The 451,969-nt window shown below is 66.9% G+C and carries 381 protein-coding genes, 8 tRNA genes, 1 rRNA gene, 1 pseudogene and 1 riboswitch (1 of these 392 only partly in view); of the genes and pseudogenes, 225 read left to right on the forward strand and 166 right to left on the reverse strand.

Annotated features, from left to right (window positions below; genetic code table 11):
- A protein-coding gene (locus EGT50_RS05500) for a YihY/virulence factor BrkB family protein (protein WP_127951584.1) crosses the window boundary here: on the reverse strand, positions 1-107 show its start. The gene continues 1,042 nt to the left of window position 1, outside the view; only the first 107 of its 1,149 coding nucleotides appear in the window; its start codon is at positions 105-107; its stop codon lies off the left edge, out of view.
- Positions 108-407: 300 nt separating this feature from the next.
- Here EGT50_RS05500 and EGT50_RS05505 point away from each other — a divergent pair, with 300 nt between their 5' ends.
- Positions 408-2,144 carry a DEAD/DEAH box helicase gene (locus EGT50_RS05505; RefSeq protein ID WP_127951585.1) on the forward strand — a complete coding sequence of 579 codons (1,737 nt, stop codon included), beginning with the start codon at positions 408-410 and terminating at the stop codon, positions 2,142-2,144.
- Between the two features lie 140 nt (positions 2,145-2,284).
- Here the strand turns inward: EGT50_RS05505 and EGT50_RS05510 are convergent, their stop codons facing one another.
- Positions 2,285-2,479 (reverse strand): DUF7455 domain-containing protein, encoded by a 195-nt coding sequence (locus EGT50_RS05510; RefSeq protein ID WP_127951586.1) that lies wholly within the window; start codon positions 2,477-2,479, stop codon positions 2,285-2,287.
- Positions 2,480-2,751: 272 nt separating this feature from the next.
- Between EGT50_RS05510 and EGT50_RS05515 the strand changes: the two genes are divergently transcribed.
- From EGT50_RS05515 to EGT50_RS05525, 3 genes are all read left to right on the forward strand, one after another.
- Positions 2,752-3,078 carry a DUF952 domain-containing protein gene (locus EGT50_RS05515; protein WP_127951587.1) on the forward strand — a complete coding sequence of 109 codons (327 nt, stop codon included), beginning with the start codon at positions 2,752-2,754 and terminating at the stop codon, positions 3,076-3,078.
- 83 nt (positions 3,079-3,161) lie between these two features.
- Positions 3,162-3,644 carry a cation:proton antiporter regulatory subunit gene (locus EGT50_RS05520; protein WP_127951588.1) on the forward strand — a complete coding sequence of 161 codons (483 nt, stop codon included), beginning with the start codon at positions 3,162-3,164 and terminating at the stop codon, positions 3,642-3,644.
- Positions 3,645-3,668: 24 nt separating this feature from the next.
- Positions 3,669-4,880 (forward strand): cation:proton antiporter, encoded by a 1,212-nt coding sequence (locus EGT50_RS05525; protein WP_127951589.1) that lies wholly within the window; start codon positions 3,669-3,671, stop codon positions 4,878-4,880.
- A 60-nt stretch (positions 4,881-4,940) separates the two neighbouring features.
- On the opposite strand, the gene EGT50_RS05530 is transcribed toward EGT50_RS05525, so the two are convergent.
- Both EGT50_RS05530 and ppgK read right to left on the reverse strand, forming a co-directional pair.
- Positions 4,941-6,335, reverse strand: coding sequence for an RNA polymerase sigma factor (locus EGT50_RS05530; protein WP_127951590.1), 1,395 nt, complete (start codon positions 6,333-6,335; stop codon positions 4,941-4,943).
- Between the two features lie 123 nt (positions 6,336-6,458).
- Entirely contained in the window at positions 6,459-7,223 is a 765-nt protein-coding gene (gene ppgK / locus EGT50_RS05535; protein WP_127951591.1) for a polyphosphate--glucose phosphotransferase, read from the reverse strand.
- A 111-nt stretch (positions 7,224-7,334) separates the two neighbouring features.
- Here ppgK and EGT50_RS05540 point away from each other — a divergent pair, with 111 nt between their 5' ends.
- Complete coding sequence (locus tag EGT50_RS05540; RefSeq protein WP_127951592.1) at positions 7,335-8,237, forward strand: inositol monophosphatase family protein; 903 nt, start codon at positions 7,335-7,337, stop codon at positions 8,235-8,237.
- A gap of 16 nt (positions 8,238-8,253) precedes the next feature.
- Here EGT50_RS05540 and cei read toward each other — a convergent pair whose 3' ends face one another.
- A complete protein-coding gene (gene cei / locus EGT50_RS05545; protein WP_127951593.1) occupies positions 8,254-8,937 on the reverse strand; it encodes an envelope integrity protein Cei in 684 nt (227 codons plus the stop codon).
- A gap of 483 nt (positions 8,938-9,420) precedes the next feature.
- Between cei and EGT50_RS05550 the strand changes: the two genes are divergently transcribed.
- Positions 9,421-9,723 carry a DUF4193 domain-containing protein gene (locus tag EGT50_RS05550; RefSeq protein ID WP_127947094.1) on the forward strand — a complete coding sequence of 101 codons (303 nt, stop codon included), beginning with the start codon at positions 9,421-9,423 and terminating at the stop codon, positions 9,721-9,723.
- Positions 9,724-9,747: 24 nt separating this feature from the next.
- On the opposite strand, the gene EGT50_RS05555 is transcribed toward EGT50_RS05550, so the two are convergent.
- A complete protein-coding gene (locus EGT50_RS05555; RefSeq protein WP_127951594.1) occupies positions 9,748-10,260 on the reverse strand; it encodes a DUF3093 domain-containing protein in 513 nt (170 codons plus the stop codon).
- 38 nt (positions 10,261-10,298) lie between these two features.
- Between EGT50_RS05555 and dut the strand changes: the two genes are divergently transcribed.
- Positions 10,299-10,865, forward strand: a complete 567-nt coding sequence (gene dut / locus EGT50_RS05560) for a dUTP diphosphatase (protein ID WP_127951595.1) — start codon at positions 10,299-10,301, stop codon at positions 10,863-10,865.
- A gap of 3 nt (positions 10,866-10,868) precedes the next feature.
- Complete coding sequence (locus tag EGT50_RS05565) at positions 10,869-11,678, forward strand: DUF3710 domain-containing protein (protein ID WP_127951596.1); 810 nt, start codon at positions 10,869-10,871, stop codon at positions 11,676-11,678.
- A gap of 7 nt (positions 11,679-11,685) precedes the next feature.
- Here EGT50_RS05565 and EGT50_RS05570 read toward each other — a convergent pair whose 3' ends face one another.
- Complete coding sequence (locus EGT50_RS05570; RefSeq protein ID WP_127951597.1) at positions 11,686-12,390, reverse strand: alpha/beta fold hydrolase; 705 nt, start codon at positions 12,388-12,390, stop codon at positions 11,686-11,688.
- A gap of 171 nt (positions 12,391-12,561) precedes the next feature.
- On the opposite strand from EGT50_RS05570, the gene EGT50_RS05575 reads away from it, so the two are divergent.
- Positions 12,562-12,939 (forward strand): OB-fold nucleic acid binding domain-containing protein, encoded by a 378-nt coding sequence (locus tag EGT50_RS05575; protein WP_127951598.1) that lies wholly within the window; start codon positions 12,562-12,564, stop codon positions 12,937-12,939.
- Between the two features lie 56 nt (positions 12,940-12,995).
- Complete coding sequence (locus EGT50_RS05580) at positions 12,996-13,739, forward strand: DUF3159 domain-containing protein (RefSeq protein WP_206615754.1); 744 nt, start codon at positions 12,996-12,998, stop codon at positions 13,737-13,739.
- On the opposite strand, the gene EGT50_RS05585 is transcribed toward EGT50_RS05580, so the two are convergent.
- Both EGT50_RS05585 and EGT50_RS05590 read right to left on the reverse strand, forming a co-directional pair.
- Positions 13,716-14,372, reverse strand: coding sequence for a potassium channel family protein (locus EGT50_RS05585; protein WP_127951600.1), 657 nt, complete (start codon positions 14,370-14,372; stop codon positions 13,716-13,718). The genes EGT50_RS05580 and EGT50_RS05585 overlap by 24 nt on opposite strands.
- Before the next feature lie 54 nt (positions 14,373-14,426).
- Positions 14,427-15,092: a potassium channel family protein gene (locus EGT50_RS05590; RefSeq protein ID WP_127947086.1), complete on the reverse strand. Its 666-nt coding sequence runs from the start codon at positions 15,090-15,092 to the stop codon at positions 14,427-14,429.
- Positions 15,093-15,248: 156 nt separating this feature from the next.
- Between EGT50_RS05590 and EGT50_RS05595 the strand changes: the two genes are divergently transcribed.
- The 4 genes from EGT50_RS05595 to EGT50_RS05610 all read left to right on the forward strand — a co-directional run bounded on the left by EGT50_RS05595 (position 15,249) and on the right by EGT50_RS05610 (position 20,917).
- Entirely contained in the window at positions 15,249-17,264 is a 2,016-nt protein-coding gene (locus EGT50_RS05595) for an APC family permease (RefSeq protein ID WP_127951601.1), read from the forward strand.
- Positions 17,261-18,526, forward strand: a complete 1,266-nt coding sequence (locus tag EGT50_RS05600; RefSeq protein WP_127951602.1) for a class I SAM-dependent RNA methyltransferase — start codon at positions 17,261-17,263, stop codon at positions 18,524-18,526. Before EGT50_RS05595 ends, EGT50_RS05600 begins: the two co-directional genes overlap by 4 nt.
- A gap of 181 nt (positions 18,527-18,707) precedes the next feature.
- A complete protein-coding gene (locus tag EGT50_RS05605) occupies positions 18,708-19,238 on the forward strand; it encodes a MarR family winged helix-turn-helix transcriptional regulator (RefSeq protein ID WP_127951603.1) in 531 nt (176 codons plus the stop codon).
- Positions 19,239-19,315: 77 nt separating this feature from the next.
- Entirely contained in the window at positions 19,316-20,917 is a 1,602-nt protein-coding gene (locus tag EGT50_RS05610; RefSeq protein WP_127951604.1) for an MDR family MFS transporter, read from the forward strand.
- 71 nt (positions 20,918-20,988) lie between these two features.
- Here EGT50_RS05610 and EGT50_RS05615 read toward each other — a convergent pair whose 3' ends face one another.
- Positions 20,989-21,819 (reverse strand): ABC transporter permease, encoded by an 831-nt coding sequence (locus EGT50_RS05615; RefSeq protein ID WP_127951605.1) that lies wholly within the window; start codon positions 21,817-21,819, stop codon positions 20,989-20,991.
- Positions 21,816-22,817, reverse strand: coding sequence for an ATP-binding cassette domain-containing protein (locus EGT50_RS05620; protein WP_127951606.1), 1,002 nt, complete (start codon positions 22,815-22,817; stop codon positions 21,816-21,818). Before EGT50_RS05620 ends, EGT50_RS05615 begins: the two co-directional genes overlap by 4 nt.
- Before the next feature lie 341 nt (positions 22,818-23,158).
- Here EGT50_RS05620 and dxs point away from each other — a divergent pair, with 341 nt between their 5' ends.
- Positions 23,159-25,099, forward strand: a complete 1,941-nt coding sequence (gene dxs / locus EGT50_RS05625; protein WP_127951607.1) for a 1-deoxy-D-xylulose-5-phosphate synthase — start codon at positions 23,159-23,161, stop codon at positions 25,097-25,099.
- A 6-nt stretch (positions 25,100-25,105) separates the two neighbouring features.
- On the opposite strand, the gene EGT50_RS05630 is transcribed toward dxs, so the two are convergent.
- The 7 genes from EGT50_RS05630 to EGT50_RS05660 all read right to left on the reverse strand — a co-directional run bounded on the left by EGT50_RS05630 (position 25,106) and on the right by EGT50_RS05660 (position 35,807).
- On the reverse strand, positions 25,106-26,701 hold the full coding sequence (locus EGT50_RS05630) for an oleate hydratase (protein ID WP_127951608.1): 1,596 nt from the start codon (positions 26,699-26,701) through the stop codon (positions 25,106-25,108).
- Between the two features lie 298 nt (positions 26,702-26,999).
- Positions 27,000-28,436, reverse strand: coding sequence for a sugar porter family MFS transporter (locus EGT50_RS05635; RefSeq protein ID WP_127951609.1), 1,437 nt, complete (start codon positions 28,434-28,436; stop codon positions 27,000-27,002).
- A 241-nt stretch (positions 28,437-28,677) separates the two neighbouring features.
- Positions 28,678-30,783 carry a 3-hydroxyacyl-CoA dehydrogenase NAD-binding domain-containing protein gene (locus EGT50_RS05640; RefSeq protein ID WP_127951610.1) on the reverse strand — a complete coding sequence of 702 codons (2,106 nt, stop codon included), beginning with the start codon at positions 30,781-30,783 and terminating at the stop codon, positions 28,678-28,680.
- On the reverse strand, positions 30,784-32,010 hold the full coding sequence (locus tag EGT50_RS05645; RefSeq protein ID WP_127951611.1) for a thiolase family protein: 1,227 nt from the start codon (positions 32,008-32,010) through the stop codon (positions 30,784-30,786).
- A 121-nt stretch (positions 32,011-32,131) separates the two neighbouring features.
- The gene (locus EGT50_RS05650) at positions 32,132-33,364 is read right to left on the reverse strand and encodes an HRDC domain-containing protein (protein ID WP_127951612.1); all 1,233 of its coding nucleotides are present in this window, start codon (positions 33,362-33,364) and stop codon (positions 32,132-32,134) included.
- Positions 33,365-33,470: 106 nt separating this feature from the next.
- The gene (locus tag EGT50_RS05655) at positions 33,471-34,892 is read right to left on the reverse strand and encodes a WS/DGAT/MGAT family O-acyltransferase (RefSeq protein ID WP_164873351.1); all 1,422 of its coding nucleotides are present in this window, start codon (positions 34,890-34,892) and stop codon (positions 33,471-33,473) included.
- A 324-nt stretch (positions 34,893-35,216) separates the two neighbouring features.
- On the reverse strand, positions 35,217-35,807 hold the full coding sequence (locus EGT50_RS05660) for a DUF3000 domain-containing protein (RefSeq protein WP_127951613.1): 591 nt from the start codon (positions 35,805-35,807) through the stop codon (positions 35,217-35,219).
- A gap of 118 nt (positions 35,808-35,925) precedes the next feature.
- Between EGT50_RS05660 and hemE the strand changes: the two genes are divergently transcribed.
- From hemE to hemQ, 3 genes are read left to right on the forward strand one after another with little or no spacing between them, the layout of a single operon-like run.
- A complete protein-coding gene (gene hemE / locus EGT50_RS05665) occupies positions 35,926-36,993 on the forward strand; it encodes a uroporphyrinogen decarboxylase (RefSeq protein WP_206615767.1) in 1,068 nt (355 codons plus the stop codon).
- Positions 36,990-38,366 (forward strand): protoporphyrinogen oxidase, encoded by a 1,377-nt coding sequence (locus tag EGT50_RS05670; protein WP_127951615.1) that lies wholly within the window; start codon positions 36,990-36,992, stop codon positions 38,364-38,366. The genes hemE and EGT50_RS05670 overlap by 4 nt, the downstream gene beginning before the upstream one ends.
- A 4-nt stretch (positions 38,367-38,370) precedes the next feature.
- Positions 38,371-39,066, forward strand: coding sequence for a hydrogen peroxide-dependent heme synthase (gene hemQ / locus EGT50_RS05675; protein ID WP_127951616.1), 696 nt, complete (start codon positions 38,371-38,373; stop codon positions 39,064-39,066).
- On the opposite strand, the gene EGT50_RS05680 is transcribed toward hemQ, so the two are convergent.
- From EGT50_RS05680 to EGT50_RS05705, 6 genes are all read right to left on the reverse strand, one after another.
- A complete protein-coding gene (locus tag EGT50_RS05680) occupies positions 39,050-39,742 on the reverse strand; it encodes a hypothetical protein (RefSeq protein WP_127951617.1) in 693 nt (230 codons plus the stop codon). The genes hemQ and EGT50_RS05680 overlap by 17 nt on opposite strands.
- Entirely contained in the window at positions 39,739-40,101 is a 363-nt protein-coding gene (locus tag EGT50_RS05685) for a PadR family transcriptional regulator (protein ID WP_127951618.1), read from the reverse strand. Before EGT50_RS05685 ends, EGT50_RS05680 begins: the two co-directional genes overlap by 4 nt.
- A gap of 89 nt (positions 40,102-40,190) precedes the next feature.
- On the reverse strand, positions 40,191-40,628 hold the full coding sequence (gene msrB, locus EGT50_RS05690) for a peptide-methionine (R)-S-oxide reductase MsrB (protein WP_127951619.1): 438 nt from the start codon (positions 40,626-40,628) through the stop codon (positions 40,191-40,193).
- A gap of 34 nt (positions 40,629-40,662) precedes the next feature.
- Positions 40,663-41,913, reverse strand: a complete 1,251-nt coding sequence (locus tag EGT50_RS05695; protein ID WP_127951620.1) for a glycosyltransferase family 87 protein — start codon at positions 41,911-41,913, stop codon at positions 40,663-40,665.
- Positions 41,914-41,963: 50 nt separating this feature from the next.
- Positions 41,964-43,538: an alpha/beta fold hydrolase gene (locus tag EGT50_RS05700; protein ID WP_235870597.1), complete on the reverse strand. Its 1,575-nt coding sequence runs from the start codon at positions 43,536-43,538 to the stop codon at positions 41,964-41,966.
- Positions 43,531-44,328 carry a pyrimidine reductase family protein gene (locus tag EGT50_RS05705; RefSeq protein WP_127951621.1) on the reverse strand — a complete coding sequence of 266 codons (798 nt, stop codon included), beginning with the start codon at positions 44,326-44,328 and terminating at the stop codon, positions 43,531-43,533. Before EGT50_RS05705 ends, EGT50_RS05700 begins: the two co-directional genes overlap by 8 nt.
- A 22-nt stretch (positions 44,329-44,350) precedes the next feature.
- Between EGT50_RS05705 and zapE the strand changes: the two genes are divergently transcribed.
- On the forward strand, positions 44,351-45,364 hold the full coding sequence (gene zapE / locus EGT50_RS05710) for a cell division protein ZapE (protein WP_127951622.1): 1,014 nt from the start codon (positions 44,351-44,353) through the stop codon (positions 45,362-45,364).
- Between the two features lie 44 nt (positions 45,365-45,408).
- Here zapE and EGT50_RS05715 read toward each other — a convergent pair whose 3' ends face one another.
- The 7 genes from EGT50_RS05715 to EGT50_RS05745 all read right to left on the reverse strand — a co-directional run bounded on the left by EGT50_RS05715 (position 45,409) and on the right by EGT50_RS05745 (position 48,124).
- Positions 45,409-45,939 carry a GNAT family N-acetyltransferase gene (locus EGT50_RS05715; protein WP_127951623.1) on the reverse strand — a complete coding sequence of 177 codons (531 nt, stop codon included), beginning with the start codon at positions 45,937-45,939 and terminating at the stop codon, positions 45,409-45,411.
- 139 nt (positions 45,940-46,078) lie between these two features.
- Positions 46,079-47,299 (reverse strand): MFS transporter, encoded by a 1,221-nt coding sequence (locus EGT50_RS05720; protein ID WP_127951624.1) that lies wholly within the window; start codon positions 47,297-47,299, stop codon positions 46,079-46,081.
- 321 nt (positions 47,300-47,620) lie between these two features.
- A tRNA-Val gene (locus EGT50_RS05725) sits at positions 47,621-47,695 on the reverse strand.
- A 64-nt stretch (positions 47,696-47,759) separates the two neighbouring features.
- Positions 47,760-47,835: transfer RNA gene (locus EGT50_RS05730), tRNA-Gly, on the reverse strand.
- A 44-nt stretch (positions 47,836-47,879) separates the two neighbouring features.
- Positions 47,880-47,954 (reverse strand) — tRNA-Val (locus EGT50_RS05735).
- A 1-nt stretch (position 47,955) separates the two neighbouring features.
- Positions 47,956-48,026, reverse strand: a tRNA-Cys gene (locus tag EGT50_RS05740).
- Between the two features lie 25 nt (positions 48,027-48,051).
- Positions 48,052-48,124, reverse strand: a tRNA-Gly gene (locus EGT50_RS05745).
- A gap of 427 nt (positions 48,125-48,551) precedes the next feature.
- On the opposite strand from EGT50_RS05745, the gene EGT50_RS05750 reads away from it, so the two are divergent.
- A tRNA-Val gene (locus tag EGT50_RS05750) sits at positions 48,552-48,623 on the forward strand.
- A gap of 164 nt (positions 48,624-48,787) precedes the next feature.
- Here the strand turns inward: EGT50_RS05750 and EGT50_RS05755 are convergent.
- A complete protein-coding gene (locus EGT50_RS05755) occupies positions 48,788-49,498 on the reverse strand; it encodes an SIMPL domain-containing protein (RefSeq protein WP_235870598.1) in 711 nt (236 codons plus the stop codon).
- Between the two features lie 265 nt (positions 49,499-49,763).
- Here EGT50_RS05755 and EGT50_RS05760 point away from each other — a divergent pair, with 265 nt between their 5' ends.
- From EGT50_RS05760 to pdxT, 10 genes are all read left to right on the forward strand, one after another.
- Complete coding sequence (locus tag EGT50_RS05760; protein ID WP_408014614.1) at positions 49,764-50,174, forward strand: TIGR02611 family protein; 411 nt, start codon at positions 49,764-49,766, stop codon at positions 50,172-50,174.
- Positions 50,175-50,283: 109 nt separating this feature from the next.
- Positions 50,284-52,350: a threonine--tRNA ligase gene (gene thrS / locus EGT50_RS05765; protein ID WP_127951626.1), complete on the forward strand. Its 2,067-nt coding sequence runs from the start codon at positions 50,284-50,286 to the stop codon at positions 52,348-52,350.
- Positions 52,347-52,907 (forward strand): HIT family protein, encoded by a 561-nt coding sequence (locus tag EGT50_RS05770; RefSeq protein WP_127951627.1) that lies wholly within the window; start codon positions 52,347-52,349, stop codon positions 52,905-52,907. Before thrS ends, EGT50_RS05770 begins: the two co-directional genes overlap by 4 nt.
- A 94-nt stretch (positions 52,908-53,001) precedes the next feature.
- Positions 53,002-53,685 (forward strand): phosphatidylinositol phosphate synthase, encoded by a 684-nt coding sequence (pgsA, locus tag EGT50_RS05775; protein ID WP_127951628.1) that lies wholly within the window; start codon positions 53,002-53,004, stop codon positions 53,683-53,685.
- Complete coding sequence (locus EGT50_RS05780; protein ID WP_127951629.1) at positions 53,682-54,587, forward strand: phosphatidylinositol mannoside acyltransferase; 906 nt, start codon at positions 53,682-53,684, stop codon at positions 54,585-54,587. The genes pgsA and EGT50_RS05780 overlap by 4 nt, the downstream gene beginning before the upstream one ends.
- Positions 54,584-55,711 (forward strand): glycosyltransferase family 4 protein, encoded by a 1,128-nt coding sequence (locus EGT50_RS05785; RefSeq protein WP_127951630.1) that lies wholly within the window; start codon positions 54,584-54,586, stop codon positions 55,709-55,711. Before EGT50_RS05780 ends, EGT50_RS05785 begins: the two co-directional genes overlap by 4 nt.
- Positions 55,708-56,724 carry an NUDIX hydrolase gene (locus EGT50_RS05790; protein ID WP_127951631.1) on the forward strand — a complete coding sequence of 339 codons (1,017 nt, stop codon included), beginning with the start codon at positions 55,708-55,710 and terminating at the stop codon, positions 56,722-56,724. Before EGT50_RS05785 ends, EGT50_RS05790 begins: the two co-directional genes overlap by 4 nt.
- Before the next feature lie 160 nt (positions 56,725-56,884).
- Complete coding sequence (gene pdxS / locus EGT50_RS05795) at positions 56,885-57,787, forward strand: pyridoxal 5'-phosphate synthase lyase subunit PdxS (protein WP_127951632.1); 903 nt, start codon at positions 56,885-56,887, stop codon at positions 57,785-57,787.
- Between the two features lie 120 nt (positions 57,788-57,907).
- Entirely contained in the window at positions 57,908-58,729 is an 822-nt protein-coding gene (locus EGT50_RS05800) for an acyl-CoA thioesterase (RefSeq protein ID WP_127951633.1), read from the forward strand.
- A gap of 128 nt (positions 58,730-58,857) precedes the next feature.
- Complete coding sequence (pdxT, locus tag EGT50_RS05805) at positions 58,858-59,463, forward strand: pyridoxal 5'-phosphate synthase glutaminase subunit PdxT (RefSeq protein WP_127951634.1); 606 nt, start codon at positions 58,858-58,860, stop codon at positions 59,461-59,463.
- 13 nt (positions 59,464-59,476) lie between these two features.
- On the opposite strand, the gene EGT50_RS05810 is transcribed toward pdxT, so the two are convergent.
- Positions 59,477-60,460: an alpha/beta hydrolase gene (locus EGT50_RS05810; protein WP_127951635.1), complete on the reverse strand. Its 984-nt coding sequence runs from the start codon at positions 60,458-60,460 to the stop codon at positions 59,477-59,479.
- A gap of 298 nt (positions 60,461-60,758) precedes the next feature.
- Here EGT50_RS05810 and EGT50_RS05815 point away from each other — a divergent pair, with 298 nt between their 5' ends.
- The 10 genes from EGT50_RS05815 to EGT50_RS05860 all read left to right on the forward strand — a co-directional run bounded on the left by EGT50_RS05815 (position 60,759) and on the right by EGT50_RS05860 (position 72,204).
- Entirely contained in the window at positions 60,759-61,511 is a 753-nt protein-coding gene (locus tag EGT50_RS05815; protein WP_127951636.1) for a YebC/PmpR family DNA-binding transcriptional regulator, read from the forward strand.
- Positions 61,512-61,608: 97 nt separating this feature from the next.
- The gene (gene ruvC, locus EGT50_RS05820; RefSeq protein ID WP_127951637.1) at positions 61,609-62,202 is read left to right on the forward strand and encodes a crossover junction endodeoxyribonuclease RuvC; all 594 of its coding nucleotides are present in this window, start codon (positions 61,609-61,611) and stop codon (positions 62,200-62,202) included.
- Entirely contained in the window at positions 62,199-62,801 is a 603-nt protein-coding gene (gene ruvA / locus EGT50_RS05825) for a Holliday junction branch migration protein RuvA (RefSeq protein WP_127951638.1), read from the forward strand. The genes ruvC and ruvA overlap by 4 nt, the downstream gene beginning before the upstream one ends.
- Positions 62,798-63,895 (forward strand): Holliday junction branch migration DNA helicase RuvB, encoded by a 1,098-nt coding sequence (ruvB, locus tag EGT50_RS05830; RefSeq protein WP_127951639.1) that lies wholly within the window; start codon positions 62,798-62,800, stop codon positions 63,893-63,895. The genes ruvA and ruvB overlap by 4 nt, the downstream gene beginning before the upstream one ends.
- Positions 63,896-64,091: 196 nt before the next feature.
- The gene (yajC, locus tag EGT50_RS05835) at positions 64,092-64,421 is read left to right on the forward strand and encodes a preprotein translocase subunit YajC (protein ID WP_127951640.1); all 330 of its coding nucleotides are present in this window, start codon (positions 64,092-64,094) and stop codon (positions 64,419-64,421) included.
- A 147-nt stretch (positions 64,422-64,568) separates the two neighbouring features.
- A complete protein-coding gene (gene secD, locus EGT50_RS05840; protein WP_127951641.1) occupies positions 64,569-66,269 on the forward strand; it encodes a protein translocase subunit SecD in 1,701 nt (566 codons plus the stop codon).
- A gap of 2 nt (positions 66,270-66,271) precedes the next feature.
- Positions 66,272-67,462 (forward strand): protein translocase subunit SecF, encoded by a 1,191-nt coding sequence (secF, locus tag EGT50_RS05845; protein ID WP_127951642.1) that lies wholly within the window; start codon positions 66,272-66,274, stop codon positions 67,460-67,462.
- 4 nt (positions 67,463-67,466) lie between these two features.
- Complete coding sequence (locus EGT50_RS05850; RefSeq protein WP_127951643.1) at positions 67,467-69,194, forward strand: ABC transporter substrate-binding protein; 1,728 nt, start codon at positions 67,467-67,469, stop codon at positions 69,192-69,194.
- Positions 69,195-69,202: 8 nt separating this feature from the next.
- On the forward strand, positions 69,203-69,769 hold the full coding sequence (locus EGT50_RS05855; RefSeq protein ID WP_127952211.1) for an adenine phosphoribosyltransferase: 567 nt from the start codon (positions 69,203-69,205) through the stop codon (positions 69,767-69,769).
- Between the two features lie 83 nt (positions 69,770-69,852).
- On the forward strand, positions 69,853-72,204 hold the full coding sequence (locus EGT50_RS05860) for a RelA/SpoT family protein (RefSeq protein ID WP_127951644.1): 2,352 nt from the start codon (positions 69,853-69,855) through the stop codon (positions 72,202-72,204).
- Positions 72,205-72,347: 143 nt separating this feature from the next.
- Here the strand turns inward: EGT50_RS05860 and EGT50_RS05865 are convergent, their stop codons facing one another.
- Together EGT50_RS05865 and EGT50_RS05870 are read right to left on the reverse strand one after the other, a co-directional pair.
- Entirely contained in the window at positions 72,348-73,142 is a 795-nt protein-coding gene (locus EGT50_RS05865) for a peptidylprolyl isomerase (protein ID WP_127951645.1), read from the reverse strand.
- Positions 73,142-73,999: a peptidylprolyl isomerase gene (locus tag EGT50_RS05870; protein ID WP_127951646.1), complete on the reverse strand. Its 858-nt coding sequence runs from the start codon at positions 73,997-73,999 to the stop codon at positions 73,142-73,144. The genes EGT50_RS05865 and EGT50_RS05870 overlap by 1 nt, the downstream gene beginning before the upstream one ends.
- 197 nt (positions 74,000-74,196) lie before the next feature.
- Between EGT50_RS05870 and EGT50_RS05875 the strand changes: the two genes are divergently transcribed.
- From EGT50_RS05875 to EGT50_RS05890, 4 genes are all read left to right on the forward strand, one after another.
- Complete coding sequence (locus EGT50_RS05875; RefSeq protein WP_127951647.1) at positions 74,197-74,877, forward strand: MBL fold metallo-hydrolase; 681 nt, start codon at positions 74,197-74,199, stop codon at positions 74,875-74,877.
- Between the two features lie 14 nt (positions 74,878-74,891).
- Positions 74,892-76,172 (forward strand): histidine--tRNA ligase, encoded by a 1,281-nt coding sequence (hisS, locus tag EGT50_RS05880; RefSeq protein ID WP_127951648.1) that lies wholly within the window; start codon positions 74,892-74,894, stop codon positions 76,170-76,172.
- Between the two features lie 61 nt (positions 76,173-76,233).
- Positions 76,234-76,815, forward strand: a complete 582-nt coding sequence (locus EGT50_RS05885) for a hypothetical protein (RefSeq protein WP_127952214.1) — start codon at positions 76,234-76,236, stop codon at positions 76,813-76,815.
- A gap of 207 nt (positions 76,816-77,022) precedes the next feature.
- Complete coding sequence (locus EGT50_RS05890) at positions 77,023-79,503, forward strand: helix-turn-helix transcriptional regulator (RefSeq protein ID WP_235870601.1); 2,481 nt, start codon at positions 77,023-77,025, stop codon at positions 79,501-79,503.
- A 39-nt stretch (positions 79,504-79,542) separates the two neighbouring features.
- On the opposite strand, the gene EGT50_RS05895 is transcribed toward EGT50_RS05890, so the two are convergent.
- The 3 genes from EGT50_RS05895 to EGT50_RS05905 all read right to left on the reverse strand — a co-directional run bounded on the left by EGT50_RS05895 (position 79,543) and on the right by EGT50_RS05905 (position 81,898).
- Positions 79,543-80,796, reverse strand: a complete 1,254-nt coding sequence (locus tag EGT50_RS05895) for a hypothetical protein (protein ID WP_127951650.1) — start codon at positions 80,794-80,796, stop codon at positions 79,543-79,545.
- Positions 80,793-81,122: an ESX-1 secretion-associated protein gene (locus EGT50_RS05900; RefSeq protein WP_127951651.1), complete on the reverse strand. Its 330-nt coding sequence runs from the start codon at positions 81,120-81,122 to the stop codon at positions 80,793-80,795. The genes EGT50_RS05895 and EGT50_RS05900 overlap by 4 nt, the downstream gene beginning before the upstream one ends.
- A 77-nt stretch (positions 81,123-81,199) precedes the next feature.
- Positions 81,200-81,898: a TetR/AcrR family transcriptional regulator gene (locus EGT50_RS05905; RefSeq protein WP_127951652.1), complete on the reverse strand. Its 699-nt coding sequence runs from the start codon at positions 81,896-81,898 to the stop codon at positions 81,200-81,202.
- A 436-nt stretch (positions 81,899-82,334) separates the two neighbouring features.
- Between EGT50_RS05905 and EGT50_RS05910 the strand changes: the two genes are divergently transcribed.
- Positions 82,335-82,979, forward strand: a complete 645-nt coding sequence (locus EGT50_RS05910; RefSeq protein WP_127951653.1) for a M23 family metallopeptidase — start codon at positions 82,335-82,337, stop codon at positions 82,977-82,979.
- Between the two features lie 278 nt (positions 82,980-83,257).
- Here EGT50_RS05910 and EGT50_RS05915 read toward each other — a convergent pair whose 3' ends face one another.
- Entirely contained in the window at positions 83,258-83,863 is a 606-nt protein-coding gene (locus EGT50_RS05915) for a TetR/AcrR family transcriptional regulator (protein WP_127951654.1), read from the reverse strand.
- A 135-nt stretch (positions 83,864-83,998) separates the two neighbouring features.
- Between EGT50_RS05915 and EGT50_RS05920 the strand changes: the two genes are divergently transcribed.
- The 3 genes from EGT50_RS05920 (at position 83,999) to EGT50_RS05930 (ending at position 86,944) form a co-directional block, all read left to right on the forward strand.
- A complete protein-coding gene (locus EGT50_RS05920; protein ID WP_127951655.1) occupies positions 83,999-84,574 on the forward strand; it encodes a pentapeptide repeat-containing protein in 576 nt (191 codons plus the stop codon).
- A 131-nt stretch (positions 84,575-84,705) separates the two neighbouring features.
- A complete protein-coding gene (locus EGT50_RS05925; protein WP_127951656.1) occupies positions 84,706-85,725 on the forward strand; it encodes an Rv2578c family radical SAM protein in 1,020 nt (339 codons plus the stop codon).
- An 82-nt stretch (positions 85,726-85,807) separates the two neighbouring features.
- The gene (locus tag EGT50_RS05930; protein WP_127951657.1) at positions 85,808-86,944 is read left to right on the forward strand and encodes an AI-2E family transporter; all 1,137 of its coding nucleotides are present in this window, start codon (positions 85,808-85,810) and stop codon (positions 86,942-86,944) included.
- A gap of 31 nt (positions 86,945-86,975) precedes the next feature.
- Here EGT50_RS05930 and EGT50_RS05935 read toward each other — a convergent pair whose 3' ends face one another.
- The gene (locus tag EGT50_RS05935) at positions 86,976-88,508 is read right to left on the reverse strand and encodes an AMP-binding protein (protein ID WP_127951658.1); all 1,533 of its coding nucleotides are present in this window, start codon (positions 88,506-88,508) and stop codon (positions 86,976-86,978) included.
- Between the two features lie 231 nt (positions 88,509-88,739).
- On the opposite strand from EGT50_RS05935, the gene aspS reads away from it, so the two are divergent.
- The 12 genes from aspS (at position 88,740) to aroQ (ending at position 104,017) form a co-directional block, all read left to right on the forward strand.
- Positions 88,740-90,521 carry an aspartate--tRNA ligase gene (gene aspS, locus EGT50_RS05940; RefSeq protein WP_127951659.1) on the forward strand — a complete coding sequence of 594 codons (1,782 nt, stop codon included), beginning with the start codon at positions 88,740-88,742 and terminating at the stop codon, positions 90,519-90,521.
- Positions 90,522-90,706: 185 nt separating this feature from the next.
- On the forward strand, positions 90,707-91,882 hold the full coding sequence (locus EGT50_RS05945; RefSeq protein ID WP_127951660.1) for a kinase: 1,176 nt from the start codon (positions 90,707-90,709) through the stop codon (positions 91,880-91,882).
- Between the two features lie 138 nt (positions 91,883-92,020).
- Positions 92,021-92,695 (forward strand): PIG-L deacetylase family protein, encoded by a 675-nt coding sequence (locus tag EGT50_RS05950; RefSeq protein ID WP_127951661.1) that lies wholly within the window; start codon positions 92,021-92,023, stop codon positions 92,693-92,695.
- A gap of 313 nt (positions 92,696-93,008) precedes the next feature.
- On the forward strand, positions 93,009-94,418 hold the full coding sequence (locus EGT50_RS05955; RefSeq protein ID WP_127951662.1) for a replication-associated recombination protein A: 1,410 nt from the start codon (positions 93,009-93,011) through the stop codon (positions 94,416-94,418).
- A gap of 586 nt (positions 94,419-95,004) precedes the next feature.
- Complete coding sequence (gene alaS, locus EGT50_RS05960) at positions 95,005-97,677, forward strand: alanine--tRNA ligase (protein ID WP_127951663.1); 2,673 nt, start codon at positions 95,005-95,007, stop codon at positions 97,675-97,677.
- A 14-nt stretch (positions 97,678-97,691) separates the two neighbouring features.
- Entirely contained in the window at positions 97,692-98,240 is a 549-nt protein-coding gene (gene ruvX / locus EGT50_RS05965) for a Holliday junction resolvase RuvX (RefSeq protein ID WP_127951664.1), read from the forward strand.
- Positions 98,237-99,742, forward strand: a complete 1,506-nt coding sequence (gene mltG / locus EGT50_RS05970) for an endolytic transglycosylase MltG (protein ID WP_235870602.1) — start codon at positions 98,237-98,239, stop codon at positions 99,740-99,742. Before ruvX ends, mltG begins: the two co-directional genes overlap by 4 nt.
- Positions 99,739-100,560, forward strand: coding sequence for a shikimate dehydrogenase (locus EGT50_RS05975; protein ID WP_127951665.1), 822 nt, complete (start codon positions 99,739-99,741; stop codon positions 100,558-100,560). The genes mltG and EGT50_RS05975 overlap by 4 nt, the downstream gene beginning before the upstream one ends.
- Before the next feature lie 126 nt (positions 100,561-100,686).
- On the forward strand, positions 100,687-101,874 hold the full coding sequence (gene aroC / locus EGT50_RS05980) for a chorismate synthase (RefSeq protein WP_127952217.1): 1,188 nt from the start codon (positions 100,687-100,689) through the stop codon (positions 101,872-101,874).
- A gap of 4 nt (positions 101,875-101,878) precedes the next feature.
- Complete coding sequence (locus EGT50_RS05985) at positions 101,879-102,475, forward strand: shikimate kinase (RefSeq protein ID WP_127951666.1); 597 nt, start codon at positions 101,879-101,881, stop codon at positions 102,473-102,475.
- Between the two features lie 7 nt (positions 102,476-102,482).
- A complete protein-coding gene (gene aroB / locus EGT50_RS05990; RefSeq protein WP_127951667.1) occupies positions 102,483-103,592 on the forward strand; it encodes a 3-dehydroquinate synthase in 1,110 nt (369 codons plus the stop codon).
- The gene (aroQ, locus tag EGT50_RS05995; RefSeq protein WP_127951668.1) at positions 103,589-104,017 is read left to right on the forward strand and encodes a type II 3-dehydroquinate dehydratase; all 429 of its coding nucleotides are present in this window, start codon (positions 103,589-103,591) and stop codon (positions 104,015-104,017) included. The genes aroB and aroQ overlap by 4 nt, the downstream gene beginning before the upstream one ends.
- A gap of 42 nt (positions 104,018-104,059) precedes the next feature.
- Here the strand turns inward: aroQ and EGT50_RS06000 are convergent, their stop codons facing one another.
- The gene (locus EGT50_RS06000) at positions 104,060-104,695 is read right to left on the reverse strand and encodes a B-4DMT family transporter (RefSeq protein WP_127951669.1); all 636 of its coding nucleotides are present in this window, start codon (positions 104,693-104,695) and stop codon (positions 104,060-104,062) included.
- Positions 104,696-104,840: 145 nt separating this feature from the next.
- Between EGT50_RS06000 and EGT50_RS06005 the strand changes: the two genes are divergently transcribed.
- The 19 genes from EGT50_RS06005 (at position 104,841) to EGT50_RS06095 (ending at position 126,386) form a co-directional block, all read left to right on the forward strand.
- Entirely contained in the window at positions 104,841-105,959 is a 1,119-nt protein-coding gene (locus EGT50_RS06005) for a M24 family metallopeptidase (RefSeq protein WP_127951670.1), read from the forward strand.
- Between the two features lie 17 nt (positions 105,960-105,976).
- Complete coding sequence (efp, locus tag EGT50_RS06010) at positions 105,977-106,540, forward strand: elongation factor P (protein WP_127951671.1); 564 nt, start codon at positions 105,977-105,979, stop codon at positions 106,538-106,540.
- Entirely contained in the window at positions 106,541-107,074 is a 534-nt protein-coding gene (nusB, locus tag EGT50_RS06015) for a transcription antitermination factor NusB (protein WP_127951672.1), read from the forward strand.
- 183 nt (positions 107,075-107,257) lie between these two features.
- Positions 107,258-107,917: a bifunctional pyr operon transcriptional regulator/uracil phosphoribosyltransferase PyrR gene (pyrR, locus tag EGT50_RS06020; protein ID WP_235870603.1), complete on the forward strand. Its 660-nt coding sequence runs from the start codon at positions 107,258-107,260 to the stop codon at positions 107,915-107,917.
- The gene (locus EGT50_RS06025) at positions 107,914-108,855 is read left to right on the forward strand and encodes an aspartate carbamoyltransferase catalytic subunit (protein WP_127951673.1); all 942 of its coding nucleotides are present in this window, start codon (positions 107,914-107,916) and stop codon (positions 108,853-108,855) included. The genes pyrR and EGT50_RS06025 overlap by 4 nt, the downstream gene beginning before the upstream one ends.
- Positions 108,856-108,896: 41 nt before the next feature.
- Positions 108,897-110,216, forward strand: coding sequence for a dihydroorotase (locus tag EGT50_RS06030; protein WP_127951674.1), 1,320 nt, complete (start codon positions 108,897-108,899; stop codon positions 110,214-110,216).
- A 2-nt stretch (positions 110,217-110,218) separates the two neighbouring features.
- On the forward strand, positions 110,219-110,761 hold the full coding sequence (locus EGT50_RS06035; RefSeq protein ID WP_127951675.1) for a PH-like domain-containing protein: 543 nt from the start codon (positions 110,219-110,221) through the stop codon (positions 110,759-110,761).
- Complete coding sequence (carA, locus tag EGT50_RS06040) at positions 110,758-111,942, forward strand: glutamine-hydrolyzing carbamoyl-phosphate synthase small subunit (RefSeq protein WP_127951676.1); 1,185 nt, start codon at positions 110,758-110,760, stop codon at positions 111,940-111,942. Before EGT50_RS06035 ends, carA begins: the two co-directional genes overlap by 4 nt.
- Positions 111,942-115,319, forward strand: a complete 3,378-nt coding sequence (gene carB / locus EGT50_RS06045) for a carbamoyl-phosphate synthase large subunit (protein WP_127951677.1) — start codon at positions 111,942-111,944, stop codon at positions 115,317-115,319. The genes carA and carB overlap by 1 nt, the downstream gene beginning before the upstream one ends.
- The gene (pyrF, locus tag EGT50_RS06050) at positions 115,316-116,182 is read left to right on the forward strand and encodes an orotidine-5'-phosphate decarboxylase (protein ID WP_127951678.1); all 867 of its coding nucleotides are present in this window, start codon (positions 115,316-115,318) and stop codon (positions 116,180-116,182) included. Before carB ends, pyrF begins: the two co-directional genes overlap by 4 nt.
- Positions 116,183-116,578: 396 nt before the next feature.
- A complete protein-coding gene (mihF, locus tag EGT50_RS06055; protein WP_007535578.1) occupies positions 116,579-116,899 on the forward strand; it encodes an integration host factor, actinobacterial type in 321 nt (106 codons plus the stop codon).
- Between the two features lie 97 nt (positions 116,900-116,996).
- The gene (gmk, locus tag EGT50_RS06060; RefSeq protein ID WP_235870627.1) at positions 116,997-117,545 is read left to right on the forward strand and encodes a guanylate kinase; all 549 of its coding nucleotides are present in this window, start codon (positions 116,997-116,999) and stop codon (positions 117,543-117,545) included.
- 60 nt (positions 117,546-117,605) lie between these two features.
- Positions 117,606-117,911 carry a DNA-directed RNA polymerase subunit omega gene (rpoZ, locus tag EGT50_RS06065; RefSeq protein WP_127951679.1) on the forward strand — a complete coding sequence of 102 codons (306 nt, stop codon included), beginning with the start codon at positions 117,606-117,608 and terminating at the stop codon, positions 117,909-117,911.
- A gap of 13 nt (positions 117,912-117,924) precedes the next feature.
- Entirely contained in the window at positions 117,925-119,151 is a 1,227-nt protein-coding gene (gene coaBC, locus EGT50_RS06070) for a bifunctional phosphopantothenoylcysteine decarboxylase/phosphopantothenate--cysteine ligase CoaBC (RefSeq protein ID WP_235870604.1), read from the forward strand.
- 186 nt (positions 119,152-119,337) lie between these two features.
- A complete protein-coding gene (gene metK, locus EGT50_RS06075) occupies positions 119,338-120,549 on the forward strand; it encodes a methionine adenosyltransferase (RefSeq protein WP_127951680.1) in 1,212 nt (403 codons plus the stop codon).
- A 20-nt stretch (positions 120,550-120,569) separates the two neighbouring features.
- Positions 120,570-122,591 carry a primosomal protein N' gene (locus tag EGT50_RS06080; RefSeq protein ID WP_206615768.1) on the forward strand — a complete coding sequence of 674 codons (2,022 nt, stop codon included), beginning with the start codon at positions 120,570-120,572 and terminating at the stop codon, positions 122,589-122,591.
- Between the two features lie 133 nt (positions 122,592-122,724).
- Entirely contained in the window at positions 122,725-123,720 is a 996-nt protein-coding gene (locus EGT50_RS06085; RefSeq protein ID WP_127952225.1) for an esterase/lipase family protein, read from the forward strand.
- Between the two features lie 261 nt (positions 123,721-123,981).
- The gene (gene fmt, locus EGT50_RS06090; protein WP_127951682.1) at positions 123,982-124,908 is read left to right on the forward strand and encodes a methionyl-tRNA formyltransferase; all 927 of its coding nucleotides are present in this window, start codon (positions 123,982-123,984) and stop codon (positions 124,906-124,908) included.
- The gene (locus tag EGT50_RS06095; protein ID WP_127951683.1) at positions 124,905-126,386 is read left to right on the forward strand and encodes an RsmB/NOP family class I SAM-dependent RNA methyltransferase; all 1,482 of its coding nucleotides are present in this window, start codon (positions 124,905-124,907) and stop codon (positions 126,384-126,386) included. The genes fmt and EGT50_RS06095 overlap by 4 nt, the downstream gene beginning before the upstream one ends.
- Before the next feature lie 17 nt (positions 126,387-126,403).
- Here EGT50_RS06095 and EGT50_RS06100 read toward each other — a convergent pair whose 3' ends face one another.
- Entirely contained in the window at positions 126,404-128,785 is a 2,382-nt protein-coding gene (locus EGT50_RS06100; RefSeq protein WP_127951684.1) for a phosphoketolase family protein, read from the reverse strand.
- Between the two features lie 262 nt (positions 128,786-129,047).
- On the opposite strand from EGT50_RS06100, the gene EGT50_RS06105 reads away from it, so the two are divergent.
- The 12 genes from EGT50_RS06105 (at position 129,048) to whiA (ending at position 142,417) form a co-directional block, all read left to right on the forward strand.
- On the forward strand, positions 129,048-130,049 hold the full coding sequence (locus EGT50_RS06105; RefSeq protein ID WP_127952228.1) for a zinc-binding alcohol dehydrogenase family protein: 1,002 nt from the start codon (positions 129,048-129,050) through the stop codon (positions 130,047-130,049).
- A gap of 102 nt (positions 130,050-130,151) precedes the next feature.
- Positions 130,152-132,527 (forward strand): glycoside hydrolase family 65 protein, encoded by a 2,376-nt coding sequence (locus EGT50_RS06110; RefSeq protein ID WP_127951685.1) that lies wholly within the window; start codon positions 130,152-130,154, stop codon positions 132,525-132,527.
- Between the two features lie 10 nt (positions 132,528-132,537).
- On the forward strand, positions 132,538-133,221 hold the full coding sequence (rpe, locus tag EGT50_RS06115) for a ribulose-phosphate 3-epimerase (RefSeq protein ID WP_127951686.1): 684 nt from the start codon (positions 132,538-132,540) through the stop codon (positions 133,219-133,221).
- 43 nt (positions 133,222-133,264) lie between these two features.
- Positions 133,265-134,251 (forward strand): bifunctional diaminohydroxyphosphoribosylaminopyrimidine deaminase/5-amino-6-(5-phosphoribosylamino)uracil reductase RibD, encoded by a 987-nt coding sequence (gene ribD / locus EGT50_RS06120; protein WP_127952231.1) that lies wholly within the window; start codon positions 133,265-133,267, stop codon positions 134,249-134,251.
- A gap of 106 nt (positions 134,252-134,357) precedes the next feature.
- Positions 134,358-134,978 carry a riboflavin synthase gene (locus EGT50_RS06125; RefSeq protein WP_127951687.1) on the forward strand — a complete coding sequence of 207 codons (621 nt, stop codon included), beginning with the start codon at positions 134,358-134,360 and terminating at the stop codon, positions 134,976-134,978.
- A 98-nt stretch (positions 134,979-135,076) separates the two neighbouring features.
- A complete protein-coding gene (locus EGT50_RS06130; RefSeq protein ID WP_127947007.1) occupies positions 135,077-136,324 on the forward strand; it encodes a bifunctional 3,4-dihydroxy-2-butanone-4-phosphate synthase/GTP cyclohydrolase II in 1,248 nt (415 codons plus the stop codon).
- On the forward strand, positions 136,321-136,818 hold the full coding sequence (gene ribH, locus EGT50_RS06135) for a 6,7-dimethyl-8-ribityllumazine synthase (protein ID WP_127951688.1): 498 nt from the start codon (positions 136,321-136,323) through the stop codon (positions 136,816-136,818). Before EGT50_RS06130 ends, ribH begins: the two co-directional genes overlap by 4 nt.
- Positions 136,815-137,276, forward strand: coding sequence for a PH domain-containing protein (locus EGT50_RS06140; RefSeq protein WP_127951689.1), 462 nt, complete (start codon positions 136,815-136,817; stop codon positions 137,274-137,276). The genes ribH and EGT50_RS06140 overlap by 4 nt, the downstream gene beginning before the upstream one ends.
- A 50-nt stretch (positions 137,277-137,326) precedes the next feature.
- A complete protein-coding gene (uvrC, locus tag EGT50_RS06145) occupies positions 137,327-139,456 on the forward strand; it encodes an excinuclease ABC subunit UvrC (RefSeq protein ID WP_127951690.1) in 2,130 nt (709 codons plus the stop codon).
- 29 nt (positions 139,457-139,485) lie between these two features.
- Positions 139,486-140,352 (forward strand): RNase adapter RapZ, encoded by an 867-nt coding sequence (gene rapZ / locus EGT50_RS06150; protein WP_127952234.1) that lies wholly within the window; start codon positions 139,486-139,488, stop codon positions 140,350-140,352.
- Positions 140,349-141,443 carry a gluconeogenesis factor YvcK family protein gene (locus tag EGT50_RS06155; RefSeq protein ID WP_127951691.1) on the forward strand — a complete coding sequence of 365 codons (1,095 nt, stop codon included), beginning with the start codon at positions 140,349-140,351 and terminating at the stop codon, positions 141,441-141,443. The genes rapZ and EGT50_RS06155 overlap by 4 nt, the downstream gene beginning before the upstream one ends.
- On the forward strand, positions 141,440-142,417 hold the full coding sequence (gene whiA, locus EGT50_RS06160) for a DNA-binding protein WhiA (protein WP_206615769.1): 978 nt from the start codon (positions 141,440-141,442) through the stop codon (positions 142,415-142,417). The genes EGT50_RS06155 and whiA overlap by 4 nt, the downstream gene beginning before the upstream one ends.
- An 18-nt stretch (positions 142,418-142,435) precedes the next feature.
- Here the strand turns inward: whiA and EGT50_RS06165 are convergent, their stop codons facing one another.
- Complete coding sequence (locus EGT50_RS06165; protein ID WP_127951693.1) at positions 142,436-143,311, reverse strand: amidohydrolase family protein; 876 nt, start codon at positions 143,309-143,311, stop codon at positions 142,436-142,438.
- A 486-nt stretch (positions 143,312-143,797) separates the two neighbouring features.
- Between EGT50_RS06165 and EGT50_RS06170 the strand changes: the two genes are divergently transcribed.
- The 25 genes from EGT50_RS06170 (at position 143,798) to EGT50_RS06290 (ending at position 177,695) form a co-directional block, all read left to right on the forward strand.
- On the forward strand, positions 143,798-144,274 hold the full coding sequence (locus EGT50_RS06170) for a hypothetical protein (RefSeq protein WP_408014605.1): 477 nt from the start codon (positions 143,798-143,800) through the stop codon (positions 144,272-144,274).
- A gap of 400 nt (positions 144,275-144,674) precedes the next feature.
- A complete protein-coding gene (gene gap / locus EGT50_RS06175) occupies positions 144,675-145,694 on the forward strand; it encodes a type I glyceraldehyde-3-phosphate dehydrogenase (protein ID WP_127951694.1) in 1,020 nt (339 codons plus the stop codon).
- Positions 145,695-145,708: 14 nt separating this feature from the next.
- The gene (locus EGT50_RS06180; protein WP_127951695.1) at positions 145,709-146,974 is read left to right on the forward strand and encodes a phosphoglycerate kinase; all 1,266 of its coding nucleotides are present in this window, start codon (positions 145,709-145,711) and stop codon (positions 146,972-146,974) included.
- 3 nt (positions 146,975-146,977) lie between these two features.
- The gene (gene tpiA, locus EGT50_RS06185; protein ID WP_127951696.1) at positions 146,978-147,763 is read left to right on the forward strand and encodes a triose-phosphate isomerase; all 786 of its coding nucleotides are present in this window, start codon (positions 146,978-146,980) and stop codon (positions 147,761-147,763) included.
- 307 nt (positions 147,764-148,070) lie between these two features.
- Positions 148,071-148,304 (forward strand): preprotein translocase subunit SecG, encoded by a 234-nt coding sequence (secG, locus tag EGT50_RS06190; protein ID WP_127946996.1) that lies wholly within the window; start codon positions 148,071-148,073, stop codon positions 148,302-148,304.
- A gap of 111 nt (positions 148,305-148,415) precedes the next feature.
- The gene (ppc, locus tag EGT50_RS06195; protein WP_127951697.1) at positions 148,416-151,211 is read left to right on the forward strand and encodes a phosphoenolpyruvate carboxylase; all 2,796 of its coding nucleotides are present in this window, start codon (positions 148,416-148,418) and stop codon (positions 151,209-151,211) included.
- A 217-nt stretch (positions 151,212-151,428) separates the two neighbouring features.
- Complete coding sequence (locus tag EGT50_RS06200) at positions 151,429-152,751, forward strand: lipase family protein (RefSeq protein WP_127951698.1); 1,323 nt, start codon at positions 151,429-151,431, stop codon at positions 152,749-152,751.
- 194 nt (positions 152,752-152,945) lie between these two features.
- Positions 152,946-153,995 carry a 3-oxoacyl-ACP synthase III family protein gene (locus EGT50_RS06205; protein ID WP_127951699.1) on the forward strand — a complete coding sequence of 350 codons (1,050 nt, stop codon included), beginning with the start codon at positions 152,946-152,948 and terminating at the stop codon, positions 153,993-153,995.
- A 1-nt stretch (position 153,996) separates the two neighbouring features.
- Positions 153,997-154,899 (forward strand): beta-ketoacyl-[acyl-carrier-protein] synthase family protein, encoded by a 903-nt coding sequence (locus tag EGT50_RS06210; protein ID WP_127951700.1) that lies wholly within the window; start codon positions 153,997-153,999, stop codon positions 154,897-154,899.
- A complete protein-coding gene (locus EGT50_RS06215) occupies positions 154,899-156,566 on the forward strand; it encodes a fatty acid CoA ligase family protein (RefSeq protein ID WP_127951701.1) in 1,668 nt (555 codons plus the stop codon). The genes EGT50_RS06210 and EGT50_RS06215 overlap by 1 nt, the downstream gene beginning before the upstream one ends.
- Complete coding sequence (locus EGT50_RS06220; RefSeq protein WP_127951702.1) at positions 156,563-156,844, forward strand: hypothetical protein; 282 nt, start codon at positions 156,563-156,565, stop codon at positions 156,842-156,844. Before EGT50_RS06215 ends, EGT50_RS06220 begins: the two co-directional genes overlap by 4 nt.
- Complete coding sequence (locus EGT50_RS06225; protein ID WP_127951703.1) at positions 156,841-157,896, forward strand: NAD-dependent epimerase/dehydratase family protein; 1,056 nt, start codon at positions 156,841-156,843, stop codon at positions 157,894-157,896. Before EGT50_RS06220 ends, EGT50_RS06225 begins: the two co-directional genes overlap by 4 nt.
- Before the next feature lie 63 nt (positions 157,897-157,959).
- Entirely contained in the window at positions 157,960-160,992 is a 3,033-nt protein-coding gene (locus tag EGT50_RS06230) for a non-ribosomal peptide synthetase (RefSeq protein WP_127951704.1), read from the forward strand.
- A complete protein-coding gene (locus EGT50_RS06235) occupies positions 160,989-161,684 on the forward strand; it encodes a formyltransferase family protein (protein WP_164873352.1) in 696 nt (231 codons plus the stop codon). Before EGT50_RS06230 ends, EGT50_RS06235 begins: the two co-directional genes overlap by 4 nt.
- Positions 161,681-163,891 carry an MMPL family transporter gene (locus tag EGT50_RS06240; protein ID WP_127951706.1) on the forward strand — a complete coding sequence of 737 codons (2,211 nt, stop codon included), beginning with the start codon at positions 161,681-161,683 and terminating at the stop codon, positions 163,889-163,891. Before EGT50_RS06235 ends, EGT50_RS06240 begins: the two co-directional genes overlap by 4 nt.
- Before the next feature lie 584 nt (positions 163,892-164,475).
- Positions 164,476-165,588, forward strand: a complete 1,113-nt coding sequence (locus tag EGT50_RS06245; RefSeq protein ID WP_127951707.1) for a YVTN family beta-propeller repeat protein — start codon at positions 164,476-164,478, stop codon at positions 165,586-165,588.
- Positions 165,589-165,868: 280 nt separating this feature from the next.
- Positions 165,869-166,840, forward strand: coding sequence for a YVTN family beta-propeller repeat protein (locus tag EGT50_RS06250; protein WP_235870606.1), 972 nt, complete (start codon positions 165,869-165,871; stop codon positions 166,838-166,840).
- A gap of 273 nt (positions 166,841-167,113) precedes the next feature.
- Positions 167,114-168,259 carry a beta-propeller fold lactonase family protein gene (locus EGT50_RS06255; protein ID WP_206615757.1) on the forward strand — a complete coding sequence of 382 codons (1,146 nt, stop codon included), beginning with the start codon at positions 167,114-167,116 and terminating at the stop codon, positions 168,257-168,259.
- 211 nt (positions 168,260-168,470) lie between these two features.
- A complete protein-coding gene (locus tag EGT50_RS06260; RefSeq protein WP_235870607.1) occupies positions 168,471-169,634 on the forward strand; it encodes a YVTN family beta-propeller repeat protein in 1,164 nt (387 codons plus the stop codon).
- A 211-nt stretch (positions 169,635-169,845) separates the two neighbouring features.
- On the forward strand, positions 169,846-170,991 hold the full coding sequence (locus EGT50_RS06265; protein ID WP_235870608.1) for a beta-propeller fold lactonase family protein: 1,146 nt from the start codon (positions 169,846-169,848) through the stop codon (positions 170,989-170,991).
- A gap of 276 nt (positions 170,992-171,267) precedes the next feature.
- The gene (locus EGT50_RS06270; RefSeq protein WP_235870609.1) at positions 171,268-172,344 is read left to right on the forward strand and encodes a beta-propeller fold lactonase family protein; all 1,077 of its coding nucleotides are present in this window, start codon (positions 171,268-171,270) and stop codon (positions 172,342-172,344) included.
- Positions 172,345-172,627: 283 nt separating this feature from the next.
- Positions 172,628-173,704 carry a beta-propeller fold lactonase family protein gene (locus tag EGT50_RS06275; protein WP_408014606.1) on the forward strand — a complete coding sequence of 359 codons (1,077 nt, stop codon included), beginning with the start codon at positions 172,628-172,630 and terminating at the stop codon, positions 173,702-173,704.
- 280 nt (positions 173,705-173,984) lie between these two features.
- The gene (locus tag EGT50_RS06280; RefSeq protein ID WP_408014607.1) at positions 173,985-175,058 is read left to right on the forward strand and encodes a beta-propeller fold lactonase family protein; all 1,074 of its coding nucleotides are present in this window, start codon (positions 173,985-173,987) and stop codon (positions 175,056-175,058) included.
- Positions 175,059-175,271: 213 nt separating this feature from the next.
- A complete protein-coding gene (locus EGT50_RS06285) occupies positions 175,272-176,423 on the forward strand; it encodes a beta-propeller fold lactonase family protein (protein WP_127951709.1) in 1,152 nt (383 codons plus the stop codon).
- A 159-nt stretch (positions 176,424-176,582) separates the two neighbouring features.
- Positions 176,583-177,695, forward strand: a complete 1,113-nt coding sequence (locus tag EGT50_RS06290; protein ID WP_235870610.1) for a YncE family protein — start codon at positions 176,583-176,585, stop codon at positions 177,693-177,695.
- A 39-nt stretch (positions 177,696-177,734) separates the two neighbouring features.
- On the opposite strand, the gene pgl is transcribed toward EGT50_RS06290, so the two are convergent.
- The 5 genes from pgl to tkt are packed head-to-tail and all read right to left on the reverse strand — an operon-like array spanning position 177,735 to position 184,214.
- Complete coding sequence (pgl, locus tag EGT50_RS06295; RefSeq protein ID WP_127951710.1) at positions 177,735-178,490, reverse strand: 6-phosphogluconolactonase; 756 nt, start codon at positions 178,488-178,490, stop codon at positions 177,735-177,737.
- Entirely contained in the window at positions 178,483-179,394 is a 912-nt protein-coding gene (gene opcA, locus EGT50_RS06300; RefSeq protein WP_328590637.1) for a glucose-6-phosphate dehydrogenase assembly protein OpcA, read from the reverse strand. Before opcA ends, pgl begins: the two co-directional genes overlap by 8 nt.
- Complete coding sequence (zwf, locus tag EGT50_RS06305; RefSeq protein ID WP_127951712.1) at positions 179,391-180,932, reverse strand: glucose-6-phosphate dehydrogenase; 1,542 nt, start codon at positions 180,930-180,932, stop codon at positions 179,391-179,393. The genes opcA and zwf overlap by 4 nt, the downstream gene beginning before the upstream one ends.
- Positions 180,933-180,935: 3 nt before the next feature.
- Entirely contained in the window at positions 180,936-182,069 is a 1,134-nt protein-coding gene (tal, locus tag EGT50_RS06310) for a transaldolase (protein WP_127951713.1), read from the reverse strand.
- 6 nt (positions 182,070-182,075) lie between these two features.
- Positions 182,076-184,214: a transketolase gene (gene tkt, locus EGT50_RS06315; RefSeq protein ID WP_127951714.1), complete on the reverse strand. Its 2,139-nt coding sequence runs from the start codon at positions 184,212-184,214 to the stop codon at positions 182,076-182,078.
- 191 nt (positions 184,215-184,405) lie between these two features.
- On the opposite strand from tkt, the gene EGT50_RS06320 reads away from it, so the two are divergent.
- Positions 184,406-185,401, forward strand: coding sequence for a heme o synthase (locus tag EGT50_RS06320; RefSeq protein WP_127951715.1), 996 nt, complete (start codon positions 184,406-184,408; stop codon positions 185,399-185,401).
- Between the two features lie 5 nt (positions 185,402-185,406).
- Here EGT50_RS06320 and EGT50_RS06325 read toward each other — a convergent pair whose 3' ends face one another.
- Positions 185,407-186,372, reverse strand: coding sequence for a quinone oxidoreductase family protein (locus EGT50_RS06325; protein WP_127951716.1), 966 nt, complete (start codon positions 186,370-186,372; stop codon positions 185,407-185,409).
- A gap of 94 nt (positions 186,373-186,466) precedes the next feature.
- Here EGT50_RS06325 and EGT50_RS06330 point away from each other — a divergent pair, with 94 nt between their 5' ends.
- Entirely contained in the window at positions 186,467-186,820 is a 354-nt protein-coding gene (locus EGT50_RS06330) for a hypothetical protein (protein WP_127951717.1), read from the forward strand.
- 48 nt (positions 186,821-186,868) lie between these two features.
- On the opposite strand, the gene EGT50_RS06335 is transcribed toward EGT50_RS06330, so the two are convergent.
- From EGT50_RS06335 to mptB, 5 genes are all read right to left on the reverse strand, one after another.
- Positions 186,869-187,834, reverse strand: a complete 966-nt coding sequence (locus tag EGT50_RS06335) for a COX15/CtaA family protein (protein ID WP_127951718.1) — start codon at positions 187,832-187,834, stop codon at positions 186,869-186,871.
- A gap of 46 nt (positions 187,835-187,880) precedes the next feature.
- The gene (locus tag EGT50_RS06340; protein ID WP_408014608.1) at positions 187,881-189,440 is read right to left on the reverse strand and encodes a hypothetical protein; all 1,560 of its coding nucleotides are present in this window, start codon (positions 189,438-189,440) and stop codon (positions 187,881-187,883) included.
- Positions 189,441-189,516: 76 nt separating this feature from the next.
- Positions 189,517-190,314: an ABC transporter permease gene (locus tag EGT50_RS06345; RefSeq protein ID WP_127951720.1), complete on the reverse strand. Its 798-nt coding sequence runs from the start codon at positions 190,312-190,314 to the stop codon at positions 189,517-189,519.
- A complete protein-coding gene (locus EGT50_RS06350) occupies positions 190,311-191,264 on the reverse strand; it encodes an ABC transporter ATP-binding protein (RefSeq protein ID WP_408014615.1) in 954 nt (317 codons plus the stop codon). Before EGT50_RS06350 ends, EGT50_RS06345 begins: the two co-directional genes overlap by 4 nt.
- A 14-nt stretch (positions 191,265-191,278) precedes the next feature.
- Entirely contained in the window at positions 191,279-192,982 is a 1,704-nt protein-coding gene (gene mptB / locus EGT50_RS06355) for a polyprenol phosphomannose-dependent alpha 1,6 mannosyltransferase MptB (RefSeq protein ID WP_127951721.1), read from the reverse strand.
- A 63-nt stretch (positions 192,983-193,045) separates the two neighbouring features.
- Between mptB and EGT50_RS06360 the strand changes: the two genes are divergently transcribed.
- Genes EGT50_RS06360 through EGT50_RS06395 form a run of 8 tightly spaced genes read left to right on the forward strand, consistent with a single transcriptional unit; the run spans position 193,046 to position 200,120 of the window.
- Positions 193,046-193,858 (forward strand): helix-turn-helix transcriptional regulator, encoded by an 813-nt coding sequence (locus tag EGT50_RS06360; protein WP_206615758.1) that lies wholly within the window; start codon positions 193,046-193,048, stop codon positions 193,856-193,858.
- 59 nt (positions 193,859-193,917) lie between these two features.
- Positions 193,918-195,363, forward strand: a complete 1,446-nt coding sequence (gene sufB / locus EGT50_RS06365) for a Fe-S cluster assembly protein SufB (protein ID WP_127951723.1) — start codon at positions 193,918-193,920, stop codon at positions 195,361-195,363.
- 23 nt (positions 195,364-195,386) lie between these two features.
- Entirely contained in the window at positions 195,387-196,598 is a 1,212-nt protein-coding gene (sufD, locus tag EGT50_RS06370; RefSeq protein ID WP_127952266.1) for a Fe-S cluster assembly protein SufD, read from the forward strand.
- A gap of 55 nt (positions 196,599-196,653) precedes the next feature.
- Positions 196,654-197,436, forward strand: a complete 783-nt coding sequence (gene sufC, locus EGT50_RS06375; RefSeq protein ID WP_127951724.1) for a Fe-S cluster assembly ATPase SufC — start codon at positions 196,654-196,656, stop codon at positions 197,434-197,436.
- 4 nt (positions 197,437-197,440) lie between these two features.
- Positions 197,441-198,703, forward strand: coding sequence for a cysteine desulfurase (locus tag EGT50_RS06380; RefSeq protein ID WP_127951725.1), 1,263 nt, complete (start codon positions 197,441-197,443; stop codon positions 198,701-198,703).
- Positions 198,704-198,705: 2 nt separating this feature from the next.
- Entirely contained in the window at positions 198,706-199,215 is a 510-nt protein-coding gene (gene sufU / locus EGT50_RS06385; protein WP_127951726.1) for a Fe-S cluster assembly sulfur transfer protein SufU, read from the forward strand.
- Positions 199,212-199,625, forward strand: coding sequence for a metal-sulfur cluster assembly factor (locus EGT50_RS06390; protein ID WP_127951727.1), 414 nt, complete (start codon positions 199,212-199,214; stop codon positions 199,623-199,625). The genes sufU and EGT50_RS06390 overlap by 4 nt, the downstream gene beginning before the upstream one ends.
- A complete protein-coding gene (locus tag EGT50_RS06395) occupies positions 199,626-200,120 on the forward strand; it encodes a DUF1990 domain-containing protein (RefSeq protein ID WP_127951728.1) in 495 nt (164 codons plus the stop codon).
- Between the two features lie 4 nt (positions 200,121-200,124).
- Here EGT50_RS06395 and ku read toward each other — a convergent pair whose 3' ends face one another.
- The 8 genes from ku to EGT50_RS06435 form a co-directional block, all read right to left on the reverse strand.
- Positions 200,125-200,952, reverse strand: coding sequence for a non-homologous end joining protein Ku (gene ku / locus EGT50_RS06400; protein WP_127951729.1), 828 nt, complete (start codon positions 200,950-200,952; stop codon positions 200,125-200,127).
- An 86-nt stretch (positions 200,953-201,038) separates the two neighbouring features.
- Positions 201,039-201,839: an ESX secretion-associated protein EspG gene (locus tag EGT50_RS06405; protein ID WP_127951730.1), complete on the reverse strand. Its 801-nt coding sequence runs from the start codon at positions 201,837-201,839 to the stop codon at positions 201,039-201,041.
- Positions 201,836-203,098 (reverse strand): hypothetical protein, encoded by a 1,263-nt coding sequence (locus tag EGT50_RS06410; RefSeq protein ID WP_127951731.1) that lies wholly within the window; start codon positions 203,096-203,098, stop codon positions 201,836-201,838. Before EGT50_RS06410 ends, EGT50_RS06405 begins: the two co-directional genes overlap by 4 nt.
- 71 nt (positions 203,099-203,169) lie before the next feature.
- Positions 203,170-203,769 (reverse strand): DUF3558 family protein, encoded by a 600-nt coding sequence (locus EGT50_RS06415; protein ID WP_127951732.1) that lies wholly within the window; start codon positions 203,767-203,769, stop codon positions 203,170-203,172.
- A gap of 19 nt (positions 203,770-203,788) precedes the next feature.
- Positions 203,789-204,376, reverse strand: a complete 588-nt coding sequence (locus tag EGT50_RS06420; protein ID WP_235870611.1) for a DUF3558 domain-containing protein — start codon at positions 204,374-204,376, stop codon at positions 203,789-203,791.
- Positions 204,373-204,705 (reverse strand): hypothetical protein, encoded by a 333-nt coding sequence (locus EGT50_RS06425; protein WP_235870612.1) that lies wholly within the window; start codon positions 204,703-204,705, stop codon positions 204,373-204,375. The genes EGT50_RS06420 and EGT50_RS06425 overlap by 4 nt, the downstream gene beginning before the upstream one ends.
- A gap of 195 nt (positions 204,706-204,900) precedes the next feature.
- Positions 204,901-206,049, reverse strand: a complete 1,149-nt coding sequence (locus EGT50_RS06430; protein ID WP_408014616.1) for a lycopene cyclase family protein — start codon at positions 206,047-206,049, stop codon at positions 204,901-204,903.
- Positions 206,046-206,816 (reverse strand): SDR family oxidoreductase, encoded by a 771-nt coding sequence (locus tag EGT50_RS06435; protein ID WP_127951736.1) that lies wholly within the window; start codon positions 206,814-206,816, stop codon positions 206,046-206,048. The genes EGT50_RS06430 and EGT50_RS06435 overlap by 4 nt, the downstream gene beginning before the upstream one ends.
- A 161-nt stretch (positions 206,817-206,977) precedes the next feature.
- Between EGT50_RS06435 and EGT50_RS06440 the strand changes: the two genes are divergently transcribed.
- Together EGT50_RS06440 and EGT50_RS17215 are read left to right on the forward strand one after the other, a co-directional pair.
- The gene (locus EGT50_RS06440; RefSeq protein WP_127951738.1) at positions 206,978-208,609 is read left to right on the forward strand and encodes an ABC-F family ATP-binding cassette domain-containing protein; all 1,632 of its coding nucleotides are present in this window, start codon (positions 206,978-206,980) and stop codon (positions 208,607-208,609) included.
- A 104-nt stretch (positions 208,610-208,713) separates the two neighbouring features.
- On the forward strand, positions 208,714-208,935 hold the full coding sequence (locus EGT50_RS17215) for a helix-turn-helix domain-containing protein (protein ID WP_127951740.1): 222 nt from the start codon (positions 208,714-208,716) through the stop codon (positions 208,933-208,935).
- A 21-nt stretch (positions 208,936-208,956) separates the two neighbouring features.
- Here EGT50_RS17215 and EGT50_RS06450 read toward each other — a convergent pair whose 3' ends face one another.
- Together EGT50_RS06450 and acnA are read right to left on the reverse strand one after the other, a co-directional pair.
- Positions 208,957-209,523 (reverse strand): TetR/AcrR family transcriptional regulator, encoded by a 567-nt coding sequence (locus EGT50_RS06450; RefSeq protein ID WP_127951742.1) that lies wholly within the window; start codon positions 209,521-209,523, stop codon positions 208,957-208,959.
- Positions 209,524-209,641: 118 nt separating this feature from the next.
- Entirely contained in the window at positions 209,642-212,443 is a 2,802-nt protein-coding gene (gene acnA / locus EGT50_RS06455; RefSeq protein WP_127951744.1) for an aconitate hydratase AcnA, read from the reverse strand.
- Positions 212,444-212,802: 359 nt separating this feature from the next.
- Here acnA and EGT50_RS06460 point away from each other — a divergent pair, with 359 nt between their 5' ends.
- The 8 genes from EGT50_RS06460 to EGT50_RS06495 all read left to right on the forward strand — a co-directional run bounded on the left by EGT50_RS06460 (position 212,803) and on the right by EGT50_RS06495 (position 221,068).
- The gene (locus EGT50_RS06460) at positions 212,803-213,372 is read left to right on the forward strand and encodes an Rv1476 family membrane protein (protein WP_127951746.1); all 570 of its coding nucleotides are present in this window, start codon (positions 212,803-212,805) and stop codon (positions 213,370-213,372) included.
- Between the two features lie 404 nt (positions 213,373-213,776).
- On the forward strand, positions 213,777-215,138 hold the full coding sequence (locus tag EGT50_RS06465; RefSeq protein WP_127952275.1) for an NlpC/P60 family protein: 1,362 nt from the start codon (positions 213,777-213,779) through the stop codon (positions 215,136-215,138).
- 97 nt (positions 215,139-215,235) lie between these two features.
- The gene (locus tag EGT50_RS06470; RefSeq protein ID WP_127951748.1) at positions 215,236-216,360 is read left to right on the forward strand and encodes an AAA family ATPase; all 1,125 of its coding nucleotides are present in this window, start codon (positions 215,236-215,238) and stop codon (positions 216,358-216,360) included.
- Positions 216,361-216,416: 56 nt separating this feature from the next.
- Positions 216,417-217,313: a DUF58 domain-containing protein gene (locus EGT50_RS06475; RefSeq protein ID WP_127952278.1), complete on the forward strand. Its 897-nt coding sequence runs from the start codon at positions 216,417-216,419 to the stop codon at positions 217,311-217,313.
- Positions 217,310-218,290 (forward strand): VWA domain-containing protein, encoded by a 981-nt coding sequence (locus EGT50_RS06480; RefSeq protein ID WP_127951750.1) that lies wholly within the window; start codon positions 217,310-217,312, stop codon positions 218,288-218,290. Before EGT50_RS06475 ends, EGT50_RS06480 begins: the two co-directional genes overlap by 4 nt.
- Positions 218,291-218,370: 80 nt before the next feature.
- Complete coding sequence (gene fabG1 / locus EGT50_RS06485; RefSeq protein WP_127951752.1) at positions 218,371-219,093, forward strand: 3-oxoacyl-ACP reductase FabG1; 723 nt, start codon at positions 218,371-218,373, stop codon at positions 219,091-219,093.
- Positions 219,094-219,160: 67 nt separating this feature from the next.
- Complete coding sequence (gene inhA, locus EGT50_RS06490; protein WP_127951754.1) at positions 219,161-219,958, forward strand: NADH-dependent enoyl-ACP reductase InhA; 798 nt, start codon at positions 219,161-219,163, stop codon at positions 219,956-219,958.
- 42 nt (positions 219,959-220,000) lie between these two features.
- Positions 220,001-221,068 (forward strand): ferrochelatase, encoded by a 1,068-nt coding sequence (locus EGT50_RS06495; RefSeq protein WP_127951755.1) that lies wholly within the window; start codon positions 220,001-220,003, stop codon positions 221,066-221,068.
- Positions 221,069-221,238: 170 nt separating this feature from the next.
- On the opposite strand, the gene EGT50_RS06500 is transcribed toward EGT50_RS06495, so the two are convergent.
- A complete protein-coding gene (locus tag EGT50_RS06500; RefSeq protein WP_127951757.1) occupies positions 221,239-221,802 on the reverse strand; it encodes a TetR/AcrR family transcriptional regulator in 564 nt (187 codons plus the stop codon).
- Positions 221,803-221,979: 177 nt separating this feature from the next.
- Here EGT50_RS06500 and EGT50_RS06505 point away from each other — a divergent pair, with 177 nt between their 5' ends.
- Both EGT50_RS06505 and EGT50_RS06510 read left to right on the forward strand, forming a co-directional pair.
- Positions 221,980-223,074 carry a nitroreductase family protein gene (locus EGT50_RS06505; protein ID WP_235870613.1) on the forward strand — a complete coding sequence of 365 codons (1,095 nt, stop codon included), beginning with the start codon at positions 221,980-221,982 and terminating at the stop codon, positions 223,072-223,074.
- 125 nt (positions 223,075-223,199) lie between these two features.
- Positions 223,200-223,412, forward strand: a complete 213-nt coding sequence (locus EGT50_RS06510; RefSeq protein WP_127951760.1) for a hypothetical protein — start codon at positions 223,200-223,202, stop codon at positions 223,410-223,412.
- Between the two features lie 11 nt (positions 223,413-223,423).
- Here EGT50_RS06510 and EGT50_RS06515 read toward each other — a convergent pair whose 3' ends face one another.
- Positions 223,424-224,236 carry a hypothetical protein gene (locus EGT50_RS06515; protein WP_127951762.1) on the reverse strand — a complete coding sequence of 271 codons (813 nt, stop codon included), beginning with the start codon at positions 224,234-224,236 and terminating at the stop codon, positions 223,424-223,426.
- Between the two features lie 67 nt (positions 224,237-224,303).
- On the opposite strand from EGT50_RS06515, the gene EGT50_RS06520 reads away from it, so the two are divergent.
- The 3 genes from EGT50_RS06520 to EGT50_RS06530 all read left to right on the forward strand — a co-directional run bounded on the left by EGT50_RS06520 (position 224,304) and on the right by EGT50_RS06530 (position 226,815).
- Positions 224,304-225,125 carry a DUF3097 domain-containing protein gene (locus EGT50_RS06520; protein WP_127951764.1) on the forward strand — a complete coding sequence of 274 codons (822 nt, stop codon included), beginning with the start codon at positions 224,304-224,306 and terminating at the stop codon, positions 225,123-225,125.
- An 83-nt stretch (positions 225,126-225,208) separates the two neighbouring features.
- Positions 225,209-225,640, forward strand: coding sequence for an NfeD family protein (locus EGT50_RS06525; protein WP_127951766.1), 432 nt, complete (start codon positions 225,209-225,211; stop codon positions 225,638-225,640).
- A gap of 5 nt (positions 225,641-225,645) precedes the next feature.
- A complete protein-coding gene (locus EGT50_RS06530; RefSeq protein ID WP_127951768.1) occupies positions 225,646-226,815 on the forward strand; it encodes an SPFH domain-containing protein in 1,170 nt (389 codons plus the stop codon).
- Positions 226,816-226,882: 67 nt separating this feature from the next.
- Here EGT50_RS06530 and EGT50_RS06535 read toward each other — a convergent pair whose 3' ends face one another.
- From EGT50_RS06535 to EGT50_RS06550, 4 genes are all read right to left on the reverse strand, one after another.
- Positions 226,883-227,413, reverse strand: a complete 531-nt coding sequence (locus EGT50_RS06535) for a hypothetical protein (protein ID WP_127951770.1) — start codon at positions 227,411-227,413, stop codon at positions 226,883-226,885.
- Complete coding sequence (locus tag EGT50_RS06540) at positions 227,410-227,991, reverse strand: hypothetical protein (RefSeq protein WP_127951772.1); 582 nt, start codon at positions 227,989-227,991, stop codon at positions 227,410-227,412. The genes EGT50_RS06535 and EGT50_RS06540 overlap by 4 nt, the downstream gene beginning before the upstream one ends.
- A 66-nt stretch (positions 227,992-228,057) precedes the next feature.
- On the reverse strand, positions 228,058-228,702 hold the full coding sequence (locus tag EGT50_RS06545) for a TVP38/TMEM64 family protein (protein ID WP_206615759.1): 645 nt from the start codon (positions 228,700-228,702) through the stop codon (positions 228,058-228,060).
- A 55-nt stretch (positions 228,703-228,757) separates the two neighbouring features.
- Entirely contained in the window at positions 228,758-229,594 is an 837-nt protein-coding gene (locus EGT50_RS06550; protein WP_127951774.1) for a PaaI family thioesterase, read from the reverse strand.
- A gap of 157 nt (positions 229,595-229,751) precedes the next feature.
- Between EGT50_RS06550 and mutA the strand changes: the two genes are divergently transcribed.
- Genes mutA through meaB form a run of 3 tightly spaced genes read left to right on the forward strand, consistent with a single transcriptional unit; the run spans position 229,752 to position 234,899 of the window.
- Positions 229,752-231,656, forward strand: coding sequence for a methylmalonyl-CoA mutase small subunit (mutA, locus tag EGT50_RS06555; protein WP_127951776.1), 1,905 nt, complete (start codon positions 229,752-229,754; stop codon positions 231,654-231,656).
- Positions 231,653-233,902, forward strand: a complete 2,250-nt coding sequence (gene scpA / locus EGT50_RS06560; protein WP_127951778.1) for a methylmalonyl-CoA mutase — start codon at positions 231,653-231,655, stop codon at positions 233,900-233,902. Before mutA ends, scpA begins: the two co-directional genes overlap by 4 nt.
- Positions 233,903-233,906: 4 nt before the next feature.
- Positions 233,907-234,899 carry a methylmalonyl Co-A mutase-associated GTPase MeaB gene (gene meaB / locus EGT50_RS06565; RefSeq protein ID WP_127951780.1) on the forward strand — a complete coding sequence of 331 codons (993 nt, stop codon included), beginning with the start codon at positions 233,907-233,909 and terminating at the stop codon, positions 234,897-234,899.
- A gap of 36 nt (positions 234,900-234,935) precedes the next feature.
- Here the strand turns inward: meaB and EGT50_RS06570 are convergent, their stop codons facing one another.
- From EGT50_RS06570 to EGT50_RS06595, 6 genes are all read right to left on the reverse strand, one after another.
- A complete protein-coding gene (locus EGT50_RS06570; RefSeq protein WP_127951782.1) occupies positions 234,936-236,000 on the reverse strand; it encodes a nucleoside hydrolase in 1,065 nt (354 codons plus the stop codon).
- Between the two features lie 136 nt (positions 236,001-236,136).
- Complete coding sequence (locus EGT50_RS06575) at positions 236,137-237,396, reverse strand: CoA transferase (RefSeq protein WP_235870614.1); 1,260 nt, start codon at positions 237,394-237,396, stop codon at positions 236,137-236,139.
- A gap of 46 nt (positions 237,397-237,442) precedes the next feature.
- On the reverse strand, positions 237,443-238,690 hold the full coding sequence (locus tag EGT50_RS06580) for a saccharopine dehydrogenase family protein (RefSeq protein WP_127951784.1): 1,248 nt from the start codon (positions 238,688-238,690) through the stop codon (positions 237,443-237,445).
- 66 nt (positions 238,691-238,756) lie between these two features.
- Positions 238,757-239,131 carry a DUF2784 domain-containing protein gene (locus tag EGT50_RS06585; protein ID WP_206615770.1) on the reverse strand — a complete coding sequence of 125 codons (375 nt, stop codon included), beginning with the start codon at positions 239,129-239,131 and terminating at the stop codon, positions 238,757-238,759.
- Between the two features lie 45 nt (positions 239,132-239,176).
- The gene (locus EGT50_RS06590) at positions 239,177-239,572 is read right to left on the reverse strand and encodes a universal stress protein (protein ID WP_127951786.1); all 396 of its coding nucleotides are present in this window, start codon (positions 239,570-239,572) and stop codon (positions 239,177-239,179) included.
- A 120-nt stretch (positions 239,573-239,692) separates the two neighbouring features.
- Positions 239,693-241,147 carry an SDR family NAD(P)-dependent oxidoreductase gene (locus EGT50_RS06595; protein WP_127951788.1) on the reverse strand — a complete coding sequence of 485 codons (1,455 nt, stop codon included), beginning with the start codon at positions 241,145-241,147 and terminating at the stop codon, positions 239,693-239,695.
- Between the two features lie 206 nt (positions 241,148-241,353).
- Between EGT50_RS06595 and EGT50_RS06600 the strand changes: the two genes are divergently transcribed.
- Positions 241,354-242,577 carry a S8 family serine peptidase gene (locus EGT50_RS06600; RefSeq protein ID WP_127951790.1) on the forward strand — a complete coding sequence of 408 codons (1,224 nt, stop codon included), beginning with the start codon at positions 241,354-241,356 and terminating at the stop codon, positions 242,575-242,577.
- A gap of 78 nt (positions 242,578-242,655) precedes the next feature.
- Here EGT50_RS06600 and EGT50_RS06605 read toward each other — a convergent pair.
- Positions 242,656-242,741, reverse strand: a tRNA-Leu gene (locus EGT50_RS06605).
- A gap of 199 nt (positions 242,742-242,940) precedes the next feature.
- On the opposite strand from EGT50_RS06605, the gene EGT50_RS06610 reads away from it, so the two are divergent.
- Positions 242,941-244,293: a M20/M25/M40 family metallo-hydrolase gene (locus EGT50_RS06610; RefSeq protein WP_127951792.1), complete on the forward strand. Its 1,353-nt coding sequence runs from the start codon at positions 242,941-242,943 to the stop codon at positions 244,291-244,293.
- 18 nt (positions 244,294-244,311) lie between these two features.
- Complete coding sequence (locus tag EGT50_RS06615) at positions 244,312-244,842, forward strand: YbhB/YbcL family Raf kinase inhibitor-like protein (protein WP_127951795.1); 531 nt, start codon at positions 244,312-244,314, stop codon at positions 244,840-244,842.
- Positions 244,843-244,930: 88 nt separating this feature from the next.
- Here the strand turns inward: EGT50_RS06615 and EGT50_RS06620 are convergent, their stop codons facing one another.
- From EGT50_RS06620 to EGT50_RS06655, 8 genes are all read right to left on the reverse strand, one after another.
- Positions 244,931-246,001 (reverse strand): quinone-dependent dihydroorotate dehydrogenase, encoded by a 1,071-nt coding sequence (locus EGT50_RS06620; protein WP_127951797.1) that lies wholly within the window; start codon positions 245,999-246,001, stop codon positions 244,931-244,933.
- Positions 246,002-246,009: 8 nt separating this feature from the next.
- Positions 246,010-246,249, reverse strand: a complete 240-nt coding sequence (locus tag EGT50_RS06625) for a DUF5703 family protein (RefSeq protein WP_127951799.1) — start codon at positions 246,247-246,249, stop codon at positions 246,010-246,012.
- A 6-nt stretch (positions 246,250-246,255) separates the two neighbouring features.
- Positions 246,256-247,254, reverse strand: a complete 999-nt coding sequence (locus EGT50_RS06630; protein ID WP_127951801.1) for an NHL repeat-containing protein — start codon at positions 247,252-247,254, stop codon at positions 246,256-246,258.
- A 114-nt stretch (positions 247,255-247,368) separates the two neighbouring features.
- Positions 247,369-248,235 carry a heme ABC transporter ATP-binding protein gene (locus EGT50_RS06635; protein WP_127951803.1) on the reverse strand — a complete coding sequence of 289 codons (867 nt, stop codon included), beginning with the start codon at positions 248,233-248,235 and terminating at the stop codon, positions 247,369-247,371.
- Positions 248,235-249,314, reverse strand: a complete 1,080-nt coding sequence (locus EGT50_RS06640; RefSeq protein WP_127951805.1) for a FecCD family ABC transporter permease — start codon at positions 249,312-249,314, stop codon at positions 248,235-248,237. Before EGT50_RS06640 ends, EGT50_RS06635 begins: the two co-directional genes overlap by 1 nt.
- Positions 249,311-250,327, reverse strand: a complete 1,017-nt coding sequence (locus EGT50_RS06645) for a heme/hemin ABC transporter substrate-binding protein (protein WP_127951807.1) — start codon at positions 250,325-250,327, stop codon at positions 249,311-249,313. Before EGT50_RS06645 ends, EGT50_RS06640 begins: the two co-directional genes overlap by 4 nt.
- On the reverse strand, positions 250,324-251,007 hold the full coding sequence (locus tag EGT50_RS06650) for a biliverdin-producing heme oxygenase (RefSeq protein ID WP_127951809.1): 684 nt from the start codon (positions 251,005-251,007) through the stop codon (positions 250,324-250,326). The genes EGT50_RS06645 and EGT50_RS06650 overlap by 4 nt, the downstream gene beginning before the upstream one ends.
- 122 nt (positions 251,008-251,129) lie before the next feature.
- Complete coding sequence (locus EGT50_RS06655; protein ID WP_127952290.1) at positions 251,130-252,065, reverse strand: aldo/keto reductase; 936 nt, start codon at positions 252,063-252,065, stop codon at positions 251,130-251,132.
- A gap of 207 nt (positions 252,066-252,272) precedes the next feature.
- Here EGT50_RS06655 and EGT50_RS06660 point away from each other — a divergent pair, with 207 nt between their 5' ends.
- From EGT50_RS06660 to mshC, 5 genes are all read left to right on the forward strand, one after another.
- Complete coding sequence (locus EGT50_RS06660; protein ID WP_206615771.1) at positions 252,273-253,118, forward strand: undecaprenyl-diphosphate phosphatase; 846 nt, start codon at positions 252,273-252,275, stop codon at positions 253,116-253,118.
- A gap of 37 nt (positions 253,119-253,155) precedes the next feature.
- The gene (locus EGT50_RS06665) at positions 253,156-253,845 is read left to right on the forward strand and encodes a histidine phosphatase family protein (RefSeq protein ID WP_127951813.1); all 690 of its coding nucleotides are present in this window, start codon (positions 253,156-253,158) and stop codon (positions 253,843-253,845) included.
- A 39-nt stretch (positions 253,846-253,884) separates the two neighbouring features.
- Positions 253,885-254,478: a DUF3090 domain-containing protein gene (locus tag EGT50_RS06670; RefSeq protein ID WP_127951815.1), complete on the forward strand. Its 594-nt coding sequence runs from the start codon at positions 253,885-253,887 to the stop codon at positions 254,476-254,478.
- 5 nt (positions 254,479-254,483) lie between these two features.
- Positions 254,484-255,302 (forward strand): SCO1664 family protein, encoded by an 819-nt coding sequence (locus EGT50_RS06675; protein ID WP_235870632.1) that lies wholly within the window; start codon positions 254,484-254,486, stop codon positions 255,300-255,302.
- 91 nt (positions 255,303-255,393) lie between these two features.
- On the forward strand, positions 255,394-256,635 hold the full coding sequence (gene mshC / locus EGT50_RS06680; protein ID WP_127951819.1) for a cysteine--1-D-myo-inosityl 2-amino-2-deoxy-alpha-D-glucopyranoside ligase: 1,242 nt from the start codon (positions 255,394-255,396) through the stop codon (positions 256,633-256,635).
- A 25-nt stretch (positions 256,636-256,660) separates the two neighbouring features.
- Here mshC and EGT50_RS06685 read toward each other — a convergent pair whose 3' ends face one another.
- The 8 genes from EGT50_RS06685 to EGT50_RS06720 all read right to left on the reverse strand — a co-directional run bounded on the left by EGT50_RS06685 (position 256,661) and on the right by EGT50_RS06720 (position 269,754).
- On the reverse strand, positions 256,661-257,980 hold the full coding sequence (locus tag EGT50_RS06685) for an ATP-binding protein (RefSeq protein WP_268960658.1): 1,320 nt from the start codon (positions 257,978-257,980) through the stop codon (positions 256,661-256,663).
- A 68-nt stretch (positions 257,981-258,048) separates the two neighbouring features.
- Positions 258,049-258,783 (reverse strand): glycoside hydrolase family 19 protein, encoded by a 735-nt coding sequence (locus tag EGT50_RS06690; protein WP_235870615.1) that lies wholly within the window; start codon positions 258,781-258,783, stop codon positions 258,049-258,051.
- 421 nt (positions 258,784-259,204) lie between these two features.
- Entirely contained in the window at positions 259,205-263,410 is a 4,206-nt protein-coding gene (locus EGT50_RS06695) for a TIGR02680 family protein (RefSeq protein ID WP_127951825.1), read from the reverse strand.
- Between the two features lie 19 nt (positions 263,411-263,429).
- On the reverse strand, positions 263,430-264,839 hold the full coding sequence (locus EGT50_RS06700; RefSeq protein ID WP_127951827.1) for a TIGR02678 family protein: 1,410 nt from the start codon (positions 264,837-264,839) through the stop codon (positions 263,430-263,432).
- Positions 264,836-266,299 carry a TIGR02677 family protein gene (locus EGT50_RS06705; protein WP_127952293.1) on the reverse strand — a complete coding sequence of 488 codons (1,464 nt, stop codon included), beginning with the start codon at positions 266,297-266,299 and terminating at the stop codon, positions 264,836-264,838. The genes EGT50_RS06700 and EGT50_RS06705 overlap by 4 nt, the downstream gene beginning before the upstream one ends.
- A gap of 97 nt (positions 266,300-266,396) precedes the next feature.
- Positions 266,397-267,461, reverse strand: coding sequence for a hypothetical protein (locus tag EGT50_RS06710; protein WP_127952296.1), 1,065 nt, complete (start codon positions 267,459-267,461; stop codon positions 266,397-266,399).
- Positions 267,462-267,661: 200 nt separating this feature from the next.
- Positions 267,662-268,849 (reverse strand): MFS transporter, encoded by a 1,188-nt coding sequence (locus tag EGT50_RS06715; protein ID WP_127951829.1) that lies wholly within the window; start codon positions 268,847-268,849, stop codon positions 267,662-267,664.
- The gene (locus EGT50_RS06720) at positions 268,846-269,754 is read right to left on the reverse strand and encodes a PAC2 family protein (protein WP_127951831.1); all 909 of its coding nucleotides are present in this window, start codon (positions 269,752-269,754) and stop codon (positions 268,846-268,848) included. The genes EGT50_RS06715 and EGT50_RS06720 overlap by 4 nt, the downstream gene beginning before the upstream one ends.
- A 51-nt stretch (positions 269,755-269,805) precedes the next feature.
- Between EGT50_RS06720 and metH the strand changes: the two genes are divergently transcribed.
- The 6 genes from metH (at position 269,806) to hisG (ending at position 277,101) form a co-directional block, all read left to right on the forward strand.
- A complete protein-coding gene (gene metH, locus EGT50_RS06725; RefSeq protein ID WP_127951833.1) occupies positions 269,806-273,375 on the forward strand; it encodes a methionine synthase in 3,570 nt (1,189 codons plus the stop codon).
- Positions 273,368-274,075 (forward strand): HAD family hydrolase, encoded by a 708-nt coding sequence (locus EGT50_RS06730; RefSeq protein ID WP_127951835.1) that lies wholly within the window; start codon positions 273,368-273,370, stop codon positions 274,073-274,075. Before metH ends, EGT50_RS06730 begins: the two co-directional genes overlap by 8 nt.
- A gap of 2 nt (positions 274,076-274,077) precedes the next feature.
- Positions 274,078-274,932, forward strand: coding sequence for an oxygen-dependent tRNA uridine(34) hydroxylase TrhO (trhO, locus tag EGT50_RS06735; protein ID WP_127951837.1), 855 nt, complete (start codon positions 274,078-274,080; stop codon positions 274,930-274,932).
- Between the two features lie 18 nt (positions 274,933-274,950).
- A complete protein-coding gene (locus tag EGT50_RS06740; RefSeq protein WP_127951839.1) occupies positions 274,951-275,838 on the forward strand; it encodes a pseudouridine synthase in 888 nt (295 codons plus the stop codon).
- Between the two features lie 50 nt (positions 275,839-275,888).
- Positions 275,889-276,152: a phosphoribosyl-ATP diphosphatase gene (locus EGT50_RS06745; RefSeq protein WP_127946901.1), complete on the forward strand. Its 264-nt coding sequence runs from the start codon at positions 275,889-275,891 to the stop codon at positions 276,150-276,152.
- 100 nt (positions 276,153-276,252) lie between these two features.
- The gene (hisG, locus tag EGT50_RS06750; protein WP_127951841.1) at positions 276,253-277,101 is read left to right on the forward strand and encodes an ATP phosphoribosyltransferase; all 849 of its coding nucleotides are present in this window, start codon (positions 276,253-276,255) and stop codon (positions 277,099-277,101) included.
- A gap of 75 nt (positions 277,102-277,176) precedes the next feature.
- Here hisG and EGT50_RS06755 read toward each other — a convergent pair whose 3' ends face one another.
- Positions 277,177-277,986 (reverse strand): thioesterase family protein, encoded by an 810-nt coding sequence (locus EGT50_RS06755; RefSeq protein ID WP_127951843.1) that lies wholly within the window; start codon positions 277,984-277,986, stop codon positions 277,177-277,179.
- Between the two features lie 286 nt (positions 277,987-278,272).
- On the opposite strand from EGT50_RS06755, the gene EGT50_RS06760 reads away from it, so the two are divergent.
- Positions 278,273-279,124, forward strand: coding sequence for a tRNA (adenine-N1)-methyltransferase (locus EGT50_RS06760; RefSeq protein ID WP_127951845.1), 852 nt, complete (start codon positions 278,273-278,275; stop codon positions 279,122-279,124).
- Positions 279,125-279,142: 18 nt separating this feature from the next.
- On the opposite strand, the gene EGT50_RS06765 is transcribed toward EGT50_RS06760, so the two are convergent.
- The gene (locus tag EGT50_RS06765) at positions 279,143-279,586 is read right to left on the reverse strand and encodes a nuclear transport factor 2 family protein (protein ID WP_127951847.1); all 444 of its coding nucleotides are present in this window, start codon (positions 279,584-279,586) and stop codon (positions 279,143-279,145) included.
- Between the two features lie 184 nt (positions 279,587-279,770).
- Between EGT50_RS06765 and arc the strand changes: the two genes are divergently transcribed.
- Positions 279,771-281,534 carry a proteasome ATPase gene (gene arc / locus EGT50_RS06770; RefSeq protein WP_127951849.1) on the forward strand — a complete coding sequence of 588 codons (1,764 nt, stop codon included), beginning with the start codon at positions 279,771-279,773 and terminating at the stop codon, positions 281,532-281,534.
- A gap of 9 nt (positions 281,535-281,543) precedes the next feature.
- Here arc and EGT50_RS06775 read toward each other — a convergent pair whose 3' ends face one another.
- On the reverse strand, positions 281,544-282,053 hold the full coding sequence (locus EGT50_RS06775) for an NUDIX hydrolase (RefSeq protein ID WP_127951851.1): 510 nt from the start codon (positions 282,051-282,053) through the stop codon (positions 281,544-281,546).
- 111 nt (positions 282,054-282,164) lie between these two features.
- Here EGT50_RS06775 and EGT50_RS06780 point away from each other — a divergent pair, with 111 nt between their 5' ends.
- The 14 genes from EGT50_RS06780 (at position 282,165) to EGT50_RS16970 (ending at position 295,470) form a co-directional block, all read left to right on the forward strand.
- Complete coding sequence (locus EGT50_RS06780; protein WP_127951853.1) at positions 282,165-282,551, forward strand: nitroreductase family deazaflavin-dependent oxidoreductase; 387 nt, start codon at positions 282,165-282,167, stop codon at positions 282,549-282,551.
- A 29-nt stretch (positions 282,552-282,580) separates the two neighbouring features.
- A complete protein-coding gene (gene dop / locus EGT50_RS06785) occupies positions 282,581-284,080 on the forward strand; it encodes a depupylase/deamidase Dop (protein ID WP_127951859.1) in 1,500 nt (499 codons plus the stop codon).
- A 125-nt stretch (positions 284,081-284,205) separates the two neighbouring features.
- Positions 284,206-284,400, forward strand: coding sequence for a ubiquitin-like protein Pup (locus EGT50_RS06790; protein WP_127951861.1), 195 nt, complete (start codon positions 284,206-284,208; stop codon positions 284,398-284,400).
- A complete protein-coding gene (gene prcB / locus EGT50_RS06795) occupies positions 284,397-285,281 on the forward strand; it encodes a proteasome subunit beta (RefSeq protein ID WP_127951863.1) in 885 nt (294 codons plus the stop codon). The genes EGT50_RS06790 and prcB overlap by 4 nt, the downstream gene beginning before the upstream one ends.
- Positions 285,278-286,087 (forward strand): proteasome subunit alpha, encoded by an 810-nt coding sequence (gene prcA, locus EGT50_RS06800; protein WP_127951865.1) that lies wholly within the window; start codon positions 285,278-285,280, stop codon positions 286,085-286,087. Before prcB ends, prcA begins: the two co-directional genes overlap by 4 nt.
- A gap of 144 nt (positions 286,088-286,231) precedes the next feature.
- Complete coding sequence (gene pafA / locus EGT50_RS06805; RefSeq protein WP_206615221.1) at positions 286,232-287,590, forward strand: Pup--protein ligase; 1,359 nt, start codon at positions 286,232-286,234, stop codon at positions 287,588-287,590.
- A 73-nt stretch (positions 287,591-287,663) separates the two neighbouring features.
- Entirely contained in the window at positions 287,664-288,668 is a 1,005-nt protein-coding gene (locus EGT50_RS06810; protein ID WP_127951867.1) for a helix-turn-helix transcriptional regulator, read from the forward strand.
- Complete coding sequence (locus EGT50_RS06815) at positions 288,665-289,642, forward strand: helix-turn-helix transcriptional regulator (protein WP_127951869.1); 978 nt, start codon at positions 288,665-288,667, stop codon at positions 289,640-289,642. Before EGT50_RS06810 ends, EGT50_RS06815 begins: the two co-directional genes overlap by 4 nt.
- A 181-nt stretch (positions 289,643-289,823) precedes the next feature.
- Positions 289,824-290,099 (forward strand): Sec-independent protein translocase subunit TatA, encoded by a 276-nt coding sequence (tatA, locus tag EGT50_RS06820; protein WP_127951871.1) that lies wholly within the window; start codon positions 289,824-289,826, stop codon positions 290,097-290,099.
- A 70-nt stretch (positions 290,100-290,169) separates the two neighbouring features.
- Positions 290,170-291,144, forward strand: coding sequence for a twin-arginine translocase subunit TatC (gene tatC / locus EGT50_RS06825; protein ID WP_127951873.1), 975 nt, complete (start codon positions 290,170-290,172; stop codon positions 291,142-291,144).
- On the forward strand, positions 291,141-293,831 hold the full coding sequence (locus EGT50_RS06830) for a DEAD/DEAH box helicase (protein ID WP_127951875.1): 2,691 nt from the start codon (positions 291,141-291,143) through the stop codon (positions 293,829-293,831). The genes tatC and EGT50_RS06830 overlap by 4 nt, the downstream gene beginning before the upstream one ends.
- Before the next feature lie 124 nt (positions 293,832-293,955).
- Complete coding sequence (locus tag EGT50_RS06835; protein ID WP_127951877.1) at positions 293,956-294,219, forward strand: DUF1876 domain-containing protein; 264 nt, start codon at positions 293,956-293,958, stop codon at positions 294,217-294,219.
- A gap of 151 nt (positions 294,220-294,370) precedes the next feature.
- On the forward strand, positions 294,371-294,748 hold the full coding sequence (locus EGT50_RS06840; RefSeq protein WP_127951879.1) for a PH domain-containing protein: 378 nt from the start codon (positions 294,371-294,373) through the stop codon (positions 294,746-294,748).
- A 425-nt stretch (positions 294,749-295,173) separates the two neighbouring features.
- Positions 295,174-295,470, forward strand: coding sequence for a DUF4333 domain-containing protein (locus EGT50_RS16970; protein ID WP_164873353.1), 297 nt, complete (start codon positions 295,174-295,176; stop codon positions 295,468-295,470).
- 15 nt (positions 295,471-295,485) lie between these two features.
- Here EGT50_RS16970 and EGT50_RS06850 read toward each other — a convergent pair whose 3' ends face one another.
- A complete protein-coding gene (locus EGT50_RS06850; RefSeq protein ID WP_127951883.1) occupies positions 295,486-296,445 on the reverse strand; it encodes a 5'-3' exonuclease in 960 nt (319 codons plus the stop codon).
- 37 nt (positions 296,446-296,482) lie between these two features.
- Between EGT50_RS06850 and EGT50_RS06855 the strand changes: the two genes are divergently transcribed.
- Positions 296,483-297,646 (forward strand): M24 family metallopeptidase, encoded by a 1,164-nt coding sequence (locus EGT50_RS06855; protein ID WP_127951885.1) that lies wholly within the window; start codon positions 296,483-296,485, stop codon positions 297,644-297,646.
- A gap of 50 nt (positions 297,647-297,696) precedes the next feature.
- Here EGT50_RS06855 and EGT50_RS06860 read toward each other — a convergent pair whose 3' ends face one another.
- Positions 297,697-298,110: a PPOX class F420-dependent oxidoreductase gene (locus tag EGT50_RS06860; RefSeq protein WP_127951887.1), complete on the reverse strand. Its 414-nt coding sequence runs from the start codon at positions 298,108-298,110 to the stop codon at positions 297,697-297,699.
- Between the two features lie 44 nt (positions 298,111-298,154).
- Here EGT50_RS06860 and EGT50_RS06865 point away from each other — a divergent pair, with 44 nt between their 5' ends.
- The 4 genes from EGT50_RS06865 to EGT50_RS06880 all read left to right on the forward strand — a co-directional run bounded on the left by EGT50_RS06865 (position 298,155) and on the right by EGT50_RS06880 (position 301,802).
- A complete protein-coding gene (locus EGT50_RS06865) occupies positions 298,155-298,952 on the forward strand; it encodes an SDR family NAD(P)-dependent oxidoreductase (protein WP_127951889.1) in 798 nt (265 codons plus the stop codon).
- Positions 298,953-299,029: 77 nt separating this feature from the next.
- Positions 299,030-300,313: a precorrin-6y C5,15-methyltransferase (decarboxylating) subunit CbiE gene (gene cbiE / locus EGT50_RS06870; protein ID WP_127952299.1), complete on the forward strand. Its 1,284-nt coding sequence runs from the start codon at positions 299,030-299,032 to the stop codon at positions 300,311-300,313.
- Complete coding sequence (gene cobM / locus EGT50_RS06875) at positions 300,310-301,059, forward strand: precorrin-4 C(11)-methyltransferase (protein WP_127951891.1); 750 nt, start codon at positions 300,310-300,312, stop codon at positions 301,057-301,059. The genes cbiE and cobM overlap by 4 nt, the downstream gene beginning before the upstream one ends.
- Positions 301,059-301,802: a cobalt-precorrin-6A reductase gene (locus EGT50_RS06880; RefSeq protein ID WP_127951893.1), complete on the forward strand. Its 744-nt coding sequence runs from the start codon at positions 301,059-301,061 to the stop codon at positions 301,800-301,802. The genes cobM and EGT50_RS06880 overlap by 1 nt, the downstream gene beginning before the upstream one ends.
- 438 nt (positions 301,803-302,240) lie before the next feature.
- On the opposite strand, the gene EGT50_RS06885 is transcribed toward EGT50_RS06880, so the two are convergent.
- The 3 genes from EGT50_RS06885 to cobG are packed head-to-tail and all read right to left on the reverse strand — an operon-like array spanning position 302,241 to position 305,537.
- Positions 302,241-303,728 carry a precorrin-2 C(20)-methyltransferase gene (locus EGT50_RS06885; RefSeq protein WP_127951895.1) on the reverse strand — a complete coding sequence of 496 codons (1,488 nt, stop codon included), beginning with the start codon at positions 303,726-303,728 and terminating at the stop codon, positions 302,241-302,243.
- Entirely contained in the window at positions 303,725-304,351 is a 627-nt protein-coding gene (locus EGT50_RS06890; protein WP_127951897.1) for a precorrin-8X methylmutase, read from the reverse strand. The genes EGT50_RS06885 and EGT50_RS06890 overlap by 4 nt, the downstream gene beginning before the upstream one ends.
- 19 nt (positions 304,352-304,370) lie before the next feature.
- On the reverse strand, positions 304,371-305,537 hold the full coding sequence (gene cobG, locus EGT50_RS06895; protein ID WP_127951899.1) for a precorrin-3B synthase: 1,167 nt from the start codon (positions 305,535-305,537) through the stop codon (positions 304,371-304,373).
- A gap of 209 nt (positions 305,538-305,746) precedes the next feature.
- Between cobG and cobN the strand changes: the two genes are divergently transcribed.
- The gene (gene cobN, locus EGT50_RS06900; protein ID WP_127951901.1) at positions 305,747-309,361 is read left to right on the forward strand and encodes a cobaltochelatase subunit CobN; all 3,615 of its coding nucleotides are present in this window, start codon (positions 305,747-305,749) and stop codon (positions 309,359-309,361) included.
- Between the two features lie 6 nt (positions 309,362-309,367).
- On the opposite strand, the gene EGT50_RS06905 is transcribed toward cobN, so the two are convergent.
- A complete protein-coding gene (locus tag EGT50_RS06905) occupies positions 309,368-310,438 on the reverse strand; it encodes a metallophosphoesterase (protein WP_127951903.1) in 1,071 nt (356 codons plus the stop codon).
- 139 nt (positions 310,439-310,577) lie between these two features.
- Here EGT50_RS06905 and EGT50_RS06910 point away from each other — a divergent pair, with 139 nt between their 5' ends.
- Positions 310,578-310,958 carry a PPOX class F420-dependent oxidoreductase gene (locus EGT50_RS06910; protein ID WP_127951905.1) on the forward strand — a complete coding sequence of 127 codons (381 nt, stop codon included), beginning with the start codon at positions 310,578-310,580 and terminating at the stop codon, positions 310,956-310,958.
- 31 nt (positions 310,959-310,989) lie between these two features.
- Here EGT50_RS06910 and EGT50_RS06915 read toward each other — a convergent pair whose 3' ends face one another.
- The 5 genes from EGT50_RS06915 to EGT50_RS06935 all read right to left on the reverse strand — a co-directional run bounded on the left by EGT50_RS06915 (position 310,990) and on the right by EGT50_RS06935 (position 316,930).
- On the reverse strand, positions 310,990-312,423 hold the full coding sequence (locus EGT50_RS06915) for a lipase maturation factor family protein (protein WP_127951907.1): 1,434 nt from the start codon (positions 312,421-312,423) through the stop codon (positions 310,990-310,992).
- 75 nt (positions 312,424-312,498) lie between these two features.
- Positions 312,499-313,485 (reverse strand): LLM class F420-dependent oxidoreductase, encoded by a 987-nt coding sequence (locus tag EGT50_RS06920; protein WP_127951909.1) that lies wholly within the window; start codon positions 313,483-313,485, stop codon positions 312,499-312,501.
- Between the two features lie 40 nt (positions 313,486-313,525).
- Entirely contained in the window at positions 313,526-313,918 is a 393-nt protein-coding gene (locus EGT50_RS06925) for a YchJ family protein (protein WP_127951912.1), read from the reverse strand.
- A 62-nt stretch (positions 313,919-313,980) separates the two neighbouring features.
- The gene (locus EGT50_RS06930) at positions 313,981-315,354 is read right to left on the reverse strand and encodes a metallopeptidase TldD-related protein (RefSeq protein ID WP_127951914.1); all 1,374 of its coding nucleotides are present in this window, start codon (positions 315,352-315,354) and stop codon (positions 313,981-313,983) included.
- A gap of 19 nt (positions 315,355-315,373) precedes the next feature.
- The gene (locus EGT50_RS06935) at positions 315,374-316,930 is read right to left on the reverse strand and encodes a TldD/PmbA family protein (protein WP_127951917.1); all 1,557 of its coding nucleotides are present in this window, start codon (positions 316,928-316,930) and stop codon (positions 315,374-315,376) included.
- Between the two features lie 222 nt (positions 316,931-317,152).
- On the opposite strand from EGT50_RS06935, the gene EGT50_RS06940 reads away from it, so the two are divergent.
- The 6 genes from EGT50_RS06940 to EGT50_RS06965 all read left to right on the forward strand — a co-directional run bounded on the left by EGT50_RS06940 (position 317,153) and on the right by EGT50_RS06965 (position 349,047).
- The gene (locus EGT50_RS06940; protein WP_127951919.1) at positions 317,153-317,656 is read left to right on the forward strand and encodes an FxsA family protein; all 504 of its coding nucleotides are present in this window, start codon (positions 317,153-317,155) and stop codon (positions 317,654-317,656) included.
- A gap of 18 nt (positions 317,657-317,674) precedes the next feature.
- A complete protein-coding gene (locus EGT50_RS06945) occupies positions 317,675-319,291 on the forward strand; it encodes an amidohydrolase (RefSeq protein ID WP_127951921.1) in 1,617 nt (538 codons plus the stop codon).
- A complete protein-coding gene (lnt, locus tag EGT50_RS06950) occupies positions 319,281-320,879 on the forward strand; it encodes an apolipoprotein N-acyltransferase (RefSeq protein WP_127951923.1) in 1,599 nt (532 codons plus the stop codon). Before EGT50_RS06945 ends, lnt begins: the two co-directional genes overlap by 11 nt.
- 265 nt (positions 320,880-321,144) lie before the next feature.
- Positions 321,145-321,378 carry an MbtH family protein gene (locus tag EGT50_RS06955; RefSeq protein WP_127951925.1) on the forward strand — a complete coding sequence of 78 codons (234 nt, stop codon included), beginning with the start codon at positions 321,145-321,147 and terminating at the stop codon, positions 321,376-321,378.
- Between the two features lie 202 nt (positions 321,379-321,580).
- On the forward strand, positions 321,581-348,463 hold the full coding sequence (locus EGT50_RS06960; protein WP_127951927.1) for a non-ribosomal peptide synthase/polyketide synthase: 26,883 nt from the start codon (positions 321,581-321,583) through the stop codon (positions 348,461-348,463).
- 140 nt (positions 348,464-348,603) lie between these two features.
- The gene (locus EGT50_RS06965) at positions 348,604-349,047 is read left to right on the forward strand and encodes a hypothetical protein (protein WP_235870616.1); all 444 of its coding nucleotides are present in this window, start codon (positions 348,604-348,606) and stop codon (positions 349,045-349,047) included.
- Between the two features lie 48 nt (positions 349,048-349,095).
- Here the strand turns inward: EGT50_RS06965 and EGT50_RS06970 are convergent, their stop codons facing one another.
- The 5 genes from EGT50_RS06970 to EGT50_RS06995 all read right to left on the reverse strand — a co-directional run bounded on the left by EGT50_RS06970 (position 349,096) and on the right by EGT50_RS06995 (position 354,665).
- Positions 349,096-350,091 carry an AurF N-oxygenase family protein gene (locus tag EGT50_RS06970; protein WP_127951932.1) on the reverse strand — a complete coding sequence of 332 codons (996 nt, stop codon included), beginning with the start codon at positions 350,089-350,091 and terminating at the stop codon, positions 349,096-349,098.
- The gene (locus EGT50_RS06975; protein ID WP_328590638.1) at positions 350,088-351,005 is read right to left on the reverse strand and encodes a prephenate dehydrogenase dimerization domain-containing protein; all 918 of its coding nucleotides are present in this window, start codon (positions 351,003-351,005) and stop codon (positions 350,088-350,090) included. The genes EGT50_RS06970 and EGT50_RS06975 overlap by 4 nt, the downstream gene beginning before the upstream one ends.
- Positions 351,002-353,353 carry an aminodeoxychorismate synthase component I gene (gene pabB, locus EGT50_RS06985; RefSeq protein ID WP_235870617.1) on the reverse strand — a complete coding sequence of 784 codons (2,352 nt, stop codon included), beginning with the start codon at positions 353,351-353,353 and terminating at the stop codon, positions 351,002-351,004. The genes EGT50_RS06975 and pabB overlap by 4 nt, the downstream gene beginning before the upstream one ends.
- Before the next feature lie 6 nt (positions 353,354-353,359).
- Positions 353,360-353,731, reverse strand: a complete 372-nt coding sequence (locus EGT50_RS06990) for a chorismate mutase family protein (protein WP_127951934.1) — start codon at positions 353,729-353,731, stop codon at positions 353,360-353,362.
- A gap of 595 nt (positions 353,732-354,326) precedes the next feature.
- Complete coding sequence (locus EGT50_RS06995; RefSeq protein ID WP_127951936.1) at positions 354,327-354,665, reverse strand: RNA polymerase-binding protein RbpA; 339 nt, start codon at positions 354,663-354,665, stop codon at positions 354,327-354,329.
- A 205-nt stretch (positions 354,666-354,870) separates the two neighbouring features.
- Between EGT50_RS06995 and EGT50_RS07000 the strand changes: the two genes are divergently transcribed.
- From EGT50_RS07000 to EGT50_RS07015, 4 genes are all read left to right on the forward strand, one after another.
- Positions 354,871-355,203 carry a hypothetical protein gene (locus EGT50_RS07000; protein ID WP_127951938.1) on the forward strand — a complete coding sequence of 111 codons (333 nt, stop codon included), beginning with the start codon at positions 354,871-354,873 and terminating at the stop codon, positions 355,201-355,203.
- Positions 355,204-355,317: 114 nt separating this feature from the next.
- Positions 355,318-355,488, forward strand: coding sequence for a zinc transporter permease (locus EGT50_RS07005; protein WP_127951940.1), 171 nt, complete (start codon positions 355,318-355,320; stop codon positions 355,486-355,488).
- A 74-nt stretch (positions 355,489-355,562) separates the two neighbouring features.
- On the forward strand, positions 355,563-356,975 hold the full coding sequence (locus EGT50_RS07010) for a bifunctional aminoglycoside phosphotransferase/ATP-binding protein (protein ID WP_235870618.1): 1,413 nt from the start codon (positions 355,563-355,565) through the stop codon (positions 356,973-356,975).
- A 97-nt stretch (positions 356,976-357,072) separates the two neighbouring features.
- Complete coding sequence (locus EGT50_RS07015) at positions 357,073-359,688, forward strand: cation-translocating P-type ATPase (RefSeq protein ID WP_127951944.1); 2,616 nt, start codon at positions 357,073-357,075, stop codon at positions 359,686-359,688.
- Between the two features lie 50 nt (positions 359,689-359,738).
- Here EGT50_RS07015 and EGT50_RS07020 read toward each other — a convergent pair whose 3' ends face one another.
- Complete coding sequence (locus EGT50_RS07020; protein ID WP_127951946.1) at positions 359,739-360,914, reverse strand: NAD(P)/FAD-dependent oxidoreductase; 1,176 nt, start codon at positions 360,912-360,914, stop codon at positions 359,739-359,741.
- A gap of 146 nt (positions 360,915-361,060) precedes the next feature.
- On the opposite strand from EGT50_RS07020, the gene EGT50_RS07025 reads away from it, so the two are divergent.
- Entirely contained in the window at positions 361,061-361,726 is a 666-nt protein-coding gene (locus EGT50_RS07025) for an ArsR/SmtB family transcription factor (RefSeq protein ID WP_127952306.1), read from the forward strand.
- A 72-nt stretch (positions 361,727-361,798) separates the two neighbouring features.
- Here the strand turns inward: EGT50_RS07025 and EGT50_RS07030 are convergent, their stop codons facing one another.
- Entirely contained in the window at positions 361,799-362,452 is a 654-nt protein-coding gene (locus tag EGT50_RS07030) for a response regulator transcription factor (RefSeq protein WP_127951948.1), read from the reverse strand.
- Positions 362,453-362,644: 192 nt separating this feature from the next.
- Here EGT50_RS07030 and EGT50_RS07035 point away from each other — a divergent pair, with 192 nt between their 5' ends.
- Together EGT50_RS07035 and EGT50_RS16975 are read left to right on the forward strand one after the other, a co-directional pair.
- A complete protein-coding gene (locus tag EGT50_RS07035; protein WP_127951950.1) occupies positions 362,645-363,535 on the forward strand; it encodes a universal stress protein in 891 nt (296 codons plus the stop codon).
- A gap of 38 nt (positions 363,536-363,573) precedes the next feature.
- Complete coding sequence (locus tag EGT50_RS16975) at positions 363,574-363,726, forward strand: hypothetical protein (RefSeq protein WP_164873354.1); 153 nt, start codon at positions 363,574-363,576, stop codon at positions 363,724-363,726.
- A 36-nt stretch (positions 363,727-363,762) separates the two neighbouring features.
- Here the strand turns inward: EGT50_RS16975 and EGT50_RS07040 are convergent, their stop codons facing one another.
- Positions 363,763-364,341 carry a CBS domain-containing protein gene (locus EGT50_RS07040; RefSeq protein WP_127951952.1) on the reverse strand — a complete coding sequence of 193 codons (579 nt, stop codon included), beginning with the start codon at positions 364,339-364,341 and terminating at the stop codon, positions 363,763-363,765.
- A gap of 326 nt (positions 364,342-364,667) precedes the next feature.
- On the opposite strand from EGT50_RS07040, the gene ppsA reads away from it, so the two are divergent.
- Genes ppsA through EGT50_RS07055 form a run of 3 tightly spaced genes read left to right on the forward strand, consistent with a single transcriptional unit; the run spans position 364,668 to position 368,292 of the window.
- Complete coding sequence (gene ppsA, locus EGT50_RS07045) at positions 364,668-366,980, forward strand: phosphoenolpyruvate synthase (protein WP_127951955.1); 2,313 nt, start codon at positions 364,668-364,670, stop codon at positions 366,978-366,980.
- A 5-nt stretch (positions 366,981-366,985) separates the two neighbouring features.
- A complete protein-coding gene (locus EGT50_RS07050; protein ID WP_127951957.1) occupies positions 366,986-367,405 on the forward strand; it encodes a CBS domain-containing protein in 420 nt (139 codons plus the stop codon).
- A gap of 5 nt (positions 367,406-367,410) precedes the next feature.
- The gene (locus EGT50_RS07055) at positions 367,411-368,292 is read left to right on the forward strand and encodes a universal stress protein (protein WP_127951959.1); all 882 of its coding nucleotides are present in this window, start codon (positions 367,411-367,413) and stop codon (positions 368,290-368,292) included.
- A gap of 6 nt (positions 368,293-368,298) precedes the next feature.
- Here EGT50_RS07055 and EGT50_RS07060 read toward each other — a convergent pair whose 3' ends face one another.
- Together EGT50_RS07060 and EGT50_RS07065 are read right to left on the reverse strand one after the other, a co-directional pair.
- The gene (locus EGT50_RS07060; protein WP_127951961.1) at positions 368,299-368,718 is read right to left on the reverse strand and encodes an Hsp20/alpha crystallin family protein; all 420 of its coding nucleotides are present in this window, start codon (positions 368,716-368,718) and stop codon (positions 368,299-368,301) included.
- A 169-nt stretch (positions 368,719-368,887) separates the two neighbouring features.
- Complete coding sequence (locus EGT50_RS07065) at positions 368,888-369,835, reverse strand: helix-turn-helix transcriptional regulator (RefSeq protein ID WP_127951963.1); 948 nt, start codon at positions 369,833-369,835, stop codon at positions 368,888-368,890.
- A 207-nt stretch (positions 369,836-370,042) separates the two neighbouring features.
- On the opposite strand from EGT50_RS07065, the gene EGT50_RS07070 reads away from it, so the two are divergent.
- Positions 370,043-370,987, forward strand: coding sequence for an alpha/beta fold hydrolase (locus EGT50_RS07070; RefSeq protein ID WP_127951965.1), 945 nt, complete (start codon positions 370,043-370,045; stop codon positions 370,985-370,987).
- 158 nt (positions 370,988-371,145) lie between these two features.
- Here EGT50_RS07070 and EGT50_RS07075 read toward each other — a convergent pair whose 3' ends face one another.
- The 6 genes from EGT50_RS07075 to EGT50_RS07100 form a co-directional block, all read right to left on the reverse strand.
- Positions 371,146-372,849 carry a GAF domain-containing sensor histidine kinase gene (locus EGT50_RS07075; protein WP_206615761.1) on the reverse strand — a complete coding sequence of 568 codons (1,704 nt, stop codon included), beginning with the start codon at positions 372,847-372,849 and terminating at the stop codon, positions 371,146-371,148.
- A gap of 146 nt (positions 372,850-372,995) precedes the next feature.
- Positions 372,996-373,487, reverse strand: a complete 492-nt coding sequence (locus EGT50_RS07080; RefSeq protein WP_127951967.1) for a hotdog fold domain-containing protein — start codon at positions 373,485-373,487, stop codon at positions 372,996-372,998.
- A 26-nt stretch (positions 373,488-373,513) separates the two neighbouring features.
- Entirely contained in the window at positions 373,514-374,176 is a 663-nt protein-coding gene (locus EGT50_RS07085) for an enoyl-CoA hydratase-related protein (protein ID WP_127951969.1), read from the reverse strand.
- A 13-nt stretch (positions 374,177-374,189) separates the two neighbouring features.
- On the reverse strand, positions 374,190-374,843 hold the full coding sequence (locus EGT50_RS07090; RefSeq protein ID WP_127951971.1) for a TetR/AcrR family transcriptional regulator: 654 nt from the start codon (positions 374,841-374,843) through the stop codon (positions 374,190-374,192).
- 1,229 nt (positions 374,844-376,072) lie between these two features.
- Positions 376,073-376,627, reverse strand: coding sequence for a hypothetical protein (locus EGT50_RS07095; RefSeq protein WP_127951974.1), 555 nt, complete (start codon positions 376,625-376,627; stop codon positions 376,073-376,075).
- Between the two features lie 210 nt (positions 376,628-376,837).
- Entirely contained in the window at positions 376,838-377,479 is a 642-nt protein-coding gene (locus EGT50_RS07100) for an arsenate reductase ArsC (RefSeq protein WP_127951976.1), read from the reverse strand.
- Between the two features lie 357 nt (positions 377,480-377,836).
- Between EGT50_RS07100 and EGT50_RS07105 the strand changes: the two genes are divergently transcribed.
- Entirely contained in the window at positions 377,837-378,610 is a 774-nt protein-coding gene (locus tag EGT50_RS07105) for a SigB/SigF/SigG family RNA polymerase sigma factor (protein ID WP_127951979.1), read from the forward strand.
- Positions 378,611-378,614: 4 nt separating this feature from the next.
- On the opposite strand, the gene EGT50_RS07110 is transcribed toward EGT50_RS07105, so the two are convergent.
- On the reverse strand, positions 378,615-378,848 hold the full coding sequence (locus tag EGT50_RS07110; RefSeq protein ID WP_127951981.1) for a hypothetical protein: 234 nt from the start codon (positions 378,846-378,848) through the stop codon (positions 378,615-378,617).
- Between the two features lie 392 nt (positions 378,849-379,240).
- Between EGT50_RS07110 and EGT50_RS07115 the strand changes: the two genes are divergently transcribed.
- Both EGT50_RS07115 and EGT50_RS07120 read left to right on the forward strand, forming a co-directional pair.
- Positions 379,241-380,284, forward strand: coding sequence for a tyrosine-type recombinase/integrase (locus tag EGT50_RS07115; protein WP_127951983.1), 1,044 nt, complete (start codon positions 379,241-379,243; stop codon positions 380,282-380,284).
- A 112-nt stretch (positions 380,285-380,396) separates the two neighbouring features.
- Positions 380,397-381,767: an NAD(P)/FAD-dependent oxidoreductase gene (locus EGT50_RS07120; protein WP_127951985.1), complete on the forward strand. Its 1,371-nt coding sequence runs from the start codon at positions 380,397-380,399 to the stop codon at positions 381,765-381,767.
- A 12-nt stretch (positions 381,768-381,779) separates the two neighbouring features.
- Here the strand turns inward: EGT50_RS07120 and EGT50_RS07125 are convergent, their stop codons facing one another.
- A complete protein-coding gene (locus EGT50_RS07125; RefSeq protein WP_127952314.1) occupies positions 381,780-382,214 on the reverse strand; it encodes a PaaI family thioesterase in 435 nt (144 codons plus the stop codon).
- A 531-nt stretch (positions 382,215-382,745) separates the two neighbouring features.
- Between EGT50_RS07125 and EGT50_RS07130 the strand changes: the two genes are divergently transcribed.
- The 4 genes from EGT50_RS07130 (at position 382,746) to EGT50_RS07145 (ending at position 386,485) form a co-directional block, all read left to right on the forward strand.
- Entirely contained in the window at positions 382,746-384,119 is a 1,374-nt protein-coding gene (locus EGT50_RS07130) for an iron chelate uptake ABC transporter family permease subunit (protein ID WP_235870633.1), read from the forward strand.
- 44 nt (positions 384,120-384,163) lie between these two features.
- Entirely contained in the window at positions 384,164-385,222 is a 1,059-nt protein-coding gene (locus EGT50_RS07135) for a FecCD family ABC transporter permease (RefSeq protein WP_127952317.1), read from the forward strand.
- Positions 385,219-386,085, forward strand: a complete 867-nt coding sequence (locus EGT50_RS07140) for an ABC transporter ATP-binding protein (protein WP_127951989.1) — start codon at positions 385,219-385,221, stop codon at positions 386,083-386,085. Before EGT50_RS07135 ends, EGT50_RS07140 begins: the two co-directional genes overlap by 4 nt.
- 85 nt (positions 386,086-386,170) lie before the next feature.
- Positions 386,171-386,485 carry a PadR family transcriptional regulator gene (locus tag EGT50_RS07145; protein WP_127951991.1) on the forward strand — a complete coding sequence of 105 codons (315 nt, stop codon included), beginning with the start codon at positions 386,171-386,173 and terminating at the stop codon, positions 386,483-386,485.
- 55 nt (positions 386,486-386,540) lie between these two features.
- Here the strand turns inward: EGT50_RS07145 and EGT50_RS07150 are convergent, their stop codons facing one another.
- Positions 386,541-386,948 carry an ArsR/SmtB family transcription factor gene (locus EGT50_RS07150; RefSeq protein WP_127951993.1) on the reverse strand — a complete coding sequence of 136 codons (408 nt, stop codon included), beginning with the start codon at positions 386,946-386,948 and terminating at the stop codon, positions 386,541-386,543.
- Positions 386,949-387,075: 127 nt separating this feature from the next.
- Between EGT50_RS07150 and EGT50_RS07155 the strand changes: the two genes are divergently transcribed.
- The 11 genes from EGT50_RS07155 to EGT50_RS07210 all read left to right on the forward strand — a co-directional run bounded on the left by EGT50_RS07155 (position 387,076) and on the right by EGT50_RS07210 (position 400,698).
- Complete coding sequence (locus EGT50_RS07155) at positions 387,076-388,356, forward strand: APC family permease (protein WP_127951995.1); 1,281 nt, start codon at positions 387,076-387,078, stop codon at positions 388,354-388,356.
- A gap of 42 nt (positions 388,357-388,398) precedes the next feature.
- Positions 388,399-388,905, forward strand: a complete 507-nt coding sequence (locus EGT50_RS07160; RefSeq protein WP_127951998.1) for a DoxX family protein — start codon at positions 388,399-388,401, stop codon at positions 388,903-388,905.
- A 137-nt stretch (positions 388,906-389,042) separates the two neighbouring features.
- On the forward strand, positions 389,043-389,504 hold the full coding sequence (locus tag EGT50_RS07165) for a BlaI/MecI/CopY family transcriptional regulator (protein ID WP_127952000.1): 462 nt from the start codon (positions 389,043-389,045) through the stop codon (positions 389,502-389,504).
- Between the two features lie 28 nt (positions 389,505-389,532).
- Positions 389,533-390,498 (forward strand): M56 family metallopeptidase, encoded by a 966-nt coding sequence (locus EGT50_RS07170; protein WP_127952002.1) that lies wholly within the window; start codon positions 389,533-389,535, stop codon positions 390,496-390,498.
- A 249-nt stretch (positions 390,499-390,747) separates the two neighbouring features.
- A complete protein-coding gene (locus tag EGT50_RS07175) occupies positions 390,748-392,466 on the forward strand; it encodes a DEAD/DEAH box helicase (protein WP_408014609.1) in 1,719 nt (572 codons plus the stop codon).
- Positions 392,467-392,540: 74 nt separating this feature from the next.
- Positions 392,541-394,001 carry an NADP-dependent phosphogluconate dehydrogenase gene (gndA, locus tag EGT50_RS07180; RefSeq protein ID WP_127952004.1) on the forward strand — a complete coding sequence of 487 codons (1,461 nt, stop codon included), beginning with the start codon at positions 392,541-392,543 and terminating at the stop codon, positions 393,999-394,001.
- A 115-nt stretch (positions 394,002-394,116) separates the two neighbouring features.
- Complete coding sequence (locus tag EGT50_RS07185) at positions 394,117-395,451, forward strand: DEAD/DEAH box helicase (protein WP_127952006.1); 1,335 nt, start codon at positions 394,117-394,119, stop codon at positions 395,449-395,451.
- A gap of 132 nt (positions 395,452-395,583) precedes the next feature.
- Complete coding sequence (locus EGT50_RS07190) at positions 395,584-397,020, forward strand: GuaB1 family IMP dehydrogenase-related protein (protein WP_127952008.1); 1,437 nt, start codon at positions 395,584-395,586, stop codon at positions 397,018-397,020.
- A 295-nt stretch (positions 397,021-397,315) separates the two neighbouring features.
- Complete coding sequence (locus tag EGT50_RS07200; RefSeq protein ID WP_127952012.1) at positions 397,316-398,695, forward strand: hemolysin family protein; 1,380 nt, start codon at positions 397,316-397,318, stop codon at positions 398,693-398,695.
- A complete protein-coding gene (locus EGT50_RS07205) occupies positions 398,688-399,776 on the forward strand; it encodes a hemolysin family protein (RefSeq protein WP_127952014.1) in 1,089 nt (362 codons plus the stop codon). The genes EGT50_RS07200 and EGT50_RS07205 overlap by 8 nt, the downstream gene beginning before the upstream one ends.
- Positions 399,777-400,200: 424 nt before the next feature.
- Complete coding sequence (locus EGT50_RS07210) at positions 400,201-400,698, forward strand: hypothetical protein (protein ID WP_127952016.1); 498 nt, start codon at positions 400,201-400,203, stop codon at positions 400,696-400,698.
- A 109-nt stretch (positions 400,699-400,807) separates the two neighbouring features.
- On the opposite strand, the gene EGT50_RS07215 is transcribed toward EGT50_RS07210, so the two are convergent.
- Entirely contained in the window at positions 400,808-401,197 is a 390-nt protein-coding gene (locus EGT50_RS07215; protein ID WP_127952018.1) for a hypothetical protein, read from the reverse strand.
- 297 nt (positions 401,198-401,494) lie between these two features.
- Entirely contained in the window at positions 401,495-401,803 is a 309-nt protein-coding gene (locus EGT50_RS07220; RefSeq protein WP_127952020.1) for a hypothetical protein, read from the reverse strand.
- Between the two features lie 998 nt (positions 401,804-402,801).
- Between EGT50_RS07220 and EGT50_RS07225 the strand changes: the two genes are divergently transcribed.
- Positions 402,802-403,563 carry a recombinase family protein gene (locus EGT50_RS07225; RefSeq protein ID WP_235870619.1) on the forward strand — a complete coding sequence of 254 codons (762 nt, stop codon included), beginning with the start codon at positions 402,802-402,804 and terminating at the stop codon, positions 403,561-403,563.
- 96 nt (positions 403,564-403,659) lie between these two features.
- On the opposite strand, the gene EGT50_RS07230 is transcribed toward EGT50_RS07225, so the two are convergent.
- Positions 403,660-404,259: a TetR/AcrR family transcriptional regulator gene (locus tag EGT50_RS07230; RefSeq protein WP_127952022.1), complete on the reverse strand. Its 600-nt coding sequence runs from the start codon at positions 404,257-404,259 to the stop codon at positions 403,660-403,662.
- Between the two features lie 82 nt (positions 404,260-404,341).
- Here EGT50_RS07230 and EGT50_RS07235 point away from each other — a divergent pair, with 82 nt between their 5' ends.
- From EGT50_RS07235 to EGT50_RS07255, 5 genes are all read left to right on the forward strand, one after another.
- Entirely contained in the window at positions 404,342-405,154 is an 813-nt protein-coding gene (locus EGT50_RS07235; protein WP_127952024.1) for an SDR family NAD(P)-dependent oxidoreductase, read from the forward strand.
- A gap of 328 nt (positions 405,155-405,482) precedes the next feature.
- Positions 405,483-407,684, forward strand: a complete 2,202-nt coding sequence (locus tag EGT50_RS07240; RefSeq protein ID WP_127952026.1) for a malate synthase G — start codon at positions 405,483-405,485, stop codon at positions 407,682-407,684.
- Positions 407,685-407,874: 190 nt separating this feature from the next.
- Positions 407,875-409,698 (forward strand): flavin-containing monooxygenase, encoded by a 1,824-nt coding sequence (locus EGT50_RS07245; protein WP_127952029.1) that lies wholly within the window; start codon positions 407,875-407,877, stop codon positions 409,696-409,698.
- A 133-nt stretch (positions 409,699-409,831) separates the two neighbouring features.
- Positions 409,832-411,655, forward strand: a complete 1,824-nt coding sequence (locus EGT50_RS07250; protein WP_127952032.1) for an NAD(P)/FAD-dependent oxidoreductase — start codon at positions 409,832-409,834, stop codon at positions 411,653-411,655.
- Between the two features lie 188 nt (positions 411,656-411,843).
- The gene (locus tag EGT50_RS07255; RefSeq protein WP_235870620.1) at positions 411,844-413,562 is read left to right on the forward strand and encodes a substrate-binding domain-containing protein; all 1,719 of its coding nucleotides are present in this window, start codon (positions 411,844-411,846) and stop codon (positions 413,560-413,562) included.
- A gap of 482 nt (positions 413,563-414,044) precedes the next feature.
- Here EGT50_RS07255 and gcvP read toward each other — a convergent pair whose 3' ends face one another.
- The 11 genes from gcvP to EGT50_RS07310 all read right to left on the reverse strand — a co-directional run bounded on the left by gcvP (position 414,045) and on the right by EGT50_RS07310 (position 424,442).
- Positions 414,045-416,939 carry an aminomethyl-transferring glycine dehydrogenase gene (gene gcvP, locus EGT50_RS07260; RefSeq protein ID WP_408014610.1) on the reverse strand — a complete coding sequence of 965 codons (2,895 nt, stop codon included), beginning with the start codon at positions 416,937-416,939 and terminating at the stop codon, positions 414,045-414,047.
- 148 nt (positions 416,940-417,087) lie between these two features.
- Positions 417,088-417,193, reverse strand: a riboswitch (glycine riboswitch).
- Positions 417,194-417,248: 55 nt separating this feature from the next.
- The gene (locus tag EGT50_RS07265) at positions 417,249-417,866 is read right to left on the reverse strand and encodes a MerR family transcriptional regulator (protein ID WP_127952038.1); all 618 of its coding nucleotides are present in this window, start codon (positions 417,864-417,866) and stop codon (positions 417,249-417,251) included.
- 249 nt (positions 417,867-418,115) lie between these two features.
- Positions 418,116-418,589 (reverse strand): bifunctional nuclease family protein, encoded by a 474-nt coding sequence (locus EGT50_RS07270; protein WP_127946794.1) that lies wholly within the window; start codon positions 418,587-418,589, stop codon positions 418,116-418,118.
- A 98-nt stretch (positions 418,590-418,687) separates the two neighbouring features.
- Positions 418,688-419,425 carry a transcriptional regulator FtsR gene (gene ftsR, locus EGT50_RS07275; RefSeq protein ID WP_127952043.1) on the reverse strand — a complete coding sequence of 246 codons (738 nt, stop codon included), beginning with the start codon at positions 419,423-419,425 and terminating at the stop codon, positions 418,688-418,690.
- Positions 419,422-419,919: a glycogen accumulation regulator GarA gene (gene garA / locus EGT50_RS07280; protein WP_127952046.1), complete on the reverse strand. Its 498-nt coding sequence runs from the start codon at positions 419,917-419,919 to the stop codon at positions 419,422-419,424. The genes ftsR and garA overlap by 4 nt, the downstream gene beginning before the upstream one ends.
- Before the next feature lie 220 nt (positions 419,920-420,139).
- Entirely contained in the window at positions 420,140-420,544 is a 405-nt protein-coding gene (gene gcvH / locus EGT50_RS07285) for a glycine cleavage system protein GcvH (protein WP_127952049.1), read from the reverse strand.
- 44 nt (positions 420,545-420,588) lie between these two features.
- Positions 420,589-421,374, reverse strand: a complete 786-nt coding sequence (locus tag EGT50_RS07290; RefSeq protein ID WP_127952330.1) for a DUF881 domain-containing protein — start codon at positions 421,372-421,374, stop codon at positions 420,589-420,591.
- On the reverse strand, positions 421,374-421,724 hold the full coding sequence (locus EGT50_RS07295) for a small basic family protein (RefSeq protein WP_206615774.1): 351 nt from the start codon (positions 421,722-421,724) through the stop codon (positions 421,374-421,376). The genes EGT50_RS07290 and EGT50_RS07295 overlap by 1 nt, the downstream gene beginning before the upstream one ends.
- Before the next feature lie 32 nt (positions 421,725-421,756).
- Positions 421,757-422,635 (reverse strand): DUF881 domain-containing protein, encoded by an 879-nt coding sequence (locus tag EGT50_RS07300; protein ID WP_408014611.1) that lies wholly within the window; start codon positions 422,633-422,635, stop codon positions 421,757-421,759.
- Positions 422,632-423,255: a CDP-alcohol phosphatidyltransferase family protein gene (locus EGT50_RS07305; protein WP_235870621.1), complete on the reverse strand. Its 624-nt coding sequence runs from the start codon at positions 423,253-423,255 to the stop codon at positions 422,632-422,634. The genes EGT50_RS07300 and EGT50_RS07305 overlap by 4 nt, the downstream gene beginning before the upstream one ends.
- Before the next feature lie 143 nt (positions 423,256-423,398).
- Positions 423,399-424,442, reverse strand: a complete 1,044-nt coding sequence (locus EGT50_RS07310) for an SMP-30/gluconolactonase/LRE family protein (protein ID WP_127952058.1) — start codon at positions 424,440-424,442, stop codon at positions 423,399-423,401.
- 156 nt (positions 424,443-424,598) lie between these two features.
- On the opposite strand from EGT50_RS07310, the gene EGT50_RS07315 reads away from it, so the two are divergent.
- Positions 424,599-425,123: a DUF732 domain-containing protein gene (locus tag EGT50_RS07315; RefSeq protein ID WP_164873356.1), complete on the forward strand. Its 525-nt coding sequence runs from the start codon at positions 424,599-424,601 to the stop codon at positions 425,121-425,123.
- A 273-nt stretch (positions 425,124-425,396) separates the two neighbouring features.
- Here EGT50_RS07315 and EGT50_RS07320 read toward each other — a convergent pair whose 3' ends face one another.
- The 6 genes from EGT50_RS07320 to EGT50_RS07345 all read right to left on the reverse strand — a co-directional run bounded on the left by EGT50_RS07320 (position 425,397) and on the right by EGT50_RS07345 (position 431,475).
- The gene (locus EGT50_RS07320; RefSeq protein WP_127952335.1) at positions 425,397-425,582 is read right to left on the reverse strand and encodes an enoyl-CoA hydratase; all 186 of its coding nucleotides are present in this window, start codon (positions 425,580-425,582) and stop codon (positions 425,397-425,399) included.
- A gap of 682 nt (positions 425,583-426,264) precedes the next feature.
- Positions 426,265-427,107 (reverse strand): F510_1955 family glycosylhydrolase, encoded by an 843-nt coding sequence (locus tag EGT50_RS07325; protein ID WP_127952064.1) that lies wholly within the window; start codon positions 427,105-427,107, stop codon positions 426,265-426,267.
- Between the two features lie 104 nt (positions 427,108-427,211).
- A complete protein-coding gene (locus tag EGT50_RS07330; protein ID WP_127952066.1) occupies positions 427,212-428,495 on the reverse strand; it encodes an MFS transporter in 1,284 nt (427 codons plus the stop codon).
- Positions 428,492-429,607: a PLP-dependent cysteine synthase family protein gene (locus tag EGT50_RS07335; RefSeq protein ID WP_127952068.1), complete on the reverse strand. Its 1,116-nt coding sequence runs from the start codon at positions 429,605-429,607 to the stop codon at positions 428,492-428,494. Before EGT50_RS07335 ends, EGT50_RS07330 begins: the two co-directional genes overlap by 4 nt.
- Before the next feature lie 112 nt (positions 429,608-429,719).
- Positions 429,720-430,151: a putative copper homeostasis (lipo)protein LpqS gene (gene lpqS / locus EGT50_RS07340; RefSeq protein ID WP_127952070.1), complete on the reverse strand. Its 432-nt coding sequence runs from the start codon at positions 430,149-430,151 to the stop codon at positions 429,720-429,722.
- 274 nt (positions 430,152-430,425) lie between these two features.
- Positions 430,426-431,475 (reverse strand): nitronate monooxygenase, encoded by a 1,050-nt coding sequence (locus EGT50_RS07345; RefSeq protein ID WP_127952072.1) that lies wholly within the window; start codon positions 431,473-431,475, stop codon positions 430,426-430,428.
- Positions 431,476-431,818: 343 nt separating this feature from the next.
- On the opposite strand from EGT50_RS07345, the pseudogene EGT50_RS17355 reads away from it, so the two are divergent.
- Positions 431,819-432,288: pseudogene (locus tag EGT50_RS17355) on the forward strand (LysR family transcriptional regulator); the annotation flags it as partial.
- Between the two features lie 31 nt (positions 432,289-432,319).
- On the opposite strand, the gene EGT50_RS07355 reads toward EGT50_RS17355, so the two are convergent.
- Positions 432,320-433,447 (reverse strand): NAD(P)/FAD-dependent oxidoreductase, encoded by a 1,128-nt coding sequence (locus tag EGT50_RS07355; protein ID WP_127952074.1) that lies wholly within the window; start codon positions 433,445-433,447, stop codon positions 432,320-432,322.
- Positions 433,448-433,581: 134 nt separating this feature from the next.
- Between EGT50_RS07355 and EGT50_RS07360 the strand changes: the two genes are divergently transcribed.
- Positions 433,582-433,902, forward strand: a complete 321-nt coding sequence (locus EGT50_RS07360; protein ID WP_127952076.1) for a hypothetical protein — start codon at positions 433,582-433,584, stop codon at positions 433,900-433,902.
- Positions 433,903-434,203: 301 nt separating this feature from the next.
- On the opposite strand, the gene EGT50_RS07365 is transcribed toward EGT50_RS07360, so the two are convergent.
- From EGT50_RS07365 to rrf, 19 genes are all read right to left on the reverse strand, one after another.
- Positions 434,204-434,277: transfer RNA gene (locus EGT50_RS07365), tRNA-Pro, on the reverse strand.
- A 108-nt stretch (positions 434,278-434,385) separates the two neighbouring features.
- Entirely contained in the window at positions 434,386-435,825 is a 1,440-nt protein-coding gene (gene der / locus EGT50_RS07370) for a ribosome biogenesis GTPase Der (protein ID WP_127952078.1), read from the reverse strand.
- Complete coding sequence (gene cmk, locus EGT50_RS07375; RefSeq protein WP_127952080.1) at positions 435,822-436,520, reverse strand: (d)CMP kinase; 699 nt, start codon at positions 436,518-436,520, stop codon at positions 435,822-435,824. The genes der and cmk overlap by 4 nt, the downstream gene beginning before the upstream one ends.
- Complete coding sequence (locus EGT50_RS07380) at positions 436,517-437,503, reverse strand: pseudouridine synthase (protein WP_127952082.1); 987 nt, start codon at positions 437,501-437,503, stop codon at positions 436,517-436,519. The genes cmk and EGT50_RS07380 overlap by 4 nt, the downstream gene beginning before the upstream one ends.
- Before the next feature lie 13 nt (positions 437,504-437,516).
- On the reverse strand, positions 437,517-438,215 hold the full coding sequence (gene scpB / locus EGT50_RS07385) for an SMC-Scp complex subunit ScpB (protein WP_127952084.1): 699 nt from the start codon (positions 438,213-438,215) through the stop codon (positions 437,517-437,519).
- Entirely contained in the window at positions 438,212-438,976 is a 765-nt protein-coding gene (locus tag EGT50_RS07390; protein ID WP_235870638.1) for a segregation and condensation protein A, read from the reverse strand. The genes scpB and EGT50_RS07390 overlap by 4 nt, the downstream gene beginning before the upstream one ends.
- Before the next feature lie 95 nt (positions 438,977-439,071).
- On the reverse strand, positions 439,072-439,944 hold the full coding sequence (locus tag EGT50_RS07395) for a ParA family protein (protein ID WP_235870639.1): 873 nt from the start codon (positions 439,942-439,944) through the stop codon (positions 439,072-439,074).
- A gap of 142 nt (positions 439,945-440,086) precedes the next feature.
- Positions 440,087-441,016 carry a site-specific tyrosine recombinase XerD gene (gene xerD / locus EGT50_RS07400; RefSeq protein WP_127952091.1) on the reverse strand — a complete coding sequence of 310 codons (930 nt, stop codon included), beginning with the start codon at positions 441,014-441,016 and terminating at the stop codon, positions 440,087-440,089.
- On the reverse strand, positions 441,013-441,663 hold the full coding sequence (locus tag EGT50_RS07405; RefSeq protein WP_127952094.1) for an NUDIX domain-containing protein: 651 nt from the start codon (positions 441,661-441,663) through the stop codon (positions 441,013-441,015). Before EGT50_RS07405 ends, xerD begins: the two co-directional genes overlap by 4 nt.
- Positions 441,664-441,672: 9 nt before the next feature.
- Positions 441,673-443,409, reverse strand: a complete 1,737-nt coding sequence (locus EGT50_RS07410) for a CTP synthase (protein WP_127952096.1) — start codon at positions 443,407-443,409, stop codon at positions 441,673-441,675.
- A gap of 148 nt (positions 443,410-443,557) precedes the next feature.
- Complete coding sequence (locus tag EGT50_RS07415) at positions 443,558-444,502, reverse strand: copper transporter (RefSeq protein ID WP_127952100.1); 945 nt, start codon at positions 444,500-444,502, stop codon at positions 443,558-443,560.
- Entirely contained in the window at positions 444,499-445,683 is a 1,185-nt protein-coding gene (steA, locus tag EGT50_RS07420) for a putative cytokinetic ring protein SteA (protein ID WP_127952338.1), read from the reverse strand. The genes EGT50_RS07415 and steA overlap by 4 nt, the downstream gene beginning before the upstream one ends.
- A gap of 103 nt (positions 445,684-445,786) precedes the next feature.
- The gene (gene recN / locus EGT50_RS07425) at positions 445,787-447,562 is read right to left on the reverse strand and encodes a DNA repair protein RecN (protein WP_127952344.1); all 1,776 of its coding nucleotides are present in this window, start codon (positions 447,560-447,562) and stop codon (positions 445,787-445,789) included.
- Positions 447,563-447,564: 2 nt separating this feature from the next.
- Positions 447,565-448,497 (reverse strand): NAD kinase, encoded by a 933-nt coding sequence (locus EGT50_RS07430; RefSeq protein WP_127952341.1) that lies wholly within the window; start codon positions 448,495-448,497, stop codon positions 447,565-447,567.
- 20 nt (positions 448,498-448,517) lie between these two features.
- Positions 448,518-449,348 carry a TlyA family RNA methyltransferase gene (locus tag EGT50_RS07435; RefSeq protein ID WP_127952103.1) on the reverse strand — a complete coding sequence of 277 codons (831 nt, stop codon included), beginning with the start codon at positions 449,346-449,348 and terminating at the stop codon, positions 448,518-448,520.
- Between the two features lies 1 nt (position 449,349).
- Positions 449,350-449,583 (reverse strand): hypothetical protein, encoded by a 234-nt coding sequence (locus tag EGT50_RS07440; protein WP_127952107.1) that lies wholly within the window; start codon positions 449,581-449,583, stop codon positions 449,350-449,352.
- 65 nt (positions 449,584-449,648) lie between these two features.
- Positions 449,649-450,671, reverse strand: a complete 1,023-nt coding sequence (locus EGT50_RS07445; RefSeq protein ID WP_235870622.1) for an HAD-IIA family hydrolase — start codon at positions 450,669-450,671, stop codon at positions 449,649-449,651.
- Positions 450,671-451,789 carry a hypothetical protein gene (locus tag EGT50_RS07450; protein ID WP_408014612.1) on the reverse strand — a complete coding sequence of 373 codons (1,119 nt, stop codon included), beginning with the start codon at positions 451,787-451,789 and terminating at the stop codon, positions 450,671-450,673. The genes EGT50_RS07445 and EGT50_RS07450 overlap by 1 nt, the downstream gene beginning before the upstream one ends.
- 60 nt (positions 451,790-451,849) lie before the next feature.
- A 5S ribosomal RNA gene (gene rrf / locus EGT50_RS07455) occupies positions 451,850-451,966 on the reverse strand.
- Positions 451,967-451,969: the final 3 nt, after the last annotated feature.

Genomic DNA, 451,969 nt, shown 5'->3' on the forward strand with positions numbered 1-451,969 from the left:
GACCTGCCGAAGATCGAGTCGTACCACGCCTTCGACACCGTGCGGCCGCCGACCCGCATACACAATCGAAGCGGGTGGCGCCTCATGGCGGACGGCGTTTCGCTCATCGTGATCCCAGGATTCCTGACGGCGCGATCGAATACCCGCTGTGGTCCCCCGACGTGCCCCGACCGATTCTGCCACCAAGGCGCGATCTGGGGTCGAGGTGACGCAGGGTGTCGTCGGTCCAGTGCACCCCAAGCGGGCGTGGGTGATGCGAAATCGGTCGGTCCAGGGCGCTAGGCTCCTGCGCGGGCGTCGCCGAATATCGTGTCGGATCCGAGCGGTCGACAGCCGACTTCAGTGAAGCAAGGGGCGGGGAAGCAAGGAGTGGGAACAATCGTGCGAATCCAGTGGCGAGGTGCGAAGTGAGCGCTGAACCCGGAAGTGTCGATCGAGCACCTGTTCCCACGAGTTCGCTACGCATATGGCAGCGACGCGCGCTGACGAAGTATCTGGCAACCAAGCCGCGGGACTTCCTCGCTGTTGCCACACCGGGTGCAGGGAAGACCACGTTCGCCCTTCGGGTCGCATCCGAACTGCTGCGGGACCGCACTGTAGACCAGATCACCGTGGTCGCCCCGACCGAGCACCTCAAGCATCAGTGGGCCGAGGCGGCCGCATTCAGCGGCATCGCGCTGGACTCGCGGTTCTCGAACTCGACGGGTCAGACGTCGTCGGATTACCACGGCGTCGTCGTGACCTATGCACAGGTCGCGTCGCACCCGTTCAAACATCGTGCCCGCACGGAGGCGCGCCGCACCCTGGTGATCCTGGACGAGATCCACCATGGCGGCGACGCGAAGAGCTGGGGTGAGGCGATTCGTGAGGCGTACGGTGACGCCACGCGCCGACTCGCCTTGACCGGAACACCTTTCCGAAGCGACGACAGCTCGATTCCCTTCGTGACGTATGAGCCTGACAACGAAGGCCACATGCGCTCGAAGGCGGACCATTCGTACGGTTACGCGGACGCCCTTGCCGACGGTGTGGTTCGCCCGGTCGTGTTCCTGGCGTATTCCGGTGAGGCCCGCTGGCGCAACAGCGCGGGCGAGGAGTTCGCCGCCCGCCTCGGAGAGCCGCTCAGCGCGGAGCAGACTGCCCGAGCCTGGCGCACAGCACTCGACCCGGCCGGTGACTGGATCCCGTCGGTGCTCACCGCAGCGAACACGCGTCTCGACCAACTGCGCGCCGGTGGCATGCCGGACGCCGGCGGGTTGGTGATCGCCACCGACCAGGCGGCAGCCCGCGCCTACGCCAAGAAGCTCGAGGCCATCACCGGTGAGGCGCCGGCCCTCGTCCTGTCCGATGACCCGACCGCGTCGAACCGGATCGCCGAGTTCTCCGAGAGCACCCAGAAATGGATGGTCGCGGTCCGCATGGTGTCCGAAGGCGTCGACGTGCCCAGACTCGCCGTCGGTGTCTACGCCACGAGCGCGTCGACTCCGTTGTTCTTCGCGCAGGCCGTCGGTCGATTCGTGCGTTCTCGGGTCAAGGGGGAGACGGCGAGCGTGTTCGTGCCGTCGGTGCCGATCCTGCTCGACCTTGCCAGCCAGCTCGAGGCCCAGCGCGACCACGTCCTCGGCAAGCCGCACCGGGAGAAGGACGGCTTCGACGATGACCTGCTGGCTGACGCGAACAAGCAGCAGGACGAACCCGGGGAGGAGGAGAAGGCTTTCACGTCGCTCGGTGCCGACGCCGAACTCGACCAGGTGATCTACGACGGCTCGTCCTTCGGTACGGCCACCTTTTCCGGATCCGACGAAGAGGCCGACTACCTCGGCCTGCCCGGACTACTCGATGCCGAGCAGATGCGGGCTCTGCTCCGGCAGCGGCAGCAGAAGCAGTTGGACAAGCCTGCTGCAACGTCGGAGCCGGTGGTCGTCCCGGCGGCGCAGACGGTCACCGAACGAGTAGCGGCCGCCGGGCAGCTCGCGAGTCTGCGGCGCGAGCTCAATTCCCTGGTCGCGATGCATCATCACCGGACCGGTAAGCCACACGGCGTCATCCACGGCGAACTGCGCCGGATGTGCGGCGGCCCGCCGACGGCGATCGCGACCGTCGAGCAGCTCACCGACCGCATCGCGATGCTGCGTCAGTGGTAGGCCAGCACTACGTCGCGGCGTGCAGAAACACCTGGCTGCAGAAGGATTGGCTGCGGAAACACCGAAGCGGGTGACCACAGATGGTGGTCACCCGCTTCGGTGCAGGGGACGGACGGAGGTCCGCCCGGAAGGCTGACTCGCTAGACGGTCGCCTCGGAGTCGCTGACAATCGTCGCGTTCATCTCACGGAGACGGCCGGCGTGCTCGTTGGCGTGGTGCTGGCAGAAGAGAAGTTCTCCTCCGCTGGCAAGCACGGCGCGCACACGGGCTCCTGCGCTGCACCGGTCGCACCGGTCGGCAGCGGTCAATGGGGTGCTGGTCAGTGTTCCGGGCATGACTCCTCCGAACTGATGGTGGGTTCGCACCCACCACCTGGGGTCTTCCGCCGCGTCGGGGATGACGCGGTAGGTCCACAATGTCAGACGCTCGACTGGATTGGGTTGTTCCCGCCGTATCGTCGGTGTGTCCTTTTCAACAGTTACAGCCTCAACAGTTGTAGGGGAGGGAACGCACATGTCCGGGCCCTTGAACGAACCGCCCTCGAGCGAACCGCCCTCCACCCGTGAATGACCTGCCGTTGAATGAGCACGGACAGCGGCTCGTCCACATGTGCACGAAAGACGAGTGGGCGGTCGCGCAGCGGGACGGTCAGCGCATCCCGGCCGGATTCGCCACCGAAGGCTTCGTGCACTTGTCCACGCCCGAGCAGGTCCACCTCCCCGCCAACCGGCTCTTCGCGGGACGCCGGGACTTGGTGCTTCTGTATCTGGATCCGGGCCTGCTCGATGCCGACGTACGCTGGGAGGCCGGGTCCCCATCGGACCCCCCGTCGATGAGGTTCCCGCACCTGTTCGGTCCGCTGCCAGCGGCTTCGGTCATCGACGTGACCGACTACCAGCCGGACGCGACCGGGGTGTTTGCGCCGCTGGAGTGAGCGGGCTGCGGGCGGATCGAAGTCCACGCGGAATTCCGGGGGTAATGGGTAGTTGCGCCCGCGCGTGGCGCTAACGTTGAACCATGAACGTGGAAGTGACGCCTCTGCCAGGTATCGGCGTTCGAAAGGACTTCGTACTCGCGACGGGTCGACGCATCGGTGTGATCACTCATCGGGACGGCCGCACCGACCTGATCATCTCCAAGGTCGATGACCCGGATGCCTGCACGGCGTCGATCCCGCTCGAGTCGGAGGAGGTGTCGGTGCTCGCGAACCTCCTGGGCGCCCCTCAACTCGTCGCGCAATTGGAGCAGGAGCACCGCGACCTGCCCGGGATCAGCACACGTCAGCTACCGATCATGGAGAACTCCCCATGGGACGGCCGCACGCTGGGGGACACCGCTATGCGTACCCGCACCGGAGTGTCGATCGTCGCAGTGATGCGGGCCGGTCAGGTCGTGCCTTCGCCGGCGCCGGAGTTCCTGTTCACCAAGGGTGATCTTCTTGTAGTGGTGGGTACTCAAGACGGCCTCGAGCAGGCCGCCAAGATCCTTGCGCACGGCTGATTCCGACGCAGCGACTACGTGGAGATGACAGGTACCGCACTTGCCCTCGTCCAACTCGGCGCGATCTTCCTCGTGCTCGGCGTACTCGGTCGACTGGCCGGCCGAGTCGGCATGTCGCCGATCCCTCTCTATCTGATCGCAGGCCTGAGCTTCGGTCAGGGCGGCTTCATCCATCTGGATGGCATCGATGAGTTCAGTCATCTTGCAAGCGAGATCGGCGTGGTCTTGCTGCTGTTGCTACTGGGTTTGGAGTACACGGCCGCAGAACTCGTGACGGGCCTGAGAAGGTCCAGGCTCGCGGGCGTGGTCGATCTCGTGCTCAACTCGGTACCCGGCGCTGCGTTGGCCCTGATGCTCGGGTGGGGTCCAGTCGGCGCGCTTGTACTGGGCGGGGTCACCTACATCTCGTCGTCGGGCATCGTCGCGAAGGTTCTCGGTGATCTCGGGCGCCTGGGTAACCGTGAAACCCCAATCGTGCTTTCGATCCTCGTGTTCGAGGACCTCGCGATGGCCTTCTACCTACCGATCCTCACCGCGGTTCTCGCCGGCGTGAGCTTCTTGGCCGGGTTGCAGTCCGTCGGGATCTCGTTTGCGGTCATCTCCGTCGTACTGTTGGTCGCACTGCGCTACGGAAACGTCGTGTCCGCGCTGATCGACAGCAAGGATCGGGAGGTGTTCCTGCTCAAACTGCTCGGAGCCGCGCTGCTGGTTGCCGGGTTGGCGTCGGCACTGCAGGTATCTGCCGCGGTCGGTGCGTTCCTCCTGGGTATCGCGATTTCCGGATCCACCGCGCGCAACGCGGTTCGACTACTCGAACCGCTGCGAGACCTGTTTGCCGCGATGTTCTTTCTCGTATTCGGCCTCAACACCGACACCGCGACGATTCCGCCGGTGCTGTTGCCCGCAATCGGTCTCGCGGTCGTGACGACCGCAACCAAGGTGCTGACGGGCTGGTGGGCTGCAGGGCGGCAGGGCATCGGTCTGATGGGTCGCGCGCGTGCCGGAACAGCACTCATCGCGCGAGGCGAGTTCTCGATCGTCATCGCGGGACTCGCGGTCGCGTCGGGAGCTGTGGAGGGCGAACTTGCTGCGCTCGCAACCGCTTACGTGTTGCTGATGGCGGTTCTAGGACCGATCGGGGCACGCGCGGCAGAACCCCTCGTCAGGCTGTTCCAGAAGCGGCGAACTCGCGAGGAAGAGGCCCCGACCCCTTCCCCGCGAGCTGACCGGCTGTAGCGCTTCGCCGGTGGCTGGTCTTGCGGGCCAGTGCCCGGCCTTGCCGGTCGGGTGGTCGCGTCAGTCGAGGTAGTCGCGCAGCACCTGCGAACGCGATGGGTGACGCAGCTTCGACATCGTCTTCGATTCGATCTGGCGGATACGCTCACGCGTCACGCCGTAGACCTGGCCGATCTCGTCCAGAGTGCGCGGCTGCCCATCGGTGAGACCGAACCGCAGCCGCACGACACCGGCCTCGCGTTCGGACAGCGTCTCGAGCACCGACTGCAGCTGATCCTGCAACAGGGTGAACGAGACAGCGTCGACCGCGACGACAGCCTCGGAATCCTCGATGAAGTCACCGAGTTGGCTGTCGCCCTCGTCACCTATCGTCTGGTCCAGAGAGATGGGCTCACGCGCGTACTGCTGGATCTCGAGCACCTTCTCCGGCGTGATATCCATTTCCTTCGCGAGCTCTTCAGGGGTGGGCTCACGGCCCAGATCCTGCAGCAGCTCACGCTGAATGCGGCCCAGCTTGTTGATGACCTCGACCATGTGGACGGGGATACGGATCGTGCGGGCCTGGTCGGCCATCGCGCGTGTGATCGCCTGGCGGATCCACCACGTCGCGTAGGTCGAGAACTTGTAGCCCTTGGTGTAGTCGAACTTCTCGACGGCACGGATCAGGCCCAGGTTGCCTTCCTGGATCAGGTCCAGGAAAGCCATGCCGCGGCCGGTGTAGCGCTTGGCGAGCGAGACGACCAGACGAAGGTTCGCCTCGAGGAGGTGGTTCTTCGCGCGGTTGCCGTCGCGGGTGATCCAGTTCAGGTTCCGGCGATCCGTGGTGGAGAGCTTCTCGCCCTTCTCGACCGTCTCCGCCAGCTTGAAGGTCGCGAACAGGCCGGCCTCGATGCGCTTGGCGAGCTCGACCTCCTCCTCGGCGTTGAGTAGCGCCACCTTGCCGATCTGCTTCAGGTAGGCGCGGACCGAGTCAGCGGATGCCGTGAGCTCGGCGTCCTTGCGGGCCTGGCGGAGCGCCTCCGACTCCTCCTCGTCCCACACGAAGTCGCCGGAAGCCTTGTCTTTCTCGGACGGCTCGGCGGTCTCCTCCTCACCCTCGACGACGACCTCCTCGTCGATGAGGTCGCCGGCGGCGACGTCGAGTTCGGCCATGTCGATGTCGTCCTGCTCGGCGCCGTCGTCACCGACCTTCTCCGCCTTGGTGGTGGCCTTGGTCGTGGTCTTCTTCGTGGTGGCCTTGGCGGTGGTCTTCTTGGCGGTGGTCTTCTTCGCCGCCTTCTTCGCCGGTGCCTTCTTGGCGGCGGCCTTCTTCGCCGGTGCCTTCTTGGCGGCGGCCTTCTTCGCCGGTGCCTTCTTGGCGGCGGGCGCGCTGTTGGCAGTCGCCTCGGCAGTGGGTGCGGTGGTCGCTGATTCGGGAGTGGAATCTGCGGTCTGACGCATTTCGGTGGCTGCCACGTACGCCCTTTCGTGACGGTGTCGTGCGGCGTCACGCCAGAGTGGAGTTCCGGCGGAGAGGTCTGTCGGGTTCTCGCCGACTCACAGCCGGCCCTGCCCATTGTAACGACAGCTTCGAAATTGTTACGGAGAGATGCCCTTTTGCAGGCGGTTCGTCGCGGTCAGCGCGGCGCCGACGATGCCGGCCGTGTTGAGCAGGGCGGCCGGAACGACCGGTGTGCGGTTCTCCAGTCGGGGTATCCACTTCTCGTGTTTACGGCTGATTCCGCCGCCTGCGATGAACAAGTCGGGCCACAGCAGATCCTCGAATACGCAGAGGACGCGAGTCACCTCTGCTGCCCAGTCCTTGTACGACAAGCCCTTCGTGTCCTTGACCGAGGCCGCGGCCCGATGCTCGGCCTCCTTCCCATCGACCTCCATGTGCCCGAACTCGGTGTTCGGGAACAGGACCCCGTTGTGGACGAGCGCCGACCCGATCCCGGTCCCGAACGTCAACAGGACGACGATCCCTTCGGCGTCCCTGCCGGCCCCGTAGCGGTCCTCCGCCAGGCCGGCGGCGTCGGCGTCGTTGAGAACGACCACCTCACGGCCACCCAGAGCGGTCGAGAACAGCAGCCGCGCGTCCGTCCCGATCCACGATTTGTCGATGTTTGCGGCAGTTCGTGCGATCCCCGCCTTCACCACGGCCGGAAGGGTGACCCCGACCGGGCCCTCCCACTCGGCTCGCGACACGATCTCGGCTACCGTCGCGGCGACCGCATCGGGCACCGAAGGCTGCGGTGTCTCGATCTTGATTCGTTCCTCGATCAGTTCGCCGGTGTCGAGGTTGACGATCCCGCCCTTGATGCCGCTCCCGCCGATGTCCACACCGAATCCGAGCGCACTCATCGATTCTCTCCTTCCGCGCGCCGGGGTCTGCGCCGACAGTAGTTGGTTTCCGGCCGTTCGGCTTCGCGATTCGGGGGGTGGGGTGAACTCCGCATGTGGTGCGATACATCCATGGGTGCCATCCACAACTCCACCGCCGACTGCGCGGCCACCACGTCCAACACCCCCGGTGCGCTCCGTGAGGTCGCGGTCACCGTTGCGGAAGCCGCCGCAGCACTGGTACGGGCGCGGCGCCCAGAGGTGTTCGGAGTCATGGGTGCGCAGGTCCACGCCGGTGCCGACGACTCGGTGCACTCCAAGAGCACACCCACGGACCCCGTGACGGTGGTCGACACCGAGGCCGAGCAGCTCATCCGGACACGCCTGGCCGAACTCCGCCCACACGACCGCATTCTCGGCGAGGAAGGTGGCGGCGAGAAGGGCGTCGGCGGGACGCGCTGGGTGGTCGACCCGATCGACGGAACCGTCAACTTCCTGTACGGCATTCCGGCCTACTCGGTCTCGGTGGCTGCTCAGGTCGACGGTGTCTCGGTCGCTGGAGCGGTCGTGGACGTCCCCGGCGGCATCACGTACTCCGCGGCGGCGGGGGAGGGCGCGACATTCACCGATGCGGACGGTCGCTCCGGTGTGCTGTCTTGTAATCCGGTGACCGACTCATCCTTGGCCCTACTTGCGACCGGGTTTGCGTACAGCGCAGAGCGCCGCAGCGCTCAGGGCCGATTGCTCGGAAAGGTGCTGCCGCACGTCCGCGACATCCGCAGGGTCGGGTCGGCCGCGCTGGATCTGTGCATGGTCGCGTCGGGGCTGGTCGACGCGCATTTCGAGCACGGGCTCAATCCGTGGGACTGGGCGGCGGGCGCGTTGATCGCAAGCGAGGCGGGCGCCCGGGTGCACGTACCGGCGCCGGATACACGCGGTGCGGCGGGTGAGGTCGTGACCGCGATGGCCCCGGGGATTGCGGACGACCTCGAAGCCGTGTTCCGGTCGGCGGGCGTGTACGACCGGATTCCGTGAGCCTGCGGGTGGGAGGTCAGCAGCGAGCGTTCCGGGCGGCGCTGAGCAAGCCGGGATCGAGCGGCGCCGGAGCGGTTCCGGGAAGCGGATCCCTCAACGTGCTCAGGACTTCCTGGGCGTCCGGGTTCGGAGCGATGCTGTCCGCGAAGTAGGTGCCGAGCGCCAGGTCGACGGTGTCGTCGGTCCGGCCGTCCTCGATGAGCTCGGCGCACGGTGCCACCAACCAGAGTGCGCTCGCGGCAGCCAGTCCGTTCGGCCCGAAACGGACCTGCCCGTGACACTGCAGGTTCTGATCCACATACACAGGGTCGTTCCCTACCTCCACGTCGGGAGCGCTAGCGAACCCGTAGTCGCGGAGTTGGGTGGCGACATCGGCGGCCTGCCCTCGCTGGCCGTTCGCGTTGTAGACACGGACTCGGGTCTCGGACAGTGGGGCGGGGGCGACGTCGAGCAGAGTGTCCCGATCGACGACCTGACCGAGTGGCAGTGGGGCGGGGGCGTCCGGCAACTGCGGCACCGTCGGGGGGTTGCAATCGACCGTGGTCGCGTACACCTCGGGTTCGGTGAGGATCTTCACCCACACGGTGACCCCGAGCAGGGCCAGGACGGAGATCAGCGCGATCACGGGCAAGGCGCGGCGTCGGCGAAACGGGCGGCCCCGATCGTCGGTCGAGCTGCCGTTGGTGATCAGTGAAACCACGGTGTGTGACCTCTCCATCAGGTGCGCGGGTGGTGTCCGCTGGGAAACAGCAAAAGAGTTGGTGTGGTTCCGGCCACGATCGCACCGGTCGTCGCCGCCCCGCTGCCAACTGTAGATCCCCGTTCGGTCACCTTCCGATACCTACCCTGCCAGGAATGTCTCGACTCGCTCAGTGGTTGATGACGATTGACGGACAGTTTTCGACCGTGTCCGGTCCAGTTGCCACTTTCGCCGAGCCGTCGGCTATTGTCTGGCGGCCCCAATCGTGAAACCACACGATTTCGAGAGGGCCCGGAGGAAACGAAAGTGAGGTGTAGGTCATGTTTTCGGAAGACGTCGAGGGCACTTCCGAGTGAGCTGATGCGTTGTTACAGCCACAGGAACAGATCTACTTCACTGTCGGGTTCCGAGGATCGCCGTCACCGTGGGGTTTCGGTGGCCCGGGTACCGGGGATACACGCAAGAGGACGAGGGGAAAAGAAAATGGCAACCGACTACGACGCACCCAGGCGCTCGGATTCCGACGAGGTATCCGAAGATTCCCTGGAAGAACTGAAGGCACGACGCAACGAGGCGCAGTCGGCGGTGGTCGACGTCGACGAGTCCGACACCGCGGAGTCGTTCGAACTGCCTGGCGCGGATCTGTCGGGCGAGGAACTGTCGGTGCGGGTGGTGCCCAAGCAGGCGGATGAATTCACCTGCTCGAGTTGCTTCCTGGTTCACCACCGCAGCCGTCTCGCCAGCGAGGAGAACGGCGTCATGATTTGCGTGGACTGTGCCGCCTGACACACCGGTTGCGCAGCAGACGGACTAGCCGCTTGCGGAGGTCCCGCGGCCGATGGCGGCCAGCAGCTCGGCTGGCCGCCTCGTGCTGACCAACCAGTACGGCGTGGGATCCTCGGGGTCATCCAGGACGATCAAGACCGTGTCCTTGACCCACGACTTGTTTTGGACGAAGGCCGCTGGATCGAGTTGGCGCCCCATCGCGGCGCTCTTCGCCGACGGCGGAATCGACGCGGTCCGCGACACCACCGACAGTGGCAGGTGCGCCCGACCCACCCTGAGTTCGGGATTCGGCCCGCCGTACACCTCAACGCGCTGGCGTGAGACCCACAGCAGCAACCAAATCGGGAACGGGAACAAGAGGACGTACGGAAGCCAGGCCCGCACACCGGGAGAACCCATGTGGACCTCAGCGGCCAGCAGACCGGCTACGAACAATCCGGCAGGCCACCACCACCATGGAACCCATAGGCGCTCGGAGTAGAGCGGTTCTCGGGCGTTATCGGATGTGGTCGGTGCTGGCTGAGACGATTCGGGCACGTATTCCAGGGTAGGGCACGTGTGCCAGGGTAGTCTCGGTGCACGTGAGCGATCTCCCTGCCATCGCGTTGAAGCGACTGGACCCCGGTATCCCGCTACCTCGGCGCGCGCACGACGGCGACGCCGGAGTCGACCTGTGCACCACGGCCGACGTAACGATCGAGCCCGGGCGCCGGGCCTTGGTCGGCACGGGCATCGCGGTCGCGCTGCCTGTCGGCACTGTCGGCCTCATCCATCCCCGATCCGGTCTGGCCGCCAAGACCGGCCTGTCCGTTGTGAACACCCCCGGCACCGTCGACGCCGGGTATCGCGGTGAGATCAAGGTCTGCCTCATCAACCACGATCTCGAGACGCCGATCGAATTGCGTCGCGGCGACCGTATTGCGCAACTGGTGGTGCAAAAGGTCGAGCTCGTCGATTTCGTGGAGGTTGAGTTCCTCGACGAAACCGTGCGTGGCGCAGGCGGTTACGGATCCAGTGGTGGACATTCGAGCCTCGTGGCCCATAATCCGGATCAAGACTTCCCGGATCAAGATTTAGAGGATTTCGTTGGTACGGAAGGGCGCCCGCACGAATTGACGCGGTTGCCTAGGGAAGGGGCCTGATCAATGTTGGGACGCCGGAAGAAGAAGGACACCGCTCCCGGGCGAGTGTCGGAGCATGTCGAGGAAATCGACGCCCAGGACGGTTCCGGACTCGATGTTCCCTTCGCCGACGCCGAGGGCGGCCCCTACGACGTGAGCGATCTCCCAGAGGGGGAGGAGCCGGCGGCGACCCGGTTGGACCTCGGTTCGGTGCTGTTTCCGATCCCCGAGGGAGCCCAGCTTCAGGTCGAGATGTCGCCAGACAGGACACCGCAGGCGGTTCACCTGGTTACCCAGTTCGGGCGTATCACCGTTTCCGCTTACGCTGCGCCCAAGTCCCCGGGTCAGTGGCGCGAGGTGGCGTCCGAACTGGCGGAGTCTCTGCGAGGTGACAACGCCGAGGTCGGTATCGAGAGCGGGCCATGGGGTCGTGAGGTCGTCGGTGCCACGCAGAACGCGGATCTCCGGTTCATCGGCATCGAGGGGCCTCGCTGGATGGTCCGGTGCGTCGTCGCCGGCCCGTCGGGCAACGTCGCGGTCGGTTCGCCGCTCGTGGAGATCGCCCGGACCGTGTTGGCCGACACCGTGGTGAGGCGCGGCAGCGATCCACACCCCGTGCGGACCCCGTTGCCCGTGGTTCTGCCGCAGGCGCTCGTCGACCAGCTCGTGGCTGCGCAGCAGCAGGCGGCGGCCCAGCAAGCCGCACAGCAGGCGCAGCAGCCGCAGCAAGGGCAGCAGCCGCAGCAAGCACAGCACCCGCAGCAGCCGCAGAGCAGGCCCGAGCCGCCACGTCGCGGTGAGTCGGGCTCGGCGATGCAGCAGCTCGGACTTTAGGGGCTCGTCACACGATCCGTTCGATTGCGGCGATGCACGCCCTGCCGAGGGCGGCTGGATCGGTGCCGACCGCGTCGAGCGTCAGCTCCGACAGTTCTGCCCGGGGCAGTACGGACGCCCACTCCTTCGCCACAGTGAAGGGGTGGACGGCGTCGTCGACCGCGGCCGCGATTCCGACGGGGACCCGGACCCGGGCGAGCGCCGCACCGTCCGGAGCGTGGTATGTGGCCGCCTCCTCGAGGGCCGACGGCAGATACGGCCACTGCGCGCGCCATGAGCGAGTCAGTTCGTCGGCCAGCCACGGCGGACTCGAGGCGGTCATCTCGGCCGTTACGGCGTCGAGGCCGTGGATTCGTAGTTGTGCGGCGGTGAAGGTAGCGCTCGCCGCTGCAGGGGCACCGACCGGCGAACCGGTCCACGCGGGCAGGGCCGCTAGGACCGCCGCGACGCGGTCCGGGTTCGCGGCGGCCCACTCGATCGCGACGGCGGCACCGATCGAGACGCCACCGACAACGATTCGCCCGTGGATCTCGGTGGCCCGATCCATCGCGGCGCGGTAGCTCCCGACGACCCGCTGCGGGTCCGGCTCGACCGCTACCGTATCGACCGCGACCTCCGCCAACGCGTGTCGGAAAGCGCGGTCGGCGAAATCGGCATCGGAGCCGGTTCCGGGTAGGACGACGGCCACCGCGGGCCATGTGGGTTGCTGCATGCGTCGATCTTGCACTGTCCGGTTTAGACCGATTCCGCAAGGCTGTGGTTGTCAGGTCACTTTAGGGTTACAGTGACATTCAGATGAACCAGTGCAGGGCCTCCAGTGGGCCCCGCGAAAGCCTTGTTGTACGGCGCAAGACCTGCGTCGTCACGTGTCCAGGAGCTCGCTATGGCACCCGCCGCGGCAGGTTACTTTCGTCGGCTGACTCGCAGACTCACCGAAGATCTCGAGCAGTTGGACGCGGAAGAGATGGTGGAAACCGCGAAGGCCTCAGGCGCGACACGCGCCTGCGATTGCTCGCGTGGTGAAGAGGTCACGATGCTCGGCCGCTTGCGGAGTGTCGAAGCCTGTCCGAAAGCGGCGAACGCCACGGTGCAGGCCGAGTTCTTCGACGGCACCGATCCGGTGACGCTGGTGTGGATCGGTCGCCGACGTATCCCGGGGATCGAGCCGGGCAAGAAGTTGTTGGTACGCGGTCGCGTCGGTGACCGAGGCGGGCAGAAGGTCATCTTCAATCCCTACTACGAGCTTCGTGGGGATTCCTGACTGGTCCACAGTCCCCGGTTGGGACGCCCTCGCGCCGGATGTGGCACTCTCGTCCCGTGACCGAAACGAAGCAGCAGACGATTCTGGACCAGCTCGGAGGACTGAGCGGGCTGGTCTACTCGACATTGCCGATCGTCGCATTCGTTCCGGCGAACAGCATCTGGGGCCTGGTTGCGGCCATCTGGATTGCTCTGGGCGTGGCGACCGCAATCCTCGTATGGCGCATCGTCCGCCGCGGACCCGTCCAGCCCGCAGTCTCCGGATTCCTCGGCGTCGGCGTCTGCGCATTCATCGCGTATCAGACCGGTGATGCGAAGGGCTACTTCCTGTTCGGCATCTACACGAGCCTGGTGTACGGGGGCGGCTTCGTCCTCTCGATCCTCGTGAGACGACCGCTGGTCGGTGTTGTCTGGGGATACCTGAACGGCCATGGCAATGCATGGCGCGCCCACCCGTCGGCAGTGCGTGCGTACGATGTCGCGACCGCCGCCTGGGCCGTGGTGTTCGGTGCGCGCTACTTCGTCCAGTCCGAACTCTACGAGGCCGACCAGACCGGTTGGCTCGCGGTTGCACGCATCGGCATGGGATGGCCCCTCACCGGTCTGGCTCTGCTTGTAACCATCTGGGCCGTCCGACGCGCGGACCGGATAGTAGAACCAGCGCCGGAGCCCGAGGACCTCGAGGCGGCGCGATCGGCAGTAGCCGGCAAGGAGAACGACGTCGTCCACGAGAGCGGTCAGGGCGAGGGCGGAACCGCTCCCGACCGTCGAACCGACTCAGATGTTGATCGCGGCGCGTAGGTCGTCCTCGACATCGACTGCGGCTACGAACAGCAACTCATCACCGCCCTCCAACGGATCGTCTGGTTGCGGGGTGATCACACGTCCACCACGCAAGATGGTGACGAGTGCCGCGTCGCGGGGCAGTCGGAGTTTGCGAACCGGCTTGCCGGCCAGAGGGGTGTCGTCGGGCAGGGTGACCTCGACGAGGTTTGCCTGACCCTGACGGAACGTCATCAGCCGAACCAGGTCGCCCACCGAGACGGCCTCCTCGACGAGCGAGGCAAGCATTCGCGGCGTCGACACCGCAACGTCCACACCCCAGGACTCGTCGAACAGCCATTCGTTGCGTGGATCGTTGACACGCGCCACGACCCTGCCCACACCGAACTCGGTCTTCGCGAGCAGGCTCAGCACGATGTTGGCCTTGTCGTCGCCGGTCGCGGCAATCACGACGTCGTACGTCTCGAGGTTCGCAGCCTCGAGCAGGCTGAGCTCGCACGCGTCGGCGTGTACCCACTCTGCCTGGGGGATCGAGTCGGATTCGACGTGTTCGATGTTGCGTTCGAGCAGCATGACGTGGTGACCGCTGCGGACGAGTTCACGGGCGATGGAGCGGCCCACGGCGCCGGCTCCTGCGATGGCCACTCTCATCGGAGGCATCCAATCGGGTAGTCGATCGAGAAGGGTGTCATGACCTCTGGGACGTCAGTCGTCGGACGGCGGAGGACTTCCGGCGAGGGCGACTGCCTCGGCGACGGTCCCGGCCACCGCTGCGATGTACACCTGGTCCTGGGACTGGAATACGGTCCTGCGGTCGGGGAGGATCCCGGTCCCGAATCGGATGATGAACGAGACACGCGACGATGTCGCGGACTCGAGTTCGGTGATGCGGCGACCGACCCAGTCTTCGTGCAAGGACAGCTCGGTGACGACGACCGTGCCCGAGGGATCGCGCCATTTCGAAATCTGGTCGTCCTGTTGGAGGGCGAGCATGAAACGGTCGGTGGTCCACGGCACCGTCGCGATTGTCGGGATTCCGAGCCGCTCGTAGACGGCGGCGCGCTTGGCGTCGTAGATGCGGGCGACCACCCGTTCGACGTCGAACGTCTCCCGTGCGACTCGCGCCGAGATGATGTTCGAGTTGTCACCCGACGATACGGCCGCGAATGCCTGCGCGCGTTCGATTCCGGCACGCACCAGTACCGCGCGGTCGAATCCCATCCCGACCACGGTGTGCCCAGGGAAGTCCGGGCCCAGGCGAAGGAACGCGCTCGGGTCTCGGTCGATCACGGCCACTTCGTGGCCGATCCGGCTCAGTGCGGTAGCTAGGGAAGAGCCGACCCGGCCGCATCCCATGACGACTACGTACACCCGTCCTCTCCATTTCTCGCTTCGGGGACCGACAGAATGCCGTCGGTATCGAATCGAACGGTACAGCGCGCGCAGACAGGATTAAGCACGACCCAAAAATACGTCGGTTCGCCGCCCTGACGCCGCGCATGGGCATGGACGGCATACGCTTTGGCGGTGTCGAAGGTTTCCACCGCTACGAAGCGGCTGATTCTGGGGCGGCCGTTCCGGACCGACAAGCTCGGGCACACCCTCCTGCCCAAGCGGATCGCGCTGCCCGTTTTCGCGTCGGACGCGATGTCATCGGTTGCGTACGCACCGGAAGAGATCTTCCTGATGCTGTCGATCGCGGGCATTACCGCGTACGTCTACGCGCCGTGGATCGGGCTGGCGGTCGCGATTCTGATGGCGGTTGTGGTCGCGAGCTATCGACAGAACGTGCACGCGTACCCATCTGGGGGCGGCGACTACGAGGTCGCCACGGTCAACCTCGGACCCAACGCAGGTCTGGTCGTCGGTAGCGCGTTGATGGTCGACTACGTGTTGACGGTCGCTGTGTCGATCTCCTCGGCGGCGTCGAACATCGGATCGGCGGTGCCGTTCGTCGCCGAGCACAAGGTGTTGTTCGCGATCGCGGCGATCGCCGTGCTGACGGCGATCAACCTGCGCGGCGTCCGGGAGTCGGGGACGACGTTCGCGATTCCTACGTACGCGTTCATCTTCGGCATGCTGATCATGCTGGCGTGGGGTTTCGTCCGGATCTACGTCTTCGGTGAAGATGTCCAGGCCGAGTCGGCGGCTTTCGACCTCCAGGCCGAAGATGCGCACCTGTACGGCATCGCGTTCGCCTTCCTCATTGCGCGGGCGTTCTCGTCCGGATGCGCAGCGCTGACCGGCGTCGAGGCGATCAGCAACGGTGTGCCGGCTTTCCGGAAGCCGAAGGCGCGAAACGCTGCCACGACATTGGCGCTGCTCGGCGCCTTTGCCATCACGCTGCTGATGGGCATCATCATCCTGGCCGAGAAGATCGGCATCGTGTATGCCGCTGACCCGGCGGATCAGCTTGTCGGCGCACCCGAGGGCTACCAGCAGAAGACACTGATCGCGCAGCTCGCCGAGACGGTCTTTTCGGGCTTCCCGGTCGGGTTTTTCTTCATCACGACTGCGACGGCGCTGATCCTGGTGCTCGCGGCGAACACCGCCTTCAACGGGTTCCCGGTGCTCGGATCCGTTCTTGCGCAGAACCGGTATCTTCCACGCCAGCTCCACACCCGCGGCGACCGACTGGCGTTCAGCAACGGCATCCTGTTCCTCTCCGGTGCGGCAATCGGGTTCGTCATCGTCTTCGAGGCCGAGGTCACCAGGCTCATCCAGCTCTACATCGTCGGCGTGTTCGTCTCGTTCGTGTTGAGCCAGACCGGCATGATTCGGCACTGGACCCGACACCTGAGGACGGAGACCGATCCCGCTCAGCGCACCCGGATGAAGCGCTCGCGTGTGATCAACTCGGTGGGTCTGGCGATGACCGGCGTGGTGCTGGTGATCGTGCTGCTTACCAAGTTCCTGGCGGGGGCGTGGATCGCGATCGTCGCGATGACTGCGATCTTCGTTCTGATGAAGTCGATCCGTCGTCACTACGACGGGGTTTCGGCCGAGCTCGACGAGCAGGAGTGGGACGGCGTTCTGCCGAGCCGTACACACTCGATCGTGCTGGTCTCGAAGTTGCACACGCCGACAATGCGGGCACTTGCTTACGCGCGGGCCACGCGCCCGGACACTCTCGAGGCGATCACAGTCAACGTCGACGAGTCCGATACCCGTGCCCTGGTCCGGCAGTGGGAGGAGACCGACATCACGGTTCCGCTGAAGGTGATCGAGTCGCCGTACCGCGAGATCACCAAACCGATCCTCGACTACGTGCGCCGGGTGCGGCGCGATTCGCCTCGCGATGTCGTCACAGTGTTCATCCCTGAGTACGTTGTCGGCCATTGGTGGGAGCAGCTGCTGCACAACCAGAGCGCGCTGCGCCTGAAGAGCCGGCTGTTGTTCCAGCCCGGGGTGATGGTCACAAGTGTGCCCTGGCAGCTGACCTCGTCGGAGAGGATCAAACGCGAGAGCGCCGACCAGGCAGCCGGTCATGCGCCCGGCGCAATTCGACGTGGGTTCGATGAGGAAGGCAAGACCGGCAGGTGAGCGTGAACTGGGCCGGACGTCGACTCGAAGTCGAACTGGGCAAACCTGGCCATGGCGGGTTCTGCGTCGCCCGCCATGAGGGCAGGGTGCTGTTCGTGCGGCACGGACTGCCGGGCGAGCTTGTGGTCGCGCAGGTCACGGAGGATCGCGGTGGATCGTTCTGCCGCGCTGACGCGGTCGAGATCCTCGAGGCGTCCCCGGATCGCGTCGCGGCACTGTGCCCGATCTCCGGTCCCGGCGGTGCGGGCTGCTGCGACTACTCGCACGCGACTCTCGGTGCACAGCGGGGCATGAAGGCTGCCGTTGTCGCCGAGCAGCTTCGGCGCATAGCGGGGTTGGACGTCGGCGTCGAAGTCGAGGAATTGCCCGGCACCGCCGACGGGACGGGTTGGCGTACTCGGGTGCGACTTGCCGTCGACGCCGACGGGCGGCCCGGCTTCCACCGTTTCCGCAGCCTCGACATCGAGACCAGTCTGGCGTGTCCGCAGGTCGATCCGGTCGCCTACTCGGGGCTCGCAGAGCGGTCGTGGCACCCGGGTGCCGAGTTGCAGGTGGTACTGGACACGCTCGGGGAGCGGCACGTCGTCGAGATCGCACCGCCCAAGGTGTCGCGTACGGGTCGCCGCAGCCCGGGCCGGCGCGGAGCTACGGCCCGGCGGGCCGCGTCCGCGGGGGTTCGGGCCGAGCGAGTGGTGATCGGTTCCGGTCGTGCTGTCGAACGCGTCGGCGGGCGGGAATGGTCGTTGTCGGCAACCGGCTTCTGGCAGGCGCACCGCGGCGCGGCGTCGACGTACTCGTCGGTGGTCGGGGAGTGGGCCGAGGCGTCGAGCGGCGCCCGGGTGTGGGATCTGTACGGCGGTGTCGGGGTCTTCGCGGCGGCCCTGGCCGATCAGGTGGGCCCGCTGGGGCGGGTCGATTCCGTGGAGTCCTCGCGGCAGGCCGTGGCCGATGCATCGGCGGCCATGGCGGATCTACCGCAGGTGCATCTGCACGCCGTTCGCGCGGAGCGGGCGCTGCGTGATCTACCCGCACCGGAGGTGGTCGTCCTCGATCCGCCGCGTTCGGGTGCGGGCAAGGAAGTCGTAGCCCTCGTCGCCGCGGCGGGCCCCGAACGCATCGTGCACATCGGGTGCGATCCGGCGTCCTTCGCGCGGGACATCGCCCTCTACCGAGAGCACGGCCTCCGGCTGGAAAAGGTACGTGCGTTCGACGCCTTCCCACTCACCCACCACGTCGAGAGCCTGGCTCTGCTCACTCGCTGAGTTTCGCGCACGCTGTAGGTGGTACTGGTCACATCCAGGCCATGGATCAGCCCAATTCGCCTGGTCGTGAACGCCGGTGTTCCGTTCACTCGCCAAAAGCCATTGCTTAACGTATGCAACTAAGCATATAGTTGCGATCTGCAAGTAACCCGTAGATCAATTCGACGATTCGGGGTATCCGATGAGCGTCCAGGCTGATCCCGTGCAAGCCGATCCGGTTCAAGCTGATCCGGTTCAAGCACTGGTCGACGCGATCTTCCTCTTCGGGCGATCACTGAAATGCGCGATCAAGGGTGGTGAGGGCGATCTGATCGCCCCTGCGCTGGCCGGGGTGCTGTTCGTGTTGTCCGTACATGGTCCATGTCGCCAGAACGAACTCGCATCGGTTCTGCATGTGAGCCAGTCGGCACTCAGCAGACAGTTGACCGAACTGGTCGACGCCGGCCTCGTGGAGCGACGCCCGGACCCTTACGACAAGCGGGCGTTCCGCGTGCAGGTCTCGGCGAAGGGGGACGAGATTCTGCGTACCACGAGGGAACGCAGGTCCGCGCGACTGCGCAGACTGCTCGCCGGATGGAGTCACGAAGAGGTGGTGGCGGCGTTGTCGACCATCGAACGACTCACCGACTCGCTCACGGTCCGACCCGAATCCGTATCACTAGCAGCATCCGCACCACTAGCAGCCGATCAGTGTGGGAGAACACTTCTATGACGACACCAGTACCAGCGACAGCCTCGGTTGGGGTGACATCAGTTGGGGGGAGTAGGACGGACGGCGGCCACGAGCCGATGACCCATCGCCAGATCCTCGAGGTTCTCGCGGGTCTCATCGCGGCGCTCTTCACCGCTCTGCTCAGCACGACGATTGTCACCACGGCACTGCCCACGATCATCGGGGACCTGAAGGGCACCCAGACGCAGTATGCGTGGGTGATCACCACGGCGCTGCTCGCGAACGCGGCGTCGACCCCGATCTGGGGCAAGCTCGCCGATCTGTTCAACAAGAAGGTACTGGTCCAAACCGCCATCGTGCTCTTCGTCGTGGGGACGGGCATTGCCGGTTTCGCCCACAACGTTCCGGTCCTGTTGGCGGGCCGCGTCGTCGAGGGCATCGGCATGGGCGGTGTGACCGCGCTGGTGGTGGCGATCATCGGCAGCATCATCCCGCCACGTGACCGCGGCCGCTACGCCGGGTACACCGGGGCCGCGATGGCGGTGTCGATGTCGGGTGGCCCGCTCCTCGGCGGCGTGATCGTCGACAGCCCCCTCGGCTGGCGCTGGTGCTTCTTCGTGTGCCTGCCACTCGCCGTGATCGCTCTCATCCTGCTGCAGCGCACGCTGCGCATCCCGACCGAACGCAAGGACGGCGTCTCCATCGACTGGTGGGGCGCAACGTTGCTTGCCGCAGGCGTCAGCGTCCTGCTGATCTGGGTGTCGTTCGCCGGCAAGCCCGGATACTACGACTTCATCTCCAAGGAGTCCGCCCTGTACGTCGGGGTCGGCGTGGCCCTGCTGATCGCAATGGTGATCGTCGAGACCAAGGTGAAGTCGCCGATCATCCCGCTGCACATCGTCACCGAGAAGACCACCGGCCTGGCGATCATCGCCTCGGTCGCTGTCGGTGTCGGCTTGTTCGGTGCGACGACTTTCCTGGGCCAGTACTTCCAGACTGCGCGAGGTCACAGCCCGACCATCGCCGGGTTCCTGACCATTCCCATGGTGGCGGGCATGCTGATCGCCTCGATCGGCTCGGGTCGGCTGATCGCGCGCTTCGGAAGGTGGAAGCCATTCATCGTCGCCGGCGCGGCGTTGCTCGTGATCGGATTCGGTCTGCTCTCCACGATCGATCACGCCACCAGCTTGCAGTTGGTGGGCGTCTACATCGCAGTTGTCGGCGTCGGAGTCGGCTGCTTGATGCAGAACCTGGTGCTCGCCGTGCAGAACACCGTGAGTGTCAAGAACATCGGTGCGGCGAGTAGTTCGGTCGCCTTCTTCCGGACGTTCGGCGGCGCGATCGGGGTGTCGGTCCTGGGGTCGATCCTCGCGTCCCGCGTCACGACGCTGTCGGCTGAGGGCTTCGCCGGGCTCGGAATCGACACCGGTGCGGCGGGTGGTGGCAATCTCGACTTGAACGCATTGCCCGCGCCGATCGCAACGATCATCCGCACTGCGTACGGCGACGCGACGGGCCGGTTGTTCCTGGTCGCGTGCCTGGTCGCGGTGATCACGCTCGTTTGCGTGATCCTGATTCCGAACGCGCCACTGCGGACGACGATCGACATCCAGAAGCCTGGTGAGGTGGGTGACCAGGAGCCTGCCGAGCTCGATGAGCAGAAGCCTGCCGAGGTCGGTGAGCGGAGTGAGGCTGTCACCGAAGCCGTCAAGGTCTAGCCGCACGAGCAGGGACGAACAGTGGCCCACGACCGGTCAACGGTCATGGGCCACTTCTTCGTCCGAAGGGTCTACGTCTTGCGGTTGTACAGCCGCATCGTGAGGGGTCCGAAGACGACGATGAACCCGGCGCACCAGACGAGCACCACGGTCAGCTGACCGAACTCGAACGATCCTTCTGCCAGGTCCCGCAGTGCCGTCACGAGATGACTGATCGGGTTGGCATCGACGAAGGCCCGCAACCAGCCGGGCATGGTCGACGGGTCTACGAAGATGTTGCTCGCGAACGTGAGCGGGAACAGGATGAACATCGATACACCCATGACAGCCTGCTCGGTGCGCATCAGCATCGCGAACATCGTCCACACCCACGACAGGCTGAACGCGAACACCAGGAGCAGGACAACCGAGGCGACGATCCCGACGATTCCGCCTGCGGGGCGGAAGCCGATGATCAGGCCGAGGGTGAGCACGATCACCGACGCGATCGTGTAGCGCACGATATCGCCGAACAGCGCGCCGACGAGAGGCGACGGCCGCCAGATGGGCAGCGACCGGAAGCGGTCGAACACGCCCTTCTGGATGTCCTTGTTCAGCGTCAGGCCGGTGTACATCGTGATCATGACGACCGTCTGTACGAGGATGCCCGGGATGAGGAACTGCACGTAGGCGCTGGTCGAACCTGCCAATGCCCCGCCGAACAGGTACGTGAACATGAGCGTGAACATGATCGGAAAGGCGGTGACATCGAACAGCTGCTCGGGAACGTGCTTGATCTTGAGCAGGGACCGCCAACCGAACGACAGCGATGTCGACAGCGCATTCGGGCGTGCGGGGCGCGGACCGGACGTCTGCAGGACATTTCCCACCGCCTGTGGCGAGGTGGTGATGGTGTCGGTCACGATGTGGCCTCCTCGAATGTGTCGGTGCCCGGTCCGCTGCCCGGGGGTGATTCGGCGCCGTGCCCGGTGAGGGCGAGGAACACCTCGTCGAGGCTCGGCTGCCCGAGGGCGAACGTCGTGACGGCGAGGTTCTCGTCGTCGAGGGCGGCGAGGGCTCGGGCCACCCGTTGCCGGTCGTCGATACGCACGGTCAGAGCCGCCGGGTCGGACTCGAGCACCACCGGGACCCGCAGTTCACGCTCGAGGACCACAGCCGCATCGCGGCGGCGTGAGGGCTCGGCAATCCGCACGTGAAGCGCGCCGGAGCCCACGGAGGACTTGAGTTCTCCCGTGGTGCCCTCGGCTATGACCTTGCCGTGGTCGATGACCGCGATCCGATCCGCCAGCTGATCGGCCTCGTCGAGGTATTGGGTGGTGAGCAGCACGGTCGTGCCGGCCGCGACGAGCGCCCGGACGATCTCCCAGACCTGGTTGCGGCTGCGGGGATCGAGGCCGGTGGTCGGCTCGTCCAGGAAGATCAACTCGGGGGTCACGATGATGCTCGCAGCGATGTCGATGCGCCGCCGCATGCCGCCCGAGTAGGTCTTGACCTGCCGTACCCCGGCATCCTCGAGACCGAATGCGTCGAGGAGTTGCTCGGCCCGCGACCGGGCCGCGGCGCGTGAGTACCCGTAGAGCCTGCCGAGCAGAACCAGATTCTCGGTGCCCGTCAGATCTTCGTCGAGCGATGCAAACTGGCCGGTGAGCGACACTTTGCTGCGCACGGTCTCGGCTTCGCGGGCGACGTCGTGACCGAGCACGCGTGCGCTTCCACCGTCGATCGGTAGCAGCGTCGCGAGCATCCGGATAGTGGTCGTCTTTCCGGCGCCGTTGGGTCCCAGCACGCCGTAAACACCGCCCGATGGGATCGCGAGGTCGACACCGGCGACCGCGGTGTTCGAGCCGAACCGTTTGATCAGTCCAGTGGTTTCGATCGCTAGTGCGGTGTCAGGTTTCATCGGCTCCCCGTGATTTGGTGTGAATGAAGTCGCAACTCGATCGCCGTCCCAGACTGTCGGATCGTTGGGGTCGGCGCAATCGCTTTTAGCAGGCGCCCTCGGCGCCCTCGGCTGACACTACTGTCGTCCGGCTCAGGATCGCCCCTTCCGCGGACCGACGTGACGAACTCGTCGGCCACCTCGCCCACGAGCAACAGTAAGATGATCGACAGTCTGGGTTGTGCGATCGGGTGCCTCGGGGCGCTCGCTTGCGATGCCGTTGGGCGTCGCATCCGGTCGCTCCGTAGACTTGCCGGGCTGTTGCGTGACAGTCCGTAAACCTGCTGGAGGGAGCGATCTCGTTGGGTGTCCTTGACCGCATCCAGACGCCTGACGACCTGCGTCGGCTCGATGCCACGCAGATGAAGGAGCTCGCTGCGGAGATCCGCGAGTTCCTCGTCCACAAGGTGTCCGCCACCGGTGGCCACCTCGGCCCCAACCTCGGTGTGGTCGAGTTGACTCTGGCGTTGCACCGCGTGTTCGATTCGCCGTCCGACCCGATCATCTTCGACACCGGCCACCAGGCCTACGTTCACAAGATCCTCACCGGCCGCAAAGACGAGTTCGACTCGCTCCGCAAGCAGGGCGGGCTTTCCGGTTACCCTTCGCGCGCCGAGAGTGAGCACGACTGGGTCGAATCGTCACACGCGTCCGCTGCGCTGTCGTACGCGGACGGGATGGCCAAGGCGTTCGAGTTGTCCGAGCAGCGCCACCGTCACGTCGTCGCGGTCGTGGGTGACGGCGCTCTGACCGGCGGCATGTGCTGGGAGGCTCTCAACAACATAGCTGCCGGCAAGGGTCGGTCGGTCGTCATCGTCGTCAACGACAACGGCCGTTCGTATGCGCCGACGATTGGGGGTCTCGCCGACCATCTGGCCTCGCTGCGCCTGCAACCCGGTTACGAACGCATGCTCGAGGGTGGCCGGCGCATGGTCAAGGAGACGCCGTTGGTCGGACAGGCCGCCTATCAGCTGTTGCACGCGATGAAGGCCGGTCTCAAGGACGCAGTCAGCCCCCAGGTGATGTTCACCGATCTCGGTATCAAGTACCTGGGTCCGGTCGACGGGCACGACGAGGCCGCCATGGAGTCGGCACTGCGCCGTGCGAAGGCCTTCGGTGGTCCGGTGATCGTGCATGCCGTCACCCGCAAGGGCATGGGGTATGCCCCCGCCGAGAACCACGTCGCCGACCAGATGCACGCGACTGGTGTCATGGATCCGCTCACCGGCAAGTCTCGCGGTGCGTCCGCACCCGACTGGACTTCGGTGTTCTCCATGGAACTGATCGAGCAGGCCGAGCAACGGGACGACATCGTTGCGATCACCGCCGCGATGCCCGGCCCCACCGGTCTTGCCGCTTTCAGGGAGCGTTTCCCGGAACGGATGTTCGACGTCGGCATCGCCGAGCAGCATGCGGTCACGTCGGCCGCGGGTCTCGCCCTCGGCGGGATGCATCCGGTGGTCGCCATCTACTCGACGTTCCTCAACCGTGCCTTCGATCAGCTGCTCATGGACGTCGCACTGGTGAAGCAGCCCGTCACGATCGTGCTGGACCGATCCGGCGTCACCGGACAGGACGGCGCGAGCCACAACGGCGTGTGGGATCTGTCGCTCCTGGGCATCATCCCGGGCATCCGGGTCGCGGCTCCGCGTGATGCCGCGACGCTGCGCGAAGAGCTGCAGGAGGCCCTCGCGGTTGACGACGGCCCGACGGTGATCCGGTTCCCCAAGGGCGCGATCGGCGAGGACGTCCCGGCGGCTCGGCGCCTCGACGGCGTCGTGGACGTGTTGCAGATGCCTGAGGGTGACCGTGGTGATGTCCTGTTCGTCGCGGTCGGTTCCTTCGCGGGCATCGCGCTCGAGACGGCAGAGCGGTTGAGCCAGCATGGCATCACGGCCGCGGTGATCGATCCGCGCTGGGTGCTGCCGGTGCCCGAGTCGGTGGTCAAGCTCGCAGAGAACTTCAGGATGGTCGTCACGATCGAGGACAACGGTCTGCACGGCGGGATCGGGTCGACGGTGTCGGCGGCACTTCGCGCAGCTGGTGTGGACACTCCGTGTCGGGATCTAGGCGTGCCGCAGCAGTTCCTCGATCACGCGACGCGCCAAGAGGTGCACCGCGAACTCGGCCTCACTGCCCAAGACATCACCCGGCAGGTAACCGGGTGGGTGGTCGGGCTGGACCGCGTCGAGACCGGTGGCGGTTTGGACAAGGTCGACGGGTCCAACCCGAGCATCGGGTAGCCGCCCCTAGCGAAACGCCGCTTCGAGCGCCTTGACGCCGACCTTCGGGTCGAGCAAGCCGTGGTAGATCGGCGGAATAGGTGCAGTCACGTCGAACAAGGTGTAGACGGCGAGCATCGCTCCGCGCACCGAGTATTCGATGGTGAACGCGACGTCCTCGGGCAGATTGGTGAACTGACCGAGGAACGCGAAGTTTTCGGCGCCGTCCGGGATCACCTTCGGGCGGTCCTCTGGGACGCGTCGGCTCAGCAGCGCCGACGCGTAGGGCATCATCACAGTCGTGACGTCGGTGGTGGCGAGCACCTCGTCGAGCAAGTCCTCGAAGCCGTACTGGTGGATGAGTTCGGTGAGGATCTCCTTCCCGGTGGCCTCGGACATCTTCTTCCGCACGTAGTCGCCTTCGTTGTCAATGTCGAAGCCGCATCCCCACAGCGTGTAGATGCCCTTGGGCTGCTCGGGGAAATGCGGTTGGTGGGCAACGACGGCAGACAGGGTCCACCCCGATTCGAACCACGTGGTCAACCCGCCTGTGCCCGGTTGGTTTCCGGTGTACTCGGCGATGCGGCGCAGGAGCGCATCGCCACGCATCGTCAGTGTGAACGATTCCCACTTGTTCTCGTCGATGTTGCCGTAGAAGGTGTTGGGTCGACCGAAATCCGTTGCCTTCTTTGCGATCTCCTCCCACAACGACCAGCCGTGGTCGACCCGGTCGCGGACGAGGGCGGGCACATCGTCGTTGCCGCCGTACGTGGTGTCCGAGGTGATGGAACCGAGCCCGAGGAACGCGAAGTCGTTCTCGCCGAGTTCGATGGTGGATCTTCCGTTCGCGTCCTCGATGTGCAGCCTGGTCGCTCGGCGCAGCTGTCCGGTCTGCGTGAAATCGACATCGAGCACGCGCGTCGCGAAACGAACGTCGACGCCACGCGCCCACATCCAGCGTTGCAGCGGGACGACCATCGAGTCGTACTGGTTGTAAACGGTCCGGCGGGCCCCGGAGAGTGTGTGGATCCGCGGGAACTCCTGGACGAAGCGCAGGAAGTAGCGCCGCAGTTCGGCGGCCGAGTGCCACTCCTGGAACGCGAAGGTGGTGCGCCACATGTGCCAGAAGTTTGTCGTGAAGAAGTGGCCACCGAACATCTCGTCGATCCGTCGCGCCCCGAGAGCGCGTTCGGGAACGCTCAGCAGGCGCACCATCTCGAGCCGGTCCCGATTGTCCAGGCCGAGCTTCGATGCGTCGATGATGTTGTGCCGCGCGTCGATCAGGCGGGCCTTCTCGTTCGTCTTGACCTTTGTGCTGAAGTCGACAATCTCCTGGCGGACGCTGATGTCGGGGTTCTCGAGCGCCGGAATCGACTCGAACAGGTTCCAGGTGCACTGATAGGTCTCTTCCTCGAGGATGCGTCCGCCACGGCTGACCCAGCCGTCGGTGACGGCGGGGGAGCGGGTACCGTCGAGCGAGCCGCCTTCGATGTCGAGTTCCTCCAGGATGTGTATGTTCTCGCCGGGGACTCCGGCATCCCGGATTGCGAAGGCAGCGGCGGCCATTCCGGCGATGCCGCCACCGACGATCCAGAGGCGGGCCTGTTTCGGGTCGACACTCACATCGATTCCTCCGGCCGCGGCGGTGGGCCGATTCTCGAGTGGCCCCGGGGGACGACGCGGCACCGTCGTCGGGCGGCACACCGATACGGACACGTCCGGCGACGCCGGGTGCCGCACGGTCCAGCGTCGCGAGGATCCATCACCAGTGTCGGCCGGGTAGTGCCGAAGCGTCAACTGATGCACGCGCGAGACCCGGTGCTCGACGGGTTACGGTGCCCAACAGGCGATTCGCGCGCTACGAACGGATCCGTAACGCGCGGATCCTGGAATCGGACAGATGCGAGCCCGGCGCTCGAGATCAGCCGGCCTGCTCGAGGGTGCGACCTCGCGTTTCGGTGACGAATTTTCGGACGATGACGATGGAGAGCAGTGCCATTGCGGCGTAGCCGGCGTAGGTGATCGACAGGTTCCAGTCTGCCAGCGACGGAAATGATACCGACACAACGAAATTCGCTATCCAGTTCGACGCGGTCGCGACTCCGACCGCCGCGGCGCGAGCCCGGTTGGGGAACATCTCGCTGATGAGGACCCACACGACTGGGCCCCAAGACAGTGCGAAGAAGAAGACGAAGGTGTTCGCGGCGATCAGTGCGACGGTGCCGTTGGCAGTGGACAGGGTCGCCACGGACTCCCCGATGTCGTTCGTGGTGACGGTTGCCGAACTGAAACTGACGGCTGCGGTGGCGAGGGAGACCGCCATGCCGACCGAGCCGATCAGCAGCAGCGGTTTGCGTCCGATCCGGTCGATTGCCGCGATGGCGACGAAGGTGCCGAGGATGTTGACCAGGGCGCTGACGACGCTGATGAGCAGCGAGCGATCCTCACCGAACCCGACCGCCTGCCACAGCGTGTTCGAGTAATAGAAGATCACGTTGATGCCGACGAACTGTTGCAGCGCGGCCAGCGTGATGCCCACCCAGACGAGCGCCGTGACGCCGAACGACTTGGTGAACAGTTCCCGCTCACCGATGTGGGTGTGCTCAGCGCCGAAGGATTCGTAGATCTCCTCCATTCGGCGTGCCACGACCTCGTCGTTGCCTCCCTCGAGCTCCGCGATGATCTGGCGGGCGGCATCCTCGCGCCCGCACCGCACGAGGTGCCGGGGTGACTCCGGGATGGTCAGGGTCATGACGAGATAGAGCAGGGCCGGCACGGCTTCGATCGCGAGCATCCACTGCCAGGCCTCGACGCCGAGCAGTTCTCCCCGCGCACCGCCGACCGTCGCCGAGACTGCGTAGTTCGTCAGCTGAGAGATCGCGATGCCGAGCACGATTGCCAGCTGGTACATCGACCCGAGTCGCCCGCGTATCGCTGCAGGTGCGATCTCCGCGATATACGCCGGCGCAATCACCGAGGCGAATCCGACGGCAACTCCGCCCAAGATTCGCCACAGCGTCAGGTCGATGATTCCGAAGGGAAATGCGGAGCCGAACGCTCCCACGGTGAACAGCACGGCCGCGATCTGCATCACCCTGATGCGGCCGAGCCGGTCGGCGATGCCGCCGGCGATCCATGCGCCGACTGCGCAACCGAGCAGCGTCAGCGACACCGTCAATCCGGTCGCGGCGGCGCCGATGTCGTACCGGTCGCGGATCGCGCCTACGGCGCCGTTGATGACTGCGGTGTCGTACCCGAAGAGGAAACCGCCCAGCGCCGCTGCCGAAGAAAAGAGAACGGCCAGCCCGACGGCCGCGTGAGCGGCCGGGGGCTGGCCGGCAGTGTCAAGATTAGACATTTGCGTGCCTCCCGTCAGGAGAAGTGTCCAGATTGCACGCTACGCCGGATTAGTTCGTTCGTACCCTAAAACTTTTGGGTGTGTGGCGGTTCGCAACGTCTCCGACGATCCGGGGTCCCACCAGCTGCGATTCGCCCGTTTGGATGCCGAAAGGGGCGCACTCCCGGAACGGGAGTGCGCCCCTTTTTTGGGTCGAGCCTGACCCTTCCTTGGGTCGAGTCAGACCGTTTCTTGAGTTGTGTCAGACGCTCGCGACGCCCTCGGCCAGGAACGGGGTGCCGTTCACGGCAGCCGAAGTACCGGTGCGGTCCAGGTACGGCGTGATGCCGCCGTTCCAGAAGCCGAAGCCGCCACCCAGGATCAGGCACAGATCGATGTCTTCGGGAGCGGCGACCACGCCCTCGTCGAGCATGATCCGGATCTCCTCGGCGAATGCGCGCCGGGTGCGCTCGAGCACCTCTTCGGCCGTCGACGGCTTGTCGCCCTGCTGCCACAGCGCCGCGACCTCGGGGTCGATGACCTGACCCTGGTCGGTCCAGGTCCACACGCCCGTCTTCCGGGCCTCGACGATGGCCTGGAGTCCCGGCGACGGCTTGAACCGCTCCGGGTAGGCGGCGTGGAGGGTCTCGCCGGTGTGCAGCGCGACCGCGGGGCCGACGAGAGCGAGCAACGCGAGCGGCGTCATCGGCATGCCGAGTTCGGTGATCGCGTTGTCGGCGACGTCGAACGGGGTGCCCTCGTCGACGGCGTTCATGACCTCACCGAGTGCGCGAGTGAGCAAGCGGTTGAACACGAACCCGGGCAGGTCGGCGCACAGTACGGCCGACTTCTTCAGTGCCTTCGCTGTGGCGAATGCCGTTGCGAGAGTTTCGTCGTCGGTCTGTTCGCCCTTGATGACCTCGAGTAGCGGGAGCACCGCGACGGGGTTGAAGAAGTGGAAGCCCACGACCCGTTCGGGGTGCTCGAGGTCCGCGGCCATCTCGGTGATCGACAGCGACGAGGTGTTCGTGGCCAGGACGGTCTCGGGAGAGATGTGCTCCTCGAGCTCGGCGAAGACCTTCTTCTTGACGTCCATGTTCTCGAAGACGGCCTCGATCACGAAGTCGGTCTTTGCGAACGCGGCCTTGTCGAGCGAGCCGGTGACAAGTGCCTTGAGGCGGTTCGCGCCGTCCGGGGACAGGCGGCCCTTGGCGAGGAGCTTGTCGATCTCGTCATGGACGTAGCCGACACCCTTGTCGATGCGCTCCTGGTCGATGTCGGTGAGGATCACCGGCACCTTGAGCTGCTTGACGAACAGCATCGCCAGCTGGCTCGCCATCAGGCCCGCGCCGACGATGCCGACGCCGGAGATCTTGCGGGCCAGCGACTTGTCCGGTGCGCCGGCGGGACGCTTGGCCCGACGGTTCACCAGGTCGAATGCGTACAGCCCGGCGCGCAGCGCGTCGGTCATCAGCAGGTCGGCGAGCGCCTCGTCCTCGGCGGCGAAACCGGCATCCAGCGACTTCGCGTCGGAGATGTCGGTGGTGCGGGCGAGCTCCAGCAGCTCGACCGTGCGAACCGCACCGGGTGCGTTGTTCTTGGTCTTGCCCTCGACGATCGCCTTGGCGCGTGCGATGGCATCGTCCCACGCCTGGCCGCGGTCGATCTCCGGGCGGGCGGGGGTGACCTCACCGGCGAGCACCTTCGCGGTCCATGCCAGGGACTGCTCGATGAAGTCTGCCGAGCCGAGCACGACATCGGCGATGCCGAACTCGAGTGCCTTCTTCGAGTTGATGACCTTGCCGTTGTTGAGCGGGTTCTCGACCGCCATCGTGACGGCGTTGGACGGCCCGATCAGGTTGGGCAGCAACTGTGTTCCGCCCCAGCCGGGCACCAGGCCGAGCATCGCCTCGGGGAGGCCGAGGGCGCCGACGTTGTCCGCGAAGGTGCGGTAGTGGCAGTGCAGGCCCACCTCGAGTCCGCCGCCGAGTGCCACACCATTCACGAACGCGAAGGTCGGCACGGTGGACTCGCGCAGGCGGCGGAACACGCGGTGGCCGAGACGGCCGAGCTCGAGGCCCTGCTCCCGCGCGGTGATACTCGGAACGCCCTTGAGGTCGGCGCCTGCGGCGAAGATGAACGGCTTGCCGGTGACGGCGATCGCGCTCGGCTTGGCGTCGAACGCCTCGTCGAGCGCCTTGTCGAGGGCCAGCAGACCGCGCGGGCCGAAGGAACTCGGCTTGGTGTGATCGAAGCCGTTGTCGAGGGTGATCAGTGCGACCGGGCCGTCGATGCCGGGAACGGAGACCAGCTTGGTGTAGGCGTTGGTGACGACCTCGTCGGCGAAAGCGTTTGCGATGTCGGTCATTTACTTGGCTCCCGCTTCATAGGCTGCATAGTCCTTGTGGTTGGGGTTCTCCCAGATGACGGTGCCGCCCATACCGAGGCCGATGCACATCGTGGTGAGGCCGTAGCGGACGTCGGGGTTCTGTGCGAACTGACGCGAGAGTTGCGTCATCAAACGCACGCCGGAGGACGCGAGCGGATGGCCGCAGGCGATCGCTCCACCCCACTGGTTGACACGTGGGTCGTCGTCGGCGATCCCGAAGTGCTCGAGGAAGGCGAGCACCTGCACCGCGAACGCCTCGTTGATCTCGAACAGTCCGATGTCCTCGATCTTCAGGCCGGTGCGGGCCAGCAGCTTCTCAGTGGCGGGCACCGGGCCGATGCCCATGACGGCGGGGTCGACGCCCTGGAAGGCGAAGCCGACCATTCGCATGCCGACCGGCAGGCCCAGTTCGGTGGCGGTGTCCTCGCCGGCGAGGAGGCACGCGGTAGCGCCGTCGTTGAGCCCGGCAGCGTTACCGGCGGTGATCCGGCCTGCCGGACGGAACGGGGTCTTGAGCTTGGCGAGGTCCTCGACCGTGGTGCCGGGGCGCGGCGGCTCGTCTTCGGTGGCCAGACCCCAGCCCGCCTCGGAGCGGGTCGCGACCGGTACCAGGGTGTCGCCGATCCACCCAGCCTTCTTGGCGGCCTCGAACTTGTTTTGCGACGCTACGGCGTAGGCGTCGGTGCGCTCCTTGGTGATCGACGGGAACCGGTCATGCAGGTTCTCGGCGGTGTTGCCCATCACGAGTGCGCTCTGGTCGACCAGGCGGTCGGCAAGGAAGCGCGGGTTCGGATCGGCACCCTGACCCATGGGGTGCCGGCCCATGTGCTCGACGCCGCCGGCGATCGCGACGTCGTACTGACCGAAGCCGATGCCGGACGCGGTGGTCGTCACGGCGGTCATGGCGCCGGCACACATGCGGTCGATCGCGAAACCGGGCACCGTCTCGGGCAGCCCCGCAAGGATCCCGGAAGTGCGGCCGATCGTCAGACCCTGGTCTCCGGTCTGGGTGGTGGCAGCGATCGCGACCTCGTCGATCTTCGCGGGATCGAGCTGGGGATTGCGGCGCAGCAGCTCTCGGATGGACTTGACGACCAGGTCGTCGGCGCGGGTCTCGGCATAAATGCCCTTCGGTCCGGCCTTGCCGAACGGCGTACGGATGCCGTCGACGAAGACGACGTTTCTTTGACTAGCGGAAGCAGCCACGCTGGATTCCTCCTGGCGACAATGATGTGGTCACTGCGGGTGCGATGACCCGGCACGCACCACTCTAGCGCTAACTACCGACCAGTAACATATGGCGCGACAGTTGGATGGTTTCCGCTGTTCAGGGTTGTGTCCGGACGGCCCCGGCGAGGATCGGCACGGTCAGCTTGCGTTGCCACGGGCGCGCGCCTGCCGCGGTGAGGATCTCGTCGATGACTGCGGTCGTATCTCGCTCGGTGGCCGGGGGGTCCCAACACACGCGCCGCACCAGTTCCGGGCTGAGGAGATTCTCGACGGGCACGTGGACGCGCTCGCTCAGGCTCGCGATTTCGGCCTTGGCCGTGCCGAGTCGGGCCGCGGCGTCGGGGTTGCGCTTTGCCCAGCGGCTGGCCGGTGGCGGACCGGTGAACGGTTGATTGACCGGTGGAAGTCCGTCGACGGGAAGCGCGCGGGCGCGCTCGAGCGCCGCTAGCCAAAGCCGAGACGTTCGGCGCTGACGTGGTCCGCCGAACACCGGCAGTGCCCTGAGCGCTTCTAGGCTGTTCGGGTCGGCACTGGCGGCGGCCACGATCGCCGAGTCCGGCAGAATGCGGCTTGGGGAGATGTCGCGCTTGCGGGCGATCTCGTCGCGAGTCGTCCACATTTCACGGACTGCGGCAAGCTGGCGGGGGCTCTTGAGGCTGTGGATCTGTGAAGTTCGGCGCCACCGATCGGGTTTGGGCTGCGGGGGTCCGGTCTGGCGGACGTGCTCGAACTCCTCCGCTGCCCATTCGATTTTTCCCTGCGCTGCAAGCTCTTTCGCCATGGCGGCGCGTAGTTCGAGGAGAACTTCGACGTCGAGCGCGGCATAGTTGAGCCACGCTTCCGGGAGCGGGCGCGTAGACCAATCGGCGGCGCCGTGCCCTTTACGCAGTTCCAGCCCGAGGGTGCGTTCGACGATTGCCGCCAGTCCGACGCGCTCGAAGCCTGCGAGTCTGCCGGCCAACTCGGTGTCGAACAGCTTCGCCGGTTCGAGCCCCAGCTCGGCCAGGCACGGCAGATCCTGATCGGCCGAGTGCAGGATCCACTCGAGGTCGTTGATCGTCTCCCGTAGTGGCGCCAGATCCGCAGCCGTCGGGATCGGGTCGAGCAAGAACGTCCCAGCGCCTGCCCGTCGCAGCTGCACGAGGTAGGCACGGGACGAATAGCGAAAACCCGATGCCCGCTCGGCGTCGACGGCAAGCGGACCGCTGCCCGCCTTCAGTTGCTCGGCGGCGTCACGGACGCCGGCGCCGCTCTCTATCACCGGTGGCACCCCGTCGGCCGGAACCAGCAGTGGTACGGGTTGGGAGGCGGGCTCGGTGGTGTCTGGCATAGGCAAAAACTCTACGTGGCTTTGGCGGTGCAAGCCCGAGTCTGCGCGGAGGACAGGCTCATCCCCCGTGGGTGGTCAACCGTTCGTGATCAACGAGGGACGGGTGTCACGAAGAGGCTGCGGACCGCTTCCGCTTCCGGGCGTGCGTTCGTGCGGCCTTGACGAGTTCGGCGAGGGCTTCCGAGAACGCATCTGCGAGGTCCCACAGGTGGGGCGCGAGTTCCTTGCAGGCAACGAGACCAACGTTGAGGCGACCGTTGAGCGACATCACCGTCACGTTGAGTCCGGCGCCGTGAAAGACCGGTCCGAGGGGATACATCTGCTTGATGCGCGCGCCCATGAAGTACAGCGGCAGCGGGGGACCGGGCACGTTCGAGACCACCAGGTTGTGCACCACGGGATGACGTTCGGCCAGCTTCAACGAGGCATACACCCGCATCGCGCTCCCGAACACGGCCGGCGCGGCGAACTGCGCCCAGTCTTGTAGGAGCGTCGCACCGAGCGCTTCGTTGTGGTCCTTGTTGATCGTGTTGCGTTCCGCGATCATGTAGAGCCGCTCGATCGGATCGGCGATGTCGGTGCCGAGTTGGGTGAACATCGCCGAGATCTGGTTCGTTCCGGGGCGATCCGACTTGTCGTGTACGGAGACCGGGACGATCGACACCAGCGACTCGTCGGGCAGTTCGTCGCGGTTCTCGAGGTACTTGCGCAGCGCGCCCGCGCACATCGTCAACACCACGTCGTTGACCTTGACTCCGAAGGTGTTCTTGACGAGCTTGACGTCGTCGAGGCTCAATTCTCCGTACGCGATGCTTCGGTGTCCGGTTATCGCACCGTTCAGCGAGGTGCGCGGAGCGGTGAACGGTGCCGGCATGGCCTCGCCCTTGCGGGCCCTGTCGATCCAACGGGGCAACAGGGCCAGGCTGCCTGGCAGCATCTTGGCCATCCTCAACGGTCGTGAGACGAATGCCAGCATGCCGTCGATGGTGATATCGAGCGAGCTGGCGGTACCGGCACCCTTGGGACGATGGTCGAATTCCGGTCGGGGAGTGTCGGGTTCGAGGCTGCACAGTTGAGACATCAGGTTGGCCCCGGTGACACCGTCGACGTTCGCGTGGTGCATCTTCGACATCACCGCGATGGAGCCGTCCTCGAGACCTTCGATGAAGAACATTTCCCACAGCGGGCGGGTGCGATCCATGGGCTGGCTCGCGATCGATCCGCACAGCTCGGCCAGTTCCTCCCGGCCACCCGCGGGGACGGCGATCCGGTGGACGTGCCGCTCGATGTCGAAATCGGAGTCGTCGACCCAAACCGGATGGTCGAGGTTGAATCGTGAGTCCTCGAGGCGTCGCTTGAAGCTGGGCATCGTCTCCACGCGAATCGCGAGTTCGTCGCGCAGTTTCGCGAACGAATAGCCACCGGGAATCGTGGACCCGTCCAGGATGATCAGCCCGCACACGTGAAGCATCTGGGTCGGGGTTTCGAGGTAAAGGAAGCTGGCATCCATTCCGCTGAGTCTCTCCATGCAGTTAACGGTAGAACTGGTTCTAACTACTCGCTCACCATGTGACAAAGGTCATGGTTGAACACATATGGAAGAGTTAGTCCAAGTTCTTGTTTCAACGACTGGTTACTGCCAGGCGCATAACGGGTGAATGCGCAGGCACTCGACCCGGCATGCCGCGCCGCAGACGACGTCTCGGTGCCGTCGGCTGACAGGCTGAGGTTGCTCCATAGTTGCTCACGGCCACCGCGGTCCATGCGGGGTGCCTGCGGGCGCGCCAAGCGCTATGTCCATTGGCTGGGCTGTGCGGGCGCGCAGCTGCGAGTGCCGTCGGGAAGAGTGTGGCTAGCGGCCCCGTCTGTCGAGCTCGGTGACTCCCGCGGGCGGGAGGCCCGCGGCGAAAGCGAGGACGTCGCAGAACGCCTCGACGTGCGAGGTCAGATCCGTCGAAGTCGGGGTCCACGACGCCCGCAACTCGAGTTGGTGGGATCGCGGGGGACCCGCGATGTCGCCGTACCGCACTGAACTGGTCGACGTGACCGTGCCGCCCAGCGCGACGATCTCGTCTGCCTTCACCTCGAGCGCATCGACGAGCCAACTCCAGGCGACCTCGGGGAGTAGTGGGTCGTCGGCGAGCGCGGGCTCGAGGTCAGCTTGGATGTACGCGACCAGTCGCATGGTGCCGTTCCACGCCTCGTCACCATTGGGGTCGTACAACAGGATCAGACGTCCGAACGCCTCCCCGTCGGTGGGCTCGGCGATAGCACCGGCGTCGGGGTGGCGCACCTCGGCGCCGATCGCGTAGCTGTACGGCGCGAGCCGCTGCGGTGGGCGGATCGGACCGACCGCTATCTCCGGGTGAACCACGGCCGAGTTCATGGCGTCGACGGCGGCGCGGAACGGGGCGGGTTCGTTGGGTAATCCCGGCGGTGTCACACAAGCGGACGTTAGACGCCGCACCTGGTAGCGCGGTGGAGGCGCGCCGATTCTGAGCCCGCGAGGCGCCATGGCAGCATGGAGCGCGATGAGCGGCTTGGAAGATACGAATGCAGGCATGACCGGGCGCGCCGAGTACCCCGCTCGACGGGTTCTCGACGACGCACCATTGTTGGCTGCGGCCAACGGCCGTCCGGTGAAGCATCGACCCGTGTGGTTCATGCGCCAAGCCGGACGCTCGTTGCCGGAGTATCGGAAGATCCGGGCAGGGATAGGGATGCTCGAATCCTGCTTCGACCCGGAACTGGTCTGCGAGATCACGATGCAACCCGTGCGGCGGCACAAGGTCGACGCGGCGATCCTGTTCTCCGACATCGTCGTTCCGCTCAAGGCGGCTGGCGTCGATCTCGATATCGTGGCGGGCGTCGGACCGGTTGTAGCGAATCCGGTGCGGTCGAGGGCCGACGTCGAGACGCTGCCACGGCTGGTCCCCGAGGAGGTAGGCGCCGTCGCACAGGCGGTGCGTCTGCTCACTACGGAGCTGGGCCCGACGCCGCTGATCGGTTTCGCCGGTGCTCCGTTCACACTCGCGTCGTACTTGGTCGAGGGCGGCCCGAGCCGCAACCACGAGCGGACCAAGGCGCTCATGCACGCCGACCCCAAGACGTGGCACTCACTGCTGGGCCGCATCACCGACATCACCATCGCGTTCCTGCAGGCGCAGCTGCACGCCGGAGTCGACGCGATGCAGCTGTTCGACTCCTGGGCCGGTGCGCTGTCGCTGGCCGAGTACCGCGAATTCGTGCTGCCGCACTCCGAGCGGGTGTTCGTCGAGGTCGAGTCTGCCGGTGTGCCGCGCATCCACTTCGGTGTGGGCACCGGCGAGTTGCTCGGCGTGATGGGCGAAGCCGGTGCCGACGTCGTCGGCGTGGACTGGCGCATCCCGCTCGACGAGGCGGCCCGCCGCGTCGGACCGGGCAAGGCGCTGCAGGGCAACCTGGATCCGGCCGTGCTGTTCGCAGGCTGGGACGCTGTCGAGAAACAAGTCCGGCGGATCTGCCGTGAGGCGGATGCCGCGATCGCGGCCGGTTCAACCGGGCACATCTTCAACCTCGGACACGGGGTTCTTCCCGAGACCGATCCGGCGGTCCTGACCGACGTCGTGGAGTTGGTGCATTCGTTGTGACCGGTCGACGGATCTCGGTAGCGGTCGTCGGTGGCGGCATCACCGGGCTGGTCGCCGCGTACCGGCTGCGTCAGCAGCTGGGTGCCGACGCCGAGATCACCATCATCGAGGCGGAGTCGCGATTCGGTGGCAAGCTGCGCACGGTGCCACTCGGTGGCGGACCAGTCGACGTCGGCGCGGAGGCGTTCATCGCCCGAAGGCCCGAGGTTGCCGAACTGATCGGCGAACTCGGCCTCGAGGAACAGTTGGTCCATCCCGCCGGACGCCAGCCGCTCATCTGGTCCGGAGGACACCTGCACCCCCTGCCCACCCGCACCCTCATGGGCATCCCGGCGGACGCGCAATCAGTTGCGGGCCTCGTCGACGCCGACACCCTCGCGCGCATCGCCGCAGAACCGTCCGAGCCGTTCGAGTGGGACGACGTCGCGGACATCGACGTCGCGACTTTGGTCGCCGGTCGCTTCGGCGAGCAGGTGGTGCGCCGCAGCGTCGACCCGCTGCTCGGCGGCGTCTACTCGGGCCTGTCCGACTCGATCGGAGTCCGGGCCGCACTCCCCGCACTTGCGGCCGCGCTCGACTCGGGTGCGACCAGCCTCACCGCCGCGGTGTGCGCGGCCCTGCCGACACCGTCTCCTGGTCCCGTGTTCGGAACCCTGCGCGATGGCTACGGAACACTACTCGAGGCGCTTCGCGACGCGGCCGACCCGCGTGTGGTCATGGATGCGCCCGTCACGGGCCTGCGCCGAGACGAGGGAGGCTGGTGGCTCGAGCCGGTCGGTCACGTCGACGGCGTCGTCCTCACCGTTCCCGCCCCGAACATGGTCCGGCTCGTGGCCGAGTCGGCTCCGCGACTGGCCGCGGCTGCCCGGGACATCGAACTCGCGTCCTCCGCGGTCGTGGCACTGGCCCTGCCTCGCGACAACGCCACCGAGACCGGGATTCCGGAGAACTCCGGCATCCTCGTTGCGACGGGAGAATCTCTGGGCGCCAAAGCATTCACGCTGTCGAGCCGCAAGTGGCCACACCTCGCCACGCGAGACGTCGCGCTGGTGCGCGCCTCGTACGGCCGGTTCGGCGACGCGGCCGTGGTCGACGCACCAGACGCCGACCTGATCGCGATGGCGCGAGCGGACCTCGAGACGGTCACCGGCGTCCAGGTCGAGCCGGTCGATGCGTTCGTCCAGCGTTGGCACGGCGGACTGCCGCAATACGCGCCCGGCCACCTCGACCGGGTCGCGGCGATCGAAGCCGCGGCCGGTGAGATCGACGGCCTCGAGGTCGCCGGCGCCTACCTGCACGGGGTCGGGGTTCCGGCGTGCGTGGAGTCGGCGACCACGGCCGCGACACGCCTCGCGGCGCGAGTGGCAGGATGAGGCCATGGCACGCCTCGACTACGACAAGCTCAATTCCACTCTCCGCTACGCGATGTTCTCGGTCTTCCAGGTTCAGCCCGGCGTCCTCGGCGAGGACCGCGCTGCCGCGGTTAAGAACGCCCAGGACTTCTTCGACTCCTTCGAGGACAGTGACGTCGTCGTGCGCGGCATCTACGACGTCGCAGGCGTCCGGGCCGACGCGGATTTCATGATCTGGACCCACGCGGAGCGGCTCGAGGACCTGCAGAAGCTGTATGCCGACTTCCGTCGCACTACCGACCTGGGGCAGGCGAGCGACCCGGTGTGGTCCAACGTCGCGCTGCACCGCCCGGCCGAGTTCAACAAGAGCCACGTTCCGGCGTTCATCGCGGGCGAGGAGCCGGGCAACTACCTCTGCGTGTACCCGTTCGTGCGCTCCTACGAGTGGTACCTGCTGCCCGAGGCGGAGCGCCGCAAGATGCTCGCCGATCACGGCAAGGCCGGCCGTGGCTACCCGGACGTGCGTGCCAACACGGTTCCTGCGTTCGCGCTCGGTGACTACGAGTGGATCCTTGCGTTCGAGGCCCCCGAACTCGACCGCATCGTCGACCTGATGCGTGATCTGCGCGCCACCGAGGCCCGGATGCATGTGCGTGAGGAGACCCCGTTCTTCACCGGCCCACGCGTGTCCGTCGAGCAGTTGGTCAACTCGCTGCCGTAACCGCAGTCCGCGGGCGGGTGGCGAAGTAGCGGGCGAACGTCGCCGTTGCGGCGAGAACGATGGATACGACTGTGATCACTGCGACGAAGGTTCCAGGCTCGGTGGTGAATCCGAGTGCCCGGGCAACCCCGACCCCCGCCGCGGTCGCCACCGCCGCGCCGGCCGGCAGGATGGCAGCGAGCCACTTGGCGGTGCTTCCCGAGCGCGGATCGCGCACTTGGCGCAACGTCATGAACGTGACGTTGACAGCGAGTAGATATGCGAGCAGTGCGGTCACTGCGTACAGGCCGAGGATCACGTAGGGGGGTATGACCCAGATGGCGGTCGTCGTCCTCGTGAATTCGATGAAGAGGACCGCACCCTGTACTGCGAAGCCCACGGCGATGCCAACCATGGTGGCTGGGACCACCAGCAGAACGCGCAGGGATCGTCCGGACAGCCCGCGTTCGTCGGCCCATGCCCGTAGGGTGTGCTCGGGGTCTTCGCCAATGACCGTGCTGGCAGGCAGGCCAGCCGCGCCGGCGGCGGTCAGTTCGGCCGACAACTCGGCGAGCAGGACACGGCGGTCCGCGGGCCGCACCGCCGCCTTGCGCCAGATGCGGGCAGCGTGCCGCAGGATCCGCGGATCGGCCTCCGGCTGTGACGGTTCGGTCGGTTCGTAGTTGTCCTCGTTCACGAATGTTCCTCCCCTGATACGGTTTCCGAATTCGGACCCAGTAGTGCGTCGACACTCTTGGCCACCTCGAACCATTCGGCTGTTCCCTCCGTGAGTGCCTTTCGGCCGTCGGCGGACAACGAGTAGTACTTCCTCGGCGGGCCCGATTCGGAGCGGCGGCTCTCGGATTCGACCAATCCGGCCTTCTCGAGGCGGGCGAGCAGTGGGTAGGACGAGCCTCCCGCTACCAGCAGGTCCTGCTCGGCCAGTCTTTCGGTGAGTTCGTAGCCGTAGACGGGTCGTTCCCGAAGCACGGCGAGCAGGCAGAGATCGAGCACTCCTCGCAGGATCAGGCTGCGGCGCTCCACCGATGGACTCATGTACAACAAGGTAGCAGTAACTTGGTAAGCAAGCTACTCGTTTCGAGAAGGTGCCCCGGTCGTCGACCGGCTGCCGGTGGAGCGGAGTTCTAAGAGCCGTCCGCGGACTGCAGTCGCAGCGAGATGCTGTTGATGCAGTAGCGCTTGTCGGTCGGGGTCGGGTAGCCCTCACCCTCGAAGACGTGCCCGAGATGGCTGTGGCAGTTGCTGCACAGGACCTCGACCCGTCGCATCCCCAGCGAGTTGTCGGGGCGCAGGATAACGGCATCGGAGTCGGCAGGGTCGAAGAACGATGGCCACCCGCAGTGTGACTCGAACTTCTCGGAGCTCCGGAACAACTCGGCGCCGCACCCGCGACACGTGTACACGCCCTCGGTCTCGGTGTTCGTGTACTCGCCGACGTGCGGTCGTTCCGTTCCGGCTTGCCGCAGCACGTGATACTCCTCCGGAGTCAGGTTCGCCCGCCACTCGGTGTCGTCGCGACGGAACTTCGGCTCGGGGAGACCGGAATCCTGTGTCGAACTCATGGCTCCAAACTAATACGTGCCGCCAGCGGTTGCGTCAGAGCTTGGCCGGTGTGGGTCTCGGCTCTGGCCCGTCGGTGACGAGGAAATCGGGGTCGATGCCGCGATCCAGGCGGCCCTCCCGTCTTGCGAAGAGGTACCGGTTCACGAGCACGGCGAACACGACGATGAGCAGCAGGCTCCAGCCCAGCGTGGGTTTGAGGTATTCCGCTGCCCGACCGGCTTGCTGGAACCGATGCGAGATCCAGTCGTCGGCACTGAGGACGCCGTACAGTGCGAGCCACGCAGGCCAGTTGCGGATCACCGAGTTGCGGAGCACCACGGTCATCACGAGCGGGAAGAGCAGCATCGAGTAGTACAGCTGGCCGAGCGAGCCGAGCAGGAACGATGCGGTCAGCAGCACTCCCGAAGCGGTCGCAACGAAGAACAGTTCGTCGTTGCGGTAGTACCGGTAGAGCAGCCACAGGGAAACCGCGACCATGGCGGCGAACCCGATGCGCAGTGCCCAGATCAGCGCGACGGGCAGTCCGTAGTACGTGCCGTTGCCGACGATCGCACTGTTGAAGTAGTCGCGCGACTCCGTCAGGTACGGCACCGTGTGGTGGACGAACTCCATCGGGTCCACCGACAGCGGCCACGCAATAGCGGTCAGCACCAGCGGGATGCCGACAGCCGTGACGAACACCTTCCACTGACCTCGCACGAGGGGCAACAACATCAGCGGCGCCAGAATCGGCTTCACTGCGAAGGTCAGACCGATTGCCGCGCCAGACCACAGGTCCTTGCGACGGAGCATCAGGAACAGGAAGGCGATCTCTCCGAGCAGAACCAGACCGTTGATGTTCGTGAACACCAGTGTGTTCGTCACCGTCTCGGTGGAGAAGGCGGCCAGCAGCGTGATGGGTGCCGCGACGGAATTCAGCGCCAGGTTGAACATCTTGAGCAGCAGATACAACGCGATGATTACAGCGATCGCATTGACCAGGATGAACAGCCAACGCGACTTCTCCGGATCGATGATCGCGATCGGTGCCATGAGCAGCGTGCCGCTCGGCGGGTAGAGATAGTGGGGATCCACCGAGTTGAAGTTGGCGGTGTAGACCTCGCGACGATTGAGGAACGCCAGGGCGGCCTGATAGACGGGCGCAAAGTCGTCCGTGACGGATCCGTTGACGGCCCTGATGACCACTCGATGGATCACCGTCATCACGGCGATGGGCCACAGCGCGAAGTTGATGACCTCGGCGGTGGTGCGGCCGGTACGCGGCTCGAATCGTCGAAGGAACACGACGGCACGTTACACCGTTGGCCGAGCGCACTGGGCTGGGCACCCCCAGCTCAGGCCGGACACGCGCTTCCGTTCGACGGCAGCGTCGCCGAATCCAGGTAGCGATCGAGAGCCTGACGCGCGCAATCAGAGTGCGTGACGACTGGGTGCCCGTACCCTTCCCAGGTCACACTCGACCATCGGGCACCCGCACTGGACAGGCTGCCGGTGACCGTCGCCAACCCGCCGTCGCCGATGACAGGGTCCGCCGCGCCGCTGAACACGAGGACGGGAACCGGGATGGTGCTGGGTAGCGGGGGTGGCGCCATGGTCGGCCAGGCGGCACAACGCATCAGAGCCACGGCGGCGTCGGCGCCGAAGACCGGGTACTTCGCTGCCCATGTCTGCTGTAGCTCCACCACGCGTCCCGGACCGGGCCACTGCTGGCCGTCGCTACACCGCGCCACGAATTGGCCATCGGTGCCAACCGCCGTTTCCGTGGTATCGATCAGATCTTGGAGGGGCGCGACGTCGCCGCGCTCGGCGGCTGCCAGGACGTCCGCCAACTCACGTACCCGCGTGGCCTGGTCACCCCGAGGCGACCCGATGAATGCCGAGACGGCGGTGAGTAGGGAACTGGACGACACCGCGCCGAGGTTCCCGGCGTCCGCTTGGTCGCGAAGTGCCGTGATCGTCGCGGTCGGGTCCGGACCGAGAGAGCAGTTCAACGCCGCACACCGGCGGCTGAAGTTGGCGAGCGCCGCTTCCTGCCCCTGGACTCGCTGTTCGGCGGCAGTTGCGGCGTCAACGGCGGTCGCGGGGGGTGCATCGAGCACCAGCCGCCCCACATGCGCCGGGTACTTCGCGGCGTAGGCGAGTGCGACGGCAGCGCCGTTGCCGGTGCCGAGCAGACCCAAGCCGTCAACCTCCCACAGCTCACGCAACTGCTCGAGGTCGTCCGCGGCGTGCGCGGTGTCGAAGGCGAGTTCGTAGGGCTGCAGGGCGTCGGTGCACTCCACCGTCGCGTCCCGGCCCAACGCGGCCACCTCGTCGACGTTGGATACGTCGCCGGCCGTGAACTGCCCGAGATCGGCGAGTGCTCGACGTTCGGCCGTCGAGAGGCAGTCGAGTGGCGTCGAGGCGCCGATGCCGCGTCGGTCGATCGCGACGATCGGCTGCTGTTCGAGCAAGCTTGCACTCGGGCCGGTCGCCAGCGCCGCCAGTGTGCTCGACGACGCCAGATCCGAACCCGATGTGAGAACGAGTGGTGCGGCACCGTCTGGGGTCTGCGGCAGCCGGGCACGCATCGCGCCGATCTCGATCAGATGTGTCATGCCTCTGGACGTGTCGACGGATGTGGTGAAGCCAGCGCACTCGAGCGACAGTCCCGCTGGACCCGCACCGAGGCCGAGAGACCCGAGGGTGGCGTCCTTGCAATCGGACCAGTCGAGATCCCGCACAGGGGCCTGCAGTTGCGGAATCTCGGTGGCCGTTTCGGTCGTCGGTGCGGAACCACCGCCTTGTTCGACGATGGCGACTTCGGGTCGGTCGGAGGGCCCGGCGCCACACGCCGTGCAGACAGCCAGGACAATCGCGGCCACCCCGATTCTGCGCATGTCGAACAGCCTGCCAGGTCGCTCACTCATCGCGGGCCCGCACCCATCGTGTGAACAGGGTTCCGTCGTCGTCGCCGAGAACATGCACGCAAGTCATCGGCGTCGGACAAGCGCTGGCGGAGACGGCGATCCGTCCGGCGCCGCCGGCGACCAGTTGCGGCGAGGTCGTCAGGCAGAGTTCGTCGACGACACCGTCGGCGATGAGCGTGCCGAACAGCCCCGGTCCGCCCTCACACAGCACCCTGTGAAGCTTCCGACGCCTGAGGGCGGCGACGATCGCGGAACCGGTGATAGCGCCCTCGGAGACGACCTCGACATCGGCGCCCGCGGTGCGCAAACCAGCGAGGTCTCCGGCATCGAGGCGGGCCGATGTCATCACCAGCGGCGGCACGGCGGTCTCGGTGAACAGCCTCGACGTCGGATCGAGCCGTCCGCTCGCGGTGACAACCGCGATCGGTGGGACATCGGCGAGCCCGTGGTCGCGTCGTCGGGCTGCCAGCGCATCGTCGGTGCGTGCGCCGCCGTAGTTCTCCGCACGGACTGTGCCGGCGCCGACGACGATCACGTCGGCAAGCTCGCGTAGAACGTCGTACACGCGCTTGTCTGCGGGAGTGCCGAGCCGTGCGCTGGAGCCGTCGATGGTCACGGCACCGTCGATGCTGGAGATGAAGTTGACACGCACCCAGGGCCTGTCGAGCGGTGTCGGATAGCCGTACAGAGACCGCAGGTCTTCGTCGCGCAATTCGGGCGGCCGGTTGCTGCCAGCCTCGTCCCGTGTGAGGTAGCTCGCAATATCCAGGCGGTGCACGTGTTCGATCACAGCACGTCTATACGCTCAGTGCATGTATGCGCGTCTCGTCGATCGCGATCCGGTGGTGCCGGCCGATCAGTTGGTAGCTCAAATGGTGCCCCCGGCGATGTTCGACGAGGTCAGTTTCGCGTCCTATATTCCCGATCCCAAGGAACCGAGTCAGGCCACTGCGGTTCGTAAGGCCGAGGAGTTCTCCGGGAAGGTCGCCAAGATCCGTGGCGGTGGCCGACGCGGCCTGTTCGGGCGCAAGGCTCAGACGACGGGTGCCGGCCTGTACCTCGACGGTGGTTTCGGTGTCGGCAAGACGCACCTGCTCGCATCGATCTTCCACAGCTCGCCGTCTCCCAAGGCATTCGGCACGTTCGTCGAGTTGACGCACGTGGTCGGCGCACTCGGCTTCACCCGTGCTGTCGAGGAGTTGTCGTCGCACAGCGTGCTGTGCATCGACGAGTTCGAGCTCGACGATCCGGGTGACACGATGCTGATCTCCCGCCTGTTGACCGAGTTGTCCGCGCGTGGGGTCTCGATTGTCGCGACGTCGAACACGCTGCCCGGCCAGCTCGGCGAGGGCCGGTTCGCTGCGCAGGACTTTCTGCGCGAGATCAAGAAGCTGGCCTCGATCTTCGAGACCATCCGCGTCGACGGACCCGACTATCGCCACCGCGACCTGCCGCCGGCGCCCGAGCCCACCGACGACGCAGACTTGCTCGAGCGGGTGAAGTCGATCGGCGGTGCCACACTGGACGACTTCGACGAGCTGTGCGCGCACCTGAGCACGCAGCACCCCTCCCGCTACGGCAAGCTCGTCGAGGGGATTCCGGCGGTGTTCCTCAAGGGTGTGCGCGCGGCGGAGGACCAGTCCGTCGCACTGCGCCTGGTCGTCCTCGCCGACCGTCTGTACGATGCCGGCATCCCCGTCACGGTGTCCGGTGCGAAGCTCGACGAGATCTTCACGCCGGAGATGCTCGCCGGCGGTTACCGCAAGAAGTACCTACGTGCCACGTCGCGTCTGCTCGCACTGTCGCGTTTCGAGGTCGCTGCCTGATCGACCCGGCACGTGCGGCCGCCCGGTGGCGGGTGACGCGGCGGTCAGATGCTGCGCTGCATCACGAAGTCGTGGAGGGTCTGAGCGCCCACGCGAAATGTTCTGGTGCCGACCTTCTTGAAGCCGTTCTTGACGTAGAAGCGTTGCGCCCGCTCGTTCTCCTGGTGGACGCCCAGCCACACACCGGCGCAGTTCGCGTTGCGAGCGTAGTCGACCACGGCGTTCATCAGGGCCGCAGACACTCCCGAGCCGTGCCTCTCGGGCAGCACGTACAGCTTGCTGATCTCGGTCGTCGGTTGCAATGACACCGCAGACCGGACGTCCTCGTCCTCGGGGGCGCCGTCGACAAGCATCACATAGCCCACGATCTCGCCGTTGCTGGTCGCTTTGAGGACCGTGCGAGTCGGGTCGGTGAGGTACTCGCTGAACTTTTCCGCCGAGAGAACGTTGTCGATGAATGCTGCGATGTCCTCGTTCGTCGCGTGCGGTGGGCAAGCGAGTGGGAAGGTCGCCGCAGCGACATCGGCGAGTGCCTCCGCGTCCCAGAGTCCGGCGCGGTCCACGGAAATCGTCACAACTTCACCTCGAGTGCATGGTCGTCCGTCCCGTTAGTACACCATTGTCCGGGACGGACGTGTTGACACCGTCTGAGATGGTGGGCGCGGCGCCGACACCGTCCGGGTGGACGCGCCTGCACTGTACGGCTGCGCCCGATCAGGACGCGCTGGACGTCGATTCCGCCTCGGGTGCAGCAGGAGAGACCTGCCTCGGCGCGAAGGCGGGCGCGAGCAAGAACAACGCAGCCGCGAAAAGCAGCGGAGCAACGAAGCCGATGCGGAGATCGGTGGCCCACGCCATGCCCCCGATTACCGCACCGCCGATCACGGTGCCGGCGTAGTTGAACATGTTGATCCGCGCGATGACGGCATCGGTCTGGTCCGGCGGCGCGAGTCGTCCTGCCGCGCTGAAACACAGGGGAGCGACGACGGGGACGCCGAGGCCCACCACGAAGAACCCGATGATGGCGACGGCCGGGGCCTGTGCAAGCACGACTACGAGCAAGCCGACCACGCTGACCGCTGCGCCGGCGCGGACCACGGCGATCTCGCCGAATCGGCGCACCCAGAAGTCGCCCGTCAGACGGGAGATCAGTGCGGTGATCTGGTATGCCGCCATCGCGAGGGCTGCGGTGCTCACGTCGGACAGCAGCACTTCCTTGAGGTACAGCGCCGACCAGTTGGCGATTCCGAAGTCGATCGCATAGAAGAGCACCATCGCGACCCCGAGCGCGAGGAACGGCCACAGGGGAACCGATAGGGGCCCGGCCGGGGCGTCGGATGTTCGCTGATGGCCTGTGTGCAGGAGCCGCGGTCCGATAGCCAAACATCCGATTGCGACGACCACGGCGGCGGTCACCACGCAGACCTCGACAGAGAGTCCAAGTCCGGAACACGCAGAGACGAACAGCGCACCCAGGATCGCACCGACGCTCCAGGCTGCGTGGAACGACGACAGGATGACCCGTCCGTAGGCGTGCTGGATGGACACGGCCTGCATGTTGGCGGCGGCATCGACCATGCCCAGTCCGATCCCGTAGAACGCGAACGCCGCGAGGAACGCCGTTGTCGAGGAGGCGAAGGCAATGACGACCGCGGCGGCGGCGATGACGAGCAAGCCCACCCGCAGCGTGGTGCGGCTGGACGTGGCCTTTGCGAGTTGCTCAGCGACCACGCTTCCAACGCCGGCCACGATGGACACGCCGACCACCGCGCCCACGACGAGACTGTCGCTGAACCCTAAGTCGTCCTTGAACTGTGGAAGCTGGGTGAGCAGCGCGGCCAGCATGAACCCTTGGAGACCGAAGGCGACCGCTGCGGAAGTTCGCGCCCGGCTGAGGGTGTTCGCGTTTCGATTCACTGGACGAGTGTCCAACATTCAGCCACGTTTCGTGGCGTCTTTGGCCCCCTGTTCATCAGGGCGAAACAGCAATTGCCGTACCGGAGTTGGGTGACGATCTCGACTTGGCGCCACGGTGGCGCGCCAAGATCTTGGCGCTGAATAGGTCTGGAACAGACGTGGGCCCCAGCCGTGGATGGGGGTCTTGGCTGGGGCTCCGCACCATCAGGGGGATGGCACCAACGACAATACATGAGGAATTCCTCATGTTCGAGTCGAATCGACGGAAGGTGGATTCGACTCACGAAGGACGCACACACAAGAGAAGGGGCACCTCCGCTTGGAGGTGCCCCTTCTCGGTGGTGCGCGATACTGGGATTGAACCAGTGACCTCTTCCGTGTCAGGGAAGCGCTCTCCCGCTGAGCTAATCGCGCGGGTCTACAGATGCGAAAGCCCTTGGAATCCTGGGGCTTCCTGGTCGGCCTCGACGGCCGACCGTGGAGCGGATGACGGGATTCGAACCCGCGACCCTCACCTTGGCAAGGTGATGCGCTACCAGCTGCGCTACATCCGCATGTTCTTCACTCGAGCTTCTCGGCAGCATACCGCCTCGAAACTTGGTGCGCGATACTGGGATTGAACCAGTGACCTCTTCCGTGTCAGGGAAGCGCTCTCCCGCTGAGCTAATCGCGCGAGGTGGAGACGGGAATCGAACCCGTGTGCACGGCTTTGCAGGCCGTTGCCTCACCACTCGGCCACTCCACCATAAAAGGTCGAGTCCAACCTCTCGAGCGGATGACGGGATTCGAACCCGCGACCCTCACCTTGGCAAGGTGATGCGCTACCAGCTGCGCTACATCCGCATTTGCTCCGGTGGGCTACATCGCGTCCCCGGTGCGGAGAGAACATTAGCGGACCACTCGAGAATGGCACAAACCAGCTGGTCAGAGGTAGAACGGTGGCGCTTGCCGAGGTTCGCGCAGGTGTGCGAACGGACCGATTCGAGATCTTGTCACGTTCGGCCGTTCGTCGTCGGCGACCACCGCGTCCATCTGTTCGCAGCGTCCGCTCGAAAACGATGTCGACCTTCATCAGTGTCCTCAGGAATCAAGGTTCGTGTCGTCAGGAATCAAGGTTCGTGTCCTCAGGAACCAAGGTTCCCGCCGTTGCCGCATCGATCTTGATCGGGGGTGGGTGGATCGAAGCGAATTACAACCAGGGGATTCGTACTCGGCTGCTGGTGCGTGTTAGTGTTTCGTCTCGTTCAGCCGCGAGTCGTTGTCGTGGCTCGGTCCCGTGGCTCAGTGGAAGAGCGTCCCGTTCACACCGGGGAGGTCGCTGGTTCGATCCCAGCCGGGACCACTGCAGGAAGAGGCTCCGTCCGGTGTATCGGATGGAGCCTCTTCCGTTTTTATGCCTCCTCCGCTTTCGACCTCTTCCCCTCTTCTGCGTGAGTCGCGTCTTCTGGGTGAGTCGCGTCTTCTGGGTGAGTCGCGTCTTCTGGGTGAGTCTCGGATACGGGCCCGTCAGCGGATCTCGTACGTCACCGCGACGTGCACGTCGAGTTCCTGTGAACCCGGCTCGATGGGAACCACATCCATCCTGGCTTCAGGCGACGCGTACGGGATGGGCGCACCCGGGGCGGCCGCGGGGATCTCCACGATGGACCGCACCCTGCCGAGCGTCACCCCAGCCGCGTCGGCGATCTGTCGAGCCTGCGCCTGGGCCTGCTGGACCGCCTGTGCCCTCGCCTCGGCGCGCAGTTCACCGTCGTCGGCGATGGAGAAGGTTGTCTGTTGGATCCGTATCGCGTCGCCGACTGCGCTGGCCGCGGCGTCGATGACTTCGCCGGCCGCAGGGATGTCGTGCAGGGTTGCGGTCACCTGATTGGTGACTCGATAGCCGCTGATCTGCGCCCCGCCCTGTTCCCAGATCGGATTCACTGCAAGATTGCTCGTCTGGATGTCCTCTGCGGCCACCCCGTTGCTCTTCAGCGTGTCGATGAGGTCAGTGGCCTTCTCGGAGTTCTCATCCAGCGCCGCCTCCGCGGTCGAGGCTTGCGTTTGGACGCCCAGTACCACGGTGAGGGTGTCCGGGGTTCCCGTTACCGTGCCGGTGCCCTGGGAACTGATTCCAGCTGGTTGACCATCCGCCGGGTCCGACGGACCCCTCGAGCAGCCCGTGAGGACCAGGATCGAAACGGCGGTGGCGCCGGCAGCCATGAGGACACGGCCCATTCGTTGTCTGTACATTGGCTCACTATCCACCAGTGCCCGCGGCGACGCGCCCGAATCGTCGGGAGCGATCGAGGGCACGCGCGTCGGACGGGCGCCGGGTGCACAGTCGTGGCACCCTCACGTCTGGGTACGCTTGAAGGGAGCCGGCATGTCGGTCGGCGTGGACGTCTAGAGGGTGCGGACCATGGGGGATCGGCCGGTGAATGAACATTCCCAGGAGGGCGGCCGCGCGGCCGTAGAGCCGGCGGAGGACGGATTTCACCCGATCGAGGCTCTCGAGGAAGTCGAGCACAGGTGGAAGCGGCGTCGCGCACGTATCGCGGCGAACCCGTCCCTGAACCTGGCGTACCGACTCGGCGTGGGTGTCGCAGGTGCGATCGTGCTTGCGGTGGGGATCGTCGCGATTCCATACCCCGGTCCGGGATGGCTGATCGTCTTCGCGGGTCTGGGCATCCTCGCGTCGGAGTTCGCCTGGGCACATCGACTGCTGCACTGGGTCCGCGTGCGATACGACAGGTTCATGGCGTGGTTCGCTCAGCAATCCACCTTCGTCAAGGGTTTGAGCGTGCTGTTCACCACGATCGTCGTGCTCGCGACGCTGTGGGTGCTCGGGACCTTCAGATTGATCGGCACATGGGTGGGACTCGACCAGCCCTGGCTGGAGAGCCCGCTGTAGCGGACGACCTCACCGACGGTGGGATGGCTCCACTGGTGACGATGCGGTGCCGATAACATGAGATCGCCCTCATCCGAGGGCGCACCCTCGCATCTAGGAGCGCACCGTCGTGACCACTGCCGGATCCGTCACCCCAGCCGCACGCGTCAAAGTGCCCGCCGGGACTACTGCGGGCACGGCGGTGCGCGAGGCCGGACTTCCCGGCAAAGGGCCCGAGGCGGTCGTCGTAGTCCGCGACGCCGAGGGACAGTTGCGGGACCTGTCGTGGGCGCCGGATGTCGACGTCGAGATCGAGGCCGTTGCCGCCGACACCGAGGACGGTCGCAGCGTCATCCGGCACTCGGCCGCACACGTCCTCGCGCAAGCTGTCCAGCAGGAGTTCCCCGAGGCCAAGCTTGGCATCGGGCCGCCGATCAAGGACGGCTTCTACTACGACTTCCGTGTGGACCGCCCCTTCACGCCGGAGGACCTCACGAGGCTCGAGAAGCGGATGAAGCAGATCGTCAAGGGCGCGCAGCGGTTCTCTCGTCGCGTCGTCGAGGACATCGACGATGCTCGTGCCGAACTCGCCGATGAGCCGTTCAAGCTCGAGCTGATCAGTGACAAGTCGAGAAGCGACGAGTCGCTCACCGACGACCCCGAGGTGATGGAGGTCGGTGGCAAAGAGCTGACGATCTACGACAACCTCGATCCGCGCACCGGAGAGCGCGTGTGGGGTGACCTGTGCCGTGGCCCGCACATTCCCACCACCAAGCACATCCCGGCGTTCAAGTTGACCCGCAGCTCGGCCGCCTATTGGCGCGGTGACCAGAGCCGCGAGGACCTTCAGCGCATCTACGGCACCGCGTGGGAGTCGAACGAGGCGCTCGACAGGCACCTCGAGCTGCTGGCCGAGGCCGAGCGTCGCGACCACCGCAAACTCGGTGCCGAGCTGGACCTGTTCTCGTTCCCCGACGAACTCGGCTCGGGGCTGCCGGTATTCCACCCCAAGGGCGGCATCGTCCGGCAGGAGATGGAAGACTACTCGCGCCGGCGCCACGTCGAGGAGGGCTACGAGTTCGTCTACTCTCCGCACATCACCAAGGGTCATCTGTACGAGGTTTCCGGTCACCTGGACTGGTACCGCGACGGCATGTTCCCGGCAATGCACATCGACGAGGAATTGAACGAGGACGGCACCGTCCGCAAACCCGGCCAGGACTACTACCTCAAGCCGATGAACTGCCCGATGCACAACCTGGTGTTCGCGTCACGGGGACGTTCCTACCGCGAGCTGCCGCTGCGCATGTTCGAGTTCGGTTCGGTGTACCGCTACGAGAAGTCCGGCGTCGTGCACGGCCTCACTCGCGTCCGCGGCATGACGCAGGACGACGCGCACATCTACTGCACCAGAGAGCAGCTGCGCGACGAGCTGACCACGGCGTTGCAGTTCGTGCTGGGCCTGCTCGCGGACTACGGACTCGAAGACTTCCACCTCGAGCTGTCCTCCAAGAACCCGGACAAGTTCGTCGGCGATGACGAGCTGTGGGAAGAGGCCACCGAGACCCTGCGTGAGGTCGGGGAGGCGTCAGGTCTGGATCTGGTGCCCGACCCAGGTGGAGCGGCGTTCTACGGCCCGAAGATCTCCGTGCAGGTGCAGGACGCGCTCGGTCGCAGTTGGCAGATGTCGACGATTCAGCTCGACTTCAACCTGCCCGAGCGTTTCGATCTCGAGTACACCGGCCCCGAGGGCACCAAGCAGCGCCCAGTGATGATCCACCGCGCACTGTTCGGTTCCATCGAGCGGTTCTTCGGCGTGCTCACCGAGCACTATGCGGGCGCTTTCCCGGCGTGGCTCTCGCCCGTTCAGGTCGTGGGTATCCCAGTCGCCGAGGCGCACCAAGACCATCTCTTCGAAGTCGTGAGGCAACTCAGAGCGATCGGGGTACGTGCCGAGGTAGACGTGAGCGACGACCGGATGCAGAAGAAGATTCGCACCCACACCACCCAGAAGGTGCCGTTCATGCTGCTCGCGGGTGAACGCGACGTCGAAGCCGGTGCGGTGAGCTTCCGCTTCCGCGACGGCACGCAGATCAACGGCGTCGCCGTCCCCGAAGCAGTCAATATGATCAGCGAGTGGATCTCGCGACGTGAAAACGCCTCGCCCACAGCTGAATTGCTCGGTGGTGCTCAGTGACCGATCCGTCGAACGACAACATCGAGAACGGCGCCCTCGTCGACACAGGCCTGGGCGATCCCGACCGGCTGCAACGGTTGTGGTCGCCGCATCGGATGTCGTACATCGCGGAGGCCGTCAAGACCTCGAGTTCGAGTGAGGGGCCGTTCAGCGAGATCCCGAAGATGAGCGACGAGGAGGGGTTGATCGTCGCTCGGGGCGAGCTCGTGTATGCGGTGCTCAATCTGTACCCGTACAACCCGGGACACTTGATGGTCGTGCCGTATCGCCGGGTTTCGGCGCTCGAGGATCTCACACCGGAGGAAAGCGCCGAGTTGATGGCGTTCACGCAGCAGGCGATCCGCGTCATCAAGCGGGTCTCGCGCCCGGACGGTTTCAACGTCGGTTTCAACCTCGGCAAGACTGCCGGTGGATCGCTAGCCGAGCACCTGCACCAGCACATCGTTCCGCGCTGGCGTGGTGACGCGAACTTCATCACCGTACTCGGGGGCGCGAAGGTGATGCCGCAGTTGCTTCGCGAAACGCGGGCGCTGCTCGCGGGGGCCTGGAACGAGTGATTCACGAAGGTCGGCTGGCTCACAGCGTGGGAGGATTGGAATCTGGGTCCGAAAAGACCCTGCACCGCGACTTGAACAGGGAGGGGGGAGTGGAATGCTGAGTTTCTTCGGGCGTGCCTCGGTTTCCAAGGTGACGGCGCCGATGGGCCGCGCCTTGGTGAAGACCGGGCTGACCCCGGACGCGGTCACGGTGATCGGCACGGTCGCGAGTATCGTCGCCGCGCTGACCCTCTTCCCGTCTGGGCATCTGTTCTGGGGAACCATGGCGATCTGGTTCTTCGTGATGTTCGACATGCTCGATGGCGCCATGGCACGCGCCCGTGGTGGCGGCACGCGATATGGCGCCGTGCTCGACGCGACGTGCGACCGCATCGCCGACGGTGCGATCTTCGCGGGTCTCGCGTGGTGGGCCGTCTACCACGAGAACAGCAAGAGTCTGCTGGTTGCGACGTTGATCTGCCTCGTGACTTCGCAGGTGATCTCGTACGCGAAGGCCCGCGCGGAAGCGAGCGGGCTCTCTGCGGATGGTGGTCTCATCGAGCGTCCGGACCGGCTGGTCATCGTGCTGGTGGGCGCCGGCCTGACGGGTATCGCGGGGTATTTCGGCATCGGATGGCTGCACTGGGCGGTGTACGTCGCGATGTGGATCCTCGCGGTGGCGAGCATCATCACCGTGTTCCAGCGCGTTCTCGCCGTCCGCAATTCGGCCGGCGCGCGTGACCTCCTGCCGACCGCGCCGCGCGCCGAACAGAACCATGGCGCAGGGGAGGGCCCGTGACGTTCTCCGGGCGGGCCACCGATCTCGGCTACGCGGCCGGGTGGCGGATCGTGCGCGCGCTGCCGGAGAGACTGGCAGTCGCGGTCTTCGATGCCGGCGCGGATTTCGCCGCCCGACGGGGAGGCGGCCCGCAGCAGTTGCGCCGTAACCTTGCCCGCGTGCTCGGGGTCCCGCCGGGACAGGTACCCGACGACCTGATCCGTGATTCGCTTCGGTCGTACGCCCGCTATTGGCGCGAGGCGTTCCGGTTGCCGTCGATGGACATGACGGCGACCAAGGCGACGGTCGACCCCTTCGTTTCAGGAACCGAGTACCTCGACAAGGCAATGGCCGACGGCAAGGGCGCCATCCTCGCGCTGCCGCACAGCGGGAACTGGGACATGGCCGGGGTGTGGTGCACGCAGACGTGGGGCGGGCTGTCCACGGTCGCGGAACGCTTGAAGCCGGAGTCGCTCTACCAAAGATTCGTCGCCTACCGCGAGAGCCTCGGCATGGAGATCTTTCCCCTCAGCGGTGGTGAGCAGCCACCGTTCGAGGCGCTGACGACGCGATTGCAGGAGAACAAGGTGGTGTGCCTGCTCGGCGAGCGGGATCTGGCGGCGAAGGGCGTGCCCGTGACGTTCTTCGGCGAACCCACTCGGATGCCGGCGGGACCTGCCAAGCTCGCGATCGACACCGGTGCGCCTCTACTGCCGGTGCACTGCTGGTTCACCGATGACGGCTGGGGCTTTTCGATCGACCCGCCTATCGACGTCTCGGGCGGACTGGCATCGGCGACTCAGGCACTCGCCGACCGTTTCGCCGCGAATATCGCCGCTCATCCCGCGGACTGGCACATGCTCCAGCCGCTGTGGCTCGGCGATCTGTCCGAGGCCCGTCGCGCACGTTTGGAGTCACCATGAGGATCGGCATGGTGTGCCCGTACTCCTTCGACGTGCCTGGCGGCGTCCAGGCGCACGTCGTCGAGCTTGCCGAGACCCTCATCGAACGGGGGCACAAGGTCAGCGTCCTCGCGCCGGCGTCGGACGGAACCGTGCTGCCGGATTTCGTGGTCTCGGCAGGCCGTGCCGTCGCGATCCCCTACAACGGGTCCGTCGCCCGGTTGACGTTCGGCCCGTTGGCGTACGCGCGTACCCGACGCTGGATTGCCGAGAACGACTTCGATGTCCTGCACATTCATGAGCCGAACGCGCCGAGCTTGTCGATGCTCGCGATGAAGATCGCGGAAGGCCCGATCGTCGCCACGTTCCACACGTCGACGACGAGGTCGTTGGTGCTCAGTACCTTTCAGGGTGTACTCCAGCCGTACCTCGAGAAGATCAGCGGGCGCATCGCCGTGTCGGCACTGGCGCGACGCTGGCAGGTCGAATCGCTCGGATCGGATGCCGTGGAGATCCCGAACGGTGTCGACGTCCCTGCTTTCGCGAACGCAGCGCCGCTCGCCGGTTACCCGCGCCCGGGCAAGACCGTGTTGTTCCTCGGTCGGTACGACGAGCCCCGCAAGGGGATGGCGGTACTGCTCGGCGCGTTGCCTGCGCTCGTGGAGAAGTACCCCGATCTCGAGATCCTCGTGGTTGGCCGCGGCGACGAGGACAAGCTGCGGAGGGAAGCGGGGCAGTACGCAAGACATCTGCGCTTGCTCGGGCAGGTGAGTGATGCCGAGAAGGCGTCGGCGCTGCGCAGCGTCGACGCGTACTGCGCCCCGAACCTCGGTGGCGAGAGCTTCGGAATCGTGCTCGTCGAGGCGATGGCGGCGGGGGCACCCGTGGTCGCCAGCGAACTGGACGCCTTCCGGCGCGTCCTGCGGGACGGCACGGCGGGGTTGCTCGTGCCAGTCGGTGACTCGGCGGCTCTGGCGGCCGCGATCGACACGGTGCTAGGCGACGAGGACAGACGTCGCGCGCTGACGGATGTCGCGGGCGTTGTGGTGGGCGAGTACGACTGGCCGGTCGTGGCGGAACAGATCCTGCGGGTGTACGAGACCGTCACCGTCGGGTCTGCCGGTGTGCGAGAGGTAGGCGCGTGACCTTCTCCGCCTTGACGATTCTGATCGTCGCATTCATCGCCGCGGCGATCGCCGTGGCGGGCGCGTGGGCATACGCGAGCGCGAACCGACTCGACCGGCTGCACGTCCGCTCCGATCTGTCGTGGCAGGCGCTCGATGCGGCCCTCGCGCGCAGGGCCGTCGTCGTGCGGGCGATCGGTTCGGCTGTGGCCTACGCGTCGATCGAAAGCAAGCGACTGACCGCGCTCGCCGACCAGGCCGAGCGGGCGGGCCGTGCGCAGCGCGAGGCGGCCGAGAATGCGCTGTCGGGGGCATTGGCGACCCTCGACAACACCAGTCTCCCGCCGCAGCTGGTCGCGGAGCTGGCGGACGCCGAGGCGCGTGTGCTGATCGCTCGGCGGTTCCACAACGACGCTGTGCGTGACACCCTCGCCCTGCGCACCCGGCGTCCGGTCCGGTGGCTGCACCTGGGCGGAACCGCACCGCTGCCGACTTACTTCGAGATCCCCGAGCGGACTCAGCCGGCCGGGCTGGAACTCGACGAGGTTCGGACGTCGGCCCGGGTCGTGATGCTCGATCAGCACGGCCGGGTACTCCTGATGCGCGGACACGATCCCGACACACCCGAGGCAGCGTTCTGGTTCACCGTCGGTGGTGCCGTCGAGACGGGAGAGACCCTCCGCGCTGCAGCGGTGCGCGAGATCCATGAGGAGACTGGCCGGGCGGTGCCTACCGAGGCGCTGCGGGGCCCGTTGTGGCGCCGGGTGGCAATCTTTCCGTTCGCGGGCGAGCTGATCCGGTCCGAGGAGTTGTTCTTCGCGGTGCGGACCGACGAGTTCGTACCGCAGCGTGGCGGTTTCACCGAGTTCGAGCAGCGCACGATCACCGAACATCGGTGGTGCACCGCGCCGGAGATCCGGGAGATACAGCGGAAGGGTGAACCCGTGTACCCACAGGATCTGCCGGATCTGCTCGACGAGGCGAACCTGGCTGTCGTCCGCCACGAGGAGCCCGAGGTCCACGCGATCCGCTGATATGACCCGTGCCACAGCAGTCCGCTATCCCGGCACTGGATATCGGGGCCGCCGTCGCCGCGTCCTAGAATTGCCAATGCACCGAATCACCAATGCACTGCGGGGCCGTGCGGAACCGTAGGCGCCAGACCATCAGCCGGCGAGAACCCAGGAGTTTGCTGTGAGCACCCCCGACACCACCCCCGTTACCGGCACTGCACGCGTGAAGCGGGGCATGGCCGAGATGCTCAAGGGCGGCGTCATCATGGATGTGGTCACCCCCGAGCAGGCGAAGATCGCCGAAGACGCCGGCGCTGTCGCGGTCATGGCGCTCGAGCGGGTCCCCGCCGATATCCGTGCCCAAGGTGGTGTCTCGCGCATGTCCGACCCGGACATGATCGACGGCATCATCCGTGCCGTGTCCATCCCGGTCATGGCCAAGGCGCGCATCGGCCACTTCGTCGAAGCCCAGATCCTGCAGTCCCTCGGCGTGGACTACATCGACGAATCCGAGGTCCTCACGCCGGCCGACTACGAGAACCACATCGACAAGTTCGCCTTCACCGTCCCGTTCGTGTGCGGTGCCACCAACCTCGGTGAGGCCCTGCGCCGCATCAACGAGGGTGCTGCGATGATCCGCTCCAAGGGCGAGGCCGGCACCGGCGACGTCTCCAACGCCACCACCCACATGCGCAAGATCCGGCAGGAGATCCGCCGCCTGACCTCCCTGCCGGAGGACGAACTCTACGTCGCGGCGAAGGAACTTCAGGCGCCCTACGACCTGGTCGTAGAGGTCGCCAAGGCCGGCAAGCTCCCGGTCACCCTGTTCACCGCCGGCGGTATCGCAACCCCCGCGGACGCGGCGATGATGATGCAACTCGGTGCCGAGGGCGTGTTCGTCGGCTCGGGCATCTTCAAGTCCGGCAACCCCGCCGAGCGGGCCTCCGCGATCGTGAAGGCCACCACCTTCCACGATGACCCGGACGTACTCGCCAAGGTCTCCCGCGGCCTCGGTGAAGCCATGGTCGGCATCAACGTCGACGATCTCCCCGCTCCGCACCGGCTCGCCGAACGCGGCTGGTGACCTGAATCCGGTCGATTCCGAAACCCTGCGCAGGCGGTGAGGACCCGATGCGGTCCTCACCGCGGCCGTCTGCGCGCCGTTGCTAGCCTGAGCGAGCCCCCACGAAGAAGGAGTCTCGGCATGGCGAAGATAGAGCAGATCCTGGAACTCGAACGGCTCGAGAAGGACATATTCCGGGGGATCGCCATCGAGACGATGCTGCCGCGTACCTTCGGCGGCCAGGTCGCCGGACAGGCGCTGGTATCGGCGGTGCGCACGGTCGAGGAGCACTTCTTCGTCCATTCGCTGCACGGGTACTTCCTTCGGCCGGGCAACCCCGTGAAGCCGATCGTCTACTTGGTGGACCGGATCCGGGATGGTCGCTCGTTTTCGACACGACGCGTGACCGCCGTTCAGGACGGGCAGGCGATCTTCACGATGTCGGCGTCGTTCCATGTTCTCGACGAGGGCATCGCGCATGCGGACGTGATGCCGCCCGTGCCGGCGCCTGAGGACCTGCCCGATGCGTCGACGCTGCTCCCGGAGGCGATTTCCTGGGAGTATCGCGAGTGGGCGGACTGGGATCTGCGGTACGTTCCGGCCGACCGGATCGCCCGCAAACCGGGTGTCCCTGTGCAGCAGCAAGTCTGGTTCCGTTCGCGCGAGGCGCTTCCGGACGATCCGGTCTTCCACGTCTGCACTCTCGCGTACATGAGCGACATGACCCTGCTGGGGTCGGCCAGCACCATCCACCCCGACACGGAGATCCAGAGCGCCTCGCTCGACCACGCCTTGTGGTTCATGCGTCCGTTCCGCGCTGACGACTGGCTGCTCTACGACCAGACCTCGCCGTCCGCGGGGTTCGGGCGCGCGCTGACGCAGGGGCGGATCTTCGATCGCAGCGGCAACCTCGTTGCGGCGGTGGTGCAGGAGGGGCTGACGCGCTTGTTGCGGCAGGACTGACCGCGCAGCCAGGTGCACGCTGGTCTCGTCGTCTGGAGGTTGTCCGCCGAACAGTGGGCGCCGGGACCGGAGGTGCTTGCTGATAACGTTTTCGTGTCAAGGCGTCGAGCAGTTCAGGACTTTCATCAGTGGCAAACCAACCGACCATCGGCGTACTCGCATTACAGGGAGACGCTCGCGAGCACCTCGCGGCGGTGGAATCCTGTGGGGCGCGAGGGATCGGCGTGCGGAGGGCGTCGGAACTCGAATCCGTGGATGGACTGGTGATTCCGGGCGGTGAGTCGACGACGATGAGCCGTCTGCTGACCGTTTTCGATCTGCTCGAGCCGTTGCGTGCCCGGTTGAAGGCCGGGATGCCCGCGTACGGGTCGTGCGCGGGCATGATCCTGCTCGCCAGCGAGATCCTCGACACGCGCCCGGACGCCGAGCACCTCAACGGTCTGGACATCACTGTGCGGCGCAATGCGTTCGGCCGGCAGGTGGACTCGTTCGAGGCGGACCTCGACTTCGCCGGCATCGACGGCGACCCGGTGCGTGCGGTGTTCATCCGCGCGCCCTGGGTCGAGCATGCGGGAGCTGGCGTCGATGTGCTCGCGCGGGTGCCGGAAGGTCCCGCCGCCGGGCACATCGTGGCCGTCCGGCAGGGCGATGTTCTCGCGACCTCGTTCCATCCCGAGGTCACCGGTGACCGTCGAGTTCACCGCCTCTTCGTGGACATGGTGCGGGGTAACTGACCACCCGCACCCGTCACCATCGGGCGTTCAATGCGTCGAGGATCTGCGGGCGGGACTTCCACAGCTCCTCGGACCAGTAGGCCCAGGAGTGTGTTCCAGCGTTGGTGAAGTCGTACGTCGCTGGGATGCCCAGCGAGTTCAGCCGTGCCTGGAACGCCTTGGTGTTCGCCAATGCGAGTGCCTCGAGGCTCATCGCAGTCGAGGTGTTGAACGATCCGACGAAGCCGACCGGGTTGTCGAACTCGCCCATGAGCCCGTTGCCGGACGAGATGTACAGCGAGATCCCGCGAAGCATTGGGGCGAAGACGAACGGATCGTTGCGAAGCCACGCACTGCTCCACGGCGGTCCCCACATGGCGTCGACGTTGTATCCGCCGGCGTCCAGCATTGCGATACGAATCGCCTCTCGCATGCCGGGCGCGGAGATGTTGAGATACCCGGAGTAGGAGCCCGCGAACTTGAACTGATCCTTGTGGTATGCCGCGAGCGTCAGTGCAGCTGAGCCGCCCATCGACAGACCCACGACGGCGTTGTTGGACCGGGAGACGCCCCGGGTCGCAAGGTAGGCAGGCAGTTCCCGGGTGAGGAAGGTCTCCCACTTGTAGGTGACCTTCTGTCCATTGATGTTGCTCGGTGCGTACCAGTCCGTATAGAAGCTGGACTGGCCACCGACCGGCATCACGAGTGTGATGTCGTCCTTGCGGAACTGCTCGAGCGCGTTCGTCTCGAACGACCACGCGTTGCGATCGTCGCGGGCACGCAGTCCGTCGAGCAGATACAGGGCACCGTTGCCGCCGCGGGCGGCCCACTGGATCTGCACCTTGATCGGTCCCATCGTCGAGTCGACGTAGACCTCCTCGTAGCCGCCGGAGGGAACGGCACCGGCGGTCGAGGTACCGCTCACGACTGCGAGAGCGGGAAGCAAGAGAGTCGCCGCCGCGATCGCGATCAATCGCTGCCTCAGACATCTGGTGAATCCCGGTCGCTGAATGCGCATTCGCTCGCCTTCCCCCAAGAACGATCTCCGCGTCCGCATTGCTGCGCGCCCCCGCACGCAAGACGCCTATCCGCCGTACCCGAAGTCACACCAGGGCTGTTCCTGGAAGGCTGCATTGCGGCGGATCAGCTGTCCTCGAAACACCGCAACTTCAACCAGATCGTGACCTACCCGAGGATACGGTGTACCCGGCGCCTGAAGGCGTGCAGGTAGCATCGAGCCTCCGACAATTGTGCAGTCGTTTGCCGTGGGTTTGTCGTATCTGCCCCCGGGATGCTGCAGGAAGGGGCTCCCACGAATGAGCGGCCACTCCAAATGGGCCACCACCAAGCACAAGAAGGCCGCGATCGACGCCAAGCGCGGCAAGATGTTCGCAAAGCTGATCAAGAACATCGAGGTGGCGGCTCGCACGGGGGGCGGCGATCCGGCGGGCAATCCGACGCTGTTCGACGCCATCCAGAAGGCCAAGAAGAGCTCGGTCCCCAACGACAACATCGAGCGGGCCCGAAAGCGTGGTGGCGGTGAGGAAGCCGGCGGCGCCGATTGGCAGACCATCATGTACGAGGGCTACGGGCCAAACGGCGTGGCGGTCCTCATCGAGTGCCTCACCGACAACCGCAACCGCGCCGCCGGCGAGGTTCGGACCGCGATGACCCGCAACGGTGGCAACATGGCCGATCCCGGTTCGGTCTCCTATCTGTTCACCCGCAAGGGCGTGGTGGTGCTCGAGAAGAACGGTCGCAGCGAGGACGACCTCTTGGAAGTCGTGATCGAGGCCGGCGCCGAAGAGATCAATGATCTTGGCGAGTCCTTCGAGATCGTCTGCGAGGCCGGTGACCTGATCCCGGTTCGTACCGCACTCGTCGAGGCCGGCATCGAGTACGAGTCGGCCGACCCGGACTTCCGGGCATCGGTCGAGGTGCCGGTGGATGTGGACGGCGCCCGTAAGGTGTTCAAGCTCGTGGACGCGCTCGAGGACTCCGACGACGTCCAGAACGTCTACACCAACGTCGACGTCTCGGACGAGGTCCTCTCCGAACTCGACGCCTAGTCGCAGGCGGTGCACCAATTGCGTGTTGGTCGGCGATCATGCGCCCACCTCCGCTATGATCGAACAGCTGTTCGGAGATAGTGCGAGAGGTGGGCGCGTGCGTGTTCTGGGTGTCGATCCCGGTCTTACGCGGTGCGGTTTCGGTGTCGTGGACGCTGGCCGGGGGCGCGACGTCAAGCCGGTCGCGGTCGACGTCGTGCGTACCGCGGCGGACATGGAACTCGCCTCACGCCTCCTGCGGATCTCGGATGCGGTCGATGACTGGCTCGACCGGTACCGGCCGACCGTCGTCGCGGTCGAGCGGGTCTTCTCCCAGCACAATGTCCGGACAGCGATGGGTACCGCGCAGGCGGGCGGGGTCGTGGCGCTTGCAGCCGCCAAACGAGGGATTCGGGTGTGCTTCCACACGCCGAGCCAGGTCAAAGCCGCGGTAACAGGTAGTGGCGGCGCCGACAAGAAGCAAGTCACCGCGATGATCACCCGGATCCTGGGACTCGACGCGCCGCCCAAGCCCGCCGACGCGGCCGACGCACTCGCGCTTGCGGTCTGCCATTGTTGGCGTGCCCCGATGCTCGATCGGATCGCCGCCGCGGAGGCCGCCGCGGCCGAACAGAAGCGGCGTTACGAGATGCGGCTCGAGGGCACCACGGCGCAGCGCGGTGGCAGGTCGGCCGGAAAGGCAGGGAGATGATCGCTTCGGTACGAGGTGAGGTTGTCGAGATCGGGTTGGACCACGCGGTGATCGAGGCCGCGGGCGTCGGGTACCGGCTCAACACCACTCCAACCACGCTGGCGACACTTCGCCGAGGGCAGGAGTCACGCCTGCTGACGTCGATGATCGTCCGCGAGGACTCGATGACGCTGTACGGCTTCGCCGACAACGAATCGCGGGAGTTGTTCGGCCTCCTGCAGACGGTCTCCGGTGTCGGTCCACGGCTCGCAATGGCGATCCTGGCGGTGCTCGAGCCGGAGGCACTGCGCAATGCGCTTGCCGAGGGCAACGTGACCGCACTCACCCGGGTGCCGGGCATCGGCAAGCGCGGTGCCGAGCGCATGGTCGTCGAACTCAGGGACAAGGTCGTCGCGGAGCCGGGTACGGGGGACATGCCGGGTGTGGCGTCGGGTGCCTCGAGTGCGGTGCGCGGTCAGGTCGTCGAAGCGTTGACGGGGCTGGGCTTCCGGATCGATCAGGCCGAAAAGACCACGGACACAGTCGTTGCAGCCGACCCGGATGCCGCGACGGCGACGGTGCTGCGATCCGCACTCGCGCTGCTGGGCAAGACACGATGAACTTCGATGCGGAGTCAGGGGACGAATCCGCCGTCACGGCCGACTTCGTTGCGTCGGACGGTGAGATCGAGGCGAGCCTGCGGCCCAAGGACCTGGACGACTTCATAGGTCAACCGCGCGTGCTCGAGCAACTCCAATTGGTGCTGGCGGGCGCGAAGATGCGTGGCGGCACACCGGATCACATACTCCTGTCCGGCCCGCCCGGTCTCGGCAAGACGAGCATGGCGATGATCATCGCCGCCGAACTCGGGACCTCTCTGCGCCTGACCTCGGGTCCCGCCCTGGAACGGGCCGGCGACCTGGCCGCGATGCTGAGCAACCTGGTCGAGGGCGACGTGCTTTTCATCGACGAGATCCACCGGATAGCTCGGCCGGCCGAGGAGATGTTGTACCTCGCGATGGAGGACTTCCGCGTCGATGTCGTTGTCGGCAAGGGGCCGGGTGCAACGTCCATTCCGCTCGACATCGCGCCGTTCACTCTCGTCGGGGCGACGACTCGGTCGGGTGCTCTCACAGGCCCGCTGCGCGACCGTTTCGGGTTCACCGCCCACATGGACTTCTACGAGCCGGAGGAGCTGCAGCGGATTCTGCTGCGCTCGGCGGGCATTCTCGGCGTCGATCTCGGTGAGGAGGCAGGCGCGGAGATCGCGGGTCGCTCGCGCGGCACGCCCCGCATTGCGAACCGGCTGTTGCGTCGCGTGCGGGACTATGCAGAGGTTCGCGCCGACGGCGTCGTCACCCGCGACATCGCGAAGGCCGCTCTCGCGGTGTACGACGTCGATCCGCTCGGACTGGATCGCCTCGACCGCGCCGTTCTGGGCGCCCTGGTCCGCAGCTTCGGTGGTGGTCCGGTCGGGGTGTCGACGCTCGCGGTCGCGGTCGGGGAAGAGTCGAGCACGGTGGAAGAGGTGTGCGAGCCGTTTCTGGTGCGGGCCGGAATGATCGCCCGCACTCCACGTGGCCGTGTCGCGACGGCGGCCGCGTGGGCCCAGTTGGGGCTGACCGCACCACCCGACGCCGCGATGGGAGGAATCGAAGTGCGCGCACGCGAACCGCAGTTGGATCTCTTCCCAGAGGAGCGGCCCGAGCCCTGAGACCCTGCCGCTGGACGGGCGCGTTCTCGCGGTGTTCGATATGAGGAATGTTCGATATCAGCGAAATCTGATCGTTGACTATTTTCCTTTCCAGCGGGTGCCAGGTGGCACACTGGGAGGAGCACGGTACCGCCCTGGCCCGTGCGCGTAGCCGTGTGTAACGCCCTATGTGACGAAATCGAGGACTGACTTCCAGATGGAATTGCTCTTTCCCCTTCTCATCCTTGCCCTGCTGGTGCCGATGTTCCTCGGCATCCGCCGCCAGAAAAAGGAGATGCAGAAGACCGCCGAACTCCAGGACTCCCTGCAGGTCGGCGACCGTGTGATGACGACCGCCGGGCTGCATGCCACCGTTGTGGGTCTCGACGACGGCACCGTCGATCTCGAGATCGCGCCTGGTGTGGTCACCACGTGGACGCGCATGATCGTCCGCGAGCATCTCGTCGATGACGCCACTGACGAAGCCGATGACGACTACATCGACGAGACGCCGGACGAAACGCAGCGTCGTCTGAACGGAGAGTAGTGCGGTAGCCGCCCTCGTCGACAGGTCGCCGAACCTGTCTCGGCGAGGGCGCCTTCACGCCTGGCTCGCCCGAACGACGTCACCCTTCGTCGGCGTACCCTTCTGCGTCACCATCCGAACCGCACGTATCGAGGAGACAGACAAACCGTGGCACCTTCGACAGGATCGGTGCACCCAGTGCGCGCGCTCACCGTTTACGCGGTGATCGTCGCGGCACTGTATGCGCTGGTCTTCTTCACCGGCGACAAGTCCCCGACCCCGGAACTGGGGATCGATCTGCAGGGTGGGACCCGAGTCACCCTCACGGCGCGGACACCGGATGGCAGTACGCCCAGCCAGGACAGCCTCCGTCAGGCCCAGCAGATCATCGAGTCCCGGGTCAACGGGCTCGGCGTATCCGGTTCGGAGGTTGTCGTCGACGGTGACAACCTCGTCATCACGGTTCCGGGTGATGACAGCTCGCAGGCCCGGTCGCTAGGCCAGACGGCGCGGCTCTACATCCGGCCCGTCCTCGGTTCACAAGCAGCGGCTGCGCCGGGGGCACAGCAGACGCCGGTGCAGAATCCCGAGACGCAAGCCCCGGTTCCGGGTGAGCCCGAAGCGACTCCCGCACCGCAGCAGCGACCCTTCCCGGCGCAGAACCCGCCGGCTCCGACACCGGCTCCCGCACCGACATCCGAGGCGCCCGCAGCACAGACGCCTGAGGCGCCCGCGGCGCCCGTACCCGGTTCTCCGGAGGCCGCGGCCGCCGAGATCGCGAAGGCCAAGGAAACCAGGCAAAGCGAGGATCCCACCGTCCAGCAGCAGACGATGGCGACACTCGACTGCTCTGCTCCTGATCCGCTGCAGGGCAACGACGACCCGAACCTGCCGCTCGTGGCGTGCTCGACCGACGGCACAGGGGTCTACTTGCTCGGCCCGAGCATCATCGACGGTCAGGAGATCTCGGATGCGAGCTCCTTCTTCAACAGCCAGCAGTCCCGCTACGAGGTGAGCCTGAGCTTCAAGTCCGACGGCAGCTCCACCTGGGCGCAGTTCACCTCGGCGAACATCGGTAACCAGGCCGCCTTCACCCTCGACTCCAAGGTCGTGAGCGCACCCGTCGTGCAGGGCGCGACTCCCGTGGGCAGTGCGACCTCCATTACCGGTCAGTTCTCGCAGAGCCAGGCGCAGGAACTCGCGAACACCCTCAAGTACGGTTCGCTGCCGTTGTCGTTCCAGGCGTCGGAGGCCGAAACCGTCTCGGCAACTCTCGGCCTGGCGTCCCTCGAGGCCGGTCTGATCGCGGGCGCCGTCGGTCTCGTTCTGGTTCTCGTCTACTGCCTCATCTACTACCGCATGCTGGGTCTTCTCACTGCCCTGTCGCTGGTGAGTTCGGGCCTGGTCGTCTACGCGATTCTGGTACTGCTCGGGCGCTACATCGGCTTCACCCTCGATCTCGCCGGCATCGCCGGTCTGATCATCGGTATCGGCATGACCGCGGACTCGTTCGTGGTGTTCTTCGAACGGATCAAGGACGAGATGCGTGAGGGCCGCAGCTTCCGCTCGGCCATACCGCGCGGCTGGGCCCGCGCCCGTCGCACGATCCTGTCCGGCAACGCCGTCAGCTTCATCGCGGCCGCCGTGCTGTACACGCTGGCGATCGGGCAGGTCCGAGGCTTCGCGTTCACGTTGGGCCTGACGACGATTCTCGACGTGGTCGTCGTGTTCCTGGTGACCTGGCCGCTGGTGTACATGGCATCGAAATCCCGGTTCTGGGCCAAGCCGAGCGTCAACGGACTCGGCGCGGTCCAGGAGGTCGCCCGCGAACGCAAGATGGCCGCCGCGGCGGTCTCCGAGGAGGCATGAGCATGAGTGAGTCGAAAACCTCGGCTGTGACCGACGCTTCGGCCGGCACCGACGCCGGCGTCGACCGATCGGCGCTGCCGCACCACAGTTGGCTGCAGCGCCTGTACACCGGAACCGGCGGCTTCGAGGTCGTCGGCCGGCGCAGGTTCTACTACTTGCTGACCGGTTCGATCGTCGCGTTGTCGTTGCTGAGCATCCTCGTGCGGGGTTTCACGCTCGGCATCGAGTTCGAGGGCGGTACCCGGGTCCAGTTCCCGACTCCAGCGGGCGTGAGCACCGAGCAGGTCGAGAGCGTGTACTCCGACACCCTCGGCCAGGGCCCCGTATCGGTGCAGACAGTCGGCTCCGGATCGAGTTCGTCCGTCGAGATCCGTTCCGAGGCACTCGATGCAGGACAGGTCGCCGCACTGCAGAACGCCCTGTTCGACGCATTCCAGCCGCAGGACAGCGACGGCAACGTGTCCAGGAACGCCATCAGCGTCGCCGATGTCAGCGAGACGTGGGGTGGTCAGATCACCGAGAAGGCACTCATCGCACTCGTCGTGTTCCTGGTGATCGTGAGCATCTATATCGCGATCAGATTCGAGCGTGACATGGCGATAGCGGCGATCTGCGCGCTGTTCTTCGACATCCTCGTGACGGCCGGTGTCTACTCGCTGATCGGATTCGAGGTCACCCCGGCAACGGTGATCGGCCTGCTCACAATCCTCGGTTTCTCGCTGTACGACACGGTCGTCGTGTTCGACAAGGTCGAGGAGAATACGCGTGGAATCCTGCATCTGAACCGGCGGACCTTCGCCGAGCAGGCCAACCTCGCCGTGAACCAGACGTTGATGCGTTCGATCAATACCACCGTCATCTCGGTCCTGCCGGTCCTGGGCCTGATGGTGGTCGCGGTGTGGCTGCTCGGTGTCGGCACCCTCAAGGATCTTGCGCTGGTCCTGTTCGTCGGCATCGTCGTCGGTGCCTACTCGTCGATCTTCTTCGCGACGCCGCTGCTGGTCTCGATCAAGGAGCGGTGGGGGCCGGTGGCGGCACACACCAAGAAGGTCCTCGCCAAGCGTGCGGAGGCTGCGGGCCGAACCCAGCCGGCCGCGGCCGGGCAAACGCAGCCGCGCGTGCGTGCGGTGGCCGGGTCGGCGCCGCGTCCGGGGGCTCAGCCGATGGGGAAGCGCAGCAAGAAGAGGCACTGAACAAATGACCACCCCACGCCGATCGAGTCGCCGCGTGGCCAGGACGATCGGTGCTCTGACCGTCGCGGCTACCGTGGGGGCTTGCGCCCAATCCGCCGATCAGGTGCCGTCCCTGGGGTTCGCGATCGACAACGTCGTGACGACCTACAACGCCAACACCCGGGAGGGGGCAGCGACCGGCACGGCTGCGGCGTTCGGTCGGGTCCTGACGGGGATGAACTACATCGGCCCGTCCGGGACTCCGTTGGCGGACACCGATTTCGGTAGCGGGAGCGTCGTCCCGGGCGACACACTCACCATCGAGTACCGGCTGAACCCGGCATCGGTGTACTCGGACGGCGTTCCTGTCGCGTGCGACGATCTGGTCCTTGCCTGGGCGGCCGGCAGCGGGCAATTCACGCGGCCGACGGAGAACGGCCCTGTGCCGATGTTCGACGCCGCGACCCGAGCCGGCTACGCGGACATCGACCGTGTCGACTGCGAACCGGGTGCCAAGGATGCGACGGTGGTGTTCAAACCGGGCCGGTCCTTCCTCGATTGGCGCTCATTGTTCGGTGCGACCGAACTGATGCCTGCGCACGTAGCCGCACAGGCGGCGGGCGTGCCGAACGTGGTCAGCGCGATCGCTTCGGGTGACATCGACGCGGTAGGGCGAATCGCGGACTTCTGGAACACCGGGTGGCGGCTCGTCCCGGGCGAGCTGGACCTGACGAGGCTGCCGTCGTCCGGTCCGTACCGGATCGGTTCGTACACCGAGGACGGCGGGCTGGTCCTCGTCGAGAACGAGCGGTGGTGGGGGAACAGGCCGGCGACGTCCCGGATCGTGATTTGGCCCAAGGGCTCGGATGTGCAGGCGCACATCGACGACGGCGAGATCGAAGTCATCGACATCGGCGCAGGTTCGATCGATGGCCTGAACCTGGGCAACGGGTTTGATGTCGTCGACGAGCCATCGCGCAACGTCGAGCAACTCGTGCTCGCGAACCATGGGACGCTCGGTGCCGTCGAGGCGCGTCGCGCGTTGGCGTTGTGCGTGCCCCGACAGCTGCTCTACGACGAGCTCGGGCATCCCGGCTTCGACCGGTCGCAGGGTCTGGGCTCGGGTGTCGTCGACTCCCGGATCACCGCGCCCGACACGATGTTCTACCAGTCTGCGGTCGCGGCCGAGGGAGGCCTCTACACCGACCCGGATGTTCCCGGGGCAGAAGCGGCCCGGGAGTCCATCGACCAGCCGAACCTGACGGTGCGTATCGGCTATCTCGGTCCTGACGAGCGGCGCGCTCGGACGGTCCGCGAGATCGCGGCATCGTGTGAGGGTGCGGGTATCACCGTCGTCGACGTCGGCTCGCCGGAGTTCCGGCCGAGTGCGCTCGGAGCCGGGCAGGCCGATGCTGCGCTTGCCGGCACGGCCTCCGCTTCGGGTGCGGGTGGCTCGAGCGTGCCGACCGATGCATCGTTCGCGTTGCGGTCCGGCAACGGCGACAATTTCGGTGGTTTCTCGAACCAGCGGTTCGACCAGATCGTTGACCAGCTCGCGGTCGACGGGTCGCTCGCGGCCCGGATGTCGCTGTTGGGTGAGGCCGAGGCGATCCTGTGGAACGAGATGCCGACGATACCGCTGTTCGACCAGCCACGGACCGTCGCGTCCTCGAAGGGGATCCACGCGGTGGTGCCGAACCCGACGAGGTCCGGTGCGGGCTGGAACATGGACAAGTGGATACTTCTCAGGTGATCTCTCCGATGGATGTCCCCGAAGACGCGATCCCCACCCGCGCAGACGCATTCGAGCGTGCCGAAGCGGCGGTGTCCGGGCTCACCCGGTGGTGCGACGACTTTCCGACGCCGGGTGTCCGCTTCGCCGATCTCACTCCCGTCTTCGCGGATGGCCCCGGTTTCCGTGCAGTGATCGAGGGGCTGGCGGCGGTGGGAGCCGGTGCCGAGATCGTGGCCGGCGTCGACGCGCGAGGCTTCCTCCTCGGTGGCGGCGTCGCGATGGAACTCGGATGCGGCGTGCTCGCCGTCCGCAAGGCCGGCAAGCTGCCCCCTCCGGTGCACTCGCAGAGCTATTCACTCGAGTACGGCGCGGGGACGCTCGAGATCCCCAGCGATGCGCCCGATCTGCGCGGGCGCCGCGCCTTCGTGATCGACGACGTGCTCGCGACCGGTGGCACGCTGCTCGCGGCCGCTGAGCTGCTCACCCGCGCGGGTGCGGAGGTCGTGGGTGTCGCCGTCGTTCTCGAAATCGAGGAACTCGGTGGCCGGGCGCGCCTCGATCAGTACCCGGTGACGTCGCTTATGCGCGTCTGAGGACTACAGTTGTGCCTGGTGGTGTACCAGCGTTATAGGGTCCCACGGAACCGTCCGCAGCATTGGGGCAGGAGGTGAGAGGCATGACTCAGCATCTTGACGGGTCCCAGAACGATCTTGACGGGTCCCAGAACGCGAGTGCGGTGAATACCGGTTCGATGCCTCCCGCCGAGAAGCCGGCGTCGGTGTCTACTTCACGCCGTGTCCGGGCCCGCCTCGCCCGCCGGATCACCGGCCAGCGGAACCCTCCGATCAGGCCGGTGCTCGAGCCGTTGGTCGCGGTACACCGGGAGCTGTACCCCAAGGCAGACTTGTCGGTGCTGCAGCGTGCCTACGATGTCGCCGAGCAGCGGCACGAGATGCAGTTCCGGAAGTCGGGTGACCCCTACATCACCCACCCATTGGCGGTCGCGAACATCCTGGCGGAGCTGGGCATGGATACGACCACTTTGGTGGCCGCGCTCCTGCACGACACCGTCGAGGACACCGGCTATTCGCTCGAGGAGCTGACGGCGGAGTTCGGCGAGGAGGTCGCGCACCTCGTCGATGGTGTCACCAAGCTCGACAAGGTGGTGCTCGGTTCCGCCGCCGAGGGCGAGACGATCCGCAAGATGATCATCGCCATGGCTCGCGATCCGCGCGTACTGGTGATCAAGGTCGCGGATCGTTTACACAACATGCGGACCATGCGGTTCCTACCGCCCGAGAAGCAGGCTCGTAAGGCCCGCGAGACGCTGGAAGTGATCGCCCCGCTGGCTCATCGGCTCGGCATGGCGACCGTCAAGTGGGAACTCGAAGACCTCTCGTTCGCGATCCTGCATCCCAAGAAGTACGAGGAGATCGTGCGGTTGGTTGCGGACCGGGCGCCTTCACGCGATACCTACTTGGCGAAGGTGCGGGCGGAAATCAACGCGATGTTGTCGGCGTCGCGGATCAACGCCACGGTCGAGGGCCGGCCCAAGCACTATTGGTCGATCTACCAGAAGATGATCGTCAAGGGCCGCGATTTCGACGACATCCACGACTTGGTCGGTGTGCGGATCCTGTGCGAAGAGATCCGTGACTGCTACGCGGCGGTCGGTGCCGTCCACTCGCTGTGGCAGCCGATGGCAGGCCGGTTCAAGGACTACATCGCGCAACCGCGGTTCGGTGTGTACCAATCGCTGCACACCACCGTGATCGGACCAGAGGGTAAGCCCCTCGAGGTGCAGATTCGAACGCGGGACATGCACCGCACTGCCGAGTTCGGTATTGCCGCGCACTGGCGTTACAAGGAGACCAAGGGAAAGCACTCGGGGGACGCCGCCGAGGTCGACGACATGGCGTGGATGCGCCAGTTGCTCGACTGGCAGCGCGAGGCCGCCGACCCCGGAGAGTTCCTCGAGTCGCTGCGATACGACCTCGCGGTCAAGGAGATCTTCGTCTTCACCCCGAAGGGCGACGTGATCACGCTGCCGTCTGGATCGACGCCGGTCGACTTCGCATACGCAGTCCACACCGAGGTGGGGCATCGCTGCATCGGTGCGCGCGTCAACGGCCGTCTCGTCGCACTCGAGCGAACCCTCGAGAACGGTGAGGTCGTCGAGGTCTTCACATCCAAGGCCCCCAACGCCGGACCGAGCCGGGACTGGCAGACGTTCGTGGTGTCGCCGCGGGCCAAGACCAAAATCCGCCAGTGGTTCGCGAAGGAACGTCGCGAAGAGGCCCTCGAGGCCGGCAAGGACGCGATCGGAAAGGAGGTCCGTCGCGGCGGACTTCCGTTGCAGCGGTTGATGAATGCCGAGTCGATGTCGGCGATCGCGCACGAGCTGCGGTACGCGGACGTGTCGGCGCTGTACACGGCGGTGGGCGAGCACAACGTGTCGGCCCAGCACGTGGTGCAGCGTCTGGTTGCGCACCTCGGGGGTGTGGGTGCTGTCGAGGAGGAACTGGCCGAGCGGGCCACTCCGTCGACCATTCCGACCAGCCGGCCCGGAACGGGCGATGTGGGCGTTCTGGTGCCCGGCGCGCCCGGGACGGTCGCCAAGCTGGCGAAGTGTTGTACGCCGGTACCCGGCGACGAGATCATGGGCTTCGTGACGCGTGGTGGTGCGGTGAGCGTGCACCGCACGGACTGCACCAACGCGACCTCGCTACGGCAGCAATCGGAGCGGATCATCGACGTCGAGTGGGCGCCGTCCCCGTCGTCGCTGTTCCTCGTGGCGATCCAGATCGAGGCCCTCGACCGGCACCGCCTGCTGTCGGACGTGACGAAGGCGCTCGCGGACGAGAGGGTGAACATCCTGTCGGCCTCGGTGACCACGTCCGGCGACCGTGTCGCAATCAGCAAGTTCACGTTCGAGATGGGCGATCCGAAGCATCTCGGTCACGTGCTCAACGTGGTGCGCAACGTCGAAGGCGTCTACGACGTCTACCGCGTCACGTCCGCCGCCTAGCGCCAGCGGGATACGGTCACTACCACCGTAGAGCCAAGCAATCGGGCCAGCACGGCTCAGCCCTCGGCGTCCCTGGCACGGCTGAAGGGGTCCCTCGAACGCGGAGAGCGTACGAGGGACGACCCCTTCAGAGGGACCCTGGGTCAGCCGACGGACGCGGTCTCGATGGTCACCGGTGTATTGGGCGCGCCGCCGTTGGCGCCCATGGAGCCGTCGTCGCCGGCTTCGGCGATCTTCTCGATCGTGGCGAGGCCCTCTTCCGAGATCGTGCCGAACACCGTGTACTGGGGCTGCAGCACGGAATCGGCGTAGACGAGGAAGAACTGGCTACCGTTGGTGTTCGGGCCGGCGTTGGCCATCGCGATGGTTCCGCGTGGGTACACCAGCGGTTGCTGGGCAGCCGGGTCCGTCGGCGAGTAGAGGTTGGTCGGATACTCGTTGGCGTAGGCATATCCGGGTCCGCCGGTACCCGTGCCGGACGGGTCCCCGCACTGGAGGATCTGCAGTGGAGGTTCGGCGGACAGACGGTGGCAGGGCGTGTCGTCGAAGTATCCCTGCTCGGTGAGGCTGACGAAACTGTTGACGGTGCAGGGCGCGGCCGCGCGGTTGAGCGTAAGCCCGATCGGGCCCTCGTTCGTGGTAAACGCGACGGAGACGGTGCCCTCGTCGGAGACCCCGCTGGTGTTCGGCGGCTCCACCGGCTTCGCGGCCGGGCCTGCAGTGTCGTAACTGCAATCCACCGACGGGGCGGTGGGCGTCGGTATGGCGGGCAGTGATCCGAACCGCGACATGTCGACAGACGGTGCCGCGGGGGTCGTCCACATGCTCGACGTGGTCGGCGAACTCTCGGCCTCGGACGAGTCGGAATTGTTGTTCGAGCAGGCGGTCAGCGCGAGGGCGACGCCGAGTCCGGCCGCTACGAGTGCTGTGCGCTTCATCAGTCCAGCCTCACGCTCGTGATCTCGACGGGCAAGTTGGGCTTGCCGTCGCCGGCCGAATTCGATGCGTCGTCCCCGGCGGCCGCGATCTTGTCGAGCGTGGCGAGTCCGGTGTCGTCGACGGTGCCGAACACCGTGTACTGCGGCGGCAGCATCGAATCGCCGTAGACGAGGAAGAACTGACTGCCGTTGGTGCCGGGGCCCGCGTTGGCCATCGCGACCGTGCCCCGCGGGTACGTCGCGGGCATCTGTGCGTTGGCGTCGTCGACGGCGTACTGGTCGGTGGGGAACTCGTTGGCGAACTGGTAGCCCGGTCCGCCCATGCCGGATCCAGTGGGGTCGCCGCACTGGAGAACCTTCAGGGAATCGCTGGTGGTGAGTCGATGGCACTCGGTGTCGTCGAAGTACCCCTGCTGCGCCAGGCTCACGAAGCTGTTGACGGTGCAAGGCGATTCGGCGTTGTCGAGGGTCAGTCCGATGTTGCCCTGCGAGGTCTCCATACTCGCGCTGACGGTGCTGACGGTGGTGTCGATGCCTTCGCTGCGCGGTGGCGTGTTCGGTTTGGCGGCGTCACCGGTCGGCGTGTATGTGCAGTTGACGAGGTCCGGCAGTGCCTCGGCACGCGCAGTCGGAAGCCCGGGAGCAGTCTGCGCCTCGCCGGCGGTGGTGTTCGCGTCACCCTTGTCCTGCTCCGAGAGCAGCACGGCGACCGCCCCGGCCGCGACGACGACGATGACGCCGACGATGGACCCGACGATCGCCAACTGCTTGCGCTTGCGTGCGTGTGCGGCGCGCCGTTCGAGTTGGCGTTCCAGCTTCCGTTTCGCCGCCTCTCGGCGCTGCTGATTGCTCGGCACTACAGTCGTCCTCCCGTACGTCTGGTTCGGTCTGTTTCCGTGATGTCGCGCGGCCGGACGCGTGGCGTCCACCACTGTCCATGAGCCGGACAAAGTCTGCCACTCCAACCTGAGAGGATGCTGGAGGGGCAAACGCCTAGTCTGTATTCGATTCGTTTTCGGTCCCGAGATCGACCCGTACCCTAGGAGTTGACACAGTGCTCGTCACCGGATTCCCGGCCGGGATGTTCCAGACCAACTGCTACATCCTTGCGCATGACGACGCAAAGGAGTGTGTCGTCGTCGATCCCGGGCAGGACGCTGTCGAGCCGCTGGCGCAGTTCCTGTCCCAGTCGGAGCTCGAACCCAAGGCAGTTCTGCTCACGCACGGTCACCTCGACCACACCTGGTCGGTGGCACCGGTGTGTGAGCGCTACGGGATCCCGGCCTACATCCATCCTGAGGACCGCTACATGCTCACCGACCCGGGTCGTGGCATCGGTCCGACGATGGGCCAGTTCATCGCCGGAATCGAGTTTCGTGAGCCGGCCGAGGTGATCGACCTGGCCGACGGTGACGAGTTCTCCACGGCCGGTATCGATTTCGTCCTCGACCACACGCCAGGCCACACGCAGGGTTCCGTGGTGTTTCGAACCGAGATCACCACCGAGGACGGTCCGCTGCAGATCGCGCTCACCGGCGACACGCTGTTTCAGGGGTCGATCGGCCGTAGCGACCTGCCCGGTGGCAACCACGAGCAACTGCTGCGGTCTATCGCACGGAAGCTGCTCGTGCTCGACGACGCGACCGCGATCCTGCCCGGACACGGCGGCGCGAGTTCGATCGGCCAGGAGCGTGCCGCCAATCCGTTCCTCGTTGGACTGACCACCTCCCAGTAAGGAAAACTGAGCCAGTGAGTAAGCCAGGCGCCAGCACCTTCTCGGCCCCGAAAGGCGTTCCGGACTACGTCCCACCGCAGTCTGCAGAGTTCGTCGCGGTTCGCGACGGGCTCATCCGCGCTGCCGGACTGGCCGGCTACGGACACATCGAGCTACCGATCTTCGAGGACACGGGCCTGTTCGCCCGCGGTGTCGGTGAGTCGACCGACGTCGTCTCGAAGGAGATGTACACGTTCGCCGACCGCGGCGACCGCTCAGTGACGCTCCGTCCCGAGGGCACCGCTGGCGTGATGCGGGCCGTGATCGAGCACGGACTCGACCGCGGCCAGCTGCCGGTGAAGTTGAGCTACGCCGGACCTTTCTTCCGCTACGAGCGCCCCCAGGCGGGCCGATACCGCCAGCTGCAGCAGGTGGGTGTGGAGGCAATCGGTGTTGACGACCCGGCGCTCGACGCCGAGGTGATAGCGATCGCCGATGCCGGTTTCCGCGGGCTCGGGCTCGAGGGGTTCCGTCTCGAGATCACCTCACTCGGGGACGACACGTGCCGCCCGCAGTACCGGGAGCGGCTGCAGGAATTCTTGTTGCGGCTTGATCTCGACGAGGCAACTCGTCGTCGCGCCGAGATCAATCCGTTGCGTGTGCTCGACGACAAGCGCAAGGACATCCGGGAGATGACGGCGGACGCGCCTCTGATGCTGGACCACTTGTCCGAGAGCGCGAAGGCACACTTCGACCAGGTGCTCGCGCACCTCGATGCGCTCGGGGTCCCCTATGCGATCAACCCGCGCATGGTCCGGGGTCTGGATTACTACACCAAGACCACGTTCGAGTTCGTGCACGACGGACTGGGCGCCCAGTCCGGTATCGGGGGAGGCGGACGGTACGACGGCCTGATGGCCCAACTAGGGGGTCAGCCACTGTCGGGTATCGGTTTCGGCCTCGGGGTGGACCGTACGGTCCTGGCGCTCGCGGCCGAAGGCAAGTCCGCGGGAACTCCCGCGCGTTGCGAGGTGTTCGGCGTGCCGCTCGGCGACGCCGCCAAGGCACGGATGGTGACGATCGCGCAAGAGTTGCGGACAGCCGGGATCCGGGTCGACATGGTCTACGGCGTTCGGGGCATCAAGGGCTCGATGAAGGCCGCCGATCGGTCGGGTGCACGCTTCGCGCTCGTGCTCGGCGACCAGGATCTCGAGGCCGGCACCATCGGCCTGAAGAACCTCGCAACCGGCGAGCAGGTCTCGGTGCCGATGGAGGACGTCGTCGAGCAGACGGGCCGACTCCTTGCCGGGGCCTGACTTGCCGGGGTCTAATGCCGGAGGCCGGGAGGAGTACTCCCTCGACCTCATCCCGGCGTCGATGATCGCGCCGCGCATGCGGCGGGTCGCGCTGGTCGCGATCCTGATCGGTGTGGTGGTGGGCGGAGCCGTCGCGGCCTTCGCTTCCGCACCGGTTGCTCTCGCGGTCGGCCTGGTGATTGCTCTGCCCACGTCGGTGTCGGCATTGCTGGCGACACGCCGTCGGATCTGGCTGGACGGAACCGTACTCCATGCCTCCAACGGAGTGCGTCACCGTCGCGTGCACGTGGCGCGGGTGGTGTCCGTCGAGTTCGTTGTTCGATCGGCGCGAGTCAGCCAGGTAGCGATCCGCATGGGCGACGGCCGGGCCACTCAGACCGTGCCGCTGGCGCTGTACGCCGCCGGTGGGGGACGTGAGCTCGACGTGCTGGGGTTACGCAAGCTCGCCGACGCTCTCTCGGCCAGTGATCTTGTGCCGGCGGCGGCGGCTGCTTCGGTGCTGATCGAGCAGTTGCGAGCCGAGGCCAGGGGGGCGGCCCTCGAGGAACGGCCGCTGTACCGGGCGGTTGCGCTGATCCGCGATGCGGGACGTACCCCGCAGACCACGCTCACCGATCAAGAAGTGGCCTCGCTCGCCGACTGACACAGACTGACCGCGCGGTAACTCCCTGGTTGCGTGTTCGGTCGATCACTTCGCACTGTCGCCGCAGAGGATTATCTTCGAAGCATGGTCGGTCTCTGGCCCGTCCTGGATCGCAGAGCCGCTTTTCGGGACGCAGAGGAACTGCTCCGCGACGGTACGTCCTGCGGGGTGGTGTTGGTTGGTTCCGCAGGAGTCGGGAAGACGACCATGGCTCGCGAACTGGTCGGCTCGCTGACCGGTGACGCACGCTGGATAGTCGGGACCGAATCGACGCAGAACATTCCCCTCGGTGCCTTTGCGCCGCACCTCGCACGCACGACGTCTCGTGACCCGGTCGTCGCACTGCGCGCGGTCCGTGATGTCCTCGCCGAGGACGGTCTCGCTCCCGACGGCGGTGTCGGCATCGTCGGGGTCGACGATGCCCACCTGCTCGATGAGTTCTCCGCGGGCCTGGTCCACCAGTTGGCAGTCGGCCGCGATGCGCGGCTGGTCGTGACGGTCCGCAGCGGAGCGGCAGTGCCGGGGGCCATCGAGGCGCTCTGGAAAGACGGCCTGCTCGCTCCGTTCGTGGTGCAGCCGTTCACGCGAGAGGAGATGGACGAGGAGCTGGCCTCGGTGCTCGGGGCACCGGTCGAAAGGTTCAGCGCCGACGCGATCTGGGAGGAGTCGGAGGGAAATCCTCTCTTCCTGCGCCATCTCGTCGAGAGCGCCCTCGACGGTGGAACGCTTCGCAAGTCCGGTGGAGTGTGGCAGCTGCGGGGTAGACCCGGCATCTCGCCCGCGCTCGCGTCGTTGCTCGAGTCCCGTTTCGCGCGCACACCGCAGGATGCACTCGACGTCGTCGACTATCTCGCGTTCTGTGAGCCGCTCGAGCTCGAGGTACTCAGCGAACTGGTCAGTCGCCGGTCCATCGAGGAGGCCGAGCGGATGGACCTCGTGCGGGTGCGCGACGTGGGTCACTCCCACGTCGTGCGGCTCGCGCACCCGCTGTTCGGCGAGGTGATCCGTGACCGTACCGGGGTGCTCGCCTCCCAGCGCATCAAGCGACGTCTCGTCGAGGTGCTGCGGGTGTCGCCCGACCCCGGTGTCGTGACGTCGATGCGGATCGCCGAGTTGGCGATGGAATCGGATGTCGAACCCGATTGCGAACTGTTGGTCCGGGGCGCCGAGGACGCCATCGCGATGTGCAGCCTCGAGCAGGGTGCCCGCTTGGCCGCTGCCGCGGTCCGGCTCGGTGCGGGGTTCGATGCCTCGTTCGCACTGGGGCGGGCCCTGATGTGGCAGGGGATGGGTGTCGAGGCCGAGACGGTGTTCGCCGCGGTCGACCCGGACGACCTGAGCGAGTACGACGTCGCACGGTGGTTACTGACTCGAGTGGCCAACCTCTATCTGGAGGCGGGGCGCCCCCGTGACGCCGTCGCGTTGTTCGAACGTCAACGTGGACGGATCACTGATCCGGTGCTGCGGGTGTCGGTAGTCGCTCTCGACGCCGTCCTGCACCTGTATGACCGCCGCCTCGACGGGGCCATCGCTCTCGCGCGGGAGGTCGGGGCCGCGCCCGAGGCGCACCCGTGGGCCCGGTCGAGTGCCGTATTCGCTGGTGTCGCCGCGCTCACCGTGTCCGGACGAGGCTTCGAGGTAGGCGCGCTCGCCGCCTCAGCTTGGGAGGCGATCTCGCACGGCGACGGCCTGCTGCGCTTCCACATCGGATACTTCGAAGTGCAGGCCCTCACGCTCGTGGGACGGCTCGCCGCGGCACAGGACACCGCGGCCCGCTACCGCGACCTCGCCGCAGGGCAACCCAACAGCGCGGCGCTGGCCGACGTGGCGTCCGGGATCGTGGAGTTGATGTCTGGCCGCCTCGACGACGCCGCCGCCCACTTGACGGAGGCGTTGGCCGTCCTGGACCGCGAGACGCGGTCGGAGTGGGTGTTGCTCGGGGCGGTCAGTCTGTGTCAGGTCCGTGCGGCGCAGGGCCGGCCCGACGACGCCGCTACGGCTCTGGCGATCGCGGAACGGCATTCAGGACCGGAACTGGCATTCTTCGATCCACTTGTCGATATCGCTCGTGCGTGGGTGGCGGGGGCCTCGGGAGAGGTGTCCGCGGCGGCACATGCGGCCCGTCGAGGTGCCGACCTGGCCGCAGCGTCCGGTCAGTTCGCGGTCGAGGCCATCGCGCTCGACGTCGCGACCACGTTCGGTGACTACTCGACCACCGACCGGCTCGCCGACCTCGCGGAACTCGTCGACGGGCCGTTCGCGAGAGTTGCGAGTGCGCGGGCGCGGGCGCTGATGAAGGCCGACGGCCCGGTCCTCGACGCACTGGCGGCCGAGTTCGAGCGGGTTGGAGCGCTCATCGCGGCCGCGGACACCTATGCCCAGGCCGCGACCGCGTACTCCCGGTCGAACGATCGCCGGGGCGAACTGACTGCGGCAGCGAGGGCGCACTGGCTCGCTTCCCGCTGCGATGGTGCCACCACTCCGGCTCTCGCGAAGGCCGCCCGCCCGCTTCCGCTGACCGATCGTGAACGCGAGATCGCTGTGCTGGTGGGTCGGGGACTGTCGAACAAGGACATTGCCCGCCGGCTGGTTCTGTCGGTGCGAACGGTCGAGGGACACATATACCGCGCGTGCGAGAAGCTCTCGCTCAGCCACCGAAGCGAACTCGCGAAACTCGTTCAGGTGTGACGTACCACCCGCAATGGGTATCGGGACTCCGAGACGCTCTCAGCGCAGGTCGTCGAAGTCCACGTCGTCCGGGTCGATCCCACCGATGACAGCGGGAGTCACGAGCGGCAGGTCGCCGACGACGGCGTGGTTCGGTGCGCCGTCCAGTAGGACCTTCGCGGCGCTGCGATCGACGGTGTCGTCGTAGCCGGGTCGAGCGGCCGGTGGCATCATCCCGGAGCTGGTCGGAGCGCCCGAGACCGTGCTCGGTGTTCCGAGTCCTGCTGCGGGCGTGGCTGGCCGGCCTGGCGTCCCCGCTGCGGGCCCTCCCGCCGACAGCTGGGCTGCCGAGGCGCCACGCTCGACGGAGCCACCGGCGTTCGCGGACATGGACGGCGACAGATCTGCACCGGCAGCTGTCGTGACACCGGCCGCAACGGTCTGTGCGGGCAGGCCGGCCGGGGTCGAATCGACCGGCGTGCGGGCAGCCTCGAGTAGGGAGTTTGCAATCGCGATCGGTGAAGGGCCCGCGCCGCTCGTCAATCCTGGCGCCGGCGTCGGTGGGGCGGGCACCGGTATCGGCGTACCCAGCGTTGCCATTGCGGTCTGATGCTGGGCGAGTTCGCCCCTGGTCTTTGCCACCACGGACAGGGCGCGCTGCAAGTGATCGGCCGCGGCCGCGATGATCATCGTCTGACCGGGAGGTGTCAGGACCACCGGTCCGGCGGCGGCGACCGTCGCGATGAACGACTCGACGACGGCGACAAGTTCGGCGTTGCCACGGGACACGGTGCTCACCGCTTCTCGGGTGACCGCGGCGATCTCGTTGCCGCGTCGACTCAGTTCCTCGCCGGCAGCCTGGACCTGCTGCCCCTGCGACTGCGCGGCGGCGGCGGCCGGGCCGTCCCAGGCGCTGTCGAGGGCGCGCAACCCGGAGATGCCCATCGACAGGGCGGTGTCGATGATCGAGGACGACTGGTTCAGCAGAGCCGTCGGATCGAGACTTCCGATCGCGCCGGTGCCGAACGCACCCGCGAGGTTGGAGATCGGCTCGAGCAGCTGATCGATTCCGGGCAGCGGTGGCAGCGGTGGCAGCGTCGGAAGTGGCGGCAGCGTCGGAAGCGGTGGCAAGGCGTTGGCCGCGATGTCGGTGAACGGCGTATCCAGCACTGGCCCGAGCGGGGACGCCTCGAGCGCCTCCATCGGGGTGCTTGGGACCGGCATGTCGAGGATCGGCCCGACCGGCGAACCCTGCAGCAAGTCCAGCACCGTCGGCTGGTCGCCCTCCGGCGAATGAGCGTCCGGCACGGTCATGCGTTCTCTCCCAGAGCAGTTTGTGCGGCGCCGAGCACGGTGCTGGTGTTCTGGTCCGCAGCGTCGTACGCGGCGGCGATCGCGTGCGCGACCGATCCGGTCCCGGCATACGAGTGCGCGAGTGCGGCAACCGATCCCGCATGGGTCGCCTGTGTCGTGGCGTACGTGGCGAGGAAGTCGGCGCCGATCACCCCGAACACCGGCGTCAGTGCCGCGACGTTGGCGGCGACTTCCAACCCTTCCGTCGCTGCGATGTGAGCGGCGGCTCCCGCCGCGATGCTGCCGTACGCGCGAATCTCATCGGGCGCGGCCGAGAATCCGTTCAAGATGACCCCCCAGGTAGTTGAATTCGGGTGACCGAATCTGAGCACACTCTAACCAATACCTGGTGGGCGCTCGCACCTCACGGGGAGGGCTGTGGATGACTCTCGGCCAGCCGATCGAGCAGAGCGACCGCGCTGTGGGCGATCGACTCGGTCGGGCCGGACCATCCGAGGGTACGCAAGGACGCTGCGGCGATTGTGTGCGGTGTGAGCACGAACGTGCGGGCGCGACTGTTCGCGTCCGAGCGCGCGCCGATCATTGCCTCGACCAGTCGGAACGGCAACTCGGGAGTACCTGGCCCACAGTCGCTCCCCCCGTTCGCTCGCAGCGCGTCGAGGGCGAACGAGGAATAACGAACCATGAGTTCGTTGCGCAGCCTTCGGAAGTCTGCGAAGCGTTCGGTGGAAACCTCCGGCAGCAGATACAGGGCACCGAGGTTCCAGCGCGCCGCCGCGAGTTGGCTGGTGTCGAACAGCGCGAGGGCGTACATGCGGACAATCGGGTCCTCGCAGTTGAGCCGGATCTGCTCGGCGCGCTCGACGGGTCCCGCCACGGTGCCGAGCAGAAGCGTTGCGAGGATGTCGTCCTTGGTGGCGAAGTGGTGGTACATCGATGCCTGCCGGATACCGACGGCGTCGGCGATCATCCGGGTGGAGGTGCCGGTAAACCCCCGCGTTGTGAACAGTTCGGCCGCGGCGTCCAGGATTTCTTCGCGCGCGGTCGCTCCAGGCCGTCTGCGCGTCGACAGTCGCGGTCGGCCAACACCCGTCACCGTCATGTCCCCATCCTTGCAGGAATGTTTGACGGCACAGGAGCGCCACGGCGTGTGGCGCGGGCGGAATCTGGTCGTGTGGGTTCCCGGGTGTCGGCGTATCAGGTGGCAACTACGCCGCCGAGGATCCGATAACCGGGCGAATGGTACCGATGTGCCCATATTCAGTACCAACCGGTCGCTGAGGGCCTTGGACGGTGTTACCGTTCGCACGGACACAGCCAGGACTGGTGCGCGGGGGCACCGTCTACCGAGAGTTTGACCCGCGCGATGCGTTCGACACCCATCCGGTCCGCCCGGCGGGTGCAGATACCAGCCGGGGAGGCGGTTCTCTTGCGGCGATAACAGATTGCGCCAGGTCTTCTTCGGATACAGCTCGTCGTCCTGTGCTGCCACCGATCGGGAACGGATTTTGATCCGAGGTTCGAGAGGGGATGTGGGGATGGGTAGTACGAAACAGCGATCACGGTGTCAGCGGTCGATCGCGGGAGTCCTTGCGGCGGCTGGGTTGACGGCGGGGCTCGCAGTCGTCTCGGGCCCGACGGCGTCGGCGCAACCTGCCTTGCCGATCGGGTTGGGAGAAATTGCGCAATACCTGGACACCGCAGCGGCGGCCTTGGATAACGTTGCGGGAGCACTGCAGAGCCTCAGGTCCGGTTCGGATGCGGGACTGAGCAGTCTGGGCAGTCTGGGCAGTCTGGGCAGTCTCGGTGGCGTGGCACGTCCGGCTTCCGGCCCGATCTCCCAGCACTTCGGTGGCGCGCACAGGGGGATCGATATCGCGGCACCGATGGGTGCACCGATCCTCGCCGCCGCCAACGGCACCGTCATCGATTCCGGTCCGGCCTCGGGCTTCGGTCTGTGGATCCGCATCCGGCACGACGACGGCACCATCACTACCTACGGCCACCAGGACGCCAACCTCGTCTCTGTCGGGCAGCGGGTTTTCGCCGGCCAGCGCATCGCCAACGTCGGCAGCCGTGGCAACTCGACGGGGCCGCACCTGCACTTCGAGGTCGATCTTCCCGGCGGCATGAAGGTCAACCCCATTCTGTGGCTGGCCACGCGCGGAGTGTTCATGTTCTGAATCGCACGTACGGTCCACACCGAGCAGTCCCACACCGAGCAGTCGTGCACCGAGATCGCCGCCCGCCGTCTCGGTGTGGGAGTTGTTCTGGCCGTAGCGGACCGGATCCCCGTTCGGTGCTCGCCGAACCGGACAGCGTCGTGAATCCTTTTTGTCTCGAACGGGCGATTGGTCAGTAGTGCTGCACTACAGTGCATTTCGCGCTGTCGTGACACACCGGTAGCAGACATTCCGGTAGTGGCTGAGCCGGACTGCTGTCGATGCCGGCAGGTCGAGACTCAGCGTGGGCAAAGGTTTCGCAGGGCCAGAGCAAGAACACGCGGCAAATCTTCGGCCGCATAGCCCGTGCCGGAATCACACGCGCGGTCTGCGACCAGATGGTTGGACATCGCTAGTCCGTGGAGCAAGACCCAGAGCAGTGGACCGACGTCTCGGGCATCGTCGGCGACGAGGGTGTTGCTCTGTTGCGCCTCGACGACGAGTTCATGGAAGTACCTGTTGAAGTCGCTTGCGGCCGCTTCCAACACCCGACTCGGCTTGAACGCGAAGTCGCCTCCGAACTCGAGTCGATAGTGGTTCGGGTACCCCCACGCGACGCGCACGTAGGCAAGGCAGGCGCGGAACAGCGGGGTGGTGGCTGTGGTGGCTGTCGCGGGGTTCGCTGCTGCACGCTGCATCTCAGCCCTCAGAAAGACCAGGTTCTCAGCGGCCACCGTACTGAGGAGATCGGCCTTGTCTCGGAAGTGGCGGTACGGCGCGGTTCGAGACACGCTGGCGGCTGCGCCGACTGCTCGCAGTGTGACGTGAGCCGGTCCGCCCTGTGCCAGGAGATCGCTCGCTGCTGAGATCAGAGCACGGCGTGTGTCCCCGGTCTGTTCGTTCATCTCAGCAGAATAGGGGGAGGTTGACGCCGTCAACAAGCTGCTGCTAGGTTGACGGCGTCAACTTGGCGTTCATCGCGGCAACTGCTTTGGCAGGTAGTGAACAGCCGGCAGTGTTCGTCCTACCCGGGGGGTTCGATGGCATCGACAGCACGCACGGATTCTCTCGACCTGATCTTCTCTGACGTTGCCGCCTGGAATTCCCTTCGGACGCCAAATGACTCGGGGAGTACCAATCTCGTCGACGCCGACTTGGCTGGAGCGAACCTGGCGGGGGCGAACCTGGCGGGCGCGGACCTCACTGGCGCTGACCTGTCGGGAGCCGATCTCACGGATGCCAGCCTCGAAGGCGCCAACCTGACCTCGGTGGAGCTCGTCGGCGCCGACCTGGCAAGAGCCGACCTCTCCGGCGTGATCGCTCACGATGCCAACCTGACCGGCGCGTACCTCACGCGGGCCTGTCTGCGGGATGCTGACCTGACTTTGGCGTATCTGACGTCAACATTCCTCGGGTACGCGGACCTCGCTGGAGCGGACCTCTCCGGCGCGTACATGACCGGCGCATATCTCGGAGACGCCGACCTGACCGGCGCCATCCTGATCAGCGCCTACCTGGGGAAAGCCAATTTGACCGGGGCGAACATCGTCAAGGCTGTCCTAGACGGGGCCGATCTCACCAACGCCACCATGCCGGACGGCACCTCAGTCGACTGACGACAATCGGCAATCGGCACAGAACTCGGTTCGCTGGTAGCTCGATCTTCCGATCCGGCCGAACTCATGACAGCGGAGGCGACTCGTGACCTCGGTTGACACGAAAGTCGAACGTGTGTTCGACTTGGATCATGAGGTGGCAGGGGCAGACGCTCGGCGCAAACGACGACGCGCTCCCGGGGCTGGAGCGGGCTGGGTTGATGCGCAGTGTCCGGACTCCGGAGTTCGACGGCATCACGTTCCACGAGGTCCTGTGCAAGAGTGCACTCAACAAGGTGCCGGAGGGTTCGGCGCTGCCGTTTCGGTACACCATCAACACCTTTCGCGGTTGCACACACGCGTGTCGGTACTGTTTCGCGAGGCCGACCCACGAGTACCTGGACCTGGACTCCGGACGGGACTTCGACACCCAGATCGTGGTGAAGATGAATGTCGCGGCGGTCCTGCGGAAGGAACTGGCCCGACGATCGTGGAAGCGTGAGCACGTCGCGCTCGGCACCAACACCGATCCGTACCAGCGGGCCGAGGGCCGCTACCGGTTGATGCCGGCGATCATCGGGGCGCTCGCGGAATCACGCACCCCATTCTCGATCCTGACGAAAGGGACTTTGCTGCAACGAGATTTGCCGCTGTTGAAGCAGGTGTCGGAGCAGGTCCGCGTGGGCATAGGCGTGTCGCTGGCAATCCACGACCACGACCTGCAGATGGCGATCGAGCCAGGTACCCCGTCTCCCCGGGCGCGTCTGGAACTGATCCGCGCGATCACTGATGCGGGGCTGCCATGCAACGTCATGGTTGCGCCGGTGCTCCCGTACCTGACCGACTCGACGGAGCACCTCGATGGACTCCTGTCCGCGATCTCTGAGGCCGGAGCGACCGGAGTAGCGATCTTCCCACTACACCTGCGCGGCAGTACCCGCGGCTGGTTCCTCAGCTGGCTCGAATCGGAGCACCCGGCACTGGTTCGCCGATATCGCCGGCTGTATGGGCGAGGCGCCTACGTCACACCTGAGTACAAGGCCTGGTTGCGGGCGCGCGTGCAACCGATGGTCGAGAACTACCGGCTGGGGGGACGATCCGAGCCTGAGGACTCGGCGGAGCGGGCCGAACGGCGCCCCGTCGAGAATGAACCGGTGCCGACACTTTTCTGACTGTCGCCGCACTGACGCACCGAACGGCGTTCGCGCGGTAGGTTCCGCGGTAGAACTCGAACGATCGCGGGCGGAGGATGCGATGGCTGGGGAGGACTCTACGGCCGACTCGGGTGCGCCCACGTCGATCGACGCCGAGACCCGAAGCACGAATCTGCGTTGGCTTCGAGTGGCAATCGTTTACGTTCTCCTCGCGGTCGCCGCCTACCAGATGGCAGGCTGGCTGTTCGTCAACATCCGCGGGTTTCTCGGCACATTGTTTCTTGCGTGGCTCGCCAGTGTGACCATCGAGCCGGTGGTGGACCGGCTCGAACGTGCGGGGTTGCGGCGGGGCGCGGGTACCGGCCTGGTTCTGTTCGGGTTCTTCGCGTTCGGGATCGGGTTCGTCGCGCTCTTCGGCACCTTGCTCGCCGAGCAGCTCGCGCAGTTGCTCGGCACACTGCCGGACGCGCTCACCCGCGCAACCGAATGGGCCAACCGCACCTTCGGCACCGACTTCAGTACCGAGGACCTCATCACGCTGACACCCGAGAACATCCGCGAGCTCGCGGACAGGTACGCGCCCAGCGTCCTGGGTGTGGTGTCTTCCGTGGTCGGGGTCGTGTTCCAGGCGCTGGCGTTGGTGTTGTTCGTCTTTTACATGTCCGCCCAAGGGCCGCAGCTCCGACGCACGATTTCGAGCTGGTTCCCTGCACGGCAACAGCGGATCATTGCGACCGTCTGGGAGATTTCCGTAGAGAAGGCCGGTGGATACGTGGTGTCCCGGCTCATCCTCGCCGCGGTCAGCGCCATTGCGACGGGGCTGTTCCTCATGGTGATCGGGGTCCCTTACTGGCTACCCCTCGCGATCTGGACAGGTGTCGTCTCCCAGTTCGTTCCCACCCTCGGGACCTACCTCGCCATCGCGTTACCTGCTCTCATCGCCGCGGCGGCGGACCCGATCGAAGGTGTGTGGGTGGTGCTGTTCGGAACGGCCTACCAGCAGATCGAGAACTATGTCCTGCATCCGCGCATCACGTCCCGCACAGTGTCTATCCACCCCGCGGTCGCGTTCGGGTCGGTGATCGTCGGCGCGTCGCTGTTCGGGGCGATCGGTGCGCTGGTGTCGGTACCGGTGGTCGCGGTGATCCAGTCGCTCGTCGAGACGTACGGTCGCCGTTACGAACTCGTTCAGGAGCGGCAGGCGGATCCGCAGCCGGAGCCCGATCCGGACGACTGACCGTGCGCCTCCGGGATCTCAACCGGCGGTGTCACCCTCGAACCCGTGGCTGCCGGTACGTTGCCCGCAGGCTCCTCTTGACGAGCTTGCCCATGGCGTTGCGTCCCAGATCGTCCCGGAACTCGATCGTTCGTGGCACCTTGTAACCAGCCAATGCGGTGCGGCAATGCCCGACCAGGTCGGCCACTGTCGGGATCTGTCGGTGCGGCACCACCAGCGCCACAACCGACTCGCCCATGTCCTCATCGGGCACACCGATCACCGCGACGTCGGCAACGTCGGGGTGGGTGACGAGGACCTTCTCGATCTCGGCGGGATAGATGTTCACACCGCCCGAGATGATCATGTCGGTCTCACGGTCGGTGATGAACACGAAACCGTCGTCGTCGACGTATCCGATGTCTCCGAGTGTGAACATCCCTGGGCGTATCAGCGCCTCGGAGGTTTTCTGTGCGGCGCCCAGGTAGGTGACCGATCGGCCGTCTCGTTCCTCGAACGCCAGCCTCCCCTCGGCACCTGTCGGTAGTTCGTTCCCGTCGGCGTCCACGGCGACCGCGCGTACGAACGGCGCCCGTACCCTCCCGACGCTGCCGGGTCGCCGCAGCCACTCGGCGGTCGAGATCCCGCACAGTGGGCCGGTTTCGCTGCCCCCGTACGAATCGAACAGCACCGGTCCGAACCAGTCGATCATCGCTCGTTTGACGTTATGTGGGCACGCCGCGCCGGTGTGTGTGACCAGCTGCAGTGACCCGACGTCGTAGCGGGCGCGCGCGTCGTCGGGCAGCGACAGCAGGCGGCGGAAGTGTGTCGGCACCATCAGCGACGTCGTGATGCGGTACCGATCGATCGTCGCGAGCACCGTCTCGGCGTCGAATCTCTCGAGCACGGTGACTGGCATCGCGCACGCGAGGAGGCGCACACCGGCGAGAGGGCCGGTGTGGTGGAGCGGGCCGACCACGAGATGCCCCGGCCACTGCGCGAGGGGTAGTGCACGCATCGAGCGCACGTACTCGTCCACCGTCGAACCGGGAGAGGGGCTGCCCGCAAGTGCGTTGACGCCCTTGGGGGTTCCTGTTGTGCCGGACGTGTAGCACAGGAACGGCAGAGCAGGGGCGTCGGACGGCGGGTCGTCCGCGGAGGCGGCGTCGAGCCACTCGTCCCACGCGATGACCCCGTCGGCCTCGCCGCGCCAGCCGACCACGAGCGGCACCCCGGCCAGTTGCGCCGCCTGCGCGCCGACGGCGGCGTTCTCCGGACCGACGAACAGGGCCGCGGCGCCCGAGTTCTCGAGGATGTACGCGAGCTCAGGTGCCGTCAGATGAAAGCTTGCCGGCACCGGGGAGCAGCCGGCGAAGATGATTCCCACGTGCGCGAGGATCGTCTCCGCCGAGTTGCGTGCGAACACCGCGACCCGTCGGTGGGGGCCGAGGTCCAATTCCCGCAGCGCATTCGCAACCCGATTCACGATGCTGTCGACGTCGGTCCACGACATCTCGACGCTGCTGTCCCGCAGGGCCACCTCGTTGGGTGCTTCGAGGGCGCGGTCGCGGTGGACGGTCGCCACAGGTGGCCTCCCTTGGGTGTTGACAGCCCTGTCGTCGGAACCGGAACCTGAACAGGCTAAGCGTCGCGGCCCGGCTCAGTGCAGGGGAGGGCGGTAGCAGCCACCCGAAACCGTCCAGGCTGGGCGTTACTGAATTCCTGCAATCCGGGCACAGGTTTCCGATCAAGCGAGGTGCCTCCGTAGGATCGCACCCGACAGAAACTTGTGCCGGAAGCTTGTGAAAGGAATCCCGTGCTGCGCACTCATCTGGCCGGTTCGCTACGACCCGAGCATGCTGAGCAGACCGTCACCCTCACCGGTTGGGTGGCCCGGCGGCGTGACCACGGCGGGGTGATCTTCATCGATCTCCGCGATGCGTCGGGTGTGTCGCAGGCGGTCTTCCGTGCAGGTGACGTGCTCGAGCAGGCGCACCGTCTTCGCGCCGAGTACTGCGTCAAGGTGACCGGCGTCGTCGAGGTTCGCCCCGAGGGCAACCAGAACTTCGAGATCCCGACCGGTGCGGTCGAGGTCAACGCGGTCGAACTCGAGGTGATCAACGAGAGCGACCCGTTGCCGTTCCAACTCGACGACCAGGTCGGCGAGGAAGCTCGTCTCAAGTACCGCTACCTGGATCTGCGCCGTGAGGGTCCGGGTCACGCGATCCGCCTGCGCTCCAAGATCAACGCAGCGGCCCGCGCGGTGCTCGCGCACCATGAGTTCATCGAGGTCGAGACACCCACACTGACCCGCTCCACTCCCGAGGGTGCACGCGACTTCCTGGTTCCTTCTCGTCTGCAGCCCGGCAGCTTCTACGCGCTGCCGCAGAGCCCGCAGCTGTTCAAGCAGTTGCTCATGGTCGGTGGCATCGAACGCTACTACCAGATCGCACGGTGCTATCGAGACGAGGACTTCCGTGCGGACCGCCAACCCGAGTTCACTCAGCTCGACATCGAGATGAGCTTCGTGACGCAGGAGGACGTCATCCTGCTGGCCGAAGAGATCCTGCACGCAGTGTGGAGGCTCGTCGGCCACGAGATCACCACCCCGATCCCGCGCATGACGTACGCCGAGGCCATGCGACGCTTCGGCACGGACAAGCCGGACCTGCGGTTCGGTGTCGAGCTCGTCGAGTGCACCGAATACTTCAAGGACACCACCTTCCGCGTCTTCCAGGCGCCGTACGTCGGGGCCGTCGTCATGCCCGGGGGCGCGAGCCAGCCGCGCAAGCAACTCGACGCGTGGCAGGAGTGGGCCAAGCAACGCGGCTCGAAGGGGCTCGCGTACGTGTTGGTGAACGAGGACGGCACCCTGGGGGGGCCGGTCGCGAAGAACCTTACCGACGCCGAACGCGAAGGCCTGGCTGCGCATGTCGGCGCGAACCCCGGCGACTGCATCTTCTTCGCCGCCGGAGCCGCCAAGACGTCCCGGGCGCTGCTCGGTGCCGCGCGCGGTGAGATCGCCCGCAAGCAGAACCTCATCGACCCCGATGCCTGGGCGTTCGTGTGGGTCGTCGACGCACCGCTGTTCGAGCCCACCGATGAGGCAACCGCCGCAGGCGATGTCGCCCTCGGCTACAGCGCGTGGACTGCGGTCCACCACGCCTTCACCTCACCCAAGCCGGAGTCGATGGACACGTTCGACACCGATCCCGGCTCCGCGCTCGCCTACGCCTACGACATCGTCTGCAACGGCAACGAGATCGGCGGCGGCAGCATCCGTATTCACCGCAAGGACGTCCAGGAACGCGTCTTCAAGGTGATGGGTATCTCGCACGACGAGGCCGAGGAGAAGTTCGGGTTCCTGCTCGACGCCTTCGCGTTCGGGGCGCCCCCGCACGGAGGTATCGCGTTCGGCTGGGACCGCATCGCGGCGCTGCTGGCGGGCCTCGACTCGATCCGTGAGGTCATCGCGTTCCCGAAGTCCGGCGGCGGCATGGACCCGCTGACGGATGCTCCCGCGCCCATCACCGAATTGCAGCGCAAGGAGTCCGGCATCGACGTCAAACCGGAGCCGCGAGTGGTGAACGCCGAGTAGGACGCCGACGGGCCTTTCGCGGTCGCTTGTGCGCGAGTGTGTGTGTAGTTTTACTGTTGTAATACTCGGGCACCGGCCGTGACCGAGCTGCAACCTTTGGTTTTCCCAGTTGAGGACGTCCGGTGCCGCATCGACAGTCTTGAATGCCCGACTTCGGGCGTCTGGGCCAGGTAGGTTGGTGTCCGATGACCGCGATATTGGCGGAACCCCTCTCCGAGGTTGTTGCCGCAGCAGAGAAGTTGCTCACCCGTCGTACCGGCGCACCGGTACGACTTGTCGACCCAGTTGACCTTGGTGGTAGCGGCCGGACTGTCGTCCTTCGTGTCCGCGTGGCCGAGAACCCGTTCTCGCTTCCGCGGACGCTCGTGATCAAGCAGTTGTTGGAGACACCGCACCAGGTCGGGCCCTCCCGGCGTATCGAGATGGAGTTCCCGGAGCACTCGGCCGGCGAAGTCGCCTTTCTCCGGGAGGCCGTCTCGTACCAGTTCGCGACCGCGCTGGCGACCGAGACTCGCCCCGGAGCGGCGTTGCTGGCCCACGACTTGGAAGCTCGACTCCTCGTGCTCGGGGATCTCGGCGACTCCACGCCGTTCGCGTCGCTACTCAAGAACGCAGATCCCGATACCGTGACGAACTCGCTGATGGCGATGGCACAGGCCCTGGGCCGGATGCACGCCGCGACTGTCGGCCGGGAGGAGGACTTCACGGCCCTGTTGCGTCGGGCGGAGGTCGCGCACCACGGCGACATGCTCGTCGAGCAGGCGGTGGTATCGCTCGAGGCGGTTCCCACGCTGCTCGCCGAGCACCTCGGGGTCGAGGTGCCGACGGACGTACTCGATATCGCGGCCCGTGCCTCGAAGCTCTTCGGCGGCGGCCGATTCCGGGCCTTCAGCCCATCGGACCTGTGCCCTGACAACATCATCGTCAACGACGAGGGTGTCCGGTTCCTGGACTACGAGTGGGGCGGCTTCCGAGACGCGACACTGGATCTCGCGTTCGCACTGGTCTCGTTTCCGGCCTGCCTGTGCAGCATCGACCTGTCATACGAGCGTGCCCGCGCGATGACGGAGGCGTGGCGCGCAGAGGTCGTGGGCATGTGGCCGACGCTCGCGGACGACGATTTCCTCACCGAACGGGTACTCGACGCCCAACTGGCCTGGGTGTGGCTGAGCACGGCCCTGTTCCTGCCCGAGGACTACACGCGGATCGCCGCCGTCCGCGAGCACCAACTGTCCGCGCCGCGCGCCGACGCCCTCCTCGCGCGCTGGGAGGGCCTGTCGACATTCGCGGAGAAGTCCGGCCACGACGTCATCGCCGAGCACGCGTCTCGGGTCGTAGCGCGGCTGCGCGAACGGGTCTAGTCGCACCCTGCCGATGCGGGTCTGCCGATGCGGATCCCTGCCGATGGCGGCAACTCGGTTGTCGACAATCCGGTAGTTCGTCGTGCCGTGAGGCCGGGTGCGCGACACTGGGATTGTGGCGAGTGAAGGGAGTTCGGGGTGGATGGCACGACCGGCAACCTGAGGCTGCGGGAGGTGGCCTCCAGGGGGCCGGTTCTCGCGGTCGTAGCGCATCCCGATGATGAGAGCTTCGGCCTCGGGGCGATTCTTGCGTCGCTCGCGTCCGAGGGCGCTGAGGTGCGCGTGCTGTGCCTGACCCGCGGTGAGGCCAGCACGCTCGGCGCGGCGGTAGACCTCGCCCAGGTGCGGCGTGGCGAACTGGTCGCGGCAGCCGACCTGTTGGGCGTCCGCGATGTCGTTCTCCTCGACCATCCCGACGGTGGTCTGAACGAGGTCGATCCGGCGATCCTGGACGCGGCGGTGCTCGATGTGCTCGGTGCAGCGGCGACTCTGGTGGTATTCGAGGTCAATGGGGTCACCGGGCATCCGGATCATCGTGCCGCTACAGCGGCCGCGTTCCGCGTTGCGGCGGATCAGGGTCTGAACGTGGTCGAGTGGGGTGTCGCCCCCACGGTCGCGGATTCACTGAATGCCGAGTTGGGCACCGAGTTCGCCGGGCTCGATGGCGAGGGTGCCGTTGACGTCGACGTGGACCGGAAGGTGCAATCCGAGGCCATCGCGTGTCACGAAAGTCAGGCCACGGACAATCCCGTACTGCTGCGGCGGCTCGAACTCTCCGGATCGGTAGACCGCATCAGAATTCGCCGCGCGTGAGCGGTCTGAAAGACGGTGCACCCTGCTATGAATCGACCCCGGCGACAGGGCGAGTTGATCTTGAAGATATACCCAGGTGGGTATGATCGAGCATCCTGCAAGCCATCCCCGAGGAGACATCCCGTGTGCTACCCCGTCACCTGCCGAGTCTGTTCCAAAACCACCTGGGAAGGCTGCGGGCAGCACATCGACGACGTCATGCGGGCGGTGCGAACCGCGGACCGGTGCAAGTGCGAGCAACCGGCGCGCTGAGCTCGCGGTGAGCGCAGCTCGTTCCGTCGAACCAGTCGGTGGCGGCTAGTAGCGTCGAGGCGTGACTGATTTCTTCGGCGACACGGACACCGCGGACGAGTCGGCGGGCCTGTTCGAGGCACCGGCCGCCGAATCCGAGCCCGAGCCGCTCACGTCGGTGACGCGTCACGCACCGACAACGAACGCCGGCGCACCTCTCGCGGTCCGTATGCGGCCGACGACGCTCTCGGAAGTGGTCGGCCAGCAGCACCTGCTGGGGCCGGGCACTCCGCTTCGGCGTCTTGTCGAGGGCTCGGGAGCGTCTTCGGTGCTGCTCTACGGGCCGCCCGGGACAGGCAAGACGACCCTGGCGTCGCTGATCTCCGGCGCCACCGGCCGCAAGTTCGAGGCGCTGTCCGCGCTGTCGGCCGGTGTCAAGGAAGTGCGCGGCGTTATCGAGTTAGCTCGGCGGCGGCTGCTTCAGGGCGAACAGACCGTGCTGTTCATCGACGAGGTCCACCGATTCTCCAAGACCCAGCAGGACGCGTTGCTCGCCGCAGTCGAGAATCGCATAGTGCTGCTCGTCGCGGCGACCACCGAGAACCCGTCATTCTCGGTGGTCTCACCGCTGCTGTCGCGGTCTCTGGTGTTGCAGCTGCAGTCGCTCACGGGCGACGACATACGACTGCTCATCGAGCGCGCCCGCCTTGACGAGCGTGGCCTCGGTGGGTCCATCGAGATAGCTGACGACGCGTTCGAGCATCTCGTCCGGCTCGCCGCCGGTGACGCGCGTCGAGCGTTGACGGCGCTCGAGGCAGCGGCCGGGACCGCCCTCGACCGGACCGACGAGCGTCCCGCGATCCTCGACCTCGAGACCGTCGAGTCCAGCGTCGACAAGGCGGCCGTGCGCTACGACCGGGACGGCGACCAGCACTACGACGTGATCAGTGCGTTCATCAAGTCGATCCGCGGTTCGGACGTCGACGCTGCACTGCACTACCTCGCGCGGATGATCACTGCGGGAGAGGATCCCCGCTTCATAGCCCGTCGTCTCGTCGTGCACGCCAGCGAGGACATCGGCATGGCCGACCCGACGGCGCTGCAGACCGCGACCGCTGCCGCGCAGGCGGTCCAGCTAATCGGTATGCCCGAGGCGCGACTCGCCTTAGCGCAGGCCACGATCCACCTCGCGACCGCGCCCAAGTCGGGCGCCGTCATCGCTGCGTTGGGCGCCGCGATGGCCGATGTCGCGGCCGGCAACTCCGGGCTGGTGCCGGCGCATCTGCGGGATGGCCACTACGCGGGCGCCGCGCAACTCGGCAATGCGGTCGGCTACCAGTATCCCCACGACCATCCGGATGGCATACTGCCGCAACAGTATCCGCCGGACGAACTCGTCGGAGTCGACTACTACCAGCCGACCACTCACGGCTCGGAGCGGGAGCTGGCCGGCCGGGTACCGAAGCTGCGCCGGATCGTCCGCGGCGGTTGAGCGTCGCGGACGTTCCCCCAAGCCGGATGGTGGCCTGCTTCACTACGTGGGCTGTGTTGCGAGCCACTGCTCGACGCGGCGCTGCGCCTCCCGGGAGTGGTTGCCGGGCGGGTCACCCACCCGGCCGGCACGTGTCGGTGGAGGAGGGAGACATAGCGTCGCGACACGTCTGCGTCCCGCCCCGGACCCGGAGTACCGGAGGCTCTGAGCCGTCGTGGAGGACGTTGCTTCGGACCGCACGGTCGTCCGCGCTGCGGAGCCTCCCGCCGCCATGGCCTGACCGACCGCACACTGCAGCGGATACTGCGACGTTTCAGAATTGGCCGTCGTGCTCGGCGGGTACGACCAGGCACACCTCACCCGCGATTTCAGGGCGGCGATCGGTGTCCCGCCCGCCCGATATGCCCGCGGATTGATGACCGATATCGGCGGGTGATCACAGGCTTCGGTCGGACCGCCTCGCCTCGGGCGTCACATGCGGCGAATAATCGGTGCATAAGAGGGCGTTAAGCTTGCCAATGGCTGATTCGCATCTCGGAGGCGACATTGGCGGCTGAAAACTGCGACATGCGAAGGACAGACACAGGTGCAGACCCACGAGATCCGTAGGCGCTTCCTCGACCACTTCGTCAAGGCGGGCCACACCGAGGTGCCTAGCGCCTCGCTGATTCTCGACGACCCGAACCTGCTGTTCGTCAACGCCGGCATGGTCCAGTTCGTTCCGTTCTTCCTCGGCCAGGAAACGCCCCCCTACGACGCGGCTACCAGCGTCCAGAAGTGCGTGCGCACCCTCGACATCGAGAACGTCGGCATCACGACGCGCCACAACACGTTCTTTCAGATGGCTGGTAATTTCTCGTTCGGTGCCTATTTCAAGCGCGAGGCCATCAGGCACGCGTGGTCGCTGCTGACCAGCAGCGTCGACGACGGCGGCTACGGCTTCGACCCCGAGCGGTTGTGGGTCACCGTCTACCTCGACGACGACGAGGCGCGAGAACTCTGGAAGGAAGAGGCCGGCATCCCCGACGAGCGCATCCAGAGCCGGGGCATGGCCGACAACTACTGGTCCATGGGCGTCCCCGGTCCGTGTGGTCCGTGCTCGGAGATCTACTACGACCGTGGCCCCGAGTACGGCAGGGCAGGCGGACCCGAGGCCGATGAGGACCGCTACCTCGAGATCTGGAACCTCGTGTTCATGCAGAACGAGCGCGGCCTGGGGTCCGGCAAGGACAGCTTCGAGATCCTCGGCCCGCTGCCGAAGAAGAACATCGACACCGGGATGGGCGTCGAACGTGTCGCGTTCCTGCTGCAGGGCGTCGACAACGTGTATGAGACCGACCTGGTTCGCCCCGTCATCACCAGGGCGGAGGAGCTGTCCGGCCGTACCTACGGCACCGACCACGAGGCCGACGTCCGCTTCCGTGTCATCGCAGACCACGCCCGCACCGCCGTGATGCTCATCGCCGACGGCGTCAATCCCGGCAACGAGGGTCGCGGCTACGTGCTGCGCCGACTGCTGCGTCGGATCATCCGGTCCGCGAAACTGCTCGGCGCCGAGAAGCCGAGCATGGGTGAGTTCGTCACCGTCGTCAGTGACACCATGTCGCCCTCGTATCCCGAGCTGGCGACCGACTTCGAGCGCATCCTGGCTGTCGCCGTAGGTGAGGAGACCGCGTTCCTGCGGACCATCGCGGCCGGATCGAAGATGTTCGAGGCCGAGGCAGAGCAGGTCAAGGCGGCCGGCAAGAAGGTGTTCGGCGGCAACGAGGCATTCGTATTGCACGACACCTACGGCTTCCCGATCGACCTGACGCTCGAGATGGCGGCCGAAGCCGGACTCGACGTAGACGAGGACGGCTTCCGCTCCCTCATGGCGGAGCAGCGCAAGCGCGCCAAGGAGGACGCGCAGGCCCGCAAGCACGCGCACGCCGACCTGAAGGTCTACAAGGAGTTCGTCGACCGCGGTCCCACCGAGTTCACCGGTTTCAACGAACTCGTCTCCGAGGCACACGTGCTGGCGCTCATCTCCAACGGTGTCCGGGTGCCCACCGCAAAGGCCGGCGAGGACGTGGAGGTGATCCTCGACCGCAGCCCGCTGTACGCGGAGGCCGGCGGCCAGATCGCCGACCGCGGCACGATCACCGCGTCCGGCCTGCGGGTGCAGGTCAACGACGTGCAGAAGATCGCCAAGAAGGTGTGGGTGCACAGGGTCACGGTCAACGAAGGCCAGATCACCGAGGGCGACATCGTCCTCGCTCAGGTTGATCCCGGGTGGCGCAGGGGCGCGACCCAGGGCCACTCGGGCACCCACATGGTGCATGCCGCGCTTCGGCAGGTGCTCGGCCCCAACGCCGTTCAGGCCGGCTCGCTGAACAAGCCGGGTTATCTGCGGTTCGACTTCAACTGGCAGGGCCAGCTCTCGGAGTCCCAGAAGCAGGAGATCGAGGCTGTCACCAACGAGGCCGTCGCCGCGAATCATCACGTCAACACCTTCGTCACCGATCTCACCAAGGCGAAGCAGATGGGCGCGATAGCGCTGTTCGGTGAGAACTACGGCGACGAGGTCCGGGTCGTCGAGATCGGCGGACCGTTCTCGATGGAACTGTGTGGCGGAACCCACGTGCAGGCGTCGGCGCAGATCGGGCCGGTCACCTTGCTCGGCGAGTCGTCGGTCGGCTCAGGTGTGCGTCGCGTCGAGGCGTTCGTCGGTCTCGACTCGTACCGCTATCTGGCAAAGGAGCGTGCGCTGCTCGCCGGTCTCGCGTCGTCGCTCAAGGTGCCTTCGGACGAGGTCCCCGCCCGCGTCGAGGCACTGGTTGAGCGACTGCGTGCGGCTGAGAAGGAACTCGAAGCCACCAAGGCGGCGGCCGTTCTCGCGTCTGCCGGAACGTACGTCGACAAGGCCCATCGAATCGGTGACGTGCTGCTCGTCGCCGAGCAGGCTCCTGACGGCGTTGCCGGAAACGATCTGCGCGGCCTGGTCAGTGACGTCCGCGGCCGCTTCGGCACCCAGCCTGCCGTGGTGGTGCTGCTCGGAAACGCCGACGGAAAGGTGCCGTTCGTCGTAGCGACGACGAAGGCCGCCCAGGATCTCGGTATCAAGGCCGGTGACCTGGTCTCGAGCTTCGGCCCGCTGATCGGCGGTCGTGGCGGCGGCAAGGCGGACATGGCGCAGGGTTCCGGCTCCGATGTATCGGGTATCCCCGCGGCCCTCAACGGCGTGCGCGGCCGGGTCGCCGAGTTGACCGGGAACTCCTAGCGGTGCCGTCGGCTGTGTCGGGTCCAACCAGTCCCGATCCGTCCGGGCCGGATCGGCCTGGGGTCGAGGATCCCGGTCCGGGACGTCGGATCGGCATCGATGTCGGCAGTGTGCGGATCGGGGTGGCGTCGTCGGATCCCAACTGCATCCTCGCGACGCCGGTGGAGACGGTTCCCCGCTCCAAGGAAAGGGGGCCCGATGCGCCGGACATCCGACGCATTGTCGCGCTGGTCGAGGAGTACGAGGCCGTCGAGGTGATCGTCGGCTTGCCGCAGACCCTGCGCGGCGAACGTGGGAAGGCTGCCGATCTCGCATCCGCCTTCGCACGGCGACTGCAGCGCAGCATCGACCCGATTCCGGTGCGAATGGCGGACGAGCGACTGACGACGGTCACCGCATCGCGTGCACTGCGCGAGAGCGGGATCCGAGCCAAGGGACAACGGCCGATGATCGATCAAGCCGCGGCGGTGGCGATCTTGCAGGGCTGGTTGGACGAGCGGAGCAGAGCGGTGAGCGTGACGGACTTGGAAGGCAGGCGACGACCCACGGAGGACGGCCTGTGAGTGATCATCGGAAGCCGACGGGGCGCCGCCACGACGAGTCGACCGCCGGCCGCGCGGGTGATCACCGCTTCTACGACCCAACCGGCTACGGCGCCGCGCCGAACCACGGCCACCGGAATAGCCACGGCCACCGGAATAGCCACGGCCACCAACGGAATTCGCCAGAGCATGCCCGGGGTCGGGGACGACGAGACCACGGTCAAACCGACCACGGCCAAACCGACCAGGGCTATACCGACCAGGGCCGGGGCTGGCAACCGGACTACGACCGGTACCCGTACGAGGACCCACGGCGACACGCGCCGCCTCCAGTCGGCGCGCACCCGACCAGCCACCGGGAGGCCCCGCAACCGCCCGTCGCCAGGCGTCGCAAGCCCAAGCGCCGGGGCCGGATCATCGGGGTTCTTGCCGGTGCGGTCCTCCTCGGAGGCATCGGCGCTGCTGTGTACGACTGGATGACCGAGGTACCCGACTACTCCGGGCCCGGCGGTCCCGAGGTTGTCGTCCAGGTACACCCGGGTGATACCGCTGACGACATCGCGGGCGAGATGGTGATCAAGGACGTCGTCAAGAGTGAGGCCGCGTTCTATCGCGCTGCGCTGCGCAACGACGAGATGAGTTCGGTACGGCCCGGCTTCTATGCGATCGAGACCAAGATCTCTGGTGCGGATGCGGTGTCGGCACTTGTGTCACCGGAGACACGAGTGGGGGCGGTAGTGATCGCGGAGGGACGCCAGCTGCACGACACACGCGACGTAACGACCGGTGCGGTCAAGAAGGGCATCTACAGCCTGATCGCCGAGGCCAGCTGTGTGGGACCCGCCGACGAAAAGAAGTGCGTCACCTATGACCAGCTCAACCAGGCCGGAGCGGGAACCGACCTGGTGGCGCTCGGTGTTCCGGTCTGGGCCCGCCCTCAGGTCGCGAGCGTCCCGGACCGGGACCGCCAACTCGAGGGGTTGATCGCGGCCGGTAGCTGGAACTTCGATCCGACGCAGCCGCCCACCGAGATCCTGCGCCAGCTCGTGAGTGCGAGTGCCGAGAGCTACGCGACCACCGGCATCGAGACCGCCGGTGCGAGTGTGGGTCTGAACCCCTATCAGATACTCATCGTCGCCTCGCTCGTCGAACGTGAGGCATTGCCCGCAGACTTCGACAAGGTCGCACGGGTTGTGCTGAACCGCCTCGCCGTGAACCAGCCCCTGCAGTTCGACTCCACCGTGAACTACTCCCTCGACGAGGTCGAGGTCGCCACCACGGACGCCGACCGCGCTCGGGTCACGCCGTGGAACACGTACGCCATGCCGGGTCTGCCCGCATCGCCGATCTCCGCGCCGAGCATCAATGCCCTTCGGGCGGCGGAGAACCCGGCTCCCGGGGACTACCTGTATTTCGTGACCATCGACAAGAACGGCACGACGCTCTTCACGCGCAGCTACGAAGAGCACCTCGCGAACATCGAGCTGGCGCACCGCAGTGGGATTCTCGACAGTGGAAGGTGACCGACGTGTCCGCGCGTAAAGCCGCAGTTCTCGGCAGTCCGATCACGCACTCCAAGTCCCCGCAACTCCACCTCGCGGCTTACCGGGCGTTGGGGCTGACCGAGTGGACGTACGAGCGCATCGAGTGCACCGGCGAGCAGTTGCCCGGCCTGGTCGCGGGTCTCGGACCCGACTGGGTCGGCCTGTCGGTGACGATGCCCGGCAAGGTCGCGGCGCTCGACTTCGCCACCGAGCGCACCGAACGCGCCGTTGCGGTCGGGTCGGCCAACACCCTCGTACGCATCGACGGCGGATGGCGGGCCGACTGCACCGACGTCGACGGTGTCCGTGGCTCCCTCGTCGATGGTGGCGTCGGCGACCTGTCCGGGAGGTCGGCGGTGGTGGTCGGGGCCGGTGGGACCGCACGACCCGCGCTGGTAGCCCTTGCCGACCTGGGTGTTTCGTCGGTGACCGTGGTGGCGCGCGACGCCGATCGTGCCCGCGCCACGCTCGACTGTGCGGAAGCGGTGGGGCTGGCCGTGCGACACGTGACGTTCGACAACGATCGGCTCGGTGCGCTCTGTGTGGGGTCCGCGGTGCTGGTCAGCACCATTCCGGCAGCGGGTGCCGCGCCCTACGCCGAGGCGCTCGGCGGCGCCCCGTTCGTTCTCGACGCCATCTACGACCCGTGGCCGACGCCTCTTGCCGAATCGGTCGAGCGCTCAGGCGGCACGGTCGTGGGGGGACTGGCGATGCTGCTCAATCAGGCGTACGGGCAGGTGGAGCAGTTCACAGGGATGCCCGCGCCGCGAAAGGCGATGGCGGCGGCCCTCGGCTAGAGCGGGGCGACTGGATCGGGGCGACGACGGTGGTGGCCCCGTGGCGCCTGAGACGACGGCCGACGCGACGGCCGGGGGGTGGCCCGCTGTCGAGGCGGAGGCCACCGACGTGGAAAGATGCTGCATGTGTTGCGCTGGATAACTGCTGGAGAGTCCCATGGTCCCGCCCTCGTTTCCATGCTCGAGGGGATGGTCGCCGGCGTCGAGGTGACGTCGGACGATATCTCGACGCAACTTGCGCGCCGACGCCTCGGCTACGGTCGCGGTGCCCGCATGAAGTTCGAGGCCGACAAGGTCACGATCATCGGTGGCGTCCGGCACGGCCGCACCTTGGGTGGTCCGGTCGCGATCGAGGTCGGCAACACCGAATGGCCCAAGTGGGAGACCATCATGTCCGCCGACCCGGTGGACGAAGACGAATTGGCCGGCCAGGCACGCAACGCGCCGCTCACCCGGCCCCGTCCCGGCCACGCGGACTACTCGGGCATGCTCAAATACGGCTTCGACGACGCCCGCCCGGTCCTCGAGCGTGCGAGCGCTCGCGAGACGGCGGCCCGCGTGGCGGCCGGCACGGTGGCCCGCCAGTTCCTGCGCCAGCTCTTCGGCGTCGAGGTCCTCTCACACGTCATCTCCATCGGAGCCTCCGATCCGTACGTCGGTCCTGGCCCGCTCGCCGGTGATCTCGAGGCGATCGACGCCAGCCCGGTGCGAGCGTTCGACGAAGCGGCCGAATCCTCGATGATCGCCGAGATCGAGGCAGCCAAGAAGGACGGCGACACGCTCGGTGGTGTCGTCGAGGTGGTCGTACACGGACTGCCGGTGGGCCTCGGTTCGTTCGTCAGCGGCCCCGACCGTCTCGATTCCCGTCTGGCGGCGGCCCTCATGGGTATCCAGGCGATCAAGGGCGTCGAGGTCGGCGACGGCTTCGAGACTGCGCGGCGCCGCGGCAGCGCTGCCCACGACGAGATGCGTCCCGGCCCTGATGGGGTCCTGCGGTCGACCAACCGCGCCGGCGGCCTCGAGGGCGGCATGACCAACGGTGAGGCGCTGCGTGTTCGAGCGGCAATGAAGCCGATCTCGACAGTCCCGCGCGCCCTGTCGACCGTCGACATGGCGACCGGCGAGGAAGCTGTCGCGATCCATCAGCGCTCCGATGTGTGCGCGGTCCCGGCCGCAGGGGTTGTCGCCGAGGCGATGGTCGCGCTCGTGGTCGCACAGGCCGCGCTCGACAAGTTCGGCGGCGACTCGATCGCCGAGACCCGCTCGAACTTCCAGCGCTATGTCGACGGCATAGCCGCTCGTCCGCCGCGGTGATCGGATGACACCACGCGCCGTGCTGATCGGGCCGCCCGGCGCGGGCAAGTCGACCATCGGTCGGCGGCTCGCGAATGCGCTCGAACTCGAGCTACTCGATACCGACGTCGAGATCGAGCGTCGGACCGGACGTACTATCCCAGAGATCTTCGCGACCGAGGGGGAAGGTTACTTCCGGGAGCTCGAGGAGCAGGTCGTGGAGGAGGCGCTCGAGTCGCATGACGGGGTCCTGTCCCTCGGCGGCGGCGCGATCCTGTCCGATCGCACCCGTTCCCGGCTGGCCGGGCATACCGTGGTGTATCTGGAGATCAGTGTTGCGGAAGGGCTGAAGCGGACCGGCGCGAATTCGGGTCGGCCACTGCTGGCCGGTAGTGACCCGAAGGCGCAGTACTACGCCCTGATGCGCCGTCGCAAGCCGCTGTACCGGCAGGTGGCGAGCATCAAGGTGCGCACCGATGCTCGGAGCCCTAGCCGCGTGGTTCAGCAGTTGGTGAAGAAGTTGGCCGATGGATCCGGATCGGGCAGTTCGACACGAGGCGAGCAGACAGTAGACGACCTGACACGAGACGACCTGACACGAGACGACACAGAAGCGGAGTAGTAGAGCAGTGACGGAACCGGTACGCGTCGAAGTCGCAACGGCCGATCCCTATCCGGTGATCATCGGACGGGGCCTGCTCGGCGAACTCGTCGAGGAACTTGCGGGCACCCGCACGGTGGCGATCTTCCACCAACCCCCGCTCGCCGAGACTGCGGAGGCGGTGCGAACGGCTCTTGCGGAGACGGGGATCGACGCCCACCGCATCGAGATCCCGGATGCCGAGGAAGGCAAGGAACTCGCGGTGGCGGGCTTTTGCTGGGAGGTGCTCGGCCGCATCGGCCTGACGCGCAAAGACGCGGTCGTCAGTCTCGGTGGCGGTGCCGCAACCGACCTCGCGGGGTTCGTCGCCGCGACGTGGATGCGCGGGGTGCGGATAGTGCACGTCCCCACGACGCTCCTGGCGATGGTCGACGCCGCAGTGGGCGGCAAGACCGGTATCAACACCGAAGCCGGGAAGAACCTGGTCGGTGCCTTTCATGAGCCGTCCGCGGTCCTGGTCGACCTGGCGACGCTCGAGACGGTGCCGCGCAACGAGATCGTCGCGGGCATGGCGGAGGTCATCAAGACCGGTTTCATCGCCGATCCCGTCATCCTGGACCTCATCGAGGCCGATCCCGAGGCCGCAATGGATCCGACCGGGACGGTCCTGCCCGAGTTGATTCGTCGCTCGGTCGAGGTCAAGGCCAAGGTGGTCGCCGCGGATCTACGCGAGTCGAGTCTTCGGGAGATCCTCAACTACGGGCACACGCTCGGTCACGCTATCGAACGGCGTGAGCGCTACCGCTGGCGTCATGGTGCCGCGGTGTCGGTGGGGTTGGTCTTCGCCGCCGAACTCGGCCGTCTCGCAGGTCGCCTCGACGATGCGACCGCCGACCGGCACCGCTCGATCCTCGAGCTCGTCGGCCTGCCCACCACGTACGACGGTGACGCGTTCGCGCAATTGCTCGAGGGCATGCAGACCGACAAGAAGAACCGCGCCGGCATGCTCCGTTTCGTCGTGCTCGATGGTCTCGCCAAGCCGGGCCGCCTCGAGGGGCCCGATCCCACGTTGCTCGCCGCCGCGTACTCGGCCGTCGCGCGGGACGAGAGCCCTAGCGGAGGGACGGTGCTGCTGTGAGGGTTCAGGTCATCAACGGACCCAACTTGGGTCGGCTCGGCAAGCGCCAGCCCGAGGTCTACGGTTCCACCACCCACGACGATCTCGTCGCATCGTGCAAGCGCGCGGCGGCCGAGCTAGGGATCGAGGTGGTCGTCCGTCAAAGTGACAGCGAGGGCGAGCTGGTCCGATGGATCCACGAGGCCGCGGATGCCCGCGAGCCGGTGATTCTCAACGCCGGTGGCCTGACCCACACGTCGGTGGTCCTGCGTGACGCGTGCGCGGAGCTGACGGCCGGTCTCGTGGAGTTGCACATCTCGAACGTCCATGCGCGGGAGGACTTCCGCCACCACTCGTATCTGGGCGCGGTGGCGACGGGGTCGATCGTCGGGCTCGGCGTCGCGGGTTACGGCCTGGCGTTGCGCTTCCTCGCGGAGCGAGGCTGACGGCCGACCTCGCGGAGCGAGGTTGACGAAGCCGCCTCGCTCCTACTGTTCGGCGCGATCTGCTCCGTCGGGCCGGCGGTCCTTGTCGACCGCCGGGAACACCTCGGTGTCGGTGTTGTCGGCGTCGCTGGCCTCCTGGGCGCCGGTGTCCGAGTCGTATCCGCTCTGGGAGCCGTGCTCGTACGACCACTCGCTGCCGGCGTAGGACTCGGCGGCGGCGTCTTCGAAGTCCTCGCCGGGCACGCCGGACTTGCTTGTCTCGCGCGCGACGAAGAGCCGACCCAGAGTGATCGCAATCGTCGCCGGGACGAAGACCACGAGAACAGTGAACGCCGCTGCCGAGGTCAACTCGAAGAACAGTCCGCCGTTGGTTACCGGGATGTCGAGCACGAGCTCGACGAACCAGGACAGGGCGCCCGCGACGACGCCGGTGACGAACGCGGCCTTGAGCCACATCATCGTCAGGTCTGCGCCGTCGTCCGGGTCGGGGTAGGCGCGACGGTCGCGGATGCCGTCGAGCCCTGCCCAGGCAATCGCTGCGAGGATCACGAGGATCAGCGCGAACCACCGCATGATGCTGCCCTGTTGCGGCCACTGTGTCACCGCGGCACCGAGAAAGGTGCGCACCACCACGTGTACCAATGCGAGACCGAGACCCCGTACGACCCACCCATTCATGTGGCACAGCGTAGCCAGCTGGATTTGGAGTCTGTGTCCTAACCCACACGAACCAGCCCGAGCGGTCTACGACACCTATTGGTGCGTGCATTCGACACGGTGCCCTCGGCGTGCCGTCGCGGGAGGTCAACGGTAGTTTCGAGGCATGTCGATCGACCCGGTGACCGCTCCGACCTCCGCACGCCGCTCGAGGTTGCGCGAGGTGTTGCGCGACCGCGAACTCGATGCCCTGCTGGTCACCGACCTGCTCAACATCCGCTATCTCACCGGATTCACCGGATCGAACGCGGCGCTACTGGTCTCCGCCGCTGACCGGGCCGACGCCGAGGACCACACCGTCATCTGCACCGACGGGCGATATCTGGTCCAGGTGGCAGAACAGGTGCCGGACCTACGTGCCGAGATCGCGCGGGCCACTGGGCCGAAGCTGTTGGAACTCGCGCTCGATTGGAGTCTCGGCAAGCTCGGGTTCGAGAGCCATGTCGTGACTGTCGACCAGCACACCGCGTGGTCCGACGCCACGGACGGAATTGTGTTCGAGAGGGCGCCCCACATCGTCGAGGAGTTGCGCGAGGTCAAGGACGAGAGCGAGATCAAGCTGCTGCGGCGTGCGTGCGCCGTCGCTGATCGCGCTCTCGCGGACCTTGTCCAGCGCGGCGGGCTACGACCCGGGCGCACCGAGCGCGAGGTCGGCCGGGAACTCGAATCGTTGATGCTCGATCACGGTGCGGACGGTATTTCTTTCGAGACGATCGTTGCCGCCGGGCCGAACTCCGCGATTCCGCACCACCGACCGACCGGAGCGGTCCTGCAGTCCGGCGACTTCGTCAAGCTGGACTTCGGTGCCCAGGTAGGGGGCTACCACTCCGACATGACGCGCACATACGTCCTGGAGCGGGCGTCGTCGTGGCAGCGAGACCTCTACGAACTGGTCGCTCGGGCACAGGCAGCCGGCTGTGCAGCCTTGGCGCCGGGCGTCGACGTCGGATCCGTGGATGCGTCGGCGCGATCGGTCATCGACGACGCCGGCTACGGCGACCTGTTCCTGCACGGACTTGGCCATGGGGTCGGTCTGGAGATCCACGAAGCGCCGGGGATCGGCAAGCTGGGCACCGGTACACTGCTACGCGGTGCGGTGGTGACCGTCGAACCGGGTGTGTATCTCTCCGGACGCGGTGGCGTCAGGATCGAGGACACGCTCGTCGTTCGTGAGCAGGAGCCCGAACTCCTCACTCTCACCAGCAAGGACCTCGCAATCGTCTGAAGGAGACGCGAAACCAAGTGGCAGATACCAGCGATTTCAAGAACGGACTCGTGCTGAAGATCGACGGTCAGCTTTGGCAGATCCTCGAGTTCCAGCACGTCAAGCCGGGTAAGGGGCCGGCCTTCGTCCGTACGAAGATCAAGAACGTGCTCTCTGGCAAGACTGTCGACAAAACCTGGAACGCGGGCGTCAAGGTCGAGACTGCCACGGTCGACCGTCGCGACATGACCTACCTGTACCACGACGGCACCGACTACATCTTCATGGACGGCGAGACCTACGACCAGATCTCGATCGGCGAAGCCACCGTCGGCGACGGTGCCCGATTCATGCTCGAGAGCATGCAGGTCCAGGTGGCCACGCATGAGGGCGAGCCGCTGTTCGTCGAGCTTCCGGTCACGGTCGAACTCGAGGTCAAGCACACCGATCCGGGTCTGCAGGGCGACCGCTCCACAGGCGGGACCAAGCCGGCAACACTCGAGACCGGCGCCGAGATCCAGGTTCCGCTCTTCATCAATATCGGCGACAAGCTCAAGGTCGACTCGCGTGACGGCAACTACCTCGGGCGCGTGAATTCCTGAGTGTCGGGTACGCGTAAGAAGCTCGGAGCACGGCACAAGGCCCGCAAGCGGGCCGTCGACTTCCTGTTCGAGGCCGAGGCGCGCGACGTCGACCCGGTCGAACTCGCCGAGGAGCGAGCCGAGTTGGCCGGGCGCGACGAAACGGTGGCGCCGGTGGCGCACTACACCATGACGATCGTCGGGGGAGTGGCCGAGAACCTGGACCGGCTGGACGAGGTGATTGCGTCTCACCTCGAGGATTGGACGCTCGAGCGGCTACCCGCCGTCGACCGGGCCATCCTGCGAATCGCGGTGTGGGAGCTGTTCCACGCGACCGACGTTCCACCGGTGGTCGCTGTCGACGAGGCCGTCGAGCTCGCGAAGGAACTGTCCACCGACGACTCGCCGGGCTTCGTGAACGGCGTACTCGGCCAAGTCGTCCTGGTCGCCCCGCAGGTGCGGGCCGCCGCAGCCGCGACCTCGCAGCGCTCGCGGTCGGACACCGCCGCTGCAACCGCCGCCGACGCTGCGGGCAGCGAAGATTCCGAGTCCTGAAGTGCACACTGCCGCCCACCCCGAATCGGGGTGGGCGGCAGCGTGTTCAGGGTGCCTCGCGGCTCTACCTACCCTTGATCGGATGTCACCCCTGATCTGACGCGGAACTGGCTGCTGATAGGCTCGGCCGCGTCAGACATCCTTTAAAGATCCGTCCAGAGAGGCGGAGAAGGAGGTCGCTGAATGCGTATGCCCGAAGAATCTTCATCCGGTCTTCCTGCAAACGCTCGCGAACTGCTGTCCCCGGCCGACGTCGGTAGGACCATCGCCCGCATCGCCCACCAGATCATCGAGAAGACCGCGCTCGACGCCGCCGAAGAATCCGCACCGCGCGTCGTTCTGATCGGCATCCCGACTCGCGGCACCACTCTCGCTGCTCGCCTCGCTGACAAGATCGCCGAATTCACGGGCGTGCGGCCGCCGGTTGGTTCCCTCGACATCACGCTCTACCGCGACGACCTGCGGACCAAACCGCACCGGCCACTCGAGCGGACGTCCGTCCCCGAGGGCGGCGTCGACAACGCGCTCGTCGTCCTCGTCGACGATGTCCTGTTCTCGGGCCGGACGGTCCGCTCCGCACTCGACGCGCTGCGCGACCTCGGCCGTCCACGTGCGGTTCAGCTGGCAGTGCTCGTCGACCGCGGACATCGTGAGCTGCCACTGCGGGCGGACTACGTGGGCAAGAACGTGCCCACTGCACGCACGGAGGACGTCGCCGTGCTACTCGCCGAGCACGACGGACGCGACGGTGTCGTGCTGTCGAGTGGGCCGATTTCCGAGCAGGTCCCCGAGGCCCGTGTTGACACAGAGGAGACCGGGCACACAGAGGAGAACGACAAGTGAAGCACCTGCTCTCCGTCGCGGATCTGACCCGGGACTCGGCGACCGCGTTGCTCGACGATGCCGAACGGCTCGAGCAGGCGCTGCTAGGGCGCGAGGTCAAAAAACTACCGACGCTTCGTGGGCGGACCGTCATGACGGTCTTCTTCGAGAACTCGACCCGCACCAGGGTGTCGTTCGAGGTGGCCGGCAAGTGGATGAGCGCGGACGTCATCAACGTCAGCGCGTCCAGTTCGTCGGTGTCGAAGGGCGAGTCGCTGCGGGACACGGCCCTGACGTTGCGTGCGGCGGGTGCCGACGCGCTGATCGTCCGGCATCCCGCATCCGGTGCTGCAAACCAGATCGCTGCGTGGACCGGCGCAGGCGAGGACAGTGGGCCCGCGGTCGTCAACGCTGGTGACGGCACCCATGAGCATCCGACCCAGGCTCTGCTCGATGCGCTGACGCTGCGCCAGCGACTCGGTGGCATCGAGGGTCGCCGCATCGTGATCGTCGGCGACATCCTGCACAGCCGGGTGGCGCGCTCGAACGCGCTGCTGCTCGCGATGCTCGGCGCCGAGGTGGTGCTGGTCGCTCCGCGCACGCTGCTGCCGGCCGGGGTCGGGACATGGCCCGTCAGGGTGTCGCATTCGCTCGACGCCGAACTGCCCGGTGCGGATGCGGTGCTGATGCTGCGGGTGCAGGCCGAGCGGATGAACGGCGGGTTCTTCCCGTCACCGCGCGAGTACGCGATCACCTACGGCCTGTCCGAGAAACGACTCGGGTTGCTGGCAGACCACGCGGTGGTTCTGCACCCCGGACCGATGCTGCGCGGCATGGAGATCGCGTCGTCGGTCGCGGATTCGCCGAAAGCTGCTGTGCTGCAGCAGGTCACGAACGGCGTTCACGTACGAATGGCGGTCCTGTTCCGCCTGCTGGTGGGTACGGAAGAGGTCGCGTGAGCGGCCGGCACGATACGAGAAGCGAAGAGGTGGCGCCGCAGATGTCCGCGAGCGGGAACGTGTTGATCAAGAACGTTCTGGTGTACGGCGAGGGCGAGCCTACAGACCTCCTGCTCGGCGACAACCAGATCCTCGAGATCGGCGCCGATCTCACGGCCAGCGCGGACACCGAGGTGATCGACGGCTCTGGCCAGATCCTGCTTCCCGGCTTCGTCGATCTACACACGCACCTGCGTGAGCCCGGCAGGGAGGACACCGAGACCGTCGACACCGGCTCTGCCGCCGCCGCGCTCGGCGGCTACACCGCGGTGTTCGCGATGGCCAACACCGACCCGGTAGCCGACACCGCGGTCATCACCGATCACGTGTGGCGCCGCGGCCAGGATGTCGGCCTGGTCGACGTGCATCCCGTCGGCGCCGTCACCGTCGGGCTCGAGGGCAAGCAGCTCGCAGAGATGGCGACGATGGCCGCCGGTGCCGGTCGGGTGAGGATGTTCTCCGACGACGGCCACTGCGTCGCGGACCCGCTCGTAATGCGCCGCGCGCTCGAATACTCGAGCTCGCTCGGCGTCCTGATCGCACAGCATGCCGAGGAGCCGCGCCTGACCGTCGGATCGGTCGCCCACGAGGGCCCCACCGCGGCCAGGTTGGGTCTGACCGGCTGGCCGCGCGCTGCCGAGGAGTCGATCGTGGCCCGCGACGCACTGCTCGCGCGCGACGCCGGTGCCCGCGTGCACATTTGCCATACCTCGACCGCAGGCTCGGTCGACCTGGTGAAGTGGGCCCGAGGCCAGGGCATCGCCATCACCGCGGAGGTCACCCCACACCACCTACTGCTCGACGACTCGCGGCTCGAGACGTACGACGCGGTCAACAAGGTCAACCCGCCGCTGCGTGAGGCGTCGGACGTCGCAGCGCTGCGCACGGGGCTCGCCGAAGGGATCATCGACTGCGTGGCCACCGACCACGCGCCGCATGCCGAGCAGGACAAGTGCTGCGAGTTCTCGCAGGCTCGCCCCGGCATGCTCGGCCTCGAGACGGCCCTGTCGATCGTGGTGGAGACCATGGTTCGGCCCGGGCTGCTCGACTGGCGTGGTGTAGCCCGCGTCATGAGTGAGCGTCCTGCCGAGATCGTCGGACTCGACGATCAGGGCCGGCCCATCGAGGTGGGAGAGGCGGCGAACCTGGTGCTCGTCGACCCTGAGGTCGAGTGGACGGTGCACGGACCGGACCTGGCCAGCGTCGCGGACAACACCCCGTACGAGGCGATGACCCTGCCCGCGAAGGTGACGGCCACCGTGCTGCGCGGGCGGATCACCGCCCGCGACGGCAAGGTCCGGCCTCTGGGAGGGGAGCGCTGACGATGGAGCGACTTCTGTGGATCGTCGGATGCGTCGTGATTTGGGCGCTCCTGGTGTTCCTCATGTATCGCGGGTGGAAGGCGCGGGCAGCGCGCCAGGCTGCGCGAGTCGGTGAATTACCCACGGTTCCAGCCGATCTCGGTGACCCGTGGATTGCGCAGACGACTGGGCTGTACGTCGGCAGCACGCTGGCTCCCAGCTGGCAGGACCGCGTCGCGGTGGGCGATATCGGGCACCGGGCGACCGGACGGATCAGCCGCTGGTCGCGGGGCGTCCTCCTCGAGCGTGACGGCGCGTCCGCGATCTGGATCCCGGACGAGTCGATTCGCGCGATCCGAACCGAACGCGGTCTGGCCGGAAAGGTGATGACGAAGGACGGGCTCCTTGTCATCCGGTGGGAGTTGCCCACAGGCACCGAGATCGATACGGGATTTCGTGGAGACGACAAGACCGTGTACCCGGAGTGGGTACGCGATTCAGACAGCTATCACACAGCGAATGCGTCGGACTCTGGTGAGGTCGAGCAGAACGGAGAAGACGCATGAGCGGCTTTGACACCAACACGGCGGTCCTGGTTCTCGAGGACGGCCGGGTCTTCCGTGGAACCACCTTCGGGGCCGTGGGACAGACGCTCGGAGAAGCGGTCTTCAGTACCGGCATGACCGGGTACCAGGAGACCCTGACCGACCCGAGCTACCACCGTCAGATCGTGGTCTCGACGGCTCCGCAGATCGGCAACACCGGCTGGAACGACGAGGACAACGAGTCCGTCGGCCCCACCGGCAAGTCTTCCGAGTCGAGGATCTGGGTCGCCGGCTACGTCGTGCGCGATCCCTCACGGCGCACGTCCAACTGGCGCGCGACCGGCTCGCTGCAGGATGAATTGGTGCGTCAGGGCATCGTCGGCGTCGCCGGCATCGACACCCGTGCGCTGGTGCGACACCTGCGTACCCGCGGATCGATGCGTGCGGGGGTCTTCTCCGGTGAGGCGCTCGCCTGGGCGAGCGGAGGGGAGGCGATCGACGTCGACATCCTGCTCGAACGGGTCAGGAGCCAGCCGACGATGCTCGGTGCCGACCTGGCCGGTCAGGTGAGCACCCCGAACGGCTACATCGTCGAACCGAACGGCGACGACGCCCGCTTCACCGTCGCGGCCATCGACCTCGGCATCAAGACCAACACGCCGCGGATGTTCGCCGAGCGTGGCATGCGGGTGCACGTGCTGCCGTCGACCGCGACATTGCACGACATCCTCGACCTCGGGGCCGACGGTGTCTTCCTGTCCAACGGTCCGGGCGACCCGGCCACCGCCGACGGCGCCGTTCACCTCACCAAGGAGGTGCTCGGGCAGGGACTGCCGCTGTTCGGCATCTGCTTCGGCAACCAGATCCTGGGCCGGGCACTGGGCCTGAAAACCTACAAGATGAAGTTCGGACACCGCGGCATCAACATCCCGGTCGTCGAGCACGAGACCGGCCGCATCGCGATAACTGCACAGAACCACGGCTTCGCGCTCGAGGGCGAGGCAGGCCAGGAGTTCGACACCCCGTTCGGTCGCGCAGTCATCAGTCATACCTGCGCCAACGACGGCGCCGTCGAGGGGGTGCGTCTGCTCGACGGGTCGGCCTTCTCGGTGCAGTATCACCCCGAGGCCGCCGCCGGCCCGCACGACGCCGCCTACTTGTTCGACCGTTTCGCCGCCATGCTCGAGGGAGTCAAGAAGTAATGCCACGTCGTACAGATCTCGAGCACATACTGGTCATCGGCTCCGGGCCGATCGTCATCGGACAGGCCTGCGAGTTCGACTACTCGGGCACACAGGCTTGCCGGGTTCTGCGCGAGGACGGGCTGCGGGTGAGTCTGGTCAACTCGAACCCGGCCACCATCATGACCGACCCCGAGTTCGCCGACTCCACCTACGTCGAGCCGATCACTCCAGAGTTCGTCGAGAAGGTCATTGCGGGGGAGGCGGCGAAGGGCAACAAGATCGACGCCGTCCTGGCGACACTGGGCGGCCAGACGGCCCTGAACACCGCGGTCGCCCTGCACGAGCGCGGCATCCTCGCGAAGTACGACGTCGAGCTGATCGGCGCCGACTTCGACGCGATCCAGCGCGGTGAGGACCGGCAGAAGTTCAAGGACATCGTCGACAAGTGTGGCGGCGAGTCCGCCCGCTCGCGGGTCTGCTACACGATGGAGGAGGTTCACGAGACCGTAGCCGAACTCGGCTACCCGGTCGTGGTGCGCCCGTCCTTCACGATGGGCGGCCTGGGTTCCGGCCTCGCGTACGACGAAGTGGACCTCGAGCGGATCGCCGGTGGCGGTCTGGCCGCGTCGCCGACCGCGAACGTGCTGATCGAGGAGTCGATCCTCGGTTGGAAGGAGTACGAGCTCGAGCTGATGCGCGATGGCCGCGACAACGTCGTGATCGTCTGCTCGATCGAGAACGTCGATCCGGTCGGCGTGCATACCGGTGACTCGGTGACCGTTGCCCCGGCAATGACGCTGACCGACCGTGAGTACCAGAAGATGCGAGACCTCTCGATCGCGATCTTGCGCGAGGTCGGCGTCGACACCGGCGGATGCAACATCCAGTTCGCGATGGACCCGCGTGACGGTCGCCTGGTCGTTATCGAGATGAATCCGCGCGTGTCGCGGTCGTCGGCGCTCGCGTCGAAGGCCACCGGCTACCCGATCGCCAAGATGGCCGCCAAGCTCGCCATCGGCTACACGCTCGACGAGATCGTCAACGACATCACGAAGGAAACGCCGGCCTGCTTCGAGCCGACGCTCGACTACGTCGTCGTCAAGGCGCCGCGTTTCGCGTTCGAGAAGTTCCCGGGCGCCGACGGCACGCTGACCACCACGATGAAGTCCGTCGGCGAGGCCATGTCGATCGGCCGCAACTTCACCGAGGCGTTCGGCAAGGTCATGCGCTCGCTGGAGACCAAGCGGGCCGGCTACTGGACTGGCCCGGAGTGGTCGGGAGGTGTGGCCGGGGAGATCGCCGGCGCGACCACCGACCTCAGCGTGGTGCTCGAAGAGCTGAAGGTTCCGCACGACGGCCGCATCTACGGCATCGAGAAGGCGTTCGTGTTGGGCGCCACCGTCGAGCAGCTGTACGCCGCGACCGGCATCGATCCGTGGTTCCTCGACCAGATGCAACAGATCCACGAGCTTGGCGAACAGATCCGCGGCGCGGACAAGATCGACGAACAGCTGCTGCGTCACGCGAAGTACCACGGCTTGTCGGACCGACAGATCGCGGCGCTTCGCCCCGAGTTCGGCCAGGGTCAGGCGGCTGAGGACGCGGTGCGCGGGCTGCGAGACGAGCTGAACGTGCACCCGGTCTACAAGACGGTCGACACGTGTGCGGCCGAGTTCGAGGCGAAGACCCCGTACCACTACTCGACGTACGAGCTCGATCCCAACGCCGAGACCGAGGTCGCGCCCCAGACCGATCGCCCCAAGGTGCTCATCCTGGGCTCCGGCCCTAACCGCATCGGCCAAGGCATCGAGTTCGACTATTCGTGCGTGCATGCCGCGCAGACCCTGTCCGAGGCCGGGTACGAGACCGTCATGGTCAACTGCAACCCGGAGACCGTGTCGACCGACTACGACACCGCCGATCGCCTGTACTTCGAGCCACTGACCTTCGAGGACGTGCTCGAGGTCTATCGCGCCGAGTGTGCCTCCGGCACCGTCGCCGGCGTCATCGTCCAACTTGGCGGTCAGACGCCGCTGGGTCTGGCCAAGCGCCTCGAGGAGGCCGGCGTCCCGATCGTGGGTACCAGCCCGGCAGCCATCGACCTCGCCGAGGACCGCGGCGAATTCGGTCGCGTGCTCACCGAGGCCGATCTGCCGGCTCCGAGATTCGGCACCGCCACCACCTTCGACGGCGCCCGTGACATCGCGGGGAGCATCGGATACCCGGTCTTGGTGCGCCCGTCGTACGTCCTGGGCGGGCGCGGCATGGAGATCGTCTACGACGAGAAGTCGCTCGCGGACTACATTTCCCGAGCTACCGAGATTTCCGAGGACAGGCCGGTGCTGGTCGACCGCTTCCTCGATGATGCGGTCGAGATCGACGTGGACGCGCTGTGCGACGGCAACGAGGTGTACCTCGGTGGCGTGATGGAGCACATCGAGGAGGCCGGTATCCACTCCGGTGACTCGGCGTGTGCGTTGCCCCCGATCACCCTGGGGCGCGCCGACCTCGAGAACGTTCGCCGATCGACGGAGGCGCTGGCGCGCGGCATCGGCGTCAAGGGTCTGCTCAACGTCCAGTACGCGCTCAAGGACGACATCCTCTACGTTCTCGAGGCCAACCCGCGTGCGTCGCGGACCGTACCGTTCGTGTCGAAGGCCACCGCGGTGCAGCTGGCGAAGGCGTGCGCGCGGGTGATGATGGGCGAGTCGATCGCCGAGCTGCGGGGCAAGGGCATTCTGCCGCCTCACGGCGATGGCGGCAGCGCGCCGCTCGATGCGCCGATCGCGGTCAAGGAGGCGGTGCTACCGTTCAACCGGTTCCGCCGCGCAGACGGTACCGGTATCGACACGCTGCTGAGCCCCGAAATGAAGTCCACGGGCGAGGTCATGGGCATCGACGCCGACTTCGGCACTGCGTTCGGGAAAAGCCAGACCGCGGCGTACGGCTCGCTGCCGGCGAACGGCTCGGTTTTCGTCTCGGTCGCGAACAAGGACAAGCGCTCGCTGATCTTCCCCGTGAAGCGGCTCGCGGACCTCGGATTCCGGATCCTCGCCACCGAAGGCACCGCCGAGGTTCTGCGCCGGAACGGCATCACGTGCGAAAAGGTTCACAAGCAGTCCGGCGAGCACCTGCCCGAGGGTGCCCGCACGATCGTCGACCAGATCAGGGAGGGGGAGGTCGACATGATCATCAACACCCCGTACGGCAACTCCGGTCCGCGTGTCGACGGCTACGAGATCCGCGCTGCGGCCGTGTCGGCCAGCATCCCGTGCATCACCACGGTGCAGGGTGCCTCTGCGGCCGTTCAGGGCATAGAGGCCGCCATCCGCGGAGACATCGGCGTCCAGTCGCTGCAGGAGTTGCACGCGCGGCTGCGGGATTCGCAGCAGTGACGCCGGGGACCGGTTCGCCGCCGGGGACCGGGCCGCACGAGCCGTTCGGTTCCCGGCTCTATGCGGCGCTGGACCGGTTCGGCCCGCTCTGCGTCGGGGTGGACCCCCATCCGGAGCTTCTCCAGGCATGGGGACTCCCTGAGACGGTGGACGGCCTGGAGGAGTTCTCCGAGATCTGCGTCGAGGCGTTCGTCGGCCGGGTCGCCCTGGTCAAGCCACAGGTCGCGTTCTTCGAGGCACACGGCTCGGGCGGCTTCGCGGTCCTCGAGCGCACCATCGAGGTGCTTCGCGAGGCCGGCACACTCGTCGTGGCGGACGCCAAGCGCGGCGACATCGGATCGACCATGAGTGCATATGCCCAGGCATGGCTGGGGAGGGGCTCACCGCTCGAATCGGATGCGGTGACGGTGTCGCCGTATCTCGGGTTCGGGTCGGCCGATCCCATCCTCGAGCTTGCCGAACGCAACCACGGTGGCGTGTTCGTTCTCGCGGCCACCTCGAACCCCGAGGGTGGTCAGGTGCAGCTGTCGACCGCTGCCGACGGCCGGCATGTCAGTCAGGTGATGGTCGACGAGGCGGCGGCCCGTAACGCCGGCGCCACCACCCTCGGATCGGTCGGTGTCGTGGTCGGCGCGACCCTCACGGATGCGCCGGCCCTAGGGGGTCTGCACGGGCCCATCTTGATGCCGGGAGTTGGCCACCAGGGCGGCACCGCCGACGACGTCCGCCGGCTGGCGGGGGACTGCCTGCGCTCGGTCGTGCCCAGTGTCTCGCGCGAGGTGCTGAGGGCCGGGCCGTCGGTTACGGCCCTTCGGGAGGCGGTATCCCGGTCTGTGGAGGAGTTTGCCTTCCTGCGGAGCTAGTGGCGTGAGGCCCTCGAACAGGGCACGGTTGGCGCGCGACACGCACTGACACACGGAAGTTTTCACGAATTTTTTGCTCCGACGTGCGTGATTCGACGAATTGTGTGTGACGCCACGTCGAATGATCCCGCAGATCGACGTCGCCGCGACTAAAAAGTGGCCTCTAGCTGGGGATATGCCGATCACCTCGGGGTGTCACCGGGACGGCGCGGATGGGGCCAGGGGTGGGCCGATTGGTCTTCGAACGCACCATCGAACAAGTACATAACCCACCCGAATCGGGCGGCGACGTCCGGGGGTGGGTTCGCAATCGGCGCCAGGCGTGAGTACGGTCGCTATCGCCCCTGGTTATCCGGGGGATGTAGACCATTGAGCACACGACGAGACGGAGGAACCGTGGCCCTTCCCCAGTTGACCGACGAGCAGCGGGCCGCTGCATTGGAGAAGGCGGCTGCCGCCCGCAAGGCCCGGGCTGAGCTCAAGGAGCGCCTCAAGCGCGGCGGCACCGACCTCAAGCAGGTTCTGAAGGATGCCGAGGAGGACGAGATCCTCGGCAAGATGAAGGTGTCGGCTTTGCTCGAGGCCCTGCCGAAGGTTGGCAAGGTCAAGGCGCAGGAGATCATGACCGAGTTGGAGATCGCTCCGACCCGTCGCCTGCGTGGCCTCGGCGATCGGCAGCGCAAGGCTCTGCTGGCTCGGTTCGATTTCGAGGCCTGAGCGCGAAAAGGTGATTGCTGACCCACAACAGGTGTCAGGTGGTGAAACCGCTCCGGCGTTGGCCGAGAGTGGCGACGCTGCGCGGAGGGGCCGGCTGGTGGTTCTAGCCGGCCCCTCTGCTGTCGGCAAGTCCAGCGTCGTCCGCCTGCTGCGTGAACGCATGCCCGAGGTCGTCTTCAGCGTCTCGGTGACAACCCGGGACCCGCGACCCGGCGAAGTGGACGGACAGGACTACCACTTCATCTCGCGGGACGAGTTCGACCGCATGATCACGGCCGGTGAGCTGCTCGAATGGGCGGAGATCCATGGTGGGCTGCAGCGGTCGGGCACTCCGGCAGGACCGGTGCGCAAGGCCCTCGCGGAGGGCAAGCCGGTCTTGGTCGAGGTCGATCTGGCGGGAGCTCGCCTGGTGCGGTCGGCGATGCCCGAGGCGCTCCTGGCATTCATGGCGCCACCGAGTTGGGAGGTGCTGGTATCACGTCTGACCGGGCGCGGAACCGAACCGGCCGACGTCGTCGAGCGCCGGTTGCAGACCGCGAAGGTCGAATTGGCCGCGCAGGACGAGTTCGACAGCGTCATCGTCAACGAGGACGTCGGACGTGCCTGCGAGGAGTTGGTATCCTTGTTGGCTGAACGCAAACCGTAGTTGCCGTTCCTAGTTCCGACATCCCATTTGCAGTTTCCATTCCAGTTCAGGAGAAACCGAGTGAGCAGCATCGAAGCAGCAGTGTCCGACACCGCCGGTCGTGGCGCCCTGCACGCCTATGACACCCCGCTCGGCCTCACCAACCCGCCGATCGACGAGCTGCTCGAGCGTACGTCGTCTAAGTACGCGCTGGTCATCTACTCGGCCAAGCGTGCACGTCAGATCAACGACTACTACAACCAGCTCGGTGAGGGCATCCTCGAGTACGTCGGCCCGCTTGTCGAGCCGGGTCTGCAGGAGAAGCCGCTGTCCATCGCACTGCGCGAGATCCACGCCGACCTGCTCGAACACACTGAAGGCGAGTGAGCGGAGGGGTACCGTGCGGATCGTCGTCGGCGTCGGCGGCGGCATCGCCGCGTACAAGAGTTGCGCGCTGATACGCAGCTTCACTGAGAGCGGTCACAGTGTCCGGGTGATCCCCACCAAGTCGGCACTGCAGTTCGTCGGTCGGGCCACCTTCGAGGCTCTGTCGGGTAATCCGGTCCAGACCGGCGTGTTCGCCGATGTACCGGAGGTGGCGCACGTACGCCTGGGGCAGGACGCCGACCTGGTTGTCATCGCTCCCGCCACTGCGGACCTGATGGCTCGTGCTGTGGTCGGGCGGGCGGACGACCTGTTGACCGCGACGTTGCTGACGGCCCGTTGCCCGGTGATGTTCGCGCCCGCGATGCACACCGAGATGTGGGAGCACCCGGCCACCGTCGCGAACGTTGCGACGCTCCGTGAGCGCGGCAACGTGGTGATCGAGCCGGCGTCGGGTCGACTCACCGGCAAGGACACCGGTGCGGGCCGTATGCCGGAGCCGGAGGAGATCTTCGCGCATGCGTTGCTCCTGCTGGAACGGGGTTCCGCGTTGCCGCGTGATCTCGAGGGCCGGCGTCTGGTGGTCTCGGCCGGTGGGACCCGCGAGCCCATCGACCCGGTCCGCTATCTGGGCAATCGGAGCTCGGGCAAGCAGGGTTTCGCGATCGCTCGTCTCGCGGCCCAGCGTGGTGCAGAGGTGACGCTGGTGGCTGGTGCGACGGCCGACCTGGCCGACCCGGCCGCGGTCGACGTCGTGAACGTGCGTACCGCCGAGCAGATGCGCGAGGCGGTCATGAAGCAGGCTGCCGATGCCGACGCGGTGATCATGGCGGCCGCCGTGGCGGACTTTCGTCCTGCCACGGTCGCGGACAGCAAGATCAAGAAGGGTGCCGACGAACCGGAGTCGATTCCGCTGGTCAAGAACGAGGACATTCTCGTCGGCCTCGTGCAGGCTCGACGAGAGGGCATCCTCGCTCCCGGTACTGCGATCGTAGGGTTCGCGGCCGAGACGGGGGACGCGTCGGGCAGCGTCCTCGAACATGCGCGAACGAAGTTGGCACGCAAGGGTTGTGATCTTCTCGTCGTGAACGCCGTCGGGGAAGGCAAGGCATTCGAGGTGGACCACAATGACGGCTGGTTGCTCGGTGCAGATGGCTCCGAATCGGCGATCGAGCCGGGCTCGAAGGCGCTGATGGCCAGCCGCGTTCTCGACGAGGTCGCGAGTCTGCTCTCCAAGAGGTAGGTACACCGAAATTGGGATGCCGTGTCGGGGGCGACCTCCTGGCACCGGCCCCAACTGCGGTATTGAATAGAAGCACTGAACTGAAGTAGAAGCTGAGCATCAGCGCAGGTGTCGTATCGGGACCGTACTTTCGAGAATGCGAATTCGAACGGAGTCGGCCCGAGCAGAACGTCGAGAGGGAGATCTGTGAGCACGTCCGGCAAGCGGCTATTTACCAGTGAGTCCGTGACCGAGGGTCACCCGGACAAGATCTGCGATGCCATCAGCGATTCCATTCTCGATGCGATGCTCGCGGCGGACCCGCGAAGCCGGGTCGCGGTCGAGACCCTCGTGACGACTGGACAGGTCCACGTCGCGGGTGAGGTGACCACGTCCGCGTACGTCGATATCCCCAAGATCGTGCGCGACAAGGTTCTCGAGATCGGGTACGACTCGTCCGCGAAAGGCTTCGACGGCAATTCGTGCGGCGTCAACATCGCTATCGGAGCGCAGTCGCCCGAGATTGCGCAGGGCGTCGATCACTCGCACGAGGCGCGGGTCGACGGCATGAGCGATGACGAGATCGACCGCCAGGGGGCGGGCGACCAGGGTCTGATGTTCGGGTTCGCCTGCACCGAGACTCCGGAATTGATGCCACTGCCGATCGCGCTGGCGCACCGTCTCTCCCGGCGCCTGGCCAAGGTTCGCAAGACCGGCGTGCTGCCGTATCTGCGACCGGACGGCAAGACCCAGGTGACGATCGAATACGACGCCGACCGTCCGGTCCGACTCGACACGGTCGTGATTTCGACGCAGCACGCAGCCGACATCGACCTCGACAATCTTCTGACGCCGGATCTGCGTGAGACCGTCGTGGGCCACGTTCTCGACGAACTCGGCCTCGATCTGAACACGTCCGACGTCCGCCTGCTGGTCAACCCGACCGGCAAGTTCGTCCTGGGTGGTCCGATGGGCGACGCCGGCCTGACCGGCCGCAAGATCATCGTCGACACTTACGGCGGCATGGCCCGACACGGCGGCGGCGCGTTCTCCGGTAAGGATCCGTCGAAGGTGGACCGTTCCGCAGCGTACGCAATGCGCTGGGTTGCCAAGAACGCCGTCGCGGCAGGCCTCGCAGACCGCATCGAGGTCCAGGTCGCCTACGCAATCGGAAAAGCCGCACCCGTCGGGCTCTTCGTCGAGACCTTCGGCACCGAGAAGACGGATCCGACGAGGATCCAGAACGCGATCAACGAGGTCTTCGACCTGCGTCCGGGCGCAATCATCCGCGACCTGGACCTGCTTCGCCCGATCTACGCGCAGACCGCCGCGTACGGCCACTTCGGTCGCACCGACGTCGACTTGCCCTGGGAGCGCACCGATCGGGTCGAGAAGCTGCGCGCAGCGGCCGGTCTCTGACCGACCGAGAGAGCGGCTCTCTGACCGGCACCGACAAGACAGCGGCAGCACACGCTCCCGTAGCGCGAGTGCTGCCGCTGCTTCCGGTCGCCCATCTGGATCGGGAGTTCGACTACCTGGTGCCGTCCGAGCTCGACGAGCAGGCCCGTCCGGGCGTTCGTGTCCGGGTCCGGTTCTCCGGGAGACTCGTGGACGGGTACCTACTCGAACGGATCGACGCGAGCGAGCATGGCGGGAAACTCGCGTGGCTCGATCGGGTCGTCTCCGCCGAGCAGGTCCTCACGGCCGAGGTCCGCAGGCTGGTCGACGCGGTTGCGCAGCGGTACGCCGGGACGCGGGCTGATGTTCTGCGTCTGGCGGTCCCGCCCCGGCATGCGAAGGTCGAATCCGAGAAGTCCGAACCGGCACCGTCGCCCGGATCGCCGGAGGTCGATCAGGGCGCGTGGTCTGCGTATCTGCATGGTGTCAACTTCCTCGAGGCATTGAAGGGCGGACGCGGACCGCGGGCGGTGTGGCAGGCCTTGCCGGGCGAGGACTGGTGCGCCCGGCTTGCCGAGTTGGCTGGTGTCGTGGCGGCGTCCGGGCGTGGGGTCGTACTTGTCGTACCGGACCAACGCGACCTCGATCGGCTGGTTCGGTCCTGTGAAAGCCTGGTCGGCGCCGAACACGTGGTCGGGCTCGCCGCAGGTCTCGGGCCGTCTGCACGGTACCGGCGGTGGTTGGCATCGCTTCGGGGGACCGCGCGGGTGGTCGTCGGCACCCGCGCGTCGGTGTTCGCTCCAACGCCGGATCTCGGCTTGGTGGTCGTATGGGACGACGGCGACAGCAGCCTGTCCGACCCGCGTGCACCGTACCCGCACGCGCGCGAGGTCGCGCTGCTGCGTGCTCATGCGACGGGCTGCGCTGTGGTCCTTGCGGGCCACGCGCGGACAGCGGAGGCGCAGGCGCTCGTCGATTCCGGGTGGGCGCATGATCTTGTCGCCGCACGCGACGTCGTGCGGGCCCGCGCCCCGATGATCACTGCGCTCGCGGACAGCGATCAGGCGCTGGCACGCGACCCGGGCGCCCGAGCCGCGCGCCTGCCTGCGATCGCATTCGGTGCGGCCCGCCAAGCGTTGGCAGCGGGAGCCGGTGTGCTGGTTCAAGTTCCGCGTCGTGGCTACATCCCGTCGCTCGCATGTGCCAAGTGCCGAGCGCCGGCTCGGTGCCGCCGATGCAATGGGCCGCTGTCCTTGCCGGCAGCTGCTGAGTCCGACGGTGCCGGTTCTCCGACGTGCAAGTGGTGTGGTGTCGCCGACACCAGTCACCGGTGCCATGCGTGCGGTGCGCGGGCACTACGCGCAGTCGTCGTCGGTGCTGGTCGCACTGCCGAGGAGTTGGGCCGCGCCTTTGCGGGTTTCGAGGTACACACTTCGGGCGGATCCGACGTGAAGGGCGAGATCGCACCCGGTCCCAAGCTCGTCGTGTCGACGGTGGGTGCGGAGCCGGTGATGCCCGGTGGGTACGGGGCGGCCCTGCTGCTGGACGGGTGGGCTTTGCTGGGGCGTGCGGATCTGCGTGCGGCGGAGGAGACGCTCCGACGGTGGATGACGGCATCGGCACTCGTTCGTTCACACGCCGACGGGGGACAGGTCGTGGTCGTTGCCGAGTCGGGACTTCCGACAGTCCAGGCGCTGGTGCGTTGGGATCCGGTGTGGCACTCCCGAGCTCAGCTCGCAGAGCGGGCCGAGGTCGGGTTTCCCCCGGCGGTGCACATGGCCGCCATCGACGGCGCGGGGACGGCGATTGCCGAATTGCTCGAATTGGCGGAGGTGCCCGATTCGGCCGAGATCCTGGGTCCGGTGCCGCTCCCGCCGGGGGAACGGTTGCCGTTCTCGGATGACGAGCCGGAGCCGGAGGACGTGGAGCGCATGCTCATTCGCGTGCCGCGAACCGCCGGGCTCACGCTGGCGAAAGGGTTGGCTGAGGCGCAGGCGATCCGCAGCGCCCGCCGCTCCACAGGCCCGGTACGCGTGCAGGTGGATCCGCTGCGGATCGGTTAGTTCGCGAAAAGATCGTGTGGGTGTACTGGATTGTTATCCAGTCTGCCAGCCAGCAGCGTGTGAATGATGTTGCAATTGAGATTGATGTGCCTCGAGATTCCCTTGGAAACGGGAGGTGCGTATGCGGCGATCGATGCGAACGGCCGCCGTCGGTGCGGTGGCTGCTGTCACGACCGTTCTCGGTTCGTCCGGACACGCGGCGACTGCAACCCCGGCCGACGCCGGGCGTGGACCAGACTCCGAACTACTGACGTACGTCGTTCCGAATTCGCCTGGACCTGTCCAGACCCGGCACGGCGCCGCCCTGCGATACGCCGAGCAGAACCCGGATTCGGCTCCCTTGGGCGCGAACGACTTCGACTGCCAGCCGGGACCAAGACACCCGAATCCTGTTGTCCTCGTGCATGGTAGCGATTCCGACGCGTACACCGACTGGGCGGCACTCTCGCCGATGCTTGCGGCCCAAGGATTCTGCGTGTTCGTGCTCAACTACGGGTCAGACGGCAAGCCCGGCAAGTACGGGCGAAGCGACATGACCCGCAGCGCTGGCGAAGTCGCGGATTTCGTTGAACGAGTCCGGGCATCGACCGGCGCGGATCAGGTCGACCTGGTCGGGTATTCGCAGGGCGCGACCGTAACCCGGTACTTCGTCAATCGACTCGGCGGCGCTGATGTGGTGAATCGGTGGGTCGGAATCGCGTCGCCGACCTACGGCGGAACGATGTTCGGGATAGTGCCGCTTTTGCGGTTGTTGCCGCACTCCGACCGGATTGCCGAGTTGCTCACGTCCAAAGCGGTCAGCCAGCACATGCGGGGTTCGCCTTTCCTGACTGCGCTGAACGCGGGCGGCGACACGGTGCCCGGGGTGCGGTACACGACGATCGCGTCCCGCTACGACGAGATGATCCAGCCGTATACCAACATCGCACTGCGGGGCCCTGGCGCAGTGAATCTGGTGGTCCAGGATTTGTGTGCGGAGGACCAGGGCGGGCACTTCAGCATGGTGTACGACCCGTTCGTGCTCGGACTCGTGGTGCAGGTGCTCGATCCGTCCGCGCCCTCACCAGCGTGCGTACCGGTCCCGCTGGGCTACGGAATCCTCGACATGATGATCGCGAGCAATTCGTGACAAACGCCGGGTGTGTCTATCAACGCCCGTCTTGTCCGTCAACCCGAACCCGTTCCACCCGCGCGGGGTGCGGATCCTGAGGTCGGATGCATAGTCCGATGCCTACACCTCACCGGCGCAGGTGGCGCTGACCGGGACGAGGTGCTCTCCGTAGAATCTCCGGGATGAACCCCCTTCCGGCGCCGCCGGGATTCGACGCACCGGGAGCCGTCTCGTGAACTCTTCGACCGCCTGTTCCGCTCGTGTGGAGGTCCGTCGCTGATGCGGATCGTCTTCGCGGGGACGCCCGAACCGGCCGTGCCGTCGCTGCGGCGGCTCATCGCTTCCGAACGCCATGAGGTCCTCGCGGTTGTCACCAGGCCTGACGCGGTCGCCGGGCGGGGCCGCAAGGTGGTGCGTTCGCCGATCGGGCAGCTCGCGGACGAACACGGCCTCGAGGTGCTCACGCCGAAGTCTGCGATCGATCCGGAGTTCCTGACTCGGTTGCGAGAGCTCGCGCCGGACGCCTGCCCCGTCGTCGCGTACGGGAACCTGCTGCCGCGTCCCGTCCTCGACGTCCCGCTCCACGGATGGATGAACCTCCATTTCTCGCTGCTTCCAGCCTGGCGCGGTGCGGCTCCCGTTCAGGCCGCGATCAACGCCGGCGACGAGATGACTGGCGCGACCGTGTTTGCGCTCGACGAAGGCATGGACACCGGCCCCGTCTACGGGGTGGTGACCGAGTCGATTCGGACGACGGACACCGCCGGTGAGCTGCTCGCTCGGCTTGCCGAAAGTGGGGCCGTGCTGCTCGAGAACGTGCTCAACGGCGTCGAGGACGGTGCGTTGCACGCTGTCCCGCAGCCGCGTGACGGCATCTCCCACGCGCCCAAGATGACAGTCGAGTCGGCCCGAATCCGTTGGGACCAGCCCGCTCTCGCGGTACACCGCCACATCCGGTCGGTGACGCCGGCGCCAGGCGCGTGGACCATGATCGGCGACCTGCGGGTCAAGATCGGTCCAGTGACGCTCATGGAGGAAACACTGCTCCCGCCGGGGCGGATCGAAATCCGTAGGGACGGTTTCTTGGTCGGAACGTCCACGACCGCGGTCCGGCTCGGACAGGTTCAGCCGCAAGGCAAGAAGCAGATGGCGGCGCTCGACTGGGCGCGTGGGGCTCGTCTCAACGGAGAGGTTCGAGCACATTGAGCGAGGCGAAGCGACCGGGACGGCGGTCCGGAGGAGCAGGTCGCCGAAGCGGACGCCCCGACGGTCAGGGCGGCAGGGGCGATCGCAGCAGGCGCCCCCGCCAGGCGGGGCGCCCTGGTTCCGCACAGGCGTCGATCGACCAACCGAGGCGTGCGGCCCGAGACGTGCTGCGGGCGGTTCGTGAACGTGACGCGTACGCGAATCTGGTTCTGCCGAAACTTCTTCGGGAGCGTGGGATCGACGGTCGCGACGCTGCCCTGGCCACCGAACTGGCTTACGGCGCAGCGCGCGCTCGGGGCCTACTCGATGCCGTCCTCGAACGGTGTGCGGGCCGGTCGATCGACGAGATCGACGGTCCGCTGCTCGACGTCCTCGAACTCGGCGCCTATCAGCTGATGCGCACTCGGATCGCACCTCACGCGGCCGTCGCGACCTCGGTGGATCTGGTGCGGGCCGAGGCGGGACCGGGTCAAGCCGGGTTCGTCAACGCCGTACTGCGCCGGGTGTCGGAGAAGACTGAGGACGAATGGGTGGCTGAGCTCGCGCCCGACGCGTCCAGCGACCCAGTCGGGCACCTGGCGTTCCGATACGCCCACCCGCGATGGATCGCGCAGGCCTTCGCGGACGCTCTCGGCGCCGACGCAGGTGAGCTCGAAGAGGCCCTGATCGCCGACGACGCGCGACCGGCGGTGCACCTGGTGGCGCGGCCCGGAGAGATCTCCGCGGAGGAACTTGCGCTCATCACCGGTGGCGAGGTCGGCCCGTATTCCCCGTATGCGGTTCATCTCGACGGCGGCGACCCAGGTCTGCTCGACGTCGTCCGCGAGGGACTGGCGGGTGTCCAGGACGAGGGCAGCCAGTTGGTGGCGCGGGCATTGACGCTCGCACCGCTCGACGGGCCGGACGGCGGTCGCTGGCTCGATCTGTGTGCGGGCCCCGGCGGCAAGGCCGCCCTCCTCGGTGCGCTCGCGGACATCGAGGGCGGGCGTGTCGACGCGGTGGAGCCATCCGAGCACCGGGCCGACCTGATCCGCAAGACGACCCGAGAGTTGCCGGTCGACGTCCACGTCGTGGACGGTCGCGACCCAGGCCTGGAGGGTGGCTTCGACCGTGTCCTGGTCGACGCTCCTTGCACCGGTCTCGGCGCGCTGCGTCGGCGTCCGGAGGCACGCTGGCGCCGGCAGCCGTCGGATGTGGCCGGATTGGTGAAGTTGCAGCGCGAGTTGCTCGAGTCAGCGTTGAAGCTCGTCCGGCCCGGTGGCGTGGTGCTCTACTCGACGTGTTCGCCGCATGTCGCCGAGACCGTCGGCATCGTCACCGACGCAGCGCGGCGGCACGGCGCAATCCTGCTCGACACCCGCGAGATGGTGCCGGGCGTGCCGGGACTGGGGGACGGTCCGAGCGTCCAGTTGTGGCCACACCGCAACGGCACCGACGCGATGTTCATGGCGGCGCTGAAGCGACCTTTGGCGAGCTGAACACCCTGGGTCCGGTCTCACACAGGTTCGGGCCAGATCCAGTTGCGGACCTCGGGCATGTCCTCGAGGTGCTCGCGCACATAGTTGTGGTGACGTTGGAGCATCCGCTCGCAGTAGCCGACAAGGTCGGCGGCACCATCGGGTGCTCGACGACAGCGCCGCAACGCCTCGATCGCCAGGTGGTAGCGGCTCATGTGGTTGAGCACCACCATGTCGAACGGAGTCGTCGTCGAACCCTGCTCGGTGTATCCGCGGACGTGGAAGCGGTCCGGGGCGGGTCGCCCGTGCAGTAGTTGGTGGAAGGCGCGGGCGTACCCGTGCCAGGCGACGACGACGTCGACGTCGTCGGTGAACAGCCCGGTGAAGTCTTCGTGGGGGCGCCCGTGTGGGTGGGCGCCGGGTGGGGCCATCGACATCAGGTCGACCACGTTGACCACGCGTACCCGCAGATCCGGGACGTGGCCACGCAACAGTGCCGCCGCAGCGAGCGTCTCCTCGGTCGGGACGTCGCCGACGCACGCGAGGACGATGTCCGGTTCCCGTACCCCGGAAGCGTCGCTGCTCTCGCTGCCGGCCCATTCCCACACCGACGCGCCCGCCGCGAAATGGTCCCGCGCCTGCTCGAGCGTGAGGTACTGCGGGTGCGACTGCTTGTCGACGACGAGCAGGTTGACCCGGTCGCGGGAGGCGAGTGCTTCCTCGGCGACGATGAGCAGCGAGTTCGCGTCCGGTGGTAGGTAAACCCGCGTGACATCCCCCGACAGGGACAGCACCGTGTCGATCAGGCCTGGTCCCTGGTGAGAGAACCCGTTGTGGTCGTTGCGCCAGCAGGTCGACGTCAACAGGATGTTCAGGCTTGCGACGGGGTCTCGCCAGCTCAGTGACCGGGCTCGTTCGAGCCACTTGGTGTGCTGGATCGTCATCGACGCGCTCACCATGGCGAACGCTTCGTATGTGGCGAAGAGGCCGTGCCGGCCGGTGAGCAGGTAGCCCTCGAGCCAGCCCTGGCACAGATGCTCGGACAGTACCTCCATCACCCGTCCGTGGTGCCCGACGTGGTCGTCGCCAGGTATGAGAGAGCCGACGAAACAGCGCTCCGTGACCTCGAAGACGGCGCCCAGGCGGTTGCTGTTGGTCTCGTCGGGACAGAACAGCCGGAAGTTGTCGGGGTTCGCCGTGTAGACGTCGCGGAGGAATTCTCCGAGTGGCCGGGTGGTTTCGTGATGAACCGCTCCGGGCGCGGGGACGTGGACCGCGTACACCTCGGGTGTGGGCAGGGCCAGGGGGTGCAGCACGCGTCCGCCGTTCGCGTGCGGGCTCGCGCCCATCCGAGCGTCACCGCTCGGTGCCAGCGCGGCCAGCTCGGGTTGCAGTCGGCCCTGCTGATCGAACTGCTCCTCCGGCCGGTAGGACTGCATCCAATGTTCGAGCATGCGGAGGTGCTCGCGGTTGTCCGGCACGTCGGCGATCGGGACCTGGTGGGCACGGAACGTTCCCTCGACCTCGAGACCGTCGACGATGTCCGGCCCGGTCCAGCCCTTGGGTGTGCGGAGGACGATCGCCGGCCACCGTGGCCGGTCCGTGGCCCCCGACTCGCGGGCGTCGCGCCGAATCCGGGTGATCGCGGTGTGGACGCGGCCGAGTGTATCTGCGAGGTCCTGGTGGACCTGCATGGGATCGTCCCCTGCGACCACTTCGGGATCCCAGCCGTGCGTGTGCAACAGCGCCAGCACCTCGTCGTCGGAGCGCCGGCCCAGCACGGTCGGGCCCGAGATCTTGTATCCGTTGAGGTGCAGGATCGGCAGCACCGCGCCGTCCCGTGTCGGGTCCAGAAAGGAGGGCGCGTCCCACGACCCCGACAGCGGTCCGGTCTCCGCCTCGCCGTCACCGACGACGCACGCGACGATCAGATCGGGGTTGTCCATCGCCGCGCCGGTCGCGTGGGCGAGCGAGTAGCCGAGTTCGCCGCCTTCGTTGATCGACCCAGGAGTCTCGACACCGGAGTGGCTCGGAATTCCTCCCGGTGTGGAGAACTGCCGGGCCAGTCGTCGCAGACCTGCTTCGTCCCGCGTGACGTCGGGGTACAGCTGCGAGTACGTGCCCTCGAGATAGGTATTCGCGACGACGGCCGGTCCGCCGTGCCCGGGCCCGGCGATGAACACGATGCTTGCGCCCGTGCGGCGGATGAGCCTGTTCAGGTGCACGTACACGAGGGAGAGGCCGGGGCTCGTACCCCAGTGCCCGAGGAGTCGGGGCTTGATATCGGGTTCCGTCAGCGGTCTGCGCAACAGCACGTTGTCGCGGAGATAGATCTGAGCGACCGTCAGGTAGTTGGCCGCCATCCAATACCGGTGGAGAAGGTCGAGATCGTCGCTCGGGGCGTCCTGTCTAATAGTCAATTGGTTGGCTCCTCCGTTCGGGCGAAGGTGCTTCCATCCTCGCGGGGCCGGGCGTCAGCCGCCAGGCTTTTTACGAGCCGTGACCGGTTACTCCGGTTCCCACTTGTTGCGAGTGCGTCGAACCAGGCATCCTGGAGAGAGCGACAGTGGTACCGCCCCCGGTGCCGAGCGCGAGGCGCCCAGTCGCCCCACCACGAAGTGCGGATCAGGTATGCGGACGGAAAACTCGCGGACCTCGCGAACCATGACGCCCACCACGACGATGCGGGCGTGGCGGACGACGAGGCCCGGGCCGCTGGCGGACCGGCCGTTGCAGATGAGACGCGAATTGTTGCCCAGGCCCACCAGCAAGGATCTGTTGGTCCGGGTGCTGGCGTGCGGCGTGTGCCGGACCGATCTGCACGTCGTCGAGGGCGACCTGCCGCCGCATCGCCTCAATGTGATCCCCGGACACGAGATCGTCGGTGAAGTCGTGAGCGTGGGGGAGGACGCGGGCGGACGGTTCGAGGTGGGTCAGCGCGTCGGCATCGCATGGCTCCGCGGCACGTGCGGGCACTGCCGGTACTGCGTCCGCGGCGATGAGAACCTGTGCCCGTACTCCACATACACCGGGTGGGACGCCGACGGCGGCTACGCCGAGTACACGACGGTGCCCGCCGACTACGCGCTCGAACTGCCGAGCGGCTACCCGGTCGTGGAACTGGCGCCATTGTTGTGTGCGGGCATCATCGGATATCGCTCTCTGGTGCGAGCGGACCTGCCCGACGGCGGTCGACTAGGCATCTATGGATTCGGTGGCAGCGCGCATCTGACCGCGCAGGTCGCGCTCGCCAGAGGAGCCCGAGTCCACGTGATGACCCGTGGTGCGGAAGCCCGTGAGCTGGCGTTCAGCCTCGGTGCGGCCTCGGTGCAGGGAGCCTCTGATCCGCCGCCGGAGCCGCTGGATTCGGCGATCTTGTTCGCCCCGGCCGGTGATCTCGTGCTGCCTGCCCTCGAGGCGCTCGACGCCGGTGGCACACTTGCGCTCGCCGGGATCCACCTCAGCGACATCCCGTCGCTCAACTACGAGCGGCACCTGTTCCGTGAACGCCAGATTCGTAGCGTCACCGCGAACACCCGGCAGGATGCGAAAGAGTTCCTCGGCATAGCGCAGCAGCATCGGTTGCGGGTCAGCGCCCACCGGTATCCACTCGACTCCGCGGACAGGGCGCTCGTAGACCTGGCCGGTGGAGTGTTCAGTGGTGCGGCCGTTCTCGTGCCGTGACAGCTCCGGTGTCCTAGCGTGAACTGCGGGATCCGTCAGCCCTCCCGGTGATTGAGCACTGGAGGTGACTGGGCTCGCACGCGACTGGGAGGTACCGAGGCCGTGATCACTCATCCCGCCTTCACCGTCGAACCCTGGAGTCTGCGCGCCACCAGCCTGGACTTCGAGGTGTTGGCCCAAACGGAATCGCTGTTCACCCTCTCGAACGGGCACCTCGGCTGGCGGGGAAACCTCGATGAGGGCGATCCACACGGGTTGCCGGGCAGCTACCTGGCGGGCGTCTACGAGGTCCGGCCGATGCCGTATGCCGAACCGGCGTACGGCTATCCGGACTCGGGCGAGACGATCATCAACATCACCGACGGCAAAGTCGTACGTCTGCTCGTCGACGACGAACCGTTCGACGTCCGTCGTGGAGACATCCTGAGACACGAGCAGGAACTGGACCTGCGCGCCGGGGTGCTGCGACGGACCGTGGAGTGGCGCTCGCCGGCCGGTAGGACCGTGCGCGTGGTCACGACCAGGTTGGTCTCGTTCACACAGCGGGCGATCGGAGCCATCCGCTACGAGGTGACACCGCTCGACGGACCCGCGAGGGTGGTGCTGCAGTCCGAACTTGTCGCCAACGAGCCGATGCCCAAGCCGGAAGCGGATCCGCGCGCGGCGGCGGTGCTGTCGGAGCCCCTGTGCTCCGAGGAGAACTTCGTCCACGGCACCGGGGTGCAGTTGATCCACACGACCGGGGAGAGCGATCTGCGGATTGCAGTCGCGATGGACCATGAGGTGTTCGGCCCGCACGTACACGTCGAAGCCGACAGCTACCCGGACCTGGGTCGCGTGACCGTCTCGTCTCGGCTCGGACCCGGTGAGTGCCTGCATTTGGTCAAGTACGTCAGCCACGCGTGGTCCGCGCGGAGGACGGCTCCGGCGATGCGCGACCAGGTGGCCGGCGAGCTGACCCTTGCGCACGAGAGTGGTTGGGACGGACTGGTTTCCGAGCAGCGGGAATACCTGGACACATTCTGGGAACGCGCCGACGTCATCGTCGACGGCGATCCCGAGGTGCAGCAGGCGGTCCGGTTCGCGCTGTTCCACATCCTGCAGGCGTCAGCCCGCGCGGAGGGCGTCGCGATCGCGTCCAAGGGACTCACGGGGCGCGGCTACGACGGCCACGCATTCTGGGACTCTGAGATGTTCGTCCTGCCGGTCCTGGCGTTCGTGCTTCCGCACGCGGTCGCCGACGCGTTGCGGTGGCGGCACTCGACCCTGGACAGGGCACGCGAACGCGCACGCCAGCTGGGCCTGACCGGTGCGGCGTTCCCGTGGCGGACCATCACCGGCAGGGAGTGCAGCGGGTACTGGCCGGCCGGTGCGGCCGCGTTCCACGTCAACGCCGCGATCGCCCGGGCTGTGATCGGGTACGTGCGGACGGATGGGGACGCCGAATTCGAGCGAACGATCGGGCTGGATCTCCTCGTCGAGACCGCGCGCCTGTGGCGATCACTCGGTTACTTCGACGAGGACGCCAGGTTCCGCATCGACGGTGTCACCGGACCCGACGAGTACAGCGCTCTCGTCCGGAACAACCTGTACACCAACCTCATGGCCCGGGAGAACTTCATCGCTGCGGTAGCGATCGTCGAACGGCACCCCGACCGAATGCCCGACCTCGGCGTCACCGACGAGGAGGTTGGTGGCTGGCGAACCGCTGCCGACCGCATGTACGTGCCGTACGACGAGCGCCGCGGCGTCCATCCGCAGTCGTCCGGGTTCACCGATCGGCAGGTGTGGGACTTCGCCGCGACACCTCCGGAGCACTACCCGTTGCTGCTGCACTACCCGTACTTCGACTTGTATCGAAAGCAGGTCGTGAAGCAGGCCGACGTCGTGCTGGCGATGCAATGGGTACCGGACGCGTTCACTGCGGAGCAGAAGATCCGAAACTTCTCGTACTACGAGCGGCTGACCGTCCGCGACTCGTCCCTGTCCGCGTCCAGCCAGGCGGTGGTCGCCGCCGATGTCGGCGCACTCGACCTCGCTTACGACTACCTGGGTGAGACTGCGCTGATCGACCTGCGCGATCTCGAACACAACACGAGTGACGGACTTCACCTCGCGTCGCTCGCCGGCATCTGGATCGCGCTGGTCCAAGGATTCGGCGGCGCGCGACGGCGGCGGGCGGGGCTGACATTCCGGCCGACGCTCCCACGCGGCATCGACAAGCTCGCGTTCGGCGTCACGGCGGCCGGGACTCGGTTGCGGGTCGAGATCGGACGGGACGAGACCCGCTACCGGCTCGTCGCAGGCGACGAGCTGACCCTGTACCACGACGACACCGAGGTGACGCTGCGCAGCAACGAGGTTCGCGTGATGCCGACCGTGCGCCCGCCGGCGGGGCCGATCGTGACACAACCTGCCGGCCGGGAACCGGCCCGGCGCTACCCCGGTGGTGCCGGGAAATCGGCGCCCGCCGACTAAACTCGCCTCTGTGGCAACCCCGATGATCGCTCCGTCCATTCTGTCCGCCGACTTCGCCCGTCTCGCCGACGAGGCCGACGCCGTCGCCGGTGCCGACTGGCTGCACGTGGACGTCATGGACGCCCACTTCGTACCGAACCTGACGCTCGGTCTGCCCGTCGTCGAGAGCCTGCTGCAGGCCACCGACATCCCGCTGGATTGCCACCTGATGATCGAGGACCCGGGTCGGTGGGCGCCGCCGTATGCCGAGGCCGGAGCCCACAATGTCACCTTCCATGCCGAGGCCACTGATGATCCGGTCGCCGTGGCCCGCGACATCCGCGCCGCCGGCGCGAAGGCGGGCCTGAGCGTCAAGCCGAACACCCCGCTCGAGCCGTACCTCGAGATTCTCCGGAGCGTCGACACACTGCTCGTGATGAGCGTTGAACCCGGCTTCGGCGGTCAGTCGTTCATCCCGAGCGTGCTGGACAAGGTCCGCGCGGCCCGCAAGCTGGTGGATTCGGGTGAGCTGAGCCTCATCGTGGAGATCGACGGCGGTATCAACGTCGACACGATCGAGCAGGCAGCCGAGGCGGGTGTCGACTGCTTCGTCGCCGGGTCGGCGGTCTACGGGGCGACGGACCCTGCCGCCGCCGTTGCAGGACTGCGCCGACAGGCTGCGAAGGCGTCTCCGCACCTGACACTGACGTTCTGACGAGCCAATCGTGACTTCGTCTGCGCGCGGTTACGAGGCCGCGATGAGGCTCGCGATCGACGCCTCCCAAGGCGTGCGAGGGACCACCAGTCCCAACCCTCCCGTGGGGGCTGTGATCCTCGACTCCTTTGGTGAGGTCGTCGGGATCGGTGCCACCAACCCGGTGGGAGGTCCGCACGCCGAGGTCGTGGCTCTCGCCGAGGCCGGTGGGAGAGCCCGGGGCGGTACCGCGGTCGTGACCCTCGAACCGTGCAACCACCATGGCCGGACCGGTCCCTGCTCGCAGGCGCTCGTCGATGCCGGAATCGCGGCTGTGCACTATGCCGTCCCCGACCCCCACCCGATCGCCGCAGGTGGCGCCGACACGTTGCGGGCGGCCGGTGTCGCGGTGGCCGTGGGCCCGCTCACCGCCGATGTCGAACGCGGTCCGCTGCGCGCCTGGCTGCACAGGCAGCGACACGGTCGCCCTCACGTGACCTGGAAGTTCGCCGCCACGATCGACGGCCGCAGCGCGGCCGCGGACGGTACGAGCCAGTGGATCACCGGACCCGCGGCGCGGGCACGGGTGCACGCCGACCGTGCGCGCCTCGACGCGATCGTCGTGGGTACCGGGACCGTCATCGCGGATGACCCGTGGCTGACAGCCCGACTGCCCGACGGGTCGCTCGCGCCGCATCAGCCGGTGCGAGTCGTCGTGGGCACTCGAGGGATCCCATCGACCGCGAAGATCCTCGACGACGCGGCGCCGACTCTGGTGCTGCGTACACACAATGTCGACGAGGTACTTGCCGAGCTGGCAGATCAGGACGATGTCCTGGTCGAGGGTGGACCGCGCCTGGCGGGCGCGTTCCTCGCCGCCGGCCGGGTCGACCGGATCCAGGCGTACCTGGCGCCGGCCCTGCTGGGTGACGGACCCAACGCGGTGGAAGGCGCGGGAGTGCGCACCATCTCCGAGGCGCTACGGTTTCGGCGAGAGAGCGTCGAGACGATCGGCGACGACCTGTTGTTGAACCTGATCCCGGAGCAGTGATCCCGGAACAAGGCCGCGCAGCGGCGTCGGAACGTCAGTGACCCCGATCCCGGTCGGGATCGTGTTGAACTGATCCCTCCGGGATCTGAAGGAGTGAGACGAAGACATGTTCACCGGAATCGTCGAGGAACTCGGCGAGATCGTCGCCGAGGAGAACCTGGCGGACGCGGCTCGCTTCAGCGTGCGCGGTCCGATCGTCACCTCTGATGCCGGCCACGGCGACTCGATCGCGGTCAACGGCGTGTGCCTGACGGTTGTCGAGGTACTCGACGGTGGGGTGTTCACCGCGGACGTAATGCGCGAGACCCTCCAGCGATCGAGTCTCGGAGCCCTCCAGGTCGGCAGCCGCGTCAACCTCGAACGTGCGGCGGCGGTCGACAGCCGGTTGGGCGGGCACATCGTCCAGGGGCATGTCGACACCGTCGGCACCGTCCTGACCCGCAATCCGTCGGAGAACTGGACTGTGGTGAGGATCTCGCTTCCGTCCAGTGTCTCGCGATACGTAGTGGAAAAGGGCTCGATCACGGTGGACGGCGTCTCGCTGACGGTGTCCGCGCTCGGCGGCGAGCCCGGCGACGAGTACTTCGAAATCTCCCTGATCCCGACGACACTCGCGCTCACCACGCTCGGTACGGCCGAACCGGGGACCCCGGTCAATCTCGAGGTCGACGTCATCGCGAAGTACGTCGAACGCCTGCACTCCGCGTCCGGTCGACAGCCGGAATAACGATCGGGAATCGATGGGTCGTACTGTTGAGTTGCATCCGAGCAGATGCACCGGGGCATACTCGAGCAGACCCGTTCAACACTTTGGAGCCCAAGCACGTGACCAGGTTCGACAGTATCGAGCGCGCAGTCGCCGACATCGCCGCAGGTAAAGCGGTCGTGGTCGTCGACGACGAGGACCGAGAGAATGAGGGCGACCTCATCTTCGCAGCGGAAAAGGCCACCCCCGAACTCGTGGCGTTCATGGTGCGCTACACCTCGGGCTACCTGTGCGTCCCGCTCGACGGCGAGGATTGTGACCGGCTCGGTCTCCCGCCGATGTACGCGACCAACCAGGACAAACACGGAACGGCGTACACGGTCACGGTCGATGCTCGTGACGGCATCGGTACCGGAATCTCGGCGTCGGATCGGGCCGCGACGATGCGTCTGCTGGCCGACCCGACCACCGGTGCCCAAGACTTCACCCGTCCCGGCCACGTCGTGCCGTTGCGGGCGAAGGAGGGCGGCGTCCTGCGTCGCCCGGGCCACACCGAGGCCGCCGTCGACCTGGCCCGCATGGCGGATCTGCGGCCGGCCGGTGTGATCTGCGAAATCGTCAGCCAGAAGGACGAGGGCCATATGGCCAAGACTGATGAGCTGCGTGTGTTCGCCGACGACCACGGCCTTGCCATGATCTCGATCGCCGACCTGATCGCGTGGCGTCGCAAGCACGAGAAGCATGTCGTGCGAGTCGCCGAGGCCCGGATCCCGACGCGACACGGCGAGTTCACCGCCGTGGGATACCGCAGCATCTACGACGACGTCGAGCACGTCGCCCTCGTCCGTGGCAACATCGCCTCGGACGACGGCCGTGAGGTGCTCGTACGCGTGCACTCCGAGTGCCTCACCGGAGACGTCTTCGGCTCGCTTCGCTGTGACTGCGGCCCACAGCTCGATGCTGCGCTCGACATGGTCGCGCAGGAGGGCCGCGGTGTGGTCCTCTACATGCGCGGCCACGAGGGCCGGGGCATCGGTCTGATGCACAAACTGCAGGCCTACCAGCTCCAGGACGCGGGCTCCGACACGGTCGACGCCAACCTGCAGCTGGGCCTGCCCGCCGATGCGCGGGACTACGGCATCGGCGCGCAGATCCTCGTCGATCTCGGCATCAGGTCCATGCGCCTGCTGACCAACAACCCCGCCAAGCGGGTCGGCCTGGACGGCTACGGGCTGCAGATCACCGAGCGGGTTGCGATGCCGCTGCGCGCCAATGCCGAGAACCTCACCTATCTGCGCACCAAACGCGACCGCATGGGCCACGACCTGATCGGTCTCGACGAGTTCGAGCGCGGGGACGCATTGTGAGCGGGGTCGGACGCCCCGACCTGCAGCTCGGAATGGCGAAGGACCTCACGCTGGCCATCGTGGCCGGCCAGTGGCACACCCAGATCAGCGAGGCGCTGATCGCCGGCGCCAAGCGTGTCGCCAAGCAGGCACAGATCGACGAGCCGACCCTCGTCCGGGTTGCCGGCGCGATCGAACTGCCCGTTGTCGCACAGGAACTCGCGAAGTCGCACGACGCGGTCGTCGCGCTCGGTGTTGTGGTCCGCGGCGGCACGCCGCACTTCGAGTATGTGTGCGACGCGGTGACCGCGGGCTTGACCCGGGTCTCTCTCGACGAGTCGACGCCCGTCGGCAACGGAGTGCTCACCACCGACAACGAGCAGCAGGCACTCGACCGGGCGGGGTTGCCCGACTCGGTCGAGGACAAGGGCGGTGAGGCGTGTGCCGCGGCGATCGATGCCGCCGTCACGCTGGCCGAGCTTCGACGCAAGAGGGCGGGGTCGGCGTCTCGATGAGCGATCACCGCGACGAGTGGGACTTCGAGGTCCGATCGAGGAAGTCGGCGCGATACGCGATGGCCGCCGCCGGTGTCCTGGTGGTTGTGCACATCGCCCTTGCGGTGCTGCTGCGGACGTCCGCCACGGGCGTCTACTTCCGCGTTATCGACCAGTTCGCGATGGCCGCGATCGGGCTCCTGCTGGCGGGCGGGGTCCTGATGTTGACCCGTCCGCGGCTGCGAGTGGGCCCGCGGGGCATCGGCGTGCGCAATGTCCTCGGTGAGCGTGTTGTGGACTGGGATCTGGACCGTGGTCTGTCCTTCCCCGAGGGTGCCCCGTGGGCGCGCATCGAGTTGCCGGACGACGAGTACGTGCCGGTGATGGCGATCCAACTCAATGACGGCGACCACGCCGTCCATGCGGTCCGTAGGTTCCGTGAACTCGAGGCGAAGTACACCGGCTCCCGAACCGAATGAGTCTCGCGCGCCGAATGAGTACCGTCGGCATCGCCGACTAGCCTTGAATCGTGCCTGATCCTTCGACGTATCGTCCCGCGCCCGGAACCATCCCGGTGGAACCGGGGGTCTACAAGTTCCGCGATCCACACGGGCGGGTCATCTACGTCGGCAAGGCGAAGAGCCTTCGGTCGCGGCTCGGTTCGTACTTCGCCGACGTCTCCTCGCTGCATCCACGGACCCGACAGATGGTCACCACTGCCGGCAGTGTCGAGTGGACCGTCGTCAGCACCGAAGTCGAGGCGCTCCAACTCGAGTACAACTGGATCAAGGAGTTCGATCCGCGGTTCAACGTCCGCTATCGGGACGACAAGACGTACCCGGTGCTCGCGGTGACGTTGAACGAGGAGTTCCCCCGACTGTTCGTCTATCGCGGGCCTCGCCGCAAGGGTGTTCGGTACTTCGGCCCCTACTCGCATGCGTGGGCCATCCGGGAGACGCTCGACCTGCTGCTGCGGGTCTTTCCGGCCCGCACTTGCGCTGCAGGAGTATTCAAGCGACACAATCAGATCGGGCGGCCGTGCCTGCTCGGATACATCGACAAGTGCTCGGCCCCGTGCGTGGGTCGGGTGACGGCAGACGAACACCGGCAGATCGTCGCCGACTTCTGTGACTTCCTCGCCGGGCGGACCGACCGATTCGTACGCCAACTCGAGGCGCGGATGCAGGAGGCGGCCGAGGAACTCGACTTCGAGACCGCAGCGCGCCTGCGCGATGATGTCGGCGCGCTGAAGAAGGCGCTCGAGAAGCAGGCCGTCGTCCTCGGTGACGGCACCGACGCCGACCTGGTCGCGTTCGCGTCCGACGAGCTCGAGGTCGCCGTGCAGGTCTTCCACGTCCGCGGCGGCCGTGTGCGCGGTCAGCGCGGCTGGGTCGTCGAGAAGGCCGGCGACGTCATCGAACGCGATGCCGTACTCGAGGACGGCGCCGACTCCAGCGACACCGGACCGGACACCGAACTGGCGATCCTGGTCGAACAGTTCCTCACCCAGTTCTACGGTGAACAGGCTGCCCTCGATGCCGTGGCAGGCCAGTCCGAACCGGCCAACACCGTCCCCCGCGAGGTCCTGGTGCCTGTGTTGCCTCGCAACACGGTCGAGATCCAGAACTGGCTCTCGACGCTGCGCGGATCCGCGGTGAAGCTGCGGGTGCCACAGCGCGGCGACAAGAAGGCGCTCGCCGAGACGGTCGAGCGGAACGCGAAAGAAGCACTGGCGCAACACAAACTCAAGCGAGCCGGCGACTTCACGTCACGATCGGCAGCGCTGCAGGGCATCCAGGAAGCGCTCGACCTCGACTCTGCGCCGCTGCGAATCGAATGCGTCGACATCAGTCACGTGCAGGGCACCGACGTCGTGGCCTCGCTCGTCGTGTTCGAGGACGGACTTCCGCGCAAGTCCGACTACAGGCACTACGCGATCAAGGAGGCGGCCGGCGACGGGCACAGTGACGACGTCGCAAGCATCGCCGAGGTGACCCGCCGCCGGTTCCTGCGGCACAACCGTGATGCTGCGGCCGGGGGCGCCCTGGAGGGCGACGGCGGCGATCTGTCGCCCGAGTCGGCGCTCGACCCGCAGACCGGTCGGCCGCGCAGATTCGCCTACCCGCCGAACCTCTTCGTCGTGGACGGCGGCGCCCCGCAGGTCGCGGCAGCTTCTGAAGTGCTCGATCAACTCGGCATCACCGATGTCGCGGTCATCGGCCTGGCCAAGCGCCTCGAGGAGGTGTGGGTGCCGGGCGAGGAGAACCCGGTGATCCTGCCTCGGACAAGCGAGTCGCTGTACCTGCTGCAACGAGTCCGCGACGAGGCACACCGGTTCGCGATCACGTTCCACCGCAGCAAGCGGTCGCGCCGTATGACGGCGTCCGCGTTGGATTCGGTGCGTGGTCTCGGGGAGGCGCGGCGTACGGCGCTGGTCAAGCACTTCGGGTCGGTAGCCCGGTTGCGCAATGCGACCGTCGAGGAGATCACCGCGGTGCCCGGTGTCGGTGTCGCGACCGCCCGCGCAGTGCTGAGTGCCCTCGGCGCCGCAGGCGTGGAAGATAACGCTGGGTCGGATGTCGCTGCGCGAGAGCCGACAGTAGGGGATGATGTGACGGGCACCGTCGCAACAGAACGAACAGGACAGAGTCGCGAGTGAACGACCAACTGAAGCGGGACGAGGGCGGCATGGAGGTCGCGCTCGTCACGGGGTTGTCGGGAGCCGGGCGCAGTACGGCCGCGAAGGTCCTCGAGGATCTCGGCTGGTACGTCGTCGACAATCTGCCACCCGAACTGATCACGCGCATGGTCGACCTCGGCGTCGAATCCGATCCACCGATCCGTCGGCTCGCCGTCGTGCTCGACGTCCGCAGCCGCCCGTTCTCGGGCGATCTCGGTCGAGTCGTCGCTGAGCTCGAGGAGATGCCCGTTCAGATGCGGGTGCTGTTTCTCGAGGCGAACGATTCGGTTCTGATCCGTCGGTTCGAGCACGTACGGCGTAGCCACCCGCTGCAGAGTGACACCAAAGAAGGCACCTTGTCCGACGGGATCGCCGCCGAGCGCGTGAAGCTGGCCCAAGTGCGAGCTGCCGCCGACCTCGTTGTCGACACATCGTCCCTCGCGGTTCGCGAGTTGCGTGAGAAGATCGAGACCGCGTTCGGCGGCGAGGCCAGCGGCGAGATCCAAGTCACGGTGCAGTCTTTCGGGTTCAAGCACGGGCTTCCGATGGACGCCGACGTGGTGTGCGACGTCCGGTTCCTGCCGAATCCGTACTGGGTCCCGGAATTGCGCGTGCACACCGGCCTCGAGGAGACGGTACGGGACTACGTGCTGTCACGGGACGGGGCCGAGGAGTACCTCGGCACTTACCTGCGCCTGCTGGAGTTGACGACGGCGGGATACCGCCGGGAGGGAAAGCGCTATATGACGATCGCGGTCGGGTGTACCGGCGGCAAGCATCGGAGCGTCGCCATGTCGGAGGAGCTCGCGGCACGACTGCGGATGCAAGATGGCCTCGCCGTCCGTGTCGTCCACCGCGATGTGGGGCGCGAATGAGCGACGAGCGACGCAGCGGTGACGGTTGTGTGCCGAGAATCGTCGCGTTCGGTGGTGGCCACGGCCTGTACGCGACGCTCAGCGCGGTGCGGCGCCTGAGTTCGGACGTCACCGCCGTGGTGACCGTCGCGGACGACGGTGGCTCCTCGGGTCGACTGCGCAACGAACTCGGGGTCATCCCACCCGGTGACCTGCGGATGGCGCTGGCCGCACTGGCTGGGCGTGAACCGCATGTCCAGTCGTGGACCGACGCTGTCCAGCATCGCTTCGGCGGTACCGGCGCGCTCGCCGGCCACTCCGTCGGCAACCTGATCCTCGCCGGCCTCACCGAGGTGCTCGGTGACCCCGTCGCTGCCCTCGACACGGTCGCGCGGCTGCTCGAGATCGAGGGCCGGGTCCTGCCCATGTCGCCGGTCGCGCTCCAAATCGAGGCTGACGTCGTCGGGCTCGAGTCCGATCCCCGGGTCAGTCGTTGCATCCGCGGCCAGGTCGCGGTCGCCACGACGCCCGGCAAGGTTCGGCGGGTGCGACTGCTCCCAGCCAACCCACCGGCCTGCCCCGACGCGGTCGACGCGGTCGAGACGGCCGACGTCGTCGTGCTCGGGCCCGGGTCTTGGTTCACGAGCGTGATTCCACACGTCCTGGTCCCTGAGCTGCTCGATGCGATGATGCGCTCGCCGGCACGGAAGGTGCTGATTCTCAACCTTGCGCCGGAGACGGGGGAGACCGCCGGGTTCTCCGCCGAGCGCCATCTGCACGTGCTGTGCCAGCACGCGCCGGATTTCCGGGTGGATCACATAGTGGTCGATTCGGCATCGGTGCCGGTGGGCCCTGAACGCGACCACGTCTGCCGCGCAGCGAAACAACTCGGCGCGCAGGTCGTCTATGCGGACGTCGCCGAGGACGGCAGTCACAAGCATCACGCGGGAAAACTCGCTGCCGTCCTCGAGCGTCTCGCCGTGCGGGAGCGGGTCGAAGCCAGGCTGGTCGAGGCACACGGTGGGATTGACGACGGCGGGATTGACAACGGCGGGAATGACAACACTGCGGAACGGACGGTCGGGGGAAGGGAGAGCGCCTCGTGGCAATGACAGCCGAGGTCAAGGACGAGCTGAGCAGAATCGCGGTGACGCAGGTCAGCTGCCGGAGGGCGGAGGTGTCCTCGCTGCTCCGGTTCGCGGGCGGCCTGCACATCGTGGGCGGTCGTGTGGTCGTCGAGGCCGAAGTGGATCTGGGATCGATCGCGCGCCGGTTGCGCGCCGAGATCCTCGACCTCTACGGCTATCACTCCGACGTGCACGTCCTCAGTGCCAGCGGTCTGCGAAGGGGCTCGCGCTACGTCGTGCGGGTCGCGAAGGACGGTGAGGCGCTGGCCCGCCGGACCGGGCTGCTGGACATGCGCGGGCGACCCGTCCGCGGTCTCCCCGCGCATGTCGTCGGCGGCAGTGTCGGCGACGCCGAGGCGGCCTGGAGGGGCGCGTTCCTAGCTCATGGATCCCTGACCGAACCCGGTCGTTCCTCGGCGCTCGAGATCAGCTGCCCCGGCACCGAGGCGGCACTCGCGCTCGTGGGAGCGGCGCGGCGGCTCGGTATCACCGCCAAGGCCCGCGAGGTCCGCGGCACCGACCGCGTGGTCGTGCGCGACGGTGAAGCGATCGGTGCCCTGCTCACCCGGATGGGCGCGCAGGACACCCGTCTGACGTGGGAGGAGCGCCGGATGCGGCGCGAAGTGCGGGCGACGGCGAACCGGCTCGCGAACTTCGACGATGCCAACCTGCGGCGTTCGGCACGCGCAGCTGTCGCGGCCGCGGCACGGGTGGAGCGTGCTCTCGAGATCCTCGGCGAAGACGTCCCGGACCACCTCGCGGCGGCAGGCACGCTGCGTGTCAAGCATCGGCAGGCGTCGCTCGAGGAACTGGGTCAGCTTGCCGACCCTCCGATGACCAAGGACGCGGTCGCGGGACGGATCCGCCGACTGCTGTCGACGGCCGATCGCAAAGCCAAAGAGCTCGGAATCCCCGACACCGAATCGGCGGTCACCCCGGAGTTGCTCGACGAGGCGTGAGCGCTCCGAACGGGACCCTCACTCGATCGAGAACAGCCGCGCCGCGTTGTCGTGGCACACCGCCCGCAACCACGCCTCGCCGAGGTCGAATCGGGTAAGCCCGTTCAGCGCTTCCAGATACGGATACGGAATGTTGGGGAAATCGCTGCCGAACATGATGCGATCCTGCAGGTCTTCGAGTCGTTGCACCTGATCACGTGGAAAGGGCGATAGCTCTTCGGAGTAATCGGTGAACACCATGGTCGTATCGAGGTAGACGTTGGGATACTTTGCAGCCAGCTCCAGAAAGTCTCGATACTCCGGGAGGCCCATGTGGGCGATGATGAGAGGCAATCCGGGATATCTCCCCAGCAACTCTGAGATCGGCTCAGGGCCGGTGTAGTTGCCGGGCGCAGGACCGGAGCCGCAGTGGATGACGACGGGGACGCCGGACTCCTCCAGCAGTCCCCATACCGGGTCGAGGAGCGGGTCGTTGGGCGAATAGTCGCCCACTTGGATATGCGACTTGAAGACCCGAGTACCCGACTCGATCGCGTCCGCTACATACGTCGCCGCGGACTCCTCCGGGTAGAACGTCGATGTCCGCAGGCAGTCGGGTGTGTGTGCCGCGAACTCAGCCGACCATTGGTTCAGCCACGCAGCCATGTCCGGCTTGTGTGGATAAATCATCGAAGTGAAACGTCGAACACCGAACCTCCGGAGCTGCTCGACGCGGACATCCTCATCGTGCCGGTAGTGAATCGGCCAATGACGGCCGGTCAGCGGCCCGGCCGAGTCGAAGTAGCGCCACACCTTCTCCATCACGTTCGCGGGCATGAAATGGGTGTGCACGTCAATGATTCCGGGCAGCCCGAGACGGCGCCAGAACTCCTGCACGTGTAGATCTTCGGACACCGCTTCTCCTTCGACATTTACTGCGCCTCGCCTCTTTCGACGACGGGGCGGCTCAGAACAACGTACGCGCACCCTCGCGTCCGGTATCGGGCGGTTCGACCGGAGTCGACGCGTGAGGGGTCGAAGCCTGTCGCCGAGTGATGTTCTGGCGCAAGCTCTCGACCCGCTACCCGGACAACAGGACGTGACGCCGCTACCGCCTTGATCGTGATGGACCCCATTTCACAAGCGTTTTGCAGAAATGCCGAAAACTGGGGTACCCGCGAGGGAAGATGGCAAGAGAAGGCGGGTTACGGGCGCTCTAGCGGTCGAGTAACTGCGGCGGGCCCCCGACGGTTCCATCTCACTGCGGGACGCGATTCCGGGAGGCCTATGACTTAGCTGCGACACGGGGGCATCACTGCGCACCCACATATTCATGTAGCCGTTCGGTTTCCAGCGAATATGGTCCACGCACAAGATGTTCGGTGGGCTCAGGTGAGGTCCGTGTTCGCACTACGACATGGTGGGAATTCGATGAAACTCTTCAGAAGTTTGACGTTGTCCGTATTGGTCGCCTGTGCGGTGGTCGTCGGTGCTGCAACGGCGCACGCCGAGCCCACACCCCAGGGAGCCGATCCCGCGCCCCAGGGAATCGACTGGTCTCAGCCTTTGCTGACCCCGACCCCCGACGGCAACAGCCAGGCGGCCGAGCAGCTCTTCCCGGGTAACGACGCCAAACAGGACGCCTTCGACAACATGACCACCGAGATCAACATCGGCTGGAACAACGGGGGCTTGCCCGCCGTACTGATCGGTTCAAACGTCGGCATGATTGTCGGGTGCCTGTCGATCTTCCCGAACATCTTCGCGGGCTGCATACTCGGCACCGCCATCGGCACAATTGCGGGTGTTGTCATCGGTATCGATGAGGGAAATCCCAATGCCCGGCCGGCAGTTGAGGAGTTCTTCGCCACACCCTGAGCGAGAGCGAGCTGCTGCCCCGGTCCCACTCGGGCCGGGGCAGCAGCGCGTCTGTGGTCACAACACGCCCGCCGGGCAGTATTGCCGGGACGGCTGCATACGCACACCCCGCCGACAACACTCCGCCATCGGCGGGAACGGTCCCGTCAATCGCTTGATCAACGTCCGTGGGCAGTACACCCACATCGCGAAACGGTATCGCTGGAGCTGTCGGAAACCACTCCCGGACTCGGTGGCCGGGTCAGCTGCGCAGGGGTTAGGGCAGGAGCACTAGGGTGGGAGCCACATCGACCGAGGAGTCCCGCGTTTCGGTTCGATCGCCGTGGGCATCAACGTGCTCGCGGGATTCAGCGCGGGCGAAAACTGGCACACCAGAAATAGATGGGCAAAGGAGTTAATTGTGACGGTCCGGGTAGGCGTCAACGGCTTCGGTCGTATTGGACGAAACTTCTTCAGGGCGGTTGATGCGCAGAAGGCGCTCGGCACCACCGACATCGAGATCGTGGCAGTCAACGATCTCACGGACAACGCGAGTCTGGCTCACCTGCTCAAGTACGACTCGATCCTGGGTCGTCTGCCGCACGACGTCTCGCTCGACGGCGACGACACCATCGTTGTCGGCGAGACCAGGATCAAGTCCCTGGAGGTCAAGGAAGGCCCGGCGGCGCTGCCGTGGGGAGACCTGGGTGTCGACGTTGTCGTCGAGTCCACGGGAATCTTCACTAACGCGGCGAAGGCCAAAGGCCACCTCGACGCGGGTGCCAAGAAGGTCATCATCTCGGCGCCGGCCACCGACGAGGACATCACGATCGTGATGGGCGTCAACGACGACAAGTACGACGGCAGCCAGAACATCATCTCCAACGCGTCGTGCACCACCAACTGCCTTGGCCCCATCGCCAAGGTTCTCGATGACGAGTTCGGCATCGAGAAGGGCCTGATGACCACGGTTCACGCATACACGCAGGATCAGAACCTGCAGGATGGTCCGCACAAGGACCTCCGTCGGGCTCGCGCCGCCGCCCTGAACGTGGTCCCCACCGGCACCGGCGCCGCCAAGGCCATCGGCCTGGTCCTCCCGCAGCTGCTGGGCAAGCTGGACGGCTATGCGCTGCGAGTTCCGATCCCCACCGGCTCGGTCACCGACCTGACCGCAGACCTGCGCAAGTCCGCTTCCGTGGCCGACATCAACGCCGCGATGAAGGCTGCCGCAGAGGGCCCGCTCAAGGGCATCCTCAAGTACACCGAGGCGCCCATCGTGTCGGCGGACATTGTGACCGACCCGCACTCGTCGATCTTCGACGCCGGGCTGACCAAGGTCATCGAGGACCAGGCCAAGATCGTGTCCTGGTACGACAACGAGTGGGGCTACTCCAACCGTCTCGTCGACCTCATCGGCCTCGTCGCCAAGTCCCTCTGAGGGGAGTGGAACCCGTGACTGCGCCCGCAGGCTCCCCTCCTGTCCGGACGTTGAAGGACCTACTGGACGAGGGCGTCGAGGGCCGCACCGTGCTGGTGCGCTCGGACCTCAATGTCCCGCTGGATGGCGGCGAGATCACCGACCCCGGTCGCATCGTCGCCTCGGCACCGACCATCTCGGCGCTCGCCGAGGCCGGCGCCAAGGTCATCGTCATGGCACACCTCGGCCGCCCCAAAGGCGAGCCCGATCCGGCGCTGTCGCTGGCCCCGGTCGCGGTGAAGCTCGGCGAGGTGCTCGGCCGCAACGTTCAACTTGCCGGCGACGTCGTCGGGCAGGATGCGCTGGCGCGATCCGAGGGCCTGACGGACGGTGATGTGCTCCTGCTGGAGAACATCCGTTTCGATCCGCGTGAGACCAGCAAGGACGATGCCGAGCGGGAAGCTCTCGCGAGAGCACTCGTCGACCTCGTGGACGGCGACGGGGCGTTCGTCTCGGACGGCTTCGGAGTTGTACACCGCAAGCAGGCGTCGGTCTACGACGTCGCGAAGCTGCTCCCGTGCTACGCCGGCACGCTGGTCGCGGCCGAGGTCGACGTGCTGGCGAGGCTGACGGACAACTCTGGGCGCCCCTACGCGGTGGTGTTGGGTGGTTCGAAAGTGTCCGACAAGCTTGCCGTGATCGAGGCGTTGGCCCCCAAGGTCGACACCCTGGTCATCGGTGGCGGCATGTGCTTCACCTTCCTTGCAGCGCAGGGGGTGTCGGTCGGCTCCTCGCTCCTGCAGGAAGAGATGATCGACACCTGCAAGGGCCTGCTCGAGCGGTACGCGGACGTCATTCACATCCCGCGGGACGTGGTGGTCGCCGACTCGTTCTCGGCCGAGGCCGAGTCGAAAACGGTTTCAGTGCTCGACATTCCTGACGGCTGGATGGGCCTGGACATCGGTCCGCGATCGGTGAAGCGCTTTGCCGCGATCCTGTCCAGTGCCAAGACCGTGTTCTGGAACGGCCCTATGGGCGTGTTCGAGTTCGAGAAGTTCTCGGCGGGAACCAAGGGTGTCGCCGAAGCGATCATCGAGGCCACCGGCAAGGGCGCGTTCAGCGTCGTCGGTGGTGGCGACTCGGCGGCGGCGGTCCGTCTGCTGGGCTTGCCCGAGGACGGCTTCTCGCACATCTCGACCGGTGGAGGCGCGTCCCTCGAGTACCTCGAGGGCAAGACCCTGCCCGGCATCAGTGCTCTCGAGACTCGGGCGGCACTCGAAGATCCCGCGCAGGAGGACTGAGGCATGGCACGGAAGCCATTGATCGCCGGCAACTGGAAGATGAACCTCAACCACCTCGAGGCCATCGCTCTGGTGCAGAAGATCGCGTTCTCGCTGCCCGCGAAGTACTTCGGGCAGGTCGATGTGACGGTGATTCCGCCGTTCACAGACCTGCGCAGTGTGCAGACCCTGGTCGAGGGCGACAAACTGCTCCTCACCTATGGTGCGCAGGACGTCTCGCCCCACGACTCCGGCGCCTACACCGGTGAGGTCAGCGGTTCGATGTTGGCCAAGCTGGGCTGTACGTTCGTGGTGGTCGGCCACTCCGAGCGGCGCACGTTGCACAGCGAGACCGACGAGACGGTGCTCGCCAAGACGAAGGCGGCGCTGAAGAACGGGCTCACACCGATAGTGTGCATCGGTGAAGGTCTGGGCATCCGCGAGGCGGGTGAGCACGTCGCGTACAACATCGCGCAGCTCCGTGGCTCCCTTGCGGGGCTGTCGGCCGACGACATCTCCAACATTGTCGTCGCCTACGAGCCCGTGTGGGCCATCGGCACCGGCAAGGTGGCCTCTGCAGCCGACGCGCAGGAGGTATGCAAGGCGGTGCGCGAGGAGTTGGCTCGGCTCGCTTCTCCGGAGATTGCTGCCACTGTCCGGGTGCTGTACGGCGGTTCGGTGAACGCCAAGAACGTCGGGGAGATCGTCGGTCAGGGCGACGTGGACGGTGCCCTTGTGGGCGGCGCATCGCTCAAGGCGGACGAGTTCGCGACCCTGTCGGCGATCGCTGCCGGCGGGCCGCTGCCGTGACAACGGCCAATGTTGCTGCCGTGACAACGGCCAATGTTGCTGCCGTGACAACGGCGAATGTTGCTGCCGCAAGAACGGCCGATGTTGCTACCGCGACGGAAGGCAACGTCGAGTGAACGAACGCGGGGCACCGTGACCGAGAAGGGCCGGGTGCCCCGCGTTCCGCTTTCTGTACCGTCGAGGCCGGCGCTGACCACGGGACGATTTGCCGGAACAGCCCGGCTGATGCAGGTTTCTCGGTGTCAACAGGTAAGCTGGTCGGGCTAGTGGCCGAATCCGTCGTGCGTGAAGGGCAGCGAATACCGAAATGGCACTGTTCCTGGACATCCTGCTGGTGATCACCAGTCTGCTGCTGATTCTGCTGATCCTGCTGCACCGCGGCAAGGGAGGCGGTCTGTCCAGCCTCTTCGGTGGCGGCGTCCAGTCCAGTCTGGCGGGGTCCAGCGTCGTCGAGAAGAATCTGGACCGGGTCACGATCTTCACGGCTGCGATCTGGGTGATCGCCATCCTCGGCATCGGGCTCGAGATCAAGTTCGGCTGACGAGGGCGGGCCACGGCGTAGGCGATTAACGCTGCTGGTCCGGCAGCCTCCAGAGCACCCGGCGCACGTCCGTGACGTGCGTCCGACCGCGCGTCGTTCGATAATTGGGTGATGACCGGGATCCCTGTGTCGTCGTCGCCTGGCGCCCTGTCGTCTGCTGAGATGCGGGCCGCTGCCGAACCTCTCCGGGAGGACATCCGTCTGCTCGGTGGAATCCTCGGCGAGATCGTCCGCGAACAGTCAGGTGACGACATCTTCGCGCTGGTGGAGCGAGCGCGGGTCGAGTCGTTCCGGGTCCGCAGGTCCGAGATCGACCGGGCACAGTTGGCGGAGATGTTCGCGCAGGTCGACACCGTGGATGCGATCCCGGTGATTCGCGCGTTCAGCCACTTCGCGCTGCTCGCCAACGTCGCCGAGGACATTCACCGTGAGCGTCGTCGGGCGATCCACGTGCGGGCGGGGGAACCGCCGCAGGACAGCAGCCTGGCTGCCACGTACGCGAAGCTCGACGCGGCGAGCCTGGACCCTATTGCGGCCACTCGGGCGCTCGCGGGTGCGCTCGTGGCGCCGGTCATCACCGCACACCCGACCGAGACCCGGCGGCGGACCGTGTTCGAGACGCAGCACCGGATCACGGAGCTGATGCGACAGCGCGAGTGGGTGTCGGGGGACCCGGTCGAGACGGGGGCTGTGGACCTCCAACTGCGCCGCCAGATCCTCACGCTGTGGCAGACCGCACTGATTCGCCTGCACCGCTTGCGGATCCAGGACGAGATCGAAGTGGGGCTGCGGTACTACGACGCCTCGCTGTTCGACGTTGTGCCCCAGATCAACGCCGAATTGCGCGATGCGCTGCGGTCGCGCTGGCCGGACACCGACGTGCTGTCGGCACCGATGCTGCAGCCGGGATCGTGGATCGGCGGCGACCGGGACGGGAACCCGTTCGTCACTCCCGACGTGGTCAGGCGGGCGGCCCACCGTGCCGCGGAGACCGTACTCGAACACCACCTCGGCGAACTCGAGACGCTCGAGCGGGAACTGCCGATGTCGGCGCGAGTGGTGTCGGTTACAGACGATCTCAACCGGCTCGCCGACGCGTCCGGGGACCATTCGGCGTTCCGAGCGGACGAACCCTACCGTCGCGCGGTTCGCGGATTGCGGCTCCGACTGACCGCGTCGGCCGCCCGGATCCTCGGACATCGGCCGACCCACGCTGTCGACGGTGACCTTCCGGGGTACGCCCTGCCGGCAGAGTTGTTGCGGGATCTCGAGATCATCGACGCATCGCTGCGTTCCCACGGCGACGCTACCGTCGCAGATGATCGGCTGGCCCGGCTACGAAACTCGGTGGAGGTCTTCGGATTCCATTTGTGCGGATTGGACATGCGGCAGAACTCCGAGGTCCACGAGACGGTGGTCGCGGAATTGCTCGCATGGGCTGGAGTACACCCGGACTACCACTCGTTGACGGAGGACGAGCGGGTGCGATTGCTCGCCGACGAGCTCGCCACCCGTCGTCCGCTCGCGGGCCCGCACGCCGAGTTCAGCGAGTTGACGACGAAGGAACTGGGTATTCTGCGAGCGGCGGCGGATGCCGTGGAGCGGATCGGGCCCGAGGCCGTCCCGAACTACATCATCAGTATGTGCGACTCCGTCAGCGACATGCTCGAGGTCGCGATCCTGCTCGCCGAGGTGGGCTTGTTCGACCCGGACGGCGGAGAAGGCCCCACCTGCGCTGTGGGCATCGTCCCCCTGTTCGAGACCATCGACGACCTGAGACACGGGGCAGAAACTCTTACCGCCACGTTGGAAGTGCCGATCTACCGAGCGTTGGTCGCAAACCGGGGCGAATGCCAAGAGGTGATGCTCGGGTACTCCGACTCCAACAAGGACGGTGGCTACCTCGCCGCCAACTGGGCGCTGTACCGAGCGGAACTGGATCTGGTCAGAGCGGCACGCAAGACAGGAATCAGGTTGCGGCTCTTCCACGGTCGCGGCGGCACGGTTGGACGCGGTGGTGGCCCGAGCTACGACGCGATTCTCGCGCAGCCGCCGGGTGCGGTGGAAGGGTCGCTGCGGATCACCGAGCAGGGCGAGATCATCGCAGCCAAGTACGCCGAGCCACGCCCTGCGCGCCGGAACCTCGAGGCCCTGGTCTCCGCGACCCTGGAGTCGACCCTCCTCGACGTCGAGGGCCTCGGCGACGGCGCCGCGCCTGCCTACGCGATTCTCGACGAGCTCGCTGAAATCGCCCGCGTTGCCTACGCCGACCTCGTGCACGACACGCCAGGGTTCGTCGACTACTTCAAGGCGTCCACTCCGGTCGCGGAGATAGGTGCCCTGAATATCGGCAGCCGCCCGGCTTCACGCAAACCGACCGAGTCCATCTCGGATTTGCGCGCGATTCCGTGGGTGCTGTCGTGGAGCCAGGCACGAGTGATGTTGCCCGGCTGGTACGGCACCGGCACCGCGTTCGAGGTGTGGGTCGGCGGCGACGCGGATCGTCTCGCGACATTGACTGATCTGTACGAGCGGTGGCCGTTCTTCCGGACGGTGCTGTCCAATATGGCGCAGGTGCTGTCGAAGTCCGACATGGGTTTGGCCGCAAGGTATTCCGAGCTCGTAACCGACGTAGCGTTGCGTGAGGAAGTGTTCGGCAAGATCGCCTCGGAACACGCGCGCACCATCGCGATGTACCGTGCAGTCACCGGTCACGACAACCTGCTCTGGGACAACCCAGCGCTCGATCGGTCCGTGCACAATCGCTTCCCATACCTCGAGCCGCTCAACCACCTGCAGGTCGAGCTGCTGCGCCGCTACCGCAGCGGCGAGGATTCCGTCGGTGTTCGTCGGGGAATCCAATTGACGATGAACGGACTGGCCACCGCGTTGCGGAACAGCGGCTAGGGATCCCCGCAGTCGGCGGGCCCGCGGGCCCCTGGAATCCGGAGCCGACGGCAATCGACCGGCTCCTTCTCGCCTGGGTAAACCTACTTCTGGGCTCCGTGTGATGACCGTCACTGCCCTTCTGCTACGGTCCGGTAACTCGTTCGGCGGGGGTTCGGGCTGCGCTCCGGTCGGCGGAACGCGAGCCAGAGGTGTGTATCCAGGGAGGGTCTCGAGAATGCGGCGACAGTTAGGAATCAGCCGGAAGAAACGTCTGGGGGCCATGGTCATGATGGCTTGCGCGGCCGTGACAGTGGGGACTTCGGTGTTCGTCTCGTCGGCCGGCGCGACATCGGTTGACGATTTCTACATTCCTCCATCGCAATTTGATGCGACGCCGGGAGCGGTGGTTCGAACCGAACCCATGGCGATCCTCGCGACCGTTCCCGCTTCGGACGGGGCATGGCCCGTCGCCGCCGAGAAGGTCATGTACACCTCACTGACGCAGAACGGCGACCCCGTCGCAGTCACCGGCACCTTCATCGACTCCGTCCATCCCTGGCAAGGCGACGGGGACCGGCCGACTGTCGTGATTGCTCCCGGCACCGCCGGGCAAGGGGACCAGTGCGCGATGTCCGTGGCGTTCTCCACCGGCTTGTATGCCGATCCGGCGCAGTTGTCGTTGTCCGCGAACCAGGAGTTGGTGTCGGCGACGACGTGGAGTGCTCTCGGCGCTCGCGTCTTCGTGACCGACTACATAGGGCTGGGCACGCCCGGGATACACACGTACGCGAATCGGGTCGAGCAGGCGCACGCAGTGCTCGACGCTGCCCGGGCTGCGAACGCGCTAGCCGACTCGGGCCCGTCGGCGCCGGTGGTGTTCTGGGGGTTCTCACAGGGTGGCGGTGCCGTCGCGGCGGCGGCGGAGATGCAGCCGGCCTATGCGCCGGAACTCGAGCTCTACGGCACATGGGCCGGGGCTCCGACTGCGGATCTCATGTCGGTTCTCCCCGTGATCGACGACGGTAATCTCATCGGAGGTGCTGTCGGATACGCGGTGAACGGATTCGCGGAACGTAACCCGGAGATGCGCCAGTATGTAGACGAACTGGTCACGCCTGCGGGCAAGGAACTTCTCGAGACCCTAAGCGACTCGTGCATCGCCGACGTGATGGTCAAGCACCCTTTCATGCAGTCGGGTGACCTGACCATCGACGGCCGCCCGTTGCTCGAGCACCTGGACGAGATCCCCGACGCCGTCGAACTGCTCCGACAACAGCGCATCGGCACCGTGGCCCCGTCGAGTCCGGTCCTGATCACCAGCGCGCTCAATGACGACACCGTGCCCTACGGCCAGGCGCGGCAGCTCGCCGAGGACTGGTGCGCCCAGGGTGCGACCGTCACCTTCCGTACCAACGCTCTGCCCCCGATACTTTCCGGAGCTGCCCTTCCGAATCATCTGGCTCCGGCGTACATCGACGGTTACGGTCCCGACAGCGCGATCAGTTACCTGCTCGATCGACTCAACGGGGTGCCACTGTCCGGGTGCAGCCTGGATTGACGGCATTGTCGCTTACGTGATCAAGCCTGTAGATTCCTCGTCGCGGGAGTGAGCACAGAAGCGGATACCCACGTAAGGTTCCGGTCACGCGATCTTCTGCCCACACGCGGATGACGAGATTCCGTGGGGGACTTCACACATTGCGCCGACACGGCTAGAAGCGGTTGTGATCGGCCTCAATTGAGGGGTGAGTATTGACGCATTCCCGGTTCGAAGCGATCGGCGGGTATCTACCAGAGCGGGCGGTGACCACCGACGAGTTGATCGAACGTCTGGCTGAGAAGCCGAGCTTCGACTTCGCAGCAGTGACCGGTGTTCGTGAGCGCCGTGTGCGAGCCACGTCGCCGGACAACTACGAGGACTCGTTCACGCTCGCGATGAATGCGGCTCGCGACTGCCTGTCCCGGTCCCGCTACCGCGCCGAGGACCTGGATGCGATCGTCTCGGTGTCGATCACCAGGAGCAAGGACGGGGAGAAGTTCTACTTCGAGCCGTCCTTCGCGTCGATGATCGCGAAGGAACTCGGCGCACGGCAGGTGATTCACTTCGACGTCTCGAATGCCTGCGCCGGCATGCTCACGGGGACATTCCTGCTGGACAGGATGATCCGTTCCGGGATCATCCGAAACGGCATGGTAGTCAGTGGGGAAGCGATCACCCCGATCGCCGAGACTGCGGTCAAGGAGTTGACCGGTGGCTACGATCCGCAGTTCGCGTCGTTGTCGGTCGGGGATTCCGGCAGTGCGGTGATCATCGATGTATCAGAGGACGAGCGCGACCGGATCCACTACGTCGAAATGATGACCGCGTCGGAGTACTCGGACGCGTGTATCGGGAAGCCGAGCGACCGCTCCCAGGGCATCGCCCTCTATACCGACAACCGGCGGATGCACAACGAGGACCGGTTCAAGTTGTGGACCGACAGCCAGCGCTCCTTCCTGGCGGAACGTGGCCGCACCTTTGCCGACGAAGATTTCGACTACGTCATCCACCACCAGTTCGGCGCTTCCGCGGTGGCGTTCCTCAACGGGCTGGGCGAACGTGAATTCGCTCAGCCGATGCCGCCGCCGCTCAACGTCATCGAGAAGTACGGAAACACGTCCTCGACCTCGCATTTCGTCGTCCTTCGGGACCATCTACGGCAGCGCAACATCCCACCCGGTTCGAAGGTGCTGATGGTGCCCGCCGCGTCCGGCGTGGTCACCGGGTATCTGTCGGCCACGATCTCGAGCTTGGAGGCCTGATATGGGTGTCGTCATCACCGCTACCGGTGCCAGCCACAACACGGACACGGCGAGCATCGTCGAACACTCCTCGAGGGCGGCCCGGGCTGCCCTCACGACCGCGAAGGTCGGGCCCGAAGAGGTCGGAGTGCTGATCAATACCGGGACCTATCGGGACTCGAACACGGTCGAACCGGCGATCGCTGCACTGATCCAGAAGGCGGCAGGGATCGGCCTCGACTATGGCGAGACCGATCCGCGGTCGTTCTCCTTCGACCTGATGAACGGTGCGTGCGGTGTTCTCAACGCTGTGCAGGTTGCGTCCGGGCTCCTCGAGACCGGTACGACCGCGCGTGTTCTCATCGTGTCGGGGGATACGCATCCGTCGATGACGGGCTCGGGCGCTCCGCAGGACTTCCCCTACACGTCCGCGGGTGCGGCGATGCTCCTCGAACACGTAGACGGACCGGAGGGATTCGGGCCGGTGCACGTCGATCTCCTGGACGGCGCCTCCGCGGTCGAGGGATTCGTCGACAGCAGCACGATGGGAATCACTGGGCGTTCGGCGATGACCGTGGCCCGCGACGATGGCTTCGAGGTGCGTGTCCTCGACGCGGCGGTCTCGGCCGCCTCCGCGGCACTCGGCGGAGCGGAGGTCGACCCGGCAAACACAATTCTGATCTCCTCGCGGCCGACCCCGGACTTCCAGGCTGCGTTGGCATCCAAGCTCGGCATCCGCGCTCTCGATGACGCTCCCGAGGGGCCGCTCAGCGGCGACCTGCATACCGCCGCATTGACACTGGCGTACCACCACGCCGCGGCGGCGGGCCGGATCGGGGACGCGACCAGCGTGCTATTCGTTGCGGCCGGCTCCGGTCCCAGTGCAGCGGCGGTGGTGTACCAGATCCCGGGCCGGGCGGCGTAATGACCGCCCCCGGTCTCACCTCCTGGCACGACCGACTGCCAGATACCGCTCGCCGCCGACCCGATGCGGCCGCGGTGACTTTCGCCGACGGTTCGAACACTGCCCTGCCCGACTACAAGGACCTGACCTTCGCCGAACTGGACTCCTGGTCCGATGCCTTGGCTGAGCAGTTCGCCGCTGACGGCATCTCCGACGGCACACGCACGATCGTGCTCGTCAACCCGGGCCCTGAGCTGTACGCAATCCTGTTCGGACTGTTCAAGGCTGGTGCAGTTCCCGTGGTCATCGACCCGGGGATGGGCCTACGGCCGATGTTGCGGTGTCTGGCCGCCGTCGACCCTCAGGCGTTCATCGGGATCCCTCAGGCTCACGCCGTACGGGTGCTGTTCCGGCGTGTGTTCCGAAACGTGCGAGCCACGGTCACGGTCGGGCGGCGCTGGGCGTGGGGTGGCCGCACCCTCTCCGCCACGGGTCGCACCCCAAACCGCCCCGCGCAGCCACGGAAGCCGGTGCCCGCCGCCGATGACCTGCTGATGATCGCGTTCACCACCGGCTCGACCGGACCGGCGAAGGCGGTCGAACTCACGCACGGGAACCTCGAGGCGATGCTCGCGCAAACGCAGTCGATGACCGAGGCCACCGAGGACGAGACCGCATTGGTGACCCTCCCGATGTTCGGCATGCTCTACCTACTGCTCGGCGCGCGAATTGTTCTGCCACCGTTGATTCCCAGCCAGGTTGGTGATACCGACCCGCTGCACGTGGTCAACGCGATCAACCGGTTCGATGTGGCCACACTGTTCGCCTCCCCCGCCGTGCTCGGACCGCTACTCGAGCATGCCCGCACACACAAATGGACGATGCCCTCGGTCCGAGCGGTGTTCTCCGGTGGCGCTCCGGTCCCTGACAGCGTCATCACCGGGCTGCGCGACGTGCTGCCAGACGAGTCCCAGGTCCACGCCGGCTACGGGGCGACCGAGGCTATTCCGATATCGTCGATCGAGTCCCGGGAGCTGCTCACGGGATTGAACGAGCGGGCCCGCGTCGGCGACGGGACCTGCATAGGCCGCCCGGTCGACGGTGTCGAGGTGCGCGTCATCGCCGCGGTTGATGACCCGTTGCCAAGGTGGAGCCAGGTACAACCGCTGGACGGCGGGGTGGGGGAGGTCGTGGTCCACGGCCCGAATGTCAGCACCCGCTACTTCTGGCCCGCCGTGGCGAACTTGACCGGAAAGATCAGCGACGGAGACCAGGTCTGGCATCGCACGGGTGACCTCGGATGGATCGACCCCGATGGCCGAATCTGGTTCTGTGGGCGCAAATCGCAGCGTGTCCATACCGAGTCTGGTGTCTTGTACCCGGTGCAAGTCGAGCAGATCTTCAGCGCTGTCGAAGGCGTCGCGCGCACCGCGCTCGTCGGGGTCGGTGCGCGTCCCCATCAGCGGCCCGTGCTCTGCGTCGAACTCGTCTCCGGCGCAGATCGCGATGCGACGATCGAGGCTGTACGGGCACGCGCCACCGAGAACCCGCTCACTGCCGGTATCGACGCTGTTCTTATCCATCCACGCTTCCCCGTCGACATCCGCCACAACGCCAAGATCGGCCGCGAACAGCTCGCCGTCTGGGCCACCACCGAACTCGACCGGCACCAGGAGGTCACCCGATGAAACCTGTACTGCTGAGAGCGGTTCCGATTGCCGGCTGGGTGTACCTCGCCTACGGCGCGATCCGTTCCGCCCGGGGCCGGCCCCTCGAGCATCCCGTGGCTCGGGCGGCGTGGTGGATAGATGCGTTCCTCAGCACCGTCGGGCATGCCGTCCAGGTACCAGCCGCGGTCCGTGCCGCCGGACCGCACCGGTCTCCGGTCGCCACCGCCGCCCTGACGATGGTGTTCGGCATGACCTGGCGGACCACCCAGGCACCCACGAAGGAGAACTCCGCGTGAAGATCCTCGTCACCGGAGCATCCGGGTTCCTCGGCGGCCGGCTCGCCCGGCGCCTCGCCGACGACGGCGACTGGGACGTGTCCATCCTCGTGCGGCCGACCAGCCGCCTCGTCGACCTCGGTGACCTATCAGGGATGCGGATCCTGTACGGAGACCTCACCGATTCTGCGTCCCTCGAAGCCGCCACCCTCGGCGTCGACGTCGTCGTCCACAGTGCTGCTCGCGTCGACGAGCGCGGAACCCGCGCCCAATTCGAGCGGGAGAACGTCGACGCAACCCGGGTGTTGCTCGACGCGGCGAAGGCCAACGGAGCCAGCCGCTTCGTGTTCATCTCGAGCCCAAGTGCGCTGATGAGTTACGACGGCGGCGACCAAATCAACCTTGACGAGAGTGCTCCCTATCCCACCAGGTTTCTCAACCTGTACTCGGAGACGAAGGCCGCGGCCGAGCAGCTCGTGCTGGCCGCGAACGGTGACGGATTCACTACCTGCGCGCTGCGTCCGCGAGCAATTTGGGGTCCCGGCGACCGATCGGGCCCGATCGTCCGGCTCCTCGGCCGCGCGCGGGCTGGAAAGCTACCGAATCTATCCGGCGGCCGCGATGTGTACGCCTCGCTGTGCCATATCGACAACATCGTCGACGCGACTATCAAGGCCGCCAGATCCGACAGTGCCGCTGGCGAGGCCATCGGGGGCAAGGCGTATTTCATCGCCGACGCCGAGATCACCAACATCTGGCCGTACATGGCTGAGGTCGCGAAAGAGTTCGGGTTCACCCTGCCCGACAAGAGCGTGAACCCGCGTGTGGTGTCGGCGATCGTGAAGGTCCTCGACCGTGTGTGGACGCTCCCGTACCTTGCGGCTCGCTACTCGCCGCCGTTGTCGATGTACGTGCTCGCACTGATGACGCGCTCGGCGACATTCGACACCAGTGCAGCCGAACGCGACTTCGGCTACACACCCGTCGTCGACCGCGCGACCGGAATGCGCCAGTTTCGGGAGTGGGTCGATTCGCAAGGCGGCCTCGCGGAGCTGACCCGCGACCTGGCCTGATCAGATCCAGCCTGGTTCAGGCCTTCCGCGAACCCTGTTCCACCCTTCCGCGAAGAGGATCCCGTGACCACCGACGCCACATTCCAGCGCCCGATCTCCGCAACCGAGCGGCTCTACATCACGACGCAGCCGCTCGCCCCGCCGTTCGCGATCCAGCTAGTCGTCACCGGCAGCGGCGAGATCGATCCCGCCGCTCTCGAGGTCGCCGTCGACCAGGCGTCCGCGGCGTGCCCTGGCGCGAGGCTGATCCGTGAGGGCCGGAACTGGGTCGATACCGGGCGTGCGCCACAGGTGAAGATCGTCGACCGTCCCATCGACTTCACTGACCTCGACGACGACCCCATCTTGCAGAGCAGCCTCGGTAGCGACGATCTCGCCACCACCGAGGTCGTCCTCGCTCGCGGGGCGTCGGAGACGAGCGTCGTTTTCCGCGCGTTCCACGGCGTGATGGATGCGAAGGGCGTGCAAATGTGGGCTTCGGACGTCTTCCGGGTTCTACGGGGACAGGAACCCATCGGTGCCCCGGATCCGACTGCCGACCACGACCTCGTCGACCGCGTCGGGGCCACGAATAAACCCACGACGCTGCTGCCGACCCGACGGGCACCGCTCGGCGCTCCCGGCCGGGCGCCCCGCTCGGGCAAGTTTGTATGGCGGCACCGCACAATTCCCAGCACGACGCCGGCCGTGGTTGCCCGGATCTGTGCGCATCTCGCCAACGCGGTCGGTTCCGCGGCCCGGTTCATGGTCCCGGTCGATCTTCGTCGACATGATCCTGCTACTCGTTCGACTGCAAACCTCGCCCTGCCGCTGTTCGTCGACGTCGACCCTGGTGCTACGTGGCAGCAAGTCCACGCCCAGATCCTCACCCGCCTCGCCGACCGCCGCGAACTCGCCGAGATGGACAACGGCGGCCTCGCACGTCTCCCCGGCCCGGTCGCCCGCGCCATAGTGACGGGCGCACACCGACTTGGCGCCCGCATGGATCGAAACCTGGTGTCGGCTATCGTTTCCCACGCCGGTCTGATTGACCTCGACGACTTCGCGGCGTCCGGCTTCACCGCTGCGACCGCACGCGCCCTACCCGTACACACCGGGCTCGTCCCGATGTCGTTCGTGATCGTCGAAACCGGTGCCGGCACCGAGATCACAGTGTCCTGCCGTGCGGGTGATGGCGTCAACGAGCAACTGGACACGCTCCTCGACCGGCTCATCGGTGAGCTTGCCGCGCCCGCCGCCGCGCCGCTCGACGCCGTCGAACCGGCTCTGCCAACACTCGGCCCCGTGCCCGGGGCGGACATCGTGTCCATGGGGGACACCACGGACAGCCGGTTTCGCTACCACGCCGAGAGCACCCCGGCCGCGGTGGCGGTCAGCGGCCCCGACGGCGAGTACACCTACCGCCAGCTCGACGACTGGGCCGATGCGATCGCGGCCGTTCTGATCAGCCACGACGTCGGTCCCGGTTCGATAGTCGCGATCCTGGCCGGACGCATTCCTGCCGCGATGGCGAGCCAACTCGGCATCATGCGAACCGGTGCAGCGTTCCTGTCCCTGGACCCGAAGCACCCGACCGACCGGCTCACCGCGATCCTCGAAGACTCGAAGGCCCGGATACTGCTGACCGCCGATGAGCATGCACAGCTCATCCCCACCGACACCCCGGCGATGGTCCTCGAAGACCTCCCGAGACAAGCGAATTCTCCGGTGACAGTGCCGATCAGCGGTGAAGACATCGCATACGTCACCTACACTTCCGGGTCGACCGGCAGGCCAAAGGGTGTCCTCGTCCCGCACCGCGGCATCGTCAACTTCGTCGATGCCGCCACCGAATGGTGGTGTCTGGGGCCCGACACCCGGTTCGCGCACCACCACACCCCGTCCGCCGACATGGCCTGCGCCGCGTTCTTCAGCTCTCTGCTGACCGGCGGTTCGATAACTCTTGTGCCCGAAGATATCTCGCACCTGTCGTTGCGCGCGATGCTGGTCGATTCCGGTGCCAACACCTTCCTGCTCACCCCGAGCCTGCTCGAGGTCGTCCTGCGCCTGGACATCACCCGGCCCGAGGCGCGGACGGTCATCATCGGCGGTGAACGTGTCCTGCCCGGACTCGCCACGCGAGCACGCGGCTTCTTCGGTGCCGGAACCCGCTTGCTCAACAGCTACGGGCCGGCGGAACTGGCCGTCGCCTGCACTACACACATTGTCGGCCCAGCACCCGACCCGGATGCGCTATCGGTCCCTATCGGTCGCCCCGCCGTCAACACCCCGGTCTTCCTGCTGGACGAGCTGCAGCGGCCGGTCGCTGCGGGTGAGATCGGTGAATTGTGCTTCGGTGGCCCTCAGGTGGCCCGTGGGTACCTTGGTCGCCCCGAGTTGACCGCACAACGGTTCATCACCCTGCCCGGCGGCGAACGTGTCTACCGCACCGGAGACCTCGGGCGGGTGTTGCCTAACCAGAGCCTCGACTTTGTCGGCCGAGTGGATGATCAGGTCAAGATTCGCGGCAATCGTGTCGAGCCAGGAGAGGTTCAGGCAGTGCTCGAGCAGATGCCTGGAACCGGCCAAGTCGCAGTCGCCGCCCGCCCGACGGCGGCCGGCGGCAACGCCCTGGTTGCCTACCTGGTCGCCGATGCCGACGTCGATATCGCTGCCGTACGTGAGTATCTGGGAGAGCACGTGCCTTCCTACATGATCCCCGCTGTGATCCACCCAGTCGACGATATCCCCCTCACGGCCAACGGCAAGATCGACCTTGCCCGCCTACCCGGCATCCCTGACGCAGGTCTGGACGCGCCCGCAGTGAATGGGACAACGCAGAGAGCGGACGTCGAGGGAGCCGAGGTTGACCGGATCGCCACTATCTGGGCGTCGATTCTCCAGATCGCCCCCGGCGAGGTGACACCGGACGCCGACTTCTTCGCGCTCGGTGGAGATTCGCTCGCCTCCCTGGAGATGCTCTCCCAGGTTTCGGCCACCATCGTCGGACCGGACGGCGAGGCGCGGTTCGTCGAACAGCTCGAGGGCCTGGTCAACAACATGACTCTCACTCAGGTCCACGCCGCCGCAGTCGCCGCGCGAGGAGCGGCGGCGTGATCTTCATCGGCGAAGGAGCCTTGCTCTGGCGTGCGGTCCGGGCTGCCACCGCGGGCGGATACCGCGTCGACCTCGTCTGCACCCGCTCCGACCAGACCGCACCCGACCAAGTCCCGGTGCTGAAGACCCGCGACGTCAACACCGACGCCATTCGGATCAAGTCCGCGTGCAGTGACGGGCTCGTCTGGTCGATCAACAACCCAACGATCCTCAGGGCCCCTCTCCTCGACTTCGGACTGCGGATCTACAACATCCACAACGGGCCGCTACCGGCCTATCGCGGGCGCCCCGAGATTGCGATCACGTATGCGCTCCTCAACGGTGAGACCCGCTACGGGGCAACCCTCCACGAGGTTGACCATGGCGTCGACACCGGTGCCGTCCTCGACGTCGAAGAGTTCCCGATCCGGCCAGAGGACCGGTTTCAGGAGGTGATGATGACCGGACTGCGTGCCTGCCACACCCTGTTCGAACGCAATCTCGATGCCGCAGTGAACGGGCTTCTCACTCCGGCCAAGCCGTCCACCGTCGGTGGCGGCTACTACGGACGCGAACGCCTCGAAGAGTTGGCCGGCTACCGCGGTAGCTCCCGCTACGACCGGGCGGGCCACCTCGGCGTGTTCACACCTGTGTACCCCGACCTGGCTGCCGCGCTCGCGGATCCGGCCACGGCCGAAAGCGCACATTCGTGAATCGGTGGGCCTCGACGATCTTCCGGCACCGGTGGACGGTGCTGCTGAGCACCATCGCGCTGATCCTGATCGCCGGAGCATGGGGATCGTCCGTGATGGACAAGCTGGGCGCCGGTGGCTACTCCGACCCTGGTAGTGAGTCCGTTGAGGTCGATCGACTCGTAGAGCAGCACTTCGGTCGGCAGTCACCGGATGTGGTTGCCGTGTACACAATTCCGGACGACCGAACCATCGACGAGGTCGGCGACGAAGTTCATCGGAGCCTCGAAGCAATCGATCCGGTGCTGCTGGACCGCCCGGTGGTCACCTATTGGAATACCCCGGTTGGTGCAGGGTTTCTGCGTTCCGAGGACGGCACCAAGGTACTCGCGCTGGTGTTCGCCGCTGGAGATGAGGACGCACGCCTCGCCGCGTTCGGAGACATCGCCCCGCACCTCACCGTGCCCGGTGTCGACACCGAGATCACCGGATTCGCCGCTCTCGCTGCGGAAATCAACGAGCAGTCCCAGCGCGATCTGGTAGTCGCGGAGCTACTGTCGCTGCCGGTCACCTTGGTGGTCTTGGTCATGGTCTTCGGCGGCCTCGTGGCCGCGTCCTTACCGGTGGCAGTGGGCCTGCTCTCCATTCTCGGCGCACTGGCATCGTTGCGGCTGATCTCCGAATTTACCGACGTCAACGTCTTCGCCGTCAACATCGCCTCGCTGCTCGGCCTGGGGCTGGCCATCGACTACGGACTGTTCATCGTCAGCCGGTTCCGCGAGGAACTCGCCCGTGACGGCGCCGCCGTCGAGTCGGCACTCACCCGCACTTTGGGCACGGCCGGACGTACCGTCGCGTTCTCTGCGTTGCTGCTGATGTGTGCGTTCGCTGGAACGTTGGTGTTTCCGCAGCCCGTGCTCAAATCCCTCGGGTTCGGGGCCATGTCGGCCGTTGCGGTGGCCGCAACGATGTCGCTGACAGCACTGCCTGCAGCGCTCGCCCTGGTTGGTCACCGTATCGGCAAGTGGAGTTGGCGAAAGGACACCTTCGAGCGGGGCGAGGCTCGTGCGCAACGGTTCTGGGGACGGGTCACCGGCGCGGTCCTTCGCCGTCCGGGCGCGGTTGCCTTCGGAATCGTGTCGGTATTCGTACTGGTCGCGACGCCGGTGTTCGGTGTCAAGTTCGGCGACGTCGACCACACTGCGTTCGCCCCGGACAGTTCCGCCAGGCTCGGAGCCGAAACGATCGCCACGGAACTGCCTGCCGCCAATAGCGGAGTCCTCATCCTCGGTACCGGTGTCGATGGCGCCGCGCCCACCCCCAGCGCGCTCGCGAAGTTCCGCCATGCCGTGTCGGGTATCGACGGCGTCACGACCGTTGCCGTCGTCGGTAGCAAGGACGGCGTCGTCATCATGCAGGCGCGCTTGTCTGTTCCGGATCGCTCGCAGGGCGCGGTGGCGGTTGTCGAACAGGTACGTGGGCTGGACACACCGGAAGGAATGAATGTTCAGATCGGGGGGCTGACGGCGATCACCGTCGACGGTGTCGACGCCATCATCAAGTGGCTGCCGGTGATGCTCGCTGTCATGGCGGCCGCGACGCTACTGCTGATGCTGTTGGCGTTCGGTTCGATCGTCCTGCCGATCAAAGCGGTCGCGGTGGCGTTTCTGAGTCTGGCCGCGACATTCGGGATCCTCACTCTGGTTTTCTACGACGGTCATTTTGCCGGTGTCCTGGGCGTCAGCCAGGGACCGCTGCCAGCGGGGATGGTGGTGCTGGTAATCGCCGTCGTGTTCGGGTTGTCCACCGACTACGAGGTGTTCCTCATCTCGAGGATGGTTGAGGCCAGGCAGGCCGGCGCCACCACAGAACAAGCGATCCTCGTTGGCGCTACCCGTACGGGCCGCGTCGTGACTGCCGCAGCAACGCTGCTGATTCTCGTGACAGGCGCGTTCACGCTCTCGGAACTGACGCCCATGCGGTTCATCGGAATGGGGATGATCATCGCTCTCGCACTCGATGCGACCTTGGTTCGGATGTTGCTCGTACCTGCTTTGGTGAAGCTCATGGGCGATGTCAACTGGTGGGGTCCCGCGTTCCTCCGGAAGCGGGCCACCGATGGCAGGCCGATGTCGGCTGACCGATCAGCGGACACTATCGAGGATGCAGCGCGCATGGCCGAGCTCGAGGGAGAACCTCCGGACCGTGCCGTGAGGACACGATCTTGAGACAGGCCCCGGCTTCTGGGGTCGGGTCCGGTACCGAGAACTCGTAGAAATATTGCTGGACAACCGATTACGTTTGGCACTTCGGTCTCGGCGCGCTGTAGATCGAATAGAACCGCCCAATTCCTCGCACGACCACGGAACCGATCCGCGGTTGAGGACGTCCAACTGAGCGAACGGAACTGATATCAGTGGTGGACGCGGGGGAGAGGGCGAATGGATCGGTGCGCGAGAGCTGCGACGTTTCGACTGCCGACTTCTTGCCGATCGGGGAGGCTCCGTAGCAGCAGTCGGCTGTCAGCTGGGTGCTGGCGACGGCAGATCGTGGCCGACACCGATGAGCCGCCGCAGCCACGACGACCTGATGAATCGGCCCCCGACGTCGGCGACCACGAATGACGCCGGAGAAGCGGGGGATGCAACACACCACGCATCGCGCTCCTTGGTGGTTGTGTGGGCTTTCGGTGATTCCCCGGTCTGATCCGGATTGTGGTTGTTAGCCTCGTTTCGGCAGGTGGTCGGGTCCGGCCGCCGGTTGGCTTGCTGCATGGCCTGTCCGTTTTGTTCCTCAGATGTAGGAGAGAAATGTGAATCGGCTCAGTGGTTTTCGAGGTCACCGCACGGCCGCGGGGCGCGCCGTGCGTCTGGTGTTCGGGGTGACGGCTACTTCTGCGATGGTGCTGGGCATGGCCGGGATCGGTGCGGGGGCCGCGGCAGCGGGTACCGTCACCGAAGCGATTCCGGTCGGGAACGGCCCGGATGGGGTGGCGGTGGCCCCGTCCGGGGCACGTGTCTATGTAGCCAACTTCGACGACGACTCGGTGTCGGTGGTCGAGACTGCCGGCAACACCGTGGTCGACGCCATCGACGTCGGGGACGGCCCGCAAGGGGTGGCGGCGAGCGCGCACGGTTCCCGCGTCTACGTCACCAATTCCCTGGACGACACCGTCTCAGTGATCCGAACAGGCACCAACGCTCTGGTTGACACCGTCGATGTCGGGGACAACCCGCGTGGGGTGGCGGTGAGCCCGTTCGGTTCCCGCGTCTACGTCGCCAACTTCTCCGACGATTCGGTGTCGGTGATCGACACCCGCACGAACGAGGTAGTCAAGACCATCCCGGTTGGGGACGGACCGCAGTTCGTGGCGGCAAGCCCGCAGGGTTCTCGCGTCTACGTCACCAACACCCTGGACGACACGGTGTCGGTGATCCGCACCGGTAGCAACACCCTAGTTGACACCGTGAACGTCGGAGACGCGCCGACCGGGGTGGCGGTGCACCCGGACGGGACCTACGTGTATGTGAGCAACAGCGCCGACGGCACGCTATCGGTGATCGAAATGTTCAGGAACACCGTGGTCGACGACATTGCGGTCGGGGACGCGCCGGTCGGGGTGGCGGTAGCCTCCGACGGGTCGAGCGTCTACGTGACAAACGAGGTGGGCGACTCGGTATCGGTGATCGAAACCTACAGGAACACATTGGACGACACCATCGAAGTAGGGGACGGCCCACGGGGGGTGGTGGTGACCCCGGGCGACTCCCGGGTCTACGTGGCCAACAATGTGGACGACACGGTATCGGTGATCGCCGTCGACACATGCTCCGGATCGTTCTGCATCGGCACCGGATCGCTCGGATCGCTGGCGGGCGGTAGTTCCCCAGTCAGCTTCGGTTCGACGGGCAGCATCGGCAGCTGACACCCACATCGCGGTGAGTTAGGGCGCCGCCACCGACGATCGTGTCGGCGGCGGCGTCGTTCGGCCTGCGAGCCGTGTGTCTGTTTCGGTGATTCGGGCGTCGGAGCCGGTTTTGGGTTGTTAGCCTCCTTTGGGCTGGTGGTCGGGTCTGGCCGCTGGTTGTCTCGCTGTATGGCCTGTCCGTTGTGTTCCTCTGATGTAGGAGAGAAATGTGAATCGGCTCAGTGGTTTTCGAGGTCGCCGAACGGCTGGGAGGCGCGCCGCACGTGCGATGTTCGGGGTGGTATCTGTTTCTGCGATGGCGCTGGGTGTGGCGGGAATGGGGGCGGGTGCCGCGACGGCGGACACCGTCGTCGACACTGTCCGCGTGGGGACAGCCCCGTTCGGGGTGGCGGTTAGCCCGGACGGGTCTCGCGCCTACGTCACCAACGTTGTCAGCGATTCTGTGTCGGTGATCGACACCGCCGGCAACACGGTGATCGACAGCATCGGAGTCGGGGACGCCCCGGCTGGAGTGGCGGTTAGCCCGAACGGTTCCCACGTCTACGTCACGAACCAGTTGGAGGACACGGTGTCGGTGATCGAGACCGCCGGCAACACCGTGATCGACACCATCGAGGTCGGGGACACCCCGGTTGGCGTGGCGACGACTCCGGACGGACTTGGCGTCTACGTCACCAACAACGGCGATGACACGGTGTCGGTGATCGAGACCGCCGATCGCACGGTGGTCGAAACCATTGGGGTGGGGAATGGCCCGCAGTATGTGGCGTTCACCCCAAACGGGTCTCGCGCGTTCGTCACGAACGCTCTCGAAGACTCGGTGTCGGTGATCGAAACTAGTGAGAACACTCTGATGAACACCATCAGGGTCGGCGACTACCCGCGAGGGTTGGCGGTGACTCCGGACGGGCTCCGCGTCTACGTCGCCAACGGTGGTAGCGACACGGTGTCGGTGATCGATACCGCCACGGACACCGTGGCCCAGACGATTCCGGCCGAAGATTTCCCGTGGGGGTTGGCGCTGACCCCGGACGGCTCCCGCGCCTACGTCACCAACCTCTACGACGCTTCGGTGTCGGTGATCGACACCGCCACGAACTCAGTGGTCGAGAGGATTCGAGTTGGGAACTACCCGTACGGAGTGGCGGTGAGCCCTGACGGATCCCCGGTCTACGTCGTCAACCATGAGGCCTCGACGGTGTCGGTGATCGCCGACGGGACCTGCTTCGGATCGTTCTGCACCTCCTGATCGCTGACTGGCAGTAGTCCGCTGGCCTGAGGCTGGCCGACGGGCAGCGCCCGAAGCCGACAACCAAATCGAAGGAAGAAGGACGCCGCCGCCGACGCCAGTGTCGGTGGCGGCGTCTTCGTGCGGCCTGGTGGGTGTGGGACCTGTTCGGTGATTCGCGGGCCTGATCCGGTTTGTGGTTGTTAGCCTCCTTTCGACTGGTGGCCGTCTCCGGCCTCCGGTTGTCTCACCGCATGGCCTGTCCGTTTTGTTCCTCTGATGTAGGAGAAAAATGTGAATCGGCTCAGTGGTTTTCGAGGTCATCGCACGGTCGGGAAGCGCGCTGCCCGTCTGATGTTCGGCGTGGCAACTGCCTCCGCGCTAGTGCTGGGGACGGCGGGGACGGGGGCGGGGGCCGCGGCCGCGGACACCGTCATCGACACCATTCCGGTGGGGGATGGCCCGCTCGGGGTGGCGCTCACCCCGGACGGGTCCCGCGCCTACGTCACCAACGCCGCTGCCGATTCGGTGTCGGTGATCAACACGGTCACGAACACGGTGGTCGACACCGTGCCGGTCGGGGACTTCCCGCGCGGGGTGGCGGTGACGCCGGGCGGTTCCCACGTGTACGTCGCCAACTACGGTGATGACACGGTGTCGGTGATCGAGACCGCGGGCAACACGATGGTCGAAACCGTCGATATCGGGAACGGCCCTGCGGGGGTGGTGGTGTCCCCGGGTGGGTCCCACGTGTATGTCGCCAACCACCTCGACGATTCGGTGTCGGTGATCGAGACCGCCGGCAACACGGTGGTCGACACCGTCGACGTCGGGGACAGCCCGTTCGGAGTGGCGGTGAGCCCGAACGGGGCCAGCGTCTATGTAGCCAACCACTTCGACGCTTCGGTGTCGGTGATCGAGACCGCCGGCAACACCGTGGTCGACACCGTTTCGACGGGAAACGGCCCTTACGGGGTGGCTGTGAGCCCGGACGGGGCCAGCCTCTATGTAGCCAACTTCAGCGCCGATTCGGTGTCGGTGATCGAGACCGCCGGCAACACGGTGGTCGAAACCGTCGCGGTCGGGGACGGCCCGGTGGGAGTGGGGGTGAACCCGCTCGGGTCCCACGTCTACGCCACCAACAGCAGTGGGGACTCGGTGTCGGTGATTGAGACCGCCGACAACACGGTGGTCGAAACCGTTCCGACGGAGGATAACCCGTTCGGAGTAGCAGTGTCCCCGGACGGGTCCCGCGTCTACGTCGCCAACCTTGCCGACGACTCGGTGTCGGTGATCGCCGTCGAGAAGTGCTTCGGCTCGCTCTGCATCGACTCTGGATTGCTGGTGGGCGGTGGCTCGACGGGTAGCGGAGGCGCCGGTTCGTTGGTGGTCGGGGGTTCGTTTGCGGGTGCCGGTTCGGCGGGCAGCGCTGGCAGCTGACACCCCGCTACGGTGAGTTTGGGGCGCCGCCACCGACGATCGAGTTGGTGGCAGCGCGCTGCGTTCTGGTGGGTGTGTGGCCTCTTCGGTGCTTCGGGGGCCTGATGCGGATTGTGGTTGTTAGCCTCCTGTTGACGGGTGGTCGTCTCCGGTCGCCGGTTGTCTCACTACATGGCCTGTCCGTTTTGTTCCTCTTGTGTAGGAGAGAAATGTGAATCGGCTCAGTGGTTTTCGAGGTCTTCGCGCGGCCGGGGGCCGCTCCGTGCGTCTGATGTTCGGGGTGACATCTGCTTGCGCAATGGTGCTGGGAATGGCCGGGATCGGTGCGGGGCCCGCGGCAGCGGACAGCGTCATCGACACCATTCCAGTAGGGGACTTCCCGAACGAGGTGGCGGTCAACCCATTTGGGTTCCGTGCCTACGTCGCCAACACTGACGACGACACCGTGTCGGTGATAGACACCTCCACGAACGCGGTGGTCGCCACGGTCACGGTCGGGAACGAGCCCCGCGGGGTGGCGGTGTCTTCGGACGGGGCTCGCGTCTATGTCACCAACCGCGACGACGACACGGTGTCGGTGATAGACACCTCCACGAACGCGGTGGTCGCCACCGTCACGGTCGAGAACGAGCCCCGCGGGGTGGCGGTGTCTCCGGACGGGGCTCGCGTCTATGTCACCAACCACGACGACGACACGGTGTCGGTGATCGACACCTCCACGAACACGGTGGTCGCCACCGTCGATGTCGGGAACGGCCCCCGGGGGGTGGTGGTGTCCCCGGACGGGTCCCGCGTCTATGTCGCGAACAGGATTGACGATTCGGTGTCGGTGATCGACACCGGCACCAACTTGGTAGACGCCACTGTCCCCGTTGGAGATCGCCCGATCGGGGTAGCTGTCACCCCGGACGGATCCGGGGTCTACGTCACCAACAACGCCGAGAGTACGGTGTCGGTGATCGACACCTCCACGAACACGGTGGTTGACACCGTCAATGTCGGGTACAGCCCGGTGGGGGTGGCGATGAACCCGTTCGGGTCTCGCGTCTACGTCACCAATGGCGACGACGACACCCTGTCGGTGATCGAGACCCGTGGTAACACCGTGGTCGAGACCATCCCAGTCGGCGCTGCCCCTACAGGGGTGACGGTCAACCTGCTCGGGTCCCGCGTCTATGTCACCAACGGTGGCGACGACACAGTGACGGTGATCGCCATCGAGAGGTGCTTCGGGTCACTATGCTTCGACTTCGGCTCGCTGGTCGGCGGGGGTTCGCTGGTGGGCGGTGGTTCGACAGGTAGCGGAGGCACCGCTTCGTTGGTGGGCGGGGGTTCCCTGGCGGGTGCCGGCTCGGCAGGCAGCGCCGGCAGCTGATAGCCGTGGTGCGACGAGTTGCGGGTGCCGCCACCGGTGATCGTGTCGGTGGCAGCGCCTCGCGCCTTCGGTGTGTAAGGCCTCTCGGTGCGTCGTGGGCTTGATACGGTTCCTGGCTGTTAGCCTCCTGTCGGCTGGCCGTCGCCTCCGGCCCGCCGGTTGTCTCACTGCATGGCCTGTCCGTTTTGTTCCTCTCGAGTAGGAGAGAAATGTGAATCGGCTGAGTGGTTTTCGAGGTCGCGGCACAGTCGGGGGGCGCGCCACCCGACTGATACTCGGGGTGACGGCTGCCTCTGCGATGGTGCTGGGAATGGTCGGAATCGGTGCGGGGGCCGCGGCGGCCGGGACCGTGATCGACACCATCCCGGTGGGGGATGTCCCGCTCGGGGTGGCGGTCAGCCCGGACGGGTCCCGCGTCTACGTGTCCAACGTCATCGGCGATTCGGTGTCGGTGATCGACACCCTCACGAATAGCGTGGTCGACACCGTTGCGGTCGGGGACGGTCCGTTCGGAGTCGCGGTGTCCCCGGACGGGTCCCGCGTTTACACCGCCAACAGTCAAGGCAATTCGGTGTCGGTGATCGACACCGGTACGAACGCTGTGATTGACACCGTCGTGGTGGGAGTCTTCCCGATCGGGGTGGCGGTCACCCCTGACGGATCTCATGTCTACGTCACCAATGTCAGCAGCGATAATGTAATGGTTATCGAAACTGCCGGTAATACGGTGGACGATACCTTTGTGACCCAGGACGGCCCGAACGGGGTTGCGGTATCCCCGGACGGGTCTCGCGTTTACGTCTCCAACGCTGGTAGTGCTTCGGTGTCGGTGGTCGAGACCGCCGGCAACACTGTCGTCGACACCGTTTCGGTCGGCGTCTCCCCGCAGTTTGTGGCGGTGAGCCCGGGCGGGTCCCGCGTCTACGTCGCCAACGGAATCGACGATTCGGTGTCGGTGATCTCCACCTTCACTAATAGCGTGGTCGACACAGTAACGGTCGGGGACAACCCGAACGGGGTGGCGGTGTCCCCGGACGGGTCCCGCGTCTACGTCACCAACGTTGGTGGCGATTCGGTGTCTGTGATCGCGACACTCGGTAACACCGTGGTCGAGACCATCCCTGTCGGAGGCTCCCCGGCCGGGGTGGCGTTCACCCCGTTCGGATTCCGCGCCTATGTCGCCAACCCTGACGACGACACGGTGTCGGTGATCGCCGTCAACAGGTGCTCCGGATCGCTGTGCATTGGCGCTGGATCGCTGGTGGGCGGTGGTTCGACGGGTAGTGGGGGTACAGGTTCCTTGGCCGGCGGAGGTTCGTTGGCGGGTGCCGGTTCGACGGGCAGCGCCGGAAGCTGACATCTGCGCGGTGAGTTGGGGGCGCCGCCACCGGTGATCGTGTCGGTGGCGGCGTCGCACGTTCTGGTGGATGTGGGGCTCTTCGGTGCGTCGGGGGCCTGATGCGGATTGTGGTTGTTAGCCTCCTGTCGGCTGGTGGTCTCTCCGGTCGCTGGTTGTCTCACTGCATGGCCTGTCCGTTTTGTTCCTCTTGTGTAGGAGGGAAATGTGAATCGGCTCAGTGGTTTTCGAGGTCACCGCACGATCGGGAGGTGCGTCCGACGTCTGATGGTCGGAATGACATCCGCTTGCATCATGGTGCTGGGTATGGCCGGGATCGGTGCGGGGACCGCGGTAGCGGATACCGTCATCGACACCATTCCGGTGGGGGATTTTCCGAGCGGTGTGGCGGTCAACCCATTTGGATTCCGTGCCTATGTAGCCAACAGCGACGACGACTCGGTGTCGGTGATCGACACCGTTACGAACACGGTGGTCGACACCGTGACGGTCGGGGACTCCCCGCGCGCGGTGGCGGTGAGCCCGGACGGGTCCCGCGCGTACGTCTCCGAGGCCGACGCCGACACGGTGTCGGTGATCGAGACCGTCGGTAACACCGTGAGCGTGACCATCCCAGTCGGCGACTTCCCTACTGGGGTGGCGGTGTCCCCGGACGGGTCCCGCGTCTACGTCGCCGAACTCTTCGACGATTCGGTATCGGTGATCGAGACAGTCGGTAACACCGTGGTCGATACGATCCCACTCGGCGCCGCCCCTACAGGGGTGGCGGTGTCCCCGGACGGGTCCCGCGTCTATGTCGCCAATAATGTGGGCGACACAGTTTCGGTGATCGACGCCGGGACAAGCACGGAGCTCACTACCATCGCGGTGGGGAACAGCCCGCGCGGGGTGGCGGTCACCCCGGACGGGTCTCGCGTTTATGTCACCAACAGACTTGACGACACGGTGTCGGTGATCGACACCGACACGAACACGGTGGTCGACACCGTGACGGTCGGGGATCGCCCGGTTAGGGTGGCGGTGTCCCCGTTCGGGTCCCGCGTCTACGTCACCAACCTCTTGGACGATTCCGTGTCGGTGATCGAGACCGCTGGGAACACGGTGGGCGAGATCGTCCCCGTCGGGGACTCCCCGATCGGGGTGGCGATAGCCCCGTTCGGGTCCCGAGCCTATGTCACCAACAGCGACGGCGACACGGTGTCGGTGATCGCTGTCGAGCGGTGCTCAGGTTCGTTGTGCATCGCCACCGCATCGCTGGCGGGCGGCGGTTCAACGGGCAGCGGTGGCACCGGTTCGCTGGTGGGCGGGGGTTCCCTGGGGGGTGCTGGTTCGGCGGGCAGTGCCGGCAGCTGACACCCGTGCTGCGGTGAGTTGAGGGTGCCGCCACCGGTGATCGTGTCGGTGGCGGCGTCGCACGTTCTGGTGGATGTGGGGCTCTTCGGTGCGTCGGGGGCCTGATGCGGATTGTGGTTGTTAGCCTCCTGTCGGCTGGTGGTCGTTTCCGGTCGCTGGTTGTCTCACTGCATGGCCTGTCCGTTTTGTTCCTCTTGTGTGGGAGAAAAATGTGAATCGGCTCAGTGGTTTTCGAGGTCATCGCACGGTGGTCGGGAGGCGTACCGCCCGTCTGATGTTCGGGGTGACATCTGCTTGCGCAATGGTGCTGGGGATGGCCGGGATCGGTGCGGGGACCGCGGCGGCGGATACCGTCATCGACACCATTCCGGTGGGAGGCTCTCCGATCGGGGTGGCGGTCAACCCCTTTGGGTTCCGCGCCTACGTCGCCAACGATGATGACGACTCGGTGTCGGTGATCGACACTGTCACGAACACGGTGGTCGACACCGTCACGGTCGGGGGTGCCCCGAACATGTTGGCGGTCACCCCGGACGGGTCCCGCGTCTACGTCGCCAACAACGACGACGATTCGGTGTCGGTGCTGAACACCGTCACGAACACGGTGGTCGCCACCGTGACGGTCGGGGACGGCCCGTTCGGGGTGGCGGTGTCTCCGGACGGGTCCCGCGTCTACGTCGCCAACAGAATCGATGGTTCGGTGTCGGTGATCGACACCGGCACAAACACGGAGATCGACACCGTGACGGTCGGGGACGGCCCCCGTGGGGTGGCGGTATCCCCGGACGGGTCCCGCGTCTACGTCGCGAACAGCGTCGACGGTTCGGTGTCGGTGATCGACACCGGCACAAACACGGAGATCGACACTGTGACGGTCGGGGCCAGCCCCCGCGGGGTGGCGGTATCCCCGGACGGGTCCCGCGTCTACGTCGCCAACAGAATCGACGATTCTGTGTCGGTGATCGACACCGGCACAAACACGGAGATCGACACCGTGACGGTCGGGGTCAACCCCCGCGGGGTGGCGGTATCCCCGGACGGGTCCCGCGTCTATGTCACCAACAGCTCGGGCGATACGGTATCGGTGATCGCGACTGTCGGTAACACCGTGGTCGACACCGTCGCGGTGGGCGATTTCCCACTCGGGGTGGCATTCACCCCGCTCGGACTCCGCGCCTATGTCGCAAACAGTGACGACGACACGGTGTCGGTGATCGCCGTCGACGAGTGCCTCGGCTCGCTGTGCTTCGGGTTCGGTTCGCTGGTGGGTGGTGGTTCGACGGGTAGCGGAGGCACCGGGTCGTTGGTGGGCGGCGGTTCACTTGGGGGTGCTGGTTCGGCGGGCAGCGCCGGCAGCTGACACCCGCGCTGCGGTGAGTTGAGGGCGCCGCCACCGGCGATCGTGTCGGTGGCGGCGTGGTGCGTTCTGGTGGATCTGGGGCTCTTCGGTGCGTCGGGGGCCTGATGAGGATTGTGGTTGCTAGCCTCCCTGTCGGCTGGTGGTCTCTCCGGCCGCTGGTTGTCTCACTGCATGGCCTGTCCGTTTTATTCCTCTTATGTAGGAGAAAAATGTGAATCGGCTCAGTGGTTTTCGAGGTCACCGCACGGTCGGAAGGCGCGTCTCACGTCTGATGTTCGGGGTGACAGCTGCTTCTGCGATGGTGTGGGGTATGGCCGGGATCGGCGCGGGGGCCGCGGCAGCGAATACCGTCATCGACACGATTCCGGTGGAGAACCCGGTCGGGGTGACGATCACCCCGGATGGGTCGCGCGCCTACGTCACCAACCAATCGGAAAATTCGGTGTCGGTGATCGGCACCGGCACGAACACCGTGGTCGATACCGTCGCGGTCGAGGACTTCCCGACGGGGGTGGCGGTCACCCCGGACGGGTCCCGCGTCTACGTCACCAACCGTGACGACAATTCCGTGTCGGTGATCGGGACCGCCGGGAACACCGTCATTGACACAGTGGAGGTCGGGAACAGTCCGGTAGGGGTGGCGATCACCCCGGATGGGTCCCGCGCCTACGTCACCAACAGAGGCGGTAATGCGGTGTCGGTGATCGACACCGCCACCACCACGGTCGTCGAGAGCGTGACGGTCGGGAACAGTCCCCGTGGGGTGGCGATTACCCCGGATGGGTCCCGCGCCTACGTCACCAACAGAGAAGATGATTCGGTGTCGGTGATCGACACCGCCACCACCACGGTCGTCGACACAGTGGCAGTCGGGAGCAGTCCGCGTGGGGTGGCGGTGACCCCGGATGGGTCCCGCGCCTACGTCACCAACAGAGGCGATGATTCGGTGTCGGTGATCGACACCGCCACCACCACGGTGGTCGACACGGTGGCGGTCGGGGACGGTCCGCGTGAGGTGGCGGTCACCCCGGATGGGTTCCGCGCCTACGTCACCAATACCGACGGTGATTCGGTGTCGGTGATCGACACCATCACCACCACGGAGGTCGAGACCGTCCCCGTCGGGGACTTCCCCTTCGGGGTGGCGGTCACCCCGGACGGGTCCCGCGCCTACGTCACCAACATTCTTGACGACACGGTGTCGGTGATCGGCGTCGACAGGTGCCTCGGGTCGTTGTGCATCGCCACGGGTTCGCTGGTAGGCGGTGGCTCGACGGGCAGTGGAGGTGCCGGTTCGCTGGTGGGCGGTGGTTCGTTGGCGGGTCTGGGGTCGGCTGGCAGCACCGGCAGCTGATACCCGAGCTGTGGTGAGTTAGGGGCGCCGCCACCGGTGGTTCGTGTCGGTGGCGGCGTTGCGTTTCTTGGACGTTGTGTGGCCTCTTCGGCGATTCGTGGGCCTGATGTGGATTGCGGTTGTTAGCCTCCTTTCGGCTGGTGGCCGTCTCCGGGCGCTGGTTGTCTCGCTGAATCGCCTGTCCGTTTTATTCCTCTTGCGTGGGAGAGAAATATGAATCGGCTCAGTGGTTTTCGAGGTCGTTGCACGATCAGGGGACGCGCGGGGCGTGCGGTCCTCGGGGTGGCATCTGCTTGCGTCATGGTGTTGGGTATGGCCGGGATCGGCGCGGGGGCCGCGGCAGCGGACACCGTCATCGACACCATTCCGGTCGGGGAGTTTCCGAACGGGGTGGCGGTCAGCCCATTTGGGTTCCGCGCCTACGTCGCCAACGCCGTCGACGATTCGGTGTCGGTGATCGACACCGTCACGAATACTGTGGTCGACACCGTGACAGTCGGGGACTTCCCGCTGGGGGTGGCGGTGTCCCCGGACGGGTCGCGCGCCTACGTCACGAATCGTGACGACGATTCGGTGTCGGTGATCAACACCTTCACCAACACGGTGGTCGACACCGTGACGGTCGGGGACGACCCCTTCGGGGTGGCGGTGACCCCGGACGGGTCCCACGTCTACGTGACCAACACCACCGGTGCGCCTTCGGTATCGGTGATCCAGACGGTCGACAACACCGTGGTCACCACAGTCGGCGTCGGGACCTTCCCGATCGGGGTGGCGGTCACCCCGGACGGGTCTCACGTCTACGTCACCAATACCGGTGGCGATACTGTGTCGGTGATCCAGACCGTCGACAACACCGTAGTCACCACAGTCGGGGTCGGGAACGGCCCGCTCGGGGTGGCGGTCACCCGAGACGGATCGCGGGTCTACGTCGGCAACAACGATGACGGTACGGTGTCGGTGATCGAGACTGCCGGGAACACCGTGGTCGATACCGTCGTCGGGGTCGGAGTCGGTGCCGCCGGGGTGGCGGTGACCCCGGACGGGTCCCGCGTCTACGTCGCCGACGTCGGCGACGACGCGGTGTCGGTGATCGAGACTGCCGGGAACACCGTCATCGAGACCATCCCTGTCGGGGGCGCCCCGTCCTTTGTGGCGCTCACCCCACTCGGGTCCCGCGTCTACGTCACCAACAGTGCGGACGACACGGTGTCGGTGATCGCCGTTGAGCGGTGCTCCGGATCGTTGTGCCTCGCCACCGGATCGCTGGTGGGCGGTGGTTCGACGGGCAGCGGAGGCACCGGTTCCTTGGCCGGCGGTGGTTCGCTGGCGGGTGCTGGTTCTGCGGGAAGCACCGGCAGCTGACACCCGCACCTGCGGTGAGATGCGGCGCTGCCACCGACGAGCGCGTGTCCATGGCGACGCCGAGCCTCGCCCGTTCGTCTCACCGCATGGCCTGTCTATTCAATTCCTCTGGTGCAGGAGGGAAATGTGGACCGAATCAATAGGCTTCGAGGTCGCCGAGTGGCTGAGGGGCGCGTCGTACGTGTGATGTTCGGGATGGCATCGGCTTGCACAATGCTGCTGGGTATGGCCGGGATTGGTGCGGGGGCGGCGGCAGCGGATACCGTGATCGACACCATTCCGGTAGGAAGCGGACCTGTCGGGGTGGCGGCGTCCCCGTTCGGGTCGCGCGTCTACGTCGCCAACACCGCTGACGACTCGGTGTCGGTGATCGAGACCGTCGGCAACACGGTGATCGATACAGTCGGCGTCGGGGACGGCCCCTTCGGGGTGGCGGTCACCCCGAACCGATCACACGTCTACGTCACCAACAGATTTGACGACACGGTGTCGGTGATCGACACCGGCACAAACACGGTGGTCGACACTGTTGTGGTCGGGGACGTACCTCAAGGGGTGGCGGTGTCCCCGAACGGGTCCCGTGCTTACGTCTCCCACTTATTCAACTTCACGATGTCGGTGATCGACACCAACACCAATAGCGTGGTCGACATCGTTCCGGTCGGGAACGGCGCGTCCGGGGTGGCAGTAACTCCGGACGGGTCCCACGTGTACGTCGTCAACGCCTTCGAGGACACAGTGTCGGTAATCGAGACCGCCGGAAACACCGTGGTCGACACCGTTACGGTCGGCGACGATCCGTCAGAGGCGGAGGTGACCCCGGACGGATCCCGCGTCTACGTCACCAACACCCTGGACGGCTCGGTGTCGGTGATCGGGACCGCCGGAAACACCGTGGTCGACACCGTTGCGGTTGGCGACAGCCCGTTCGGGGTGGCGGTGACCCCGAACGGGTCCGGCGTCTACATCACCAACACCGGCGAGGGGACGGTGTCGGTGATCGAGACCGCCGGGAACACGGTAGTCGAGACCGTTACGGTCGGGACCGGCCCAGCCGGGGTGGCGGTGGGCCCGTTCGGGTTCCGCGTCTACGTCGCCAACTTTTACGATGATGCCGTGTCGGTGATCGCCGCCAGGAAGTGCTCCGGATCGTTGTGTATCGCAACCGGATCGTTGGCGCGCGGTGGTTCGACTGGTAGTGGAGACAGCGGTTCGCTGGTGGGCGGTGGTTCTCTTGCGGGTGCTCGTTCGACGGGGAGCGCCGGCAGCTGACATCCACGCGTTGCGCGAACTCCTTTGGCGGAGGGTGCGTCAGGTCGGCAGCTGTGAGGCGGCTGCCTGGTCGAGCAGCCACCGCGTCGTCGTATGGCCACGGGCTCCGGCGGCGGGGATCTCGACCGGGGGAGCGCCGCCGACCGCGGCCGCCACCGCCTCGGCCTTCGCTTCCCCGGACACCACGAGCCACACTTCGTTCGCGCTCCGGATCGCGGGCAACGTCAGTGTGATCCGAACCGGGGGCGGCTTTGGTGAATCGGTAACCGCGACGACGTACTGGTGTTCTTCCCGCACCGCATCGGTCTGGGGGAAGAGGGAATTCACGTGTCCCTCTCCGCCCATACCTAGGAGGTGGACGTCGAACAGCGGGCCGGTTCGCTCGGCGGCGAACACGTCGATTACCTCCGCGTACGCGGCGGCCGCGGTCACCGGATCACTACCGTACGCGCCATCCGAGGCAGCCATGACGTGAACGCGGGCCGGGTCGACCGGAACGTGGTCGAGCAACGCCTGATGTGCCTGCACCTCGTTGCGCTCGGGATCGCCTGCGGGAAGGAATCGCTCGTCACCGAAGAACACATCGAGAGCAGCCCAGTTGATCGTGCCCGGGTTGTCACGCACGTGCTCCAGCAGGGCGATGCCCGTGCCGCCGCCGGTGAGGACGACCGCTGCCGAACCGCGTGCCTTCTGCGACGCGACGACGGCGTCGACGAAGCGCTCGGCCGTCGCACGTACGAGTGTTGCCGTGTCGGTGAAGCGGTGAATCTCGTTCCGGCTTGATGTTTCAGACATATTCCACCTTCGACAGGCCGGTCAGGGCAGCCTCGTAGATCTGGTCGGGATCGAGCCGCCGTAGTTCCTCGGCGAGACAGTCGCGCGTCTCACGGCGGGCTAGGGGCACAAGGGCGTCCGGTTGACCTGTCCGGCTGAGCGTCGCTGTCGTCTCGGCCTGCGGCCGGCTGATTGCGATGCGGTCGTTGTTCGCCAACTGCAGTTCGACGAACAGTTCTCCCGTCTGTCGTCGGACGGTGCCCTCGATGCGGTCGGCGAGCCACCCCGCCAGAACGTCGAGAGCGGGTTCGCACGCCAGACCGGACACCGTCGCCGAGACGATTTGTGCGTAGGGCGGTTGGTCCAGCGCCGACGTCAGCAACGCACGCCAGTAGGTGATGCGGCTCCACGCAAGGTCGGTATCGCCCGCCGTATACGAGCCGAGTCGGCTCTTTATCGTCCCTGTGGGGTCTTCGGCACCGGTCGCATCGGTGATCCGCCGAATCGCCAACCTTCCCACTGGATCCAGTGCGGGTACCGCGGGCGCGTTCTCGGGCCACCACGCCACCACCGGCGTGTCGGGCAGCAGGAACGGCACGACGACGCTGGCCTCGTGATCGGCGAGTTCGCCGTACAGTCGCAAGACCACGACCTCGGAGGCACCGGCGTCGCCGCCCACACGGATTTCGGCATCGAGATGTGTTTCTTCCGAACGAGATCCGCGTGCAACGACAATCACACGACACGGATGTTCACGGCTGGCCTCGTTGGCGGCGTCGATGACGTCCTCACCGTTGTTGCTCTCGCGGGTGCACACCACGAGCGTCAACACCCGGCCGAGGGTTACTGCACCACCCATCTCGCGCAGTTCCACGAGCTTCTTGTTGACGGTGCCGGTCGTGGTCGAGGGCAACTCGATGATCACGGTCTCCTCCATTCACGACCGGTGCGGCGCATCATCTCCTGCGCCGACGGTGGACCCCACGTTCCAGCCTCGTACGGTTCGGGCTTCCCCTGGCTTGCCCAGTGCTCGAGAACCGGATCGAGGATCTTCCACGACAACTCGACCTCGGCGTTGACCGGGAACAGTGACGGCTCGCCGAGAAGCACGTCGAGGATCAGCCGCTCGTACGCCTCCGGCGACGAGACCGTGAACGCCTGTCCGTAGCTGAAGTCCATGTTCACGTCACGGACCTCCATGCTCGAGCCCGGCACCTTGGAACCGAACCGCATGGTCACGCCCTCGTCAGGCTGGACGCGGATCACCAGCGCGTTCTGGCCGAGCTCTTCGGTCATCGTCGCGTCGAACGGGAGGTGCGGTGCGCGCTTGAAGACAACCGCGATCTCGGTGACCCTGCGGCCCAATCTCTTTCCGGTCCGCAGATAGAAGGGCACACCGGCCCAACGTCGGGTGTCGACTTCGAGGGTGATCGCCGCGTAGGTCTCCGTGGTGGAGTCCTGGGCGAACCCTTCCTCCTCGTGGAGGCCCACGACCTCGAGGCCGCCCTGCCAACCGCCCGCATACTGTCCGCGGGCGGTGGTCTCGTCGAGCGGCTCGGCCAGTCGCGTGGCCGACAGGACCTTGATCTTCTCGGCTTGCAGTTCCGACGGTTCGAAGCTGACCGGTTCCTCCATCGCGGTGAAGGCGAGCAACTGCAGCAGATGGTTCTGGATCACGTCGCGGGCGGCGCCGATGCCGTCGTAGTAGCCGGCGCGGCCGCCCAGTCCGATGTCCTCGGCCATCGTGATCTGCACGTGATCGACGTAGTGCGAGTTCCAGATCGGGTCGAACAACTGGTTCGCGAAGCGCAGAGCCAGGATGTTCTGGACGGTCTCCTTGCCGAGGTAGTGGTCGATGCGGAACACCGTGTCCTCGGGGAACACCTTGTTCACCACCGCGTTGAGCTCGCGGGCGCTGTCGAGATCGTGGCCGAACGGCTTCTCGATGACCACTCGACGCCACTGGCCGTCCACCGACTTCGCCAGCCCCGACCGCGACAGCTGCTGGCACACCGTCGGGAATTGAGCCGGGGGAATCGACAGGTAGAAAGCATGATTGCCGCGGGTGCCGCGTTCGCGGTCGAGCGTGGCGAGGGTCTCTTTGAGTTCGGTGAACGCGGACTCGTCGTCGAAGCTGCCCTGCACGAAGCGGATGCCCGTCGCCAGCTGCTCCCACACGTGTTCCCTGAACGGGGTGCGCGCATGCTCACGGACCGCGTCGTGGACGATCTTCCCGAAGTCCTCGTCCGCCCAGTCACGCCGGGCGAACCCCACGAGAGCGAAGCCGGGCGGCAACAGCCCCCTGTTGGCGAGGTCGTACACCGCCGGCATCAGCTTCTTGCGCGCCAAGTCGCCGGTGACACCGAAAATCACCAAGCCGCAGGGGCCGGCGATGTGTGGCAGTCGCCGGTCCCTGCTGTCCCGGAGCGGGTTGATCCAAGCGTCCGCCGTGGGCCCGCTCACGGATCAGCCCTCTCGAGCTGCGGCGAGTTGCACCGTGATCGCGTCGAGAAGTTCGTTCCACGACACCTCGAACTTCTTCACGCCTTCGGACTCGAGCTTGTCGAACACAGCCGGGATGTCGATACCGACGGCTGCGAGTTCGTCGAAAACGGCCTGCGCAGCCGCGGCTCCACCGGTGACGGTGTCGCCGGCGACGGTGCCGTGGTCGGCGACCGCCTCCAGGGTCTTCTCCGGCATCGTGTTGACGGTGTTCGGGGCAACGAGATTCGTCACGTAGAGCGTGTCGGGGTAGGCGGGGTTCTTCACGCCCGTCGACGCCCACAGCGGACGCTGTACGCGAGCACCCGCCGCCGCGAGCGCCGCCCACCGGTCGCCGCCTTCGAAGACCTTCTGGTAGGACGCGTACGCCAGGCGGGCGTTCGCTACACCGGCCTTACCGCGCAGCGCGAGCGCGGCATCCGTACCGATCGACTCGAGCTGCGAGTCGATCTCGGTATCCACGCGGGAGACGAAGAACGACGCCACCGAGTGAATCTTCGACAGGTCGTGTCCGGCGGCCTTTGCAGCCTCGAGCCCGGCGAGGTAGGCGTCGATCACCGCCTCGTAGCGCTCGACCGAGAAGATCAGCGTGACGTTGACGCTGATGCCCTCGGCGATCGCCGCGGTGATCGCGGGCAGCCCCGCCTTCGTCGCCGGAATCTTTATCAGCAGGTTCTCGCGGTCGACGAGCTTCCACAACTCGATCGCCTGCGCGACGGTGGCGTCGGTCTCGTGGGCCAGACGCGGATCGACCTCGATCGAGACCCGGCCGTCCACACCGCCCATCGCGGCTGACACCGGCGCAAGCACGTCACACGCATTGCGGACGTCGTCCGTGGTGAGCGCGCGCACGACCTCGTCGACGCCAGCTCCCTGTGCGGCGAGTTCGTGCAGTTGCCGGTCGTACGCCTCGCCCTTGGTGATGGCTCCCTGGAAGATCGTCGGGTTCGTGGTGACGCCGACGACACTGCGGGTGGCGATCAGTTCCGCGAGGTTTCCGGTCTCGAGCCGTGTCCGGGACAGGTCGTCGAGCCACACGGACACGCCCGCCGCGGACAGAGCCGCAAGGTTCGTGTTCTGGGTTGCTGTGTCAGTCATCGTGATTCATCCCTTTGCAGCATTGTTGGCGCGGCTCACCGCGATGTCTCTGGTGCGGGCAAGAGTGCGGCGGGCAGCCGCGGTGACCGCATCGGCGGTGAAACCGAACTCACGGAACAACGTCTTGTAGTCGGCGGAAGCGCCGAAGTGCTCGATCGATACTGCTTCCCCGTCACTCCCGATGATCTTGTACCACGGCATCGCGATACCTGCCTCGACCGAAACGCGGGCGCGCACCGACGGCGGGAGGACTTCGTCGCGGTATGCCTGGTCCTGCTGCTCGAACCAGTCGAAGCAGGGAACCGACACGACGCGCGTCGCGATGCCGTCCGCCTCGAGCTCGTCGCGGGCCGCAACTGCCAACTGAAGTTCCGAGCCGGTTGCGAGGAGAATCACCTCGGGGCTGCCGGTTGACGCCTCGGCCAGGATGTATCCACCGCGGGCCACGCCCTCGGCGGCCTTGGTCCGGGTGCCTTCGAGGACCGGGATGTCCTGACGGGTGAGCGCCAGCGCAGTGGGGCCAGTCTTGTGTTCGAGCGCGGCCTTCCACGCCTGGGCGGTCTCGTTGGCGTCGCCCGGACGGATGACGGACATGTTCGGAATGGCGCGCAGCGCAGCGAGGTGCTCGATCGGCTGGTGGGTCGGGCCGTCCTCGCCGAGGCCGATCGAGTCGTGCGTCCACACGTACAGCGCGGGAGTCTGCATGAGTGCGGCCAGACGGACCGCCGGACGCATGTAGTCGCTGAAGACCAGGAACGTGCCACCGTAGGCGCGGGTCGGGCCGTGCAGCACGATGCCGTTGAGGATCGAACCCATCGCGTGCTCGCGGACGCCGAAGTGCAGGGTGCGCCCGTACGGCTGAGCTTTCCAGTCCTTCGTCGAGATCGACGTGGGCCCGAACGAGTCGGATCCGTCGATCGTGGTGTTGTTGCTGCCGGCGAGGTCGGCCGAACCGCCCCACAGCTCCGGCAGGATCGGGCCGAGCGCGCCCAGGACCTTGCCCGACGCCTTGCGGGTCGCGACGCCCTTCGCGTCCGCGTCCCATGACGGCAGATTGTCCGCCCACCCCTGCGGGAACTCACCGGCGTGCAGCCGATCGAACAGCGCCTTGCGTTCGTGCTCACGTGCGGCCCAGGTGTCGAAGTCGGCCTGCCACTGCAGGTGCGCGCGCTGTCCGCGTTCGGTCACCTTGCGGGCGTGTGCGAGGGCGGCGGGGTCGACGTCGAAGCTCTTGTCGGGATCGAAGTCCAGTGCGCGCTTGACGGCGGCCACCTCGTCGGCACCGAGCGCAGCGCCGTGCACGTCGCCGGTGTTCATCTTCGTCGGAGCCGGGTATCCGATGATGGTGCGCAGCAGAATGATCGACGGCCTGTCAGTAACGGCCTTCGCGGCTGCGACGGCGTCGAGGATCCCGGAGACGTTCTCGCCACCCTCCACGGTCTGCACGTGCCAGCCGTACGCCTCGTAGCGCTGGGCGACGTCCTCGTCGAGCGCGATCGCGGTGTCGTGCTCGATCGAGATCTTGTTGTCGTCGTAGAAGACGATGAGGTTGCCGAGCTGCTGGACGCCGGCGATCGACGACGCTTCGGAGGTGACGCCCTCTTCGATGTCACCGTCGGACGCGATGACGTAGATGTGGTGGTCGAACGGGCTGGTACCGGCGGGGGCGTCCGGGTCGAACAGGCCACGCTCGCGGCGCGACGCCATCGCCATGCCGACCGCTGAGGCCAGACCCTGTCCGAGCGGACCGGTCGTCATTTCGACGCCGACGGTGTGGCCGTACTCCGGGTGGCCAGGTGTCAGGGATCCCCATGTGCGCAGGGCCTCGATGTCTGACAGTTCGAGGCCGTAGCCCGACAGGTACAGCTGCAGGTACAGGGTCAGGCTGCTGTGTCCGCACGAGAGGACGAAGCGGTCGCGTCCGACCCAGTCCGGGTTCTTCGGGTCGTGACGCAGTACCCGCTGGAAGAGCGTGTAGGCGAGCGGAGCCAGACTCATCGCGGTGCCCGGGTGGCCGTTGCCCACCTTCTGGACGGCGTCCGCGGCGAGAACTCGGGCGGTGTCGACGGCCTTGGTGTCCAGGTCGGTCCAGTCGTCGGGGTGGACCGGTTGCGTGAGGTCGCGGATCTCGTCTGTGATCGACACGGGCAGATGTCTCCTGACATGGTTGACGTGGAGCCGGAGGGTGCTGTAGGTGTTGCGCGCCTCTCGTGCGCTTCCAGCCTAGTGTGCCGCCTAGATCGGGTCGATTCGGTTGGCGGATAAGGGACGTCTACCATCGGTCGTAGTAGTGCAGGCGTAGGCGAGGATGTAGTCGCGTGGGGCAAGGAGACAGCGTGCGTACAGGGCATAGGCCGAGCGGACACGGCTTCGGCAGCCCCGGCGGCGCATCAGCTTCCGAATCGAACACAGCGCGGGACACGTCTACCCTGCGCGGACGTGTGGCATCGACGATCCTGGCTTACGTCGCGCTGACGAAGCCGCGGGTGATCGAACTGCTGCTGGTCGCAACGATTCCGGCGATGCTTCTCGCCGACCGCGGCCACATCGACCTGGTTCTCATCCTCAGCACGCTCTTCGGCGGATGGATGGGTGCCGCGAGCGCCAACGCCCTCAACTGCGTCGCCGACGCGGACATCGACAAAGTGATGAAGCGCACGGCGCTGCGCCCGCTGGCGCGCCAGGCCGTGCCGACCAGAAACGCGTTCGTCTTCGGCATCACGCTCGGTGTCGCGTCGTTCCTGTGGTTGTGGTGGCGCGCGAACCTGCTCGCCGGCCTCCTCGTGGTGCTCACGATCGCGTTCTACGTGCTGTTCTACACAATGGTGCTCAAGCGCCGGACGTGGCAGAACGTGATCTGGGGTGGCGCCGCGGGCTGCATGCCCGTGATGGTCGGCTGGGCCGCGGTCACCGGATCGCTCAGCTGGGAGCCGCTGGTGCTGTTCCTGGTGATCTTCTTCTGGACCCCGCCGCACACCTGGGCGCTGGCGATGCGCTACAAGGAGGACTACAAGGCTGCCGGCGTGCCGATGCTCCCGGTCATCGCGTCTGAACAGCACGTGACCAAGCAGATCGTGCTCTACACGTGGGCCACTGTCCTGGCAACGCTCGCGCTCGTGCCCGCAGCCGGATGGATCTACGCGGTCGTCACGCTCCTGGCCGGCGCGTGGTTCCTCTTCGTTGCCCACCAGCTCCACAACGGTGTTCGCCGTGGCGCGTCCGTCAAGCCGCTGAAGCTGTTCCTGCAGTCCAACAACTATCTCGCCATCGTGTGCTGCGGCCTGGCCGTCGACTCGATCCTGGGCTGGGCCACCATCTCGAGCTACTTCTGACCGAGCTAGGGCACCAGCACGATCGAGCCTGTGGTTTTCCGGCCTTCCAGGTCACGATGTGCCTGTTCGGCCGCGTCCAACGGGTAGCTCGCACCGACTCGCATTTTGAGGGTTCCCACAGCGATCGCGTCGAACACCGCGCGGGCGCGCCACGTCAACTCTTCACGGTCTCGCACGTAGTGGGCGAGCGTCGGTCGGGTGACGAACAGTGAGCCGGCGGCGTTGAGCCGTTGGAGGTCGAACGGCGGAACCGGACCGCTGGCGGCGCCGAACAAGACCAGGGTGCCTCGGATCCGCAGCGACTCGAGGCTCGCGTCGAAAGTGTCCTTGCCGACACCGTCGTACACCGCGGCGACGCCTTCGCCGCCGGTGAGTTCACGCACCTTGCGCGACAGCTCGGCACCGTAACGCAGAACCCGCCAGGCGCCGGCCTCGCGGGAGAGTGCCTCCTTCTCGTCGGTCGAGACAGTCGTTATCACCTTGACGCCCTTCGCGGCCGCCATCTGCGTCAGGAGCAGCCCGACACCACCGGCGCCGGCATGGACGAGGACCGTCTCACCCGGCCGAGCCGGGTACGCGGACTCGATCAGGTAGTGCGCGGTCATGCCCTGCAACAGCGCGGAGGCGGCCTGTTCGGGAGCGACGCCGGCGGGGGCATCCACAGCCACGGCTGACGGCACCACGACCTTCTCCGCGTAGCTACCGGGCGCCGCCGCCCACGCCACCCGGTCGCCCACCCCGAACTCGGTGACCGCGGATCCGACCTCGACGACCACGCCCGTCCCCTCTTCACCCGGGACGTACGGAAGGTCGCGAGCGTAGATCCCGGTCCGGAAGTAGGTGTCGATGAAGTTGACCCCGATCGCCTCGGTTGCGACCAGCAGGTCATCGGGCCCGGGTAGCGGATCGGCTACCTCCGCGGGAGCGAGAACCTCCGGACCACCGTTCTCGGACACCACGATTGCACGCATGCCCCTGTTCTACACCGCGGTCCCACCCCGCGTGGCGCAGCGGTAGCACTACGGCCCTGCCGAACGCCGGGCTACCACCCAGTAGTCTGAGCCCATGAGCACCGATACCCAGAGCACCGCTACGGACTCGGCCCTGCCTTCGCGCACGGTCGCCGCGATCCGGAAGTTCCTCTCCGAGCACGGCGGATCCGCTAGCGCGGTCATCCAGCCGGTGGGGCGCGCGGGCGTTCGGATCACGCTCGTCGGCGCCGACGGTGTCCTCGGCGACCAGGTGGTCGACAGTGTCGCGGTGGCGAATGCGGTCGTCGCCTCGTTCGACGAGATCACGGTCTCGGGGTGGGATCGCGAGCTCACCAGCGTGGTGACCCCGCGCCAGGGCCACTTCGCGCAGATGGCCGGCTGGGTCGCCCGCCAGACGCGCTTCCCCAAGGCGCGCAACGAGCGCTGAGGCGCATAGACCCAGGGGGTCGCGGCGCCGGGGTGACGTCGCGGTCGGTCAGACCGGGACTTTGACCGGTTGGCGGACGGTTTCCCGAACCCGGCCAGCAGCCCACACCGCCGCTGTAGCCGCGGTGCACGCTCCCGCTCCCGCCACGTGGATGGCCACCAAGGCCGCGGGGACGTCGGTGAAGTACTGCACGACACCCACCAGGGCCTGCGCCACGACCAATCCGATCAGCACTAGCAGGCGCTTCTTGACCGCCGCCGGTGCGGCGACCGCGTACAGGCCGAACGCCAGGCCGATCAGCAGGGCGAGGTAGCCCACGAGCATCTCGGAGTGCAGGTGGACCAGCGTGGTGATGTCCATTTCCAGGCGAGGGACCGGGTCCTCGGCGCTCTTGTCGCCGGCGTGCGGGCCGGCGCCGGTGACCATCGTTCCTGCGACGAGGACGCCGGCAAGGGCGACGCCCGACAGCGCCGTCAGCCAACGCAACGGCTGGGGCACGGTCTGCGTCTCGACACCATCGTCGGGCTCGCCGACCTTGACGAAGAGCAGCACCGCGAGCCACACCATGAGCATCGACACAAGCAGGTGGATTGCGACCGTCCACCACGCGAGACCGGTGAGCACCGTGATGCCACCGATCACGGCCTGCAGGACGGTGCCGGCCGGCATGAGCCACGCGTAGGCGATGACCTCCGGGCGGCGCCGTGCCCGGGTCACCGCCAGCACGATCGCGGCGGCCGCGAGCACGACGACGAACGTCAGCAGACGGTTACCGAACTCGACCACCTGGTGGAGCGTCTGCACGCCGCTGGACATGCCCACCGGCACGAACGATCCGGGAAAGCACTGTGGCCATGTCGGGCAACCGAGACCGGACGCCGTCACCCGCACGACCGATCCGGTCACCGCGATGCCACCCTGCGTGAGGATCACGATGAACGCGATTACCCGCTGCGCGGCAGGGGATGGGAGGGGAAGACGGTCGACAAGGCTCAGGAACCCGCGATACAGCACGCCCCGATGTTAGATGGCCGTCCACTACTCTCTGTCGTTGGCCCGGCTAGGAGTCGGTCGACGTCTCCGATGACTCATCCGAGCCACCGCTGCCGGCATTGCCCGGATTGACGGAAACGATGCCCGAGATCGTGCCCTGCATGTACCGGCCGTCGTCCGTGATCAGTGCCGCCATCTGCAGTGTGTCGCCCAGGAGCGAGCTCGAGATCGAGTGGGTCTTTCGCAAGTCCCCGGTCTCGGGGTCGATGACCGCGTACGCGAACCCGTCCAGCGGCGTGGTCACGTCCAGTCCCTCCCGGACCGCCGTGTAGATGTTCCCGTCCGCGATCGACAGTTGCGGCACGGCCGAACTGCGGACCTGGTTCTGCCACACCGTCGCGCAGCCCTGGCCGTCGGCGTCGACATCGACGCGTGTCATGCCGCCGTGGAAGGGTGCGGAGGCAGGCACGGCCTCGCCGGCCCCAGCCGGAACCGTCGGATACGGGTACCCGTAGGTGCTCGCGACGAACACCGACCGTCCGACTCCGATCGGGGAGTTCTCACTGCCGCTGCCGCCGGGTTCGAGGCTGCCCGAGAAGCTGCCCGAAAGGCTGCCGGAGCTGCCCGCCAGGCTGCCTCCGCCGCCACTGGGCGGCAGGACCGGTTCCTTGCAGACCTCCTCGCCGGTCGCGGAGCGGTACACCAGCAGATTCACCTGGCCGTCGGCATTGTCGATTATCGTCAGGTACTCCGAACCAGCAGTGGGGCCGAAGTAGGTGGGTGTCGAACCGGTGCCCCAGCTGAGCTGTCCCGGCTTGCGGGCGGAGCCGCGGTCGTAGGGCTGCCGCCAGTCGATCTGTGGCTCGGAGTTGGGTCCCGCGCTCAGCTGGTATGTCGCGTGGGTAGATGCGACCGCGGTTCCCTCGGCGGATGTCGAGATGCTGTTCTGCACCTGTTCACCTTCTGGAAGGGCGAGGGTCCGTGCGGTCCCGCCGGCGTCGACCGTGCCTACGATGCCGCCGCCGGTCGCGAACCACACGACGCCGTCCAGGTCGGGCGCCAGGCCCGTGACGTTGTCGTCGTCCGGGATCGCCGAGGTCAGGTCGGTGCTCTCGTCCACACTCAACGTCCACTCGCCGTTCTGGGCCTGAGTGTGCCCGATCCGCAGCAGGTGCCGGGTGCCGTCCACCACGACGAGCCGGTCCTCGGAATCGAGGTATGCATACACCCCGCCCAGCAGGCTGCCCTTGGTGAGCTCGAGTTTGTCCAGCGTCCCCGAAGTCGTCGGATCGAGCAGGTACACCGTCGGGTTCTGCCCGATCATCGTCGTACACAGCGACACGACAAGACCGTCCGAACCCTGCAGCAGGGTCGGACACGCTGACGAGAGGTTGTACGTCACAGTCGAGACATCGCCCGTACCCGGGCCGGCGAGCGGCGTGGCGTCGGACGACTCCGCGTCGCCGTGCATGGTCGAGGTTCCCGGAGGTCCAAGGTACGGGTTCGGCGGCGCCAGCGGACCCCACGCGGGGACCGCGCCGACCGTCGCCGGGGCCAGTGCAAGAGCGAGTGCGCCGCACGCGGCGATGGAGGTCCGTCGGAGTGTGGTGATGGCGGAAGTAGACACGGCGGCGATTGTGGTGCAAAACGGTCAGTCGCGGAGGGTTTTCCCTGACGCACTGAGCGATGAACGAATACTCGTTTCAGGTGAACTTGAAAGTCCTGGTCGCGACGAATCCGGATACCAATGCCCACCCCGCCAAGACCGCCACGCACATGACGTTGACGCTGCCTCCGGTGGCGTCCTCGAGCGCCTGCGCGAGAGCCCCGGAGGGGATCAATTGCGCCCCGATCCGGACACTGCTGTGCAATTCGTCGGCGAAGATGACGCTGCCGATACCAGCCATCGCGAACCAGAGGATGTTCGCGAGCGCGAGGACGATCTCGGCGCGCAATGTCCCCCCGAGCAGTAGGCCCATCGCCGCGAACGTGACAGTGCCGAGCGCGATGACGACGGCACCGAGTACGAGACCGAGTGCACTCGGGCGCCAACCGAGCGCGAAGCCGATCGCGCCGAGCAGCACTGTCTGTAAGGCGACGACGATGACGACCGCGGCGCTCTTGCCGGCGATGATGCCCCAACGAGGAAGTGGTGTGGCCCCGAGGCGTTTGAGGGCGCCGTAGCGGCGGTCGAATCCGACTGCGATCGCCTGTCCGGTGAACGCGGTGGACATGACGGCCACCATCATCACAGCCGGGACGATCGTGTCGACACGGTCGCTGCCGAAGTCGCCGATCGGGAGCATCGTGAGGCCGATCAACAGGGTGATCGGGATGAACATGGTGATAAGCAACTGCTCGCCGTTGCGTAGCAGAAGCGTGAGTTCGAGCCTGGTCTGCGCGGAGAGCATCCGCCGGGGCGACGCGGGGCGCGGGCGTGGGGTGAACGTGCCGTCGGCGAATCGGTTGTCGGCCAGGCGGTCGTGGTGCGTCACGCTCATCCCCTCAGATCCCGTCCGGTGAGTTCGAGGAAGACGTCCTCGAGGCGACGCTGATCGACCCTGATCTCCGTGGCCAGCGCGCCCTGCCCGGCGCACCACGACGCCGCCGCCGCGACCACGTGTGGATCGATCGTGCCGCGCACGACGTAGTCACCGGGCGACACTTCCTGCACCTGAAACTCGGCGGGCAGTGCCGCGCGCAGCGGTGCGAGATCAAGCCCGGGCGGGGCGACCAGGCTCATTCGGCCGTCCGCGCCCGTGCGAGTGACCTCCGACGGCGTGCCGGACGCGACGATCCGGCCGTGGTCGATGATCACGAGTTCGTCGGCCAGTTCCTCGGCCTCGTCCATAAGGTGTGTGGTCAACAGCACGCTGACACCGTCGCGGCGCAGGGCGTCGATCAGCTCCCAGACGAGCAGTCGGGCCTGCGCGTCGAGACCCGCGGTCGGTTCGTCGAGGAACACGAGTTCAGGGCGCCCCACGAGCGCACAAGCGAGCGACAGTCGCTGCTGCTGTCCGCCCGACAGGCGACGGTAGGGGGTGCGGCGGGCGTCCTGCAGGCCGAGGCTGCGCAGCAGCCACTCCGGATCGTGCGGATCCTCCGAGTACGACGCGACGAGGTCGAGCATCTCGCCCGTCCGCGAACCGGGGTAGGCGCCGCCGCCCTGGAGCATGACGCCGATCCGGGGACGTAGCGCGGCCGAGTCCGCGACCGGATCCAGCCCGAGGACCCGGACCGATCCGGCATCGGGGGAGGCGAAGCCCTCGCACATCTCGACGGTCGTGGTCTTACCTGCACCGTTCGGGCCGAGCAGGGCCAACACCTGCGCCTGTTCGAGGGTCAGATCGAGTCCGTCGACGGCACGGACGTCGCCGAACGCCTTCACGACGCCTTGGAGGTGCACCGCGGACTCGCTCTTGCGGGGCGTCGCTTCCGACGCGCTGACAATCACGAAGCTCCAGCCTAGGCCCCGGCCGGATTGGTTTGTTCGGTGGTACCGGGTTGCGGGCGCCAGGGCAGGCGATTGCGGGTGACGAAGATGAGCACGATGCTGACTATGGCCGTTGCGATCGCGGCCTGGACGATCATGAACGGCTCGTACTCGGCACCGTTCGGCATGAGGATCACGCTCACGAACGACGAGAAGGCGATGGTCGGTATGCGGAAGACCGGGCGGGTGGCCCACGCCGCGAGCGGAATCACTGCCCACAGCAGATACCAGGGCTGCACGACCGGGAAGAGCAGCACGATGGCACCGAGCGAGACGCCTAGTGCCCCCACCGGGTGGATTCGACCCACCAGTACGGCGATCAGCATGCGCAGTGTGATGAAGCCGGCGATCACCGACGCGATCGGGCGAGTAAGGCTGAGCACCGCGGTGGTGTGGTCGCCGAGTCCGAGCAGCACGCCGACCAGGCCGGTACCCAGACCGAGCAGGGTGGGGATCGACATCCAACTCCGGACCTCGGTGGCGGTGCCGAGAGTCTGCGTCCAGCCCATGCCGAGGCCGCTCGCGGTGCTGACGAAGACGGTGACCGCGACGGTCACGGCGCCGAACAGAACCGCTGCTGACAGGAGTGCCTTGAAGTTGGCGCCCCATCTGCGGGCAAGCGCCATTCCCACGAAGCCGAGCGCCAGCAGCGAGGGGATCTTGATCGTCGACGACAACGCGATGAGTGTCGCACCTGCGAGCAGGAGCAGGAGGACGCGGCCGCGTATCGGCTCGGTGCCCTCGACGGCTCGCAACGCGATCTCCACGCCCGCCAGCATGAGGCCGATCATCAGGGCCTCGTTGTGAATGCCGGCAACCAGGTGGAACAGCACGAGGGGATTCGCGGCGCCGAGCCAGAGCGCGCTGACACCGGACACACCGCACCGGCGCGCCAGACGGGGAAGCGCCCAAACGATCATTCCGACGCCGGCGAGCGCGAGCAGGCGGTGCAAGAAGATGCCGGCGACGATGTTCTCCCCGGTCAGCCACGTGATTCCCTTGCCCATCCACAGGAAGAGCGGACCGTACGGCGCGGGGGTGTCCCGCCAGATGTTCGGGACGGTCCGGGTGAGGACGTTGTCGACGCCGAGCGCTCCGGCCGGACCGATCGCGTACGGGTCGAGGCCGCGGGCGGTGATCTCGCTCTGCGCCAGGTACGAATAGACGTCGCGACTGAACATCGGCGGCGCGACCGTGAGGGGAATCACCCACAACAGCAGGGTCCGGTCGAGTTGGGAGCGGCTCAACTGTCGGGGTGCGTGCCCACCACGCATGTTTCCGATCGCGAACCGCCCGAGCAGGAGCCACGCCAGCACGACCATGACGGTGCCGGTCAACGTCATGCTCAAGGTGGCGCTCGTCATGCGGGCCGGCAGGCCCAGCAGCCGCAGCCCCTGGACCGGGTTCTGCAGGACAGGCTGGGCGCCGGCGCCCAGCGCGCCGACCGCCATGAGCACGGCGCCGGTCGCGCCGAACAGTCGGATCCAATGCAGTTGGCGGGTCTCGTGGGCATTGAGGCCCGGGGCTTCGGTCTCGTCGCCGTGCAGTGCGTCGGCTACCGAGTGCCGAGGGGAACGCCCATCGATGCCGAGCACGCGTTTGACGAAGGCGCCGGCATGCTCGACCCGAGACCGGGCCGGAGCATCCGACTCGTGTTCTGTCTCGGTCTGCGGCACACGGTGCAGCGTAGCGCTGCGAACGGGGTGCTCAGGCCCACCCCGACCCAGCCCTCCTGAGGGGTGTGGCGCCGATTACACAGGGCACCCTTCGTGGACCGATGCCCCGAATTCCGTCACACTAGTGTTGTGAAATTGGAAGCGGCACGACCTTCGAACGGAGAACACGCAGGTCACGAACCTGTGCACCCCTCCGGCGGATCGTCGCTGCCCGTTGCCGGTGGACACGAGGGGCACACGAGGGCCGCTGTGGTGCAGTTGCTCGTCGAGGAGGGCCCCATCTCAGCTACCGACATCGGTGCGCGACTCGGTCTCAGCGCTGCCGGTGCCCGACGGCATCTCGACGCGCTCATCGAGGCAGGCGAGGCGCAGGAGGCCAGCTCGGCCGGGTGGCGGCAGCGAGGGCGGGGGCGACCGGCGAAGCTGTTCCAGATCACCGCGGCAGGTCGAGGCAAGCTCGGTCACACCTACGACGACCTGGCCAGCGCCGCGATGCGGCAGCTGCGGGAGATCGGTGGCGAGGCGGCCATCGAGGACTTCGCCCGGCGTCGAGTGCAGTCCATCGTCGCTGACGTCACGCCTGTGGCGGCAGACGAGCCGGAAGCGGTCGAGTCGACCGCCGAGTCGATCGCGGAGGCGTTCACATCGGCGGGGTTTGCGGCGTCGACCCGTCCGGTCGGCAACGGCGTGCAGATCTGCCAGCACCACTGCCCGGTCTCGCACGTGGCGGAGGAGTTCCCGGAGCTGTGTGAGGCGGAAAGGGAAGCGTTCTCCGAACTGCTCGGCCGGCACGTCCAACGTCTGGCGACGATCGCGAACGGAGACTGCGCCTGCACGACCCACGTCCCGCTCGCCCTACCCCCCAAGACCCAATAGATGTTCTCCCCGGTGGACAGCCCACACCGGTACGTAACAAGACTCCGGAAGGAGCCCGCATGACCGTCACATCAGACCAGGTGACACCCGAGGCGCCACTCTCGCAAGAGGAGACGATCGCCTCGCTGGGCAACTATGAGTACGGCTGGTCGGATTCCGACCTTGCCGGTGCGAGTGCCCAGCGAGGACTGTCTGAGGACGTCGTGCGGGATATCTCCGCGAAGAAGAACGAACCTGAGTGGATGCTCGACATCCGCCTCAGGGCGTTGCGCACCTTCGAGAAGAAGCCCATCCCGCAGTGGGGTTCGAACCTCGAGGGGATCGACTTCGACAACATCAAGTACTTCGTGCGGTCCACGGAGAAGCAGGCCGAGAGCTGGGAAGACCTGCCCGAGGACATCAAGAACACCTACGACAAGCTGGGTATCCCCGAGGCGGAGAAGCAGCGTCTGATCGCTGGTGTGGCGGCACAGTACGAGTCGGAGGTCGTGTACCACCAGATCCGCGAGGACCTCGAGTCCGAGGGTGTGATCTTCCTCGACACCGACTCCGGTCTGCGTGAGCACCCGGAGATCTTCCGCGAGTACTTCGGCACGGTCATCCCGGCCGGCGACAACAAGTTCTCCGCGCTGAACACCGCCGTCTGGTCCGGTGGATCGTTCATCTACGTGCCGCCGGGCGTGCACGTCGACATCCCGCTGCAGGCCTACTTCCGGATCAACACCGAGAACATGGGCCAGTTCGAACGGACGCTGATCATCGTCGACGAGGGCGCTTCGGTGCACTACGTCGAGGGTTGCACGGCACCGATCTACAAGTCCGACTCGCTGCATTCCGCGGTGGTCGAGATCATCGTCAAGAAGGGTGGCCACTGCCGCTACACGACGATCCAGAACTGGTCGAACAACGTCTACAACCTGGTGACCAAGCGCACCAAGGTCGAGGCGGGCGGCTCGATGGAATGGATCGACGGCAACATCGGTTCGAAGGTGACGATGAAGTACCCGGCGGTGTGGATGATGGGCGAGCACGCCCGCGGTGAGGTGCTCTCGGTTGCCTTCGCAGGCGAGGGGCAGCACCAGGACACCGGCGCGAAGATGCTGCACCTGGCACCGCACACATCGTCGACAATCGTGAGCAAGTCCGTCGCCCGCGGCGGCGGTCGCGCGTCGTACCGCGGCCTGGTCCAGGTCAACAAGGGTGCCCACGGGTCGAAGGCGACCGTCAAGTGTGACGCCCTGCTGGTCGACCAGATCAGCCGATCCGACACCTACCCCTACGTGGATGTCCGCGAGGACGACGTGACGATGGGCCACGAGGCGACGGTGTCGAAGGTCAGCGACGACCAGTTGTTCTACCTGATGAGTCGGGGTCTGACGGAGGACGAGGCCATGGCGATGGTGGTGCGAGGGTTCGTCGAACCCATCGCCAAGGAGCTGCCGATGGAGTACGCCCTCGAGCTCAACCGCCTGATCGAACTGCAGATGGAAGGGGCCGTGGGTTAGTGGCGAGCGAAGCGACCGCAGAGATGGCATCGAGCAAACCCGTGACCGGGGTGCAGGGCGCAGCGGCCGGCGAGAACGCCGTTCCCGCTACAAACAAGGGTGAGGTCTTCACCTCGTTCGACGTGAACGCGTTCGAGGTGCCTCGTGGCCGTGACGAGGCGTGGCGGTTCACCCCCCTCCGTCGTCTGCGCGGCCTGCACGACGGCACCGCCGCGGCGAACGGGGTGGTGGAACCGGCGATCGTGGAGGTCGAGGGCGACGTCACCGTCGAGACGGTCGGTCGCGATGACACGCGGCTCGGGCAGGGCGGTGTCCCGTTCGATCGCGTTGCTGCGCAAGCGTACTCATCTTTCGAGTCGGCGACCGTCGTGTCCGTCGGTCGGGAGACGGAGGTGGCCGCCCCGGTGCACATCACGGTGACGGGCCCGGGTGAGGGCAAGGTGGCGTTCGGGCACCTGCAGATCCGCCTCGAGGAGTTCGCGAAGGCGACCGTCATCCTGGACCAGAAGGGCAGCGGAACCTATGCGGAGAACATCGAATTCGTGCTTGGCGACAGCGCGTCGCTGACCGTCGTCGTCCTACAGGACTGGAACGACGACGCGGTTCACACCGCGGCGCACCATGCGATGCTCGGCCGTGACGCGGTGCTGCGACACACCTCGGTGAGCCTCGGCGGGGACCTGGTCCGCGTCACCCCGACCGTGAAGTACTCCGGCCCGGGTGGTGACGCCGAGATGCTCGGCCTGTACTTCGCCGACGCCGGCCAGCACTTCGAGCATCGTCTGCTCGTGGATCACTCGCAGCCGCACTGCAAGTCCAACGTCGTGTACAAGGGTGCGTTGCAGGGTGATCCGGCCTCGGATACTCACTCCGGCAAGTCGGACGCGCACACAGTGTGGGTCGGCGACGTGTTGATTCGGGCCGAGGCCGAGGGCACCGACACCTTCGAGCTCAACCGCAACCTCGTGCTCACCGACGGGGCTCGCGCCGACTCGGTACCGAATCTCGAGATTGAGACGGGCGAAATCGTCGGAGCCGGGCACGCCAGCGCCACGGGACGTTTCGACGACGAGCAGCTGTTCTACCTACGGGCCCGGGGCATTCCCGAGGACCAAGCCCGACGGCTGGTCGTGCGTGGCTTCTTCTACGAGATCATCAACCGCATTGCCGTCCCCGAGGTGCGCGAGCGTCTCGAGGCCGCCGTCGAAGCCGAACTGGCCGCAGTCGGCGTGTGATCCGGCCGGCCGCCCGTCCACCAAGAACTCCCAGATACCCGCATTAGGAAATCGAATGTCTACGCTTGAAATTCGCGACCTGCACGTCAACGTCGCCAACTCGGACGCCAGTGCCGAACCGATCAGCATCCTCAAGGGCGTCAACCTGACTGTCAGCTCGGGTGAGACCCACGCCATCATGGGCCCCAACGGCTCGGGCAAGTCCACGCTGTCGTACGCGATCGCCGGGCACCCCAAGTACGAGGTGACTGCTGGTTCCATCACGCTCGACGGCGAGAACGTTCTCGAGATGAGCGTCGACGAGCGCGCCCGCGCAGGCCTGTTCCTGGCGATGCAGTACCCGGTCGAGGTGCCCGGCGTGTCGATGTCGAACTTCCTGCGCACCGCCGCGACCGCGGTCCGTGGCGAGGCCCCGAAGCTGCGCCACTGGGTCAAGGAAGTCAAGGAGGCGATGTCGGTGCTCGAGATCGATCCGACGTTCGGTGACCGCAGCGTCAACGAGGGCTTCTCCGGTGGTGAGAAGAAGCGCCACGAGATCCTGCAGCTGGGACTGCTCGACCCGAAGATCGCGATCCTCGACGAGACCGACTCCGGTCTCGACGTCGACGCGCTGCGGGTGGTGTCCGAGGGCGTCAACCGCTACAAGGAGCACCATGACGGCGGGATCCTGCTGATCACGCACTACACCCGAATCCTGCGCTACATCAAGCCCGACTACGTGCACGTGTTCGTCGACGGGCGGATCGTCGAGTCCGGCGGCCCGGAGCTCGCCGACGAGCTCGAGGCCAACGGCTACGTGCGGTTCACGCAGGCGGCGGCGTCCGGGGCAGGGGCGTGACCGGATGACCACCACGGCGGCCGAGCTGGACGTCACCAGGATCCGGGAGGACTTCCCGATCCTGGGGCGGACCGTGCGCGACGGAAAGCGCTTGGTGTACTTGGATTCCGGCGCGACTTCGCAGCGCCCGGTACAGGTGCTCGACGCCGAGCGTGAGTTCCTGACCACGTGCAACGCAGCGGTGCACCGCGGTGCTCATCAGCTGGCCGAAGAAGCCACCGACGCGTACGAGGGCGCGCGTGCGGCGATCGCCTCGTTCGTCGAGGCCGATCCGGACGAGCTGGTCTTCACCAAGAATGCAACCGAGGCGCTCAACCTGGTCGCGTACGTCTTCGGCGACGACCGGTTCGACAGGGTCGTCGGACCGGGCGACGAGATCGTCGTCACCGAACTCGAACACCACGCGAATCTTGTTCCGTGGCAGGAGCTTGCGCGCCGCACCGGTGCGACGCTGCGCTGGTACGGGATCACCGACGACGGCCGCATCGATCTGGACTCGCTCGAACTGAGCGACAAGGTCAAGGTTGTCGCGTTCACGCACCAGTCGAACGTGACCGGCGCGATCTCCCCGGTCACCGAGTTGGTGCGACGGGCGCGAGCCGTGGGTGCGGTCACGGTACTCGACGCGTGCCAGTCGGTTCCGCACATCGCCGTCGACTTCCGCTCCCTCGGTGTGGATTTTGCAGCATTTTCCGGACACAAGATGCTTGGTCCGTCCGGCGTCGGTGTCCTGTACGGACGCCGCGAGCTGCTGACGTCGATGCCGCCGTTCATCACGGGCGGCTCGATGATCGAGAAGGTCACGATGGCGGGCAGCACCTACGCGGCACCGCCCCAACGGTTCGAGGCCGGTGTGCCGATGACCTCGCAGGCCGTCGGTCTCGGTGCGGCCGTCAAGTACCTGAGCGACATAGGCATGGATGCGATCGCACGGCACGAGCACCTGCTCGTGTCGGCTGCCCTCGAGGGTCTGGCCGACATCGGCGGTGTGCGGATCATCGGGCCCGCCGACACCGTGAATCGCGGTGGGGCTGTGTCTTTCGTCGTGGACGGCATCCACGCGCACGACCTCGGGCAGGTCCTCGATGACGACGGCGTGGCAGTGCGCGTCGGCCACCACTGCGCGTGGCCGATGCACCAGCGGTTCGGCATAGCCGCGACGGCGCGTGCATCGTTCGCGCTGTACAACACCCTCGACGAGGTCGAGGCGCTCGTCGCCGGCGTCCGGCGTGCGCAGAACTTCTTCGGCGTGGGAGGAGGTGCCTGACGGTGCGCCTCGAACAGATGTACCAGGAAGTGATCCTGGACCACTACAAGCACCCGCACGGTCGGGGACTGCGGGCGCCGTTCGGCGCCGAGGTCCATCACGTCAACCCAACGTGTGGTGACGAGATCACGCTGCGTGCCCATCTCTCCGTCGGCGAGGACGGCCGATTCGTCGTCGACGACGTCTCGTACGACAGCCAGGGCTGCTCGATCAGCCAGGCGTCGACCTCGGTGCTCTACGACCAGATCGTGGGGATGCCGCTCGAAGAGGCGCTGCGCACCGTCGAAGAGTTCAACCTGATGGTCAGCAGCCGCGGTACCGTCGAAGGCGACGAGGATGTGCTGGGAGACGGCATCGCGTTCAGCGGGGTGTCGAAGTACCCGGCCCGCGTCAAATGCGCTCTGCTGGGATGGATGGCCTTCAAGGACGCGGTTGTTCGTATCGTCGAGGACCCCGATCGTGACGGCCCTACTGAAGACGACGTTGCTCGAACCGGAGGACAAGCATCATGACCGACACCCAGGCCGAGCAGGCCCAACCCGAGAACGAGGCTCCGACCTCCGAGACGCCGGCCGCGGAGTACGGCGCGACCGTGACGCCGGAGCGCCTCGACGAGCTCGAGGAGGCGATGCGCGACGTCGTCGACCCCGAACTCGGCATCAACGTCGTCGATCTCGGTCTGGTGTACGACTTCAAGGTCGAAGACGCAGACGGCGTCGACACCGTCACGCTCGACATGACCTTGACATCGGCCGCGTGCCCGCTGACCGACGTTATCGAGGAGCAGTCACGTCGCGCACTGGTCAACTCCGGCCTGTGTGACGAGCTGAAGATCAACTGGGTTTGGATGCCGCCTTGGGGTCCGGACAAGATCACCGAGGACGGCCGCGAGCAGCTACGTGCCCTCGGGTTCACGGTCTGAATGTCCCCCCGGGTCGACCGGGAGCTGACTTACCCGGAGGTCGGTGCCACCGCTGGTGAGCTACCGTCCGGGTACCGACACGTTCGGAGATCGATCCATCTCGGACGCGGTGAGGACACGTTCCTCGCCGCGTCCGAGGCGTTACTGGGCTGGAACATGCATCGCCGGGCCGGGCTGCGCGTCCACGCGGACACCCCGACCGTCGAGCCCGGAACCGACGTGGTTCTGCGTTGGTTCGGATTCACTATCCCGTGCCGTGTCGTCTACGTGGTCGACCAACCCAACCGCCGCGGATTCGCGTACGGAACCCTGTCCGGGCATCCGGAATCCGGGGAGGAGCGATTCTGCGTCGAGCGCGATGCCGACGGGACCGTGCAGGCGACCATCACGGCGTTTTCGCGTCCCGGACGGTGGTTCACCCGGCTCGGAGATCCGATTGCCCGCGCCGTCCAGCGGCACATGACCAGGCGCTATCTCCGGGCCTTCTCCGGCTGACGGTTCAGGCGCGCTTGCGGCGGGTCTTCTTCGCGGTTGCGGGTTTGGCTTCCTCCCCGGCCGCATCGAGGCTGCGTTGCAGGGCCGCGACAAGATCGACAACCTCGGCGTCCGCCCCCGCCTCGGTCTGTTCGGCCGCCGGGATGACCTTCTCGCCGCTCCGGATCGCCTCGTCGATCAGTTGCCGCAGCTGGGTCTGGTAGTCGTCGGTGTATTCCGTCGGATCGAAGTCGTCGGCCATGCTCTCGACGAGCGTGCCCGCCATCTTCAGCTCCTTCGGCTGCGGATCCTGGGCGTCGCCCAGTGATGGGAACTCGGCCGCACGGACCTCGTCAGGCCATAGCAGGGTCTGGATCACCAGCACACCATCACGCTCGCGCAGCGCGGCGAGACGAGTCTTTTGCCGGAGCGTGAAGTGCACGAGTGCGGTGCGTTCCGTCTGGGCAAGTGTCTTCGCCAGCAGCACGTACGCCTTCGGTGACGACGAGTCCGGCTCGAGGTAGTAGCTCTTCTCGAAGAGGATCGGGTCGATCTGCTCAGTGGGGACGAACTGCAGCACCGGGATCTCGTGCTTCTCGGCCGCCGGCAACTTGTCGAAGTCCTCGTCGGTCAGGATGACGCGGTCACCCTCCTCGGAGTCGTAGGCCTTGTCGATGTCGGCGAACTGCACCGTCTGCCCGCACTCGCTGCACACGCGGTTGTACCTGATCCGTCCGCCATCCTTGGCGTGGACCTGGTGGAAACGGATGTCGTGGTCCTCGGTCGCGGAATACACCTTGACCGGTACGTTGACCAGCCCGAACGCGATGGAACCCTTCCAGATCGATCGCATGCCCCACTATCACGCAGATCGATGCCGCGTGTGACCGAGGTCCGAAGATCATCACCATCTCGATACATTGGGCTGCCGCAGGTCAGCTACCTGAGAGACCAGTTGTGCCCGGTTTCAGAGGGTCGGCGGTCAACCGCCCCATTGTCGGCGAGTGCCTTCCGGACGCGTTCTTCCAGCATGTCCGCCAGGACCGCAGTGGTGGCCGAACGGAGCCGCACGAGTTGGTCTGTGTAGTAGAGGTAGCGTCCATCGCCCGCGACGTCGAACCAGGTCAGGGAGTCGACGATGGGATCGTAGGCGCCTTGCCACGGTCGGTGGAGGCAGACGTAGCCGGCGGCGGTCCGGCGAGCCAGGATCCGTTTCAACAGGGGTGCACCGGCGATGGTCGCGTTGTGCAGAACGCCGTTGCCGAGAGACTCGGCGTGCGGATCGTTGGCGCGCAGGTCGTCGGGGTGGGCGTCGACCGCGGCGGTACGTCCCGCAGGCACCTCCGGAAGTTCGTGGAGGATATCGCGAGCGAACTGCCGGAGGTCGGGTGCACGTGATCCGGGCCGGACCCGAATGCGCAGGTCGCCGGTTCCGGTGGTGGAGGGCAGCTGATCGGCGACTACGCTGACTCCACCGCGGACGGCTCCGCGGCGTAGCACGGGATTGGTGTCCGGGGAGTAGACGCTGACGGATACCGCGGGATGGCGAAGGATCGCGATCGCGTCCCGGAGCTGGTGGTCGGGTTGTTCGGCACGCCACCGTTCCAACCGTTGCTGTTCGACGTGCAGTTCGCTTTCGAGTCGCGCCGCGGTACGGTGCTCGAACGGGTGCGGCATTCTGTCGAGATCCGTTGCCTCCCACAGGTGCATGAATTGCGCGGAGGACAGCTGCCAGTTCATGCTCCGAGCACCGGGGGAGCCACCGGGTGGAGGTCACCGATCAACTCGTTGCCGTTGTCCATGTTGATGAGGTAGTCGGGTGTCTTGTGCTCCGTGTCGTCATCTGGCCTGGCGCCGCGTCCACCCATGGGGACTCCCATGCCCATTCCAGAGCCGGGACGGGTCGTGCCCGGTTTGGCGGCTGCCCCGCCCGGAGCGGCACCTGCCCCGGCTCCTGTGGCTCCTCCGGCGGCAACACCGGGCGCGAGTGCGCTGGAACCGATTGCGGCGCTGGGGCTGTCGTACCTGCCCGTGCCTGCACTTCCGGCCGTGACACCACCACCGAACCCACTTGCGCCGCCGCTCGAACCACCGGTTCCGGGCGTGCCGCTTTGTGGCCCAGTGGCGTTCGCGGCGAAGGTTGACAACAGTGAATTGGCCCTGCCCTGCGTGTCGGGTGGAATGCCCGCCCCCGCACCGGTTGCAGCGTCCTCCGTGGTGGCCGCCTGTGTGGATTCGGCGTCGCCCACTCCGGGGTCGGTCGACTCGTTCGAGTCGGCGGAGCCCGTACCCGAATTCGCAGCGTCACCTTGGGGTGGGGCAGCGGTCCCGGTCCAGCCGCCGGTTTCGAACCCCTGAGCTCCGGGGATCGTGGGCGGGGGCAGGATCGCCGGGACATTCGTGCCGGCGTCGATGAAGCTGGGCTTGTAGATGCGCTCGAGGATATCGGCCGCCTCGCGCCGCTGCTCTTCCTGCTGTGCTTTGGCCTCGACAGCACTCCTGGCGCTGGTCAGGAGTAGCAGGGGCTGCATGTCGGCAAGGAGACTTTGCACCCGTGGTTTCACATCGCTCGCGGCGCTGCTCGCCTGCTGGAGCTTGAGGCTGATCGTTCGGAGTGACGCATGAGTGTTGTTGACCGGGTCCATCATCCGTTCGATCGCAGCGTTCGCGGCGTCCGCCGCGGCACCCTCCCACTGGGTGCTACCGGTGATGCGCTCGAGGTTCGTCAAACCCCAGACGATGTTGAATGCGCTTGCCACGGAGAGGTACCTGTGTGCAAGGTCCATGATCATGCCGGCGTCGAGGGCGGAGACCTTGGCCGCCATCTCCTCACGACTGAGCCCCACGAATACATCCGGGTCCGTTACGTAGGGGGCATCGACTTCCAGATCGACGGTGTCACCGATTTGCTCGATGCTGGTGTCGAGACGGTCGCGCTCGATCGCCCCGGCGCCGCCGAGCGGCGCCGCTACGAGGTCGGCTAGATCCTTGTTGGTCATGCTCAGTCCCCCAGGTAGATGGCGTGCAACGATCTCGGGGCGCCCGGATCCCGGCGCGCCGCTCTTGCTCCCTACGCCCCCTCAGGTAGATAGCGGGCGATGATGCTTGCGGTCTCCTCGATCCCGATGCACCGCTCTTCCTCGGTGTTCTGGTCCGATCGCGTGCGGAAGAAGACGCGGGAAACACCCAGGATGCCGTAGCTGGTCTCGATACTCACCGCGCAGCTGAGCGAGTTTGGTACCTCGAGCAGGGCCCGGCGCCCGTCGAGCATGATCGGCGTTGCGTAGTCCTTTGACTTTTCCTGCTGTTCGGCGAAGGTGATGTTTCCCGAGAGCAGACTCAGCGCGTACTGCCTTTGTGGAGTTCTGAACCCGCAGATCAGGAAGGTGTGATAGTCGGCGGCGACGACGTCTTCGTCCTTGGACTTCGGGTCGTAGCCCGCCTCCACGAGCGCGTCATCGGGGATGTCGAGGCACGGATCGAACGTCACCAGCGGTCGATCCGACTGATCAACATGACGCGGCACCCGGACGGTCGGGGTCGGCGACACTGTGTCCGACTCTGCCGCATCCGATATCGCCACCGCCTCCGGAGTCTCCGTGCCCGCGCCGCAGGCCGCCAGGATCGAGGTCGTCACAAGCAGTGCTGCAACGGCTGTGCGGTGCAGCATCACTGGCCAGCTTCCATGTCTACTGGCCCTCGGGCAGGTAGCGGGCGATGATGCGAGCGGTGTCCTCGATCCCGACGCACTGCTCTTCTTCCACGTTCTGGTCCGACCGAGAGGGGAAGAAGCTCCGCGAGACGATCAGGATGCCGTAGCCCGTTTCCATGCTCACCGCGCAATGACCCTCGGTTGGTATCTCGAGCAGTGCGCGGCGCCCGTCGAACTCGATCGGCGTGGAGTAGTCCTTCGCCTTCTCCTGTTCTTCGGCGAAGGTGATGTTCGAGGAGTACACACCCAGCCCGTACTGGCGTTGCGGGGTGTCGAAATCGCACATCAGGAATGTGTGGTAGTCGGCGGCGACCAGATCCTCGTCCTTGGACTGCGGGTCGTAGCCGGCCTCCACGAGTGCCTCATCGGGGATGTCGAGACAGGGATCGAACACCACCAGCGGCCGATCCGACTGATCCACATGGCGCGGCACCCGGGTGGTCGGGGACGGTGACACTGTGTCCGATGCCGGCGCCGCCTCAGGTGCGGCGACGGGAGACCCGCAGGCGGTAAGGATCGATGCGAGCACCAGGAGAGTGCCGACCGACGCGCGATGCAGCTTCACTGATCCGCCCCCGAAACGAGACTGCCGAGTGCTTGGGCGACCTGACCATCGGTGTCGGCGAACGCCTCACCACCGGCCGCGAACGCCTCCCGCATGGCCAATATGACGGCTCGGTAGTCCTGGAGCCGCTGATCGACGGTCACCGCCTTGCCGGAGTACCCGGCGGCGAGTTGGTGCCCGATCTGGAACTCGCCGAAACCGCCGACGTGGTGAAGGCCCCTCGCTTCGTTGATTGCGTCGTCGAGCGAGTCGAGCACCTGGTCGCAGATGCGCACGCACTGCTCGATTGCTTCCGGTTCGAGGTGCAGCCCCATCAATCCCCCCGTCATGAGCGTGGCTCCCTCGGCCGCCCACGGGAATAATACGTGGGCCTTGCATCCGCCTGAGCTGCGGGCTGAGTTTGCCCTAGCCCGAACGCGTCCTATTCCTCAACCGCGCTGACCGTTGGCGTTACCCCCATGCCCTCCGGATGCTCAACGACTGTGTAGCAGGCGATCTCGCGAGATGGAAGGTGCTGAGCATCCCTATCCAGCTGATCCTGGGTCTCGACCGGGCGATACCCGTCGGACACCGACGCGTACCAACGTTCGGCGGATGGGCGGGTCCGCGGTACGGAACAACTCCCACATCGTGCGCATCGTCCCGGCCGCGTCGGCGCGACGCGACAGATACGCGCGCTGGCGTTCCACGGGCAAGGAGAAGAAGGCGTCGAAGAACTCGGCGGTGTGGGGGGGATCGAGATGGAGAAGTGCGGACAGCCCGACCTCTCGCAACGACTGGACGAGGCGAGCTTTCCGCGGCCACAACGCCTTTGCGGGATCCTGGCCGGAGGTGAGGGCACGGACGACGTCGTCGGCCGCTCCCAGGGAGGCCGCGACGCTGTACCCGGTGGCCGGGTGGATCAGGCCCGCCCGGGCCCCGAACGTGAACCCGTCGGAGCGGGAACGTGGGGCTTGTACCGGGAAGCGGACCCGCTCCTCACTGAGGTTCGGGGAGAGGTCGACCCCACGGTTGGCCAGGCGGGCCTCGAGCCTGCGACGGAGTTCGTCGACGGGCAGACCGGGACGGCCGACGAGGCAGGTTTCCTCGACCAGGACCGTACCGTTGCCCAGCGGCACCGCATACAGGAACGACGGCGGATCACCAGGCGCGGTGCCGTTGTCGCGGCGCCAGTCCATGAACCAGCAGGAGGCGCCGCCCAGGGCCGGGTCCGCCACCGCGTCGGGCAACACGAGTCCGAAGGCGGTCTGCTCGGCCAGCGCCGGGTCCGGGCGCATTCCGCGGGCGTCGACCACCCGGGCCGCACGGATCTCGGTGCCGTCGCGCAACTCGACCGTGTCCGCACTGATCGCGGCGGCGACCCCGGGGACGACACGGACGTCGTCGAGGTCGAGCCGGCGTAGCAGCGCGGAGTTGTCGAGCACGCAGTAGGCGCGGTCGAGAACCCTTGTGCGGCCGGCCCAGACGTGGGGATCGGGCGTCGTCACCCGAAGCGCACCGGAGCCGAGCCACCCGGGCAGTTCGTCCACCCATGCCGCGTAGGTCGACGCCCACGGCCGGTCGGGGTTCGGATCGACACCGACGACCTTCAGTCCAGCGCGGGCGGAGCGATGCGCAAGAGCGCGGCCGGCGGGACCGAGCCCGACGACAGCGACATCCGCCCTTGCGCTCAGAACGAGCCCGTCGCGAGCAGCCCTCCGTCCACCCGGACCGTCTCGCCGGTGATCCACTCGGCGGCGTCGGAGACGAGGAACCCAACCAAGCCCGCGACGTCCTCGGGTGTGCCCAGTCGCTTCATCGGGTAGATCGACGACGCCTGATCCTCTCCGGCCGCGACCAGCGCCGCGGCGAACTTGGTCTTCACCACCCCCGGAGCAACCGCATTGACGCGGATCTTCGGGCCCAGCTGCCACGCGAGCTCCTCGGTGAGCCGGATGAGAGCGGCCTTCGATGCGCCGTAAGCGGCGATGACGCCGGTCGACCGGATGCCCGCGACACTAGCCAGGTTCACGATCGAGCCGCCGTGTTCACCCATCCACGCCCGGTACGCCTCCTGCACGTATCCGAGTGCTGCGACCACGTTGACGTCGAAGATCTTGCGGACAGCGTCGAGGTCGGCCTCCATCAGCGTGCCGTAGACCGGGTTGATGCCGGTGTTGTTGATCAGGATGTCGAGGGAGCCGAGCTCGGAAACCGTCCGTGCGACCGCGTCTTGCCGGGCGTCGGCGTCACCCGAGTTGCCGGCCATAGCAATCACCTGGCCGCCGTGCCCGAGGGCACGCAGTTCCTTCGCGGCCTCGTCGAGCGGATCGGGCTTGCGGGCGGTGACGACGACGTTCGCTCCGCGGGCGAGGAGTTCGGCTGCAATGCCCTTGCCGATGCCACGGCTGGCGCCGGTGACGAGAGCGTTGCGTCCCTGCAGGTCCTTCTCACGAGTCATGCCATCGAACGTTAGCGGAGTCACTCCGCAGGTGCTCGGCTGCGGGTCGGGACCAGGCTAGACTCGGGTCTTCGTGTGCTCGCCACCGGCACAGCGGTGCCCGTGGGTCGCGCCCCACGCGCCCGAGCCTTTCAACTGCTTGTTCGTTCGAGGAGTCCTTCTTGATTACCGCCACCGACCTGGAAGTTCGCGCCGGTGTCCGGACGCTGCTTTCTGCTCCTGGATCGGCGCTGCGAGTGCAGGCGGGCGATCGGATCGGCCTGGTCGGGCGCAACGGCGCCGGCAAGACCACCACCCTGCGGATCCTCGCGGGCGAGGCGGAGCCCTACGCCGGTGCCGTCGTAGGTAGCGGCGACCTCGGTTACCTGCCGCAGGACCCCAAGGAGGGTGACCTCGAGGTGCTCGCGAAGGACCGGGTGCTCTCGGCGCGTGGGCTCGACGAGATCCTCCGGAAGATGGAAAAGCAGCAGGCCATCATGGCCGAAGCTGTGGACGAGGCACAGCGTGACCGGGCCGTCCGAAAGTTCGGCAACCTCGAGGAGCGTTTCTCCGCGCTCGGCGGATACGTTGCCGAGTCCGAGGCCGCTCGCATCTGCAACAGCCTGGGCCTACCGGACCGGATTCTGAACCAGCAGCTCAGGACACTCTCGGGCGGGCAGCGTCGGCGCGTCGAACTCGCGCGCATCCTCTTCGCCGCGTCAGACGGATCGGGCGGCAAGTCGAACACGACACTGCTGCTCGACGAGCCCACCAACCACCTCGACGCCGACTCCATCACATGGCTGCGGGGCTTTCTGCAGAACCACGACGGCGGCCTGATCGTGATCAGCCACGACGTCGACCTTCTCGCGGACGTCGTCAACAAGGTGTGGTTCCTCGATGCGGTTCGCGGGGAAGCGGACGTGTACAACATGGGCTGGAAGAAGTACCTCGATGCTCGTGCCACAGATGAGGCGCGCCGTCGACGTGAGCGAGCCAATGCCGAGAAGAAGGCCGGCGCGTTGCGTGCCCAGGCCGCGAAGCTCGGCGCCAAGGCCACCAAGGCGACCGCGGCGCAGAACATGGCCAAGCGCGCTGACAAGCTGATGGCGGAACTCGACGACGTTCGTGTCGCCGACAAGGTCGCGCACATTCGGTTCCCCGAGCCCGCCCCGTGCGGCAAGACCCCGCTGATGGCCGAGGAACTCACCAAGGTCTACGGGTCGCTCGAGATCTTCACCGGTGTCGACCTCGCGATCGATCGTGGCTCGCGTGTGGTGATCCTCGGGCTCAACGGAGCGGGCAAGACGACGCTGCTGCGCCTGCTCGCGGGCGTCGAGACCCCCGACCTCGGCGAGTTGGTGCCGGGCCACGGCCTGAAGGTCGGCTACTTCGCGCAGGAGCACGACACCCTCGACGACGAGGCGACGGTGTGGGAGAACATCCGGCACGCTGCGCCCGATGCGGGGGAGCAGGACCTGCGAGGACTCCTGGGTGCCTTCATGTTCACCGGACCGCAGCTCGAGCAACCCGCAGGGACGCTGTCCGGTGGTGAGAAGACCCGTCTGGCACTGGCCGGGCTGGTGTCGTCGGCGGCGAACGTGCTTCTCCTCGACGAGCCGACCAACAACCTCGACCCCGTCTCACGTGAACAGGTGCTCGACGCGCTGCGCAGTTACACTGGTGCGGTCGTTCTCGTCACGCACGATCCGGGCGCCGCGGAGGCCCTGAACCCGGAGCGCGTGATTATGCTGCCCGACGGCACAGAGGACCATTGGTCGCAGGAGTACCTGGAACTCATCCAGCTCGCGTGAATCGTCCAAATCCCCTGGCAGGGAAGATTTCCGTGGTGTTGATGACCCGTCCGTGAGTGATCTAGCCTGGAGGGCGGGACTCGTTCAGCCGACCGGAGGACGCCATGGCGGAGACCACGGGGATCTCGAGGGGGGCCCGAATCACCGGGGAATCGCGTGACAAGCTCCGCGAAGACTTGAAGGAACAATACGAAGCGGGCGCAAGTATCAGAACGCTCGCCGAGCAAACTGGCCGCTCGTACGGATTCATCCACAATGTCCTTGTCGAAGCCGACGTCACCCTGCGGCGACGGGGTGGGCCGAACAGGCACAAGCGAACCGAGTGAGGCCGGAGCACCGGCCCGACTTCAGTCGTTCCGGCGCACCGATTCCTCGACGAGATCGAGGACGGCCGCTAGATTCTCGGCGCCGTGTCCGGATGCGATGCGGGCGATGAGCCCATCGAGGACCAGGTCGAGGTAGTCCACCAGGACGTCGGTGGGCAGATCCTCGCGTAGCCGTCCGGCTGACTTCTGGTGCTCGAGCCGCCGAACCGTGGCCTCGGTGAGTTCGACGCTGCGCTGGGTCCAGTCCCGTGCGAACTCGGGGTCGGTGCGCAGGCGCCGGGCGATCTCGAGGCGGGTGCCGAGCCAATCGAACTGCTCGGGCGAGGCCAGCATGTCGCGCATCACCTGCACCAGACCGCCCTCGGCGACGACGTCGGCCATCCGCTTCGCGTCCTCGTTGGCCAGTGCAAGGAACAGTCCGTCCTTGTCCTTGAAGTGGTGGAAGATCGCGCCACGCGACAGCCCGGTGGTCTCTTCGAGTCGCCGCACGGTGGCGCCGTCGTAGCCGTACTGCGCGAAGCACTGGCGGGCCCCGTCGAGAATCTGGCTCCGTCGCGCCGCGAGATGGTCCTCACTGACCTTCGGCACAGCCGACATCCTTTCGTCCGATACCGCTTTCGTCCGATACCGCAACGGCGGGCTCGAGACCGACGTCCCGAGCCCGCCGTCAGCGCAGTGGGTGATCGCTGATCACACGATCAGGTGACTAGCCCCGGATCATGTTGCGCAGCACGTACTGCAGGATGCCGCCGTTGCGGTAGTAGTCCGCCTCACCGGGGGTGTCGATGCGGACGACCGCGTCGAACTCGACCTTACTGCCGTCGGCCTTGGTCGCGGTGACGCGCACCGTGCTCGGTGTGGTGCCCTCGTTCAGCTTCTCGATGCCCTCGATGTCGAAGACCTCGGTGCCGTCCAGTCCCAGCGACGCAGCAGACTCGCCGGCCGGGAACTGCAGCGGGATGACGCCCATGCCGATCAGGTTCGAGCGGTGGATGCGCTCGAACGACTCGGTGATGACGGCCTTGACGCCGAGGAGTCGGGTTCCCTTGGCGGCCCAGTCACGGGACGAGCCGGAGCCGTATTCCTTGCCGCCCAGGACGACCAGCGGGACGCCGGCCTTCTGGTAGTTCTGCGACGCATCGTAGATGAACGCCTGAGGCGCACCCTCCTGGGTGAAGTCGCGGGTGTAGCCACCCGAGACACCGTCCAGCAGCTGGTTCTGCAGGCGGATGTTCGCGAACGTGCCGCGGATCATCACCTCGTGGTTGCCGCGCCGCGAGCCCAGGGAGTTGTAGTCCTTGCGCTCGACGCCGTGAGAGTCGAGGTACTGCGCGGCCGGGGTACCGGGCTTGATCGGGCCGGCCGGGCTGATGTGGTCGGTGGTGACCGAGTCACCGAGCAGCGCCAGCACACGCGCGCCCTTGACGTCGGTGACCGGAGCGGGGTCCATGGTCATGCCATCGAAGTACGGCGCCTTGCGGACGTAGGTCGAGTTCTCGTCCCACGCGAAGGTGTCGCCCTCCGGGGTGTCCAGGTTCTGCCAGCGGTGGTCGCCCTTGAAGACGTCCGCGTAGGACCTGCGGAACATGTCCTCGCTGATCGCCGACTTGATGGTGTCGTCGATCTCCTGGGCCGAAGGCCAGATGTCCTTCAGGAAGACGTCGTTGCCGTCGTTGTCCTGGCCCAGGGCGTCGTTCTCGAAGTCGAAGTCCATCGTGCCGGCCAGCGCGTAGGCGATGACGAGCGGCGGGGACGCCAGGTAGTTCATCTTGACGTCGGGGGAGATACGACCCTCGAAGTTGCGGTTGCCCGAGAGGACCGCAGTGACCGACAGATCGTTGTCGTTCACGGCCTTGGAGATCTCTTCAGGCAGCGGGCCGGTGTTGCCGATGCAGGTGGTGCAACCGTAACCGCCCAGGTAGAAACCGAGCTTCTCGAGGTACGGCCACAGGCCGGCCTTCTCGTAGTAGTCGGAGACGACCTGCGAACCCGGGGCCATGTTGGTCTTGACCCACGGCTTGGTCGCGAGGCCCTTCTCGACCGCGTTGCGGGCCAGCAGCGCGGCACCGAGCATCACTGACGGGTTCGAGGTGTTGGTGCAGGACGTGATTCCCGCGACGACGACCGCGCCGTGGTCGAGCACGAAGTCACCGCGCTCCTCCGAACGGACCTGGACCGGGTTGGACGGACGGCCATCCGTTCCGTTCGCGGCGGACGGGATGTCAGCGTCGTCGTGCGCGGTCGAGTGCTCGACCGGATCGGACGCCGGGAACGACTCCTCGACAGCCTCGTCGAGCGCGGAGTGCGCAGCCTCGGCACCGTTGGTGACGTAGGTGATGATGTCGCGACGGAAGGCGTCCTTCGAGTCCGAGAGCAGGATGCGGTCTTGGGGACGCTTCGGGCCGGCGATCGACGGCACGACGGTGCCCAGATCCAGCTCGAGGTACTCGGAGTACGCGGGCTCACGGTCCGCGTCGTGCCACATGCCCTGCTCTTTGGCGTATGCCTCGACGAGCGCGAGCTGCTCGTCGCTACGGCCGGTCAGACGCAGGTAGTTGATCGTCTCGCCGTCGATCGGGAAGATCGCGGCGGTCGAGCCGAACTCGGGGCTCATGTTGCCCAGCGTGGCGCGGTTGGCGAGCGGCACCTCGGCGACACCCTTGCCGTAGAACTCGACGAACTTGCCGACCACGCCGTGCTTGCGCAGCATGTCGGTGACGGTGAGCACGACGTCGGTGGCGGTCACGCCCGGCTTGATCTCGCCGGTCAGCTTGAAGCCGACGACGCGAGGGATGAGCATGGAGACCGGCTGGCCGAGCATCGCGGCCTCAGCCTCGATGCCGCCGACGCCCCAGCCCAGTACACCCAGGCCGTTGACCATCGTGGTGTGCGAGTCGGTGCCGACGCAGGTGTCGGGGTACGCCTGGCCGTTGCGGGTCATGACGGTCGGTGCCAGGTACTCGATGTTGACCTGGTGGACGATGCCCATGCCCGGGGGGACGACCTTGAAGTCGTCGAACGCGCCCTGGCCCCAACGAAGGAACTGGTAGCGCTCGCCGTTGCGCTGGTACTCGAGGTCGACGTTGCGCTCGAGTGCGTCGGCGCGACCGAAGACGTCGAGGATGACCGAGTGGTCGATGACCATGTCGGCGGGGGAGAGGGGGTTGACCTTGTTCGGATCGCCGCCGAGCGTGGTGACGGCTTCACGCATGGTGGCGAGGTCGACGACGCAGGGAACGCCGGTGAAGTCCTGCATGATCACGCGTGCGGGCGTGAACTGGATCTCGACACTCGGGTCGGCAGAAGGATCCCAGTTCGCGATGGCCCGGATGTGATCGGCGGTGATGTTGGCGCCGTCCTCGGTGCGCAGCAGGTTCTCGGCGAGAACCTTGAGCGCGTACGGCAGCTTCTCGGTGCCGGGCACGGCCGAGAGGCGGAAGATCTCGTACGAGTTGTCTCCGACCTCTAGCGTTCCCTTGGCGCCGAACGAATCAATACTGGTGGTCACGTCAGCTCCACTCGTCTTTGAGGTTCGCCGTCGACGGGGCTGTGACGACGGCTGAAGCGAGGCACGCGAAACAGTGCCCGGTTCAGTCGGCGGACCGAACCCGACGGCTGCGCGGGCTTCTCGATGGCGAGTCTAACGGTACGCTTGTCCTGTGAGACTGCGGGGTCTGGCCATCGGAGTCGCCGACTGTCGGGTCGGCTCGCGCCGTCCCCAATCCTCACGCAGTCGGTGCACGCGCGCAACGGAGGGCGGCGCTGCGGTGACAAGTCGTCACGTAGTGTTATTCAGGCTGCACCCGCGCCTTTCCGACACCCACATGCACTGACACCCCGACACGCGACCCCGACACCGGATAAGAGATGCTTGCTCACATCGCGCCCGCCCGCCTGCCGCTCGCTGCCACGATCCCCGACGACGTGTCCGTCGATGCGGTGCTCGCGGATCTCGCTGCCGACCGTGTCTCGGCACCTGCCGCCGACATCGCCGGCCTGCGTGACGTGGTCGTCCGTGCACAGGAGCACGGAATCGATCTGAGTGTCGTCGTGCTCGACCGGGACCCGGCCCGCCCCGAACAGTTGCGCGACCTGGCGACGGAAGTCGGCATGGTCGAGGGCGGCACGGTCCTCGTTCTCAGTCCGTCGGCGCCGGGCACCTACAGCGACTCCATCAGCAGGGTCGTGCTCGAGGGCGCACAGGACCACACCTACACGGGCAATCCCGTGCAGTCGGCGAACAACTTCCTCGACGACATCACCGAGCCGCACCTTTCGTGGGGGCTGATCACCGCTCTGTTGGTGCTCGTTGTCGTACTCGTCGGCGGGGTGTCGTACGTGGCCAAGGTCCGTCGGGGGCCGTCCACCCCCAGCGTCGACTCCGGGGACGGCGACCCGGGCGCCGGGTCCAGCGACGAACGCGCTTCCGTCGACTGAGCGCACCACACATCTCTCGAGGCCCTGACGGGCACGAACCGTTCCGGGTTGCGCCCGGTCGAATCACCTCGGTCTTTGTGGCAAGAGTCCAACAGAGGGAACAAAGTGTCGTAACGTTCCTCATGACACTTCTGGGGAAGAAGTGTCACAGGAGTTGCTATGAAACTGATGTGACGGCTGCGCTGTGATGTGAACCTGCACGCCATCGGTGGTGGCATCGCCGGTGACGTGGCTCCCCTCGCGGATCGGTCCGACGTTCGACGTCGGTCGCAGCCGTAGGGAGGGGTGCTGTGGGGCGAAGGAGTTCACGCGCAGGCGCGCGACGCCCGGGTTTCCCCCGCGTGCGCCAGAGCCTGACACGGGCCTTTGTCGGTGCCGGCCTCGCCTGCACGTTGGTGGCGGGCATGCCCGGCGCCGCCCCCGCGGTTCCGCCACCGCCTCCCAACCCGTCCGATGCCGAGCTCGACAGTGGATACGCCCGGGTGTCGACCGGCGTTGCGCAGGTCAGTGATCTGATCAACCAGGTGGCGAGTGCGAACCAGGAACTCGCTCGACTTGACGACGAGGTCGCGATCAAGCGCGAGGACGTCAACCGGGCACTGGTCGACCTTCAAACCGCGCGCGACGAGGCCGACGCCGCCGGAGCGCTCGTGAACCAGAGCCGGCAAGCGCTGCAGGACGCGGGCGCGCGGATCGAGCAGGCTCGAGACCGCCTCACCGACTACGCCGTCGAGAGCTACACGAAGGGCCGCAACGTCGCCTCGCTGAACTCGTACCTCGGTGCCAAGGGCCCCGAGGACATCCTCGAGCGGGCACTGATCATGCGCCGCCTGGCTGCCGGCCAGAAGGCCGTCCTGGACAACCTGCAGCGGGCGCGAACCGAGCAGGCCAACCGGGAGTCGGCTGCGCGCGAGGCCAAGCGGCGTGCCGACGCCGCCGCGGACGCGGCGAATGCGAAGAAGGTCGAAGCCGAGCGGGCGATTGCCAGTGTTCACGCCGCTCTGGAGGAACAGGGGTCGCGAAAGGCGCAGGTGGAGGCCGCTCGGGACGCCGCACTGGTGCAGCTCGAGGCGGCGCGCAACCGCGTCGCGGGGCTGCAGGGGCAGCGCGATGCCTACATAGCGTGGGACAACCAGCGCAGGGTGGAGGAAGCAGCCGACGCCGCTGCTGCCGCGGCGGCCGCCGAATCAGCGCGCCGGGCGGCGGAGGACGGGGCCGCACAGGAGCGTGCCGCCCAGCTGGCGGACGGTCAGCGACCACACACCCAACTCGACGACGATTCCGGCGGGTGGACGCCGCCCGCCCAACCGGCCCCGGGTCCCGCGTTGCCCTCCGTGTCGGGGAGCGAGGCGATCGAGATCGTGATCGACCGCGGCATGTCGCAGCTCGGCGTTCCGTACGCGTGGGGCGGCGGCAATGCCATCGGCCCGACGCTCGGCATCCGAGACGGCGGCGTCGCGGACAGTTTCGGCGATTTCGACAAGGTGGGGTTCGACTGCTCCGGACTGATGATTTACGCCTTCGCCGGCATCGGGATTTCGTTGCCGCACTACTCCGGCTACCAGTACACGGCGGGTACCCAGGTGCCGTCGTCGCAGATGCGCCGCGGCGACATGATCTTCTACGGACCCAACGCGAGCAAGCATGTCGCGCTGTACCTGGGCGGCGGTCAGATGCTCGAGGCGTTCCAGTCGGGCACGGTTGTCAGGGTTTCCGCGGTGCGATGGGACGGGATGACCCCCTACGCTGTTCGTATGGTGTCCTAGCTCACGTCGTCCGCGTGCCGGGGTGTGCAGGTTCCTGGGATAGTTGGGCGGACAGGTAAATCGATCCGATCGATCTAGGTGGAAGCGGGGATTCTAGGTGACCTCAGGTGACGGTGCTGTAGCTGGATCCGGCTCGGAGGGGGCAGCGCACGGCAGTGCGGGGTCATCGGCGGCCGATCTCGCACAGGACGTGCACACCCTCGAGCGGGCGATCTACGAGGTCAAGCGCGTGATCGTAGGCCAGGACCGTCTGGTCGAGCGCATGCTCGTCGGGGTGCTCTCAAAGGGACACGTCCTGCTCGAGGGCGTTCCGGGTGTTGCGAAGACGCTCGCAGTCGAGACGTTCGCGAAGGTCGTCGGCGGTTCGTTCTCCCGCGTGCAGTTCACTCCCGACCTCGTTCCGACCGACCTGGTCGGTACCCGCATCTACCGGCAAGGGCGTGAGGAGTTCGACACCGAGCTGGGGCCTGTCGTGGCGAACTTCCTGCTCGCCGACGAGATCAACCGTGCGCCCGCGAAGGTCCAGTCCGCACTGCTCGAGGTCATGGCCGAGCGGCACGTATCGATCGGCGGCAAGACGTATTCGATGCCCGAACCCTTCCTCGTGATGGCCACCCAGAACCCGATCGAGAGCGAGGGCGTGTACCCGCTGCCGGAAGCCCAACGCGACCGCTTCCTGTTCAAGGTGCTCGTGGACTACCCCTCGGTGGAGGAGGAGCGCGAGATCGTCTACCGGATGGGAATCGCCGCACCCGAACCGAACCAGATCCTCGACACCCAGGAGCTCGTCCGGTTGCAATCGGTTGCGAGCAATGTGTTCGTCCATCATGCGCTCGTGGACTACGTGGTGCGGGTGATCACCGCGACGCGGACACCCCGAGAGTTCGGCATCGAGGACGTCGCGGGGTGGGTCGCATACGGTGCGTCGCCGCGTGCAACCCTCGGCATCATCTCCGCGGCGCGTGCGCTCGCGTTGCTCCGGGGCCGCGACTACGTAGTCCCACAGGACGTGCTCGAAATCATCCCCGACGTCCTGCGGCACCGCCTCGTGCTGTCCTACGACGCCCTCGCCGACGAGGTGTCACCCGAGGCTGTCATCAACCGGGTGCTGCAGACCGTCGCGGTGCCGCAGGTCGGTGCACAACCGGTTGTTGCGCCGATTCCGCCCTCGTTCGATCCAGGCCCCTTGCCCGCCGCGACGTCGGGCTCCCCGCAACAGTGACGCGGCGCAAAGGCGCAGTGCCGTCGTTCCGTTCCGGATCGCTGCGCGACCCGGAGATGGCCGCAGCCTTGCGGACCCTCGAACTCACCGTGCGCCGTCGCCTCGACGGCGTCCTGCACGGCGATCACCTCGGCCTCATCCCAGGCCCAGGCTCCGAGCCCGGCGACGCTCGCGAGTACCAGCCCGGTGACGACGTCCGGCAGATGGACTGGTCGGTGACCGCGCGCACGACGCACCCACATGTTCGGCAGACCGTCGCCGATCGCGAACTCGAGACGTGGCTAGTGGTGGACCTGTCGTCCAGTCTGGACTTCGGCACAGTGGGCTGCGAGAAACGTGACCTCGCAATCGCGGCCGCGTCCGCGGTGACATACCTCGCCGGCAGCAGCGGGAATCGCATCGGTGCTGTCGTCGCCACCGGTGACCGCACCAGGCGGATCCCGGCCCGGCCCGGTCGGGTACACGCCCAGGCGATGCTGCGACGCATCGCGTCCACCCCGCATGCCGCCGACGGCGTCCGCGGCGACCTTCGCAGCGCGCTCGAATCCCTGCGCAGGCCGCAACGTCGGCGGGGCCTCGTCGTCGTCATCAGCGACTTCCTCGGTCCGATCGACTGGGAGCATTCCCTCAGGGCGCTGTCGGGGCGGCACGACCTTCTCGCCGTCGAGGTCCTCGACCCACGCGACCTGGAACTGCCCGACGTGGGCGACGTCGTTCTGTTCGATCCGGAATCCGGACGCACGCGGGAGTTCTCGACGACACCCAAGTTGCGTGCCGATTTCGCGCGCGCGGCGCAGGCCCATAGCGCCGACGTCGACGCCACACTGCGCCGGTGCGGTGCACCCCGGTTGAGTCTGCGCACCGATCGGGACTGGATCAGTGACGTCGTGCGGTTCGTTTCGGCTCGGCGGCACACTTTCGGCGCACCCGGCAGTCGGGTGGCGCGCGGATGAGCCTGTCGCAGTTCACGTCCCCGTGGTGGCTGCTGTTCGTGCTGGTCGTCGCTGCGCTGGCGGTCGGATACGTAGTGATCCAGCGGCGCCGGCAGAAGAATGTCCTGCGGTTCGCGAACCTGGACCTGCTCGAGAAGGTTGCGCCGAACCGCCCGAACTTCACCCGTCACATTCCGACGGCGCTGCTGCTCGTGGGCCTGCTGTTCCTCACCGTCGCACTCGCCGGGCCGACGGCGGACCAGCGGGTTCCGCGCAACCGGGCGACCGTTGTGCTCGCCATCGACGTCTCGCTGTCGATGAAAGCGACCGACGTCGAACCCAGCCGCCTGGCCGCCGCGCAGGAGGCGGCGAAGTCGTTCGCCGAGGGCCTGACCCCGGGTATCAATCTCGGCCTCGTCGCGTTCGCAGGCACCGCGTCGGTGCTGGTGTCGCCGACGCCGAACCGCGACGAAACGAAAGCTGCGATCGACAACCTTCAGCTCAGCGAGCGCACCGCGACCGGCGAGGCGATCTTCACGTCGCTCCAGTCGATCGACACCCTTGCTGCGGTGCTCGGTGGCGGCGAGCAGGCGCCGCCCGCACGGATCGTGCTGCTCTCGGACGGCAAGCAGACCGTTCCCGAGTACTCGGACGACCCCCGCGGCGCCTTCACCGCGGCGCGGCAGGCCAAGGACGAAGGCGTCCCGATCTCCACGATCTCGTTCGGTACCAGCTACGGCAGCGTCGAGATCGAGGGCGACCGGATCCCGGTGCCGGTCGACGATCCGTCGTTGCGCGAGATCGCGAACCTGTCCGGGGGCAACTTCTTCAGGGCGTCCAGCCTCGAGGAGCTGCGCGACGTCTACGACACTCTCGAGGAGCAGATCGGCTTCGAGAATGCGCGGGGCGACGCGAGTCGGCCGTGGCTGATCCTCGGCGTGCTGTTCACAACGACGGGCCTGGGAACGGCGCTCGTGCAGCGGCAACGCCTCCCGTGAACACCCACGTGCCGGTCCTGAACGTCCCGAAGTTTTGCACCTGTGCCCGTAATCCACAGTCGAGCAGATAGGTTGATCGCATGTCGAATATCAGCAAATCGCCCCGTTCGGTGCTCGTGACCGGAGGCAACCGCGGCATCGGACTCGCCGTGGCGCGGCGCCTCTCGGACGATGGTCACAAAGTCGCCGTCACACACCGCGGATCCGGAGTTCCCGAGGGGCTGTTCGGGGTCAAGTGCGACATGACCGATTCCGAGTCTCTCGACCGTGCGTTCAAAGAGGTCGAGGAGCACCAGGGCCCGGTGGAGGTGCTGGTGGCCAACGCCGGAATCACCGACGACACGCTGCTCATGCGGATGAGTGAGGAGCAGTTCTCACGAGTTCTCGACGCAAATCTGACCGGCGCGTTCAGGTGCGCCAAGCGCGCCAATCGGGCCATGCTGAGGGCTCGCTGGGGCCGGATGATCTTCCTGGGTTCGGTCGTCGGTCTCGCGGGCCAGGCCGGCCAGATCAACTACGCAGCATCCAAGGCCGGCGTCATCGGGATGGCCCGGTCGATCACCCGGGAGCTGGGCTCGCGTTCGATCACCGCGAACGTGGTGGCACCGGGCTTCATCGAGACCGACATGACCGCGGATCTGTCCGACGACCTACGCGACACCGCCAAGAAGTTCATTCCGCTGCAGCGCCTGGGCAAGCCCGACGACGTCGCTGCGGTGGTCAGCTTCCTCGCTTCCGACGACTCGGCGTACGTTTCTGGTGCCGTGATCCCCGTGGACGGTGGCATGGGTATGGGCCACTAGCCCGGCTCGAGCCGTCACGCACCCACCGAGCACACAGAGACTAATTTTCACAGGAGGACCACAACCGATGAGCGGATTGCTCGAGGGCAAGACCATTCTCGTCACCGGCATCATCACCGATGCATCCATTGCATTTCACGTCGCCAGGGTCGCCCAGGAGCAGGGCGCGACCGTGCTCATCACCGGGTTCGACCGGCTACGTCTGATCGACCGGATCGCGCAGCGTCTTCCGGAGCCGGTACCGCCGGCGATCGAGCTGGATGTGCAGAACCCCGAGCACCTCGAGACGCTCGCCGACCGGGTGCGGGAGTTGGCCCCCAACGGCATTGACGGGGTGGTGCACTCGATCGCCTTCTCTCCGAGGTCGGGCCTGGGTAGCCCCTTCCTGGACGCGCCGTGGGCGGACATCTCGACCGCACTCGAGGTCTCGGCTTACTCCTACGCGTCGCTCGCGAAGGCACTCCTGCCGGTCCTCAACGACAACGGTTCGATCGTGGGCATGGACTTCGATCCCTCGCGTGCGATGCCGTTCTACAACTGGATGGGTGTGTCCAAAGCCACGCTCGAGGCCGTCAACCGCTATGTCGCGAAGGAAGTCGGCGGGCGCGGCATCCGCTCCAACCTCGTTGCGGCAGGCCCGGTCAAGACTCTCGCCGCGAAGGCGATCGCAGGCGATGCCACCGGTCCGGGTGCGGAATTGAACAAGTTGAACACCTCGTGGGACGAGGTCGCCCCGATCGGGTGGGATGTCGACGACCCGACGGCCGTCGCCAAGAGCGTCTGCACACTGTTGTCGGACTGGCTGCCGGGTACCACCGCGTCGATCGTCTATGTCGACGGCGGCTTCCATGCGATGGCCGGCTGACCCGTTTGTCGTTGCCATCCGGGGACTGGCCAGAATGAGGGCATGAGCGGTCAGCAGGAAACGGAATTCGACGCACTCCTCGTGCTGTCCTTCGGCGGCCCCGAAACGCCGGAGGATGTGCGGCCGTTCCTCGAGAACGTCACCCGCGGACGTGGCGTCCCGCCGGAGCGGCTCGACGCCGTCGTGGAGCACTACATGCACTTCGGTGGTCGGTCCCCGATCAATGCGCTCAACCGGGACATCATCGCGCGCGTCGAGAACGAATTGCGTTCGGCCGGAACCGATCTACCTGTGTACTTCGGTAACCGGAACTGGCACCCCATGGTCGAGGACACCGTCGCTCGCATGCGCGACGACGGTGTCCGCAATGCGCTGGTGTTCCCGACGTCAGCGTGGGGTGGCTACTCGGGCTGCCGTCAGTACCACGAGGACATCGCCAGGGCCCGTGCCGCGGTCGATGCGGCTCCGGCCATGTCGAAGCTGCGGCAGTACTACGACCACCCGCTGCTGATCGGGGCGTTCGCGGATGCGATCCACACTGCGCGGGAACAGCTCTCGCCCAGCGTGCGCGACCGCGCGAGGCTGGTGTTCACGGCGCATTCGGTGCCGGTGGCGGCCGACGCAGCCGCCGGTCCGGCGGGCGACGGCGGGCACCTCTACAGCCGACAGGTCGCCGACGCCGCACGGCTATGTGCGGAGACGGTCGGCGTCGACGAGTTCGACCTGGTGTGGCAGTCACGGTCCGGTCCGCCCCAGGTGCCGTGGCTCGACCCCGACATCTGCGACCACCTCGAGAGCGTCGCCGCGGCGGGTGCCTCGGCAGTGATCGTGTGCCCGGTCGGATTCGTCTCCGATCACCTCGAGGTGGTGTGGGACCTCGACACCGAAGCCCGGGACAAGGCTGCCGAGCTGGGGATCGAGTTCGCCCGAGCCGCAACGCCGGGCACTGACCCGCGGTTCGCCCGCCTGGTGGTCGAGCTCGTCGAGGAGCGTCGCTCCGGCACGATGCCCGCACGTCTCGGCCGAGAACCGTTGCTCGGTGCCACCGCAGACGGCAGGCCGTGCGCGGTCAATTGCTGTGTCCCGGTCCGACGCCCCGACCAGAACTGACCGGTTCATCGCTCTTACCCGTTCGGGCGCCACGGACGACGCTTCGATGCCTGTTGCCGAGTAGCGCCTCGAGCGCCTGTGCTTGTTTCGACGAGGCTGTGGCTTGCAGATGCCATTTTCGACGGGGCCGACCTCGGTAGGGCGGGTCGTTCGTGTCGAATGTCTTTCCTTCAGCTTGCGCGATGGCCGTCGAGGAAAGTCGCGACAAGTGTGTTGGGGTCGAACTCTGCAACGATCGATTCGGCTCCACTGCGTGCCAACATGCCGAACAGCATCAGCGGTGCGAGGAGGATCAGAAGCTTCTGTACGGGGTCACCTGGTGCGAGTTGTCCTCGATCTTGGTGTGTTGCGATCACGTGCACCGCATTGAGTAGATTCGGCATGAACGTATCCGTCGCGGCGCGTAGCTCCGGGTGGCGTTGCATCTCGACCAGCAGTGTCCCGACAGCGCCGCCGTGCATGCGGTTGGTCTCGGCAAAGGCCGTAGCTAGGGCGACAAGATCTGCGGTGACGTCGTCGGTCGTGGTCACGTGGGCGAACGGAGCTTTGGCCAGAACCTGTGTCAGAGCCGTGCTGATCAGGGTGGCCTTGTCGCCGTAACGGCGAAACAGCGTCGCCTCGTTGACGCCGGCTCGACTGGCGATCTCCTGCGTTGTAGTGGCTCGGTATCCGCGTTCGGCGAAGACCGCGACTGTGGTGTCGAATAACCCACCAACGTCTATATACCTGGGCATATGCCTCCGAACTTCGCACACGGTTCCGATTCGAACCAGACGTCCACCTAATGCAAGTATATACTTGCATTAGGTGGGTACCGGGACAGGAGGTCGGTGATGACCAAGCCGGAACAGCTCCCTCGCGACCATGACAGTTACCCGACCGCGAGATCGCGGCGTTCGAGGTTGTGGCGGTTGAAGATACGGCTGCAGTTCACGGGCTGGCTTCAATACCTCATCGCCGTCAACGTCGCGATCGTGTTCCTCGTCGTCTCGGCTGTCGGATGGCTGATCGGAATCTGGCAGCCGCTGTTGTTCTGGTTGCCCCTGGCGATCGGCCTGCTGTTACTCGCTGCCGCGATTTTCGATGTCATCACCCTGAAATGGGGCCTGCGCCCGACCGAGTCGATGCCAGAGCGCAAGGATGACCTCGACACCTTCGACCTGATGCGCTCGAGACGCTCCTGTCACTCCTTTCAGCGCCGCGATCTCACCGAGGCCGACCGAGCCGAGCTGATGCGAGCAGTCGAGGAATACACCAGACGGGACCGCCTGATCGGCACCGGCCCGATCCGACTCGAGTACGTCGCAGCTCCATTGACCATCTGGCCGGGAGTGGGTGCGCACGAGTTCCTCGTCGCGATCGCTCCATACAGCTACGACCGCCTGGTGCTTGTCGATGTCGGCCGCAGTCTGCAGAAGGTGGTGTTGCAGGCCACTCGCATGGGAGTGAGCACCTGCTGGATCGGCCCGGGTGCCGACCAGAGCAGCGTCGTCGAACACCTGGGTAGCCGTTTCGATCCCGAGAAGGATCACGTGGTCTGCGTCTGCGCGGTCGGATACCGATCACGCCTCGAGCCCTTGTTCGTCCGGGCGATGGAGCGGATTTCGCGTCGCCGCCTGCCGCTGGAGTCGCTGTTCTTCTCCGATCCGCACTGTGAGGTGCCGCTGGCAGTCGACAAACCGCCCTTCTCGTCGTTCGGCCGCTGCTTTGAGGTGTGTCAGTGGTCGCCGTCGTCGTACAACGCGCAGACCACCCGATGCGCGGCGGTGACAGAACTGGTAGGGGGCGAACAGAAGGTGGTGCGCTTCGACTTCTATGCCACCACCGCATCGCGGTTCTATGCGCCTGTGGCGGTGGGAATCTGGTGTGCGAACTGGGAAACCGGCTGCGACGCGCTGGCCATCCCGGGCCATTTCGCCGTCCTGCCGGAAGATGCGCGCAGCACTGGCGACGTCCCCGAACTGCCCCGGTACGACGTGAGCTGGATCGCCGACCCGAAGAAATAGCGTTCGCACGTCGTGGCCAATTCAGGCCGCCCGGTATGCTGCCGCCTGGTAGTACCAAACAATGACTCTCACCTGCTGTGGATCAACTCATGGGGTCCGGTCACGTGCGATGTAGGAGGTACCCGGTGAAGCGCTATGTCAGTGAGACTTGGCGTGCAGTCCCGCGGAGCGGCCTGAACGGTGCAGCCCCGATCGTCTTCGTCACGACGGGTATCACGTGGGGCGCCCAGGGCTTCGGCACGGCCGTGGGTGTCTTCGTGGCGGGCGTGGCCGGTGCGGCGGTGGTTCTGCTACCTGCGGCCCGCGCATCGGTGAACTCGGCGGCGCGCGGTTCCTGACGCCGACGGGTTCAGGCGCGGTGCGCGGACCGAGCGCAGGCCGTAACGGCCGCAACACGGGCGGTTCGCACCGCCGTCCACAGAGGACGCAGGAGGCGCTCGTGGGCTGCGGCGCTCGATGCGGAAGTGCCCTCCGTAGGTGAATCCTGTTCGGCAACAGTAAGAATGGCAGCCACCCGGTCAGCGGAGTCGAGGATGCGAAGCGCGCGGGTCGGCACGGAATCGGGGTACCGGTGGCGGGCGCGGTCCTCGAGTGCCTTGGAGATCCGGCGATGCGGGTCCGTGCCCGGCCGCCCGGTGTGTACCGACGACAGCTGCAGAAGGGCGTCGGCGGCGTCTCGGATTGCCTCGCGCATCGCGCGCTCGGCCTCGCCCAGTCCGCTGTGTTCGGTGATCATGGGCAGGGTCGCGACCGGAAGAACCGTCCACCGCAACACATCCGGGCCCTCGACCGTAGGAACGATTCCGATACCCGGACGACCGGGCTCACCGACGAGCACACCCTCGCCGACGTCTAGCGCCGATCGGGCGAAACCGGTCCCTACCGGAAGCCCACGGACATCACCAGGCACAGGCAATACCAACCGCACCTCGGCCATAGGGGACTCGGTGGCCTGCCGCACCAGCTGGAGCAGGATGGGCGCCGCTCCGTCCTGCACCCCCGGCCAGTCCAGGTCGGTGGACAGCGCGGTCTCTGCATCGGACGCCCCGACAATATGCATGGGCGCCCACTGGTGGAGAGCGTCGATCACGTCGTCGGGTGCGCTGTCGCCGGCGAGCCAGGAACCGGCCCAGACGGTCAGCGTCTCGCTGGGGGAACTCACGGTTAACGAGCATAGGACGGCGTGGCGGGATCCGCGCTCACCTCGTACTCGCCTAGCGTGAGGTGCCGTGAACGCGAGCAACGTGTACGGCGACATCTTTGCCGGTCACCCGCGGACCCGGAAGCCCCGGGCGCCGCAGGTGGCCGCCGATCGAGACTTGGTGGTGGAGGACGCGGCGACCGGATTCTGCGGGGCCGTGGTCGGGATCGAGCGCACCTACGACGGGGACTTCGTACGCCTCGAGGACGCCGCTCGCCGCACCCGGTTGTTCGCGATGCGTGAGGCGGCGTTCCTCATCGACGGTCGTCCGGTCACCTTGGTGCGCCCGAGCCCGCAGGCGCAGAAGGCTCCGCAGCGGACCGCGTCGGGGTCGACACGCGTCGAGGGGTTGCGTGCCCGCACCGCCCTGCCCAGTCGGATCTGGGTCGAGGGCGTGCACGATGCGGCGCTCGTCGAGCGTGTGTGGGGCCATGACCTGCGGGTGGAGGGGATCGTTGTCGAACACCTCGAAGGCCTCGACAACCTCGCCGACCGCCTGGCCGAGTTCCGGCCCGGCCCAGGCCGAAAGGTCGGGGTTCTCGTCGATCACCTCGTTGCCGGTTCCAAGGAGGAGCGGCTGACGCAGGGTCTGGGCCCGCACGTGATGGTTACTGGCCACCCGTACATCGATGTGTGGGAGGCGGTACGGCCCAGGGCCGTCGGCATCGAGGCGTGGCCGGACGTTCCGCGTGGTCGGGACTGGAAGGAGGGCGTGTGTGCCGCGCTCGGATGGGGAACTGCGCAGGAGGGATGGCGCCGCGTTTACGGCGCTGTGGGCAGCTTCCGTGACCTCGAGGCGCCGTTGATCGGTGCGGTCGAGCGCCTGGTCGACTTCGTGACGGTCGACTGACCGGAACTCTTCTGCGGATCCTCGCCTTTCCGGGCCCGGTCGCATGCCAGTTCGCCCAGCTGCGTTTCTGGTTAGATGGTTGTGTGGCGGCTTTGATTTGGCTGATAGCGGGGGTGTTGTTGGCGTCTGCCGAGGCATTGGTCGGGGAGTTCTTCCTGCTGATGCTCGCCGGCGGGGCGTTGGCGACAGCCGGCTTCAGCGCGGTGACCGACTTCCCCGTGTGGATCGACGCGGTCGTCTTCGGTATCGCATCGTTGTTGCTGGTGCTTGGAGTACGTCCGGTGCTGTTGCGGCGTTTCGGCACCCAACCGCTCGAACTGACCAACGTTGCTGCCCTGACCGGTAAGACGGCCCTGGTCCTCGAGGAGGTCGCCGAGCACAGCGGTCAGGTCAAGCTCGAAGGCGACATCTGGACGGCGCGTCCGCTCGATGTCACCGAGGTGTATTCGCCGGGGACGACAGTCACGGTGATGGAGATAGACGGCGCCACTGCCGTCGTGTGGAGGGGACCGTAGAAGAGATGGAAGCACTCATTGTTCTGGCGGTACTGGTCGTACTCGTCGTGATAGTGGTCGCGAAGTCGGTGGCGTTGGTGCCGCAGGCTGACGCGGCTGTCATCGAGCGCCTGGGCCGCTACATCAAGACCGTGTCCGGTCAGTTGACGTTCCTGGTGCCGTTCGTGGACCGCATCCGGGCCAAGGTGGACCTGAGGGAGCGGGTCGTCTCGTTCGCGCCTCAACCGGTGATCACGCAGGACAACCTGACCCTGTCGATCGACACGGTTGTGTACTTCCAGGTCACCAACCCACAGGCAGCGGTCTACGAGATCAGCAACTACATCGCCGCCGTCGAACAGCTCACCATCACCACGCTCCGCAATGTCGTCGGCGGCATGACCCTCGAGGAGACCCTCACCTCGCGCGACTCGATCAACGGTCAGCTGCGCGGCGTGCTCGACGAGGCCACCGGCCGCTGGGGTCTGCGCGTCGCCCGGGTCGAACTCAAGAGCATCGACCCGCCGCCGTCGATCCAGGAGTCGATGGAGAAGCAGATGAAGGCCGACCGCGAGAAGCGGGCGATGATCCTCAACGCCGAAGGACATCGCGAATCGGCGATCAAGACGGCCGAAGGTGACAAGCAGAGCCAGATCCTCGCAGCCGAGGGTGCCAAGCAGGCGGCGATTCTCTCGGCCGAGGCTGAACGCCAGTCCCGGATCCTGCGCGCGCAGGGTGAACGCGCCTCCAAGTACTTGCAGGCACAAGGTCAGGCGAAGGCCATCGAGAAGGTGTTCGCCGCCATCAAGTCGGGCAAGCCCACCCCGGAACTGCTTGCGTACCAGTATCTTCAGACGCTTCCGCAGATGGCGCAGGGTGACGCCAACAAAGTGTGGCTCGTGCCCAGCGACTTCGGTGACGCGCTCAAGGGGTTTGCGAAGACTCTCGGCGCGCCTAGTGAGGACGGTGTGTTCCGGTACGAGCCGAGCCGCACTGAGCCCGAGGACCTCCCGCGACCTGAGGACGACTCCGAAGAGGTCGCCAGCTGGTTCGAGACCAAGACCGACCCGGAGGTCGAGCGGGCCGTGCGCGCCGCGGAGGCGGTCGCCCGCAAACCGGTCGAGAGCCCGCTGACCCAGGAGCATCTGCTCGGTGCCAGTGACCAACGCGAGGAGTTGCCACCCGGGCAGGCTTAGCCAGGGCGCCGCCGGGGACGGCCGGTGCCGTCCCGGGCCGAGGGACGAACCGGGCGTACGGGTCCGCTTACGTGACCAGCGCCTGACCGACGCCGGCCACAGCGATCGCCCACAGCACACTCGTGAAGGTGCCGATGATGAATTGCTCGGACGCGTGGGGTTCGCGGAGTTCGGGGTAGCGGGCGAGACCCTTGACGGCGAGTACGACGGCGATGCCTTCCGGCCATCCGGCGAGGACCGCGACTGCCACGGCGGTCCGCTCCAGGAGGCCGATCACCCGGCCGCCCCTGAGCGGGCCGTCATCCGGTTCCTGTCCGGCGTCGGGTTGCCGGCGCGCGAACCGGAAGGCCGCCAGCACCATTGGGGCTCCTCCGGTGGCTGCAGCGGCCACCGTCAACACGTAGACCGCGGCGAGGGCGAATCCCTCCACGGGTGGCGCCGAACTCGCCGCGATCGCCGATCCGGCGAGCCCTACCGCGGCGACGATCGGGGCGGTCCGGACGATGATCCCACGCCTGCCGGGGCCGATCCCCAGCCGCCCGGCGGCTGTCCCGACCAGCGCGGCGATCGCGACGAGTATCAGACTGAGCGCGGTCATCGATCGGCCCTTTCGAGTAGTCGTGTGGCCAGGCGCCTGCCTGGGCCGTCGGCGTGCCACCCCGCGGCCGCGAGGCGTTGCGAGACTGCCTGCTTGCTTATGCCGAGTTCGGTGGCTGCCTCGGACTGGGTGAGTCCGCGCTCCATCAGATCCACCGCAGCCTGTCCCTGCGGGGACCGTCGGGCGATCACGAGCGCGATGAGCGTCAGGGCGGTATCGGCGTCCAGTGCCGTGTCCGCGTTCGGCGCCTCGACGGCCACCGCGCCGGGCGCCTTCTTCGCGCGGTCCACGGCTGCTCGCGCGGCTTCGAACGCGGGACCTCGGCCGGCGCGCGTCTGATCGGGCAGTGGCTGCTCGACCTCCCCGATGCCGATGCCGATGCTCCAGTGGCCGCGACGGACCAGGTCGAGAGCGACGTCGACGACGGCCGCCGGATCATCGGCGACGGCTTGTACCTCGTCTCCCGCGGTTCGTTCGAACGGACGTAGAAGTGCTCGGTCCGCGAGGTCGGCAAGGAGGGGTGCAACTCGGTCGACGTCGTTTCGGCTGTCGCGCTGGTCCACAGTCAGGACGAACATGGAGAAAGGCTAAGGCCTTGACTTGTAAATATCAAGCCTTAGAGCTTTACTACGTCGGGTTCGGTTTCAGCCCTTGACCGGTGTACGGGCGTCGAAGACGAGGCCCAGGAGACCGATCGAGATGCAAATTGCCGAGATGACGAGGAGTGCTGGATCGGTCTGACCGGTCAGTGCATCTGCGAGGAGGACGACACCGATCGTGCCGGGAAGGATGCCGACGACCGTGGCCAGCGTGTAGGGCAGTGTGCGGACAGACGACACACCAGAGCAGTAGTTGACGACCGCGAACGGGATCGGGGCGATCAGCCTGAGGGATCCGACCGCGAGCCAGCCGCGGCGCGCGAGTCGATCGTCCACCGCCCGGGCGGTGGGGTGGGTCAGGCGGGCAGCGAACGCATCACGTCCGATCGCACGAACCAGTAACAGGGCGAGCACCGCGCTGATCGTCGTCGCGGCGACGGAGACGGTGATACCGGTGGCGGCACCGAACAGCACGCCCGCGCTGACGGTGAAGATCGTGCGGGGGATCGGCGCCACCGTCAGCACCACGTGCACGACGAGGAACACGAGAGGGAAGGCCGGGCCCACCGCGTCGGCCCACGTTCGAATCTCTTCGATCGACGGACGCGGCACCATCGCCGCCGCCACGAACAACGCGCCCAGCCCGATGAGAGCTCCGAGAACTCGGGGATCCCTCAGTCGCGCAATCACAAGCGATCACGATACGCCGGAAGCGAATGGCGCGGCCAGCCGAGACGGGTCAGTCTCAGTCGGGCGTTTCGACCGGCAAGCTCGGCCGTCGGCACGTCACCGTGGCGTATGCGCAGACCCGGCCGTCCGCCCCGGTGCTCGTGACGCGCGCGACCGCCATGGACCGGCCCGAATGAACGATCTCGGCGGTGAACTCGACGTCCCCGTCGATGGGTGTGGGCCGGAAATAGTTGATGCGCATCGAGGCGGTACGCATCGGAGCATCCGGTGAGCTGACGGCAGCGTTGCCGGCCAGGTCGATAGCGCACGCCTGGATACCGCCGTGCATCACCCCTAGCTTGTTCGCCAGCGCAGGATTCCGAGGCACGACGAGCCGAGTGCCGTCCCCCTCCGTGAACAGTCCGCCGATCCGCGCGAGCGGCGAGACCGACGCCTGGGGGATCGAACCAGCGGGCGCAATCGGGCGCACGGCGCCGGCGCCCCGGTCGGGACCGGTGTCGACGAAGTTGCCCCACGCGGTTCCGGTGGCGATGAGATTGCCGGTGCTGTCGTGAATTGCAGTGCTGCTGACGCCGCCGTCCCGCGCGACGGAGACGACGCGACCCTCGGCGTGCAACTCCGGGCCGATCCACCCGGCTGACGTGACGAAGTCGAGCGACAGGTCGGTCGTGACCAGGCCGGCTCGTTCGCCACGGCGGTCCCACAGTGTGAAACCGAGGATGTCGTCGGCGAGGACGCCCAACGAGGCGGACTGAGCTGAGGCGTGCGGATCGAGTCCGTCGATATCCATGGTGAGGCGGTTGAAGCCGTCGAGTCGCTCAGGTGGGCGCATTCGGAACAGCCGTTGAGGGGTGATCGGCTCACCTTCTTCCAGCACGTTCGCAATGCTCATGAATGGAGGCTAGCGAACCGGGGGGTGGCCTGACGCCCGCGTTGCGGGGGATGCGGTTAGCATCACAGATCATAGGATCGCAATCGTCCCATTTGTTTACCCGATTGGAAGTCCGTTCGCGATGGTGAACGCCAGGAGAGTGAGAGGGAGCCGCCCAGTGTCACCAGCTTCAGAGGCCGAGGACGCCGCGCGCGCCTACACGGAATGGCAGCAGGCTGTGGCCGGCGTGCTCGCCAAGTCCCGCCGCGTGGACGCTGCCGAGCTGGGCCCGGAACCGCAGAAGCTTCTCGAGACGACCACGTACGACCGCGTCACCGTCTCGCCGCTGTACACCAGGCGGGACGAGCTTCCCGAGGCCCCACTGCCGGGCCAGTTCCCCTTCGTCCGTGGGGCAGACGGCGCCCGTGACGTCAACTCCGGTTGGCTCGTCAGCGCGCGTTTCGGCCAGGAGGGACAGGACGCCAACGAAGTCAATCGCGCGATCCTCGACGGACTCGAGAACGGCGTGAGCGCCGTGTCGCTGTCGATCGGCGGCAAGCACCTACCCGTCGCCTCACTCGATGCCCTGCTCGACGGCGTGTTGCTGGATCTGGCGCCGCTGACCCTCGAGGCCGGTGCGGAGACCGTCGCCGCGACCCAGCAACTCTACGCACTCCTCGACAAGCGTGCCGCGAGCGGCGGGGGCACCGACCGGACCCGGATCCGGGTCGGGCTCGGAGCGTCCCCGCTCACCGATGCGTTCTCAGGTGCGGCCGGTGTCGAGTTCGACGAGGCCCCCGCTCTCGCGGACACCGCCGCATCCCGCGCGGAAGCCGTGCGTGCGATCACGGTGGACGGCACCACATTCCACAATGCCGGTGCCAGCGACGCCGAGGAACTCGGCGCGTCGATCGCGGCCGGTGTCGACTACCTCCGGGCGCTCACCGGGCAGGGCTTGGCGATTTCGGCAGCGCTGGGCCAGATCGAGTTCCGGTTCGCCGCTACCGACGACCAGTTCCAGACCATCGCGAAGTTCCGTGCCGGACGCCAGGTCTGGGCGCGTGTGGCGCAAGTGTGCGGCGCCGCCGAGTTCGGCGGTGGCGTCCAGCACGCAGTCACCTCGGCCGCGATGATGTCGCAGCGTGATCCGTGGGTGAACATGCTCCGCACGACCCTCGCCGCATTCGGTGCCGGCGTCGGCGGCGCCGACTCGGTGACAGTCCTGCCGTTCGATGTCGCGCTGCCCGCGGGTGCTGCCGGCGTCTCGAAGTCGTTCTCCGAGAGGATCGCCCGCAACACCCAGCTGCTGCTGCTCGAGGAGGCGCACCTCGGTCGCGTCCTCGATCCGGGTGCTGGTTCGTGGTACGTCGAGCAGTTGACAGCGCAGGTCGCCGAGAAGGCGTGGGAGTTCTTCCAGCAGATCGAGGCTGTCGGCGGCTATCGTGCCGCGCTCGCGGCCGGCGTCGTCGCCGACCGGATCGCCGCGACGAAGGCCACCCGCGACTCTGACATCGCGCACCGCCGAACGGCTGTCACAGGTGTCAACGAGTTCCCGAACCTCGGTGAGGACCCACTGCCCGCCGACGCCGCGGAGACCGGTGCCACCGTCGCCCGCTACGCCGCCGCGTTCGAGGCACTGCGCGATCGCTCGGATGCCTTCCTCGCCGCGAACGGCGCTCGGCCGCAGGTACTCCTGGCGCCGCTCGGGCCGGTCGCCGAGCACAACGTGCGGTCGACCTTTGCGGCCAACCTGCTCGCCTCCGGCGGCATCGAAGCGGTCAACCCGGGTCCGCTCGATCCGACCGCAGGCAGCATCGCCAAGGCCGTCGAGGAGTCGGACGCGAGGATCGCGGTGCTGTGCGGCACCGACAAGCGCTACGGCGAGCAGGGTGCCGTGGCCGTCGCCGCGCTCCGTGACGCCGGTATCGATCGGGTGCTGCTGGCCGGCCCCGAGAAGACCTTCAAAGATATCGAGGGCGGCCCCGCCGACGGGCGTCCCGACGCATTCCTGACCGCCCGCATCGATGCAGTCGCAGCGCTGACCGAACTGTTCGATGCAATCGAAGCTGGGAGCATCAAGTGACAACGAACGAGGTCGAGCACCTCATCGGCAGCTTTGCCGACGTCGCGTTGACGGACCCGGAGTTCCCTCAGCCGGCTGCCCCCACCGCGGAGCAGACCGATGCGCTCGTCGAGAACGTCGCCACGGCGAACAACTACACCACCGATCAGGTGGTGTGGTCGACGCCCGAGGGCATCGACGTGCGCCCGGTGTACACCAAGGCCAACCGGGATGCGGTCGAGGCTGATGGGTACCCGCTCGGCAGCTTCCCTGGGATCGAGCCGTTCCTGCGCGGCCCGTACCCGACGATGTACGTCAACCAGCCGTGGACCATCCGTCAGTACGCGGGCTTCTCGACCGCCGCGGAGTCGAACGCTTTCTACCGCCGCAACCTCGCAGCTGGTCAGAAGGGTCTGTCGGTCGCGTTCGACCTCGCGACGCACCGAGGCTACGACTCCGACCATCCCCGGGTGCAGGGTGACGTCGGCATGGCCGGTGTCGCGATCGACTCGATCCTGGACATGCGACAGCTGTTCGACGGGATCGACCTGTCGCAGGTGTCGGTGTCGATGACGATGAATGGCGCTGTGCTTCCGATCCTCGCGCTGTACGTCGTGGCGGCCGAGGAACAGGGTGTGGCCCCCGAGCAGCTGGCCGGAACCATTCAGAACGACATTCTGAAAGAGTTCATGGTCCGCAACACGTACATCTACCCGCCGAAGCCGTCGATGCGGATCATCTCCGACATCTTCGGCTACACGAGCGCGAAGATGCCGCGGTTCAACTCGATCTCGATCTCCGGCTACCACATCCAGGAAGCCGGCGCGACAGCCGATCTGGAGCTGGCGTACACCCTCGCCGACGGCATCGAGTACATCCGTGCGGGTCTCGACGCGGGCATGGACATCGACAAGTTCGCGCCACGGCTGTCGTTCTTCTGGGCGATCGGCATGAACTTCTACATGGAGGTGGCCAAGCTGCGGGCCGGCCGGCTGCTGTGGGCCGAACTCGTCGACAAGTTCTCCCCGAAGTTGGCCAAGTCCAAGTCGCTGCGCACCCACTCACAGACGTCGGGTTGGTCGTTGACCGCCCAGGACGTGTTCAACAACGTGGCGCGGACCTGTATCGAGGCTATGGCCGCGACGCAGGGCCACACCCAGTCGCTGCACACCAACGCGCTCGACGAGGCGCTGGCGCTGCCGACCGACTTCTCCGCCCGCATCGCCCGCAACACGCAGCTGCTGATCCAGCAGGAGTCGAACACGGTCCGGCCGATCGACCCGTGGGGCGGGTCGTACTACGTCGAGTGGCTCACCCACGAGCTCGCGAATCGGGCCCGCAAGCACATCGCCGAGGTTGAGGAGGCCGGCGGCATGGCGCAGGCGATCGGCGAAGGGATCCCGAAACTCCGCATCGAGGAGGCCGCGGCCCGCACGCAGGCACGTATCGACTCGGGTCGTCAGCCTGTCATCGGCGTCAACAAGTATCAGATCGACGAGGACCACGAGATCGAGGTCCTCAAGGTCGAGAACTCGAAGGTGCGCGCCGAGCAGATCGCCAAGCTCGAGCAGTTGCGCGCCGAGCGCGACGAGTCCGCCACGCAGGCCGCGCTCGCCGAGCTCACCCGGGCAGCCGCGTCGAACGAAGGCGGCATGGAGAACAACCTGTTGGCCCTCGCGATCGACGCCGCCCGCGCCAAGGCGACCGTCGGTGAGATCTCCGATGCGCTCGAAAAGGTCTACGGGCGCCACCAGGCCGAGATCCGGACCATCAGCGGTGTGTACCGGGACGAGGCCGGAAAGGTGAGCAACATTTCCAGAGCAACCGAACTCGTCGAGAGGTTCGCCGAACTGGAGGGCCGCCGTCCTCGTATCCTCGTCGCGAAGATGGGCCAGGACGGTCACGACCGAGGACAGAAGGTGATCTCCACGGCCTTCGCCGACCTCGGCTTCGACGTCGACGTGGGACCGCTGTTCCAGACCCCCGAAGAGGTCGCCGCGCAGGCGGCAGACAACGATGTCCACGTCGTGGGCGTGTCGTCGTTGGCGGCGGGTCACCTCACCCTGGTGCCCGCGCTGCGGGAGGCACTGGCCGCGGTCGGTCGCCCGGACATCATGATCGTCGTCGGCGGCGTCATCCCACCGGGGGACTTCGACGAGCTGTACGAGGCCGGCGCAGCGGCGATCTTCCCGCCAGGCACGGTCATCGCGGACGCAGCCGCAGGGCTGCTCGAGAAGCTGGCCGGCCAACTGGGTCACGACCTCTAACGGCATGGGGAGGCCACCTGTCGACGTCAAGACTCTGGCTGCGGCGGTGCGCAACAACGAGCGCGCCGGGTTGGCGAGGGCGATCACCCTGGTCGAGTCGACCCGTGCCGATCACCGAGAGCAGGCCCAGCAGCTGCTGCTGAACCTGCTCCCGGACGCCGGGGGAGCGCTCCGGGTCGGGATCACCGGGGTCCCGGGCGTCGGAAAGTCGACCTTCATCGACGCGCTCGGCATGTATCTGATCGGGAAGGGACACCGCGTCGCGGTCCTCGCGGTCGACCCGTCGTCCACCCGCACCGGCGGGTCGATCCTCGGCGACAAGACGCGCATGGCGAGGCTTGCGGTCGAGAAGAGCGCCTACATCCGGCCGTCCCCGACGGCGGGCACTCTCGGGGGCGTCGCGAAGGCGACGCGAGAGACGATCGTGCTGCTGGAGGCCGCCGGGTTCGACGTGATCCTGGTCGAGACGGTCGGCGTGGGGCAGTCCGAGGTGACCGTCGCGAACATGGTCGACTGCTTCTGCTTCTTGACGATCGCCCGCACCGGTGATCAGTTGCAGGGCATCAAGAAGGGCGTGCTCGAGCTCGCCGACGTGGTTGCGGTCAACAAGGCCGACGGAAAGCATCAGGTGGAGGCGAAGGCCGCGGCCCGCGAGCTCGCGGGTGCGATGCGGCTGATCCATCCACACGATGCGATCTGGAAGCCGCCGGTGATCACCATGAGCGGTCTCGAGGGCACCGGGCTCGACGAGTTCTGGCGCACCGTCCTGAGGCATCGCGACACCCTCACCGAGGCAGGGCAGTTCGAGGAGAACCGGCGGCGCCAGCAGGTCGACTGGACGTGGACGATGGTGCGCGACCAGCTGCTGCGACGACTCGAATCGAACGAACGGGTCAGAAGGATCCGGGGCGAGATCGAGGCCCAGGTGCGCGAGGGCTCGCTCACCGCTGCGCTCGCAGCGCATCGTATCCTCGACGCGTTCGACAGGACCGAATAGCAGTTTGCCGCAAGGAGGCTCGAGGAAGGGGATCGTCTACGCCTCGGGGCCGGATCCCTTCACCGCTCGGTCCACGGTCCGCGCGAAGGTCGCCACCCGGTCGACGAGGTCGTCGAGAAACGCATCGGGATCGGTGTCCAACGCCACCCGCGCGTTCGGCGGTCTGCCCCACAGCCCGAACCAGTCCGCGACGGTTTGGCCGCGCGTGATCCGCCCTTCCGTTTCGACGTCAACAGTGGCGCTGCGGTACTGGGCGACGTCGGGATCGAGCGCGACCGCGGCCACGAACGGGTCGTGCATGTGGGCGATGAACCCCTGCCCGTGGTCGCGGTGGAACTCGAAGTAGAAGCGCACAGCGTCGGACAGATGGCGCACAACGGGATTCGACGTCGCGGATCGCGTCGACGGGGCGTCTTCGGTGCGGATGGTCTCAACGGGTGTGCTGCCGGAGAGTTCGGCAATCCGTCGTAGGTGTTCGGGGCGCAAGACGATCCGCTCGGTCACGTCGAGTCCGCACACGATTGGGGTGCGGTCCGCGGGAACCTCGGAGAACGCCGCGAAAACCTCGGCGGCCGCCTCGGGATCGACCGAGATGTTCCATTCCGCAACGGGAGTCGTGTTGCCGGGATGATGAAAGGCGCCACCCATGATGACAAGGCGCCGGAGTCGTGCGGGGAGGGCGGGGTCGGCGCGGACTGCAAGCGCGAGGTTGGTGAGGGGGCCGGTGACCAGCCCCACCAACTCCCCGGGACGTTCCCTGGTGAGGTCGATCCATGCCTGTGTCGCGGTCCGGTCGGACGGGCGATGCGTCGGCGCCGGGAGGATCGCGTACCCGATGCCCTGCGGTCCGTGCGTGTCCTCGGTGGTGCGCAGTGGCGTGGACAGCGGCCCGGCGGCGCCCACCGCCACCTCGATGTCGGTTCGACCGCACAGTTCGAGCCATGCCAGGTTGTTCTGCGCGACCTGGGAGGTCGGGACGTTGCCGGCCGTCGACAGGACCGCCACGATCTCGGCGTCGTCTCGGGCGAGGAGGTAGAGCAGGGCGAGCGAATCGTCGATGCCGGTGTCGACGTCGACGATCAGCGATGTCCGCGCGCTCACCGGGGACCGCGGCCCATCCAGGCGTGTGTGCGGTGGGGTTCAGGGTGATTTCCCGAGCGTGCGATCTGGCACTTGTCATGGGCGGTGGGGTGTTCGGACACGATTCCATGATGGAGGATGCGGCGCGATCGTGCGATCACCACCGCGGCGGGTCGGAACCCCAGGCGCGGGCGGGGAACGGATAGTCGTCGAACTCCGCGAGGGCTGGTCGGGCCGTGGTGATCCCGCCGTGGGTGACAGCGGTATCCGCCCCCGGGAGGCGCGCCGGCCGAGCGGACCTCCGGCGGTTCGGGCGCCCGAGTAGCCACGCCGCGGTCCGTGCCAGGGAGACACTGACGTCGCGGCCCGCCCCGTCACCACGGGCATCGATGAGAGCATCGATCACACCGGACGCCAGTAGGTAACCCGAGGCATGGTCGAGCGCCTGAGCCGGCAGCGCGCCCGGCTTCCCGTCAGCGCCCTCGATCATCGCGATGCCTGACGCGGCCTGGACGATGCTGTCGAACCCACGCCGGCCGGCCCAGGGCCCCGACTCGCCCCACGCGCTGACCCGCCCGTGGATCAGGCCAGGTTTGACCGATCCGGGTGCCCCGACCAGGGATTCGAGCGCGCCAGGCCGGTACCCCGTCACAAGGATGTCGGCATCGCCGAGCAGGGTCCGGAACTGCGTGAGCCCCACGGCGGCCCGCAGATCGATCCGAGCGGACCTCTTACCCTGCCCGCTTTCGCGGTGCTGCCATTCGATCTCCGGCATCTGCGGCGGATCGATTCGCAGGACGTCGGCGCCCAACAGGGCCAGCGAACGCGACGCGACCGGACCGGCCACGACCCGGGTCAGGTCCAGCACCCGCACACCCGCGAGCAGGGCGTCGCCGGTGGGCATCCGCAGCCGTCCGTGATCGGACCGGACCTGCACGCTGACAAGGTCGCCGGATGCGGCGGCAACGCCGGGCACCGAGGCGGCCCAGTCACTCTCGGTGCGGACGCGGGTCGCGATCGCGCCCACACTTACCGCACGGTCCTCGACGTCCGAGGCCGACATCCGCGCGAGTTGCGCGGCGAACCGTTCGCGATCGGTGTCCTGGGGCAGCCCGACAGCGCCCAGGATCCGACGTCGGTGATGCTGGTAGTTGGCGTGGATGCGCACCCAGCCATCAGCAGTCGAGAAAAACCCGGACAACTCGGCAAACGCGTCGACCTGGGCGCCGTTCCAGCGGAACATCCTCTCGCCGCTGAACGCGGCCGCGATCCGCTCCGGCCGGATCGGCCGGCCGGCGGATGGGAGCCCGGCGGCACGGCGCAATCGGTCCACCGCTGCCCGGAACGTTCTCACCGCGGTCCACGCCAGCTCGTCGGTCGGCAGACACGACGACAGGTAGCCCTCGAAGTCGATCACAGCGACAGCGAGGCAGTTCGCGTGTCAGGAGCCGAGCCGGCCCGGCTCACATACGTCGCACCTCGATGGTGAATCCAGCGGCCCGGAGGCGGTCGACGAGCACGTCACCCAGCGCGGTCGCCGGGGTCAAGACGCCACCGGGCGACTCCGGAAGATCGTCGTGCTGCAACGCCAGCGAAAGTGCGGACTCGCCGAGCATCACCGCGGTCGCGGCATAGCCGGGATCGCCCTGGGCGGAGACCCGGGACATGTAGCGCGCCCCGGACGTCGTGCGGGTGTACGCATCGGTGGTGAAGTACCCCTGCTGGCGGCTCTTCTCGCTCGGCCCCTCGCCCGGCTTGGGCAGCACACGGTCGAGCAGCCACCGTGTGGGCGGGAACGACAACCCAGCCATGAGACCCCCGAGGACGGCCCCGACCCCGACGGAGATCGCGGGAGACGCGAACGATGATCCGACGCTCATCACCTCCCGATACCGGAACTCGCGCCCGTACCCCCACCCGCTGAGCGCGTTGCTGCGGCGGACGACACGGGTGTTGAACGGAGCCATCACGAACGGGGCCTTCCACCCGCGCAGTTCCGGCGCGATGTCCGAGCCGCGGACCATCATCGACACGTCGGGCTGCCTGCCGAGGTCGGGCTCGGCTGAACGATCGGGGCTCAGCGAGTACGGCGATGCCGCTAGGCGCCGCAACTTCGCGTCGTGCTTGACCACGTCCAGTTGCGTGCGCATCGAGTCGATCGTGCCTCCGCTGACTCCGCCACGCATCTTGACGACCAGCGTCGTGTCGGTCAGACTGCCCTCTCCGTCGGCCTGGACCTGCCGATTCAGCACGTGGACACCGAGATCGGACGGAATGGAATCGAACCCGCACGAATGCACGATGCGCGCGCCGGTGGACCGGGCAGTGTCGTGGAAGCGGTCGATGCTCTCCCTGGCGAAGAGCACCTCGCCGGTGAGATCGACGTAGTCGGTTCCGGCTTCGGCGCATGCGCGCACGAGGGGGAGTCCGTACTTCGCATACGGCCCGACGGTGGTCGCGATGACATGAGCGGCGGCCGCGAGGTCCCGAAGCGAGGACTCGTCCGTCGCATCGGCGCGCAGCAGCGGCCAGTCCGCAGCTTCCGGCCCGAGTTCGGCGCGGACCTGTTCGAGGCGCTCGACGGATCGTCCGGCGAGACCGATACGAGTACCCTCCGGCGCGTGCTGCGCAAGGTACTCGGCTGTGAGGCGGCCGACGAAACCAGTGGCTCCGTAGACGACAACGTCAAGATCGCGTGAGCGTGAGTTCATGGCTCAACGTTACTCGAGAGTAGGCCCCCGAGCGACATGGGGGAACGGCGACATCGGGAAGGGAGGTCAAACCGCGGCGTGGCGCCGACGGCGAAGCCACGGACGGACAAACCCGGCCCACGACACGAGCACGGCCACCGCCACGAGCGTGCGCACGAGATCGACCGCATTCTCGGGATACACCACGCCGGTCAGGTAGTGGTCGATGAAACCGCTCGACGGCAGCAGCGCCTCTCCGCCCCGATCCCGGGCCCAGTTCTCGAGGTGGGTAAGGGGGCAGTCGAAGCCGAACAGGACGGTACTGAAGCCCCAGGTGACGGCGATGACGTGCAGCCAGATGGTGCGCCTCCAGCGCCACGCGAGGAACCCTCCCACCACGACATAGCCGAGGAAGGCCAAGTGGACGATCACTGTTGCGTCCGCCAACATCCGATACAGCACCCCGACACCTCCCACCGCGGGGATGTGACCTCATCCAATACCAGGTTACTGCGGTTGTTTGACCACCAGTACCGGCACGTCGACCTCGAGCAGCAGACGTTGGAGAGACCGCTCGAGGAGGAACTTGCCGATCGGCGTCATCCGACGGCCGCCCGCGACGAACAAGCCGGCGCCGCTGTCGGCAATCAGATCGACGAGTGCCCCGACCGGGTCACCACTGTGCTCGGAGGTCCGCAGTTCCCACGGGGATTCGCCCACCCCGCCCTCGTTGAGTACGCACTGCACAGTGGTTCGCGCCGCGTCGACCTGCGAGGGCGTTGATGCGTCGTCGACGATGTGCAGCACGAGGAGTTGCTCGCGCCGACGCATCGCCTCCCGGGCGGCGTGCACCACCGCCCAACGGCCCTCGGGCGTGTCGCTGAACGCAACGGCGATGGCCATGGAACCTCCCGGGAGAAATTGGTGTCGGGTGGGTGCGTCCAGTATTCCCGGTCCGGAGCTGAATCCGGGTGTGCCACGCGTCTCTCTTCGCTGCGTAGATCGTCACCAGGGGGCAGATCGTCACCAGGGAGAGGGCTCGTAGTCCTTCAGGAAGCATCCGTACAGGTCGACGCCCCGCTCGCCCTGCACGATCGGGTCGTACACGCGAGCGGCGCCGTCGACGAGGTCGAGTGGGGCGTGGAAGCCCTCCTCAGCCAGTCGCAGCTTTGTGTAGTGCGGGCGCTCGTCGGTGATCCAGCCCGTGTCCACTGCGGTCATGAGGATCCGGTCGGCCAGCATGTCCTTGGCGCTGGTGCGAGTGAGCATGTTCAGCGCGGCCTTCGCCATGTTGGTGTGCGGATGGCCGGGGCCCTTGTAGGCGCGGCCGAACTGGCCCTCCATCGCCGAGACGTTGACCACATACTTCCGCCGGGCCGCGGCTGCAGCCATGGACGCCCGCAGGCGGGAGACGAGGATGAACGGGGCCACCGAGTTGCAGAGCTGCACCTCGAGCAACTCGATCGGATCGACCTCTTCGACGGTCTGCACCCAGCTGTTGGTGTGCTCGAGATCGGGCAGCAGACCGCCCGCGTCGATCGCGACACCCCGCTCGATGCGTGCCGGCGTCGCCGACCCCGCCACGAGCGCGAGCGAGCTGACCTCGTCGGCCGACAGGCTCGCCGATGCCGCCAGTGAAGCGGTCGAGAGCGAGCCGGCCAGGGCCGCCGGATGTGCCTCGCTGGTCTTGCCGAACGTCACGACCTCGGGCAGCGCACCGGCGGGCAGGGGGCCGGACTCGGCGTCGACCAGGGCGCTGTATGCCCCGGCTGAGCGGCGGACGGTCTGCGCTGCGTTGTTGATCAGAATGTCGAGCGGTCCCTGCGCGGCAACGGAATCGGCCAGAGCCACCACTTGCGCGGGATCACGGAGGTCGATGCCGACGACACGGAGCCGGTCGATCCAGTCGGCGCTGTCCTCCATGGCCTTGAACCGTCTGACGGCATCGTTGGGGAAGCGCGTGGTGATCGTCAGGTGCGTGCCGTCGCGCAGCAGGCGCAACGCGATGTACATGCCGATCTTGGCGCGCCCGCCCGTCAGCAACGCCCGACGCCCGGTCAGATCCGTGCGTTGATCCCGTTTGGCGTGGCTGCGCGCGGCGCAATCCGGGCACAGCTGGTGGTAGAACGCGTCGACCTGGGTGTAGCGCTGTTTGCAGATGTAGCACGGGCGTGGACGGATGAGGGTGCCCGCGGTCGCGCCGGCGGCGGTGGACTTCAGCGGGATTCCGGCGGTCTCGTCGTCGATCCGGTCGGGCGAGCCGGTCGCGGTGGCGGCGACGACGGCGCGGTCTGCCACAGAGATCGCGTCGCGGGCCTCCTTGCGCCGCAGCTGCTTGAGTTTCTTGAACATGTTGCCGACCGCGCGTTGCACGACAACGGAATCCGGGTGATCGGCGTCAAGTCGGGATGCCTCCGCCAGCACCCGTAGGCAGGTCTCCAGGTCGGTGGGGTCGATACCCGTCATCGGTTGTGCCATCGGTGGGTAACTCAGTCCTGATCTCGTGCGGGTACCTGACCCGGAGCGGGCCGACGCCTGAGTCTACCGACTGAGTGAACCGGGACTTCGGGGCGCTGCACGGGTGACACGGCGCCGACGCGGGAGGACCATTTGAAGTATCAGGGGGATTGCCCCCCGAGGGCAGTCCCCCGCTCGAGCGACAACCCTCGAGGAGGGTGATGACAATGAACGAGTCGAAGGGGTCGTCCGGCCAATCCGGGGTGGACGATGCAGGCGGAGGCCCAACAGGGAGTGCCGTCGGAACTTTCGAAATGTTGCATGCGGAAACGGTGGTGCCGGTCGAACCTCCCTTGCAGAAGGAGGGACCCTTCCTTCCCGAACTGACCGAGGTCGATCTGCTCGTGCGGGCGCCGGAGGCACGGCGTGACTTCAACGTCTCGGGATCAGGGGTGACGGTGGCGGTGCTCGACACCGGACTGCGGACCACCCACGTCGACTTCGCGGGCCGGATAATGCCGGGCCGCAACTTCACCGCCGACTACGGCGGCGATCCCGAGGAGGTCGCCGACGGTCATGGACACGGGACCAGCGTGGCGGGGATCGCCGTCGCGGGAAGGATCCACACCGGCGTCGCCCCCAGTGCGAGGATCGTCCCGGTGAAGGTGCTCGCCAACGACGGCACCGGTCGCTTCGCCGACATCCGCGATGCGCTGGATTGGGTGCTCGATCGGCGGGCAACGCTGGGGATCTCGGCTCTGTGCCTGGCGACGGGCGCTGCCGACAACCGCACGACGGATACCGACATGCCCGGCGACATGATCGGAGCGCTGCTGCAAGAACTCACCGACGAGGGCGTGTGCTGTTGTGTCGCCGCGGGCAACGATTACTACGCGCACGGGGGCATGCAGGGCATGTGCTATCCGGCGGTCTTCCGGCAGACGGTCAGTGTCGGTGCCGTGTACGACGCAGACGAGGGCAGTTTCCGGTATCGCTACGGCGCGAAGGCATTCGAATCGAACTCGGATCGGCTGACGCCGTTCACGCAACGGTTGCACCGGACCGTGGGTGGTCCGAGCGCAACCGACACGTTCGCCCCCGGCGCCCCGATCACGTCGTCCGGAATCCTCAACGACACCGCGGAGTCGATCCAGTACGGCGCCAGCCAGGCGACGCCGGTGGTGCTCGGAGTCGTCGCGTTGCTGCAGTCGTTCTACCTGCGGACGAAGGGCCAGTTGCCGACGGTCACCGATGTGAAGCGTTGGCTACAGCGCGGTTCGACCGTTGTCTTCGACGGCGCCGACGACCACGACAACGTCAACCACACCGAACTCACCTTTCCCCGGGTGAGCGCCATCGGATCACTGCTCGCATGTGCGAAGGATCTTGCGGTGCGGGAACTTTCGAAGGCGGACCGCGCCGGGCTGGGGACGGAGGCGATGCAGGACTGAACGCGCGGCCCGAAATGCAAGACGACAGATCCCCCGGCTCGTGGAGCCGGGGGATCTGTCGTCTGTCTCAACTCAGAGTGTCCGAGGGGGGACTTGAACCCCCACGTCCGTTAATAGGACACTAGCACCTCAAGCTAGCGCGTCTGCCATTCCGCCACTCGGACTCGTTCGTTGCTCGCGTCTTCGCGAGATATTCGGTTGTCTGTAGTTTCGCCCGCTCTCCGCGGTGCCAGGAAAGATTATCCGATATTGACCCGTGTCCCTAATCGCCTGGTCAGATGATATTTCTGTGCGATGTGTATGCGGATGTATATGGGAATGTCGCATCACAAGCGCAGCGCGTGACGGTGGTAGGAAAGTGATGTGGCACCAATCGAAGATTCTGTGGCAGTTGGTCGCGCCGAATCCGAGGTCGTCGACCTCGTCAGCGCACTCATCCGGTTCGACACCTCGAACACCGGTGAACTCGAGACCACAAAGGGGGAGCGGGAGTGCGCCCTCTGGGTGAAGGACAAGCTCGACGAGGTCGGGTACGAGACCGAGTACGTAGAGTCCGGGGCGCCCGGCCGGGGCAACGTCTTTGCGCGGCTTCGAGGTGCGGACCCGGCACGCGGGACGCTGATGGTGCACGGACATCTCGACGTCGTTCCGGCCGAACCCTCCGACTGGAGCGTGCATCCCTTCTCCGGTGCGGTCGAGGAAGGCTACGTGTGGGGACGTGGCGCCGTGGACATGAAGGACATGTGCGGGATGATGCTGGCGCTCGCGCGCCAGTTCAAGATCGAGGGCACAGTACCGCCACGTGACATCTTGTTCGCCTTCGTCGCGGACGAGGAGGCCGGGGGCAAGTACGGCTGTCAGTGGCTGGTCGACCACCGTCCGGACCTGTTCGACGGCGTCACCGACGCCGTCGGGGAAGTCGGTGGGTTCTCCCTGACCATCTCGCGAGCGGATGGCACCGAAAAACGTCTCTACCTCGTCGAGACGGCGGAGAAGAGTCTCGGCTGGATGCGGCTGACCGCGAAGGCCGCCGCGGGCCACGGCTCGTTCCTGCACGACGAGAACGCCGTTACCATGCTCGCCGACGCGGTCTCGCGCCTCGGAAACCACACGTTCCCGCTGGTGTTATCGGACTCCGTGGCCGAGTTCCTGACGGTGCTTGCACAGGAGGCCGGGGTCGAGTTCGATCCGGACTCTCCGGACATCGACGGCGCGCTCGCCAAGCTGGGCTCGATTGCACGAATCGTCGGTGCGACCCTCCGGGACACCGCGAATCCGACGATGTTGCGCGCCGGCTACAAGGCGAACGTCGTCCCGCAGAGCGCCGAGGCGGTCGTCGACTGCCGGGTGCTGCCGGGCCGTCAGGCAGCCTTCGAACGCGAAGTGGACGAGTTGATCGGCCCGCACGTGACCCGTGAATGGATCACCAAGCTCGACTCCTACGAGACGACGTTCGACGGTGCTCTGGTGGACGCGATGAACGCGGCCGTTCTCGCGCACGATCCGAACGGGCGCACAGCGCCATACATGCTCTCCGGGGGAACGGATGCAAAAGCTTTCGCACGGTTGGGGATTCGCTGCTTCGGGTTCGCCCCGCTGCAGTTGCCCCCAGAGCTGGACTTCGCCGCACTGTTCCACGGCGTCGACGAACGGGTGCCGGTGGACTCATTGCACTTCGGAACCCGTGTGATGGAACACTTCTTGCTGCACAGCTGATCGCGAGGAAGGAATCTCATGGCTCACGACCCGTACGACGGACTGCCCGCCCTGCCGTCCTTCACGCTGACGTCCGACGACGTCACCGACGGTGCACCACTGAACAACGATCAGGTCAGTGGGATCTTCGGTGCCGGCGGTCACGACATCTCACCACAACTGTCGTGGTCCGGCTTTCCAGCCGAGACGAAGAGCTTCGCCGTGACCGTGTTCGATCCGGACGCACCGACCGCGTCCGGTTTCTGGCACTGGGCGGTCGCCAACATCCCGGTCACCACGACATCACTCCCCGCAGGTGCCGGCGACGACACCGGTTCGGGGCTGCCCGCGGGCGCGGTGACACTGAAGAACGACGGCGGTCTCGCACGCTTTCTCGGCGCCGCGCCCCCGAAGGGCCACGGTCCGCACCGCTACATGATCGCGGTCCACGCGGTCGACGTCGAGAGGATCGACGTCACGCCTGAGTCGAAGCCGGCGTTCCTCGGATTCAATCTGTACTCCCACGCGATCGCCCGCGCCGTGATCACCGGAACCTACGAGCAGCGTTAGGCCCAGCAGCAGCCCGGGTGGACGGGAAGTCGGTGTCGATACCTCAGGGGGGCGATAGCTCAGGCCGGTGGAGTTCAGGGCCGGTGGGTCAGGTGTGTGCGCCCGCACCCACTGCGTCGCTGATCGAGCGGAAGCCGCCCTCACGAACCTTGCGGGCCAGCCCCTTGTGGAGCCTGCGGGCGTAGAACGGGCCGCCATAGATGAATCCGGTGTAGCCCTGAACCAGCGACGCGCCCGCGAGGATTCGTTCCCACGCCTGGTCGGCGGTCTCGATGCCGCCGACTGAGATCAGCACCAGCTTGTCGCCGACGCGAGCGTGCAGACGCCGTAACACCTCGAGCGAGCGCGCGGCGACCGGCGCGCCCGAGAGCCCGCCCGCGCCGATCTCGTCGATGCGGGATTGCGGGGTGCGCAGACCGGAACGTCCGATCGTGGTGTTGGTCGCCACGATTCCGGCAAGCCCGAGTTCGACCGCGAGATCGGCGACGGCGTCGACGTCCTCGTCCGACAGGTCGGGGGCGATCTTCACGAGCACCGGAACACGGACGGTGTCGAGAACGGCCTGCAGCAGCGGCCGCAACGACTCGACCGCCTGTAGGTCACGCAATCCCGGTGTGTTCGGGGAACTCACGTTGACGACGAGGAAGTCGGCGAGCGGCCCGAGCAGGCGCGCGCTCTCGGTGTAGTCCGCGGCGGCAGCCTCGGCAGGGACGATCTTGGTCTTGCCGATGTTGGCGCCGATCGGCACGTCCGCGCGCCGGTGCCGCAAGTAGTTGGCCGCGTTCCCGGCGCCGTGGTTGTTGAAGCCCATTCGGTTGATCAGCGCCCGATCGTGGGGGAGCCGGAACAGACGCGGCACCGGATTGCCCGGTTGCGGCTGCGCGGTGACGGTACCCACCTCGGCGAATCCGAACCCCATGGGCCCCCACGTGTCGACGCCAGTGGCGTCCTTGTCGAATCCGGCGGCCAGTCCGACCGGCGCGGGGAAGTCCACATCGAACGCCCGCACGCGCAGCACAGGATCGTCGATCACGAGCACCTTGGCGACCAGCGCGCGGATCGGTGCGAAGCGTGTGACAAGGCGCATCGCGGCAAACGCCAAGTGGTGGATGCGTTCCGGTGGCACCCGGAACATCAGACGCAGCAGCAGGTAGTACACGAGTCTCCCTAGATTCCAGGTGCCGGAATGTGGTGGGCGGTCTTGCGCCGACGGAGCAGGATCCGGCGGCTGCCGTCGGTGTAGAGCCGCACACGGGACAGCTCCCAGCCACCGAACTCGGCCTGCAGCGCCAAACGCAAAGAGGCGCTGACACGGGTCACCTCACGTGGTAGTCGCAGCGGCAGGTACTCGAACTCGTCCGAGTCCGTCTCCCACTCGAGCGGGATTCCACGGAAGCGACGCGACACAGCGGATCACCGGGCCGGCAGCGGGATCCGCTGCAGACCATCTCCGGTCGCGGAACCGACGAGCAGCGTACCGCCGACGGTGTCGACCGCCACGGAGTTGGGTTGGCGGACGGTATTGAACCGCGCCTCCTCGACGGGAATACCGGTCGAGATGTCGAAGCCGAGGACCATGTTTACCTCGGTCAGCGTGACCCACACGAGATCGGTCCGCACGTCGTACGCGATTCCGTAAGGGGCACCCGAGACCGGGTAGCGCTGTCGCATGATCAAGGGGTCGGTGGTGAAGACCAGTAGCTCGTCGCCGGTGGTGTCCGTGACGAGTATCCGACCGAACGGGTCGGTCGCGAGTTGGGTAGCGCCCTCACCGGCCCGTAGCGCCATGCCGAGCGAGGAGTCTTCGAGATCGATTTCGGTCACCGATGTCTGCCGTCGGTCCAGAGCGCTCAGGTCGCCGTCGGTCACCGCCAGCGCATCCACCGAGGCGAGACCGGAGACCGTCTGTGTGACGCCGCCGGAGGGATCGAGCACCTGAATCTCCCCGTTGGCCAACCCGACCGCCAGCGAGCCGTCTGGGAGGAAGACCGCAGAGCGAGCGTCACCGTCGACCGCGATCGAGGTCTTCTCGCCGGATGCCGTGTCGACGATCTGCACACGATCATTCATCGGGAGCAGCACCCGCCCGTCCGGCGCCGAGGTGATCTCTGCCGCAGCCCCGTCGAGGACGACCTCCCGCGGTTGCGCCGAACCCTCGGAAAGCAGCAGCAGGCGCGTTCCGTCGTCGGTGAGGATCGCGGTGGTGCTCGAGGTGAGGTCGAACGTGAGTGCGTCGATCGTCTGACCGAGGTTGTCCACCGTCCCGTCCGGCATCGCGCCGGCCGGGGACACGGCCGGGGTCGCGGGTTCGATCGTGGCGAGATTGTCACCGCCCGTCACGGACGCGCACCCGCCCAGCAGCAACGCGGTGCCGATAGCGGTGGCGATGATGCGCGGTGCGGGTATTCGCATGGGTGTGCTCCTGGAAGCTGGTGCGGGGTGGTGCGTGTTCGCTCGCCCTCTAGCATCCATGATCGACCGGACCGGCCGGAATTCGACTCACCTCTTCGCGCGACACGCGACAACTCAGGGAGAGGTACCGGGCGGATCGTCGCGGCGCGGCAACACCAGCATCGCGCCCGACCGGGGGTGCGTGAATACCTCGATCGGATGCCCGTACACGTCGCTCAGCAAGCCCTCGGTGAGGACGTCGGCTGGTGGCCCGTCGGCCGCCGACCTACCGTCATCGAGCACACAAATGCGGTCGGCGTACGCGGCCGCGAGACCGAGGTCGTGCACCACCACCACCACAGCAGCACCCTCGCCCGCGCGCTCACGAACGATTTGCATGACGGCCTCCTGATGGCCGAGGTCGAGCGCCGCGGTCGGCTCGTCGAGCAACACCGTCTCGGTGGACTGGGCGAGCACTCGAGCGAGGGCGACCCTGGCGCGTTCGCCGCCCGAGAGGACGCTGAACGGGCGATCGGCAAGGTGCCGGACATCGCACATGTTCAGGCATTCGTCGATCCGCCGTTCGTCGTCGGTCGCTCGGATGGTTCGGTGCCACGGGGATCGCCCCATTCGGACGACCTGTCGGGCGGTGAACGAGAAGCCGACGGTGTGCTGTTGCGGCAGCACCGCCCGTCGCCGGGCCATCTCACCAGGCGACCAGTGCGCGAGCGGCCTGCCGTCGAGTTCGACCGCACCCGATGCCACCGGCTGATCACCGGACAGGGCGGCCAGCAGAGTCGACTTGCCGGCGCCGTTGGGGCCGACCAGCGCGAGGACCTCGCCGGCGTGGACTGTGAGGCTCACCCCGTCGAGGACGGCGCGGCCGCCACGCTCGACCCTGATGTCCGCGGCGCGCATGGTGACGGTGCCGCGCTCGTTCGGGGTGGGAAGGTCGGACCGTCGTCTGAACAGGCGGCGGGAGCGGTCGAGCAAAAAGGTCATCACGCCCATCCGCCTTGGCTCGAGCGGGTACGGCGCAGCAGCCAGAAGAAGAACGGTCCGCCGACGAGCGAGGTGAGCATGCCGAGCGGTAGATCGGCGTTGGGCACCAGTGTGCGGGCACCGAGGTCGGCCGCGAGCAAGACCACAGCGCCGCCGAGCACGCTGGCAGGCAGCAGCAGTCGGTGCCCGGGACCGACCAGCATCCGCATGACGTGCGGAACCACGAGGCCGACGAACAGGATGATGCCGGTGAACGCCACGCTCGACGACACCAGCACAGCCACGATCACGATCGCGATCAGCCGCAACCGTTCGACGTCCACACCCAGATGCCGGGCTGCGCTTTCGCCGAGCGCCAGCAGGTCCAGCCTGGCCGCGATGAGCATCGACGCCGCGATACCCGCGATCGCCATCGGAGCGACGATCGCGACCGCGTTCCAGGTCGCGCCGTTGAGGCTGCCCAACTGCCAGAACACGATCTGGTCGCGGGCAGCAGGGCTCGCGACGAAGGTGAAGAAGGCAATGAGGCCGCCCGCGAACGCGTTGACCGCGACGCCGGTCAGCACCAAGGTGACAACCTCGGTGCGCCCCTCTGCGCGCGCCAGCAGGTAGACGAGGGTTGTCGTGATCAACCCGGCGATGAACGCCGACGTGGCGACCGCCGGACCGGCGGTGAAGGCGCCACCGAGGACGATGACCGCGCTGGCGCCGACGGCGGCGCCGGCGGAGACGCCGATGACGCCCGGTTCGGCGAGCGGGTTGGAGAATACCCCTTGCAGGAGCGCGCCGGCGCAGCCGAGAGCGGCGCCTACCAGCATGGCAAGAATTACTCGGGGGAACCGCACCTGCCACAGGGTCACTTCACCGCTCGGGTGTGACGGCATCGGACCGATGTCCAGACCGATGCGGTGTGTCAGGCTGCCGAGCACCTCGGCCGGGCTGGTCGGGACCTGGCCGATGGTGGCGGAGGCGAGCGCGAGGAGCGCCAGCAGGATCACCAAGCCCGCGATGACAGTTCCCGCGCGCACCCGGGGACGAGATGCAACTTCTGGGCTCGGTTGCCGCTCGTTGATGCTCATCCCGCGGCGGGACGGTAGATCGCATCGGACAGGGCCGCGAGGATCTGGCCGGTGTTGGGTCCGAAGCTGAGCAACACGCTGTCGGACATGTCGACGACCCGCTTGTTCTGCCCCGCCGGGGTCTGCGCGATGCCCGGGATGTTCTCGAGCCCGTCGAGTCCGCCGATGGATTCGAGTCCGCCAGTCATCATCAACAGGACGTCGGGTGCTGCGGCGATCATGGCTTCGCTGGTAACCGGCTGGAATTGCTGGGTCAGACCGGAGGCGGTGCCCGCGTCCGTCGCACCGAGGGCCTCGATGAGCGCGTCCGCGCCCGATCCGGGGCCGCCGAGGATCATGATGGCGGAGCCGCGAAGGTAGAGGAATGCGATCTCGAGCTTGTCGCGATCCTGCGGGACCGATGCCTTGGCGTCGGCGATCTCCTTCTCGGTGCGCTCTACCAGCTCCGCCCCCTGCGCCGGTACCCCGAGGGCCTGTGCGACGGCGGTGATCTGCCCGGGCACGCCTTCGAGCGTACGAGCGGGATCGAAGAACACGACAGGGATGCCTGCGGTGCGGAGTTGGTCCTGGACGGCCTTCGGGCCGATGCTGGTGTCGGTGAGAACGACGGTCGGGGCGAGGTTCAAGATCGCCTCGGCGCTGAGCGATTGTCCGCCGGGTGTGATGTCGGGGATGTCCAGGGCGGAAGGGAACGCCGACGCGGTGTCCCGGCCGACGACGTTGTCGCCGAGGCCGAGGGCGAACACTGTCTGTGTCAGGGTTCCGTAGCGGTCGGCGGTCACGATCCGGCTGGCGTCGGTGACGGTCACCTCGACGCCGTCGAAGCCTCGCACTGTCGCGGGCAGTTGCGGCGTCGGATTGTCCGCGATCGGGCGGGGATCGGTGTTCGCCACAACCGCGGTGGTGCGGCCGTGCTGGTCGGTGTCGCCGGTCGTGACGGACGTGCAGGCGGCCAGGGTGATGACCGACGCGATCGCGGCCGATGCGGCGAGAAGTCGGGGGAAGTATCTCATTTCACGAGGTAGCGATCGATGTCGGCTTCGAGGTCTGCGAACAGCGCACCGTTGAGTCCGTAGGCCAGGTTGACCTCGGCGATGAACCGAGTCTGCGCCTCGGCTGTCAGGGGCGCCCTGTCGAGCTTGGCGCGGTACTCATCCTTGAACACCTTCGGCTTGGTGATCTGGTCGAAGATGTAGAAGCGTACGCCGTCGACCTCGTAGCCGTAGGCACGCTCGAGCATTCGACGGATGATCTGGCCGCCCGAAAGATCGCCCAAGTAGCGTAGGTAGTGGTGAGCGACGAAGTCGGCCGGGGACGTGAACGCGACCTCCTCGAGGCGCCTGATGTAGCGCTCGGTCGCGGGTTTGGCCACGACCTGCTCCCGCCATCGGGATCCGAGCAGAAACTCGAGGTCGGCGGCCAGGGACGGCAGGCGGATGAGTTCGGGTGCGATGAACGGCGCCGCGAGGGCGTCGTCCGCATGGCTCTCACCGGCGCGTTCGAGCGCCTCGTACACGAGGTACGTCTGCGCTAGGAGCGCGGTATAGCCTTCCTCGAGGAGTTTGCCGGCCAAGAGATCGCCCACGAACCGGGACTGCTCGGTCGCGCGGTGTGCCGCATCGGTCTCGGTCTTGATCCGCGCGGCGAAGCCTGCGGAGTCGTCGACCGAGGCCTGCCGATCGAGCATGTCCATGTGGTCTCCTTCAACAGAGGTAACGGGCGACACAGCGGTAGAAGGTTAGCCTACCCTTTCGTTGTTGCCGTGCGGGGCCCTCGGAACCGGAAGGTTCGTCCAGCAAGCGCCCCGTTCGGCGGTCAGGCACTCACGTCGTCCAGCGCGGCTGCGATCGCCGTTGGCAGTTCGAGTTCCTCGGCCGCCAGCACGCCTGTGAGCTGTGCGATGTCTCGTGCACCCACCACTGCACTCGAGACTCCGGGCCGATCCCGGGCCCACGCGAGGGCGACCGCCAACGGTGACGTGCCCAGTCCGTCAGCCGCGGTGAGGACCGCGTCGACGACCCGCACCGACGTCTCGGTGAGGTAGCTCCTGACCTCCGTCGCACGGTCGTCGTCCGCCCCACGCGAGTCGGCCGGGATCCCGTCCCGGTACTTGCCGGTCAGGATGCCGCCCGCGAGAGGGACGGCGGCGAACACGCCGATCCCGTGGTGTGCGGCCGCGGGGAGTAATTCCTCTTCGACACCGCGGGCCAGCAGGGAGTACTCGGCCTGCGTTGCGACGAGCCGACCGGGACCCTGCCTGTCCGCTGCCGTTGCGAGTTGCCAACCTAGGTATCCGCGAACTCCGGTGTAGCGGACGCGGCCGCTGCTCACGGCGTAGTCGAGAGTCGACGCAATTTCGTCCACAGGAGTCAGCGTGTCCCACGTCGCGACCTGCCACAGGTCGAGGTGATCGGTGCCGAGCTCACGCAGTGTCGCGTCGAGCTGTGTCAACAGACCGCGACGGGAGCAGTCCACCCGTTGCGCGCCCGAAGCGAAGGGATTGATCCCGGCGCTGCCGCCCAGGATGAGGTGCTCGCGCGGCACGACGTCATCGAGCAACTCCGCGAGAATTCGCTGCGCCTTACCGTCGCCGTAGGCGGGCGAGGTGTCGACGAGCGTGCCGCCCGCATCGACGAACGCCGACAATTGTGCCGCGGCCTCGTCGCCATCGGTGTCCCTTCCCCAGTACAGCGTGCCCAGACCGAGTCTCGACACCCGCAATCCGCTTGTCCCCACCGCTCTGTTTTCCATAACCGCCCACGTCTCGACACTGAGAATTCTGGTCGGCGGAACACGTCCACCGATCGAGAACACTAGTGCTGCCCACGGTGCGCCTGGTACAGCCACGCCGAGTACCGTCTCCCCGGTGAAACTTGGACCGCACGTGTGTAATCCGAATGCTCCGCATCTCGCCCGTCGGCTTGCTCCTGCACCGAGTGACTCGAGGTTGCGTTCGTGATCGGGGAGTCCATGACCTGGCTCCAGGCAATCGTCCTGGGTGCGGTGCAGGGTCTGACGGAGTTCCTTCCCATCTCGTCCTCTGGCCACTTGAGGATCGTTTCGGAGATTTTCTTCGGTACGGACGCCGGTGCGTCGTTCACCGCCGTGACCCAGCTCGGCACCGAGGCGGCGGTTCTGGTCTATTTCGCTCGCGACATCGGCCGCATCGCGACGGCATGGTTCCGCGGTCTGGTCCACGCCGAGCACCGCGGGGGTCTCGACTACCGCATGGGCTGGTACGTCATTCTCGGCACCATTCCGATAGGTGTGCTCGGGTTCTTCTTCAAAGACCAAGTCCGCACCAGCGCGAGGAATCTGTGGCTGATCGCGTCGGTGCTCATCATCTTCGCGTTGGTGATCGCGGCCGCGGAACACTACGGCCGCAAGAGGCGTCCCATCGAGGATCTGCGGTTGCGGGACGGCATCGTCATGGGTTCGGCACAGGCGCTTGCGCTGATCCCGGGAGTCTCGCGCTCCGGAGCCACCATCAGCGCGGGCCTGTTCCTCGGGCTCACCCGTGAGGCGGCCGCGCGTTACTCGTTCCTGCTTGCCATCCCCGCGGTGGTCGCGTCGGGTCTGTTCAGTCTCCCGGACGCGTTCGAACCCGTCGGCGAGGGCCTCAATGCGTCTGGACCGCAGCTGTTCCTGGCAACACTCATCGCTTTCGTGATCGGATACGCGTCGATCGCCTGGTTGCTCAGGTTCGTCGTGAACCACTCGATGTACTGGTTCGTCGGCTACCGGATCATCCTCGGAACCGTCGTTCTCGTGCTCCTCGCAACGGGAACGGTCTCGGCGACGTGACCGGTAACGGGCGCGCTCCGCAACTAGGCTGGGGCGCATGACAGTCATCCTGTTGCGCCACGGCCGGTCGACGGCGAACACGTCGGGGATCCTCGCCGGCCGTTTGCCCGGTGTCGCGCTCGACGAAGTCGGCATCGAGCAGGCGAAGAGCCTGATCGACCGTCTGGCCGGGGTCGCGATCGAGGAGATCGTGCAGTCGCCCCTGCTGCGCTGCGAACAGACTGTCGCGCCGCTCGCCGTCGACCGTGGTCTGACGCCACGCGTCGAGGAGCGGTTGGTCGAGGTCGACTACGGGCAGTGGACCGGGCGTTCGCTGAAGGAATTGCTCACCGAGCCGCTGTGGAAGATCGTCCAGCACCAAGCATCTGCAGCAGTTTTCCCGGATGGAGAAGGCCTGGCGGAGGTGCAGGCCCGGGCGGTGGCCGCCGTCCGCGAACACGACCGGCGGCTCGCCGACGCGCATGGGCGGGACGTCGTGTGGGTCGCCTGCAGTCACGGTGACGTCATCAAGTCCGTGCTTGCCGATGCGGTGGGCTGCCACCTCGACGGGTTCCAGCGCATCGTGGCCGAACCGGCGTCGATCAGCGTGGTCCGGTATACCGACTTGCGGCCGTTCGTCCTACGGATGAACGACACCGGGAGCGACCTCAGCGGCCTCGACAGTGGCGGGCGGGAAGCGGGCAGTGGGCAATCGGTTCCCGGGGGTGAGGTCGGTCCTGTTCGGTAGGCGGATAATGAAGCGGAATGGATAGAACGAGGAGGTGCAATGCCACGCGCAATACACGTTTTTCGCACCCCTGATCGATTCGTTGCGGGGACGGTCGGCGAGCCCGGCGACCGGTCGTTCTATCTCCAGGCTGTGCACGATGCCCGGGTGGTGAGCGTGCTGCTCGAAAAGCAGCAGGTGCAGGTGCTCGCCGACCGGATGGGGCTGTTGCTCGACGAGGTTCATCGTCGGTTCGGTACCGCCGTGCCGCCGGAGGGCGGCGAACTCGGCGACCTCAGCCCCCTCGTCACGCCGCTGGATGTCGAGTTCAGGGTCGGAACGATGGGCCTGGGATGGGATGCGGAGGCCGAGGCGGTCGTGGTCGAGTTGCTCGCGGTGAGCGAGACGGAATTCGACGAGTCGGTGGTGCTCGACGATGCCGAGGAGGGCCCGGATGCGGTGCGAGTGTTCCTGACGCCGGTGCAGGCCCGTGAGTTCGCGTTGCGCTCCGAACGCGTGGTAGCTGCCGGACGGGCTCCATGTCCGCTGTGCGGGGAACCGCTCGCGGCCGACGGGCATGTCTGCATCCGCACCAACGGCTATCGGCGTACCGCAGGGTTCGATTCGTCGGTCGAGTTCGGGGAAGAGCTTTGAAGTTGGTGCCTTTCGACCCGCTGGACCCGACGGCTCGCGAGTTGCTCTCCGAGGGAGAGTTGACGCTGGTCGGCCGAATCGTTCACGCCAGCAACGCAACGCTGGTAGCCGAGGCGTCGTCCGATGGACGGTCGGTTCGATGCGTGTACAAGCCAGTGAGGGGGGAACGCCCGCTGTGGGACTTTCCTCACGGAACCCTCGCCGGACGTGAGGTCGCCTCGTACCTGATCTCGGAGGAACTCGGCTGGGGGGTGATTCCCCGCACCATCCTTCGGGATGGCCCTCTCGGTCCTGGCATGGTCCAGCAGTGGATCGACACACCGGATCGGCACCCGGAATCGGATGGACAACTGGATCTGGTCGACATCTGCCCGCCCGACGAGGTGCCTCCCGGATGGCTCGAGGTACTGCGTGCCCTGGACGTTCACGGCGCCGAAGTCGCGTTGATCCACGCCGACGACCCGCGGCTGCAGCGGCTGGCCGTGCTCGACGTGCTGCTCAACAACGCCGACCGAAAGGGCGGTCATGCGCTCGAAGGAATCGACGGGTCCGTGTACGGGGTCGACCACGGTATTTGCCTGCACGAGGAATACAAGCTTCGCACCGTTCTGTGGGGATGGTCCGGGCAGCCGATCGGCGACGACTTGATGGTGGACATCGAGTCGTTCGTCAAGCGACTCGGAGACGAGATTGCTCCGGTACTTGCCGAATACATCACCGTGCGTGAGGTCGACGCTCTGCGAGGTCGTGCGACCGCGCTTCTCCACGCACCGGTGATGCCGCATCCTTCCGGGTCACGCCCGATTCCCTGGCCGGCGTTCTAGCCCGGCACGTGTCAGGCACCGGAACCCGGTCCCCATCCCACACCTCGTCCGACCGCGAGAGCGGTTCGGACTCTCCACTAGGCTCATGGTCATGCAGTCTTGGTCCGAAATAGCTGTCCCGTCCGTGCCCGGTCAGGGCCCCGCCCTCCGGCTCTACGACACAGCGGACCGACAGGTCCGGCCAGTCACTCCTGGCCAGACCGCGAGGATGTACGTGTGCGGCATCACGCCGTACGACGCGACGCACCTCGGGCATGCCGCAACGTATCTGACGTTCGACCTGGTGAACCGCATCTGGCTGGATGCCGGGCACGACGTCCACTACGTGCAGAACGTCACAGACATCGACGATCCGCTGTTCGAGCGCGCCGAGCGAGACGGTGAGGACTGGGTCGTCCTGGGGATGCGCGAGACGGCGCTGTTCCGTGAGGACATGGAGGCGCTGCGGGTCCTGCCGCCTCGGGACTACATCGGTGCCGTCGAATCGGTCAAAGAGGTTGTCGAACTGGTCGAAAAGTTCGTCGCGTCCGGCGCTGCCTACATCGTCGATGACCCGGAGTACCCGGATGTGTACTTCCGCGCCGACGCGACCACCCAGTTCGGGTACGAATCCGGTTACGACCGCGCGACGATGGACCACTTGTTCGCCCTCCGCGGTGGTGATCCGGACCGTCCGGGCAAGAAGGATCCGCTCGACGCCCTGGTGTGGCGCGCGGAGCGGGCGGGAGAACCGTCGTGGCCGTCGCCGTTCGGGCCGGGCCGGCCCGGCTGGCATGTCGAGTGCGCCGCCATTGCGCTCAACCGCATCGGTTCGGGTTTCGATATCCAGGGTGGCGGTAGTGACCTGATCTTCCCGCACCACGAGTACTCGGCTGCGCATGCTGAATCGGCCACCGGCACACGACGTTTCGCACGTCATTACGTTCACGCCGGGATGATCGGCCTGGACGGTGAGAAGATGTCCAAGAGTCGCGGCAACCTCGTGTTCGTCTCCAAGCTACGTGGCGAGGGGGTGGACCCGGCCGCGATCCGGCTCGGGCTCCTCGCCGGGCACTACCGGACTGACCGCCCGTGGACCGACGAGCTGCTGGCCACCGCGCAGGAACGACTGAGCCTGTGGCGCAAGGCTGCCGGTCTCGGATCGGGGCCGTCCGCGGACGACACGATCGCTCGGCTCCGTCAGCATCTCGCCGACGACCTGGACACGCCCAAGGCGCTCGATGCGGTCGACGGCTGGGTGCGCCGGGCTCTGGACCACGGCGGGCCGGACGCCTCCGCGCCGAGCGCCCTCGCTACCGCGGTTGACGCACTACTGGGCATCGACCTGCGCTGATCGCGAGCTACGCCGATGGCGGTGTTCACAACCGTGTGAACAGGTTTCGGTCCTCCTCGAACTCGCTGAGGATCTCCGACGTCAGTGTCGGCCGGGTGTCGCCGATCGCGGCGAGATAGTCGTCTGTGGCTGCCGGCCGGCCCGAACGGTCTGGGACCTCCCGTTCGAAGGCGGCCTGCGATCCCTTGCGAGCAGCGAACTCGATGTCGGCGGGAGTGAAGAGCTCACTGGCGTCGACCAGGCGGTCGAGATCGACGTCTTCCGCCGCATTGCCGAGGTACCGCTTCCACACCGCGCGCCGGGCGGGCGCGTCAGGTGGCCCCACCGGGATGGTGTAGTCGAACCGACCCGGGCGCAGGAACGCCGAGTCCAACGAGTGCACCGAGTTCGTCGCGCACACCAGAAGGCGGTGCTCGCTCTCACGGAACGTCGGTATCAGTTTGAGCAGTTCATTGGTGACGCCGTGCGCCGGATTCGTCGCGAGTCCGGTTCGGGTGCTTGCGATCTCTTCGACCTCGTCGATGAACAGCACGACCTCTTCGAGCTCGGCGAGGTCCGCGAACACCCCGCGAAGGGCCGCGGCAAGGCCACCGGGTTCCGATGCCGCGAGGCGAGACGGGAACAGTTCCACGAACGGCCATTCGAGTCGGGATGCGATGGCCTTCGCGAAGCTGGTCTTGCCCGTTCCCGGTGGCCCGAACAAGATCACGGCTTTCGGTGGTTTGACCCCGTACCGGTCGGCGACGTTCGGGTGCTCGAGCGGCAACACGATGCGGCGCTCGATGACGTCCTTCACCGATTCCATCCCGGCCATCTTGTTCCAGAGTCCGATCGGCATAAGGCGTCCGCCGAGTTCGCTGAGCAGTGTCTGGTCGGGGCCGGGCGGTTCGAGCAGTTCGTAGTAGACCAGTCCGTCGCGGCGCACATATCCGGAGTGCTCGAACGCGGCCGATCCGGTGGCGCCGTCGGGGAGAACAGCTGAGATCCGACGGACACCGGATGCGCTCAGCCGGCGCTGCAGATGGGCGAGCAGGTCGCTGCCGATGCCCCGGTTGCGCCACCGGCCCCCCAGCGCCACCAGCAGGATCCATGCCCGTTCACCATGAACCTGGGCCACCGCCATGCCCACGAGTTCGTCGCCCGCGACCGCGACGACAGAGGGTGCGCCCGACCGGGCGGCCGCGACCACCTCGGCAAGAGTGAACACGGGTTCGGGGGAGCCTGGTGGTCGGCTCTGATCCCAGATCTCGATCGCTTGGTCCAGATCGTCGTTCTGGAAGTCGCGCAATCGCCACACCGGCATCTGCCCACCTCGATCCGATCGTCGGACCCTTCCAGTAGACACCGCGATCACCGTGCTGTCAGTCCGTGCGACCGCCAGGCCACGTGCTCGAACGCTGTGGAGGCGAACCGTCAGCCAAGAACGGAGAGAGCCCGCTTGAAGCTGGCGACTCGTTTCGACATCCCGTGTGTGCCACCGTTGACGATCCGCGACACCTTCTCGATGCTTCCGGTGTCCGAGACGGCGTTGAGGTTGCGGGACTGCCAGTACCAGGCCGCGGTGTCGAACGCGTTCTCCGGCTTGGACATCAGTTCGGGATTGGCGACGAAGTCGATCCCGAGGTGCTTGCTGACGTTCTGATAGTTGTGTCGGCCGGTGACCTGAATCGCTCCGCGTCCCTTGTATCGAACTCCGTCGCCTGGGGAGACGTTGCCCAGATCGGCACGTCCCTCGTACGCACGACCGGATGCGTACTCCTCGAATGTGCGGAATGAGTCCGACTCGACTACGAGCTGTGCGATGAAGGCAGCCTTGCGGACGGGAGTGTCGATTGTCGCCATCGCGAGCGCTTCGTTGAGCGGCTCGACGTACTGCTCCAGTTTCGTGGACGCTACGTGCGGGATGATGCGGACGAGTTCGTCCAGCGTCACCGACGCCGGATTCGGCGGGGGTGGCGGCGGTGGCGGTGGCGGGGGCGGCGGCGCGACAGGGACCTGCGTGGCGGGAGTCGCTCCGGGCGTGGAGTCGGCCATGTCGAGGGCCTTCGCCAGGCTCTTCCCGTCGAGGAACTGGACGGGTGCCGCCTGCGCGGCGGGCAGGGACTCGGCGTGGCTGGACGCGAATGGCCCGAGCACGACGTTCCCCATCCAGAGTCCGGCGGCGGCGATGGACGCGACGCCTGTGAAGCGAGCTCGTGAATTGAACCGAGATCGTGAGGTCGACGTTTGGTTATGGAACGAGGTTGTACGCGACTCGTGCATGGTTCGTGCTCCAGCTATTCGGCTGCAGACGCGGCAGCCTCCGAACGTGAGCACCGGTAGAGTCGGGAGACGACGTTGTTCCGGACCGTTGCATCACCCGGTGGTCACGGCAAGGTCACAACCAGATAACAGGGTGATCGTTGGAAGATTCAAGGAAAACCGACGAGGATCACATTCGACCCACATCGTGGTCCGTGTCACCATTCGGGGTGATGGCGTGGCGCGGTACCCACGGCAGACTGTGAATCGACCAGCTGAATCGAGCACCTGACTCGAGCGGCGAGCGAAGCCGAGCTATCCGAACCGGTCAGTAGTTCCCGCCGCCGGTCGCATGAACCTCGGCGAATTCGAACTCACCCTCGGACTGTGCGGGCACCCGCCGTCGCATCGGTGAGCCGAGGGCTCGGGACAGGTTGCCCCCGTTGTGTTCTGCGAGAAGTTCTCCGCCGGACCACACGAGCAGTGCCGCGCTGACAGTGTGTTCCGCCGTCGAGTGCGCGAGGTCGTAGTGCGCGCATCCCGGCACACCGGCGTACGTGATCCACAGGTCGTACCCGGTCATGAACAGGTCCAAGTCGAACTGGACGCTCAGCCCCAGGAGTTCACTGCGTCCGTTGTCGTCGACGCCGGCGAATGCCTCGTCAAGCCCGAGCAGTCGCGGTGAGTGCGGATCCGCCGACGAGAGCATCACGTGTGCGGCCGCGAAGAGCGGCAGGTGCAGAGACACCGACTGCTCGCCGCCCGAGAGGGCGCTGTGCCGAGCCACGGTCAGTCGGTCCTCGCTGCCGTCGCCGCCGACCAGAGTGAACGAGAACACCCGCCAGCGCCGGTAGTCGAGCGCGGCCGCGAGGATCTCCGGGTAGGATCGTTCGGGATGGGCCGCACGGGCCAGACGCACCTGGGACGCGAAATGTGCTCGGATAGTGGTCAATTCGTCGGCACTCAGCGCCGACGGCACCCGCTCCAGCAGCTTCGAGACTACGCGAGAACTGTCGTCGAGGTTGTCGGCGAGGACCCAGTGGACGCCGATCGTGCTGCCCGATGACATGCGCCGCTCGCGCATCTCGGCGCCCATCTGTCCGATCAACTCTCGCGCGTCGGCGGTGCGCTCGTGGATCTGCTGGGCGAGACCGGTCAGGAGCGCGTCCTCGAGGATTCGTCGTTCCGAATCCGTCAGCAACACTTCCTGATCCAGACGTGCAGTCCGGATCCGTGAGGCGAACTCACCGATCGACGAGTAACCGTGATCGTCCTGGACCGACACGACGGTGAGCCCGTCCGGTGCGTCCCACTGCAGTCGGTAGCCCTGGCCGGACGCAGCCAGCTCGGCGTCGAAGTCCTGCAACGCAGCCGTGAGTGCCGACCGTGTCGACTTCCGGGCGCTCTCACTTGTTTTCACCGATGCCGTGGCGGCGTTGATTGCACCGTAGAGTGTGTCCACTTCGGGTGGCAGGATCGGGGAGTGACGATCTCCCTCGGTCGTGATGCGGTACACGAGTTGCTCGGGACTCATCCAGGCCGCGGCGCTCTGCGGCCACGAATGCTCGGTCGCGACGCCGAGTAGGTGTAGCAGATCACGCTGTGCATACGGTGCGAGTCGGTCTGCGTCCGTCCGTGTCTCGGTCAGCGCGGTGAGGAGCGCCTCGACGGCCCCCGTATACGCTCCCTCCGCCTTGCCGATCAGTTCGACGGCAGCATCGTAGGTCTTGCGTGCCGCGCGCTGTTCGGCCTTGCACGTCTCGATCCGGGTCCGGGCCCGCTCGAGATCCGCGTCGATCTGCTCGGCGCTCGCTCCCAGCGCTTCCCGGAGGGTCTCGAGGCGGCAGAGCTGCTGCCCGTAGTTCTCCTCCGCGATAGCAGCTTCCTCGACGAACTCCTCAGTGTTGCCACGGGCTTCGTCGAGTCGGCTTTCCGCCTCGCGGTGGTATTCGAGTTCCTTGTCGTGCTCACGCCGGCATCGCAGCAGCTGCTCTCCCAGGCTCTCGAAGTGCCGGATCGCGGCGGCAAGCGTGTCGATCTCACGGGACCGGCGGGATGTGCGATGTTCGGCAGCCACGACGCGAAGCTGCTTTTCCTTTGCCGTGTGGTCCGCAATCGCCTGATCGAGCTCCTCGCCGGCACTCCTGGACGACTCCGATCGGGTGCGAAGGGCGCCCGCCGCCTCGGAGAGCCGCTTGATCGCGGCGAGTACGCCCGACGTGCGCGGTAATGCCCTGGAGGCGTTCGCCAACCGGTCGACGACTCGAGCGGCCTGGGCCTCGGAGTCACGGGCTGCGGCGAGAGCATGCTCGACAGCGGCGATCTCCCGGTCGAGTTCCTCCAAGCGTTGGGCACGACGACGTTCGCGGGCAGTCGAGCCGATGTATTCGGCGTCCGCCTTGACGTGGCGGCCGTGCTGGATGCCCTGCCAGAACCGGCCGTCCACACCTACGCCGACGGTGTCGGGGACGTCGGGGCTGCCGGCGCCGTCGCGAACGAGCGCCACCGACGCGAGAATCGCCGAGACCACGGAATCCGGGACGTCAGTATCTGGTTCGACCTCGAGGACGTCCGCCAACGTCGGTCCCTGCGGCCGCCGGTCCTCGGGCAAGGGCACGAGGAACTGCTCTGAGGTCATGCGCGGCGCCGGCCCGTCGCCACCGAAGACCCAGGCGTCGAGAAGGTTTGCAGCTGCCAGAGCCGATTCGATGCCGGCGGCGACGGAGGGCTCCACGCCGTCGGCGAACCGCACCAGTCGCCACAGCGGGGCCCCGGGAAGACCACTGCGGTCGCTCGAACGGAATGCGAAACCTGCCGGAGCATCGTCGTGTTGGTCCGAGACCCGCTTTCGGTTGGACTGCAGCGCGGCGATCTGTTCCATGCTCGAGGACTGGTCGGCCTGCGCGCTGCGGCGAAGGGCCCGTTGCTCGTCGAGCGCCGACTGCGTGTGCTCGTGCAGCACGGTCGTCAAGCTGGGCGAGTCGGCCTCGCCGACCTGTGCGAGGGCCGCGTCGAGCGCGGTGAACAGGGCCGCGGTCACCCCGGCCGATCGGTATTCGGCGGAATGCTCGCTCCACCAACTCCGTAGGTCGGCCGCGCAGTCCGCACGGGCCAGCTCGACGGACGCCTCGGCCTCCGCGACGATGGCTTGGCCCGCGTCGAGCAGATCGCGGCCCCTGTCGGCGGCGCGCCCGGCGCGATCACGCTCCGTAGCGGCCTTCTCGACCGCTGCGAGTGCGGCGCGCACGGCCCGCACGTCGCCATCACGTTCCTCGGCGTGACCCCGGACGGCAGTCGTGATCTGATCCGATCGTGCGGTCTCGTGCAGCGGCGTCCACACGATTCCCGCCTGCTCGGCTGCTTCGGCCAGTTCCTCCTCGGCTCGCACCAGCGCCGCATGCGCACGGCCGACCGAGTCCGCCGCGCGGGAAGCCTCGTCCATTCGCTGCCCCAGCGTCGACTGGGCCTTGCGTGCCTTGTCGGCCTGCTGTGTGGTCGAGAGTTTCAGCTGCTCGACGGCGGCCGCGAGATCGTCGAGTTGTTGCTTGCCCTCGTAGGCGCCCGATCGCTGGAGGGTGTCGAGGTCGACACGGGCTTGCTCGAGAGCGCGCTCGGCCTCGGTGAACCGCTCTTCGGCGAGGACGCGCTCCTCCTGCCGTGACGTCTGCAGCGACCGCGCCTCATCCAGGGTCGCCGTCGCACGGCCGACTGAGTCGAGCCGACGAGCGACCTGCTCGATATCTGTGCGCGCCTGCTGAGCCAAGTACCTCGAGTACACCGTCACGAAACTCTGTGCCGCATGGTCGGCGGCCGTCAGTCCCTCGAGCGCCCGGCCCACCTCCTCGAGGTCGCTGAAGGAGCGGGCCGCCTCGAGGACGAGCTGGTCGTCGAGCGGCCGCAGGCCATCGGTGAGCGCCTGTGACAGGCCTTTCGGGTCCAGATTCTTGGCCAGCTGTGGGCGTCGCAGGGTCAGGATCAAGTTGATCAACTGGTCGTAGCGCTGCGATCCGAGCCCGAACAGGCGGGCGTCGATCGCTCCGCGGTAGTCGACCGGGCGGTCGGTGATGGTGTCGCTGCCGATTTGCTCTGCGAGCTGCTTTTTGGTGAGCGGTCGGTCGTCATTGCCGAGGAGCGAGAAGTCGATACCCACGCGACCGTCGGCGACGAAGTACCAGCGGGTGACCTTGTCGTTGTGGCGGGTGGCGCGCATCCCTATACCGACAGTGACGGCTTCGGGGTCGTTCGCCGGTCCGCGACTGAACTCCATCCACACGTACGAATGCGCCGAATCCTGGCCGCGGTAGAGCAGATTCGACTTCATCGTCCGTTCCTCGCCCGCGAACGGGTTGAGGCGGCGAGGCTCGATTCGACCGTCGAGAACGAACGGGAACAGCACCTCGAGGGCTTTGGTTTTCCCTGAGCCGTTGGGGCCGCGCAGTACGAGACGACCGTCTGCGAACGAGAACTCCTGGTCTCGGTAGTCCCAGAGGTTGATGATCCCGGCGCGGGTCGGTTTGAAACGCGCGTGTGGCATGAGAACGGAGTCCCTACTTCTAGACCGGTCGAGTGTCGTCGGTTCGGCCGGTAACCGGTTCGTGGAACAGATCGGACTGTGCGCTGCGGTGCCGGATGTTGACCACGACGCCGCGGAATCGGGCGATGGCCGGCAGCACCAGGACACCGTCGTCGACTTTCCTGACCAGGTCGAGTCGATCGAGCAGTGCGATGGCGTTTCGTCGCAACCCGGCGTGGTCGGCCTGCCACTGTGCGGCGAACGTCCGTCCGAACTGCCGGACGAGCTTGCCCACCGCCTCGGCCAGCCAGGCGTCACCGAGCTGCGGGTAGCGGGCGGGCTCGGAAGCGTTCTCGACGGGGGTCGTTGGCTCAGAGGGTGCGGCCGCCGGATCCTCAGCTAGTTGCTCGAATATCCCAGCGCGGGGGATCGCGGCATCGAGTTGCGTGGTGAGTTCGAACCGGCTGCGGTCGGGGAGTGGTCGGTGCTGCAACTGCGGTGCATCCAGGTCGAGGACTCGGTCGGCCATTTCGCCGGCCAGGAGCAGTGCGACCTGTGAGACCGTCCCAGTGCTGGGGAACCGTACGTCGGACATCCGGCCGGAAGGGTCGATCATTGCGATGCCCTCGGCTCGCCGCTCGGCCACCAGACCGGTTAGATCCTCCACGGCGGCCGCCGTGCGGGGCAACGCGAGCTGGAGCCGTTCGTCGTCGGCCAGTTCGTCCGCGTACACGACGGGACGTTCGACGAGTGCGCGCCGGATGCGACGCGCGGTCTCTCGCGGGTCGGCCGGGCGAGGCCCGACCGCTGCCTCCTGGAGCCGATCCTTCTCGCCCTCGAGTAGGGACCGCACCGAGGTCACGTGCTGCAGGACGCGCGGCGGGCGGAACAGTGCGATCACCACCGAGCGGTCGATGTCGTAGAGTGCCTCGCCCGTATCGGGATTCGACGCCCACCCGCCGGCGTCGCCGTCGGCGAGCACGATTGCACCACGGGCGGCAAGCCAGGCGACCGCGTCGACGAACGCGTCTCGGTCCGCCGCCCGCTCGGTGGATAGCGTCACTCCGGGGACCTGCGCGGCTTCTGTGGCGACGTGGTCAGCCAACTCGGACAACGTGATCTGGTTCCCGGACCGCCCGAGCGCTGCGAGCGCCAACGCGAGGTAGGCGTAGCGGTGCCGGTCGAAAACCCGGTCACTCGGAGTTCGTGCGGGGGTGTCTGGGACGAGCCGGTCGGGCACCGTGAACAAACGCGCTGTCGTCTCGGTGACCTCGAATCGGTACCCGAACAGCTCGAGTAGGTCCTCACGCAGTTCGGTGGCCCATCTGCGCAGGAGCGGAAGCGCGAGGCGGTCTGGATAAGTCTGCGTCACAAGATGATTCGACAAGATCATGCGGGCAGCCCGCTGGTACATGTCGATCTCGAGCGGTGAGATGGTGCGGGCCCTCATTGCACCGTCACCTGCAGTCCGTCGAGATGAAGCCGGCCACGGGTGGTCTGGACGACCGTTGATTCCGCATGCGGACGCAGCGTCAGCCGGACACCGTTCTCCGAGCCCGTCGAACTCGGGACGGTTCCGCTGACCGGCACCCGTGCGGTGAGTGCGGCGCTGAGCAGGCTGAGTAGCACGTCGGTCTCTCGAGTGTCGAGCACCCGGTCGTAAGCGCCCCCGGCAGCGAGCGAGGCCGCGGCCGTGGCCCGCGCCTGCTGCGCTGCGAGCTGTTCCTGGCGAAGCCGCCGGACGCCGGCCTCGTCGCGCTGGACACGGGCGGGGATGCCTGGCAACGCCGGCCGTCCGGTCTCCGCGAGAGTTCGGGAGACCTCGACAGGTGCCGCCACCCACCACGACCGCGAATCGGGGATGATGTCGTTGTCCGGGTGGACCATCGACAGGTGCCGTGGGCGGCCGAGGTCGAAGACGAGTTGGTACAGCGCGTGCGCCGAGTCTTCCGTGGGGGCCGCGGCGAACCAGCCTGCGAGGTGCCGCAGCTGACTCTCGCGGCTCACGCCGCCCCGCCGGGCCTCGGTTACCCGGCGTAGGAGAGAGAGTACGGCCGCGACGGCGCTCATCGTGCCCTCCCGCAGTCGATCAGACTCGCTCGGAGCGGACGCAGCGACGAACCACTGTGTCAGTCCCGACCAGCGTGTGCGCCAGTCGGACTCGCGATGCTCGCGAGGGAGGAAGACGCGTTCGTCACTTGCAGCGGCACGAGCGATCAGCGAGTCGACTCCGGTTGCCTCCACGACCTCGATCGCGGTCGCAAGTCTCGGGGCGTACCGCGCGAGATCGGAACTGAACTCCCGCATGTGGCTGAGCAACGCGTCCTTGTGGGTGAGGAACCCCTCAGGCGTGATCTCCGTGGTGCGGACCAAATCGCCGAGCATCAGGTAGAACTGCGCAGCGCGTGCGGCCATATCGGTGAGCGTGGAATCGAGTCGTGCGAGCTTGCGGTAGATGAGATCGCCGTCCGCCCGCCGGTTCGCCTCAGCGAGTTCCTCGAGGTCTGCGAGCAAGTCCGGCAACGCGAGCCGGGACAAGGTCGCGTCTTCGAGGCGGGCGCCCAGAAGGTCCTCGACCGCTCGGAACGCCAGGTAGCCGGCCTGACTGAACTGGTATACGAAGTGACGGTTCCGGTACTCGGCAAGCGTTGCGACACGGCTGCCGTCGTAGCTGCGCTCGAGAAGGCCCCATGAATGCAGTTGTTCGAGGAGGGGGGTGATCTCGGCCGACGTCATGGCTGCGGCGGGATTGTCGCCCGCGATCCTGGTGAGGATATCCGCCGCATCGCCCGCGTGCAGGAGCACGACGTAGTTCGCTCGGGCGTTGTCGAACGCCCTCAGCACCCACAGGTACTCGGCACGCTTCTCCGCGGTTGTGAAGGAGAACAGCCGCAACCGGTCCTCGTGCATGGCGAGATCGGCGTCCGCTGACAGCCGCGTGTCACCTGAATCGCTCACCGTGCCAGCGTAGGACGTCAGTGGGCGGACGAGCCAACACGTGGAGTGGTCACCGCGTACGCCGGACGGGACGGCGCCACGCCGGCTCGTCTGTGGTCAACGTCGTGAGTAGGTACTCGGCAGCGTCCGGGTGCCGAAACGGCCCTGCGGCGAGATCTGCGTACGCATGTGCCGGCGCGACGCAGCGCAACCCGTTGCGATACTGCATTCGCTCGAAAACCACCGCTGACCACGGGGTTGCAACCATCACGTCGGCTCCGCCGTCGATCGGCCGAAGGTCCATCGCGGCCGCGAATGCGTCGACGTCGTCGGCGTACACCTCGAGCACCGCGGGCGTGGCGTAGTCCGTTGCGCCGATTCCGGTGACTGCATATCCCGGATCGCCGTCGGTCGCTGCGAGTCGAGCCAGCAGGTCGTCGAGGCCGCCAGGTGCGGCGAAGCCTCTGGTCGGGCACGGTTTTCGATCTGCGGCCCAAGCGCGCAGCATATGGGGCCACCGCACATCGGTGATAGGGCCGCGCGGCAGCCGCGTCAGCAATTCGCGTTCGTAGAGCACCTCGACCACTCGGTACGCGGCACCGGTCGACGTTCCCGAGAGCTTGATGAGTTCTGGGACCGACATCTCGCCGACATAGTCCGCGAGCGCGCGCACGACACGTTCGGACGGCTCACCGGTGAGCACCCCCGACGGTCGCCCGGGGCCTCGCCAGGGGTCCGCGTCGGCGCCGCGGTTGCGCACCCAGATCGTGGGCCGCGTCGCGAGAAGACTCACGTTGCCGGTGGCATCCCCATACGAGATGCCGTGGCCGTCCAGTTGTCGTCGTACCGGATCCGAGAGGTAGTGAGCACAGACGAATCCGCGGTCGCTGTCGGACAATTCGGAGGCGATGCGTGCGACGTCCCCGCTGAGCACGCCCTTGCGGGCGATGATCGCGTAGGAGACCGATTCGCCGTCCGGCGCGGTGATCAGCAGGCGGTTCGGAGCGGCGGGGGAGCGGGGGCGATCCGAGGACATCGACCACCCGGGAGGTAGGTTCTCCTCGAGCCACGCCGCGGACCGGCGATAGATGTCGATGCTGCGCTCGGGACGCGGATTCGGTGCAACGTCTGCCATGGTCACATTCGCCACAATAGACTCTCTGCATCTAACGGAACCATAAGATAAGCCGAATCGCTGCGGACTTCGGAAATTGCCTGGTGCGGACGATCGATTGGCTTTCGGCCCGGCCCGCGCCAGACTACCGAGTAGAAATCGGTAGCGGACGGAAACATAGGAATACCAGAACTCGCACGCCAACGAAGACCGACCAGCCACTACGGGCTGCCAGCCGGTTGTTTGGAGGAATCGGCCGTGTCGGACGGCCGGGGGCGTGGCATCAACAGTGGCGGCAGAACCGCCAGCAGCAGAGCCGGCAGCAGGAAGCTTAAGTCCGGGTGGACCGCGTACAGGGGAGTCAGCGCGATCGGTGCGAGTGCCGCTCCGGCAAACCGGAGGGCCTGCACGACCGACACGGCACCACCGCGGTTCACGCCGTCGGTGGTGAGGACCGCGGCATTGACGCCGACGAGGAGGAACTGGGCCGCGACGCCCGCGAGGAACCACGCGATGGCCGCAACAGCGGCGTAACCGACGGTGCCGGCGATCGCTACGAGCGCTGCACCGGCGGGGGCGCCGATCATGACCGCACGCGTGGCACCGACCCGGTCGATCAGCATGCCGACCGGGCGCGCGGCGAGGATGCCGGCGACGCCGAAACCGGTAATCAGCAGGCCGCGCGCGGCCGGACTGAACGCGAAGGCGTCCTCGGCACGGAAGGCCACGAGGAAGCCGAGCCCGCCGAGCGCGCCCCAACCGAGCAAGGCGACGATCCCGACGCGGAGCACGGACAGCCGTAGCGCGTCGCGGAGCCTGGCGCCAGTGTCCGCCGGGATCTTGCGCGCCGCGTCAGGCAGGCCGATCGCCCCGAGTAGCCCTGCCACAAGGGCAATCGCGAGGAACGCCAGCCGCCAGTTGACCTCGGCCGCGAGTCCACCGATCAGCGGTGCGATCGACTGGCCGCCCGCCTGTAGAGCTCCGAAAGTGCCCAGTGCACGTCCGAGCTTCTGCTGCGAGGTCATCGCGGCGAGCGTGGCGATCAGGAGGGGAGTGGTGAAGGCATTCGCGCAGCCTTGAAGGATCCGAGCCGCGAGGAACATCTCGAGGGTCGGTGCCATGAAGCACGCCAACGAGGCGGCGAGATACACCCCGTAAGCGACGCGCACTGTCCGCATCCGCCCCCATCGAGCCCCGAGAGTCCCGGACACGAGCATGACGAGCGCGAAGGGCAGCAGGTAGGCCGTCAGGGACGTTGCGGCGGCTGCTGCGTCAACCCCGAGCCCGTCGCCGATCTCCGGCAACATCGACGTGACTACACCGGCGCCGAACGGCCCCAGGAAACCGCCCGCGTAGAGCGCGAAGAGCTGAAGTCGGGTACGAAGACCTGGCGTGATGCCCTCGGTCATGCTCCAAAGCGACCGGGCCCGCGGCGACGCAGGTAGCGCTCGAATTCGGCCGCCAGCGCGTCACCGTCGATCTTCGCGATCGCCTCCGAGATGCTGGTCTCGGCGTCGCCGCGTTCCTCGAGGGTGCGAACGTACTCGGCGATCTCCTCGTCGTCCCGGGTCATTTCGGACACGGATTCTTCCCAGTCCTCGGCCTGGGTCGGCAGGTCCCCGAGAGGCACCTCGACGTCCAGGACGTCCTCGACTCGTTGCAGCAGCGCCACGGTGGCCTTCGGGTTCGGTGGCTGGGACACGTAGTGGGGGACCGCCGCCCAGAACGAGACCGCCGGCACCCCGGCCTTCACACACGCATCCTGCAGGACCCCGGCGATTCCCGTCGGTCCCTCGTAACGGGAGTGCTCCAGATTGAAGCGCTCGGCTGCCTCGGCGCTGTAGGCGGTGCCGGTGACCGGAACCGGTCGACTGTGGGGGGTGTCGGCGAGAAGGGCACCGAGGATGACTACGGTGTGGACGCCGAGTTCCTCGACGAACTCGAGCAACTCGGCGCAGTAGCTGCGCCAGCGCATGTTCGGCTCGATGCCGCGGAGCAGGAGTACGTCGCGATCGCTACCGGGTGGAGTGCACAACGACAATTGTGTGGTGGGCCACACGATCTCCCGGGTCACGCCGTCTATCTGCCGGACCACAGGGCGATTGACCTGGTAGTCGTAGTAGTCCTCGGTGTCGAGTTCGGCCAGCGGCTTGGCGTCCCACATGAGCTCTAGGTGCTCGACAGCACCGCTCGCGGCGTCGCCCGCGTCGTTCCAGCCTTCGAAGGCTGCGATCAGGATGGGATCGCGCAAGGTAGGCACTTCCACATCTGTACTGTCCGATGCGGCGGTGTCGCGGGACTCGGGGGAACTCACGTACCCAGCCTACGACCAGCTACCGTCGAGCCGCCCACTACTCTGGGCGGCATGTCTGCACCATTCCACTCTGCCCTGCTCGATGCGCTGACCCAGCGTGTTGTGATCGGCGACGGCGCCATGGGCACGATGCTGCAGGCCGCGGATCTGACTCTTGACGATTTCCGCGGACTCGAGGGCTGCAACGAGATTCTGAACGAGACTCGCCCGGACGTCCTCCGCGACATCCATCGCGCATACTTCGAGGCCGGCGCGGACGCGGTCGAAACCAACACCTTCGGCTGCAACCTCCCGAACCTCGCCGACTACGACATCGCTCATCGCATCCGGGATCTGTCCGAGCGCGGCACCCGTCTCGCACGTGAGGTCGCCGACGATATGGGACCGGGCCGTGACGGCATGCCACGGTTCGTGCTGGGCTCGATGGGTCCGGGTACCAAGCTGCCCACTCTCGGGCACGCGCCGTTCGGGGTGCTGCGCGACGCGTACACCGAGTCGGCCCTCGGAATGATCGAGGGTGGTGCCGACGCAATCCTGATCGAGACCTGCCAGGACCTGCTCCAGGTGAAAGCCGCGATCATCGGCAGCCAGAATGCTATGGAGAGGCTCGGCCGTAGACTTCCGATCATCACTCACGTCACCGTGGAGACGACCGGAACCATGCTCCTCGGCAGCGAGATCGGTGCGGCGCTGACCGCGCTGGAACCGCTCGGGGTCGACATGATCGGTCTGAACTGCGCCACTGGTCCCGACGAGATGAGCGAGCACCTGCGGCACCTGTCGCGGCACTCGAAGCTTCCGGTGTCGGTCATGCCGAACGCCGGTTTGCCGCAACTCGGTCCGAACGGGGCCGAGTACCCGCTGACGGCTGAGGAACTCGCGGTCGCCCTGGCCGGCTTCGTCGGCGAGTTCGGACTTTCACTCGTCGGCGGCTGCTGCGGTACGACACCCGAGCACATTCGCCAGGTTGCCGACGCCGTCCGTCAGGTCGAGCAGGCACAGCGCAACCCGCAGCCGGAGGACGGCACGTCGTCGCTGTACCAGTCCGTGCCGTTCCGGCAGGACGCGAGCATTCTGATGATCGGCGAGCGCACGAACAGCAACGGCTCCAAGGCGTTCCGCGAGGCGATGATCAGCGAGGACTACCAGAAGTGCCTCGATATCGCGAAGGAACAGACCCGTGACGGCGCGCACATGCTCGACCTCAACGTCGACTATGTCGGTCGCGACGGTGCCGCCGACATGGCTGCACTCGCAAGCCGTTTCGCGACCGCTTCGACACTCCCGATCATGCTCGACTCCACCGAGCCCGACGTGTTGAGCGCCGGCCTCGAACACCTGGGCGGCCGGTGCGCGGTCAACTCGGTGAACTACGAGGACGGCGACGGACCGGACTCGCGCTTCCAGCGCATCATGACGCTGGTCAAGCGGCACGGTGCTGCGGTCGTCGGGCTCACGATCGATGAGGAGGGACAGGCTCGCACCGCCGAGCACAAGGTGCGCATCGCCGAACGGTTGATCAACGACATCACCACCAACTGGGGGCTCGCTCAGTCGGACATCATCATCGACGCGTTGACGTTCCCGATCTCCACTGGGCAGGAGGAGGTGCGGCGCGACGGCATCGAGACCATCGAGGCGATTCGCGAGATCAAGCGACGCTTCCCCGACGTCCATTTCACGCTCGGAATCTCGAACATCTCCTTCGGCTTGAATCCTGCTGCGCGCCAGGTGCTCAACTCGGTGTTCCTGCACGAGTGCACTGCGGTGGGCCTCGACACGGCGATCGTGCACGCGTCGAAGATCCTGCCGATGGCGCGGATCCCGGAGGAACAGCGCGAGACGGCGCTCGACCTGGTCTACGACCGCCGCCGTGAGGACTACGACCCGCTGCAGAAGCTGATGGAACTGTTCGAGGGCGTCTCGGCGGCATCGGCGCGCGAGTCGCGGGCCGAGGAGTTGGCGGCGCTACCGCTGTTCGAGCGGCTGGAACGCCGCATCGTCGACGGCGAACGCAACGGCCTCGAAGCCGACCTCGACGCCGCGATGCTCGAGCGTCCGCCACTCGAGATCATCAACGAGACGCTGCTGTCGGGCATGAAGACCGTCGGCGAGCTGTTCGGCTCGGGGCAGATGCAGCTGCCGTTCGTGCTGCAGTCCGCCGAGGTGATGAAGGCCGCGGTGGCCTACCTCGAGCCGCACATGGAGTCCACCGGCGACGAAGGCAAGGGCCGGATCGTGCTCGCCACAGTCAAGGGCGACGTGCACGACATCGGCAAGAACCTCGTCGACATCATCCTGTCCAACAACGGGTACGAGGTCGTCAATATCGGAATCAAGCAGCCGATCGCAACGATCCTGGACACCGCAGTCGACAAGAAGGCGGATGTCATCGGCATGTCCGGTCTGCTCGTGAAGTCGACCGTGGTGATGAAGGAAAACCTCGAGGAACTCAACGCCAAGGGCGTCGCAGAGCAGTTCCCGGTCCTCCTCGGCGGCGCGGCGCTGACCCGGTCGTACGTGGAGAACGACCTGTCCGAGATCTATCAGGGGCAGGTGTCGTATGCGCGGGACGCATTCGAGGGCCTGCACCTGATGGACAACATCATGGCGACCAAGCGAGGCGAGGGACCTGACCCGGACAGCCCCGAAGCGTTGGCGGCCGAGAAGAAAGCGGCCGAACGCAAGGCGCGCCACGAGAAGTCCAGGCGCATCGCAGAGAAGCGTAAGGCCGCCGAGACGCCCGTGGAGATTCCGGAGCGCTCCGACGTGGCGACCGACATCGATGTTCCGACGCCGCCCTTCTGGGGTACCCGCATCGTCAAGGGTGTGGCCCTCGCCGAGTACTCGGGACTGCTCGACGAGCGGGCCCTGTTCCTCGGCCAGTGGGGACTGCGTGGCCAGCGTGCCGGGGACGGGCCGACGTACGAGGAACTGGTCGAGACCGAGGGGCGTCCACGGCTGCGCTACTGGCTGGACCGCCTGAGCACCGAGGGTGTTCTACACCACGCAGCCGTGGTGTACGGGTACTTCCCGGCCGTCTCGGAGGGCGACGATGTGATCGTGCTCACCGAGGCCGATCGGGATGCGCCGGAACGCTTCCGGTTCACCTTCCCGCGCCAGCAGCGTGGCCGTTTCCTGTGTATCGCGGACTTCGTGCGGTCCCGCCGGGACGCTCGGGCACGAGGTGATGTGGACGTGCTGCCGATGAACCTGGTGACGATGGGGCAGCCGATCGCCGACTTCGCGAACGAGTTGTTCGCGGAGAACCGCTACCGGGACTACCTCGAGGTCCATGGCATCGGTGTCCAGCTCACCGAGGCATTGGCCGAATACTGGCATCGACGGGTTCGTGAGGAACTGATCATGCCGGGCGGTCACAAGGTCGCCGAGGAGGACCCGTCGAACGTCGAGGACTTCTTCAAACTCGGATACCGCGGCGCGCGTTACTCGTTCGGCTACGGTGCCTGCCCCAATCTCGATGACCGGCGCAAGCTCGTCGCGCTCCTCGAACCCGGGCGGATCGGCGTCGAGCTGTCCGAGGAAGTGCAGTTACATCCCGAGCAGTCCACTGACGCGTTCGTCCTGCACCACCCGGAGGCAAAGTACTTCAATGTCTAATCCCGCCTGTACGCCGAACACCGTCTCGACCCGTTCACTGCGTGCGGTCCTTTGGGACATGGACGGCACGCTGCTCGAGTCCGAGAAGCTGTGGGACGTGGGCATGGCCGAGCTGTCGTTGCGCCTCGGCGGCCCGATGTCGGAACAGACCCGTCTCGCGACGCTCGGCGCGGCGAGTCCGGACGCGATCGCGACCCTGTTCGCGTCCCTCGACCTCGATGCACGGCCGCAGGCCCTCGCCGACGCCAAGCGTTGGCTGTACGGCCGGATGGGGGAACTGTTCGAGGCCGGGCTGCCATGGCGACCCGGTGCACCGCAGGCACTCCGAATGGTGCGGTCGACCGGGCTCGGGACCGCGTTGGTGACGAACACCGAGCGCGAGCTGTGCGAGTTCGCGCTCGACACCCTCGGTCGCGAGCACTTCGACCATTCGGTGTGCGGTGACGAAGTTCCTTCGGGCAAGCCCGATCCGGCGGCCTACCTTCGTGCAGCGGAACTGCTGGGGGTGGACCCGGCGGACTGCCTGGCGGTGGAGGACTCGCCGACGGGTGCCGCCGCTGCCGACGCCGCCGGTTGCACGGTGCTGGTGATCCCGTCCGTCGCGGCAGTGCCCGAGTCGCCGCGCCGGATCTTTCGCTCCACACTCGAGGGGCTGACCTCGACGGATCTGCACGATCTGCATGGGCGGAAGGCGACATAGCGGTGGCCATTCCGAAGATCGTTCTGTTCTACCGGTTCACTCCGCTCGCCGACCCCGAGGCCATCCGGCTCTGGCAACACACCCTGGCCGCGTCGAACAACCTGACTGGCCGGATCCTTCTCTCCGAGCACGGCATCAACGCGACGGTCGGCGGCGATATCGCCGACGTCAAGCGGTACGTGCGTGGTACCCGGGCCTACACCGCATTCAAGGACGCTGACATCAAGTGGTCCGACGGCACCGGCGCCGCGGCCTTTCCTCGCCTGTCGGTGAAGGTGAGACCCGAGATCGTCACGTTCGGTGCCCCGCAGGAGCTGAAGGTCGACGCAGACGGCGTCGTCGGCGGGGGAGTTCATCTGTCCCCGAACAAACTTCACGAACTCGTGGAACAACGCGGCGACGACGTCGTGTTCTTCGACGGCCGGAACGCATACGAGGCGGCCATTGGTCGGTTCCGGAACGCGGTGGTCCCCGAAGTCGCGACCACCCGCGACTTCGTGGACGAACTCGACAGCGGACGCTACGACCATCTCAAGTCCAAGCCGGTCGTCACCTACTGCACGGGTGGCGTGCGCTGCGAGGTGCTGTCCGCGCTGATGCGCAATCGCGGGTTCGAAGAGGTGTACCAGCTCGACGGCGGAATCGTGCGCTACGGAGAGACATTCGGTGACGAGGGTCTGTGGGACGGATCGTTGTACGTGTTCGACAACCGGATGAACATCGACTTCACGGCCAACGCGGTCACGATCGGGAGGTGCTCCCTCTGTGACGTGCCGACGTCGCGGTTCCGGAACCACCCGGACGTCAACGGGCGCGAGCTGACGCTCGTGTGTGAGTCGTGCGTGCCCGACGCGTGACTCGTCTGGGGATCTGACATGGCGCGTGCGCCGTTGCCGGTGCGGGAAGGACTCGGGCCCGACCGGATCCGCATGCCGGCCGGGGTCGTGGCGTCGACGATCGTCGAATTCCTGTCGCAGCGTCACCCGGATGAGGATTGGGCCGGCCGGATCGCGGCGCGGGAAGTGGTCGACGAGCACGGGCGCATCGTCGACGAGACCACGCGATACCAGCCGACGCGCTTCGTGTACTTCTACCGTGATCCCGCCCCGGAGGTACCGGTGCCGTTCCAGGTCGACGTACTACACCATGAAGACGGGCTCGTCGTGGTCGACAAGCCGCACTTTCTGTCGACGATCCCGCGTGGCGCACACATCCGCGAGACCGTCGTCGTCCGGTTGCGCCGTGATCTCGACCTACCGGATCTCGTCCCGGTACACCGCCTGGACCGGATGACGGCCGGGGTGCTGTTGTGTACGGCCGAGCCGGCGCTGCGCCGTCCCTACCAAGAGATGTTCGAGCGACAGCGGGTGCGCAAGGTGTACGAGGCTGTCGCGCCTCGTCGCGGCGACATCGACTTCCCGTCGGTCGTCCGGAGCCGGATCAGAAAGGTCCACGGCGAACTGACGGCGTACGAGGAACCTGGTGAACCCAACTCGGAGACGCGGATCGAGATGATCGAGCGCCGCGGCAACCTCGCGCGGTATCGCCTTCACCCGAGGACCGGCCGCACCCATCAGCTGAGGCTGCACCTGAACTCGATCGGGGCGCCGATCGTCGGCGACAACTTCTATCCGCATCTGCGACGGCGCGACCCGGACGACTTCGCGAACCCGCTGCGGTTGCTCGCGCGCAGCCTCGAGTTCGACGATCCGATCTCCGGCAAGACCAGGCGATTCGAGAGCCGGCGGGTTCTGGGGTGGTGAGCGCGGTCCAAGTTCGGATCGCGTCCGGTCACGTGCGAGAATGAGTCCCCGTGAAAACCTTCGACTCCCTGTTCACCGAGCTGACCGAGCGCGCCGCCTCCCGCCCTGAGGGATCCGGCACCGTTGCCGCGCTGGACGCAGGTGTCCACACGCAGGGCAAGAAGGTGCTCGAGGAGGCCGGCGAGGTCTGGATCGCCGCCGAACACGAGAGCGACGAAGCCCTCGCCGAGGAAATCTCTCAGCTGCTCTACTGGATCCAGGTCCTGATGGTAGGCAGGGGGCTGAAGCTCGAGGACGTCTATCGACATCTGTGACGGCATCCGCCGCCGCACCCGGAAGGTGCCCGGTATCGAACACCGCCCGGGCATGCCTGTCGAACAACCTCAGCCACCCGTCCTGAAAGGACCACCGCACATGCTGCGTGTCGCAGTACCTAACAAGGGATCGCTGTCGGAATCGGCGAGCCAGATCCTCGGCGAGGCCGGCTACCGTCGTCGCACCGATTCGCGGGACCTGACCGTCCTCGACCCCACCAATTCCGTCGAGTTCTTCTTCCTGCGCCCCAAGGACATCGCCATCTACGTCGGCTCCGGTGACTTGGATCTGGGTATCACCGGCCGTGACCTCGCCCTCGATTCGGATGCGCCTGTCGCCGAGCGACTCGCCCTCGGTTTCGGCCGATCGACATTCCGCTACGCCGGTCCGGCCGGTAAGGAGTGGAGGGTCGAGGACCTGGCCGGTCTGCGGATCGCCACGTCGTACCCGAACCTCGTGCGCGCAGACCTCGCGTCTCGGGGCCTCGAGGCCACCGTCATCCGCCTCGATGGCGCCGTCGAGATCTCCATCCAACTCGGTGTCGCCGACGCGATCGCGGACGTCGTCGGATCCGGTCGCACGCTGCGCCAGCACAATCTCGTCGCGTTCGGTGACGCGCTGTGTGACTCGGAGGGTGTGCTGATCGAGCGCCTCGATTCCGACCCGGAGGACCGCGTCAGGAACCAGTTGATCAAGCGAATCCAGGGCGTCGTGTTCGCGCAGCAGTACCTGATGATCGACTACGACTGCCCCAAGAGCATCCTGGATGACGCGCTCGAGGTGACGCCCGGCCTCGAGTCGCCGACCCTGTCGCCGCTCGCAGACGAAGATTGGGTCGCGGTGCGGGCGATGGTGCCACGTAAGGGGCACAACGGGGTGATGGATCAACTCGCGGATCTCGGTGCCAGGGCGATCCTGGCGTCGGACATCCGCTCGTGCCGGTTCTGACCGGTTGTCCATCTGGCTGTGAGGGCGGTCGCGCCCGAAACTCGGGAACCCCCGCCCTCGCGGCGTTCGCGGAAACTAGCGGGCGCGCACCTGAACGGTCTGGTTGATCCGACCGACAGCGCCGATCTCGTCGTAGATGACGCCCGAGCACATTCCGACGCCGTCGGGACCGTACGAGGTTTCCGACGACAGTCCGATCCACTCGCCGCTCGGGACACGGAACAGGTGGACCGTGAGATCGGTGTTGAGGTACGTCCACTCGTTCGGGTGAATCTTCGCGCCGACGCCGTTCGAGACGTCGACGACTGCGAACAGCCGCTCGATCGGCGTCAGTGATTCCCCCTCGACCAGAACGGCATTGGGGCGTAGCCATACCTGACCGGGGCCCGGACCGCCGATCTCGGCGAGCCACCGCCAGTCGAGGCTGCTCACGAATCCCGAGCCCAAGAAGGGTCCACTCATGTCGATCTCGTGGGTCTCGGACAACGGGGCGAGAGGGCTGTCCGCGGTGTGCACGACGGCTGTCGTGTCGACCGTCTGCATCCGCCAGCCCGTACCGCGGGCAACAGCGCGGGAGACTCCGTCGGGGCCTTTGGTCCAGAGCTCGGCCACCACGAGTTCGACGCGCTTGCCGGGACGGTCGATCCACGAGCGCACTTCGATGTCGCTGATCGGAATGGGGCCCAGGATCTCGATGACGACGCGGGTCAGGCGGGTGTTCGGGCGGTGCCCGCAGCGCTCTAGCGCACGTACCAGTAGCGCCGACGGGGGACTGCCGTGCTGCATCGTCTCCGCCCACGTGCTGACCGTTAGCGACGTCGACTCGAACCGCTCGACGCCGTCCTGTCCGCCCCCGAGCGGAATGTAGTACGCCAGATCGCTCACTCGACCATCTCCTCTGAACCCGAACTTGCAAATCCGAACTTGCCTAGGGAGATACGTCGGGTCGACCCGGGCACGGGGCGGTGTTCCTCCGAAGGCCGGGCAACGGATCACATGGTCGCACCAGCCGCTCAGGCGACTCGAACCGGGGCGGAACTCGGCAGATCTCGGCAGGTCTTGGCGGGGTCGGCAGGTTTCGACCATGTCGTCGGCTGCTCGGGGTGCGTGCCAGACTATGCGCTGGGTCCGACAAGGCGTCGGGCGCTCGAACGAACGGAGTGGACTCGAGATGGCCTCAGGCGGACTGGGACGTAGCGGACCGTTTCAGGTCGGTGACCGCGTCCAACTCACCGATGCCAAAGGACGCAAGTACACCGTCGTCCTCGAGCCCGGCAAGGAGTTCCATACCCACCGCGGTGGCATCCTGCACGACGTGCTGATCGGCACCGACGAAGGAAGCGTCGTCACGTCGACCAACGGCACCCCGTACCTGGCGTTGCGCCCCCTGCTCACCGACTACGTCCTGTCCATGCCGCGGGGGGCGCAGGTCATCTACCCCAAGGACGCCGCGCAGATCGTCCACGAGGGTGACATGTTCCCCGGTGCGAGGGTGCTCGAGGCCGGCGCCGGCTCCGGTGCGCTGACATGTTCGCTGCTACGGGCGGTCGGCCCTACCGGACGGGTCTCCTCCTACGAGGTGCGCGAGGACCATGCCGACCATGCCGTGCGCAACGTCGAGACCTTCTTTGGGCAGCGCCCCGACAACTGGGATCTGACGATCGGCGATCTGGCCGATTACGACGCCGACACCGACGGCAAGGTCGACCGCGTCGTGCTGGACATGCTCGCCCCCTGGGACGTGTTGCCGGCCGTGGCGAAGGCACTCGTGCCTGGTGGCGTACTCGTCGTCTACGTCGCCACGACGACGCAGCTGTCAAGGGTCATCGAGGCGATGCGTGAGCAAGAGTGCTGGACCGAGCCCCGGTCCTGGGAATCGATGGTGCGAGGCTGGCACGTGGTGGGCCTGGCGGTGCGCCCCGAGCATCGGATGCAGGGGCACACCGCATTCCTGGTCACGGCCCGACGGCTGGCCGAGGGCACGGTGACCCCCAAGCCGCAGCGTCGGCCCAGCAAGGGCTGACCACGGGGTGAGGCCCCGTCAGGAACAGCTCAGGCGTGCCATGCCGAGGAATTCGCAGGTGCTGTCATCCGAGATCAGCCATTCGCCGTTCACTCTCGCGAACTCGACCGGGATCGGCGCGCCGCCATGTGGGCCGGTGATGTCTGTGACCGCCGTGGCGGTGTCGCCGTCGACGGTAACCTCGCCGACCTCCGCGGTCAGCGGGTAGCCGGTGAGTACCCCACCCAACTGCTCGAGAACCTCGGTCCGCTGGTCGCCCTCCTCGGCGACGGCGGCCCTCTCGGCCACGTCGACATCGGGATCGAAGAACGTCGCCAGTTGCGCTTGCAGCACCTCGGCGGACGGCGCAGCGGCGGCGGTCGTGGTCGCGGCTTCGTCCGACGTTTCGTCGGAGCCGCAGGCGCTCAATCCGAGAACGGCGACCATGGCGCCGGTGGCGACGAGCGGTTTGCGGATGATCACGTAGTGGCCTTTCCTTCGGTCGATCGGGCACGATCGGACAACTAAGTAAGGGAAGGCTAACATGGTCGGTAGTGTGGGTTTCGAGACAGAAGAGTGACACCCTGCCGCGGATCAGACACGTGTCGCACCCCGCTTTGCGTTCGGTGCCGGTAGCGTTGAATGATCGGACTGGGAGGAGCTGCACATGAACCCGACAGAGAATCCGGACCCGGTTGCGGCGGCGCGTGAACTCGAGGCGCTGAGGGTAGAGGCGGCGGCTCTCCGCAGACAACTCGCGGAATCGCCCGAACAGCTACGCGAGCTCGAGTCACGGGTGGATTCGCTCACCATCCGCAACGGCAAGTTGCTGGACACCCTGAAGGAGGCCCGGCAGCAGCTCATTGCCCTGCGTGAGGAGGTTGATCGGCTCGGGCAGCCCCCGAGCGGATATGGAGTGCTCCTGGCCGTACACGACGACCAGACCGTCGACGTGTTCACCTCCGGCCGCAAGATGCGCTTGACGTGCTCGCCGAATGTCGAGGCCGGGACTCTGTTCACGGGTCAGACGGTCCGCCTCAACGAGGCGCTCACGATCGTCGAGGCGACCGACTTCGAACGTGTCGGTGAGATCTGTTCTCTGCGTGAGGTTCTCGACGACGGGGCGCGCGCTCTTGTGGTCGGGCACGCCGACGAGGAGCGCGTCGTTTGGCTCGCGGCACCGCTCGCGGAGATCGCGATCAACGACGTCGTCAAGGACCCGGATTCCCCGACGCGTCGGTTGCGCCCCGGTGACTCACTGCTGGTCGACACCAAGGCCGGCTACGCCTTCGAGCGCATCCCCAAAGCGGAGGTCGAGGATCTCGTCCTCGAGGAGGTCCCAGACGTCGGCTACAACGACATCGGCGGACTCGGCCGGCAGATCGAGCAGATCCGCGATGCGGTCGAATTGCCGTTTCTGCACAAGGACCTGTTCCACGAGTACGCTCTGCGCCCGCCCAAGGGCGTGCTGCTGTACGGCCCCCCGGGCTGCGGCAAGACGCTCATCGCGAAGGCGGTCGCGAACTCCCTCGCCAAGAAGATCGCGGAAGCCCGCGGAGAGGACAGCAAGGAAGCCAAGTCCTACTTCCTCAACATCAAGGGTCCGGAGTTGCTGAACAAGTTCGTCGGCGAGACCGAGCGGCACATCCGGATGATCTTCCAGCGGGCCCGGGAGAAGGCGTCCGAGGGCACTCCAGTGATCGTGTTCTTCGACGAGATGGACTCGATCTTCCGCACCCGTGGGTCTGGTGTCTCGTCGGACGTCGAGACCACCGTCGTTCCGCAGTTGCTCAGCGAGATCGACGGTGTGGAGGGACTCGAGAACGTGATCGTGATCGGTGCGTCGAACCGCGAGGACATGATCGACCCGGCGATCCTGCGTCCGGGCCGTCTCGACGTCAAGATCAAGATCGAGCGCCCGGACGCCGAATCGGCGCAGGACATCTTCTCGAAGTACCTCACCGAGGAGTTGCCGTTGCACGCAGAGGATCTCGCCGAGTTCAACGGCGATCGCACCGGGTGCGTGAAGACGATGATCGAGCGCGTCGTCGATCGGATGTATGCGGAGAGCGACGACAACCGCTTCCTCGAGGTCACGTATGCGAACGGCGACAAGGAGGTCTTGTACTTCAAGGACTTCAACTCGGGCGCGATGATCCAGAACATCGTGGACCGGTCCAAGAAGTACGCCATCAAGGCCGTCCTCGAGACCGGATCGCCCGGTCTGCGGGTGCAGCACGTGTTCGATTCGATCGTCGACGAGTTCTCGGAGAACGAGGATCTGCCGAACACGACGAACCCCGACGACTGGGCTCGCATCTCCGGCAAGAAGGGTGAGCGGATCGTCTACATTCGCACACTGGTCACCGGTAAGAACGCGAGCGCGAGCCGCGCGATCGACACCGAGTCCAATACGGGGCAGTACCTGTAGCGATGCCGGTCAGCCGCCCAGGTCGTCCGTCAGCAGGGCCCGGGTGTCCGGTACGAACGGCCATCCCGGGTCCTGCAGGTGCCTACGCAGCTCCTGCTCGGTCCACCACCACCCGTCGGTGATTTCACTGGGCTGGTGGTGGATCGGCCCGTCATAGCGTGCCTCGAACGCGTGCAGGTGGCACCGCAGCGGAGCCCCGTTCCACGTTCCGTCCCAGGAGACCTGAGCGAGGGGTGTCAGCTCGACGTCGGTGACTCCCAGTTCTTCCCGTAGTTCGCGTCGTGCAGTCATCTCCGGAGTCTCGCCGGGATCGACCACACCGCCCGCCAGGCAGTCGTGCATGCCCCCGAAAATGGCCTTGTCGGGTGCGCGCCGGTGAACATAGATGCGGGTGCCGTCGAGTGAGCGGAGCAGCACGCCAGAGCTGGCGTGCCAGAGTCCCTCTGCATAGACCCGCGTTCGGGGTGCTTCACCGACCGGATTGCCGTGTACGTCGTACACGGCGACGAGTTCATCCATTGCACCATCGTGTCACCGCAGCGGAAGCAGCGTGCCGCAGCAGGTCGCGGGGATACGATCGGCCGGACGAGAGGGGGTGGCGTTGTGGTTCTTCCGCGCCGACTCGCCCGGATGAACCGGGTCGGTCTCAATCGAGCTGCGGTGCTCGTCGCCGGTTACCTACCGGGATTCGCGCTTGTTCACCATCGGGGCCGCCGCTCCGGCCGGGCCTACAAGACGCCGGTCAATGCCTTTCGGATCGGAAACGGCTACCGCGTCCCCCTGACCTATGGCGCCGATAGTGACTGGGTCCGCAACGTCCTCGCCGCGGGGGAGTGTGACGTCACCGTTCGCGGCCGCACGCTGCATCTGCTGGATGCCAAACTCGAGACCGACCCCTCCGCGCGATGGGCGCCGGGACCGGTGTCCGTGGCGCTCCGCAGAATCGGTGCAGACACCTACCTGCAGTGCCGACTGGAGACAGGCTCGATGCCCGGCAGAGAGCAGGCGGAGGGATGAAGGCCCTCGGAACGATCTAGGCTCGTGCCATGCAGCGGATCATCGGTATCGAGGTCGAGTACGGAATCTCATCGCCCAGCGATCCTTCGGCGAACCCGATTCTGACCTCGACGCAGGCCGTGCTGGCCTACGCAGCGGCGGCGGGCGTGCCCCGAGCCAAACGGACGCGGTGGGACTACGAGGTGGAGTCGCCGCTGCGAGACGCGCGCGGATTCGATCTGGGTCGGCTGGGGGGGCCGGCGCCGGTGATCGACGCCGACGAGGTCGGTGCGGCGAACATGATCCTGACCAATGGGGCTCGCCTGTACGTCGATCACGCGCACCCCGAGTACTCGGCTCCGGAAGTGACGGACCCGATCGACGCAGTGATCTGGGACAAAGCCGGCGAACGGGTCATGGAGGCGGCCGCCAGGCACGCGTCCAGCGTCCCGGGCGCCCCACGACTGCAGCTGTACAAGAACAACGTAGACGGGAAGGGCGCGTCGTACGGCACCCACGAGAACTACCTGATGTCCCGTGACACGCCGTTCTCGGCCGTGATCACCGGGTTGTCCCCGTTCTTCGCCTCGCGGCAGGTCATCTGCGGCTCGGGCCGGGTCGGCATCGGGCAATCGGGTGACGAGGCCGGGTTCCAATTGTCCCAGCGGGCCGACTACATCGAGGTCGAGGTCGGACTCGAGACGACCCTCAAGCGCGGGATCATCAATACCCGAGACGAGCCGCACGCGGACGCCGACAAATACCGGCGCCTGCACGTCATCATCGGCGACGCGAACCTCGCTGAGATGTCGACGTATCTGAAGGTCGGCACGACTGCGCTGGTGCTCGACCTCATCGAGGCCGGTGTCGATCTGTCGGACCTGCAGCTCGCGCGACCGGTGACTGCGGTTCACCACATCAGCCACGATCCGACGCTGCGCGCAACGGTGGCGCTGGCCGATGGGCGCGAGGTCACCGGCCTTGCGCTGCAGCGCATCTATCTCGACCGCGTGGCCAAGTTCGTCGACCATGAGGGGATCAAAGATCCCCGCACTGCAGACATCATCGACAAGTGGGCGATGGTGCTCGATTTGCTCGAACGGGATCCTGCGGAGTGCGCCCACCTGCTCGATTGGCCGGCGAAACTGCGTCTCCTCGAGGGCTTCCGGAATCGCGAAGGTCTGTCGTGGTCGGCGCCGCGACTGCACATGATCGATCTTCAGTATTCGGACGTGCGTCTCGACAAGGGCCTTTTCAACCGTCTCGTGGCGCGTGGCTCGATGGAGCGCCTGGTCAGTGAACAGCAGGTGCTCGATGCCGTACACAATCCGCCGGCGGACACCCGGGCGTTCTTTCGAGGTGAGTGCCTGCGCCGGTTCGGCGCCGATATCGCGGCTGCCAGCTGGGACTCGGTGATCTTCGACCTCGGGGGTGAGTCGTTGGTGCGGATTCCGACCCTCGAACCGCTGCGTGGCAGCCGTGCCCATGTCGGCGAACTTCTGGACTCCGTCGATTCGGCCGCTGAGCTGGTGGATCAGCTTACGAACTGATCACGTCAGCGAGGCGCGCCGGGAGCTTATCGTCACGTTGGCGCCGTCGATCGGTAGGGTTGGAATCCGAGCAGGACTTGTTGAAGACGCTTCGATGGGTCCGCGGTGAGAGGAGGTCGGTAGCCATGGCTCAAGAGCAGACCAAGCGTGCCGGTGGTGGCGACGACGACGATGCCCAGATCGGGGACGGTGCGGCAGGGCAGGAGCGTCGCGAGAAGTTGGCCGAGGACACCGACGATCTTCTGGACGAGATCGACGACGTGCTCGAGGAGAACGCCGAGGACTTTGTGCGTGCTTACGTTCAGAAGGGCGGCCAGTGACAGCGGATCGTGCAGGGCTTCCGTCAGCGTTCGACGGACACGGAGGGAACACCAGGTTCACATACGGGTCGAACCTCTCCTCGTTCACAGAACACCTGCGCATCCACGCACCTGACTTGCTGCCTGGGAATCGAATCGAGATGGGCCGCACCGGCTCCGACGGCGACACAGCCGATATCGCGCCGCACGGGACGACGATCGTGGCGCTCACGTTCGCCGGTGGCGTCGTGATCGCCGGTGACCGTCGCGCCACCATGGGGAATCTCATCGCCAGCCGTGACGTCGAGAAGGTGTTCGTCACGGACGACTACTCAGCTGCCGGGATCGCCGGTACCGCCGGCGTGGCGATCGAACTCGTTCGCCTGTTCGCAGTGGAGCTCGAACACTACGAGAAGATCGAAGGCGTCCAGCTGACGTTCGACGGCAAGGCCAACCGACTGTCCTCGATGGTTCGTGGCAATCTCGGTGCTGCGATGCAGGGACTCGCGGTCGTGCCTCTGCTTGTCGGTTTCGACCTCGACGCGGCGGATCCCGAACGGGCCGGGCGCATCGTCTCCTACGACGTCGTGGGCGGGCGGTACGAGGAACGTGCCGGATACCACGCGGTCGGGTCCGGGTCGCTGTTCGCCAAGGCGTCGCTCAAGAAGCTCTACCGGGAAGACAGCGACGAGGATTCGGCGCTGCGGATGGCGGTCGAGGCGCTGTACGACGCGGCGGATGACGACACAGCCACAGGCGGGCCGGACATCGTTCGCTCGATTTACCCAACGGCGGTGACCATCTCTTCCGCGGGCGCGGCGTATGTGCCGGCGGAGCGTACGGCGGAACTCGCTCACGCCGTCGTGGTCGACCGCACCGAGGAAGGACGCACTCCACGATGACGCTGCCGTACTATGCCTCCGCCGAGCAGATCATGCGGGATCGCTCGGAGCTGGCGCGCAAGGGAATCGCGCGCGGCCGTAGCGTCATCGTGCTCACCTTCGCCGACGGTGTGCTTTTCGTCGCGGAGAACCCGTCCACCGCGTTGCACAAGGTCAGCGAACTGTACGACCGCCTGGGTTTCGCGGCCGTCGGCAAATACAACGAGTTCGAGAATCTGCGGCGTGCAGGCATCGTGCAGGCCGATATTCGCGGGTACTCGTACGACCGACGTGATGTCACCGGCCGATCCTTGGCAAACGGCTACGCGCAGACACTCGGGACGATCTTCACAGAGCAGCCCAAACCCTACGAGGTAGAGATCTGCGTCGCCGAGGTCGGGCCGCACGGGGCGGCGCCGCTCGCACAGCTGTACCGCATTACCTACGACGGGTCGATCGTCGACGAGAAGCACTTCGTCGTCATGGGGGGTTCCACGGAGCCCATCACGACGGCCCTGAGCGAGTCGTACCGCGCCGGCATGGAGCTGGGCGAGGCGGTGGCGGTGGCGGTCAAGGCGCTGCAGGACGGCACCGCGACCAGCAATGGGGAGTCGGATCGACGCACACTGGGAGTGTCAGGGCTCGAGGTTGCAGTACTCGACCAGTCTCGACCCAGGCGGGCGTTTCGACGCATCACGGGTGCGGCGTTGGAGACCATGCTGCCGGCCTCGGCGCCCGGTGCGAGCAAGAAGGGCAAGAAGGCGAGCCCAGCCGACGACAAGAAAGCCGATACGGGAGACGCTTCCGGATCCGGGGACAGCGCCTAGGCGACAGTCTTGGCGGTCACTGTCAGGGGCAGGATCGCCCGCTACGGTTCGGCGAACATCTCACTTCGGCCACGTTCCACCCTGTGGCGACGCGACTGATCCTGAACGGCAAGGCAACCGCGTTCGGCGCTGTAATGTCGAAGTGTGCAGCGACGAATCATGGGAATCGAGACCGAGTTCGGTGTCACCTGCACCTTTCACGGTCATCGGCGGCTCAGTCCGGACGAAGTAGCCCGCTACCTCTTCCGGCGGGTGGTTTCGTGGGGCCGTAGTTCCAACGTGTTCCTGCGCAACGGCGCGCGGCTGTACCTGGACGTCGGATCGCATCCCGAGTACGCGACCGCCGAGTGCGACAGCCTGTTGCAGCTCGTGAACCACGACCGCGCGGGCGAGCGGGTGCTCGAGGATCTTCTCGTCGATGCCGAGCAGCGGCTCGCTGAGGAGGGTATCGGCGGCGACATCTATCTGTTCAAGAACAACACCGACTCGGCCGGCAATTCGTACGGCTGCCACGAGAACTTTCTCGTGGTGCGGGCGGGGGAGTTCTCCCGAATCTCCGACGTGCTACTCCCGTTCCTGGTGACACGGCAGTTGATCTGCGGTGCCGGGAAGATTCTGCAGACGCCGAAAGCAGCCACCTTCTGCCTGTCGCAGCGTGCCGAACACATCTGGGAGGGGGTCTCGTCGGCGACCACGCGGTCTCGGCCGATCATCAATACCCGCGACGAGCCGCACGCCGACGCCGAGAAGTACCGCCGTCTGCATGTCATCGTCGGTGACTCGAACATGTCGGAAACCACCACGATGCTCAAGGCCGGAACGGCCGCGCTCGTGCTCGAGATGATCGAAGCCGGTGTTCCGTTCCGTGACTTCGCGCTCGACAACCCGATCCGCGCGATCCGCGAGGTGAGTCACGACCTCACGGGGCGCCGACCGGTGCGCCTGGCCGGTGGAAGGCAGGCCAGTGCGCTCGATATCCAGCGCGAGTACTACTCGCGGGCCGTCGACCATCTGCGTACCCGCGATCGTGATCCGCAGGTCGATCAGGTGGTCGACCTATGGGGCCGTGCCCTCGATGCGGTGGAGAACCAGGACTTCGCGAAGGTCGACACCGAGATCGACTGGGTGATCAAGCGCAAACTGTTCCAGCGCTACCAGGACAAGTACGGAATGGAGTTGTCCGATCCCAAGATCGCGCAACTTGATCTGGCGTACCACGACATCAAGCGGGGGCGCGGCGTCTTCGATCTTCTCCAGCGCAAGGGACTGGCGAAGAGGGTCACCGAAGACGAGACGATCGAAGCGGCGGTCTCGACGCCCCCGCAGACGACGCGCGCGAAGCTGCGGGGCGATTTCATTGCTGCGGCGCAAGATGCCGGACGGGACTTCACCGTGGACTGGGTGCACCTCAAGCTGAACGACCAAGCGCAGCGCACCGTGCTCTGCAAGGATCCGTTCCGGTCGGTGGACGAGCGGGTGGACCGCCTGATCGCCTCCATGTGAGCGTCGCCGCCGGACGCGCCCTCGAGTTGCCCTTCGTGCTACCGGTATGTCCGGTGGCATTAGGCTCGGCGACGTGGCGATATCCAAAGTCGAGCGGTTGATGAACCTCGTGATCTGCCTGCTCTCCACACGGCAGTTCCTTACCGCGGAGAAGATCCGGGAGAGCGTGGCCGGGTACAGCGACTCGGCAAGTCACGAAGCGTTCAGTCGGATGTTCGAGCGGGACAAGAACGAGCTTCGTGACCTGGGAATTCCGCTGGAAACAGGGCAGGCGAAGGGGTCCTCGGCCGAGGGATACCGCATCAACCGAACCGCCTACGAACTACCCGAAGTCGACCTGGATGCCACTGAGGCTGCCGCCGTCGCGGTCGCGGCCCGTTTGTGGGGTTCGCCGGAGATGGTGTCGGCGTCCCAGACTGCATTGTTGAAGCTGCGCGCGGCTGGGGTTCAGGTCGACTCCGACTTCGAGGCAGTCCCGGTCTCGACCGTCCCGGCCCGCACACGAGGCTCCGAGGACTCGATGCGAAAGCTCCTCGAGGCGATCGACGCGGGTCGTGCCGTAACCTTCCGGCACCGTAGTGCGCCGACTGAGGAGTTCGCGACTCGAACCGTGCAGCCATGGGGTGTGGTGACGCTCCGCGGACGCTGGTACCTCGTGGGACACGACGTCGACCGCGACGCGACACGCACGTTCCGGCTGTCGCGCATAGCAGATCCGGTCCAGGCGATCGGACCGGAGAATGCGGTGCGCAAGCCTCCGGGCATCGATCTGCGAGCGATCGTCGACAAGGTCACCGGGGCCGGATCGGTGACCGGTAGAGCCGTCGTGTGGGTGACCGCGGGGCGTGCGTTGGAATTGCGACGTCTCGGGACGATGCGTGAATCGCGGGAGTTCGGGGGTCGACCGGGCGAGACCCTCGAGATTCCGGTTCGGTCCTGGGAATGGATCGCCCGGCTCATTGCCGGACACGGTGACGACGCTGTCGTGTTGGAACCAGAGTCGCTCCGCTCGAGCGTGCAGGACAAACTGCGGTTCGCGGCAGGTGTAGACGTCGATGGCGGGGAGGTGGTCCGGTGAGTGTTCGCGTGTCACGCCTGACGCGGCTGTTGAACATGGTGCCGTACTTCATGGCAAACCCAGGTATCAGCAAGGAGGAGGCGGCACAGGAACTCGGTGTGACCGTGCCCAACCTCATGAAGGACCTGGATCAGTTGTGGGTCTGCGGACTCCCTGGGTACAGCCCGGGCGATCTCATCGATCTCTCCTTCGACGAGGACACCGTCACGGTGGTGTTCTCGGCGGGAATGGACCGCCCACTGCGCCTCACGTCGACGGAAGCGACAGTCCTGTTGGTGGCGCTGCGATCGCTCGCCGAGATGCCTGGGATGGTGGACCCGACCGCCGCCCACGGCGCGATAGCCAAGATCGAGGCGGCTGCCGGCAACGCTGCGCGGGTGGCGAGCGGTGACAGAGGAGATGCCGACGGTGCATCGGCGCCTGCGCCGGAGTCTATGGTCGTGACGACTGTTCGATCGGCCCTGCAGCGCGATCACGCGTTGCGCCTGACGTACTACTCGGCGTCCCGCGACACCGTTTCGGAGCGTGTCGTCGATCCCATCCGTTCATTGCTCGTCGACGATCAGTCGTATCTGCAGGCTTGGTGCCGTCAGGCCGAGGGCGTCCGGCTGTTTCGTTTCGACCGAATCGACGGAGCCGTCGAGTTGGACGAGGCATCCGTGCCACCCGCGCAGGCACTCGGAACCGACACCCACCTCGAGCTGTTCAGCGACGACGCCGCCCTGCCGCAGGCCCACCTGCGGATCTCGGCGGCACACGGTTGGATACTCGACAACTATCCGATGGTCCCGGTGCAGACGTTGCCGGACGGGTCGGTCGAGGTGACGATGCGATACGGCTCCCTGGAATGGATGGCGCGCCTGGTGTTGGGTTTCGGGTCGGCAGCGACAGTCATCGGACCGACCGACTTGGTCGAGACGGTTCGTGATCGCGCCCGTGCCGCACTCGCCGCATACGATGCCCTGGAGGTGTGATTCCCGACCCGCAGAGACGTCGGGGAGAGTAATTTTGGGTAGCGGACGTGTGAACCGGTTCGCAGGCAGGTGCACACCCTGCTCCTGCTGGCAGTGACGTCAGGGTGAACAGGACATTTGCTCCGAGACGGACTCGCTCATGTCCGGTAGCATCGTCCTGGTCTGACATTTGGAGGTAATAATGACCGGAGGCTTCAGCCCCTGGCACTGGGCGGTCCTCGCCATAGTGGTCGTCATCCTGTTCGGTTCCAAGAAGCTGCCCGACGCGGCCCGTGGGCTCGGTAGGTCGCTGCGCATCTTCAAGAGCGAAGTCAAGGAGATGCAGAACGACGGCAACACCTCGGCGGCCCCTGCTGCCGACCCGGCTCCGTCCGCGCAGTTGCCTTCCGCGCCCGTCGATGCCACCGTCGTCGAGCCCCCCCAGCAGGAGCCCCGCTCGGAGCCGAAGTCGGCCTAGTCCACGTATCACGAGCATCCGGGGTGACCAGTTCATCCCGGATCACTGCTGACCAAGGCCAGGGCAAATAGTGCGAATTCCGTTCGACCCGCGTCGGAGCAGGCGCAAGACAAACCCAGACGGCACCATGCCGCTCGTCGAGCATCTGTACGAGCTGCGTACGCGTCTTCTTATTGCTGTCGCGGCGATCGTCGTGACGACGATCATCGGCTTCGTCTGGTATTCGACCCGGATCCTCGGGATCGAGAGCCTCGGCGAGCTGCTGCGGGGACCGTACTGTTCTCTGCCGGCGGAGAGTCGAGCGGACCTCAGCCCGGACGGAGCATGTCGACTGCTCGCAACGGGACCTTTCGAGCAGTTCATGCTCCGTCTCAAGGTGGCATTGACCGCCGGGATCGTTCTGGCGTGCCCGATCTGGCTTTATCAGTTGTGGCGTTTCATCACCCCGGGTCTGCACGCGAAGGAACGCAAATATGCGACCAGTTTCGTGGTCGCGGCATCGGCGTTGTTCGTCTCGGGTACCGTCCTCGCCTACCTCGTCGTCGCCCAGGCGTTGCACTTCCTCCTGACCATCGGCGACAGCGTCCAGGTCACCGCACTCAGCGGTGCGCAGTACTTCGGCTTCGTGATCAACGTTCTGATCATCTTCGGCGTCAGCTTCGAGATTCCGCTGCTGATCGTCGCGCTCAACGTCGTCGGCGTACTTCCGTACGCGAAGTTGAAGGCATGGCGACGTGGTTTGATCTTCTCGCTGTTCCTCTTCGCGGCGATCGCAACTCCGGGTCAGGATCCATTCACGATGATTGCCCTCGCCGGCGCGTTGACGGTGCTGCTGGAGTTCGCGATTCAGATAGCGCGTCTGAACGACATGCGGAAGGCCCGGAAGGAGGCCCAGGATCTGGCCGGCCTTTCGGACGAGGAGGCGTCCTCGATCTCGGCGCCCAGCCCGATCGGTGATGTCACACCCGTTCAGCCGTCGGCGGCGCCTGGTGCCAGCTCTTCGCAGGACCACAACACTCCGCGGGACTACTCGGACACACTGTGAGGTCCAGGACTCAACTCGATGCGTTCACGCGGCAGCTGAGCTTTCCACTCGACCCGTTTCAGATCGAGGCATGTGCTGCCCTCGAAGCCGGGCATGGAGTGCTGGTGTGCGCACCCACCGGTGCGGGTAAGACGGTCGTCGGTGAGTTCGCGGTCCACCTTGCCCTCGAGTCCGGACGCAAGTGCTTCTACACGACACCCATCAAGGCCCTCAGCAATCAGAAGTACGCAGACCTGACCGACCGGTACGGCAAGGACGCGGTGGGACTCCTGACCGGCGACACGAGCATCAATTCGGATGCGCCTGTCGTCGTCATGACGACCGAGGTGCTGCGGAACATGCTGTATGCAGAGTCGCCGACGCTGCAGGGGCTCTCGCACGTCGTGATGGATGAGGTGCACTTCCTCGCCGACCGGTTCCGCGGGGCGGTGTGGGAAGAGGTGATCCTGAACCTGCCCGAGGACGTCCGTCTGGTCAGCCTGTCGGCGACGGTCAGCAACGCCGAGGAGTTCGGTGCGTGGATGGAGGCGGTCCGTGGTGACACCACGATCGTCGTGGACGAGACTCGTCCGATTCCTCTGTGGCAGCACGTCCTGGTCGGTCGTCGGCTGTTCGACCTGTTCGACGCCAAGGTGACTTCGACCGGTGGCCGTGAACTCGTCATCGACCCCGATCTGGTGCGCCATGTCAAGCGGCGCGTCGCACTCGACCGGGTGGACTCGTGGCAGCCGAGGGACAGGGGGCGTTCGAGCGACTTCCGCCCACTGACGCGGCCGGAAGTGGTCGCGCGTCTCGACGAGGAGGGTCTGCTTCCGGCGATCACCTTCATCTTCAGCCGTGCCGGTTGCGAGGCCGCTCTCACCCAATGCGTCCGTTCCCGCCTGCGGTTGACGACGCCGGAGCAGACCGCACGCATTCGTGAAATCGCCGAGAAACACACGCGGGACATACCGCGAGCCGACCTCGAGGTGCTCGGCTACTGGAGTTGGCGGGAGGCGCTGGAACGGGGATTCGCCGCGCACCATGCCGGCATGCTGCCGGCGTTCCGTGAGGCCGTGGAGGAGTTGTTCGTCGGTGGGCTCGTCCGAGCGGTGTTCGCCACCGAAACCCTCGCTCTGGGCATCAACATGCCCGCCCGCTCGGTCGTGCTGGAACGGCTCGTCAAGTACAACGGCGATACGCATGCCGAACTCACACCGGGCGAGTACACGCAGCTGACCGGTCGAGCCGGCCGACGCGGTATCGATGTCGAGGGACACGCCGTGGTGCTGTGGCGGCCCGGCGTCGAACCGACCGACGTCGCTGGTCTCGCCTCGACGCGGACTTTCCCGCTACGCAGTTCGTTCCGACCCGGCTACAACATGTCGATCAATCTGATCGACCGGATGGGTGCCGCACAATCGCGGGCGTTGCTGGAGCGGTCGTTCGCACAGTTCCAAGCGGACCGCTCGGTGGTCGGCTGGACGGGCGGGATCGAGCGCAATGAGCGGGCGTTGGGCGAGTTGCGGGAGCGTCTGGGCGGTGCGGATGGAGAGATGTTCGAGTACATCCAACTGCGGGAGCGGTTGCGGAGCCGCGAACGCATGCTCGAGCGGCAGAAGCGGGCCGACCGGCGCGGGCTGGCGGTACGGTCGTTGGCCGCGCTTCGGCGGGGCGACGTCATCGGAATTCCGGTGGGCAAGCGGTCCGGGCTCGCGGTGGTACTCGAGACCGATCAGGATCGCGCCGATCCGCGACCTCTCGTGCTCACCGAGGACAAGTGGGCGGGACGGATAAGTGCCGCGGACTTCCCGGTGCCCGCCCGTCCGCTGGGCCGGATGAGGCTGCCGCGCCGCGTGGACCACCGTACGGCGCGGGCACGCCGCGACCTCGTCTCGGCGCTGCGCAGTACTGGCATCACCGCTCCGCGGAAGCCCAAGCGAGCCAAGGGCGGACGTGAGGATGCCGAGGTCGCCGAGTTGCGGAAGGCACTGCGCGCGCACCCTTGTCATTCCAGATCGGATCGCGAGCAGCTGTGCCGGGTCGGCGAGCGGTACAACCGCCTCGATCGCGAGACCGAATCGATGCGCCAGAAGGCCGCTGCAACGACCAACTCACTGGCGCGCAACTTCGACCGGATCGTCACTTTGCTCACGGAGTGGGGATACATTGCGGCCGGTGAGCATCCCGAGGCATCTGAGGAAGGGCGACGACTCGGCCGGATCTACTGCGAGAGTGACCTTCTCGTAGCGGAGTGTCTGCGACGCGGTGTCTGGAACGGACTGACACCGGCCGAGCTCGCAGCAGTCGTCTCGTGCGTCGTCTACGAATCCCGCCAGGACGCCGACACCACCGACAGCGGACCCACCGCAGCGATCCGTCGGGCACTGGCGGAGACGGTCCGCGTGTGGGGAGAGATCAGTGCAGAAGAGATCCGGCACAAGCTTGCACCGACCCGCGAACCCGACGCGGGGTTCGTCTCCGCCGTCTATGCGTGGGCGAACGAATCGTCACTCATGGACGCGCTGGTATCGGCAGGTTCCGGGGGGAAGGAGTTGTCGGCGGGCGACTTCGTCCGATGGTGTCGCCAGGTGATCGACCTTCTCGATCAGGTTCAATCCACCGCATCCGAGCCTTCCGTCGCCAAGGCGGCGGCGCAGGCCGTCGGGTCGATCCGCCGCGGTGTCGTGGCGGTAGCCGCCACATGAGCCAGCTTTCGGGAGTTGAGAGGTACCGAGGGCCCTACCGGATCTCGTCGCAAGGATGTTGACTGGCCTTGTGTAGGCCTTTCCTCCGCATTTCGTCGTGGCGCTACACGAGAGGAGTTTGGACATGGACGCGAAGCAGTGGACCGTGGATATCTCCATTGATGAGGATGAGCGGCAGACTCGGTCGACTGCGCGACTGCATGCCGGGGACACCACCTTCGTCGGTGTGGGGTTGGCGCGTAGAAACCCGAGTGACCGGAACGTCCCGGAGATCGGCGACGAACTAGCGACGGCCCGTGCCCTCGCGGACCTTTCGCACCAGTTGATCGACGCCACAGTCAGCGACATCGAGGGGATCACGAATGCCCCGGTGCATCTCACCGAGTAGCAGCGGGTAACGGGGCTCGCACCGCTCTCGTACGTCACGGTGATCGGACGGCGGTGCGCGGATGTTCCCGTGCGCGGGGGCCGACGGGCCGCATCGGCCTGGATCCTGCGTAGAGTGTCGATGAATCTACGCAGGGAGGAGACCCGCCGCAATGGGTTTGATGGATGGGTTGATGGGCAATGCGGGGGTCATCGACCCGGGTACGGCCAACGAAGAGTTCGGCAAGTTGCTGGGGCACGGTGAGCAGATCCACGGGGCATACAGGCTGGTCCGCGATTCGTTCGTGTTCACCGATCGCCGTTTGATTCTCGTTGACAAGCAGGGCATCACCGGCCGCAAGGTCGAATACCACAGCTTCTTCTACAAGTCGATCACCCACTTCTCGGTCGAGACGGCGGGATCGTTCGACCTCGACGCCGAGTTGAAGATCTGGATCTCGGGCTCGGCGACCCCGATTCAGAAGCAGTTCTCGAAGGCCGTCGATATCTACCAGGTTCAGGCTCTGCTCGCGCACTTTGTTGCGTCGTAGGCCGGCGGTACCGGAGGCAGCGCCGTACCGGAGATAGTGCAGTACCGGAGACAGTGCAGTACTGAAGACGAGGGAGATTCGATGTGAGCGGAACCCAGGAACCGAACGAATCGAACGATCAGTGGCAGGCGCCTCCGGGGCCGCCGCCGACCGCGACCGGGCAGTTCCAGCAGCCGCTGCCGACTGCCCATGCAGCTGACCTTCACCCTGGCGGCGCGTACGCCCCGGCACCAGGACACCCGCTTCCGCACGGACAGGCCTCTGCCTGGGCTCAGCCGAATCCCGGTGCGCCCGTTACGAATCAGTATGCCACGCAGCCGTGGGGCGGTCAGCCCGGGTACCCACAGGGCCAGTTCATCGGAGGGCCACCGAATCAGTGGGTTCCGCCCTCGGGACCATCGTCCGCCGACAGGATGAAGCCCTGGATGTGGGTCGGAGTCGGTCTGGTCGCGGGTTTTGTGATCGCAGTCCTGGTACTGCTCGTCGCTGGAGTCTTCGGTGAGAAGACTCTCGACCAGGCGGCCGTGCAAAAGGGTGTCGAGGAGATCGTCATCGAGTCGTACGGTGCCCGTACCGTCACCGGCGTGAGCTGCCCGCCCGAGCAGAAAGTGATACCGGGGGCGTGGTTCGAATGCGACTTGACGGTGGACGGCAGGCCCAGAACGGTGAGGGTGACGTTCACGGACACCGACGGTACGTACGAGGTCGCTCGGCCCAAGTAGGTTGCCGCCGAGTGGCTACGGGAGTTCGGCGGTCTGGCTGGTGGCTGCGCAGGCGGCCACCAGCCGGGCAACGGAACGTTCGATGGCGAGACCGGCGGCGATGCGGGCGAGCCGATCGGCATGGACCGGGCTCGCCGGCAGCCTGTCGGGTCGCGAAAGCTGGACATCGGCATCGGTGACGACCCTCACCACGGGCAGGGCCGCGTCGATGTAGTCGGCGGCGCCCGACAGTTTGGCGCGGACCCCCTTCGCGATATCGGTGGTCGGGTCCAGCGCGGCCGCCCGGAGTTGCCCGAGGGAACCATGCCGTAACAGCAGTGTCGATGCGGTCTTTTCTCCGACCCCCTTGACCCCGGGCAGGCCGTCGGACGAATCGCCTCGCAGCAGAGCAAGTTCGGCGTAGGCGTCACCCGCACGGTGCGTGGGTATCCCGTATCTCGTGGAGACCTCGGCGGGCCCGAACAACTCGGCCTTGGCCAACCCGCGGCCCACATACAGCACCCGGACAGGAACCGGATCGTCGGAGACGACCTGAAGCAGGTCCCGATCGCCGCTGACCACCACGACGTCGTCCTTCTTCTCCTGCGCGGCAAGGGTTCCCAGTACGTCGTCAGCCTCGAGCCCGTCGGCGCCGGCGGTCGCAATGCCCATCGCGTCCAGAACGTCCATGATCATGTCGACCTGTGGAGTGAGGGTTTGCGGGACGTCCTCGACGGTGCCGTCCGACTGTTCCGCCACACGATGCGCCTTGTACGAGGGCACGGCATCCACCCGGAATCGGGGGCGCCAGTCCAGATCGAGGCACACCGCGAGCCGGGACGGCTGCGTCCGGGTGATCAGCGCGGCCACCATGTCGGTGAATCCGCGCACAGCGTTGACAGGACGGCCGTCCGGGGAGGTCATCGATTCGGGCAATGCGTAGAAGGCCCGGAACCACAGACTTGCACCGTCCAACAGCAGCAATGGCCCAGTCATGCGCCCCATCCTGCCAAACGGCACTAGCCTGATCCCCATGAGTTCCGAGAGTTCGCACAGCGCCGCGTTCGACCGCGCCGACGCATCCCGGTTCCCAACCGCCGTGTATGCGGACCGACTGGCCCGAGCGGCGCAGGTCGCCGAGCGGTCCGGGATCGACGGTCTCCTCATCACCCCCGGACCCGATCTGCGGTATCTGATCGGGTCGCGTGCGGACTCGTTCGAACGGCTGACCTGCCTGGTCGTGCCGTCGGACGGAAGCCCGCCCTCGGTGGTGCTGCCGCGTCTCGAGCTTGCATCACTGGGGGACTCGGCCGTTTCCGAGCTCGACCTTCCCGTACACGATTGGGTGGACGGCGTCGACCCGTACGAGCTGGTGGCATCGCTCTTGCCGGAGGGCCCGCGTACCGCGGTTGCCGACGCAATGCCGGCTCTGCATCTGGTTCCGCTGATCAGGCGTTTCGGCGCGGTACCCGTGCTGGCCACCGGCGTGCTGCGTGAGCTACGGATGATCAAGGACGAGGCCGAGATCGAGGCATTGCGCCGCGCCGGCGCTGCGATCGACCGCGTGCACGCGCGGATGGACGAATGGTTGCGGCCGGGACGGACCGAGGCCGAGATCGCCTCGGACATCAGCGCCGCGATCCTCGCGGAGGGGCACACCGAGGCGGCGTTCGTGATTGTCGGCTCTGGTCCGCACGGGGCCGATCCGCATCATGAGGTGTCCGATCGGGTTATCGAGTCCGGCGACATCGTGGTGATCGACATCGGCGGGCCGGTCGAACCCGGCTACAACTCCGACTCCACCCGCACGTACAGCGTCGGCGAGCCGGATTCGGGGGTGGCGGACAGGATCGACACACTCGCGGCGGCCCAACGCGCCGCGGTCGAGGCAGTGCGCCCCGGCGCCACGGCCGAATCCGTCGACGCCGCGGCTCGCGACCTCCTCGCCGAGGCCGGACTCGCGGATGTGTTCGTGCACCGCACCGGCCACGGTATCGGCCTGTCGGTTCACGAGGAGCCGTACATCGTTGCCGGGAACACGATCACACTCGAACCGGGAATGGCCTTCAGCATCGAACCGGGCATCTACTTTCGCGGACAGTGGGGCGCACGGATCGAGGACATCGTCGTCGTCACCGAGGACGGGTGCGAGCCGATGAACCGACGCCCGCGCGGGCTGACGGTCCTGCCCGGCTGATTTCGTCGTCGAATAGCCGGTCCAAACAGACGATTCCACGGTGCGGTAGTTCACCGTGCGATGAGGATTGCGGACCCCATGACGCGCTCGACGGAGATCTCGACGACGACCCTGGTCGGGTTCTCGCGGGGCGTGCGGTACCGGGCCGCGTAACGCTCCTCGGCGTCCACGACGGACTCCCGATCCGAAAGGACACGGGCGGACCCCTCGAGTGTGAGCCAACGACCACCGTCGACCTGGCTGACCGCGCCGTAGCCGCCGCGGTCGGCGTTGCGGGCCTTCTGGGACGCGTCGTTCGTGATGATCCGGACGAGTCGGGCTTCAGGATCCCATGTGAAGCCAACGGCCACGACGTGCGGCGTGCCGTCCTTGCGCAAGGTCGTCAGGGTCGCCAGATGTCGCTCGGTGAGGAACGTCGCGGCTTCGGCGGTCAGGTGGGAGGGATCGGACGGGGTTGGAGCCATGCCCCGACGGTACTCGAGCGGCGCGAATCCGTGACACTGAAGGCATGACACCGAAAGGCACGACACCGAGAGGCTCGAGTGGCACGGACAGAGGGACGGACGCCGCGCCCGGATCGCTGGTGCTGCTGGGCGGCCGCAGCGAGATCGGGCTGGAAGTAGCGCAGCGGTTGGCGTCCGGCCGGGTAGTGGTACTCGCCGCTCGGCGCAGTGATGACCTCGAACGGGAGCGGCAGGTCGTGTTGGACGCGGGCGCAGCCGAGGTGCACTGCATCGAGTTCGAGGCCGACCGGGTCGCCGACCACCCGGCGGTGTTGTCCGTGATCGCCGAACGGTACGGCCCCATCGGCGTGGCAGTCCTCGCGTTCGGTGTTCTCGGCGATCAGGCCCGCGCCGAACGGGACGCGGGCCATGCCCTCGCAGTCCTGCACACGGACTACGTCGCCCAGATCAGCGTGCTGACGCATTTGGCGAACCTGATGCGGGCGCACGGGTCGGGACAGATCGTGGTGTTCTCGTCCGTAGCGGGTGTGCGCGTGCGGCGCGCGAACTACGTGTACGGATCGGCGAAGGCCGGCCTGGACGGTTTCGCGAGTGGACTGGCGGACGCCCTGCACGGCAGCGGTGTCCGACTGCTTCTGGTGCGCCCAGGATTTGTCATCGGCCGGATGACCGAGGGCATGAAGCCCGCTCCGCTGTCGAGCACCCCGCAACAGGTGGCCGACGCGGTCGTGAACGGCCTGAGCAAGGGACGCGAGCGTGTTTGGGTGCCTTCGCTGCTTCGCCCGGTCTTCTTCGTGATGCGGCTACTGCCGCAGTTCGTGTGGCGGCGGATGCCCCGGTGAGCGAAGCGAACCGCTCCAACGCCGTGAGCGAAACGAGCCCCGACAGCGCCGTGAGCGAAACGAGCCCCGACAGCGCCGTGAGCGAAGCGAACCCCGACAGCGCCGTCACGGACCGGATCGTCGTGGTGGGTATAGGCGCCGACGGCTGGGATGGCCTCTCCCCGCGCGGAAGGCGCGCTGTCGAGCACGCCGAAGTGCTGATGGGTTCTCCGCGCCAGCTCGCTCTGGTCCCGGAGTCGGCCGCGGTGCGTGTGCCCTGGCCGACACCTATGCTTCCGGCGATCGCCGAACTGTTGGAGAAACATCGTGGGCGCCGCGTGTGCGCGCTCGCCAGCGGGGACCCGATGTTCCACGGCATCGGGGTGACGCTGGGACGGATCCTCGGGCCGGAACGGCTACAGGTGATCGCGCACCCGTCGTCGGTGTCCCTGGCGTGCGCACGGCTGGGGTGGGCGCTGCACGAGACCCCTACCGTGAGCCTCGTGAACCGCCCGGTGGCCACGCTCGCTCCGGATCTGCTCGACGGTGCACGCCTGCTGGTTCTCTCGAACGACGAGCACACCCCCGCTGCGGTGGCCGGCGTATTGTGTCGCAGTGGCTTCGGCGACAGCCGGGTCGTCGTGCTGGAGCAGCTGGGTGGACCGGGGGAGAATGTCGTCGAGGGCGTCGCCGCGTCGTGGGATCTTCCCGCAGGGGACCCGCTCAACGTCATCGCGGTGGAGGTTCGGGGCGCGGGCGCATTGCGTCTGACCCGGACCCCGGGGCTGCCCGACGCGGCCTACAGTGGTGACGGGCAGATGACAAAGCATGAGGTCCGTGCGCTCACCCTCAGTGCGCTCGCTCCGGCTCCGGGTGAGGTGCTGTGGGATGTCGGCGGCGGCTCCGGAACCATCGGGATCGAGTGGATGCGTAGCCATCCCCGGTGTCACGCCGTCGTGTTCGAGCGCGAGGAGTCCCGAGTCCAGCAGATCCGCGACAACTCGGCCGCTCTCGGCGTTCCCACGCTTCGGGTGTCCGCAACCGCACCCGAGGCCTTCACGCGGGAGAGTTCCGTGCCGGACGCGATCTTCGTCGGCGGCGGCGTCACGCAGCCCGGCCTGCTCGACGCGTGCTGGGGCCGGTTGCGGCCGGGTGGGCGCATGGTGGTCAACGCCGTAACCACCGAAGCGGAAGCGCTGGTGTTGCAGTGGCATTCCGGACGCGGGGGAGCGTTGCGCAAGTTCCAGATCTATCGTGGTGAGCCGCTCGGGGGATTCACGGCATGGCGGCCGCAGTTGCCGGTGACGCAGTGGACTGTCACCAAGCCAGGGGATGGCCCAGGGACTGGCCCAGGGAATAGCACTGAAAGGGATGCACCATGACCGTCCACTTCATCGGAGCCGGACCAGGTGCCCCTGACCTGATCACGCTGAGGGCTTCGCGCATCATCGCCGAATGCCCGGTGTGTTTGTACGCGGGCAGCCTGGTGCCCGGGGAACTGCTGACGCTGTGTCCCGACGACGCTGAAGTGATCGACACCGCCCGCATGAGTCTCGACGAGATCATTGAGGAGCTCATTGCCGCGGATGCCGCCGGCCGCGACGTCGCCCGCCTGCATTCCGGTGATCCGTCGATCTATTCGGCGGTGGCCGAGCAGGTTCGTCGGCTCGACGCCGCCGGCGTCGCCTACGACATCGTGCCCGGTGTTCCAGCGTTCACTGCTGCTGCCGCCGCGCTCGGTCGGGAACTGACCGTCCCGGGTGTGTCACAGTCGATCGTGCTGACCCGGGTGTCCACGCTGTCGACTGCGATGCCGCCGGGCGAGGATCTGCGCTCGCTGGGGCGCAGCGGCGCAACCATGGTGGTGCATCTCGGCGCACACCGGATCGAGCAGATAGTCGAGGAGTTGTCGGAGAACTACGGATCCGATTGCCCGGCAGCGGTGGTCGCGTTCGCGAGCAGGCTCGACGAGATCGTCGTGCGCGGCACACTTGCGACACTCGTCGAACAGGTCCATGCTGCCGGGATCACCAAGACGGCCGTGGTTTTCGTGGGCCGCGTCCTCGCTGCCGAGGGTTTCCCGGACAGCTATCTGTACTCGGCCACACGGCCCCGCGGCACCCACTGATGCGTCGAGTCCTCGTCCTAGGAGGCACTTCCGAGGCACGGATGCTCGCCTCCCGGCTCGACCAGGATCCGACGCTGGAGGTGATCTCATCGCTGGCCGGCCGCGTGCGTGAGCCGGTTCTTCCTACCGGGCGGGTACGGATCGGTGGCTTCGGCGGCGCAGGGGCTCTGGCAGCGTGGTTGCGGACCAATGACATCGATGCGGTCGTCGACGCGACTCATCCGTTCGCCGGTCGAATCACCGCCAACGCCTCTGCCGCAGCTACCGAGGCCTGCGTGCCGATCCTCGTGCTCCGTCGCCCCGAGTGGGTCGCCGGCCCGCGCGATCACTGGCATGAAGTCGCGGATCTGGCAGCGGCGGCTGAGTCGGTGCCGACCGTGGGGGAGCGGGTGTTCCTGACAATCGGCAGACAGGGCGTCGGCGCGTTCGCCGACTGTCCGGGATGGTTTCTGGTCCGGGCAATTGATCCGCCTGAAGCCAGGATGCCCCGTGACTCCGAACTTCTACTTGCCCGTGGACCGTTCACGGTCGACGAAGAGCTCACGCTCATGCTCGAGCACCGCATCGATGTGCTCGTAACGAAGAACAGTGGGGGAGAACTCACTTCAGCGAAGCTCGAAGCAGCGCGCGCGCTGGGGGTGCCGGTTGTGATGGTGGCCCGGACTCCGATCCCACCGGGGGTGCAGTCGACGGCTGATCTCGATTCTGCAGTCCGCTGGGTTTCCGAACCGCATCGATGTTGATCCGCGAGCCGGCGGGTGTCACCCTCGGCGTCACCTCGGGTGCCACCCCGCATACGGACATCGGTACGGGACGGAACACCAGGAATACTAGAACCTAGGCCACGTACATCACCAACTACCAATCACCGCCACTCGCCACACAACTTCCTCACCTCAATCAACTAGGTGAACCAGTCCTGGTTGAGTGCCCGATCTCGACCGTCTCGCCAGGAGACCGCCGACGATCGAGGCCGTGGCGAAGATCGCCCGTCACTTGCTCGCAGACAGCGGCCTCCGCCTCGGGGGAGAAGACGCCGGAAGCTCCGCCGCCGACTACCACGCCATCGCCGTCACTGGGACTGTTCTCAATCTCGGTCATATCGGCACCATCGCCCGACGTCCTCGCGTCTTGCAAGAAATCATGCCGTTTCGGCAAGAATCCCGGCCGCCGACGGTCCTTCAGCCCGGGTAGTGCCGCGGCGTGAAGACCCGTGGACCTCGTGCGCTCTCGACGACCGTGGTTGTCGACGAACCGACGATCAGTAGGCACCGCATGTCGACGTCGGCGGGATCGAGGTCGGCCAGACCGACGATCTTGACCGACTCCTGCGGACCGGCGATGTCGCGGCCAATGATCACGGGCGTGTCGGGGGAGCGGTGCTCGAGGATGAGGTCGCGCATTGCGGCGACCTGCCATGTACGGGACTTCGACGCCGGGTTGTACACGGCGAAGGCCATGTCCGCGCTTGCGACCGCGGAGATGCGCTTGGCGACGATGTCCCATGGCTTGAGCCTGTCCGACAGCGAGAGCATCGCGTAATCGTGGCCCAGCGGGGCGCCGACCCGGCTGGCGACCGCGTTCGCGGCGGTCACGCCGGGCAGCACCCGGACCGGAACGTCCTTCCACTGGTCCTCGGACGCGACCTCGAGCACGGCGGCGGCCATCGCGAACACGCCCGGATCGCCGGACGAGACGACCGCGACGCGGGCACCGTGCTTGGCCAGATCGAGCGCCATCGCCGCCCGTTCGGCCTCGACGCGGTTGTCGCTGGCGTGCCGACGCTGCCCTGGCCGCACCGGGACTCGGTCGATGTAGGTGGTGTATCCGACGAGATCGGTGGCCTGCGCCAACTCCTTCCGGACCTGCGGCGTCGTCCACGTCCGGTCACCGGGGCCGAGTCCGACGACGACCACCTCGCCACCGACGGGTGGAGCGTCGGGGCGACTGTTCACCGGGCTCGGGACGATCGCGATCGAGAAGTACGGCACGTCCGCGTCGTCGACGTCGTCGGCCGAGGCGACTCGCTGCCGGTCGGTGCTGGCGCGTTCGACGTAGCGAGCCTCGTCGATTCGTCCCGCATCCTTCAATGCTTGGCGTACAACCGGATAGGTGCGTCCGAGCTTCATGATTGCGGCGGCGTCGGTCTCGCGCAGGCGTCGGGTCAGTTCGTCCTGCGGCAGGGTGCCCGGCAGGACGGTCAACACCTCCTCGCCCTCGACGAGCGGCTCGGAGAGGGCGGCGGACGCGGCGCTGACGGAGGTGACCCCGGGGATGACCTCGACCTCGAACCGGTCGGCCAACCGCTTGTGCATGTGCATGTACGAGCTGAAGAAGAGCGGGTCTCCGGCGGCTAGGAGAGCGACACTGCGCCCCGCCTCGAGATGCGCGGCCAGACGCTCGGCGGACTGTTCGTAGAACTCGTCCATCGCTGCCTGGTAGCCGCCCGGATGGTCGATCGTCTCGGTGGTTACCGGGTAGATCAGGTGCTCCTCGATCTGTCCCTCCCGCATGTACGGCGCGGCGACACCACGAGAGATGCTGCGGCCGTGCCGCGCACTGTGGAATGCGATGACGTCGGCCTCACCGATCACGCGGACCGCCTTGACCGTCATCAGTTCGGGGTCGCCGGGTCCGATCCCGACCCCCCACAGCTTTCCGGTGCTCATTCCCTTTCACTCGCAATCGCGTTCAGCGCCGCCGCGGTGATCGCGCTGCCGCCGCGGCGACCGCGAACCACCAGGTACTCGAGGCCGCTGGGGTGCTCGATCAGAGCCTCCTTGGACTCGGCGGCGCCGATAAACCCCACGGGCCCGCCGACTATCGCAGCGGGCCGCGGCGCGCCGGCCTCGAGCAGGGTCAGCAGGTGGAACAGGGCAGTGGGTGCATTGCCGATCGCGACAACCGCACCATCGAGTTTGGCGCCCCACAGCTCGAGTGCGGCCGCCGAGCGTGTGTTGTCGATTGTCTTGGCCAGCACGGGTACTCGCGGATCGTCGAGCAGGCACAGCACGTCGTTCCCGCGCGGCAAACGTTTGCGGGTCACCCCGGCTGCGACCATCTTCGCGTCGCACAGGATCGGTGCGCCACGGCGCAGCGCTTCGCGGGCGTCGGCGACGACGTTCGGGGTGAACGCGACGTCGGCGGCGAGATCGACCTGACCGCTCGCGTGGATCATCCGGACGACGGCCTGCGAGACGTTGGCGGGGAATCGGGCGAGGTCCGCCTCGGCTCGGATGGTTGCGAAGGATTGACGGTAGATCTCCGCACCGTCGCGGATGTAGTCGATCATGCGCCACACCATAGAGGCATCACGAGGGGCCGTTCTCGGTGCCGTCATGACGGCTCGCCGTCGAGCGGTACCCGTCGGGACCCGCGACGACGTCTGTTACCTCGCCGTGGGGCCGACCGCACTTACGATCGCACCCCGACCAGTGCTGACGGCCCTGCGTGGGCAGGTCATCGCCCTCGATCGCGGCCCGTGCGTCGGCCCGGACGTCGGTGTGCGACCTGGCGCAGCCCGGTTGCCCCACACATGCACTGACCTGAAGGTATGGCGAGTTCTCATCGAAGATCAGGCCCATCGGTGCGAGCACTCGGACCACCTGTTCGGCCGTCCACTCGTCGAGATCCGACAACAGCACCGACCGCCAGGGGGTGATCACGATCGGTTTCTCCACCGCGGCCAGGAACTCCGCGAGCCGGGCGGGGAGTGTGCCGAACGCGAGGCCACCTGCGAGCGTGACTCCGCCGTCGGGTTGGTCGAGCCATCCGATGGGGCCCGGTCCTGGCGCGTCGGGCAGCGCGAGGGGTTCGCCGTCGTTTTCGAGCCCGAGTCCTTCGAGGACCCGTTCGGTGCCACCGGGGACTTCGCTCAAGCGCCACGCGTCACCGCGGATCTCGTCGAAGGTGCGCGCCGCCGTCAGCAGCACCTCGACAGCGTCGATCTCCGCCAAGCGTGCACCGGTGTCCGCACCGGCCAGGATGAGCGCGAACCGCCCGTCCGAGAGCGCATGGACTCCAAGGTCGCCGCGCAAGCCCGATACGTCGCCGCTGCCGTCGTCGATCGTGAAGAGGGTGCGACCCGGCAGGTCGGCTAGTGCCGGATCGTCGCACAGCCCGCGGTCGAGCGCGGTGACGAGGCCCCGGACGTCGGCGTGCCCACCTATACGGCCGGACAGCGGCGAGGCGAGAATGTTGCGGACCCGCTCGTGCGTCGTCGACGGCAGCAGCCCGACAGCCTCGATACGCCGGGCGAAATCGTCCGGATCGCGCAGCGCGCGCAGCTGCAAGTTGCCGCGCGAGGTCAACTCGATCTCCCCCTTGCCGATCTCCTGGGCGGCTGCGGCCAGCGCCTGGAGCTGAGGCGACGTGACGACGCCACCGGGGATGCGGACGCGGGCGAGGGGGCCGTCGGCGGCCACGTGGACCTGGAGGGCGCCCGGGCATTTGTCGGGGCCGGAGCGTGGAGATGGCACGCATCCAGGCTAGAGAAGTGCGGGCCCGGTGCGCGAACGGGTGACCGGTAGCATCGTGCGCGACTGCGGCAGGAGAGGAAGCCGGTGGGATTCCGGCGCGGTCGCGCCACTGTGAGAGTCAGACCCTCTTCCGCCGTCCGAACCGCTTCCGGGAGTCCCATCTCGTCGGAACCTTGCCGTGGGGCGCGAAACCCCAGAAAGGCTGAACAGTGATCCTGCTGCTGTCGACCTCCGACACCGATTTGCTCAGTGCTCGCGCGAGCGGCGCCGACTACCGCTGGGCCAACCCGGCGCGCCTGTCGGTCGACGAGGACCTGCCGGGATTGCTCGCCGGGGCCGACCTCGTGGTGGTGCGCATCCTCGGCGGCCGGCGGGCCTGGGAGGACGGCATCGACGCCGTGCTGGCTTCCGGGCTTCCGACGGTCGTGCTCGGTGGCGAGCAGGCACCGGACGCCGAGCTAATGGAGAGCTCCACTGTGCCGGCGGGCATTGCGTCCGAGGCACACACCTACCTCGCCGAGGGCGGCGCCGACAACCTCCGGCAGCTGCACAACTTCCTGTCCGACACGGTCCTGCTCACCGGGCACGGCTTCGAGCCCGCCGCGCATCTACCGAACTGGGGGGTTCTCGAGCGCGAATCCCGCGTGCTGGAGGGCCCGACGGTCGCCGTGCTCTACTACCGCGCCCAGCACATCGCCGGGAACACCGCGTACGTCGAGGCGCTGTGCCAGGCGGTCGAGGACGCCGGCGCGAACGCGCTTCCGATCTTCTGTGCGTCGCTGCGCACCGCGTCGCCGGACCTGCTCGACACCTTGCGTCGGGCCGATGCGTTGGTCGTGACCGTCCTCGCCGCGGGTGGGACCAAGCCCGCGAGCGCGCAGGCCGGTGGCGACGACGAGGCGTGGGACGTCGCCGAACTCGCTGCGTTGGATGTGCCGATCCTGCAGGGCTTGTGTCTGACCAGCAGTCGGCAGGCGTGGGAGGCCAATGACGACGGACTCTCACCGCTCGACGTCGCGACCCAGGTTGCGGTCCCCGAGTTCGATGGGCGTCTGATCACGGTCCCGTTCTCGTTCAAGGAGATCGACTCCGAGGGCCTGACCACCTACGTCCCGGATGCTGAACGTGCGGCCAGGGTCGCCGGGATCGCGGTGCGGCACGCACGGCTGCGGCGAATCCCGAACACGGAGAAGAGGATCGTGCTCATGTTGTCGGCGTACCCGACCAAGCACGCCCGCATTGGCAACGCCGTGGGCCTCGACACTCCGGCGAGTGCGATCGCGCTGCTGTCGGAGATGCGTGCCGCCGGCTACGACCTCGGTCCCGTCGACGGTGAGGGGGCGCTGCCCGGTCTCGCGGCGAAGGACGGCGACGCGCTCATTCATGCGCTCATCGCGGCTGGCGGTCAGGACCCGGACTGGCTCACTGCCGCGCAGATCGAGGGCAACCCGATCCGCATCGACGCCGACCGGTACCGCGAGTGGTTCGATGCGCTGGCTCCGGACTTTCGGGAGGACGTCGAGGGACACTGGGGGACCGCGCCCGGCGAGTTGTACGTGGACCGGTCGTCGGATCCGGAGGGTGAGATCGTCATTGCCGCGCTGCGCGCCGGCAACGTCGTGCTGATGGTGCAGCCGCCCCGGGGTTTCGGGGAGAATCCGGTCGCGATCTACCACGATCCGGATCTGCCGCCGAGTCACCACTACCTGGCCGCGTACCGCTGGATCGCCGCGGAGGAGGCCGCTGGGGGTTTCGGTGCCGACGCGATCGTGCACTTGGGCAAGCACGGCAACCTCGAGTGGCTGCCCGGTAAGACACTCGGAATGTCGGCGTCCTGTGGCACCGACGCCGCGCTCGGCGATCTGCCGCTGGTGTACCCGTTCCTGGTCAACGACCCGGGTGAGGGCACGCAGGCCAAGCGCCGCGCCCACGCGACCCTGGTCGACCATCTGGTCCCACCGATGGCGCGCGCGGAGACCTACGGTGACATCTCGCGGCTCGAGCAACTGCTCGACGAGCACTCGAACATCGCTGCTCTGGATCCGGCGAAGCTGCCGGCGATCCGTCAGCAGATCTGGACGCTGATGCGCGCGGCCAAGATGGACCACGACCTGGGCTTGACCGAGCGTCCCGAGGAGGACGTGTTCGACGACATGCTGATGCACGTCGACGGCTGGCTCTGCGAGATCAAGGATGTTCAGATCCGCGACGGCTTGCACGTCCTCGGGCGTGCTCCCGAGGGCGACGCCGAGGTGGAGTTGGTGCTTGCGATGCTGCGGGCCCGGCAGATGTGGGGCGGCGAGCAGTCGGTGCCGGGCCTGCGGGAGGCGTTGGGCCTGAGCGAGTCCGAGGTCGGTGTGGACGGAGCCGAGGCCCGCGGGCGGGTCGACGAGGTCGAGGCGCAGGCGCACGCGCTGGTGTCCGCGATGGCTGCAGCGGACTGGGATCCCACGGCCGCCGATCGGCTGTCCGACGACGAGGTGGTCCGGCAGATCCTGCGGTTCGCGGCGACGGAGGTCGTCCCGCGGCTGCGGCAGACGTCGGGGGAGATCGGTCAGGTACTTCATGCACTAGAAGGCGGCTTCATCGCTGCCGGCCCGTCCGGTTCACCGCTGCGTGGTCTGATCAACGTGCTCCCGACCGGCCGCAACTTCTACTCGGTGGATCCGAAGGCCGTGCCGTCCCGGTTGGCGTGGGAGACCGGCCAGGCGATGGCCGACTCGCTCGTACAGCGTTACCGCGCCGACCACGGCTCGTGGCCGAGGTCGGTGGGCCTGTCGGTGTGGGGCACGTCGGCGATGCGCACCTCCGGCGACGACATCGCCGAGGTGTTCGCGCTGCTCGGTGTGCGCCCGGTGTGGGACGAGGCCTCCCGCCGTGTCACCAGCCTCGAGGTGATCGACCTCGCCGAGCTCGGTCGCCCGCGCATCGATGTCACGGTCCGCATCAGTGGGTTCTTCCGGGATGCGTTCCCGCACGTGCTGGCACTGCTCGACGACGCCGTACGTCTCGTCGCCGGGCTCGACGAAGCGCCGGAGGACAACTACGTCCGGGCGCACACGCAGGCGGATCTGGCGGAGCACGGCGATGATCGACGCGCCACCACCCGTATCTTCGGCTCGAAGCCGGGTACGTATGGCGCGGGTCTGCTGCAGTTGATCGACTCGAAGAACTGGCGCGACGACGCGGATCTTGCTCAGGTGTACACCACGTGGGGCGGTTACGCGTACGGCCGCGGGCTCGACGGCGTACCGGCGTCGGAGGACATGCGCAGCGCGTACCGGCGGATCGCGGTGGCGGCCAAGAACACCGACACCCGCGAACACGACATCGCCGACTCGGACGACTACTTCCAGTACCACGGCGGCATGGTCGCGACCGTGCGGGCGCTCACCGGTAAGACGCCCGAGGCATACATCGGCGACAGCACCCGCCCCGACACCGTCCGGACCCGCTCACTGTCGGAGGAGACCGCTCGCGTCTTCCGCGCCCGGGTGGTCAACCCGCGTTGGCTCGAGGCGATGCGCCGCCACGGCTACAAGGGAGCCTTCGAGATGGCCGCGACCGTCGACTACCTGTTCGGCTACGACGCGACCACCGACGTCGTCGCGGACTGGATGTACGAGAAGCTCGCCGAGACGTATGTGCTGGACGAGCAGAACCGCAAGTTCATGTCCGAGTCCAATCCGTGGGCGTTGCACGGCATCTCCGAACGGCTACTCGAGGCCGTCGAGCGGGACATGTGGGAGGAGCCGTCCCCCGAGGTGCTCGAGGGACTGCGCCAGGTGTACCTCGAGACCGAGGGTGATCTCGAGGGGGAGTAGTCGGGGTCAGGCCAGGCGGCGGTCGAACGTGAGAGTTGGAGCTGCGGTGGGGATGTCGACGGTGTAGACGCGTAGCCGCACCGCTTCCGCCGTCAGATCCATCACCATGAAGCCCACGTCGTCGAAGTTCTGATAAAGATTGGCCCGGTCCGTCCGGGAGGACTTGCCGTGCGAGTTCTTCCCGGCCGCGCCGGAGACGATCTGTCGGGTGCCCTTGGACGCGACGGTCGGCTCGAACACCTGCAGCGAGTGATCGTGTCCTGACAGGAGAAACTGGCACCGCCCGACGACATGATCTTCGAAGAACTGCTTGGCGTAGACGCCGTTCATGGGCGCGATCGGGATCCCGTCGTACTCACCGGCGTCCCCGTGCGAACCGTTGCTCAGGTACGGATGGTGGGTGCACGCGATCTTCCACTTGGCCGGCGACGACGCGATCGCGTTGTCGAGCCAGGCCCGCTGCTCGTTCATGTACTGACCGTTCACCGCCCAGTACGGCACGAACAGTGGGGGAAGATAGGCGGCCACGGGGTTGAGGTCGAGCACGAAGAACTCGACGATCGGATTCTCCTCGGGCACCCGCACCGAGTAGTAGCGGCTAGGCATCCACCACCGGCGGGAGCTGCCGTGGTAAACGACCTCGTCGTTGCCGCGCAGGAGCCACCCACCGTCGCCGGGAACCACCAAGCTGGTGTCGTGGTTGCCGAGCGCCATCACCCACGGGAAGTCGAGTTCGTGGTTGGGGTCCTCGAACTTGGTGGCGAACTGGACGTCGTGCCCACCGTTCGGCCCGGATTCGTAGATGTTGTCGCCGAGCCCCAGCGCCATCCCGAACGGCTCGCTCCGGTGCAGGGTACGCATAGCGTCGGCGACTGCCCACTGCGCCGGGGTGCCGGTGCCGGCGTCGCCGGTGACCAGCACGCGCACCTCATCCGCTGTCGGGAAGGTGTACTTCTCAGCGTCGGGCACGGCGGCGGAGGAGGAGGCAGGTGCCATCGCAGCGATCGGGACGGCGATACCTGCCGCGCCCGCACCGGCGAGGAAGCGGCGTCGGTTGATCTGGTTCAACTCGGTCACAGGTGTCCTTTGTCGGTGTCGTCGGTTTGCAGTTCCCCTAGCAAACCCCAACTCGGACATCCGTTCAGGTGAATCCGGCCGGATTCGAGAATATTCATGCGACGTTCATGGCGTTCCGGTCGCGCCGTAGGCTGAGCGCATGACTGTCACACTGAGCGAGATCGGTGCCGCGAAATACGTTCTGCTGACCACATTCCGAAAGGACGGATCGGCGGTACCGACACCACTGTGGGCCGCGATGGATGGCGACCGGATGTTGATGTGGACCGTCACCGATTCGTGGAAGGTCAAACGGATCCGGCGCTCGTCTCGGGTCACCGTGGGGGCGTGCGATTTTCGTGGAAACCCGAAGGGACCACAGATCGAGGCGACGGCTGCCGTGCTCGACGACGCCGGCACCGAAGGTGCCCGCGCCGCCATTGCCCGCAAGTACGGAGTGATCGGATGGATCACCGTCAAGGGCAGCCTGCTGCGGCGTGGCCGCGAGGGGACCATCGGCTTGGCGATCTCCAGTGCCTGAGGAACTTGCCTGAGTCAGACTTGTCTGAGCCTCACTGCCTCCGCTGCAGTGAGGCCGGCGGCATGAAGTCGGACTCGTACGTGCGGGCCCACCATGCCCCGGTCGCGCGGCGCTCGGCACGAGTGGTGAACCGGTACCGGAAGGTGCGTGCCCGCACGTAGGTGGGCGGGCGGTCCGGGAACGGATTGTGGTGGAGCAACTTCAGGGTTGCGCGGTCGCCGTCGAGCAGTCGGGTGACGAACCCGCCGAACCAGGGCGCCGCATAGCTGGGGGAGATCGCCGCGAACCACATTAGCCAGTCCAGCCGAAGATGGTAGGGCGCGAACTGACGCGGCCTCCGCCGCAGGTCGCCCGGTTTCCCTTTGAACTCGTACGCCCGCCACTCGGTGTCCGGGGTGACGTGTTCATCGGTCGTGCCCTCCACGACGATCTCCCGCCGGGTGCGGGTGATGTGGCCGAACGCACCGTACGTGTTCACCAGATGCCACGGGTCGAACGATGCGTTCATCATCTGGTGGCTGGACAACAGGTTCCGGGCCGGGCGGTAGCTCAGTGCGACGATCGCGGCGGTGAAGGCGACGACGGCGACGACGAACCACGTCGGGGACGAGGCGATGCCCGTGGGTGCCGATATCGGGAGGAGAGCCTCCCAGAAACCATCCGGCAGCACCGACAGCCCGAGCACGATCGCGAGCCAGTTGAGCCATGAGAAGTTGCCGCTCGCGACCAACCACAACTGGGTGGCGATCATGATCGCGGCTGCCCCGCCCGCGACGGGCTGCGGCATGAACAGGAAGAACGGCACGATCAGCTGGGTGAAGTGGTTGCCCGCAACCTCCACTTTGTGTAGCGGACGGGGCAGCCGATGGAACAACCAGCTCAACGGCCCGGGCATCGGCTGGGTCTCGTGGTGGTAGTACAGGCAGGTGAGGTCGCGCCAACACGGGTCGCCGCGGATCTTGATCAATCCGGCTCCGAACTCGAGGCGGAACAGCACCCAACGCAGCAGCAGCAGTGTCAGCAGCGGCGGTGCCGTGTGGGCGTTCCCGACGAATACCGCCAGCAGTCCCACCTCGAGTAGGAGCGACTCCCACCCGAACCCGTACCAGAGTTGACCGACGTTGACGATCGACAGGTACAGCGCCCATAACAGCAGCCAGCCCAGCATGGACAGCGGTAGCGGTAACAGGTCCAGTAGCCCGAGAAGGGCGAGCGCCGCCAGCCCGGCTCCGGTCCAAGCGATGAAGGCGAAGAACCGGTCCGAATAGTGCAGGTGGAAGATACTCGGGGATCCCTGCCACCGCCTGCCTGCGAGAAATCGCCGGATTGGGAGCATGCCGTGGTCTCCGAGCAGTGGCCGGAACTGGTTTGCCGCGACCAAGAAGGCACAGAGGTAGATGACGGCCAGCCCCTCCTTGAAGAGCAGCCGTCCCAGCCAGTAGTCGGAGGTATCGAACCAGTCCACGACAGGGCTCTCCTCACGCGGACGTTACTCCGGGCTGCCGCGCCCGACCAGCGCAGGTCGGCCAGCGCCGGCCGATCAGGCCAGGTTCGGAAGCACTTCCCGCTCGAGCAACTCCAGGCCGGACGTGTCGTAGGCGGCCTCGGGGACGTAGAAGATCGCGTACTCGAGGCCTTCGTTCTTCAGTTTCGTGAGGTTCTCGACGATCTGCTCCGGGGTGCCGACGGCGGGCAGGCCTCGGAAGCCACCGAGCGAGGCATCGGCCTTCTCCGCGCCGACGATCGGTTCGAGGCGAGCGCGTAGCGCGTCGAGCCGGTCCTGCACCTCCGCCTCGGTGTGCCCGATGGCGACGTTGTAGTTCGCCGACCGCACGATGGCACCGAAGTCGGTGCCCACTGCGGCGCAGTGCTCACGCAGCAGTTGCGACTTGTGGGCGAACACCTCGGGGGTGCCGTCGAAATTCGTGTACCGCGCGTACTTCGCGGCGATCTTCAGCGTGACCTTCTCGCCGCCACCGGCGATCCACAGCGGAATTCCGCCGTCCTGCAATGGCAACGGGCGCACGATCGCGCCATCCACCTGGTAATGCCTGCCGTTCAGGGTCGCGGTACCGGTCGTCCACGCTTGCCGAAGGATCTGCACACCCTCGTCGAGACGACCGAGCCGCTCACCGGCGGACGGGAACCCGTATCCGTAAGCACGCCACTCGTGTTCGTACCAGCCACCGCCGATGCCCATCTCCACGCGTCCGCCGGAGACGATGTCCGCGGTGGCCGCGACCTTCGCGAGGTAGGCCGGGTTGCGGTAGCTCATGGCGGTGCACATCTGGCCCAACCGGACACGCTCGGTGATGGCGGCGAAGGCCGATACCAGCGACCATGCTTCATGGGTGGCCTCGTCGGTGGGTTCGGGAACGGTGTGGAAGTGGTCGTACACCCAGATCGACTCCCACGGCCCCCGGTCCGCGCGCAGCGCAAGGTCACGCATCGTCCTCCACTGTCGGGCGGGCTCGATGCCTACCAGGTCGAGTCGCCAACCCTGGGGCACGAACAGTCCGAAGCGCATGATGGTCCTCCTGTCGCCAAGCTGAGATATCGGTTCTTCGCTACCGTAGGGCGTCCATGTAGAACCACTGTCCGTTCTCCCGGACGAACTCGCTGTGTTCGCGCATGGACCTGCGCTGACCGTGATCGGAGTAGTAGGCGACGAACTCGACGGTTCCGGTGTAGTCGAACGGTCCGCCGCCCGACGTGTGCAGGACCTCGAGGCGCCGCCACACCAGATCCGGGTCCAGGTCGAGCGTCGCCGGTCGCGTTCGTGTGTGCCACGTCCGCCGCAGGTAGTCGGCGTCTCCGATGACGAATGCCACGTAGCGGGACCGCATCAGCTGTTCCGCTGTCGGGGCGACGGCGTCGCCGCGGTGGAATCGTCCGCAACACTGTTCATACCGTTCCCCGGACAGGCACGGGCACCGGTCGTCGTTCGAGACTGTCTTCATCGCCGTTCCTTGTCTGTCCGGCTCAGCGTCTTTCCGGCCCTTTTCGGCTCACACTTTGCCCCTCACTGGGCCTGGCTCACCGACGACATGTGGAAGTCTGGAATCCGCATGGGTGGCATAGCCGTTCGGGTGAACCAATCCTTCCATTCGCGCGGCAACGTCCGTTCGGCGGCGCCGACCTCCGTCGCACGGCGCAGCAGATCGAGCGGGCTCTCGTTGAACCGGAAGTTGTTGACCGCCGCGGTGACCGCGCCGTCCTCGATCAGGTACACACCGTCCCGGGTGAGCCCGGTGAGCAACGCGGTCGCCGGATCGACCTCGCGGATGTACCACAGCGTGGTCAACAGCAGGCCCCGCTCGGTGCGGGCGACCATGTCGTCGAGCGTGGCGTCGCTCCCACCCGTGAGCAACAGGTTCTCGCCGGGCACCGCGACCGGCGTTCCGAACTCTGCGGCCGCGGCCCGGGGATAGGCGAGGGCGCTGATCACGCCGTCGTGGAGCCAGTCGACCCGAGCGGCGGACATGCCGTTGTCGAACACCGAGACGGTGTCCGTCGACGTCGTGGTCGCGACGAAGGGGGCATACGCGAGACGGTCGGCGTGTGGATCCGAGTACAGCGTCAGCGGAATGTCGGTCAGGCGCTCGCCGACGCGGGTGCCGCCGCTGCGGGAGAACGCCGTGTGCCCCTCCTGCGCAGCACGCCCCTCCATCGCCCACACGAGCGGAATCAGCAGGTCTGACACCGCGGACGGTGGCAGCACCGTCTCGTACCGGCCGGCCGGGAGGGAGACCGTGCGCGCCGACCAGTCCAGTCGACGTGCCAGATCCGCCAGCAGCACCGGGACGGAGACGTCGGTGAAGTCGGGGCTCGCGGCGCCGACCCAAGCGCTCGCATCACCGCGCTTACCGTTGATCTCGATCGAACCCGTCGGCTGGCTGAAAGCCCGGCGGATGCCCTTCGAGGTCGCCAACCATGTGCTGTGCAACTGGTGGTGTGCGAACCCGTAGAGCCGATCGGTGCCGTCGAAGCCTTCGGCCAGGCCCGGCACCAACGCTTCGAATATCCCGACATCCGTCGTCGCGGGCCCGTCGGACCACGTGCCTTCGTCCGCCTCGCCGGTGAGGTCGCCGGTGAGTAGGTCCATTGCGTCCTCGGCGGGTTGCGCAGAACGAGCGGCGGTCTCGCTGGCCTGTACCACGGCGGCCACCGATTCGGCGTCGACCGTTGACGACGTCACCGCGCCCACCCTGGCGGTGCCGCCGTCCCGGACGATCGAGATCACCGTCCACGACCGCGAGGCCGACACCCCGTTGGTGGTCATCGAGTTACCTGCCCAGCGCAGCGACGCCTCGCCCACGTCAGTGACCAGCACCATCGTTTCGTCGGCGGTCGACCTCGCCAAGGCCTCCTCGACCAGTTCCTGTGCCGTGATCACCGCGGACCCTCCGCTCCGGTCACTGTCCGCCACCTTCCAGGCGGGTGTTGAGTACGTTCACGCCGCGCAGCAGCACCGACGGGCAGCCGTGGCTGACCGCGGCGACCTGACCGGGCTGCGCCTTGCCGCAGTTGAACGCACCGCCGAGGCGCCAGGTCGACGGGCCCCCGACGGCCTCCAAAGACCCCCAGAAGTCGGTCGTCGTGGCTTGGTAGGCGACGTCGCGCAGTTGGCCGTCGATCCGTCCGTTGCGGATGCGGAAGAATCGTTGCCCGGTGAACTGGAAGTTGTAGCGTTGCATATCGATCGACCAACTCTTGTCGCCGACGATGTAGAGGCCGTCCTCGACGCGGGAGATCAAGTCGGCGGTGCTGGTGTCGGTACGCGGGTCCGGCTGCAGCGACACGTTGGCCATCCGCTGGATCGGCACGTGGTGGGGCGAATCGGCGTATGAGCAGCCGTTGGAGCGGTCCCGGCCGAGCCGAGGCGCGAAGGCGCGGTCAAGCTGGTAGCCGACGAACACACCGTCGCGTACCAGGTCCCAGCGCTGCGCCGCCACCCCGTCGTCGTCGTACCCGACGCTGGCGAGTCCGTGCGGTTCGGTTCGATCCGCGGTCACCTGCATGATCGGTGTGCCGTACCTCAGCGTGCCGAGTAGATCGGGTGTCGCGAACGAGGTACCGGCGTATGCGGCTTCGTACCCGATCGCGCGGTCGTATTCGGTTGCATGGCCGATCGATTCGTGGATCGTCAGCCACAGGTTGGTGGGGTCGATCACGAGGTCGGTCGGGCCAGGCTCGACGCTCGGTGCCTTGCTCTTCGCCCCGAGCAGGCTGGGGATCTCGGCGAGCTCTGCGTCCCAATCCCACCCGGTGCCGGCCAGATACTCCCATCCCCGGCCGACCGGCGGGGCGAGAGTGCGCATCGTCTCGAACGTACCGGCGTCGGCGTCGACGGAGACTGCCTCGAGCTGTGGATGCAGGCGCACCCGCTGCTGGGTGATCGTGGAGCCCGCCAGATCGGCGTAGAACGTCTGCTCCTTGACCTGAAGACAACTCGCGAGCACATGGTCGATACCGTCCGCGTCCAGCAGGATTCGCGAGTAGTCGTCGAACAGTGCCACCTTGTCGGCCGTGGCGATTGCGAACGGATCGCGGTCGTAGCCGGACACCCACACCGCGTCGCGGTACACCGGTTCCGGTGCGAGCACGACGCGTTCGCGGCTCAAGGTGCGCAGGGCCCGGGCCACTCGTACCGCCTCCGCCGCGACTGCCGCAGCGCGCTCCGGAAGAAGCTCGGCGTGCGATGCGAACCCCCACGTTCCGTCGATCACGACCCGGACCGCGAACCCGGTCTCGACGCTGTCCTGCACCGATTGGACCCTGCGGTCGCGCAGGCGCAGCGACTGGGTCACCAGGCGATGTACCCGCAGATCGGCGTGCTCGGCTCCGGCGGTCCGGGCGACGGACAACGCGGCGTCGACGAGCGCAGAAGAGGGCAGACTCGTGAACTCGGGGTCGACCGGACGGTCGGAGGCGATCGAGCGTGGGACCCCGGCGCCATGCGTGACGATCACGCGCCCAGCCTAGTCGGCTTCGCAAGGGTCGCGCGGACGGTGCGCGGCCGATCGGCCTCCTACTGGTGACGCCGACGCGGGTAGAGTCCGAACACGAACCTCAGAGCTACGGGACTACGTGGTTGAAGGCGGTCGTGCGGGAGAAATCCAGGGTCGTCGCTCGTTGACCGGATAGAGCACCTGCCAGCACCCAGCCGGCACCCGCCACCGAAAGGACTCTCCATGGTCGCCCTACTCTTCGTCAGCTACGTCGTGGTGGAGGTCGCCGCCCTGATTTGGGTGGGAAGCACGATCGGCGTGCTGTGGACGGTTCTGCTCCTGATCGCCGGATCCACCGTCGGCATGGTGCTGGTCAGGTCGCAGTGGAGGGCCGTCATGGATGGCTTCCGCCGCGCTACTCGCGGTGAGGTCTCTCCCACCGGCGCGGTTGCGGACGGCGCGATGGTCGTCGCCGGGTCGGTGCTGATGTTCGTTCCGGGCTTGGTGACATCAGCGCTCGGCTTGCTCATGCTCCTGCCACCGACACGATGGGCCCTGCGTCCGCTTGCGGTCCTGCTGGCGGGCAGGCGCGCGGCCGTGACCCTCGCCGGCGCCGAGTTCGCCTCCCGGACCGCGGGAGCGCGGCGAGGGCCCGTCATCGACGGCGAGGTCGTCGATGTTGAACCGGATGTCGATTCCGATGTCCGGTGGGGTGGTCCGACCCAGGAGCCGCGCGCGCTGCCGTAGCAGGCACACTGGTTCTCCGTGAGTACCCAACTGTTGGTCGGCGGCCGCATCTACAGCCCCAGTGCCCCCGACGCGACCGCTATGGCAGTGACCGACGGCGTGGTGGTCTGGGTTGGGGAGGATCGTCCCGGACGCGCACTCCACCCCGGCGCGCAAGTCATCGAACTCGACGGCGCCTTCGTGACGCCGGGGTTCGTCGACGCCCATGTGCACGTGACCGCACTCGGCCTGCAATTGACTGGGCTGGATCTCGGCGGGGTCCGGGACAAGACCGAATGCCTCGATCGGGTACGCCGATTCGCGAGTGAGCACGATGGCCCAGTCGTCTGGGGGCACGGGTGGGACGACAGCCGCTGGCCGGATGCCGCCCCGACGACGGCCGAACTTGACGAGGCGGCGCCCGGCCGTTCCGTATACCTCACACGGGCCGACGCGCACTCGGCGCTATGCTCGACCCCCCTCCGGCAAGAGACGCCCAGTCTGGCGTCCGCGCCGGGTTACACGCCCGACGGCGCTCTCACCGGTGAGGCGCACCACAGCGTGCGCGCCCGGGCGCGAGCGCTGTTGACGCCGACGCAGCGCGCACACGCCCGGGTCGCGGCACTCGATCATGCCGCGGCGCAGGGCATCGTGGCCGTTCACGAGTGCGGCGGACCCGACATCAGCGGGCTCGACGACTTTCGAGACCTACTCGCCGCCGTCCACCGTGTCGAGGTTCGCGGCTACTGGGGGGAAGCCGTGGACTCGCCCGAGGCGGCCACCGAACTGCTTGCCCGGAGCGGAGCGCACGCCCTCGGCGGTGACCTCTTCATCGACGGTGCCCTCGGCTCGCGCACGGCGGCGGTGCTGGTGCCGTACCACGATTGCGCGGGCCACCGCGGGACCACCTATCTCGACACCGACACCGTCGCCGCGCATGTGCGGGCCTGCACCCTCGCAGGCATCCAGGCCGGGTTCCATGCAATCGGCGACGCTGCAGTCGCCGCCGCCCTCACCGCGTTCGGGACCGTCGCCGAGGAGCTCGGCGGACCGGCCCTCGCAGCCCGTGGCCATCGGATCGAGCACCTCGAGATGGTGACCCCGGAGCAGGCCGCGCAGCTCGGCTCCTGGGGCGTGATCGCGAGCATGCAACCAGTGTTCGACAGACTATGGGGCGGCCCCGACGGCATGTATGCGCAGCGCCTCGGCGCGGAGCGGGCGGCGCGAATGAATCCGTTCGCACCCATCGCGGCGACCGGGATGTCGCTGGCGTTCGGCTCCGACGCCCCGGTCACCCCGATCGATCCTTGGGCGATGCTGCGAGCCGCAGTTCACCACCGCACACCCGGCAGCGGCGTCTCGCCGCGGGCGGCGTTCGCCGCAGCGACCCGCGGAGCCTGGCGGGCCGGCGGCGTCCGGGACGGCATGGCCGGCAGCCTCATCCCGGGAGCGCCCGCGTCGTACGCGATCTGGGATGCCGACGAACTGGTCGTCTCGGCCCCCAGGGATTCGGTGCAGCGGTGGTCGACCGACCCACGTTCACGCGTCCCAGCGCTTCCGCGGCTCGACGACGACGCCCGTGCACCTGTGTGTCTGAAGTCGGTACATCGCGGAGTGACGGTCCACGAGCGCGGAGTCACGGTCCATGAGCACTGAGCCGCGTCTCGACAGGCGAGCCCTGACGACGATCCTGCGCGACAGTGTGCTCGCGGTCGCGTCGGGCCTGCTGCTGTTCGGGAGTTTCCCGCCTCGACCGTTGTGGTTCCTCGCACCGCTCGGAATCGCATTGTTGACCGCGGTTCTCACCAACTACGGCGGCTGCGGCCGGACCCTGCGCGCCGGTTTCGGTTACGGATTTCTGGCCGGGCTGGGGTTCCTGGTTCCGCTGCTGCCGTGGATCGGCGAATACGTGGGCCCGCTGCCCTGGCTGGCCCTGGCTGGGGCCGAATCGGTGTTCATCGGGTTGTTCGGCGTCGGCACGGTGCTCGCCGCGCGCCTGCGCACCGCCCCATGGGTGGTCGCGCTCGCGGTCGCCGCAGTGTGGAGCCTGACCGAGTGGTTGCGGTCGTCGGTGCCGTTCGGAGGGTTCCCCTGGGGGCGGCTCGCTTTCGGACAACCCGAGGGTTGGTTGTTGCCGTTGGCCGCGCTCGGCGGTGCGCCCCTATTGAGCTTCGGGGTCGCCCTGACGGGCACGGGACTGGCGGCGGCCGCGATCGTCTGGGCCCGACGGCGGTCGCTTCGGGCGCTGGTCGGGCCCGTCGCAGTGGCCTGTGTCGCGTCGGTCGCGGCGGTGGCGACCGTTCCGTACGTGGACGCGGATTCCGGCGGCGACCGGACCATCACCGTGGCCGCGATCCAGGGGAGCGTTCCCCGTCTCGGGCTCGACTTCAACGCCCAGCGCCGCGCGGTGCTCGACAACCACGTGCGCCGGACACTGCAACTGGCGGACGACATCGCGGCCGGCCGAGAACCGCAGCCCGATGTGGTGGTGTGGCCGGAGAATTCATCCGACATCGATCCGCTCCGCAACGCCGACGCGGCGGCCGGGATCACCACCGCCTCCGAAGCGGTGGGGGCACCGATCCTCGTCGGTGCGGTGCTGGTGAACGCCGACGGCACTACCACCAACTCGGTGATCGTGTGGAACGGGGCCGAGGGGCCCGGCGACCGCCACGACAAGAAGATCGTCCAGCCGTTCGGCGAATACCTGCCGTACCGCAGCTTTTTCCGGCTGTTCTCGTCGTACGCAGACCAGGCCGGCAATTTCGTGCCAGGGAACGACAACGGCGTCGTGACTGCCGACGGGATCCCGATCGGTGTCGCCACCTGCTACGAGGTGGTGTTCGACCGCGCCCTCACCGAGTCGGTGCGCGACGGCGCGCAGCTGATCGCGATCCCGACGAACAACGCTACGTTCGGCGACACCGAGATGACCTACCAGCAGTTGGCCATGTCGCGAGTGCGGGCCGTCGAACACCGCCGCGATGTGGTCGTCGCGGCCACCAGCGGGGTGAGCGCGATCATCGCTGCCGACGGGTCGGTCCGGCAGGAAACGCCCCTCTTCGCGCCGGCTGCGCTGGTCTCGGAGGTCACTCTTCGCACCACTACGACACTGGCGACTCGGCTCGGCCCGATTCCGGAGGTTCTGCTCTGCCTCGGAGCCGCCGCGGCCCTCGCGCTCGCCGCGGTGCGCAGCCGCAGACCGTCGGACTCCGGTGAGCATTCCCGCGTGCAGAGGACGTGAGAATCTGCCGCCGATCGCCGGCCCGGTGCCACAACGGGTAGTCGCGGATCGTATGAGGCGAACCCTGAAAGCCGGGATTTCGGGGTTTTTCCGAACCCATATTCAACTCACGCGTCCCGTGGGTGTTCTCCCGTCACAAGGCCGACTTTTCGCGGGGTGCATCCTCGGCTTGCGCGCCTAACATGGTGTAACGAACCTGGTAGGGAGCGCGAACAACCGTGTGGGTGTGCACCACTATGCGTCGAAGCGATCGAGAGGTGAAGTGGTGACAAGTCCATCTACCCCCTTCGAGGACCCTGAAACCGAATACCTGGTGCTGGTGAACGAGAAGAACCAGCATTCGCTGTGGCCCGCGTTTGCCGACGTTCCCGTCGGCTGGGCGATAGCGCACGGAAGGGCGTCCCGTCGTGCATGCGTCGACTACATCGACCGCAACTGGACGGACCTACGGCCGAGCACTTTGCTTGCCGCGGGAGAGCATGATCCGTCCCGCTACTAGAAGCAGGACCACGTACCGAGGCACCGTCGACCTGGCCCCCATAATCGGGGCCGGACGATTCGGGCCGAATGGTCATTTTCATCTATCTACCAGGACAAATGCCGATTCTCAGGTGGCACAGAAACTGTCCGTGCGAGTTAGGGATCTTGATATGGTGTGGTCCCGATGCAACCAGGGCATTCCGCTCTCAGGGGGCTTGTAAATGAAGATGTCAGGATCTCGGGAACCGAACTTTCACGGTTCCGGTACTCCGGATCTTCCCGTCGAGGCGTTCCCGCTTTCCTCGGCCCAGCGGAGTATATGGTTCGCACAGCAGCTATCGCCCGGGGTACCGATATTCGTCGCCCAGTACGTGGCTCTGCACGGCGACCTCGATCTGGACTTGCTCGGCCGCTGCGCGGTAGCGGCGGCGGAGGAGTTCCAGTCGCCGTTCCTGCGGCTGGTGGACGTGGACGGCGAACCCTGGCAGCGGGCCGACCCCGACCAGGACGTGTCGATCGGTCGGATCGACCTCCGCGAGCAGACCGATCCGATGGCCGCCGCGCACGAGTGGATGACTCACGACTACTCGACACCCATCGACCTCACCCGGGACCGCCTGGTCGAGATGACCACTCTGCAGGTCGGCGACCGCGATTACCTGTGGTACACGAGAATTCACCATGTCGCCCTGGACGGCTACAGCGGCATGACGATGGCGAACCGCATCGCTGCCCTCTACACGGCGGCGGTGGAGCATCGCGAACCCGAACCGATCCGGCCACTCGATCTTCGGGAACTGCTGTCGATCGACCGTAAGTACCGGTCGTCGAGTCGGTTCCAGGCCGATCGTGAGTACTGGGCCGATCACATCGCCGGCATCGAGGGTGGCACCACACTCGCGGATGTGGAAGGTCCGGTGGCCGCCGTCGGTTTGCACGAGAGGGCGGCCCTCCCGGCCGCGGTGATCGATGCCCTCGAGTCGACGGATCGCCGGTACCGGGCAACTCCGGCAGCGGTCCTGATCGCGGCCTTCGCGTGCTACCTCGCACGCATGACAGGGCGCACGGACGTGCTGGTCAACATGCCCGTTTCGGCTCGAACGACGGCCCCGCTGCAGCGGTCCGGCGGCATGCTGGTCAACGTCGCGCCGCTGCGGGCGACGGTCCTGCCCAAGGACACCGTCGCCGACGTGGTCGGGCGAATCCAGCTCGAGTTGATGGGCGCCCTGCGGCACCAGCGCTGCAGCATCGAAGACATCCGCCGCGACGCCGGCCTGACCGGTACGGCACGGGGACTGGCCGGCCCGATGGTCAACGTCATGCTCTTCAACCAGAACCTGACCCTGGGGCCGATCGAGGGCGAGTACCACATCGTCACGTCCGGGCCGGTCGAGGACCTGTTGATCAATTTCTTCCAGAGCGGGACCCCGGCAACGACTTTCGTCGAGTTCCGCGCTAACCCCAATAGGTACTCGCAGGCCGAACTGCAGACGCACCACCGTCGGTTCCGGGAACTGGTCGAGGAGTTCGTGCTCGCGGAACCGACCACCCGGGTTGCCGACATTCACGCCGAGAGCTCGATCGTCGGCGCAAGACTGCTTCGGACCGCGGCACAGCTGGAGTTCTGGTCCCGGGAGTTGGATGGACTGCCCGACATCCTGGCGCTGCCGTCCGACCGTCCCCGGCCGACTCGGCGGGCGCTCGACGGCGATCGAATCGACTTCGCCATCTCGCCCGGCACGCACCGGGCCGCGGTCGAGATGGCCAGTTCACGGGACTGCACCGTGTTCGCGGTCGTGCACACGGCGCTGGCGATCCTGCTCGCGCGACTGGCCGACGTCGACGACGTCGCGATCGGGACACCCGTCGCCGGCCGGAACAGCGCCGGTGAGTTCGTCAACACCTTGGCCCTTCGTACCCGGCTTCCCTCCGGGGTGAGGTTCGACGAACTGCTCGACGACGTGTGCACGTCGGAACACGCTGCGTTCCGTCACGCGGAGACACCGTTTCCGCAGTTGGTGGAGGCGCTGGACCGCACCCGTGAGAATGCCCACTCGCCGCTGTTCCAGGTGATGCTCGAGTTCCTCGACGGCTCGACGCCGCACCTGCACACCGACGAGTTCGTTCTCCGGGGGACTTCGACCGGACCCGACCTCTCCGCGCTCGACCTGCGTCTGTCCGTCCGGGAAGAATTCTCCGGCAACGGGGCCGGTGACCACATACCCGCCGGGATAGACGCCTACTTCACGTTCGCGACCGACATGTTCGATCGGGAGACGATCGAGGCGCTGTCGGAGCGCTTCGTTCGGGTACTCGACGAGGTGCTCGACGACCCCGCCTCCATCGTCGCCGACATCGACCTGCTGGGCGACGACGAGCGTCGATCGCTGTCCCCGGTCTGGGGCGGTGAGGGGGTCGCACCCCGCACGCTCGCGGACCTCCTGCAGACCGCGGCTCGCCAGGGCCCGGACCGTGCGGCCCTGTCGTACGAGGGTCGCGAGGTGACCTATCGAGAGCTCGACGAGCACTCGAATCGTCTGGCACGCATGCTGATCGCCCGGGGAGTGGGCCCGGAGTCGGTGGTGGCACTGTCGATGCCTCGCTCGATCGAGTCGGTCACGTCGGTGTGGGCGGTCGCCAAGGCCGGTGCCGCTTTCGTCCCGGTCGACCCGAACTACCCCGCCGACCGGATCGAACACATGCTCACCGATTCTGGTGCAGCGCTTGCGCTCTCGGTTACCGCGCACTCCGACGCGGTCGCTGACAGGGTACCGACGCTGGTGCTCGACGCGTCCGGTTTCGCCGAGCAGGTGCGGCAGTGGTCCGGCGATGCGGTCACCGACACCGACCGCTTGGCCCCCGTTCATATCGACAACCCGGCGTACCTGATCTACACATCGGGGTCGACAGGCACGCCCAAGGGTGTAACGGTCACGCACCGCGGACTGGCGAATTTCGCCGAGGACGAACGCACCCGATATCGGGTCAGCCCCGAATCCCGCACGCTGCACTTCTCGTCGCCGAGCTTCGACGCATCCGTGCTCGAGCTGATGCTCGCGTTCGGGGCGGGTGCGACGATGGTGATTGCACCCCCGACGATCTACGGCGGCGCCGAACTGACCGAACTGCTGCGAGCGGAGCGCGTCACCCACGCGTTCATCACCCCGGCCGCTCTCGGCTCGGTCGACCCGACGGCGCTCGCCGACCTCGAGTGCGTCGTGACCGGCGGCGAGGCGTGCCCGCCGCACCTGGTCGAGCAGTGGGCCCCGCGGCACCGCATGTTCAACGCGTACGGTCCCACCGAGGCGACCGTGGTCTCGAGTGTGTCGACACCTCTCGCGGCGGGCCGCGAGGTCACCATCGGCAGCCCCCCACTCGGAATCGGCGCGGTGGTCCTCGACAGTCGGATGCGCCCGGTGCCGATCGGGGTCGCCGGGGAACTGTACGTCCACGGCGACGGCCTCGCGCGCGGCTACCATCACCGCACCGGCACAACCGTCGAGCGATTCGTCGCCAATCCGTTCGGCGCCCCCGGGGAGCGGATGTACCGGACAGGCGACTTGGTGCGGTGGAATCGGGACGGACAGCTGGAATACCTGGGCCGCACCGACTTCCAGATCAAGATCCGTGGGTACCGGATCGAACTCGGAGAGATCGAGGCCGCGCTGCGCTCGCATCCGGAGGTCGGGTTCGCGCTGGCCACCGGATTCGTCGGGCCATCGGGCGAAACTCTGCTCGTCGGCTACGTCCAGCCCGACAGCAACCGGGAGCTGCGCGGCAACCGGGAACTACGCGGCGCCGACGTCATCGCGTACGTCGCCGACCTCCTGCCGCCGCACATGGTCCCCGTCAGTGTGGTCGTCCTCGACTCGCTGCCCCTGACACCGGCCGGCAAGCTGGATCGCCGCTCGCTGCCGGAACCTCGATTCGACATCGGTAGAGGCGAGTTCCAGCCGCCGACGACACTCGACCAGAAGAGGATCGCGGGGGTGTTCTCCGAGTTGCTCGGTGTCGAACGGATCGGTATCACCGACAGCTTCTTCGACCTCGGCGGCAACTCGCTCACCGCCACCCGCATCGTCGCGCGCATCAACGCCACCCTCGGCACCGAACTCGGTGTTCTCGACCTCTTCGAGGCCCCGACCGTCGGCGAACTGGCGGCCCGCGTCGAGGAAGCCGGCCCCGGACGCGGGGCGCGGCCGCCGCTCGTGCCACGCACACCCGACGGTCCGGTTCCCGTGTCGCTCGCCCAGCAGCGGATGTGGTTCATCAACCAGTTCGACACCTCGTCCGCGGCCTACAACATCCCGATCGCGGTGCGCCTGCGCGGCACGCTCGACGTCGCGGCGCTGCGGGCGGCGCTCGGCGATGTGATCGACCGGCACGCCACCCTGCGCACCGTCTTCCCGAACACGGCCGACGGCCCGATCCAGTCGGTGCGGCCCGTGTCGGAGGTTGTCGTCGACCTGGCCCCGGTCGATGTGGTCGAGGACGAGTTGCCGACCCGCCTCACGGAGGCCGCCACAGGCGGATTCGACGTCTCGGCCGAACCGCCGGTACGAACCGACCTGTGGCGCGTCGGGCCCGACGATCACGTGCTCACGCTCGTGGTCCACCACATCGCCGCCGACGGGATGTCGATGACGCCGCTCGCCCGCGACGTCATGATCGCCTACGGCGCGCGCGTCGCCGGCGCGGCACCGGAGTGGTCACCGCTCCCGATCCAGTACACCGACTACTCGCTCTGGCAGCGGGACCTGCTCGGTGCGGAGGACGATCCGCACAGCGTCGTCGCCCGCCAGCTCGAGTTCTGGCGCAATTCGCTGGTCGGGGTGCCGGACCTACTGGAGCTGCCGACCGATCGGCCGCGTCCGCCCCAGCAGTCGATGCGAGGGGCGACAACCGACTTCACGATCGCGCCGCACCTGCACCGCCGGCTCCTCGATATCGCCGGCGAGAACGAGGCGAGCCTGTTCATGGTGCTGCACGCCGCGTTGGCGGTGCTGCTTGCCCGGATGAGCGGAACCACCGACATCACAGTCGGATCGCCGGTGTCCGGACGCGGCGAGGCCGAACTCGACGACCTCGTCGGCATGTTCGTGGGAACGGTCGTGCTGCGCACACAGGTCGATCCCGCGGCGACCTTCAACGACCTGCTCGTCCGGGCCCGCGCGACCGACCTGTCGGCGCTCGGCAACACCGACGTACCGTTCGAGCGACTGGTGGAGGTGCTCGACCCGACCCGGTCGGCCGCCTACTCGCCGCTGTTCCAGGTGATGCTGGTACTGCAGGGAGACGACCGCAGCCGATTCGAGCTTCCCGGTCTCACGGTCGAGGTGGACGAGGTCGATACCGGCACCGCGAAGTTCGACCTGCAGCTCATTCTCACCGAGTCCACCGACGAGGCGGGGCGTCCGGGTCCGATCGGTGCCACGTTCTCCTACGCGACCGACCTTTTCGACCGCGCAACCGTTGCGGCGGTTGCGGAAAGATTCGTCCGTGTGCTCGAGGCGATCACCGTCGACACTGCGGTGCGTATCGGCGACATCGACGTCCTCGTCGACGGCGAATCGGAACTTCTCCTCGGCGAGTGGAACGCCACCGAGCACGATGTCCCCGACGCCACACTGGTGGATCTCTTCGACGCACAGGTGCGCCGCACGCCACACGCCGTCGCCCTCACCTTCGGCGACGACGAGATGACCTACGCACAGTTCGCATCCCGAGTCCACCGGCTGGCACGCGCGCTGATCGCCCGCGGCGTCGGACCCGAATCCCGCGTGGCACTGTCGATGCGCCGGTCGTTCGACCTGCTGATCGGCATGTACGCAGTCGTCGAGGCCGGCGGCGCATACGTCCCACTCGACCCCGACCACCCGTACGCGCGCACCGAGTACGTGCTCGGCAGTGCCGCCCCTGTATGCGTGCTGACCACCCGACGCGATCACGGCCCCTTGCCCTCCGACGTGGACGTGATCGAGATCGACCGCCTCGACATCAGCGACCACGACGACGGACCGATCCGCCCCGAGGAACGCCGCCGCGGTCTGAGCGGCGACGACATCGCGTACGTGATCTACACGTCCGGATCGACCGGCCGCCCCAAGGGTGTCGCGGTCAGCCACTCCGCCATCGTCAACAGGCTCGCGTGGATGCAGGGCGAGTACCACCTGACCGCGTCGGATGTCGTCGTGCAGAAGACCCCGGCGACGTTCGACGTATCGGTGTGGGAGTTCTTCTGGCCGTTGCAGACCGGAGCGAGCCTGGCGATCGCGGTCCCCGACGGCCACCGCGACCCGGCCTACCTGTCGGAGCTGATCGAACAGCGCCACGTCACGGTTGCGCACTTCGTGCCTTCGATGCTCGCGGCGTTCGTCGCGGACGCACAGCCCGGACCCTGCCGATCGCTGCGGACGGTGTTCTGCAGTGGCGAGGCGCTGCCGCCGGCGACCGCCGCCGCATTCGCGGACTTCGCCGCGGCGTCGGGTGCGCGCCTGCACAATCTGTACGGTCCCACCGAGGCGGCGGTCGACGTCACCTACCGCGCCTACACCGGCACCGACACGGTCTCCGTGCCGATCGGCGCCCCGGTGTGGAACACCCAGGTGTTCGTTCTGGATTCGCGGCTGCACCCGGTGCCCGCGGGCGTGCCCGGCGAGCTGTACCTGGCGGGTGTCCAACTGGCCCGCGGCTACATCGGCCGCCCCGACCTGACCGCGGAACGGTTCGTCGCCAACCCGTTCGGCGCACCGGGAGCGCGGATGTACCGCACCGGCGACGTGGTCCGCTGGCGGACGGACGGCGCCCTCGACTACATCGGCCGCACCGACTTCCAGGTGAAGCTGCGGGGTCTACGCATCGAACTCGGTGAGGTGGAGGCCGCGCTGCTCGCGCAGCCCGGCATCGCGCAGGCCGTGGTCGTCGTACGCAGCGACGAGATCGTCGGGGAAGCGCTCATCGGGTACGTCATCGCCGAACCGGGTGCGGACGCCGACCCGACGGCGTTGCGCGAGGCGGTGCGCGAGGCGCTGCCGGCGTACATGGTTCCCGCGCAGATCCTCGTGCTCGACGAGTTCCCGCTGGGCGCGACCGGGAAGCTGGATCGGCGTAGCCTTCCCGCTCCAGAATTCCGTTCCACGGAAACCGAATTCGTGGCCCCACGCAATCCCGTCGAGGAGATCCTCGCGGCGACCTTCGCCGAGCTTGTCGGGGCCGCGCGGGTCGGCGTGTACGACAGCTTCTTCGACCTGGGCGGCAACTCGCTGACCGCGACCCGGCTGATCGCGCGGATCAATGCGGCGCTCGACACCCGGATCGGGGTGCGGGACGTCTTCGACGCCCCGACCGTGTCGGCGTTGGCGATGCGGATCGAGGCGTCCGGTGCCCGGGGCGCCGACCAGCCACCGCTGGTGGCGGGGGAGCGGCCGCCGACGGTGCCGGTCTCGTTGGCCCAGAAGCGGATGTGGTTCATCAACCAGTTCGACACCGCATCACCGGCCTACAACGTGGTGCTGCCGGTCCGCCTCGACGGTGAACTCGATCGCAGCGCCCTGCGCGCTGCGATCGCCGACGTCCTCGAGCGTCACGAGTCGCTGCGCACCCGGTTCCCGATGGTCGAGGGCGAGCCGACCCAGGTGATCGTGCCCACCACCGCGGTCGCGCCGGATCTGGATCCGGTCCCGGTCGCCGAGATGGACGTGCCCGAGCGGGTCGCGGAGTTCGCGTCGACCGGGTTCGACGTGACGATCGCCCCACCGGTCCGCTCGACGCTGCTGCGGATCGGGCCACGGACCCACGTGCTCGTGATCGTCGTCCACCACATCTGCGCCGACGGATTCTCGCTGGCACCGCTGGCGCGGGACGTGATGAGTGCCTACATCGCCCGGGTGGACGGCAGTACGCCACAGTGGTCGCCGCTCCCGGTGCAGTACACGGACTTCTCCATCTGGCAGCAGCAGGTCCTCGGCAGCACCGACGACCCCGACAGCCTGCTCTCGACGCAACTCGACTACTGGGCGCGGACTCTCGACGATCTGCCCGAGGTGCTTGCGTTGCCGACCGATCGGCCGCGGCCGGCGGAACGGTCGATGCGCGGCGCCGTGCACCAGTTCCGTGTCGACGCGGACGCACACCGGAGGTTGGTGGCGATTGCGCACGGCCGGGGCTCGACGGTGTTCATGGCCGTCCATGCCATCCTGTCCGCGTTGCTGGCCCGGCTCGGCGACACCGACGACGTCGCGATCGGGACCCCGATCGCCGGTCGAGGCGAGGCCGCCCTCGACGACCTGGTCGGCATGTTCGTCAACACCCTGGTACTGCGCAGCCGATTCGATCCGACCGCGACGTTCAACCAACTCCTCGATCGGGTGCGGGAGGTCGACCTCGAGGCGTTCCACCATGCGGATCTGCCGTTCGAGCGGCTCGTCGACGCCCTCGCCCCCGAGCGGTCGACCGCGCACTCGCCGCTGTTCCAGGTGATGCTCGAATTCCGCAACAACGAACAGCCGCGCCTCGCGCTGCCGGGCCTGACGGCGACCGTCGTCGACATCGGTACCGAGGTCGCCAACTTCGACCTACAGCTGTCCCTCACCGAGGAGTTCACCGAATCCGGTGAACCGGTGGGGATGGCGGCCGGGATCACCTACGCCACAGACCTGTTCGATCGTGCCACGGTCGCACGGCTGGCCGAGCGGTTCATCGCGATGCTGAGCGCGGTGACGGCCGATCCGGGTCTGTGCGTCGGCGACATCGGTCTGCTCACGGCGACCGAGCAGGACGACCTGGCGCCGGTGAGCGGTGGTGCCGGAGTGCCTGCGCGAACGCTGCCCGAGTTGCTCGCTGCCGCGGCTGCGGTCGACCCGGATGCGGCCGCGGTGATCTTCGAGGACAGCGAACTGTCCTACCGAGATCTCGACGCCCGATCGGATCGCCTGGCACGACTGCTGATCGGCCGGGGCGTGGGCCCGGAGTCCGTGGTGGCGCTCGCGCTGGCCCGCTCTGTCGAATCGGTGACCGCCACGTGGGCGGTTGCCAAGGCGGGCGCCGCGTTCGTACCGGTCGACCCGAACTACCCTCCCGACCGGATCGCGCACATGCTCAACGATTCCGGCGCTCAGGTCGGTGTCACGACCACCGAGCATCTCGACACGGTGCCGGGGTCGACCGAGTGGATCGTCCTCGACGCCGCGGACACCCTCACCCGGCTGCGGACCGAATCCGCCGGGGCGGTCACCGACGAGGACCGGGTGCGTCCGCTGCGGCTCGACGACCCCGCCTACCTGATCTACACGTCCGGATCGACAGGCACACCGAAGGGCGTCGTCGTCCCGCACCGCGGACTGGCGAACTTCGCGGCCGAGCAGCGCTCCCGGTTCGGCGTGACGCCGCGTTCGCGCACACTGCATTTCTCGTCGCCGAGCTTCGATGCCTCGATCCTCGAACTGCTCCTCGCGATCGGCGCCGGCGCCACCATGGTCGTGGCACCGCCGTCGGTGGTCGGCGGCGACGAGCTGCGCGATCTGCTGCGCGAACGGGACGTCACCCACGCGTTCGTCACACCCGCCGCCCTGGCGTCGGTCGATCCGGCCGGGCTGCACAGGATCGAATGCGTCGTCACCGGTGGAGAGGCGTGCCCGCCGGAACTGGTGGAGCAGTGGGCTCCCGGCCGGCGCATGTTCAACGCGTACGGTCCCACCGAGTCCACCGTCGTCGCGAGCCTGAGCGAACCTCTCGCCGTGGGGGTTCCGGTGACCATCGGTCGCCCGCCGATGGGGACGAGCGTCGTGGTTCTCGACGCACGGCTGCACCCGGTGCCGGTCGGCGTGCCCGGCGAGCTGTACATCTTCGGGACCGCCCTGGCCCGCGGGTACCACGATCGTCCCGGCACCACCGCGGAACGGTTCGTGGCGAACCCGTTCGGGGCGCCCGGCACCCGTATGTACCGCACCGGCGATCTGGTGCGGTGGAACGGGTCGGGCCAACTCGAGTACATGGGCCGCACCGACTTCCAGGTCAAGATCCGTGGCTTCCGCATCGAACTGGGCGAGGTGGAATCGGCGCTGCGCCGGTACCCGGGGGTCGCGCGTGCGGTGGTCACGGTCGACGGCTCCGGACCGGCGAGCCGGCTCGTGGGCTACGTCGTGCCCGAGGACCCCGCGGACACCGCCGCGCTCGATCCCGCGGAGATCTCGGCATTCGTCGGGACGTTCCTCGCGGCCTACATGGTCCCCTCCGCGGTGATGGTGCTCGACGCGTTGCCGCTCGGCCCGGCCGGCAAGATCGACCGGAAGGCCCTGCCGGCCCCGGATTTCGGGGCACGGGTGTCGACGGGGCGGGCACCGCGGACCGAACGGGAGCGGCTGTTGGCCGACTTGTTCGCGGAGGTGCTCGGCCTCGACTCGGTGGGCGTGGACGACTCGTTCTTCGCGCTCGGCGGCGACAGCATCATGTCCATCCAGCTGGTGTCGCGGGCGAAGACCGCAGGCCTGCACTTCTCGCCTCGGGAGGTGTTCGACCACAAGACCGTCGCCGCGTTGGCAGCCGTCGCCGAGACCGGCGAGCGGGCAACGGTACTCGCCGAACTCGACGGCGGGGGACTCGGCGAGGTGCCACTGCTCCCGGTGACCCGCTGGCTGCTCGGTCGCGGTGGCCGCCACAACCGCTTCTCGCAGGCCGCGCTGCTCACTACGCCGGCCGGGCTCGACGAGGCCACGCTCGCCGGTGCCCTGCAGGCAGTACTCGACCGGCACGACATGCTCCGGGCCCGGATCAGACCCGGAGAACACCGGTTGATCGTCCCCGCTCCCGGCACCGTGTACGCGGAGTGGCTCATCCGGCGTGTGGAGGTCGATTCGGCGCCGGGAACCGACGAGTTCGCCGCCACCGTCCGGGCCGAACTCGATGCCGCGGAGGACCGCCTCGATCCCACAGCCGGAGAAATGGTCCAGGTGGTGTGGCTGGACTCCCGCCACGACGTGGGCCGGTTGCTGATCGTCGTCCACCACCTCGTCGTCGACGGTGTGTCGTGGCGGATTCTCGTGCCGGACCTCGCGACCGCCTGGGCGCAACTCGCCGCCGGGGAACAACCCGATCTTGCGCCGGTCGGCACTTCGATGCGCCGCTGGGCGCACGGGCTACTCGACGCCGCACCCGAGCGCCGCGAAGAACTCGAACGGTGGCGGGCCGTGCTCTCCGGTGACGATCCGCTCCTCGGGGTCCGCCCCCTCGATCCGGCCGTCGACGTCGCGGCGACGGTGGAGACCGTGACCGTCGGGGTGTCCCCGGACGTCACCGAGGCGCTCCTGACGACCGTTCCCGAGGTATTCCGAGGCTCCGTCAACGACGGGCTGCTGACCGCGCTCGCGCTCGCGCTGGTGCGGTGGCGGCGAGAACGAGGACGTGACAGCGACGGGGCTGATGCTCTGGTGACCCTGGAGGGGCACGGCCGCGAGGACCGGGTGCTGCCCGGCGCCGACCTCGCACGCACCGTCGGCTGGTTCACGACACTGTTCCCGGTCCGGCTCGACCTGACCGGCGTCGACATCGACGATGCCTTCACCGGTGGCCGTGGCGCCGGTGCCGCGGTCAAGGCGATCAAGGAGCAACTCCTCGCCGTCCCCGATCACGGTGTCGGCTTCGGCATGCTCCGCTACCTCGACGAGGACGGCGAACGGGAACTGCGTAGCCTGCGTACGCCCCAAGTCAGTTTCAACTACCTCGGGCGGTTCACCTCCGCCGTGCCCGACGACCAGCGCGAGGCCGGCTGGGTGCCGACCGATGACGCGGACCTCGACATCCTGCAGGACGCGGACCTGCCGGCGGCGTCGGTCCTCGACATCAACGCCGTGACCACCGACGGCGCGGACGGCCCACAGATCCGTGCCACGTGGGGCTTCCCGTCCGGGGTGCTCACCGCGCGCGACGTCGAGGAACTGGCCGGACTGTGGACCGAGGCGCTGATCGCGCTCGCACGACACGTGTCCCGGCCCGGAGCGGGCGGGGCGACCCCGTCGGACCTGGACCTGGTCTCGCTCGACCAGCACGAGATCGAGTCGCTCGAGCAGCGGTTCCCAGCTCTCACCGACGTGTGGTCGCTCTCGCCGCTACAGTCGGGCCTGCTCTTCCATGCGCTGTTTGCCGACCGCTCTGTCGACTCATACCTCGTGCAGATGGCGGTCGACGTGCGCGGCGCGGACCCGGACCGGCTGCAGCGCGCGGGCCAGGCGATGTTGAACCGGCACCCGAATCTGCGGGCGGCGTTCGTCCAGACCGAGGACGGCTCCTCGGTGCAGGTGATCCAGGACCCGGTGACCCTGCCGTGGACCGACGTCGACCTTTCCGAACTCGATGAACCGGAGCGGGCCGAAGCCCTGGCACGACTGCTGGCCGAGGACCGGGCCCGACGATTCGACATGGCGAGCGCACCGTTGATCCGCTTCACGCTGGTACGCACCGGCCCGGACGAGCACCGCCTGGTCCTGACCAACCACCACATCCTGCTCGACGGCTGGTCGACCCCGCTGATGATGCAGGAACTGCTCGCGCTGTACGCGACCGACGGCGACGCGGCCGCCCTGCCGCGGGTCGAACCGTACCGCGACTACCTGGCGTGGATCGCCCAGCGCGACCAGGCGGACTCCGTGCAGGTGTGGACCGACACGTTCGCGGGCCTCGAGGAACCGACGCTTCTCGCACCACTCGACCGGGCCCGTGAGCAAAAGACGATCCCGGACACGATCCAGACGGCGCTCGAGCCCGCGGTGACCGCGCGACTGACGTCGATCGGGCGGCAGTGGGGCGTCACCCTGAACACGATGGTGCAGGCGACGTGGGCGATCGTGCTCGGGGCCCTCACTGGTCGCGACGACGTCGTCTTCGGCGCGACCGTGTCCGGGCGCCCACCACAGATCCCCGGCATCGAAACGATGATCGGTCTGTTCATCAACACCCTTCCGGTGCGGGTGCGACTCGAGCCCGGCGAGTCCGTCGGCGAGCTGCTGAACCGCGTCCAGGAAGAGCAGGCCAGTCTGCTCGACCACCATCACGTGGGCCTGACCGAGATCCAGGACGCCGCGGGTCCGGCCCTGGCGTTCGACACCCTGACCGTGTTCGAGTCGTATCCCGTGGAGCAGACGGCCGCCCTGGACACCGACATCGCCGGACTGCGACTGGTACGCATTCACGAGAGCATGGACGCGGCCCACTACCCGCTGACCCTGGCCGCGAACGCCGACGACCGGCTGCGGATGAAGTTCGAGTACCTGCCCGAGCTGTTCGACCGCGCCGAGGTGGAATCGATCGCCCGCCGGGTCACCCGCGTCCTGGGCAGCATCGCCGAGGATCCCCAGCGCCCGTTGGCCGGGCTGCGGTTGCTCGACGACGACGAGTGGGCGGATCTGGTGCCGCTGCGTGGACGGCCCGCACCGCCGGCGCGCACCCTGTCCGCCATGTTCGCCGATGCCGCCGCCGCCAACCCGGACGCAGTGGCGCTCGTCTCCGACGACGACACCGAGGTGACCTACCGCGAACTCGACGAACGGTCCAACCGCCTCGCCCGCCTCCTCATCGAGCAGGGAGCCGGACCGGAATCATTCGTCGCGCTGGGTATTCCACGATCGATCGAGTCGGTGACCGCGGTGTGGGCGGTGACCAAGACCGGCGCCGCATTCGTCCCGGTGGACCCGAACTATCCCACGGACCGCGTCACATTCATGCTCGAGGATTCCGGTGCCGGCATCGGGCTCACCGTCGCCGCCGCGCGTGGCCAACTGCCCGACACGGTGCCGTGGACGGTCCTCGACGCCCCCGACCTCGAGGAGCAGTGCGCCACCCGATCGGCCGCGCCGATCACCGACGCCGACCGGCGCGCCCCGCTGCGCCTGATCCACCCGGCGTACATGATCTACACGTCCGGCACGACCGGCCGCCCGAAGGGGGTCGTGGTCACCCACAACGGACTCGACAGCGTGGCACACGAGTGCCGCACTCGCTTCTCGACTCGTCCGACCTCGCGGACTCTGCACTTTTCGACACCGAGCTTCGACGCCGCGGTCCTGGACTACCTGATCGCCTTCGGCGCGGGCGCGACGATGGTGATCGCACCGACCACCGTCTACGGTGGTGCCGAACTGGCCGATCTGATCCGCGAACGGCGCATCACACACGCCTGGATCACGGCCGCGGCCGCCGCCACCATCGACCCGTCCGATCTCGACGAGTTGACCGAGGTAGTCGTCGGTGGTGAGGCCGTGCCTCCGGAACTGGTCGCCCGCTGGGCGCACGAGCGCCGCTTGTACAACGGCTACGGCCCGACCGAGACGACCATCCTGGCCAACATGAGCACACCCCTGGTGACCGGGGAGAAAGTCACCATCGGACCGCCGGTCCTCGGGGAGAGCGAATTGGTCCTCGACACGAGCCTGCGACCGGTCCCGGCCGGTGTCGTCGGCGAACTGTACATCGCCGGCCCCGGGCTCGGTCGCGGCTACCACCGCCGGGCCGGGCTGACCGCCGACAGGTTCGTCGCGAACCCGTACGGAGGGCCCGGTGAACGCATGTACCGCACCGGCGATCTCGTGCGGGTCGGCGCCGAGCACGCGGTCGAGTACGTCGGGCGCTCGGACTTCCAGGTCAAGATCCGCGGCTTCCGCATCGAACTCGGCGACGTCGACAACGCGTTCGGTGACCACCCCGGCATCCGGTTCGCGGCCACCGTCGGCCGGCCCGGTCCGACCGGCGAGACCGCACTGGTGACCTACGTGCTCCCGGCCGCGGGCGCACAACCCGAACCCGGGGAGCTGCGTGACTTCGTCGCCGAACGACTGCCCGCGCAGATGGTGCCGTCGAGCATCATGATCCTCGACGAGATCCCGCTCACCCCGATCGGCAAGCTCGACCGGCGGGCACTGCCGGAACCGGAATTCCTGCCGTCCACCACTACGTTCCGGGCGCCTACGAACCCGACGGAGCAGACAATCGTCGACTTGTTCGCCGAGGTCCTCGGACTCGAGCGAATCGGTATCGACGACAGCTTCTTCGACCTCGGCGGCAACTCGTTGATCGCAACCCGGGTGACCGCGCGACTCGGCGCCGCCCTGGGCATCGATGTCGGGGTGCGCGCACTGTTCGAGGCACCGACCGCGCATCAGCTCGCCCGCTGGGTGACCCGCGAAGGCGTGGAGGGCGCCTCGCGCCCGCCGCTCGTTCCGACCGCGCGGCCCCATCGGGTGCCGCTGTCGCTGGCGCAGAAGCGGATGTGGTTCATCAACCAGTTCGACACTGCATCACCGGCTTACAACATCCCGCTCGCGGTCCGCCTGACCGGAGAGCTCGACACCGGCGCGCTGCAGGCTGCGGTCGGTGACGTGCTCGAGCGCCACGAATCGCTACGCACATACTTCCCCGCCACCGACGGGGAACCCGAGCAGGTCATCGTGCCTGCCGCGCAGGCGGCACCGGACCTGGCGGTGATCGATGTTCCGCCGGGGGAGGTGCCGTCCCGGATCGCCGCCCTGATCACCGACGGGTTCGACGTGACCACAGCGGTGCCGGTGCGTGCACAGCTACTGCGGCTCGGGCCCGCCGAGCATGTGCTCGCGATCGTGGTGCATCACATCTGCGCCGACGGGTTCTCGATGGCCCCGCTCTCGCAGGACGTGATGACCGCGTATCTGGCCCGCACCGGCGGCCACCTGCCACAGTGGGCGCCGCTGCCGGTCCAGTACGCGGACTTCGCGGCGTGGCAGCGTGACGTCCTCGGCTCCGAGGACGACCCGGATTCGCTCGTGAGCCGTCAGCTGGAGTTCTGGACGGACGCGCTCGTCGGTCTGCCGGAGGCGATCTCGCTGCCCGCCGACCGCCCGCGTCCGACGCGCCAGAGTTTCGACGGTGCCCGCGTCCACTTCGCTATCGGCGCCGACATCCACCGGTCGCTCGCCGCACTCGCCCGCCGCGAGGGCGCCACGATGTTCATGGCCGCACACGCCGCGCTGGCGGTGCTGCTCGCCAAGCTCAGTGGATCCGACGACATCGCGATCGGTACCCCGATCGCGGGCCGCGGCGAAGCCGAACTCGACGGCCTCGTAGGCATGTTCGTCAACACCCTGGTGCTGCGCAGCCACGTCGACGCGGCGGACGGATTCGCCGGCCTGCTCGCGCGAACACGCCAGTTCGATCTCGCAGCCTTCGGGAACGCGGACGTGCCGTTCGAACGGCTTGTCGACGTCCTGGCCCCCGAGCGCTCGACCGCGCATTCGCCGCTGTTCCAGGTGATGCTCGAGTTCCAGAACAACGAACTCCCACGCCTGGAACTGCCGGGACTGAGCGCTGAGCCGGTCGAGGCCGAACTGTCGGTTGCCAAGTTCGATCTGCAACTGACCCTGGCCGAGCGACACGACGAGCAGGGCGTCCCCGACGGCATGGACGCGGCGTTCACGTACGCGACCGACCTGTTCGACGCGGCCACGGTGCGCGATGTGGGGGAGCGGTTCGTCCGTCTGCTCGACGCACTGACCCGTGACCCGCTCCGGCCGACCGGCGACGTGGAGATCACCGCGGCGCGCGAGCGCGCCACCATGCTCCGCGAGTGGAACTACCCTGGCCACCGCGCCCCCGAGACCACCCTCGCCGACCGGTTCGCGCTCACCGCAGCCCGGTTCGCCGACGGCGGTGCCGTCACCTACAGCGGGGACGGCGGTGCCGTCATTTCCGGCGGCGAGACCGACGAGCGGACACTGACCTACACCGAACTCGATGCCCGCTCCAACCGGCTCGCCCGCCACCTCGTCGCGCTGGGAGTGGGCCCGGAGTCGCTCGTCGCGGTGGCGCTGCCCCGGTCGATCGACCTGGTCGTCGCCCTGCTCGCGGTGGTCAAGGCCGGCGCCGGATACGTGCCGTTGGACGTGACCTACCCGGCGGACCGCCTCGCGTTCATGCTCGACGATTCCGCTCCGATCTGTGTCCTGACGACGGTCGCGGTCGCCGACGCGATCCCCGAGACCCGGGTGCCGCTCGTCCGTCTCGACGCCGACGACGTCGCCGCCGCGATCGAGGAGTGCGCGGCCGGTCCGATCACCGACAGCGATCGACGCGTTCCGCTGCGCCCCGACGACGTCGCCTACGTCATCTACACGTCCGGGTCGACCGGCCGCCCCAAGGGCGTGCAGGTCACCCACCGCAACGTGTTGACCCTGTTCGAGAACACCTCCACCACCTTCGGATTCGACAACACCGACGTGTGGACGATGTTCCACTCGTACGCATTCGACTTCTCGGTGTGGGAACTGTGGGGTCCGCTGCTGCACGGCGGACGGCTCGTGGTGGTCGACTTCTACACGGCGCGGTCGCCCGAGATGTTCCTCGACCTGCTTCGCAGCGAAGGGGTGACCGTTCTCAACCAGACTCCGACCGCCTTCTACCAGCTCGCCGAGGCAGACCGGCTCGCGGCCGAATCCTCCTCACTTCAAAAGGGTCTCGCGCTCCGGTATGTGATCTTCGGTGGTGAGGCGCTCGACCTGGGGCAGCTCGGGCGGTGGTACTCGCGCCATCGGGACGACGCGCCGCGCCTGGTCAACATGTACGGCATCACCGAGACCACCGTCCACGTCACCCGGCTCGAACTCGACCGCCCGTACGCGGCGGCGGCCAAGGCCAGCGTCGTCGGCCGCGCCGTCCCAGGACTGCGGGTGATGGTCCTCGACGGGCGGCTGCACCCGGTCCCGCCGGGCGTCACCGGAGAGATGTACGTGGCCGGCGACCAGCTCACCCGCGGCTACCTGGGCAGGGCCGCACTGACGTCCGACAGGTTCGTCGCAGACCCGCACGGGGCGGCCGGCACCCGCATGTACCGCACCGGCGACCTGGCCCGCTGGAACCACGACGGGCAGCTCGAATACCTCGGCCGCAGCGACTTCCAGGTCAAGATCCGCGGATTCCGGATCGAACTCGGCGAGATCGAGGCCGCGCTGCTCGACTTCCCGGGGGTCGCCCAGGCCGTCGTCACCGTCCGTCAGGAGGACCACGGCCCCGCTCGCCTCGTCGGGTACGTGGTCCGCGAGCAGGGCGGCGTCGAGCTGGACCCGCAGGAGATTCTCGACCACGTCGGCGGCCGGCTGACGTCGTACATGGTGCCGGCGGCCCTGATGGTGCTCGACGAGCTGCCGCTGACCGCGAACGGCAAGCTCGACCGAAAGGCGCTGCCGGAACCGGACTTCGGTCTGCGGGCCACCCCGAGCCGCGACCCGCAGACCGAGGCCGAACGGGTGCTCGCCGACCTGTTCGCCGAGGTCCTCGGTCTCGACACGGTGGGCGTGGACGATTCGTTCTTCGGACTCGGTGGCGACAGCATCATGTCCATCCAACTGGTGGCGCGCGCGAAGGAGGCGGGCCTGCAGCTGTCGCCGCGGGACGTGTTCGAGCAGCGGACCGTCGCCGGACTGGCGGCCGTCGCCGGCGTCGGCGACGGGGCGGCAGCCGCGCGGCTCGAAGAACTCCCCGGTGGCGGGGTCGGCGAGTTCCCGGCGACCCCGATCGTACGGTGGCTGCTCGGACGCACCGACGACGTCCGCCGGTACACCCAGAGCGTGCTGCTGACGCTGCCGTCGAGGGTCGACGAGGGCCAGCTCACCCGCACCCTGCAGGCCGTCGTGGATCGCCACGACATGCTCCGCGCCCGACTCGACGCATCCGGTGACCCAACGATCGAGGTCCGGCCCGTGGGGGCGGTGTCGGCAACCGACGTGCTCCTCCGCGTCCCGGTCGACACGCTGTCCGGCGCCGCCTTCACCGACACCGCGCAGACCGAACTCGACGCCGCCGCCGGACGCCTCGATCCCGCAGCCGGGAACGTGCTGCAGGCGGTATGGTTCGACGCCGGTCACGCGGGCGGGCGCCTGCTGCTGGTGGTGCACCACCTCGCGGTCGACGGCGTCTCCTGGCGGATCCTGGTGCCCGACTTGGCGTCCGCGTGGTCGCAGATCACCGACGGCGCCGTCCCCGAGCTCGCACCGATCGGAACGTCGATGCGGCGGTGGGCACACGGCCTCGTCGACACCGCGACCGGCGGTGCCCCGGGCCGGGACCGGGAACTCGACCTGTGGCGCTCCGCCCTGGCGACCCCCGATCCCGTCATCGGGTCGCGGCCGCTCGACCCCGAGGTAGACGTCCACGGCACCGTCCAGAAGGTGACGGTGGAACTGCCGGCCGCGGTGACCGAGGCTCTGCTGACCACCGTCCCGCAGGCCTTCCGCGGCAACGTGAACGACGCACTGCTCGCGGCACTCGCGATGGCCCTGACCCGATGGCGGCGCACCCGCGGCCACGACGCCATGACCTCGGTGGTCAACCTCGAAGGACACGGCCGCGAGGACCAAGTGGTGCCGGGCGCCGACCTGGGCCGCACGGTCGGCTGGTTCACGACGATCTTCCCGGTCCGGCTGGACCTGGCCGGGATCGATCTCGACGACGCGTTCGCCGCCGGGCCCGCCGCCGGTGCCGCGATCAAGGCCGTCAAGGAGCAGTTGCTCGAGATCCCGGACCACGGAATCGGTTTCGGGATGCTCCAGTACCTCAACCGGCAGACCGGGCCCGTTCTCGCGGACCTGCCGGTGCCGCAGGTCAGCTTCAACTATCTGGGCCGGCTGGGCGGCATCGCGACGGACGGCTCGGCCGCGCGCGTCGGCTGGCTTCCGGTCAGCGACATCGAACTCGACGACGCGCCCAGCGACACCATGCCCGTCGCGAGCGTTCTCGACATCAACGCGATGGTCAGCGACACCCCCGATGGGCCACGCCTGCGTGCTACGTGGGCGTACCCGAGCGGTGTTCTCGCCGCGGTCGACGCCGGTGAACTCGCCGACCTGTGGGTGCGGGCCCTGGGCGGGCTGGCCCGGCACGCGACACACCCCGGGGCCGGCGGACTCACCCCGTCGGACCTCGATCTGGTGCGACTCGACCAACGGGCCATCGACGATCTCGAACACCGCTTCCCGAACCTGACCGACGTGTGGTCGCTGTCGCCGTTGCAGGCCGGGTTGCACTTCCACGCCGTCTACGCCGAGGAATCGGTCGATTCCTACCTTGTCCAGTTGACGCTGTCGCTGGGCGGCGTCGTCGACGCCGACCGGTTGAGGCGGGCCGGCCAGGCCCTGTTGGACCGGCACCCGAACCTGCGGGCGGCCTTCGTCCCGGTCAACGGCGCCGGCGGCCCCGTTGGTGCCGTCCAGGTCATTCCGGGGCGGGTCGAGTTGCCGTGGGTCGAAGTGGACCTGTCGCGCCTGGATACGGTGGCCCGTGACCGGCGCTACGCCGAACTCACCCTCTCCGACCGGCTCACCCGGTTCGACCTCGAAATCGCTCCCGCCGTTCGCATGACGCTCGTCGACATGGGTGGTGGGGAACGGCGCCTGATAGTCACGAACCACCACATCCTGCTCGACGGGTGGTCGACGCCGCTGCTGATCCAGGACCTGCTGGCGCTGTACGTCACCGACGCCGACGCGTCCGCCCTACCCCGCGTCCACCCCTACCGCGACTATCTCGCCTGGATGGCCCGGCAGGACACCGCCGGCTCGACGGCCGCATGGCGGCGCGCGCTCGCCGGTCTCGAGGAGCCGAGCCTGCTGGCGACGAACTTCCGCATCGACGGCGCCCCCACCGGCACCGACGAACTCGAGATCACGCTGTCGAACGAGCAGACGGACAGACTGCGCTCGCTGGCCCGTGAACGCGGCGTGACACTCAACACCGTCGTCCAGGCAGCGTGGGCGATCGTGTTGAGCGCGTTGACCGCCCGCACCGATGTCCTGTTCGGTGGCACGGTGTCCGGACGGCCGCCGCAGATCCCCGGGATCGAGTCGATGGTCGGCCTGTTCATCAACACCCTCCCGGTGCGCGTCACCCTCGATGCGTCCGAGACGCTCGGCGAGCTCCTCGACCGGGTCCAGCGGGAACAGACCGCACTGCTCGACCATCACTACCTGGGTTTGGCGGACATCCAGAAGGCGACCGGGCCGGCCGTCGCCTTCGACACCCTGACCGTGTTCGAGTCGTACCCGATGGACCCCACCGCGCTCACCGCGGACACCGATCTCGCGGGAATGAACGTGACCGGGTTCGGTGGTCGCGACGCTGCGCACTACCCGCTGTCGCTGGTGGCCTCGGCGGTCGACCGGTTGAACTTCAAGTTCGAGTACTTCCCGGAGTACTTCGACCGCGACACCGTCGAATCGATCGCGACACGGGTCGCCGTCGTGCTCGACCATCTCGCGGCCGATCCCGAGCAGCCCCTGTCCCGGCTCGACCTGCTCACCGAGTCCGAGCGGGTCGACCTGGCGCCGGTGCTGGGGGAGCCCGGCGGGTCCAGCCGGACGCTGCCGGAGATCTTCGCCGCGGCTGCCGCCTCCGATCCCGACGCGGTCGCAATCACGTTCTCCGGCCGCGAGGTGACCTACCGCGAACTCGACACCCGCTCCTCCCAGATCGCCCGCGTTCTCATCGACCAGGGTGTCGGGCCGGAATCATATGTAGCGCTGGGTATTCCACGATCGATAGAGTCGGTTCTCGCGGTGTGGGCGGTCGCGAAGACCGGTGCCGCGTTCGTGCCGGTCGACCCGAACTATCCACTCGAGCGGATCGAGTACATGCTCGCCGACTCCGGTGCCGGGCTCGGACTGACCGTCGCCGCCCACCGGCGTCAGCTTCCCGACACCGTCACCTGGCTCACGCTCGAGGATCCCGGCTTCGTTACCGCCTGCGCTGACCGTCCCGACACCCCGGTCGCCGACGTCGAGCGCACCGCCCCGTTGGGCCTCGACCACGCCGCATACGTCGTCTACACGTCCGGATCCACCGGCCGCCCCAAGGGTGTCGTAGTCACCCACCAGGGTCTCGACAACTTCGCCATCGACCAGCAGGAACGGTTCGGCGCGAACGCGCAGTCGCGGACGCTGCACTTCGCGACCCCGAGCTTCGACGGCGCGGTGTTCGAGTACCTGCAGGCGTTCGGGGCGGGCGCGACGATGGTGATCGCCGAACCCACGGTGTTCGGGGGCGCGGACCTGGCCCGGCTCATCGCGTCCGAGAGGGTCACTCACGCGTTCGTGACCACCGCCGCGCTCGCGACGGTCGACCCGACCGGGCTCGACGAGTTCAGCCACGTCACCTTCGGCGGCGAGGCGTGCCCGCCGGACCTGGTCACCCGGTGGGCACCCGGCCGGGACCTCCACAACGCGTACGGGCCGACCGAGACGACGATCATGTCGAACATCAGCGCCCCCATGACCATCGGCGACCCGATCACGATCGGCGGCCCCATCCGTGGCGTCGGGGAGCTCGTCCTCGACGGGCGGCTGCAACCGGTTCCGGTGGGCGTCCCGGGCGAGCTGTACATCACCGGACTCGGGCTCGCGCGCGGCTATCACCGGCGCCCCGGGTTGTCCGCCGAGAAATTCGTCGCCAACCCGTTCGGCAAGCCGGGCGAGCGGATGTACCGCACCGGAGACATCGTGCGCTGGCGCCCGGATCACACGATCGAGTACGTCGGGCGGACGGACTTCCAGGTCAAGGTCCGCGGCTTCCGCATCGAACTCGGTGAGATCGACGCCGCCCTCATGAACGATCCCGCGGTGAGCTTCGCGGTCACCCTCGGGGTACCCGGCCCGGCCGGTGACACCGTCCTCGCGTCGTACGTGGTGCCGAACACCAGTGCCACCGTGCACGTGCCGACGGTCACCGACCGGTTGGCGGGGCACTTGCCCGCGCACATGGTGCCCTCGTCCATCACGGTGCTCGACGAGATCCCCCTGACCCCGGTGGGCAAGCTGGACCGCGCCGCGCTGCCCGAACCGGAGTTCGCCTTCACCATCGGCGAATTCCGCGCCCCCACCAACCCACTCGAGTACACGCTCTCGGACATCTTCTCCGAGGTGCTGGGGGTCGATCGGATCGGCACCGACGACAGCTTCTTCGACCTCGGCGGCAACTCGCTGATCGCGACCCGAGTCACGACACGGCTGAGCGGAGTCCTCGACGCAGACATCCCCGTGCGAGCGCTGTTCGAGGCCCCGACGATTCACGGTCTCGCGCAGTGGATCGCACGGGAGCGGGAGACGGCCACCGCGTACGGCCGGCCGGTTCTGTCCCACCGCGAACGCCCCGACCGGATCCCGCTGTCCCTCGCTCAGCAACGGATGTGGTTCATCAACCAGTTCGATACCGCGTCGGCCGCCTACAACATCCCGCTGGCGGTCATGCTCACCGGCAACCTCGACGTCAGGGCCCTCCACGCGGCGCTCGCGGACGTGCTCGAACGGCACGAGTCGCTACGCACCGAGTACCCGGTCGTCGACCAGGTGCCGACACAGCGCGTCGTCCCCGTCGCCGACGTGCTCACCGATCTGGCCCCGGTGACCGTGCAGGACGAGAAGGAACTGCACGATCGGATCGCAGCGTTCGCCTCGGCCGGCTTCGACGTCACCACCGCACCCCCGGTGCGCGCGCAACTCCTCCGAACCGGCGAGGACCAGCACGTCATGGTGATCGTCGTCCACCATATCTGCGCCGACGGCTACTCGATGGCCCCGCTGGGCCGAGACGTCATGGCGGCGTACACCGCCCGCGCAGCCGGCGCCGCCCCGCAATGGGCGCCGCTGCCGATCCAGTACGCCGACTTCACGCTGTGGCAGCACGAGCTGCTCGGCTCGGACACCGACCCCGACTCGCTGCTGAGCCGCCAACTCGCCTTCTGGACCGAGGAACTCGCCGGGGTGCCCGATGTGATCCAACTGCCGACCGATCGGCCGCGACCTGTCCAGCAGTCGTTCCGGGGCGGGCGCATCAACTTCCGGATTCCCGCCGACCTTCATGCCCGCCTCACCGAGCTGGCACACCGCCACGGCGCCAGCATGTTCATGGCGATGCACGCCGCGCTCGCCACGCTGCTGGCGCGCCTGGCCGACACGGACGACATCGCAATAGGTACACCGATCGCGGGACGCGGCGAGGCGGCGCTCGACGAGCTGGTCGGCATGTTCGTCAACACTCTGGTGCTGCGGACCCGCGTCGGCCACGCGGAATCGTTCGACGAGATACTCCGGCAGGTCCGCGAATCGGACCTCGCCGCGTTCGGCCACGCCGAGGTCCCGTTCGAACGGCTCGTCGAGGAAATCAACCCGCCGCGCTCGACGTCGTACTCGCCGCTGTTCCAGGTCTCGATCGAGTTCCAGAACAACGAACGGCCCCGTCTCGAGTTGCCGGGCCTCGTCGTCGAAGGCGTCGGCATCGACTCCCAGGTCGCGAAGGAGGACCTCGAATTCGTTCTCGCCGAGGAGTTCACTGACGACGGTTCGCCGAACGGAATCGCGGCATCGTTGGACTTCGCGACGGACCTGTTCGACGAGAGCACCGTCCGCAGCTTCACGGAACGGTTCGTCCGCATCCTGCAGGCTGTCACTGCCGACCCCGAGCGGGCCATCGGCGACATCGAGATTCTCGACACGACAGAACTGTCGGAACTGGCCCCCGCCGCCGGCGCCACCGCCGTCTCGCCGCACCTGTGGCCCGAACTGCTCACCGGTGCCGCGGCGATCGACCCGGACGCTCTCGCGCTGTCGTACCAGGGCCGCACGGTGACGTACCGCGAACTCGACGAGCAGTCGAACCGGCTCGCCCGGGTACTCGGCGAGCGCGGGGTGGGCCCGGAGACGTTCGTGGCGCTGGGCATGCCGCGTTCGATCGAGGAGGTGCTTTCGATCTGGGCGGTCGCCAAGACCGGCGCCGCCTTCCTCCCGGTGGATCCGAACTATCCGGCGGAACGGATCGCGTACATGCTGACCGATTCCGGCACCAGGATCGGCCTGACGACCGCCGGACTGCGGGAACGGCTTCCCGACACAGTCCCGTGGCTCGTCCTCGACGACGGCGAGCTGGGCGCCCGCATGGCCGCAGCGTCCGCCGCCCCGATCGCCGACGACGACCGTACCGCCCCGCTGCACCTGGCCCACCCGGCCTACTTGATCTACACGTCGGGATCGACGGGTCTGCCCAAGGGCGTCATCGTGACCCACCGCGGCATCGCAAACCTCACCGAGGAGGAACGGCGCCGCTTCACCGTCACCCCGCAGTCGCGGGTCTCGCATCTGGCGTCCCCGAGCTTCGACGCCTCACTGTTCGAGATGATGATGGCGTTCAGCGCCGGCGCCCACCTGGTGATCGTGCCGCCTACCGTGTACGGCGGAACCGAACTGGCCGAACTGCTCTCGCAAGAACGTGTCACTCACGCCTTCATTACTCCGACGGCGCTCGCGTCGATCGAGGACGAGGGCCTCGAGGCGCTAGAGGTCCTCGCGGTCGCCGGTGAGGCGTGCCCACCGGAACTGGTGTCCAAGTGGGCTCCGGGTCGCCGGATGTTCAACGGCTACGGCCCCACCGAGACGACGATCCAGGCCAGCGTCAGCGAGGCCATGCAGCCGGGGGAGGTCGTCAACATCGGCGGCCCCGCCATCGGTTTCCGCGAGGCCGTCCTCGATGGGCGCCTGCGTCCGGTCCCGGTCGGGGTTCCCGGCGAGCTGTACATCTCCGGCCCGGGCCTGGCCCGCGGTTACCACGACCGGCCCGGCCTCACGGCGGAACGCTTCGTCGCCAACCCCTTCGGCGCGCCGGGGACCCGGATGTACCGCACCGGCGACGTCGTGCGGTGGCAGCAAGACCACACCATCGAGTACATCGGCCGGTCCGACTTCCAGGTCAAGGTCCGCGGCTTCCGCATCGAACTCGGCGAGATCGACGCGGTCCTCACCCGACACCCGGCGGTCACATTCGCGGCGACCCTGGGTCACACTGGACCGTCGGGTGACACCCTCCTCGCGTCCTACATCCGTCCGGTCGAGGGCCATACCGTCGAATCACGGGAGTTGCGAGTGCACGTCGCGGCCCAGTTGCCGGCCCACATGGTGCCCTCGGCGATCGTGGTTCTCGACGAGATCCCGCTGACCCCGGCCGGCAAGCTGGATCGTCGTGCCCTGCCTACGCCTGAATTCACCTCGCTCACAGCGGAGTTCCGTCCGCCGACCACCGCGACGGAACGAGCGGTCACCGAGGTCTTCGCGGACGTGCTCGGCGTCGATCACGTCGGCATCGACGACAGTTTCTTCGACCTCGGCGGCAACTCGATCACCGCGACGCGCGTGATGTCCGAGCTCCAGTCCAGGGTGGGCCGACAGATCCCGCTCCAGACGATGTTCCTGGATCCGACTCCGGCCGGACTGGCCAAGCGGATCGACCTTCCCGTCGGCTACCTCGGACACGGCGAATCCCCGGTCGACGACGCGCTCGGTGTGATGATTCCGCTGCGACCCAAGGGTGCTCGGCCACCACTGTTCTGCGTCCATCCCGGTATCGGACTGTCCTGGGGGTACGCCGGACTCGTCCAGTACCTGGCGAAGGACCGACCCGCGTACGGACTGCAGCTGCCGCTGCTCAGCGGTGGGCCGGACTTCGACTCCGTGCAGCAACTCGCACACCGCTATGTCGAGGAGATCCGGGTCGTTCAACCCCACGGCCCGTACCACCTCCTCGGGTGGTCGCTCGGCGGTGTCATCGCACATGCAATCGCCGTCGAGCTGCGCAACGCCGGAGAGGAGGTCGCGACCCTTGCGATCATGGACAGCTACCTCACCGAGGACGAGGAAGAACCCGGCCCGCTGACGGTCGCGGAACTTCTCGAGGGCTTGGGCCTGGATCTGACGCCGTACGGCGACGTCCGCGAGTTGACCTATGCGCGGGCCGTCGAGCTGCTCGACGAGTCCCTCGGGCAGGAGTCCGGGCTGACTCCGGCACACCTGAAGCGGATCAGCGAAGGCTTCACGACGTCCGCCCGGATCATGAACCGCTACTCGCCTGCCGTGTTCGACGGAGACCTCCTGTTCTTCACGGCAGGTCGGGGCGACGGCGACGGGAAGGCCACGGCGGAACATTCACCGCAGGTGTGGCAGTCCGCGATCACCGGGCGAATCCGCGAGTTCACCATCGACTGCGAACACAACCAGATGATCGAGCCCACCGTCCTCGCCGAGATCGGTCCGATACTCGAGGACTACCTGGTGGAGCACTGACTCAGCGGAACGCCGAAAAGGTGCATGTCACACGAAATTCGGCAACGCGACGGGTGGCGACCGATCCTCAGCGGGAAGAGCGTGCCAGGGTCTAGCGTCGAATCAGGGACTGCCGACCCTCTCACGGTTTGGAGAGCTCCATGAAACTGCTCAGGGCTTCCGCTGCGTCCGTTCTCCTCGTCGTCTCACTCGGGATCGCCGCCGGTACCGCCCAAGCCGCGCCGACGCCAGGCGCCGGGCAGGTCGGCTACTCGACCGACTCCGCCGTCACCGGCACGGAACTGACACCGGCCCCGACCTCGACAGGGAATCCTCTCGATCACCCCGTGGTGGACAAGCAGACTGCGCAGGACAACCTGATGCGCGAGATCGAAATCGGCTGGGCGAACGGTGGCGCGACGTCGGCCCTGATCGGGACGGTCATCGGTTTCGCGGTCGGCTGCATCTCCATCTTCCCGGCGTTCATCGTCGGCTGCGCCGTCGGCGCGGGAGTCGGTGCCGCGATCGGTGCCGTGAACGGAATCACGGCCGCCAACCCCAACGCCGAGCCCGCGTTCTACGAATGGCTCAACGCCGCACCCTGACACTGAAGTGTGACGGCCCGGCACGATCGGTGCGAGGTACCCTGCGGGTCACCACTCGTAGGGAACCTCGTCGCGCACACCGAGGTCGTCGCACAGCCGTCGGATCGCACTGCAGTCCTGGACCAGCTTCCGACGATCGGAGTCGTGCGCGGCGTCGGACACCATCTCGTCACCGTGGCGGACGCCCTCGGCCTCCATCACGGCCGACCATGTCCGGTAGTCGTTGGACTCGAACGCCTGGAGTCCGGCGGCGAATCCCGACAACAGCATCCGTCGGTCGTCGGTCCCTAGATGCTCGTACACGATCTTCAACAGTTCGCAGGTGATCGATGAGTGGCAGGACTCGTCGCGCCGATGGAGCTTGACCGTGGCCCGGTTGACCGGCTGGAGGTCGTCGTCATCGGTCATCAAACCCAGATACGAGCTGATCGACGTCTCGGCCACCGTCGTGTAGGCCAGGCTCACGAGCGCCGACTCTCGTGGGCTCTCGGCGCCGGCGACGGCCGCGTGATGGTGTCGGACGGTCGGGCCGTACGGTAGACGGCTCTCGGGCAGATGCCACCCGCGCCGACGGCGGGTGAGCGCGCTCGCGTTCAGGTGCATCAACGTGTGGTACTGCTCGTCGACCATCGCCTGCAGCGTCGCCACCGTCAGGACGTCGCCGAGGCCGGTGCCGAACGCATCCTGCGACAGCAACCGGAATCCCGGGTTGACGACGTATTGCTCGACATCCATCACGTTCTTGTTGTAGGCGATCCACGCCCAGGCCAGGATCCGGCGGCGGGTAGGTTCGTCGAGTCGCCGGAAGCGGTCGTCGTCGTGGAACGGGATCAGCTGTATCGGATAGTCGTCCTTGTCGGCGTCGAACAGCCCGTCGATGTCCGGTTCCGGGCGCTTGACGGTGGCCCGGTGCGGCCAACTGTCAGCGAGTGTGCTGATAATCGCGCTCTCGACCGGGTCGGACGGATCGAACGGGGGCAGGGACGGCAGGCGCAGCAGCGTTTCGTGGTCGGCGGCCGCGTCGCCGAATGGATTGTCGGTCACGGCGGTCCTCCCTCCGTCGGATCCTCCCGCAGCTGCCCGAAGATCTCGGCGCACGTCTCCCGGTAGCGCTCCACCCGGTCGCCGAGCGGCCGGACGGCGTCGGCCATGAGGGTCGCGAACGTCTGCTCGTCACCGTGCTCGACGGTCTCGGACAGCCGAGCAAGTCCTGCCGCCAACGCCTTCCGAGCGTCAGCGGCGCCTGGATTGCCCGCCTGAATGTCATGGTAGACCTCGGGAAGACCCGAGGCGATGCGGGAGAGCAGTGCCGACAGGACCGTGTGCGGAGGGGGAGCGGTCGCCGCCAAGACGTCGGGGTTGGTTCCCGATTCGGCCAGGGCCAGCCCGAAGGCCAGTATCGCGGCGTGGGTCAGTGCCTGTGTGGCCGCGCTGACCCGATCGTGTTCGGCGGCGTCGAGACGCACGATCCGCCCGCCCCACCCGACGACCTCGCCGAGGAATCGTTCGACCGCCGGCCCGCCTTGGTGGGTGACCGTAGCCACCGGCCGCCCGGCCATCCCGAGCGGGGGCGCGAACATCGGGTTGATCCCCACCGCGGGACGCTTCACGGGGCTGTCGCACACCGCCCGGTGGATGCGGGTCTTCACCGACAGTGTCTCCACCAGCAGCGCACCACGCCGCATGATGTGGTCGAGAACGGGCACCGCGGCGAGCGCCACGGCCTCAGGGACCGCGAGGACGACGGTGTCGGCGGCGGCGAGGGCCGCACGCATCTGCGCGGAGGGAGTGACGACATCGCCTGCCAGCACCGCGCGACCGTCTACTGGGCCGATCCGGTCGATCACCGTGACCGTGTCGCCGCCCGACCGCGCCAGGTCCACCAGCATCGCGCCGACCGCACCCGCCCCGCCGACGACCACCATCGCGTCGGTGACCGGGTCCGCTCGTGCTGTCACCGATCACCGTCCCTAGCCGAAACCTCGCCCACGACCTGGTCGTTCGAGGTCACCGGAGCTCCGTCGGTCGAGGCCGCCCCAGCCCCGTCGTTCGAGGTCACCGGAGCTCCGTCGGTCGAGGCCGCCCCGGCCCCGTCGTTCGAGGTCACCGGAACTCCGTCCGGCGAGGTCACCGGAGCTCCGTCCGGCGAGGTCACCGGAGCTCCGTCGGTCGAGGCCGCCCCAGCCCCGTCGTTAGAGGCCGCCCCAGCCCCGTCGTTCGAGGTCGCCGCGACGCCGTCGCTGGAGGTCACCGAGAGGCAGCGCCGCATCGTGACGGCCTTGACCATCGTCTCCTCGAGTTCCTCCTCCGGGTCGGACAGGGCCACGATCGCGCCACCGACCCCGAACGTCACTTGGTCCTCCGTCGCGACCATCGTGCGGATGACGATCGAGAAATCGGCGGTGCCGTTGATCGAGAAATACCCGATGGCACCGGAGTACACGCCCCGGGGCCCCTCCTCGAGCTTGTCGATGATCTCCATCGTCCGCAGCTTCGGCGCACCGGTCATCGAACCGCCGGGAAATGCGGCACGCACGCAGTCGACGGTGGAGACGTCGTCGCGTAGGGTTCCGCGCACTGTCGAGACCAGTTGATGAACCGGTGCGTACGTCTCGACGTCGAACAGCTTGGGGACGTGCACCGAGCCCGGCACGCAGACGCGCGACAGGTCGTTGCGGACCAGATCGACGATCATCAGGTTCTCCGCGCGGTCCTTCTCGCTATCGAGCAGATCCTGGCGCAGCGCCTCGTCCTCGGCGGGCCTCGAGTGCCGCGGACGGGTGCCCTTGATCGGCTTGGATTCGACTACACGGTCAGCACTGATCCGCAGGAAGCGCTCGGGCGACGCACTGAGCACGGACAACCCCGAGAACTTCAGCAACGCGCTGTACGGGGTGGGGCTGATCTCGCGCAGCGTCTCGTAACTGCGCACAGGATCGATCGTCCGGTCGACCGTCGCCGCGTTCGTCAGGCACACTTCGTAGGACTCGCCCGAGCGGATCTCCTCGAGGCACTGCCCGATGAGCGCGAGGTATTCGTCGTTGCTGTGGCGGAGTCGGGGTTTGGTGTCGTCCTCGAGTTTCACCAGGGGGTGCGGTGGCGGTGATTCCACGGCCTCATCGAGTTCGTGGATCCGGGCCTCGATGTGCGCGAACCATTCCGGCACTCGAGGATCGTCCGGGTCCTCGCTCAACGCCAGCAGGTAGCAGGTTCCTGCCACGTGGTCGATCACCACTGCGCGGTCGGCGAACACGAAGGCCGCGTCAGAGGTTGGTGATGTGTGAACCAACTGGCTACCGACGTCGGCCTTGAGTTCGTATCCGAGGTATCCGATGTAACCGAGGCCGAATGCGAACGGCAGTTCCGGTGACGGGGCAACCGCCCGCTCCTTCAGCTGTTCGTCGATGTACTCGAAGATCCGCTGGTGAATCCGCTCGGCTGGGCGACCCGCACGGCGGACGCACACGCTGGTCTCGGCGACTCTGTACGTGATGGACTCCGCCAGCGGCCCGGAGCAGTCGCCCATCACCGAGAAGCGAGACTCTGGTTCGATCGCGGCGCTACCGTCCAGCCAGAAGCTGTCCGGACCGTCGGCGAACAGGTGTCCGTAGACCGATGCCGGATCGACCGCACGGTCGATGCGCCTGCTGTGCACGACATACTTCGGCCTCCCACCCTGACTGTCCGATGACTGCCGGGCAGGTTCGGGGCGTGTGGTCGGGCCGGAACGTGTCGGTGTCAGATCCCGGAAGTTGCCGAGCAACTCCCGACCGTACTGCGTGCAGATCGACTCGGGATGGAACTGAACGCCCCACAACGGGTGCCGACGATGTTTCGCGGCCATGAGGAGCCCGTCGTCGGTCCATGCCTGGGCCTCGAGCTCAGGCGGAACATCCTCGACGATCAGGGAGTGATAGCGCACCGCCCGGAACGGCGACGGAATCCCTGAAAAAATCCCGGTCCCGATGTGGTGGATATCCGACAGCCTCCCGTGCATCGGCACCGGGGCCAAGCCCACAAAGCTGCCGAACAAGTGACACAGCCCCTGATGTCCTAGACACACCCCGAGCACCGGGATCTGCCGGTTCGCGATCGCCCGCGCACTGATCCCGAAGTCGCGCTTGCGGTCCGGTCGGCCCGGACCGGGGGAGATGACGATGTTGTCGAACTCGTCCAGGGGCACCGACGCCCAGTCGGTGTCGTTCTTCACGACCACCGGCGGACGACCGTTCACCTCCGACAACAGGCTGTACAGGTTGTAGGTGAATGAGTCGTAGTTGTCGATCAACAGTGTTCGGGTCGACATGAGCTATCAGCCCGGTGTTCGCGAGGGGCCACCGTTCGACCCGATGATGGCGTCCTCGATCCGACACGTCTCGCTGATCACCACGTTGTACAGCTCTCGCAGGAAATCTGCCGACAACCCGTTCTCACGGGCGTACTGCTCTGCGCGGGCGTGGACCAGGCCCACTCGCTGCGGCTGCATCATGGGGATGCGTTGACCTCGCTTGAACTCCGCGATCCGAACACACACATCGATGCGGGCCCGGATGTCCTCGAGCAGTCGTGCGTCGATCACGTCCAGTTCGGACCGCAAGTGCGCAAGACTCGGCTGGTCAGCCGGATCGGTTTCCGCGGCGAGTCCTGCGGTATCGGCCCTTGTGGGGCCCTTGGTGTCGTCCATGCGCCACCTCGCCTTATATCTTCCGGATCGGCTCGGCACGTCCGTCCAACCCTGTGAACCGTCGCGCCGGCCGTGTCCGCCAAGCTGCATCAGTTCCTTTCATGATGTCACGGGTAAGTAGTCGTGGCGAATCCCTGGCGAATCCGGAAATCGGATACACGATGCTCGTAAAGTCCTAGTGACAGACCGATTACGACCGGTGTCGATGTGTCCGGATTCAGTTGCGCCACAGCCGATCGTGAGGTAGGCGTAGTGAATCGCCCCGGGCAACGAAGACGTTCGCGCGAACGGGCCGAATGTCCTCGGCCAGCGCATTGTTTGAGTCGCTGTCCGGTCACATCCGGGTGGGCTCGGCACGAGAATGCGAGTTATTGCGCGCAATCGCATCGAATGCACCGTTCGACGTGATCGCACGATTCGTGAATCGTGCGGTCAGTGGAATGTCGACCAGCGGGATGTCACTGATGTACCTGAGGGGTAGCAGCGATTTTCACCGGCAGCTAACGCGTGCCCCGCGTCCCTCAGCGCGGAGACAGTTCGGCGCCGCCACGGGGGACCGTGGCGGCGCCGAACCTGAGAATCGAGCGGGCGGCTGTTACGCGCCGCGACGCTTGGCCTTGAGCAGGTCCAACCGCTCCTTGAGCAGTTCGTCGAGTTCCTCGATGGACCGACGCTCGAGCAGCATGTCCCAGTGGGTGCGCGGCGGCTTGGCCTTCTTCGCCTCGGGCGCGCTGCCCTCGAGCAGGCTGCCCTCGAGGCCGTTCTTGCACAGCCAGGTGCCGGGGATCTCGGCGTCGTCGGCGAACGGGACGTCGAACTCCTCCCCGTTGTCACACCGATACCGGGCGATGCGGCGGGGAGCCAGGTCGTGGTCGCGATCGGTCTCGTAGCTCACCGCTCCGAGTCGACTGCCTCGAAGTACGCGATCTGCCATGGTGTGTCCTCTCTTGGTTCGTCACCTATTGGTGTTCGTCACCTATTGGTGTTCGTCACCGCGCCAGCTCGCCTGCGACGGCGCACCGAGCGTTCACAACCATCTACAACGTGCCGGAATCCGGATTCGTTCCCGGAACTGCCATGGATGCGGCCGCACCATGGTACCGGGACGGACCCGGCTGCCCCGCGTATGGTGCTCAACCATGACAGCTGCCTCCCGCAAGCCCGTGTCATGTTTGTGGTGCGGCCGGGAGCTCGCCCCGGCCGGGACGGGCCGCCGTCGTCGCTACTGCCGTCAGGCCTGCCGCCAGCGCGCATACGAACAACGCAACGCGGTGAAGGGAACCTCGATTCCGGCCGACGCCGTCGTCCTGACAGCGGACGCGGCCTCCGCATTGACGGACCGGATCTTCGAGCTGCGCTGCGCCGCCGAGGACGTCGCCAGCGCGGTCGCCGAGGACGCCGACCGTAGTGTGCTCACCGCGCTCGCCGATCGACTGGTCGCGCTGGCCCGCGACGCCGAGCGCTTCCGCTGACCACGTTGTGTGAGCGGCCGCCACGTCCGTGAAGATCGAGAATCTCTACCACCGTGCCCCCGGCGGGGCTAGCGTGGACGACGAGAGGGTGGAGGCGACCGAGAGGAAGAGGCCATGACCGCGTCCGCGCACCGTCCACACGATCCGTCTGATCACCCGCACGTCCACGGCAAGAACTGCGGACACGAGACGATTCAGCACGGTGACCACGTCGATTACCTTCACGACGGCCACCGGCATGCGGAGCACGAGGGGCACTACGACGAGCACGGCAAGGTCGACTGAGGTCGTTGTCCTCAGACTCGTCGGGGTGGTCAAGCGATCAGCCGTTCGCTGCCCTGCACGAGACCCATGCGGGGGTGGTGATCCTTCTAGGTAATCGTGCGTACAAGGCGAAGAAGCCTGTCCGCACCGAGTTCCTCGACTTCGGGACCTTGCAGGCCCGCCGGGCTGTGTGTGCCCACGAGCTCGAACTGAATCGGCGACTCGCACCTGACGTGTATCTCGGGCTCATCGAACTGGGCGACCCCGGCGGGGCCGAGGGGGAGCCGCTCGTGGTGATGCGGCGGATGCCCGAGAGTGCGCGGCTGTCGACGATCGTTCAGGGCACGGATACCGACGACTGGATCGGTGCGATCGCTGACCTGGTCGCGGGGTTCCATGCGGGCGCGCAGCGTGCGGCCCACATCTCCGCCGAGGGCACTGCCGCGGCCGTCCAATGGCGATGGCAGGCCAATATCCGTGAAATGCGGGATCTCGACCAGTCGGTCGTCGACGACGGCCGCGTGGCGGCACTCGAGCAGGTCGTCCTGCGGTATCTCGACGGCCGCGAGCGTCTGTTCACTGAACGCATCGACGGTGGCCACCTAGTCGACGGTCACGGCGACCTGCTCGCAGACGACATCTTCTGCCTCCCTGACGGCCCCCGAATCCTGGACTGCCTCGACTTCGACGACCGCCTCCGCTACCTGGACGTGATCGACGATATTTCCTGTCTGGCAATGGATCTCGAGTTCCTGGGTCGACCCGATCTGGCCGGGTTGCTCTTCGAGCGTTACACGGCGGCCGCCACCGACACCGCCCCGAGTTCACTGCGGCACCACTACGTCGCCTACCGCTCCTTCATGCGCGCGAAGGTCGACTGCATCCGCCTCCTGCAGGGACGGGCGGCATCCGCGGACGACGCGGTTCGGCACACCGCGATCGCGGAGGACCACCTGAACCGCGGTGCGGTGCGGCTCGGCCTCGTCGGCGGGCTTCCCGCTACCGGCAAGTCGACCCTCGCAGGCGCGCTCGCCGACGCGGTCGACGCCACGCTCGTGTCGAGCGATGCCGTCCGGCGGGAACTGTTCGCGGACGAACGCTCCAGCGTCCCGGACCCCGGGTTCGGCCGCGGCCGGTACTCGCCGGACGCCACCGCTCGGGTGTACGAGACGTTGCTCGATCGCGCCCAAGGGGACCTGGAACGTGGGATGTCCGTTGTCCTGGACGCATCGTGGACGGATCGGCGATGGCGCGAGCGTGCCGCCGAGGTGGCCGCTGCGGCCCTCGCGGACCTCGTACCGCTGCGGTGCACCGCTCCACCGGTGACGACCGAACGCAGGCTGCGCGCCCGGCTCGATGGCGGCGACCACGACTCGGAGGCCACCCCCGACATCGCCCGCGCCATGGCACTCGAAGCGGATGCCTGGCCGGAGTCCATCGAGATCGACACCGCACGACCAGCGGATCAGTCACTGTCGACGGCGGTCGACCACTGGTGGTCGACGTGAGGACCTAGTTCCCTACCCGTACCCTCCCCACACCGGCAGGCTCACTCCGGGGCGATCGTTCTTCCGACGAGTCGGGTGGGAGCGGTGGGAGCGCACGATGGCAAGGGTGTCGACGGACGAACTCGGAGCGGCCGCGAGCGCCGGTTCGGCCGGGCTGACCTCGGATACGGCGGCCGAACGGCTACGCGTCGACGGCCCGAACCTGCTACCGACGACGCGTCCGGCGCCCGCATGGCGAAAGCTCGCGGCCGAACTGACCCACTTCTTCGCCCTCATGCTCTGGGTCGCCGCCGCCCTCGCACTGGTAGCCGACATGCCGCAACTGACGGTCGCGATCGTCGTGGTGATCTTGGTGAACGGCCTTTTCGCGTTCGTCCAGGAAGAACGGGCCGAGAAGGCATCCGCCCGGCTGCGCGACCTGCTGCCGGCGACGGTGACCGTCCGGCGTAGCGGTGAACTCCGCACGATTGACGCCGCCGACGTGGTCGTCGGCGACGTCCTGGTGATCGCCGGCGGCGATCGGGTTCCCGCCGACGGCACGCTGACGGTCATCCATGACCTCGCGGTCGACGAATCGACCTTGACCGGGGAGAGCGAACCGATACACAAGAAGCCCGGCGAGTCCGTGTGGGCCGGCACCTACGCGATCGGCGGACAGGGTGAGGCGATCGCGGTCGCAACGGCCGCCGACACCAGGCTTGCCGGGATCGCCGCCCTCACTGCCGGCGTGCGCCGACCGCGGAGCCCGCTGGCCGCCGAACTGCATCGCGTCGTTCGCGCGATCGCCGTTCTCGCGGCCGCCGTCGGTGGCGCCTTCTTCGGGCTGTCCCTGCTCATCGGGTCACCCGCCCACGAAGGGTTCGTGCTGGCCCTGGGCGTGACCGTGGCGCTGGTCCCGGAGGGGCTGCTTCCCACGGTGACCCTCTCGCTGGCGATGGGCGCTCAGCGAATGTCGCACCGGCAAGCCCTCGTGCGACACCTCGAGGCGGTCGAGAATCTCGGGTCCACGACGGTGATCTGCACCGACAAGACCGGCACCCTCACACAGAACCGGATGACCGTCACCGAGGCCTGGACCCCGGCGGGCACCGTGACCGCGGTCGGGGAGGGATACGAGCCCACCGGCCGCGTCGACGGGACGGACTCCGCTCTCGCCGCGGCCGGGCATCTGGGCCAGGTGGCGGTGGCGGCGTCACAGGGCGGCATCGTGTTCCAGAACGGCGCCTGGTCGGCCGTCGGCGATCCGATGGAAGCCGCCCTCGACGCCTTCGCCCGTCGCACAGTGGGACTCACCGACCCGCACCGGCCCCTGCCGGGTCGACGCTTCGCGTTCGATCCCCAGCGGCGCCGCGAGTCGGCGATCACCGGCAGCACCCTCATGCTCAAGGGTGCGCCGGATTCCGTACTGCCGCTGTGCACGTCCCCCGGGGCCCCGGTTCTCGCCGCGGCCCACCGCGCCGTCGACGACATGGCCGGCCGTGGTCTGCGGGTGCTCGCGGCCGCCACCCGAGACCTCCCCGACGCGGCCGGTCCCGTGGAACGGGTGGAGCAGAACCTGACGCTCGTCGGCCTGTTCGGTATCGAGGACCCGCCCCGTCCCACTGTCGCCGCGGCACTCGAAGCGGCACGGCGCGCCCACATCAGGGTCGTCATGCTTACCGGCGATCACCCGGCGACGGCTGTCGCCGTTGCACGCGAGATCGGCCTTGTGGGAGACGAATCGAGGACGCTCGTTGCCGAGGGCGACGACCTCCCCGAACACGACGACGCGCTCGGCGAGCTCCTCGACCGGGACGGCGTGCTCGTCAGCAGGGTCTCGCCCGAACAGAAGCTCGCGGTCGCGCGGGCCCTGCAGGCCCGCGGGCACGTCGTCGCGATGACCGGTGACGGGGTCAACGACGGCCCCGCATTGCGGGAGGCGGACATCGGTGTGGCCATGGGACGCGGCGGTACCGACGTCGCGCGGGAAGCGGCAGACCTCGTGCTACTGGACGACGACTTCTCCACGATCGTCGCCGCCGTCGAACAGGGCCGCGCCACCTACGCCAACATTCGACGATTCCTCACCTACCACCTCACGTCCAACGTCGCAGAACTCACACCCTTCGTGGTCTGGGCCATGTCCGGCAGTCGGATTCCGCTCGCGATCGGCGTCCTGCAGGTGCTGTGCATCGACATTGTCACCGACCTGCTGCCCGCACTCGCCCTCGGTGGTGAGCCGCCGGGCAAGGGTGTGATGGATCGTCGTCCCGAGCGTCGGCATTTGCTTGACCGCAACCTCCTGGCACGGGTATTCGGCGTACTCGGGCCGGTCGAGGCGGCGGCCGCGATGACCGCGTTTCTCGTGGTGCTCTGGATCTCCGGATGGCGTGTCGGTACCGATCCGCCGACCGGAGCGGCACTGGTGACCGCATCCGGCTCGGCGTTCACCGCCATCATCCTCGGCCAGATCGCGAACGCCTTCGCGTGCCGCAGCGCGACCCGGCCGGTGTGGCAGCTCGGCTGGCGGACCAACCCGCTGCTGTTGTGGGCGGTCACTGTGGAGACTGCGATCCTGGTGATGCTGCTGACGATCGGCCCGCTGGCGGCGCTGCTCGGTCAGTCGCCGCCATCGATCGCGGGCTGGGCGATCGCGGCCGCCGGGATGCCCGCGCTGCTCGGTGCCGACTACATGTACAAGAGTCTGCGCGGGCGGCAACGGCCCGGTCCCTGACGGTGCCGCCGAAGCACCATGGCGTTGAAGCTCAGCCGCATCGCGGCGGATCAAGAGGAAACGTTCCAGCGAGCCAACCAGTCTCGCTCCTGCTGCTCCTTCTCGGCGTGGTAGGCGGTGGACGGCTCGCGCAGCGTGACCTGCGGTGCAGGCGCGGTCAGGAAGTTGCCCTCGCCCTTCGCCGCCATCCCTCCGCCGAGTTCCACATAGCACGCGCCGTCACCGGTGAATCTGGTGTCGGCGGCACCGTAGCCGAGGTATCGGGCGACCTGGTGTGCGGCGACCTCACCCTCGGCTTCGGCGAACACCGCCGCCTTCGGCAGTGGTTTGCCGTTCGGCAGCAGCAACGCGGTGCTGTCCCCGACCGCGAACACCCCAGGCGCGGTGGTCGCCAGACTTGCCGGGTCGACGGGGATCCAGCCCCCGGGGCCGAGGCCGGTCGAGGCCACCGCTGCGCCCGGAGCATGCGGTGGCACGACAGCCAAGAGGTCGAAGGATTCGGTGCTCCCGTCAGCGAAGTAGACCGTTCGCATCTGCGGGTCGACGCTGGTAGCGGACTTGCTGCCATGGAATCCGATGCCCTGCGCGTCCATCATGCTCACCAGTGCGTTGCCGACGGCGGGTCCGGCCACCGGCATCGGCAGCGGGTCCGGGGTGAAAGCGTCCACCCGTACCGCGCCGCTGGTGAAGCGCTCGCCGAGCTGGTCCCCGATGAGGAACGCGGCTTCGAACGGTGCGGCCGGGCACTTGAACGGCACGGCCGCCACCAGCACCATGATCCGGCCCGATTCCAGCGCGCCGACGCGACGGTGAAGATCCGCGGCGCCCTCCACGGTGTAGAACTGGCCTGCGACCTCCGCGTCGAGCGCCTGCCGCAGACCTGGCAGCCGCGAGACGTCCAAGCCCGCGCCCAGCGCGACGACCAGCGCGTCATAGCCGATCGGCCCTGCCGGACCGCACTCCACGGTCCGTGTCTCGAGGTCGACGCTCGTGACTTCACTGGTGATCATGTCCACGCCAGGCAGCGTGGCCGCCGTGGGGCGGACGGCGACCTGATCGGGGGTGCGCCAGCCGCGCAGAACCCACAGCAGTGACAGGCCGAGACTGCCGGTGAAGGAGCGATCGATCAGCACGATCCGATCCTGGGCGGGTAGCGCTTTGCGAAGTTCGGCGGCGGCGGTCAGCCCGCCCACGCCAGCACCGAGAACGACAACAGTCTTGCTCATGAGCTTCTCGTTTCCTCGCTCCCACCTGTCGACCCGCGGGGGAGGCGGCGGGGCGTGAATAGACTCGCGGTTTGCGGCGCTGCACCAAGGAGCAGCTGCACTAAGGAATAATGGAACTGTATTCCAAGGAATATTGGAGACGCAAGGTGGGAGAGTTGTCGGATCGCAAAGCGGCCCTGTTCGACCAGATTGCCCGCGTAGGCAAGGCGCTGGGCAATGGCCGCCGTCTGCAGATCCTCGAGGTCCTCGCCCAAGGTGAGCGCACCGTCGAGGCCATCGCGACCGCGACCGGGATGAACCTGACCACCGCGTCAGCCAACCTGCAGACACTCAAGGCGGGCGGCCTGGTCGCAGCCCGCCGCGACGGCACCCGCCAGTACTACCGTCTCGCCGGAACCGACGTCGCTCACCTGTTCGCCCTGGTGCAGGCTGTCGGCGAGGCGCACGTGGCCGACGTCGCCCGTGCCGCCTCCCAGGTCCTCGGCTCGCCCGACGATGCCATCACCCGCGACGAACTCATCCGCCGACGCGATGCCGGCGAGATCACCTTGGTCGACGTCCGACCGCACGAGGAGTATGTGGCCGGACACATCCCCGGCGCGATCAACATCCCGGTCACCGAACTCGCCGACCGCCTCGCCGAACTTCCCGCCGGCCGTGACATCGTCGCCTACTGCCGGGGAACGCTCTGTGTCATGGCCCCCGACGCGGTCCGTATCGGCCGAGCCGCCGGCTGCGACGTGAAACGTCTGGACGAAGGAATGCTCGAGTGGGCTCTCGCGGGTCTGCCGGTGGACACTCGATCGGCCTGATTCTGCCTTCGCACCACTGACACCCGAAGCCGCTGCCGGCCAAAGGGGTTAGTCATGTCGGCGAAGTGGTTCTCAGCGGTTGCCCGCGGGACCGCCTCGAGGAGCATCCGGGGCGGCGCCCACCCGTGCCGCCAGGACCGCAGCCTGGGTACGGCGCTCGACCCCCAGCTTGGCAAGCAGCCGAGAGACATAGTTCTTCACCGTCTTCTCCGCCAGGAACATCCGTGCCGCGATCTGCCGGTTGGTCAGTCCCTCACCCAGCAGCGCGAGCAGGCGCTGCTCCTGGGCGGTGAGGTTCTCCGGGAACGGGTCACGTCGACGCTGTGGCCGCGGCGCCGGCTCCGCCGGCAGTGGAAGCGTGTGGCCTGCGCCGACCGCACGCACCGCCTCGACCAGCTGCATGCCGCGAATGTCCTTGACGAGATAGCCCTTCGCACCCGCCGCCGCGGCGTCCCGCATCGCGCGTTCATCGCGAAACGAGGTCACGATCAGGCAGCGCAGGTCGGGCATACGGGTGCGGAGTTGGCGGCACACGTCGATGCCGCTGCCGTCGGGCAGGCGTACGTCGAGGAGCACCACGTCGGGGCGGAGCACCGGAATCCGTGACAGGGCCTGCGCGCGGTTCTCGGCCTGGCCGACCACCTGCATATCGTCGTCCGCGTCGACCAGTTCGGCGAGACCGCGGCGGACCACCTCGTGATCGTCGACGAGGAACACTGTCAGCATCTCGGCATCTCCTGAGCGCGTACCACCCGATCGTACGACGATTCGATCCCCGCCCGGGGTCTTCCGGCCCTACCCGCAGCCCTCGGGCCCGGCGACGATGGTGACACTCACAATCAGTGCCACCCGAGATCGGTGTCACCCGAGATCGGTGCCACTCGAGGTCAGTGTCACTCCAGATCAGGGAGGGTCCGCGTGGACATTGTCGAGTCGAAGGCCCCGGTCGTAGTCGGGATCGATGGTTCGGCCACATCGTTCGCCGCGGTGAGCTGGGCGGCCCGCGAATCTCGGCTACACGGGTGTTCCCTGCGGATCGTCTCGGCGCTGGGCGCGCCCACCCCGTACGGGGACGGGATCCGGTTGCCACACAGCTACTTTGCCGATCGTGACCGGGCGGTGCACGCCAACCTCGAGGAGGCCGCCGCGATCGCCCGCACCACCGACACCGAGTCCAGCATCACCGACATCACCACCGACGTCCTCGACGGCCCAGCCCGGCCCGCACTGATCGAGGTGTCGAAGTCGGCCCGCATGATCGTCGTCGGAAGCCGTGGCCTGGGGCAGGTAACCGCGGTGCTCGCCGGATCCGTCGCCACGGCACTGGCCGCCCACGCCAACTGCCCGGTCGTCGTGATCCGGGAGCAACCGGGGCAGAGCTCCGGACCGGGCGTGATCGTCGTCGGAGTCGACGGCACCGAGAACAGCAAGCCCGCGCTGGACGCGGCGTTCGACGAGGCCTCTCTGCGCGGCGCCCGCCTTGTCGCCGTCCACACGTGGTCGGCGTTCGACCTGTCGACGGCGTTCGACGACCAACTCGACCTGCCCTGGGACGAAGTCGAGGTCGCCGAGCAGGTAGTCCTTGCCGAGAGCCTGGCCGGTTCGGCCGAACGCCACCCGGACACGGAAGTGACGCGCGTCGTCGTCCGTGGCAGTTCCGCGGACGCACTTCGTACCCGCGCGGCCGACGCTGAGCTGCTGGTCGTCGGCACCCACGGACGAGGGGGATTCGCCGGCATGCTCCTGGGCTCGACGAGCGCGGCGTTGCTTCACACAGCGAGCTGTCCGCTCATGATCGTCCGGTCATGAGCGAACCCAGCCGAGAAGTCCCCAGCCGAGGAGTCACTGTGGACACGCCCGACGAGCGGATCTTCCTCGTCGCCGGATCGTCGGTTCTCGTGACGGACGCGATCGCATACGCCTATCTGCGGTGCCGTCCGTGCGTGGTCCTTTCCGACGTTTTCCCGGATCTTCCTCACAAACGCGAACAAACGCGGTGACCGCCCCCGGTCGGCGCACGCCGCCTTGGCCGCAGCTCACGGGGACCGCGCGCTGCGCACCGCGGTGACGCCGGGGACCGATGCGGCCAGCGCCTCCGCTACCCGGCGCTCGCTGTCGTCGAGATAGTCGCCGCCAAGCGACACGACGCCATCCTCGACCGTCACCGTCCACCGGTGCGCGCCGCCGTACACCTCGAGACGATGACGCACTTCCCGGTCGATGTTGTGATCGTCCTGTGCGAGCGCCTCGACGAGATCTCGGCGGCTCACGATCCCGATCACCGCGGCTTCGTCGACGATCGGGATGCTGTGCAACCTGGACTTGAGCATCGCCGACGCGAGGGCGCTGATGTCGACGTCCTGGCTCATCGCCACCACCGGGCTCGTCATCACCTCTCCGACGGTCCGCTCCGCGCTTCGTGCTCCCTCTGGGCCGGACACGAATTCGCCTTGCAACAAATCGCTTTCGGAAACGATGCCGACCAGACGGTCCTCGTGGTCTACCACCGGCAGCGTGGTGTATCCATGCCGACTCAGCAACCGGATCCCCTGCTCGACAGTGGTGCCGGTGCTCACGGTCGTCACCGGACTGCTCATCACGTGCCGGGCTCGCATCTCGCTGCTCCCTCCGAACTCACGCCTCCCACACCTCTTCGATCGAGCGTCGACTCGCCACCGGCGACGCACCGCCAGTGGCGACCGCGTGCCGGATCTGCGCGATTCCCGGGCCGCCCACCATTCACCAAGTCTTGCCGCGGCCGATCCGCCGCGGCAAGGGCCGTAGTGCTCTCACCGAGCGGCGCGCAGAGTGCCCTCGGCGGGCGGTAGAAGGCATGGGGTGGGACCGATGACCTTGTGCCCTGTAGAGGCCGCGATGGCCGGTGTTTCCTGGAAGCAGCAGCTCGTACTCATCACGTCCGTACTCGTATTGAGGAGCGGAGATGGCAGCTGAGTCGGCCCCCACGGGGCAAAGGTGGACCACATCGATCGACCACCTCGGCCCCGCGGACGCACCGTCGGTCGGAGGCAAGGCCGCCAACCTCGGGGAACTCGCCGGTGCTCGGTTCCCGGTGCCCCCAGCGTTCGCGGTCTCCGAACGGGCCTACCTAGCGGCGATGGACGCAGCCGGTATCCGCAAGGACCTCGCCGACCGGGGCGCCGCATGCCGGTCGGCCGACGACACCTTGCTCACCCGCGAGTCCCGCGCGTTGCAGACACTCGTCCGCGAGGTGACCCTGCCCGACGACCTGCGGGCCCAGATCTGCCGCGCGTACCGGGACCTGGGCCCGGACGTACCGGTCGCTGTGCGGTCCTCGGCACCGGCCGAGGACGCCGCCGACACATCCTTCGCTGGCATTCACGAGAGCTACACCGATGTCGTCGGGGAGGACGCCCTGATCGACGCGGTCCGGAACTGCTGGGCATCATTGTGGACACCCCGTGCACTCACCTACCGCATCCTCCGCGGCTACGAGGAAGAGCCCTCCATCGCCGTGGTGGTCCAGCGCATGGTCCGCTCCGACTGCTCCGGAGTCGTGTTCACCGCCGACCCCCGCACCGGGGCTCGCGACCGGATCGTCATCGAAGCAGCGCTCGGTCTCGGTGAGGTCGTCGTCGGCGGCCAGGTCGAACCCGACACCTACGTCGTGTCCAAGGACGACTTCACCCTCATCGACAAACACATCGGGAACCAGTCGTTCGCGATCCGGCCCGGCCGGGACGGCGACCAACGCGTGAACCTCACGTCTGCCGAAGGCACACGGCAGGTGCTCGACACCGCACAGGTGCAGGAGATCGCGAAACTCGCAGCGGCAGTGGAGGAGCACTACGGTGCACCGCAGGATCTCGAGTTCGCGATCGAGGACCGACACCTCTGGCTCGTCCAGACCCGCCCGATCACCACCCTCGGCGCCACAGACACCGGAGCCGCCGGCGACGAAACCCGTGACACCGCCGAACCACTGGTTCAAGGGCTCGGCGCCGGGCCCGGGACCGCAACCGGCACTGCACGTGTGCTCTCCACCCTCGAGGACTCCGGCCGACTCCAGGACGGCGACATCCTCGTTGCCCCGATGACCCGTCCAGATTGGCTGCCCGTGCTGCGCCGGGCCGCCGCGATCGTCACCGACGGTGGGGGAGTGACGTGCCATGCGGCGATCGTCGGCCGTGAACTCGGCCGGCCCGTCGTCGTCGGCACCCACGACGCCACCAACGTCATCGAGGACGGCTCCCGGATCACCGTCGACGGCAGCAGCGGGACCGTGTTCGCCGGAACCGTGACCCCGGCCGCGAAACCGTCCGTCAGGCAACGGCCGGCGCAGCTGCAGGTGGCCGCCGAGACCACGGCCACGACGCTGTACGTCAACCTCGCGACCCCCGACGCCGCCGAATCCGTCGCCGCCACCGACGTCGACGGCGTCGGACTTCTCCGCGCCGAGTTCATGATTACCGGTGCACTCGGCGGCGCACATCCCGCGGCGATGATCGCGGCCGGGCGCCGCAAGGAGTACGTCGACGACATGACAGCCGGCGTCGAACACATCGCCGCCGCTTTCGCACCCCGGCCCGTCGTCTACCGGGCCGTGGACCTGCGTTCGAACGAGTTCGCTGCACTCGAGGGCGGTGACGTCGAGCCGGACGAGGACAACCCGATGATCGGGTACCGCGGCTGCTTCCGGTACGTGCGTGAGCCAGAACTGTTCTCGCTCGACCTCGACGTGCTGCACCGGGTCCGGCAGCGACTACCGAACGTGCACCTGATGATTCCGTTCGTCCGCACCCGCTGGGAACTCGCCGAATGCCTTGACCAGCTCGACCACCATCCTCTCGGCGCAGACCGCGGCATGCACCGGTGGATCATGGCAGAGGTCCCGTCGGTGGCCTACTGGATCCCCGCCTACGCACAGCTCGGCATCGACGGAGTTTCCATCGGCAGCAACGACCTGACCCAGTTGACGCTCGGCGTCGACCGGGACTCCGGGGTGTGCAAAGACCTGTTCGACACGATGGACCCGGCCGTCCTCGACGCCATCGACCGCATCATCGATCGCGCCCACGACTGCGGACTGACGACTTCGCTGTGCGGCCAGGCGGTCTCCACCGACTCCCGGCTGGCCGAACACCTCGTGCGACGAGGCATCACCTCGGTGTCCGTGACCGCCGACTCCGCGGCCCGCACGCGGCGAATCATCGCCGCCGCCGAGCGACGGATCCTGCTCGACCACGCCCGCGCGTCGGCCCGAACGAAGGAGTGAATCCGGTGCGCGCCGGAGACATCATGACCACGAGGGTGGTCACCATCGACGAACACGCCACCCTCGCGTACGCAGCCCACCTGCTCGGCCCCGACCCGGAGTCCGCGCTGCACGTCGTAGACGCCTCCGGGCGCCTGGTCGGAATCGTCACCGCAACCCGCCTTCTCGACCGAATCTGCGCTCTACTCAACACCATCGATCTCGCAAGTTCCGGCTGGGACACCGTCTCCGACGCGATGACCACCCCAGTCCTGGCCGTCGGCGCCGACACCGACATCAGCCACATCGTGACGGCCCTGACCGACCGCGACACTCGCACCTACACCGTGCCTGTCGTCGACGGCTTCACCCCGATCGGCGCGGTCACGCGCCTCGACCTGGTGCGCGCGCTCTACGACCGAACCCCTCCACCGCCTCCGAGGTGATCCGCATGAGCACATCTCCGATCGTCGTCGGCGTGGACGGCTCGGCTGCATCCCGTGATGCAGTCCGCTGGGCGGCGCACGAGGCTCGACTACGCGGCGACACCCTTCTGCTCTTGACGAGCGTCAGCACCGGGGGCATCGGACCCGGTTCACCATTCACTGACGACCTGCGCATCGCGGGCGAACGCTGCATCGACGACGCGCGGCAGCTCGTGGCACTCGACAACGGCGGCCAGGTCGTCGACACGCGTAGCGAACTGTCCCCGCTGCCCGCCGTGCAAGCCCTCGTGGAGCACTCCGAGTCGGCACGCATGATCGTCTTGGGCACCCGCGGACTGGGCGAATTCACCAGCGGCCTTACCGGATCGGTCACATCCGCCGTCGCACGTCACGCCCGTTGCCCGGTCGTCGTGGTCCCCGGCTGGCCGAAACCCGGTGAACCGCCCCTCACCGGACCCGTCGTCGTCGGCGCCGACGGCTCCGAAGCGAGCGGGCCTGCCATCGCTGCCGCGTTCGAGGAGGCATCACTGCACGACGCGGATCTCGTCGCCCTCCACGCCTGGTCGGATCGGGACCTATCGATGCTGAACCCGTTCTCGCTGACCGATCCGCACCGCATCGAATGGCCGACCACAGAAGCGGCCGAACGAGCCGTCCTGTCCGAAAGCCTCGCCGGATGGCAGGAGAAGTACCCCGACGTCACCGTCCGCACGATCGTGGTGCAGGACCGCCCGGTGCACAACCTTCTCACCCACGGTGCCGGGGCCAGGCTCATCGTCGTCGGCAGCCGCGGCCGCGGCGGATTACCGGCCATGACCCTCGGCTCCACCAGCGCCGCGCTCCTGCATGCCGTCACGAACCCGCTGCTGGTGGTGCGATCCAAGTAGTACCCGTCAGTCTGCCGACTTGACATCGATGTGCTTGGCGCCGGCACCCTTCGCGGACATGCCGACCGTGACCTCGAGAATGCCCTTCGAGTAGTTCGCGTCGACCGCATCCTCGTCCGCGCCTGCGGGCAACGTCACCGCGCGGCTGAAGGACCCGTACGTAAACTCCGATCGCCCGCCCTCGGACTTCTCCTCGGTTCGCTCCGCCTCGATCGTCAACCGGCCGTCCTCGATGCTGACATTGATGTCCTCTGGATCCAGACCGGGAAGCTCGGCGCGCAGCGTGTACTTGTCGCTCTCGACGCGGTCCTCAACGCGGATCAGGTTGCCACCGAACGGTGGACGGAACCCCGTGACCGGGAACGCGTCGAACAGTTCGGTCAGGTCGGGCAGAACGGACCGGCGGCGAGCTGGAACGCTGGACATGACCACTCCTCACTGTCACGTAGCCGTGGAATCGGCTACACCCCCATTCGACGCCGGTCCAGCTGAACAGGGGAGGGCCGTTCGTCACACCACGCGGTACACGGGGTCGAGGAAGAACGGAAGGAATCTGGCGCAGGACACCGGCGAGCGGGTTTGCTAGGGGACGGTCTCAGCCGTATCGCTCGACGAGCGCGTTGCCGATCGAGGCCAGGTGGTCTCGCACACCCGGAGGGCCAGTAACCTCGAGCCATTCGACCATCCAGGCAAGCTCGCCGGCGAGTGCGTACTCGTTGCGGCCGCGGATCACGACCTCGATGCGGCCGTCGGTCGTGGAACCTCCCACCTGGAGCCGACCGCCGAGCGCCATCCGGAGCAGGCCTATCCCGTGGGGCTTGCATACCGCCTGGATCTCGAGGGGTGTTCGCCTACGGTCGACCTCGTCGGCGATCTCGCGCCAGCTCTCGGCAAGGTCGAAGTCGTCGGGTCGGTGCACGGGATCGTCAGTCGGGTCGGCGGACGACACGCGGTCGATCCGGAAGGTCCGCCGGCCGGCCTCGGTGTTGGAGACGAGGTACCACGACTGACCTTTGGCGACGATGCCCAGCGGGTGGACGGTTCTCTCGGTTTCGGTGCCTTTGCGGTCGACGTAGCCGAGCCGCACCTGGACGCCGCGGATCACCGCGTCTTGGAGTTCGTCGAGGAAGCGAGGTGGTCGGTGCTCGACCCGACTCGACCCCCATTGTTCTGGGTCGGTGACCAACGACGACGCTGCTGCCTCGGCCTGCACCCGGAAGGGCTCCGGCAGGGCATGGACGAGCTTGCGCAGAGCTGCTTTCACGGCCGGCGTCGCAGCCGAGGCCGGGCCGGCAACCAGGAACAGGGCGCGGGCCTCACCCGCGGTCAACCCGGACAGGTCGGTGCGGGCGCCGCCCACTAGGCGCCAGCCGCCTCCTCGGCCCTGCATGGAGTACAAGGGCACCCCGGCCATGGCCAGGGCGTCGAGGTCGCGGCGGGCGGTGCGCTCGGAGACCTCGAGCTCTCGGGCGACCTCTGGTGCTGTCACCTGCCCGCGCCGTTGCAGCAGCAGGAGGATTGCCACTAGCCGATCGGTTCGCACACCGACAACACTTTCACAAAAACCGGTCATGAGGTGACCGGTTTCGGCCGTCAAGATGGCCACATGACCTCACCGATGAGTCCCACTACCCACGATCGTGTCGTCCCTCTGCCTGCCAGGGGTGCGCCGACGCTGACTTCGGGCACCTTCGTCGCCTGATCACCCCGAACTCGCTTGATCACCCCGAAAAGATAGAAAGGAAACGCAATGTTTGATCCAACCGATTTTCCCGAGCCCACCCTGATCTCAGTCAACGGTGTGGAACTCGAAGTCTTCGAAGCGGGCCGGCAAAATACAGGAAACCCAATCGTGCTCTGTCACGGCTTTCCAGAGCATGCCTTTTCGTGGCGCCATCAGGTGCCTGCTCTTGCCGAAGCGGGCTACCACGTCATCGTCCCGAACCAGCGAGGTTATGGGAACTCATCCCGTCCGACCGAAGTAACAGACTATGACATCGAGCACTTGTCGGGTGACCTCATCGCACTTCTCGATCACTTCGGATACGACGACGCCACCTTTGTCGGCCACGATTGGGGTGCATTCGTCGTGTGGGGACTGACTTTGTTGCATCCGAGCCGGGTCAGCAAGGTGATAAACCTGAGCTTGCCTTACCAGGATCGCGGAGAAAGGCCCTGGATCGAGGTCATGGAGGACATGCTGGGCAGCGACTTCTACTTTGTCCACTTCAATCGACAGCCAGGCGTCGCGGACGCTGTATTCGAAGAGAATACATTCCAGTTCCTTCGCAACCTGTACCGGAAGAACGAGCCTCCCAGCGAGCCTCAGCCAGGTATGGCGTTGATCAATCTCGCCAAAGCAGAAACACCACTTGGTCAGCCTTTGATGGGCGACAGCGAACTGGCCGTTTTTGTCTCCGCGTTCGAAGCATCAGGGTTCACCGGCGGTATCAATTGGTATAGAAACCTCGACCGCAACTGGAACTTGCTGGCGGACGTGAACCCGATCATCCAGCAGCCCGCGCTCATGATGTATGGCGACCGGGATACGGTCGCGAAGTCCGAAAGACTGGCAGAGTTCGTGCCCAATGTGGAAGTGGTCAATCTGGATTGCGGTCATTGGATCCAACAAGAAAAGCCGGAAGAAACAAACCAAGCGATCTTGAAATGGCTGGAACAGCAGGATGCCACCTGATCCCGCGAGCGGTCCAAGGTTGGGCATGCCCTCCGGCTCGAACGGAACAAATCGACCGTAGTGCATACGAGTCCAGGCGGCGTGCCGGGAAAGTTCCCCCTCCCATGCACGCCGCCTGGTCACGACCATCAGCCCGTGGAGAGAGCCTCGGTCGCCGTTCAGCCAGCCACCGGAGCTGACCACAGGACCCGGGTTCCACCGCCCACCGTCGAATCGAACCTGAACGTCCCCCCGACCTCGTCGGCCCGTGCCGCCAGGTTCGCGAGCCCGCCATGTTCTGCCGGTTCGCTGACCCCGCACCCATCGTCCGCGATTTCCACCGCCACGCGATCGCCTACGTCGACGAAGACACGGATGCTCGCGGCGCCCGAGTGCCGGACCGCGTTGCTCACCGCCTCACGCACCACCGCCTCCGTGTGGTCGGCGAGAACCGGGGTCAGGTTGGCCACTCGCCCTCCGATCCGAATGTCCGTTTCGACGGGGGAGTTCGCCGTCAAGTCCGCCACCGCGCGACGCAGACGCTGTCTGAGGGGACGCGGCTCGCCACCGCCGTCGTGCAGGTCGAAGATCGTGGTCCGGATGTCGGCAATTACCTCTTGCAACTCGTCGATTGTCGCGTCCACGCGCGCCCGCAGCTCCGGCGACGTCAGACGGTCCACCGTGCCGTGCAGCGAGAGCCCGGCCGCGAACAGCCTCTGGATGACGTGATCGTGCAGATCCCGAGCGATCCGGTCACGGTCCGCGAGCAGGTGCAGTTCATGCTTCTCGCGTTGCGCGGCGGCAAACCGGAGCGCGAGGGCCGCCTGATCTGCGAACGAGGTCATCAACGCCAGCTGGTCGGAGTTGAAAGCCGAGCGCCCGCGTCGCCGCAAGGTCACAAGTACGCCCGTCACACCATCCCCGGCCCGCAGGGGAACGATCAACGCCGGCCCGAACGCGTCCAACGCGCGGTCGAACGGGGCATGTTCGAGCTGGTCGGAATTGGTGGGCGTGCGCATCCGGAAGACCCGCCCGGCACTCGAACGTGTGACCGGGAGGACGCTACCGACCGCGCGTGCAGACTCCGGACCCGAGGCGACGACGATCGTCAATTCGTCGATGTCCTCGAGCGGCGCGTCCGGATCGACGGGCATCGCCAGGAACGACTGGTCGGCGCCGGTCAGTTCGAGGGCCCGGTCGGCGACGACTTGCAGCGCGCGATCGAGATCACCGCCCGCCAGCAGTACGGTGCTGACGTCGTGCAACGCCTCGAGCCGACGCCGACGTGCCCGCGACTGGTCATAGAGGCGGGCGTTGTCGATCGCAATGCCGGCCGCGGACGCTAGTGCACGGACCAGGATCTCGTCGTCGGCAGTGAAGGTATCGCCGTCCGCCTTTTCCGTCAGGTACAGGGTCCCGAACACTCGTCCTCGTACGAGGATCGGGACGCCGAGGAACGTCCGCATCGCCGGATGCGCCTCCGGGAACCCCACCGACGCCGGATGCGCGTGCAGGTCGTCGAGTCGCAGGGGAACCGGATCGTCGAACACCAGGCCGAGGATCCCGCGGCCGTGCGGCAGTTCGCCGATGGCATCCGCCGTCGCCGGGTCGATGCCCTCATGTACGAACTGCGAGAACCGCCCCCCGGGGCACTCGGCGTCACGTACCCCGAGTGCCCCGTACCGCGCGCCGGTCAGCCGCCTTCCGGCTGCGACCACACGGCGCAACGTTTGGGGGAGATCCAGGTCGCCCGTCACCTCGAGCAAGGCCTGCACGAGCCCCTCGAGTTGATCCCGCGTACGACAGGACTCGACGATCAACTCGGGTCTGCCGAGTTGATCCGGAAGCTCCGGTTGGCTTCCCGGTCTCGGCCTGGGGGGCACAGCGTCATTGTTCCACGTAACCCGGGCGCCTTCGGCGCTGTCGGCAATGCTCCGGACAGAGCGGTCTGGTTTCGTGGCGTCACCGTGACGTTACAGGACCAACCTGTAGGGGGAATGTTGAAGAAAGACTGGTGAATCTCAGCGGTTCAGCGAGACTTCTTCGACACCTTCATGGTGATCCTTGCGGAGACGAATGTGTTTCCGTCGGCGTCGCGGACATCGACAGGAACCACGAGTTCGGTTGGCTCATCGCCGAATTCGGGGATCGAGTCGAGGCGGGCGGTCGCGTTGACCGCAGTGGTGGCCTTTGCCTTGTACTCCACCGTCATGCCGATCGGAATCCATCGATGAGTGGAGGGGATAGTGGCGTCGGTCATCAAGCCACCAGCGAGTTCGGCCATGTTGCACGAGGCGATGGCGTGGTAGGTGCCGAGATGGTTGCGCACGCCTCGTCGGTTGGGGGCGCTGACGCGGCACAGCCCGGGTCGCAGCTCATGGACCAGTGGGTGGATCGTCCGGAAGTATGGAGCCTTCAGGCACAGCGCCCGTGTGAAGATCCAGTTGCCGAAAGGCAAGCGCTGCAGTTTGTTCCAGATCCGGAGGTTCGCGCCGATGGGTGCGATGGTGGAAGTGGTCATGACGTCGGAATCCTGTCGGTGGTCGGTTACTGGTTGCGGCCCTGACGCAACGCGTCGGTGACCGAGCTGAACATTGTGGTCTTGATGGCTCCGAGGGTGCCGCGGTCCTTACCGGCGATCGGTGCCAAGCGATTGATCGCGGTAGCGACGACTTCACTCTCTGCGGCGGTACCGTCGATCAACCCTGCCTCCATCGCTTCGGCGGCCCCGTACCGATGTCCGGTGCTCATCGCGGTAATTGCTGTCTGCGGTGTGAGTTTCGCCTGAATGAGAGCCGCCATCCCCACTGTGAAGGGGATATTGATGTCCACTTCCGGGAAGCAGTAGTAGCCACGGTCCTCGCGCATGATCCGGTAGTCGTGCGCGATCGCCAACATGGCGCCGGCGCCGAAGGCGTGCCCGTTGACCGCTGCGATGGCGGGTAGCGGATAGGTCAAGATCCGGTTGAACAGCTCCTGGACTTGCTCCACATACCAGTCAGCTCGGCTGGCGTTGGCCATGAGCCAATCCAGGTCCAGTCCGTTGGAGTAGAACTTGCCGGAGCCCACGGTGATCAGGCCGCGTGCTTTCGTCTCGATCTCACCGAGGTGGGCGTTGACGGTGTCGATCCATTCGGGGGAGAAGCGGTTCTCGTCGTCGCCGAGATTCAGCACGGCGATCTCGTCCCGGTAGTCCAGGGTTGCAGTCATCGGTGGGTTCCTTTCACTTATCGACTGTCGTCGGCGTTGACACCGAAGGAGGTGGGGGCGGTTCCAGTGCCAGCAAAGCATGCACAGCCGCTGCGAGGCGTTGACGCACAACCGCATCGGGTGTGCGCCGACCTCGCAGCAGGAGCGCGGAGGGTATCTCGACGACACAGTCTCTGATCACGTCCACCGCGTTCCTGTCTGCGCGGAGCCACATCGCGCGCGAAAGACGGACGAACAACTCCGCGAGCGTGTTGTCGAGGTTGCGTATATCGGCTGCAAGGTCGTTCGAGAGGTCGCTGGAATCGAGGAGTTCGTTGCGTCGCACGGCGAGCAGGAAGCGACCTGACACCGGAGACTCGAGTAGGAATCGGGCTGGGCTGTCGGCGGCTGCGATCACCGCCTCGATTGCGGCACTCTGTCCGTGCCCCCGCTCCAACGCTGCGTCGACAGCCCCGCTCTGCATCGTCAAGAATCGTTGCGCGGCGCGCAGCCAGACTTGGCCCACCAGGCCCGCCCGAGAACCGAACGCGTGGTAGATCGCGCCATTGGATACCGAGGTGACTTCGGACAATGCTCGGACAGTGACCGACGCAGGTCCAGAATCAACGGCCAGCTTTTCTGCGGCATTCATCAACCGCTCGAGGTCGTGTACGCGGGGGCGGGGCATGCGACCACGATAACAGAGCATGCGCTCTACTATTAATGCCGGTCATCCGTAGACCAGGCCGCCGCCCGCGACGGACTGACGCGAAGGCATGGACAGGGGTCCAGCTAGGCCCCGCGCGCCAGAACCGCCAAGCGATACCGACACCTTTGTAGTTGGGCCTTCGAGGGCGGGCAACACTACGAACAGTGACCGGGGGTCATTTCGTCAGAGTGACGTTTTGTAAGAGTAGGGCGACGGAGTCGGGAGAGCGGTGCAGGCGGAGGTCGAGGCTCGATCCGGCGCGGATGATTCGAACACCGTTCAAACATCGGCGGAACCGCGAACTCGACCGCAGACGGACCACGGCGAGTGACCGTGACGCGGCAACGTCGTGTCGGACGCCCACCGAGTCGCCAGCCGTGCGGCAGATCGGAAAGTTCGTCTCGAAACAGTTTGATCCGCAGCATGTTCCGCATATTGATAGAGTGCCGATAATCGACATTATGTCAAGTCACGTGGATACAAGCGGTCCCCGAGAGCCGGGCGGGACGCCCAGGAAGCCCGCGGGTCGATGCCGGGAACCCGATGCCGGGAACCGACGAGGACGAACGAACCGCACCCCCCTCCGGGAGTGCTCGCGAGTTTCGGGTCGACCGGCGATGTGAACCGGCGATCGAGTCGCGCATCCGACCCCGCGAGGAATCGATGAACGCGTCGACGCTGCGATGGCACCTCGATGAGGTCGATGCACGAGTCGAGTCAGCCACACTCCCCGCCGCAAGCTCCGCCCTCTCGGAGCAAGCTTTCATGGATATTACCGAATATCCATGTGCAGCTCCATGATTCGCACCAATCTCGAACCGGTCAACTTTGCGGAGTTCGGCGGACAAACCGCGTACAGGCAGTAGATCCAACCCCCGAGATCTCGCACGGACGAACGGCAGCCGACGGTATGTTGAGACAGGTGCTGTGGCTTCTCGTGACGCTCCTCCTCTTCCTGACGGTGGGCACCTATCTTTCTTTTGGTGTGCTCACAGCTATTGGGCAGCGTCGACGAGGCGCTGGCAAGCTTGTGTCTGTTGGTGCGGTCGCCTTCTTCCCGTTCTACTGGGTCGTCTGGTACGCGCACGACACGTGGCCATCAGATCGACGGGCGGCTCGATGAGCGCCGAGACGACAACTCGACAGCTCCTCTCCAACCTGCGAGCTATCGGACTGTCGGCTACCGAAACCGCCTGAATTCAAACATATTAGGCATGGTCCGGCGTCTTCCTCGTTGGCACGACCAGCGAATAGACCTTGCCGGCCGCGAGCAGCGCAGTCAGCGCGAGAAGTGTCCAGAAGACAACCGGGAACCAGATCATCACTCCGACGAACACGCTGAGCGCCACGAATTTTACGACCTCTCGCGCGGCGCGTACCTTCCAGCGTTCCGTCGGTTTGCGCCGGTAGAAGCTGCGGGCCAACCCGGAGAGCGCCTTGATTCGGCCGTTTCCGTCGAATTCGAACAGCGCGATTCCCATCCGGTTTGCGAACGATCGCGCCTCGTGCGTGTATCCCCCATATGAGAAGTGCACCCAGCGATCGTTCGTCCTTCCCAGGTAAACAGTCTCGTGGATGCCCCTCAGGTGCTGCTCATCGACGGGCGATCTCGTGATCGTTCCAAGTCCGACGACACGGCGTCCGTCGACGTGGAACAAGTCGTCCGTCCATCCGAGACGCGTGCTGACGGACTCGAAGCCCATGTCCCCCATGTGAAAAGCGACAGACTCGTACATGTCGCGGCGACTGATAGCAGGTTTCAACACGACTCCATCGCTTCGGAATTAGGTGACAAATCGTACCTGGTAGAGCCGAAGAGAATCAGTCGATCGATGGCCACGCCCGAGAGTTCATGAAATATGGCCGCTTTCGACACCCGAATCTGATCTGACGCGCTCGCTGCGTCCGGCTATCAGTATCGGCGAATATCTCTGCGTGAATGGATGCTTCACTTGCGGTCGACCCAGCGAGTGTCAGAGCTCGTCGAGCAGGCCACGCACCAGGACGTCGATCTCGTCTCGGATCTCGCGCACAACCTCAACGGGTTGTCCCTCCGGGTCGGCTACCGGCCAGTCGAGGTACCGTTTCCCCGGGTAGACGCCGCAGGCGTCTCCGCACCCCATGGTCACCACGATGTCGGCGGCGGCGACCACGTCGTCGGTCAAAGGCTTGGGGTACGCGGGAGTCAGGTCCACACCGCTCTCGGCCATCACCTCCACGACGGCCGGATCGACCTCCCCGATCGGTGTCGACCCCGCCGAATGCACGTGGACCCGATCGTGGCCATGGTGATCGAGCAACGCTGCGGCCATCTGTGAGCGGCCGGCGTTGTGGGCGCAGATGAACAGCACATCGGGCTCGGTCTTCGGCACGCTCCCGTCTGCACGGGCGCGGGCGGTCAGTCGTTCCTCCGCGAGATTCGGTGCGAGGGCCGCCAGATGGGCGTGGACGGTGGCGGTCTCCCGAAGCGCTTCGTAGGACTCGACCACTGCCCGTTCGACCGTCTCCGGGGAAAAGACTCCGACATACCTCTTGGCCAAGTGATCCGCGGCGCGCGACAGAACGGCTGCGGGTAGCAACAAAGCGGGTTGCTGACGGTCAACGCGCTGGGTCATTGTCGCCTCCTGTGATTCTCTGGTGAGTTGCCACCGCCCCCATGAAACGCGAAGAAGATCACGATCGTGCACAACATCCGGGCCGCGCTCACGGCCCGATCCGAGGCAGTCGGATTGCCCCCTATTCCAGGTCCGACCGTTCGCCTTGTCTGCCGAGTAGGCGGGCGGGCGTGCTGCCCTGGGTTCGCCGGTGCCGGTGCCGAAGGACCGGCACCGCTCCCCCTCCGATCGCTCCCAACGGAGTGCTGCGCGTCATACGATGAACGAGTCCGATGTCCGAGGAGGACACGTGAGGCAGCCATCCCGGTTCTGCACGGTGGCACCGGACCTGCTCCACCGGCACCGCGAGGCGATCGTGTGAGTGGATCGGCCCAGCACACCAGCGAATACCGCGACGTGGGTGCGGTCTTCGAGTCGATGGCGGCGCTCGACCGCACCGATCCGCGGTACCGAGTGCTGCGCGACTCGGTCGTGACGCGATGCCTCCCACTCGCCGACCACATTGCCCGCCGGTTCGACGGCCGCGGCGAGTACCACGATGACCTTGTCCAGGTCGCCCGGGTCGGATTGGTCAATGCGGTCAACCGCTACGACGTGGGGGTGGGTTCCGACTTCGTTGCGTTCGCGGTGCCGACCATGATGGGTGAGGTTCGGCGACATTTCCGGGACAGCGGCTGGGCGGTGCGGGTGCCGCGCCGGGTCAAGGAACTTCATCTCGAGATAACCCGTTCGGCCGCGGTCCTCACGCAGCGCCTGGAGCGGCCGCCTACGCGGCGTGAGATCGCGGCGGAGCTTCGGATCGGTGAGCAGGAGGTCGCCGAGGGACTCCTCGCGGCCAACGCCTATCAGACGGTGCCGGTCGACGCCGCTCCGAACGGTCGCCCTCGCGGACACCCGCTGGCCGAGGAACTCGGCGACGAGGACGCCCGTCTCGAGGCGGTCGAGAACCATGAGGCGCTTCGTCCGGTGCTCGCCACCCTGTCCGAACGCGAACGCCGGATCGTGTTCATGCGGTTCTTCGCGAACCTCACGCAGAGTCGGATAGCCGAGGAGGTCGGGATCTCCCAGATGCACGTCTCGCGCTTGTTGGCCCGGTCTCTCGCGACACTCCGAAATCAACTCGAACAGTGACTGGTCACACGCGATCGACCAACTGCTCGTGGCCGGCCATTCGTGCGCAATTGGCGCAACAGAATATTCGGCTCCCGTCTTCGACGCCGTGACCGAGGATGCGGCATTTGCAGTGCGCGCACACGGGAGCCATGGCGTGTGCCGCGCACTCGAAGCTGTCGAACACGCCCCGCCGGTCTCCCATTACCACCGTGAATGCCTTGTCGTAGTCGTTGCCGCACGTCTCGCAGGTCGCCATTACTCGCCTCCTCGTCGGGGCCGGCGCGCAGACGCGGCCGGCGTAGATGACGAGTACCCAGATCCTTTCGCCGATACACCCCGGCAACGGTGTGTCGCGGGGCCGATTTCGTGACTGTGACGGCCCAAAAGGAACGCGAAAAGGAAAAGGCCAGGCACACGTCGGGGGGCGTGCCTGGCCGCGTTCACGCTATGAGATCGGGGTAGTCGGCGAAAGCCGCGCCGGGGTGAAATCGAGGGTGAAGCCACCTCTCCCCCGTGCCCCCGCATCCACCCACATAACCGGCCCATGGGGCTGAACTGGCTATACACTTCCCGGTACAGATGGATCGAACACATGTGCTGTTCGGTCCAAGATGGGTAGCAGCGGAAGACGCGTGGCAGCGAAGAGACATGGAGCAGGACAGCGTGCGTGACGACCAACAGCTACTCGACGCCTGGTTCGGTGAGTTCCTCCTCCACCGCAGCACCGCGAAGCCGTCCCCGAACACCCTCAAGGCGTACCGCCAGGACTATGCCGGAATCTGCGAGCTCCTCGCACACCAAACCGGGACGGCGGCGAGCGAGCTTCCCGTGGATGTGATCACCAAGCCGTCGATGCAGCAGGCTTTTGCCGCGTTCGCTGCAACGCATGAGGTCGCGTCGATCCGCCGGTGCTGGTCCACCTGGAACACGCTGTGCGACTTCCTGTTCTCCCTGGACGCGATCGTCGCCAACCCGATGTCGGCGGTGCTGCGCCCCAAGGCGCCCAAGCGGATTCCCAAGGCGCTCCCGTCGGACGCGGTCGCCCGGCTGATCACGACGCTGCAGGAGGACGACAAAGACGGCGTCCGGCCGTGGGGCGAACGCGACTTCGCGATCATTCTCACCGCGTTGTTGACCGGTATGCGGTCGTCCGAGCTGATCGCCGTGAACATCGGGGACGTGCGCGGCGCGGCCGAGCACGGAGCGACGGAAGCGGCGAAGGTGATTCTGGTCCGAGGCAAGGGAAGTAAGGAACGTGTCGCGACCGCGGAGCCCGCGCTTGTGGCCGCACTGACCGGCTATCTCGAGTCGCGAATCCACCGCCTTCCGGACACGATCAAACGTCGGGTGCCGCAAGTCGCAACCCCCTGGCAGTACTTCCGCAGTACGGATCCACTGTTCGTCGGGGCCGATGGCAGCCGGATCACCCGCGGCACACTGCAGTACCGCGTGCTCCGGGCGTATCGGCGTGCGGGGATCAACGGTGAACGCGCCAAGGGCGCCCTCACGCACCAGTTCCGGCACACGTTCGCCACCAACATGGCCGACGAGAACGTCAGCATCTTCACCCTCATGCGCATGCTGGGCCACGAGTCGATGAACACCACGCAGGTGTACACGGAAGGCGCAGGTGCGGGGGTGCGGGAGGCTGCGGCCCGAAATCCGCTCTATCGACTCCTCGACGACCACTGATGCGGCGGCACGCGACGCGAGACGGGTCCCGCCGTGGTCGGCAAGACGTGCGACCACGCGACGGTTACCGTGGCAGGGACAGCATGGTTCGACGACTTTCGAGGAGCGCGGAATGAGCACCCCGTCGACGCCCACCCGCCGCCATCGCGTCGTGGTCATCGGATCTGGATTCGGCGGACTGTTCGCCACCCAGGCGCTCGGGCGCGCGCCGGTGGACATCACGCTGATCGCCCGGACGACGCATCATCTCTTCCAGCCCCTGCTGTATCAGGTGGCGACTGGGATCTTGTCCGTCGGGGATATCGCGCCGACGACCCGCATCGTGCTGCGCAAGCAGAAGAACGTCGAAGTCCTCCTGGGTGACGTGGAGACGATCGACCTCGCTGCAGGCAAGGTGACGTCACACCTGCTCGACCGTGAGACCGTCACCGAGTTCGATTCCCTCATCGTCGCCGCCGGAGCCGGACAGTCGTACTTCGGCAACGACCACTTCGCGGAGTTCGCGCCCGGCATGAAGACCGTCGACGACGCCCTCGAGTTGCGCGGCCGCATCCTGGGGGCATTCGAGCAGGCCGAACTGTCCGACGATCCCGAAGAGCGTGCCCGGCTGCTCACCTTCGTCGTGGTCGGTGCCGGGCCGACCGGCGTCGAGTTGGCCGGCCAGATCGCCGAACTCGCGCACCGCACGTTGGCCGGCGCGTTCCGGCGGATCGATCCGCGTGAATCCCGGGTGGTCTTGCTCGACGGCGCCGCGTCGGTGCTGCCGGTGTACGGCGGCAAACTCAGCGCCAAGGCCGCCGAACGGCTCGAGAAACTCGGCGTGGAGATCCAGCTCGACTCGATGGTCACGAACGTCGATGTGGACGGGCTGCTCGTCAGACACAAGAACGGCACCGAGAATCGGATCGAGTCGCAGTGCAAGGTGTGGTCGGCCGGGGTGCAAGCCAGCCCGCTGGGAAGGCAGTTGGGTGAGCAGACCGGTGCGGAGGTCGACCGTGCCGGCCGGGTTCACGTCAACCGGGATCTGACGCTTCCCGGCTATCCGAACGTGTTCGTGATCGGTGACATGATGGCGCTCGACGATCTGCCCGGCCTTGCTCAGGTGGCGATGCAGGGCGGCAAGTACGCGGCCAAGGAGATCCGTGCCGGACTCGACGGCGCTCGGCCCGCGGACCGGCAGCCGTTCAAGTACTTCGACAAGGGTTCGATGGCGACGATCTCCCGGTTCAGCGCTGTCGCGAAGGTGGGCAAGCTCGAGATCAGTGGGTTCATCGGCTGGGTCATGTGGCTCGTCGTCCACCTGATGTACCTGATCGGGTTCCGCAACCGTCTGTCGACGGTGATCTCGTGGATAGTCTCGTTCCTCGGTAGGGGCCGTGCGCAGATGACCTCGACCGAGCAACAGGTGTTCGCACGCAACGCGATCGACATGCTTCAGGAGCACAGTCGAGCGTCTGCTGCCGAATCACGCGAGGCAGGTTGATCCGGTCCCCTGTCAGCCGTTTCCGAGCGCCGACGTCTCGGCAATGTTCTGCAGCCGCACTTGCCCGCGTGCGACGAGCTTGTCCTGCTCGTCGGTGACGGTCACGAGCCACAACTGCTGTGTGCGTCCCCGATGCACTGGAGTGGCCTCGGCGAACAGGACGCCGTCGCGGGTGGCGCGGAGGAAGTCGGTGTTGTTGTTCACACCGACGACATGACCGCGGTCTCCGAACCAGAGGCTGGCGGCGACGCTGGCGAGAGATTCGATGACCGCGCAGTGCACGCCGCCGTGCATGATTCCCCACGGCTGGTAGAGCGCAGGCGTGACCTTCCACTGTGCCCGGACGCGGTCGGCGGAAAGTTCGGTGTACTCGAGTCCGATCGCTTCGCCGAATCCCCTGTTGAGGAATGCCGTGACTTCCGCCGGGTCCGCTCCGGCACCCGGTATCGATGCACGCTCCGCGTCGCTCACGATGATCTGCTCCCTCGAGTCGGGCACCTGTGGGTGCCGGGCTGCCTGGTGAATACGCTTCTCGTCATCGTGCCCGACGCCACTGCGCGAGATTGATCCGCCCCACAGGGTGAGACGTATCGGCGGGCTCCGCGCCTGTGCGCGGAGCCCGCCGTGGAGGGGACCGGGAGTCTCTGCAGCCCTCAGGACTCCGCACGGTCCGGCAGCCTGCGCACGAGCATAGGCAAGGCTGGCCTAACTATGCAACCCGACGCGGGGGCGTCCTCCGTCATCCAGCGCGGATACTGCCGTCGCACGTTCGGTTAGGCTTCCGTAACCTGATGCTCGACCGCGTCTTCCCTTTTCGCCTGCCCGCCCAGGAGCACCCCTGCCGTGACGACCCGCCCGCCAGACACGAGTTCGGACTCGTCGACGCGCAAGCATGCACTCGGGGGCCGCGGTGACCTCGGTGATCACAGGGGCGACGGAGACTTCGGGAAGGAGGTCGTCCCCGAGGGCCCGGCCCCATTGCAGTTGAGGGCAGTCGCGAACGCGATCGATCTCTGCGTCCTCGCAATCCCCGTCCTGATCGGCTGGTACCTGGTCGACTCGCTCGCCGACGTCAACGGCGGCGGCGAGGCGGATCGGGCCGTGTTCGGTGGCGCAGCACTGGCAGTCGCCATCTGTCTTTTCGTCTGGAACCGCGGTGTACGCGAGGGCAGAGCCGGAACGACCGTCGGTAAGGGGTGGTGTGGCCTAGTCACCCGCGACATCGAGACCGGCGCACCAATCGGTGTCCGGCGCGCACTGCACCGCTGGTGGGATCGCGGCACGGAGGTGGTGCGCGAATCGACTGCGCGCGTGGACGGATTCGAACCGCTTGCACCCGATACCTCGCTGGCCGCCATTCGTCGCCGACGATTGCTGGGCCTGGCCGCGCTGGCGATCCTGCTGGTAGTGATCCTGTTCGCGAGCGTGTCGGTCGGTGCCCGGCCGTTGTCGTTCGACGAGATCTTCCACGCACTGTTCTATTCGACGGGCGACGAGACCGACATCATCGTGCGGACGCTGCGCATCCCGCGGACCCTGCTCGGTCTCGTCGTCGGCATCGCCCTCGGCGTCGCCGGTGCGTTGATCCAGGGCCATACCCGCAACCCGCTCGCCGACGCCGGCCTGCTCGGCCTCAACGCTGGCGCCGCGTTCCTCGTCGTGATCGCGATCTACGTCTTCGGGCTGGCGACGCCAGGCCAGTACCTGTGGTTCGCCTTCGTCGGATCAGCCCTCGCGTCGATCACGGTGTTCGGCCTCTCGTCGATCGGCAACGGTAGCGCCAGTCCGCTCAGTCTCGCCCTCGCCGGGGCTGCAGTCGCGTTCTTCCTACAGGCCATGACCAGTGCGGTGGTCATTCTCGACCAGACCTCGCTCGACGGCTACCGATTCTGGGTGGTCGGTTCGGTGGCCGGCCGTGGGTACGACATCCTCTGGCAGGTGTTGCCGTTCCTGATCCTCGGCTTGCTGATAGCGATCGCCAGCACCCCGAGCCTCAATGTCATCAGTCTCGGAGAGGACGTGGCACGGTCGCTGGGAACCAACGTCACCTCCTCCCGCATCGTCGGCATCGCGGCGATCACGCTCCTCACCGGGGCGGCCACCGCCGCATGCGGACCGATCGCGTTCATCGGCCTGGTCGTTCCACACGTGGCGCGCGCGATCACCGGCCCCGATTACCGCTGGCTGGTCCCCTACGCCGGTGTTCTCGGTGGCCTCATGCTCGTGATGGCCGACGTGATAGGCCGGGTCGTGGTGCGGCCGGGTGAACTCCAAGTCGGCATCGTGCTGGCCGTCTTCGGCGCCCCGTTCTTCATCGCGCTGGTTCGGCGCAGGAAGCTGGCGAGCCTGTGAGCGTCATCGATCCCGCCACCACGTCCGCCGAGCCGGGCGCGTCGATGAAGGTGCCGTCGCGGCCCGCGTTCCGACTCGGGCCGATCTCGCTGGTGCTGCGGCCATACATGATCGTGGTGAACGTCGTGCTGGTGGCGACGGTGTTCCTGCTGGTGTGTGTCGGAGTCGGCCGCGGCGACTTCCCGCTGTCGCTCCCCGAGGTCGCCGACGTGCTGTTCGGCGGAGGGTCGAACGTGCAGCGATTCATCGTGATGGAGTTGCGACTGCCCCGCGCGCTGACGGCCGTGCTGATCGGTGTCGCGCTCGGCATCGCCGGCGCGATCACCCAGTCGGTCGCCCGCAACTCGCTCGCCAGCCCGGACATCCTCGGCATCACCTCGGGTGCGGGTGCCGCGGCGGTCGCGTTGATCGTGCTCGGGGGTGGCGGATCGTTCGTCGGTCTGCTCGCCACGCTCGGCATCCCCCTGGCGGCACTGCTCGGCGGCCTGCTCACCGCGGGCGTGATCTACCTGCTGGCGTGGCGCCAGGGCGTCGAGGGGTACCGGTTGATCCTGGTCGGTATCGGTATCAACGCGATGATGCTCGCGACCACCGGCTGGCTGCTCATCTCGGCGGACATCAACGACGCCTCGCGCGCCATGGTGTGGATCAACGGCTCGCTGAACGGGGCGGACTGGGCACAGGTGTGGCCGGTGGCGATCGCTCTCGTCCTCATCGGCGGCTGGGCCGTGGTCTCGGCCTTCACGCTCGGAGCCCTGCGGCTGGGCGACGACAACGCGCGTTCGTTGGGGGTCCAGCAGCAGTCCGAGCAGGCCAAGCTGCTGATCGCGGCGGTGGTGCTCGCGGCGATCGCCACCGCGGCCGCCGGACCCGTCGGGTTCGTTGCGTTGGCGGCACCGCAGGTCGCTATGCGTCTGATCCGTTCGGCGGGGCCGCCAATCATTGCGTCGGGGCTCACCGGCGCCGTGCTGGTGGTCGGCAGCGACATCATCGCCCGAACCGTTCTTCCCGCCGAACTGCCCGTCGGCGTCGTGACCTCGGCGATCGGCGGCCCGTTCCTGTTGTATCTGCTCGTCCGCAACAACCGGAAGGTCTCGGCATGACCCCTCGAACCCGACCGGCCGAGTCGGCACCAGCCTCCCCCGCTCCCCGACTCGTCGCCGAGAACCTGACCCTCGGCTACGGCGACCGGGTCATCGTCGAGGGGCTCGACGTCGAGATCCCTACCGGCGTGATCACGACGGTGATCGGCCCGAACGGCTGCGGCAAGTCGACGATGTTGCGTGCCCTGGGTCGGCTCCTCAAGCCGCGCGCCGGCACGGTGCTCCTCGACGGCAAGGCCATCTCGTCGATGCGCACCAAGGAGGTAGCGCGGACACTCGGCATGTTGCCGCAGGCCCCGGTTGCCCCTGAGGGGTTGACGGTCGCCGATCTGGTCGCGCGCGGACGCCACCCGCACCAGTCGTGGTTCCGGCAGTGGTCGTCGGACGACGAGGACGAGGTCGCGCGTGCGCTCGCGTTGACGGGCGTGGCCGATCTTGCAGACCGGCCGGTCGACCAACTTTCCGGAGGACAGCGCCAGCGCGCATGGATCTCGATGGCGCTCGCGCAGGGCACCGAACTCCTGCTGCTCGACGAGCCGACGACCTACCTCGACCTGTCGCACTCGGTGGAGGTGCTCGACCTCGTCGACCGCATGCACGAGGAAATGGGCCGCACCGTGATCATGGTTCTGCACGACCTCAACCTCGCCGTCCGATACAGCGACCACCTGATCGCAATGGCGCAGGGCCGGATCGTCGCGTCCGGCAAGCCACAGGATGTCATCTCCTCCGAACTGCTCGCGGAGGTTTTCGGACTGGAGGCCACTGTCATCGAGGACCCCGTCTCGGATCGTCCCCTGATCGTCCCGATCGGCACCCGACACGTATACGGCGCAGCGGGCGGCCCGGTTCGCGATCGTTGACCGGCGTCCGTCGTAGTATCGGAACGCGGTATCGGGAAGCGATATCGGCTCGGTTATCCGAGCGTTTGGACGCGGAGGTGTTCACATGCGGGAGTTCCAACGCGGCGCGGTACGCGTCCACATCCTCCATCACGCAGCCCAGCGGGGCATCCACGGCGCGTGGATGACCCGGGAGCTGTCCGAGCACGGATACGACATCAGCCCCGGCACGCTCTACCCTGCCCTGCATCGTCTCGAGGCCGAAGGGCTGCTGACATCGCAGCAGCAAGTGGTCGAGGGTCGCGCCCGCAGGGTGTACCACGTGACCGACGCCGGGAAACGGGCACTCGACGAAGACCGCAAGGCCTTGGCGGAACTGGCCCGCGAAGTTCTCGGCATCCACACCCCAGAGCACGTCTGACGTCCAGCCGGTGCCGCACCGTATGTCGGTGCGACGGGCACCCGCCAGGAATCCCTCACCGCGACGGAAATGGGGCCGAGGCGTCCTCCGACGCGCAGTCTGAGCCCCGGACGACGCCCGGCTCGGGCGAGAGCACCACCGACAGCTGCGCCAACGCGGAGGGGATCACCCGGTAGTACACCCAGGTGCCGCGGCGCTCGCAGTCGAGCAAGCCTGCCTCGCGCAGAACCTTCAGGTGGTGCGAGATGGTCGGCTGCGACAGCTCGAACGCCGGGGAGATGTCGCACACGCAGCTCTCGCCGTTCTCGTGGCCGGCGATCAGACTGATCATCTGTAACCGGACCGGGTCCCCCAGTGCCTTGAACCTTCGGGCCAGGTCGTCGGCCTGGTCCGGGCCCAACGGCTCGCACCCGAGGGGTGAGCAGCGCGTCTCTGGTCGATTCGGCTCTAGCTGATTCGACATCTGTCAATACTGGCGCGCGCCGAAACGCCTCGTCAAACGTTTGGGTTGGGTCCGACGCGGCGCAGGGTCGCGGCGGCCCGGGAATCGCGATATCGTTGGCCGATATCGGTGAGCGATAGGAGTTCGGATGTCGAAGAGCCGACCCGCTTCCACAGCCACCGGCGACGCGAACCAGCTGATGAGGCGCCTCGGCACTGCCGACGCCATCACCATCGGTTTGGGCTCGATGATCGGTGCCGGGATCTTCGCCGTGCTTGCCCCCGCGGCACACGCGGCCGGCGCCGGGCTGCTGATCGGGTTGGCGATCGCCGCGGTGGTCGCGTACTGCAACGCCACCTCGTCTGCGCGCCTGGCCGCCCGCTACCCCGCCTCCGGCGGCTCGTACGTCTACGGGCGGGAACGACTGGGCAAGTTCTGGGGGTACCTCGCGGGGTGGTCGTTCGTCACGGGCAAGACGGCGTCGTGTGCAGCGATGGCGTTGACCGTCGGGCTCTATGCCTGGCCGCAGTACGCGCACGAGGTGGCGGTCGCGGCAGTGGTGGCCTTGACGGCGGTCAACTACGCGGGGATCAAAAAGTCCGCGTGGCTCACCCGCGTCATCGTGGCCGTCGTGCTGGCCGTACTCGCGGCGGTGGTCGTGGCCGCTTTCGCGTCCGACGCCGCCGACCCGGCGCGACTCGGGTGGGGTTCGGACGTCACCGTGGGCGGAGTGCTCCAGGCTGCGGGACTGCTGTTTTTCGCCTTCGCGGGCTACGCGCGCATCGCGACCCTCGGCGAGGAGGTCCGTGACCCGGCTCGTACCATTCCGCGAGCGATCCCGCTGGCACTGGGTATCACCCTGGTCGTGTACGCATGTGTCGCGGTCGCTGTACTGCTCGTGGTGGACCCTCAGCAACTGGCCACAACGAGTGCCCCGTTGTCGGAGGCAGTCGCCCTTGCCGGCGCCGGCTGGCTCGAGCCCGCGGTGCGCGTGGGCGCGGTCGTGGCAGCGCTCGGATCACTGCTCGCGCTGATCCTCGGAGTCTCCCGAACGACCCTGGCCATGGCCCGCGATCGTCATCTCCCCGGAGCTCTCGCGGCTGTGCATCCCCGTTTCGGCGTCCCGCATCGGGCCGAGATCACCATCGGAATCATCGTCGCCACGGTCGCGGCGTTCGCCGATGTCCGTGCGGCCATCGGATTCTCCTCGTTCGGAGTCCTCCTGTACTACGCCGTCGGGAACGCTTCCGCCTGGACCCTCGCACCCGACGAGGGCCGGCCGGCGAGATTGATTCCCATCGTCGGTTCCGTCGGCTGCCTGGTGCTGGCGTTCACCCTGCCACTGACCTCCGTCATGGCCGGGGCCGCCGTTATCGCGGCCGGCGCACTCGTGTACGTAGCACGCCGACTGCGTGTCGGCGGAAGATGAACCATCGGGGGCTGAATTAGGCCCAGGCGACGGGAGGCACCCATGCCTGAATTTCAAAATCTGTTGACTCGACTGACCGCGACGGATGCACCAGCTTCGGTTGTCCTGATCCGCTTCTACGTCGGCGCCGTCTTCCTGTCCGAGGGGATCCAGAAATTCGTCTACCCCGAGCGACTCGGTACCGGACGATTCACGACGGCCGAAATCCCCGCACCGGCGTTCTTCGCCTACTTCGACGGCGTGTTCGAAATACTGTGCGGCTGTCTGATCCTCGCCGGCCTGCTCACACGCCTGGCCGCACTCCCCATGATCGTCAACATGATGGGCGCGCTATTGATCACGAAGATGCCTATTCTCTGGGGCAACTCGCCGACATTTGCCGGGGAGTCAGGATTCTGGGATTTCGCCCACGAGGCCCGCGTCGACGTCGCTCAACTGTGCGGAACTCTTTTCCTGCTCATCGTCGGGGCCGGAGCCTGGTCGCTGGATGCGCGCCTGCGATCCTCGCGTGCAGAGGTGAGCGGGCGAAAAGTCCAGAGCGAACCGTAGCCGTTCCGGACGGGGACGACGACGTGGATCCTGGCATCTCCGCCTGACATCGACTGAGACCGATACCACACCCGCCGCTCGAACGTACTTCCGGTAGTGCGAGCGGTTCGGGACGTGCGGTACGTAGAATTTGAAGCATGGCTGGACTCGGTGAGCTCGAACGTGCGGTGATGGATCATCTGTGGTCCGTCTCGGAACCCCAGACGGTGCGGCAGGTGCATGAAGCCCTCGCTGCCCGCCGCGAACTCGCGTACACCACGGTGATGACCGTGCTGCAGCGCCTCGCGAAGAAGCATCTGGTGATCCAACAGCGCGACGACCGTGCACACCGCTACGTCCCCGTGCACGGGCGCGACGAGTTGGTCGCGAGCCTGATGGTCGACGCCCTGCAGCAGGCCGACGAGTCCGGTGAGCGTGCCGCGGCACTCGTCCACTTCGTCGGACAGGTCGGTGCCGACGAGGCCGCAGCACTCCGCGAGGCGCTGGCCGCCCTCGAGGAGTCCGAGGCGACGAAGGGCGAGACGACCTCCCAGTCAGCGGCCCCGATGCACCCGCCAGGCAGTACCGGCCTGCGCCGAGGTACCAGTCGGGCGAGTTGAGGCCTGTCGACGTCATGTCGTGTAGCTGATGAACGCCAGCAACGCACTGGCTTTCGGGGTGCTCGCGCTCGCCCTGACCGGCCCCGTGCCGGCGATGCTGAGTCGTGCTCGGTGGCCGTTCCGTGCGCCCCGCGCTGCACTGGTGCTGTGGCAGGCGATCGCGCTCGCCGCAGTGCTGTCGGCGTTCAGCTCCGGGCTCGCCATCGCCAGCCAGCTGTTGGTTCCCGGCCCGGACGGGCGCCCCACCACGGATCCGACCGCCGAGATCGACGCGCTCGGTCTACCCCTGTGGATCCTGTACATAGTCGTGCTCGGCCTCACGCTGCTGATCGGCGCAAGGTTGATCGCCTCGATCGTCCGTGTTGCCGTGCACACGCGCCGCCGCCGAGCACGGCACCGCATGCTCGTCGACCTGCTCGACCGCGGCGACGCCGACATCTCCGCCGCATTGGGGCGTCTGTCCGACGTCCGTGTCCTCGACGCGGCCGAGCCGATCGCTTACTGCCTTCCGGGCCTGCGGCAGCGGGTCGTGCTCAGCGAGGGGACCTTGAAGTCCCTCAACGTCGCCGAGATCACCGCCATCCTCACCCACGAGCGTGCCCACCTGCGGGCCCGCCACGACCTGGTCCTCGAGGCGTTCACTGCACTGCACCAAGCCTTCCCGCGAGTGGTCCGCTCGAAGTCCGCACTCGGCTCGGTCCAGCTGCTCGTCGAGCTGCTCGCCGACGACTCCGCCGTCAAGGTCACCGGCCCGACGCCGCTGGCGCGCGCCCTGGTGACCTGCGCCGGGACCACCGCCCCCCGCGGCGCGATGGCGGTAGGCGGCCCGAGCACCCTGGTCCGCATCCAGCGCCTCAACGGCGCCGGCGCCGACGCACGGATCGCGGTGTCCGCCTACATAGCCGCAGCAGCGATTCTCGTGGTCCCGACGATCGCGGTCGCCGTGCCCTGGCTGGTTGAGCTGAACCGGCTGTTCTCGTCGATACAGCCCTGACCGTCGGCTGGTTGCGCCGGTCACAACACCAGAACGGAGTCGTCGGTGGCGACCCGTGTCGCGTACACTCGTCGACGGCCCGATGGCGGGTTCACTCAATTTCGATTGTTCAATGTGGCACAGAGCACCCGGTCCCACCTGCGCAGCACGCGCTGACGACCGTTGAATCGTGCCCCCGGCTCGTCTCTTCGTGCGGCTGCGTGACAGCCCGCTCCGCGACGCGCCCGACGTCCGGAGAGGTACTCCCGCGTGACTTCTGCTGCCCCCAATCCTCCGACGACCGTCGACCACGACCGGCCGTTCGCCGACGACACAAAGGTGACGTTCGCGAAGATCGGGCTGCCCGAACCGGTCGTCGCGGCACTCGCCCGCAAGGCGATCACCGTACCGACGCCCATCCAGGCCATGGCGATCCCGGACGCGATCGCGGGCCGGAACATCCTCGGACGCGCGCAAACCGGGTCGGGGAAGACACTCGCGTTCGGTCTGCCCATGCTGGCGCGGCTGGCAAAGCACGAGGACCGTCCACGCCCCAAACGCCCCCGCGCCCTAGTCCTCGTCCCCACCCGTGAACTGGCGTTCCAGGTGGTCGATTCGCTGGCACCGTACGCGGGCTCCCTCGGCCTGAACGTGCGCCCCGCGGTCGGCGGCACACCGTTCACCAAGCAGGTCGATCAGCTGCGCCGTGGCGTCGACATCCTCGTCGCGACCCCAGGGCGGCTCAATGACCACCTCAGGCAGCAGACGTGCGTCCTCGACGAGGTCGAGATGACCGCGCTCGACGAGGCCGATCAGATGGCGGACATGGGTTTCCTGCCTCAGGTGCGCGCACTGCTCGACCAGACCCCCGACAACAGCCAGCGGCTGCTGTTCTCCGCCACCCTCGACCATGATGTGCAGGCCCTGGTTCGAGAGTTCCTGCCCACTCACGAGATGCACTCGACCCAGGACGGTCGCGCATCGGTGACGACGATGGACCATTACGTGCTGTTGGTCGACCGAGGCCAGAAGGACGCTGTCCTCGCCGAGATCGCTTCCCGCGAGGGTGGCCGCACGATCATGTTCGCCCGGACCAAGCTGGGCGCGGAGGGAATCACTCAACGGCTGCGGGACAAGGGCGTCGCCGCCGAGGCACTGCACGGCGGCAAGGCACAGAACCAGCGCAGCCGGGTACTGGAACGATTCAAGAACGGCCGCACCCCCGTGCTGGTGGCGACCGATGTCGCGGCCCGCGGCATCCATGTCGACGGGATCGACCTGGTCGTGCACGTCGACCCACCGCAGGACCACAAGGATTACCTGCATCGTGCCGGTCGTACCGCGCGTGCGGGCGAGGCCGGGGTCGTCGCGGCGATCGTGCTGCCGAACCAGCGTCGCCAGTTCCGTCGCCTGACCGGCATGGCCGGGGTGGATGCCACCGCCGTCCCCGTCTCTCCAGGGTCCGACGAGCTGGCCACGATCACCGGGGCCCGGACCCCGAGTGGCGAGCCGGTGCGCGAGAGCTATTTCCGTCCTCAGCGCCGGGAGCGGTCGTTCGGTGACCGTGGCCCGCGCCGTGGTCTAGGTGACCGTGGCCCCCGCCGCGAGAGCGGCGGCCGAGATCACCGCCGCGACAGTGGCAGCGGGCCGCGCCGCGACAGTGGCAATGGGCCGCGCCGCGACAGTGGCAATGGGCCGCGCCGCGACAGTGGCCATCGGGGTCACCACCGCGACAGTGGCCATCGGGGTCACCACCGCGACAGTGGCAATGAGCCGCGCCGCGACGGTGCCAACGGGCCGCGCCGCGACAGCGGTGACCGGGTTGCCCGCGGTCCGCGCCGGGGCGTCGACAGCCGCGGTGAACGCGGCGCGGTCGATCGTCGGCAGGGCGGCGCCACGCCGGAGCGCCGGTCGAACGGGTTCCGCAGCCGCGCCGACCGTCGCAGCTACGACGGCTTCACCGGGCCGCGCCGCGAACACAACCAGTAGCGGGTGGTCGATCCGGCAGCGGCAAGGGCGGGGCCGGTTCGCAATGCGGCAGGGCAACAGGGGAAGCTGTATCCATGACCATCGAGACCTCTGCCAGCACCGAGGCTGCCCGCGCCCAGATCGGCGTCACCGGGCTCGCCGTCATGGGATCCAACATCGCCCGCAACTTCGCCCGTCACGGGCACACCGTGGCCCTGCACAACCGCAGCGTCGCGAAGACGGACGCGCTCCTGGCCGACCACGGCGACGACGGTGACTTCGTACGTACCGAGACCATCGAGGAGTTCGTGGCGGCCCTGCAGAAGCCACGCCGCGTGCTGATCATGGTCAAGGCCGGTGACCCCACCGATGCGGTGATCGAGGAGCTCGCCGGCGCGATGGAGGCCGGCGACATCATCATCGACGGCGGCAATGCGCTGTACACCGACACAATTCGCCGCGAGGCCAGCCTGCGCGAGCGTGGCCTGCACTTCGTCGGCGCGGGCATCTCTGGTGGCGAGGAGGGTGCGCTCAACGGCCCGTCGATCATGCCGGGCGGACCCAAGGAGTCCTATGAGGCGCTCGGCCCGCTGCTCGAGTCGATCGCCGCGCAGGTCGACGGCACGCCCTGCTGCACGCACATCGGCCCCGACGGCTCGGGACACTTCGTGAAGATGGTCCACAACGGCATCGAGTACGCGGACATGCAGCTGATCGGCGAGGCCTACCACCTGTTCCGCGACGCGCTCTGCTACGACGCAGACCGGATCGCCGACGTGTTCACCGAGTGGAACGCCGGAGACCTCGAGAGCTACCTGGTGGAAATCACCGCAGAGGTGCTGCGCCAAAAGGACGCGAAGACCGGCAAGCCCCTGGTCGACGTGATCGTCGACGCCGCAGAGCAGAAGGGCACCGGCCGTTGGACGGTCAAGTCGGCTCTCGACCTCGGGGTGCCGGTCACCGGCATCGCCGAGGCCGTGTTCGCCCGCGCTCTGTCCGGTTCACGAGACCAGCGGGCGGCCGCGCGGGGATTGGCGTCCGGGACGCTCGGCGACAAGCCCACCGATGCCGCACAGTTCACCGAGGACATCCGCCGCGCCCTGTACGCGTCGAAGGTTGTCGCATACGCGCAGGGCTTCGATCAGATCGCGGCCGGAAGCGCAGAGTACGGCTGGGACGTCACCCGCGCCGATCTCGCCACCATCTGGCGCGGCGGCTGCATCATCCGCGCACAGTTCCTCAACCGCATCAAAGAGGCGTACGACGCCGATCCGGAGCTGCCGAGCCTGATCCTGGCCCCGTACTTCCGTGAGGCGATCGAAAGCGGCATCGACAGCTGGCGCCGGGTCGTCGCGACCGCGACCATGCTGGGCATTCCGGTCCCGGGCTTCGCCTCGTCGCTGTCGTACTACGACGGTCTGCGCGCCGAGCGGCTTCCGGCGGCTCTCACGCAGGGCCAACGCGACTTCTTCGGCGCCCACACCTACGAGCGAGTCGACTCGCCGGGCAAGTTCCACACCCTCTGGAGCGGCGACCGCTCCGAGGTCGTGGCCTGAGCCTTCCGCCGGCAGCGGACGGGGCGCATGCGCAGCGCGCGCCCCGTCGTGCAGGTCGGGCACCGGCGGAGCCGCGGTAGCCTGTGACCTCACGAACGGAAGGCCACACTCATCCATGTCCGACCGTCCCTCCCCCTCCTTCGCGCAGCTCGGACTCCCCACGACGCTTGTGCATGCCCTCGGCCGCGAGGGGATCGCGGCGCCGTTCCCGATCCAGGCGGCCACCATCCCGGACATACTCGCCGGGCGGGACGTCCTGGGACGCGGTCCGACCGGCTCCGGAAAAACGCTCGCCTTCGGGCTGCCGCTGCTGGTTCGACTGACCGGTGCCGCCAGCCGACCCGGGCGTCCGCGCGGGATCGTGCTCGTCCCCACCCGGGAGTTGGCCACGCAGATCGAATCATCGCTCGACGCGTTCGCCGTGGCTCTGGGACTGCGGATGGCCGCGATCGTCGGCGGGGTCCCGCTCAAGGCGCAGGCCACCCGGCTGGGCCGCGGCGTCGACCTGCTCGTCGCCACACCCGGGCGGCTCGCCGATCACCTGGACCGGGGCACGGCCCGCCTCGACGACGTGACGATCACCGTGGTCGACGAGGCGGATCACATGGCCGAGCTCGGTTTCCTGCCGCAGGTCACAGAGATCCTCGACCACACCCCGCAGTCGGCGCAGCGGCTGCTGTTCTCCGCGACCCTCGACGGTGAGGTCGACACGCTCGTCGCCCGGTACCTGCACGATCCGGTCGCTCATGCGACGGCCGCCGCCGTCGCCGCCGTCGACACGATGGCCCACCATGTGCTGCACGTGCCGCGAGAGATCAAGTGGGACATCGTCGCCCGTATCGCAGCCCGCCACGGCCGGACGCTGCTGTTCGTCCGCACCAAGGCGGGCGTGGACCGGCTCACAGACGAACTGCGCACGGCCGGGGTGAACGCGGCCGGCCTGCACGGCGACAAGCCGCAGGGCCACCGCACCCGCGCCCTGACCGGATTCGCGGACGGCACCGTACCGGTGCTCGTGGCCACCGACGTCGCGGCCCGCGGCATCCACGTCGACGACGTCTCGCTCGTCGTCCACGTCGACCCGCCCACCGAACCGAAGGCGTACCTGCACCGGGCGGGCCGCACCGCGCGCGCCGGAGAGTTCGGCGTGGTGGTGACGGTCGTCACCGAGGACGAGCGCGTCGCCGCCGAGAAGGTGATGCGGGCGGCCGGAGTGGAGGCGGACCCGCTGCCGGTGGGCGGCAAGGATCGGCGCTGGGCGGCGGTGACGGGGGCGCGCGAGCCCACCCGAACCCCGGTTCCCGAACAGGCACGCGAGACGCCCCCGCCCGCCGACCAGACGCGTAACCCCCGCGGACGTGGCCCCGGGTTCCGTTCCCGCGGCGATCAGCGTCGCGGACGGCCCACCGGTCCCGGGCACAGCCGACGCCGGCGTCAGGGCGGGCGGTGAGCCGCCTTACGCGCCCCGAACACTGAGCCCTTGTCCGGGCCGCTGTCGCCTCGCACGGGCGATCACCGTCGGTAAACGGTCAGGGATCGCGTACCTACGGCGCGGCGGACGAATCCGCAGTAACGTCAGGGCGTGAAGTTCCTCCACGATCAGCGACCCCCATACGACCTCACATACGACGACGTGTTCCTCGTCCCGAATCGGACCGAAGTAGCGTCCCGGTTCGACGTGAATCTCGCGACGTCGGACGGGTCGGGCACCACGATCCCGATCGTGGTCGCGAACATGACCGCCGTCGCCGGCCGCCGGATGGCCGAGACCGTCGCGCGCCGCGGTGGCCTGGTCGTGATCCCCCAGGACGTGCCGGCGTCCGCGGTCGCCGAGACGGTCTCCTTCGTCAAGAGTCGGCACCTGGTCGCGGACACCCCGATCACTCTCGATCGTGACGACGCCGTCTCGGATGCGCTGACGCTCCTGCACAAACGTTCGCACCGCGCGGCGGTGGTCGTCGACGGCGGCCGGCCCGTCGGGGTGCTCACCGAGGCGGCCTGCTCGGACGTCGACCGATTCACCCGCGTGGGCGCGGTCGCCGTGCGGGACTTCGCGACCGCCCCCGCCACCGCCACCCCACGCGAAGTGTTCGCGCTACTCGAGTCCCGGCACGACCCACTCGCGGTGATCGTCGACGACGCCGGCATGCTCGCGGGCGTCCTCACTCGCACCGGCGCGATCCGGGCGGGCATCTACACTCCCGCTGTCGACACGCACGGACGGTTGCGTGTCGCGGCCGCGGTCGGCGTGAACGGCAACGTCGCCGAGAAGGCCAAGGCGCTCGCCGACGTCGGCGCGGACGTGTTGGTCCTCGACACCGCGCATGGCCACCAACAGCGGATGCTCGACGCCCTCCGCTCGGTCGCCGCGCTCGGTCTCGGACTCCCGCTCGTCGCGGGCAACGTCGTCTCGGCGCAGGGCACCCGCGACCTGATCGAGGCGGGCGCGAACATCGTCAAGGTCGGTGTCGGGCCGGGTGCGATGTGTACCACCCGCATGATGACCGGCGTGGGCCGACCGCAGTTCTCGGCAGTCGCCGAGTGCGCGGACGCGGCCCAGGAACTCGGCGCGCACGTATGGGCGGACGGCGGCGTGCGGCATCCGCGTGACGTCGCGCTCGCGCTCGCGGCCGGCGCCTCGAACGTGATGGTCGGGTCGTGGTTCGCCGGTACGTACGAATCGCCCGGAGAACTCCGGATCGATCGGGACGGCAACCGGTACAAGGAAAGTTTCGGGATGGCGTCCAAGCGCGCCGTCGCCGCCCGGACCGTCGAGGACACCGCGTTCGATCGAGCTCGCAAAGGGCTGTTCGAGGAGGGCATCTCGAGTTCCCGGATGCGGCTCGATCCGGCCCGGCCCGGTGTCGAGGATCTTCTCGACCACATCTGCTCCGGGGTGAGGAGCGCGTGCACGTACGCGGGTGCGAGGACGCTCGACGAGCTGCACGAGAAGGCCGTGATGGGGGTCCAGTCCGCCGCGGGGTTCGCGGAGGGCCGCCCGCTCCCGACGGGGTGGTGACCGTCACGGCCACGGCACCGATGGATGTCGGTTTCCTCCCATTGAGATCACAAACGCTACAGTGGAGGCTCACTTTCAGGAAATACGCTCGGCGCCGTTCCGGTTGAAGGTGATGACATGCGCCGCCCGACAGAGAGGACACAGGTGCCCGAGGCACCCTTAAACCCACCCCCCGTAGCTACCTCGCCAGGATCGGATTCCGACTCGGCCGGTGCTGACGGATCCTCCGAAGGTTCCTCTAGCGAGCCGGGCGACAAACCCGGCGGCCCCCATCTCCTGAGCGGGCGGTGCTGACATGGACGTCGCAGCGCTGACGCTCGCAATCCTGAGCCTGCTCGGCTTCATAGCGCTGACCGCAGGCACCGCTATCTTCGTTGCGGCAGAGTTCTCGCTGACCGCACTCGAACGCAGCACCGTCGACGCCCATGCTCGCGGCGGCGACCTTCGTGCTCGCCAGGTCCGGCACGCCCACCGCACGCTCTCGTTTCAGCTCTCGGGCGCCCAGTTGGGCATCACGATCACCACACTGATCACCGGTTACCTCGCCGAGCCCGTGCTGGCGCGGTTCATCAGCCCGCTCCTGACCGGCTTCGGGCTGTCCGATTCGGCGACTCGGGGTATCTCCCTGACGTTGGCACTGATCATCGCGACCTCGTTCTCGATGATCTTCGGCGAACTGGTCCCCAAGAACCTGGCGATCTCCAAGCCGCTGCCCACCGCCCGTGCCACCGCGGGTCTGCAGGTCGGGTTCTCACTGATCTTCAAGTGGGCCATCAAGGGCCTCAACGGTGCCGCTAACTGGGTCGTCCGCCGCCTGGGTATAGAACCTGCGGAGGAACTGCGCTCGGCCCGGTCCCCGCAGGAGCTCGGCTCCCTGGTGAGCACATCCGCCGAGCGGGGTTCCCTCGACGCGGGCACCGCGCTGCTGGTGAACCGGTCGCTGCGTTTCGGCGACCTGAGCGCCGAGGAGTTGATGACCCCGCGCGTGAAGATCGAGTCACTCGAGACCGGCGCGACGGTCGCCGACCTCATCGAAGTCGCGTCCCGTACCGGTTACTCCCGTTTCCCCATCGTCGACGGGGACCTCGACAACACGATCGGCGTCGTGCACATCAAACACGCATTCACCGTGCCCGCCGCGCGCCGCGAGTCCACCCGACTCGCCTCGCTCGCGCATGTTGTTCCGGTGGTGCCGTCCACGCTCGACGGTGACGCCGTGATGGAACAGGTCCGCGCTGACGGCATGCAGGTTGCGCTGGTCGTCGACGAGTACGGCGGCACCGCGGGCATCGTGACCATGGAGGACCTGATCGAGGAGATCCTCGGCGACGTCCGCGACGAGCACGACGAAACCGAGATCGACGTGCAGCGCGTCGGCCACAGCTGGTCCTGCTCGGGCCTGCTGCGCACCGACGAGGTCGCCGCCGCCACCGGCTACGTCGCTCCCGAAGGCGAATACGACACGATCGGCGGGCTCGTGCTCACATGCCTGGGACGGATCCCCGTCGAGGGCGACGAGGTAGCGCTGCCCGACGCGAGCGGCCAGCCCCTCGGCGCCGATGGGCGCGGCTGGATCGGCCGCGTGCTGACGATGGATGGCCGACGCATCGATCGGGTGCTGCTGACCCCGGTCCCGGCAATCGACACGATCCGAGAGGAGAACGACCGTGGGTGACCTCCTCGGCGTGTTGCTCGCCGTCGTGCTGCTGGCCGGTAACGCTTTCTTCGTCGGCGCCGAGTTCGCGCTCATCACCGCGCGACGCGACCGGCTCGAGGCGTTGCACGCGCAGGGCAAAAAGCGTGCGGCGACGGTCATCAAGGCAGGCGAGAACCTGTCCCTGATGCTTGCGGGCGCCCAGCTGGGCATCACGATCTGCTCGATCCTGCTCGGTAAGGTCGGCGAGCCCGCGATCGCGCATCTGATCGAGCAGCCGATGGGCGCCCTCGGGGTGCCGGACGCCTTCGTGCGCCCGATCGGCTTCACACTCGCGCTCAGCCTGGTCGTGGTGTTGCACATCCTGCTCGGCGAGATGGTGCCGAAGAACATCGCTATCGCCGGGCCGGAGAAGACCGCGATGCTGCTCGTGCCGGCCCACCTGGCGTTCATCAAGCTGGTCCGGCCGCTGATCGCGTTCTACAACCTCAGCGCCAACGCCGTCCTGAAGCTGTTACGGGTCGAACCCCGGGATGAATTGGATTCGACGGTCTCTTCGATAGAGCTGTCGGAGATGATCGGCGAATCCCACACCGAAGGCCTTATCGACGAGGAGGAGCACCGTCGTCTCACACAGGCACTCCACACGGAGGGCCGCACCGTCGCCGACGTCATGATCCCGTCGGCGAGGATGCGCACCGTCCCGCTGCTGGCTGGCGGCACCACGCTCGGCGCGGTCGAGGACGCGGTCGTCGAGACCGGGTACTCGCGCTACCCGGTCCGCGGCGCCGACGGTTCGCTGGTCGGGTACCTGCACGTGAAGGACGTCCTGGATCGGGTGGCTGACGAATCCGCCGGACCGGAGACGGTGATACCGCTCTCGGACATCCGCCGCCTGCCGCTGATCTCGGTTGCGCTGCCGCTCGACGACGCTCTCACAGTCCTGCGCCGCACGGGCGCGCATCTCGGTGCGGTCGTCGACACGTCCGGCGCCGTGATCGGGATCGTCGCGCTCGAGGATCTGGTCGAGGAGTTCGTCGGCACTGTCCGCGACGGCACCCACCGGATCGACGGTGCGGTTCCTGGCGAGAAGGCGGTCTGAGACGGCAGCGCGGTCGACGGCCCCCTCGTCGAGTCCGAGTTTCGTGGTCGCCTGTATTCGTCTGGCAACGGCGGCACCGCGACTCGACATGGGGGCCAGCCCCTGCGACCTCTGACCGACCACGGCTACGAACCGTGGGCATCGAGACTCCCCGTGGCGGCACCGAGCATATGCGCGGGCACTAGACGCTGACGGCACGGGCGCCGGCACTCGTGCCCGCCTGCTCGAATGGTGCCTCCAGTTGGCGGCCGCCCGCGCCAAATGGCGTCGTCCGTCGGTCACAGATATCTTTTTCGTTGGCCGGGGGGACATTCCACGCACAACGGGCACGTCCGCTCGGTCCCGCGGCGCCCGATCGGGGCGCTGACGCACACCCATCCGCGCCGCGCCTTCGCGCGGCGCTCGACCCATAGGGGAATTCTTGATGCCTCGCCATCCCGCGAAGCGACGTCACTGGGCGCGGCGCGCCTTCGTTGCCGCTGCACTGCCGATCGCGATCGCTGCCGCATCCACCGGCACCGCCCACGCACAGCCCACCGGATCGGACACCGGATCGCTGTGGATTCCGCCGTGGTGGCCGGGCGCCAACCAAGTCGACCCGTTCAAGGTGCTCGCACCGAACTACAACCCCACACCCGAACAGCGGATCGCGGACTACACCGATACCGGTGAGTTCGTCGGCGGCGTCGGCGGCCTGGCCGGTGGTGGTTCGTTGGTTAGCACGGTGGCTGGCGCTGTCATAATGCCAGCCTTCGTCGCTGCGCCCGTCGTCATGATGGGCCCCCTGGCTGGAGCGATCTTCGTGGGAGGGCTTGCCGGTGCCGCTGCCGGTGGCTCGGTGGGCGCCAACGCAGGCGCACAGTCGAGCGCTGACCTCGCCAACCAGCACAACGCGACCGGCCAGCGGAATCCGTTGTCGTAAGTCGATGCGGCGCATAGCGCTGGTGCTCGTCTGACGATCAAGGCCCGATCCACTCCTGAAGGATGGATCGGGCCTTGCTCGTTCTCGGGTCAGTCAACCGACCCCGAAGTCACCGCTCGTAGCTGCTTGTACCGGCCGCCGCGGACGGCACCACGTTTCGCGTGCGGTAGATCGCTGCAGTCTGCTCACGGATCGCCGCGGTCTGCTCACGGATCGCGCGCTCTATCACCTCGGTCTGTTCACGGATCGCTACAGTCTGCTCACGGACCGCTTCAACGTGCGCGATGGCGGCGTTGACCTGCGCTCTCGCGAGGTGGTCCCAGGACTCTTCGATGTCTGAAGGATGTACGACATAATCGGTTTCCCTGAGCTCGTCCTCAGCGATGAGAATCAGGTCCTCGATATAGGCGGCCCGATCGTGTTCTCCGGCATTGGCCCGCACGTAGGGGTCCTCGGGGAGGGGAATCCGTTTACTGACATATCTTTTGACACGACTCATACTCTCTCCTGGTCGCTGTTGCGCTGTCTGTGTCGGTCTTCGCGAGGTCTCGTACTGGGGGTAGACCTCGAGGTCACCGCTCGATTCTGCTCGCCCCTACCGACAAAACAACCCACTTGTCGTGAGCGACAACCTTGGCGGCGTCGATGTTCCCGTCGACAAGGAATCGAGGTGCGCGGGCGGTGAGCTTGTCGATCTGACCGCCGCGTGCGATACCGCATTTCGACTGCGGTGCAACGCTTCACGCATCGCCTATGCCTGGCGGCGTTCGCGCTTGTACGGTCGTCACCGGGGCCGTCAGACCGGCTTCTGCTCACGGGTCGCGCGCTCTATCACCTCGGTCTGTTCAAGGATCGATGCGGTCTGCCTACGGATCTCTTCGACCTGCGCGATGGTGGCGTTGACCCGCGCGGTCGCGAGTTTGTGCCAGGACCTTTCGATGCGCGAGGCATGTTCGATATCGGCGGCCGCATCGTCAAGCTGTTCATGAGCGGCGATGATCTGGTCTTCGATATAGGACGCTCGATCGTCTTCTCCCCAGTAGGCCGGCTCCTCCAAGCCCTCGATACGTTTTCTGGGCGATCTGCGCCGTCTGGGCCATCTCATGCTGTCTCCTGGTCGCTCTTGCGCTGATTGTGTCGGTCTTCGCGAGGTCTCGTACTGCGGTAAGACCTCGAGGTCACCGCTTGATTCTGCTCGCCCCTACCGACGAACGGACCCACTTGTCGTGAGCGACAGCCTGGGCAGACGTTCCCGTCGACAAGGAATCGAGGTGCGCGGGCGGTGAGCTTGTCGATCTGTCCGCAGCGTGCGATACCACACTTCGCCTGCGGTGCAATGCTTCACGGATCGCTGCGGTCTGTTCACGCATCGCCTCTGCCTGGCGGCGTTCGCGCTTGTACGGGCGTCACAGGTGTCGTCAGACCGGCTATGGACCGCGCTACGCGCCACCAAGGACGATCGTCCCGGTCGGATCATCCGGAAACGGCTCCGGCTCAACAACTAACGACGTCTCCACGCCCTCGGCTACCCGCTCGAACGCCGAATCCCACACGCGGCCAGTCAGAGACAACGAGCTGACATTCTCCAGAGCTCGCCCCAAAGCATCCGCCACGACTACTCCTCCACCCGTATCCTCGCGAATCTGAGCCTATCCACACGGGACGTGCAATCGCCCGTGCTCAACACGCCGACAATGCCCCGCACCCGAAAGGATGAGCCGAGCCGCACCATGCGGCGCGATCGACGATACTGCCCGTGTGGCTCGTCCCGCGCCCCGAGGTCGGTGTGGACCTGCCTGCTGCCTCCAAGGCGCGGAACTGACTGCAGCCCAGTCGAACACGGCAGCCAAGTATGCGAGACACAGATAGGTCCGCACTCGACAATCACAGACCTCGTCGACGCTCACGCCGAGAAGGGGCGGCTCGAAAAGGCATCCTCACGATCACGGCATGGGCCAGCACATGTCGGCTTCCGAAGCAGTAGCGGTCGGCGACGAACAACTGATCTAGACACCCAGAAATCACGACGCTAGGTCGCACTTCCGGTATGTGGAAAACGACCGTTTCGCATCCTATTCTGCACATTTACCGTACGGTTACGGGGTGGAGAAGGTGATCGAGGCCGCCCTGGCAAAGGCCGAGAGGGCGAGGAAGAAGAAGAACCCCGCCGAAACGGCAGTCCCCGGAACCGCGGTCGCCTATCTGCGCGTCTCGACGAAGGAACAGCGGATCAGCGGCGCTGGAATCGGCGCCCAGCGCGCTGCAATCGAGGCCGCCGCCGAGAGGGAAGGCTGGACCATCACCGCCTGGCACTCCGACGAAGGCATCAGCGGCGGCAAAGGCCCAGCTGAGAGGCCCGGATTGGCCGCGGCGCTTGCCGACATCACCTCCGGGCGGGCCGAACGAATGATCGTTCACAAGGTCGACCGACTCTCCCGCAAGTTCTCCGACTCGGTGATGCTGATGGAAGCCGCGATCACCGAGGGCTGGCCGTTGTACGTCGTCGCGCAGTCAGCGAGCACCCATGACCAGCACGGACGGTTCCTGCTGCGCCTGTTCGCCAACCTCGCCGAGGACGAGCGCGACACCATCCGCCAACGCACCCGTGACGCCCTGGCGGTGAAGAGAGCCCAGGGTGTCCGGCTCGGCCGTCCCTCGGTTCTGTCCGACGAGGTGGTTACCCGGATCGTGCTCGCCCACCGCGGCGGCGCCGGATACGCGCGCATCGCGAACGACCTTAACCGCAACCAGGTGCCGACCGCCCGCGGTGGCAAGATCTGGCATCCGTCTACAGTCCGCAGTGTTCTCGCGGGTCAGGACGCCGCCCGGATCAGTCGGGAGTTGTCAGAGGCAGGGGGGCACTAGTGGGTCCCGTTTCGTCATGTGACGGGTGAGGAGTTGGCGGGGCATCGGCGGAGTGGTGGACGCGACGTCGGGCGCACCCGGGTGATAGGCGCACTCTTACTCCAGAATGAGACCTCGCCAGAACGTGTCGGATGCCGCGGCAACCACCTCGTCGACCGAGGCCCCGTAGAGCATTCCGCCGGCGGCTACAGCGGCGACGCCGTGGAAGGTGGCGAACGCGACGAGGGCAATGTGCAAGGGGTCGCCGGGACCGATGTCCCCCGCTGCCTGGGCCTCGGTGACGATCCGGACGGTCAGATCCATCGGCGTGCGGCCGGCCTCCACCACCGCGGCGGCGGCCCCGGGCGCTTGCTTGCTGCTGTACATCAGTGCGAGCAACTCGCGGTGGGTGAGAGCGAACGTCACGTAGGCACTCGCGAGTGCACCTAGTCGGGCACGGGCATGCGGTTCCGCCTCGTCGAATGCCTGCTCGAGCGCCTCCGTCAGGCGTCGGAACCCCGACTCGACGAGCGCGTCGAGCAGGGCCTGCCGATCCCGGAAATGTTTGCTGGGTGCCGCGTGACTGACTCCAGCCTCCCTCGCGAGTCGCCGAAGAGAGATGCCGTCGACGCCGTCCTCCTCGAGGGTGCTCTCGGCGCGCGTGAGCAGCACCTGGCGCAGACTCCCATGGTGGTACGGCTGTTCGGCGTCGGACATGGCAACAGCGTAACGCAATGTTGCCATTGACTACATTGGTGTCAGTGACTACATTCGGTGGCACTCAACAACTAGGAGAAGCATGTCTGTCGACGTATCCGGATCGACCGTCCTCATCACCGGCGCCAGCGCGGGCCTCGGCAGCGACTTCGCCCGGCGCTTCGCCGAGCGAGGGGCAAACCTCGTCCTCGTCGCCCGCCGCGCTGACCGGCTCGAGGAGCTTGCGACCGAGATCCGCGACAAGCACAGCGTGTCGGTCACCGTCCTCCCGATGGACCTCTCCGCGCCCGGCGTCGCCCAAAAGCTCAAGAGCGAACTGACCGCACGCGACATCCGCATCGACTCCCTCGTCAACAACGCCGGGTTCGGCATGCACGGCGACTTCGCGTCCGCCGACCTGGATCGGATGACCTCCGCGATCCAGCTCAACGTCACCACGCTCGTCGAGTTGTCACACGTCTTCCTGCCCGATCTGCTCCGCGGGCGCGGCCTACTGATGAACATCGCCAGCAGCACCGCATACCAGCCGGTTCCCGGTATGGCCGTGTACGCCGCAACCAAGGCGTTCGTCCTCCACTTCACCGAGGCGCTGTGGGCCGAGGCCCGGGGTACCGGACTGACAGTGCTCGCGGTCTCCCCGGGCCCGACGCACACCGAGTTCTTCGACGTAGTCGGCACGCAGCAGGCCGCCGCCGGGCACATGCAAACAGCAGAACAGGTGATGAACACCACGTTCCGAACCCTCGACCGCCGCAACCCTCCGCCGAGCGTCATGTCCGGTTGGACGAACAAGTTGTCCGCACTCGGCCCGCGACTGGGGACGCGCCGAATCACGGCGCTGGTCGTCAGCCGCATGCTCGGCAACGTTCGGATGCGGGCATCGATCGAGAAGTAGCGACCACGAGTTGACAGCGACGACCCGGGCGGACGACCGAAACTGCCCGGGCCGTATCATCTATGCACGATCGGCCAACTCGCCTTTCATGATCGAGCCTGCATCCGGACGCGCACCTTCTCGTCCGAGCGCAGTCGGCGCCCACCGCACGCGCCTCAGCTCCGCGCTGGTTGTATCGATCCCGCGGCAGCGGCACCGGACCGACCTGCTTCCGGAAGCTACCGCCGGGTAACATTCATTGTTGTCGTCCCGTTCGGCGTCCCCGCGTGTGCCCGTCCAGTGGCCATGCCCTACAGCGCCGTTGGTACCGGAAAAGTGAGGCAGTTCAATGACTGAACGCGTGCAGGTCGGTGGTCTTCAGGTCGCCAAGGTTCTCTACGACTTCGTGAACGACGAGGCCCTTCCGGGCACCGGCGTCAGCGCCGATGCGTTCTGGGAGGGTGCGGGTAAGGTCTTTGCCGACCTGGCACCGAAGAACAAGGCGCTGCTCGCCAAGCGTGACGACCTGCAGGCGCAGATCGACACCTGGCATCGCGAGCGGGTTGGCCAGCCGATCGACACCACCGAGTACAAGGCATTCCTGCAACAGATCGGGTACCTGCTGCCCGAGCCGGCTCCGTTCCAGATCGAGACCGCGAACGTCGACGCGGAGATCGCCACCACCGCCGGACCGCAGCTCGTCGTGCCCGTCCTCAACGCCCGCTTCGCGCTCAACGCGTCCAACGCCCGCTGGGGTTCCCTGTACGACGCGCTGTACGGCACCGACGCGATCTCCGAGGAGGGCGGCGCGGAGAAGGCGCCCGGTGGAAAGCCCGGCTACAACAAGGTCCGCGGCGACAAGGTCATCGCTTGGGCCCGAGGGTTCCTCGACACCGCCGCTCCCCTGGCCAAGGGCTCGCACGCCGAAGCCACTCGCTACTTCGTCGACGGCACCGAGCTGCGCGTCGAACTGGGTGGCGAGGTCATCACCGGGCTCGCGCAGCCGGAGAAGCTCGTCGGCTATCTCGGTGAGAAGGACTCCCCGGCCTCGGTGCTGATGCGCAACCACGGCCTGCACATCGAGATCGAGATCGACCCCAGCTCCCCGATCGGCCGGACCGACGGCGCCGGCGTCAAGGACGTCGTGCTCGAGTCCGCGGTCACCACGATCATGGACTTCGAGGACTCCGTTGCGGCGGTCGATGCCGACGACAAGGTCGTCGGCTACCGCAATTGGCTGGGCCTCAACCGCGGCGACCTGTCCGAGGAGTTCGCCAAGGGAGGCAAGACGGTCACCCGCACGCTCAACGGCGACCGCACCTACACCACCCCGGACGGCGACGAGCTGACCCTTCACGGACGCTCGCTGCTGTTCGTCCGCAACGTCGGACACCTGATGACCAACCCGGCGGTCCTCGACGCCGACGGCAACGAACTGCCCGAGGGCATCCTCGACGCCCTCGTGACCAGCGCATGCGCGACTCACGGCCTGAGCGTCGACGACCAGCACGGACCGCTGAGCAACTCGCGCACCGGCTCGATCTACATCGTCAAGCCCAAGCAGCACGGCCCGGAGGAGGTCGCTTTCACGACCGAGCTGTTCGGCCGCGTCGAGGAGGTCCTCGGACTGCCGGCGAACACACTCAAGGTGGGCATCATGGACGAGGAGCGGCGCACCACCGTCAACCTCGCCGCCTGCATCAAGGAAGCGGACCAGCGGGTGGTGTTCATCAACACCGGCTTCCTCGACCGCACCGGCGACGAGATCCACACCTCGATGGAGGCCGGCGCGATGGTGCGCAAGGCCGACATGAAGAAGCAGACATGGATCGCCGCCTACGAGGATTGGAACGTCGACACTGGCCTGGAGCGCGGCCTGCAGGGCAAGGCACAGATCGGTAAGGGCATGTGGGCCATGACCGACCTGATGGCTGACATGCTCGAGCAGAAGATCGGCCACCCGAAGGCGGGCGCCAACACCGCGTGGGTGCCGTCCCCGACGGGAGCGACCCTGCACGCCACCCACTACCACCGGGTGGACGTGTTCGCGGTCCAGGACCAGCTGAAGGGCAAGCCGCGTGCCACCATCGACGAGATCCTGACGATCCCGCTCGCCCCCAGCACCGACTGGTCCGACGCCGAGAAGCAGCAGGAACTCGACAACAACTGCCAGTCGATCCTCGGTTACGTGGTGCGCTGGATCGACGCCGGCGTCGGCTGCTCCAAGGTGCCCGACATCCACGACGTCGCGCTCATGGAAGACCGGGCGACGCTGCGCATCTCGAGCCAGCTGCTGGCTAACTGGCTGCGGCACGACATCGTCTCCGAGGCCGACGTCGTAGCGAGCCTCGAGCGGATGGCGCCGGTCGTCGACCGCCAGAACTCCGATGACGCCGCCTACCGGCCGATGGCCCCGAACTTCGATGCCAGCATCGCGTTCCAGGCAGCCAAGGAGCTGATCCTCGAAGGCGGCAAGCAGCCGAGCGGCTACACCGAGCCGATCCTGCACCGCCGCCGGCGCGAGTACAAGGCCGCCGTGGCCGGGGCGTAGTCCGCCGATCCCGCCTGACCTCACCAGGGAGTGCTTCTCGGGCCGCGCATGGCCCGAGAAGCACTCCCTGGGGTGTCTTCACTCGTCGGCATGTGGGTGCCACCGTGACGAGCGGTTCGCTGTCACCTGTGGTGACCTCCGGGACACCACGGGCGCCGCTACTCTGGTTGCGGAGTGTGAGGAGCGGCACATGACGAAGTCAGTCCTGGCGCGCTCTGACCAAATGACCTTGACCCCCCAAGAGCGAGTCGATCTGTGGTTGGCGAGCTTCGAGTCCGCCCTCTCCGACCGCGACATCGACCATGCGGCGGCGATGTTCTCTGTCGACAGTTTCTGGCGCGACCTGGTGGCCTTTACCTGGAACATCGCGACGGTCGAGGGCCGCGACGGCATCAAGGCGATGCTTCGGGCGCGGCTCGTGGACACTGATCCGTCGAACTTCCGTACCAGTGAGGCGCCGCAGGAAGTGGACGGTGTCACGTCCGCGTTGATCGAGTTCGAGACAGCGACCGGAAGAGGCAAAGGGCACCTGCGGCTCAGGGGTGACAAGGCGTGGACCCTCCTCACCACGATGGAGGAGTTGAAAGGCTACGAGGAGCGGCGCGGGTCCCGCCGCGTCAACGGTGCGGTGCACGGTCCGCGTGGAGCCACCCAGACCTGGGCGGAAAAGCGCGAGATCGAGGCGCGGGAACTCGGCTACACCCGACAGCCGTACGTGCTGGTGGTCGGCGGCGGCCAGAGCGGAATCGCGTTGGGTGCGCGGCTGCGTCAGCTCGCTGTTCCGGCGCTTGTCGTCGACAAGAACGAACGGCCCGGCGACCAATGGCGAAACCGGTACAAGTCGCTGTGCCTGCACGATCCGGTCTGGTTCGATCACCTCCCGTATCTGCCCTTTCCCGACAATTGGCCGGTGTTCTCGCCAAAGGACAAGATCGGCGACTGGCTCGAGATGTACACGAAGGTGATGGAGATCCCGTACTGGGTGTCCACCACCTGCAGGTCAGCGAAGTTCGACGGGGGCACGAAGGAGTGGACCGTCGTCCTCGACCATGCCGGTCAAGAGATAGTGGTGCACCCGAAACACGTCGTGCTCGCGACCGGGATGCAAGGCAAGCCCCATGTCCCAGACTTTCCGGGTCGGGAGGTGTTCCGCGGCGAGCAGCATCATTCCAGTCAGCACCCGGGGCCCGACGCCTACGCCGGCAAGCATGTCGTGGTGATCGGGGCCGGCAACTCGTCTCATGACATCTGCCAGGCGTTGTACGAGAACGGTGCCGACGTGACGATGGTGCAGCGTTCGCCCATGTACGTGGTGAGGTCGGAAACACTGATGGATCTCGCGCTCGGTGACCTGTATTCGGAGCGCGCACTCGCGGCCGGCATGACGACGGAGAAGGCCGACCTCACAGCTGCGTCGCTGCCCTACAAGATCATGCCCGAGTTCCAGATCCCGATCTACAAGAAGGTCGCCGAGCGAGACAGGGACCTGCACGACCGGCTCGAAAGGGTTGGATTCAAACTCGATTTCGCGGACGACAGGTCAGGGTTCGCGATGGTGTACCTGCGTCGCGGCTCCGGCTACCACCTCGACGCCGGAGCGTCGGACCTGGTCGCCGACGGCAGCATCCACCTCGCATCGGGTCAGGTGGAACGACTCACCGAGAACGCAGTAGTTCTCACCGACGGCACCGAGCTGCCAGCCGACCTGGTCGTCTACGCCACCGGCTACGGCCCGATGAACGGCTGGGCCGCCGACCTCATGGGTCAGGACGTGGCCGACAAAGTCGGCAAATGCTGGGGACTCGGCTCCGACACCACCAAGGATCCGGGTCCATGGGAGGGAGAGCTGCGCAACATGTGGAAGCCCACACGGCAGGAAGCACTGTGGTTCCACGGCGGAAGCCTGGCACAGGCGCGGCAGTACTCCCTGTACCTCGGCCTGCAGTTGAAGGCCAGGTACGAGGGAATCCCGACCCCGGTCTACGGATTACCAGAGGTCCATCACCTCAGCTGAGACGGCTCGACCCTGTATGTAGCGCGGCCGGACGCACGCTCCGCTGCCCCTGCTGTGACATCTCCGTTGCTTTGACATATCCGGGCCGCCACTGCAGCGCTCTACTCTGGGGCGCGGAGCGAAGGAGAGACCCATGACGAAGTCAGTCCTGCCGCCTTCTGACCAAATGACCTTGACCCCCCAAGAGCGAGTCGATCTGTGGTTGGCGAGCTTCGAGTCCGCCCTCTCCGACCGCGACATCGACCGCGTCGCGCGCATGTTCAAGGTCGACAGTTTTTGGCGCGACCTGGTGGCCTTCACCTGGAATATCGCCACCGTCGAGGGCCGCGACGGCGTCACCGAGATGCTTCAGGCACGGCTCGAGGACACCGACCCGTCGAACTTCCGCACCAGCGAGGTGCCGGAGGAAGACAACGGCGTCACGTCCGCGTTCATCGAGTTCGAGACAGCGATCGGCCGAGGCAAGGGGCACCTGCGGCTGAAGGGCGACGATGCGTGGACCCTCCTGACCACGATGGAGGAGTTGAAAGGCTTCGAAGAGCGGCTCGGGCCCCGTCGTGTCAACGGTGCGGTCCACGGTCCCCGCGGAGCCACCCGGACCTGGGCGGAAAAGCGCGAGATCGAAGAGCGGGAACTCGGGTACACCCGACAGCCGTATGTGCTGGTGGTCGGCGGCGGCCAAGCCGGTATCGCGCTGGGCGCGCGGCTGCGTCAGCTCGCTGTTCCAGCGCTTGTCGTCGACAAGCATGAACGGGCCGGCGACCAATGGCGCAAACGGTACAAGTCACTGTGCCTGCACGACCCGGTCTGGTACGACCACCTCCCCTACTTGCCCTTCCCCGAAAACTGGCCGGTGTTCTCACCCAAGGACAAGATCGGCGACTGGCTCGAGGGCTACACGAATTTGATGGAAATTCCGTATTGGGCCTCCACCACGTGCATGTCAGCGAATTTCGACGAGGAGCTCGAGGAGTGGACCGTCGTCCTCGATCGCGCCGGGCAGCGCGTGGTGCTGCACCCGAAGCATGTCGTGCTCGCGACCGGGATGCACGGCAAGCCCAACGTCCCGGACTTCCCCGGTCAGGACGTGTTCCGCGGCGAGCAGCATCATTCCAGTCAGCACCCGGGGGCCGACGCCTACGCCGGCAAGCGTGTCGTGGTGGTCGGCTCGAACAACTCAGCTCATGACATCTGCCAGGCGTTGTACCTGAACGGTGCCGACGTGACGATGGTCCAGCGTTCGTCCACCAATGTGGTCAAGTCGGAGACGCTGATGGATCTCGGACTCGGAGACCTGTATTCGGAGCGTGCCCTCGCGGCCGGCATTACAACGGAGAAGGCCGACCTCACAACGGCGTCACTGCCCTACAAGATCATGCCCGAGTTCCAGATCCCGATCTACGAGAAAGTTGCCGAACGGGACAAGGGCCTCTACGACCGGCTCTTGAAGGCCGGTTTCAAACTCGATTTCGGGGACGACGGGTCGGGGCTCTCCATGAAGTTCTTGCGTCGCGGCTCCGGCTACTACATCGATGTCGGTGCGTCGGACCTGGTCGCCGACGGCAGCATCCACCTCGCGTCGGGTCAGGTGGAACGGCTGACCGAAGATGCCGTGGTGCTCACCGACGGTACCGAGCTGCCAGCCGACCTGGTCGTCTACGCCACCGGCTACGGCTCGATGAACGGCTGGGCCGCCGACCTCATGGGTCAGGACGTGGCCGACAAGGTCGGCAAGTGTTGGGGTCTCGGCTCCGACACCACCAAGGATCCGGGTCCATGGGAGGGCGAGCTGCGCAACATGTGGAAGCCCACCCGGCAGGAAGCGCTGTGGTTCCAGGGCGGAAATCTGGCACAGGCGCGGCAGTACTCCCTGTACCTCGGCCTGCAGTTGAAGGCCAGGTACGAGGGAATCCCGACCCCGGTCTACGGATTACCAGAGGTTCATCACCTCAGCTGAGACGAATCGCTACGCTCGCGACGCAGGCGGCCCCGACTCCTCGACGGAGGATTCGGGGTCGCGCCCGTCGCGAAGCCCCGATCGTCACTAGACTGCGTTCGTCAGGGCTGGTCGGGCCCCGAACCGACCGAGTGAAGAGCAAGGCGGTTTTCGTGGGACGGCATCGCAACGATCGACGATTCCGTGGCGTGAGCAAGGGCCCGATCATCTCGGCAGTGACGGTGATCGTTCTCGTGCTCGGCGTCATCGGCTGGTTCCAGTTGAAGGATCGCACGAGCAGTCAAGGCACGGCGGCGGCCGGAGCATGCGTCGAGGGTGACGCCACGCTCGTCGTCGCCGCCGACCCCGACATCGCCGGCCCGCTCCGCGAACTCGCTGCCCGCTTCACCGAGACCCGCCCGGTGATCCGGGACCACTGCGTGTCGGTATCAGTGCACGATGCCGATTCCGCCGCCGTCACGGGCACGCTGTCCGCAGCACCGCAGGGTCCCTGGAACGCCGACCTCGGCCCCGCACCGGCACTGTGGATCCCTGCCACCGGTGAGGCGGTCAACCGGCTTTCCGGAACCGGCGCCATCGACGGCCAACCGAAGTCCGTCGCCTTCAGTCCAGTCGTTGTCGCGGTCCCCCAGGAACTCGGCCGCGCCCTCACCGAGGCCAGAATCAACTGGCAGAATCTTCCTGCATTGCAGTCGGGCACGGACACGCTCGCTGAGGTCGGACTCGACGGCTGGGGCAGCCTGAAACTCGCACTTCCCACCGGTACCGGATCCGGGGCCACCACCTCCGTCCTCGACGCGGTCGCCGCCGCGACCGCGACTGTCGGCACCGGGCCTCTCGACGCGGCCCAGGCCGCCTCCCCGCGAGTCACCACCGCGATCGCCGCGCTCGCCAACAGCAGCACGGCAATCGAGGGAGCCCCGGCGTCCACGCCCGATGCGCTCACCGCGCTCGCCAACCAAAACAACCCCGCGCAAGCGCCGTTCCACGCCGTCCCTGCCACCGAACAGCAGATCTACGCCGCGGGAGAAAGAGCACAGCACCTGGTCGCGTTCGCCCCATCCGGCGCCACGCCGGTCGCCGACCATCCAGCCGCGATCCTCGCGGCGCCGTGGGTCGACGAGACCCTCAGCCGCGCCGCCGCCCAGTTCCTGGATTTCCTGAGCCAACCCGAGCAAGTACAGGACCTCGTCGACGCAGGCTTCCGCGTCGGCGACAAGACGCCACCGTCGACCGACTGGACCCCAATGCCGCCGCTCGTGCAGGTCCTCGCGCCGGCCACCGGGCCCGCCGCAACGCAATTGGCCGAGACGTTCGCCAGCCCTGTCATCCCGCAGGCCACGACCATCCTGCTCGACATCTCTGGATCCATGGGCGACAACGACGGAACGGGTACCCGGATGAGTAACACCGTCGGCGCGCTTTCCGAACGGATCGCGGCACTTCCGAACGGGTCCGACGTCGGCCTGTGGGTGTACAGCCGCGGCCTCAACGGAAGCGAGCCGTATCGGATCGAGGTGCCGACCGGTCCGATGGACGAGAACGATCGTCGAGAGCGGCTCGAAACCGCGCTGCGGTCCCTGCGCCCGGCCACCGCAACATCGACCTACGCGTCCCTGATCGCCGCGCACGAGAGTGCAGTCGACGGGTTCGTCGAGGGACGCCCAAATTCGATCCTGCTCATCACCGACGGCCCCAACGACGACACCTCCACCACCAGAGAGCAACTGACGTCAGCACTCACCCGTGCCGTACACCCCGTGCGCATCGACGTCGTCTCGATCGATGACAACAGCGACCAGGAGACACTGCAAGCAGTCGCCGACCAGACTGGTGGCACGTTGATCGCGGTCCCCTCCACTCAAGGGCCCGCTATCGGTGGCGCTTTCGGGGAACTCTTGTTGTAGAGGATTTGGTTGTCTCTACGTGTTTCGTTGCGAATGAGTTCGGGTATTTATTTGGTTCCGTCCGCCTCCGATTTCTGCCCCGGAAGACGGGTGCCCGGACCACACGGCGATTGCGAGACCAGACGGAGAGGCCGTCTCGCCTTCTGCCGGAACGGAACCAACTGTCGGCCCGACCTCCGTACGCCCCCTATGTGGCCGGACGAGATCCAGGAACGCCCGGGCGTACCCGCAACTTCACAAAACCCTGAACCCCGCCGTTCACGGCCCACGCCGGCTCCGGACCCCTACCCCACTCAGGCACTCAGGCCGAGATCACGCGTGGTGCAGACGCTGATTTGCCCTTCATAGCGGTTGGTCAGCGTTTAGTCGGTTCTGGCTTTGTTAGGTTTCCGTCCCATACCGAGTTCGTTGCGATCGTCTGCCAGAAGCGTCGACGGCCCGGATGTTCTATGGGAGCATCCGGGCCGTCGACCGTCGATCGACTAGCTGGTGAACGCCTCGATCGGTGGGCACGAACACACGAGGTTGCGGTCGCCGCGGGCTCCGTCGATGCGGCGGACAGCGGGCCACACCTTGGGGCGGGAGTCACTCCCCTTTCCGCGCGGGTAGACCGCGATCTCTCGCGAGTACGGGTGCTTCCACTCGGAAACCAAGCACGCAGCGGTGTGCGGGGCGCCGCGCAGCGGATTGTCGTCGACGGGCCACTCCCCTGCCCCGACCCGATCGATTTCACGGCGGATCGCGATCATTGCTTCACAGAACTCGTCGATCTCATCGAGGTTCTCGCTCTCGGTCGGCTCCACCATCAGGGTGCCGGCCACAGGGAAGCTCATCGTCGGCGCGTGGAACCCGTAGTCGGCGAGACGTTTCGCGACATCATCGACCGTCACGCCCGTCTCCTTGGTGAGCGGACGCAGGTCCAGGATGCACTCGTGCGCGACCATGCCGTTCTCACCCGTGTACAGGACGGGGAAGGACTCGTCGAGTCGCCGGGCGATGTAGTTGGCCGACGCTATCGCGGTCAAAGAGGCGCGGCGCAGGCCCTTGGCGCCCATCATCTTGATGTACATCCATGTGATCGGCAGGATCGACGCGCTACCGTACGGTGCCGCGGACACCGGCCCCGAATCACCGAGTTCGGGAGCCATCGGGTGACCCGGGAGGAACGGCGCGAGGTGTGAGCGGACGCCGATCGGGCCGACGCCCGGGCCGCCACCGCCGTGCGGGATGCAGAACGTCTTGTGCAGGTTCAGGTGGCTCACGTCGCCACCGAACCGGCCTGGCCGGGCAAGTCCGACGAGTGCGTTCAGGTTCGCGCCGTCGACGTACACCTGCCCTCCGGCGTCGTGTACTGCCGCGCAGATCTCCCCGACCTCTTCTTCGTAGACGCCGTGCGTCGATGGGTAGGTGATCATGATCGCCGCCAAACGTTCGGCGTGATCGGCGATCTTGGCACGCAGGTCGTCGAGGTCCACATCGCCGTTCTCACGGCATGCGACGACCTCGACACGCATTCCGACCATCACCGCCGACGCAGCGTTGGTGCCGTGCGCACTAGACGGGATCAGGCAGGTGTCCCGATGGTCGTCCCCTCGGCTGAGGTGGTAGTTGCGGATCGCCAGCAGCCCGGCGAACTCGCCCTGGCTCCCGGCGTTGGGCTGCAGGCTCACCGCGTCGTAGCCCGTGATGGCGACCAGCCAGTCCTCCAGGTCCGAGATCACCTCGAGCATGCCCGGCGTGTCCTCGGCCGGCGCGAACGGATGAAGCCTCGCGAAGGCGGGCCAGGTGATGGGCTCCATCTCGGCAGTCGCATTGAGTTTCATCGTGCACGAGCCGAGCGGAATCATGCTGCGATCGAGCGCGATGTCCTTGTCCGACAGGGCCCTCAAGTAGCGGAGCATCGCCGTCTCGGTGCGGTACTTCGTGAACGCCTCGTGCTGCAGGAATGCGGTGGCGCGGTCTCCGAACGGAGTCGGCGAGTGCGCGATCTCGACGTCGGAGGGTAGCCCGAAAGCCGCAAGCACCGACTCGATGTGCTCGCCAGTAGTCGCCTCGTCGCACGAGACACCCACGTGGTCGTCGTCGACCAAACGCAGGTTGACGCCCCACGCCTTCGCCTGCTCCACGACGTCGATGGCGCGCCCCGGCACCCGTGCGAGAACGGTGTCGAAGAAGTGTTCGTGGACGACCTCCACGCCGGCAGTGCGCAGTCCGGCCGCGAGATACGCGGCCCGATCGTGGACGCGTTGGGCGATGGCCTTCAGTCCCTCGGCGCCGTGGTAGCTCGCGTACATAGCCGCGACGACGGCGAGCAGCACCTGTGCGGTGCAGATGTTGCTGGTCGCCTTCTCACGGCGGATGTGCTGTTCGCGGGTTTGCAGTGCCAGCCGATAGGCCTTGTCACCATCAGCGTCCACCGAGATACCGACGAGCCGGCCCGGAAGCTGCCGCGCGTGCTTGGTGTGAACGGCCAGATACCCAGCGTGCGGACCGCCGAAGCCCATCGGGACGCCGAACCGCTGGGTGGTACCGAAGCACGCGTCGGCGCCGATCTCGCCGGGAGGGGTGAGCATGGTCAGCGCGAGGAGATCGGCACCGACCGCAACGAGCGCGCCTCGCTCGTGCGCCGCCTCGATCATCGCCGAGTGGTCCACCACCCGACCGGAGGCACCCGGCACCTGGGTGAGGACACCGAAGAACTCGCCGTCCGGGAGACCCTGCGTGAGATCCGCCTCGATGATGTCGATTCCGAGCGGCTCCGCCCGGGTCACCACGATGGCGCGGGTCTGCGGGAACAGATCGGTGTCGATGACGAACCGAGGCGACTTGCTACGCGACGCGCGGCGCAGCAGCGTCATCGCCTCGGCGGCGGCGGTGCCCTCGTCCAGCATCGACGAGTTCGCGATCTCCATGCCGGTCAGGTCGCCGACCATGGTCTGGAAGTTCAGCAGCGCCTCGAGTCGCCCCTGGCTGATCTCCGGCTGGTATGGCGTGTATGCCGTGTACCAGGCCGGGTTCTCGAGAATGTTGCGTACGAGAACTGGCGGGGTCAGCGTGTCGTAGTAGCCGAGACCGATCATCGACGTCGCGACGGTGTTCTGGTCGGCGAGTGCAGCAAGCGCGGCAAGCGCCTCGTGCTCGGTCAGCGCCTCGTCGAGCGTGTCGAGACCGGCAGCAACACCCTCGGTCGCAGGATCGAGAATGCTCGCGGGTACGGCACGAGCAGCGAGTTCGTCGAGCGAGGCCACGCCGACGACATCGAGGATGCGTGATAGCTCTGCCGAGTCGGGGCCGACATGGCGGGCGGCGAACGAGTAGCTACGAGGCTCGATCAAGTGAACTCCCAAGCGGTAAGTCAGGTTCAGGATGCGTTCCATGGGTGGAACGGTCCTCCCCCTCTGTCACCTGCTCGGGTATCCCGAGCGCCTGAGAGATTCGGCTGCCGCCGCATCCGCGACGATCCGCGGACGCTACGCGCCTTTCCCCGTGGGCGGGTGGGTGCTCCCACCGCTCTCCAGAGGCGTCGTAGCCCGCACGGTCCTCGGTGCCTGAGAGATTGACGGGGAGGTGTTGCTCCTTCGGCGTCCGAACAGCACTCTTAGTCTGTCCAGAACTCTCCCGTACGGCGGCGACGCTACGTCAGTCTATGCCACTGGACGACACCTGGACGAATGCCCAGAACACGGCTACCCGGTCTTACGATCGCCGCGATTCTTGCGTCGGGACGCCAGTTCGTCCTCGGGACGTTCGGCGGCGTCCCCTCCACTGGCGCGCTCGGCGGGAAAGCCGGCGATCTTCCCGGTCAGCTCGCGCATCGCGCCGCTCACCGCTATGCCGAAGACGCCTTGGCCGCCCTGAAGCAGGTCCACGACCTCCTCCGGCGACGTGCACTCGTAGACCGTGGTGCCGTCGGAGAACAAGGTGATGCGCGCCAAGTCTCCTACACCCCGTCGGCGGAGGTGGTCGACCGCCACCCGGATGTTCTGCAGGGAGATACCGGTGTCGAGCAGTCGCTTGACGATCTTCAGGACGAGAATGTCCTTGAACGAGTACAGACGCTGGCTACCGGATCCGGCGGCCCCTCGAATCGAGGGCACGACGAGATTGGTACGGGCCCAGTAGTCGAGCTGCCGGTACGTGATGCCCGCGATCTGGCATGCGGTCGGCACTCGGTAGCCGACGAGGTCGTCGGGAATCGAGTCGTCGGGAAACAACCCTGGCTGCACGTCCTCGTCGAGGATGGGCGCCTCGATGGTCTCTTCGCCAACGAGGTTCAACTGCTGTTCCTCTGGTTGATCTCCCACGGACTACTCCTTTTCGCGTTCAGTGGCCGACCGGCAAGGAGAGGAATCAATCGCTTCCCCGCGCTACTAGCCACCCACTCGTGAACAGAGCAAACCCGAACGGTGGATCCACTCAGCGTACGCCCGGGACACCTGGCGTGGCGGACGTTTACGGACCCAGACTACGGACCCAGACGCTAGAACCCCGTACAAGCGCGGTCAATGCGACACGCCCAAAACTCTCAACCTCAACTTGAGGTTGAGTAGCGGTCAACCGTCGGTCGCCTTGAAGTCATCAGGCGAGACCGACTCGAGGAATTCCTTGAACTTCTCGACCTCGTCCTCGCGCTCGTCCGGCATCACCAGCCCAGCCTCCTCGAGAACCGCTTCCTCCACGAAGATCGGGACACCGATTCGTAGTGCGATCGCGATCGAATCCGACGGCCGTGCAGACACTCTCACATTGTCTTCGAACACCAGATCCGCATAGAAGGTGCCGGCCTGAAGATCCACGATCCGCACCTCGAGCAGGGTGTGCCCCAATGCCTCGAGCAGGTCCTTGATGAGATCGTGCGTGAGCGGACGGGCGGGTTCGACGCCTTGCTGTTCCAGCGCAATCGCGGTGGCCTCGGTCTGCCCGATCCAGATCGGCAGATATCGATCGCCATCGCTCTCGCGCAGCAGCAACACCGGTTGGTTCTGCGGCTGTTCGACACGGATTCCGATCACACGCATCTCACTCATCGTGTCCTCCACCTCGTACCGGTGACCGGGTCCACCTCGAACGGCGAACGAGCCCCGTTTGACGTACTCCCCGATTCTATTCGTTCCCGCTGTGGCCGTCAGCGATCGAGAGCCCCACGCACTGCAGCCTTCACGAGGCACGTGTGCAGTGTGAGCGACAGCGCGGCGAGTTCACGAACCATTTCCTCGGCACGATCACGGGCACCGGCGTCGCGGCCCTTGGCGACGGGTCCGGCAATCTGCCCGACGAGGCCGGCTTCCCGGTCCGCGGCCAACTTGAATGCGCGCAGGTGTCGGACCTCGAGACCGAACTCCGACATCGACTTCGCCGTCCGCGCCAGAGTGACCGCGTCCTCGTCGAAGAACCCGGCGGGTCCTGGGACCACGAGGCCGCCGCGGAGCAGCTCGCTCAGGAAGCGGTCGTCGATGTCCGATCGAGCGATCAGGTCATCGCGACTGATACGGACCTCACGATCTGTCCGGAACTCTTCGGGCGACACCTCGCCCGGGGCGACGGCCAACGCGCGCGGTCGCCGCGGAACCGAGTCCACAGCGCCCACCGTCGCAACCCCTTTGTCGATCGCCTCCAACTGTTCCTTGATCACCTTGAGCGGGAGGTACTGGTCCCGCTGTGCGGTGAGGACGTAGCGCAAGCGTTCGATGTCCGCAGCGGAGAACCGCCGATAGCCCGACGGTGTCCGCTCAGGACTGATCAACCCCTCGGCCTCGAGGAACCGGATCTTGGAGATCGTCACGTCCGGGAAATCCGGACGGAGTCGATCAAGTACCGTCCCGATGGACATACCTGCGGCGGCGCCCTGCCGAACGGCTGTCATTGGTTGCCCGCACCAGCCGCGGACTCACCGATCTGCGTACCACCTGCGTTGTCCCGGGGCCCAGTCAGGAACACCAACCGGAACTTGCCGATCTGAACTTCGTCGCCGTTCGCGAGCACCGCAGAGTCGACCGGTTCACGGTTGACATAAGTGCCGTTGAGACTACCCACGTCTACCACTTGGAACTCGTCGTCATCCTGACGGAACTCCGCGTGCCTTCGACTCACCGTGACGTCGTCCAAGAAGATGTCACTGTCAGGGTGACGCCCCGCGGAAGTGGTCGGCTGATCGAGTAGAAAGCGCGAGCCCGCGTTGGGTCCCCGCTTGACCACAAGGAGCGCAGAGCCGGCGGGCAAACCTTCGACCCCGGAGACAGGAGCCTCGGCCGCCTGGGAGGTCCCACTCTCCATCTCGGTGAGAAAATCCGCACGAAAAACCGATGTGGTCTCGGCCGGTGTCTCCCCGTAACCCGCATCGTTGTCGTTTTCGCTCACCGCTTCTCCTCCTCAGTCCGTTTGCCCAGAAGGCCTCTCACGCCCCGGGGCCACGCGATACAACTCGGCCCAGACGGATCTCGGCCACGATCACATTCCGATGCGGAACTGCACACCGACACGGCATTGCGCTCACCTTGACCGTACCCTGACAGTGGCGGCGCGTGTAGGTGGACAGGCCGTTCGAAGACCCGTCAAGTCTCGCAATTGCCGCCCGGGATCAGCTTTCGGAAACCGCGCGGTACGCGTCCGCATCCAGCGTCACCGCGAGCGCCTCGTCCAGCGCGGCCTCGCTCTCGACCTCGAGGTCGACGAGCCATCCCGCGCCGTAGGGCTCGCCGTTCACCAGCTCCGGGCTACCTTCCAGATCGGCGTTCACACCAACTACTTTCGCAGTCAGCGGCGCGAAGATGTCGGACACGCTCTTGGTCGACTCCACCTCGCCGAACGACTCGCCCTTGGTCACGTCTTCACCCTCAGCGGGAAGTTGGACGAACACCACGTCGCCGAGCTGCGACTGCGCAAAATCGGTGATGCCGACACGCACTGTCGTCGGGCCGGTGCGTCGCACCCATTCATGCTCTGCTGTGTATCGCAGATCGGCAGGGGTGGCGAGCTCGCTCACGGTGGATTCCTTTCGGGGACAACTCGACTGTGGGTCGTAGAAGATCAGTTCTCGGGTTGAGCGTATTTGCGTGGTTTGATCTCTCGCAAGGCGGCGATGGTGACCTGCATGGATTGCTCGATCTGCAACCGGCCTCCGGTCCGTGCGACCGCGTCGACCGCACCTCCGGGGATGTTGAGAGCGGCCGCCAGCGTCGGCGGATCACCGATGGCAATCACCTGGAAGGGCGCAGAGACCTTGCGTCCGTCGATCGTGACATTCCCACCGCCGCCACTGACCCACGAGTCGACGCCGATCCGGATCGGATCGGTTCCCGACCCGCTGATCTCGATCGCCTCGGCACCTGCGGCGCGCAGTTCCTGCAGGACGTCGAGCAGCACCTCGGAGCCCACCGCCTTGCCTGGATCCTGCACGGTGAGCATCACGCCAGGGCCGGTCGCTGCGACCGTTCCCACCTGAATGGACAGCGCTGAAAGCTGCGCCCTCGCTTCGTCGAGCGCGGCGCTCGAACTCCCCCCACCTGCCTCGAGCTTCGACAGCGTCTGCTCGAGGTCCGCGATCTCCTGCCGCAGCGCCGCCTCGCGCTGGTTCAGATTGCCCAGCACGGCGAGCAGGTCCGCGGGACGCGCGGAATCGAGGTGGTCGCCCGAACCCGCGCTGCTCACCTGTGTCGCGATCCCGACGCCGAGTGCCGCCATCAGCAACAACGCCAACAACCCGAACCCGAGACGGGAGCGCGTCCGGCCGCCAGTCGACACGGGAGCCTCGTGCCGCCCCTCGCTCCGGGGTCCCACGGTTGCTTCGGGGGGTGCCTGACCGTCCACGCTCATCACGCCCCGAACAGTCGCCGGCGGAGGGCCGCCGCGTTGCCGAAGATCCGGATCCCGAGCACGACGACGATTGCGGTCGACAACTGAGTTCCAACTCCCAGTTGGTCACCGAGCCACACGATCAACGCCGCAACGAGGACATTGAACACGAAAGACACCACGAAGACCTTGGCATCGAAGATCTCGTCGAGGTAAGCGCGCAGGCCACCGAACACGGAATCGAGCGCCGCCACCACAGCAATCGGTAGATAAGGCTGGACGGCGTCGGGGACCTGCGGGCTGAACACGATCCCGATCCCGATTCCGGCGACGAGCGCGAGCACACCGTAGAGCGCGTAGCCACTTTTCAGCGATTTCACCGTCTTCAGCGATTTCACCGTCCTCACGGTGCCCCCGTTTCCTGAGCGAATTCCTGTGCGAATCTCGTTTGGCGACCTGTCGCGGCGGGCAGCGTCAGATCGTCGGACTCGGCGATGGTAAATCCCACGTCGTACAACTGCTGGACCGTAGACATCCTCAGGTACGCGTCACTGACGACGAATCCGGTCTCCAATCTCGACGGCGACCCGACAGCGGCCACCCGGTACGGCGACGGTACCGGCTGATTGTCCACGAGCATCGCGCCCCCGGCCTGTCGGATGGTGACGTCGGGCCCGACACGCACCTCCCCGACCGCAATGGCCTCCGCGCCGCTCGCCCACAGCGAGTTGACGACGGCCTGTAGGTCGCGGTCGAGGACTCCGGCCTGAGGTGAACCGGGCACGCGTTGCGACGAGTCCGACAGGTCGGGCCGTGTGGACGGGTCGGTGAGGGTGACAACCAAGCCAGGACCTCGCACCGATTCGTTCGCGGCGGCAGCTTGGAGGTCACGCAACTGGCCGAGCACCTTCGCGCCCTCGGCGTCGTCGGCGAGGACGCTCGCCCGCAACTGCTGGACGCGGACCGTCAGCGCTTCGCGATTCGCGGCGAGCGATCGGGCCTGGTCTTCTGCCGCTCGCACCTTGGCAAGCAGTTCGGTTCGGGTCTGGTCGACGTCACTCGCAGACGACGACGCCTGCGCGTATGCAGTGCCGAGCACCAGCCCGACCAGGGCCGCACCCAGCGCGATCCACGCGCGTACGCCCACCCGCCCAGGTTTCGCGTGACCCAGTCTGCGATCCTCGGCGGCCCCCGCATATCCGGGGTCGAGGTGGTCGGTCATGAGCGATTTGAGCAGTGACGGAACGGGATTCCTTCGGACCTGCCGCGGGGTTTCCGTCACGGGCCACCCCGATCGTCGATCGGCGACAAGTTCCGAGCGACCCCGACCGCCTTGGCGATGTACAGCCCAGCCGTCCACAAGTACAGGGCTGTTCCCCAGATGAGCAGCGCATAGCCCAACGCCTGTGCGACGGTTGCGAAGCCCCAGTCACCCTGGGCTGCGAGCAGGAGCGGCAGCGCGACCATCAGCGCGAACGTCGCGGCTTTGCCCAGGTAGATGACGTCGGGCGGAGGGAGCCCGCGGCGACGGTAGATCGGCAACGTAAGGGCCAGTATCAGGTCACGGCCGATGAGGATCGCCGCGACCCACCAGGGGATGATGTCGCGGAGGACGAACGCGATCAGCGTCGTTACTACGTACAGGCGGTCGACGAACGGGTCGAGGAGTTCGCCGAGCCTCGATGTCTGGTTCAGCAAGCGCGCAAGCTTGCCGTCGGCCCAGTCCGTGAATCCGCTCAACATGAGGACCACGAGCGCCCAGCCGTCGGCGTGCAAAACCAGCAGCAGGTACAGGAATAGCGGCACCCCCGCGAGCCGCACGACGCTGAGCAGGTTCGGGACCGTCAAGACGCGGTCGGTGCGCTGCCCGACACCGGGCTTGTGCTGTCCCACCCCGTCCACCGGCATTCCCCTCAGATCCGTCCGAATTGTCGGTGGCCAGCTTGCCACATGTCAGGAACTGGCCGCCCACCAGCGCATATTCGCCTGCCGTAGCGCCGTCAACGCGCACTCGAGCGTGGTTCGCAGCCCCCAGATATGTTCGGCTAGGTTGCCAGTTCTCTCCTCGGCACCCGCGCGACCGCCCCGGCGGTCAGGCTGCCGAGGTAGATCCAGTCCGGCGTCTCCCGCACTCCGGTGACCGGCGCGTAGCTGCCCTTGCCGCCCCGCAGGCTGTGCACTACCCGACCGTCACCGTCGAGTCCCAGCACCCAGGCCCGGTGTTCAGGGTCGGGCTGGACGAAGTCCGGCAGGTTCGCCGTGAGGATCCGCAGCGTGGGGTACGGCGCCACCTGATCGAGCAACCGCATGCGGGGGCTGTAGAGCGCGACCCAGAAGATGCCGTCGGAGGTTTGCGATGTGACATTGTCCGGGATTCCGGGCAGGTTGTCCGCCCACACGGACGCCGTTCCCGCCCGGGGCCCCGTGAGCTCGACTCGCTGGATGCGGTAGGAGCCGGTCTCAGCCACGATCACGTACGACTCGTCGCTGGACAATCCGACTCCGTTGGCGAACTGAAGCCCATCGGCGAGCAGGTCCGTCTCCCCGGTACGTGGATCGAAGCGAAGCAGGCGCCCGGTGCCACTGTGTTCGAGCAGATCGAGGCGGTGGTCCTCGATAGTGAACCGCGACGAGGAATCGCTGAAGTACACGACGCCGTCCCGGCCGACGGCGGAGTTGTTGCACGCCAACACCGGTCGACCCACAGCAGTGTCGGCGAGCAGTTCGACCCGACCCGACTCGTCGACGCGCAACACCCCGCGCCGACTGTCGCACACGAGGTAGCGACCGTCGTCGAGCACTTCGACACCGAGCGGACGCCCGCCCGTGTGCGCGAGTTCGGTTGCGCGGCCGTCGGCGTCGAACCGCCACAGACGCCCGTCTTCGCCCCCAGTGATCACGCGCCCGTCGCCGTCCACGGCGACATCTTCGGGACCGCGTCCGGTGGGCAGCTTCCACAGCTGCGCCCCGTCGAGTTCCCGGCTGGGGCCGAACAACCCGGTCTCAGGCGGCGGGGGCGGCGGCTGCCAGGCCACCGGCTCGATACCGGTGCGATCGACGGAACGCAGAATCGATCCAAGGATGCTCACCGCCCTGACGCTAGTCCTGTTGGCCGACGTCCACCCGGATTTTCGCGGCCGCGCGCCGTCATGAGCGACCGCGATCCGGGTTTGCCGAGAAGAAAACGATCCCGCCTGGCGACCCGAGTACGACCGCGCCGCAGTCGTAGGGCAAGATCTCGCATCGTGATTCGAACCACACGGCTCGGCCTCCTCGCCGCACTCTGCACCGCGCTCCTGGTAATGACCGGATGCAGCAGCACACCGGACGCCACACCGGACGACGCCGACGCTGTCGTGCTCGCTCAGACATCACCGAATCCAACTACGACGGATCAGGTCGAGGAAGCACCTCATCCAGACCCGTCCGCTCCGCCCGCGCCCGAGGCCGACACAAACGTTGTCCCCGTCGCCGAGCCCCCACTTCCTCAGGAGCCGACCGGCTCCCAGAACGACCGCGATGCCGCGTCGAATCCGGTTCTGGGCGGCGAAGATCTGCTGTTCCTGTCGTACATCACCGACTTCAATCTCATTCAGCGACCCGAGGCCGACCAGATCCGGCTCGGGCGATCGATTTGCGATGGGCTGAACCGGGGCCAGAGCAAGCCCGATCTCACCGCCGAATTAGTCACCGACGGAGGCTATTCCGGTGGGGAGGTCGCCAACGTCCTCATGGCCGCAACCGTCGCGTACTGTCCTCAGTTCGCCTGAGCGACCCGGACGAGAGAGCACGCTTCAGTACGAGGTGCGTGTCATTCTCGGTTCCCTTGAGGCGCCTCCACGCCCCGCGGACCGTGTGCCCGGTGCCTACCCCTCAACACACCGGGGAGTGACGGCCCTGGCAGAATTCAACGTCGAATCACGTTCTGGTCGCGGACTTTTCGGGCTCGAATTTCAGCGACGGCCTGCACGCCCGCGGGTGTAGGACGCCAGTGCTCCTGTGCCTCGAGCCTCTCCGAGGAGAGGCTCGAGCCACCGAACCGGCTACAGAGCGACACCGTCGCCGGCATTGGCCTCGGCGATGGTGAAGACCGGGTACTTGTCACCGGCCCGGTGCTTCAGGTACCGGACGCGGACACCTGATTCGCCACGACGCCGTCCAACGACCCGGGCCATGCACCAGTTGCCACTGTCCAGCGCTATGAGCGTCTTACGCCCGCGCCCCATCATCTCAGTCACGCTCCCAAGGTCGGTCTGAACGACTACTTCCAGACTGCCGCGCGAACGGGCACAACGGGGACGTGGGCACTACCTGTTCGACTACCTGTATTCACCTCACCGGCGCAACGCAGGCTGGACGCGGCCACTCCTCCATCTCGGTGGTGCTGCGGGCGGTGCCGATCCCCATCAAATCGGCACCGCCCGCGCCCGCCCCCCTTGACGGGCGGTGGCTGTCGGATCATCCCAATGCCATCGCCCGACCCTACTGCCCTGCCGCGCGGGAAGGACAGTGAGTTGGACGATAGTCCAAGTCGCGGTTCTTCGCCATATACTCGGGAAATTCAGCGTCGAGCCGGACCCGACGACGCCTGAGGACCTCGTGTCCTGCTACTCGGTCGACGGTCCTGGAAGGTCACCCACATCGACTGGAGGCGGCGAAAGGCGTTGGTCGAGTAGACGGCGACCTCCTCAGTTGCGCGAAGCGGATGTCGCTTCCCGACGGGGCGTCGTTCGAAGTCGCCCACGGGGTGCGTGAGGTCTTGCTAGGGCCCTGCCCGTCGGCCGTGACCCTCACCACACGAGCCGTGGCCCCCACCGCAGAGGCGGTCATACGTGAGCGGGCTCAGATCACTGGCCAATTGGCACCGCAACGGCCCGAGCCCCGTCGCTGACGCCACGCCGAACAAGGGGGCTAGCCGAGGATGTATAGGGCCTGATTCGTCGCGGCGTACGCGGTTTCGTAGTCGACCGCCGTCAACGCGTCGACCGCACCTACCCGGTCGACCCTCTGCCAGTCGGCTCCCTCACGGCTGCGCCAGGCGTCGCCGCTTCCGTCGATGCCCCACAGAGCGTCGCCGGCGCCTGCCAGCAGCACCAGAGGGGGACTGTCGACTGCCGCCGTGAAGGACTGGGCGCCATCCGTGCTGCGCAACAAGCCGTCCGGGGTCGAAGCCCAGACGGCCGCGGTTGTCATGGCCAGGGAGTATGCATCAACGGATGCTCCTCGCGTCCAGCTGTAACCGGCGTCCACGGATACCGCCAGCTCGTCAGCGCCGTCGAATCCGACGAGAAGACGTCCGTCGGCCGCCAAGGTGTGGAAGTCGACCTGTCCGCCCAGCGATCGGTCGGACCAGGTAGTGCCGCCGTCGTCGCTACCTCTCAGCCCAAGCGGATTCGGGGCATTGCTCGATACCCCGGGATGGCCGGAGGAAAAGAGTGTGTCGGTGCCGGGCACGCCTGTCAGGCCCATGAAATCGTCGTCCGAGTCCCCGACCCGGGAGGTACCGCCCGACGAGTCGAGGGCGTAGAGCCCGGTGTGAGTACCGGCCAATACAGTTCCATCGGCCCGCACATGAATGCCGTGCACATGGGTGAGCGCGGTATCCAACGCCACTGCCGGGGCGGTGGCGTGCTCCTGCGTTGTCGGCTGCCCGGCCTCCGAGCAGCCGACGAGAAGCAGTGCCGCCGCGGACAGTACTGAGACAGTGACACGGGTGCGTGGGACACGGGTGCGTGGGACACGGGTGCGTGGCATCGACGAACTCGTTTCGCGTTCGGAGGGGCGGTGGACACGTAACTTACATGCGCCGCTGAACAGTAGACGACGATACCGATGCCTCGGCCCCCGATGGTCGAGGCCTACGGGTGGATAGCCTGGACCGAATCCCCTTGGGCAGAAACGACCTTCGCGGCGTTCAGGTGTCCCGAGCGCTCGAGACCGTACAGAGCTGTGGCGCACCCCACTCCGATAGCGATCAACACCACCCAGATCACGGATCCCAATTGCACTGCCTGCAGGCTTCCGAACACCGCGCCCGTCCCGAGGTTGCCCAGCAGAATTCCGATCCCGACGACGGTGTTGTAGAACCCGTAGTGGGTAGCGACCAACCGTCCACCCGACAGAGCGACGACAGTGTCCATTTCGAACGGAAACACCGCGGCGGTGCCCATTGCCACCAGCCCCGCCGACAGGAGCAGAGCCACTACCGCGGCGGGCACCCCGAGGGTCGACCCGTCGGGAACGATTGCTAGCGGCGCGAAGCCTACTGCCATGACGGACATGCCGATCACCAAGCTACGGCGCGAACCCCATCGTTTCGAGAACCAGGCGGTGATCCGCATCTGCCCGGCGATGGCCACGAGGGACGAGATGACGAAGATGGAGGTCACCAGCGCAGTGGAGGTCGCAGCACCAGTGATGATGCCTGCCTGCAAGGGCAGCGCCAGGTAGATCTGGAACGACAGAATGTAGGACCCGATCATCGCCAGGGCGAACAGCACGAACGGCCGATTCGTTGCTACCGTCCGCCAATCGTGTAGGACCCGGTTCGGTCGGTGCGTACGTTCGACTGGTGCGGTGGGCAACGCCCAGATCTGGGTGATCGTCAGTGCGGTGAAGACGCCCGCTGCCGCCAAGCAGGTAATGCGGAAATCGAAGGTGGTCAGTGCCAGCCCGAGCAGGGGGCCGAGAAGAATTCCGGCCTGGTAGAAGACGTTGAACACGGCAAACGCCTCGACCCGGCGGGGGCCGGCGTCGGCAGCAAGGTAGGCACGAACGGCGGGGTTGAACAGTGCACCGGCGAATCCGATGGCGGCCGAGGCGGCCAGTATCGCCGGCAACGACTGGACAACGGCCAACAGCCCGAACCCAGCCACTCGCAGGAGGCAGCCGGCAATTATGAGCGGTTTGTATCCCAGTCGGTCGGCGAGCGTGCCCCCGACCAGGAACAGGCCCTGCTGGGAGAAGTTCCGGACACCGAGAACCAACCCGACTACCCACGCCGCGAGCCCGAGCGAACCCGACAGATAGCCCGCCAGGTATGGCATCAACATGTAGAACCCGATATTGATGGAGAACTGGTTGACCATCAGTACCCGGCTGGCGCGGTCAAAGCTGCGGAACTCGGACACCAGCCTTCTCATGGCGGATCCTCGGGATCGACCACGGTCGTGCAACGTGTCCAGGACCTGACGACTCGTTCGGTCGGGTGAGCAATGGTGGCCGGCGCGGTTGGGGCGTCGATGCCCAGGAGCCCGTGCTCGGCGCAGTAACTGTCGTTGTACACGGTGTCGAAGTACCGATCGGGACCGTCGGGGAAGATCGCGGCGATCCTGGTGCCCTCGTCGCTGGTACGGGCGATCCAACCAGCCACCAACGCCACCGCACCGACACTCCAGCCGCCAGTTGCGTGGTGGCAGGTCGCCGCCAGGGTCCGGCACGACCACACCGCTTCCGCCGGCGCCACCCAGTGCACTTCGTCGAATGCCGGATAGTCGACGTTGCCCGGATGGATGCTCGAACCGAGCCCACGCATGAGCCGCGACCCTGCGGGCTGACCGAAGATCGTCGAGCCCACGGTGTCGACCCCGACCAGCTTCAGCCCCGGGTTGACCCGGCGAAGCCCACGCGCCACTCCGGCAGAATGACCTCCGGTGCCCACCGAGCAAACCAGAGTGTCGATCCGGCCGAGCTGGGTGATCAGTTCAGTGGCGAGCGACTCGTAGCCCGCGACGTTGTCGGGGTTGGCGTACTGGTTCGGACACCATGATCCGGCATGTATGTCGAGGAGTTCACCAACTTTCTCGAGGCGGGCTTGCTGCCAGCCGCCTACCGGGTGAGGCTCTGCGACTACGACGACAGTGGCTCCGTAAGCGCGGAGCATGCGGTGAATGAGGGGTTCCATGCCCGGATCGGTCACCACGGTGACGGGGTGGTGGTGGACTATTCCGGCCAGCGCCAGCCCCAAACCGAGTGTACCGCTGGTTGATTCGATGATCATTGCCCCCGGCGCAAGGTCGCCACGTGCCCGGGCTCGCTCGACCATGTGCAGAGCGGGGCGATCCTTCATTCCGCCGGGGTTGCAGCCCTCGAGTTTCGCCCAAAATCCACGACCATCGCGGGCGAAAGGGGCACCGATCCACAGGACCGGTGTGTTGCCGACCAACCTGCCCGGTTGCGCACGCCCTCCACAGGTCAGAGGGTTCGAAGAGCGGTCAGGATAGGCAGACGCGAGAAGGGAAGAAGCACGATTCATGATGGTGCCCCCGATATTTCTTACAAATGGGGTGGTCCTACATGTCTGACTGCGAGCTGCGCAAGACAAAATCAGGCCCCAAGGATGGGTACTCGGTGCCTGTTTGTACTGATCAGCACCTGCTGATGCAGATGTCGTCCAAGACCATACGGCCATGCCGGATAGGCAGCGCCCCAGGCGCTCTCGGCCGTGGAAGCACCGGTGCTGCGATCAATATCGCAGCCGAACCGATTGCGCCCACAGCGAGAACAGCGACCATCGCCGAACGCAGTAGCTTGCCGTCGTTGCGCGGCATCGCCATGACGGCCGGCGCTTCATTGGCGGGGTCCGGCGACGCGGCCTGGATGTGCGTATGCCCGGGCGCGCCCTCCGCGGTCGTGGGCGTCGAGGAAGCCGACAGCACATGCACTTGCGGTTGCGCCTCAGGGCCGGTGCTCGCGATGCTGATACCGCTCTGGAGAATGATGCCGAGGACGACAAGGATGCCAGCGAGTACTGCGACGCGGATCCCTCTCCGCGCCGGACCAAGTGCATCCGCGCTCACAACCCCCTCGATCCTGGCAATGCCCGGCTCGATTGGCTGGCTCGACAATCTCTAGCCCGTACACACGATGCTACCCATCACAGATCGGCTGTGCGGCGTCAATCGACAGCTGGGTCGTACTTGCCGAGTCAACTGGCGTTGTCATGCATGCGGGCTCCTCCACCTCAGGTTGCCCGCTGCAGTCGTCGTGGCAACGCGTCGCGACTTGCGGAGGCGCAAACGCAGGCGCTGCCGCCTGGTAGCCCGTGATGACCGCAAGCAGAGAGATCGAGGGCTATGTCCGTGAAGCAAGGCGAGCGAGGATCTGTGGGGTGGGCTCCTTGGAGGCGTGGCGGTAGCCCGTTCCGGCCCACAGGTGAACGAGGTCGGGTTCACCCGCCGCAGCGGCTGCTTTGCGTAGTGGGCCGGTGAGGTGGTGTATCGACGGGTACCCGAGGGGTGCGATCTCTTCGTAGGTGTCGATGAACGCGTTGCGTAGTCCGCGCGCAGGTCGCCCGGTGAATGCGCGTGTGATGACCGTTTCGGTTCGGGCCGGGTCGGCCAGGGCTGCTTGGTGTGTTGCGGACGCTCCGCTCTCGTCGGCGCGCAACAGGGCGGTGCCGACCATGGCCGCATGGGCGCCAGCGTGGACAACTTCTGCAACAGCGGCGGCGGTGGCCAGCCCGCCGGCGGCGATGACAGGAAGTTTGACAGTACGTTTGATTTGCACGACTAGCTCACTGATGGGCAGGAAGGGCGGCGGACTGTGGGGAGTGAACGTTCCGAAATGCCCTCCGGCGTCGCTGGATTGGACGACGAGCAGGTCGACGCCCTCTTGGGCGGCCAATTCGGCCTCGTGCACCGAGGTGACCGTCTGGACAACGGTGGTGCCTACGGCGTGCAACGCCCGGATCACACCGGTGACTCGAGTGGGCGCGGTGATGCCCGGAATTCCGAAGGTGAAACTGACCATTGGGACTGGGTCGGATAGCAGCAACTCGATCTTGTCATCGAAGTAGTCGTCATCCTCGAGCGGGTCCGGGGGCAGGGTAAGCCCGAATCGGTTGGCCTCACGTTGCACAATCTCGGCGTACGTTCGATACATCTCGGATGAGACCGGTACGCTATTCGGTGCGAAAAGGTTGACACCGAACGGAATTGATGCGTTACGGATCACGGATATCTCCGCCTTCATCGCGTCGGGCGTCTTGTATCCGGCGGCGAGAAATCCCAGAGCGCCCGCCCGGTGTGCGGCGACAACCATCGCCGGTGTGGTCGGTCCGCCGGCCATCGGGGCGGCCAGGACCGGAATCCTCAGTCCAAGGTCAGACAGCGGTGATGTCATGACTTCTCCTGTCGAGTGGGCCGGGCAAATGATTCAGGTTGACACCTATCAGGTCTACTCCCCTCCCCGGGAGCTATCGCCGGTGGGTGGTGAGCGGTTCCTGGACGCTGTAGCTCGGCGTTGACCTTGGTGAGCAACCGCGTGAAGTTGGACAGTGATCCTTCGCCGAGGTGTTCCGCAACTCGAGTTGGGGGTGTCGGAGGGATGGACTCATGCTGGGCCTTGCACCTTTCGGGTCAGTTCTCGTTCCTTCAGTGATCGTGCCCCTTACCCGCGTGCAGCGGCCACGACAAGTTTGCTCGCTGGTGGTAGGCCCTGCCTCCTACCGCACTACAATGGCTAGGTGGAGTTACGCCAGCTTCGCTACTTCGTAGCCGTCGCCGATGAGCTGAACTTCAGCCGGGCGGCCGACCGGCTGCATACCGCCGGACCGCCTCTGTCCCAACAGATCAAGGCTCTCGAGCGTGAGTTGAAGGTGCAGCTCTTCGACCGTGACCGCCGTTCTGTCACCCTTGCCGACGCGGGCGCCGCGCTACTCCCCAAGACCAGGGCGCTGTTGGACCAGGCCGACAAACTGCGTCGACACACCGCCGACCTGTCCGACTCGGAACCAGTACGCGTCGGCTATGTCAGCTGTGTCCGGCCGATCTTGCCGAACGAGCCGCCGGGGTAGCGCAACTACACATCGACGCTTGGGTTTTGCCGTCTCACGCTCGAGCCGCTCGGGTCGCCGAGCACGGCATCGATCTACGCATCTGCTGGGTGCAGCGAAGCGACCTCTCTGAACACGGACTCGAGGCCAGTCTCGTTGGGACGGGTGAGACGTTGCCGTAGAGAGCTAGCGCTAGTCGCTTCCGAACCAGCGCCGGATTCTGGTCGTACCGAACTCGGCCTTATCCGCGGCGAGCGCCGCCGACGGGCCAGCCATCGTCCCATAGGGCGTTTGGTCCGGGCGAAACGTCACATCAACGGTGGCCACCTGCTGGCGGCCGAACTCGATGTAGCAAACAGCCTTGCCCCCGTAGAGCGGTGACTCACCACCTCGGTGTCGGGCGATGAGCGCTTGGGCGACCACCGCAGCTTGGCCCTCAGAGAACACGCCGGCCTTCGCCGTGCCGACGCTGGTGACATCGCCCAGCGCGAAGACGTCGCTGAACCGTGTCTGCAACGTGTACGGGTCCACGGGCACCCAGCCATCCACACACATCCCGGCTTCCTCGACCACAGGCGGTGCGCGGTGGACTGGCACACCCAGGAAGAGGTCGTAGGCCAACTCGCCACCACCGGCGAGTCGGGCAACCTTTCGGCCCGGATCGAGCTCCCGAACAAAGTCATTGGGATGGAAGCTGATGCCTCGCTCCTCGAACGCGGACAGCAGGGCCCGCGACGCGTCGGGGGAAGGCGGAATCGGGGCGGGCAACGGCATCACCAGGGAAATGTCTGACTCTTCGCGTAGGCCACGTTCGGTGAGAAAGTCGTGCAGGAACAGCGCTGCCTCGCTCGGTGCCGGGGGGCACTTGAACGGCGTCGACGTCAGCCCCACAATCACCCGCCCGCCCGCGAACTCGGCCAACACCTCACCCGCGGCAAACGCGCCGGCCTCTGTGTAGAACTCGTGACCACCCTCGGCAAGGCCCGGCGTAGCCGCTGGGTCGAGGTCGGCGCCCAAAGCCACCACGAGCACGTCGCCCTCATACGGTCCAGCGTCGGTCTCCACGCGACGCCGCACGGGGTCTATCGACGCGACGGTCGCCTGGACAAACTCCACACCGGGCTTGACGCAGTCCCGATACGGGTGAAAGACGCTCTCAGGCGTGGCCCGGCCGAACATCACGTCCAGCTTCGAGAACCCGAAGACAAAGCCCTCGGTCTTGTCGATCAGCACTGTCTCAGCCTTCTCGCCGAGTTCCTCGGACAACCGCGTCGTCAATTCCAGGCCGCCGAACCCCGCACCGAGCACCAGAATCCTCATCGTTCATGCCTCCTATCTGTGGTCGGACAAAGCCGGCCCTCATGGGTTTGAACTAACGGCCGTTTCCAACCAATACCCCAGGGGGTATATTCCGGGACCGCTGGCGCCTCTCAGCGGGCAATCTGTGATCGCCGGTGAAGTACACGCCGAACGGTGTGACCGACAAGCGGATCGACGAGTTGGAGAAGTATGCGCACCATCGCGAGGCTGACATGGCGCCAGACATCATCCAAGCAATCGGTGTGGCGATCGTGGGTGTGCTTGCCGCCTGGAACACGAAGCAGGACAACCAGATCGCGGAACTCCGCACCGACTTGGAGCGGCTTCAGCGGAGCTCGAGTCTCGTCGACTCCTCCGAAGCCGTCCACGACATCCGGGATTGGCTGCGGTGGGATGCGGCAGGGCGAGTCGGCGCACCACCCGCCGTCCCGGACGATCTGCGAGACGAGGTGTGACCGATGAATTCACCTGCCGGGGAAACACCTGATGGGATGCTCGACGGTCTCGACAACATCGCAGCATGGGCCACCAACACGCAGCAGGGGTTGTCCATCCGGGGGTGTAGCGCACCGATCCGGCGCAGATGGGGCGGTCCGCGGTCTGCCTGCCGTCCGGCTGGTGGCTATCTGGTTGCCCTCTGGTTGTCGGCTGGTGGCTGTCATCGCGGATTTCCTGGGCTTTTGCGGGACCCACTGGGACCATCCGGAAACGAAGAAAACCCCAGGTGAAACAGTGTCTCACCTGGGGTTTTCTCGGTCGGGCTGACAGGATTTGAACCTGCGACCACTTGACCCCCAGTCAAGTGCGCTACCAAGCTGCGCCACAGCCCGCCCACGCCCTCGGGCGCCTCAAGAGATTACAACAGTGGCGCTCGGGAAGGCGAATCGCCTGGTCAGCATGTCTCGCGACTGGTTGGGGGTGGCGCCGCGGCCAGAGAGTCAGCGGTTCTTGCGGGTTCGCTTCTCCCGCACGCGCACTGAGATGCGTACCGGGCTACCGTCGAACCCGAACTCCTCCCTCAAGCGACGCTCGAGGAAACGCCGGTAACCGGCCTCGAGGAAGCCCGTGGTGAAGAGCACGAAGGTCGGCGGGCGGGTGCCGGCCTGGGTCGCGAACATGATGCGCGGCAGTCGCCCGCCACGCATCGGCGGCGGCGTCGCCGCCACCACCTCCTTGAGCCACGTGTTGAGGCGCCCGGTCGGGATGCGCTTGTCCCACGACTCCAACGCGGTCTCGATCGCGGGCACCAGCTTCTGGACGGCCCGGCCGGTCTGCGCGGAGATGTTGACCCGCTGTGCCCACGGAACGCGGACCAGTTCGCGGTCCACTTCCTTCTCGAGCACGTAGCGGCGATCTTCGTCGACGAGATCCCACTTGTTGAACGCAAGGACCAGCGCCCGGCCGGCGTCCGCCACCATCGACAGCACCCGCAGGTCTTGCTCGGTGATCGGCTGCGACGCGTCGATCAGGAGGATCGCGACCTCCGCGGCCTCGATCGCAGACTTGGTGCGCAGCGACGCATAGAACTCGTGACCGCTGGCATGGCTCACCTTCTTTCGCAGGCCGGCCGTGTCGACGAACCGCCAGACCTTGCCGCCGAGTTCGACGAGCGAGTCCACCGGGTCGACGGTGGTGCCCGCCACATCGTGGACCACCGACCGCTCGTCACCGGACAGCTTGTTGAGCAGGCTCGACTTCCCTACATTCGGTTTGCCGACCAGCGCCACCCGGCGCGGCCCACCGCCGGTTCCCTCGCGCGGGGTCTCCGGAAGCACCGACAGGACGTCGTCCAGCAGGTCGCCCGCGCCGCGGCCGTGCGTCGCACTGACCATGCGCGGCTCCCCCAGACCGAGTGACCACAGTGCTGCCGCCTCGGCCTCGGTGCGGGCATCGTCGACCTTGTTGGCAACGAGGATGACGGGCGTCTTGGAGCGGCGCAGCACCCTGGCCGCAGCCTCGTCCGTAGCGGTCGCACCGACGACGGCGTCGACGACGAGCAGCACTGCATCGGCGGTCCGCATCGCCTGCTCGGCCTGGCGCGCCACCGACTGCTGCAGCCCCTTCGCGTCCGGTTCCCAGCCTCCGGTGTCCTGGACGGTGAACCGGCGTCCGGCCCAGGTCGCGTCATAGGACACTCGGTCCCGTGTCACACCCGGAAAGTCCTCGACGACCGCTTCACGGCGGCCGATGATCCGGTTGACGAGCGTCGACTTTCCGACATTGGGGCGCCCGACGACCGCGACGACGGGGACCGCGAGATGCTCCTCTGCCTCATCGCCTTCGACGAAGTCTGCGAGATCCCAGTCGGATTCCTCGATCCAGATTCCGTCGCCGGCGAAACCGCCATCGGCCACGTCGCTCACAACATCGTCGGTCACCGCACTGCTCCAGTCCTATCGCTGACCACTAGTAGCAGTCTGCCGATCACATCTTCGATGCCCAGTTCACTCGTGTCGACCGTCACCGCATCCTCCGCCGGACGTAGCGGTGATACCGCTCGGGTGGAGTCGAGGTGGTCGCGGCGCTGGACGTCGGCGAGGACGGCGTCGAAGTCCCCGTCGCGGCCCTCGGCGAGGTCTTGGGCGTGGCGCCGCAAGGCCCGCGCCTCCGCGGAGGCCGTGAGGTAGATCTTGACGTCCGCGCCCGGTAGCACGACGGTTCCGATGTCGCGACCCTCGACGACGATCCGCTCGGCCTGCTCGACGATCCGCCGCTGCAGGTCCACCAGGAACGTGCGCACGTCCGGGACCGCCGACACCGCGGACACGGCCCGCGTGACCTCCGCGCCGCGGATCTCGGCGGTGACGTCCTCACCGTCGAGTTGCACGCCGGCGTGCCCAGGGTCGGTTCCGATGGTCAGCGGCAGTGATGCGGTCACCTCCGCCACCGCGGCCGGATCGGCTACGTCGACGTCCTGACGCAGGGCGTGCAAAGTCGCGATCCGGTACATGGCACCGGTGTCGAGGTAGCGGGCACCGAGCCGTGTCGCCAGCCGACGGGAAACGCTGGACTTCCCCGTGCCCGACGGTCCGTCGATCGCGACGACCAGTGCGCCCTCGTTCGCCGCGCTCACAGGCCGACCGCCCCGTAGAGGCCGCCCACCTCGTGGCGGCCGAGCACCCGCAGGGTTCCGGGCCGCTGGTCGCCCAGAGCGACCGCGCCGATGTCCGTGCGAACCAGGCGAATAACCGGGTGCCCGACGGCCTCGAGCAAGCGACGCACGATGTGCTTGCGACCCTCGTGCAGCACGACCTTCACCAGCGACTTGCCATCGTTGATGTCGAGCAGCGCGAACGAGTCCACCTTGGCGGGCCCGTCATCGAGCTCGACACCGGACTTGAGGGACTTGCCGACGCCGCGACCCACGACGCCCTGCACCGTTGCCAGGTATGTCTTCGACACTTGGTACGAAGGGTGCATCAGGCGGTGTGCGAGGTCCCCGTCGTTGGTCAGCAGCAACAGCCCCTCGGTGTCGGCGTCCAGCCGGCCGACGTGGAACAGGCGCTGGCCTGCGGCGACACGTTCGGAGACGATGTCGCCGACGCATGGGCGTCCCAGGTCGTCGGACATCGTGGACTGCCAGCCGCGCGGCTTGTTCAGCGCCAGATGAACCAGGTCCTCCTTGACGACCACACGGGTGCCGTCGACACGAACGACGGCGTTCTCGGGATCGATGCGCAGCCCCTGCTCGACGACGATCCGTCCGTCGACCTCGACGCGGCCTTGCGCGATGAGTTCCTCGGCGGCACGGCGCGATGCGACACCGGCCTTGGCGAGAACCTTCTGCAGCCGGACGCCATCACCCTGCACTACCGTGAGGTCACGGTCGTCGGGCGTGTACTGGTGCTTTGCCGGTTTGGCGTTGCTGATCTTGGGGACGTGAGGCTGCAGCTGAGCGCGTTGCGGTTTGGGTGCCTTCGGCCTGCCTCGCTTGTTGGTCTGCTTGCTCGTCTGCTTGTTCGATGCAGGGGTCGGTCGGGCAGTGCCGGGAGCACCCTCCCTGGCCTGCCTTCTTCTGCGGTCCGGTATGCCATCACGGCGAGCGGGCTTGTTCACTTCTCGATCCCTGTCAGTCTTCTAGGTCGATCTCGGGATCCGGCGTGCTTACCGACCCCGCGGTCGTCCCCATTCTCGCAAATCGTGGATCCGCTTCGAGACTCTCGCTGATGTCATCGATCACATCGACGTCCGGGAGCAGCGGCGCGAGCGGTGGCAGATCCTTCAGTGAGGCCAGCCCGAGGCGTTCGAGGAACAGTTCGGTGGTCGCATAGGTTGTCGCATTGGTCTCTGGATCTGGGCCGGCTTCGGCAATCAGACCGCGAGCCAGCAGCGTACGGACGACACCGTCGACGTTGACGCCGCGGACGGCGCTGATTCGAGCCCGAGTCAGCGGCTGCCGGTAAGCGATCACCGCGAGGGTCTCGAGCGCCGCACGGGTCAGCTTCGACCGGGCTCCGTCGAGCAACAATCGTTCGACGTACCGGGCGTGCTCTGTACGGGTGTAGAGCCGCCAGCCGTCCCCAGCGAACCGCAGGTCGATGCCGCTGCCGCGGGCAGTGAGGTCGTCGGACATCGTGCGGAGCATCGTCTCTACCCGCGCCTCGGACTCCCCTAGCGCAGACGCCAACATCTCGGCGGAGGCCGGGGCATCGACGACCAGCAGCATGGACTCGAGCGCCGCCACCAGACGGTCGTCCGGCATCGGTGCGAACTCCTCCTCGAACAGGCTCACGTCCTCCGCGTCGTCCTGCGCGTCCAGGGACGTCATCCGTAGTCCTCCTCGCTCGCGGGCGCGTCCGCGGTCTCGCCGGTCCAGCTCACCAGCAGGCTCCCCAGGGGCTCGGTCTGCGTGAACATTACCGACTGCTCCCGGTACAGCTCGAGCAGCGCGAGGAAGCGGGCGACGATTTCGACGGGCATCTCGCATTCGACGATCAACTCGTCGAACGGGACCCACTCCTCCCGTCCCCGCCGTTGGAGCAGTTCGAGGATCCGCGCCGCCTGCTCCGGCACCGACACCGTGGGCACGTGCAGGTGCCCGAGCCCTACCGTCGGGACAGGACGGGGCGCCAGCGCCGTCGCCGCGATCTCCACGAACTGCTGCGGATCGACACCGAGCAGCACCTCGGGGAGCAGTTCGACGTAGGGGTCCTCAACCGACACCGACCTCGGGTAGCGGCGTAGCGCGGCTGCCTCGAACTCGCCGAACAGTTGGGCGACCTGTTTGTAGGCGCGGTACTGGAGCAGCCGCGCGAAGAGCAGGTCGCGGGCTTCGAGCAGCGCCAGGTCCTCGTCGTCGTCCACCTCGCCCGCGGGCAGCAGTCGCGCCGCCTTGAGGTCGAGGAGCGTCGCTGCGACCACCAGGAACTCGGTGGTGCGATCCAGGCCGATCTCTCGGCCGAGACTGCGTGTGTACGCGATGAACTCGTCGGTGACCTCATGCAGCGCGACCTCGGTCACGTCCAACTGGTGCTGGTTGATCAGCGTCAGCAGTAAGTCGAACGGGCCCTCGAAATTGCGCAGGCGCACCCGAAAACCGGCGTCCTCCGGGGCACCAGCCGCCGGCTGGGCCGTCTCGACCCCGTCAGCCTTCGCCGTCTCAACCCCCTCAGCGACGTCCGCGCTCACCGGGCACAGCGGTGGATGACCTCGCGAGCGAGGGCCCGGTACGACTCCGCACCACCGGAATTGGGCGCCCAGGTCGTGATCGGCTCGCCGGCGACGCTCGTCTCGGGGAACCTCACAGTGCGATTGATGACGGTGTCGTAGACCAAATCACCGAAGACCTCCACCACCCGCGACATCACCTCACGAGCATGCAGGGTACGTACGTCGAACATGGTCACGACGATGCCCTCGAGCGACAGCTTCGGATTGAGCCGATCATGCACCTTTTCGATCGTGTCGTTGAGCAGCGCTAGCCCGCGCAACGAGAAGAATTCGCACTCCATCGGGATGATCACGCTGTCCGCGCACGCCAGCGCGTTGACCGTCAGCAGACCGAGGGAAGGCTGGCAATCGATCAGCACGTAGTCGTAGCGGTCGAGCACCGGATCCAGGACCCGCCCCAGTGTCTGCTCGCGCGCGACCTCCGTGACCAGTTGGATCTCGGCCGCCGACAGATCGATGTTGCTCGGCAGCAGGTCGAGCCCCTCGATCCGGGTCCGCATGAGCACATCATCGATGGATCTGCGCTCGACCAGCAGGTTGTGGACAGTCAGGTCCAGATCGTGGTGAGCGACGCCGAGTCCAGCGGACAACGCTCCCTGCGGATCGAGGTCCACGAGAAGCACCCGACGGCCGTAATCGGCGAGCGAAGCACCCAAGTTGATCGTCGACGTGGTCTTGCCTACACCGCCCTTCTGATTGCACATCGCAATGACCCGGGCAGGTCCGTGACTGCTGACGGGTGTGGGCTCTGGTATGTCGCGCAGCGGACGGCCGGTGGGACCGAGTGGCACATCGTGCCCCGATTCGAGGTTCCCCACGTACGACAGCGCATCCTGGTGCGCCTGCTCCGCCTGCGATGGCTGAGGTGTCACCACCAATGTCCCCTGTCCTGTAGATCCCGTCCCGTCGCCGAGCTGCCTCCACAACGCTACCGCTTCGTGATCTGAAACGAGGCCAACACGCACCTCGTCAGCGCGCCCGAGGATGCGCCTGAGACCACACCTCCCGCAGCGCACCCGCGGTGACCATGGTGTACAGCTGAGTCGTCGTCACCGAGGAATGCCCCAACAACTCCTGCACAACGCGTACATCTGCGCCCCCGTCGAGCAGGTGCGTGGCAAACGAATGCCGCAGCGTATGCGGCGACACGCCGGCCGAGAGGCCTGCCTTCTCCGCGGCATCGCGCAAGACCTGCCACGCGCTCTGCCTCGACAGTCGGCCTCCCCGGGCGTTGAGGAACAGCGCCGGCGTCCCCTTCGTCACCAGGCCAGGTCGGCCTCTTACGAGGTAGGCGTCGATTGCTGCAATCGCTGGGCGGCCGACGGGGACCACTCGCTGTTTACCGCCTTTACCTCGCAATAGCACCGAACGGGACTGCGCGTCGACGTCGTCGATGTCGAGGCCGACCGCTTCGGAGATGCGCGCCCCGGTCGAGTACAGAAGTTCGAGCAGTGCCCGGTCGCGGACCGTGCGCGGACTGGCGGATGCACCGTCGCCGCCGGCGGCGTCGAGAATCGACAACACGTCGTCGAGTGGCAGGGACTTCGGCAGTCGCCGCCCCGGGGCCGGGGGCTTCACCGCGCGGGCCACGTCGCCAGTCGTCGCGCCTTCGGCCGCCGCGAACCGGTGCAGCCCGCGGACCGCGATCAGCGCCCGCGCCGCAGAACTGGACGCGAGCGCGACGGTTCCGGACTCCGGGTCCCCGCGTCGCAGCGCCACGACGAACTCGCTGACGTCGCTCTCGGTGACGCCCCGCAAGTCGTCGACACCCCGATCGGCCAGAAACCGGGCATATCGATCCAGGTCACGTCGGTACGAGCTGAGGGTGTTGCCAGCCGCCCCGCGCTCGACCGCCATGTGGTCCAGATAGGTGTCGATCTGACCGCTCAGCGCCGTCATGTGAAATCGCTGTCGGCCCGACCGTGTTTGCGCCGTGCGAACGACTCCGGCCGGTCGACCCATTCGGCGTCCGGCGACCGTAGGGCACCGGGTCGAGCCCGGGCAGCAGCGAGGGCGAGGATCCCGGATACCGCGGTTGCGCTCACGATGTCCCCGCGCAGCGCCATCGCCACCACTTCGTCGAACTGCACCCGGGCGATCTCGAGATCAGCCTCCTCGTCGTGGGCGTCGGGACGACCGACTTCGTACAGACCGGTCGCGAGGAACACCCGAACCGATTCGTCGGTGAAGCCCGGCGAAAGAGCGACGTCGACGAGGACCGACCAGTGGTCGGCCGCGAGTCCGGTCTCCTCCACGAGCTCCCGGCGGGCAGCGTCGAGCGGATCCTCACCCGGCTCGTCGAGCAGCCCGGCCGGCAACTCCCACAACCGTCGGCCGAGTGGATGCCGGTACTGCCGGATGAGCACCAGCCGGTCGGCGTCGTCGAGCGCCGCGATAGCAACAGCGCCGTGGTGCTCGACAACCTCCCGATCCGCTACTCGCCCGCCCGGCATCACCACCCGGTCGATGCGGAGCGCCACGATCGCTCCGCTGTACACATCACGCGACCCGACGGTGTCGAACTCGTGTTGCCCCGGCCGGCCCATCGGTGGCCGCTACCCGACGCTGTCTGCAGTCGTGGTAGCTGTCTCCGCTTCGTTGTCCCTGTCCACCGCGGCCGACGCATGCTCGCCGGCCTTGAATGCCAGTGCTGCGCCGATGAATGCCGAGAACAGCGGGTGCGGGCGGGTCGGACGGCTCTTGAGTTCTGGATGCGCCTGCGTCGCAACGAAGAAGGGATGCTTGTCGGCGGGCAACTCCACGAACTCGACGAGGTGGCCGTCCGGCGAAGTGCCGGAGAACTGCAGCCCGCTCTTGGCGATGCGGTCGCGATAAGCGTTGTTGACCTCGTAGCGATGGCGATGGCGCTCGGAGACCTTCTCGCTACCGTAGGCCCGCGCGATGACCGAGCCCTCTTCCAGCACCGCCGGGTACGCGCCCAGACGCATCGTGCCGCCCAGATCCGCCTCTCCGGCGACCACGTGCTCCTGGTCCGCCATCGTCGAGATCACCGGATGCTGGGTGTCGGGATCGAACTCCTCCGAGTTCGCGTCATCCAGACCCACCGAGCGTGCGGCCTCGATAACCACGGCCTGCAGGCCAAGACACAGGCCGAGTAGCGGGATCCTGTGGGTGCGGGCATAGCGGATCGCACCGAGCTTGCCCTCGATGCCGCGGATGCCGAAACCTCCAGGGATCAGCACCCCGTCGACCTCACCGAGCGCTGCGTGAGCACCAGCTTCGGTAGCGCATTCGTCGGAAGGCACCCATGAGATTTCGACCTTGGAATAGTGCGCGAAGCCGCCGGCACGCAGCGCCTCGGTGACCGACAGGTACGCGTCGGGCAGGTCGACGTACTTGCCGACCAGTGCGACCTTGACGGTCTCGCGCGGGTTGTGGACACGCTCGAGCAGGTCGCCCCACACACTCCAGTCCACGTCGCGGAAGGGCAGCCCCAATTGGCGCACCACGTACGCATCCAGGCCTTCGCTGTGCAGCACCTTCGGGATGTCGTAGATCGAAGGCGCATCCGGGGTGGAAATGCACGCGTCCACGTCGACGTCGCACATCAGCGCGATCTTCGCCTTCAGCGCCTGAGGCACTTCGCGGTCGCAGCGCAGAATCAGCGCGTCGGGCTGGATACCGATGTTGCGGAGCGCGGCCACCGAATGCTGCGTCGGCTTGGTCTTGAGCTCGCCGGACGGACCCAGGTACGGCACCAACGAGACGTGCAGGAAGAAGACGTTCTCCCGGCCCACGTCGTGCCGCACCTGCCGCGCCGCTTCGAGGAACGGCTGCGATTCGATATCGCCTACGGTGCCACCGATCTCGGTGATGACCACGTCGGGAACCTGGCCCTGTGCGTCCGGACCGGCCATCGCGATGACGCGACTCTTGATCTCGTCGGTGATGTGCGGGATCACCTGGACGGTGTCGCCGAGGTACTCGCCGCGCCGCTCCTTGGCGATCACGGCCGAATACACCTGCCCGGTGGTCACGTTGGCGAACGCGTTGAGGTCGCGGTCGAGGAAACGCTCGTAGTGGCCGACGTCGAGGTCGGTTTCGGCGCCGTCTTCGGTGACGAAGACCTCACCGTGCTGGAACGGGTTCATCGTTCCGGGGTCCACATTGAGGTAGGGGTCGAGTTTCTGCATCGTCACACGCAGGCCGCGCGCGGTGAGCAACTCACCGAGGCTGGAAGCGGTCAATCCCTTACCGAGGGAAGAGGCGACACCCCCGCTCACGAAAATGTGCTTGGTGACCCTACGCGAATGGATGCGTGACTGTGGCAAAGGGGGCTCCCGTGACGACTGTGCAGGACTTGGTCTGATTTGAAGCAATTTGGGGGCCTGCCGACCCACGGGACTTCACGGTAACACCTGTCGGCCTCAACCCTGCACGACGCTCCGTGATACCCGCTCGAGATACGTTTCAAACGCACTACGGCTGCTCCGATCCAACGGTGACAGCAGTTGCACCGGGGCCGATCCCGTACCGCCCCGAACCGCCCTCCAACTGCTCCTGGAGGGCGAGAACCGTCGTGATCCTCCCTGATTCAAGGTCCACGTTGTCGACAGTTGTCAACACCGCCGACAATGCGGCGTCAGCACGCGCAACAGCGATCGGACCGTTGCCTTCGGCGGAAGCGCCGTGGCCTGCCAAGACGGTCCCGGCTCCGCGACCGTCGAGTGTGCCCGCGAAGCGCGCGATGACCGCCCCACGATTGCCACTGGTGTTGTCCGGGTCACCACTTCCGGTCAGCACGACCGCGAACTGGGCCGGCTGAACGTTCCCGTCGAAGTCGATGAAACCGCCAGCACGGAGCGTGTCGAGCGCGAGCGCCAGCTCCTCGGGAGTGGTTTGCGGCTGCGCCGTCTGCGGGTCGAGCAGCAGCACCGAGCCCAACAGATCGCCGGCGAGGCTGCCTTGGTCGACCGCACCGGTCCGGAGCTGAACACCAGCCGGGATGATGTTCGTCAACGTCGTGCGCAACTGATCACCATTGGACGCGTTGACGAACGACTTCGTCAGGGAGACCCGTCCCGTGACCGAACCCCCGGCCTGGGTGACTATCCGCTGCAGGCCGTCTAGGTCGCCAGGATCGGCGTCCGGGGTGGAGATGACGATGACCGACCGTTGTGCAAGCGTGTCGCGCACGATCCGCTCGGAGACCGCGGAGTCGAATCCATCTGCCGAAGCGAGCTGCTCGCCGAGGCGATTGTTCGTCTCGTTCAGTCGCTCGATCTCGTTCTGCAGTTGAGCCTTGTCGTCACGCAGACCCGAGAGCATGCTGTTCGACAGCAGCCCGGAGCCGAGAACCACGCCGATCGCGAGAGCGAGGAAGACCGCCGCTATCGAGATGGCGTGTTGGCGCAGCGAAATCACTCGAAGAGGTCCTGAACCCACAGCGCAAAGCTGTTCCACGTATCGATTGCCCAGTCCACCGCATCTCCACCGACGTTCGAGACGGCGAGCGCCACGATCACGGCGGTAAGCGCGGCGAGCACCAAGAGCGCGATCGCGGCACCGGACACCCGGCTGCGATACAGCGTCGCGACCGCCTTGGCGTCCACCAGTTTGGGACCCACCCTCAGCCGGGTGATGAACGCGGCCGGGTTCGTGTCGCGGCGAGCGCTGTCGAAGAACTCGTCGAGCGAGACCTTGCTGCCGACTGTCACGATCAGCGACGCACCGTGGCGATCGGCCAGCAACAGCGCCAGTTCGCTTGCTGACGCCGACGACGGGAAGGTGACGGCACCGACGCCGAGGTCCTGGATGCGGGAGAGTCCCGGGGCGTGACCATCCGAGTCGGCGGGCAACACGACCTCGGCACCACACTTGAGGGTCTCGCTGGTGATGCCGTCCGGATCCCCGACGATCAGATCGGGGCGGTAGCCCGCCTTCGTCAGCGCGTCCGCACCGGTGCCGACTCCGACGAGGATCGGTGAGTACTCCTTGATGAACGGCCTCAGCGCCTTGAGATCCGACTGATGGTCCGGCCCGCCCGCCACGACCACGACATGACGGTCCTCGAGGTTCACTTCGATGTCCGGGACACCGACACCATCGATCAGGAGCGGGCTCTCGGACCGGATGAACTCGATCGCGTTGCCCGAGAACGCCTCCAGGTGGTCAACGAGACCGGTCTTGGCTTCGATCATCCGATCGGAGATCTCAGCCTCGGTCAACTCCGCACCCTCGGCCAGCCTCCGCTCACCTGCGTACACGGCCCCCTCGTGCAGGCGAACCTTCGAACCGTCCTTGATCTCCGTGAAGATCTCGGCGTCAGTGGCGTCGATCAGCACGATTCCGTTTGCGACGAGAACCTCTGGACCGAGATTCGGGTAGCGGCCGGTGATCGACGGCGATGCGTTGACGACCGCGAGCACGCCAGCAGTCACCAGCGCGTCCGCCGTGACTCGATCCAGATCGATCTCGTCGAGAACGACGACGTCCCCGTGCCCTGCACGGCGCAGCAACTTGCCGGTGTCGCGGCCGACCCGAGCGATCCCGCTGATTCCGGGTAGAGGTTCGGTCTTTCGGGAGAGCAGCGCCGGCATCTTCATGGCCTCGATGATCGCCCGTCGCGATCGGATGTTCCGGAAGGCGCGCCGTGTCGGATACCACACACATCACAGCTTCGCCACCGAAAGGGCCTGATTCGCGGCACTATGCGAGCACCGTGCTGCGCTCCTGCCCAGCGATCGACAACAGTTCCTCCGCGTGCGCACGTCCGGTCTCGGTGTCGTCGAGGCCGGCGAGCATGCGGGCCAGCTCGACCACCCGTTCATCCTCTGTCAGGGCGCGGACACCACTGTCGATGCCGCTGCGCTCGTCGTCGACCTTGTCGACGACCAGGTGCGTGTCCGCGAACGCCGCGACCTGAGGCAGGTGAGTGACGACGATGACCTGGTGTGTCCGCGCAAGCCGCGCGAGGCGACGGCCGATCTCGACGGCCGCCCGGCCACCGACTCCGGCATCCACCTCGTCGAACACCATGGTCGCCCCACGATCCGATCCCGCGAGCACCACCTCGAGGGCGAGCATCACGCGGGACAGTTCGCCGCCCGACGCACTCTTGCTGATCGGGAGCGCCGGAGCCCCGCTGTGCGCGGCCAGACGGAACTCCACCTCGTCCACACCAGACGCCCCGGCGTGCACTTCCCGACCATCCACGACGAGCGGAGCCGAGTCGTCGGGACTGACCTCTCGCGGACGCACGGAGACCTCCAGCGCCGCCCGGCCCATCGCCAGCCCGGACAGTTCCGCGCTGACTGCCTTCGCCAGCTTCCCGGCAGCCTTTGCCCGTGCCGCGGACAGCGCGGCAGCAGCTTCGGCGGCGAGCTCTGCCGCCTCGTCCACCCGGGTGGCCAGCGCCGCCAGCGCGTCCGACGAGGTGTCGATCCGTGCAAGCCGTTCCCGGGCGGTGTCGGCCCACTCCAGCACACCGTCGATGTCGGCCGCGTACTTGCGGGTCAGGGTCTTGAGTTCGGCCTGGCGAGTCAGCAACTTGTCGAGCGCACCTGGATCGGTCGGCAACCCCGACAGATACGCGGACAGCTCACCCGCGACGTCGGCGACGACCGCAATGGCTTCGCCTAGTCGTGGGCCGAGACCCGAAAGCGCTTCATCGTCAGAGGATTCGATCCGAGACCGTGCCTCCCCAAGCAGATCCAACGCACCGGTGTCGCCGACAGCTCCATCGTCGACACCGGTGAGCGCCGTCTGAGCGCCCTCCGCGGCAGTGCGCAGCGAGTCGAGGTCGCCGAGCCGACGTACCTCGGACACGATCTCGACGTCCTCGCTCGGCGTCGGCCCGATTCGGTCTATCTCCTCGAGCGCGAATGTCAGCTGATCGGCTTCCTGCGCCAGTTCGCGAGCCCGACCGGTGCGTTCGTTCAGCTCCCGACGGGCCTCGAGCCACTCAGCGCGATACTTGCGGTAGCCGGCAAGCAACGGCCCGATGGTCTTGCCCGCGAACCGGTCCAGGGCGCCGCGCTGCTGGCCCGGACGAAGCAGACGCAGCTGATCATTCTGACCGTGCACGGTGAGCAGCGGGTCGGTGAACTCGGACAGCACGCCCGCGGGGACGCTGCGTCCGCCGAGATGAGCCCGGGAGCGGCCGTCGCCACTGACGGTCCGCACCGCGATGACGCTGCCGTCCTCGTCCCGCTCGGCACCGCACGACTCGAGAAGCCCGGCGACCTCCCGATCAATCTCCGGCGCCGACTGTTCGATCTGGAACCGTCCCTCGACAACGGCACGGGAAGCACCGACGCGGACCCGGCCCGCGTCGGCACGCACCCCGCTCAGCAGATGCAGGCTGGTCACCACCATCGTCTTGCCGGCGCCTGTCTCGCCCGTGAGCACCGTCAGGCCGGAATGGAACTGCACGCACGCCGACGAAATGGCCCCCAGGTTGTCGATCCGAATCTCCGCCAACACCGCTATCGTTTCCTCCCTCGCCATCCCGTCACCGGAAGATCGAACTTGCGCACCATTCGGTCGGCGAAAGGCGCGGAATCGAGTCGCACCCATCTGATCGGGTCCTTGCCCCGGACCACCTCGACGCGACCGCCGGCGGGCAACTCCAGCGTTCGCCTGCCGTCACAGAAGACGAGTCCGTCGTGGCTGTCGGCGACGGTCTCGACCGCGATGACCGAATCCGGGCTCGTGACCAACGGACGAGCGAAGAGTGCGTGCGCATTGCTCGGGATAACCAGCAACGCCTCGAGTTCCGGCCACACCACCGGCCCTCCTGCGGAGAAGGCGTATGCGGTGGACCCGGTCGGGGTCGCGATCAGAACACCGTCACAGCCGAATGCCGAGACCGGACGCCCGTCGACCTCGAGCACGACCTCGAGCACCCCAAGACGTGAGCGGTTCTCGATGCTTGCCTCGTTGAGCGCCCAACCACGCTGCACGACCCGGTCCTCGACCCGCACCAGCACGTCGAGAGTCATTCGATGTTCGATGCGGTATTCGCGCCGAATCACCTGTTCCAAGGCGGCCTCGAGGTGCTCAGCCTCCGTCTCCGCGAGAAACCCGATGCGGCCGAGATTGATGCCGAGCACCGGAACATCGGCTGATTGGGCGAGTTCCGCGGCTCGCAGGAAGCTGCCGTCACCGCCGAGCACGATCACCATCTCGCAATCCGACGCCGCGCCCGGACCTTCGGGCACGACGCTGATCACCGGCTTGTCCGGCCCGTCCAACGGCGACCCGACCCGGGCGACGTCGACCTCGTTCTCCAGCAATCGAAGCGCGATCCCGGCACCGGCGCAGATCGTCGCGACGCGACGCGCGGTCTCTGTGATCTCCGCGCGCCCAGAGTGCGCGACGAGGAGAATCTGACGCTCGGGAATCGCGGATGACGACACGTCGGTCCCTGGAGAATTCGTCACTGGGGACCTTCCTCAACTGCCCGACGGATCAGAGCCTCAACCGAGGTACTCTCCACCGGTTCTGATCTCGGCGGGCCGTCCTTGCGGAGCCACAAGAAGTACTCAACATTGCCGGACGGACCCGGAAGAGGGCTCGCGACGGCTCCGACGGTACGCAGGCCCAGCTCCGCGGCCGTCTCGGCAACCTCCGACACGGCACTCACGCGCAACTGGGGATCCCGCACGACGCCGCCGGATCCGACTCGTTCCTTGCCGACCTCGAACTGGGGCTTGACCATCGGAATCATGTCTGCCCCGTCCTCTGTGCACGCGACCAACGCCGGCAACACCAACTTCAGCGAGATGAACGACAAGTCGGCCACCACCAGATCGACCGGGCCGCCTATCGTGTCGGCGTCGATCGATCGCACGTTGGTCCGGTCGACGACGTGGACCCGATCGTCGGACTGCAAACGCCACACCAGTTGGCCGTACCCGACGTCGACCGCAACCACCTCGCGCGCACCGTTGTGCAGCAGGACGTCAGTGAAGCCGCCTGTGGAAGCGCCCGCGTCCAGACACCTGCGGCCTTCGACCGTCAGTCCGTGGGGCACGAACGCATCGAGCGCGCCGATCAGCTTGTGGGCACCCCGGGAGGCCCACGAGATCTCGTCATCCAGCTCGGTGACGAGCAGTGGAGTACCGGTCTCGATCGCGGTCGCGGGCTTGGTCGCAACGGTGCCCGCGATCAGAACACGGCCCGTGGAGATCAACTCCACCGCCTGCTCGCGTGAGCGCGCAAGCCCCCGCCGCACCAACTCCGAATCGACTCTTGCTCGACGTGCCACCTCAGACCTTGTCCACTGCTGCCAGGGACTCGACGAGAACATCGTGAGCCCGTTCGAGAATCTGTGCCTGCCGGGCCAGGGCTTCGGGGTCGCCGCTGTCGGCGCCGACGCCCTCTGCGCCGACGCTGTCCAACCGGTCGAGCAGGGCGTCGACCCGGCTGTGAACGTCCGCCGGGTCGACACCACCCCCCGATCCGGGTAGGTGTTGGCCTGGAACTGGTACTGACGTGCCCATCGGTGCAAACCTAGCCCATCGACCTGACCACCGGCGACTGCGGCGCGGGACGTTCTGCCGGACCGTCACATATCCCCGAGTAGGAACGGCACTGCGGCGTGTGCGTCATCGTCGGCCGCGCGAACCCTGACGAACTCGGGGTGGCGCCACGCGGCGTCGAGAACGGACAGGAACGCTCCTGAACGATCCGGACGCGGCCCGACGGCACCGGGATTCTCCGACCGTATGACCAGATCGCCAGACACGAATTCGACGCTCCACCCGCGATGACACGCGACTGCCGCATCCTCGGCCGGGCGGTTGAGGGCGTCGAGGGACTCGGCGACGTAGGTCGGGCGATGGAGTGTGTCGGCACGCAGGAGATCCGCCGTGGTGCTCACTCCGGTGAGTACGAGCAAGGAATCCACGCCGACCGCGTTCGCCCCGGCGATGTCGGTGTCGAGACGATCGCCGACGACCAGCGCCCGGTCCGCACCGGAACGGTTCAGCGCATCCTCCATCAATGGGCTCGCCGGCTTTCCGGCGACAACCGGTTCTCGCGCCGTCGCAGTCCGCAGCGCCGCAACCAGCGACCCGTTGCCCAGCACCAGCCCGCGCTCGGTGGGAAGAGTCGTGTCCACATTGGCCGCGACCCACGTGGCACCCGCACGGATCGCCAAGGTGGCTTCAGCGAGGATCGACCAATCCGTGGCCGGCGAATGCCCTTGGACGACGGCCATCGGTGAGTCCTCGAACCGCCGGACCGGCCGCAGGCCGGCGTTCGCCACCTCCGCCGCGAGGGCATCGGTGCCGACGACCAAGACCGCGGCCCCCGGCTCGAGCCGCTCGAACAGAAGGCGCGCCGCCGACTGCGAACTCGTGACGACATCGGTGTCCGCGGCGTCGAATCCGAGTTCACGCAAGTGGTCAGCGACCTGCGCCGGGCTGCGGCTTGCATTGTTGGTGACGTAGAACTGACGCTCAGCCCCCGCGGCCAACGCCTCCCGTGCGCCGGGAATGGCCTCCGGACCTTGATAGACGGTGCCGTCCAGGTCGAGGAGCAGCACGTCGTAACCCGTCCGGAGAGGAGCGGCCACCGCCTCCGTCACTATCCCTCCCCGGTCAGCTCGGCCACCCGCTCCTCAGCATCCGTCTCACCATCGAGGTCGGCTGAAGCGGAGTTGAGGAACCATTCGAGTCCGTCCTTGGTCCGTCCGGCCGCGACCAACGCGTCGGCGTAGGCGTAGAACAGCCGTGCGGCGGCCGATCCCGTGCGCTTGGCATCGAGATCCGGGGTCTGCAGTGTGACGACTGCCTGGTCGAACTGTCCGAGATCCATGCGCGCTCCTGCCACAACCATTCGCAGCTCGCTCGCGTCGTCTCCGGTGAGCTTGCGAGCTTCATCGCTTCGGCCCAGCTCGATCGCCCGCTCAGGACGTCCGAGCCCACGCTCGCAATCCGCCATGACCGACAGGAACCCGGGGCCACCCGACATGCGTCGAGCGGCACGTAGCTCCGACAGAGCTTCCGCCCACTCGCCCGCGTGATAGGCGGTGATACCGGCGGTCTCACGCACAACCGCGATGCGCCCGGCGCGCTGACGCGCCGCCCGAGCATGCGCAAGAGCTAGAGGCGGATCGTCATCTATCAGTCGGCTCGCCATCACCAGGTGACGTGCGACCGCATTCGCATTGTTCTTGTCCAGGCTCAGCAGGTCGCGGCGAACTGCCGAGTCCAGTTCCCCTGCCTCGACGTCGTCGGGAATGTCGGGCTCGTCGCGGCGTGCCTCACGACGCGGCGGACCGCCGGCCCGGTCGCGACCACGTTCCGGACCGGAACTTCCTCTTCCGGTCCGGTCTCGAGGTGCACCACCGGTTCGGCGACGATCGTCACCACCGCGGCTGACGAACTGGCGGCGGTCATCGCCACGACCTTCACCTCGCCGTTCCCGTCGTTCCTCACCGCGTCTGTCGTCGCGCCTGTCGTCACGGCGGTCGTCAGTGCGCCGTTCGTCGCGACCGCGCCACTGGCCCGATCCTCGAGCCTGTCGGCCGCCGCGGTCCTGGCCCCTGGACGCCTGGCGTCGGTCATCCCGCCCACCGGCCTGGCGTCGGTCATCCCTCTGGCCACGACGGTGAACCGGCCGATCGCCACGTTGTCCCTCGGAATCATGGGTGCCGTCTCCGCGGAATTTCCGACGATCACCACTGCTTTCCGACACGGCCATTCCTTTCATGCAAAACACGAAAGGGGACCCACTGTGTCGGGTCCCCTTTCGGCAACGGGTGTTCGGCGGTGTCCTACTCTCCCACACCCTGTCGAGTGCAGTACCATCGGCGCTGGAGGGCTTAGCTTCCGGGTTCGGAATGGGGCCGGGCGTTTCCCCTCCGCTATGGCCGCCGTAACT

Origin of the sequence: Rhodococcus xishaensis (assembly GCF_004011825.1) — a bacterium.
GTDB lineage: Bacteria > Actinomycetota > Actinomycetes > Mycobacteriales > Mycobacteriaceae > Prescottella > Prescottella xishaensis.

Bases quoted from the DNA above. Each gene is read 5' to 3' on its own strand.
- ppsA (WP_127951955.1), top strand. From the start codon at position 364,668: ATGGCAGCTGAGTCGGCCCCCACGGGGCAAAGGTGGACCACATCGATC.
- EGT50_RS05610 (WP_127951604.1), top strand. From the start codon at position 19,316: ATGACCCATCGCCAGATCCTCGAGGTTCTCGCGGGTCTCATCGCGGCG.
- secG (WP_127946996.1), top strand. From the start codon at position 148,071: ATGGCACTGTTCCTGGACATCCTGCTGGTGATCACCAGTCTGCTGCTG.
- EGT50_RS07030 (WP_127951948.1), bottom strand. From the start codon at position 362,452: ATGCTGACAGTGTTCCTCGTCGACGATCACGAGGTGGTCCGCCGCGGT.
- EGT50_RS06715 (WP_127951829.1), bottom strand. From the start codon at position 268,849: ATGACCGAGGGCATCACGCCAGGTCTTCGTACCCGACTTCAGCTCTTC.
- EGT50_RS17215 (WP_127951740.1), top strand. From the start codon at position 208,714: ATGGCGGAGACCACGGGGATCTCGAGGGGGGCCCGAATCACCGGGGAA.
- EGT50_RS07005 (WP_127951940.1), top strand. From the start codon at position 355,318: ATGACCGCGTCCGCGCACCGTCCACACGATCCGTCTGATCACCCGCAC.
- EGT50_RS05815 (WP_127951636.1), top strand. From the start codon at position 60,759: ATGAGCGGCCACTCCAAATGGGCCACCACCAAGCACAAGAAGGCCGCG.
- EGT50_RS07330 (WP_127952066.1), bottom strand. From the start codon at position 428,495: ATGAGAAGGCTGGTGTCCGAGTTCCGCAGCTTTGACCGCGCCAGCCGG.
- EGT50_RS07200 (WP_127952012.1), top strand. From the start codon at position 397,316: ATGGACGTCGCAGCGCTGACGCTCGCAATCCTGAGCCTGCTCGGCTTC.
- EGT50_RS05930 (WP_127951657.1), top strand. From the start codon at position 85,808: ATGGCTGGGGAGGACTCTACGGCCGACTCGGGTGCGCCCACGTCGATC.
- EGT50_RS06695 (WP_127951825.1), bottom strand. From the start codon at position 263,410: ATGCCACACGCGCGTTTCAAACCGACCCGCGCCGGGATCATCAACCTC.
- EGT50_RS07345 (WP_127952072.1), bottom strand. From the start codon at position 431,475: ATGACATCACCGCTGTCTGACCTTGGACTGAGGATTCCGGTCCTGGCC.
- ppgK (WP_127951591.1), bottom strand. From the start codon at position 7,223: ATGAGTGCGCTCGGATTCGGTGTGGACATCGGCGGGAGCGGCATCAAG.
- pgl (WP_127951710.1), bottom strand. From the start codon at position 178,490: ATGTCTGAAACATCAAGCCGGAACGAGATTCACCGCTTCACCGACACG.
- xerD (WP_127952091.1), bottom strand. From the start codon at position 441,016: ATGACGGCGCTGAGCGGTCAGATCGACACCTATCTGGACCACATGGCG.
- EGT50_RS07215 (WP_127952018.1), bottom strand. From the start codon at position 401,197: ATGAGTCGTGTCAAAAGATATGTCAGTAAACGGATTCCCCTCCCCGAG.
- sufC (WP_127951724.1), top strand. From the start codon at position 196,654: ATGTCTACGCTTGAAATTCGCGACCTGCACGTCAACGTCGCCAACTCG.
- EGT50_RS05785 (WP_127951630.1), top strand. From the start codon at position 54,584: ATGAGGATCGGCATGGTGTGCCCGTACTCCTTCGACGTGCCTGGCGGC.
- gcvP (WP_408014610.1), bottom strand. From the start codon at position 416,939: ATGGAACGCATCCTGAACCTGACTTACCGCTTGGGAGTTCACTTGATC.
- cobM (WP_127951891.1), top strand. From the start codon at position 300,310: ATGACCGTCCACTTCATCGGAGCCGGACCAGGTGCCCCTGACCTGATC.
- EGT50_RS07040 (WP_127951952.1), bottom strand. From the start codon at position 364,341: ATGCGAGCCCGGCACGTGATGAGCAGTCCGGTGACGACCGTGAGCACC.
- EGT50_RS07210 (WP_127952016.1), top strand. From the start codon at position 400,201: ATGCCTCGCCATCCCGCGAAGCGACGTCACTGGGCGCGGCGCGCCTTC.
- EGT50_RS07090 (WP_127951971.1), bottom strand. From the start codon at position 374,843: ATGCCCCGCCCCCGCGTACACGACCTCGAGCGGTTGATGAATGCCGCA.
- EGT50_RS06535 (WP_127951770.1), bottom strand. From the start codon at position 227,413: ATGACCGCGCTCAGTCTGATACTCGTCGCGATCGCCGCGCTGGTCGGG.
- EGT50_RS05540 (WP_127951592.1), top strand. From the start codon at position 7,335: ATGGGTGCCATCCACAACTCCACCGCCGACTGCGCGGCCACCACGTCC.
- EGT50_RS07450 (WP_408014612.1), bottom strand. From the start codon at position 451,789: ATGGCCGTGTCGGAAAGCAGTGGTGATCGTCGGAAATTCCGCGGAGAC.
- sufB (WP_127951723.1), top strand. From the start codon at position 193,918: ATGACCGTCACATCAGACCAGGTGACACCCGAGGCGCCACTCTCGCAA.
- EGT50_RS06995 (WP_127951936.1), bottom strand. From the start codon at position 354,665: ATGGCAGATCGCGTACTTCGAGGCAGTCGACTCGGAGCGGTGAGCTAC.
- gndA (WP_127952004.1), top strand. From the start codon at position 392,541: ATGACCATCGAGACCTCTGCCAGCACCGAGGCTGCCCGCGCCCAGATC.
- EGT50_RS07015 (WP_127951944.1), top strand. From the start codon at position 357,073: ATGGCAAGGGTGTCGACGGACGAACTCGGAGCGGCCGCGAGCGCCGGT.
- EGT50_RS07080 (WP_127951967.1), bottom strand. From the start codon at position 373,487: ATGACCACTTCCACCATCGCACCCATCGGCGCGAACCTCCGGATCTGG.
- EGT50_RS06690 (WP_235870615.1), bottom strand. From the start codon at position 258,783: ATGGGGAACGTCGTGCTCGGGCCATTCGCGTCCAGCCACGCCGAGTCC.
- EGT50_RS05515 (WP_127951587.1), top strand. From the start codon at position 2,752: ATGTGCACGAAAGACGAGTGGGCGGTCGCGCAGCGGGACGGTCAGCGC.
- EGT50_RS05925 (WP_127951656.1), top strand. From the start codon at position 84,706: ATGAGGTGGCAGGGGCAGACGCTCGGCGCAAACGACGACGCGCTCCCG.
- EGT50_RS06465 (WP_127952275.1), top strand. From the start codon at position 213,777: ATGCCCGGCGCCGCCCCCGCGGTTCCGCCACCGCCTCCCAACCCGTCC.
- EGT50_RS07110 (WP_127951981.1), bottom strand. From the start codon at position 378,848: ATGGCGACCTGCGAGACGTGCGGCAACGACTACGACAAGGCATTCACG.
- tal (WP_127951713.1), bottom strand. From the start codon at position 182,069: ATGACTGACACAGCAACCCAGAACACGAACCTTGCGGCTCTGTCCGCG.
- fmt (WP_127951682.1), top strand. From the start codon at position 123,982: ATGCGGATCGTCTTCGCGGGGACGCCCGAACCGGCCGTGCCGTCGCTG.
- EGT50_RS05650 (WP_127951612.1), bottom strand. From the start codon at position 33,364: ATGCCAGACACCACCGAGCCCGCCTCCCAACCCGTACCACTGCTGGTT.
- mshC (WP_127951819.1), top strand. From the start codon at position 255,394: ATGCAGTCTTGGTCCGAAATAGCTGTCCCGTCCGTGCCCGGTCAGGGC.
- EGT50_RS07145 (WP_127951991.1), top strand. From the start codon at position 386,171: ATGCGGGAGTTCCAACGCGGCGCGGTACGCGTCCACATCCTCCATCAC.
- EGT50_RS07135 (WP_127952317.1), top strand. From the start codon at position 384,164: ATGAAGGTGCCGTCGCGGCCCGCGTTCCGACTCGGGCCGATCTCGCTG.
- EGT50_RS05605 (WP_127951603.1), top strand. From the start codon at position 18,708: ATGAGCGTCCAGGCTGATCCCGTGCAAGCCGATCCGGTTCAAGCTGAT.
- EGT50_RS06140 (WP_127951689.1), top strand. From the start codon at position 136,815: ATGAGCGATCACCGCGACGAGTGGGACTTCGAGGTCCGATCGAGGAAG.
- carB (WP_127951677.1), top strand. From the start codon at position 111,942: ATGCCACGTCGTACAGATCTCGAGCACATACTGGTCATCGGCTCCGGG.
- EGT50_RS06325 (WP_127951716.1), bottom strand. From the start codon at position 186,372: ATGCGTGCAATCGTGGTGTCCGAGAACGGTGGTCCGGAGGTTCTCGCT.
- whiA (WP_206615769.1), top strand. From the start codon at position 141,440: ATGACAGCCGAGGTCAAGGACGAGCTGAGCAGAATCGCGGTGACGCAG.
- EGT50_RS06855 (WP_127951885.1), top strand. From the start codon at position 296,483: ATGAGTTCCGAGAGTTCGCACAGCGCCGCGTTCGACCGCGCCGACGCA.
- EGT50_RS06665 (WP_127951813.1), top strand. From the start codon at position 253,156: ATGACAGTCATCCTGTTGCGCCACGGCCGGTCGACGGCGAACACGTCG.
- EGT50_RS07335 (WP_127952068.1), bottom strand. From the start codon at position 429,607: ATGAATCGTGCTTCTTCCCTTCTCGCGTCTGCCTATCCTGACCGCTCT.
- EGT50_RS07120 (WP_127951985.1), top strand. From the start codon at position 380,397: ATGAGCACCCCGTCGACGCCCACCCGCCGCCATCGCGTCGTGGTCATC.
- EGT50_RS06710 (WP_127952296.1), bottom strand. From the start codon at position 267,461: ATGGCAGACGTTGCACCGAATCCGCGTCCCGAGCGCAGCATCGACATC.
- EGT50_RS05895 (WP_127951650.1), bottom strand. From the start codon at position 80,796: ATGACCGTGCCGGACGCTCATTCGCCGGAGGGCGACCAGCCGACGGTG.
- EGT50_RS06960 (WP_127951927.1), top strand. From the start codon at position 321,581: ATGAAGATGTCAGGATCTCGGGAACCGAACTTTCACGGTTCCGGTACT.
- EGT50_RS06910 (WP_127951905.1), top strand. From the start codon at position 310,578: ATGACTGTCACACTGAGCGAGATCGGTGCCGCGAAATACGTTCTGCTG.
- EGT50_RS07170 (WP_127952002.1), top strand. From the start codon at position 389,533: ATGAACGCCAGCAACGCACTGGCTTTCGGGGTGCTCGCGCTCGCCCTG.
- EGT50_RS06210 (WP_127951700.1), top strand. From the start codon at position 153,997: ATGGGTGTCGTCATCACCGCTACCGGTGCCAGCCACAACACGGACACG.
- EGT50_RS05915 (WP_127951654.1), bottom strand. From the start codon at position 83,863: ATGAACGAACAGACCGGGGACACACGCCGTGCTCTGATCTCAGCAGCG.
- EGT50_RS06670 (WP_127951815.1), top strand. From the start codon at position 253,885: ATGCCACGCGCAATACACGTTTTTCGCACCCCTGATCGATTCGTTGCG.
- EGT50_RS06990 (WP_127951934.1), bottom strand. From the start codon at position 353,731: ATGGACGACACCAAGGGCCCCACAAGGGCCGATACCGCAGGACTCGCC.
- EGT50_RS07220 (WP_127952020.1), bottom strand. From the start codon at position 401,803: ATGAGATGGCCCAGACGGCGCAGATCGCCCAGAAAACGTATCGAGGGC.
- EGT50_RS06425 (WP_235870612.1), bottom strand. From the start codon at position 204,705: ATGACGGGGGGATTGATGGGGCTGCACCTCGAACCGGAAGCAATCGAG.
- zapE (WP_127951622.1), top strand. From the start codon at position 44,351: ATGTATGCGCGTCTCGTCGATCGCGATCCGGTGGTGCCGGCCGATCAG.
- EGT50_RS06030 (WP_127951674.1), top strand. From the start codon at position 108,897: ATGTCCGCGAGCGGGAACGTGTTGATCAAGAACGTTCTGGTGTACGGC.
- EGT50_RS06395 (WP_127951728.1), top strand. From the start codon at position 199,626: ATGTCCCCCCGGGTCGACCGGGAGCTGACTTACCCGGAGGTCGGTGCC.
- EGT50_RS07325 (WP_127952064.1), bottom strand. From the start codon at position 427,107: ATGCCACGCACCCGTGTCCCACGCACCCGTGTCCCACGCACCCGTGTC.
- EGT50_RS06495 (WP_127951755.1), top strand. From the start codon at position 220,001: ATGAGCGGTCAGCAGGAAACGGAATTCGACGCACTCCTCGTGCTGTCC.
- EGT50_RS06640 (WP_127951805.1), bottom strand. From the start codon at position 249,314: ATGAGCATCAACGAGCGGCAACCGAGCCCAGAAGTTGCATCTCGTCCC.
- EGT50_RS06220 (WP_127951702.1), top strand. From the start codon at position 156,563: ATGAAACCTGTACTGCTGAGAGCGGTTCCGATTGCCGGCTGGGTGTAC.
- EGT50_RS06840 (WP_127951879.1), top strand. From the start codon at position 294,371: ATGGGTTTGATGGATGGGTTGATGGGCAATGCGGGGGTCATCGACCCG.
- EGT50_RS05985 (WP_127951666.1), top strand. From the start codon at position 101,879: ATGACACCACGCGCCGTGCTGATCGGGCCGCCCGGCGCGGGCAAGTCG.
- prcA (WP_127951865.1), top strand. From the start codon at position 285,278: ATGACGCTGCCGTACTATGCCTCCGCCGAGCAGATCATGCGGGATCGC.
- EGT50_RS06595 (WP_127951788.1), bottom strand. From the start codon at position 241,147: ATGGCACAACCGATGACGGGTATCGACCCCACCGACCTGGAGACCTGC.
- EGT50_RS06635 (WP_127951803.1), bottom strand. From the start codon at position 248,235: ATGACCTTTTTGCTCGACCGCTCCCGCCGCCTGTTCAGACGACGGTCC.
- EGT50_RS06740 (WP_127951839.1), top strand. From the start codon at position 274,951: ATGGCGCGTGCGCCGTTGCCGGTGCGGGAAGGACTCGGGCCCGACCGG.
- EGT50_RS07290 (WP_127952330.1), bottom strand. From the start codon at position 421,374: ATGAGCGTGGACGGTCAGGCACCCCCCGAAGCAACCGTGGGACCCCGG.
- pgsA (WP_127951628.1), top strand. From the start codon at position 53,002: ATGCTGAGTTTCTTCGGGCGTGCCTCGGTTTCCAAGGTGACGGCGCCG.
- EGT50_RS07320 (WP_127952335.1), bottom strand. From the start codon at position 425,582: ATGATGGGGCGCGGGCGTAAGACGCTCATAGCGCTGGACAGTGGCAAC.
- ribD (WP_127952231.1), top strand. From the start codon at position 133,265: ATGAGGCTCGCGATCGACGCCTCCCAAGGCGTGCGAGGGACCACCAGT.
- secF (WP_127951642.1), top strand. From the start codon at position 66,272: ATGAGTGAGTCGAAAACCTCGGCTGTGACCGACGCTTCGGCCGGCACC.
- EGT50_RS05550 (WP_127947094.1), top strand. From the start codon at position 9,421: ATGGCAACCGACTACGACGCACCCAGGCGCTCGGATTCCGACGAGGTA.
- EGT50_RS06775 (WP_127951851.1), bottom strand. From the start codon at position 282,053: ATGGATGAACTCGTCGCCGTGTACGACGTACACGGCAATCCGGTCGGT.
- EGT50_RS05920 (WP_127951655.1), top strand. From the start codon at position 83,999: ATGGCATCGACAGCACGCACGGATTCTCTCGACCTGATCTTCTCTGAC.
- EGT50_RS05685 (WP_127951618.1), bottom strand. From the start codon at position 40,101: ATGAGTCCATCGGTGGAGCGCCGCAGCCTGATCCTGCGAGGAGTGCTC.
- EGT50_RS05800 (WP_127951633.1), top strand. From the start codon at position 57,908: ATGGCGAAGATAGAGCAGATCCTGGAACTCGAACGGCTCGAGAAGGAC.
- hemQ (WP_127951616.1), top strand. From the start codon at position 38,371: ATGGCACGCCTCGACTACGACAAGCTCAATTCCACTCTCCGCTACGCG.
- ppc (WP_127951697.1), top strand. From the start codon at position 148,416: ATGACCGGGATCCCTGTGTCGTCGTCGCCTGGCGCCCTGTCGTCTGCT.
- EGT50_RS05635 (WP_127951609.1), bottom strand. From the start codon at position 28,436: ATGTCTAATCTTGACACTGCCGGCCAGCCCCCGGCCGCTCACGCGGCC.
- EGT50_RS05700 (WP_235870597.1), bottom strand. From the start codon at position 43,538: ATGAGTGAGCGACCTGGCAGGCTGTTCGACATGCGCAGAATCGGGGTG.
- EGT50_RS05810 (WP_127951635.1), bottom strand. From the start codon at position 60,460: ATGCGCATTCAGCGACCGGGATTCACCAGATGTCTGAGGCAGCGATTG.
- EGT50_RS07250 (WP_127952032.1), top strand. From the start codon at position 409,832: ATGACGAAGTCAGTCCTGCCGCCTTCTGACCAAATGACCTTGACCCCC.
- EGT50_RS06880 (WP_127951893.1), top strand. From the start codon at position 301,059: ATGCGTCGAGTCCTCGTCCTAGGAGGCACTTCCGAGGCACGGATGCTC.
- EGT50_RS06700 (WP_127951827.1), bottom strand. From the start codon at position 264,839: ATGAGGGCCCGCACCATCTCACCGCTCGAGATCGACATGTACCAGCGG.
- EGT50_RS06650 (WP_127951809.1), bottom strand. From the start codon at position 251,007: ATGGACATGCTCGATCGGCAGGCCTCGGTCGACGACTCCGCAGGCTTC.
- tatA (WP_127951871.1), top strand. From the start codon at position 289,824: ATGACCGGAGGCTTCAGCCCCTGGCACTGGGCGGTCCTCGCCATAGTG.
- EGT50_RS06780 (WP_127951853.1), top strand. From the start codon at position 282,165: ATGAACCGGGTCGGTCTCAATCGAGCTGCGGTGCTCGTCGCCGGTTAC.
- EGT50_RS06105 (WP_127952228.1), top strand. From the start codon at position 129,048: ATGCGGGCGTGGCGGACGACGAGGCCCGGGCCGCTGGCGGACCGGCCG.
- pyrR (WP_235870603.1), top strand. From the start codon at position 107,258: ATGCGTATGCCCGAAGAATCTTCATCCGGTCTTCCTGCAAACGCTCGC.
- EGT50_RS06125 (WP_127951687.1), top strand. From the start codon at position 134,358: ATGTTCACCGGAATCGTCGAGGAACTCGGCGAGATCGTCGCCGAGGAG.
- EGT50_RS06475 (WP_127952278.1), top strand. From the start codon at position 216,417: ATGGCCGCAGCCTTGCGGACCCTCGAACTCACCGTGCGCCGTCGCCTC.
- EGT50_RS06925 (WP_127951912.1), bottom strand. From the start codon at position 313,918: ATGAAGACAGTCTCGAACGACGACCGGTGCCCGTGCCTGTCCGGGGAA.
- EGT50_RS06790 (WP_127951861.1), top strand. From the start codon at position 284,206: ATGGCTCAAGAGCAGACCAAGCGTGCCGGTGGTGGCGACGACGACGAT.
- EGT50_RS06645 (WP_127951807.1), bottom strand. From the start codon at position 250,327: ATGAGATACTTCCCCCGACTTCTCGCCGCATCGGCCGCGATCGCGTCG.
- EGT50_RS07440 (WP_127952107.1), bottom strand. From the start codon at position 449,583: ATGGGCACGTCAGTACCAGTTCCAGGCCAACACCTACCCGGATCGGGG.
- EGT50_RS06405 (WP_127951730.1), bottom strand. From the start codon at position 201,839: ATGAACTGGCAGCTGTCCTCCGCGCAATTCATGCACCTGTGGGAGGCA.
- EGT50_RS07355 (WP_127952074.1), bottom strand. From the start codon at position 433,447: ATGAGGATTCTGGTGCTCGGTGCGGGGTTCGGCGGCCTGGAATTGACG.
- EGT50_RS05520 (WP_127951588.1), top strand. From the start codon at position 3,162: ATGAACGTGGAAGTGACGCCTCTGCCAGGTATCGGCGTTCGAAAGGAC.
- EGT50_RS06760 (WP_127951845.1), top strand. From the start codon at position 278,273: ATGGCCTCAGGCGGACTGGGACGTAGCGGACCGTTTCAGGTCGGTGAC.
- EGT50_RS06380 (WP_127951725.1), top strand. From the start codon at position 197,441: ATGACCACCACGGCGGCCGAGCTGGACGTCACCAGGATCCGGGAGGAC.
- EGT50_RS05640 (WP_127951610.1), bottom strand. From the start codon at position 30,783: ATGACCGACATCGCAAACGCTTTCGCCGACGAGGTCGTCACCAACGCC.
- EGT50_RS07000 (WP_127951938.1), top strand. From the start codon at position 354,871: ATGACAGCTGCCTCCCGCAAGCCCGTGTCATGTTTGTGGTGCGGCCGG.
- EGT50_RS05855 (WP_127952211.1), top strand. From the start codon at position 69,203: ATGGATGTCCCCGAAGACGCGATCCCCACCCGCGCAGACGCATTCGAG.
- EGT50_RS07060 (WP_127951961.1), bottom strand. From the start codon at position 368,718: ATGTCCAGCGTTCCAGCTCGCCGCCGGTCCGTTCTGCCCGACCTGACC.
- EGT50_RS07185 (WP_127952006.1), top strand. From the start codon at position 394,117: ATGTCCGACCGTCCCTCCCCCTCCTTCGCGCAGCTCGGACTCCCCACG.
- EGT50_RS07140 (WP_127951989.1), top strand. From the start codon at position 385,219: ATGACCCCTCGAACCCGACCGGCCGAGTCGGCACCAGCCTCCCCCGCT.
- EGT50_RS06890 (WP_127951897.1), bottom strand. From the start codon at position 304,351: ATGATCGACTACATCCGCGACGGTGCGGAGATCTACCGTCAATCCTTC.
- EGT50_RS06865 (WP_127951889.1), top strand. From the start codon at position 298,155: ATGACACCGAAAGGCACGACACCGAGAGGCTCGAGTGGCACGGACAGA.
- pabB (WP_235870617.1), bottom strand. From the start codon at position 353,353: ATGTCGACCCGAACACTGTTGATCGACAACTACGACTCATTCACCTAC.
- EGT50_RS05620 (WP_127951606.1), bottom strand. From the start codon at position 22,817: ATGAAACCTGACACCGCACTAGCGATCGAAACCACTGGACTGATCAAA.
- EGT50_RS06155 (WP_127951691.1), top strand. From the start codon at position 140,349: ATGAGCGACGAGCGACGCAGCGGTGACGGTTGTGTGCCGAGAATCGTC.
- EGT50_RS06200 (WP_127951698.1), top strand. From the start codon at position 151,429: ATGCGGCGACAGTTAGGAATCAGCCGGAAGAAACGTCTGGGGGCCATG.
- EGT50_RS06965 (WP_235870616.1), top strand. From the start codon at position 348,604: ATGAAACTGCTCAGGGCTTCCGCTGCGTCCGTTCTCCTCGTCGTCTCA.
- EGT50_RS06285 (WP_127951709.1), top strand. From the start codon at position 175,272: ATGAATCGGCTCAGTGGTTTTCGAGGTCGTTGCACGATCAGGGGACGC.
- EGT50_RS05865 (WP_127951645.1), bottom strand. From the start codon at position 73,142: ATGAAGCGCACAGCACTCGTAGCGGCCGGACTCGGCGTCGCCCTCGCG.
- EGT50_RS06590 (WP_127951786.1), bottom strand. From the start codon at position 239,572: ATGGCCATCGCCGTTGCGTTCAGCGACACGCCCGAGGGCCGTTGGGCG.
- EGT50_RS07405 (WP_127952094.1), bottom strand. From the start codon at position 441,663: ATGGGCCGGCCGGGGCAACACGAGTTCGACACCGTCGGGTCGCGTGAT.
- EGT50_RS07115 (WP_127951983.1), top strand. From the start codon at position 379,241: ATGGAGCAGGACAGCGTGCGTGACGACCAACAGCTACTCGACGCCTGG.
- EGT50_RS06730 (WP_127951835.1), top strand. From the start codon at position 273,368: ATGTCTAATCCCGCCTGTACGCCGAACACCGTCTCGACCCGTTCACTG.
- hemE (WP_206615767.1), top strand. From the start codon at position 35,926: ATGACCGGGCGCGCCGAGTACCCCGCTCGACGGGTTCTCGACGACGCA.
- EGT50_RS07020 (WP_127951946.1), bottom strand. From the start codon at position 360,914: ATGAGCAAGACTGTTGTCGTTCTCGGTGCTGGCGTGGGCGGGCTGACC.
- meaB (WP_127951780.1), top strand. From the start codon at position 233,907: ATGGGGAGGCCACCTGTCGACGTCAAGACTCTGGCTGCGGCGGTGCGC.
- EGT50_RS07070 (WP_127951965.1), top strand. From the start codon at position 370,043: ATGTTTGATCCAACCGATTTTCCCGAGCCCACCCTGATCTCAGTCAAC.
- scpB (WP_127952084.1), bottom strand. From the start codon at position 438,215: ATGACGTCCCTGGACGCGCAGGACGACGCGGAGGACGTGAGCCTGTTC.
- EGT50_RS06000 (WP_127951669.1), bottom strand. From the start codon at position 104,695: ATGAATGGGTGGGTCGTACGGGGTCTCGGTCTCGCATTGGTACACGTG.
- EGT50_RS06885 (WP_127951895.1), bottom strand. From the start codon at position 303,728: ATGAGCACCGGAAAGCTGTGGGGGGTCGGGATCGGACCCGGCGACCCC.
- rapZ (WP_127952234.1), top strand. From the start codon at position 139,486: ATGGAGGTCGCGCTCGTCACGGGGTTGTCGGGAGCCGGGCGCAGTACG.
- EGT50_RS05905 (WP_127951652.1), bottom strand. From the start codon at position 81,898: ATGACGGTGACGGGTGTTGGCCGACCGCGACTGTCGACGCGCAGACGG.
- inhA (WP_127951754.1), top strand. From the start codon at position 219,161: ATGAGCGGATTGCTCGAGGGCAAGACCATTCTCGTCACCGGCATCATC.
- EGT50_RS06850 (WP_127951883.1), bottom strand. From the start codon at position 296,445: ATGACTGGGCCATTGCTGCTGTTGGACGGTGCAAGTCTGTGGTTCCGG.
- EGT50_RS06530 (WP_127951768.1), top strand. From the start codon at position 225,646: ATGGAAGCACTCATTGTTCTGGCGGTACTGGTCGTACTCGTCGTGATA.
- EGT50_RS06630 (WP_127951801.1), bottom strand. From the start codon at position 247,254: ATGCGAATACCCGCACCGCGCATCATCGCCACCGCTATCGGCACCGCG.
- hisG (WP_127951841.1), top strand. From the start codon at position 276,253: ATGCTGCGTGTCGCAGTACCTAACAAGGGATCGCTGTCGGAATCGGCG.
- EGT50_RS06940 (WP_127951919.1), top strand. From the start codon at position 317,153: ATGGTCGCCCTACTCTTCGTCAGCTACGTCGTGGTGGAGGTCGCCGCC.
- EGT50_RS07160 (WP_127951998.1), top strand. From the start codon at position 388,399: ATGCCTGAATTTCAAAATCTGTTGACTCGACTGACCGCGACGGATGCA.
- ruvB (WP_127951639.1), top strand. From the start codon at position 62,798: ATGAACTTCGATGCGGAGTCAGGGGACGAATCCGCCGTCACGGCCGAC.
- EGT50_RS06345 (WP_127951720.1), bottom strand. From the start codon at position 190,314: ATGAGCGTGACGCACCACGACCGCCTGGCCGACAACCGATTCGCCGAC.
- EGT50_RS06480 (WP_127951750.1), top strand. From the start codon at position 217,310: ATGAGCCTGTCGCAGTTCACGTCCCCGTGGTGGCTGCTGTTCGTGCTG.
- EGT50_RS07235 (WP_127952024.1), top strand. From the start codon at position 404,342: ATGTCTGTCGACGTATCCGGATCGACCGTCCTCATCACCGGCGCCAGC.
- EGT50_RS06705 (WP_127952293.1), bottom strand. From the start codon at position 266,299: ATGCACGAGGACCGGTTGCGGCTGTTCTCCTTCACAACCGCGGAGAAG.
- tpiA (WP_127951696.1), top strand. From the start codon at position 146,978: ATGGCACGGAAGCCATTGATCGCCGGCAACTGGAAGATGAACCTCAAC.
- EGT50_RS07055 (WP_127951959.1), top strand. From the start codon at position 367,411: ATGAGCACATCTCCGATCGTCGTCGGCGTGGACGGCTCGGCTGCATCC.
- EGT50_RS05655 (WP_164873351.1), bottom strand. From the start codon at position 34,892: ATGGAGAGACTCAGCGGAATGGATGCCAGCTTCCTTTACCTCGAAACC.
- EGT50_RS07100 (WP_127951976.1), bottom strand. From the start codon at position 377,479: ATGACCCAGCGCGTTGACCGTCAGCAACCCGCTTTGTTGCTACCCGCA.
- EGT50_RS05525 (WP_127951589.1), top strand. From the start codon at position 3,669: ATGACAGGTACCGCACTTGCCCTCGTCCAACTCGGCGCGATCTTCCTC.
- EGT50_RS05755 (WP_235870598.1), bottom strand. From the start codon at position 49,498: ATGGGCCGTGTCCTCATGGCTGCCGGCGCCACCGCCGTTTCGATCCTG.
- EGT50_RS05585 (WP_127951600.1), bottom strand. From the start codon at position 14,372: ATGAGAGTGGCCATCGCAGGAGCCGGCGCCGTGGGCCGCTCCATCGCC.
- lnt (WP_127951923.1), top strand. From the start codon at position 319,281: ATGAGCACTGAGCCGCGTCTCGACAGGCGAGCCCTGACGACGATCCTG.
- metH (WP_127951833.1), top strand. From the start codon at position 269,806: ATGTCTGCACCATTCCACTCTGCCCTGCTCGATGCGCTGACCCAGCGT.
- ruvA (WP_127951638.1), top strand. From the start codon at position 62,199: ATGATCGCTTCGGTACGAGGTGAGGTTGTCGAGATCGGGTTGGACCAC.
- EGT50_RS06920 (WP_127951909.1), bottom strand. From the start codon at position 313,485: ATGCGCTTCGGACTGTTCGTGCCCCAGGGTTGGCGACTCGACCTGGTA.
- EGT50_RS05510 (WP_127951586.1), bottom strand. From the start codon at position 2,479: ATGCCCGGAACACTGACCAGCACCCCATTGACCGCTGCCGACCGGTGC.
- yajC (WP_127951640.1), top strand. From the start codon at position 64,092: ATGGAATTGCTCTTTCCCCTTCTCATCCTTGCCCTGCTGGTGCCGATG.
- EGT50_RS07165 (WP_127952000.1), top strand. From the start codon at position 389,043: ATGGCTGGACTCGGTGAGCTCGAACGTGCGGTGATGGATCATCTGTGG.
- EGT50_RS05910 (WP_127951653.1), top strand. From the start codon at position 82,335: ATGGGTAGTACGAAACAGCGATCACGGTGTCAGCGGTCGATCGCGGGA.
- EGT50_RS07270 (WP_127946794.1), bottom strand. From the start codon at position 418,589: ATGAGTGAGATGCGTGTGATCGGAATCCGTGTCGAACAGCCGCAGAAC.
- EGT50_RS05860 (WP_127951644.1), top strand. From the start codon at position 69,853: ATGACTCAGCATCTTGACGGGTCCCAGAACGATCTTGACGGGTCCCAG.
- EGT50_RS06415 (WP_127951732.1), bottom strand. From the start codon at position 203,769: ATGCTGCACCGCACAGCCGTTGCAGCACTGCTTGTGACGACCTCGATC.
- EGT50_RS06540 (WP_127951772.1), bottom strand. From the start codon at position 227,991: ATGTTCGTCCTGACTGTGGACCAGCGCGACAGCCGAAACGACGTCGAC.
- msrB (WP_127951619.1), bottom strand. From the start codon at position 40,628: ATGAGTTCGACACAGGATTCCGGTCTCCCCGAGCCGAAGTTCCGTCGC.
- EGT50_RS06435 (WP_127951736.1), bottom strand. From the start codon at position 206,816: ATGACTCGTGAGAAGGACCTGCAGGGACGCAACGCTCTCGTCACCGGC.
- EGT50_RS07245 (WP_127952029.1), top strand. From the start codon at position 407,875: ATGACGAAGTCAGTCCTGGCGCGCTCTGACCAAATGACCTTGACCCCC.
- EGT50_RS06580 (WP_127951784.1), bottom strand. From the start codon at position 238,690: ATGAACTCACGCTCACGCGATCTTGACGTTGTCGTCTACGGAGCCACT.
- EGT50_RS05720 (WP_127951624.1), bottom strand. From the start codon at position 47,299: ATGTTGGACACTCGTCCAGTGAATCGAAACGCGAACACCCTCAGCCGG.
- EGT50_RS07150 (WP_127951993.1), bottom strand. From the start codon at position 386,948: ATGTCGAATCAGCTAGAGCCGAATCGACCAGAGACGCGCTGCTCACCC.
- EGT50_RS06410 (WP_127951731.1), bottom strand. From the start codon at position 203,098: ATGACCAACAAGGATCTAGCCGACCTCGTAGCGGCGCCGCTCGGCGGC.
- EGT50_RS05945 (WP_127951660.1), top strand. From the start codon at position 90,707: ATGACCGCGATATTGGCGGAACCCCTCTCCGAGGTTGTTGCCGCAGCA.
- EGT50_RS05570 (WP_127951597.1), bottom strand. From the start codon at position 12,390: ATGCAGCAACCCACATGGCCCGCGGTGGCCGTCGTCCTACCCGGAACC.
- EGT50_RS05565 (WP_127951596.1), top strand. From the start codon at position 10,869: ATGTTGGGACGCCGGAAGAAGAAGGACACCGCTCCCGGGCGAGTGTCG.
- EGT50_RS05885 (WP_127952214.1), top strand. From the start codon at position 76,234: ATGATCGCGCCGCGCATGCGGCGGGTCGCGCTGGTCGCGATCCTGATC.
- EGT50_RS06005 (WP_127951670.1), top strand. From the start codon at position 104,841: ATGTCGATCGACCCGGTGACCGCTCCGACCTCCGCACGCCGCTCGAGG.
- ku (WP_127951729.1), bottom strand. From the start codon at position 200,952: ATGCGATCGATCTGGAAGGGTTCCATCGCGTTCGGGCTGGTCAACGTA.
- EGT50_RS05850 (WP_127951643.1), top strand. From the start codon at position 67,467: ATGACCACCCCACGCCGATCGAGTCGCCGCGTGGCCAGGACGATCGGT.
- EGT50_RS06600 (WP_127951790.1), top strand. From the start codon at position 241,354: ATGAACGAGTCGAAGGGGTCGTCCGGCCAATCCGGGGTGGACGATGCA.
- dop (WP_127951859.1), top strand. From the start codon at position 282,581: ATGCAGCGGATCATCGGTATCGAGGTCGAGTACGGAATCTCATCGCCC.
- EGT50_RS05890 (WP_235870601.1), top strand. From the start codon at position 77,023: ATGGCTCGCGAACTGGTCGGCTCGCTGACCGGTGACGCACGCTGGATA.
- EGT50_RS06615 (WP_127951795.1), top strand. From the start codon at position 244,312: ATGGCTCACGACCCGTACGACGGACTGCCCGCCCTGCCGTCCTTCACG.
- EGT50_RS06330 (WP_127951717.1), top strand. From the start codon at position 186,467: ATGAGCACCGATACCCAGAGCACCGCTACGGACTCGGCCCTGCCTTCG.
- EGT50_RS06085 (WP_127952225.1), top strand. From the start codon at position 122,725: ATGCGAACGGCCGCCGTCGGTGCGGTGGCTGCTGTCACGACCGTTCTC.
- ftsR (WP_127952043.1), bottom strand. From the start codon at position 419,425: ATGACAGCCGTTCGGCAGGGCGCCGCCGCAGGTATGTCCATCGGGACG.
- EGT50_RS06035 (WP_127951675.1), top strand. From the start codon at position 110,219: ATGGAGCGACTTCTGTGGATCGTCGGATGCGTCGTGATTTGGGCGCTC.
- EGT50_RS06460 (WP_127951746.1), top strand. From the start codon at position 212,803: ATGCTTGCTCACATCGCGCCCGCCCGCCTGCCGCTCGCTGCCACGATC.
- EGT50_RS07230 (WP_127952022.1), bottom strand. From the start codon at position 404,259: ATGTCCGACGCCGAACAGCCGTACCACCATGGGAGTCTGCGCCAGGTG.
- EGT50_RS06500 (WP_127951757.1), bottom strand. From the start codon at position 221,802: ATGCCCAGGTATATAGACGTTGGTGGGTTATTCGACACCACAGTCGCG.
- EGT50_RS07155 (WP_127951995.1), top strand. From the start codon at position 387,076: ATGTCGAAGAGCCGACCCGCTTCCACAGCCACCGGCGACGCGAACCAG.
- EGT50_RS05575 (WP_127951598.1), top strand. From the start codon at position 12,562: ATGGCACCCGCCGCGGCAGGTTACTTTCGTCGGCTGACTCGCAGACTC.
- carA (WP_127951676.1), top strand. From the start codon at position 110,758: ATGAGCGGCTTTGACACCAACACGGCGGTCCTGGTTCTCGAGGACGGC.
- EGT50_RS06215 (WP_127951701.1), top strand. From the start codon at position 154,899: ATGACCGCCCCCGGTCTCACCTCCTGGCACGACCGACTGCCAGATACC.
- steA (WP_127952338.1), bottom strand. From the start codon at position 445,683: ATGAAGATGCCGGCGCTGCTCTCCCGAAAGACCGAACCTCTACCCGGA.
- EGT50_RS06860 (WP_127951887.1), bottom strand. From the start codon at position 298,110: ATGGCTCCAACCCCGTCCGATCCCTCCCACCTGACCGCCGAAGCCGCG.
- sufD (WP_127952266.1), top strand. From the start codon at position 195,387: ATGGCATCGAGCAAACCCGTGACCGGGGTGCAGGGCGCAGCGGCCGGC.
- EGT50_RS06390 (WP_127951727.1), top strand. From the start codon at position 199,212: ATGACCGACACCCAGGCCGAGCAGGCCCAACCCGAGAACGAGGCTCCG.
- EGT50_RS06835 (WP_127951877.1), top strand. From the start codon at position 293,956: ATGGACGCGAAGCAGTGGACCGTGGATATCTCCATTGATGAGGATGAG.
- EGT50_RS16970 (WP_164873353.1), top strand. From the start codon at position 295,174: ATGTGGGTCGGAGTCGGTCTGGTCGCGGGTTTTGTGATCGCAGTCCTG.
- fabG1 (WP_127951752.1), top strand. From the start codon at position 218,371: ATGTCGAATATCAGCAAATCGCCCCGTTCGGTGCTCGTGACCGGAGGC.
- arc (WP_127951849.1), top strand. From the start codon at position 279,771: ATGAACCCGACAGAGAATCCGGACCCGGTTGCGGCGGCGCGTGAACTC.
- EGT50_RS06550 (WP_127951774.1), bottom strand. From the start codon at position 229,594: ATGAGCATTGCGAACGTGCTGGAAGAAGGTGAGCCGATCACCCCTCAA.
- EGT50_RS07085 (WP_127951969.1), bottom strand. From the start codon at position 374,176: ATGACTGCAACCCTGGACTACCGGGACGAGATCGCCGTGCTGAATCTC.
- EGT50_RS06270 (WP_235870609.1), top strand. From the start codon at position 171,268: ATGACATCCGCTTGCATCATGGTGCTGGGTATGGCCGGGATCGGTGCG.
- EGT50_RS06655 (WP_127952290.1), bottom strand. From the start codon at position 252,065: ATGGAAAACAGAGCGGTGGGGACAAGCGGATTGCGGGTGTCGAGACTC.
- EGT50_RS07240 (WP_127952026.1), top strand. From the start codon at position 405,483: ATGACTGAACGCGTGCAGGTCGGTGGTCTTCAGGTCGCCAAGGTTCTC.